At 62.5% G+C, this 461,373-nt stretch carries 399 protein-coding genes, 12 pseudogenes and 2 riboswitches (2 of these 413 running past the window's edge); of the genes and pseudogenes, 261 read left to right on the forward strand and 150 right to left on the reverse strand.

Features of this window, described 5'->3' with window-relative positions:
• From nusG to EHW12_RS08575, 19 genes and pseudogenes are all read left to right on the forward strand, one after another.
• A protein-coding gene (gene nusG / locus EHW12_RS08485) for a transcription termination/antitermination protein NusG (RefSeq protein ID WP_003942049.1) crosses the window boundary here: on the forward strand, positions 1-642 show its 3' portion. The gene continues 195 nt to the left of window position 1, outside the view; the window shows 642 of its 837 coding nt (coding positions 196-837); the start codon falls outside the window, past its left edge; the stop codon is at positions 640-642.
• 66 nt (positions 643-708) lie between these two features.
• Positions 709-1,143 carry a 50S ribosomal protein L11 gene (gene rplK, locus EHW12_RS08490; protein ID WP_003941896.1) on the forward strand — a complete coding sequence of 145 codons (435 nt, stop codon included), beginning with the start codon at positions 709-711 and terminating at the stop codon, positions 1,141-1,143.
• 108 nt (positions 1,144-1,251) lie between these two features.
• Positions 1,252-1,971 (forward strand): 50S ribosomal protein L1, encoded by a 720-nt coding sequence (gene rplA / locus EHW12_RS08495; protein ID WP_003941982.1) that lies wholly within the window; start codon positions 1,252-1,254, stop codon positions 1,969-1,971.
• Between the two features lie 151 nt (positions 1,972-2,122).
• Positions 2,123-2,813: pseudogene (locus EHW12_RS08500) on the forward strand (hypothetical protein).
• A gap of 419 nt (positions 2,814-3,232) precedes the next feature.
• Positions 3,233-3,817, forward strand: coding sequence for a 50S ribosomal protein L10 (gene rplJ, locus EHW12_RS08505; RefSeq protein ID WP_003942074.1), 585 nt, complete (start codon positions 3,233-3,235; stop codon positions 3,815-3,817).
• A 78-nt stretch (positions 3,818-3,895) separates the two neighbouring features.
• Complete coding sequence (gene rplL, locus EHW12_RS08510; RefSeq protein WP_003941857.1) at positions 3,896-4,282, forward strand: 50S ribosomal protein L7/L12; 387 nt, start codon at positions 3,896-3,898, stop codon at positions 4,280-4,282.
• Positions 4,283-4,541: 259 nt separating this feature from the next.
• The gene (locus EHW12_RS08515) at positions 4,542-5,663 is read left to right on the forward strand and encodes an ABC transporter ATP-binding protein (protein ID WP_024487305.1); all 1,122 of its coding nucleotides are present in this window, start codon (positions 4,542-4,544) and stop codon (positions 5,661-5,663) included.
• A 9-nt stretch (positions 5,664-5,672) separates the two neighbouring features.
• Complete coding sequence (locus EHW12_RS08520; protein ID WP_003942038.1) at positions 5,673-6,467, forward strand: ABC transporter permease; 795 nt, start codon at positions 5,673-5,675, stop codon at positions 6,465-6,467.
• A gap of 5 nt (positions 6,468-6,472) precedes the next feature.
• On the forward strand, positions 6,473-7,333 hold the full coding sequence (locus tag EHW12_RS08525) for an ABC transporter permease (RefSeq protein ID WP_003941894.1): 861 nt from the start codon (positions 6,473-6,475) through the stop codon (positions 7,331-7,333).
• The gene (locus EHW12_RS08530) at positions 7,330-8,691 is read left to right on the forward strand and encodes an MCE family protein (RefSeq protein WP_003942007.1); all 1,362 of its coding nucleotides are present in this window, start codon (positions 7,330-7,332) and stop codon (positions 8,689-8,691) included. Before EHW12_RS08525 ends, EHW12_RS08530 begins: the two co-directional genes overlap by 4 nt.
• Complete coding sequence (locus EHW12_RS08535; protein ID WP_003941932.1) at positions 8,688-9,767, forward strand: MlaD family protein; 1,080 nt, start codon at positions 8,688-8,690, stop codon at positions 9,765-9,767. Before EHW12_RS08530 ends, EHW12_RS08535 begins: the two co-directional genes overlap by 4 nt.
• Entirely contained in the window at positions 9,764-10,759 is a 996-nt protein-coding gene (locus EHW12_RS08540) for an MCE family protein (RefSeq protein ID WP_003942053.1), read from the forward strand. The genes EHW12_RS08535 and EHW12_RS08540 overlap by 4 nt, the downstream gene beginning before the upstream one ends.
• Entirely contained in the window at positions 10,759-12,012 is a 1,254-nt protein-coding gene (locus tag EHW12_RS08545; RefSeq protein WP_003941941.1) for an MCE family protein, read from the forward strand. Before EHW12_RS08540 ends, EHW12_RS08545 begins: the two co-directional genes overlap by 1 nt.
• Positions 12,009-13,286: an MCE family protein gene (locus EHW12_RS08550; RefSeq protein ID WP_042453094.1), complete on the forward strand. Its 1,278-nt coding sequence runs from the start codon at positions 12,009-12,011 to the stop codon at positions 13,284-13,286. Before EHW12_RS08545 ends, EHW12_RS08550 begins: the two co-directional genes overlap by 4 nt.
• The gene (locus EHW12_RS08555; RefSeq protein WP_007728444.1) at positions 13,283-14,530 is read left to right on the forward strand and encodes an MCE family protein; all 1,248 of its coding nucleotides are present in this window, start codon (positions 13,283-13,285) and stop codon (positions 14,528-14,530) included. Before EHW12_RS08550 ends, EHW12_RS08555 begins: the two co-directional genes overlap by 4 nt.
• A 99-nt stretch (positions 14,531-14,629) precedes the next feature.
• Positions 14,630-15,358: a hypothetical protein gene (locus EHW12_RS08560; RefSeq protein ID WP_125050494.1), complete on the forward strand. Its 729-nt coding sequence runs from the start codon at positions 14,630-14,632 to the stop codon at positions 15,356-15,358.
• 45 nt (positions 15,359-15,403) lie between these two features.
• Positions 15,404-16,252 carry a hypothetical protein gene (locus EHW12_RS08565; RefSeq protein WP_125050495.1) on the forward strand — a complete coding sequence of 283 codons (849 nt, stop codon included), beginning with the start codon at positions 15,404-15,406 and terminating at the stop codon, positions 16,250-16,252.
• A gap of 728 nt (positions 16,253-16,980) precedes the next feature.
• Positions 16,981-20,219 (forward strand): annotated as a pseudogene (locus EHW12_RS08570) (DNA-directed RNA polymerase subunit beta).
• A 117-nt stretch (positions 20,220-20,336) separates the two neighbouring features.
• Positions 20,337-24,293: a DNA-directed RNA polymerase subunit beta' gene (locus EHW12_RS08575; protein ID WP_003941914.1), complete on the forward strand. Its 3,957-nt coding sequence runs from the start codon at positions 20,337-20,339 to the stop codon at positions 24,291-24,293.
• Between the two features lie 71 nt (positions 24,294-24,364).
• Here EHW12_RS08575 and EHW12_RS08580 read toward each other — a convergent pair whose 3' ends face one another.
• Positions 24,365-24,751 carry a glyoxalase superfamily protein gene (locus tag EHW12_RS08580; protein ID WP_003942070.1) on the reverse strand — a complete coding sequence of 129 codons (387 nt, stop codon included), beginning with the start codon at positions 24,749-24,751 and terminating at the stop codon, positions 24,365-24,367.
• A gap of 88 nt (positions 24,752-24,839) precedes the next feature.
• Here EHW12_RS08580 and EHW12_RS08585 point away from each other — a divergent pair, with 88 nt between their 5' ends.
• Complete coding sequence (locus EHW12_RS08585; RefSeq protein WP_058227495.1) at positions 24,840-25,847, forward strand: LLM class flavin-dependent oxidoreductase; 1,008 nt, start codon at positions 24,840-24,842, stop codon at positions 25,845-25,847.
• 13 nt (positions 25,848-25,860) lie between these two features.
• Here EHW12_RS08585 and EHW12_RS08590 read toward each other — a convergent pair whose 3' ends face one another.
• Positions 25,861-26,358 (reverse strand): histidine phosphatase family protein, encoded by a 498-nt coding sequence (locus tag EHW12_RS08590; protein ID WP_007728426.1) that lies wholly within the window; start codon positions 26,356-26,358, stop codon positions 25,861-25,863.
• 73 nt (positions 26,359-26,431) lie between these two features.
• On the opposite strand from EHW12_RS08590, the gene EHW12_RS08595 reads away from it, so the two are divergent.
• A complete protein-coding gene (locus EHW12_RS08595) occupies positions 26,432-26,632 on the forward strand; it encodes a hypothetical protein (protein ID WP_003941897.1) in 201 nt (66 codons plus the stop codon).
• Here EHW12_RS08595 and EHW12_RS08600 read toward each other — a convergent pair.
• Together EHW12_RS08600 and EHW12_RS08605 are read right to left on the reverse strand one after the other, a co-directional pair.
• Positions 26,629-27,387, reverse strand: coding sequence for an acyl-ACP thioesterase domain-containing protein (locus EHW12_RS08600; RefSeq protein WP_007728423.1), 759 nt, complete (start codon positions 27,385-27,387; stop codon positions 26,629-26,631). The genes EHW12_RS08595 and EHW12_RS08600 overlap by 4 nt on opposite strands.
• 44 nt (positions 27,388-27,431) lie before the next feature.
• Positions 27,432-28,421: an NAD(P)-dependent alcohol dehydrogenase gene (locus EHW12_RS08605; protein ID WP_125050496.1), complete on the reverse strand. Its 990-nt coding sequence runs from the start codon at positions 28,419-28,421 to the stop codon at positions 27,432-27,434.
• Positions 28,422-28,486: 65 nt separating this feature from the next.
• Between EHW12_RS08605 and EHW12_RS08610 the strand changes: the two genes are divergently transcribed.
• From EHW12_RS08610 to EHW12_RS08640, 7 genes are all read left to right on the forward strand, one after another.
• Complete coding sequence (locus EHW12_RS08610) at positions 28,487-29,143, forward strand: TetR/AcrR family transcriptional regulator (RefSeq protein WP_003941871.1); 657 nt, start codon at positions 28,487-28,489, stop codon at positions 29,141-29,143.
• A 79-nt stretch (positions 29,144-29,222) separates the two neighbouring features.
• A complete protein-coding gene (locus EHW12_RS08615) occupies positions 29,223-30,188 on the forward strand; it encodes an NADPH:quinone oxidoreductase family protein (RefSeq protein WP_003941986.1) in 966 nt (321 codons plus the stop codon).
• 89 nt (positions 30,189-30,277) lie between these two features.
• Positions 30,278-30,748 (forward strand): MarR family winged helix-turn-helix transcriptional regulator, encoded by a 471-nt coding sequence (locus EHW12_RS08620; protein WP_003941890.1) that lies wholly within the window; start codon positions 30,278-30,280, stop codon positions 30,746-30,748.
• Entirely contained in the window at positions 30,745-32,277 is a 1,533-nt protein-coding gene (locus EHW12_RS08625) for a DHA2 family efflux MFS transporter permease subunit (protein ID WP_003942006.1), read from the forward strand. Before EHW12_RS08620 ends, EHW12_RS08625 begins: the two co-directional genes overlap by 4 nt.
• Before the next feature lie 147 nt (positions 32,278-32,424).
• Entirely contained in the window at positions 32,425-33,519 is a 1,095-nt protein-coding gene (locus tag EHW12_RS08630; RefSeq protein ID WP_054187847.1) for an LLM class flavin-dependent oxidoreductase, read from the forward strand.
• Complete coding sequence (locus EHW12_RS08635; protein WP_007728410.1) at positions 33,506-33,979, forward strand: MarR family transcriptional regulator; 474 nt, start codon at positions 33,506-33,508, stop codon at positions 33,977-33,979. Before EHW12_RS08630 ends, EHW12_RS08635 begins: the two co-directional genes overlap by 14 nt.
• A 20-nt stretch (positions 33,980-33,999) precedes the next feature.
• On the forward strand, positions 34,000-34,986 hold the full coding sequence (locus tag EHW12_RS08640) for a pirin family protein (RefSeq protein WP_039972959.1): 987 nt from the start codon (positions 34,000-34,002) through the stop codon (positions 34,984-34,986).
• A gap of 40 nt (positions 34,987-35,026) precedes the next feature.
• Here the strand turns inward: EHW12_RS08640 and EHW12_RS08645 are convergent, their stop codons facing one another.
• Genes EHW12_RS08645 through EHW12_RS08655 form a run of 3 tightly spaced genes read right to left on the reverse strand, consistent with a single transcriptional unit; the run spans position 35,027 to position 37,256 of the window.
• Entirely contained in the window at positions 35,027-35,554 is a 528-nt protein-coding gene (locus tag EHW12_RS08645) for a gamma carbonic anhydrase family protein (RefSeq protein ID WP_003941993.1), read from the reverse strand.
• Between the two features lie 44 nt (positions 35,555-35,598).
• On the reverse strand, positions 35,599-36,459 hold the full coding sequence (locus tag EHW12_RS08650) for an EamA family transporter (protein ID WP_125050497.1): 861 nt from the start codon (positions 36,457-36,459) through the stop codon (positions 35,599-35,601).
• Positions 36,456-37,256 (reverse strand): crotonase/enoyl-CoA hydratase family protein, encoded by an 801-nt coding sequence (locus tag EHW12_RS08655; protein WP_047268912.1) that lies wholly within the window; start codon positions 37,254-37,256, stop codon positions 36,456-36,458. The genes EHW12_RS08650 and EHW12_RS08655 overlap by 4 nt, the downstream gene beginning before the upstream one ends.
• Positions 37,257-37,365: 109 nt before the next feature.
• Here EHW12_RS08655 and EHW12_RS08660 point away from each other — a divergent pair, with 109 nt between their 5' ends.
• The 14 genes from EHW12_RS08660 (at position 37,366) to tuf (ending at position 53,317) form a co-directional block, all read left to right on the forward strand.
• Positions 37,366-38,187 (forward strand): TIGR03084 family metal-binding protein, encoded by an 822-nt coding sequence (locus EHW12_RS08660; RefSeq protein WP_003941918.1) that lies wholly within the window; start codon positions 37,366-37,368, stop codon positions 38,185-38,187.
• Complete coding sequence (locus EHW12_RS08665; protein WP_125050498.1) at positions 38,184-39,905, forward strand: acyclic terpene utilization AtuA family protein; 1,722 nt, start codon at positions 38,184-38,186, stop codon at positions 39,903-39,905. Before EHW12_RS08660 ends, EHW12_RS08665 begins: the two co-directional genes overlap by 4 nt.
• Positions 39,902-41,050, forward strand: coding sequence for an acyl-CoA dehydrogenase family protein (locus tag EHW12_RS08670; protein WP_042921024.1), 1,149 nt, complete (start codon positions 39,902-39,904; stop codon positions 41,048-41,050). Before EHW12_RS08665 ends, EHW12_RS08670 begins: the two co-directional genes overlap by 4 nt.
• A complete protein-coding gene (locus tag EHW12_RS08675; protein WP_042921023.1) occupies positions 41,047-42,645 on the forward strand; it encodes a carboxyl transferase domain-containing protein in 1,599 nt (532 codons plus the stop codon). The genes EHW12_RS08670 and EHW12_RS08675 overlap by 4 nt, the downstream gene beginning before the upstream one ends.
• Before the next feature lie 8 nt (positions 42,646-42,653).
• On the forward strand, positions 42,654-44,639 hold the full coding sequence (locus EHW12_RS08680; protein ID WP_125050499.1) for a biotin carboxylase N-terminal domain-containing protein: 1,986 nt from the start codon (positions 42,654-42,656) through the stop codon (positions 44,637-44,639).
• Positions 44,639-45,799, forward strand: coding sequence for an acyl-CoA dehydrogenase family protein (locus tag EHW12_RS08685; RefSeq protein ID WP_003942033.1), 1,161 nt, complete (start codon positions 44,639-44,641; stop codon positions 45,797-45,799). The genes EHW12_RS08680 and EHW12_RS08685 overlap by 1 nt, the downstream gene beginning before the upstream one ends.
• Before the next feature lie 13 nt (positions 45,800-45,812).
• Positions 45,813-46,598, forward strand: a complete 786-nt coding sequence (locus EHW12_RS08690; RefSeq protein ID WP_007728400.1) for an enoyl-CoA hydratase family protein — start codon at positions 45,813-45,815, stop codon at positions 46,596-46,598.
• Between the two features lie 60 nt (positions 46,599-46,658).
• The gene (locus EHW12_RS08695; protein ID WP_003942008.1) at positions 46,659-47,270 is read left to right on the forward strand and encodes a TetR/AcrR family transcriptional regulator; all 612 of its coding nucleotides are present in this window, start codon (positions 46,659-46,661) and stop codon (positions 47,268-47,270) included.
• 83 nt (positions 47,271-47,353) lie between these two features.
• On the forward strand, positions 47,354-47,902 hold the full coding sequence (locus tag EHW12_RS08700) for a DUF3558 domain-containing protein (RefSeq protein WP_003941874.1): 549 nt from the start codon (positions 47,354-47,356) through the stop codon (positions 47,900-47,902).
• Entirely contained in the window at positions 47,899-48,444 is a 546-nt protein-coding gene (locus tag EHW12_RS08705) for a DUF3558 domain-containing protein (protein ID WP_125050500.1), read from the forward strand. The genes EHW12_RS08700 and EHW12_RS08705 overlap by 4 nt, the downstream gene beginning before the upstream one ends.
• Before the next feature lie 409 nt (positions 48,445-48,853).
• Entirely contained in the window at positions 48,854-49,228 is a 375-nt protein-coding gene (rpsL, locus tag EHW12_RS08710; protein ID WP_003941908.1) for a 30S ribosomal protein S12, read from the forward strand.
• Positions 49,228-49,698 (forward strand): 30S ribosomal protein S7, encoded by a 471-nt coding sequence (gene rpsG, locus EHW12_RS08715; protein WP_003941856.1) that lies wholly within the window; start codon positions 49,228-49,230, stop codon positions 49,696-49,698. Before rpsL ends, rpsG begins: the two co-directional genes overlap by 1 nt.
• Before the next feature lie 200 nt (positions 49,699-49,898).
• Positions 49,899-52,001 (forward strand): elongation factor G, encoded by a 2,103-nt coding sequence (fusA, locus tag EHW12_RS08720; protein WP_007728394.1) that lies wholly within the window; start codon positions 49,899-49,901, stop codon positions 51,999-52,001.
• A gap of 125 nt (positions 52,002-52,126) precedes the next feature.
• Positions 52,127-53,317 (forward strand): elongation factor Tu, encoded by a 1,191-nt coding sequence (gene tuf / locus EHW12_RS08725; protein ID WP_003941926.1) that lies wholly within the window; start codon positions 52,127-52,129, stop codon positions 53,315-53,317.
• Positions 53,318-53,454: 137 nt separating this feature from the next.
• Here the strand turns inward: tuf and EHW12_RS08730 are convergent, their stop codons facing one another.
• The 5 genes from EHW12_RS08730 to EHW12_RS08750 are packed head-to-tail and all read right to left on the reverse strand — an operon-like array spanning position 53,455 to position 55,998.
• The gene (locus EHW12_RS08730) at positions 53,455-54,018 is read right to left on the reverse strand and encodes a hypothetical protein (protein ID WP_054187810.1); all 564 of its coding nucleotides are present in this window, start codon (positions 54,016-54,018) and stop codon (positions 53,455-53,457) included.
• Positions 54,015-54,983: a DUF6286 domain-containing protein gene (locus tag EHW12_RS08735; RefSeq protein WP_241199126.1), complete on the reverse strand. Its 969-nt coding sequence runs from the start codon at positions 54,981-54,983 to the stop codon at positions 54,015-54,017. The genes EHW12_RS08730 and EHW12_RS08735 overlap by 4 nt, the downstream gene beginning before the upstream one ends.
• The gene (locus EHW12_RS08740) at positions 54,976-55,155 is read right to left on the reverse strand and encodes a hypothetical protein (protein WP_003942043.1); all 180 of its coding nucleotides are present in this window, start codon (positions 55,153-55,155) and stop codon (positions 54,976-54,978) included. Before EHW12_RS08740 ends, EHW12_RS08735 begins: the two co-directional genes overlap by 8 nt.
• A 1-nt stretch (position 55,156) precedes the next feature.
• Entirely contained in the window at positions 55,157-55,534 is a 378-nt protein-coding gene (locus tag EHW12_RS08745; RefSeq protein WP_125050502.1) for a hypothetical protein, read from the reverse strand.
• Positions 55,531-55,998 carry an Asp23/Gls24 family envelope stress response protein gene (locus EHW12_RS08750; RefSeq protein ID WP_003941912.1) on the reverse strand — a complete coding sequence of 156 codons (468 nt, stop codon included), beginning with the start codon at positions 55,996-55,998 and terminating at the stop codon, positions 55,531-55,533. Before EHW12_RS08750 ends, EHW12_RS08745 begins: the two co-directional genes overlap by 4 nt.
• Before the next feature lie 127 nt (positions 55,999-56,125).
• Here EHW12_RS08750 and EHW12_RS08755 point away from each other — a divergent pair, with 127 nt between their 5' ends.
• Both EHW12_RS08755 and EHW12_RS08760 read left to right on the forward strand, forming a co-directional pair.
• Positions 56,126-57,361 (forward strand): FAD-dependent oxidoreductase, encoded by a 1,236-nt coding sequence (locus EHW12_RS08755; protein ID WP_231783095.1) that lies wholly within the window; start codon positions 56,126-56,128, stop codon positions 57,359-57,361.
• A gap of 42 nt (positions 57,362-57,403) precedes the next feature.
• Positions 57,404-58,168 carry an aspartate/glutamate racemase family protein gene (locus tag EHW12_RS08760; protein WP_003941981.1) on the forward strand — a complete coding sequence of 255 codons (765 nt, stop codon included), beginning with the start codon at positions 57,404-57,406 and terminating at the stop codon, positions 58,166-58,168.
• Positions 58,169-58,239: 71 nt separating this feature from the next.
• Here EHW12_RS08760 and EHW12_RS08765 read toward each other — a convergent pair whose 3' ends face one another.
• On the reverse strand, positions 58,240-58,608 hold the full coding sequence (locus EHW12_RS08765) for an SPW repeat protein (RefSeq protein WP_003941901.1): 369 nt from the start codon (positions 58,606-58,608) through the stop codon (positions 58,240-58,242).
• 361 nt (positions 58,609-58,969) lie between these two features.
• On the opposite strand from EHW12_RS08765, the gene EHW12_RS08770 reads away from it, so the two are divergent.
• Both EHW12_RS08770 and EHW12_RS08775 read left to right on the forward strand, forming a co-directional pair.
• On the forward strand, positions 58,970-59,707 hold the full coding sequence (locus EHW12_RS08770; RefSeq protein ID WP_063314741.1) for a DNA alkylation repair protein: 738 nt from the start codon (positions 58,970-58,972) through the stop codon (positions 59,705-59,707).
• Positions 59,708-59,745: 38 nt separating this feature from the next.
• Entirely contained in the window at positions 59,746-61,050 is a 1,305-nt protein-coding gene (locus EHW12_RS08775; RefSeq protein ID WP_125050503.1) for a glycosyltransferase 87 family protein, read from the forward strand.
• Here the strand turns inward: EHW12_RS08775 and EHW12_RS08780 are convergent.
• Positions 61,022-62,077 (reverse strand): ferredoxin--NADP reductase, encoded by a 1,056-nt coding sequence (locus EHW12_RS08780; protein ID WP_003941851.1) that lies wholly within the window; start codon positions 62,075-62,077, stop codon positions 61,022-61,024. The genes EHW12_RS08775 and EHW12_RS08780 overlap by 29 nt on opposite strands.
• Before the next feature lie 361 nt (positions 62,078-62,438).
• On the opposite strand from EHW12_RS08780, the pseudogene mdo reads away from it, so the two are divergent.
• The 4 genes and pseudogenes from mdo to EHW12_RS08805 all read left to right on the forward strand — a co-directional run bounded on the left by mdo (position 62,439) and on the right by EHW12_RS08805 (position 66,805).
• Positions 62,439-63,711 (forward strand): annotated as a pseudogene (mdo, locus tag EHW12_RS08790) (NDMA-dependent methanol dehydrogenase).
• 87 nt (positions 63,712-63,798) lie between these two features.
• Positions 63,799-64,881 carry a MoxR family ATPase gene (locus EHW12_RS08795; protein WP_007728360.1) on the forward strand — a complete coding sequence of 361 codons (1,083 nt, stop codon included), beginning with the start codon at positions 63,799-63,801 and terminating at the stop codon, positions 64,879-64,881.
• Positions 64,878-66,401 (forward strand): VWA domain-containing protein, encoded by a 1,524-nt coding sequence (locus tag EHW12_RS08800; RefSeq protein ID WP_007728356.1) that lies wholly within the window; start codon positions 64,878-64,880, stop codon positions 66,399-66,401. Before EHW12_RS08795 ends, EHW12_RS08800 begins: the two co-directional genes overlap by 4 nt.
• Before the next feature lie 56 nt (positions 66,402-66,457).
• Positions 66,458-66,805 carry a hypothetical protein gene (locus EHW12_RS08805; protein ID WP_054187805.1) on the forward strand — a complete coding sequence of 116 codons (348 nt, stop codon included), beginning with the start codon at positions 66,458-66,460 and terminating at the stop codon, positions 66,803-66,805.
• Here EHW12_RS08805 and EHW12_RS08810 read toward each other — a convergent pair.
• Together EHW12_RS08810 and EHW12_RS08815 are read right to left on the reverse strand one after the other, a co-directional pair.
• Positions 66,794-67,213, reverse strand: coding sequence for an RNHCP domain-containing protein (locus EHW12_RS08810; protein ID WP_054187804.1), 420 nt, complete (start codon positions 67,211-67,213; stop codon positions 66,794-66,796). The two genes, EHW12_RS08805 and EHW12_RS08810, sit on opposite strands and share 12 nt — an antisense overlap.
• Positions 67,214-67,224: 11 nt before the next feature.
• A complete protein-coding gene (locus tag EHW12_RS08815) occupies positions 67,225-67,587 on the reverse strand; it encodes an RNHCP domain-containing protein (RefSeq protein ID WP_003941922.1) in 363 nt (120 codons plus the stop codon).
• A gap of 435 nt (positions 67,588-68,022) precedes the next feature.
• On the opposite strand from EHW12_RS08815, the gene EHW12_RS08820 reads away from it, so the two are divergent.
• The 3 genes from EHW12_RS08820 to EHW12_RS08830 are packed head-to-tail and all read left to right on the forward strand — an operon-like array spanning position 68,023 to position 71,340.
• The gene (locus EHW12_RS08820) at positions 68,023-69,228 is read left to right on the forward strand and encodes an iron-containing alcohol dehydrogenase (RefSeq protein WP_003942060.1); all 1,206 of its coding nucleotides are present in this window, start codon (positions 68,023-68,025) and stop codon (positions 69,226-69,228) included.
• Positions 69,229-69,286: 58 nt separating this feature from the next.
• Positions 69,287-70,660 (forward strand): GAF domain-containing sensor histidine kinase, encoded by a 1,374-nt coding sequence (locus tag EHW12_RS08825; protein ID WP_003941844.1) that lies wholly within the window; start codon positions 69,287-69,289, stop codon positions 70,658-70,660.
• Positions 70,657-71,340, forward strand: a complete 684-nt coding sequence (locus EHW12_RS08830) for a response regulator transcription factor (RefSeq protein ID WP_003942005.1) — start codon at positions 70,657-70,659, stop codon at positions 71,338-71,340. The genes EHW12_RS08825 and EHW12_RS08830 overlap by 4 nt, the downstream gene beginning before the upstream one ends.
• On the opposite strand, the gene EHW12_RS08835 is transcribed toward EHW12_RS08830, so the two are convergent.
• Together EHW12_RS08835 and EHW12_RS08840 are read right to left on the reverse strand one after the other, a co-directional pair.
• The gene (locus EHW12_RS08835) at positions 71,337-71,876 is read right to left on the reverse strand and encodes an RNA polymerase subunit sigma (protein WP_042921062.1); all 540 of its coding nucleotides are present in this window, start codon (positions 71,874-71,876) and stop codon (positions 71,337-71,339) included. The two genes, EHW12_RS08830 and EHW12_RS08835, sit on opposite strands and share 4 nt — an antisense overlap.
• Positions 71,877-71,959: 83 nt before the next feature.
• Positions 71,960-72,454: a helix-turn-helix domain-containing protein gene (locus tag EHW12_RS08840; RefSeq protein WP_007728322.1), complete on the reverse strand. Its 495-nt coding sequence runs from the start codon at positions 72,452-72,454 to the stop codon at positions 71,960-71,962.
• A 68-nt stretch (positions 72,455-72,522) separates the two neighbouring features.
• Here EHW12_RS08840 and EHW12_RS08845 point away from each other — a divergent pair, with 68 nt between their 5' ends.
• Together EHW12_RS08845 and EHW12_RS08850 are read left to right on the forward strand one after the other, a co-directional pair.
• Positions 72,523-73,458 carry an ABC transporter ATP-binding protein gene (locus tag EHW12_RS08845; RefSeq protein WP_125050504.1) on the forward strand — a complete coding sequence of 312 codons (936 nt, stop codon included), beginning with the start codon at positions 72,523-72,525 and terminating at the stop codon, positions 73,456-73,458.
• Positions 73,455-75,125: an anibiotic ABC transporter gene (locus EHW12_RS08850; RefSeq protein ID WP_125050505.1), complete on the forward strand. Its 1,671-nt coding sequence runs from the start codon at positions 73,455-73,457 to the stop codon at positions 75,123-75,125. Before EHW12_RS08845 ends, EHW12_RS08850 begins: the two co-directional genes overlap by 4 nt.
• Before the next feature lie 12 nt (positions 75,126-75,137).
• Here the strand turns inward: EHW12_RS08850 and EHW12_RS08855 are convergent, their stop codons facing one another.
• Both EHW12_RS08855 and EHW12_RS08860 read right to left on the reverse strand, forming a co-directional pair.
• Positions 75,138-75,926 carry a thioesterase family protein gene (locus EHW12_RS08855; RefSeq protein ID WP_042920993.1) on the reverse strand — a complete coding sequence of 263 codons (789 nt, stop codon included), beginning with the start codon at positions 75,924-75,926 and terminating at the stop codon, positions 75,138-75,140.
• 233 nt (positions 75,927-76,159) lie between these two features.
• On the reverse strand, positions 76,160-76,636 hold the full coding sequence (locus EHW12_RS08860) for a MaoC/PaaZ C-terminal domain-containing protein (RefSeq protein WP_007728315.1): 477 nt from the start codon (positions 76,634-76,636) through the stop codon (positions 76,160-76,162).
• A gap of 110 nt (positions 76,637-76,746) precedes the next feature.
• On the opposite strand from EHW12_RS08860, the gene EHW12_RS08865 reads away from it, so the two are divergent.
• The gene (locus tag EHW12_RS08865; protein ID WP_042920992.1) at positions 76,747-77,172 is read left to right on the forward strand and encodes a DUF6314 family protein; all 426 of its coding nucleotides are present in this window, start codon (positions 76,747-76,749) and stop codon (positions 77,170-77,172) included.
• A gap of 16 nt (positions 77,173-77,188) precedes the next feature.
• On the opposite strand, the gene EHW12_RS08870 is transcribed toward EHW12_RS08865, so the two are convergent.
• The gene (locus tag EHW12_RS08870; RefSeq protein ID WP_003942061.1) at positions 77,189-77,401 is read right to left on the reverse strand and encodes a TOBE domain-containing protein; all 213 of its coding nucleotides are present in this window, start codon (positions 77,399-77,401) and stop codon (positions 77,189-77,191) included.
• A gap of 141 nt (positions 77,402-77,542) precedes the next feature.
• On the opposite strand from EHW12_RS08870, the gene EHW12_RS08875 reads away from it, so the two are divergent.
• On the forward strand, positions 77,543-77,746 hold the full coding sequence (locus tag EHW12_RS08875; RefSeq protein WP_007728313.1) for a DUF4287 domain-containing protein: 204 nt from the start codon (positions 77,543-77,545) through the stop codon (positions 77,744-77,746).
• A 6-nt stretch (positions 77,747-77,752) separates the two neighbouring features.
• Here EHW12_RS08875 and mftM read toward each other — a convergent pair whose 3' ends face one another.
• Both mftM and mftR read right to left on the reverse strand, forming a co-directional pair.
• Positions 77,753-78,586, reverse strand: a complete 834-nt coding sequence (gene mftM, locus EHW12_RS08880) for a mycofactocin oligosaccharide methyltransferase MftM (RefSeq protein WP_125050506.1) — start codon at positions 78,584-78,586, stop codon at positions 77,753-77,755.
• 29 nt (positions 78,587-78,615) lie between these two features.
• A complete protein-coding gene (gene mftR, locus EHW12_RS08885) occupies positions 78,616-79,215 on the reverse strand; it encodes a mycofactocin system transcriptional regulator (RefSeq protein ID WP_007728311.1) in 600 nt (199 codons plus the stop codon).
• 150 nt (positions 79,216-79,365) lie between these two features.
• Between mftR and mftA the strand changes: the two genes are divergently transcribed.
• From mftA to EHW12_RS08975, 18 genes are all read left to right on the forward strand, one after another.
• Positions 79,366-79,461: a mycofactocin precursor MftA gene (gene mftA / locus EHW12_RS08890; RefSeq protein ID WP_063836238.1), complete on the forward strand. Its 96-nt coding sequence runs from the start codon at positions 79,366-79,368 to the stop codon at positions 79,459-79,461.
• A complete protein-coding gene (gene mftB / locus EHW12_RS08895) occupies positions 79,446-79,733 on the forward strand; it encodes a mycofactocin biosynthesis chaperone MftB (protein WP_007728309.1) in 288 nt (95 codons plus the stop codon). The genes mftA and mftB overlap by 16 nt, the downstream gene beginning before the upstream one ends.
• A 76-nt stretch (positions 79,734-79,809) precedes the next feature.
• Positions 79,810-81,027, forward strand: coding sequence for a mycofactocin radical SAM maturase (gene mftC / locus EHW12_RS08900; protein ID WP_003942089.1), 1,218 nt, complete (start codon positions 79,810-79,812; stop codon positions 81,025-81,027).
• 55 nt (positions 81,028-81,082) lie between these two features.
• A complete protein-coding gene (mftD, locus tag EHW12_RS08905) occupies positions 81,083-82,261 on the forward strand; it encodes a pre-mycofactocin synthase MftD (protein ID WP_003942047.1) in 1,179 nt (392 codons plus the stop codon).
• A gap of 26 nt (positions 82,262-82,287) precedes the next feature.
• Positions 82,288-84,219 carry a mycofactocin system FadH/OYE family oxidoreductase 1 gene (locus EHW12_RS08910; RefSeq protein ID WP_054187799.1) on the forward strand — a complete coding sequence of 644 codons (1,932 nt, stop codon included), beginning with the start codon at positions 82,288-82,290 and terminating at the stop codon, positions 84,217-84,219.
• Positions 84,216-85,043, forward strand: coding sequence for a mycofactocin-coupled SDR family oxidoreductase (locus EHW12_RS08915; RefSeq protein ID WP_003941966.1), 828 nt, complete (start codon positions 84,216-84,218; stop codon positions 85,041-85,043). Before EHW12_RS08910 ends, EHW12_RS08915 begins: the two co-directional genes overlap by 4 nt.
• Positions 85,043-86,992: a mycofactocin system FadH/OYE family oxidoreductase 2 gene (locus EHW12_RS08920; RefSeq protein WP_125050507.1), complete on the forward strand. Its 1,950-nt coding sequence runs from the start codon at positions 85,043-85,045 to the stop codon at positions 86,990-86,992. Before EHW12_RS08915 ends, EHW12_RS08920 begins: the two co-directional genes overlap by 1 nt.
• 52 nt (positions 86,993-87,044) lie before the next feature.
• Positions 87,045-88,283: an HNH endonuclease signature motif containing protein gene (locus tag EHW12_RS08925; RefSeq protein ID WP_125050508.1), complete on the forward strand. Its 1,239-nt coding sequence runs from the start codon at positions 87,045-87,047 to the stop codon at positions 88,281-88,283.
• Positions 88,284-88,381: 98 nt separating this feature from the next.
• Positions 88,382-89,074 carry a mycofactocin biosynthesis peptidyl-dipeptidase MftE gene (gene mftE / locus EHW12_RS08930; protein ID WP_042922382.1) on the forward strand — a complete coding sequence of 231 codons (693 nt, stop codon included), beginning with the start codon at positions 88,382-88,384 and terminating at the stop codon, positions 89,072-89,074.
• 97 nt (positions 89,075-89,171) lie between these two features.
• A complete protein-coding gene (mftF, locus tag EHW12_RS08935; protein WP_007730153.1) occupies positions 89,172-90,569 on the forward strand; it encodes a mycofactocin biosynthesis glycosyltransferase MftF in 1,398 nt (465 codons plus the stop codon).
• Entirely contained in the window at positions 90,566-92,047 is a 1,482-nt protein-coding gene (mftG, locus tag EHW12_RS08940) for a mycofactocin system GMC family oxidoreductase MftG (RefSeq protein ID WP_058038117.1), read from the forward strand. Before mftF ends, mftG begins: the two co-directional genes overlap by 4 nt.
• A gap of 105 nt (positions 92,048-92,152) precedes the next feature.
• Positions 92,153-93,466, forward strand: coding sequence for a helix-turn-helix domain-containing protein (locus EHW12_RS08945; protein ID WP_047268928.1), 1,314 nt, complete (start codon positions 92,153-92,155; stop codon positions 93,464-93,466).
• 143 nt (positions 93,467-93,609) lie between these two features.
• Positions 93,610-95,133 (forward strand): aldehyde dehydrogenase, encoded by a 1,524-nt coding sequence (adh, locus tag EHW12_RS08950; RefSeq protein WP_007730158.1) that lies wholly within the window; start codon positions 93,610-93,612, stop codon positions 95,131-95,133.
• A gap of 91 nt (positions 95,134-95,224) precedes the next feature.
• Complete coding sequence (locus tag EHW12_RS08955) at positions 95,225-95,785, forward strand: DUF779 domain-containing protein (protein ID WP_003942021.1); 561 nt, start codon at positions 95,225-95,227, stop codon at positions 95,783-95,785.
• A 165-nt stretch (positions 95,786-95,950) separates the two neighbouring features.
• A complete protein-coding gene (gene eat, locus EHW12_RS08960; protein ID WP_003941913.1) occupies positions 95,951-97,423 on the forward strand; it encodes an ethanolamine permease in 1,473 nt (490 codons plus the stop codon).
• Entirely contained in the window at positions 97,420-98,844 is a 1,425-nt protein-coding gene (locus tag EHW12_RS08965) for an ethanolamine ammonia-lyase subunit EutB (RefSeq protein ID WP_019744243.1), read from the forward strand. The genes eat and EHW12_RS08965 overlap by 4 nt, the downstream gene beginning before the upstream one ends.
• On the forward strand, positions 98,841-99,614 hold the full coding sequence (eutC, locus tag EHW12_RS08970) for an ethanolamine ammonia-lyase subunit EutC (RefSeq protein WP_058227511.1): 774 nt from the start codon (positions 98,841-98,843) through the stop codon (positions 99,612-99,614). The genes EHW12_RS08965 and eutC overlap by 4 nt, the downstream gene beginning before the upstream one ends.
• A gap of 80 nt (positions 99,615-99,694) precedes the next feature.
• Positions 99,695-100,993, forward strand: a complete 1,299-nt coding sequence (locus tag EHW12_RS08975) for an HAD-IB family phosphatase (protein ID WP_125050509.1) — start codon at positions 99,695-99,697, stop codon at positions 100,991-100,993.
• A 15-nt stretch (positions 100,994-101,008) separates the two neighbouring features.
• Here EHW12_RS08975 and EHW12_RS08980 read toward each other — a convergent pair whose 3' ends face one another.
• Positions 101,009-101,917 (reverse strand): glycosyltransferase, encoded by a 909-nt coding sequence (locus EHW12_RS08980; RefSeq protein WP_082900974.1) that lies wholly within the window; start codon positions 101,915-101,917, stop codon positions 101,009-101,011.
• Positions 101,918-102,061: 144 nt separating this feature from the next.
• Here EHW12_RS08980 and EHW12_RS08985 point away from each other — a divergent pair, with 144 nt between their 5' ends.
• From EHW12_RS08985 to EHW12_RS09010, 6 genes are all read left to right on the forward strand, one after another.
• Entirely contained in the window at positions 102,062-102,601 is a 540-nt protein-coding gene (locus EHW12_RS08985; RefSeq protein ID WP_125050510.1) for a hypothetical protein, read from the forward strand.
• A gap of 331 nt (positions 102,602-102,932) precedes the next feature.
• On the forward strand, positions 102,933-104,210 hold the full coding sequence (locus tag EHW12_RS08990) for an MFS transporter (RefSeq protein ID WP_125052559.1): 1,278 nt from the start codon (positions 102,933-102,935) through the stop codon (positions 104,208-104,210).
• 207 nt (positions 104,211-104,417) lie between these two features.
• Entirely contained in the window at positions 104,418-106,055 is a 1,638-nt protein-coding gene (locus EHW12_RS08995) for an AMP-binding protein (RefSeq protein WP_039973143.1), read from the forward strand.
• Positions 106,056-106,059: 4 nt separating this feature from the next.
• Positions 106,060-107,727, forward strand: coding sequence for a helix-turn-helix domain-containing protein (locus EHW12_RS09000; RefSeq protein ID WP_125050511.1), 1,668 nt, complete (start codon positions 106,060-106,062; stop codon positions 107,725-107,727).
• Between the two features lie 108 nt (positions 107,728-107,835).
• On the forward strand, positions 107,836-109,335 hold the full coding sequence (locus tag EHW12_RS09005; RefSeq protein WP_019744236.1) for an aldehyde dehydrogenase family protein: 1,500 nt from the start codon (positions 107,836-107,838) through the stop codon (positions 109,333-109,335).
• A 47-nt stretch (positions 109,336-109,382) separates the two neighbouring features.
• Positions 109,383-110,495 (forward strand): NDMA-dependent alcohol dehydrogenase, encoded by a 1,113-nt coding sequence (locus EHW12_RS09010; protein ID WP_003942086.1) that lies wholly within the window; start codon positions 109,383-109,385, stop codon positions 110,493-110,495.
• Positions 110,496-110,550: 55 nt separating this feature from the next.
• Here the strand turns inward: EHW12_RS09010 and EHW12_RS09015 are convergent, their stop codons facing one another.
• Positions 110,551-111,999: a hypothetical protein gene (locus EHW12_RS09015; protein WP_125050512.1), complete on the reverse strand. Its 1,449-nt coding sequence runs from the start codon at positions 111,997-111,999 to the stop codon at positions 110,551-110,553.
• 223 nt (positions 112,000-112,222) lie between these two features.
• Here EHW12_RS09015 and EHW12_RS09020 point away from each other — a divergent pair, with 223 nt between their 5' ends.
• From EHW12_RS09020 to EHW12_RS09030, 4 genes are all read left to right on the forward strand, one after another.
• Positions 112,223-114,469 carry an MMPL family transporter gene (locus EHW12_RS09020; protein ID WP_125050513.1) on the forward strand — a complete coding sequence of 749 codons (2,247 nt, stop codon included), beginning with the start codon at positions 112,223-112,225 and terminating at the stop codon, positions 114,467-114,469.
• 183 nt (positions 114,470-114,652) lie between these two features.
• The gene (locus EHW12_RS09025; protein WP_241199127.1) at positions 114,653-115,702 is read left to right on the forward strand and encodes a hypothetical protein; all 1,050 of its coding nucleotides are present in this window, start codon (positions 114,653-114,655) and stop codon (positions 115,700-115,702) included.
• Between the two features lie 2 nt (positions 115,703-115,704).
• Complete coding sequence (locus EHW12_RS35160; RefSeq protein WP_241199128.1) at positions 115,705-116,097, forward strand: hypothetical protein; 393 nt, start codon at positions 115,705-115,707, stop codon at positions 116,095-116,097.
• Positions 116,094-117,458, forward strand: a complete 1,365-nt coding sequence (locus EHW12_RS09030; protein WP_125050514.1) for a PQQ-binding-like beta-propeller repeat protein — start codon at positions 116,094-116,096, stop codon at positions 117,456-117,458. The genes EHW12_RS35160 and EHW12_RS09030 overlap by 4 nt, the downstream gene beginning before the upstream one ends.
• 197 nt (positions 117,459-117,655) lie before the next feature.
• On the opposite strand, the gene EHW12_RS09035 is transcribed toward EHW12_RS09030, so the two are convergent.
• Entirely contained in the window at positions 117,656-118,543 is an 888-nt protein-coding gene (locus EHW12_RS09035; protein ID WP_054186886.1) for a glycosyltransferase family 2 protein, read from the reverse strand.
• A 361-nt stretch (positions 118,544-118,904) separates the two neighbouring features.
• Here EHW12_RS09035 and EHW12_RS09040 point away from each other — a divergent pair, with 361 nt between their 5' ends.
• A complete protein-coding gene (locus tag EHW12_RS09040) occupies positions 118,905-119,207 on the forward strand; it encodes a hypothetical protein (RefSeq protein ID WP_125050515.1) in 303 nt (100 codons plus the stop codon).
• A 17-nt stretch (positions 119,208-119,224) separates the two neighbouring features.
• Here EHW12_RS09040 and EHW12_RS09045 read toward each other — a convergent pair whose 3' ends face one another.
• Both EHW12_RS09045 and dctA read right to left on the reverse strand, forming a co-directional pair.
• The gene (locus tag EHW12_RS09045; protein ID WP_230091115.1) at positions 119,225-120,058 is read right to left on the reverse strand and encodes a glycosyltransferase family A protein; all 834 of its coding nucleotides are present in this window, start codon (positions 120,056-120,058) and stop codon (positions 119,225-119,227) included.
• 569 nt (positions 120,059-120,627) lie between these two features.
• A complete protein-coding gene (dctA, locus tag EHW12_RS09050) occupies positions 120,628-122,025 on the reverse strand; it encodes a C4-dicarboxylate transporter DctA (RefSeq protein WP_125050516.1) in 1,398 nt (465 codons plus the stop codon).
• Between the two features lie 188 nt (positions 122,026-122,213).
• Here dctA and EHW12_RS09055 point away from each other — a divergent pair, with 188 nt between their 5' ends.
• Positions 122,214-122,474, forward strand: coding sequence for a GlsB/YeaQ/YmgE family stress response membrane protein (locus tag EHW12_RS09055; protein WP_003942027.1), 261 nt, complete (start codon positions 122,214-122,216; stop codon positions 122,472-122,474).
• Between the two features lie 158 nt (positions 122,475-122,632).
• On the opposite strand, the gene EHW12_RS09060 is transcribed toward EHW12_RS09055, so the two are convergent.
• Both EHW12_RS09060 and EHW12_RS09065 read right to left on the reverse strand, forming a co-directional pair.
• A complete protein-coding gene (locus EHW12_RS09060; RefSeq protein WP_024487832.1) occupies positions 122,633-123,379 on the reverse strand; it encodes a GTP pyrophosphokinase family protein in 747 nt (248 codons plus the stop codon).
• Positions 123,380-123,427: 48 nt separating this feature from the next.
• Positions 123,428-124,027, reverse strand: coding sequence for a TetR/AcrR family transcriptional regulator (locus EHW12_RS09065; RefSeq protein ID WP_003941968.1), 600 nt, complete (start codon positions 124,025-124,027; stop codon positions 123,428-123,430).
• Between the two features lie 98 nt (positions 124,028-124,125).
• On the opposite strand from EHW12_RS09065, the gene EHW12_RS09070 reads away from it, so the two are divergent.
• From EHW12_RS09070 to EHW12_RS09125, 12 genes are all read left to right on the forward strand, one after another.
• The gene (locus EHW12_RS09070; RefSeq protein ID WP_042453308.1) at positions 124,126-125,715 is read left to right on the forward strand and encodes a carboxyl transferase domain-containing protein; all 1,590 of its coding nucleotides are present in this window, start codon (positions 124,126-124,128) and stop codon (positions 125,713-125,715) included.
• 5 nt (positions 125,716-125,720) lie between these two features.
• Positions 125,721-127,760: an acetyl/propionyl/methylcrotonyl-CoA carboxylase subunit alpha gene (locus EHW12_RS09075; protein ID WP_064689568.1), complete on the forward strand. Its 2,040-nt coding sequence runs from the start codon at positions 125,721-125,723 to the stop codon at positions 127,758-127,760.
• Positions 127,760-128,923 (forward strand): acyl-CoA dehydrogenase family protein, encoded by a 1,164-nt coding sequence (locus tag EHW12_RS09080; protein ID WP_007730190.1) that lies wholly within the window; start codon positions 127,760-127,762, stop codon positions 128,921-128,923. Before EHW12_RS09075 ends, EHW12_RS09080 begins: the two co-directional genes overlap by 1 nt.
• Complete coding sequence (locus EHW12_RS09085; RefSeq protein WP_003942078.1) at positions 128,920-129,408, forward strand: MaoC family dehydratase; 489 nt, start codon at positions 128,920-128,922, stop codon at positions 129,406-129,408. Before EHW12_RS09080 ends, EHW12_RS09085 begins: the two co-directional genes overlap by 4 nt.
• A complete protein-coding gene (locus tag EHW12_RS09090) occupies positions 129,405-130,232 on the forward strand; it encodes a CoA ester lyase (RefSeq protein ID WP_003942031.1) in 828 nt (275 codons plus the stop codon). Before EHW12_RS09085 ends, EHW12_RS09090 begins: the two co-directional genes overlap by 4 nt.
• Positions 130,233-130,235: 3 nt before the next feature.
• Positions 130,236-130,991 (forward strand): CoA transferase subunit A, encoded by a 756-nt coding sequence (locus tag EHW12_RS09095; RefSeq protein ID WP_125050517.1) that lies wholly within the window; start codon positions 130,236-130,238, stop codon positions 130,989-130,991.
• A 41-nt stretch (positions 130,992-131,032) separates the two neighbouring features.
• Positions 131,033-131,638 (forward strand): 3-oxoacid CoA-transferase subunit B, encoded by a 606-nt coding sequence (locus EHW12_RS09100; RefSeq protein WP_178377296.1) that lies wholly within the window; start codon positions 131,033-131,035, stop codon positions 131,636-131,638.
• A gap of 457 nt (positions 131,639-132,095) precedes the next feature.
• On the forward strand, positions 132,096-155,204 hold the full coding sequence (locus EHW12_RS09105) for a non-ribosomal peptide synthase/polyketide synthase (protein ID WP_125050518.1): 23,109 nt from the start codon (positions 132,096-132,098) through the stop codon (positions 155,202-155,204).
• A 14-nt stretch (positions 155,205-155,218) separates the two neighbouring features.
• A complete protein-coding gene (locus EHW12_RS36040) occupies positions 155,219-160,759 on the forward strand; it encodes an amino acid adenylation domain-containing protein (RefSeq protein WP_346774228.1) in 5,541 nt (1,846 codons plus the stop codon).
• Between the two features lie 89 nt (positions 160,760-160,848).
• Positions 160,849-174,597 carry a non-ribosomal peptide synthetase gene (locus EHW12_RS09115; protein ID WP_125050520.1) on the forward strand — a complete coding sequence of 4,583 codons (13,749 nt, stop codon included), beginning with the start codon at positions 160,849-160,851 and terminating at the stop codon, positions 174,595-174,597.
• Positions 174,598-174,854: 257 nt separating this feature from the next.
• A complete protein-coding gene (locus EHW12_RS09120; protein ID WP_125050521.1) occupies positions 174,855-180,713 on the forward strand; it encodes a non-ribosomal peptide synthetase in 5,859 nt (1,952 codons plus the stop codon).
• Positions 180,710-181,348 carry a histidine phosphatase family protein gene (locus tag EHW12_RS09125; protein ID WP_125050522.1) on the forward strand — a complete coding sequence of 213 codons (639 nt, stop codon included), beginning with the start codon at positions 180,710-180,712 and terminating at the stop codon, positions 181,346-181,348. The genes EHW12_RS09120 and EHW12_RS09125 overlap by 4 nt, the downstream gene beginning before the upstream one ends.
• 83 nt (positions 181,349-181,431) lie before the next feature.
• On the opposite strand, the gene EHW12_RS09130 is transcribed toward EHW12_RS09125, so the two are convergent.
• From EHW12_RS09130 to EHW12_RS09145, 4 genes are all read right to left on the reverse strand, one after another.
• Positions 181,432-182,481, reverse strand: coding sequence for an alpha/beta hydrolase family protein (locus tag EHW12_RS09130; protein WP_054188111.1), 1,050 nt, complete (start codon positions 182,479-182,481; stop codon positions 181,432-181,434).
• Positions 182,482-182,621: 140 nt separating this feature from the next.
• On the reverse strand, positions 182,622-183,476 hold the full coding sequence (locus tag EHW12_RS09135) for an ABC transporter permease (RefSeq protein ID WP_054188169.1): 855 nt from the start codon (positions 183,474-183,476) through the stop codon (positions 182,622-182,624).
• Positions 183,476-184,339 carry an ABC transporter permease gene (locus EHW12_RS09140; RefSeq protein ID WP_054188112.1) on the reverse strand — a complete coding sequence of 288 codons (864 nt, stop codon included), beginning with the start codon at positions 184,337-184,339 and terminating at the stop codon, positions 183,476-183,478. The genes EHW12_RS09135 and EHW12_RS09140 overlap by 1 nt, the downstream gene beginning before the upstream one ends.
• A complete protein-coding gene (locus tag EHW12_RS09145) occupies positions 184,336-185,316 on the reverse strand; it encodes a daunorubicin/doxorubicin resistance ABC transporter ATP-binding protein DrrA (RefSeq protein WP_054188113.1) in 981 nt (326 codons plus the stop codon). Before EHW12_RS09145 ends, EHW12_RS09140 begins: the two co-directional genes overlap by 4 nt.
• Before the next feature lie 434 nt (positions 185,317-185,750).
• Here EHW12_RS09145 and EHW12_RS09150 point away from each other — a divergent pair, with 434 nt between their 5' ends.
• Complete coding sequence (locus EHW12_RS09150; protein ID WP_054188114.1) at positions 185,751-186,605, forward strand: glycosyltransferase family 2 protein; 855 nt, start codon at positions 185,751-185,753, stop codon at positions 186,603-186,605.
• Positions 186,606-186,612: 7 nt separating this feature from the next.
• On the opposite strand, the gene EHW12_RS09155 is transcribed toward EHW12_RS09150, so the two are convergent.
• The 5 genes and pseudogenes from EHW12_RS09155 to EHW12_RS09175 all read right to left on the reverse strand — a co-directional run bounded on the left by EHW12_RS09155 (position 186,613) and on the right by EHW12_RS09175 (position 191,638).
• On the reverse strand, positions 186,613-187,557 hold the full coding sequence (locus EHW12_RS09155) for a diiron oxygenase (RefSeq protein ID WP_125050523.1): 945 nt from the start codon (positions 187,555-187,557) through the stop codon (positions 186,613-186,615).
• A 6-nt stretch (positions 187,558-187,563) separates the two neighbouring features.
• On the reverse strand, positions 187,564-188,463 hold the full coding sequence (locus EHW12_RS09160; RefSeq protein WP_065455191.1) for a prephenate dehydrogenase dimerization domain-containing protein: 900 nt from the start codon (positions 188,461-188,463) through the stop codon (positions 187,564-187,566).
• 8 nt (positions 188,464-188,471) lie between these two features.
• Positions 188,472-190,556 (reverse strand): aminodeoxychorismate synthase component I, encoded by a 2,085-nt coding sequence (gene pabB / locus EHW12_RS09165; RefSeq protein WP_125050524.1) that lies wholly within the window; start codon positions 190,554-190,556, stop codon positions 188,472-188,474.
• On the reverse strand, positions 190,553-191,077 hold the full coding sequence (locus EHW12_RS09170; RefSeq protein WP_042922406.1) for a chorismate mutase family protein: 525 nt from the start codon (positions 191,075-191,077) through the stop codon (positions 190,553-190,555). Before EHW12_RS09170 ends, pabB begins: the two co-directional genes overlap by 4 nt.
• 85 nt (positions 191,078-191,162) lie before the next feature.
• A pseudogene (locus EHW12_RS09175) lies at positions 191,163-191,638 on the reverse strand (hotdog fold domain-containing protein).
• Between the two features lie 552 nt (positions 191,639-192,190).
• Between EHW12_RS09175 and rpsJ the strand changes: the two are divergent.
• From rpsJ to truA, 32 genes and pseudogenes are all read left to right on the forward strand, one after another.
• On the forward strand, positions 192,191-192,496 hold the full coding sequence (gene rpsJ / locus EHW12_RS09180) for a 30S ribosomal protein S10 (RefSeq protein WP_003938093.1): 306 nt from the start codon (positions 192,191-192,193) through the stop codon (positions 192,494-192,496).
• A 17-nt stretch (positions 192,497-192,513) separates the two neighbouring features.
• Positions 192,514-193,170: a 50S ribosomal protein L3 gene (gene rplC, locus EHW12_RS09185; RefSeq protein WP_003940826.1), complete on the forward strand. Its 657-nt coding sequence runs from the start codon at positions 192,514-192,516 to the stop codon at positions 193,168-193,170.
• Positions 193,167-193,841, forward strand: coding sequence for a 50S ribosomal protein L4 (rplD, locus tag EHW12_RS09190; protein WP_003940723.1), 675 nt, complete (start codon positions 193,167-193,169; stop codon positions 193,839-193,841). Before rplC ends, rplD begins: the two co-directional genes overlap by 4 nt.
• Positions 193,838-194,143, forward strand: a complete 306-nt coding sequence (gene rplW, locus EHW12_RS09195) for a 50S ribosomal protein L23 (protein WP_003940990.1) — start codon at positions 193,838-193,840, stop codon at positions 194,141-194,143. The genes rplD and rplW overlap by 4 nt, the downstream gene beginning before the upstream one ends.
• Positions 194,144-194,182: 39 nt before the next feature.
• Positions 194,183-195,019 carry a 50S ribosomal protein L2 gene (rplB, locus tag EHW12_RS09200; protein WP_003940895.1) on the forward strand — a complete coding sequence of 279 codons (837 nt, stop codon included), beginning with the start codon at positions 194,183-194,185 and terminating at the stop codon, positions 195,017-195,019.
• Between the two features lie 13 nt (positions 195,020-195,032).
• A complete protein-coding gene (rpsS, locus tag EHW12_RS09205; RefSeq protein ID WP_003940820.1) occupies positions 195,033-195,314 on the forward strand; it encodes a 30S ribosomal protein S19 in 282 nt (93 codons plus the stop codon).
• Positions 195,311-195,715 carry a 50S ribosomal protein L22 gene (gene rplV, locus EHW12_RS09210; RefSeq protein WP_003940717.1) on the forward strand — a complete coding sequence of 135 codons (405 nt, stop codon included), beginning with the start codon at positions 195,311-195,313 and terminating at the stop codon, positions 195,713-195,715. The genes rpsS and rplV overlap by 4 nt, the downstream gene beginning before the upstream one ends.
• Positions 195,715-196,521 (forward strand): 30S ribosomal protein S3, encoded by an 807-nt coding sequence (gene rpsC, locus EHW12_RS09215; protein ID WP_003941003.1) that lies wholly within the window; start codon positions 195,715-195,717, stop codon positions 196,519-196,521. Before rplV ends, rpsC begins: the two co-directional genes overlap by 1 nt.
• A 3-nt stretch (positions 196,522-196,524) precedes the next feature.
• The gene (gene rplP / locus EHW12_RS09220; protein ID WP_003940899.1) at positions 196,525-196,941 is read left to right on the forward strand and encodes a 50S ribosomal protein L16; all 417 of its coding nucleotides are present in this window, start codon (positions 196,525-196,527) and stop codon (positions 196,939-196,941) included.
• Positions 196,941-197,177 carry a 50S ribosomal protein L29 gene (gene rpmC, locus EHW12_RS09225; protein WP_003940734.1) on the forward strand — a complete coding sequence of 79 codons (237 nt, stop codon included), beginning with the start codon at positions 196,941-196,943 and terminating at the stop codon, positions 197,175-197,177. The genes rplP and rpmC overlap by 1 nt, the downstream gene beginning before the upstream one ends.
• The gene (rpsQ, locus tag EHW12_RS09230) at positions 197,174-197,455 is read left to right on the forward strand and encodes a 30S ribosomal protein S17 (protein WP_003941020.1); all 282 of its coding nucleotides are present in this window, start codon (positions 197,174-197,176) and stop codon (positions 197,453-197,455) included. The genes rpmC and rpsQ overlap by 4 nt, the downstream gene beginning before the upstream one ends.
• Before the next feature lie 345 nt (positions 197,456-197,800).
• Complete coding sequence (rplN, locus tag EHW12_RS09235; protein ID WP_003940951.1) at positions 197,801-198,169, forward strand: 50S ribosomal protein L14; 369 nt, start codon at positions 197,801-197,803, stop codon at positions 198,167-198,169.
• Entirely contained in the window at positions 198,169-198,486 is a 318-nt protein-coding gene (rplX, locus tag EHW12_RS09240) for a 50S ribosomal protein L24 (protein WP_003941019.1), read from the forward strand. The genes rplN and rplX overlap by 1 nt, the downstream gene beginning before the upstream one ends.
• Before the next feature lies 1 nt (position 198,487).
• Positions 198,488-199,054, forward strand: coding sequence for a 50S ribosomal protein L5 (gene rplE / locus EHW12_RS09245; RefSeq protein ID WP_003940924.1), 567 nt, complete (start codon positions 198,488-198,490; stop codon positions 199,052-199,054).
• 4 nt (positions 199,055-199,058) lie between these two features.
• Positions 199,059-199,244 (forward strand): type Z 30S ribosomal protein S14, encoded by a 186-nt coding sequence (locus EHW12_RS09250; protein WP_003940698.1) that lies wholly within the window; start codon positions 199,059-199,061, stop codon positions 199,242-199,244.
• Positions 199,245-199,695: 451 nt separating this feature from the next.
• The gene (gene rpsH, locus EHW12_RS09255; protein WP_003940873.1) at positions 199,696-200,094 is read left to right on the forward strand and encodes a 30S ribosomal protein S8; all 399 of its coding nucleotides are present in this window, start codon (positions 199,696-199,698) and stop codon (positions 200,092-200,094) included.
• A 14-nt stretch (positions 200,095-200,108) separates the two neighbouring features.
• Entirely contained in the window at positions 200,109-200,648 is a 540-nt protein-coding gene (gene rplF / locus EHW12_RS09260; RefSeq protein WP_003940970.1) for a 50S ribosomal protein L6, read from the forward strand.
• Between the two features lies 1 nt (position 200,649).
• The gene (gene rplR / locus EHW12_RS09265) at positions 200,650-201,057 is read left to right on the forward strand and encodes a 50S ribosomal protein L18 (protein ID WP_003940996.1); all 408 of its coding nucleotides are present in this window, start codon (positions 200,650-200,652) and stop codon (positions 201,055-201,057) included.
• A 31-nt stretch (positions 201,058-201,088) separates the two neighbouring features.
• Positions 201,089-201,760 (forward strand): 30S ribosomal protein S5, encoded by a 672-nt coding sequence (gene rpsE, locus EHW12_RS09270; protein WP_003940718.1) that lies wholly within the window; start codon positions 201,089-201,091, stop codon positions 201,758-201,760.
• Positions 201,760-201,939, forward strand: coding sequence for a 50S ribosomal protein L30 (rpmD, locus tag EHW12_RS09275; RefSeq protein WP_003940751.1), 180 nt, complete (start codon positions 201,760-201,762; stop codon positions 201,937-201,939). The genes rpsE and rpmD overlap by 1 nt, the downstream gene beginning before the upstream one ends.
• A 2-nt stretch (positions 201,940-201,941) precedes the next feature.
• Positions 201,942-202,385 carry a 50S ribosomal protein L15 gene (gene rplO, locus EHW12_RS09280; protein ID WP_003940829.1) on the forward strand — a complete coding sequence of 148 codons (444 nt, stop codon included), beginning with the start codon at positions 201,942-201,944 and terminating at the stop codon, positions 202,383-202,385.
• A gap of 276 nt (positions 202,386-202,661) precedes the next feature.
• On the forward strand, positions 202,662-203,981 hold the full coding sequence (gene secY / locus EHW12_RS09285) for a preprotein translocase subunit SecY (protein WP_003940773.1): 1,320 nt from the start codon (positions 202,662-202,664) through the stop codon (positions 203,979-203,981).
• On the forward strand, positions 203,978-204,523 hold the full coding sequence (locus EHW12_RS09290) for an adenylate kinase (RefSeq protein WP_003940868.1): 546 nt from the start codon (positions 203,978-203,980) through the stop codon (positions 204,521-204,523). Before secY ends, EHW12_RS09290 begins: the two co-directional genes overlap by 4 nt.
• A complete protein-coding gene (map, locus tag EHW12_RS09295; protein WP_003940806.1) occupies positions 204,523-205,320 on the forward strand; it encodes a type I methionyl aminopeptidase in 798 nt (265 codons plus the stop codon). The genes EHW12_RS09290 and map overlap by 1 nt, the downstream gene beginning before the upstream one ends.
• Positions 205,321-205,633: 313 nt before the next feature.
• Positions 205,634-205,855: a translation initiation factor IF-1 gene (gene infA / locus EHW12_RS09300; RefSeq protein WP_003418601.1), complete on the forward strand. Its 222-nt coding sequence runs from the start codon at positions 205,634-205,636 to the stop codon at positions 205,853-205,855.
• A gap of 90 nt (positions 205,856-205,945) precedes the next feature.
• On the forward strand, positions 205,946-206,059 hold the full coding sequence (gene rpmJ, locus EHW12_RS09305) for a 50S ribosomal protein L36 (protein WP_003938068.1): 114 nt from the start codon (positions 205,946-205,948) through the stop codon (positions 206,057-206,059).
• A gap of 250 nt (positions 206,060-206,309) precedes the next feature.
• Entirely contained in the window at positions 206,310-206,684 is a 375-nt protein-coding gene (rpsM, locus tag EHW12_RS09310; protein ID WP_003940834.1) for a 30S ribosomal protein S13, read from the forward strand.
• The gene (gene rpsK, locus EHW12_RS09315) at positions 206,684-207,097 is read left to right on the forward strand and encodes a 30S ribosomal protein S11 (RefSeq protein ID WP_003940683.1); all 414 of its coding nucleotides are present in this window, start codon (positions 206,684-206,686) and stop codon (positions 207,095-207,097) included. The genes rpsM and rpsK overlap by 1 nt, the downstream gene beginning before the upstream one ends.
• 22 nt (positions 207,098-207,119) lie before the next feature.
• Positions 207,120-207,725 (forward strand): 30S ribosomal protein S4, encoded by a 606-nt coding sequence (rpsD, locus tag EHW12_RS09320; protein WP_003940769.1) that lies wholly within the window; start codon positions 207,120-207,122, stop codon positions 207,723-207,725.
• Between the two features lie 120 nt (positions 207,726-207,845).
• Positions 207,846-208,907 (forward strand): DNA-directed RNA polymerase subunit alpha, encoded by a 1,062-nt coding sequence (locus EHW12_RS09325; protein WP_003941016.1) that lies wholly within the window; start codon positions 207,846-207,848, stop codon positions 208,905-208,907.
• Positions 208,908-208,936: 29 nt separating this feature from the next.
• Positions 208,937-209,493: pseudogene (gene rplQ / locus EHW12_RS09330) on the forward strand (50S ribosomal protein L17).
• Between the two features lie 6 nt (positions 209,494-209,499).
• Positions 209,500-210,384, forward strand: coding sequence for a tRNA pseudouridine(38-40) synthase TruA (gene truA, locus EHW12_RS09335; protein WP_019747557.1), 885 nt, complete (start codon positions 209,500-209,502; stop codon positions 210,382-210,384).
• Between the two features lie 57 nt (positions 210,385-210,441).
• On the opposite strand, the gene EHW12_RS09340 is transcribed toward truA, so the two are convergent.
• Entirely contained in the window at positions 210,442-211,584 is a 1,143-nt protein-coding gene (locus EHW12_RS09340; protein WP_125050525.1) for an acyl-CoA dehydrogenase family protein, read from the reverse strand.
• A gap of 57 nt (positions 211,585-211,641) precedes the next feature.
• Here EHW12_RS09340 and EHW12_RS09345 point away from each other — a divergent pair, with 57 nt between their 5' ends.
• Entirely contained in the window at positions 211,642-212,220 is a 579-nt protein-coding gene (locus tag EHW12_RS09345) for a TetR/AcrR family transcriptional regulator (protein WP_007728583.1), read from the forward strand.
• A gap of 22 nt (positions 212,221-212,242) precedes the next feature.
• Positions 212,243-212,800, forward strand: a complete 558-nt coding sequence (locus EHW12_RS09350; protein ID WP_003940967.1) for an NAD(P)H-dependent oxidoreductase — start codon at positions 212,243-212,245, stop codon at positions 212,798-212,800.
• 16 nt (positions 212,801-212,816) lie between these two features.
• Here EHW12_RS09350 and eccE read toward each other — a convergent pair whose 3' ends face one another.
• Positions 212,817-214,457: a type VII secretion protein EccE gene (gene eccE, locus EHW12_RS09355; protein WP_054188119.1), complete on the reverse strand. Its 1,641-nt coding sequence runs from the start codon at positions 214,455-214,457 to the stop codon at positions 212,817-212,819.
• Positions 214,458-214,553: 96 nt separating this feature from the next.
• Between eccE and eccB the strand changes: the two genes are divergently transcribed.
• Positions 214,554-216,020 carry a type VII secretion protein EccB gene (eccB, locus tag EHW12_RS09360; RefSeq protein WP_125050526.1) on the forward strand — a complete coding sequence of 489 codons (1,467 nt, stop codon included), beginning with the start codon at positions 214,554-214,556 and terminating at the stop codon, positions 216,018-216,020.
• A gap of 14 nt (positions 216,021-216,034) precedes the next feature.
• Here eccB and mycP read toward each other — a convergent pair whose 3' ends face one another.
• Positions 216,035-217,447, reverse strand: a complete 1,413-nt coding sequence (mycP, locus tag EHW12_RS09365; RefSeq protein ID WP_065352170.1) for a type VII secretion-associated serine protease mycosin — start codon at positions 217,445-217,447, stop codon at positions 216,035-216,037.
• Between the two features lie 14 nt (positions 217,448-217,461).
• Positions 217,462-218,928, reverse strand: coding sequence for a type VII secretion integral membrane protein EccD (gene eccD, locus EHW12_RS09370; protein WP_065352879.1), 1,467 nt, complete (start codon positions 218,926-218,928; stop codon positions 217,462-217,464).
• 235 nt (positions 218,929-219,163) lie between these two features.
• On the opposite strand from eccD, the pseudogene eccCa reads away from it, so the two are divergent.
• From eccCa to EHW12_RS09485, 23 genes and pseudogenes are all read left to right on the forward strand, one after another.
• Positions 219,164-220,726 (forward strand): annotated as a pseudogene (gene eccCa, locus EHW12_RS09375) (type VII secretion protein EccCa); the annotation flags it as partial.
• 34 nt (positions 220,727-220,760) lie between these two features.
• Complete coding sequence (locus EHW12_RS09380; RefSeq protein WP_125050527.1) at positions 220,761-222,128, forward strand: recombinase family protein; 1,368 nt, start codon at positions 220,761-220,763, stop codon at positions 222,126-222,128.
• Positions 222,129-222,941: 813 nt separating this feature from the next.
• Complete coding sequence (locus EHW12_RS09385; protein ID WP_125050528.1) at positions 222,942-223,163, forward strand: hypothetical protein; 222 nt, start codon at positions 222,942-222,944, stop codon at positions 223,161-223,163.
• 145 nt (positions 223,164-223,308) lie between these two features.
• A complete protein-coding gene (locus EHW12_RS09390) occupies positions 223,309-224,850 on the forward strand; it encodes an AAA family ATPase (protein ID WP_125050529.1) in 1,542 nt (513 codons plus the stop codon).
• 18 nt (positions 224,851-224,868) lie between these two features.
• Positions 224,869-225,135: a hypothetical protein gene (locus EHW12_RS09395; RefSeq protein ID WP_125050530.1), complete on the forward strand. Its 267-nt coding sequence runs from the start codon at positions 224,869-224,871 to the stop codon at positions 225,133-225,135.
• Between the two features lie 126 nt (positions 225,136-225,261).
• Positions 225,262-225,525: a hypothetical protein gene (locus EHW12_RS09400; RefSeq protein ID WP_125050531.1), complete on the forward strand. Its 264-nt coding sequence runs from the start codon at positions 225,262-225,264 to the stop codon at positions 225,523-225,525.
• Positions 225,522-225,827, forward strand: coding sequence for a hypothetical protein (locus tag EHW12_RS09405; protein ID WP_125050532.1), 306 nt, complete (start codon positions 225,522-225,524; stop codon positions 225,825-225,827). The genes EHW12_RS09400 and EHW12_RS09405 overlap by 4 nt, the downstream gene beginning before the upstream one ends.
• Positions 225,824-226,246 carry a helix-turn-helix domain-containing protein gene (locus EHW12_RS09410; RefSeq protein ID WP_069145965.1) on the forward strand — a complete coding sequence of 141 codons (423 nt, stop codon included), beginning with the start codon at positions 225,824-225,826 and terminating at the stop codon, positions 226,244-226,246. The genes EHW12_RS09405 and EHW12_RS09410 overlap by 4 nt, the downstream gene beginning before the upstream one ends.
• A 20-nt stretch (positions 226,247-226,266) precedes the next feature.
• The gene (locus tag EHW12_RS09415; RefSeq protein WP_125050533.1) at positions 226,267-226,827 is read left to right on the forward strand and encodes a hypothetical protein; all 561 of its coding nucleotides are present in this window, start codon (positions 226,267-226,269) and stop codon (positions 226,825-226,827) included.
• A gap of 6 nt (positions 226,828-226,833) precedes the next feature.
• Positions 226,834-227,208, forward strand: a complete 375-nt coding sequence (locus EHW12_RS09420; RefSeq protein WP_125050534.1) for a capsid cement protein — start codon at positions 226,834-226,836, stop codon at positions 227,206-227,208.
• Between the two features lie 16 nt (positions 227,209-227,224).
• Positions 227,225-228,097 (forward strand): major capsid protein, encoded by an 873-nt coding sequence (locus tag EHW12_RS09425; RefSeq protein ID WP_125050535.1) that lies wholly within the window; start codon positions 227,225-227,227, stop codon positions 228,095-228,097.
• Positions 228,098-228,110: 13 nt separating this feature from the next.
• Entirely contained in the window at positions 228,111-228,563 is a 453-nt protein-coding gene (locus EHW12_RS09430) for a phage protease (RefSeq protein WP_125050536.1), read from the forward strand.
• 424 nt (positions 228,564-228,987) lie between these two features.
• Positions 228,988-229,788 (forward strand): hypothetical protein, encoded by an 801-nt coding sequence (locus EHW12_RS09435; protein WP_125050537.1) that lies wholly within the window; start codon positions 228,988-228,990, stop codon positions 229,786-229,788.
• Positions 229,789-230,577: 789 nt separating this feature from the next.
• Positions 230,578-233,031 (forward strand): annotated as a pseudogene (gene eccCb / locus EHW12_RS09440) (type VII secretion protein EccCb); the annotation flags it as partial.
• A 56-nt stretch (positions 233,032-233,087) separates the two neighbouring features.
• Positions 233,088-234,530, forward strand: a complete 1,443-nt coding sequence (locus EHW12_RS09445) for a type VII secretion-associated protein (protein WP_241199131.1) — start codon at positions 233,088-233,090, stop codon at positions 234,528-234,530.
• A gap of 184 nt (positions 234,531-234,714) precedes the next feature.
• Positions 234,715-235,020, forward strand: a complete 306-nt coding sequence (locus EHW12_RS09450; RefSeq protein ID WP_003940986.1) for a WXG100 family type VII secretion target — start codon at positions 234,715-234,717, stop codon at positions 235,018-235,020.
• Positions 235,021-235,120: 100 nt separating this feature from the next.
• A complete protein-coding gene (locus EHW12_RS09455; RefSeq protein WP_003940975.1) occupies positions 235,121-235,414 on the forward strand; it encodes a WXG100 family type VII secretion target in 294 nt (97 codons plus the stop codon).
• Positions 235,415-235,704: 290 nt separating this feature from the next.
• Positions 235,705-236,148, forward strand: a complete 444-nt coding sequence (gene rplM / locus EHW12_RS09460; RefSeq protein WP_003940842.1) for a 50S ribosomal protein L13 — start codon at positions 235,705-235,707, stop codon at positions 236,146-236,148.
• Positions 236,145-236,654 carry a 30S ribosomal protein S9 gene (gene rpsI / locus EHW12_RS09465; RefSeq protein ID WP_007728596.1) on the forward strand — a complete coding sequence of 170 codons (510 nt, stop codon included), beginning with the start codon at positions 236,145-236,147 and terminating at the stop codon, positions 236,652-236,654. Before rplM ends, rpsI begins: the two co-directional genes overlap by 4 nt.
• Positions 236,655-236,808: 154 nt before the next feature.
• Positions 236,809-238,146 (forward strand): phosphoglucosamine mutase, encoded by a 1,338-nt coding sequence (gene glmM, locus EHW12_RS09470; RefSeq protein ID WP_125050539.1) that lies wholly within the window; start codon positions 236,809-236,811, stop codon positions 238,144-238,146.
• Between the two features lie 110 nt (positions 238,147-238,256).
• Positions 238,257-238,562 (forward strand): hypothetical protein, encoded by a 306-nt coding sequence (locus EHW12_RS09475; protein ID WP_003941002.1) that lies wholly within the window; start codon positions 238,257-238,259, stop codon positions 238,560-238,562.
• Positions 238,563-238,642: 80 nt separating this feature from the next.
• Complete coding sequence (locus EHW12_RS09480) at positions 238,643-239,707, forward strand: hypothetical protein (RefSeq protein ID WP_241199132.1); 1,065 nt, start codon at positions 238,643-238,645, stop codon at positions 239,705-239,707.
• Entirely contained in the window at positions 239,704-239,988 is a 285-nt protein-coding gene (locus EHW12_RS09485; RefSeq protein WP_003940907.1) for a hypothetical protein, read from the forward strand. Before EHW12_RS09480 ends, EHW12_RS09485 begins: the two co-directional genes overlap by 4 nt.
• Here EHW12_RS09485 and EHW12_RS09490 read toward each other — a convergent pair.
• Positions 239,949-240,788 carry a dienelactone hydrolase family protein gene (locus tag EHW12_RS09490; RefSeq protein ID WP_003941000.1) on the reverse strand — a complete coding sequence of 280 codons (840 nt, stop codon included), beginning with the start codon at positions 240,786-240,788 and terminating at the stop codon, positions 239,949-239,951. The two genes, EHW12_RS09485 and EHW12_RS09490, sit on opposite strands and share 40 nt — an antisense overlap.
• 112 nt (positions 240,789-240,900) lie before the next feature.
• On the opposite strand from EHW12_RS09490, the gene glmS reads away from it, so the two are divergent.
• The gene (gene glmS / locus EHW12_RS09495; protein ID WP_003940837.1) at positions 240,901-242,763 is read left to right on the forward strand and encodes a glutamine--fructose-6-phosphate transaminase (isomerizing); all 1,863 of its coding nucleotides are present in this window, start codon (positions 240,901-240,903) and stop codon (positions 242,761-242,763) included.
• A 53-nt stretch (positions 242,764-242,816) separates the two neighbouring features.
• On the opposite strand, the gene EHW12_RS09500 is transcribed toward glmS, so the two are convergent.
• Positions 242,817-243,188 carry a plastocyanin/azurin family copper-binding protein gene (locus EHW12_RS09500; protein ID WP_125050541.1) on the reverse strand — a complete coding sequence of 124 codons (372 nt, stop codon included), beginning with the start codon at positions 243,186-243,188 and terminating at the stop codon, positions 242,817-242,819.
• Positions 243,189-243,226: 38 nt separating this feature from the next.
• Here EHW12_RS09500 and EHW12_RS09505 point away from each other — a divergent pair, with 38 nt between their 5' ends.
• From EHW12_RS09505 to tsaD, 7 genes are all read left to right on the forward strand, one after another.
• Entirely contained in the window at positions 243,227-244,660 is a 1,434-nt protein-coding gene (locus EHW12_RS09505; protein WP_070162778.1) for an NAD(P)H-hydrate dehydratase, read from the forward strand.
• 55 nt (positions 244,661-244,715) lie between these two features.
• Positions 244,716-245,918: an alanine racemase gene (gene alr, locus EHW12_RS09510; RefSeq protein WP_003940721.1), complete on the forward strand. Its 1,203-nt coding sequence runs from the start codon at positions 244,716-244,718 to the stop codon at positions 245,916-245,918.
• On the forward strand, positions 245,915-246,967 hold the full coding sequence (locus EHW12_RS09515) for an alpha/beta hydrolase (protein WP_125050542.1): 1,053 nt from the start codon (positions 245,915-245,917) through the stop codon (positions 246,965-246,967). Before alr ends, EHW12_RS09515 begins: the two co-directional genes overlap by 4 nt.
• On the forward strand, positions 246,957-247,448 hold the full coding sequence (gene tsaE, locus EHW12_RS09520; protein ID WP_003940673.1) for a tRNA (adenosine(37)-N6)-threonylcarbamoyltransferase complex ATPase subunit type 1 TsaE: 492 nt from the start codon (positions 246,957-246,959) through the stop codon (positions 247,446-247,448). The genes EHW12_RS09515 and tsaE overlap by 11 nt, the downstream gene beginning before the upstream one ends.
• A 78-nt stretch (positions 247,449-247,526) precedes the next feature.
• A complete protein-coding gene (tsaB, locus tag EHW12_RS09525; protein ID WP_125050543.1) occupies positions 247,527-248,210 on the forward strand; it encodes a tRNA (adenosine(37)-N6)-threonylcarbamoyltransferase complex dimerization subunit type 1 TsaB in 684 nt (227 codons plus the stop codon).
• A gap of 10 nt (positions 248,211-248,220) precedes the next feature.
• Complete coding sequence (gene rimI / locus EHW12_RS09530; protein ID WP_125052561.1) at positions 248,221-248,715, forward strand: ribosomal protein S18-alanine N-acetyltransferase; 495 nt, start codon at positions 248,221-248,223, stop codon at positions 248,713-248,715.
• Positions 248,712-249,749, forward strand: coding sequence for a tRNA (adenosine(37)-N6)-threonylcarbamoyltransferase complex transferase subunit TsaD (gene tsaD, locus EHW12_RS09535; RefSeq protein WP_054827677.1), 1,038 nt, complete (start codon positions 248,712-248,714; stop codon positions 249,747-249,749). The genes rimI and tsaD overlap by 4 nt, the downstream gene beginning before the upstream one ends.
• An 18-nt stretch (positions 249,750-249,767) precedes the next feature.
• Here the strand turns inward: tsaD and EHW12_RS09540 are convergent, their stop codons facing one another.
• Positions 249,768-251,357, reverse strand: coding sequence for an Hsp70 family protein (locus tag EHW12_RS09540; RefSeq protein WP_125050544.1), 1,590 nt, complete (start codon positions 251,355-251,357; stop codon positions 249,768-249,770).
• Positions 251,358-251,518: 161 nt separating this feature from the next.
• On the opposite strand from EHW12_RS09540, the gene EHW12_RS09545 reads away from it, so the two are divergent.
• The gene (locus tag EHW12_RS09545) at positions 251,519-252,079 is read left to right on the forward strand and encodes a potassium channel family protein (protein WP_054782245.1); all 561 of its coding nucleotides are present in this window, start codon (positions 251,519-251,521) and stop codon (positions 252,077-252,079) included.
• 19 nt (positions 252,080-252,098) lie between these two features.
• On the opposite strand, the gene EHW12_RS09550 is transcribed toward EHW12_RS09545, so the two are convergent.
• Positions 252,099-253,814 (reverse strand): TIGR03767 family metallophosphoesterase, encoded by a 1,716-nt coding sequence (locus EHW12_RS09550; protein WP_125050545.1) that lies wholly within the window; start codon positions 253,812-253,814, stop codon positions 252,099-252,101.
• Positions 253,815-254,047: 233 nt separating this feature from the next.
• Here EHW12_RS09550 and groES point away from each other — a divergent pair, with 233 nt between their 5' ends.
• Both groES and groL read left to right on the forward strand, forming a co-directional pair.
• Complete coding sequence (gene groES / locus EHW12_RS09555) at positions 254,048-254,347, forward strand: co-chaperone GroES (protein WP_003940763.1); 300 nt, start codon at positions 254,048-254,050, stop codon at positions 254,345-254,347.
• Positions 254,348-254,433: 86 nt separating this feature from the next.
• Entirely contained in the window at positions 254,434-256,044 is a 1,611-nt protein-coding gene (gene groL / locus EHW12_RS09560; protein ID WP_003940715.1) for a chaperonin GroEL, read from the forward strand.
• A gap of 74 nt (positions 256,045-256,118) precedes the next feature.
• Here the strand turns inward: groL and EHW12_RS09565 are convergent, their stop codons facing one another.
• The 3 genes from EHW12_RS09565 to EHW12_RS09575 form a co-directional block, all read right to left on the reverse strand.
• Positions 256,119-256,856, reverse strand: coding sequence for an anti-sigma factor (locus tag EHW12_RS09565; RefSeq protein WP_007728614.1), 738 nt, complete (start codon positions 256,854-256,856; stop codon positions 256,119-256,121).
• 1 nt (position 256,857) lies between these two features.
• Complete coding sequence (locus EHW12_RS09570; protein WP_007728615.1) at positions 256,858-257,526, reverse strand: sigma-70 family RNA polymerase sigma factor; 669 nt, start codon at positions 257,524-257,526, stop codon at positions 256,858-256,860.
• A gap of 87 nt (positions 257,527-257,613) precedes the next feature.
• Entirely contained in the window at positions 257,614-258,279 is a 666-nt protein-coding gene (locus tag EHW12_RS09575; RefSeq protein ID WP_007728616.1) for a fasciclin domain-containing protein, read from the reverse strand.
• A gap of 254 nt (positions 258,280-258,533) precedes the next feature.
• Between EHW12_RS09575 and EHW12_RS09580 the strand changes: the two genes are divergently transcribed.
• On the forward strand, positions 258,534-259,541 hold the full coding sequence (locus EHW12_RS09580; RefSeq protein ID WP_125050546.1) for an IS481 family transposase: 1,008 nt from the start codon (positions 258,534-258,536) through the stop codon (positions 259,539-259,541).
• Between the two features lie 19 nt (positions 259,542-259,560).
• On the opposite strand, the gene EHW12_RS09585 is transcribed toward EHW12_RS09580, so the two are convergent.
• Positions 259,561-259,857 (reverse strand): WhiB family transcriptional regulator, encoded by a 297-nt coding sequence (locus tag EHW12_RS09585; protein ID WP_003940939.1) that lies wholly within the window; start codon positions 259,855-259,857, stop codon positions 259,561-259,563.
• Between the two features lie 648 nt (positions 259,858-260,505).
• Between EHW12_RS09585 and EHW12_RS09590 the strand changes: the two genes are divergently transcribed.
• From EHW12_RS09590 to EHW12_RS09600, 3 genes are all read left to right on the forward strand, one after another.
• Positions 260,506-261,324: a hypothetical protein gene (locus tag EHW12_RS09590; RefSeq protein ID WP_047270200.1), complete on the forward strand. Its 819-nt coding sequence runs from the start codon at positions 260,506-260,508 to the stop codon at positions 261,322-261,324.
• A gap of 175 nt (positions 261,325-261,499) precedes the next feature.
• Positions 261,500-262,078: a sigma-70 family RNA polymerase sigma factor gene (locus EHW12_RS09595; protein WP_003940953.1), complete on the forward strand. Its 579-nt coding sequence runs from the start codon at positions 261,500-261,502 to the stop codon at positions 262,076-262,078.
• Complete coding sequence (locus EHW12_RS09600) at positions 262,062-263,000, forward strand: anti-sigma-D factor RsdA (RefSeq protein WP_230359675.1); 939 nt, start codon at positions 262,062-262,064, stop codon at positions 262,998-263,000. Before EHW12_RS09595 ends, EHW12_RS09600 begins: the two co-directional genes overlap by 17 nt.
• 102 nt (positions 263,001-263,102) lie before the next feature.
• On the opposite strand, the pseudogene EHW12_RS09605 reads toward EHW12_RS09600, so the two are convergent.
• Positions 263,103-263,506 (reverse strand): annotated as a pseudogene (locus EHW12_RS09605) (DUF5319 domain-containing protein).
• 242 nt (positions 263,507-263,748) lie between these two features.
• Here EHW12_RS09605 and guaB point away from each other — a divergent pair.
• From guaB to EHW12_RS09620, 3 genes are all read left to right on the forward strand, one after another.
• On the forward strand, positions 263,749-265,272 hold the full coding sequence (gene guaB / locus EHW12_RS09610; protein WP_003940903.1) for an IMP dehydrogenase: 1,524 nt from the start codon (positions 263,749-263,751) through the stop codon (positions 265,270-265,272).
• Between the two features lie 27 nt (positions 265,273-265,299).
• Complete coding sequence (locus EHW12_RS09615; RefSeq protein ID WP_003940976.1) at positions 265,300-266,439, forward strand: GuaB3 family IMP dehydrogenase-related protein; 1,140 nt, start codon at positions 265,300-265,302, stop codon at positions 266,437-266,439.
• Positions 266,440-266,612: 173 nt separating this feature from the next.
• Entirely contained in the window at positions 266,613-268,367 is a 1,755-nt protein-coding gene (locus EHW12_RS09620) for a GMC family oxidoreductase (protein WP_003940689.1), read from the forward strand.
• Positions 268,368-268,436: 69 nt separating this feature from the next.
• Here the strand turns inward: EHW12_RS09620 and EHW12_RS35170 are convergent, their stop codons facing one another.
• The 3 genes from EHW12_RS35170 to EHW12_RS09630 are packed head-to-tail and all read right to left on the reverse strand — an operon-like array spanning position 268,437 to position 272,013.
• Positions 268,437-269,108 (reverse strand): Ig-like domain-containing protein, encoded by a 672-nt coding sequence (locus tag EHW12_RS35170; RefSeq protein WP_241199133.1) that lies wholly within the window; start codon positions 269,106-269,108, stop codon positions 268,437-268,439.
• Positions 269,105-270,193 carry an Ig-like domain-containing protein gene (locus tag EHW12_RS35175; protein ID WP_241199134.1) on the reverse strand — a complete coding sequence of 363 codons (1,089 nt, stop codon included), beginning with the start codon at positions 270,191-270,193 and terminating at the stop codon, positions 269,105-269,107. The genes EHW12_RS35170 and EHW12_RS35175 overlap by 4 nt, the downstream gene beginning before the upstream one ends.
• A gap of 50 nt (positions 270,194-270,243) precedes the next feature.
• Positions 270,244-272,013, reverse strand: a complete 1,770-nt coding sequence (locus tag EHW12_RS09630) for an Ig-like domain-containing protein (RefSeq protein WP_125050547.1) — start codon at positions 272,011-272,013, stop codon at positions 270,244-270,246.
• Between the two features lie 367 nt (positions 272,014-272,380).
• On the opposite strand from EHW12_RS09630, the gene guaA reads away from it, so the two are divergent.
• Complete coding sequence (gene guaA / locus EHW12_RS09635) at positions 272,381-273,952, forward strand: glutamine-hydrolyzing GMP synthase (protein WP_007727510.1); 1,572 nt, start codon at positions 272,381-272,383, stop codon at positions 273,950-273,952.
• Positions 273,953-274,006: 54 nt separating this feature from the next.
• Here the strand turns inward: guaA and EHW12_RS09640 are convergent, their stop codons facing one another.
• Together EHW12_RS09640 and EHW12_RS09645 are read right to left on the reverse strand one after the other, a co-directional pair.
• Positions 274,007-274,240, reverse strand: a complete 234-nt coding sequence (locus EHW12_RS09640; protein ID WP_042926362.1) for a hypothetical protein — start codon at positions 274,238-274,240, stop codon at positions 274,007-274,009.
• A complete protein-coding gene (locus EHW12_RS09645) occupies positions 274,237-275,622 on the reverse strand; it encodes a PspC domain-containing protein (RefSeq protein ID WP_007727507.1) in 1,386 nt (461 codons plus the stop codon). The genes EHW12_RS09640 and EHW12_RS09645 overlap by 4 nt, the downstream gene beginning before the upstream one ends.
• 236 nt (positions 275,623-275,858) lie before the next feature.
• Here EHW12_RS09645 and EHW12_RS09650 point away from each other — a divergent pair, with 236 nt between their 5' ends.
• From EHW12_RS09650 to EHW12_RS09660, 3 genes are read left to right on the forward strand one after another with little or no spacing between them, the layout of a single operon-like run.
• Positions 275,859-277,139 (forward strand): ATP-binding protein, encoded by a 1,281-nt coding sequence (locus EHW12_RS09650; RefSeq protein ID WP_037125680.1) that lies wholly within the window; start codon positions 275,859-275,861, stop codon positions 277,137-277,139.
• Complete coding sequence (locus tag EHW12_RS09655; RefSeq protein WP_003940972.1) at positions 277,136-277,795, forward strand: response regulator transcription factor; 660 nt, start codon at positions 277,136-277,138, stop codon at positions 277,793-277,795. Before EHW12_RS09650 ends, EHW12_RS09655 begins: the two co-directional genes overlap by 4 nt.
• 49 nt (positions 277,796-277,844) lie before the next feature.
• Positions 277,845-279,299 (forward strand): MFS transporter, encoded by a 1,455-nt coding sequence (locus tag EHW12_RS09660; RefSeq protein WP_042449833.1) that lies wholly within the window; start codon positions 277,845-277,847, stop codon positions 279,297-279,299.
• Here the strand turns inward: EHW12_RS09660 and EHW12_RS09665 are convergent.
• The 6 genes from EHW12_RS09665 to EHW12_RS09690 form a co-directional block, all read right to left on the reverse strand.
• Positions 279,296-280,504 carry an MFS transporter gene (locus tag EHW12_RS09665; RefSeq protein ID WP_081557617.1) on the reverse strand — a complete coding sequence of 403 codons (1,209 nt, stop codon included), beginning with the start codon at positions 280,502-280,504 and terminating at the stop codon, positions 279,296-279,298. The genes EHW12_RS09660 and EHW12_RS09665 overlap by 4 nt on opposite strands.
• A 188-nt stretch (positions 280,505-280,692) precedes the next feature.
• Positions 280,693-282,087 carry an ATP-binding protein gene (locus EHW12_RS09670; protein ID WP_083057659.1) on the reverse strand — a complete coding sequence of 465 codons (1,395 nt, stop codon included), beginning with the start codon at positions 282,085-282,087 and terminating at the stop codon, positions 280,693-280,695.
• The gene (locus EHW12_RS09675) at positions 282,084-282,782 is read right to left on the reverse strand and encodes a response regulator transcription factor (protein ID WP_058039028.1); all 699 of its coding nucleotides are present in this window, start codon (positions 282,780-282,782) and stop codon (positions 282,084-282,086) included. Before EHW12_RS09675 ends, EHW12_RS09670 begins: the two co-directional genes overlap by 4 nt.
• Before the next feature lie 75 nt (positions 282,783-282,857).
• The gene (locus EHW12_RS09680; protein WP_007727498.1) at positions 282,858-283,499 is read right to left on the reverse strand and encodes a phosphatase PAP2 family protein; all 642 of its coding nucleotides are present in this window, start codon (positions 283,497-283,499) and stop codon (positions 282,858-282,860) included.
• A 2-nt stretch (positions 283,500-283,501) separates the two neighbouring features.
• Positions 283,502-284,086, reverse strand: coding sequence for a M15 family metallopeptidase (locus EHW12_RS09685; RefSeq protein ID WP_003940687.1), 585 nt, complete (start codon positions 284,084-284,086; stop codon positions 283,502-283,504).
• A 110-nt stretch (positions 284,087-284,196) separates the two neighbouring features.
• Complete coding sequence (locus EHW12_RS09690) at positions 284,197-284,874, reverse strand: helix-turn-helix domain-containing protein (protein WP_003940889.1); 678 nt, start codon at positions 284,872-284,874, stop codon at positions 284,197-284,199.
• A 135-nt stretch (positions 284,875-285,009) separates the two neighbouring features.
• Between EHW12_RS09690 and EHW12_RS09695 the strand changes: the two genes are divergently transcribed.
• Positions 285,010-285,846 (forward strand): class I SAM-dependent methyltransferase, encoded by an 837-nt coding sequence (locus EHW12_RS09695; RefSeq protein WP_007727495.1) that lies wholly within the window; start codon positions 285,010-285,012, stop codon positions 285,844-285,846.
• Complete coding sequence (locus EHW12_RS09700) at positions 285,843-287,234, forward strand: FAD-binding oxidoreductase (RefSeq protein WP_047270191.1); 1,392 nt, start codon at positions 285,843-285,845, stop codon at positions 287,232-287,234. Before EHW12_RS09695 ends, EHW12_RS09700 begins: the two co-directional genes overlap by 4 nt.
• A gap of 9 nt (positions 287,235-287,243) precedes the next feature.
• On the opposite strand, the gene EHW12_RS09705 is transcribed toward EHW12_RS09700, so the two are convergent.
• The gene (locus EHW12_RS09705) at positions 287,244-288,443 is read right to left on the reverse strand and encodes a serine/threonine-protein kinase (RefSeq protein ID WP_003940952.1); all 1,200 of its coding nucleotides are present in this window, start codon (positions 288,441-288,443) and stop codon (positions 287,244-287,246) included.
• Between the two features lie 227 nt (positions 288,444-288,670).
• Here EHW12_RS09705 and EHW12_RS09710 point away from each other — a divergent pair.
• The 7 genes and pseudogenes from EHW12_RS09710 to EHW12_RS09740 all read left to right on the forward strand — a co-directional run bounded on the left by EHW12_RS09710 (position 288,671) and on the right by EHW12_RS09740 (position 295,984).
• Positions 288,671-289,545 (forward strand): annotated as a pseudogene (locus EHW12_RS09710) (hypothetical protein).
• Entirely contained in the window at positions 289,542-291,095 is a 1,554-nt protein-coding gene (locus EHW12_RS09715; RefSeq protein WP_047270190.1) for a DNA polymerase Y family protein, read from the forward strand. Before EHW12_RS09710 ends, EHW12_RS09715 begins: the two are co-directional and overlap by 4 nt.
• Before the next feature lie 165 nt (positions 291,096-291,260).
• Positions 291,261-292,106, forward strand: a complete 846-nt coding sequence (locus EHW12_RS09720) for an alpha/beta hydrolase (protein WP_125050548.1) — start codon at positions 291,261-291,263, stop codon at positions 292,104-292,106.
• Complete coding sequence (locus EHW12_RS09725; protein WP_030535116.1) at positions 292,093-292,848, forward strand: alpha/beta hydrolase; 756 nt, start codon at positions 292,093-292,095, stop codon at positions 292,846-292,848. Before EHW12_RS09720 ends, EHW12_RS09725 begins: the two co-directional genes overlap by 14 nt.
• A gap of 67 nt (positions 292,849-292,915) precedes the next feature.
• A complete protein-coding gene (locus EHW12_RS09730; RefSeq protein ID WP_003940902.1) occupies positions 292,916-293,257 on the forward strand; it encodes a DUF6292 family protein in 342 nt (113 codons plus the stop codon).
• A gap of 45 nt (positions 293,258-293,302) precedes the next feature.
• On the forward strand, positions 293,303-294,940 hold the full coding sequence (locus EHW12_RS09735; RefSeq protein WP_125050549.1) for a sulfatase-like hydrolase/transferase: 1,638 nt from the start codon (positions 293,303-293,305) through the stop codon (positions 294,938-294,940).
• An 87-nt stretch (positions 294,941-295,027) separates the two neighbouring features.
• Positions 295,028-295,984 (forward strand): R2-like ligand-binding oxidase, encoded by a 957-nt coding sequence (locus EHW12_RS09740; protein WP_003940790.1) that lies wholly within the window; start codon positions 295,028-295,030, stop codon positions 295,982-295,984.
• 9 nt (positions 295,985-295,993) lie between these two features.
• Here EHW12_RS09740 and EHW12_RS09745 read toward each other — a convergent pair whose 3' ends face one another.
• Complete coding sequence (locus EHW12_RS09745; protein WP_007727481.1) at positions 295,994-296,632, reverse strand: HD domain-containing protein; 639 nt, start codon at positions 296,630-296,632, stop codon at positions 295,994-295,996.
• Positions 296,633-296,757: 125 nt separating this feature from the next.
• On the opposite strand from EHW12_RS09745, the gene EHW12_RS09750 reads away from it, so the two are divergent.
• Positions 296,758-297,714, forward strand: coding sequence for a GlxA family transcriptional regulator (locus EHW12_RS09750; protein WP_007727480.1), 957 nt, complete (start codon positions 296,758-296,760; stop codon positions 297,712-297,714).
• Here the strand turns inward: EHW12_RS09750 and EHW12_RS09755 are convergent.
• Positions 297,699-298,544: an alpha/beta hydrolase gene (locus EHW12_RS09755; protein ID WP_003940761.1), complete on the reverse strand. Its 846-nt coding sequence runs from the start codon at positions 298,542-298,544 to the stop codon at positions 297,699-297,701. The two genes, EHW12_RS09750 and EHW12_RS09755, sit on opposite strands and share 16 nt — an antisense overlap.
• 292 nt (positions 298,545-298,836) lie before the next feature.
• Between EHW12_RS09755 and EHW12_RS09760 the strand changes: the two genes are divergently transcribed.
• The 5 genes from EHW12_RS09760 (at position 298,837) to EHW12_RS34970 (ending at position 303,752) form a co-directional block, all read left to right on the forward strand.
• Positions 298,837-299,397 carry a TetR-like C-terminal domain-containing protein gene (locus tag EHW12_RS09760; protein ID WP_164490558.1) on the forward strand — a complete coding sequence of 187 codons (561 nt, stop codon included), beginning with the start codon at positions 298,837-298,839 and terminating at the stop codon, positions 299,395-299,397.
• Positions 299,398-299,405: 8 nt separating this feature from the next.
• A complete protein-coding gene (locus EHW12_RS09765) occupies positions 299,406-299,909 on the forward strand; it encodes a hypothetical protein (protein WP_037129197.1) in 504 nt (167 codons plus the stop codon).
• Positions 299,910-299,918: 9 nt separating this feature from the next.
• On the forward strand, positions 299,919-300,491 hold the full coding sequence (locus tag EHW12_RS09770) for a YdeI/OmpD-associated family protein (protein ID WP_003940957.1): 573 nt from the start codon (positions 299,919-299,921) through the stop codon (positions 300,489-300,491).
• A 58-nt stretch (positions 300,492-300,549) separates the two neighbouring features.
• Positions 300,550-301,440: a sucrase ferredoxin gene (locus tag EHW12_RS09775; protein ID WP_125050551.1), complete on the forward strand. Its 891-nt coding sequence runs from the start codon at positions 300,550-300,552 to the stop codon at positions 301,438-301,440.
• 134 nt (positions 301,441-301,574) lie between these two features.
• Entirely contained in the window at positions 301,575-303,752 is a 2,178-nt protein-coding gene (locus tag EHW12_RS34970; RefSeq protein WP_206434840.1) for a hypothetical protein, read from the forward strand.
• 267 nt (positions 303,753-304,019) lie between these two features.
• On the opposite strand, the gene EHW12_RS35180 is transcribed toward EHW12_RS34970, so the two are convergent.
• A complete protein-coding gene (locus tag EHW12_RS35180) occupies positions 304,020-304,508 on the reverse strand; it encodes a hypothetical protein (protein WP_241199135.1) in 489 nt (162 codons plus the stop codon).
• Positions 304,509-305,106: 598 nt separating this feature from the next.
• Here EHW12_RS35180 and EHW12_RS09790 point away from each other — a divergent pair.
• The gene (locus EHW12_RS09790; RefSeq protein WP_007727469.1) at positions 305,107-305,688 is read left to right on the forward strand and encodes a GNAT family N-acetyltransferase; all 582 of its coding nucleotides are present in this window, start codon (positions 305,107-305,109) and stop codon (positions 305,686-305,688) included.
• A gap of 13 nt (positions 305,689-305,701) precedes the next feature.
• On the opposite strand, the gene EHW12_RS09795 is transcribed toward EHW12_RS09790, so the two are convergent.
• Positions 305,702-306,316: an NAD(P)H-dependent oxidoreductase gene (locus EHW12_RS09795; protein WP_007727467.1), complete on the reverse strand. Its 615-nt coding sequence runs from the start codon at positions 306,314-306,316 to the stop codon at positions 305,702-305,704.
• 76 nt (positions 306,317-306,392) lie between these two features.
• Between EHW12_RS09795 and EHW12_RS09800 the strand changes: the two genes are divergently transcribed.
• Positions 306,393-306,968, forward strand: coding sequence for a TetR/AcrR family transcriptional regulator (locus EHW12_RS09800; RefSeq protein ID WP_007727466.1), 576 nt, complete (start codon positions 306,393-306,395; stop codon positions 306,966-306,968).
• 2 nt (positions 306,969-306,970) lie between these two features.
• On the opposite strand, the gene EHW12_RS09805 is transcribed toward EHW12_RS09800, so the two are convergent.
• On the reverse strand, positions 306,971-307,894 hold the full coding sequence (locus EHW12_RS09805) for a LysR family transcriptional regulator (RefSeq protein WP_007727464.1): 924 nt from the start codon (positions 307,892-307,894) through the stop codon (positions 306,971-306,973).
• A gap of 81 nt (positions 307,895-307,975) precedes the next feature.
• Between EHW12_RS09805 and EHW12_RS09810 the strand changes: the two genes are divergently transcribed.
• Positions 307,976-308,965 carry a pyridoxal-phosphate dependent enzyme gene (locus EHW12_RS09810; RefSeq protein ID WP_125050553.1) on the forward strand — a complete coding sequence of 330 codons (990 nt, stop codon included), beginning with the start codon at positions 307,976-307,978 and terminating at the stop codon, positions 308,963-308,965.
• 153 nt (positions 308,966-309,118) lie between these two features.
• The gene (locus tag EHW12_RS09815; protein ID WP_007727452.1) at positions 309,119-310,744 is read left to right on the forward strand and encodes a D-aminoacylase; all 1,626 of its coding nucleotides are present in this window, start codon (positions 309,119-309,121) and stop codon (positions 310,742-310,744) included.
• A 93-nt stretch (positions 310,745-310,837) separates the two neighbouring features.
• Here the strand turns inward: EHW12_RS09815 and EHW12_RS09820 are convergent, their stop codons facing one another.
• From EHW12_RS09820 to EHW12_RS09835, 6 genes are all read right to left on the reverse strand, one after another.
• Positions 310,838-311,989: an MFS transporter gene (locus EHW12_RS09820; protein ID WP_228232544.1), complete on the reverse strand. Its 1,152-nt coding sequence runs from the start codon at positions 311,987-311,989 to the stop codon at positions 310,838-310,840.
• A gap of 286 nt (positions 311,990-312,275) precedes the next feature.
• Positions 312,276-312,851, reverse strand: a complete 576-nt coding sequence (locus EHW12_RS34975; RefSeq protein WP_206434841.1) for a serine hydrolase domain-containing protein — start codon at positions 312,849-312,851, stop codon at positions 312,276-312,278.
• Positions 312,770-313,105, reverse strand: a complete 336-nt coding sequence (locus tag EHW12_RS34980; RefSeq protein ID WP_241199136.1) for a beta-lactamase family protein — start codon at positions 313,103-313,105, stop codon at positions 312,770-312,772. The genes EHW12_RS34975 and EHW12_RS34980 overlap by 82 nt, the downstream gene beginning before the upstream one ends.
• Positions 313,105-313,470 (reverse strand): hypothetical protein, encoded by a 366-nt coding sequence (locus EHW12_RS34985; protein WP_206434842.1) that lies wholly within the window; start codon positions 313,468-313,470, stop codon positions 313,105-313,107. Before EHW12_RS34985 ends, EHW12_RS34980 begins: the two co-directional genes overlap by 1 nt.
• 99 nt (positions 313,471-313,569) lie before the next feature.
• The gene (locus EHW12_RS09830) at positions 313,570-314,754 is read right to left on the reverse strand and encodes a serine hydrolase domain-containing protein (RefSeq protein ID WP_007733647.1); all 1,185 of its coding nucleotides are present in this window, start codon (positions 314,752-314,754) and stop codon (positions 313,570-313,572) included.
• A 287-nt stretch (positions 314,755-315,041) separates the two neighbouring features.
• Entirely contained in the window at positions 315,042-316,067 is a 1,026-nt protein-coding gene (locus tag EHW12_RS09835) for a serine hydrolase domain-containing protein (protein ID WP_206434843.1), read from the reverse strand.
• Between the two features lie 301 nt (positions 316,068-316,368).
• Here EHW12_RS09835 and EHW12_RS09840 point away from each other — a divergent pair, with 301 nt between their 5' ends.
• Both EHW12_RS09840 and EHW12_RS09845 read left to right on the forward strand, forming a co-directional pair.
• A complete protein-coding gene (locus tag EHW12_RS09840) occupies positions 316,369-317,535 on the forward strand; it encodes a histidine kinase (RefSeq protein ID WP_199267515.1) in 1,167 nt (388 codons plus the stop codon).
• Between the two features lie 41 nt (positions 317,536-317,576).
• Positions 317,577-318,260: a response regulator transcription factor gene (locus EHW12_RS09845; RefSeq protein WP_100245420.1), complete on the forward strand. Its 684-nt coding sequence runs from the start codon at positions 317,577-317,579 to the stop codon at positions 318,258-318,260.
• A gap of 96 nt (positions 318,261-318,356) precedes the next feature.
• On the opposite strand, the gene EHW12_RS09850 is transcribed toward EHW12_RS09845, so the two are convergent.
• From EHW12_RS09850 to EHW12_RS09860, 4 genes are all read right to left on the reverse strand, one after another.
• Positions 318,357-320,351: an SDR family oxidoreductase gene (locus tag EHW12_RS09850; protein WP_007727443.1), complete on the reverse strand. Its 1,995-nt coding sequence runs from the start codon at positions 320,349-320,351 to the stop codon at positions 318,357-318,359.
• Positions 320,352-320,401: 50 nt separating this feature from the next.
• Positions 320,402-320,524: a hypothetical protein gene (locus EHW12_RS35840; RefSeq protein WP_003940840.1), complete on the reverse strand. Its 123-nt coding sequence runs from the start codon at positions 320,522-320,524 to the stop codon at positions 320,402-320,404.
• Between the two features lie 284 nt (positions 320,525-320,808).
• A complete protein-coding gene (locus tag EHW12_RS09855; RefSeq protein ID WP_231917264.1) occupies positions 320,809-321,276 on the reverse strand; it encodes a hypothetical protein in 468 nt (155 codons plus the stop codon).
• A gap of 67 nt (positions 321,277-321,343) precedes the next feature.
• The gene (locus tag EHW12_RS09860; protein WP_125050554.1) at positions 321,344-323,464 is read right to left on the reverse strand and encodes an MMPL family transporter; all 2,121 of its coding nucleotides are present in this window, start codon (positions 323,462-323,464) and stop codon (positions 321,344-321,346) included.
• Between the two features lie 71 nt (positions 323,465-323,535).
• Positions 323,536-323,682, forward strand: a riboswitch (cobalamin riboswitch).
• Positions 323,683-323,797: 115 nt separating this feature from the next.
• Here EHW12_RS09860 and EHW12_RS09865 point away from each other — a divergent pair.
• The 4 genes from EHW12_RS09865 to EHW12_RS09880 are packed head-to-tail and all read left to right on the forward strand — an operon-like array spanning position 323,798 to position 327,409.
• The gene (locus EHW12_RS09865; protein ID WP_030535103.1) at positions 323,798-324,793 is read left to right on the forward strand and encodes an ABC transporter substrate-binding protein; all 996 of its coding nucleotides are present in this window, start codon (positions 323,798-323,800) and stop codon (positions 324,791-324,793) included.
• Positions 324,790-325,830 (forward strand): iron ABC transporter permease, encoded by a 1,041-nt coding sequence (locus tag EHW12_RS09870; RefSeq protein WP_125050555.1) that lies wholly within the window; start codon positions 324,790-324,792, stop codon positions 325,828-325,830. The genes EHW12_RS09865 and EHW12_RS09870 overlap by 4 nt, the downstream gene beginning before the upstream one ends.
• 14 nt (positions 325,831-325,844) lie before the next feature.
• A complete protein-coding gene (locus tag EHW12_RS09875) occupies positions 325,845-326,642 on the forward strand; it encodes an ABC transporter ATP-binding protein (RefSeq protein WP_081305329.1) in 798 nt (265 codons plus the stop codon).
• Positions 326,639-327,409 carry a (2Fe-2S)-binding protein gene (locus tag EHW12_RS09880; protein WP_081557630.1) on the forward strand — a complete coding sequence of 257 codons (771 nt, stop codon included), beginning with the start codon at positions 326,639-326,641 and terminating at the stop codon, positions 327,407-327,409. Before EHW12_RS09875 ends, EHW12_RS09880 begins: the two co-directional genes overlap by 4 nt.
• A gap of 31 nt (positions 327,410-327,440) precedes the next feature.
• Here the strand turns inward: EHW12_RS09880 and phoA are convergent, their stop codons facing one another.
• Entirely contained in the window at positions 327,441-328,973 is a 1,533-nt protein-coding gene (gene phoA / locus EHW12_RS09885; protein WP_003940796.1) for an alkaline phosphatase, read from the reverse strand.
• A gap of 268 nt (positions 328,974-329,241) precedes the next feature.
• Between phoA and EHW12_RS09890 the strand changes: the two genes are divergently transcribed.
• From EHW12_RS09890 to EHW12_RS09905, 4 genes are all read left to right on the forward strand, one after another.
• The gene (locus EHW12_RS09890; RefSeq protein ID WP_007727426.1) at positions 329,242-332,529 is read left to right on the forward strand and encodes an error-prone DNA polymerase; all 3,288 of its coding nucleotides are present in this window, start codon (positions 329,242-329,244) and stop codon (positions 332,527-332,529) included.
• Positions 332,530-332,763: 234 nt separating this feature from the next.
• Positions 332,764-333,111: a hypothetical protein gene (locus EHW12_RS09895; RefSeq protein ID WP_007727425.1), complete on the forward strand. Its 348-nt coding sequence runs from the start codon at positions 332,764-332,766 to the stop codon at positions 333,109-333,111.
• 14 nt (positions 333,112-333,125) lie between these two features.
• Complete coding sequence (locus EHW12_RS09900) at positions 333,126-333,896, forward strand: glucose 1-dehydrogenase (RefSeq protein ID WP_003940866.1); 771 nt, start codon at positions 333,126-333,128, stop codon at positions 333,894-333,896.
• A gap of 56 nt (positions 333,897-333,952) precedes the next feature.
• A complete protein-coding gene (locus EHW12_RS09905; protein WP_007727420.1) occupies positions 333,953-334,960 on the forward strand; it encodes an NAD(P)-dependent alcohol dehydrogenase in 1,008 nt (335 codons plus the stop codon).
• Here EHW12_RS09905 and EHW12_RS09910 read toward each other — a convergent pair.
• Both EHW12_RS09910 and EHW12_RS09915 read right to left on the reverse strand, forming a co-directional pair.
• On the reverse strand, positions 334,947-335,837 hold the full coding sequence (locus tag EHW12_RS09910) for an alpha/beta hydrolase (RefSeq protein ID WP_007727417.1): 891 nt from the start codon (positions 335,835-335,837) through the stop codon (positions 334,947-334,949). The two genes, EHW12_RS09905 and EHW12_RS09910, sit on opposite strands and share 14 nt — an antisense overlap.
• Before the next feature lie 33 nt (positions 335,838-335,870).
• Positions 335,871-336,710, reverse strand: a complete 840-nt coding sequence (locus EHW12_RS09915; protein WP_039972807.1) for a CPBP family intramembrane glutamic endopeptidase — start codon at positions 336,708-336,710, stop codon at positions 335,871-335,873.
• An 85-nt stretch (positions 336,711-336,795) separates the two neighbouring features.
• Between EHW12_RS09915 and EHW12_RS09920 the strand changes: the two genes are divergently transcribed.
• Positions 336,796-337,104, forward strand: a complete 309-nt coding sequence (locus EHW12_RS09920) for a rhodanese-like domain-containing protein (protein ID WP_003940684.1) — start codon at positions 336,796-336,798, stop codon at positions 337,102-337,104.
• A 47-nt stretch (positions 337,105-337,151) separates the two neighbouring features.
• Here the strand turns inward: EHW12_RS09920 and EHW12_RS09925 are convergent, their stop codons facing one another.
• Together EHW12_RS09925 and EHW12_RS09930 are read right to left on the reverse strand one after the other, a co-directional pair.
• Positions 337,152-337,793 (reverse strand): dihydrofolate reductase family protein, encoded by a 642-nt coding sequence (locus tag EHW12_RS09925; protein WP_003940771.1) that lies wholly within the window; start codon positions 337,791-337,793, stop codon positions 337,152-337,154.
• A gap of 74 nt (positions 337,794-337,867) precedes the next feature.
• A complete protein-coding gene (locus tag EHW12_RS09930; RefSeq protein WP_042449826.1) occupies positions 337,868-338,953 on the reverse strand; it encodes a TDT family transporter in 1,086 nt (361 codons plus the stop codon).
• Positions 338,954-339,044: 91 nt separating this feature from the next.
• On the opposite strand from EHW12_RS09930, the gene EHW12_RS09935 reads away from it, so the two are divergent.
• Positions 339,045-339,956, forward strand: a complete 912-nt coding sequence (locus EHW12_RS09935) for a LysR family transcriptional regulator (protein ID WP_030535095.1) — start codon at positions 339,045-339,047, stop codon at positions 339,954-339,956.
• Positions 339,957-339,968: 12 nt separating this feature from the next.
• On the opposite strand, the gene EHW12_RS09940 is transcribed toward EHW12_RS09935, so the two are convergent.
• Positions 339,969-340,649 (reverse strand): TetR/AcrR family transcriptional regulator C-terminal domain-containing protein, encoded by a 681-nt coding sequence (locus tag EHW12_RS09940; protein WP_007727412.1) that lies wholly within the window; start codon positions 340,647-340,649, stop codon positions 339,969-339,971.
• A gap of 73 nt (positions 340,650-340,722) precedes the next feature.
• Here EHW12_RS09940 and EHW12_RS09945 point away from each other — a divergent pair, with 73 nt between their 5' ends.
• The 3 genes from EHW12_RS09945 (at position 340,723) to EHW12_RS09955 (ending at position 347,065) form a co-directional block, all read left to right on the forward strand.
• Positions 340,723-341,859 carry an NAD(P)/FAD-dependent oxidoreductase gene (locus EHW12_RS09945; RefSeq protein WP_125050556.1) on the forward strand — a complete coding sequence of 379 codons (1,137 nt, stop codon included), beginning with the start codon at positions 340,723-340,725 and terminating at the stop codon, positions 341,857-341,859.
• Between the two features lie 7 nt (positions 341,860-341,866).
• On the forward strand, positions 341,867-342,700 hold the full coding sequence (locus EHW12_RS09950; RefSeq protein ID WP_065455164.1) for a DUF3626 domain-containing protein: 834 nt from the start codon (positions 341,867-341,869) through the stop codon (positions 342,698-342,700).
• Positions 342,701-342,880: 180 nt separating this feature from the next.
• Positions 342,881-347,065 (forward strand): bifunctional nitrate reductase/sulfite reductase flavoprotein subunit alpha, encoded by a 4,185-nt coding sequence (locus EHW12_RS09955; protein WP_125050557.1) that lies wholly within the window; start codon positions 342,881-342,883, stop codon positions 347,063-347,065.
• A gap of 6 nt (positions 347,066-347,071) precedes the next feature.
• Here EHW12_RS09955 and EHW12_RS09960 read toward each other — a convergent pair whose 3' ends face one another.
• Positions 347,072-347,536 (reverse strand): tRNA (cytidine(34)-2'-O)-methyltransferase, encoded by a 465-nt coding sequence (locus tag EHW12_RS09960; RefSeq protein ID WP_007727408.1) that lies wholly within the window; start codon positions 347,534-347,536, stop codon positions 347,072-347,074.
• A 137-nt stretch (positions 347,537-347,673) separates the two neighbouring features.
• Here EHW12_RS09960 and EHW12_RS09965 point away from each other — a divergent pair, with 137 nt between their 5' ends.
• Together EHW12_RS09965 and EHW12_RS09970 are read left to right on the forward strand one after the other, a co-directional pair.
• Positions 347,674-348,354 carry an excalibur calcium-binding domain-containing protein gene (locus EHW12_RS09965; protein ID WP_042923481.1) on the forward strand — a complete coding sequence of 227 codons (681 nt, stop codon included), beginning with the start codon at positions 347,674-347,676 and terminating at the stop codon, positions 348,352-348,354.
• A gap of 33 nt (positions 348,355-348,387) precedes the next feature.
• Entirely contained in the window at positions 348,388-349,008 is a 621-nt protein-coding gene (locus tag EHW12_RS09970) for a pentapeptide repeat-containing protein (protein WP_003940770.1), read from the forward strand.
• A 6-nt stretch (positions 349,009-349,014) separates the two neighbouring features.
• On the opposite strand, the gene EHW12_RS09975 is transcribed toward EHW12_RS09970, so the two are convergent.
• Both EHW12_RS09975 and EHW12_RS09980 read right to left on the reverse strand, forming a co-directional pair.
• Positions 349,015-349,290: a DUF1905 domain-containing protein gene (locus EHW12_RS09975; RefSeq protein ID WP_007727403.1), complete on the reverse strand. Its 276-nt coding sequence runs from the start codon at positions 349,288-349,290 to the stop codon at positions 349,015-349,017.
• 32 nt (positions 349,291-349,322) lie between these two features.
• Positions 349,323-349,835: a GNAT family protein gene (locus EHW12_RS09980; RefSeq protein ID WP_063836256.1), complete on the reverse strand. Its 513-nt coding sequence runs from the start codon at positions 349,833-349,835 to the stop codon at positions 349,323-349,325.
• Between the two features lie 31 nt (positions 349,836-349,866).
• On the opposite strand from EHW12_RS09980, the gene EHW12_RS09985 reads away from it, so the two are divergent.
• Together EHW12_RS09985 and EHW12_RS09990 are read left to right on the forward strand one after the other, a co-directional pair.
• Positions 349,867-350,724 carry a bifunctional methylenetetrahydrofolate dehydrogenase/methenyltetrahydrofolate cyclohydrolase gene (locus EHW12_RS09985; RefSeq protein ID WP_206434853.1) on the forward strand — a complete coding sequence of 286 codons (858 nt, stop codon included), beginning with the start codon at positions 349,867-349,869 and terminating at the stop codon, positions 350,722-350,724.
• Between the two features lie 5 nt (positions 350,725-350,729).
• Entirely contained in the window at positions 350,730-351,014 is a 285-nt protein-coding gene (locus tag EHW12_RS09990) for a DUF3017 domain-containing protein (RefSeq protein WP_003940740.1), read from the forward strand.
• A 5-nt stretch (positions 351,015-351,019) separates the two neighbouring features.
• On the opposite strand, the gene EHW12_RS09995 is transcribed toward EHW12_RS09990, so the two are convergent.
• The 4 genes from EHW12_RS09995 to EHW12_RS10010 all read right to left on the reverse strand — a co-directional run bounded on the left by EHW12_RS09995 (position 351,020) and on the right by EHW12_RS10010 (position 356,001).
• Positions 351,020-351,595: a hypothetical protein gene (locus tag EHW12_RS09995; RefSeq protein ID WP_125050559.1), complete on the reverse strand. Its 576-nt coding sequence runs from the start codon at positions 351,593-351,595 to the stop codon at positions 351,020-351,022.
• Entirely contained in the window at positions 351,595-353,424 is a 1,830-nt protein-coding gene (locus tag EHW12_RS10000) for a DEAD/DEAH box helicase (RefSeq protein WP_241199137.1), read from the reverse strand. Before EHW12_RS10000 ends, EHW12_RS09995 begins: the two co-directional genes overlap by 1 nt.
• 118 nt (positions 353,425-353,542) lie before the next feature.
• Positions 353,543-354,679, reverse strand: coding sequence for a homoserine O-acetyltransferase (locus EHW12_RS10005; protein ID WP_047271787.1), 1,137 nt, complete (start codon positions 354,677-354,679; stop codon positions 353,543-353,545).
• Positions 354,676-356,001, reverse strand: a complete 1,326-nt coding sequence (locus tag EHW12_RS10010) for a bifunctional o-acetylhomoserine/o-acetylserine sulfhydrylase (RefSeq protein WP_125050560.1) — start codon at positions 355,999-356,001, stop codon at positions 354,676-354,678. Before EHW12_RS10010 ends, EHW12_RS10005 begins: the two co-directional genes overlap by 4 nt.
• Before the next feature lie 143 nt (positions 356,002-356,144).
• Positions 356,145-356,285: riboswitch (SAM riboswitch) on the reverse strand.
• Positions 356,286-356,590: 305 nt separating this feature from the next.
• On the opposite strand from EHW12_RS10010, the gene EHW12_RS10015 reads away from it, so the two are divergent.
• From EHW12_RS10015 to yhjD, 7 genes are all read left to right on the forward strand, one after another.
• A complete protein-coding gene (locus EHW12_RS10015; RefSeq protein ID WP_003940772.1) occupies positions 356,591-357,814 on the forward strand; it encodes an NADP-dependent isocitrate dehydrogenase in 1,224 nt (407 codons plus the stop codon).
• A 199-nt stretch (positions 357,815-358,013) separates the two neighbouring features.
• Positions 358,014-359,153, forward strand: coding sequence for an MFS transporter (locus EHW12_RS10020; RefSeq protein ID WP_050654859.1), 1,140 nt, complete (start codon positions 358,014-358,016; stop codon positions 359,151-359,153).
• Positions 359,154-359,189: 36 nt separating this feature from the next.
• Positions 359,190-360,035: an exodeoxyribonuclease III gene (locus EHW12_RS10025; protein ID WP_080712672.1), complete on the forward strand. Its 846-nt coding sequence runs from the start codon at positions 359,190-359,192 to the stop codon at positions 360,033-360,035.
• A gap of 26 nt (positions 360,036-360,061) precedes the next feature.
• Positions 360,062-360,580, forward strand: coding sequence for a ribonuclease domain-containing protein (locus EHW12_RS10030; RefSeq protein WP_070162753.1), 519 nt, complete (start codon positions 360,062-360,064; stop codon positions 360,578-360,580).
• Positions 360,580-361,074 (forward strand): barstar family protein, encoded by a 495-nt coding sequence (locus tag EHW12_RS10035; RefSeq protein WP_030535081.1) that lies wholly within the window; start codon positions 360,580-360,582, stop codon positions 361,072-361,074. The genes EHW12_RS10030 and EHW12_RS10035 overlap by 1 nt, the downstream gene beginning before the upstream one ends.
• A 26-nt stretch (positions 361,075-361,100) precedes the next feature.
• Entirely contained in the window at positions 361,101-362,135 is a 1,035-nt protein-coding gene (gene trpS / locus EHW12_RS10040; RefSeq protein ID WP_003941025.1) for a tryptophan--tRNA ligase, read from the forward strand.
• A 51-nt stretch (positions 362,136-362,186) separates the two neighbouring features.
• The gene (gene yhjD, locus EHW12_RS10045; RefSeq protein ID WP_050654860.1) at positions 362,187-363,221 is read left to right on the forward strand and encodes an inner membrane protein YhjD; all 1,035 of its coding nucleotides are present in this window, start codon (positions 362,187-362,189) and stop codon (positions 363,219-363,221) included.
• Here yhjD and EHW12_RS10050 read toward each other — a convergent pair.
• A complete protein-coding gene (locus tag EHW12_RS10050; protein ID WP_083197715.1) occupies positions 363,218-364,531 on the reverse strand; it encodes a D-alanyl-D-alanine carboxypeptidase family protein in 1,314 nt (437 codons plus the stop codon). The genes yhjD and EHW12_RS10050 overlap by 4 nt on opposite strands.
• A 103-nt stretch (positions 364,532-364,634) precedes the next feature.
• Between EHW12_RS10050 and EHW12_RS10055 the strand changes: the two genes are divergently transcribed.
• Complete coding sequence (locus tag EHW12_RS10055; RefSeq protein WP_021343646.1) at positions 364,635-365,033, forward strand: hypothetical protein; 399 nt, start codon at positions 364,635-364,637, stop codon at positions 365,031-365,033.
• A 121-nt stretch (positions 365,034-365,154) separates the two neighbouring features.
• Positions 365,155-365,727, forward strand: coding sequence for a dihydrofolate reductase family protein (locus EHW12_RS10060; RefSeq protein WP_003940686.1), 573 nt, complete (start codon positions 365,155-365,157; stop codon positions 365,725-365,727).
• 62 nt (positions 365,728-365,789) lie between these two features.
• Here EHW12_RS10060 and EHW12_RS10065 read toward each other — a convergent pair.
• The 8 genes and pseudogenes from EHW12_RS10065 to iolC form a co-directional block, all read right to left on the reverse strand.
• Positions 365,790-367,294: pseudogene (locus EHW12_RS10065) on the reverse strand (CoA-acylating methylmalonate-semialdehyde dehydrogenase).
• Positions 367,295-367,318: 24 nt separating this feature from the next.
• On the reverse strand, positions 367,319-368,203 hold the full coding sequence (locus tag EHW12_RS10070) for a sugar phosphate isomerase/epimerase family protein (RefSeq protein WP_054188146.1): 885 nt from the start codon (positions 368,201-368,203) through the stop codon (positions 367,319-367,321).
• Positions 368,204-368,205: 2 nt separating this feature from the next.
• Positions 368,206-369,246 (reverse strand): Gfo/Idh/MocA family oxidoreductase, encoded by a 1,041-nt coding sequence (locus tag EHW12_RS10075; protein ID WP_007727372.1) that lies wholly within the window; start codon positions 369,244-369,246, stop codon positions 368,206-368,208.
• A gap of 26 nt (positions 369,247-369,272) precedes the next feature.
• A complete protein-coding gene (locus tag EHW12_RS10080) occupies positions 369,273-370,178 on the reverse strand; it encodes a sugar phosphate isomerase/epimerase (RefSeq protein WP_007727370.1) in 906 nt (301 codons plus the stop codon).
• A gap of 52 nt (positions 370,179-370,230) precedes the next feature.
• The gene (iolD, locus tag EHW12_RS10085) at positions 370,231-372,186 is read right to left on the reverse strand and encodes a 3D-(3,5/4)-trihydroxycyclohexane-1,2-dione acylhydrolase (decyclizing) (RefSeq protein ID WP_007727369.1); all 1,956 of its coding nucleotides are present in this window, start codon (positions 372,184-372,186) and stop codon (positions 370,231-370,233) included.
• 14 nt (positions 372,187-372,200) lie between these two features.
• Positions 372,201-373,072, reverse strand: a pseudogene (gene iolB, locus EHW12_RS10090) (5-deoxy-glucuronate isomerase).
• A 21-nt stretch (positions 373,073-373,093) separates the two neighbouring features.
• Positions 373,094-373,992: pseudogene (locus EHW12_RS10095) on the reverse strand (aldolase).
• Positions 373,985-374,989, reverse strand: coding sequence for a 5-dehydro-2-deoxygluconokinase (gene iolC / locus EHW12_RS10100; RefSeq protein WP_193604587.1), 1,005 nt, complete (start codon positions 374,987-374,989; stop codon positions 373,985-373,987). Before iolC ends, EHW12_RS10095 begins: the two are co-directional and overlap by 8 nt.
• A 199-nt stretch (positions 374,990-375,188) precedes the next feature.
• Between iolC and EHW12_RS10105 the strand changes: the two genes are divergently transcribed.
• The 5 genes from EHW12_RS10105 to EHW12_RS10125 all read left to right on the forward strand — a co-directional run bounded on the left by EHW12_RS10105 (position 375,189) and on the right by EHW12_RS10125 (position 380,630).
• Positions 375,189-375,926 carry a GntR family transcriptional regulator gene (locus EHW12_RS10105; protein WP_003941006.1) on the forward strand — a complete coding sequence of 246 codons (738 nt, stop codon included), beginning with the start codon at positions 375,189-375,191 and terminating at the stop codon, positions 375,924-375,926.
• A 106-nt stretch (positions 375,927-376,032) separates the two neighbouring features.
• On the forward strand, positions 376,033-377,181 hold the full coding sequence (locus EHW12_RS10110; RefSeq protein WP_021332507.1) for a Gfo/Idh/MocA family oxidoreductase: 1,149 nt from the start codon (positions 376,033-376,035) through the stop codon (positions 377,179-377,181).
• A 30-nt stretch (positions 377,182-377,211) separates the two neighbouring features.
• The gene (locus EHW12_RS10115) at positions 377,212-378,594 is read left to right on the forward strand and encodes an MFS transporter (protein ID WP_125050561.1); all 1,383 of its coding nucleotides are present in this window, start codon (positions 377,212-377,214) and stop codon (positions 378,592-378,594) included.
• A gap of 121 nt (positions 378,595-378,715) precedes the next feature.
• A complete protein-coding gene (iri, locus tag EHW12_RS10120; protein ID WP_083057744.1) occupies positions 378,716-380,152 on the forward strand; it encodes a rifampin monooxygenase Iri in 1,437 nt (478 codons plus the stop codon).
• Positions 380,153-380,210: 58 nt separating this feature from the next.
• On the forward strand, positions 380,211-380,630 hold the full coding sequence (locus EHW12_RS10125; RefSeq protein WP_241199138.1) for a hypothetical protein: 420 nt from the start codon (positions 380,211-380,213) through the stop codon (positions 380,628-380,630).
• A 39-nt stretch (positions 380,631-380,669) separates the two neighbouring features.
• On the opposite strand, the gene EHW12_RS10130 is transcribed toward EHW12_RS10125, so the two are convergent.
• The 4 genes from EHW12_RS10130 to EHW12_RS10145 all read right to left on the reverse strand — a co-directional run bounded on the left by EHW12_RS10130 (position 380,670) and on the right by EHW12_RS10145 (position 384,205).
• Positions 380,670-380,987, reverse strand: coding sequence for a hypothetical protein (locus EHW12_RS10130; RefSeq protein WP_241199139.1), 318 nt, complete (start codon positions 380,985-380,987; stop codon positions 380,670-380,672).
• 61 nt (positions 380,988-381,048) lie between these two features.
• Complete coding sequence (locus EHW12_RS10135) at positions 381,049-382,233, reverse strand: phytanoyl-CoA dioxygenase family protein (protein ID WP_083057749.1); 1,185 nt, start codon at positions 382,231-382,233, stop codon at positions 381,049-381,051.
• A gap of 173 nt (positions 382,234-382,406) precedes the next feature.
• The gene (locus EHW12_RS10140) at positions 382,407-383,183 is read right to left on the reverse strand and encodes a TIM barrel protein (protein ID WP_081305326.1); all 777 of its coding nucleotides are present in this window, start codon (positions 383,181-383,183) and stop codon (positions 382,407-382,409) included.
• Positions 383,180-384,205, reverse strand: a complete 1,026-nt coding sequence (locus tag EHW12_RS10145; RefSeq protein WP_083057754.1) for a Gfo/Idh/MocA family oxidoreductase — start codon at positions 384,203-384,205, stop codon at positions 383,180-383,182. Before EHW12_RS10145 ends, EHW12_RS10140 begins: the two co-directional genes overlap by 4 nt.
• A gap of 115 nt (positions 384,206-384,320) precedes the next feature.
• Between EHW12_RS10145 and EHW12_RS10150 the strand changes: the two genes are divergently transcribed.
• The 4 genes from EHW12_RS10150 to EHW12_RS10165 all read left to right on the forward strand — a co-directional run bounded on the left by EHW12_RS10150 (position 384,321) and on the right by EHW12_RS10165 (position 388,422).
• A complete protein-coding gene (locus EHW12_RS10150; RefSeq protein WP_042923509.1) occupies positions 384,321-385,322 on the forward strand; it encodes a LacI family DNA-binding transcriptional regulator in 1,002 nt (333 codons plus the stop codon).
• A gap of 160 nt (positions 385,323-385,482) precedes the next feature.
• Entirely contained in the window at positions 385,483-386,484 is a 1,002-nt protein-coding gene (locus EHW12_RS10155) for a substrate-binding domain-containing protein (RefSeq protein ID WP_007727338.1), read from the forward strand.
• Positions 386,485-386,547: 63 nt separating this feature from the next.
• Positions 386,548-387,606 carry an ABC transporter permease gene (locus EHW12_RS10160; protein WP_003940759.1) on the forward strand — a complete coding sequence of 353 codons (1,059 nt, stop codon included), beginning with the start codon at positions 386,548-386,550 and terminating at the stop codon, positions 387,604-387,606.
• Positions 387,607-387,609: 3 nt separating this feature from the next.
• Entirely contained in the window at positions 387,610-388,422 is an 813-nt protein-coding gene (locus tag EHW12_RS10165) for an ATP-binding cassette domain-containing protein (RefSeq protein WP_007727336.1), read from the forward strand.
• Between the two features lie 58 nt (positions 388,423-388,480).
• Here the strand turns inward: EHW12_RS10165 and EHW12_RS10170 are convergent, their stop codons facing one another.
• Genes EHW12_RS10170 through EHW12_RS10185 form a run of 4 tightly spaced genes read right to left on the reverse strand, consistent with a single transcriptional unit; the run spans position 388,481 to position 392,173 of the window.
• Positions 388,481-389,482: a Gfo/Idh/MocA family oxidoreductase gene (locus EHW12_RS10170; protein WP_125050562.1), complete on the reverse strand. Its 1,002-nt coding sequence runs from the start codon at positions 389,480-389,482 to the stop codon at positions 388,481-388,483.
• Entirely contained in the window at positions 389,479-390,345 is an 867-nt protein-coding gene (locus EHW12_RS10175; RefSeq protein ID WP_125050563.1) for a TIM barrel protein, read from the reverse strand. The genes EHW12_RS10170 and EHW12_RS10175 overlap by 4 nt, the downstream gene beginning before the upstream one ends.
• Positions 390,342-391,382, reverse strand: coding sequence for a Gfo/Idh/MocA family oxidoreductase (locus EHW12_RS10180; RefSeq protein ID WP_125050564.1), 1,041 nt, complete (start codon positions 391,380-391,382; stop codon positions 390,342-390,344). The genes EHW12_RS10175 and EHW12_RS10180 overlap by 4 nt, the downstream gene beginning before the upstream one ends.
• The gene (locus tag EHW12_RS10185; protein ID WP_003940964.1) at positions 391,382-392,173 is read right to left on the reverse strand and encodes an SDR family oxidoreductase; all 792 of its coding nucleotides are present in this window, start codon (positions 392,171-392,173) and stop codon (positions 391,382-391,384) included. The genes EHW12_RS10180 and EHW12_RS10185 overlap by 1 nt, the downstream gene beginning before the upstream one ends.
• 75 nt (positions 392,174-392,248) lie before the next feature.
• On the opposite strand from EHW12_RS10185, the gene EHW12_RS10190 reads away from it, so the two are divergent.
• Positions 392,249-393,271 carry a LacI family DNA-binding transcriptional regulator gene (locus EHW12_RS10190; protein WP_065455149.1) on the forward strand — a complete coding sequence of 341 codons (1,023 nt, stop codon included), beginning with the start codon at positions 392,249-392,251 and terminating at the stop codon, positions 393,269-393,271.
• Positions 393,272-393,329: 58 nt separating this feature from the next.
• On the opposite strand, the gene EHW12_RS10195 is transcribed toward EHW12_RS10190, so the two are convergent.
• From EHW12_RS10195 to sdhC, 4 genes are read right to left on the reverse strand one after another with little or no spacing between them, the layout of a single operon-like run.
• On the reverse strand, positions 393,330-394,097 hold the full coding sequence (locus EHW12_RS10195) for a succinate dehydrogenase iron-sulfur subunit (RefSeq protein WP_003940925.1): 768 nt from the start codon (positions 394,095-394,097) through the stop codon (positions 393,330-393,332).
• Positions 394,097-395,848, reverse strand: a complete 1,752-nt coding sequence (gene sdhA, locus EHW12_RS10200; RefSeq protein WP_003941011.1) for a succinate dehydrogenase flavoprotein subunit — start codon at positions 395,846-395,848, stop codon at positions 394,097-394,099. Before sdhA ends, EHW12_RS10195 begins: the two co-directional genes overlap by 1 nt.
• Positions 395,849-395,863: 15 nt before the next feature.
• Entirely contained in the window at positions 395,864-396,319 is a 456-nt protein-coding gene (locus EHW12_RS10205; RefSeq protein ID WP_003940699.1) for a succinate dehydrogenase hydrophobic membrane anchor subunit, read from the reverse strand.
• 1 nt (position 396,320) lies between these two features.
• Entirely contained in the window at positions 396,321-396,725 is a 405-nt protein-coding gene (gene sdhC, locus EHW12_RS10210; RefSeq protein WP_020969155.1) for a succinate dehydrogenase, cytochrome b556 subunit, read from the reverse strand.
• 253 nt (positions 396,726-396,978) lie between these two features.
• On the opposite strand from sdhC, the gene EHW12_RS10215 reads away from it, so the two are divergent.
• The 3 genes from EHW12_RS10215 to EHW12_RS10225 are packed head-to-tail and all read left to right on the forward strand — an operon-like array spanning position 396,979 to position 399,766.
• Positions 396,979-397,383, forward strand: coding sequence for a cytidine deaminase (locus EHW12_RS10215; RefSeq protein WP_007727326.1), 405 nt, complete (start codon positions 396,979-396,981; stop codon positions 397,381-397,383).
• Positions 397,376-398,671: a thymidine phosphorylase gene (locus EHW12_RS10220; protein ID WP_003940738.1), complete on the forward strand. Its 1,296-nt coding sequence runs from the start codon at positions 397,376-397,378 to the stop codon at positions 398,669-398,671. Before EHW12_RS10215 ends, EHW12_RS10220 begins: the two co-directional genes overlap by 8 nt.
• A gap of 9 nt (positions 398,672-398,680) precedes the next feature.
• Positions 398,681-399,766 (forward strand): adenosine deaminase, encoded by a 1,086-nt coding sequence (locus EHW12_RS10225; RefSeq protein WP_007727325.1) that lies wholly within the window; start codon positions 398,681-398,683, stop codon positions 399,764-399,766.
• Positions 399,767-399,781: 15 nt separating this feature from the next.
• Here the strand turns inward: EHW12_RS10225 and EHW12_RS10230 are convergent, their stop codons facing one another.
• Genes EHW12_RS10230 through EHW12_RS10250 form a run of 5 tightly spaced genes read right to left on the reverse strand, consistent with a single transcriptional unit; the run spans position 399,782 to position 403,018 of the window.
• On the reverse strand, positions 399,782-401,020 hold the full coding sequence (locus EHW12_RS10230) for a hypothetical protein (RefSeq protein ID WP_003940713.1): 1,239 nt from the start codon (positions 401,018-401,020) through the stop codon (positions 399,782-399,784).
• 47 nt (positions 401,021-401,067) lie between these two features.
• Positions 401,068-401,367, reverse strand: coding sequence for a YbaB/EbfC family nucleoid-associated protein (locus EHW12_RS10235; protein WP_007727324.1), 300 nt, complete (start codon positions 401,365-401,367; stop codon positions 401,068-401,070).
• Positions 401,364-401,705: a hypothetical protein gene (locus EHW12_RS10240; RefSeq protein ID WP_050654874.1), complete on the reverse strand. Its 342-nt coding sequence runs from the start codon at positions 401,703-401,705 to the stop codon at positions 401,364-401,366. Before EHW12_RS10240 ends, EHW12_RS10235 begins: the two co-directional genes overlap by 4 nt.
• 9 nt (positions 401,706-401,714) lie before the next feature.
• Positions 401,715-402,707 carry a C40 family peptidase gene (locus tag EHW12_RS10245; RefSeq protein ID WP_125050565.1) on the reverse strand — a complete coding sequence of 331 codons (993 nt, stop codon included), beginning with the start codon at positions 402,705-402,707 and terminating at the stop codon, positions 401,715-401,717.
• Positions 402,704-403,018, reverse strand: a complete 315-nt coding sequence (locus EHW12_RS10250; RefSeq protein WP_007727320.1) for a type VII secretion target — start codon at positions 403,016-403,018, stop codon at positions 402,704-402,706. Before EHW12_RS10250 ends, EHW12_RS10245 begins: the two co-directional genes overlap by 4 nt.
• A gap of 81 nt (positions 403,019-403,099) precedes the next feature.
• On the opposite strand from EHW12_RS10250, the gene upp reads away from it, so the two are divergent.
• Complete coding sequence (gene upp, locus EHW12_RS10255) at positions 403,100-403,723, forward strand: uracil phosphoribosyltransferase (RefSeq protein WP_007727319.1); 624 nt, start codon at positions 403,100-403,102, stop codon at positions 403,721-403,723.
• Here the strand turns inward: upp and EHW12_RS10260 are convergent.
• Together EHW12_RS10260 and EHW12_RS10265 are read right to left on the reverse strand one after the other, a co-directional pair.
• Positions 403,720-405,312, reverse strand: a complete 1,593-nt coding sequence (locus EHW12_RS10260) for a phospho-sugar mutase (RefSeq protein ID WP_125050566.1) — start codon at positions 405,310-405,312, stop codon at positions 403,720-403,722. The two genes, upp and EHW12_RS10260, sit on opposite strands and share 4 nt — an antisense overlap.
• Positions 405,309-406,106, reverse strand: a complete 798-nt coding sequence (locus tag EHW12_RS10265) for a purine-nucleoside phosphorylase (RefSeq protein ID WP_030535061.1) — start codon at positions 406,104-406,106, stop codon at positions 405,309-405,311. Before EHW12_RS10265 ends, EHW12_RS10260 begins: the two co-directional genes overlap by 4 nt.
• Positions 406,107-406,173: 67 nt before the next feature.
• On the opposite strand from EHW12_RS10265, the gene EHW12_RS10270 reads away from it, so the two are divergent.
• The 4 genes from EHW12_RS10270 to EHW12_RS10285 are packed head-to-tail and all read left to right on the forward strand — an operon-like array spanning position 406,174 to position 410,322.
• A complete protein-coding gene (locus EHW12_RS10270; RefSeq protein WP_054827235.1) occupies positions 406,174-406,872 on the forward strand; it encodes an enoyl-CoA hydratase/isomerase family protein in 699 nt (232 codons plus the stop codon).
• 12 nt (positions 406,873-406,884) lie between these two features.
• Positions 406,885-408,045: a M20 family metallopeptidase gene (locus EHW12_RS10275; protein ID WP_003940688.1), complete on the forward strand. Its 1,161-nt coding sequence runs from the start codon at positions 406,885-406,887 to the stop codon at positions 408,043-408,045.
• Positions 408,042-409,190: a M20 family metallopeptidase gene (locus tag EHW12_RS10280; protein ID WP_030535060.1), complete on the forward strand. Its 1,149-nt coding sequence runs from the start codon at positions 408,042-408,044 to the stop codon at positions 409,188-409,190. The genes EHW12_RS10275 and EHW12_RS10280 overlap by 4 nt, the downstream gene beginning before the upstream one ends.
• Before the next feature lie 55 nt (positions 409,191-409,245).
• The gene (locus EHW12_RS10285; protein WP_030535059.1) at positions 409,246-410,322 is read left to right on the forward strand and encodes a hypothetical protein; all 1,077 of its coding nucleotides are present in this window, start codon (positions 409,246-409,248) and stop codon (positions 410,320-410,322) included.
• A 13-nt stretch (positions 410,323-410,335) separates the two neighbouring features.
• Here the strand turns inward: EHW12_RS10285 and EHW12_RS10290 are convergent, their stop codons facing one another.
• Positions 410,336-410,806 carry a gamma-glutamylcyclotransferase gene (locus EHW12_RS10290; protein WP_003940753.1) on the reverse strand — a complete coding sequence of 157 codons (471 nt, stop codon included), beginning with the start codon at positions 410,804-410,806 and terminating at the stop codon, positions 410,336-410,338.
• Positions 410,807-410,960: 154 nt separating this feature from the next.
• Between EHW12_RS10290 and EHW12_RS10295 the strand changes: the two genes are divergently transcribed.
• Complete coding sequence (locus tag EHW12_RS10295; RefSeq protein WP_003940987.1) at positions 410,961-412,364, forward strand: NAD(P)H-quinone dehydrogenase; 1,404 nt, start codon at positions 410,961-410,963, stop codon at positions 412,362-412,364.
• Between the two features lie 181 nt (positions 412,365-412,545).
• Positions 412,546-413,727, forward strand: a complete 1,182-nt coding sequence (locus EHW12_RS10300; protein WP_125050567.1) for a PLP-dependent aminotransferase family protein — start codon at positions 412,546-412,548, stop codon at positions 413,725-413,727.
• Here the strand turns inward: EHW12_RS10300 and EHW12_RS10305 are convergent.
• The gene (locus EHW12_RS10305) at positions 413,708-414,493 is read right to left on the reverse strand and encodes a 3-oxoadipate--succinyl-CoA transferase subunit B (RefSeq protein ID WP_003940707.1); all 786 of its coding nucleotides are present in this window, start codon (positions 414,491-414,493) and stop codon (positions 413,708-413,710) included. The genes EHW12_RS10300 and EHW12_RS10305 overlap by 20 nt on opposite strands.
• Positions 414,490-415,404, reverse strand: a complete 915-nt coding sequence (locus EHW12_RS10310; protein WP_003940930.1) for a CoA-transferase — start codon at positions 415,402-415,404, stop codon at positions 414,490-414,492. Before EHW12_RS10310 ends, EHW12_RS10305 begins: the two co-directional genes overlap by 4 nt.
• A gap of 83 nt (positions 415,405-415,487) precedes the next feature.
• Here EHW12_RS10310 and EHW12_RS10315 point away from each other — a divergent pair, with 83 nt between their 5' ends.
• Positions 415,488-416,384, forward strand: a complete 897-nt coding sequence (locus EHW12_RS10315) for a LysR substrate-binding domain-containing protein (protein ID WP_030535055.1) — start codon at positions 415,488-415,490, stop codon at positions 416,382-416,384.
• Here the strand turns inward: EHW12_RS10315 and EHW12_RS10320 are convergent.
• Together EHW12_RS10320 and glpK are read right to left on the reverse strand one after the other, a co-directional pair.
• Positions 416,381-417,796, reverse strand: coding sequence for an MFS transporter (locus tag EHW12_RS10320; RefSeq protein WP_064443409.1), 1,416 nt, complete (start codon positions 417,794-417,796; stop codon positions 416,381-416,383). The two genes, EHW12_RS10315 and EHW12_RS10320, sit on opposite strands and share 4 nt — an antisense overlap.
• Positions 417,797-417,967: 171 nt before the next feature.
• A complete protein-coding gene (glpK, locus tag EHW12_RS10325) occupies positions 417,968-419,458 on the reverse strand; it encodes a glycerol kinase GlpK (protein WP_007727296.1) in 1,491 nt (496 codons plus the stop codon).
• A 108-nt stretch (positions 419,459-419,566) separates the two neighbouring features.
• Between glpK and EHW12_RS10330 the strand changes: the two genes are divergently transcribed.
• From EHW12_RS10330 to EHW12_RS10340, 3 genes are all read left to right on the forward strand, one after another.
• Positions 419,567-421,309 carry a glycerol-3-phosphate dehydrogenase/oxidase gene (locus tag EHW12_RS10330; protein ID WP_125050568.1) on the forward strand — a complete coding sequence of 581 codons (1,743 nt, stop codon included), beginning with the start codon at positions 419,567-419,569 and terminating at the stop codon, positions 421,307-421,309.
• A gap of 174 nt (positions 421,310-421,483) precedes the next feature.
• Entirely contained in the window at positions 421,484-421,951 is a 468-nt protein-coding gene (locus tag EHW12_RS10335) for a hypothetical protein (RefSeq protein ID WP_228232568.1), read from the forward strand.
• A 50-nt stretch (positions 421,952-422,001) separates the two neighbouring features.
• Positions 422,002-422,718, forward strand: coding sequence for a GAF and ANTAR domain-containing protein (locus EHW12_RS10340; protein WP_030535052.1), 717 nt, complete (start codon positions 422,002-422,004; stop codon positions 422,716-422,718).
• On the opposite strand, the gene EHW12_RS10345 is transcribed toward EHW12_RS10340, so the two are convergent.
• Positions 422,687-423,634, reverse strand: coding sequence for a LysR family transcriptional regulator (locus EHW12_RS10345; protein WP_058226453.1), 948 nt, complete (start codon positions 423,632-423,634; stop codon positions 422,687-422,689). The two genes, EHW12_RS10340 and EHW12_RS10345, sit on opposite strands and share 32 nt — an antisense overlap.
• A 153-nt stretch (positions 423,635-423,787) precedes the next feature.
• Between EHW12_RS10345 and EHW12_RS10350 the strand changes: the two genes are divergently transcribed.
• Both EHW12_RS10350 and EHW12_RS10355 read left to right on the forward strand, forming a co-directional pair.
• Positions 423,788-425,164 (forward strand): MFS transporter, encoded by a 1,377-nt coding sequence (locus EHW12_RS10350; RefSeq protein ID WP_125050570.1) that lies wholly within the window; start codon positions 423,788-423,790, stop codon positions 425,162-425,164.
• Positions 425,161-425,904, forward strand: coding sequence for a 3-hydroxybutyrate dehydrogenase (locus EHW12_RS10355; protein WP_125050572.1), 744 nt, complete (start codon positions 425,161-425,163; stop codon positions 425,902-425,904). Before EHW12_RS10350 ends, EHW12_RS10355 begins: the two co-directional genes overlap by 4 nt.
• Before the next feature lie 36 nt (positions 425,905-425,940).
• Here EHW12_RS10355 and EHW12_RS10360 read toward each other — a convergent pair whose 3' ends face one another.
• The 3 genes from EHW12_RS10360 to EHW12_RS10370 form a co-directional block, all read right to left on the reverse strand.
• A complete protein-coding gene (locus tag EHW12_RS10360) occupies positions 425,941-426,825 on the reverse strand; it encodes an aldo/keto reductase (RefSeq protein WP_083057844.1) in 885 nt (294 codons plus the stop codon).
• A gap of 102 nt (positions 426,826-426,927) precedes the next feature.
• The gene (locus EHW12_RS10365; protein WP_003940745.1) at positions 426,928-427,464 is read right to left on the reverse strand and encodes a hypothetical protein; all 537 of its coding nucleotides are present in this window, start codon (positions 427,462-427,464) and stop codon (positions 426,928-426,930) included.
• Between the two features lie 17 nt (positions 427,465-427,481).
• Positions 427,482-428,423 carry an oxygenase MpaB family protein gene (locus EHW12_RS10370; RefSeq protein WP_042449607.1) on the reverse strand — a complete coding sequence of 314 codons (942 nt, stop codon included), beginning with the start codon at positions 428,421-428,423 and terminating at the stop codon, positions 427,482-427,484.
• Positions 428,424-428,510: 87 nt separating this feature from the next.
• Between EHW12_RS10370 and EHW12_RS10375 the strand changes: the two genes are divergently transcribed.
• Positions 428,511-429,080: a TetR/AcrR family transcriptional regulator gene (locus tag EHW12_RS10375; RefSeq protein ID WP_007727263.1), complete on the forward strand. Its 570-nt coding sequence runs from the start codon at positions 428,511-428,513 to the stop codon at positions 429,078-429,080.
• Here EHW12_RS10375 and EHW12_RS10380 read toward each other — a convergent pair.
• On the reverse strand, positions 429,067-429,858 hold the full coding sequence (locus tag EHW12_RS10380; protein WP_030535047.1) for a DNA-formamidopyrimidine glycosylase family protein: 792 nt from the start codon (positions 429,856-429,858) through the stop codon (positions 429,067-429,069). The genes EHW12_RS10375 and EHW12_RS10380 overlap by 14 nt on opposite strands.
• 63 nt (positions 429,859-429,921) lie before the next feature.
• Positions 429,922-434,469, reverse strand: coding sequence for an ATP-dependent helicase (locus EHW12_RS10385; protein ID WP_125050574.1), 4,548 nt, complete (start codon positions 434,467-434,469; stop codon positions 429,922-429,924).
• 106 nt (positions 434,470-434,575) lie between these two features.
• Here EHW12_RS10385 and EHW12_RS10390 point away from each other — a divergent pair, with 106 nt between their 5' ends.
• Entirely contained in the window at positions 434,576-435,907 is a 1,332-nt protein-coding gene (locus EHW12_RS10390) for an anaerobic C4-dicarboxylate transporter family protein (RefSeq protein ID WP_007727257.1), read from the forward strand.
• A gap of 38 nt (positions 435,908-435,945) precedes the next feature.
• On the opposite strand, the gene EHW12_RS10395 is transcribed toward EHW12_RS10390, so the two are convergent.
• The 3 genes from EHW12_RS10395 to EHW12_RS10405 are packed head-to-tail and all read right to left on the reverse strand — an operon-like array spanning position 435,946 to position 438,695.
• Positions 435,946-437,037, reverse strand: coding sequence for an N-formylglutamate amidohydrolase (locus EHW12_RS10395; protein WP_125050576.1), 1,092 nt, complete (start codon positions 437,035-437,037; stop codon positions 435,946-435,948).
• Between the two features lie 34 nt (positions 437,038-437,071).
• Positions 437,072-438,076 carry an acyl-CoA dehydrogenase family protein gene (locus tag EHW12_RS10400; protein WP_081305324.1) on the reverse strand — a complete coding sequence of 335 codons (1,005 nt, stop codon included), beginning with the start codon at positions 438,074-438,076 and terminating at the stop codon, positions 437,072-437,074.
• Positions 438,077-438,131: 55 nt separating this feature from the next.
• Positions 438,132-438,695, reverse strand: a complete 564-nt coding sequence (locus EHW12_RS10405) for a cupin domain-containing protein (RefSeq protein ID WP_007727247.1) — start codon at positions 438,693-438,695, stop codon at positions 438,132-438,134.
• Between the two features lie 134 nt (positions 438,696-438,829).
• On the opposite strand from EHW12_RS10405, the gene EHW12_RS10410 reads away from it, so the two are divergent.
• From EHW12_RS10410 to EHW12_RS10420, 3 genes are read left to right on the forward strand one after another with little or no spacing between them, the layout of a single operon-like run.
• Positions 438,830-440,221, forward strand: a complete 1,392-nt coding sequence (locus EHW12_RS10410) for a nucleobase:cation symporter-2 family protein (protein ID WP_125050578.1) — start codon at positions 438,830-438,832, stop codon at positions 440,219-440,221.
• On the forward strand, positions 440,202-441,266 hold the full coding sequence (locus tag EHW12_RS10415) for a 2-oxoglutarate and iron-dependent oxygenase domain-containing protein (protein WP_125050580.1): 1,065 nt from the start codon (positions 440,202-440,204) through the stop codon (positions 441,264-441,266). The genes EHW12_RS10410 and EHW12_RS10415 overlap by 20 nt, the downstream gene beginning before the upstream one ends.
• Complete coding sequence (locus tag EHW12_RS10420; RefSeq protein WP_050654887.1) at positions 441,263-442,048, forward strand: alpha/beta fold hydrolase; 786 nt, start codon at positions 441,263-441,265, stop codon at positions 442,046-442,048. Before EHW12_RS10415 ends, EHW12_RS10420 begins: the two co-directional genes overlap by 4 nt.
• Here EHW12_RS10420 and EHW12_RS10425 read toward each other — a convergent pair.
• Together EHW12_RS10425 and EHW12_RS10430 are read right to left on the reverse strand one after the other, a co-directional pair.
• On the reverse strand, positions 441,999-443,504 hold the full coding sequence (locus EHW12_RS10425) for an aldehyde dehydrogenase family protein (protein ID WP_116056927.1): 1,506 nt from the start codon (positions 443,502-443,504) through the stop codon (positions 441,999-442,001). The genes EHW12_RS10420 and EHW12_RS10425 overlap by 50 nt on opposite strands.
• A complete protein-coding gene (locus tag EHW12_RS10430) occupies positions 443,491-444,786 on the reverse strand; it encodes a VOC family protein (protein WP_064074932.1) in 1,296 nt (431 codons plus the stop codon). The genes EHW12_RS10425 and EHW12_RS10430 overlap by 14 nt, the downstream gene beginning before the upstream one ends.
• A 30-nt stretch (positions 444,787-444,816) precedes the next feature.
• Here EHW12_RS10430 and EHW12_RS10435 point away from each other — a divergent pair, with 30 nt between their 5' ends.
• Positions 444,817-445,281 carry an Lrp/AsnC family transcriptional regulator gene (locus EHW12_RS10435; RefSeq protein ID WP_003940830.1) on the forward strand — a complete coding sequence of 155 codons (465 nt, stop codon included), beginning with the start codon at positions 444,817-444,819 and terminating at the stop codon, positions 445,279-445,281.
• A gap of 65 nt (positions 445,282-445,346) precedes the next feature.
• On the forward strand, positions 445,347-446,675 hold the full coding sequence (gene lat / locus EHW12_RS10440) for an L-lysine 6-transaminase (RefSeq protein ID WP_116056926.1): 1,329 nt from the start codon (positions 445,347-445,349) through the stop codon (positions 446,673-446,675).
• Here the strand turns inward: lat and EHW12_RS10445 are convergent.
• From EHW12_RS10445 to uraD, 6 genes are all read right to left on the reverse strand, one after another.
• A complete protein-coding gene (locus EHW12_RS10445) occupies positions 446,672-449,383 on the reverse strand; it encodes a molybdopterin cofactor-binding domain-containing protein (RefSeq protein ID WP_125050582.1) in 2,712 nt (903 codons plus the stop codon). The genes lat and EHW12_RS10445 overlap by 4 nt on opposite strands.
• Positions 449,380-450,189: an FAD binding domain-containing protein gene (locus EHW12_RS10450; RefSeq protein ID WP_030535037.1), complete on the reverse strand. Its 810-nt coding sequence runs from the start codon at positions 450,187-450,189 to the stop codon at positions 449,380-449,382. The genes EHW12_RS10445 and EHW12_RS10450 overlap by 4 nt, the downstream gene beginning before the upstream one ends.
• A 7-nt stretch (positions 450,190-450,196) precedes the next feature.
• Positions 450,197-451,510, reverse strand: coding sequence for an 8-oxoguanine deaminase (locus EHW12_RS10455; RefSeq protein WP_241199171.1), 1,314 nt, complete (start codon positions 451,508-451,510; stop codon positions 450,197-450,199).
• Between the two features lie 53 nt (positions 451,511-451,563).
• Positions 451,564-452,466, reverse strand: coding sequence for a factor-independent urate hydroxylase (pucL, locus tag EHW12_RS10460; RefSeq protein WP_030535035.1), 903 nt, complete (start codon positions 452,464-452,466; stop codon positions 451,564-451,566).
• 64 nt (positions 452,467-452,530) lie between these two features.
• Positions 452,531-452,860 (reverse strand): hydroxyisourate hydrolase, encoded by a 330-nt coding sequence (gene uraH / locus EHW12_RS10465; protein WP_007727227.1) that lies wholly within the window; start codon positions 452,858-452,860, stop codon positions 452,531-452,533.
• Positions 452,857-453,375 (reverse strand): 2-oxo-4-hydroxy-4-carboxy-5-ureidoimidazoline decarboxylase, encoded by a 519-nt coding sequence (gene uraD, locus EHW12_RS10470; RefSeq protein WP_042922194.1) that lies wholly within the window; start codon positions 453,373-453,375, stop codon positions 452,857-452,859. The genes uraH and uraD overlap by 4 nt, the downstream gene beginning before the upstream one ends.
• Before the next feature lie 130 nt (positions 453,376-453,505).
• Here uraD and EHW12_RS10475 point away from each other — a divergent pair, with 130 nt between their 5' ends.
• Entirely contained in the window at positions 453,506-454,306 is an 801-nt protein-coding gene (locus EHW12_RS10475; protein ID WP_007727222.1) for a tyrosine-protein phosphatase, read from the forward strand.
• Here EHW12_RS10475 and EHW12_RS10480 read toward each other — a convergent pair whose 3' ends face one another.
• The 8 genes from EHW12_RS10480 to EHW12_RS10515 form a co-directional block, all read right to left on the reverse strand.
• The gene (locus tag EHW12_RS10480; RefSeq protein WP_042922147.1) at positions 454,307-454,669 is read right to left on the reverse strand and encodes a VanZ family protein; all 363 of its coding nucleotides are present in this window, start codon (positions 454,667-454,669) and stop codon (positions 454,307-454,309) included. It abuts the gene before it with no gap.
• Positions 454,666-455,016: a hypothetical protein gene (locus EHW12_RS10485; RefSeq protein WP_003940792.1), complete on the reverse strand. Its 351-nt coding sequence runs from the start codon at positions 455,014-455,016 to the stop codon at positions 454,666-454,668. The genes EHW12_RS10480 and EHW12_RS10485 overlap by 4 nt, the downstream gene beginning before the upstream one ends.
• Positions 455,016-455,441 (reverse strand): DUF1707 domain-containing protein, encoded by a 426-nt coding sequence (locus EHW12_RS10490; protein ID WP_003940708.1) that lies wholly within the window; start codon positions 455,439-455,441, stop codon positions 455,016-455,018. The genes EHW12_RS10485 and EHW12_RS10490 overlap by 1 nt, the downstream gene beginning before the upstream one ends.
• Positions 455,442-455,517: 76 nt before the next feature.
• Positions 455,518-457,314, reverse strand: a complete 1,797-nt coding sequence (locus EHW12_RS10495; protein WP_030535031.1) for an acetyl/propionyl/methylcrotonyl-CoA carboxylase subunit alpha — start codon at positions 457,312-457,314, stop codon at positions 455,518-455,520.
• Between the two features lie 138 nt (positions 457,315-457,452).
• Positions 457,453-458,853, reverse strand: coding sequence for a condensation domain-containing protein (locus EHW12_RS10500; protein ID WP_003940858.1), 1,401 nt, complete (start codon positions 458,851-458,853; stop codon positions 457,453-457,455).
• A gap of 4 nt (positions 458,854-458,857) precedes the next feature.
• On the reverse strand, positions 458,858-459,274 hold the full coding sequence (locus EHW12_RS10505; protein ID WP_003940804.1) for a SufE family protein: 417 nt from the start codon (positions 459,272-459,274) through the stop codon (positions 458,858-458,860).
• Entirely contained in the window at positions 459,271-460,176 is a 906-nt protein-coding gene (locus tag EHW12_RS10510; protein ID WP_003940962.1) for a sulfurtransferase, read from the reverse strand. The genes EHW12_RS10505 and EHW12_RS10510 overlap by 4 nt, the downstream gene beginning before the upstream one ends.
• Positions 460,177-460,294: 118 nt before the next feature.
• On the reverse strand, positions 460,295-461,373 hold the 3' portion of the coding sequence (locus EHW12_RS10515) for a condensation domain-containing protein (protein WP_050654892.1). The gene runs 385 nt beyond the window's last position; only the last 1,079 of its 1,464 coding nucleotides appear in the window; the start codon falls outside the window, past its right edge — the gene reads right to left on this strand; its stop codon occupies positions 460,295-460,297.

Consider the following 461,373-nt stretch of genomic DNA (forward strand, 5'->3'; position numbering starts at 1 on the left):
GCCGAGCTCGAGGTCGAGGATCCCGTTGCCGAACTCAAGGCTGCGCTGCGCCGCGCCCCGGGTGACTGGTACGTCATCCACTCGTACGCCGGTTACGAGAACAAGGTCAAGACCAACCTCGAGACTCGCGTTCAGAACCTCGATGTCGGCGACTACATCTTCCAGGTGGAAGTTCCCACCGAAGAGGTCACCGAGATCAAGAACGGCCAGCGCAAGCAGGTCAACCGCAAGGTTCTGCCCGGATACATCCTCGTTCGCATGGAGCTCAACGACGAGTCGTGGGGCGCCGTGCGCAACACGCCTGGTGTCACCGGTTTTGTCGGTGCCACGTCGCGTCCCTCGCCGCTGACCCTCAACGAGGTCGTCAAGTTCCTGCTCCCGCAGCAGGAGCAGAAGAAGCAGCAGGCTGCAGCGGCCGCCGTCGCAGCAGGCGAGGCACCGTCCGAGTCCTTCGGCAAGCCCCTCATCGAGGTCGACTTCGAGGTCGGCGAGTCGGTCACCGTCATGGACGGCCCGTTCGCAACCCTTCCGGCCAGCATCAGCGAGGTCAACGGCGAGCAGCAGAAGCTCAAGGTTCTCGTGTCGATCTTCGGTCGTGAAACCCCGGTTGAGCTCAACTTCAACCAGGTCGCGAAGATCTGACCACCCCAAAACTTGCAATTTGTTCGACGCAAGACACACACCCAAGCTAGAAACTAGGAACTAGAGATGCCCCCAAAGAAGAAGAAGCTCGCCGGGCTCATCAAGCTGCAGATCCAGGCAGGTCAGGCTAACCCTGCACCTCCCGTGGGTCCCGCGCTCGGTCAGCACGGCGTGAACATCATGGAGTTCTGCAAGGCCTACAACGCGGCGACTGAGTCCCAGCGCGGCAACGTTGTGCCGGTCGAGATCTCGGTCTACGAAGACCGGACCTTCGATTTCAAGCTGAAGACCCCTCCCGCCGCCAAGCTGCTCCTCAAGGCAGCCGGCGTCGCCAAGGGCTCCGGCGAACCGCACAAGACCAAGGTTGCCTCGGTGACCATGGATCAGGTGCGCGAAATCGCGAAGACCAAGGCTGAAGACCTCAATGCCAATGACATCGAGCAGGCCGCGAAGATCATCGCCGGCACCGCTCGTTCCATGGGCATCACGGTCCAGGGCTGATAGTCGCTCCACAGCATTACGTGGGAGGGCCGGCCAGGCCCCGACCACAACTGAACCATTCACCACTGCACAGGTAATTCGCTGCAGTGACAAGTAAGGACAGAACAAATGGCAAAGCGCAGCAAGGCGTACCTCGCCGCCGCTGAGAAGATCGACGCAGACAAGCTCTACAGCCCGCTTCAGGCTGCAAAGCTCGCCAAGGAGACGTCGTCCACCAAGATGGATGCAACCGTTGAGGTTGCAGTTCGTCTGGGCGTCGACCCCCGTAAGGCTGACCAGATGGTCCGCGGAACGGTCAACCTGCCCCACGGCACCGGTAAGACCGCTCGCGTCATCGTGTTCGCTGTTGGCGAGAAGGCAGCAGAAGCCGAGGCTGCAGGCGCTGACGTAGTCGGTGCAGAAGACCTGATCGAGCGCATCCAGGGTGGATGGGTCGATTTCGACGCCGCAATCGCGACTCCTGATCAGATGGCCAAGGTCGGCCGCATCGCCCGTGTCCTCGGACCGCGTGGCCTGATGCCGAACCCGAAGACGGGCACCGTTACGGCGGATGTCACCAAGGCTGTCAACGACATCAAGGGCGGAAAGATCAACTTCCGCGTCGACAAGCAGGCCAACCTGCACTTCGTCATCGGCAAGGCATCGTTCGACGATGAGAAGCTGGTGGAGAACTACGGCGCAGCCCTGGACGAGATCCTGCGTGCGAAGCCCTCGTCGGCCAAGGGTCGCTACGTGAAGAAGATCACGGTCTCGACCACCACCGGTCCGGGCATCCCGGTGGATCCGAACCGTACTCGCAACCTCCTCGAGGATGCTGCAGACGCGTAAGCAGTCCGCATACGAACAAGAAGGCCGGCAGGGATCACTCCCTGCCGGCCTTCTTGCCGTTTCGGGAGAGTGTGATCCCTGCCGGTGGTATCGGTCCATCGGTGGTATCGGTCCAACGGTGGTATCGATCTAACGGTGGCATCATCGGGGTATGCACGAAGCGTTCCAGTTCCTCGGAAACTTTTGGTGGCTGATCTTCGTTTTCGGCGGCACCATCGGTGGGGCGCTGAAAGGTGTCGCGGTTGCCAACGAAAGGCGGATCGAGCGCCGGCAAGAGCGCTTCCGGCTCAAGCAGCAGACCAAGGTCGCCATCGCGCAAGCCAACGCACAACATCACGCCGACGAAAACACAGCGCCGAGAGCTGGCCAAGGCAATCGAGCAGCACGATGCGGTCGACGCCCGATGGTTCTCGTACGAACTCGATCCGGTCACACTGCTCGACACCCCGATCATGACGGACATGCGCGAGCCTTTGACCGCCGATTTTCATCGAGCCAAATATCGTGCCGATCTGCTTCGCCCAGGCAATCCGGAGACGATGATCGGCAATCAGCAGGCACAAACCGAGTACCGCGAGGCGGTGCACGCTTACTCGATCGCCTTCGAAATCGCGGAAGCTGAGGCGAAGCGCCGCCGACGGAGCGGATTCACCCTCGACGAACAAGAACGCCTGGTAAGGGCGCAACGTCTGCTGCGACTGGCCATGGACGAGGGCGCGACGCCACAGGAACGTCAGAGTGCGTACCGGAAGGCCCACAAGGAACTCGATGGACTGCTGGTGTTGCCGGACCGAGCTCGGGCAGCAGTCGAACACAAGATCGCCAGGGCTATCGGTGCTTGAAGGAATCGGGTGCGTGACGAACCCGATTTGGTTGTGCAGCGAGCAGTCAGGTAGTCTTCGACGCGGAGTTCAGTGCTGGATATGAACTTCACCCCAAAATCATGTTCTACCCAAGACCGTTGGTGATTGCACTCAGTGATGGGTGTGGTTGAAAGTCCGGGAGTGCCCGGCGGCCCACGTAGGTGAACGAGGTAGGGGGATAGCTTGATGTAGTGGTTCTACAGTTTGCCTGGTTATGCACTGCCTCGCTTTGCATCGTTACGCTGATTCGTAAGCCTCTTCTTCATGTTTCCTCTGTACGCCCCGTGCGCTTGCGCCGGGGCGTTTTGCATGTCGCGGACTGTGTCTTCTCGGGTTCACCCCGATGAGGTGCAGCGGTTCCTGAGTGGGACAACGACTGTCACGAGAGGAGGCGAAGTATGGCAAAGCCTGAGAAGGTTTCCGCAGTTGCGGAAATCACCGAGCAGTTCAAGGGTTCGACCGCCGCTGTGGTCACGGAATACCGTGGCCTTTCGGTTGGCAACATCACGACACTGCGACGCGCTCTCGGAGAAGGTGCCACCTACTCCGTCGCCAAGAACACCCTGGTCAAGCGTGCCGCCGCAGAGGCTGGCATCGAGGGCCTTGATGACCTGTTCGTTGGTCCGACCGCCATTGCATTCATCAAGGGCGAACCGGTCGACGCTGCGAAGGCTCTGAAGAACTTCGCTAAGGACAACAAGGCGCTCATCATCAAGGGCGGCTACATGGACGGCGCTGCGCTGTCCGTGGAAGAGGTCAACAAGATCGCGGATCTCGAATCCCGCGAAATCCTGTTGGCAAAGCTTGCCGGCGCGATGAAGGGCAACTTGGCAAAGGCCGCAGGCCTGTTCAATGCTCCCGCTTCGCAGATGGCCCGTCTGGCCGCTGCCCTGCAGGAGAAGAAGGCTGCAGAAGGCGGAGCCGCAGAGGCCCCCGCAGAGGCTGCCACCGAGGCTCCGGCCGAGGCCGAAGCCGAAAGCTGATCCGCACCCGCGCATCACTGCTATAACCCCGCCCGGTCGCGGATCAGCGACATGGGACTTACAGGAAGGACCGCCACAATGGCGAAGCTCAGCACCGAAGAGTTGTTGGACCAGTTCAAGGAGCTCACCCTCCTCGAGCTCTCGGAGTTCGTTAAGGCATTCGAGGAGACCTTCGAGGTCACCGCTGCTGCTCCCGTCGCCGTCGCCGCTGCAGGCGCACCGGCTGCCGGCGCAGAAGCTGCTGAAGAGCAGGACGAGTTCGACGTCGTCCTCGAGTCGGCTGGCGACAAGAAGATCCAGGTCATCAAGGTCGTCCGTGAGGTCGTTTCCGGCCTCGGCCTGAAGGAAGCCAAGGATCTCGTCGAGAGCGCTCCGAAGGCCATCCTCGAGAAGGTTGCCAAGGACGCCGCAGAGGCTGCCAAGGAAAAGCTCGAAGCTGCCGGCGCAAAGATCGTCATCAAGTAAGACGGTTTTCCCGCTGCTCTTCGCGAGTAGTAACGAAGAGGGCCACTCCCCACGGGGAGTGGCCCTCTTTTTTTGAACTTTTTTCGCGGGTGATATGCCGGAATTCATGCAGGTGGGAGGGGTGTCCGAACTAGGCTGTGATCTGAATTATGCTTCTTCCCTACTCGTTAGTAGTATTCGCAGTCACGGGTACCACTCCCATGCGATAGAGTGACCCAACCCACACGGGTGCATGCATGCAACGGACGTCGCGGAGGTAATGGTGGGAGTCGAGGTAGCGGTACAAGGACTGACAAAGTCTTTCGGGTCGCAGAGGATTTGGCAGGACGTGTCGTTGACACTTCCCGCGGGTGAGGTCAGCGCACTGCTCGGGCCTTCGGGTACCGGTAAGTCGGTGTTCCTGAAGTCCCTGATCGGACTGCTCCGCCCTGAACAAGGCTCCATCGTCATCGACGGCACGGACATCCTGCAGTGCTCCTCCAAGGAGCTCTACGAGATCCGCAAACTGTTCGGCGTTCTCTTCCAGGACGGCGCACTGTTCGGCTCGATGAACTTGTACGACAACATCGCCTTCCCGCTTCGTGAGCACACCAAGAAGTCGGAATCCGATATCCGCAAGATCGTGATGGAGAAGTTGGACCTCACGGGTCTGGTCGGCGCCGAGGACAAGCTTCCCGGTGAGATCTCCGGCGGTATGCGCAAGCGTGCCGGTCTGGCGCGTGCACTCGTTCTCGATCCCGAGATCATCCTCGTCGACGAGCCCGACTCCGGTCTGGATCCGGTGCGTACGACGTACATCAGCCAAACGCTGATCGACATCAATGCCCAGTCGGACGCGACGATTCTGATCGTCTCGCACAACATCAACCTCGCACGCACGGTGCCGGACAACATCGGCATGCTCTTCCGTCGTCAGTTGGTGATGTTCGGTCCTCGTGAGGTGCTGCTCACCTCGGACGAGCCCGTCGTCAAGCAGTTCCTCAACGGAACGATGATCGGTCCGATCGGTATGTCGGAGGAGAAGGACGAGGCTCAGATGGCGCACGAGCAGGCGCTCGTCGACGCCGGTCACCACGCCGGTGGTGTCGACGACGTCGAGGGCATCGTGCCGCAGATGAAGGCCACCCCCGGAAACCCGGAGCGTCAGGCTGTTCGTCGTCGCCAGGAGCGCGTCCGCCAGATCATGCACACCCTCCCAGCTAACGCTCAGGCGGCAATTCAGGACAGCCTTGACGAGGTTGACGGAACTGGGCAGTACGCTCCCCAGTACGCCGACGCGAGCGGCTATCAGGGGGAGTGGAACGACAACTCGCAAGACACGCAGGTCATTCCTGCATACGAGGGCGATCCCTACGGAAACACGACACACGGGCAAGGGTAGGCATATCGGATGGGGGTTACCCGCAACTCGGTTCTGAGTCCGGTCAACGGAGCATTAACTCAGGCCGGAAACATCGTCGAACTGTTTGTCGACGTCGTCAGGAATACGTTCCGGCGTCCATTTCAGTTCCGTGAGTTCATCGAGCAGGCCTGGTTCATCGCCAGCGTGACAATTTTGCCGACGGCATTGGTAGCCATTCCTTTCGGCGCCGTCGTCTCACTGCAGACCGGTTCGCTGATCAAGCAGTTGGGCGCAGAATCGTTCACCGGCGCTGCCAGCGTCCTGGCGGTGATCCAGCAGGGTAGCCCTCTGGTGACAGCATTGTTGGTCGCCGGTGCGGCCGGATCGGCCGTGACGGCCGACCTCGGTTCTCGAACCATTCGCGAAGAGATCGACGCGATGGAAGTCCTCGGAATCAATCCGATTCAGCGCCTGGTGGTTCCGCGTGTACTCGCGATGGTGCTGATCGCTGTTCTGCTCAACGGACTGGTGTCCGTCGTCGGTATCGCGGGTGGTTACTTCTTCAACGTGATCCTGCAGGGCGGTAACCCCGGCGCCTACATCTCGTCGTTCTCAGCTTTTGCGCAGCTACCGGACATTTGGAGCGGTGAGATCAAAGCCGCGGTGTTCGGTGTCATCGCTGGTGTGATCTCCGCGTACAAGGGACTCCACCCGTCCGGTGGCCCGAAGGGCGTCGGTGAGGCGGTGAACCAGGCCGTCGTCATCACGTTCCTGCTGTTGTTCTTCGCCAATCTGATTCTGACGATGGTGTACCTCCAGATCGTGCCGGCGAAGGGATCTTGACCTAAATGACCATCGCACGAGGCCGCGGCGATCAGTTCCTGCTGAAGAGTCGCAAAGTAGCCAGAATTCCAGTGAACGCGTTGGACCGCGCGGGCGAGCAGATGTCGTTCTACGCGCGCGCCATCGCGTGGACCCCGCGCACCCTGCATCGGTATCGGAAGGAGACGCTTCGACTACTCGCCGAAGTGACCTTCGGTAGCGGTGCGCTCGCAGTGATCGGCGGAACCATCGGCGTCATCGCGATGATGTCCGGATTCACCGGTGTCGTCGTCGGCCTCCAGGGCTTCGCCGCTCTGGAGCAGTTGGGTAGCTCGGTCCTGACCGGCTTCCTCTCCGCATACGTCAACACCCGTGAGATCGCTCCGATCGTTGCGGCTCTTGCGCTCTCGGCCACGGTTGGTTGTGGCTTCACCGCCCAACTCGGTGCCATGCGTATCTCCGAAGAGATCGACGCGCTCGAGGTCATGGCAGTTCCGTCGGTGCCGTTCCTGGTCACGACGCGCATGATCGCCGGCTTCGTCGCCGTCATCCCGCTGTACATCGTGGGTCTGCTTGCGGCGTACCTCGCCTCGAGAGTGATCAGCACGGTCTTCAACGGGCAGTCGACGGGTTCCTACGACCACTACTTCAACCTGTTCCTGCCACCGCAGGACGTGCTGTATTCGTTTGCGAAAGTCCTGGTATTCGCCTTCGTGCTGATCCTGATCCACTGCTACTACGGGTTCCATGCCTCAGGTGGTCCCGCAGGTGTCGGCGTGGCCGTCGGCCGCGCTGTTCGCGCCGCAATCGTGACGATCGCCGTTCTCGACTTCTTCCTCAGCCTCGCAATCTGGGGCACCACGACGACAGTGAGGGTGGCCGGATGATCGAGGCTCCGTCAGTCCTGCGCCGCCGTGTGCTCGGACTCGTGTTCTTCGTGGTGTTGGCATTGTTCCTGGCCTTCACCATCGGAACCTTCAACAAGACGTTCAAGGACGTCGTGAAGATCGACCTCGTGACCGACACAGTCGGAAATGCGTTGCCACCCAACGCGGACGTCAAGGTCCGTGGGCTGCTGGTCGGCGAGGTGCGATCCGCGTCGACGAAAGACGGCCAGGTCACCTCGGTCCTCGCGATCGAGCCGGACAAGGCTGATCTCATTCCGTCCAACGTCACGGCGCGTCTGCTCCCGAAGACGCTTTTCGGTGAGCGCTACGTCTCCCTGATCATTCCGGAGGGAACCACCGCGACCCCGATTTCCGCGGGAACGGTGATCCACCAGGACAAGAGCGGCAATGCTGTCGAGGTCGGCGACGTTCTGGACGGACTGCTCCCACTTCTGCAGGCGATTCCGCCGCAGGATCTGGCGAACACTCTCGGTTCTCTCGCGCAGGGTCTGACGGGACGCGGCGCCGAGCTCGGTCTGACGGTCGATCGTCTCGAGGAGATCTTCCGCGGCGTCAATACCGAACTGCCCGCGGTGCAAGAGGATCTGCGCAAGTTCGCGGACTTCTCCCAGACGTACTCGGACGCTGCGCCCGATCTGATCAACGCTCTCGACAATCTGCGGACCACGGGTAACACGGTGGTGCAGAAGCAGGACCAGTTGCGGACACTGCTGGCGTCGCTCACCGTGACATCGTCGGACACCGCAGCCTTCCTCGAAGCGAACTCGTCCTCGATCATCACGCTCGCTGCGGATTCGAAGGAAGCTCTCCAGCTTCTGGCCCAGTACTCTCCGACCTTCGGGTGCACGTTCAAGGGCTTCTCGGACACCGCTCCGGAAGCTGCCAAGATCCTGTCCACCGACGCGCCCAATCCTGGTGTGCGTGCGAGTATTCAGATCGTGAACCCCAAGGGTCGCTACCTGCCCAACCAAGACGAGCCACGGCTCGTCGACAACCGCGGCCCGGTTTGCTACGACAACGTCACCGAGCCCGGCCGTCCGTTCCCGCAGTACCCCGGCGGTTCGTACGGTGACGGTTCCTACCAGGTTCCTTCCCGCAATCCAGGTCCCGCCACCATGGAATTCCTGCCTGCACCCGAGGGCTCCGGACCTCAGTTGTTCTCGACCAACAACAGCGGTCCGGCTCAGCAGGCCGGCTACGCGGGCTCGAAACTCGAAGAGGATACGTTGAAGGTGATCTACGGACAGGCCAACGGTGTTGCGCCGGACGATGTTCCGGCGTGGACCACGATGGTCAGCGCTCCGGCATTCGCAGGTGCGGAGGTGAGCGTCCAATGAGAGGACTCGCAGCTCCGCTGACAAAGCTCATCATCTTCGTTGTGGTGACGGTCCTGGCGACAGGACTGCTGGCAGCCAGTATCGCCAACCTCGGCGGCGGTGGCGGCACCAAGTTCAACGCAGTCTTCTCCGACGTCACTTCGTTGAACGAGGGCGACGAGGTTCGCATTGCCGGTGTTCGTGTCGGCCAGGTCGAGAAGATTGCCATCGTCAACGACAACCAGGCCGAGGTCCAGTTCTCGGTATCCGACCGTGATTGGTTGCCGGCCAGTTCCATCGCCACCATCCGGTTCCGCAACCTGGTGGGGCAGCGGTACATCTCGCTCTCGCAAGGTGAAGGCAGCCAAGGCAAGAAGATCACCGGCGGCGATACCCTGCCGCTGTCTCAGACGCGCCCGGCAGTCAACCTCACGACACTCTTCAACGGCTTCAAGCCGCTGTTCACCACCCTGAGCGCGGACGACGTCAACAAGCTGTCGTACCAGATCATCCAGGTCTTCCAAGGCGAATCGGGCACCATCAGTGAGCTCGTGCGCAACACCGCGAGCCTGACCAACACCGTCGCGGACAAGGACGCGGTCATCGGCGCGGTGATCAAGAACCTCAACGACGTTCTCGACACCGTCAACGCGAACGACAAGAACCTCGATTCACTGATCGTCAACACCCAGCAACTCGTCACCGGGTTGGCCAACGAGCGTGGGGTGGTCGGTTCGGCCGTCACCTCACTCGCAGGCCTGACCGACGCGACGGCAGACTTGCTCGAGCCGACGCGGCCGTCGATTCAGGGCTCGATCACGGCACTCAACACGCTGGCGACCACACTCAATCGTCGGAGTGACGACGTCAACGCGGTGCTCGAGACCTTGCCGGTCAAGCTCGAGAAGCTCGCACGCGTAGCGAGCTACGGTTCCTGGTTCCAGTTCTATCTGTGCGGAATCGACATCGTTGCCGGTCCAGGACAGTCTGCGTCGCTGAATCTGCCCACCGGCCTGCCGACGGTCAATCAGCCGATTTACACCAACGCGGCCACGCGATGCACTCAAGACGGTATGAGGGAGTTGCAAGGTCGATGAGTAAACGTCGCAGTCCGGCAATGGCCGGAGCCATCGGTATCTTCGTGGTGCTGCTGGCCACTTTGTCCGCGTTCTTCCTCGATTCGCTTCCGTTCGTGGGAGCAGGCTCGTCCTACTCCGCCGAGTTCTCCGAAGCCGCGGGTCTCAAGCCTGGTAACGAGGTTCGTATCGCCGGCGTGAAGGTCGGCAAGGTCACTTCCGTCGATCTCGACGGTGACCGTGTTCTCGTCGACTTCAAGGTCAGTGACGCGTGGGTGGGAGATCAAACCTCTGCGTCCATTCAGATCAAGACCATTCTGGGACAGAAGTACCTCGCCCTAGATCCGCGCGGAACCGACAACCTCGATCCCAAGGATCGGATTCCGCTCGAGCGCACCACCTCTCCGTACGACGTCGTTCAGGCCTTCTCGGCCGCGGCAGACACAGTCGGCGACATCGACACCGACCAGTTGGCGAAGAGCATGGAGACGTTGTCCCAGGCATTCTCCGAGACACCTGGCGATGTCCGCGCTTCGCTCGACGGCGTCAGTCGGCTGTCGCAGACGATCGCGAGCCGCGATCAGGACTTGCAGAAGCTCTTCGCCGCCACCGGGAAGACGTCGCAGATTCTTGCTGACCGCAACAAGGAATTCACCCAGCTGATCCGTGACGGCGGACTTTTGGTGCAGGAACTCAACAATCGCCAGCAAGCGATTTCGCAGCTGCTCACCGGAACTCAGCGCGTCTCTCAGCAGCTCACCGGTCTCGTTCGTGACAACGAGGCGGCAATCGGGCCGGCGCTGACGCAGCTCAACGGCGTCATCGACATCTTGAAGGCCAACAACGAGAACTTGGACAAGGCACTGAAGCTCTACGAACCCTTCATTCGCTTGTACGCCAACGTGGTCGGCAACGGCCGTTGGTTCGACCAGGTCGTCGTGAACCTCCTTCCGCCGGGTCTGCCGGACATTCCGGGCTACCGTGACCCCGTTCGTACGTTGGGAGGCAACTGATGGCTGATACTGCCGAAGCCGGAAGCGGCTCCAAGAAGCGCTCGGTCGCGATCATCGCCGCTGTTCTGATCGGGTTACTCGTAATCGGTGGCGCGCTGTGGTGGGTGTTCACTCGCGCCGGTACCACCAAGATCACCGCCTACTTCGACAAGTCGGTGGGTATCTACGACGGTTCCGACGTTCGTGTCCTCGGTGTCAAGGTCGGCACCGTCGAATCCGTCGAACCCCAGGGAGATCAGGTCAAGGTCGAGCTGCGTGTCGATCGTGGGATCGACATTCCCGCGGGTGCCAGTGCCGCTCAGATCACGCCGTCGGTGGTTGCCGACCGCTACATCCAGCTGACACCGGTCTTCACCGGCGGCGACAAGATGGCCAGCGGTGCAGTAATTCCGATCGAGAAGACGGCGACGCCTGTCGAGGTCGACCAGTTGTACTCCAGCATCGACGAACTCGCGTCGGCTCTCGGTCCTGAAGGTGCCAACAAGAACGGAGCACTGTCCGATTTCGTCGAGACAGGTGCGGCCAACCTCGAGGGCAACGGTGAAGCGTTGGGAGACAGCATCACCAACCTCTCGGATGCCGCACGGACGCTCAACGATTCGCGTGACAACATCTCGCTCACCATCAAGAACCTGGATACTTTTGTGGGCGCTCTCGCGGCCAACGATCAGCAGGTGCGCCAGTTCAACACGCAGTTGTCGGACCTGACCGGATTCCTGGCAGGTGAGCGCGACGATCTCGGTGCCGCTCTGAACCAGCTCTCGATTGCGCTCGGCGACGTCGCGAAGTTCGTGGCCGACAACCGCGATCAACTGGTCCAGACAACCGAAGGTCTCGTCGAACCGACACAGACATTGGCGAACAACAAGGAAGCACTGGCCAACACGCTCACCATGCTTCCGCTGGCGATCTCCAACTTGGTCAACTCGTACGACGCCGAATCAGGTGTGCTGGCTTCACGTCTGGCGTTCCCTGATCTTCAGAACCCGGCCGGCGTGCTCTGCAAGTTGATGGACCTCGGCAAGCTGTTGCCCGGTGATCCGCGGTTCGAGGCATTGGGAAGGCAGATGCAACCGGCTATCGACCAGTGCGCAAACGTCGCAGCGATGACCGACGCAGCCAATCAGGCTGCAGGCCTGAACCTTCCCTTCGGCATCCTTGCCGGTTCCGAACGACAGATGCAGGTAGTTCCGGGCACTGTGCCCGGCGTCGTGTCACCGCGACTGACCAGTGGAAACGGGGAGGGCGAGTGAAGCGTTCATTGATAGTCGGCGCCGGATTGTGCGCCGTCCTGATCTCGGCAACCGCCTGCTCGTCCGAGGGGATCTACGCTGTCCCGCTTCCCGGCGGTCCTGATGTGGGTTCCGATCCGATGCACTTGACCATTCAGTTCGACGACGTGCTCGACTTGGTTCCGCAGTCCGCTGTGAAGGTCGACGGCGTTCCCGTCGGTCGCGTCGACGACGTGTCGGTCGGACCGGACGGATGGACCGCGGATGTCGGCATTATCCTCGACTCGTCGGTTGATCTGCCCGCCAACGCAATTGCCGCGGTCGAGCAGACCAACCTGCTCGGCGAGAAGTTCATCCAGCTGTCGGCCCCGCCGTCCGGACCGGACTCTACGAAGCTGGCCGACGGTGATCTCATTCCGCTGGATCGCACTCGCCACGCCACGGAGATCGAGCAGGTTCTCGGCGCATTGTCGCTGCTGCTCAATGGCGGCGGTGTGGGCCAGTTGCAGCCCATCGTCGAAGAACTCGGTGCCGCGTTCGACGGTCGCGAAGGCAAGACGAGAAGTCTTCTGGAGCAGGCGAACACACTCATCGGTGGACTCAACGAGCAGCGTGACGACATCACACGCGCGCTCGACGGCCTGGATGTGCTCTCGACTCGCGTCAACGATCAGAACGAGAAGATCGGGAAGATTCTCGAGGAACTCCCCGTTGCGACACAGGTTCTCAACGAGCAGCGTCCGCAGCTGACGCAGATGCTCGCTCAGGTGGATCGACTCGGAACAGTGGGAACCGACGTCCTCACACAGTCCAAGGACGATCTGATCGCTGATCTTCAGGCTCTGCGTCCGACGCTGCAGGCGCTCGCAGACTCCGGTGACGACTTCGTGGGGGCACTTCCGTTCCTTCCGACGTTCCCGTTCCCGGACGGTGTCGAGAAGATTGCACAGGGTGGTTCCGTCAACCTCTTCCTGAGTGTCGACCTGCAGATCGGCAATACACTCTCGGGTCTCGGTGTCGGGCAGGGAGAACCGGAATACCGCCAGCCCAAGTTCGGCAATCCCAAGCCGGTGGTCGACCCCTCCAACCCGTACTACAACGGCAACGGACCGCGACCGGGCTGGCCGACAGTGTCACTGCTGCCGATCGCTCCGATCCTGCCGCAGGTTCCCGTTGTCGCCGGCCTTCCCGCCACAACAGCGGGTGACCCGGCAACGCCGGCGCCCGCGGCGAACCCACTCAACCCCATCCAGGGAATGCTGGAACAGTTCGGAATCGGCGGTGATGGACAGTGAGATCAGCTCTGGTCAGATGGCAGCTCGTCGGCTTTGTCGTGGTTGCGCTCCTGGGTCTCATCTACGTCGGCGCCAAGTACGTGCGCCTGGACAACCTCATGGGGTTCGGTCAGTACACGGTCAAGACCGAATTGGCCACGTCCGGTGGAATTTTCACCAACGCCGAGGTGACGTATCGCGGCGTGCCGGTCGGGCGAGTGGGCGACATGTCGTTGACCGAGGACGGAATTCAGGTCGACCTGAAGATCGACAACAGTGCTCCGGAGATTCCCGCGTCGGCCCGTGCCGTCGTGGCCAACCGCTCCGCCATCGGTGAGCAGTACGTCGACCTTCAGCCCGATACCGACCAGGGACCGTTTCTCGAGGACGGCTCGGTGATCGCGGTGGGGGACACCACAACTCCGATCCCGATCGAGGATGTGCTGACCAGTGCCAACGGCTTGGTCAAGTCCGTGCCCGTCGACGCGCTCCACACCGTCGCCGTCGAACTCGGTGCAGCGTTCAACGGCAAGGGCGAGGACATTCAGGTCCTGGCCGATTCGCTGTCCGGCCTCTCGCAGTCCGGGCTCGACACTCTGCCTCAGACGCTCGCGCTGATTCGGAACAGTGAGACGGTATTGACGACGCAGTCGGATCAGTCCTCCGCGATCAAGCAGTTCAGTACCGATCTCGATGCTGTCACGGCGCAGTTGCGGACCAGCGATCCGGACATCCGTCGCTTGATCGACAACGGCATCCCGGCCAGCGATCAGATCGGTGCCCTCATCAACGAGGCGGGCCCGAGCCTGACGACTGACCTGACCAATCTTGCCGCGACCACCGAGACGCTTGCGCCGCGAACGATCGCGCTGCAGCCGTTCCTGATCTTCCTTCCCGGCCTGGCCGCTGCCGCACCGACGGTTGCTCCCGGCGACGGAACGGTCCATCAGGGCTTGGTGCTGGAGACCAACAATCCGCTCTCGTGCACGGTGGGTTACGAAGGCACCATGGCGATCCTGGACGAGATGAAGCGTCAGAATCCCAATTTCGACGACACCCAGCAGGACTTCCCGCTCAACACCGCCGCGTCGTGTGAGACGCCGCTGGGCAGCGAGACGGGCGTCCGCAGTGCCAACCGCGTGGTGTACGCCGATCCCGACACGATCCAGCCTTGGGACTTCAAGCCGAAGGTCGATCCGGACAAGTTGAACCTCAACCCGATCGCGACGCAGTTGGCGCCGTTGCTCGGAGTGACACCGAAGTAGACCGATCCGAATGTGGTCGAGTTTGTGCAGTTCAGGCTACTGAGTTGTGGCAGTTGACGATTCGCGGCCAGAGGCTGGGCAAAACAGGTAAGTAGGGTAGTGAGTGTGATTCAGAGAAACAGTTCCCCGCAGTCCGGCGGGCCCGAGCAAGTCGAATCGGGAGCGCCGACAACCGGTAGACCGAAGGGGCTGACAGCGTCTCTGATTGCGGTCGGTGTCTTGCTTCTGGCGGCAGTGGTTGCGCTCGGTGTGTTCGGCGTCCCGTACGTTCGGGCGCTCACCACCGACCGCACCACCGCCGAGATGCGTGACGACGCGCTTATCGGTGCGCAGCAAGTCGCGATCAACCTCAACAACGCGGATTCGGCCAATCTCGACCAGTCGATCGAGAACATGCGTTCTTCGGTGACCGGTGACGAGATGACGGCGTATCTGCAGACCGTTCAGGATTCCATCACCGACGAGTTGCGTAACTCGGGCTCGAAGGCTGACACCGAAGTCGTTCAGTCCGCGCTGACCGAGCTCAATACCGATGACCGGACCGCCACGGCACTGGTCCTCGTTCGAGTCACCACGACCCAGGGCAACCAGTTCGTCAAGAATCAGCTCGGCATGCGGCTGGGCATGGTCGAGGTCGACGGGGTCTGGAAGGCTCAGTCGGCTGATCCGATCGGCTCTCGGCTCGATCTCGGCTCCGGCACCCTGCCGGCCACCGACGGCTCCACGCCTGCTCCTGACGCAACGCCCGCACCCGGTTCGGGGACCGAGGCACCTGCCTCCGGTGCTCCCGCACCGACAACCGAGGGTGGTGATTCCGGTGGCCAGTAGTTCGTCGAACCTGCACACCGACATCCCTCGAAGGAGAAGCGCGTAATGCCACCCAAACGTCGTACCGGCGGACCGTCCTCCCCGCAGAACCGTCGGCCGAAGATCGCGGGAAGCGCTCGCTCGCTCAACGTCCCCGCGGGGACGTCCGATTCGGATCCGGTCGAGCCCACGATCGAACAGCCGGAAGAAGAAACACAGGAGGCTGTGAAGCCGGAGGTTGCGAAGCCGACGCTCACGAAGGCCGAGTCCGGAGAAATCGAGCCGCCGAAGACGGAAACCGACGCTCCGGAATCCACACCGGGCCCCGATCTGACCAAACCGGCGAAAACCGTCGCAGACGAGCCCCAGGCCCCTGCTACCCCGGAGACGGGCGCGGGGGAGTCGGCGACAACACCTACACAATCCAAGGCCGGTTGGCGCCTGGTCGCGATCCTGGGGGCCGCAGCGGTCATCGTCGCGATCCTCGCCGGCATCGCCTTCTTCAAAGTCGGCGCGAAGACGGACGACATCGCCTGGGTGGACGAAGGCGCCACGGCTGAAGTTCTTCGTGTGACGCCGTCGGCGTTGGCTGCAGTCTTCACGTTTTCTCCCGACACCTTCGACGCCGATTTCGACAAGGGTGTCCAGGGCCTGAACCAGTCGATGCGCGATCAGCTGACGCAGTACAAGGACACGCAGAAGGCCGGCGTCGAACAAACCCAGACGGCAACGACCGCTGATGTCCCGCTGATCGGGATCACACGGCTCGAGAAGGACCGGGCGCAGTTGCTCGCCCAACTGAACGTCAGCTCGACGCAGAACGGCGTGGCGGCAGACTCTCGCTCCGGAATGGTCATCGTGAGTCTGGAGAAGCAGGACGGAAACTGGCTGATCTCGGAGATTCGCGACCAGTAGCTCGGAGATTCGCGACCAGTAGCACCTGCGCACCAGCGCGAAGATCTGGATCGACGCACGATGTCGGTCCAGATTTTTCGTATGTGACGCCGTTGCTGGCTACACTCCCGGTGGCAGTGTTCGAATGCGCGTCACGAATGTTCGAATGCTGCGACACGCGCTCTCGCCCTTGACGGAGCGGTCCGCAAGGTCCACTCTGATCGGTGAACATGCACGGACGAGTGATCGGCAGTCTCACGTCAGTATCTGAATTCGACCCTCAGTTACACCCGACTCGACATTTCCAGAGTAAGGGTGTACTTTTGGACGTTGCGCTGGCTGCCTCCTGTCCACCCCTCGTCTCAACCGCTGCGAAGTCAAGTACTTCTTGCTTTCTGCGACGGGTTTCGTTCGGGTTGTAACCAGCGAAATTCGAAGCAGATACAGCGGCGGTCGCAACAGCACGGAGCGGCCCGCGTGAGGTGCTGGAAGGACGCATCTTGGCAGTCTCTAGCCAGACCAAGGCAGTTTCCGGAATCCCCGGAGCCCCGAAGAGGGTTTCGTTCGCGAAAGTTCGCGAACCCCTCGAAGTTCCCGGGCTTCTTGACGTACAGACAGATTCGTTCGAGTGGCTGATCGGCGCGCAGAGTTGGCGTGAACGAGCAGCGGCACTCGGCGACAATGCAGTGTCCGGTGGTCTCGAGGACATCCTCGCGGAGCTTTCTCCGATCGAGGATTTCAACGGCACTATGTCGCTGTCCTTCTCCGACCCTCGATTCGACGAGGTCAAGGCCTCGACGGACGAGTGCAAAGACAAGGACATGACCTACGCGGCGCCGTTGTTCGTCACCGCGGAGTTCATCAACAACAACACTGGTGAGATCAAGAGCCAGACGGTCTTCATGGGAGATTTCCCGATGATGACCGACAAGGGCACCTTCATCATCAACGGCACCGAGCGTGTGGTCGTCTCGCAGCTCGTGCGTTCCCCCGGTGTGTACTTCGACATGAGCGTCGACAAGAGCACCGAGAAGGATCTGCACAGCGTCAAGGTGATCCCGGGTCGCGGCGCATGGCTCGAGTTCGACGTCGACAAGCGCGACACCGTTGGTGTCCGTATCGACCGCAAGCGTCGTCAGCCTGTCACCGTCCTGCTCAAGGCACTCGGCTGGACCACCGAGCAGATCACGGAGCGCTTCGGCTTCTCCGAGATCCTCATGGCCACGCTGGAGAAGGACAACACCGCCGGCACCGATGAGGCGTTGCTCGACATCTACCGCAAGCTGCGTCCGGGCGAGCCCCCACCAAGGAGAGCGCGCAGACCCTGCTGGAGAACCTGTTCTTCAAGGACAAGCGCTACGACCTCGCTCGCGTGGGTCGTTACAAGATCAACAAGAAGCTCGGCCTGAACGCGGGTCAGCCGATCGTTGCATCCACGCTCACCGAAGAAGACATCGTCGCCACCGTCGAGTACCTCGTGCGTCTGCACGCAGGTGACACCTCGATGACGGCTCCGGGCGGCGTCGAGGTTCCCGTCGAGGTCGACGACATCGACCACTTCGGCAACCGTCGTCTGCGTACCGTCGGCGAGCTCATCCAGAACCAGATCCGCGTGGGCCTGTCCCGCATGGAGCGTGTGGTTCGTGAGCGCATGACCACGCAGGACGTCGAGGCAATCACGCCTCAGACGCTGATCAACATCCGTCCCGTCGTCGCTGCGATCAGGGAGTTCTTCGGAACCTCCCAGCTGTCGCAGTTCATGGACCAGAACAACCCGCTGTCGGGGCTGACGCACAAGCGTCGTCTGTCCGCCCTGGGCCCGGGTGGTCTGTCCCGTGAGCGCGCCGGCCTCGAGGTTCGCGACGTTCACCCGTCGCACTACGGCCGCATGTGCCCGATCGAGACCCCGGAAGGCCCGAACATCGGCCTGATCGGTTCGCTGTCGGTCTACGCCCGCGTCAACCCGTTCGGTTTCATCGAGACCCCGTACCGTCGCGTCGTCGACGGACAGGTGACCGACGAGGTCGACTACCTGACCGCTGACGAAGAAGACCGCCACGTAGTCGCGCAGGCCAACTCGGCCATCGACCGCGAGGGTCGCTTCACCGACTCGAAGATTCTCGTCCGCCGTAAGGGTGGCGAGGTCGAGTTCGTCGCGTCCTCCGACATCGACTACATGGACGTTTCGCCGCGTCAGATGGTGTCCGTCGCAACCGCGATGATTCCGTTCCTCGAGCACGACGATGCAAACCGTGCCCTGATGGGCGCGAACATGCAGCGTCAGGCTGTCCCGCTGGTTCGCAGCGAGGCACCTCTCGTCGGTACCGGCATGGAGTTGCGTGCAGCTGTGGATGCCGGCGACGTCATCATCACCGAGAAGACCGGTGTCGTGGAGGAGATCTCCGCGGACTACGTCACGGTGATGGCTGACGACGGAAGCCGCAAGACGTACCGGATGCGCAAGTTCGCGCGTTCCAACCAGGGCACGTGCGCCAACCAGCGTCCGATCGTGGACGAGGGACAGCGTGTCGAGGCCGGCCAGGTTCTGGCCGACGGTCCTTGCACCGAGAACGGTGAGATGGCGCTGGGCAAGAACTTGCTCGTCGCGATCATGCCGTGGGAAGGCCACAACTACGAGGACGCGATCATTCTGTCGCAGCGTCTCGTGGAAGAGGACGTCCTGACCTCGATTCACATCGAGGAGCACGAGATCGATGCCCGCGACACCAAGCTCGGTGCCGAGGAAATCACTCGCGACATCCCGAACGTCTCCGACGAGGTCCTCGCCGACCTCGACGAGCGCGGCATCATCCGTATCGGTGCCGAGGTTCGTGACGGCGACGTGCTGGTCGGAAAGGTCACGCCGAAGGGCGAGACCGAGCTGACCCCCGAAGAGCGCCTCCTTCGCGCCATCTTCGGTGAGAAGGCTCGCGAGGTTCGTGACACGTCCCTCAAGGTTCCTCACGGTGAGACCGGCAAGGTCATCGGAATCCGCGTGTTCTCGCGTGACGAAGACGACGATCTGCCTCCCGGTGTCAACGAGCTGGTCCGCGTCTACGTGGCACAGAAGCGCAAGATCCAGGACGGCGACAAGCTCGCCGGCCGCCACGGTAACAAGGGCGTCATCGGCAAGATCCTGCCGCAGGAAGACATGCCGTTCCTCTCGGACGGCACGCCTGTCGACATCATCTTGAACACGCACGGCGTCCCGCGTCGTATGAACATCGGTCAGGTCTTGGAGACCCACCTCGGGTGGATCGGCAAGACCGGCTGGAACGTTCAGATCGCGTCCGACGGCTCTCGTCCCGACTGGGCTGCGACCCTGCCGGAAGAGATGCTGTCCGCTCCGGCCGACTCGAACATCGCCACCCCGGTGTTCGACGGTGCGAAGGAAGACGAGCTCACCGGTCTCCTCGGCGCGACGCTGCCGAACCGTGACGGCGAGCAGATGGTCGGACCCGACGGAAAGGCCGCCTTGTTCGACGGCCGCTCCGGCGAGCCGTTCCCGTACCCGGTCTCGGTCGGTTACATGTACATCATCAAGCTGCACCACTTGGTCGACGACAAGATCCACGCTCGTTCGACCGGTCCGTACTCGATGATCACGCAGCAGCCTCTCGGTGGTAAGGCCCAGTTCGGTGGCCAGCGCTTCGGTGAGATGGAGTGCTGGGCGATGCAGGCCTACGGCGCGGCTTACACGCTGCAGGAACTGCTGACCATCAAGTCGGACGACGTGGTCGGTCGAGTCAAGGTGTACGAAGCCATCGTCAAGGGCGAGAACATCCCCGAACCCGGCATCCCCGAGTCGTTCAAGGTGCTCCTCAAGGAGCTCCAGTCGCTCTGCCTCAATGTGGAGGTGCTGTCCTCGGACGGCGCGGCCATCACGATGGCGGACGGCGACGACGAGGACTTGGAGCGGGCCGCAGCGAACCTGGGCATCAACCTGTCCAGGAACGAAGCTGCGACGGTCGACGACCTCGCGAACTAGGTTTCGGTCCCCGGGTTGCTCTTGAAAGAGCGGCCCGGGGGCGTAGTTCACATTTGAATTGGCAGTCAGGTTGCCGGGTGACCGGCAACCGTAACCCCAACGGGGAAAGGAAGTTACGTGCTCGACGTCAACTTCTTCGATGAACTCCGCATTGGCTTGGCCAGTGCAGAGGACATCCGCAATTGGTCCTACGGCGAGGTCAAGAAGCCGGAGACCATCAACTACCGCACGCTCAAGCCCGAGAAGGACGGCCTCTTCTGCGAGAAGATCTTCGGCCCCACTCGGGACTGGGAGTGCTACTGCGGTAAGTACAAGCGTGTCCGCTTCAAGGGCATCATCTGTGAGCGCTGTGGCGTCGAGGTCACTCGCGCCAAGGTTCGTCGTGAGCGCATGGGTCACATCGAACTGGCCGCACCGGTCACGCACATCTGGTACTTCAAGGGTGTTCCGAGCCGTCTCGGTTACCTGCTCGACCTGGCTCCGAAGGATCTCGAAAAGATCATCTACTTCGCTGCCTACGTCATCGTCGGTGTCGACGAGGAGCTCCGTCACAACGAGCTGTCCACCCTCGAAGCCGAGATGCAGGTCGAAAAGAAGACCGTCGCAGATCAGCGCGACGCCGATCTCGAGGCACGTGCGCAGAAGCTCGAAGCCGACATCGCCGAGCTCGAGGCAGAGGGCGCGAAGTCCGATGTCCGCCGCAAGGTCAAGGACGGCGGCGAGCGCGAAATGCGTCAGCTCCGTGACCGCGCGCAGCGTGAGCTGGATCGTCTCGACGAGATCTGGACCACCTTCACCAAGCTGAGCGTCAAGCAGCTCATCATCGACGAGCTCCTGTACCGCGAGCTGGTCGACCGTTACGGCGAGTACTTCACGGGTGCGATGGGCGCAGAGTCCATCCAGATCCTGATGCAGAACTTCGACCTCGACGCCGAGGCAGAGTCTCTCCGCGAGACCATCCGCAGCGGCAAGGGCCAGAAGAAGCTGCGTGCACTCAAGCGCCTCAAGGTGGTTGCGGCATTCCAGACCAACGGCAACTCGCCGATGGGCATGGTCCTCAACGCTGTTCCGGTGATCCCGCCGGAGCTTCGCCCGATGGTTCAGCTCGACGGTGGACGTTTCGCGACGTCCGACCTCAACGACCTGTACCGCCGCGTCATCAACCGCAACAACCGCCTCAAGCGACTGATCGACCTCGGTGCACCCGAGATCATCGTCAACAACGAGAAGCGGATGCTGCAGGAGTCGGTCGACGCCCTGTTCGACAACGGTCGTCGTGGACGTCCGGTCACCGGACCGGGTAACCGCCCGCTGAAGTCCCTGAGCGATCTGCTCAAGGGCAAGCAGGGTCGCTTCCGTCAGAACCTGCTCGGTAAGCGCGTCGACTACTCGGGTCGTTCCGTCATCGTCGTCGGTCCTCAGCTCAAGCTGCACCAGTGTGGTCTGCCCAAGCTGATGGCTCTCGAGCTGTTCAAGCCGTTCGTGATGAAGCGTCTGGTCGATCTCAACCACGCGCAGAACATCAAGTCGGCCAAGCGCATGGTCGAGCGCAAGCGCGTCCAGGTGTGGGACGTCCTCGAAGAGGTCATCGCCGAGCACCCCGTGCTGCTCAACCGTGCACCTACGCTGCACCGTCTGGGTATCCAGGCATTCGAGCCGCAGCTCGTCGAGGGCAAGGCCATTCAGCTCCACCCGCTGGTGTGTGAGGCCTTCAACGCCGACTTCGACGGTGACCAGATGGCTGTTCACCTCCCGCTGTCGGCAGAGGCTCAGGCCGAGGCACGCATCCTGATGCTGTCCTCGAACAACATCCTCTCGCCTGCTTCGGGTCGCCCGCTCGCCATGCCGCGTCTGGACATGGTCACGGGTCTGTTCCACCTGACCCGTCTCGACGAGGGTGTCACCGGTGAGCTCGTTGCTCCGACCAACGACGAGGCAGAGCAGGGCGTGTACTCCTCGCCCGCCGAGGCTCAGATGGCAGTCGACCGCGGCGCGCTCTCGGTTCAGGCTCAGATCAAGGTGCGTCTGACGCAGCAGCGTCCGCCGCGCGACCTCGAGAACGAACTGTTCCCCGAGGGCTGGAACTACGGTGACGGCTGGACCGCCACCACGACACTCGGCCGTGTGCTCTTCAACGAGCTGCTTCCGGCGGACTACCCGTTCGTCAACGAGCAGATGCCGAAGAAGCGCCAGGCGACGATCATCAACGATCTCGCCGAGCGGTACCCGATGATCGTGGTTGCTCAGACCGTCGACAAGCTCAAGGACGTCGGGTTCTACTGGGCCACCCGTTCGGGTGTCACGGTCTCGATCTCCGACGTGCTCGTGCCGCCGGAGAAGCCTGCCATCATCGAGGACTTCGAGGCTCAGGCCGACAAGATCGAGAAGCAGTACCAGCGTGGTGCTCTGGACAAGAAGGAGCGCAACAGCGCTCTGGTCACCATTTGGCAGGAAGCGACCGACAAGGTCGGCAAGGCCATGGAGGCTCACTTCCCCGACAGCAACCCGATCCCGATGATCGTGAAGTCCGGCGCAGCCGGCAACATGACTCAGGTTCGCTCGCTCGCCGGTATGAAGGGCCTGGTGACAAACCCGAAGGGTGAGTTCATCCCGCGTCCGATCAAGTCTTCCTTCAAGGAAGGCCTGACCGTTCTCGAGTACTTCATCAACACGCACGGTGCTCGTAAGGGTCTGGCCGATACCGCACTCCGCACCGCCGACTCGGGTTACCTGACCCGTCGTCTGGTGGACGTTTCGCAGGACGTCATCGTCCGCGAGGTCGACTGTGGAACAGAGCGCGGCATCGTCACCACGATCGCCGAGAAGCAGGCCGACGGCACGATGATCCGCGATGCTCACGTGGAGACCAGCACGTACGCCCGTACCTTGGCGGCCGATGCAGTCGACGCGAACGGCACCGTCATCGTCGAGCGTGGCCACGATCTCGGTGACCCCGCGATCGATGCTCTGCTCGAAGCCGGCATCACGACGGTCAAGGTCCGCTCGGTCCTGACCTGCACCACCGGCACCGGCGTTTGCGCCACTTGCTACGGCCGCTCGATGGCCACCGGCAAGCTGGTCGACATCGGTGAGGCTGTCGGTATCGTCGCCGCACAGTCGATCGGTGAGCCCGGTACCCAGCTGACCATGCGTACCTTCCACCAGGGTGGTGTCGCAGGAGATGACATCACCGGCGGTCTGCCGCGTGTCCAGGAGCTGTTCGAGGCACGTGTGCCCAAGGGCAAGGCTCCTATCGCGGACGTCACCGGTCGGGTACAGCTCGAAGACGGCGATCGTTTCTACAAGATCACCATCGTTCCGGACGACGGCGGCGAAGAGGTTGTCTACGACAAGCTCAGCAAGCGTCAGCGTCTGCGTGTCTTCAAGCACGCCGACGGTCGCGAAAGCCTCTTGGCTGACGGTGACCACGTCGAGGTCGGACAGCAGCTCATGGAAGGTGCTGCCGATCCCCACGAGGTCCTGCGAGTCATGGGTCCGCGTCAGGTTCAGATCCACTTGGTCAACGAGGTCCAGGAGGTGTACCGGAGCCAGGGTGTGTCGATCCACGACAAGCACATCGAGGTCATCGTGCGCCAGATGCTTCGTCGCGTGACGATCATCGATTCCGGTGCCACCGAGTTCCTGCCCGGTTCGCTCACCGAGCGCGCCGAGTTCGAGTCGGCAAACCGCCGCGTTGTCGCCGAGGGTGGCGAGCCCGCAGCCGGCCGTCCGGTGCTCATGGGTATCACGAAGGCGTCGCTCGCGACGGATTCGTGGCTGTCCGCGGCATCGTTCCAGGAGACCACTCGTGTCTTGACCGACGCGGCTATCAACTGCCGCTCGGACAAGCTGATCGGTCTGAAGGAAAATGTCATCATCGGCAAGCTGATCCCTGCCGGTACCGGTATCAACCGTTACCGCAACATCCAGGTTCAGCCCACCGAAGAGGCACGCGCCGCTGCTTACGCAGTGCCGTCGTACGACGACCAGTACTACAGCCCGGACGGCTTCGGCCAGAACACCGGTGCTGCAGTTCCGCTGGACGACTACGGCTTCAGCAACGACTACCGCTAAGCGTTAGTTCGTAGAAATCCCCCCACTTCGAAAGAGGTGGGGGGATTTTTCATGTCAGGAGTGGGACGTTTTCAGGAGTTGCTGCCGCTGAGGTCCGGGATGACGATCTCCTGGACGGCCCACTTGTTCCCGTCGGGGTCGGCGAAGTAGATGAACCGCCCCCAGGCCTGGTCGTCGATCGGGCTGATGTCGATGCCGCGGCTCTTGAACTCGCGCTCGGCCTCTTCGATGTCCTTGACCACTACCTGCATGCCGACGACCGAGCCGGGCTCGGCGTCGGTGATTCCCTTGCCGATGCAGATCGAGCAGGCCGAACCGGGAGGGGTCAGCTGGACGAATCGCAGGTCTTCGCTGACCGTGTGATCGTGGTCGGCATTGAATCCGAGGCGGACGTAGAAGTCCTTGGCGCGGTCGATGTCGGTGACGGGAATGGCGACCAGTTCGAGCTTGATGTCCATGACGTGCCCTTCATGTGATGGTGAATTCCGGCGACAGGTCCAGTGTTGCGGGTATTGCGGTCAGAAACGGTCCTCGTTCGGCGTCCGGATGAAACTTTCCGAATTCCTTGTTGCTCCGAGGGTGCTTCTCTCACTGCTCGACCGATCCCGAACCAGGAGCGGATACCCCGACTCCGCAGCTCTGACGCATTCCGTCGAACGTGCCGCGCACGCCGACGCTCTCGGCTACCACCGGTTCTGGGTGGCCGAGCATCACGCGGTGCCCGGGATCGGGAGCGGGTCGCCGGCAGTACTGCTTGCCGCGATCGGCGCGCATACGCGCGATATCAGACTCGGCAGCGGTGGGGTCATGCTGCCGAATCACCAACCGCTGATCGTCGCCGAGCAGTTCCTGATGCTGGAGGCTCTGTACCCGGGGCGAATCGATCTCGGCCTCGGCCGATCGCTGGGATTCACGGAGCCTGTTCGTCAGGCACTACGACGCAGCAAGGACGCTCCGGACACGTTTGTGTCGGACCTGGACGAGGTGAGGCGTTACCTGGACGGATCCGCCGCAGTGACGGCACGGCCGGCGTCGCAGACTGGGGTGCCGATCTTCGTGCTGGCGACGCGCACAGGTCTGAAAGTGGCAGCGCAGCTGGGGCTTCCGGTGGTCGTGGGTGGGCCGATACTGGGAATCGGTAGCACCGATCGGGTGGATGCGTTGGACGAGTACCGCCGAGCTTTCCAGCCCACCGACACACACCCCGAACCCTATGTGGTGGTTTCCCTCGAGGTGGCGGTTGCCGATACCACCGAGGCGGCCCGTGAGTTGCTGATCCCGGAGGCGTACGCGCTCGCAGAATCGTCACGGACAGGGGAGTTTCCGCCGCTCGTGTCGCCGGACGAGATCAGGCGCGCCCCGCGCAGTGATCGAAACGCCAGGCGCATCGAGTCGTTCACGGCTTCGGCGCTGCACGGGACGCCCGTCGAGGTGAAGCAGCAGCTTCACGATCTGGCCGAGCGAACCGGTGCCGACGAATTGCTGGCGTCCACGTCGACGTACGACCGTGACGCGCTTGCACTTTCGGACCGCCTACTGCGTGAGGTGGTTTAGCAGTGTGGTTGATCTAACGAGGCACGTGAAACTCGAGCAGAGTGGCGACGGAGTCGTCGAGTTCGGTCCACGGCACCGGTACGGAGAGGACGGCGATCGCCGAAGTCGGGAACTTGTCGCGGATACGTTGGGCCGCTTCGGAGTTTTCGTTCGATGCGAGATCGAGTGCAGTCCAGGGAATTCCGGGTTCGTGTCCGACGATCAGGAGCGTCTTGACGTGGTCGGACGTGGTTCGCGCAGCTGCAATGACGTCTGCGGGTGAGCCGCCGTAGATGGACTTCTCGAACCCGGCGGGAGCTTCGATTCCCGTCGAGGCAAGGGTTTCGACGGTCCGCCGGGAGGTGGAGCACAGAACGGCGTCGACGGGCGGGACGTTTTCACGGATCCATTCGCCGCCGATGCGGGCCTCGCGCAGGCCCCGTTCGGCGAGCGGACGCTCGTGATCACGGATGCCCTCGGGGTAGCTGGACTTGCCGTGTCGCATGAGGACGAGGGTGCGGTGGTCGGCCATGCGTTCACGGTATCCGCTTTGTGCCCGTCAGTCCGGTTACTCTGGATGGTCAGGACCTTGAAGGAGGTTTTCGATGGCCGGTAAGAAGCTCGATCGAACTAATGCCCGAACTGCACTCGAGGTGGTACGAGAAAGCCCCACCATCGCTTTCATCACCGTTGCCCCGGCAGTGGTCGTGTTCGGCGTGGTGTGGTGGCTCTTCGGTTTCTGGGCCGCGATTCTTCTTGCGTTGGTGTTCGGTGTCGCGGCTGTCGCGACCCAGAAACTGCGTTAGAGGGCGCTCACCTGCGCAACTGCGCGGAGCGCTTCGCCGACCAGGAACCAGACCGTGACGGTCTTGTCGTCGACGCGGCTGCGCAGGACGACGTCGTCGCTGGAGACGATGGGGGAGAGGTACTCGATCAGTGCTCGATGCGGAACTGTCCGTAGTTCGGTGCGAGCGCTGAGGACCTCTTCGACTGCCTGCCAGTAGACGGCGTTGTTGACGTGGTCGAACGGGTCGATATCCGTGGCGCGCAGAGCGAACGGCGTGTCCAGAACACCGGCGTCGTCCGCCTCCGGTGCGTTCTCGGCGAGGACTCGCTTCCACTTCAGGCGATGCTCGTCGGTGGATTCCTCCAGTGGCCGCATGAAGTCGTCACTCATCCGCGTGGGCATGCCCGACTCGGCGCTGATGTTGATCCAGAAGCCTTCGGTTTCCATCAGCGCGCCGTTGCTGCCGTCGAAGCGCACACGCATGTTCGCCCATCTCGTGGAGAAGCCGGAGCACCAGCGAGTCATCGTCAACTCTTCCGGCCAGATCGCCGGGCGTACGACGTCGACGACCGTACGACGCACTATCCAGAGCGGATGGGTGTCGATGGCTCCCGCGGCCTCGATGTTGTCGTTGCCGATGTCCTGCAGGTAGCGGGCGACGGCGTCGAGCCTGACCTGCTTGGCGACGTCGATGTCGCCGGTGCGGACCGGGCGTGACTTGACGAAGATCGGTCCTCGGTCCGGCTGTTGCGCGAGCGTGAGATCTGGGTTCACGTGAGATTCCTGTTCGCTGGAGTGAGCCGATTCTGTCAGGCTTTTCAGCGAGTGGCGATTATCTGCTTTCCGCAGCCGGAGCCGTCGACCATTCGTGCCACGGCGACGGCGGTGTCGGCAAGGGGATGAACGGAGTCGATCACCGGGGTGATGTCACCTGCGTCGATCATCTGCGTCAGGACCTCCAGATCGTCGGCGTTCTCCGAAGCGATGAAGGTGCCCATTTTCTGAGATATGAACGGAGACAAGCACTGTGCGCGTATTTGGCGATCGGTTCCGCCGAGCCACCGTCCGCCGTTCTCGCCGCCGACGATCACCAGCGTTCCGGTGCGTGTGAGCGCCCGTCGAAGATCTCGCAGTCGGCGGTTGCCGCCGGTGTCGATGATGACGTCGTACCGATGCGATCCGTCGGTGGCGTCGTCGACGCGGTAGTCGAGAACCTCGTCGGCACCGATGGAGCGGACGGTATCGGTTTTCGAGGTGCTGCACACGCCGGTGACGTGAGCGCCCATGGTTTTTGCCACCTGCACCGCGTAGATCCCGACGCCACCGGATGCGCCGAGTACGAGGACGGATTGGCCCGCCTGCACGCGGCCGTGGTCGCGCACGGCTTGCAACGCTGTGAGGGCGGAGACCGGCACCGCTGCTGCTTGTGCGAACGACAACCGGGCAGGTTTTGCGGCAATCTTCGTCTCGAGTGCGCGTGCGTACTCCGCGAACGAACCGACCGCGATCCCGTATACCTCCTGGCCGACTGCCACGCGGGTCACCGAACTGCCGACGGCCTCGACTCGGCCGGATACGTCCAGTCCGCGTACCCGGTTCCTAGGTCTGCGCAGCCCGAAACCCGCGAGGCGCAACGGATATGGCAGTCCGGCCATGAGATGCCATGCCCCGCGGTCGACGGACGCGGCCTCGACGCGTATCAGCACTTCGTTGTCGGCGACAGTGGGGCGCGGAATGTGGTCGACGTAGAGAACGTCGGCCTCGCCGTAGCGATCCTGTACGACGGCGGTCATCAGTTCCTTCGGCATGCGAGTCTCCGTTCGTCGAATACTTACAGCGTAAGTATTGCACTTACGGTGTAAGTTCTGTCAACGTGGAGAAGCGCGCAAGATTGACCCGAGACGACGTCGTACACGCTGCTGTCGCGCTTGCCGATTCCGTCGGAATCGATTCGATGACCATGCGGAAGTTGGGCACCGAACTGGGCGTCGAAGCGATGTCTCTGTACAACCATGTTTCGGACAAGGGGGATCTGCTCGACGGAATGGTCGATGCGGTCTTCGCGGAGATCGATCTGCCGACGCCGGGACGCCCGTGGCGCACGGAACTTCACGTGCGAGCGGTATCGACAAGGGAAGTGTTGGGGAGGCACCCGTGGGCAACTCCGTTGATGGAGTCCCGAACGACGCCTGGTCCCGCGACCCTGCGCCACCACGATGCCGTCATCGGAACGCTACGCGCCGCCGACTTTCCCGTCGCCCTTGCTGCGCATGCCTTTTCGATCATGGATGCGTACATCTACGGCTTCGTGCTGCAAGAAGTGAGCTTGCCGTTCGAAACAGCGCAGGAAACGACGGAACTGGCGAAGGCGATCATGGGCTCGTTCGAGAGCGGTCAGTATCCGCACCTGGCCGAGTTGACCACCGAGCACGTCCTTGCTCCGGGATACAGCTACGCCGCCGAATTCGCTTTCGGTCTCGATCTGATTCTCGACGGACTCGAACGTCTGCACATCGGGAGCGAACGATGATCTGACGTGAGTACCGGGTTAAAGTCGAGAAAACCGGGTTACCGGTCCAGACTTCAGATGTCCCGAAGAGGAGCTTTCTGTGCGCGCCATGGTGGTTACGGAACTGTCCGGTCCCGAAGGAATTGTCGCGCAGGAGGTTCCCGAGCCCGCAGCCGAAGGTCTTGTTCTCATCGATGTGAAGGCAAGTGGCGTCTGCTTTCCGGACCTGCTCATCACCTACGGCAAGTATCAGATCCGCCCGGAACCGCCGTTCATTCCCGGCGCGGAGATCTCGGGCGTCGTGGTCTCCGCGCCGGAAGGGTCGGGTTTCGCTCCGGGCGATCGTGTTCTCGCGGCCGCGTATCTGGGTGGGTATGCAGAGCGGATTGCCGTCAACCCGGCGCAGGTACTCCGAATTCCGGACGGACTCGCCTTCGACGAGGCGGCCTCGCTGATCATCAACTATCAGACGATGGAGTTCGCGCTCGCTCGTCGCGCGAAGATCGTCGCGGGGGAGACTGTCGTCGTGCTCGGCGCTGCAGGCGGAGTCGGAACGGCAACCATCCAGCTGGCCAAGGCGCACGGTGCCCGGGTGATCGCCGTGGTACGACGCGAGGGCGTCGATGACTTCTTGCGTGAGCTCGGTGCCGACGAGGTGGTCGCGCTGGCCCCGGGATGGGGAGAGCGGATTCGGGAACTGACCGACGGCGTCGGCGCTCAGATCGTGGTGGATCCGGTGGGCGGCGATGCGTTCGACGACGCGGTCCGGGTTCTGGCACCCGAAGGACGACTCGTGGTGATCGGATTCGCCGGCGGCGGTATTCCCGAGGTAAAGGTGAACCGGGTGCTGTTTCGCAATATCAGCATTGTCGGCGCGGCATGGGGTGAGTTCACGCGTACCAATCCCGAGGCGGTAGCCGAGGTACACGCATCGCTGGTAGAACACGTCCGAAACGGCTTGCGTCCGCTGGTCAAGGCACGGTATCCGCTTGCCGATGCAGCAGTTGCCCTGGCTGATCTCGAAAGCGGCAAAGTTCTCGGAAAGGCCATCTTGCTGCAGGAATGATTCTTCGCAACGTGATGGTGGTCACCAAATAATAAGTTGCAACATGTTTTCATTTGGGCAATAGTTGCAACCGCACTACCATTTGCCAGGTGATCGCTTCCGATTCTGATGACCTGTATGGAGCACTCGACGAGTTGTTCACTCGCCTGATGAGCGCCGGTGATTCGGAGTCGATCGATGCGTTGATCGAACTGGATCTCTCGTTCTCTCAGGTGCGTGTGCTGTTCGTACTTGCACAACGTGATGCGGCGATCCCGATCAACGAGGTTGCCGACGAGCTTCGGCTCTCGGTGGCAGCTACGGGGCGGAACATCGATCAGCTCGTGAACATGGGTCTGGTCGATCGCCGTGAAGACGAGCGGGACCGACGCGTCAAGCGGGTTTCCTTGTCGGAGGCCGGTCGTAAGGTGACGACCAACCACATCGAGTGCAAGCGCGGCCAGCTTCGCGAATTCGCGTCGCGTGTTCCTGAGCCAGAGCGGATTCGTTTGTTCGAGGCTCTCAAGCCCATTCTCGCGGGTGACTATCTGCGAGCACTTAACCAGGAGACTTCGCGATGACATCGCCGAACGCGCCGGCACCGGCGTCCGACAAACTTGACGGGGCGGTCCTCAAGATCGCTTCCGTGGTGGTGCTCGGCGCCATCATGTCGATTCTCGACGTAACCGTGGTGAGCGTCGCGCTCACCACCTTTGCCGAGGACTTCGAAACTTCGTACGCCACCGTCGCGTGGACGATGACGGCCTACACCCTCGCTTTGGCGACGGTCATTCCGGTTACCGGTTGGGCTGCCGACCGTTTCGGCACCAAGCGCCTCTACATGACGGCCCTGGTGCTGTTCGTGCTCGGTTCGGTCGCCTGTGCGATGGCGTGGGACATCACCTCGCTCATCGGCTTCCGTGTGCTCCAGGGCCTCGGCGGCGGCATGTTGATGCCGCTCGGTATGACCATCATGACCCGGGCCGCCGGTCCGGACCGCGTCGGTCGCGTCATGGCAGTTCTCGGTATCCCGATGCTGCTCGGCCCCATCGGTGGCCCGATTCTTGGTGGTTGGCTGATCGAGGCCGCGAGCTGGCACTGGATCTTCCTGATCAACCTGCCGATCGGCATCATCGCGTTGGCAGCAGCATTCATCATTCTGCCGTCCGACAAGGCGAAGCCTTCGGAGTCGTTCGACTTCCTCGGCATGATCCTGCTGTCGCCCGGCCTGGCGCTGTTCCTGTTCGGTGTGTCGTCCATCCCTGAGGTGGGAACCGTCGCGTCCGCTCGGGTTCTGGTGTCGGCCGGTATCGGTCTGGCGCTGATCATCGCCTTCGTGTTCCACGCGCTCAACAAGGATCACCCGCTGATCGACCTGCACCTGTTCAAGAACCGTCAGTTGACCACCGCCGTCATCACGACGTCGCTGTTCATCGTCGCCTTCATGGGCGCCGGGTTGCTGTTCCCGAGCTACTTCATCCAGGTCGGCGGTCACACCACGCTCGCGGCCGGATTGTTGATGGCTCCGCAGGGTCTGGGCGCTATGGTCACCATGCCGATCGCTGGTCGACTGGTCGACAAGATCGGCCCGGGCAAGATCGTCCTGACCGGTTTGCCGCTGATTCTCATCGGTTTGGGTGTGTTCACACAGGTTGCCTCGGATTCCCCGACGTGGCTGCTGATGGGCGCCTTGTTCGTCATGGGCCTCGGTATGGGTTGCACCATGATGCCGCTGATGACCGCAGCTATCGTGACGCTCTCCAACGAGCAGATTGCTCGCGGCTCCACCCTGATGAACATCGTTCAGCAGACCGCAGGTTCGATCGGTACCGCCGTGATGTCGGTGGTCTTGACCAACCAGCTTCTCGATCGTGGCCTCGACACGACGATGGTCGGTGCGGCCTCGCACATTCCGACCGAACCGGGAAGTCCGCAGGAGTCTGCTGCGAATTCGATTCTCAGTGCGGCGTCGGATGCCTTCGGTAACACCTTCCTCGTTGCCACTGTGCTTATCGTCCTGACCCTCATCCCGGCGTTCTTCCTGCCGCGGAGCAAGACCACCAGGCCGGTGGCCGAGGGCGAGACGGCAACGCCGATCGTTATGCACTGACCGCTTTTCGGTAGATCGTTCGTCCAGGTGAGGGCGGCACACATCTTGTGTGCCGCCCTCACCTTTTTGCCGTGGAATACAGCTGGATGGTTGAATGTTTGATCAGTTACATGCAAACGCATGGATCTAGTTCGCGGAGGAGCAACCATGCAGTTCGGAATCTTCACGGTCGGTGACGTCACCACTGATCCCACGACGGGTAAGACCCCGACAGAGCACGAGCGCATCAAGGCCATGACGACCATCGCCAAGCACGCCGAGGAAGTCGGTCTCGACGTCTTCGCGACCGGCGAGCATCACAACAAGCCGTTCGTGCCGTCATCTCCGACCACGATGCTCGGATACATCGCGGCCCAGACCGAGAAGATCACGCTCTCCACGTCCACGACGCTGATCACCACCAACGACCCGGTGAAGATCGCCGAGGATTACGCGATGCTTCAACACCTCGCCGAGGGGCGCGTCGACCTGATGATGGGACGCGGAAACACCGCGCCTGTGTACCCGTGGTTCGGCAAGGACATTCGCGCCGGTATCCCGTTGGCGCTCGAGAACTATCAACTTCTTCGCCGGCTCTGGGACGAGGAGGTCGTGAACTGGCAAGGGGAGTACCGCACTCCACTCCAGGGATTCACGTCCACCCCGCGCCCGCTGGACGGCGTCGCGCCGTTCGTGTGGCACGGCTCGATCCGCAGCCCCGAGATCGCGGAGATCGCGGCGTATCACGGCGACGGATTCTTCGCGAACAACATCTTCTGGCCGAAAGAGCACTACATCGAGCTGATCAATCTTTACCGCCGGCGTTACGAGCATTACGGCCACGGGTCCGCGGATCAGGCGATCGTCGGTCTCGGTGGTCAGGTCTTCATGCGCAAGAACAGTCAGGACGCGGTCAAGGAATTCCGTCCGTATTTCGACAATGCTCCGGTGTACGGCCACGGGCCCTCACTCGAAGAGTTCACCGAGCAGACGCCGCTGACCGTCGGTTCCCCTGAACAGGTCATCGAGAAGACGTTGGCGTTTGCCGATTTCTTCGGTGACTACCAGCGCCAGCTGTTCCTGATGGATCACGCCGGACTGCCGTTGAAGACGGTGCTCGAGCAGCTCGATCTGCTCGGTGAGGAAGTTGTTCCGGTTCTGCGCCGTGAGTTCGCGGCCAGGCGGCCAGCACATGTGCCGGACAACCCGCCCACTCACGCGTCGATGAAGGCGGCTCGTGAGGCAAGCAGTGTCACTGCCTGACGAGCAACCGCCTGAGGTTCCGGTCAGCACCACCGAACTCGCCACCGACGCCTGGGAAGCCTTGTTTCGCGCCCAGGTGTCGGTGATGCGGCGGCTCTCTGCCGACGACGTCTGGGATCAGGTGTCGATGCGCGAGTACGACGTGCTGTTCACGCTGAGTCTTGCGCCGAGTAGTTCCCTTCGCCTGCATGACCTGAATCGGGAGATATTGCTGAGCCAGCCTTCGCTCAGTCGCCTGGTGGAACGGTTGGAGGGCGAAGGTCTGGTAACGAGAAGTGTTGATCCACAGGATCGCCGCGGGACGATCGTGCAACTCACCGAAACGGGTGCAGCGCTGCAGAAATCAGTGGGTCGCCGTCATGCGGCGAGCATTCGCCGCCACGTCGGACCGGCCCTGGACGCGGATGAACTTCGACTGTTGGCCGAATTGTGCACGCGTCTGCGTCTCGCGCAGTCATGACTGGAGGCAGGATGGACGATATGAGCAACCTCGAAGCGCAGCCCGTCGAGCAGGAATGCGAAGGCCATCCGGCGGAGAGCGAGATTCAGATCCTCACCCCGCGCGACGTACCGCTCGGTGGCCCGCGGGCCATGCGAGTGCGACGCACCCTCCCGCAACGCGAGCGTTCGCTGATCGGGGGATGGTGTTTTGCAGATCATTACGGTCCGGATGACGTCGGCTCAGGACCGGGCATGCATGTGCCGCCGCATCCGCATACCGGTTTGCAGACGGTGAGTTGGCTGTTCACCGGAGAGATCGAGCACCGTGACAGCATCGGTTCCCATGCGATGGTACGGCCGGGTGAACTGAATCTGATGACGGCCGGGAGTGGGATCGCGCACTCCGAGGTGTCGACGCCGAATACGAAGGTTCTGCACGGGATGCAGTTGTGGGTGGCGCTGCCGGATGCGGCGCGCGATACCGCACCCGCGTTCGTTCACTATCGACCGGAGCCGGTGACCACCGATGGTGTCACGCTCAGTGTGTTCCTCGGTTCGCTCGCCGGTGAAACGTCTCCGGTGTCTACCTTCACCGAATTACTCGGTGCCGAGGTGATTCTCGATCCTGGGGCCGAGATCGCCCTCGATGTCGATCGTTCACATGAGCACGGCGTGATCGTCGATCAAGGATCGGTTGTTCTGCGTGGTACCACTGTCGGCTGGGCCGAGTTGGGTTATCAAGCACCGGGTTTCGGAAAACTGACTTTGCGCAATCCGGGATCCGAACCGGCTCGACTGCTACTTCTCGGCGGGAAACCGTTGGGCGAGCAGGTCATCATGTGGTGGAACTTCATGGGCCGTACACACGAAGAGATCGTCGAGTATCGACGCAAGTGGCAGGCCGAGCTTGCCTCCGGATTCGACGGCAGCGTCCCGGACCGGCGTTTCGGCGTCGTGCCGGGATACGACGGTCCGGCGCTCCCGGCACCCGAGTTGCCGAACAGCACGTTGCGGCCCCGAGGCTAGTCGTTGCTCTTGCTGCTACCGGCCGCGAGCGTCGTTTCGATCAGGCTTGTTCGATGTCCTGGTGAGCCTTCGCGAGCATGATGTAGCCGGCGCCGTTGGCGGTGATACCGGCCTTTTCGCCTTCGGAGAGTTCACGTTTGACCTTGGCGGGCACGCCGGCGACCAGTGATCCAGGCGGGATTTGCATCCCCTGAGACACGACGGCGCCGGCTGCAATCAGTGACCCCGAGCCGATGTGTGCGCCGTTGAGCACCACGGCACCCATGCCGACGAGAACGTCGTCTTCGACGGTGCACCCGTGCAGCACTGCGTTGTGGCCGACCGAGATTCGTTCGCCCAGCACTGCGGGGAACGTCGGGTCGGCGTGCACGGTGCAGTTGTCCTGAATGTTGGTGTCAGCGCCGATGGAGATCGATTCTGCGTCGCCGCGGATGACCGCGCCGTACCAGATGCTGGCTCCCGCAGCGATGGTCACCGCGCCGACAACGGTGGCGTTGGGTGCGATGAACGCACTTTCGTCGATCTGCGGGGTGTTACCGAGAACGGTGGCGATTATCGGGTTGGTCATGGTTCTCCTGTGCGTTGGAATGACGTGCTCTGACGGTACCTGGACTACTTCGCTGTGGGTTTTCGATTCATGACGACTGTGCCGACGCCCGCGGCCACCACCAGTGCGATGGCCACGAGTGCGAACGCGTCGAGCGTTTGCCCGATCACGAGGACTCCGGCCAGTGCGGCCGCTGCGGGTTCGAGGGCGATGAGGACGGCAAAGACTTTCTTGGCTAGAGAGCGCAGCGCCCACATTTCCAAGCTGTACGGGATGACGGACGAGAGGACGGCGACGGCTGCGCCTGCGGCGAGCATCGTCGGATCCAGCAGTTCACTTCCGCCCGAGACGACGCCGAAGGGCAGCGTCAATACGGCCGCGACGATGCTTGCGCCTGCCAACCCGTCGGCGCTCGGGGGCGTCGCGGCCAGGTGGGAACCGGCCACGATGTATCCGGCCCACGCAGTAGCGGCGATCAACGCGAACATCACCCCGATCGGGTCCAAACCGGATTCGCCGTGATCGCCCAACCCGAGCAGCAACACTCCGCCGAAGGCGAGCAGCACCCATGCTCCGTCGGCCCACCGACGAGACAGAACTGCGGCCAGGGTGAGCGGTCCGAGGAACTCGATGGTGACGGCCGTTCCGATGGGCACCGTGTCGAGGGCGAGGTAGAAGGCGCCGTTCATCACGGCGAGGGCGATGCCCAGCGCGAAGATGCCTTTGCGCTGCCGGTTCGACCATCTGCTCCATCGCGGGCGGACGATGACGCCGAGGATGATCGCGGCGATCGTCAGCCGCAGCGTCGTGGCTCCGGCCGGCCCGATCTGCGAGAACAGTGTCGTCGCGAATGCCGCTCCGAACTGGAGCGACAGTATCGACGTGAGGACTGCTCCGACCGGCAGTAGTTGACTGCCGGCCTTCATTCTCCGGTGAACTCGGGACTTCGACGCTCGAGCATCGCGGCGACGGCTTCGTGGTGATCTCGGGTGTGGTGGGCGATCGACTGCATGGCGGCCGAGAGTTCGAGCAAGCTCTCGAGGCTCTGGTGCTGGCCCTCGCGGAGGAGCTTTTTGGTCATGCGGAGTACCTGCGGGGGATTGGCGGCTACTCGAGCTGCCAAAGCGTGCGCAGCGGAAAGCAATTCTTCGGGCTCGGTCACCTGCGAGACCAGACCCCAGTCGAGTGCCTTCGCAGCATCGATCGGTTCACCGGTGAACGCCATCTCGGCCGCGCGGGCGTTGCCGATCGCGCGGGGGAGCAGCCACGCTCCGCCGTCGCCGGGAATGAGTCCTACCTTGACGAAACTCTCGGCGAAGACTGCGGCGGTCGAGGCGATGCGGAGGTCGCACATGAGTGAGAGGTCGCAGCCCGCTCCGATGGCCGGGCCGTTGACCGCCGCGATGGTCGGCACCTCACACGTGTACAGCGCGAGCGGGATGCGTTGGATGCCGTGCCGGTAGCCCTGGCGGATCTCGCCGGGTGCGCCACCGAACATGCCCTCCTTGTCTCGCATGTGCTTGACGTTGCCGCCGGAGGAGAAGGCCGATCCGGCCCCCGTCAGAATGACCGTGCGCACACTCTGATCTCGGTTGACCGCGGTGACTGCGTCTTCGAGGGCCTCGATCATGTCGATCTCGGAGATCGCATTGCGGGTGTCCGGGCGATTGAGGGTCCACGTGACCACATCGCCGGTTCGCGAGATCAGTACGGCGTCGCTCATGGGTGCTCCTGGTTGTCGATGGCAGTTGAGCTCAGTCTCTCACCACAGGATTTCGCAATAACAATCATTCGTGCTTGATTTTTATGGATGTGAGTGTGATGCTGGTCGCATGGCCGAACTTCAGACGTTCATCGATGACTTGCGGGCCGAAGGCGAGAGCCTCGACGCCCTGGTTGCGGATCTGCCCGAGGAGAAGTGGGCGACAATGACGCCTGCGGAAGGGTGGACCATCGCACATCAGATCGGGCACCTGCACTGGACGGACAGTGCAGCGATCCTGGCGATCACCGACCCGGACGGGTTCGCGGAGCAGTTGAAGGCGGCGTTCGTGAACCCGGCAGGGTTTGTCGACGACGGTGCTGCCGAACAGGCGGCCCGCCAGCCGGCGGAGTTGCTCGCCGATTGGCGAGCGGGGCGCACCGCTCTCGTCGAGGCGCTCACCGCCGCCCCGGCCGGAACCAAGTTCCCCTGGTACGGCCCGCCCATGGGCGGTGTCTCCATGGCTACCGCGCGACTGATGGAGACGTGGGCGCACGGGCAGGACGTTGCCGACGCACTCGGCGTCGAACGCGCTCCGACGGCGCGCATCAAGAACATCGCTCACCTGGGTGTGCGGACGCGAAACTTCGCGTACTCGGTCAACGAGAAGACGCCGCCCGCCGACGATTTCCGGGTTGAGTTGACCGCGCCGGACGGGTCGCTCTGGACCTGGGGGCCGGAAGATGCGCCGCAGAAGGTCACCGGGCCGGCGTTGGACTTCTGCTTGCTGGTCACCCAGCGTGCCAATCGCGCCGATCTCGATCTGGTCGCCGTGGGTGCCGATGCGGACGAGTGGCTCGGGTTCGCGCAGGCCTTTGCCGGACCCAGCGGTGAGGGACGAGCCGCCGTCGGATCCAGCGGTGAGGGACGAGCATCGAAGGTGGGCAAATGAGTTCGGTACGGATCGGTAACTGCTCCGGGTTCTACGGCGACCGCGTCTCGGCGATGCGCGAGATGCTCGAGGGCGGCGAACTCGACTACCTGACCGGCGACTACCTGGCCGAACTGACGATGTTGATCCTCGGGCGGGATCGGATGAAGGACCCGTCGCTCGGCTACGCGAAGACGTTCCTGCGGCAGGTGGAGGACGCGCTCGGCCTTGCGCTCGACAAGGGGGTGAAGATCGTCGCGAATGCAGGCGGTCTCAATCCCGCCGGACTGGCCGACGCGTTGCGCGAGGTCAACACCAAGCTGGGGTTGAACGCGAAGATCGCCCACGTCGAGGGCGACGATTTGATCTCTCGGGCAGACGAACTCGGACTCGGCTCCCCACTGACGGCCAATGCGTACCTCGGCGCCTGGGGCATCGTCGAAGCATTGTCGGCCGACGCCGATGTCGTGGTCACCGGACGGGTCACCGATGCGTCGGTGATCGTCGGTCCGGCCGCTCACCATTTCGGTTGGAAGCGAGATGATTTCGATCAGCTTGCCGGTGCTGTCGCGGCGGGCCACGTCATCGAGTGCGGAACCCAGGCCACCGGCGGCAACTACGCGTTCTTCACAGAGATTCCCAATCTGGGCCGGCCTGGCTTCCCGATCGCCGAGATCAACGCGGACGGAACCTCGGTCATCACCAAGCACGCCGGAACGGACGGCGAGGTGAGCGTCGGCACGGTGACGGCGCAGCTGCTGTACGAGATCACCGGTGGACGCTATGCAGGCCCGGACGTGACGACCCGCATCGACAACGCAGTGCTCACCCAGGAAGGCCCGGACCGGGTGTTGATCAGCGGCGTCACGGGCGAGGCTCCGCCGCCGCAGTACAAGGTCTCCCTGAACACGCTGGCCGGGTTCCGTAACGAGGCCACCTTCATCCTCACGGGTCTCGACATCGAGGCCAAGGCCGATCTGGCGAAGACTCAGCTCGAATCCTGGCTGACGAAGAAGCCCGCCGAACTGGTCTGGACTCTCGCTCGCACGGATCATCCGGATTCCGACACCGAGGAAACCGCGAGTGCGTTGCTGCGCTGCGTGGTTCGCGATTCCGACCCCAAGGTGATCGGTCGCCCTTTCTCCGCGGTTGCGGTGGAAATGGCACTTGCCAGCTACCCCGGCTTCTCGCTGACGGCTCCGCCGAGCAACGGCCAACCGTACGGAGTGTTCACCCCCGGCTACGTCGACGCGGGATCGGTGCCGCACGTGGCCGTACTGCCGGACGGCACGCGCGTGGACATCGCTCCGTCCACGTTGACGCAGGACCTCGAACCCGTCGGCGAACCGGAGCGTCCGGAGCCGTTGCCGCCACAGACGTCGCTTTCAGTACCACTCGGCACGATCGCCGGTGCCCGTAGCGGCGACAAGGGCGGAAATGCCAACGTCGGCGTCTGGGTTCGCACGGACGATCAGTGGAAGTGGTTGGCGCACACACTGACCGTCGAGATGCTCAAGGAACTGCTACCGGAAGCAGCAGACCTGAACGTCACTCGCTACCAGCTTCCGCACCTTCGTGCCGTCAACTTCGTGATCGAGGGAATTCTCGGTCAGGGTGTCGCCTCGCAGGCGCGGTTCGATCCGCAGGCCAAGGGAATTGGTGAATGGCTGCGTTCGCGCCACATCGACATCCCGATTTCGCTACTCCCCGTAACTGACGAGAAAGAGGATTCACGGTGACCGTGTGGACCACACCGGAAAGGCTTGCGCTTCGCGAGACCGTACGCGGATTCGTGAACCAGGAGATTCTGCCGCATCTGACGCAGTGGGAGCGAGACGGCGAGATTCCGCGCGAATTGCACCGCAAGGCAGGCGCTCTCGGACTCCTCGGGGCCAGCGCACCCGAATCGGCCGGTGGTGAGGGCGGCGACGCCGTCGACTCCATCGTGATCTGTGAGGAGATGCATCAGGCAGGTGCATCGGGCGGGCTGTTCGCATCGCTCTTCACCTGCGGCATCGCGGTGCCGCACCTGATCGCGGCCGGCGACGAGGCGCAGATCGAGAAGTGGGTCAAGCCGACCCTGCGCGGCGACAAGATCGGCTCGCTCGCCATCACCGAACCCGGCGGTGGCAGCGACGTCGGCCACCTGACGACAACGGCCAAGCGCGACGGTGATCACTACGTCGTAAACGGGGCCAAGACGTTCATCACCTCTGGTGTTCGCGCCGACTTCGTTGTCACCGCCGTCCGCACCGGTGGCCCTGGTGCGGGTGGTGTCTCACTGCTCGTGATCGAGAAGGGCACACCGGGATTCACCGTCTCGCGCAAACTCGAGAAGATGGGCTGGCGCGCATCCGATACCGCGGAACTGTCCTTTGTCGACGCTCGGGTTCCGGTGGAGAATCTGGTTGGCGCAGAGAACAGCGGCTTCGCACAGATCGCCCAGGCATTTGTTTCCGAACGTGTCGCTCTCGCCGCGCAGGCGTATGCCAGTGCAGAGCGTTGCCTGGAGCTGACCCTCGAATGGTGTCGCGCCCGCGAGACTTTCGGTCGCCCCCTGATCAGCCGGCAGGCCGTGCAGAACACCGTCACCGAGATGGCCCGCAAGATCGACGTCGCCAAGGTGTACACGCACTCGGTGATCGAACGGCACATGGCCGGTGACGGCGATCTGATCGCCGAGGTGTGCTTCGCCAAGAACACGGCAGTCGAGACGGGCGAATGGGTTGCGAACCAAGCCGTTCAGCTGTTCGGCGGCCTCGGATACATGCAGGAAAGCGAAGTGGAGAGGCAGTACCGGGACATGCGAATTCTGGGAATCGGTGGCGGAACCACCGAAATCCTCACCGGCCTCGCGGCCAAGCGATTGGGGTATCAGTCATGAGTGTCATCCGGTCAACACTGGACACCAATTCCGAGGTGTACAAGACCGCAACTTCGACCATGAACACCAAGCTCGCCGAGATCGAGGTCGAGCACGCCAAGGCGTTGGCGGGTGGCGGCGAGAAGTACACCGAGCGGCACCACAAGCGGGGAAAGCTCCTGGCACGCGAGCGGATCGAACTCCTGCTCGATCAGGATTCACCGTTCCTCGAACTGTGTCCCCTCGCTGCGTGGGGGAGTGACTTCCCGGTCGGCGCCAGCACTGTGGTCGGTATCGGCGTCGTCGAAGGTGTCGAATGCCTGATCGTCGCCAACGATCCCACCGTGCGCGGCGGCACCAGCAATCCGTGGACGCTGCGTAAGGGATTCCGGGCCAACGACATCGCCATGCAGAACCGCCTCCCGGTGATCTCCCTCGTAGAGTCCGGTGGCGCAGACTTGCCGACGCAGAAAGAGGTGTTCATCCCGGGCGGGCGTATGTTCCGTGACCTCACTCAGCTGTCCGCAGCCGGAATCCCCACCATTGCACTGGTCTTCGGTAACTCGACGGCCGGCGGTGCGTACATCCCGGGCATGTCCGACCACGTCGTGATGATCAAGGAACGCTCCAAGGTGTTCCTCGCAGGCCCGCCGCTGGTCAAGATGGCCACCGGTGAGGAATCCGACGACGAGGCACTCGGCGGCGCCGAAATGCACGCTCGCAAGTCCGGGTTGGCCGACTACTTCGCCGCCGACGAGCAGGACGCGATCCGCATCGGGCGCTCGATCGTCAAGCGGCTCAACTGGACCAAGAAGGGGCCGGCGCCGCGCGCGGAGATCATCGAACCGCTCGAGGATCCGGAAGAGTTGCTCGGCATCGTTCCGGCCGACCTTAAGATCCCGTTCGATCCGCGTGAGGTCATCGCCCGTATCGTCGACGGTTCCGACTTCGACGAGTTCAAGCCGCTCTACGGTTCCTCCCTCGTGACCGGGTGGGCCGAGCTCAACGGCTACCCGATCGGCATCCTGGCGAACGCACGTGGAGTGCTCTTCAGTGAGGAATCACAGAAGGCCACGCAGTTCATCCAGCTCGCCAATCGTTCCAACACGCCGTTGCTGTTCCTGCACAACACCACCGGGTACATGGTGGGTAAGGAATACGAGGAGGGCGGCATGATCAAGCACGGATCGATGATGATCAATGCGGTTGCCAACTCCAAGGTTCCGCACATCTCGATCCTGCTCGGAGCGTCCTACGGCGCCGGTCACTACGGTATGTGCGGACGCGCGTTCGATCCGCGGTTCCTCTTTGCGTGGCCCAGTTCCAAGTCCGCCGTCATGGGCGGTGCGCAGCTCGCCGGCGTCATCTCCATCGTGGGACGCGCTGCTGCCGAGGCGCGCGGCCAGGTATTCGACGAGCAGGCCGATGCCGGCATGCGCGCGATGATCGAGAACCAGATCGAGGCCGAGTCACTCCCGATGTTCCTGTCGGGTCGTCTGTACGACGACGGCGTCATCGATCCCCGAGACACCCGCACCGTGGTGGGAATGTGCCTGTCGGCCATCGCCACCGCCCCGATCGAAGGCACCGACAACTTCGGCGTCTTCCGTATGTGAGGCACGCCGTGACAATCACTTCAGTACTGGTCGCCAATCGTGGCGAAATCGCCCGCCGTGTCTTTGCAACCTGCCGCAAGAACGGAATCGGCACGGTCGCGGTATTTTCCGACGCAGATGCCGACAGCCCGCACGTCGCCGAAGCCGATGCTTCGGTTCGCCTGCCGGGTAACACGCCCGCCGAGACCTACTTGCGGGGTGAGCTCGTCATCGCCGCCGCCAAGGCTTCGGGCGCCGACGCGATTCACCCCGGATACGGATTCCTCTCCGAGAACGCGGAGTTCGCGCGCAGCGTCATCGACGCGGGACTGACGTGGATCGGCCCGCCCGTCGAATCCATCGAGCTCATGGGGTCGAAGGTCGAGTCCAAGAAGATCATGGACGCCGCCGGAGTGCCGGTGCTCTCCGAACTCGATCCCGCCGCGGTGACCGAGGCTCATCTGCCGGTGCTGATCAAGGCGTCGGCGGGCGGCGGCGGACGCGGAATGCGTGTCGTTCGTGAATTGTCGGCGCTGGACGGCGAACTGGAAGCGGCGCGGCGTGAGGCGCAGTCCGCTTTCGGCGACCCGACAGTCTTCTGTGAGCGGTACCTCGAGACCGGTCGGCACATCGAGGTTCAGGTCATGGCCGACCGCCACGGTGCGGTGTGGGCGGTGGGGGAGCGCGAGTGCTCGATCCAGCGTCGGCATCAGAAGGTGGTCGAAGAGGCACCGTCGCCGCTCGTGCAACGCATCCCCGCCATGCGCGACAAGCTGTTCGATGCCTCGCGGCTCGCCGCCAACGCCATCGGTTACGAAGGCGCAGGAACCGTTGAATTCCTGGCTGACGAAAAAGGCGACTTCTTCTTCCTGGAAATGAACACGCGTTTGCAGGTGGAGCATCCGGTCACCGAGTGCACCACTGGACTCGATCTGGTGGAACTCCAATTGCAGGTCGCTTCAGGTGAAGCACTTCCGGACGAACAGCCGGAGATCCGGGGGCATTCGATCGAAGTGCGCCTGTACGCCGAGGACCCCGCCAAGAACTGGCAGCCGCAGAGCGGAACCGTCCACCACATCGAGTTGCCCGGTGACCCGCAAGAATTCAGTGTTCTGCGTGAGCAGGGCGTTCGCCTCGACTCCGGCGTCGTCGACGGCAGTGTTGTCGGCGTCCACTACGACCCGATGTTGGCCAAGGTCATCTCGTACGCGCCGACGCGGACCGCAGCTGCCCGGCTGCTCGCATCGACGCTGGCGCGCACCAGGATTCACGGCCTGCGCACCAACCGCGACCTGCTCGTCAACGTCCTGGCCCACCCCGCCTTCATTGCCGGAGACACCGACACTGCCTTCTTCGAGACTCACGACCTCGAGAAGCTGTCTACGCCCTTGGCCGATACCGCCGCCGAAAGACTCTCGGCGCTGGCGGCGGCACTTGCCGATGCCGCGCACAACCGGGCGTCGGCCCGCGTCATCGGCCGCTTGCCCAGCGGGTGGCGCAACCTCCCGTCGCAGCCGCAGAGCAAGAGCTATTCCACTGCGTCGGGCGAGTACGACGTCCGCTACTCCCTGAGCCGAAGCGGCGTGCTGAGTGCAGAAGGCTTCGACGACGTGCGCCTGGTATCGGCAACTGCGACCCGGGTAGTGCTCGAGCAGAGCGGAGTACAGCGCTCGTTCGACGTTGCGGCCTACGGGAGTGAGATTTTTGTCGACTCCTCGCTCGGACCCGTCGCGTTGACGGCAGCACCGCGCTTCGTGGATCCGTCGGCAGAAGTCGCCGCCGGTTCGTTGCTCGCTCCGATGCCGGGATCGGTCATCCGCCTCGGTGCCGCACTCGGTGACACCGTCACCGCCGGCCAGCCGATTCTGTGGCTGGAGGCCATGAAGATGGAACACACCGTCACCGCGCCGACTGCCGGTGTCCTGGTGGAACTTCCGGTCGCCGTCGGCCAGCAGGTCGAGGTCGGATCGGTACTCGCACGTGTGGAAGAACCCGCTACAGAAGAGGAAGCATGATGAGTTTCATCGAAACCGAAGAGCAGAAGGAACTGCGGGCATCCGTTTCCAAACTGGGTGAGCGCTTCAACTACGTCGACTACGTGCTGCCCAAGGCGCGAAAGGGGGAGCCGCTCACCGAATTGTGGAACGAGGCGGGCAAACTCGGATTCCTGGGCGTCAACCTGCCGGAGGAATACGGCGGCGGCGGTGCAGGCATCTACGAACTCGCGCTGGTGCAGGAGGAATTGGCGGCGCAGGGTGCCGGTCTGCTCCTGGTTGTCGTATCCCCGGCCATCTGCGGCACCATCATCGGCAAGTACGGCACGGCGGAGCAGAAGCAGCAGTGGCTACCCAGCCTCGCCGACGGCTCCAAGATCATGGCGTTCGGAATCACCGAGGCCGACGCTGGTTCCAACTCTCATCAGATCACCACGACGGCACGCAGGGATGGCGACGACTGGATCCTGAGCGGCAACAAGATCTACATCTCGGGTGTCGATCAGGCTGACGCGGTCCTCGTCGTTGCGCGGACCGAGGACTCCAAGACGGGCAAGCTCAAGCCCGCTCTGTTCATCGTCCCCACGGATTCTCCCGGATTCGTGAAGACGCAGATGGAGATGGACATCATCGAACCGGACCACCAGTTCATCCTCTTCCTCGACGACGTCCGTCTGCCGGCCGACGCTCTGGTCGGCGAAGCCGATGCCGCCCTGATGCAGTTGTTCGCCGGCCTCAACCCCGAGCGCATCCTGGGTGCGTCGATGGCCATCGGCATGGGCCGTTACGCCCTGAACGCCGCAGTGAAGTTCGCCAACGAGCGCACGGTGTGGAAGACGCCGATCGGTGCGCACCAAGGCATTTCGCATCCACTCGCGCAGGTGAAGATCGAACTCGAGCTCGCCAAGCTGATGATGCAGAAGGCCGCGGTGCTCTACGACAGCGGTGACGATTTCGGTGCTGCCGAAGCCGCGAACATGGCCAAGTACGCCGCCGCCGAAGCCAGCATCAAGGCGCTCGATCAGGCGATCCAGACGCATGGCGGCGCAGGACTGACGAAGGAATACGGACTGGCCGCCATGCTCGGTGCGGCTCGTATCGCCCGTGTCGCGCCGGTGAGCCGCGAGATGATCCTCAACTTCGTCTCACAGCATTCCCTCGGTCTGCCACGGTCCTACTAGGAAGAGGCGACTCATGACGGATCAGGACAAGCCATACGTACGGTACGAAGTATCGGGCGGTGCTGCCACGATCACTCTCGACTCACCCCACAACCGCAACGCGATTTCGACGCGGTTGGTCACGGAGTTGCAGGCTGGGTTGACGTCGGCTGCCGCCGATCCGGCAGTTCGAGCGGTGGTACTCACCCACACCGGTGGAACATTCTGTGCGGGAGCCGATCTCAGTGAGGCCTCCGGTTCGTCCGCATCACCGGAGGACGCCGTCAAGGAGCGAGGACGGGGGATGCTGACACTCTTGCGCAGCATTCTCGAGCTTCCCAAGCCGGTGATCGGGCGGATCGACGGTCACGTCCGGGCCGGAGGCATGGGTCTTGTCGGGGCGTGCGACATCGTCGTCGCCGGACCGGCGAGCACCTTCGCGGTGACGGAATCACGGTTGGGTTTGGCAGCGTCCATCATTTCGCTCACGGTCCTACCGAGGCTCGACCAGCGATCTGCGAGCCGCTATCTGCTCACCGGCGAGAAGTTCGGCCAGCACGAGGCCGAATCCATCGGACTCGTCACCTCCGCGTCGCAGGACACGGAGGAGTCGATCACCGAACTGCTCGGCACCTTGCGCCAATGTTCACCGCAGGGACTTGCCGAATCGAAGTGGATCACGACGCGTTCGGTCCTGGCTGGATTCGACCGGGACGGCGAGGAGATGATCGCGCAGTCGGCTCGGCTGTTTTCCTCTGACGAGGCTCGTGAGGGCATGATGTCTTTCTTGCAGAAGCGTCCAGCAGCCTGGGCGCAGTAGAAACTGCGCAGCTGGGACACAGAAGCGCTGGAACACAGAAGTAGAAGGGATGGCGGCGCGATGACTCGAGAGCCCAAGCAGGACCGAAGTCGAGTCACGCGCTCCCACCTGCTCGAAGTGACTGTGGAGTGTCTCGCCGAACTCGGGTGGAGCGCAACGACGATGAGCGTCGTCGCGCAGCGTGCCGGGGTGTCCAGAGGCGCGATGCAGCATCACTTCCCGACCCGCGAGGACCTCATCACCGCGGCGCTCGAGGTGATGTTCGACGCCCGGATGGATCAGGCACGAAAGGAATCGACCGACCTTCCGGTGGGTGCCGGACGAACCGAGGCGATCATTTCGCGGTTGGTGGAGTACTACACCGGGACTCTGTTCAAAGCAGCACTGCAGGTGTGGACGGCCGCTGCCTCCGACCCCGACCTGCGTGCCCGCGTACTGCCCCTCGAGGAACGATTCGGGCGCATCGCGCACCGCATGGCCGTCGAGAGTCTGGGTGTCGACGACTCCGACCCGGTGACGCACCGCTTGGTACAGGCGACCCTGGACCTGGCCCGCGGGCTGGGGCTGGCTGATGTCTTGACAGACGACTCGCGCCGACGCACCGAGGTGGTCAAACAGTGGGCGGCGCAATTGGATTCCACGCTTGTTCGGGTACCGGTGGCAACTCCCTGAATCGGTAGCGGCGGGGCCGGCGCCGGTGCTCTCGACGCGCACGTGGCGTGTGTCGGGGGCCACCGAGAAGTACAGTCGGCTCCATGGCCGCACGCACTCTCACTTCGATCGGGACTTCGGTATTGGTCTCGGCTGCCGTGCTCTCGGCCGTGGTCGGCTGCAGCTCCGGTGACGGGTCCGTCGATCAGCCGGGCGACGGTGCGGGTTCGCAGGCACTCGCACCTACGGATCCGGGCCCGATGTTCGCCGAATGCGGCTCGGTGACCGACGAGGAAGTTGTCAACGCCTTCAATCTCGGCGCTTTTGCGACGACGACGCGCAACGGCGTCGGGTGCCAGTGGGAAGTCGCCGGTTCGAACGGTCCGAGCGTCAGTTTCTCCTGGTACCGCGGTAGCCCGATCGGCCGCGAACGGGCCGGGTCCGACCTGCTCGGACGTCCTGCCGACGACATCACGATCGGTGGACACCAGGGCTTCATCGCGTCCACCGCAGGTTCGTTGTGCGAGTTGGGTATCGCGTTCGGCGGAGACTTCGTGCACTGGTCGATCACCTACGGTTTGCTGCCACCGACCGCGGATCCATGCACGGTGGCGCGGGATCTGATGGAAAAAACAGTTTCGAGGGCACAGTGAAGTTCGAGGGCGCCGTGAAGCGCATAAGGATCGGACTCGCCTTGGCGGGGTCGCTGGTTCTGCTGACAGGCTGCGGCTCGGTGGTCACCGGGACTCCTCGTACGGAGGGCAGCTACGGCGGTAGTGACAGCCAGGAATTCGCGAACGTCCTCCAAGAATGCGAAGCCGTCACCGACGAGCAGATCGCCGGTGCCGTGGGTGCCGACGCCGTCGGGCGTGGGTTCTTCGGCGCTATCTGCCGTTGGGACGGCATCGGAGCTGCGGGTCCGATCAAGATCACCTTCAACTGGTTCGAGACGGGCACCCTCGATCACGAGCGCGCTGCATTCGAGCATCTGGGATACGTGGTGGCGAAAATCGACATCAACGGCAGTGGCGGGTACCAGGTTCGCCAGCCGGCCGATCCGCAGAGCTGCGGGGTGAGCGCGAGCGCACCGGCCGGGGGAGTGTTCGGTTGGTGGGTCACCGAGCCGCAAGGCGGCGCGGATCCGTGCGAGGCTGCGGCAAAGCTCGGCGCGTTGACGTTGAACCGCAGCATCTGATCGCGACCGGTCCGGCTGCGTGGTCTGAGTGTGCAGCCAGAGTGTCTGGTCAGAGCGTGAGGTCACTATCACCGTGGCCTCGCTTTGACCTCGTGGCGCGCCGACAGGTATCGTTATGGGTCGTGTCCGGCATGCCCGGGCCGATCTGTGTGCCTAGCTAGGTATTGCCGTGCGCGCGTTCGAGCAGAAACTGCTGATGAACGAGCATCCGGCTGCCTGTGTGGGGGTATGCGACACGCCCGACCTCGGGGGCAGTGCGCGGCATGAAAGTGCTGAGTACAGACTCTGAGGTGGGTGAGGAGCAGCAGCTCTCTTGCTCCAACTGCTAGATCCCTAATTTCAGAACAGCCACGTTTTCGAACGGCCCGAGTTCGCTCGAGCAGTCTGTTCGTCACAAGAAAGCCGGTAAATGCCAACCATCAACCAGCTGGTCCGCAAGGGTCGCCGCGACAAGACCGCCAAGGTCAAGACGGCAGCCCTCAAGGGCAGCCCGCAGCGTCGTGGCGTGTGCACTCGCGTGTACACCACCACCCCCAAGAAGCCGAACTCCGCGCTCCGTAAGGTCGCACGTGTTCGCCTCACGACTTCGGTCGAGGTCACCGCGTACATCCCCGGTGAAGGTCACAACCTTCAGGAGCACTCCATGGTGCTCGTCCGTGGCGGTCGTGTGAAGGACCTCCCGGGTGTCCGTTACAAGATCATCCGCGGCTCCCTCGACACCCAGGGTGTCAAGGGTCGCAAGCAGGCACGCAGCCGCTACGGCGCCAAGAAGGAGAAGAGCTAATGCCACGTAAGGGCCCCGCTCCGAAGCGCCCGCTCATCAACGACCCGGTTTACGGTTCCCCGTTGGTGACGCAGCTCGTCAACAAGATCCTGCTGGACGGCAAGAAGTCCACCGCAGAGCGAATCGTGTACCAGGCTCTCGAGCAGGCACGCGAGAAGACCGGCACCGATCCGGTCGTCACCCTCAAGCGCGCCCTGGACAACGTCAAGCCTGCACTCGAGGTTCGTAGCCGCCGCGTCGGTGGCGCTACCTACCAGGTGCCGGTCGAGGTTCGCCCCGGTCGTTCCACCACGCTGGCACTGCGCTGGCTGGTCACCTTCTCGCGTGCACGTCGTGAGAAGACCATGGTCGAGCGTCTCGCCAACGAGCTCCTCGATGCCAGCAATGGCCTCGGTGCAGCTGTGAAGCGTCGCGAAGACACTCACAAGATGGCCGAAGCCAACAAGGCATTCGCCCACTACCGCTGGTGATGTAAAGCGTCGGAGCAACTGCCATCGGGTGGGGCTCCGACGCTTGTCGCCGTTGGCGGCCTGATCATCGCGACGGATTCCGGACGCAGGTGGCCAGGTTCGCCTCGGCAGAGACATAATTGAAAGACCATGGCCCTGACGGTGGAACACACCGATAAGGCCGACACCCGAAAACCAAGCAACGAGCGGGGAAGAAACCTGTGGCACAGGAAGTGCTGACTGACCTGAACAAGGTCCGCAACATCGGCATCATGGCGCACATCGATGCCGGCAAGACCACCACCACCGAGCGCATCCTGTTCTACACCGGTGTCAATTACAAGATCGGTGAGACGCACGACGGTGCGTCGACGACGGACTGGATGGAGCAGGAGAAGGAACGCGGCATCACGATCACGTCTGCCGCCGTGACTTGCTTCTGGAACAACAACCAGATCAACATCATCGACACCCCCGGCCACGTCGACTTCACGGTCGAGGTGGAGCGGTCGCTGCGCGTGCTCGACGGCGCAGTTGCTGTCTTCGACGGTAAAGAGGGTGTCGAGCCGCAGTCCGAGCAGGTTTGGCGTCAGGCTGCCAAATACGACGTTCCGCGCATCTGCTTCGTCAACAAGATGGACAAGATGGGCGCGGACTTCTACTTCACAGTCCAGACCATCATCGACCGCTTGGGCGCGAAGCCGCTCGTTCTCCAGCTGCCCATCGGCGCTGAGGACGACTTCGACGGCGTCGTCGACCTGGTCGAGATGAAGGCCATCACCTGGCGCGGCGTGGTCCCGACGGGAACCGCTCCGACCATCGAGGAGATCCCCGCGGATCTCGTCGAGAAGGCTGCCGAGTACCGCGAGAAGCTGCTCGAGACGGTTGCAGAGTCCGACGAAGCTCTCATGGAGAAGTACTTCGGCGGCGAAGAGCTCACCATCGAGGAGATCAAGGGCGCCATCCGCAAGATGACGGTCGCCTCCGAGCTGTACCCGGTTCTCTGTGGCTCTGCGTTCAAGAACAAGGGCGTTCAGCCCATGCTCGACGCGGTCATCGACTACCTTCCGAACCCGCTGGACATCGGCGAGGTCATCGGCCACAAGCTCGGTGACGAAGAAGTAGAGATCACTCGCAAGCCGAGCAAGGACGAGCCGTTCTCGGCTCTCGCCTTCAAGATCGCTGCTCACCCGTTCTTCGGCAAGCTGACCTTCGTCCGCGTGTACTCGGGTCGTATCGATCCGGGTGCTCAGGTGCTCAACGCAACCAAGGGCAAGAAGGAGCGCATCGGAAAGCTCTTCCAGATGCACGCCAACAAGGAGAACCCGGTAGACGAGGCCGTAGCCGGCCACATCTACGCAATGATCGGCCTCAAGGACACCACCACCGGTGACACCTTGTGCGATCAGGCGAGCCCCATCGTCCTCGAGTCGATGTCGTTCCCCGCGCCGGTCATCCAGGTCTCCATCGAGCCCAAGACCAAGTCCGACCAGGAAAAGCTGGGCGTCGCGATCCAGAAGCTCGCCGAAGAGGACCCGACCTTCTCGGTCGAGCTCGACGAAGAGACCGGTCAGACCGTCATCGGCGGTATGGGCGAGCTCCACCTCGACATCCTCGTCGACCGCATGCGTCGCGAGTTCAAGGTCGAGGCGAACGTCGGTAAGCCGCAGGTTGCGTACCGCGAGACCATCACCAAGAAGGTCGAGAAGCACGACTACACCCACAAGAAGCAGACGGGTGGCTCGGGCCAGTTCGCAAAGGTCATCATCGCTCTGGAGCCTTTCGTGGGCGAAGACGGTGCTACCTACGAGTTCGAGAACAAGGTCTCCGGCGGACGTATCCCGCGCGAGTACATCCCCTCCGTGGATGCCGGTGCGCAGGACGCGATGCAGTACGGTGTTCTCGCCGGCTACCCGCTCGTGAACCTGAAGCTGTCGCTGCTCGATGGTGCTTACCACGACGTCGACTCCTCGGAAATGGCGTTCAAGGTTGCCGGTTCGCAGGCACTGAAGGAAGCCGCCCGCAAGGCCGGCCCCGTCATTCTCGAGCCGCTCATGGCTGTCGAGGTCACAACGCCCGAGGAGTACATGGGCGACGTGATCGGCGACCTCAACTCCCGCCGTGGCCAGATCCAGGCCATGGAGGAACGCAGTGGTGCCCGTGTCGTGAAGGCGCTGGTTCCGCTCTCGGAGATGTTCGGTTACATCGGTGACCTGCGGTCGAAGACCCAGGGCCGAGCGAACTTCTCCATGGTGTTCGATTCCTACGCAGAGGTTCCCGCGAACGTCTCGAAGGAAATCATCGCCAAGGCGACGGGCGAGTAAGCACAGCGAGCTCCCCAGCCCGCGCCGGCAAGTAACCTCGGTTTCTTCCGGCACGAAGCACGACCTAGTAACAACCAACCGCACTGCTGCATACGGCAAGCAACAACAGTCCAGGAGGACACAAAGTGGCGAAGGCGAAGTTCGAGCGGACGAAGCCGCACGTGAACATCGGCACCATTGGTCACGTCGACCACGGCAAGACCACGACGACGGCGGCCATCACCAAGGTTCTCGCGGATGCATTCCCCGACCTGAACGAGGCTTCGGCCTTCGATCAGATCGACAAGGCTCCCGAGGAAAAGGCTCGTGGCATCACGATCAACATCTCGCATGTTGAGTACCAGACGGAAAAGCGCCACTACGCGCACGTCGATGCACCGGGTCACGCCGACTACATCAAGAACATGATCACCGGCGCAGCTCAGATGGACGGCGCTATTCTCGTCGTCGCAGCTACCGACGGCCCGATGCCCCAGACGCGCGAGCATGTCCTGCTCGCTCGCCAGGTTGGCGTTCCTTACATCCTCGTCGCCCTGAACAAGGCCGACATGGTTGACGACGACGAGATCCTCGAGCTCGTCGAGATGGAGGTCCGCGAACTGCTGGCCGCTCAGGAATTCGACGAGGAAGCCCCCGTCATTCCGATCTCGGCACTCAAGGCACTCGAGGGTGACCCGAAGTGGACGCAGTCCATTCTCGACCTGATGGCTGCTGTCGACGAGTCCATCCCGGACCCGATTCGTGAGACCGAGAAGCCCTTCCTCATGCCCGTCGAGGACGTCTTCACGATCACCGGCCGTGGCACCGTTGTCACCGGTCGTATCGAGCGTGGCGTTGTCAACGTCAACGAAGAGGTCGAGATCGTCGGCATCAAGGAAACCTCGACCAAGACCACGGTCACGGGTATCGAGATGTTCCGCAAGCTGCTCGACTCGGGCCAGGCCGGCGACAACGTCGGACTGCTCGTTCGTGGCATCAAGCGCGAAGATGTCGAGCGTGGACAGGTTGTCGTCAAGCCGGGCACCACGACTCCCCACACGGAGTTCGAGGGCCAGGCATACATCCTGTCGAAGGACGAGGGCGGCCGCCACACCCCGTTCTTCAACAACTACCGCCCGCAGTTCTACTTCCGTACCACGGACGTTACGGGCGTCGTGACGCTGCCTGAGGGCACCGAGATGGTCATGCCCGGTGACAACACCGAGATGTCCGTCAAGCTGATCCAGCCTGTCGCCATGGACGAGGGCCTGCGCTTCGCAATTCGCGAAGGCGGCCGTACGGTCGGCGCCGGCAAGGTTGCCAAGATCATCAAGTGAGACTCTTGTCTCGCTAGCTGATTCACAGCACTGAAAAAGGCGCTCATTCCCTTCGGGGAGTGAGCGCCTTTTCTGTGTCTTCCATCGGGTGGCCTGTGATCGAGTGTTCGGTGATCGGGTGCCTGCGTGGTTCTTACTTACTTGTTGGCTTCCACCCGGTCGAGGTGCAGCAGAACCTGTACTGCGACGGTCGAGCCGTCCAGGCTGCGCCTGGTTGCGCCGGCGATACGTTCGGCCGAAGCGGTGAATCCGGCGACGTCGATCGACGGATCTGCAGTGACGACAATCGACAGCGTCGGCAATCCGCGATCGACCGTCGCTTTGCTCTTGGTGCTCCGCACGCCGGTCAGCTGAGCGAGCTCGGCCGCTACGCCGTCTGCGACGGGTCCGAGATCCACGCTGACGTCGGTACCGGATTCGTTGTGCCGCAATGTGACTGCGCTTGTGCGGCGCCGGCGAAGGTTCAGGTACAACAGCCCGAAACCGGCGAAGACACAGAGGACGAAGGTGCCCGACAGTACCCAGTGCCACCACGGCTCCTCCGGAAGGCCGAAGAGGACCTCCCGATCGAAGCGTGACACCCAGGTTCGAATCAGCGACGCGCCCGCGTCCCACGCGATGGCGTATGCGCCCGCCGCGAGGAGTGCGATTCCGACGATGAGGACGATGATCCGATCGACCGCGGAGATCCAACGGTTCACGAGGCGTCCTTTCGTCGTACTACAGTTTCTCGCACGACAACCGAAAGTTGCAGTGGCCGCTGCAGTATCGCGAGGTGGGGCCGAACCGCCGCGTCGACGGCTGCGGCAAGTTCAGCTCGATCGCCACCGGTCGATTCGATGTGGACCTTGACGTGTTTACGGTCGACGCTGGTGTGAGCCGAGCCGACGCCGGGAACGACCGCTGCGTGGCTACTGCACAGACGTGCAATGTCAGTCGGCCGCATCCACACCGTCGATGCGCTCGAGTTCCCGAGTGGGACATGGGTTTTCGCACGGCGTTTGATCGCCGACATTATCAGGACAACACCCGCGACAACGGCAGCGATCGCCACCGGAAGCAGCCACGGTTGCCAGTGCAGGCGAGACGTCCACTCCACGGAGTTTCGGATCCAGGGCGCCGATTCGAAAGTTCCACGGTTGATGAACCATTCGCGCGAGACGACGAAGGCGAGTGCGAGTAGACCACACGCGATGACGACGGCCGAAACCGCGGCCGCCGGGTTCGCAGAGGGGACCCGCGGCGGAATCGGATCCGAGAGTGCCTGCTGTGCCGGGCCCTCCGCGATCTCGACGCCGGAAACACAGGAGTCGTCAGAACCCTCGGTTGCCGCGATCATCACGTTCATGTCGTGGAGTGGAAGCCCGGTCAGCGATTCGACGCTGCGTCCGACTTCCGTTCGCACCCGGCCGGTCAACTCGGTGACCGAACACGGCCAGGACACGGCGAGGAAGAGATTGATCGCGACGGCGTCGCTACCCATCGAGATGTCGGCTCGCGGAAGGTCGCGTCCGGTCAGGCGGGTCAAGCCACCGGACTGGCGGACCACCCCCGGGACGTTCACCGCTGCGGCCGTGGCGATCTTGGCCATCGCACGGTCCTTGATGACCAAGGAGCCGCGTAGGCCAGGATCGCCCGCTGCGCTGGGATCGGACGACTCAGCCACGGCCACGGCTTCGGAGGATCGCGCCGAGGTCGAGATGTCCGTCGCGGTGTGCTCCGATCGCCATACCGGCGGCGCCGAGCAGGACTGCGAAGACGAAACCGCTGAACCCACCCATGATTCCGGCGAGTGCGAGGAGCAGACCGACCAGCAGTCCGACGGTGGTGCTGTTCATGTCAGTTCCCTTCTCGAATGTTCGGTGCAATGTCTGTGACGGTGGCAGGCTCGGTGACTGCATTTTCGGAATCAACGGGTAGATATCCCGCTGTCGACAGGTCGCCGACGGTCACGTTCACCGGTACGTCGACCAATCTCGCCACCACCACTCGTACGCGTTCGGCGACGCTGCGAACGTCTGCCGGATAGTGAACGGAAATGTGTACAGCACAGGAGTTTTCGTCGACGACGACGCCGGTGATGCGGCGTCCGGGGAGGTAGGTTCCCACTTCGCCGAACTGTCCTCCGTGCAGATCTGCCACTTCCGGGATGGCAAGAACCGCGTCGGCGACTACCTCGGCCGCGTCGATCTCGCGGCCGGCGTCGGCGGTACTCACTGAACCCTCGGCTTGGCTTCCGGATCGGTACTGCCGCCGCTCTCTGCATCCTCGAAGAGCATGACGTCGAAGACGGTGATGTTGACCTCGGTGACCTCGAGACCCGTCATGCTTTCCACTGCGGCAATGACGTTGCGGCGGATACCTACCGCCAGTTCGTGGAGTGCGACGCCGTACTCGGCGACAATGCCGATGTCGATGGCGGCTTGTTTCTCGCCTACCTCCACCGCCACGCCCTGGGCATGGTTGACGCGGGCGCCCGGTATGCGGTCGCGAAGTGCCCCCACCGCACGCGCTGTGCCCCCGCCGACGTCGTACACGCCGTTGATCTCGCGGGTCGCGATACCGGCGATCTTGGCGACCACGGCGTCGGCGATGATCGTCTTACCCTGGGTGCTGACTAGTTCCGCGCCACCGTCGGCGCCGAATCGGACGCTGTTCTTTTCACTGGAATCGCTGGTCATGGGGGCTCCCTGCTCATGTGTCAGTGCGTGCGTCTGAAGTACCTCCAACTGTAGTGACTGGTAGGTGACCATGCGGGATGCACCACACCTACTCCGGCATTTGGTATGGCAGAGTCGGAGGCAAATAGTGACGGCGTTCATAGTGAGCGCTGCAAGTGACGTGGGTCGGACAGGGTGGTACGTGGTGGCACGGATAGTGATCGTGGGTGCGGGTTTGTCGGGACTGCGGACCGTCGAGGAACTGCGACGAGCGGGTTTCGAAGGTGAATTGACGCTCGCGGGTGGGGAAACGCATCTGCCCTACGACAGGCCTCCGTTGTCGAAGGAAGTGATCCGCGGCGACAAGGACGAGACGACCTTGCGTCCGGCCGAGTTCTACGTCGAGAACAAGGTCGATCTCAAGCTCGGTTCGCCGGCAACCTCGGTGGACACGGTCGCCAAGTCGGTGGCGTTCGCCGACGGATCCACCCTGGACTACGACGAGTTGGTCATCGCGACCGGACTGACTCCGCGTCGCATCGCCGGCCTTCCGGAGTTGTCCGGAGTGCACGTTCTGCGCTCCATCGAGGAAGCGTTGGCCCTCCGCGCCGACCTTGCTCCCGGTAAGCGTGCGCTGATCGTCGGGGCCGGCTTCATCGGCTGCGAACTGGCCGCGAGCATGAAGTCTCACGGCGTCGACGTCGTGTTGCTCGAACCCCAGCCGACGCCGCTGGCGTCGGTGCTCGGCCCCACCGTCGGCGCCCTCGTCGAACGTCTGCATCGGAACGAGGGCATCGACGTCCGAGTCGGTACGGGCTTGACCTCGTTGTCCGGCGACGGAGCGGTTGCCGCTGCGACCTTGAGCGACGGTTCGGAAATCCCGGTCGACGTGGTCGCGATCGGAGTCGGTTCGGTGCCGGTCACGGAATGGCTCGACGGTTCGGGGATCGAACTCGACAACGGAGTGCTCTGCGACGGTGTCGGCCGCACCAGCACCGAACACGTCTGGGCGGTCGGCGACGTCGCGTCCTGGCAGATCGGAGATCGACGCAAGCGTGTCGAACACTGGACCAATGCTGGGGACCAGGCCAAGATCCTGGCGGGAGCGATCACCGGAACGGGTGATCCGGATGCGCCGGCGCAGGTTCCGTACTTCTGGAGCGATCAGTACGACGTCAAGATCCAGGCATTGGGGACCGTCGCACCCACGGACACCGTTCACATCGTGAAGGACGACGGCCGAAAGTTCGTCGCATACTACGAGCGCGACGGTGTGCTGGCAGCTGTCGTCGGCGGCGGTAGCGCGGGAGCTGTGATGAAGATGCGCGCGAAGATCGCAGCCGGCACGCCCATCTCGGACGTGTTGGAGTCCACACCGGCCTGAACGGATGAGGCAGGACCGGTTCCGAGGCGATAGATTTGTGCGGTGATCGTTGCACTCATCGACTCGGGACTGGGCCTGCTCCCTACCTCTGCGTGGCTCAGACGCCTGCGCCCGGATCTCGATCTTGTGCTGTCCCTCGATCCGGACGGCGCCCCCTGGGGGCCCAAGCCCGAGCCGTGGGTCGTCGACCGGGTACTCGGTGCGGTGCGGCGGAGCCTCGATCGTGGGGCTCAGGTCATCGTTCTTCCATGCAATACCGCGAGCGTCACCGCTCTCCCACACGTCCGCGAACTGGTCGGACCGGGTGTGCCGGTCATCGGAACGGTGCCCGCGATCAAGCCCGCGGCCGCCGCGTGCGATTCAGTGGCGATCTGGGCTACCGCCGCGACGACTGCCAGCCGGTACCAAGCCGATCTGATCGAACAGTTCGGCAACGGCGCCAAGGTCGTCGGGGTGCCGTGCCACGGCCTGGCCGATTCGATAGACCTCGGTGATCGTGCAGCCGCACTTGCAGCCATCGAATCCGCAGTGGCCCGGACGCCGGACGACGTCAACGGCGTTGTCCTCGGCTGCACGCACTACCCACTGCTCGCGGACGAAATCGCAGCGCGGCTACCCGCCGGCGTCACACTCTTCGACAGTGCCGAAGCCGTTGCACGACAGACCCTGCGGCGGATCGACGGGCTCGGTGACGCGGGTGAAGGATCGGGAACCGTCGAGGTTTTCGTGAGTGGACGTCCGGGCGCGCTACCGCCCAGCGCCGAAGCCTTCGACGCCGGGCGGTTGTTGGGCGCGATCAAAGCCTGATCCAGCCTGCAGCCAGCCATTCATCAATGGGCAGCTTCTCCGCTCCGTCAATGGGCGGCTACTCCGCTCTGTCAATGGGCGGCTACTCCGCCGTGACCCCCGTGATGCATCCGCGCACTCATCACCGGCATCGCACTCACCGCGACCACAACGGTCAGGACCCCGACCACCCAGGCCGTCCACGACGCACCGCGTAGAGCGTCGAAGCTCATGACCCAGGGTGAAATGAACATCAAGACGCCGAAAACGCCCATCGCGTAATCCGCCATGGCCATGTCCGGACGTGCCATGTGCGCCAGACCCGACAGTGCAACCAGGACACCCAGGACGACGAGTGACCACATTGCCCGATCGGTGGTGTCGAGCCACATCGGCGAGAGAGCCGCAAAGACGCCGAGAACCACCGCGACGGCATCTTGCATTCGATTCCACGACTTCATGACGAGACCTCCAAAGACGAGAGTGTGTCCACCTGTAGTACACGCCCGCGGCAGATCGAGATCAACTCTCCGCCAATTGCATTCGCGTTGCAGTTAGAGGCGATGTGGAGGCTCGAATATCAAGATTTGTGACTATTCGTCCGGATTGCCACGAGCCCGCGCGGAGCGCTGGCCGCGATATGTCCCGAGAGTGCCATGAGGGTGAGAGTGGTGAATGCGATAGCGGCGGTGATCATGGGTGGTCCTTTCACTGACTGTCCTCGAGTGTCGTCTGCCGACCTGTGGCCGAGCAGGGCACACGGTGTGAGGACGCTGAGAGAATCGAAGAGTCCGCACAGACGACCCGTGAGAAGGTTCTGGGGTGACGCAATCGAGTGCCCAGGACGTGATCGAACAGTTGGCCGACCTCGCGGATCCCGCGGATGCCGTCCAGCTACAGAAGTTCTTCAAGACAGCGCCGGGGGAGTACGGCGAGGGTGACGTCTTCATCGGCGTGCGAGTACCGAAGACGCGTTCGGTGGTGAAGAAGCATGTCGGTCTCGAGTTGTCTCAGGTACGCCTCCTTCTCGACAGCGACGTCCACGAGCATCGCTTGGCCGGTCTGTTGATCCTTGTTGCTCGATTCGAAAAGGTCAGTCGCCCAAAATTTTTCGACGACGAGAGTCGCTCCCGCATCGCCGACTTCTATCTCAGCGCTGTCGAGGACGGGCGGGTGAACAATTGGGATCTCGTGGATTCGTCCGCCGGACAGATCCTCGGCGGCTGGCTGTACGACCGAGATCGCCGGCTGATCTTCGAGCTTTCCGATTCGGGTGACCTGTGGCGACGACGGGTGGCGCTGCTGACGACTTACGGATTCATCACTCGCGGCGACGGGTCGACCACGCTCGAGCTTGCCGCGCGGGTGCTGGGTGATCGACGAGACCTGACCCAGAAAGCGATGGGCTGGATGCTCCGCGAGGTGGGCAAGCGGGTGGACCGGGATTTGTTGACCGGTTTCCTCGCGAAGAATGCAGCAGACATGGGACGCACGGCACTGAGCTACGCGTGCGAACACCTGACCGCAGACGAGCGAGCGCACTTCCGGGCGGCCCGCTAGCGAAGTACCGCTCGGTAGGTTGTGGGACGATTCTCGGTATGCCCGCCACCCGTGTCGAGGCGTCTCGAATTGTGACGATCGGTTCACTGATCGCTGCCGGCGTCGCAGCTCTGTGTTATCTCGTGTACTCCGTTCGAGCCGTCGAACCCGTTGATTTTCTCGTCTACCGCTACGCTGCCCAGGCGTTCGCAGCGGGATCGAACATCTACGAGGGCAATCTGTCCGGCCCGTTGATCGTCGAAGAGGGTATGCCGTTCACCTACACCCCATTCGCGGTGATCTTCCTCTGGCCGACTGTCCTCTTCGGCTGGTGGACTGCCTATCTGCTGTGGTCGGGATTGTGCATCGCGGCGTTGGTGTGGACGGTTGCGAGGTTCACTCCCGCTCGCGTCCCCAAGCGGCCGCTTGTCATGGCGGCATTGGTCCTGGCCGTGTCGGTGACTCCCATCGTCAGTGCGCACATCTCATTCGGCCAGGTGAACTTGGTGCTGATGGCGCTCGTACTGCTCGACGTGACTCGCCGAGAGGATTCGAGATTCGGCCGGTGGTTTCCGCGAGGACTGCTGATCGGCGTCGCGGCCGCGATCAAGCTGACTCCGGCTCTCTTCATCGTCTACTTCGTCGTCACGAAGCAGTGGCGACTCGCGATCTGGAGTTCGATCGGATTTGCCGCGGCGACCGCCGTCGCAGCAGTGGTGGACCCGGCCGTCAGCTGGACCTTCTGGTCGGACGTCGTCTGGAACCTCAGCGACCGGGTGGATTTGAGCGGGCAGGCGATCGCGAGTGCCGGCAACAGTTCGCTGCAGGGCGGACTTGCCGCGCTGGGCCCATGGACAGCGTCTCTGGCGATGCCGTCGACCGTGCTGTGCGCGGGGGTAGCGCTATGGATCGCCCGAGATGTCTATCGCGTCGGGCGAGCGGTCGATGCGGCGTTGGTGATCGGATTGAGCGCGCCGATTCTTTCGCCGATCAGCTGGATTCACCACTGGGTGTATCTCGTGCCTGCTGCCGTCACGGTTCTCTTTCGGCTTCGATCGCCGCTGCAGTTCGGTGCGGCCGCTCTGGGGTTGGCCATCGTCTACTGCGGGCCGAGTATGGGACAGCAGTTCATCGAGACGTCACCGCTCCTGCTGCCGTTCGGGTTGGTCCTTCGTGAGGGTTTCCTGATCGTGACCCTCGTACTGATTCTTGCGCTGTGGCGGTTGCCCACAACGGCGCCTGCGTGGGTTTCGCGGCGGGACTCGGGAGACTCCGAACATGACAAAGCCCCCGATTCCGCAGGGAATCAGGGGCCGTCATGCATCGAGGCAGGGTTCAGAACTCGATCTTCAGGTGATCGGTGATCGGCTTCGCCTGGCAACCGAGGATGTAGCCGTTCGCCACGTCCTCGGCGTCGAGGATTTCGGAGTTGTCCATCTGAACTTCGCCTTCGGTGACGGTGCAGGCACACGACCCGCACTCGCCTTCCTGGCAGGAGTACGGCACGTCGAGGCCCTTGGCGAGCATGATGTCGACGAGCGTCTGCTTGCGCGGCCAGACGAGGGTGTGGGTTTCACCGTCCAGTTCGACCTCGACGGTTGCGGCGTCGGCTGCTTCCTCGTCGGAGACCTCGGCTACCTCGACGTCACGGAACGGGTCGCCCGCGAGTGAATTGAAGACCTCGGCGTGAACCTGCGTGCGGGGCATGCCGGCCTCTGCCAGTGCCTTGTGGACGGCGTCCATGAAGGGGCCCGGACCGCACATGAAGGCCTCGTACGCGACAAATGGCTTGGCCAGTGTCGCCAACTGTGAGACGGCGGGGAGTCCCTGCACGGTTTCGATCCAGTGGACAACGGTGAGGCGGCCGGGGTGTTGCGCTGCCAATTCGCGAAGTTCGGCGCCGAAGATGACGGACTTCTCGTCGCGATTCGCGTAGATCAGCACGACGTTGCCGCTGCCCTGCGTGAGGGCGGACTTGAGGATCGAGATCACCGGAGTGATACCGCTGCCTGCACCGAAGAGCAGGAAGTCGTGATCGAGCGACTTGGGCGTGAAGACACCTGACGGCGGCAGCACTTCGATGGTGTCGCCGACCTGGAGCTTGTCGCACAACCAGTTGGAGCCGTAGCCGTCGACGGTTCGCTTGACGGTCACCTTGGGGGCGTCGTCGGTGAAGGGTGAACTGGCCAGCGAGTAGCAGCGTGCGACCGAGCCGGTCTGATCACTCGGGATGCGCAGGGTCAGGAATTGACCTGGCTTGTAGTCGAACTTGTCCTTCAGTTCTGCGGGAATCTCGAACACCAGCGACCGGGCGTCGGAAGTCTCTTCGATGACTCCGGACACGGTGAGTACCGCCGATCGCGAGCTGTGCGGTACCTCGACTGTCGTCATCGCGAAGCTAGTCCTCTCGTGAAGCTGGGTAAAGCGCAGGTCAGTGAAGTGCAACATCTAGAACGTGTTCTAGTTCAATGTTAGCAGTGATGAAAAGCTACTGGGGATCGTAGTCGCCGAGCAACACGTTCCCGATCAGCGGGAACCATGGCGGTCTGATCCAGCCGTCCTGGCAGTCCGGGGTGGCGTCGACCTGCCCGAACGGGCGGTTCGTGAGCGGCGTCCGGGCGGTTGAGCTGCCGAAGTCTGTGCACGGGCTGTTTGTCGGTACACAGTGGGAACCAGGTGAGACGCCGGTCACAAAGATTCGGCTCGAATCCCTCCCGCAGTCACATTCGTGCACATCCCTGAGGAGATACCGATGGCTATCGAGCTCAACCAGATCTGGGACTTTCCCATCAAGGAGTTCCACCCCTTCCCTCGCGCCCTGATGGGGTGGGCGCTCACGACATCATCGGGTGGAGGCCAAGAACCTCGGCTTCAAGCGCACCCTTCTGATGACGACCGGTCTGCGCGGTTCGGGCATCATCGAGGAACTCGTCGGCAAGATCGAGTACCAGGGTGTCGAGGTCGTGCTCTACGACAAGGTCGAGTCGAATCCCAAGGACTACAACGTCATGGAGGCCGCGGCTCTCTACCAGAAGGAGAAGTGCGACTCGATCATCTCGATCGGCGGTGGTTCGAGCCACGACGCCGCCAAGGGCGCTCGCGTCGTGATCGCACACGACGGTCGCAACATCAACGAGTTCGAGGGCTTCGCCAAGTCCACCAACAAGGAGAACCCGCCCCATATCGCCGTATCCACCACGGCCGGAACGGGTTCCGAGACGTCGTGGGCGTACGTCATCACCGACACGTCGGACATGAACAACCCGCACAAGTGGGTGGGCTTCGACGAGGCGACCATCGTCACCCTGGCGATCGACGATCCGCTGCTCTACTACACCTGCCCTCAGCATTTCACCGCGTACTGCGGCTTCGACGTACTCGCGCACGGCAGTGAGCCTTTCGTGTCTCGTCTCGATTTCGCGCCTTCGCTCGGTAACGCGATCTACTCGGTCGAGTTGGTCGCGAAGAACCTGCGCGAGGCCGTCTTCGAGCCGCGCAACCTCAAGGCCCGCGAGGGAATGATGAACGCGCAGTACATTGCCGGGCAGGCCTTCAACTCCGGTGGCCTCGGCATCGTTCACTCGATCTCGCACGCGGTCAGTGCCTTCTTCGACAGCCACCACGGTCTGAACAACGCAATCGCGTTGCCGCGTGTGTGGGAGTACAACCTGCCTTCGCGCTACGAGCGCTACGCCCAGTTGGCCGGCGCACTCGGTGTCGACACTCGCAACCTCACCACGGTTCAGGCCGCAGATGCTGCCGTCGAGGCTGCCATCCGTCTGGCCAAGGACGTCGGTATCCCCGACAACTTCGGTCAGGTTCGCACCGACTCGTACGCGAAGAACCAGATGAACACCAAGAAGTACGAGGGCCGTGGTGATGTCATCAAGGGTGACGAGAAGACTGTGCGCGCCATCTCCGAGCACATTCAAGACGACTGGTGCACCCCGGGCAATCCCCGTGAGGTCACCGTGGAGTCGATGATCCCGGTTGTCGATCACGCGATCAACAAGTCGTACTTCTAGCAGGGCCTTCGGCCCCGTGCGCCTTTTTGGTAGCCCGCACTACCAAAAAGGCGCACATGGGCTGTGCCCCCCCATGAAAGGTGTTCCATGTCCGGTCGCAGTTTCTCCAGCGGAATCGAAGTGAAAGATGCTCTGCGAGAGCAGGACTACATTGCCGATGACGAGTTCGCGGTAGTCGTTCATCTGGCGACGGCGCTGGGGCGCCCGCTCCTGCTCGAAGGGCCGGCCGGTGTCGGCAAGACGGAACTGGCTAAGTCTCTGGCTGCGATCGGGGGCCGCAAACTGGTGCGATTGCAGTGCTACGAAGGGCTGGACGACAATCGCGCCCTGTACGAATGGGACTACGCGAAGCAACTCCTGCACGTGCAGATGCTCCGCGACCGGATCAGCGATCAGGTTTCCGAATTCGACAGCGTCGCCGAAGCGTCCAAGTTTCTGGCCGATCAGGATTTCGGTTTGTACTCCGAGAACTTCCTGTCCGTACGGCCGCTGCTCGAAGCAATCCTCTCACCCGATCCGGTAGTACTTCTGGTCGACGAGGTGGACCGCACCGAGGAGTCGATGGAAGCACTGCTCCTGGAGATTCTCGCCGAACAGCAGGTCACCATTCCCGAGGTCGGTACGTTCGTTGCCCGCTCGCAGCCCTGGGTCATTCTGACGTCCAACGACACCCGCGAGCTCTCGCCCGCACTCAAGCGTCGTTGTCTACATTACCATCTCGGCTATCCGACGTCGGAGCGTGAACGCGAGATCGTCACGGCCCGAGCGCCGGAGGTGGATTCGGCTACGGCCACCGAGGTCGTCGAATTGGCTCGCATCCTGCGTGACCTCCCGCTGCGCAAGAGTCCGTCCATCTCGGAGGTCATCGACGCGGCCAGGGCGGCAACAGTGCTCGCGGCCGGCGGATTCGACACCGCCTCCGACGCCAAGGTGCGCGACATCCTGCTCACGGCGTTGCTCAAGTACTCGTCCGATGTGACGCTGGCCAAGGAACGATTCGACGGAAAGCGTTTCGAATCATCGTCGCGTGACGGTGGCGAGCCGATCGAGCGGGCCACGGTGGCAAGCAAACCCGCCAACACGACGACGGCCGTGTTCCGGGGCACGGGTGGACGTGACCCTCATCAACAGGGAATCCGCGGCGGCAGCGGAATCCGTTCGACGCGATGACGACGCTCGGTGGCCTTGCCGTGTGGCAACCGTCGTTTGTTCTCGACGTGGTGTCCGCGAGTTTCGGCCGATTGCTGAGGGCGGCCGGAGTTTCCGCGTCACCGGCCGAGGTCATCGAGGTTCGGCGTGTTCTCGCGATGGTCGGCGCTTCGGATCGTGAGACGTTGCGAGCATGTCTTCGGGCAGTGTGCGCCAAGTACTCTCACGAGCAGGCCGGTTTCGATCGGGCATTCGACGCGCTGTTCCGGCCGGCCGCAGGCAAAGCGCACGGCGAGCGGATGGGTTCGCGCGCCGAGGTGGCGGACGGTCTGCCCACCGCGCTGGGGATCGACGAGGATCAAGAAGTTGGTCGGTACGCCGAGTACAACGAGCGTGCGGCCGAGGTCGGCGACTACTTCGACACTCCGGAAGCGGAGAAGGGCTTCAACCCGCACAAGGACGACGACGATGTGTCGATGACGTCGAGCGATGCCGAACTGTCGGTCGATACCGGTTCGGAGACCGGTCGACGCGGAGTCAGTTACACGGTCGACGTGGACCGTGCAGCATCGGCGGTGGTCGGTGACCTGAGCATTAGTGTTGCTGCAGCAGTGGTCGGCTCGTTGTCCTGGGACGATCCGACGTCGATCCTCGCCTGGTTGGATGCCTACGACCCGAGCAAAGCGTATGCAGATGTCTCCGACGACGGGCCGTTGACGCAAGCACAATTGAACCGGCTCGTCGAGGCGGTCGAAGCGTTCGTGCAAGCACTCTCGGCCGCTGCACTCGCCGAAACCGCTCCCGATGCGCCCGACAGTGAATCTGCCGCGGGCGCAACGCACAACGACATCGAACTCGCGTGCCACGAAGTGCTTCGGCGAATGAGAGGACCGTCCAGACCTCGGCCCCGTGAGCGTTCTCGTGGGCATCTCGACATGCGGCGCACGGTGCGTTCGAGCCTGCGCACCGACGGGATACCCTTCCATCTCGTCGTGAAAGCTCCTCGCCCCGATCGTGTTCGACTACTTCTCATCGCCGACGTGTCGCTGTCCGTGCGCCCCATCACCGCGTTCACTCTGCGCTTGGCTCAGGCAATGCATCGCCGAGCAGATCGTTGTGAAGTCCTCGCCTTCGTCGATCGTCCGGTCGACGTGACCGACACCCTTCTCGCCAGTAGTGGTGACGGCGCACTGGCCGCGGTACTCGCGCACCCGGGTCTGGATCTGGAAGCCAGCAGCGATTACGGGCGGGTGCTCACAGAATTGTTGGACGAGCACGGAAACACCTTGAACTCACGGACGTCTGTCATCATCGTGGGCGACGGTCGGTGCAACGGGTTGCCCCCGCAGGCGGACAAGCTCGAGGAACTCCGCCGAAAGGTCCACCGTCTGGCCTGGATCACGCCTGAACCACAGCGTTACTGGAACCAGGCATCGTGCGCGATGCCGGAGTATTCGGAGATCTGCGACGAGGTTGTTGTTGCCCGAGATGCCGCGCAACTGATGGCAAAGGCCGCCGAGCTGGGGCACGCACTTCGCTGATGTCAGTGCACTTCACCGATGTCACTGCGCGATCTGTCGTGAACTAGTTTGATCTCATGTCCGAAATCAGGGGATCGATCTGGCGACCGATCGCGGCGCTGACAGTGCTCGGCGCCGTGTGTGGGGTTGTGGCGCTCGGCGTGTTTCAGTGGTGGTGGAAGTCGTTGGCGTCACCGCACATTCTCACCGGAGGATCCTATCGGGAGCCGTTTTCCGAACCGACATACACCGGACCCATATTCATGGACCTCTTTCCGGCAGAACCTGCCCCGTGGTTGTACTCGGGACTGGTCCTCGGACCGACTGTGGTCGGCTTGCTCGCCGGGATCGTGTTCGTGGTCTTCGTCCGGTGTAATCGTGCGCAGAACCGCGCGAGTACACCGGACGAATCATCAGAGCGCTAGCAACGCGCGCGAGCGCAGGCGGGGGTCTGCCAACGGACGTAGCGCCAAGCGCAGCAGGACCAAGACGTTGTCGTCGCCGGCAATCCTGTTGACTTTCAACGTATTGCACTCGACACACTGGTGAACGAGCATCCATTCACCGTCTTGACGGACCGACAGGCACAGCGCCGCCATGGCACCTCGGCACTGTTGTGCTCGGTCGCCCGGAACGCGACCGTCCACGTGGCGGCTGGCCAGACAGTTCGGGCAGTGGTTCCGATGAGCGGTACCCGGCGCCGCAGTGGAGATGTCCAAACGGCATGTGAGACAACGGAAGCTCGATCCTTGTTCTCCGCCGATTCCGTGCAGTACGTGCTTGGCCCGTTGCGGTGCCCGCCGCGCGCGGGTGCTGGGATTCCTACGTGGCATCTGATTCCCCCTCACAAGTCGCCGAAGGCTTCGAGCGGGAAGGGCGGTTGCGCGAGCGGTCGCACTGCCATTCTCATCAACAACAACTGGTTGTCGTCTCGGCTGACGGGGTTGGAGGTGAGCTCGAGGCACTGTGCGCAGCGGTGGATGATCATCCAATCGCCACTGCGCAGTACTGCGATCGAAATGGGAGCCATCCGCATTCCGCAGTCCGACGGTCCACCTTCCACCTGGTCGAACAGGTGTCGGGAATGCAGGCAACTGGGGCAGTGGTTTCGGCGATCACCATCGGGGCCGTACGTCATGACTGTGAGTCCGCACTGAATGCACGAGAAGGTGTCGGTTTTCGAGATGGAATTGTGTGATTGAGGCACTGGAGAACTCCTAGCTGAGTGAACAAAGCAGTAGGAGCAGGCCGAGGGGGCCTCGCGGCTGTCAGTCCGACGTTTCGAGGATCAGCATGTGACCCTCGAGGTTGCCGGCAGTGCAGGGGCGGGAGGCGCGCTCGGCGCGGGCTGGGTCATAAACACCTTCTGAATCGGTTCTACGGGCCACTCTGGCCGCAACCGAAAGTACAGCGGGACCTTCTCGCCGCGCCATTCATTTTCCCGAGACGCCTTACCTGCCCGAACGGGTAGGTAAGCGCCTCTCCTTCGGTGGGTGTGCCCCGACTGCTGTCCGCGTAGGCTCGGGGCCAGCGATTGTAAGGTGGATCACACCAGTTTGTGCACGTGGGAGTTGATGCGCTGAGAGCGACGGATGCGAAATCCCGACCGGAGATCTCAGAGCAGCGAGAGGAGAGTGGGGTCGTGTCCGTGGCATACCCGGATGCTGTGAACCACGGTGTTCATCGCCGCGGCACTGCTGCTCGACTGGTCAAATTTCACGCCCCCGAGATCGTCTTCGGTATCGGTTCCCTGGTCGAGGCAGCACACGCGACTCTGAGGTTCGGCGGGTTCCGGCCATTCCTGGTCACCGATCCCGGTCTGATCGACGCGGGGTGGGTCAGCGAACTCGAAGACCATCTCACGGAGCAGGGATTGACGGCGACGGTGTGGTCAGGGCTGACGCCCAATCCCAAGGACTTCGAGATCGCGGCCGGTTTCGAGGTGTACCAGGAAGGCGAGTGTGACGTCATCATCGCGCTCGGCGGCGGTTCGGTCATCGACGCGGCTAAAGGTGTAGCCGTCCTCGCTGCCAACGGTGGCAACATACTCGACTACGAGGGGGTAGATCAGGCGACCAAACCGATCCCGCCGTTGGTGATGGTTCCCACCACGTCCGGCACGGGCGCGGACGTGTCGCAGTTCTGCATCGTCACGGACACGACCCGCGGCACCAAGATCACCATCATCGGCCGGGCGCTGGTTCCAGATGTGACGGTCATCGATCCGCGGTTGCTCACGACGATGCCCGAGTGGCTCAATGCGGCAACAGGATTGGACGCACTGACGCACGGAATCGAAGCCTTCGTCTCACTGGCGCACAATCCGTTGACCGATCATCACGCGCTCCGCGCTGTCGGCCTCGTGACCGAGAATCTGGTGCACACGATCCAGGACCCGATGGAGATGGAAGCTCGATCGGTGATGGCGCAGGCGAGCCTCGAGGCCGGGTTGGCGTTCACCAACGCGATACTCGGAGCCGCGCACGCCATGAGCCATCAGGTGGGCGGCATGCTCGACCTTCCGCACGGCGTCATCAACGGAATTCTCTTGCCCCACGTCATCCGGTTCAATTCCACCACGGACGCCGCCCCCTTTGTCGCCATCGCTGCGGCACTGAGTCTTCCCGAGCAGCGCGGCACCCCGGAGGAAGCAGCGCTGGCGGTGGCCGACCGTGTCGAACGTCTCGCCCGGGAGGTCGGTGTGCCGAAGGGGCTGGGGGAGTTGGGTGTTCGAGAGGAAGACCTCAGTCGACTTGCCAGCTTCGCGTTACTCGACGCCTGCATGTCCACCAATCCCAGGGAAGCGACGCAGGAACAGATGGTGGCGTTGTTCCGAGGTGCCTTGTGAAGATGGACGCTGTGAAGATGGACGCTGTGAAGAGGGCCGCTGTGAATTGGTGCAGGCGATGACCGCGGACCTGTCCCGGCTCACCGGATTACGATCGGGTAAGAGTTCGTTCTACCCGCAGTATCGCGGTGCGGCCGAGCGCCTCGAACGCGTCGTGCATGCCTTGGAGTTGATCTCGCGGGCTTTGGTGCGCACCGTCGAAGGGCCGGAAACCCTCGTCTGCGCGGTCGCGGAAGCTGCCCGTGCGCATCTGAGTGCCAACTGGATAGTCTTCGCCTTGGCTGACGGAACATTGCCCGACGCCGGACCACGGCGACTGGTTCTCGGCCCGGACGCCACCCCTTTTCTGGTCGACAATGTGGAGGGGCCGCCACTTCCGGAGGATGTCGTCGAATGCCTCGACGACATCCGGTACGGAAGAATCGAATCCAACTCGGTGATCGACGCGCACTACGCGTTTGTGCCGATCGTGCTCGGTGGCGGCGTGGTAGGTGCCTTTGCAGCCTGGACGCCGGCCAACCGAACCCTCGACACGACGGACGGAGCCGTGCTCAGCATTCTGGCCAGCCAGACTGCTGTGGCTCTGCAGAATTCGGCGCTCTATCAGCGAGGACAACTACTGCTCGAGCGTGCCGAAGATGCCTATGCGGAGGCCAATCGTACTGCAGCCGACCTTGCGGTGCGCAACAGCGAATTGGAGTCCACTCAGCGTCAACTCGGAGTGGCGCACCGGCACCAAGTGGTCGACGACGAACGTCACCGGATCGCCCGCGAACTGCACGACAGCGTGACACAGGCGGTGTTGTCGGCCGGCATGCAGATCGAGGTCTGCCGGAGTGACATCCCGGAGGCTGAACGCAGTGAAAGACTGGACTTGGCAAAGGATTTGACCAGGAGGGCGGTCGAGCAGCTTCGTTCGGCGATCTACGCGCTCAATCATTCGTCGGACGCGGACCGGACGTCGTTGCCCGAGATGCTCGAGCAACTCGGCGTGGTTCACATGCCGGACGAGTTGGCGGTGAGCGTTCGCGTCGGCGGTACCCCGACCGAACTTCCGGGCGATGCCGAACACGCTCTTCTCCGGATCGCTGGGGAAGCTCTCTTCAATGCAGCGGTCCATGCTCACGCGAATCGGGCGGTGCTACGTCTGACCTATCGGGCGGACTCCGTGTTGCTGTCGGTCTCCGACGACGGTGACGGCGACCCTGCGCGAATGCGTCTGATCCTCAAACTCGCAGCCACCAACGACGTCGACGGCCGCCATCGCGGTCTCGCGAACATGCAGGCGAGAACACTCGAGTTGGGTGGTGCGCTCGAAGTACGGCGCGCGCGGATCGGTGGGATTCAGATTCTCGTGCGACTACCACTGCCGTTCGACTCGGGCATGGAAAACCTTTGCTCCACAACTGAAATCGAGAGCGAGGAATCATGACCACTGCGCGTCCCGTCATCACCCGCGGAGCATCGCCGGTTCAGGGATTGGTTCGAATCGTCCTGGTCGACGACCATGCAATTCTGCGGCAAGGGCTCCGCTCGGTTCTCGAGCGCGAAAGCGATCTCGAGATCGTGGGGGAGGCGTCGTCCCTCGCCGAGGCCCTCGCCGTGGTCGACAAGGTCGGCCCGGACATCGTCCTGATGGATCTCAAACTCTCCGCCAGTTCCGACTACGAGGGACTGACCCTGTGTGGCCAGCTGTCCTCGGCGCATCCCGGCCTCGGACTGTTGGTTCTCACCACGTTTCTCGACGATCAACTGGTGGTGCGAGCGGTGCACGCGGGTGCTCGCGGCTATGTCGTCAAAGACGTCGACACCACCGAATTGGTGCGTGCGATCAGGGCGGTCTCGCGGGGTGAGAGTGCGTTCGATTCGCGCAGCGCGTCAGCTGTCGTGCGATCGCTCAACGGGCAGTCGTCGTCGAAAGAACGATTGACCGATCGCGAACTCGAAGTGCTCAGACTCCTCGCAAACGGCTTGTCCAACATCAAGATCGGTGAGAGATTGTTCATCTCACCGACCACCGTCAAGTTTCACGTCAGCAACATCATGCGCAAACTCGAGGTGAGCCGTCGAGCAGAGGCCGTCTACGCCGCCAGTAAGCAAGGTCTGATCTAGCTCCGCTCGGAGACCGTCCAGGCGCGCAGCGCTTGATGCTGTACGAGGAGCACACTCGAACGAGTTGTGCGCAGAGTCGACGCGGTCATCTCGGCAGTCAGACCCACTGCGATTCGTAGTACCAGAACCTCACGTTGGTCGTCGGTCAGGCGACGCGGGCGTTTGAATTGTCCGTCGATGTTGCGTGACTGGGGAATTGACGCAATTCGTCGAGAGGCCAACTCGTACGCGAAGGTCTCGATGCGTGTGTCGGCCGAGATCGTGTCGGACATTCGTGTGACGACGTCCAGGGTGCATTGGTGGGCGAGATCGTCGGCGAATGTCGCGACGGGCGTCCCGAGGAGTCTGGCGCGATAGTAGAGAACGACGCGAGGGTGCAACCGGGCCAGTAGTTTCGACAGTGCATGGTGATCACCGGCGAATGCCTCGGCGGCGGTGCGATTCAGGGAAATCGATCGTTCACAGGTTTCGGGTGAAGCGGTACGCGCGAAGGGTGGAGTCGGTGAAGTGTTCGCGCCCCTGATCGACAGCTTCATCAGCAACTCCTCGATTACACCGCACCTGACCATGCTGGAACGAGAATTGAGGTACCCAGCCGAAATTGCGAGTAAACCTGAAGTTACCTGCCAGGTGTCCGGTCTTTTCGCCGGGAGCGCCAGTCCGCGAGCATTCGCGGCATTTCCGCGGCCATGAAGTCGAAGAAGTCGCGCAGATCTGCCATTCGATCGCCGGCTGTTGTTCCTTCACCGAGGACTCGTATGCCCTCGTCCGCAACTGCCGAGACCTGGTAGAGCGAGGACTGTTTCGTGACAAACGCGTCGGCCCACATGTCGACGCTGACGCAGTAGTGCTGACGCCGCGATCCGGGGACGGCCACACGCTCGATCAATCCGACTTGCTGGAGGTATCGGACGGCTCCGGAAATGGCGGCGGGGCTCACTCCCAACCGAGATCCGAGATCTCCTGGCGTGGACGAGGGTGTCTCGCTGGTCATCAACGCGGCCCAGACGCGAGCGGGCATCGGCGGAAAACCCATGTCGCTCAGTACGAGTGAGAGTCGCTCGACATAGTGTCGGCTCTCGTCCGGTGCAACGGTGTGGCTGGTGTCGGTCATCGGAACCCTTCGATCTTTCCGTCTTTTCTATCTTCACACATTTGTGAAATCGGCGTACGGTCAAATTCATGGGTGCGGCAATTTCAGTGAATAGCCTCGTCAAGACCTTCGGTACCACCCGCGCGCTGGACGGCCTCGACCTCGACGTCTCGACGGGTGAAGTGCACGGATTCCTGGGGCCGAACGGTTCCGGAAAGTCCACCACTATTCGGGTGCTCCTCGGCCTGCTCCGCTCGGACTCCGGAAACGCAACCGTTCTCGGCGGCGATCCGTGGCGAGACGCTGTTACTTTGCATCGACGTCTCGCCTATGTGCCTGGCGACGTGAATCTGTGGCCCAACCTCACCGGCGGTGAGGCTATCGATCTGTTGGCGGGCCTGCGCGGTGGCCTGGACCGAAAACGCCGCTGCGAGTTGCTCGATCGCTTCGAATTGGACCCGACCAAGAAGGCGCGCACGTACTCGAAAGGTAACCGGCAGAAGGTTGCACTCGTGGCCGCGTTCTCGTCCGACGTCGACCTTTACGTCCTCGACGAACCCACATCGGGGCTCGACCCGTTGATGGAGGCGGTATTCCAGGACTGCGTCGAGGAGGTGGCTCACGCCGGAAAGACGGTACTGCTGTCGAGCCATATCCTCGCCGAGGTCGAAGCGCTGTGCGATCGCGTGAGCATCATCCGCGACGGGCGGACGGTGGAAGAGGGAACACTGTCCGAACTCAGGCATCTCACGCGCACGTCCGTCGCGGCGGAGACGCAGCGTCCGATCGGTGGACTCGACGGACTCGGCGGTGTCCACGACGCGGTGATCGACGGTAACCACGTCACCTGCGAAGTCGACAGCGCGCAACTCGGACCACTCATGACGTACTTGGTCGGATTCGGAATCGTGGCGCTCACTTCCACTCCGCCGACTCTCGAAGAACTTTTCTTGCGGCATTACGGTGACGAACGGGCCAGGGAGACTTCGGTACACCTGCGAGCCGAGACCGGAGTACGGCCGTGACCGTTGTTGTCGAGGCCGCTTCACCGGTACCGGCCTCGGCAAGTCAATTCGCCGGCACACGCCGACTGGTTCGGCTGGCTTTGCGGCGGGACCGAATTCAGCTCTCCGTGTGGGTTATCTCCATCGTCTTGTTCATGCTGCTGGTTGTCGCCAGTGTGACCGGGCTGTACTCGACATCCGAGGAATTACGAAACATCGCAGTCAGTTCCGCGGTATCGCCGGTCGCGCTGGCGACCAACGGGATCGTGTCCGGTGATTCGCAGGGCGCGATAGTCGCCAGCCAGTCGGTGCTCGTGTTCGCGTTGGTGGCCGCATTGATGAGCACCCTCGCGGTGGTTCGCCATACGCGACAGAACGAGGAGACCGGCCGAGCCGAGATGATCGGTGCAGCGGTGGTAGGTCGACGAGCGCTCCTGACCTCCGCATTGATCGTAACGGTCGGTGCGAACGTCGTTCTTGCACTGGGAATTGCACTGGGATCGATCGCCGTCGGTTTGCCTGTCGTCGGTTCGTTCGCGTTGGGCGCCTCGATAGGTGGGACCGGAATCGCGTTTGCCGGAGTGGCAGCCGTGACGGCGCAGATCACCGACGGTGCTCGTACGGCCAACGGCCTGGCGGGTGCCGCGATCGGCGTTGCGTTCATGCTGCGCGCGATCGGCGACGTGAACAGTACGGTCGTCGACGACGGAACTCGCGTGGTCAGTGGCTGGTTGTCGTGGCTCTCGCCGATCGGATGGGCACAACAGATCAGACCTTTCGACGACGACGCCTGGTGGATCCTGTTGTTGCTGATCGGATTCGCGGCTGTGCACGTGGTGGTGGCTTTTGTTCTCATCGGCCATCGCGATCAGGGAGCGGGACTCGTTCAGCCCCGACCCGGCCCGCCAGTCGCGGCATCGTGGCTACCGTCGGCTTGGGGCCTGGCGTGGCGCATGCAGCGAATGACGATGTTCTGGTGGATCTTTGCCGTTGTCATACTCGGGTTCGCGTACGGCGCTGTGGGCAACGAGATCGACGCGATGGTGGGATCGTCGCAGCAGACCGCGGAGATGTTCGAGAAACTTGGCGGCGGCGGATCGGATCTGGTGGATTCCTACTTGGCCACTGCTCTGGGGCTCACGTCGATAGTCATCGCGGCGTATTCGGTCCAGAGTCTTCTCCGGATGCGGGGCGAGGAAACTTCGGGACGGCTCGAACCGTTGCTGGCAACGTCTTTGTCGCGGTGGAGGTGGATGCTTTCCCACCTGGGTGTGGTTGTGGGCGGCGTGATCCTCGCGCACGTCTTGATGGGTGCCTTCACCGGATTTGCCTTCGGGCTCGTCACGGACGACATCGGCGGCAACACACTTCGCATGACTGGCGCCGCGTTGGCCTATCTGCCTGCGGTGCTCGTAGTCGTGGGGTTGGTGTCGTTGGCTTTCGGACTGTTTCCGACGTACGCGTCGGCGCTCTCCTGGGTAATCTTGGCGGCATGCATCGTGCTCGGGCAACTCGGCACGTTGCTGAAGCTTCCGCAGGTAGTGCTGGATCTGTCGCCCTACACTCACGTGCCGGGTGCCCCTGCCGAGCCGGTGACAGTTCTGCCACTGCTGGCAATGATCGTTGTGGCAGTGGTGCTTTCGACAGCATCGCTTGTTGCGTTCCGTCGTCGCGACCTCCAGGTGTAGGAGAGCTGAAACTCAACTCAGAATTCGACGAAGCTGGCGAGCCCGAGCAGCAAGTCGTCCGGTCGAGTCGAATAGTTCGGATTCGTCAACACAGAGAGTGTCCGTCGCCCAGGCAGTCCCGTGGCGTAGGCGATACCACGGTGACAGCGTTCGGGGATCTGCCGTGAGGTGCTCCGGGGTGAAATGCGCGGTGAACTCGATGGTCGGTATGGCCACGGGCATCGTCAGTGTCGCGAACAGTCCGGGCGGAAGCGCGTCGAGAAGGACCGCGGCGCGCTCTTGGGCCGTGAAATCGAGGTCTGTGAGCAGGCGGATCCAGACGTCGAATTCAGGGGAGTCGCCACCGGCGAACGGCCTCGCGGAATTGATCGGCCGGATGTCGAGGTGCTGGGCGAACGGCACAAAATCCACCGGGATCTCCAGCGGCGGCAGGGTTGACGGGTCGGCCGGAGCCGGTTCGGCGACAGGGGCGGACATTGTTGTAGCTCCTATGTCGCGGGCCAACCGAACGAGAGCGGATCCCGAACCGGTCAGCGTGACGTGGCAACTGACGGTCCGCCCGCCCCGCATCTCGCCGACAGTCAACTCGGCCGGCCCAGGAGGAACGGGGCGGTCCAGATGCGCCGTGACTGCCAGCGGTTCGGCTCCGGACGCGTCGGCCGCCACCCGCAGCATCCGTGCAATTGCGAGTCCGCCCTGGATGCCGTCGAAACTCCGCCAACTGGAGTCGAACTCGGTGTGATGACGCGCTGCGTCGGTCGACGGCGCGGCCGCCACTGATGCCTGACTAGTAATTGCCATAGTCAGCACCCTAGATGCTGACTATGGCTATGGCAAGCTAGGGTCTATTCGGGAGTGCTGGACGACCCACCGAAGAGCATGTAGATGAGGATCTGAAGAATGCCGAGAGGATTGATCTCGCCGAGGCTGCTCATGTGTGAGGAACTCCTGATTGCAGGGATGGGTATTGTTGCGTCGCAACGTCACTGAAAGTACGGCAATTCGAACAGTGTGGTGCGAAATTTACCGATAATTCACTGTCCGCGAGTCGAGCGGCAGTGCAGGTAGGCGTCAGTGACCACGTCGAGAACGCGATTGCCGTGTGCATCGACCAATTTCGCTGTGATGGTCACCAATCCTCGCGCGCGATTGTCGAACACGACGTTGTCGACGGTGACCTTTCCGCTCAGGGTGTCACCGGGGCGAAGCGGACGGAGGAAGCTCACGTCGCGCATGGTTTTCCCGGCGATCACGTTCCACTGGTCGTAGAGACTGGCGACCACCAACTTCTGGCAGATCGACAGGGTGTGCAGCCCGCTGGCGATCAACCCGCCGAAGACGCCGGACTCGGCGGCTTCCTTGTCGACGTGAAACCACTGGGGATCCCACTGAGTTGCGAACTCGACGATTTCCTCTTCGGTCACCGAATACGAACCCAATGGGATCACTTGGCCGATCTCGAGATCCTCGGCGAACACTGCGCGTTTGTGAAGGGCGGCCGAATCGTTCATGGTTGTGAAAATCTCCTGCGTGTTCCGGGTGTACTCGGAACATACTCTCGCAGTGTGTTCGAGTCGGTCTCCGGTGTCGTCGGGCAATGCAGGGTCACTAGAATCGCCACATGGTCGACGACGCGAAAATCGAGCCGAGGGCGCTGGTAGGAAAGTGGCACTTCGAGCGGGACATCGTCGACCGCCTTTCTGGTTCCACCAAGCATGTATTCGGCGAGACCACTATCTCCGACGCCGGTGACGGTCGGATGCGCTGGTACGAGAGCGGCACGCTGCGTGACGGCGACCTGGAATTACCCGTGTTCCGAACTCTGTTCGTTGCCGAGCGCGGCCTCGAGTGGGCCGTGACATTCGAAGACGGCAGAGAGTTCCACGACTGGGCGCCGGGGGAGGAAGTCGAGCACCTGTGCGGTGCGGATACCTACCGCGGGCGAATCGACGTCACTGCCGGAGATCGATCGACCTGGACTGTCGTCTGGACCGTGACGGGGCCGAGCAAGGACTACACGATGACCACGCATCTCACCCGGCCCTGATCACATCGCTCGCCAGTTACTCGACGCCGATCGTCACCTCGGTGGACTTCACGAATACCGTTGCGGCTTGGCCTGGTTCAAGATCGAGATCCAGTGCGGCATCGCGGGTGATCGACGAGGTCACAATCTGATTCCCGCCGTCCAACTTCACCTTGACCGTCGCCATGACGGTGCCGAGGTTGACCTCGGTTATGGTGCCGGTGAGTTGATTTCGTGTGGACAGTCGCATCGCTGAACTCCTGTGCTCTCGGGTGGGTGTTCTTCGACCATAATGCGATGGTCGCGTATCTACCCAGCGATTCCGCAGGTGCGGACATGCGGGCGCCGCCGGTGCGCGAATATTGTCGGGCGGTGGAGGTAGATTCCGGTCATGACTGAACCCGTGAAAGGCCCGGCGTCGTATTTTCCGTCGATCGAGAAGAAGTACGGTCGGCCGATCGGTGAATGGCAAGAGCTGATCAGAAGCTCAGACCTCACGAAGCACATGGAATTGGTCAACTGGTTGAAGTCGGAGCACGGTATGGGTCATGGGCACGCGAATGCGCTTGTCGCCCATACGCTGAAAGAAGGGTAGTTCTTTTCAGGCGGCCGATGCGTCCAGCACCAACCAGCCGCCGTGATGCTCGAATACCTCGAACGGCACACGGCTCTGCCGGCCGACCGCACGCAGTGACTCGAGATCGAAAGTGCGGATGTGGCCGTGGCACGCGGTGGCTTCGTCTTCGAAGGGGACGGCAAGGACGACCCGTTGACGCGCGATCCGGAGTGCTTGCGCGATCACGGCCTCGCCGACTGCGTTGTCGACGTGTTCGAGGAGATGAATCGCGGTGACGGTGTCGGCGCTGTTGTCCGGTGCCGGTACTTCACCCGCGTCGCAGATCACCGTGTCGATCGTGATGCCGAGTTCGGGGGCAACCGCGTCGAGCAGGATCATCGTTCCGGGCAGGATGTCCGTGGCGGTCACGTCCATTCCGGCGCGCGCGAGCCGCAGGGGCAGGAAACCGAAGCAGGAACCCAGATCGAGCACGGAACCGCGGACCAGCTCTTCGGCTTTGTCGTGAATCGGCGCGAAATCTGCAGTGCCGTCCAGTAGTTCGGCAAGTGAGTTCCGGTAGTAGGTGGTCCAGGATTCGAGAGCGCCGTCCACGGTGGAGCGAACCAGGCCGACCATCGTCAACTCGAATTCGTCCTGACCGAACTCCGCGTCCTGGATCGACGAGGTGACTCCGGCGACGAGTCGCTCACTCAGATCGGCGGGAGTGAGGGAGTGCCTGACGTGGAGGCGACCGCCTCGGCGATCGAGCGAGATCGGACCGGACTCGACGCGTTCGACGGTGACATGTCCGAACGACCACAAGCCCGGCGTCGACGGCGCCAGGGAATCCAGGACGGGTTCGTTCGTGATGGTGGACATGATCGCCTTTCTCAGGTGGTGATGCTTTCTCAGGTGCTGATACCGGTCCGCAGGGACTGCGTACCTGTTTTCAAGAGTTCCGGTAGCTCGAGTGAATCGTCGGTGAGCCACTGCTCGTACGCCGACATCGCGACCCCGAGCAGAAGATAGCCGACCGTGCGTGGGCCGTGATCGGTCGGCTCGAGATTCATTCGGCGTGCGACGTAGTCGGCGACCACCTGCCGCCAACCTTCGTACATCACCACAGAGTATGCCTGAAGCGTCGGAACTTCGAGGATCAATTCCATCCGTTTGCGATGTACCGCAGTCTCTTCCGGTGGGAAGGTGTTGAACGTCAACAATGCGGATTCGAGTGCGTCGACCAACGGAATATCAGCGGGCAGTGAATCCAGGTGCTCGCGCATCTCGTCGAGATGTCCGTCGAAGTCTCCCCAGGGGACGGCGTTCTTGGACGGGAAGTAGCGAAAGAAGGTCCGACGCGCGATGCCGGCGGCGTCGGCTATCTGGTCGACGCTCACCTCGTTGAAGCCGACTGTCGAGAACAGTTCGATCCCGATCGTGCTGATTCCCTCCTTCGTTGTGGAGGGGCGACGACCTATCCGAGCGGACGGTTTCTTGCGGCTACGCATACTTTTTTCGCTCCATGTGTGTCATTCTGCACTCGATGCCATTACAGTGGTGAACCGAGTCACAGTGAAGTCCCACTAGTGACCACCAACTCCCAGGTTGGAAGTCTGATCTACAGACTTCCAGACGGAGTGCGACCGCAGGAGGAATCCATGTCAGATCGTGACAACAAGGCGCTCGAGAACGACCTCGTCGAGGAGTCCCTCGTGGAGGAAGTTTCCATCGACGGCATGTGCGGCGTGTACTGACCGTGTCTGCTTTGGATCTCGATGCGGGGTGGAAACTCCACCCGCAGGTAGCGCTTCGCCCCGAACCTTTCGGGGCGTTGCTCTACCACTTCGGAACACGCAAGCTGTCGTTCCTGAAGAACACGACCATCGTTGCGGTGGTCAAGGCGTTGCCAGACCATCCTGATGTCCGGTCCGCACTACGTGCGCAAGGCATCGAAGATGACGCGGCTCCCCAATATGCCCGCGCGCTGAGCACTCTCGCCGACTCGCACATGATCGTGCCTGTCTGAGCCAGACGCTCGCCCCCACGTGCGGAACAGCCCTTCCGCACGTTCGCCCGCTTCATTTCTTCGCGAGGACACAGCCATGACCTCAGTTCTTGAACAGCCCTCCCCGCCCGCCAAGGTGGGTCGCCTCGTCGATCAGTTCGAACTCGGACTCGACGCCCCCATCTGCCTGACGTGGGAACTCACCTACGCCTGCAACCTGTCCTGCGTGCACTGCCTTTCGTCGTCGGGTCGTCGTGACCCCAACGAGCTGAGCACCGAACAGTGCAAGTCCATCATCGACGAGCTGCAGCGTATGCAGGTTTTTTACGTCAACATCGGTGGCGGCGAGCCGACGGTACGCTCCGACTTCTGGGAGCTCGTCGACTACGCGACCGACCACCAGGTTGGTGTGAAGTTCTCCACCAACGGCGTGAAGATCGACAAGAAGGTCGCGGCGCGCCTCGCAGCCAGTGACTACGTCGACGTGCAGATTTCCATCGACGGTGCCACCGCTGAGGTCAATGACGCTGTGCGCGGGCCTGGTTCGTTCGCGATGGCCGAGCGCGCTCTCGCGAACCTGAAGGAAGCCGGCTTCAAGGACGCCAAGATTTCGGTGGTCGTCACGCGGCACAACGTCAGTCAGCTCGACGAGTTCAAGGCTCTCGCGGACAAGTACGACGCGACCCTGCGCATCACTCGACTGCGTCCTTCGGGCCGCGGCGCCGACGTGTGGGACGACCTGCACCCGCGTCCGGAGCAGCAGCGTGAGCTCTACAACTGGCTGGTCGCCAATGGCGAAGGCGTCCTGACGGGCGACTCGTTCTTCCACCTCTCCGCCTTCGGCGATGCACTGCCCGGTCTCAATCTCTGTGGCGCGGGCCGCGTCGTGTGCCTGATCGACCCGGTCGGTGACGTGTACGCATGCCCCTTCGCGATTCACGAGCAGTTCCTCGCCGGAAACATCGTGAAAGACGGTGGATTCCAGGAAGTCTGGCAGCACTCGGACCTGTTCGAGGAGCTGCGCTCGCCCCAAACCGGTGGCGCCTGCAGCAAGTGCAACCACTACGACTCCTGCCGCGGCGGCTGCATGGCGGCCAAGTTCTTCACCGGACTGCCGATGGACGGACCTGACCCCGAGTGCGTCATCGGTAACGGTGAAATGGCACTGGCGTCGGCGGGCGAGGTCCCGAAGTCCAGTGTCGACCACTCCCGTTCCGGTCAACGTAAGACCCCACGCGCATCGGTGCCACTGACACTGATGATGCGTCCGCCCGCCAAGATTTGTGACGAAAACCCGCTTGCGGGAATGCAGTAACTACTGCGCGATACCGACAGTGCGGCGAAAGCTGCACCCCAGAGAGGTCAGTTCAATGGCTAAGAATGCTTTCTTCGAGACGGTGGCAGAAGCACAGCGCCGTGCGAAGAAGAGGTTGCCCAAGTCCGTGTACGCGGCGTTGGTGGCGGGATCCGAGAAAGGGCTGACGGTCGACGACAACGTCGCGGCATTCAGCGAATTGGGTTTCGCTCCCCACGCTGCCGGGCTGTCGGACAAGCGCGAGATGTCCACCACCATTATGGGCCAGGACATTTCGTTGCCCGTCATGATTTCACCGACCGGTGTGCAGGCAGTGCACCCCGACGGTGAAGTAGCGGTAGCCCGTGCGGCTGCAGCACGGGGAACAGCCATCGGACTGAGTTCTTTTGCCAGCAAGTCCATCGAAGAAGTTGCCGCGGCCAACCCGCAGGTCTTCTTCCAGATGTATTGGGTCGGCAGCCGCGACGTGCTCCTGCAGCGTATGGAGCGCGCTCGCGCTGCCGGTGCCAAGGGCCTGATCATCACCACCGACTGGTCCTTCTCGTACGGTCGCGACTGGGGCAGCCCGTCCATCCCCGAAAAGATGGACCTCAAGGCGATGTTCCAGTTCGCACCCGAGGGAATCATGCGCCCGAAGTGGTTGCTCGAGTTCGCCAAGACCGGCAAGATCCCGGACCTGACCACCCCCAACCTCGCGGCTCCCGGCCAGCCTGCACCGACGTTCTTCGGCGCATACGGCGAGTGGATGCAGACTCCGCTTCCGACGTGGGAAGACATCGCCTGGCTTCGTGAGCAGTGGGGTGGACCGTTCATGCTCAAGGGCATCATGCGCATCGACGACGCCAAGCGAGCTGTCGACGCCGGTGTCTCCGCTATCTCGGTCTCCAACCACGGTGGTAACAACCTCGACGGCACCCCGGCGCCGATCCGTGTGCTCCCGGGCATTGCCGAGGCCGTGGGCGATCAGGTGGAAGTTGTTCTCGACGGCGGCATTCGACGCGGCGGCGACGTCGTCAAGGCGCTCGCACTCGGAGCCAAGGCCGTCATGCTCGGGCGCGCCTACCTGTGGGGCCTCTCGGCCAACGGCCAGGCCGGTGTCGAGAACGTGCTCGACCTCATGCGGATGGGCATCGACTCGGGGCTGATGGGCCTCGGCCACTCGTCCATCACCGAACTGAGCCCGGCGGACCTGGTGATTCCGGAAGGCTTCACACGCACATTGGGTGCCAGCTGAGATTACGGCTCCGATAGAGCTGTGAGTTGACACTCGACGAACACACGACCCTGGCCGGACGCCTCGTCCGGTCCAGGGTTGTTTTCGGTCCGCACGAGACCAATCTTGCTGTGGGACGCTCGCTTTCCGATCGGCACCGTGCGTACTACCAGCGCCGCGCCGAGGGCGGAACCGGGATCGTCGTCACCGAAGTGGCCTCGGTATCGGAGAACGACTGGCCGTACGAGCGGGCGCCGTTGGCGTCGCAATGTGGCCCGGGGTGGCAGTCGATCGCGGCTGCATGTGCTCCGTACGGAACGCTGGTTCTGGCCGGGCTCGGTCATACCGGCATGCAGGGATCGAGCGCATACTCCCAGTCGGTGCTGTGGGGACCGTCAAGAGTGGCCGACCCGGCGACGCGTGAGTTGCCGATGGCAATGGGGCAGCCGGAAATCGACCAGCTGATAGTCGGCTTCCGTGAGGCGTCGGCGCTGGCCGTCGCTTCGGGAATGGACGGAGTGGAACTCGATGCCGGTCCTCGAAGCATTCTGCGACAATTCCTTTCGGGTCTGACCAACACTCGGCAAGACCGATACGGTAGCGATCGCGTTGCTCTTGTTCGCGAGGTCATCTCGGCAGTGCGCGAGGAAGTCGGGTCGGATCACGTTGTCTCCCTGCGGTTGTCCTGTGACGAGGAAGCTCCATGGGCGGGCCTGACGCCCGATCTTGCCATCGGTATCGCGCGTGAAGTGTCTCCGTTCCTCGATCTCCTTGTCGTCGTTCGTGGCGGACTCTATTCGTCTGACCGGTACCGCCCCGATTTTCACTGCCCGCCGAACTTCAACCTCGATCTGTGCCGTGAGGTCAAGGCCGCTCTGTCGATTCCTGTTGTCGTGCAGGGGAGCGTCGTGGACATCGCCGACGCTCACGCGGCGCTGGAAGTAGGTGAGTTCGTCGAGATGACCCGGGCCCAGATCGCAGACCCGGACCTGGTTGTGAAAGCCGCGCGCGGCGATCGTCCCCGGCCGTGTGTGCTCTGCAATCAGACGTGCCTCGTGCCTGATCCTCGCAATCCTGTCGTGACGTGCGTCGGGAATCCGAGCGCGGGTTTCGAGACGGTGGACCCCGATGAGCGAGAGCAGATTTCGACACCGGGAGCCGTGCTGGTCGTGGGGGGTGGCCCCGCTGGGATGGAAGCCGCACGGATCTCGGCGGTGGCGGGGCACTCGGTCACACTCGTCGAGAGTTCATCGCAGTTCGGCGGCATGATCCGAACTTTTGCGCGAGGTGACGGCCGTAGCCGGTTCGCACTCCTCGCGCAGTGGTTGGAGGACGAATGCCGTCGTAGCGGCGTGACGATGCGGACCGGGGCGGCGCTCGACGCCCAAGACCTGGGTGACGCACGCAGCCGGGGCGAGTTTGTTGTCGTTGCCACCGGTAGTGCTGCGAGGCCGCCGACGTATCCGGTCGACGATTCGGTTCGGTGGTTGGATGCGTCGGAAGCCTTCGAGAAGTTGAGCACCGTGGGGCCGGGTCCGGTCGCGCTGATCGATCCCCTCGGTGGACCGATCGCGGTGGCGCTCGCAGAAGCACTCGCGGCCCATGGCATCTCCGTCTCGATTGTGACTCCCGACAGCATCGTCGGTTCGAGGCTCGGCGCGAGTGGGGATCTGGTCGGCGCCAACACGCGCATCCAGCAGGCCGGGATCACCAGGGTGCTCGCGTCACGTGTCACCGAAATCGCTCGAGGGGCCGTCTGCGTCGAACACGTCCATACCGGCGAGCGGTCACAGCTCGAGTGCGAAGTGGTGATCGACTGCTCGCCTCGTCTGCCGAACGAAACGCTGAAGGAAGAGGCCGACATTCAGGTGGGCGACTCGGTTGCCCCGAGAACTGTTCTCGAATCCATCCGCGAAGGGCGCTTTGCAGGGTTTACTACTAGAACGAGTTTCAATTCTGCAGAGAGGGCTATCTCATGACACAGGGTTCAGTTCGTTCGCTCGAAGGTCGCGTTGCTTTCATCACCGGCGCAGCGCGCGGTCAAGGACGTGCGCACGCGGTCAAGATGGCGCGCGAGGGAGCAGCGATCATCGCGGTCGACGTATGCGCGTCGGTGGCGTCGGACAATTCCTACGACGCAGCAACTTCCGAGGACTTTGCCGAGACGATACGTCTGGTGGAAGCGGAGGGCGGGAAGATCCTCGCCCGTGAGGTCGATGTCCGTGACGGCGCAGCGCTCACCGCGGTGGTCAAGGACGGCGTCGAACAGTTCGGACGTCTCGACATCGTGGTCGCCAACGCCGGGGTCTGCAACTGGAATCGATTCTGGGAAATGTCGGACGAGCAGTGGGAAACCCTGATCGACATCAACCTGACCGGAGTCTGGAAAACCCTCAAGGCCTCGGTGCCGGCGATCATCGAGGGTGGGCGCGGTGGATCGATCATCGTGGTCAGTTCGGTGGCCGGACTCAAGGCGCTGCCCGGACAGGCGCACTACGCGAGCGCCAAGTTCGGTCTCGTCGGTCTGACGCAGGCCGCGGCAAAGGAACTGGGGGAGTACAAGATCAGGGTCAACTCGATCCACCCTTACGGAGTAAATACGCCGATGGGGGTCGACCAGGGCGCGCTCGAGGTATTTGCAAAGTTTCCGCAGTACCTTCCCAACTTCACTCCGATCCTCTCGGACATCGCTTTCGCCGAACCTGACGAGATCGCCGATACCGTCCTGTGGCTCGCCGGTGACGGTTCCCGCACCGTCACGGCAAGTCATATCGCTCTCGATCAAGGAAACTCCAAGGTCTGATGACGCCGTACCCGCGCCTCTTCGCGCCACTGCGCCTGGGCAACCTGACACTCCGCAATCGGGTCGTGTTCTCCGCACACCTGACCAATTACGCGGAGAACGGGTTGCCGACGGAGCAGCACTCGAGCTACTACGAGGCGCGGGCACGCGGCGGTGCGGGTCTGATCATCACCGAGGAGCACTCGACGCATCCTTCGGATCGACCGTACGAGAAGATGATTGCGGGCTATCGGCCGGAAGCGATCGAGGGATACCGGCGGATCACCGACGCCGTTCATGCGCATGGTTCGTCGATTCTCGCGCAGATCAACCACAATGGGGGTCAGGGCGCTGGAACCTATTCGCGATCGCCGCTGTTGGCGCCGAGCGCCGTTGCGGATCCGTTGTTCCGCGAGGTGCCCAAGGCTGTCGACGACGCGGACATCGCCGAGATTCTCGCAGGGTTCGCCCTTGTTGCGCGCAACTGCGTTGCCGGTGGCTTCGACGGGGTGGAATTGCAGGCGTCGCAGTCGTCCATCGTGCGCGCGTTTCTCGCACCCTCGACCAACCTGCGCACCGATCGCTACGGCGGGGGCGTGGCGAATCGTGCGCGTTTCCTTCTCGAAGTGCTCGGGGTACTGCGTAAGGCCATCGGCCCGGATCGTGTGCTCGGTGTGCGCCTGAGTGGATACGAAGGAACGCGGGGTGGCATCGAACTGTCCGACGCAGTAGCCACCGCTCAACTCATCGAAGCTGACGGTCACGTCGACTACATCAACACCACCGTCGGAATGGCCACGGAAACACTGCATCTGGTGGAAGCATCGATGGCTGTACCCACCGGCTACGCCAACTTCGTCCCGTCTGCTATCAGGGAGGTCGTCGATCTTCCAGTCGTCGGAGTCGGCCGTTTCAAGACGCCGGAGCATGCCGAAGCCGCACTCGAGGACGGTGTATGCGATCTGGTGGGAGTAGTTCGCGGGCAGATCGCCGATCCGGATTTTGTGAACAAGGCGCGTGCTGGTCAATCGGTACAGGTGCGAACCTGCCTGTCCTGCAACCAGGAATGCGTCGGGCGGATGGGTCTGGGACGTTGGTTGGGGTGCACCGAAAATCCGCGCGCCGGTCGGGAATCGGTACCGCTGCCGATGCCGCGGCGACGGGGCCGCACGGTGATGGTGGTCGGTGGTGGCCCGGCCGGCCTGCAAGCTGCGGCTACAGCGGCCCAGCGAGGTCATGCGGTGACGCTGTTCGAGCGTGAACGAAGACTTGGGGGACAGATTCTTACCGCCTCGGTGGTACCGGCTCGCCGTGAGCTCGCCGACCTCGTCCGGAATCTCGAATCTGAGTGTCGCCGAAGCGGTGTGACGATCGAGTTGGATGCTGGAGCCGATCTCGCGATCGTGGAGGAGCGCGCGCCCGAGGTGGTCGTGATTGCAACCGGAGCGCGGCCTGTGCGACCGGCGTGGGCGGGTGGATCAGAGCGTGTGGTGGGTGTTCGAGACGTTCTCGACGGCAAGATTCTGCCGAGTGGAACGGTGCTCGTCTACGACGAACTGGGATTCCATCAAGGTACGTCGGTGGCTGAGTTCCTCGCTGATCGAGGCTGTGCCGTCACGATCGCGACCAACGGCATGGTGGTCGCGCAGGACCTGAGCATCACCCTGGATTTCGAGGGGTGGAACCGCCGGGCGTTCGAGAAGTCGATCGGTCAACGGACAGATCTGATGGTGACTTCGGTGAGTGCTGGGGCCACGCCGCTCGTGAGCTTGGTTCACCTTCCGACGGGTGTGACCGAGGAAGTTGCAGTCGACTGGGTGGTCTTCGCGACACAGCAGGAACCTGTCGACGAGTTGTGGAACACCTTGCAGGGAAGCTGTTTCGAGAAATTTCGCATCGGTGACGCCTTGTCTCCGAGGCGTTCGCACGCGGCCGTCATCGAGGGGCATCGGGCCGCGTTGGCGATATAAGTCGTCCGTTTTGTCTCTGGTTCTCGAAAGTATGTTCGATTAAACTTTCGGCATGGACAGTCGGGGAGCGTGGCAGCTGGATGGCGAGGACCTCAAGAGTGAGGTTCTCGATCTGGTGCGCGCCCGGCACGAGTTGCAGTCGCGGTTGGTGTTGTTGATCGTGGAGATGTTTTCCCGTGAGGTTCTTGGCGGGAAGGGTTTTCGGGCGATCGCGCTGTGGTTGCATGGTTCGACGAATTTGGAGATCGGTGAGTGCAGTCTGCTGGTCGGGTTGGCGCAGTTGTTGATGCTCGAACCCGTTGTGGGCGATGCGTTTCACCGTGGTGACGTGGATGCGTTGAAGGCGCGGCAGGTGGCGTCGTTTTGTCAGCATCCGCCGAAGAACATGACCCTGGCGGATGTGGACAAGGCTCGCGGGATTTTGTTGTCGTTGGCGTCGAAGAACATTGCGGATTGCGATGCGGTGCGGGCGGCGATTCGGCGGATCGAGAAGCAGTACGGCAAGCGCGAGGACGGCGTCCCGGTCGGCGAGGATTCGGAGCGCAACGAGTTCTACGCCTCGAAAGGCTTGTACGGGCGGGTCACTGTGAAGGGTGATCTGGATGCGATCAACGGGGCCCGGTTGATCACGTTGTTGTCGAGTCTGTCGGCGCCGACGCCGGAGAAGGACGGCGTGAAGGACACCCGTACGCCGGGATTACGACGGGCGGACGGGTTCTGCGAATTGTTGCGGCGGTACGAGCGGGCGGGGTTGGGTCCGATCGAGGGCGGGGTGAAACCGCACATCACGGTGACCGCGTCGGCAAAAGATATGACGGACCTTAAAGTTCTGAAAGACCTCCTGCCGTCCACTGAGGAGTTGGGGTTCGCGTGGACGGATTGGGTGGGCCCGATCAGCATCGACACCGCACGGATGTTGGCCTGCGACTGCACGGTCACCCGGATTTTGTTGGATGAGAACGGGGTTCCGCTCGACTGCGGCAAAGAAGCAAGGACCGCGACGGTACCCCAGCGGCGGGCGTTGGCGGTTCGGGATGGCGGGTGTGCGTTTCCAGGGTGCGGGACACCGTCGGGGTGGTGCGATGCCCATCATATTGTTCACTGGAACGATGGTGGCCCAACGGATCTCGACAATCTGATCTTGTTGTGCGGTCATCATCATCGGACGCTGCACCACACCGAATGGCGGGTCGAGATCGGCCCCGACCGAAAAACAGTGTTCTATCCACCGATGTCGATCGATCCGTATCAACAGCCGATCGGCGGGAACAGCCCACCGACAGCGGCGTGAACCGCGACAACTGACGAATACGCCGGGGCACAACAATGCCCCGGTGTATCCGCATGCAGTGTTGCGGTGGGAGGGGCCCGCACCAATACGATCGGGGGATGAGTTCTCCGCGTGACCTTGCTGCCATCCCGAGTCCTGCGCTCGAGGGCACTGCGCTCACCGTCGTGGTCCCGGTCGGTTCTTTCGAACAACACGGACCGCACCTGCCTCTCGATACCGACACTCGGATCGCGAGAGCAGTCGCACAGGCTCTGCCCGACGTCGTCGTGGCCCCGGCCATCGAATACGGGGCGAGCGGCGAACACGAAGGGTTTGCCGGCACGATTTCGATCGGTGCCGAGGCTATGGAAACCGTCGTCGTCGAATACGGAAGGTCGGCGTTCCGATGGACGAAGCGGGTGCTGTTCGTCAACGGCCACGGCGGAAATGGTCCCGCATTGGCCAAAGCGGTGGCACTTCTGCGGTATGAGGGGCGTGATGCTGCTTGGGTGCCGTGCGCTGTTGCGGGTGCCGACGCGCATGCCGGACACACTGAAACGAGCCTATTGCTGCACCTTTCGCCCGATTTGGTGCACATGAGCCTTGCTGAGACAGGAAATTTGTCTCCTATCGCGGACCTGATGCCAGGAATGCGTTCGGGCGGTATGGTCGCTGTGTCGCAAAACGGCGTTCTCGGCAATCCAGTCGGGGCTACCGCCGAAGACGGCGCATACATCTTCGGTGAGTTGGTAGGACGCGTGACGGATGGACTGGCCCGGTGGGAGCCTGGTCCAGATGGGAGGCTTCGGTGACGACCACGACCGAGTGGGGGCGGACGGTCCACCTGCGACGGCTTTCGAGGCTGCGACGAGTTGCAGCACGACGGGCTACGTCCCTTACGATCATCTGATGCGACCAGCAAGACTCCCCGACGGCTTCGGCATTCGGTTGGACCCCAAGGTGCGCACGTACTCGGGTGGCCGGGTACTCATCGGCGGATCTCCGACACGGATGCTCAAGCTGGCGCCGACGGCTGCGGCGATGATCGGTGACGGCTTCCTCGAGGTGGTCGATCAGCAGAGCGCTGCGGTTGCGCGACACCTTCTCGATTCAGGTGTCGCGAATCCTCGTCCGATGTCGACGCCGTCCGCTGCCGATGTCACGGTCGTGATTCCGGTCAAGGACAACCAGGCCGGCGTCGAACGCCTATTGCCCGTCCTCAAGGATCTGACCGTCATCGTTGTCGACGACGGTTCGGAAGTGCCGGTGGAGCCCCGTCGCGCCTGCCCGGGCACCGGCACCATCACAGTGGTCCGGCACGAGAGTGCGCGCGGACCCTCGGCAGCGAGAAACTCGGGATTGCGTTCGGCCCAAACACGTTTCGTAGCTTTTCTGGACTCCGACGTCATACCGCGTGCCGGTTGGCTCGAGTTGATGTTGGGCCACTTCAGCGATCCGGGGGTTGCCCTTGTTGCACCCCGCATCGTCGCCCTCGATCCGTACGGGACGGCGCTGGCGCGGTACGAGAACATGCGATCGTCTCTCGACCTCGGACGCAAGGAAGCTGCGGTGAAGTCGGGCAGTCCGGTCGCCTATGTCCCCAGCGCCGCCGTGATCGTCCGGCGCGACGTGGCACTCGAATGCAACGGTTTCGACGAGAGTCTCGAAGTAGCCGAGGACGTCGATTTCTGCTGGCGACTGCAGGCTGCGGGTTGGCGACTGAGGTACGAACCGGTTGCGCATGTCGCCCACGATCATCGAGTTCAGTTCGACAAGTGGTTCGCCAGGAGAGCGTTCTACGGCACGGGTGCGGCGCCGTTGGCTGCAAGACACGAGGGTTCGGTTCCGCCGATGGCGATGTCGTTCTCGACGCTCTTCGCGTGTATCGCCGCTGCAACACTGACCCGTTCCGGTCTTGCCGGCGCACTCGGCGCTTTGCTGTTTACCGTTTACCGGCTGCGAAAGATGTTCACCGGCCTGAGTCAACCCACCCGGATCGCGGCGATCCTCACCGCGCAGGGAGTTGTCGGCGGATTCTGGCAACTCGCCTCGGCAATGTGTCGTCACTACTGGCCCGTGACGCTCCTGGCGGTGATCGCCTCCAGGCGAATTCGGCGGCTGGCCGTCGCTGCAGCAGTCACCGAAGGTTTGGTGGACTGGTATCGCCACCGTGAGCCAGGCGGGCTGGGACCGGTTCGGTACGTCTTCTTCAAACGAGCCGACGACATCGCGTATGGAGCCGGACTCTGGCGTGGCGCATTCGACGCCCGCGACTGGGCGGCGCTGAAACCTCGAATCACCAAGTGACAGAAGCCGACTACGCAGATTTCCTGGTTGTCGGTGGTGGCACGTGTGGTTGCGTGGTCGCAGCCAGGCTCAGTGAAGATCCATCCGCCACGGTGATGCTCCTCGAATCGGGAAGCGGATATCGATCGGCGCTCGAACTCCCGGACGTCCTGGGTGATCCGTACCGACTGCCGGTCGGACCTGCGAGCGAATACACGTGGACCTATCCGGTCGAACTGACGCCGCGTCGGGCGTCCACAATTGCGCGGGGGCGGACACTCGGTGGATCCGGAGCCGTCAACGGTGCGTACTTCACCCGCGCGACCCGTGCTGATTTCGAGAATTGGCCGAGTTCATGGCGATACGACGACGTCTTGCCGTACTTCAAGAAGTCCGAAACGGATCGTGATTTCGAGGGCGAGTTCCACGGGACCGCCGGACCGATCCCGGTCGAGCGTCGAGCGTGGGACCAACTACATCCACTGAGCGGCGAGTTTCATGCGGCAGCGCTCGGAGCAGGCTTTCCCGACGACGTCGACAAGAATGCGCCGGACTCGTTCGGGGTGGGCCGAGTGCCACTGAACGTGTCGGATCATCGTCGGATCAGTACGGCGATCGGGTATCTGATGCCGGCGTTGCACCGGCCGAATCTGCGGGTGGAATCCGGAGTGAACGTCATTCGCATCGCGTTCTCGGGTACCCGTGCGATCGGCGTCGACGTTCTCGGCGACGGCAATGTCCGACGCATTCGTGCCGACCATGTGGTCGTGTGTTCGGGTGCGGTGGCGACACCGCACATTCTCCTCAATTCCGGTGTTGGTCCAGCGGAACAACTTGTAGAGCAAGGAGTTTCCGTCGTTCTCGATCGACCGGGCGTCGGACAGAACTTCGTCGACCACCCGGAAGTGCTGCTGCCGTACCATTTTTCGAAGCCCCGCACGATTCGATCGCAGACTCCGGTGCTGGAGACAGCCCTCAACCTCGCTGAGATCGAAATCCGTCCGTACACCGCATCTTTCACAGACCTGGTTCCCGGTGTGCCTCGCATGGACCACGGCGTCGGAGTGGTCCTCATGGCGCCGCACAGCCGGGGAAGCATCGAGCTGGCATCGGGGGATCCCGCTGGGGCGCCGCGTATTCGGTACAACTACGTCGCGTCGGCGCACGATCGAGCTGCCATTCGGGAAGGGATGCGGATCGCCGAGAATCTTCTCGAGTCGATCGCCGAGACGGGGTTGATCGATCGCCCCGTCATGGAGTACACCGATGAGTGGGTCGAATCCCGCCTGGGAACGTCGCTGCATATGTCCGGTAGTTGCGTGATGGGTGCCGAGGCGGACCCGTTCGCAGTCGTCGACGGTCGGTGCCGTGTGATCGGCGCGCAAGGACTCAGTATTGTTGACACGTCAATCCTGCCGACGATCCCGACCCGCGGCCCGCATGCGACCGCGGTGATGGTCGCGGAACGAGCAAGCGCCATTCTGCTCGGCGACGAGTGACCGCGAGGGGCAGCAGGCTGGGTCGGCAGTCATACCGAATGGTCGTTCTCGCCTATGGGCTGTGATCGGCGTTACAGTGGTCCACGGAGCGGAGGAACGCAAAATATGGCACGTGAACAGGCTGTGCCCGGCAACCCGTGGGTGGCGGTCAGGCCAGGCGATGACGTCGCGTTACTCGCGCGGCGACTTTCGTCTGCCCATCAGTCGTTCATCGATGCCCGCGGCGTGCCCGGCCAGGGGCTGACCGACGACTCCCATGTCCGCTCGGTCGTACTCGAGTCCTGGATGCGTAGCCGCAACAAGGGGGTAAATCCCGATGTGGTCGGCAACCCTGAGATGCTCGAAGGGTTGGAGCTCGAAAAATATCGCTCCGCGCATCCCATGTCACTGATCCGTCCGGTGATTCGGAAACTCCTGGTGGAAGATGCTGCCGAGACCGGACTACTGATCGCGATCAGTGACGCACACGGTCGATTGCTCTGGGTGGAGGGTGACAACTCGGCCAAGGACAAGGCGTTGTCCATGAACTTCGTCGAAGGCGCCGATTGGAGCGAAGATCGTGTCGGCACCAATGCGCCGGGAACGGCGCTTGCTCTCGATCACTCCGTACAGATTTTCGGATCCGAGCATTTCAACCGAACCGTGCACGACTGGAGTTGTTCGGCCGCACCCGTCCACGATCCCACCACTGGGCAAATCCTTGGTGCCATCGACATCACCGGTGGTCCCAGGGTTGCGGTTCCCGAAGTGCTGTCACTGATCCGTGCAACTGTCGCGGCCGCCGAATCGGAATTGCGATTCCATCTCTTGAACTCGCCCATCCCACTCAGTGCCACGGCTCCGCGCCTCGAAACATTCGGTGCCGGCCGGCCGACGCTGGTTCGCGGCGGTGACCGCATCCCGATTTCGCAGCGTCACGCCGAGATTCTCCTTCTGCTTTCCGAACACCCGGAGGGTCTCAGCTCCGACCACCTTGCGGTCCTGCTCGACGAGGGCGAACTCGACGCAGTGACCATTCGCGCGGAAATGTCGCGGCTTCGTAAGGTTTTCGGTGCCGACCGGCTGGCTTCGCGCCCCTATCGGATCATCACGGAGTTCACGACAGATGTCGGCGAGGTGCGGGCAGCGTTGGATCGAGGCGACGCAGCGACGGCGATGAAACTGTATTCGGGCCCGGTGCTGGCGGGCTCGGCGTCTCCCGGCATCGAAGAGGTGCGGGAAGAACTACGCACCAGGGTCCAGGCAGCTCTGCTGCGTGGAGGTGACGCCAACCTTCTGGCCCGGTGGACCACATCGGTACACGGCCGCGAAGACTCAGTCGTGTGGGAGGCCTACCTGTCCACGTTGGATCCTCAATCTCCGCTGTATTCGCAGGTCCAGGCTAGAATTGATCTCCTCGACCGCCAATTGGGCATCTGAGAATCATCTGCGTTTCTCGCACGCAACGTACTTGCAACGTTGCAACTCCTAGTGTTGTGAATCACACCCCACCGGGGGGTGGGATTGCAGTCACCGATTTGGTGGGTGCGCCCAGGAAGATCACGTTTACATAGGAGCTTGCAATGACCGTGTACGCCCGCCCAGGTACCGCCGACGCGATCATGTCCTTCCAGTCTCGATACGACAACTGGATCGGCAACGAATGGGTTGCTCCGGTCAAGGGTCAGTACTTCGAGAACCCGACACCGGTGACCGGACAGAATTTCTGTGATGTGGCTCGTTCCACCGCAGAAGACATCGAACTCGCTCTCGACGCAGCGCACGCAGCAGCTCCGGCCTGGGGCAAGACCTCGGTCGCCGAGCGCGCGATCATCTTGAACAAGATCGCTGATCGTATGGAGGAGAACCTCGAATCCATCGCACTCGCCGAGTCGTGGGACAACGGCAAGCCGATCCGCGAGACCCTCAACGCCGACATTCCGCTCGCCATCGATCACTTCCGATACTTCGCGGGAGCTATTCGCGCACAGGAAGGTTCGCTCTCGGAGATCAACTCCGACACCGTGGCGTACCACTTCCACGAGCCGCTCGGCGTAGTCGGCCAGATCATTCCGTGGAACTTCCCGATCCTCATGGCCGTGTGGAAGCTTGCCCCCGCCCTCGCTGCCGGCAATGCCATCGTGCTCAAGCCTGCCGAGCAGACGCCAGTCTCGATCCTGCACCTCATCGGCATCATCGGTGACCTGCTGCCTGCCGGTGTTCTCAACATCGTCAACGGCTTCGGCGTCGAGGCCGGAAAGCCGCTCGCGTCCAGCCCGCGTATCAAGAAGATCGCGTTCACCGGTGAGACCACCACCGGTCGCCTGATCATGCAGTACGCGTCGCAGAACCTTATCCCCGTCACCCTCGAACTCGGTGGCAAGAGCCCCAACATCTTCTTCTCCGACGTTCTCGCCTCAAACGACGACTACCAGGACAAGGCACTCGAGGGCTTCACGATGTTCGCCCTCAACCAGGGCGAGGTCTGCACCTGCCCGTCACGTTCGCTGATCCAGGAAGACATCTTCGACGAGTTCCTCGCGATGGCAGCCATCCGCACCAAGGCTGTGCGCCAAGGGGATCCGCTCGACACCGACACCATGATCGGTGCCCAGGCCAGCAACGATCAGCTCGAGAAGATCCTCTCGTACATCGAGATCGGCAAGGCCGAAGGCGCCAAGGTCATCACCGGTGGTGAGCGAGCCGAACTCGGCGGAGACCTGTCCGGCGGCTACTACGTCCAGCCGACGGTGTTCACCGGCAACAACAAGATGCGCATCTTCCAGGAAGAGATCTTCGGACCCGTCGTCTCGGTCACCTCGTTCAAGGACTACGACGAGGCCATCGAAATCGCCAACGACACGCTCTACGGTTTGGGCGCCGGTGTCTGGTCCCGCGACGGCGGAGTTGCTTACCGCGCAGGCCGCGACATCCAAGCCGGTCGCGTCTGGACCAACACGTACCACCAGTACCCGGCACACGCCGCTTTCGGTGGATACAAGCAGTCCGGCATCGGCCGCGAGAACCACCTGATGATGCTCTCGCACTACCAGCAGACCAAGAACCTCCTGGTCAGCTACGCCCAGAAGGCTCAGGGCTTCTTCTGATCTACCCACCGGCACCCGTGAGCCCCTCGCTGCGGGTGCCGGTGAGCAAGACTGCAACACGCGAAACCTGCACAAACACACGGAGGTTGGAATGAGCGCCACGGACACACCCGATACCGGCGCCGTTCCACCCCGGTTGGTGACCACCGCTGGGGCGGCTGACCTCCTGCGCCGCCTCAGCGGGACTCACGGCGAACTGATGATGCATCAATCCGGCGGATGCTGCGACGGCTCGGCCCCGATGTGTTATCCCTCAGGCGAATTCATCGTCGGGGACCGTGACGTACTACTCGGAATCGTCGATCTCCGACTTGCTGTCGGAGAGACTCCCGAAGACCTTCCCACCGGAACCGACGCTGTACAGGTCTGGATTTCCGGATCACAGTTCGAAGCCTGGAAGCACACCCAGTTGGTACTGGACGTCGTGCCCGGCCGCGGCAGTGGATTCAGCCTGGAGTCTCCTGAAGGATTCAGATTCCTCAGTCGAGCAAGGGCATTCACACCGGACGAAAACGAAGCACTCGGCGCGTCGAGCATTCTCGTGGGCGCTGATTGGGAAGCGGGCGTGCGTCCTTTGCCCCCGACGGTTCCCCAGGTGGTCGCCGAGGCCGTCGACGCCTGCCCGGTGCCGGGCGCGGCCGCCCGATCCTGAGAACGGCAGCCTGAAGAAGATCTGAACAGACTCGGGGCCGCTCACATGACAGCCAGTTAACAGCACGGTCATCTCCAGGCGACCTTCTCCGTACATCGCCCACATACCGTTCATTTCACGCGACGCATCCACCGTGCGTCGTCTCATTCTTGACCGATTCAGAGGATGGACATGTCTCTTTCCGACCACGCAACCGGCAAAAACGCCGGTGCCGCGGGTGCACACCACGACGGCGCAGACTTCCATGCGGAAGACAATTCGTATCTGGAGAAACGAACACTCCGAAAGGGAACAGCAGGGTGGGTGCTGCTTGCGGGGTTGGGTGTCAGCTATGTGATTTCCGGTGACTACGCCGGCTGGAACAACGGTCTGGCCGAAGGTGGTTTCGGTGGCCTTCTCATCGCGGCGGTTGTCATCGCGGGTATGTACCTGGCGATGGTGCTCGGTATGGCCGAGATGTCGTCGGCACTTCCTGCCGCTGGTGGTGGATACACGTTTGCCAGACGGGCCATGGGGCCCTGGGGCGGATTTGCCACCGGCACAGCAATTCTCATCGAGTACTCGATAGCACCCGCAGCGATCGCGACCTTCATCGGTGCGTACGTCGAGTCCCTGAACCTGTTCGGGATCACCGACGGCTGGTGGGTGTACCTCGCGGTGTACGCGATCTTCATCGGCATTCACCTCACCGGCGCCGGTGAGGCACTCAAGGCGATGTTCATCATCACCGCCATTGCACTCGTCGGCCTGGTCGTGTTCGCGGTTTCGGCTGTCGGCCTTTTCGATTCGTCCAACCTCACCGATATCGCCGTCGACACCAGCGCAGTCGGATCGTCGTCGTTCCTGCCATTCGGTCTGCTCGGAATCTGGGCCGCCGTGCCCTTCGCGATCTGGTTCTTCCTTGCGGTCGAAGGTGTACCGCTGGCCGCCGAGGAAGCACGTGAGCCGGAGAAGAACGTCCCCCGCGGCATCATCATCAGCATGTTGATCCTGATCGTCACAGGCGCAACGGTTCTCTTCCTCGCCACCGGTGCGCTCGGCGCAGACGCCCTGTCCACCTCCGGAAATCCGCTCGTCGAGGCTCTGGGGGACAGCGGAGCGGCAAAGGCCGTCAACTACATCGGACTTGCCGGTCTGGTCGCGAGCTTCTTCTCGATCATGTACGCCTACTCGCGCCAGACGTTTGCGCTCTCCCGCGCCGGCTACCTGCCGAAGAACCTGTCGGTGACCAACAAGCGCAAGGCCCCCACTCTCGCGCTCGTCGTACCCGGAATCATCGGCTTCGCGCTCTCACTCACCGGTGAAGGTGCAATGTTGCTCAACATGGCGGTGTTCGGCGCGGCAGTAAGCTACGTCCTGATGATGGTGAGTCACATCGTTCTTCGTAAGCGTGAGCCGAACATGCCGCGCCCGTACCGCACGCCCGGCGGTATCGCCACCACCTCGTTTGCGCTCGTGATCGCGGCAGTGTCGGTGGTGGCCACCTTCCTGGTCGATCCCGTTGCGGCATTGCTGACGTTGGTTGCCTTCGGAGTTCTGATGGCGTACTTCGGTCTCTACAGTCGTCACCACCTTGTTGCCAACTCGCCGGACGAGGAGTTTGCTGTACTTGCACAGGCGGAAGAAGAATTGGGATGAGTCGCGGGATGGCCAAGTATCACCAGCAGGTATCCGGAACCAACTACTCGTTCGACGGTCTCGTCGATCTGATGGCAAAAGCGACACCACTGCGGTCGGGTGACGAACTAGCCGGTTGCGCGGCAAGCTCCGACGCCGAACGTGCTGCTGCTCAATGGGTTCTGGCTGATCTTCCGTTGACGGTGTTCCTCGAAGATCTGTTGGTTCCGTACGAGGACGACGAGGTAACCAGGCTCATCATCGACAGCCACGATCGCCTGGCCTTTGCGCCGGTGGCGCACCTGACTGTCGGCGGACTACGAGACTGGTTGCTCGAGACCGCGTCGGCGCCGGAAGCTTCCGCACGGTTGTCCGCCGTAAGTCCCGGGCTCACCCCCGAGATGGTTGCGGCGGTCAGTAAGATCATGCGCAATCAGGACCTGATCGCCGTCGCGAAGGCCATCACCGTGACCGCGGGGTTCCGTACGACCATCGGACTGCCCGGCCGGCTGAGCACCCGACTCCAGCCAAACCACCCGACAGACGATCCACGCGGCATCGCGGCGGCCACATTGGACGGTCTCCTGATGGGATGTGGCGACGCCGTCATCGGTATCAACCCCGCGACGGACTCACCCCAGGCCACCTCGGATCTGCTCCACCTGCTCGACGACATCCGTCAGCGATTCGAGATCCCGACTCAGTCGTGCGTGCTCTCGCACGTGACCACCACGATCGGACTGATCGAATCGGGGGTGCCGGTCGATCTTGTCTTCCAATCGATTGCCGGTACCGAAGGCGCCAATTCCGGTTTCGGAGTGAACATTCCGCTCCTGCGTGAGGGCAACGAGGCCGGGCGCTCCTTGAACCGCGGAACGGTCGGCAACAACGTCATGTACCTGGAGACGGGGCAGGGGTCCGCCCTCAGCTCAGGTGCCCACTACGGCACCGGCGGAGCCCCGGTCGATCAGCAGACACTCGAGACCAGGGCATACGCAGTGGCACGTGATCTCGAACCGCTGCTGGTCAACACCGTGGTCGGCTTCATCGGTCCCGAGTATCTCTACGACGGCAAGCAGATCATTCGCGCGGGCTTGGAGGATCACTTCTGCGGAAAACTCCTCGGGCTGCCGATGGGAGTGGACGTTTGCTACACCAACCACGCCGAAGCCGATCAAGACGACATGGACAACCTGCTCACCTTGCTGGGCGTCGCCGGCGCGGCGTTCGTGATCGCGGTGCCCGGCGCCGACGACGTGATGCTCGGCTATCAAAGTCTGGCGTTCCACGACGCGCTGTATGTGCGTAAGGTTCTCGGTTTGCAGCCCGCCCCGGAGTTCGAGACCTGGCTCCACAACTTGGGGATGACCGACGCAAACGGTCGGGTTCTTCCGATCGATGCCGAAATGTCGCCGTTGCGGGCTTTGACGGTGAACTCATGACCGAAGATCAGGCACCGATCCTCGATTTCTGGGGTCCACTGCGCAAGACCACACAATCGCGTATCGGGCTGGGGCGTGCCGGAGATTCGTTGCCCACCAAGCGGGTTCTCGAATTCAAGGCAGCTCACGCCGCAGCCCGCGACGCGGTCCACGAGCCACTCGACTCCGAGACGCTTGCCAGTCGGGTCGAAGGGGTGGGCATCGGGGCGCCGGTGGTGGTGGCGAGCAGCGTCTCCACCCGCAGTGAGTATCTCCGGAGACCCGACCTGGGGCGCCAGCCGGCTGACCTGAGCGCGATCAAGAGCTCCGACAAGGAAATCGGGTTCATCCTCGCCGACGGACTCTCCCCGCGAGCACTGATGGACCACGGCGAGCAACTATTGTCCGCGTTGGTCACGGTGTTGGGGGAGCGGTACTCGATTGCGCCGCCGGTGATCGCCACGAATGCCCGTGTGGCACTGGGTGATCACATCGCCGCCGCGATGGGAGTGCAGACGGCGATCGTCCTGATCGGCGAACGTCCAGGGCTCTCCGTTGCGGACAGCGTCGGGATCTATCTGACTCATCTTCCGCGCGTCGGTCGTACCGACGCGGATCGAAACTGCATTTCCAATGTCCACCCACCCGAGGGACTCGGATACGAGCAGGCTGCTCGTGTCGTCCTGGGATTGGTGACGGGAGCGCGCCAGTTGGGCCGCTCCGGCGTCGACCTCAAGGACACCTCTCGCGCCGACGCCGTTGCGTCGGGAGAAGTGCTGACGCTCGATTAATTGACAACTGCACGGCATACCCGGGTCGATCGACCCGGGTATGCCGTCGTACCCGAATCACGACGAAAACGAGGGAATCGATGTTCCGTTCGCTGCATTCCCGCGCCCTGTGCGCGTTGGCAGTAGGTAGTGTCCTGTTGAGTGCAACTGCATGTAGTTCGGCCGAGAGCGCCCCGAAAGAAGATGTGGCGCAGAGTGGTTCATCCTGCGCGGCGTTGGATCCCAGTCTTGCGTGGTACGGCGACAACCGTGTGACGTTGGATGCCATGATGACGGAGTTCGGAACGTGTGGAGCTGCAGGTGATGTCGATGACGGAGCTCCGTTGGCGCTCTTCGACTGGGACAACACAGTTGTCAAGAACGACATCGGAAGCGCCACCGCATTCTGGATGATCAAGAACAACAAGGTGTTACAGCCTGCCGGAGGGGACTGGGCAACCACCAGCCGCTTCATGACGCCAGCCGGCGCTGCCGCACTTTCCGCCGCGTGCGGCTCCGAGACCGCGCCGGGGCAACCGTTGGCAACCAGCACCGACTTGGACTGCGCGGACGAGATCGTTGCGGTACTCGAAGAGAAGACTCGCGACGGGCAGGCCGCATTCGACGGTTACGATCACCGCCGGACAAAAGCCGCATACGCGTGGGCCGTGCAGTTGATGGCAGGGCACACCGAGGACGAGGTCACCGAGTACGCCCGCGCAGCGCGTGCCGAGAATCTCGCTGCTGCAGAAGGATCCGATCAGACCGTCGGTACGACGGAAGTCGACGGCTCGGTGCGGTACTACGCGCAAATCGAAGATTTGGTGAAATCCCTCGGCGCTCATGGATTCGACGTGCGGATCATCTCCGCGTCGGCCGAACCGGTCGTTCGAGTCTGGGCGGAACAGCTGGGATTGGACGCCGATCACGTGATGGGAGTTCGGCCCATCGTCGAGGGCGGGGTTCTCACCGGGCGCCTGCGTGGGTGTGGTGGCGTTGCGGACGGCGACGACTCGGTCATTCCGTACATCGACGGCAAACGGTGCCAGGTCAACGAGGTTGTCTACGGGGTTCAAGGGCCTACGGCGTTCGAGCAGTTGGCCGCCGATCGACGTCAGGTATTTGCTGCCGGTGATTCTGTCACCGACGTGACGTTCCTCGGAGATGCGACCGGCGCGCGCCTGGTGATCAACCGCAACAATCCCGAACTGATGTGCAATGCCTACGACAACAGTGACGGGAAATGGCTGGTCAACCCCATGTTCATCGAACCGAAAGCACAGGCGGATGCTCCCTATCGCTGCTCGACCGATGCTTACACCGACGCGGCCGGGGAGAAAGGCGCCGTGACTCGTGCGGACGGCAGCGTGATCCCCGATCAGGTCGATTCCGTCGCCTGAAACGATATCGGGCGCTCAGAAGTAGAAGGTGCGATTCCTGGCGGCGCATTTGAGCTTGCCCACCTGTAGACCGGCAAAGGCGATCCATCGACCCCGCGGCATTCCGCTGAGCCTTTGTGGAATCAACGGATTCAGCAAGATTAGGCCGGCAAGCGTCGTGAGCGAAGATTTCATCGTCGGTCGTTGGACCCCGTAGTCCCGAAATGCAAGAAATAGCTCGACTTCAGCCATGCCGTACGACACGGTCTGGTGCCATGTTCCTCTAAGGGTTGATCTAAGCCGGTAGGCGACGGTTGCCTTAGGTGCGTGGGCGAAGGACAGCCCTGAGATCTGGGCTCGCCACGAAAATTCGACATCCTCGCCCGCTGTCATCGATTCGTCAAAGCCGCCAATAGAATCGAAGGCGCGCTTCCAGATTCCAATGTTGCACCCCATCGCAGAAGGGAGAAAGCGGCCGAGAACCAACCCGTCGGTCGAGGCAAGTGGCCGCCATGAATGCACTTCCGACGAATTGATCGATTCTGATTCCACGCCGCCGGCGATCAGGTCGGCGAATTCGGCCGAAAGAAGCAGTTGGGTCAGCCAGGAACTGTGAACACGGTCGTCTCCGTCGCAAAATGCAAGAAATTGCCCACGCGCATATGCCGACCCATTGTTCCTGGCAAAGCTGATGCCAGCTCTCTGAGAAGAATCTATATATCGAAGGTTGAGCTCAGCCGTGAGCGGGTGATTTGCAATGTGCTGTTCGAGACCGTCTGTCGATCCATTGTCACTCACGATGACCTCGAAAACTCCGCCGAAGTTCTGCTCGCTCAAGGCAACCAACTGGACGTCGATGTATTTCATGACGTTCAGGCAGGGGATTATTACAGACACCATTGGAGCTATCACACTGCAAACATACCGGATCGTCCGAATTGTCATTCGGGGAGCCCATCGTAAGTTACTCGACACACGGCTAAGCGTGTGTGATCTGATTCTGTCGAGCCCTTTGTCGGGCTGCGGAAACCCACGGGTGTCCGCTGTGATGCTGGAGCCGCAGAGGCGGCACGTGAGTAGGAGAAATCGATGGCCTTCGCTGGCAATGTGGACGAGTTGGCACTGCTCCAGGCAGTACGTCTCAAGGAGCGGGTCGGAGCGGTCGTCCTGGCCGAGCACCTGGGCGTCAGCTCGGCTTCCGGTCAAGCTGCGTGCGACGCACTTGTCGCGCAGGGCAAAGCGGTCGAAGCGGAAAACGCCATCAGCCTGACCGAGAAAGGTTTGGCAGAACTCGAAGATCAGTTGGACGCCGAGCGCGTCTCGATCGACGAGGACTCCATCGGTGAGGTGTACGAGGCGTTCCTTCCCTTGGACGAGGAGTTCGCCGCGCTCATCGACGACGCAGATGCGGATTCCCTTGCAGAGTTGGATCGCCGGGCTGCAAACCTGTTCGACGATCTGTCGGCATTCGTTCCGCGGTTGTCTCGTTACCAGGATCTCTTCTCGGATGCTCTCGCGAAAGTGCAAGCGGGGGAGTCCAAGTGGATTTCCGAACCGATCATCGACTCCTACGCCACGGTGTGGGGCGAGATCCGTCAGGAACTGTTCGGGGCTGCCGGTAAGGCTTGATCCGTAGCGTTGCACCGTGACGCCGTTTCTCGAGGGCCGTCCGATTCGTGAGAGCGAATCGGACGGCCTGCGGCATGTCGAGGGTCGTGAAACTCGTTACCATTGCATACAAGTGGTGACCGAGATCACTCCTACCCCCTTTCGGGGGTAGTGCGGGGGTGAGCCACATCACTACCTTTCCTCCTATCGACGGTGATGCCCACAGGGCGACACCACGGGACCACGGAGGAATCGAGTGACCACAGTCTCTCCCACAGGCGGCACCAGTGCCGCCGGCGCCGGGGGTGCGAGTGCCGCAGGTGCGACGCAGCCCCCGCAGAACACCACCAGTGTGCGGCGCGTCGCAATCGCGAGTTGCATCGGCACGACTATCGAGTTCTACGACTTCTTCATCTACGGAACCGCTGCGGCACTTGTCTTTCCGACGGTGTTCTTCCCCGCGCTCGGTGCCACTGCGGGAACTGTCGCATCGTTTGCGACTTTCGCAGTCGCATTCATCGCCCGGCCCGTCGGCGCAATGTTGTTCGGACACTTCGGTGATCGCATCGGTCGCAAGAAGACGCTGATCTCGACGCTCCTGCTCATGGGTATCTCGACGCTCCTGATCGGCTTGCTGCCGGGTGCTGCAACCATCGGTGTCGCGGCCCCGATCATCTTGGTGCTCTTGCGATTCGGCCAAGGTTTCGCGGTCGGTGGTGAGTGGGCAGGCGCAACCTTGCTCACCGCGGAATACGCTCCGCCGGGCAAACGTGGTCTGTATGCGATGTTCCCGCAGCTCGGCCCTGCAATCGCCTTCGTTCTCTCGAGCAGTACCTTCCTCATCACCGGCGCAGTTCTCGGCGACACCAACCAGGCTTTCCTCGACTACGGCTGGCGTATCCCGTTCCTGTTCTCCATCGTGTTGGTCGGCATCGGCCTCTACATGCGACTCGCTATCGAGGAGACTCCCGTCTTCAAGGCGGAGCAGGCAGAGCGCGTCGCTGAGCAGAAGAACGAAGCACCACGCACCCTCCCGTTCCTGGATGCTTGGCGGTTCCAGACCAAGGAGATCCTGCTCTCGGCAGGCGCCCTGGCTTGCCTGTTCGCGTTTTTCTACATGGGCACGGCTTTCCTGACGAGCTACGGAACAAAGACCCTCGGCTTCTCCCGTCCGTTCGTCCTGTCGGTCGGTATCGCTTCCGCGGTTGTCTTCGGTGCGGCGATCGTCGTTTCCGCTCTGTACTCGGACCGCATCGGGCGCCGCAAGGTCATCATGATCTCGTGTGGTCTGGCCGTCGTCTGGGCGCTGGTGCTGTTCCCGCTCCTCGACACGGGATCGCCGATCGCGTTCATCATCGGAATGTTCGGCACGCTCATGATCTTCGGAATCGCCTACGGCCCCTGCGGTGCGCTGCTTCCGGAAATGTTCCAGACCCGCTACCGCTACACCGGTGCCGGCCTCGGCTACAACCTCGCCGGAGTGCTCGGTGGGGCAGTGCCGCCGCTGATCGCCGCACCGCTGGCCTCGGCCTACGGGAGTATGGCCATCGGAGTCATGCTGGCGATCCTGGGTGTGTTGAGTCTGGTCTGCACCTGGGCACTCGTCGAGACCAAGGACCACGCGCTGTAACCACTGTGCGCCTTTATTAACCGCCGGCGGTTAATAAAGGCGCACAGCAGGCGGGTGGGGTGTCCGGACTCTGAACAGTTACGGCCACCCCGCACCGGGAAGTATGTCGTGCATCACACCGAATCGAGTAAATTCGTAGATGAGAGGGTCCGCTGCGGCGGCCCCTCTCATAGGTGCCTGAACAGGTAACCGGAGAGGACAGAACACATGAGTACGCCGCTGCCCAGCTATACGTCCGGAGTATGGGACGGTCCGATGCTGGGCGACACCATCGGAGACAACCTCGATCGCACGGTTGCCGCACACGGCGACCGCGATGCGTTGATCGACCATGCCAGCGGTCGACGATGGACGTACCGGGAGTTCGCCGAGCAGGTGAACGGGCTCGCTGCCGGACTACTTTCCCGTGGTGTGGGGAAGGGCGATCGGGTAGGAATCTGGGCTCCCAACTGTCCGGAATGGACGTTCACGCAATACGCGACGGCAAAGGTCGGCGCGATCCTGGTCAACATCAATCCGGCGTACCGCTCGCACGAGTTGCAGTACGTACTCGAGCAGGCCGGGATCTCGACGCTGGTGTCTGCGGCCAGCTTCAAGACCTCGGACTACGCGTCGATGATCGAGACGGTGCGGCCGCAGTGCCCGGATCTGACGTCGGTGCTCCTGCTCGGTTCACCCGAGTGGGACGCGGTGCTTGCAGACGGCTTGGCGGCGCAGGCAAGCGATCCGGCTCCGCTCGCCGCAGCCCAGGCCGCGTTGTCGGCCGACGACGCGATCAACATCCAATACACCTCGGGTACTACCGGTTTCCCGAAGGGCGCGACGCTCAGTCACCACAACATCCTCAACAACGGCTATTTCGTCGGCGAGTTGTGCCACTACAGCGAGGTCGATCGGGTGTGCATCCCGGTGCCGTTCTACCACTGTTTCGGTATGGTAATGGGCAACCTTGCGTGCACCAGTCACGGTGCTGCCATGGTCATTCCGGGTCCGGCTTTCGATCCGCGTGCTTCGCTCGAAGCCGTTCAGGCCGAAAAGTGCACGTCCCTCTACGGCGTTCCGACGATGTTCATCGCGGAGTTGGCGTTGCCGGACTTCGACAGCTTCGATCTGTCGTCCCTTCGCACCGGCATCATGGCGGGCTCGCCCTGCCCGGTCGAGGTGATGAAGCAGGTCATCGATCGCATGGGCATGTCGGAGGTGTCCATCTGCTACGGCATGACGGAGACCTCGCCGGTGTCGTTGCAGACCCGCTCGGACGATTCGATCGAGCAGCGCACCGAAACGGTCGGACGGGTAGGGCCGCATCTCGAGATCAAGATCGTCGATCCGGCAACCGGATTGACGGTGCCCCGTGGCGAGCCGGGTGAACTGTGCACGCGTGGTTACTCGGTCATGCTCGGATACTGGGAGAACCCGGAGAAGACCGCCGAGGCGATCGACGCTGCCCGGTGGATGCACACCGGAGACATCGGAGTCATGGACGAGGCCGGATACGTCGCCATCACGGGACGCATCAAGGACATGGTCATCCGCGGTGGCGAGAACGTCTATCCGCGTGAGATCGAGGAGTTCCTCTACACCCACCCCGACATTCTCGATGCGCAGGTCATCGGTGTACCCGACGCAAAGTACGGCGAGGAATTGATGGTGTGGGTCCAGATGCGCGAAGGTGCAGACGATCTCGACGCCGATTCGGTCCGCGCGTTCTGCACCGGCAAGCTCGCGCACTACAAGATTCCGCGGTACGTCCATGTCGTCGACGAGTTCCCGATGACAGTCACGGGCAAGGTCCGCAAGATCGCGATGCGAGAACAGGCGATCGAATTGATCGGTCAGGCCTGAGAGTATGTCCGCGAACCCAGGGGAGCGTGAGCCGGTACGCCCCGAGATCGCGCTCTCCTGGAAGCGTTCTCGACTCAGTGGCCTCGACCCGTCGTCGGCCATCGCCGTGGACACCGAGGAGCAGGACGGTGAGTCTCGTCTGCTCCGGGCAGCCGCACCCGTGCTCGACGAAGTTTCGCAACAGATCGCGGGCACCGGTTTCTGCGTGCTGCTTGCCGATCGAGAATGCCGCGTCGTCGCTTCGGTGTACTCCGACAGTCGCGTCGAGCGAACGATCGAGCGGTTGGGCGTCGTCAACGGTTCACGCTTCGGCGAAGAGCACGCCGGCACCAACGCGCTCGGTACGCCCCTCGAGGTCGGACGAAGCGTGGTGATCCACGGTGACGAGCATTTCCTCGACAGCCTCAAGGGTTTGAGCTGCTACGGACAGCCGATCCTGCATCCCGTCACACGTCGTGTCGAAGGCATTCTCGACATGACCGGCGTTGTCTCGCAGGCCAACCCACTGTTCGCGCCCTTCCTTGCGCGTGCTGCAGCGGACATCGAGAAACGGCTGCTCGAAGGCTCGAAAGCATCGGAGCAGCGGCTGGTCGACGCATTCCAGCGAGTTTCACATCAGCGCCACATTGCCGTCGCGGCCATCGGCGACGACATCCTGCTGAGCAACCGAACCGCTTTGGATTTGCTCGACACCGCAGACCATGTATCGCTCCGTTCCTTGATTGCCGACCTGAATCCGGACCAATCACGATTGGTGACAGTCGAATTGGCGTCCGGCGCTCTGGCGCGAGTTCAAGCCGACCGGATTTCCGGGGCTGACGGTGGTGCGCTCTTCCTGGTCGAACCACTCCAACGGGAACGGGCACCGATCCGCAGAACGCACGAGCGGGCACCGTCTCCGGGCGAACGACTGCGGCGCGACCTGATGCGGGCGCGGGCAACCTCTGCCGCCGTGGCGATCTCTGGTGAAGCGGGATCCGGCCGAACCTCGGCTGCATCGGACGTAGTCGGCAGTGTCGATGCGAGTTGGCTCGATGCCACGCGAATCGCGTTCGACGGCCGTGAGCAGTGGGTCACCGATCTCGTGCGAGCAGCCCGTAAGCGTTCGGGCGTGGTCGTGATCGAACAGGTACAACTCCTTCCTGACTCGGTGTTGCCGCTGGTCGCAGACCTGATCGACGCCAGCGCCGAGGGGCCGAAAATCGTACTGACCAGCGGAGCGGCAGTTGATCTTCCGCCGACCATCGCCGCGCTGCTCTCACGATGCGCCTCCCGGGTTGTCATCACCCCACTGCGCGAGCGACAGGCTGAGATCGCCGAGTTGGCACAAGTCATGTTGGAGGGGATCTCGCCAGAACTGAGGTTGACCGCCAGCGCTGCCGAAGCACTCGCGGCGGCCAACTGGCCGGGCAACCTGGCCGAATTGCGCGTCGTGTTGAATCGCGCCTCGGATGTACGCTCGAGCAATCGCATCGACGTCGCTGATCTGCCCGAGGACTATCGCACCACGACCAAGGTGTCGCGGTTGGCAGGGCGGGAGAAAGCCGAGCGCCAGGCGATCATCGGAGCGTTGAAAGACTGCGGCGGCAACAAGGTTCACGCGTCGGCGCAACTCGGAATCAGCCGAAGCACTCTCTATACACGGATGCGGGCGCTCGACATTACTGTGTAGTTTGCTGTCCGACTTCAGTTGTACAAAGTTCGGACAGTTAGCACCCCTGGAAGCGCGGAAGTATGGCGTGCATCACATTCGCACCTCACTACTTCAGGGGAGTTTCCGATGACGGCAGTAGCCGAACACACCATCAGTTCCGCGGTACAGGGTTTCCTGAACGGACCGAAGAAGCTCTACATCGGCGGCGAATTCGTCGACGCCGCTTCGGGTCAGACCTTCGCGACGTACAACCCGGCTGACGGACAGAAGCTCGCAGACGTGGCACACGGTCAGGCCGAAGACATCGACCGCGCGGTACGTGCCGCTCGAACGGCTTTCGAGGACGGCCCCTGGTCACGTATGAAGGCAAACGAGCGCGAGCGGATGATCTGGCGCGTCGGCGACATTCTCAGTGCTCGTGCCGAGGAATTCGGTCAGCTCGAAGCTCTCGACAACGGCAAGTCCGTTGCCATCGCCACCGCCGTCGACGTGGCTTGGGCCGCAGACGTTTTCCGCTACTACGCGGGTTGGGCCACCAAGATCGAAGGCAGCACCGTCAACGTGTCGATGCCCTTCTCTCCGGGCGGCGAGTTCCACGCCTACACCCTGCGTGAGGCGATCGGCGTCTGTGGACTGATCGTGCCGTGGAACTTCCCGCTGCTGATGTCGTCGTGGAAGCTCGCCCCCGCGCTCGCCGCCGGCAACACGGTGATCCTCAAGCCCGCTGAGCAGACCCCGCTCACCGCACTGCTTCTCGCGGAGGTCTTCGAAGAAGCAGGCTTCCCGCCCGGCGTCGTCAACATCGTTCCCGGCTTCGGCGATGCAGGTGCTGCTCTGTCCGGCCACGACGACGTGGACAAGGTTGCGTTCACCGGTTCCACCGAGGTGGGTAAGAAGATCGTCGACGCCGCCAAGGGCAATCTGAAGAAGGTTACGCTCGAGCTCGGTGGCAAGAGCCCCAATATCGTGTTCGCCGACGCCGATTTCGATTCCGCGGTGGAGGGTTCGCTCAACGCGTGGCTGTTCAACCACGGACAGTGCTGCGTTGCGGGTACTCGTCTGTACGTCGAGGACACCATCTTCGAGAAGTTCACCGAGGCCGTCGCGCACGCAGCGAGCCAGGTCAAGATCGGACCCGGCCTCGATCCCACCACCCAGCTCGGACCGCTGGTCTCGCAGGAGCAGTTCGACAAGGTGACCGGCTACCTGCGTGAGGGAATCGCCGACGGCGCACGTGCACTGACGGGCGGCAACCGCTGGGGCGATCAGGGCTACTTCGTCGAGCCGACCGTCTTCGTTGACGTCAAGCCCGAATTCTCCATCGTTCAGGAGGAGATCTTCGGACCCGTCGTGGCGGCGCTGCCGTTCAATGCGGACGACGGACCGATCACTGCCGCAAACGATTCCATCTACGGCTTGGCCGCCGGCATCTGGACCCGGGACATTTCCAAGGCTCACCGCACGGCGAAGCGCTTGAAGGCCGGTTCGGTGTGGATCAACCAGTACAACGGCTTCGACACTGCAATGCCCTTCGGTGGATACAAGCAGTCCGGCTGGGGCCGCGAGCTCGGCGCTTCGGCTATCGATCTCTACACCCAGACCAAGGCCGTCAACATCGCTCTCTGACCGACCCCATCGCTCATTCTCTCGTCCGACAATCAAGGAGATCACCAGTGAAGACCAAAGCTGCTGTACTGCTCGAGCCCGGAAAGCCTTTCGAGATCATGGAACTCGACCTCGACGGCCCGGGTGTGGGTGAGGTACTGATCAAGTACACCGCTGCCGGACTGTGCCATTCGGATCTGCACCTGACCGACGGTGATCTCCCGCCGCGTTACCCGATCGTCGGCGGACACGAAGGCTCGGGCATCATCGAAGAGGTCGGCCCAGGCGTCACGAAGGTCAAGCCGGGCGACCATGTCGTGTGTAGCTTCATCCCCAACTGCGGCACCTGTCGCTACTGCTCGACCGGTCGCCAGAACCTCTGCGACATGGGTGCCACCATCCTCGAAGGCTCGATGCCCGACGGTTCCTTCCGTTTCCACGGCAACGGAATGGATTTCGGCGGAATGTGCATGTTGGGAACGTTCTCCGAGCGCGCCACCATTTCTCAGCACTCGGTAGTCAAGATCGACGACTGGCTTCCCTTGGAGACAGCGGTGGTCGTCGGCTGCGGCGTGCCTTCGGGTTGGGGAACGGCAGTAAATGCCGGTAACCTTCGCGCCGGTGACACCGCTGTGATCTACGGCATCGGTGGTCTCGGCATCAACGCCGTCCAGGGCGCCGTTTCGGCCGGCTGCAAGTACGTCGTTGTGGTCGATCCGGTTGCTCTCAAGCGTGAGACCGCACTGAAGTTCGGTGCAACCCATGCCTTTGCAGACGCCGAGAGCGCTGCTGCCAAGGTCAACGAGCTGACGTGGGGACAGGGTGCCGACGCTGCGCTCATCCTTGTCGGCACCGTCGACGAGGACGTGGTCAGTGCAGCGACGGCAGTGATCGGCAAGGGTGGCACCGTGGTGATCACGGGACTCGCCGACCCCGCCAAGCTGACCGTTCACGTGTCGGGTACCGACCTGACGCTGAATCAGAAGACGATCAAGGGCACGTTGTTCGGGTCCATGAATCCGCAGTACGACATCGTGCGACTGCTGCGTCTCTACGATGCCGGTCAGCTCAAGCTCGACGAACTGATCACCAACACCTACAGCCTCGAAGACGTCAACAAGGGCTACCAGGATCTACGTGACGGCAAGAACATCCGTGGCGTGATCATTCACGACAAGTAACCCCAAGTGCTGTGCGCCTTTATTAACCGCCCGCGGTTAATAAAGGCGCACAGCACTATTTCTTGGCTTTCGACAAAATCTGCATCAACTGAAGTAGCGCCGAGAACTTCGCGAACACCGAGCGCGAGACCACCGGACCGAAAGCCGCGGTGTCGGTTGCGTCGAAGGCGTCGAGCAGATCCCGAAAGCTTTCGATCTGCTTGATCATCGCGTCCAGGTCGACGTGCGTGACGGCGTCGGCTTCGCGCAGAGCGAGCAGGTACTGCGGCGCCGTCACCAAGGCGACCGCCGGGATCTTCCGCTCGAACAGTGGTTCGCCCTCACCGAAATGAATGACCGGTCCTGGCGCCACGATTCGGCGATCGCCCGCTCCAATGTCGCGCCACAGCGGTGCAACGATGTCGTGCACTTCCCGACTCGTCGCGTAGAGCAGTTCCGGTTCCGGAGTGGTCTCCAAGGCATAGCCGCCGGTCGAGTTGTCCTCGGTATCACCCAGTGCGCCGAGGTGCTCGATGGCGATCCCCGCTACGGCGCGCGCCTGACCGGCTTCGCCCTTCCACATCTCGGGGTGCGCTTCGAGCCAGGTGGACGTTGCCTGTCCGTGCTTGGACACCGCTGGAATACGAAGGTGGCCAGTCGTCAGGACAAAAACGTACGACCGTCGATGCGGCTGCGCCACGGCGTGCCGCGCCAAGGCCAACATTCCCAGATGGCCGTTCTCCTCGACACCGTTGGTTCCGTCGCTGTGAGTGATGAGCAGAATCGTCTCTTCGGGTGAGGTTCCGGGGGACACCGCCCACACCGTGTCGGTCCGGGTGTCCGGATGCAGAGTCGCATCCAGTACCAGAGTCGCCAGCTGACCGGAGCGAGCTGCAGCGACAACCTTCGCGCCCTCGTCGCCGGCCACCCAGACGGCGGGGATGTCGTGATATGGCTGCGTGAACGGAAGATATTGTCCCAGTGCGTTGTCCGGAGCGATGTCACGCCACACCGCGATCACGCCGAGGACACCGGCCTTGCGGGCCTTGTCGAGCTTCGGGCCCAGAAGTGTTGCGGAGAGAACCGGATTTCGAAGTGTCTCGTCGGTGGCGATCGGGCCCCACTCGCTGACCAGTAGCTTGCGGGGGAGATCGATGTGCGGGATCTCGATCACTGCGATCGCGCCCTTGGCCGCCGACCACTTGGGGCGTCGCGCGCTGACGTAGACCAGGGGAGCGGAGATTCCCTGTGGCCCGGTCAATCCGGAGTAGGGGAATGCGGACGAAACTCTGATCGGTCCCGTCGGCAATTCGATGCGAAGTCCGTCAGGTGTCGCCGGCAGATCCCAGCGTTCGAAAGTGTGTGAATCACGCCGGACGTCGAGGCCCAGTTCGGTCAGTTCGTTCGCGACTTCTTCCACCACCTCGTGGTGTGCAGGAGAGCCCGTCAATCGTGGGCCCAGCGCGTCGAGTCGCTGTTGGCCGGCAAGGAGGAGATCGCGATCGACGGCCTGGCCGTGATTCATGGGATTGCCTTTCGTACTACGTGGCGTCTGCTCTGGCGAGGCGCCTGCCCGTGTCGTGTCCACGGTACCGAGCGGTCTGAAAACGGGACGAAGGCGCGTCGGATATGCCGTTTTCGCAGATATACCGGGTGCCAACAGGCCGATCGGTCCGTACCGTATGTCCCTGGCACCGAAAGACTCCGTGTTCTTCGGACAGACCAGTCCACGGCGAGAGAGGCCTACGTTGGCTACGTATCTTTACAGGTTGGGGAAGTTTGCTTTCCGCCACAAGTATCTTGTGGTGGCCGCGTGGATTATCGTGATCGCGGTGGTGGGGGGCGCAATCAGCGCCACAAATCCGACGTTCTCCAAAGAATTCAATCTTCCGGGCACTGATTCCCAACGTGCGACCGAGTTGATGAACGAGAACTTTGCAGCGGCAGCAGAGCAACAAACTCAGGCGTCGACCAGCATTCTCATCGCGGCAGACGACGGACTTGCCGCACACAGCGATCAGATCGACCAGTTGATCGCGCAGGCGAAGACGTTGCCGGATATCGTCGATCCCGAGAAGATCGTCAATCCGGAGACCCTCGCGGAGGCAAATCCGGCGGTGGCGTCGGCCGTTCTCGGCGACAACGGCAAGGTCGGGCTGATCCAGCTCAATCAGTCGATTCGCATCGAGGATCAGACACAGGCCAACAAGACGGCGTTCCTCGACTTGATGGCAAAATTCCGCACCGGTGGCCTGCAAGTCGAAGGCACCGGTTCGATGATGCAGGTACAGGCCGCAGGTGGTCTGTCGGAGATGCTCGGCTTCGCGGTGGCGTTCATCGTGATGATCGTGGCGTTCGGCGCGCTCATTGCGGCCTTTATTCCGCTGTTCACCGCAATTCTGGGAATTGCGCTGGCCACTTTGACGGTCACACTCGGTTCGGGCTTCTTCGACATCAACGAAGGCGTCACGGGAATCGTCACGATGATCGGCATCGCAGTCTCGATCGACTACGCGTTGTTCATCGTTTCGCGTTACCGCAGTGAGCTCAATTTGGGCGGAACGAGGGAAGCCGCTGCCGGGCGCGCAGTGGGTACTGCCGGTTCGTCCGTCGTCTTCGCCGGCCTGACGGTTGTGGTCGCGCTGGCAGCCCTGGCGGTGGTCGGGGTTCCGATGATCACCCAGATGGGAATCTCTGCAGCGGTTGCCGTCATCATCGCCGTCCTCGGCGCAATCACGTTGATCCCGGCTGTCCTGGGTATCTTCGGCAGATTCGCGTTCTCGCCTCGTATCCCCGGGCTTCGCCACGGTGACGAGCCCGAGACGATGGAATCCAACGGACATCGCTGGGCCAAGATAGTCACCAAGTACCCGTGGCCGATCGCGGGTGCTGCGCTGGTGCTTCTGGTGATCGCGGCTATTCCGATGACGAAGCTCGAACTCGGACTCTCGTTCACTCAGGACGAAGAGCGGCCGGCACTTGCCCTGCTGCAACGTGGGTTCGGTGAAGGCGTCAATGGCGAATTGTTCGTCGTGCTCGACGCGCCTGACGGCACCGACATCACCGCGATTGCCGAAGGCACTGTCGCGCACATCAAGGGCCTCGACAACGTCGCAACTCCGGATCAGTTGATGTGGGTCGGAAACGGACCGGACGCAGCAAACCCGATGGCGGGCGCCAACTCTGCGCTGATCGCGGTCACCCCGCAGATGTCACCGAGCGGCCCAGAAACCCACGAGCTGATGAATCAGATCCGGGATTACGGATCGACGGTGAAATCGGAAGGCGCAGAACTCGGTGTAGCGGGGCAAACCGCGATCGTTGCCGACATGTCGTCGAAGCTCAGTTCCGCGCTCATCCCGTATCTCATCGTGGTTGTGGGGCTGGCGTTCATCATCATGATGGTCGTCTTCCGCTCGATCCTGGTGCCGCTGACCGCAACTCTCGGATTCCTGTTTTCCGTCTGTGCGACCTTCGGCGCCACGGTGGCCATCTTCCAGGAGGGCGACTTCGGGCTGATCGAGCACACACAACCCATCATCTCGTTCCTGCCGATCTTCATGATCGGTGTGGTCTTCGGGTTGGCGATGGACTATCAAGTGTTCCTCGTGACGCGAATGCGCGAGGAATACGTGCACGGATTGTCGACCAAGGACGCCATCATCTCCGGCTACACCCATGGTGCTCGCGTGGTCGCGTCGGCGGCCATCATCATGATCTCCGTGTTCGGCGCATTCATGCTGTCCTCGGAGACGACAAGCAAGATGATGGGCTTCGGCCTCGCGGCTGCAGTCTTCTTCGACGCCTTCATCATCCGCATGATCGTGATCCCTGCGGTCATGTCGATTCTCGGTGATTCGGCATGGAAGTTGCCGGCGTGGCTCGACAAGATCCTGCCGAACGTCGACATCGAGGGTGAAGCGATTCGACGGATTCCGATCGAGCAGGATCCGGATTCCGATCCAGACCCGAATCAGGTGCCTGTGAGGGTGTAAGCACTCAGGCAGTCAGAACGGGGTGCCGGTTGCACAGCAACTGGCACCCCGTTCTTCTGTGTTCATACGGAGCCCGCGCGATAGGAAACCATCCGGTTGGTAACAGAAATTGCTGTGATCGCGACAGGAATTCCAGAGGCGACGCGCATCGGGGGCGAGCCGTGACGGTGACTGCGAGGGTACGTGTCGAAGGAGCAAACCGATTTGAAGCGGGCCGAGAAGTGGACCTTCGCGCTGACGGTCGTCTCCCTGATCGCCGGTGGGACAGTGGTTGCCGGGCTGGTGGATCGGTGGAGCAGTTCTCCGTCCGATGACATCTCGGTAGCTGCGTCATCTTCGATCACCATGACGTCCACACCGGACGAGATTCCGGCGGAAGACGTGCCTGAATTCTCGTACGTCACGCCGAGCGCGGTGTACCCGACCACGATTCCGGGTTGTGAAAGCGTCGAAGCGCCGGACGACGAACACGGAATCTCGATCTTCACATCGACAGGTGGCGACGACGCGTACGACGACCCACGTTTTCCGTGGTTTTCCGGCGCCAAAGCTGTATCGATGTCGGATGCGGTCGCCGATGCGATTCCGGACGGCGTCGAGATCAAGTTCGCCAGTCCGAGCCGATCACTCCAGTTCGGTCCGATCTCGGCACCGTCGACCTCGGACGAGTTGCCCGAGGGATGGACGATCGAGGATCTGGCGTCCACTGATGCGTCGGCGACAATACTTCGAGGCGAGGCCAGTGGTGGACTGTCGGTCTCGGTCAACAGCAGTAAGGCGCCGGTTCCTCCGTGCATTGCCGGTTCTCTCGTCGAACGTCGCTCACTCGCGGATGGTTCAGTTGTGGACGTGCAGGACTCGTGGAGTGAAATCAACGGACAACGCACTCTCTCTCGTTCGGCGTTCCTTTACGGCATCGATGGCACACGAGTTCACGCCTATCTCGATGACACTGCCGATCGAGTCGGCGCCGAGGTTCAGGCAAGCGGCGCGCTTCCACTGACCATCGACGAACTGGTGTCCTTGGTCAGCCTGCCGCAACTGCGAATCACGACGCCTGCTCCGCCGGGTACGGCACCGCTTTCGCCCGGGTGCCACGGGATCCCCGAGACTCTGGCGACGTGGCCGAACTCGATCGCGCGACGATCGAACGTCTCAACGCGGTACTCGAAGTCAGATGGCGCGCTGTACCTCCGGGTTTTCCGATTCTTGATACCGGACCGGGCACTCTGACGGTGGCGGAGAATGACAAGTCCACTGCATGTCAGAGACTTCTCACCCGGACGGGAGACAGCGAGTCGACCCTCAACATGACAATTACCGGCGGACAACCACTCCCTACGGAGCCCAACAAATACGACCCTTCCTACGACGGGCACCCCTTGGAGGTCGTGACGCGACCGGATGGATCCGTGATCGAGCGAGACGAACGGAACTACGCGACCGTGCCCATGACAAATGACGGCTCGAAAGCAGAATCTACGCAGGAAACGAGCAGGTCGGTGGTCGTCACCCGCCCGAATGGGACCCAAGTCTCGGTTTCGTCGTCGGCTGCGATCCCGAACGATCCGATGACGTTCGCGCAGTTGGAGTTTCTCGCGACGACCGAAGGCCTGGAGATTCGATGACCACCAGATTCTCCCCGAAATCGCGACTTCGGATCGCGGCCGCCGCAGCCGTAGTCACCGTCACTGCCGCCATCGCCACGGTGGTCACGTCGACGAGTTCCGAACCGACAGCGATCTCGTCGCCGCTATGGAGCGTCGAGGCCTCCGAGATTCTCGGGCGCGAGTTCGCGATCTTCCGGAGCCCACTTGTTGGAACCGAATTCAACATGGACATGGGCGGATTCATCGACGCCGGATCACTCGTGGTCACGATGATCGGTATGCCGGACCGCCAGGCATATTCGTTGGACGACGCGGAATTGGTCGCACTCGATGCCGACGACGGCACTGTCCGTTGGCGCACGTCGGCGGTCGACGTCGGTGGTTGCTCCGAGACTCTGCTCGGCAGTTCGGTGCTGTGTTTCTCCGGGCCGTACGTATCCGGTGGTTCGTACTCACTTTTCGATATCGAGACAGGAGAGCGTCGAGACATCAAGACGCCGTGGGCACCGATCATCGCGGTTGTCTCGGGTGACACGGTCCTCGCGCTCGAGGGTGATATCGAGAGCAACGACGTTCGCGTGCACAGCGGAACCGTCGACGATCCGGAAGCGAACTGGTCCAAAGCGTTCGACGTCGGTGGATCGTGGGAAGCCGGATACGTCGATCCGGTGATGTCGGTGCACGGCGATCTGGGTGTGATCGCTCTCGACGAGTCTCTGGGATTCGACCTGAAGACCGGCGAACAGCGGTGGGTACACGGTTACTCCACCTGTTCGACCGCGCACACATCGTCGGACGGCGTGACATTGGTGTCGGATGGCGGTTGCGAAGGCAATGGCCGTCCGACAAGTGAGTACGCGCTCGATCAGAACGGGCGCGAGTTCGCCAGGACAGACGAACTGCCCTCGGAGTCCTCGTACTACGGCGGGCGATACAGCCGAGATAATCCCGCAGGAGGATCGACTCCGATCATTCTGGGACACAGCGGTTTCGACCGGACTTCGGGTGAGAAGTTGTGGTCCAACAGTGAAGTCTTCGACACCGCACAGTCGTTGGCGGTGATCGGTAACGTGGTTGCCGTGACCCGTTCTGGTTCCGAGCCCGAGGTCCAGTTCGTGGACCTGCTCACCGGTGAGGTCCTGTGGCGATCGAACGCCGAGCGCGCCGGGGAGGTTGTCTGGCACGGCGATGTCGTTATCGACGAGGGAAACGTCTACGGAACGAATGTCCTTACAGGCCAACGTAGTTGGGAGATTCGGGTGGACCAGGACGGGGACGACGAGTTCACGCCTTGGGTGATGCCGCGCGAGCTGTGGGCGGGGGAGAAGGTGCTGTTGCGTTCCAGTGAAGACCGCATCACGGCGTTGAAGGTGGCGTGAGATCCGGTGTGGTGCATGTCCGTTAATACACTCGGATAAGCGCTCGGTACTCGTCGGTCAGCGGCCCGAACGGTCATCGATGAGCGGGTTTCGGTGTACCCCGTGGAGGACACGGCGGACTTTTGTGCCCATCAGCAACGAGGGGGTCTCTGCTGCACTGTCACTTCGCACCTGTAGTGAATAGCGAGCTGGATTGGCTACTGGTTGACCGGCATGATTCGTCCTTGCGATTTGCCGAACAAGCGTCTGAACTCAAAACGCTCCTGCTCGAAATTGTATGCACGGTAAATCGGCCATGCCAAGGCGTGGACAACTGTGTCCAGCCGGATCAGGAACTTGAAGCGCCAATTCATGATGTTGTGGAGTCGAAGGACCGATTCAGAAGCGCGGTTGTACTTCGAGTATTCGCGCGGAGGTGTTTCTCCCCGCCTCCCCGATGTTTCGACGCGCATGGAGTCGCACTGTCCGATTGTCAACCCGATCTTCTGGAGACATATCGAGAGATCCATGTCTTCGTGAATGTCAGTGCGCTCGCTCAAATTCTTCCGCACTTCTAGCCACGCTGATCTTTTCACGGCCATGTTCGCTCCGGTAGCAGCTAGCACTCGGCGATCATGATTGAACTTTCCACGTCGAATTTGTCGGTCAAGTACGAACCGGTGGACGCGCGAGAAAGGGGATTCGAAGAGGTATGTGACGCCCGCAACGGCGCAGTGGGTGGAGTTGGGGCCGAGGAATTCGCAAATCGCGGCCGCCCATCCGGTCTGGACCCGGGTGTCGGCGTCGATTCGGCCGACCAGTTCACAAGAAGACGCGTCAAAACCCGCATTTCGGGCATGCACAACACCTTGGCGTGACTCGAAGATATATCGAACTTTTTCGTGTGACCCTGCGTAGCGTTCTATTATCGAGGCGGTTCGGTCGGTGGAGTTGTTGTCGACTATCAAGATTTCATCGATTGTGTCACCTTGCGCGAGCAGACGGTCAATGCAGTCCGCGATTCCTGCCTCTTCGTTAAACACAGGTACAACGACCGACAATATATTTCGGTGAGGATTCTCAGTCGATTGCTTTGGGGACGTCACAATCGTTCCTGAGGTTTACGGTTCGGGTGAATCTTCACAAAATAACGGTATCAATCAATTTTTCACCTTCAAAATCGTGGCACTCGGGTAGGTACGCCATGCCGAAACGGCCGCATGGCTACTGGTGTACGATTTGTTCTTTTTGTTGAGATTCTTGTTTGTAAAATTGCAGGTAGCGGGATATCTGATCGATAAGAGGGCTGTGGCGGCGCCGGCTGTCGGTCGATGTGTGGGCCGTCGTTCGAGTGCCAGAACTTATGCCGTATCTCACGCATTCCATACCGTGGTGGATGACTTGATGAGACGGACTGCCCGACTGTTTGGCCTCGGCGTAGGTTTACTGCGAGATTCAGATCGAACTATGCCGAACGGCCTTCCCGTGCGGATCGACTTCCCCGAGCGATGGAACGTCTTCGCCCCCGTGTACTCGGCGCATGAGCTCGTCGTCGAGTTGCCAACCGCCGTCGGTAAGGTATTCAAGATTCCACTGATCAATGGCGCAATGCAACGGGTGATCGTCGAAGAGGTTGTCGACCTCGCCCTCGCGGCCGAATTGTCGTCGATGGTGACCGGGCATCGGTATACCTCGACCAGTTGTCGGCGAACGATCGTGTGGATCAGCTACGAGACCGTATTCTGCACTATCACTTCGAATCTGCGGTGATTATCGAAATCGATGGGCTACTGGTGAACCGGCATGATTCGACCCTGCGATCTGCCAAACAAGCGCCTGAACTCCAGGCGCTCCTGCTCGAAGTTGTAGAGGCGGTAAACGGGCCACACGAGCGCGTGGAGCATCGAGTCGCCCCAGATTGTCAGTTTGAGGCGCCAATTCATGATGTTGTGAAGGTGCAAAACCGATTCGGATGCCTGGTTGTACTTCAGGTACTCCAACGGAGGGGTTTCACCGCGTCGACCGGACGTTTCTGCTCGCATGTCGGCGATCTGACCGATCGTCATCCCTTCCTTCCGAAGGCACAGTGAAAGGTCGATATCTTCGTGGATGTCCGGCCGGTCGCTGACTCGCTCGCGGACGGCCAGCCATGCGCTTTTTCTGATCGCCATGTTTGCTCCGGCGACAGCAAGTACTTGACGTTCGCAATCGAACTTTCCCTGCTTGACCTGACGGTCCAGTGCGAAACGGTGGATTCGGGCAAACGGCGATTCGAAGAGATAGGTGAGTCCGGCGACCGCTGAATGCGCAGTGCTGCGCTGGAAGAAACCTTTGACCGCACGGGCCCATCCCGGTTGGACCCGCGTGTCTGCGTCGATCCGACCGATGATGTTGCCGGTCGAGGCGTCGAAGCCGGCGTTCCGCGCATGAACGACGCCTTGCCGGGCCTCGAAGACATATCTCACTCGGTCGTGCTTCTCGGCGAACTTGTGAATGATCGATGCGGTGCTGTCCGTCGAGTTGTTGTCGACGACCAGAATCTCGTCGATTTCGGACTGGATCAGTAAGCGCTCGATGCAGTTCGAAAGGGAGTTTTCTTCGTTGAATACTGGAACAACCACGGAGAGTCGATTAGTGGACAAGTGTTCAATTTCTTGCATGGACTCGGTCACTTGGCTCCTTTGCTGGGCAATTAGTCCAGTCCTTCGCAAAGGTTACGATAGCAATGGGTGTCCGTTTCGGCAATTTGGAGTGGTGAGATTTCGGTCATTTTTGCAAATGCCCACTCCGTCGAGGAGTCGACATAAGTGCAGCTAGATGCGCGTTTCTGTGTTCGGAAGAATGGTTTCCGCAATGTTTGATTCTTTGCTCACTCGAGTCTGTTTGTCGGCTGAACAGTGGACTTTAGTCCTTCTATTTTCGGCAAACATAATGCTGGCAGTTCGCTGATCTTCGGATCTGAACAATGGCAACCGCGTAGCAATATTGAGATAGTGGAGGATGCTTTCCCTGGTGCCGAGTTAGCCCAGCGCACGTGGAATATCTGTGAATTCACCAGTCCTTAGTCGGCAAGCTCGCCACCCCCTGCAAATATTTGCGTTCGGGCGTGCTGGTCTGAGTATTCCGGTCAAGTACGTCCCCGCGAACCTTCAGCACCGATTCCGACGCGCAGCCGGTGGTCACCATCTCCTCAACGGGGCACGGCGCCCTCGGCTTCGGGTGCCGGAACAGTTTTCCCGGTGATCGGATCGACTTCCTCGAGCGGTGGAACGTCTTCTCCGTCGAGCACTCGGCGCATGCGCTCCTTGTCGAGCTGCCCCTCCCAATTGGCGACCACGAAGGTTGCGACACAGTTCCCGAGCAGGTTCACCGACACCCGCATCGAATCCATGATTCGATCGGCGCCCAGTAGGAGAGCGACTGCGGCGACGGGAATTGCGCCGTGACCGATTGCGGCCACGGTGGCCGACAGCGCCAGGAATGACGATCCCGGCACGCCGGCCATTCCCTTGGACGTGAGCATCAGTACCAGGACGGCAGTGATCTGCTCACCGAGTGTCAGGTCCACACCGAGTGCCTGAGCCAGAAACAGCATGCAGATCGACAGGTACAGCGTCGCGCCGTCGAGATTGAACGAGTAGCCGGTAGGCACCACCAATCCTGTTGTAGTGCGCGAGCATCCGGCGTTGGTGAGCTTGACCATGATTCGGGGCAGAACTACTTCGGTCGACGCCGTTCCCAAAGCGAGGAAGAGTTCGTCCTTGATGTACTTGACGAACTTCCACAGGTTCACGCCCGCGAAGTACCTGACTATCGCGGCCAGGATGAGGATGAACAGGACGGCGGCGAGATAGCATGCGGCGATCAGCTTTCCGTAACTTCCGAGCGAAGCGATCCCGTACTGACCGACGATGTACGCCATCGCGCCCAAAGCGCCCAACGGCGCCAGTTTCATGATCCAGCCGATGATCGTGAAGAACAGATGGCTCAGACGATCGACGAGTTCGAACACGATCGGTGGTCCACTCTCACCCGCCTTGGCCAATGCGAGCCCGAACAGTACGGCGAAGAAGAGGACTTGGAGGAGTGCGTTCTCGGCGAAGGCCGAAACTATCGACACCGGAATGATATTGAGCAGGAATTCGACGGTGTGGGGAAGTTCGCCACTTCCGGTCTTGGCGGCCACGGCGTCCGCACCGTTCGCCAGCGTCTCCGGATCGATGTCGAATCCCGCACCCGGCTTCATCAGATTTCCGATGAGCAGCCCGAACAACAGGGCGAAGGTGGTCACGACCTCGAAGTAGATGAGTGCTTTGACGCCGATACGCCCCACGGCCTTCAGATCCCCGACGTGGGCGATCCCGATCACAACGGTGCAGAAGATGATCGGCGCGATCAGCATTTTGATCAGCTTGATGAATCCGTCGGCGAGGGGCTTGAGGTTCGCGCCGAATTCCGGCCACAACCAGCCGATGAGAACACCGATGACGATAGCGGCGATCAATTGCACGAACAGTGATCGGTACCAGGGCGGCTTGTTGGCGAGTCGCGCGAGCTCGCTGTTCGGCAGTTTTACGGAAGTTGGCATGGATGGGAACGGTAGGTCCGCTTGATTGCGAAAAAATAACTCGCGAATGTCGTGGATGTAACGCGTCGAGGTTGCATCTCGGACAACAATTCGGTCAACAAGCGACAGTTGTGTGTGACTGTGGTTATTGTTTCCCTGAGCGGTGATCTTCCGTCCGCGTGCATGCACGACGTGTGAGAGGGGCTGTCATGGGGCAAATTATCGGAACCATCATTTTCGGCGCAGTCATCGGAATCCTGGCTCGTCTCGTACTGCCAGGTAAGCAGCAGTACGGCATGATCGTGACCGTCGTGCTGGGTATCGCCGGAGCGCTTATCGGGTACTGGGTCTGGGGAGCGATCTCGGACAAGGGCGACACGGGCGGAATCGACTGGATCCGCTGGATCATCAGCATCGCCGCGGCGGCCGTGCTCTCGATCGGCTACAGCGCCGTCACTGGCAAGAAATAGCAAGCCGACCCAATTCGAGAAGTGCGCCCTCCCGAAGTTCGGGAGGGCGCACTTCTTTTTGTTTGCCTTAGTTGTCCGACCCCAGTTGTGAGCGAACGGCACTTTCGTCGCCTCAGATGCGCCGAAAGGCGCGTTCGCTCAGGGGAGGGGGACCGAATTCAGAGCGCCCGTCGCTGAAGATGCAGCGCCTCGAGGAACTGCGCCGGCAGATCCTGCTCGAGGATTTCGTCATCAGGATGGGGCAGCGCTTTGATTTTCGCGAACTCGTCGTTGAGTCGTTCCATCTTGACGTCGAGGCGGTGTGCCGCGGCTGCAGCCTCGGTGAGTTCGTCGAGGAGTTCGACGGGAACCTCGCGGTTGTACTTGTAGTAGATCTTGTGCTCGAGGCTCGCCCAGAAATCCATCGCGATCGTGCGGATCTGAAGTTCGATCGGTACGTGCCTGACGCGGTCACTCATGAAAACCGGGACCTCGACGATCAAGTGCAAGCTCTTGTAGCCGTTGGGTTTCGGATCGGCGATGTAGTCCTCGCGCTCGATCACCCGAAGGTCCGTCTGGCTGGTGAGCATCTCGGCGATTCGGTACGTGTCGGAAATGAAGCTGCAGGTGATACGTACTCCAGCGATGTCGAAGATGTTCTTCGAGATGTCGTCGATCGTCAGCGGGACGTTCAGGCGTTGAGCCTTTCGCAGGATGCTGTCCGGTGACTTGACCCGTGACGTGACGTGTTCGATGGGGCTGTACTGATTGATGTGAGTGAACTCGTCCTTGAGGATGTTCACCTTGGTCATCAGTTCGGAGATTCCGAATTGGTACAACATCATGAAGCGGGAGAACTCGGTCCGCAGTTCGGCGAAATCGGCCCTGCTGACCCCACTGCTGTCTTCCACGTTCGGCACCCTCATCTGTTAGCTGGTGTAACCAGTCTGCCACCGATTGTGCCGTGTCCGGTTTCAGTGGGTGCGCAGTGCGGCGAGCGTCATATCCCGCAGGACTCGACGCGCGCGTGCCGGCGAAGCGGGGTTGGCGCTGTGAGGGGTCGAGTTGATCAGACCGAAGGTGGCATGCGCTTTGATTCGTGCGTCCGCCTGATCGAGTTGGGGATCGAGTTGCTCGAGCACCCCGACCCAGACCTCGACGTACTTGCGCTGCGTCTGGCGTACCTGTCGACGCGCGTCGGCCGGCAGGCTTTCGAGGTCGCGGTCCTGGATGCGGATCAGGTCCGGCTCGCCGAGCGCGAAGTCGAGGTGGAACTCCACCAGTGCGTCGAGAGCAGCGCTCGGTGAGTCCGCTGCCTCCGCTGCCGCAGAGCCGCCTTCGTGCAGGCGCGTGCTGATGCCGACGAGAAGTTCCACGAGGACGGCGTCCTTGTTCGGAAAGTGCCGGTACACGGCCGGGCCGCTGATGCCGACGGCCGCGCCGAGGTCTTCGAGTCGCACACTCACGAATCCGCGTTCGGCGATCAACCGTGCGGCGGCGTCCAAGAGCTGACGTCGACGGTCGGCCTTCATCTGATCGCGTCGCGTCGGAGCTGCTACCTGCTCAGAGGTCATTCTCTCGATCTTTCTTCGCTTGTGTTCTGGACAACTCAGTTAATCATAGTTAATCTAGTTTCAGTTATCGAGCATTAACTCATGGCGAAGGCGGCGGGATGACTCCCAGTGGAATCACGCAAGGATCGGGCTACCGGTCCGATCACACCGTTCTGGTGGACGAACTGAAGAAGAAACTGGCGCAAGCAGCGCTGGGTGGCAACGAGCGCTCTCGCGAGCGTCACGTGAGCAGAGGGAAGTTGCTGCCGCGAGATCGCGTCGACTCGCTGCTCGACCAGGGCAGCCCGTTCCTCGAGCTGTCCCCACTGGCGGCCAACGGCCTGTACGACGACGAGTGCCCGGGCGCCGGCGTCATCACCGGTATCGGCCGTGTGTCGGGTCGCGAGTGCGTCATCGTTGCCAACGACGCGACGGTCAAGGGCGGCACCTACTACCCGATGACGGTGAAGAAGCACCTGCGCGCGCAGGAAGTTGCGCTGCAGAACAACCTTCCCTGCATCTACCTCGTCGACTCCGGCGGCGCCTTCCTGCCGCGCCAGGACGAGGTCTTCCCGGACCGTGAGCACTTCGGCCGGATCTTCTACAACCAGGCGACCATGAGCGCCAAGGGGATTCCCCAGATCGCCGCGGTTCTCGGTTCGTGCACCGCGGGCGGCGCCTACGTGCCCGCGATGAGCGACGAAGCAGTGATCGTCCGCAACCAGGGCACCATCTTCCTCGGCGGCCCGCCGCTGGTGAAGGCAGCCACCGGCGAGATCGTGACGGCGGAAGAGCTCGGCGGCGGCGACCTGCACTCCAAGGTTTCCGGCGTCACCGACCACCTGGCCGAGGACGACCGCGACGCACTTCGGATCGTGCGCAACATCATTGCCACGCTCGGCCCCCGCTCCGAGCGCCCGTGGGACGTCATCTCCACGGTTCCGCCCGTCGCCGATCAGAGCGAGCTGTACGACGTCGTTCCGACTGATCCCCGTACTCCGTACGACGTGCACGAGGTCATCACCAAGCTCGTTGACGGTGGCGCGTTCCAGGAGTTCAAGGCTGAATACGGCAAGACGCTCGTCACCGGTTTCGCCCACATCGAGGGCCACCCGGTCGGCATCATTGCCAACAACGGCGTGCTCTTCGGCGAATCCGCCATGAAGGGAGCACATTTCATCGAACTGTGCGACAAGCGCAGTGTGCCGCTGCTGTTCCTGCAGAACATCGCAGGCTTCATGGTGGGACGCGACTACGAGGCCGGCGGCATCGCCAAGCACGGCGCCAAGATGGTCACGGCAGTCGCGTGTGCACGGGTCCCCAAGCTGACAGTCGTCATCGGCGGCTCGTACGGCGCCGGCAACTACTCCATGTGTGGACGCGCGTATTCACCTCGCTTCCTGTGGATGTGGCCGAACGCGCGCATCTCGGTCATGGGCGGCGAGCAGGCCGCGTCGGTGCTCTCGACGGTTCGTAGTGACCAGCTCGACAGCGCGGGTAATCCGTGGTCGGCCGAGGACGAAGAATCCTTCAAGGCGCCGATCCGCGAGCAGTACGAGGCTCAGGGCAATCCGTACTACTCCACTGCGCGGCTGTGGGATGACGGTGTCATCGATCCCGCAGATACCAGAACTGTTCTCGGCCTGGCCCTTTCGGTGTGCGCGAACGCGCCGATCGAGCCGGTCTCCTACGGCGTCTTCCGGATGTGAGCGAAATGACTGAGTTGCGCACTATCGATACTGTTCTCGTGGCCAACCGCGGTGAGATCGCGGTTCGCGTGATCCGCACGTTGCGTGAGTTGGGAATTCGCAGCGTCGCCGTCTACAGCGACGCCGACGCGAATGCTCGCCACGTCCGCGAGGCCGACACTGCCGTCAACATCGGACCGGCCGCGGCGCGTGAAAGCTACCTCGTCATCGACAAGGTCATCGACGCTGCCAAGTCCACCGGTGCTCAGGGTATTCACCCCGGTTACGGCTTCCTGTCGGAGAACTCGGCGTTCTCGGCTGCCTGTGCGGCTGCCGGAATCGCCTTCCTCGGCCCCTCCGAGCACGCCATCGAGGTGATGGGTGACAAGATCACCGCGAAGAACGCCGTTGCCGCGTTCGACGTACCGGTGGTCCCGGGTATCGCTCGCCCCAATCTGACCGACGAAGAACTGATCGCAGCGGCCGAGGACATCGGCTACCCGGTGTTGGTCAAGCCTTCGGCCGGCGGAGGCGGCAAGGGAATGCGTCTGGTCGAGGATCCGGCCAATCTGGCCGAGGCTCTTCGCAGTGCCCGCCGTGAGGCCGCGTCGTCGTTCGGCGACGACACCCTGTTCCTCGAGCGATTCGTCCTGCGGCCCCGGCACATCGAGGTCCAGGTTCTCGCCGACCAGCACGGCAACGTCGTTCACCTCGGTGAGCGCGAATGCAGCCTGCAGCGGCGTCATCAGAAGGTCATCGAAGAGGCTCCCTCGCCGCTGCTCGATCAGGTGACCCGTGACCGGATCGGCGCGGCAGCGTGCAACACCGCTCGAAGCGTCGATTACACCGGCGCCGGCACCGTGGAGTTCATCGTCTCCGCCGACAAGCCGGACGAGTTCTTCTTCATGGAGATGAACACCCGCCTCCAGGTCGAGCATCCCGTCACCGAAATGGTGACCGGACTGGATCTGGTCGAATGGCAGGTCCGTGTGGCAGCAGGGGAGAAGTTGGCCTTCTCCCAGAGTGACATCACGCTGACCGGGCACGCCATCGAAGCTCGTGTGTACGCGGAGGATCCGGGCCGTGGATTCCTGCCGACCGGCGGCAGCGTCGTCGATCTGGTCGAGCCGTCAGGTTCCGGCGTGCGCGTCGATTCCGGACTGCTCGCGGGCACCGTCGTCGGCAGTGACTACGACCCGATGCTCAGCAAGGTCATCGCCCACGCTCCCGACCGCGCGGGCGCACTGCGCAAGCTCGATCGCGCACTCGGTGACACCGCAGTGCTCGGAGTCGTGACCAACATCGAATTCGCACGGTTCCTCCTCGCTGATCCGGATGTGATCGCGGGCAACCTCGACACCGGTCTGCTCGATCGTCGCGTCGAAGACTTTGTCGCAGCCGACGCCTCCGACGAGGTGCTCATTGCTGCCGCGGCGTATCGCTGGCTCTCGCGGTGGACAACTTCGGAATCCGTTGATCCCTGGGACGTCCCGAGTGGGTGGCGCGTCGGAACTCCCGCTCCGACCAGCATCAGGCTCTCCGCCGGCACCCGAACGGCGCACGTTGCGATCGTCGGCGTTCCCGCGGATGCAAAGGTCGAGGTCGAAGGTTCACAGCCTCGCGCATTCAGCGCGACCCTGACGGGATCCGAACTGGCGGTGGTGATCGACGGACGTCGACGCACGTTTGTCGTCGCCCAGACCGATGGCGGTCTGTGGCTGGCAGGCGGCGGAACCTGGCACGTGCGCGAGGTAGCCGAAGTCAGCGTTCGCGGTGAGGACAAGCATGCCGGTGACGCCGAAATCGCCAGCCCCATGCCCGGTGCCGTCATCGCAGTCAACGTCGAGAACGGCGCGGCAGTGAGCGCGGGACAACCACTCGTCGTGGTCGAGGCCATGAAGATGGAGCACTCCTTGACGTCCCCGATCGACGGGATCGTGGAAGTGCTTGTCCGTCAGGGCGATCAGGTGATGGTGGATCAGGTTCTGGCCCGCGTGGTACCTGTCACGGACGAAGAGACTGCAGAAGTAAAGACCGAGAACACGACGCAGAAGGAAGACGCCTGATGTCCGATTACCTTGCCACCGGAGCTCTTCCGGACGAATACCAGCAGCTCGCCAAGACGGTTGCGGATTTCGCGAAGACCGTAGTGGCACCGGTTGCTGCCGAGCACGACGCCAACCACACCTTCCCGTACGAGGTAGTGGCCGGGATGGCCGACATGGGACTGTTCGGCCTGCCGTTTCCCGAGGAGTACGGCGGAATGGGCGGCGACTACTTCGCACTCTGCCTGGCGCTCGAAGAGCTGGGCAAGGTCGACCAGAGCGTCGCGATCACTCTCGAAGCTGGTGTGTCCCTTGGTGCCATGCCGATCTACCGTTTCGGTAACGAGGCACAGAAGCAGGAGTGGCTTCCGCAGCTCACCAGCGGCAAGTCGTTGGCTGCCTTCGGCCTGACCGAACCCGGTGCGGGTAGCGACGCCGGCGGCACCAAGACCACCGCGAAGTTCGACAGCGGTGAGTGGATCATCAACGGCAACAAGCAGTTCATCACCAACTCGGGCACCGACATCACCAAGCTCGTGACGGTCACCGCGGTCACGGGTGTCAAGGACGGCGGCAAGAAGGAGATCTCGACGATCCTCGTGCCGACCACGACGCCCGGCTTCACGGCCGAACCGGCGTACAACAAAGTCGGTTGGAACGCATCCGACACCCATCCGCTCACGTTCGCCGATGTTCGTGTCCCCGAAGAGAATCTGCTCGGTGAGCGCGGCCGCGGCTACGCGAACTTCCTGCGCATCCTCGACGAAGGCCGCATCGCCATCTCCGCGTTGAGCGTCGGTGCCGCCCAGGGCTGCGTCGACGAGTCGATCAAGTACGCCAAGGAGCGCGAGGCGTTCGGTCGCCCCATCGGACACAACCAGGCCATCGCGTTCAAGATCGCGCGTATGGAGGCTCGTGCCCACGTCGCACGTACCGCGTACTACGACGCGGCCGCACTCATGTTGTCGGGCAAGCCGTTCAAGAAGCAGGCGTCCATCGCCAAGCTGATTTCCTCCGAAGCTGCCATGGACAACGCCCGTGACGCCACGCAGATCCACGGCGGATACGGCTTCATGAACGAGTACGCCGTCGCGCGCCACTACCGTGACAGCAAGATCCTCGAAATCGGTGAGGGAACGACCGAGGTGCAGTTGATGCTCATCGCTCGTGAGGCAGGGCTGTGACGAACCCCAAGAAGATCACTCAGCGCGGGCTCTGGTTCGAGGAGTTCGAGGTCGGCGCGATCTACGAGCATCGCCCAGGCCGGACGGTGACCGAGGCTGACAACGTCCTGTTCACGACTTTGACCATGAACACGCAGGCGTTGCATCTCGATGCCGCGTACAGCGAGGACACTCAATTCGGTGTGCGGCTGGTCAATTCGATGTTTACCCTGTCGACCATCGTCGGCCTGTCCGTCGCGCAGTTGACGCAGGGCACCATCGTGGCGAACCTCGGTTTCTCCGAGATCAGCTTCCCGAAGCCGCTCTTTCACGGCGACACCTTGTATGCCGAGACGCTCATCGCGGACAAGCGCGAGTCGAAGAGCCGTCCAGGTGAAGGCATCGTGACCCTCGTGCACACCGGGCGTAACCAGCACGGTGACGTCGTCGCACTGGCCACGCGCAAGACACTGGTGCAACTGCGTCCGGCAGAGGTGTCCTCATGACGTGGACACCGCCGGGGCCGGCGTGGTTGTTCTGCCCGGCGGATCGTCCCGAGCGCTATGCGAAGGCCGCGGCTGTTGCCGACGTCGTGATCCTCGATCTCGAAGACGGTGTGGCTCCGGCCGACAAGGAAGCCGCACGTGCAGCCCTGATCGACACGCCTCTCGATCCGGAGCGGACGGTCGTGCGCGTCAATCCGGTCGGTACACCTGATCACGAACTCGATCTGATCGCGCTGGACGGCACACACTATTCGCGTCTCATGCTGTCCAAGTGCGAATCGGCCGAGGACGTCCTCTCGCTCGCACCGGCGGACGTGGTTGCACTCGTCGAGTCCCCGCGAGGAGCCCTCGCCGTGGCCGACATCGCGCTTGCTGCGAACGCCATCGGTGTCATGTGGGGAGCCGAGGATCTTGTGGCCGGTCTCGGCGGTAATTCGAGCAGGCACCCGAACGGCTCGTACCGCGACGTTGCCAAGCACGTCCGATCGACGTCTCTCCTGGCCGCGAAGAGCTACGGCCGGTTGGCTGTCGATTCCGTGTACCTCGACATCAAGGACCTCGTCGGCCTGGGCGTCGAGTCCGCTGATGCCGTCGCAGTCGGCTTCGACGTGAAGGTTGCGATCCATCCGAGTCAGGTCGAGGTCATCCGCGGGGCCTTCGCACCTTCGGAAAAAGAGATCGACTGGGCCACACGAGTGCTTGCCGCGGTGTCTACTGAACGTGGTGTGTTCGCGTTCGAGGGCAAGATGGTCGACGCTCCCGTTCTCCGTCACGCCGAGAAGCTTCTTCACCGAGCCGGAATCTTTCAGCAGAAGGAGAACTAACGGATGAGCAAAGTCGTGAATACGGCAGCTGAGGCAGTTGCCGACATCGCGAGCGGATCCAGGCTCGCAGTGGGCGGCTTCGGGCTGTGCGGTATTCCCGACGCACTGATCGCGGCGATCGCCGACGGCGACGCCACCGATCTCGAGGTGTTCTCCAACAACTGCGGTGTCGACGACTACGGTCTCGGCATTCTGCTCGGCGCGCACCGGATCGCCAGGGAGACGGCGTCGTACGTGGGGGAGAACAAGGAGTTCGCGCGCCAGTATCTCGCCGGTGAGCTCGAAGTGGAGTTGACGCCGCAGGGGACGCTGGCCGAGCGGCTGCGAGCTGGCGGTACCGGCATCCCGGCGTTCTACACTCCGGCCGGCGTCGGCACCCCGATCGCCGAGGGCGGCTTGCCGTGGCGATACAACCCGGACGGTTCGATCGCCGTGGCGTCGCCACCGAAGGCGACGGCAGTGTTCGGTGGCCGCACGTATGTATTGGAAGAGGCGATCACCGCTGACTTCGCGCTCGTGCACGCGCACTACGGCGACACCGAAGGAAATCTCGTCTTCAACAAGACGGCGATGAACTTCAACCCGCTTGCTGCCATGGCCGGCCGGATCACCATCGCGCAGGTGGAGAACCTCGTCGAGCCGGGCGACATCGACCCCGCACACGTGCACCTACCTGGTGTGTTCGTCGCGCGGGTCGTGCACACAGGCCCACAGGAGAAGCGGATCGAGAAGCGGACCGTCTCAGGAGGTACCAAGTGAGCAGCGCAGAGGAAACTCGTATCGGTTGGACCCGCCACGAGATGGCCGCTCGCGCTGCTGCCGAGATGCGGCCGGGTGAGTACGTCAACCTCGGCATCGGCCTGCCGACGCTGATCCCCAGTTACCTGCCCGAGGGTGTCAAAGTGGTCCTGCACAGCGAGAACGGCATCCTCGGTACCGGACCGTATCCGACCGATGATCAGGTCGATGCCGACCTCATCAATGCCGGTAAAGAAACCGTCACCGTCAATCCTGGTGCCGCGTTCTTCGACTCGGCCCTCTCGTTCGGGATGATCCGCGGTGGTCACATCGACACCGCGGTGCTCGGCGGGATGCAGGTATCGAAGACCGGTGACCTTGCCAACTGGATGGTGCCGGGCAAGATGGTCAAGGGCATGGGTGGGGCGATGGACCTGGTCCATGGAGCCCGCCGCGTCATCGTCGTGATGGAGCACACCGACCGCGACGGCAATCCCAAGATCGTCGAGGCCTGCACGCTGCCGCTTACCGGTCAGAGCGTCGTCAACCGGATCATCACCGACCTGGCAGTGCTGGACGTCACCGCGGACGGGCTGCAGCTTGTGGAGCTGGCTCCAGGGGTCAGCAGCGAGCACCTGAAGAGTGTGACTGGTGTGGGCTTTTCCTGAAGCTTCGTACCGTAAATCGAAGAACGCGCCGACCGCTGGTCGGCGCGTTCTTTCGTCGGTCTGTCGGCGAGTACCGATAGTCTCGATCAGCGACTGTCGAATCTTGTTCGAGCTCAGACACCCAGTACCTGGCGGCCCTGTAAATTGTCCGAGGTGACTGATGTGGGTTGGGGTGTAGATCGTCGGTTGCAATTGATTGTCCCAGGGGGAGAGGTGTCGCGCGCCGCGTCTGAACGGTGCGTTTCGGCAATGCGATCGGGGGGTAGATGAGCTGGGCGATTTGTAACGAATTGCAACAAAACCATCGATACACCGGGGTATGGATTTCTCTTGTCACCTATGTATCGGAGACAATGGGTGGTTCTGGCTCATCGAGGTTGGATGAGGTCGGTAGCTGCTGCGAATCGGACGTTCGGCTCGCACGGGTGCGCAATGGTGTGGAAGAGAGGCTGTGGGCGTGAATTCGCTGGGTAACGGAGAACTGGGGAGCGGCAAGCCGGAGGTCGGCAGCTCGCCGGAAGACGTTCAGCGATCCGACGCATTCCCGCTTTCCGCGGCCCAGCTCGGTATGTGGTTCGCGCAACACCTCGATCCCGCCGTTCCGGTCAACATCGCTCAGTACGTCGAACTCCGTGGTGCTCTGGAACTTGACGCCCTTCGGCAGGCCTGCGCAGACGCCGGTCGCGAAATCGGGTCGGCCTTCGTCCGGATCTTCGAGATCGACGCCCAGCCTTACCAGATCATCGACCCCACACTCGATGATTCGGTCGGTTACGTCGACCTTCGTAGTGAAGACGACTCGCACGATGCTGCCATGCGGTGGATGCGAGCAGATCGCAGCCGGCCGATCGACATGCTCACGGACCGCTTGATCTCTGCCACGATCCTGCGGCTCGGCGAGAATCGCTACTACTGGTACACGCGGGTCCACCACACAATTCTCGACGGATTCGGTGCGTCGACGTTCGTCACTCGTGTGGCGGAGCTGTACTCGGCGCGCGTGGAGGGCCGGGATCCGGAGCCGAGTGAGGCCTCCGATCTCCGGAACGTCTACGAGGTGGACAACAAGTACCGCCAGTCGAGTCGTTTCGAAACCGATCGCAAGTACTGGGCAGACAAGATCGAGAAGCTCGACGAGATCTCGAGCCTCGCGGGTCGAAGTGCCGCGCCGGCTCCAGTCAGTCGGATCGACAGTGCAGCGCTGTCCAACCACGTCGAGGCTCTGCTCGGGCGGTTCCTCGAGCGCATCGAGAAGACCACTGTTGCCGGCACTGTCGTCGCGGCGTTTGCGGCGTACCTCGCTCAGATGACCGGGCGAGAGGACGTGTCGCTGAGTCTGCCCGTTTCCGGTCGAACAACAGCCGTGCTGCGTCGATCCGGAGGCATGGTCTCCAACGTCGTGCCGCTGCGACTGACCGTCACTGCGGACACCACCGTCCAGGAGCTTCTGGACGACGTCAGGAACGAAATGTCCGGCGCACTGCGCCACCAGCGATACCGACACGAGGACATGGTTCGCGGCGGTGACGGGCCGGGCCGGGGCGGATTCTTCGGCCCGTGGATCAACATCATGATGTTTTCCACCGAGTTGGCGTTCGGGCCCCTCGTCGGCGAACTTCACATCTTGTCCACGGGTTTGATCGAAGACCTCGGTGTCAACCTGTATCAGAGCGTCGGCGATACCCGCACGCACATCGACTTCGAGTCGAACCCCAATCTGTACGGGCCCGCTGACGCCCAGCGGAATCACTCGCGGTTCGTGGAGTTCCTCGAGAAGTTCGTCTCGGCCGAAACGAGCCGCAGGGTCTGGGATCTCCCTGTCGCTACCGACGAGGAGCGGAACAAGGTCGCTTTGTGGAACCGCACGGGCTTCCACGTTGCCTCGCAGACCATCACCGAAGCATTCGAGCGTCAGGTCGAGAGTACTCCCGATGCCACCGCTGTCGTTTTCGAAGGCGCCAGCCTCACGTACGCCGAATTCGACGCCCGCGCAAACGGTTTGGCCCGACAGCTCATCGCCATGGGTGTCGGACCCGAATCGCTTGTGGGGCTCTCGATCCGCAGGTCTCTGGACTTGATGGTCGGTTTGTACGCGATCGCCAAGGCCGGCGGGGCCTGGGTACCGGTGGATCCCGACCACCCAGCCGACCGCACCGCCTACATTCTCGAGTCGGCGCAGCCCACGTGTGTTGTGACCACTGCGCGGGACGACGTGGATCTGCCCTCGGGCACACGGGTCATCGAGATCGACACACTGGACTATGGGCAGCTCGACAGCAGACCGATCGTCAACGCGGATCGCCTGTCTCCCTTGCATTTCTCGAACACTGCGTACGTGATCTACACCTCGGGTTCGACCGGTCGACCCAAGGGTGTCGCGGTCACTCACGCGGCGATCAACAATCAGCTTCAGTGGATGAACGCCGAGTACGGGCTTTCGGCGTCGGACATCTACCTGCAGAAGACCGCTACGACATTCGACGTGTCGCTGTGGGGATTTTTCATGCCGTTGCAGGTCGGCGCCACGCTCGTCGTCGCGACTCCGGACGGTCATCGAGACCCGATCTACGTGGCGAACAAGATCGCGGAGCTCGGCGTCACGATCACCGACTTCGTGCCATCCATGCTCACGCTGTTCACTGCGAATGCACCTGCCGGATCTTGTGATTCGTTGCGCCACGTGTTTGTCATCGGCGAGGCGCTCCCGCCCGAGACGTCTTCCGCCTTCCGCGAACTCTGTGGAGCCGGACTGCACAACCTGTACGGTCCGACCGAAGCCGCGGTATCGGTCACGTACTACGAGGCCGTGGCCACGGATACTACTTCCGTGCCGATCGGTATGCCGCAGTGGAACACTCAGGCGCACGTACTGGACGGACAACTTCGCCCGACCCCCATCGGGCAGCCGGGTGAGCTCTATCTCGCCGGCGTTCAACTCGCGCGCGGATACGTTGGTCGACCGGACCTGAGCTCGGATCGGTTCGTAGCCAATCCGTACGGCACGGCCGGTGAGCGTATGTACCGGACCGGCGACCTCGTTCGTCGCCGTGAGGACGGAAATCTCGACTACATCGGGCGTACAGACTTCCAGGTGAAGTTCCGCGGGCAGCGCATCGAACTCGGCGAGATCGAGACCGTCCTTCTGGCGCACCCCGACGTTTCGCAGGCTGTCGTTTTGGTGACCGTCACCCCGACCGGTGATCAATTGGTCGGCTACGTAGTGCCGGGTCCAGGCCGAAACATCGATGCTGCGGTGCTCAGTGAGTTCGCCGGCCGAAGCCTCCCGTCGTACATGGTTCCGGCCGCGTTGATGGTGCTCGATGCGTTGCCGCTCAACACGAGTGGCAAATTGGATCGTGCCGGGTTGCCCGAGCCGGTGTTCGCGAGTGCGAAGCAGTACCGCGAGCCCCGCACCGAAATCGAACGCATCGTGGCGGACGTGTTTGCCGACGTTCTCGGTGTCGAGCGCGTCGGTATCGATGACGACTTCTTCGAGCTCGGTGGAAACTCTCTGGTTGCAACACAATTGGTGACGCGAGTGGGTTCGGCATTGGGAGTGCAACTCGGCGTTCGAGAGCTCTTCGAATCCACCACGGTCGCCACCCTGGCGGCCCGCGCCGAGTCGGTGGCGGGCAACGCCAGGCAGCTCACCCCGCTGATCGCCAAGCCTCGTCCCGAGGTCGTCCCGCTCTCGCTTGCGCAGCAGCGCATGTGGTTCATCAACCGTCTCGATCCGTCGACGCCCGCCTACAATCTTCCGTTCACGGTCCGGCTCACCGGTTCGGTGGACCCGTCCGCCCTGCATGCCGCGGTGATGGATCTTCTCGAGCGACACGAGTCCTTGCGGACGATCTACCCTGATGTCGACGGAACCGCGCAACAGCTGGTTCTGCCGGTCGACCGGGCCGCGGTGGAGTTGAATCCGGTCAAGATTCGGAATTCGCATCTCGACGCGGCGCTGTTCGACGTGGCGTCTCGCGGCTTCGACGTGACGCTCGAAATCCCGGTACGGGTTGCCCTCTTCGAGGTGTCTCCGACGGACTACGTCCTGGTGATGGTTCTCCATCACATCGCTGCAGACGGACTGTCGTTCCGTCCGCTCGCACGTGACCTTCTCGTCGCCTACTCGGCGCGAAGTGAGAAGTCTGCGCCGGCGTGGACGCCGCTGCCAATTCAGTACGCCGACTACGCCCTGTGGCAGCGCGAAGCACTGGGATCCGACGAAGACCCGCGCTCGGAGTCGTCTCGCCAGATAAACTTCTGGCGCCGGGCACTTGCCGATCTGCCGGATCAGTTGGATCTGCCGACCGACCGACCTCGTCCTGCCATCGCGTCCAATCACGGCGCCAAGCACCATTTTCAGATCAGCGAACGCACGACGCGCAAGTTGAACGAGTTGGCGCGCTCGAGGAGCGTCTCGCTGTTCATGGTGTTGCAGGCGGCATATGCAACGCTGTTGAGCCGGCTCAGTGGTACCTCCGACATCGCGATCGGTGCCCCGATCGGTGGGCGAGGCGATCAAGCGCTCAACGACGTGATCGGCATGTTCGTGAACACCCTGGTGCTTCGCACCGAGGTCGATCCGAACGAACGATTCGAAGAGTTGCTCGCTCGGGTAAGGGAATCGGGCTTGTCTGCCTACGGGCATGCCGATGTGCCGTTCGAGCGGTTGGTCGAAGTTCTGAGTCCGGCGCGTTCGCAGGCTCGACACCCGCTGTTCCAGGTTGCGCTCACTGCGGAGATCAGTGGACGACGCGAACTGGAATTCTCAGGTGTCAAAGCAGTTGCAGCTGAATTGGAAGTACCGGTCGCCAAATTCGATCTCGAGCTCATGGTGTCCGAGAATCCTGAAGGCAGCGAAGACTCGGACGTCTTGAGCGCCACCTTCACCTATGCCACGGACCTGTTCGATCCGGCCACGGTGAACACTTTCGCTACTCGGTTCGTGCGCATCCTCGATGCCGTGGCTACCCGACCTGAAACGATCGTCGGCGATATCGACCTGCTCTCACGCTCCGAGCGCACCGATCTGACGGTCGTAGCCGCGGATGACACGATGCCCCGGCAGAGTCTCGTCGACATCTTCCTGTCCGGCACGGCTGAGGCGGATTCGGTTGCTGTGCGCTTCGAGGGTCGATCGATCACCTATCGAGAGCTCGATGAGCAGTCGTCGAAGCTCGCACGGGTTCTGATCGGACGTGGCGCCGGCCCCGAGACCATTGTTGCTCTCGCCTTTCCTCGCTCGTACGAGATGGTCTGTGCAGTATGGGCGGTGGCGAAGTCAGGGGCGGCATACGTCCCAGTCGACCCGAGTTATCCGGAAGATCGTGTCCGGCACATGCTGGCCGATTCTTCGGCCGCGATGGGACTCACGTCGGGACAGTTCGTAGATCAGCTTCCTGCGGTCACAGAATGGTTGGTCCTTGACGGCCAGGCGCTGAACGGAGAACTGTCGGCGCAATCTTCAGCGCCGGTCACGGACGAGGACCGAATCGCTCCGATTCACAGTTCTCACGTTGCATATGTCATTTACACATCCGGTTCCACGGGAAAACCGAAGGGTGTCAGCGTCACTCACGGTGGACTCCGTGGGGTCAGAGACGCAGCACAGCGTCGCTACGAGGTAGAACAGTCCTCGCGCTTCCTCCATATCTGTTCACCGAGCTTCGACCCGTCGGTACTCGAATGGATGGTCGCCTTCTCCGCGGGTGCAACTTTGGTGATCGTTCCGTCGACAATTATCGGTGGACACGAGTTGTCGGATCTTCTTCATTCCGAGAAGGTCACACACGCGATCATCACTCCCGCAGTACTCGGGACCATGGAGCCGGCAGAGCTGCCTGAATTGCGAGTCGTCTCCGTCGGCGGTGACGTGACCACTCCCGAGTTGCTGGCGAAATGGGCCCCAGGGCGCGCCTACTTCAATGGGTATGGTCCGACCGAGACCACTATCATCTCGTCGTTCGGCGATCTCGCGATCGGCCGATCGATCGACATCGGGCGTCCCGTCGAGGGCATGTCGGCACTGGTACTCGACGAGCGTCTGCATCCTGTTCCAGTCGGTACCAGGGGAGAGCTCTACTTTGCGGGCGCTGCATTGGCTCGCGGCTACCATGAGCGGCGAGGCCTTTCTGCGGAACGGTTTGTCGCCAACCCGTATTCGCCGGATGGCGAGCGAATGTACCGGACCGGCGATGTCGTGCGCTGGACCGGCGGAGACGCGCGCGGTGACGCGGGGGTTCTCGAATACGTCGGCCGCAGTGACTTCCAGGTCAAGGTTCGCGGATTCCGTATCGAACTCGGTGAGATCGACGCAGTTCTGTCCTCGCACGAGTCTGTGCGCTTCGCGGTGACGGTCGGAAGCGAAGGCGCGGCGGGTGTCACAACCCTCGTTTCCTACGTCGAACTGGCTGACGGGTCGAGTTTCGATCGGGACGTGCTCGCCTCGTTCGTGGCGGAGGCTCTGCCGAGCTACATGGTTCCGTCCGTCATCATGGAACTCGCTGAGGTTCCGTTGACCCCGGTGGGCAAATTGGATCGCCGGGCTTTGCCGGAGCCTGTTTTCGAGGTCCGCGAGTTTCGTGCACCCACCACGCCGGTGGAAGAGATTGTCGCGCAGGTGATTGCGGATGTTCTCGGAGTGGAACGAGTCGGCCTCGACGACGACTTCTTTGAACTCGGTGGCAACTCCCTGGTGGCTACTCAGGTCACCTCCCGATTGGGGCGGGCGCTCGACACTACGGTGCCGGTGCGAACGCTGTTCGACGTTTCCACCGTCGAGGCGCTCGCCGCACACATCGAGTCGCACGTAGGTAGCGGCGGGCAGAAGGCGCTCGTCGCACAGGTGCGTCCCGCGGAAATTCCGTTGTCGCTGGCGCAGCAGCGCATGTGGTTCCTGAACCGCTTCGACACCGACTCAGCTGCTTACAACATCACTTTTGCTCTGCACCTGACTGGTCATCTCGATACTGCCGCGATGGAAATGGCGCTGGAGGACGTACTGGCCCGGCACGAGGTGCTCCGAACGGTATATCCGGACGGGGCTTCCGGACCGAAGCAGTCGATTCTGTCGCTTTCGGAGGCGTTCGGCGGGCTGACCGTGGAGTCGGTTTCGGATCCGGACGAGCTCGAAAGTCGAGTCGCTGCAATCGGATCCTCAGCGATCGACGTCACTGTCGACGTGCCGATCCGTGTCCGCCTGTTGACGGTCAGCGACACCGAGCACACCCTTGCGATCGTGGTTCATCACATCGCCGCTGACGGTTGGTCGATGGCGCCCCTGGCTCGCGATGTCATGATTGCCTACTCGGCACGCAAGGACGGGATCGCGCCGGCGTGGCAGCCGTTGACTGTGCAGTACGCCGACTATTCGTTGTGGCAGCGTGAGGTTCTGGGGTCGGAAGACGACTCGGAATCACTGATCTCGCAGCAGATCTCGTACTGGACCGAGACTCTGGCAGACCTACCGGATGTGATCGAGCTTCCGTCGGACCGGTCTCGGCCTGATGTGGCGTCGATGCGCGGCGAGCGATTCGCGTTCGAGATCTCCGGGGATGTGCACCGTCGATTGGACGCGCTGGCACGGGAGAACAACGCGACGCTCTTCATGGCGTTGCACTCGGCGCTTGCCGTTCTGATGGCCCGACTGAGCGGAACCTCGGACATCGCCGTGGGCACTCCCGTTGCCGGTCGTGGCGACGAGGCGCTCGACGATCTCGTCGGCATGTTCGTCAACACGCTTGTTCTGCGGACCGAGGTCGACCCGGCCCAGGCATTCACGGATCTGCTGGCTGCGGCGAGTGATTCTGCGCTCGGAGCGTTCGCTCACTCGGACGTGCCCTTCGAGCGGTTGGTGGACGTCTTGGCTCCCGCCCGGTCGCAGGCCAGACATCCGCTGTTCCAGGTCGTGCTGTCCTTGCAGAATCTCGCGCAAACGGCATTGGAACTGCCGGGACTGGCGATCAAGGCCGCCGAAATCGACACGACCACTGCCAAGTTCGACCTCGAACTCGCAGTAACAGAGTCGATCGGCGAAGACGGGATCCAGCAAGGGCTCTCGGCCGAATTCACGTTTGCTGCAGATCTGTTCGACGTTTCGACGGTCGAGGGGTTTGCTCGGCGTCTGGTTCGTATCCTCGAGACCGTCGTGTCGGTTCCTTCGATTGTCGTCGGTGACATCGATATTCTCGATGCGGCCGAGCGGGGTGTGCTGGCCGATGTTCATGGAGGTCAGTCGGTCTCGGGAACCCTGGTCGAGATCCTCACAGCGGCGGCCGCTTTGGATCCGTCGGCGGATGCGATTCGCTTCGACGGTCAGTCAATCAGCTACCGCGAACTCGACGAGCGGTCGTCGCGACTCGCTCGTGTTCTGATTGAGAAGGGCGTCGGGCCGGAGGATCGGGTCGCGATCGCGATTCCGCGTTCGGCCGATTCGGTTCTCGCTCTGTGGGCAGTGGTGAAAACGGGTGCTGCATTCGTGCCCGTCGACCCGACGTATCCGGTTGACCGTATCGCCCACATGATCTCCGATTCCGGTGCGGTGCTGGGTCTTGCGCTCAGTGACGTCGAGGCAGGATTGCCGTCGGCGTTGACGTGGGTTGTTCTCGACGACGAGAAGACAGTGGCGGCGTGCGCGGCAGAATCTTGCGCGCCGGTGAGTGATTCGGATCGACGCAGTGCGATCGACGAGCGGCAGCCTGCTTACGTCATCTACACCTCTGGCACCACGGGTCTGCCCAAGGGCGTTGTGGTCACCAATGCGGGTGTGGCGAACTTCTGCGCCGAGCAGGTCGAGCGCTATGCGCTGACCGCGGATGCTCGAACGCTGCATTTCGCCTCGCCGAGTTTCGATGCTTCTGTTCTCGAGTTGCTGATGGCATTCGGAGCAGCATCGACGATGGTGATTGCGCCGACGACGGTGTACGGCGGCGCGGAATTGGCCGAGATCTTGCGCTCGGAGGGCGTGACGCATGCGTTCGTGACGCCCGCTGCGCTGGCATCAGTGGATCCGAGCGGGCTCGACGCGTTGCGGGTGGTTGTCGTCGGTGGCGAAGCCAGTTCGCGGTCTCTCGTTGCCAAGTGGGCGGTGCCGCTTCCGGATGGCGGTGTGCGTGGATTCTTCAATGCGTACGGTCCGACGGAGTCGACAGTCGCCTCGAACATCAGCGATACGCTGACCGCGTTTGATCGTATGAACATCGGCGGCCCGATTCGGGGAATGGCCGCGCGGATCTTGGACGGCCGCTTGCAGCCCGTTCCGGTTGGTGTCGCAGGTGAGTTGTACGTGTCGGGTGTTCAGGTCGCTCGTGGATACCTGGGACAGCCGGCATTGACAGCGGGTCGTTTTGTCGCAGACCCGTTCGGGGCGCCGGGAGAGCGGTTGTACCGCACGGGTGACGTGGTCCGGTGGATCGACGGTGGCGCAGTGGAGTACGTGGGCCGCAGTGACTTCCAGGTCAAGATCCGTGGGTTCCGTATCGAACTCGGCGAGATCGAGGCCGCGCTGACCCGTTGCGTGGGCGTTGCGCAAGCTGTTGCTCTCGTTCGTTCCGACGATCACTTCGGAGATCGTCTCGTTGCATACGTCGTGCCGCAGGCCGGCGCCGAGGTGGATCCCGCACAGGTCATCGAGTCGGTGTCGACGTTCCTGACCGGCTACATGGTCCCCGACTCGGTACTGGTGCTCGATTCGATTCCGTTGACCACCGCGGGCAAGACGGACATCAAGGCTCTGCCCTCGCCCGTATTCGAGTCCAAGGTGTACCAGGCGCCGATCACGACCGTCGAAGAGACTGTCGCGCAGGTGTTCTCCGAAGTTCTCGGAGTCGCACAGGTTGGCCGCGACGACGATTTCTTCGAACTCGGCGGCAACTCGTTGATCGCGACCCGTGTCGCCGCTCGGCTGGGAGAGGCGCTCGACACAAGCGTTCCGGTTCGTGCGCTCTTCGAAGCGTCGACCGTGCAGTCACTCGCCGTCCGGCTCGAGCTGCACGCCGGTTCGGGCGCCACCGCCCCACTGGTGCAGCAGCCCCGGCCAGCTCGGATCCCACTTTCGTTGGCGCAGCAGCGCATGTGGTTCCTGAACAGGTTCGAACCCGCGTCGGCAGTGAACAACGTCCCGGCGGCGATCAGGATTTCGGGCGCCCTCGATGTGGCAGCTCTTGACGCCGCCGTGATCGATGTCGTGGGCCGACACGAATCACTGCGAACTGTGTATCCAGACGTCGACGGCGTCGGCTATCAGGACGTCCTCGACGTCCAAGACGTTGTCGTCGATCTCAGCCCCGTGTCGATCACGGAAGATCGCCTGGCTGCGGGCGTCGCCGAGCTGGCGACAGTCGGCTTCGACGTGACGTCCGAAGTCCCGTTGCGCGCCAAGCTCTTCAAAGTCGGCGACAGCGAATACGTCCTGGTGTTCGTCGTGCATCACATCTCGACCGACGGTTTCTCGATGGGTCCGTTGACCCGTGACGTGATGGTTGCCTACGAAGCACGTACACGAGCGTCGGTGCCGGCTTGGACGCCGTTGCCGGTGCAGTACGCCGATTACTCGTTGTGGCAGCGTGAGGTTCTCGGGTCCGAGGACGATCCGCGGTCCGTGATCGCGAAGCAGATTGCGTTCTGGTCGGATGCGTTGGCTGATCTTCCGGAGCAGTTGGATCTGCCTGCCGATCGTCCGCGTCCCGAGGTCGCTTCAGGGCGCGGAGCCGAGGTCGAGTTCGATATCGACGCCACCCTGCACGAAGCTGTCAATTCGATTGCGCACAGCAGTAACTCGACACCGTTCATGGTTGTTCACGCAGCGCTCGCCGTCGTACTTTCTCGTTTGTCCGCAACGACCGACATCGCGATCGGTACACCGATCGCGGGTCGCGGTGAGGCGCAGCTCGACGATCTGATCGGTATGTTCGTCAACACTTTGGTGTTGCGCACCGAGGTTGATCCGTCGATGTCGTTCACGGATCTGTTGGCTTCGGCGCGTGAGGTGGATTTGCAGGCGTTCGCGCATGCGGATGTTCCGTTCGAGCGTGTGGTGGAGGTTCTCGATCCGGTTCGTTCGCAGGCTCGTCATCCGTTGTTCCAGGTGGCGTTGACGTTCCAGAACCACGAACAGACAACGCTCGAACTGGGCGACCTCGAAGTGTCGATCGAAAGTGCCGATCTTGCGTTGGCGAAATTCGACCTCCAGTTGACCCTGACCGAACGAACCGACGAGGCCGGCGCACCCGCCGGAATGTCCGCCTCTTTGACGTATGCGACGGATCTGTTCGACGAGTCGACCGTTGTGGAATTCGGTGATCGGCTGGTAAGGACCTTCCGTGCGGTGACTGCTGATCCCACCGTAGCGGTGGGTGACGTTGACATCTTGGTCGATGGAGAACGAAACCTGCTGTCCCGCTTCAGTGCCGGCCAGATCGATCATGGTGTGGATTCGACGTTGTCGGCGTGGTTCGATGATGCTGCTGCGCGGTTTGGTGATCGGGTTGCGGTGCGGTTCGGTGGCGAGTCGTTGTCGTATGGTGAGTTGTCGGTGCGGGCTAATCGTTTGGCGCGCAGGTTGATTGCTCAGGGTTGTGGTCCGGAGTCGTTGGTGGCGGTGGCGTTGCCGCGGTCGGCGGATCTTGTGGTGGCGTTGTTGGCGGTGGTGAAGTCCGGTGCGGGGTATTTGCCGGTGGATCCGTCGTATCCGGCTGATCGTGTCGAGTTCATGTTGGCTGATGCTGCTCCGGTGGCTGCGATTTCGTGGTCCGGGCGTGAGTTGGTGTTGCCCGCTGGTTTGCCTGTGGTTGATATCGACGCGGTGGATGTGTCGGAGTTCGATGGTTCGGTGGTTTCGGATGCGGATCGTGTTGCGCCGTTGCGGTCGTCGAATGTTGCGTATGTGATTTACACGTCGGGTTCGACGGGTCGCCCGAAGGGTGTGCAGGTTCCGCACACGACGGTGGCGAAGTTGTTTGCGAATACCGAGGGTGTGTACGGGTTCGACGAATCCGATGTGTGGACGATGTTCCACAGTTATGCGTTCGACTTCTCGGTGTGGGAGTTGTGGGGTCCGCTGTTGTACGGCGGCACGTTGGTGGTTGTGGATTATGTGACGTCGCGGTCGCCGGAGCAGTTCTTGGAGTTGCTTGCTGCTGAGCGGGTGACGGTGCTCAATCAGACGCCGTCGGCGTTCTATCAGTTGGCCGAGGCTGATCGGTTGGCGTCGGAATCCGGTCGGGCCGCTGAGTTGTCGTTGCGGTGGGTTGTTTTCGGCGGCGAGGCGCTCGAGCTGCGTCGCTTGTCGGATTGGTACGGCCGCCGCGGTGACTTCGCGCCGACGTTGGTGAACATGTACGGCATCACGGAGACGACGGTGCATGTGAGCCATCGTGTGTTGGATGCTGCGTTGGCGGCGGATGCGTCGGCGAGTGTTGTGGGTCAGGCTATTTCGGGTCTGCAGGTGTTCGTGCTCGATACGCGTTTGGCTCCGGTGCCTGTTGGTGTCGCGGGTGAGATGTATGTCTCTGGTGTTCAGTTGGCTCGGGGTTATCTGGGTCAGGCGGGGTTGACGTCGACGCGGTTTGTGGCGAATCCGTTCAATGCCGGCGAGGTGTTGTATCGCACGGGTGACGTCGCGTCGTGGAACAGTGCTGGTGATTTGGAGTATCTGGGTCGCGCGGATGATCAGGTGAAGATCCGTGGTTTCCGGATCGAGATCGGTGAGATCGAGTCTGCGGTGTTGGCGGATGTGTCGGTGGCGCAGACGGCGGTGGTTGTCCGTGAGGATTCTCCGGGTGATCAGCGGTTGGTGGCGTATGTGGTTCCGGCTGCGGGTGTGAGCGTTTCGGTCGACGATCTTCGGGTGTCGGTGGGTTCGTTGTTGCCGGAGTACATGGTGCCGTCGGCGTTTGTGGTGTTGGATTCGATTCCGTTGACGGTGAACGGGAAGTTGGATCGTCGGGCGTTGCCGGTTCCGTCGTTGCAGGTTGCGGTGTTCCGTGCTCCGACGTCGGTGATGGAAGAGGTTGTTGCGCAGACGTTTGCGGATGTTCTGGGCGTCGAGCGTGTTGGTTTGGATGATGATTTCTTCGCGCTCGGTGGTAATTCGCTGATTGCGACGCAGGTGACGTCTCGGTTGGGTCAGGCGTTGGATGCTTCGGTGTCGGTGCGGGAGTTGTTCGAGGCGTCGACGGTGGAGGCGTTGGCTGCTCGTTTGGGTTCTCATGTCGGTGGCGGTTCACGTGCGGCGTTGACTGCGCAGGTGCGTCCGGCGCAGGTGCCGTTGTCGTTGGCGCAGCAGCGCATGTGGTTCCTCAACCGATTCGACACCGATTCTGCTGTCAACAATGTCCCTGTTGCCGTTCGGCTCACGGGTGCGCTCGATCTGGCGGCCCTGAATTCGGCAGTTCACGACGTTATCGGCCGCCACGAGGTTCTGCGCACGGTCTACCCCGAGGTCGACGGCGTCGGCTACCAGAAGATCTGCTCGGTAGAAGATGTCTCGATCGATCTCGGCGCAGAACGCGTCACAGACGACCGAATCCAGGCGGAGCTGTATTCGTTCTTCGCCCAGGGCTTCGATGTCACTGTCGAGGTTCCGTTGCGCGCCAAGCTTTTTCAGGTCGCCGATGACGACTTCGTGTTGTCGTTCGTGATGCATCACATCTCGACCGACGGCTTCTCGATGGGCCCGTTGACCCGCGACGTCATGACCGCCTACTACGCCCGAACCAACGGCCAGGCTCCGACCTGGACGCCGTTGCCGGTGCAGTACGCCGACTATTCGTTGTGGCAGCGTGAGGTTCTCGGGTCCGAGGACGATCCGCAGTCCATGATCGCGAAGCAGATTGCGTTCTGGTCGGATGCGTTGGCTGATCTTCCGGAGCAGTTGGATCTGCCTGGTGATCGTCCGCGTCCCGAGATTGCTTCAGGGCGCGGCGCCAATCACAGTTTCACCATCGAACCGCAGCTGTGGTCTGAGCTGGACGAACTGGCCAAGGCAACGAACGCAACTCCGTTCATGGTTGTTCACTCGGCTCTGGCGGTGCTGTTGGCACGACTGTCCGCGACGACCGACATTGCGATCGGTGCCCCGATCGCGGGTCGTGGTGAAGCCGAGCTCGATGACGTGATCGGTATGTTCGTCAATACCTTGGTGCTGCGTACCGAGGTTGATCCGTCGATGTCGTTTGCCGAGTTGTTGGCGTCGGCGCGTGAGGTGGATTTGCAGGCGTTCGCGCATGCGGATGTTCCGTTCGAGCGTGTGGTGGAGGTTCTCGATCCGGTTCGTTCGCAGGCTCGTCATCCGTTGTTCCAGGTGGCGTTGACGTTCCAGAACCTTGGACAGAGTGCTCTCGAACTGCCCGGACTCACCGCCGCTGCTGTGGAATTCGACGCAGCACTGGCCAAGTTCGATCTGCAATTCACACTTGAAGACGCCGCTGACGCCGGTATGTCCGGCACCCTGACCTACGCGACGGATCTGTTCGACGCGTCGACAGCGGCCGAGTTCGCTGATCGGTTCGTGTCCGTCCTCCGTGGCGTTGTCGCGAATCCGGCCGCTGCCGTTGGCGACGTGGATGTTATGACCGCCGGTGAGTTGGATCGCGTTCTGTCATGGAGCGACACGGGTGTCGACAGTGGTGTGGATTCGACGTTGTCGGCGTGGTTCGATGATGCTGCTGCGCGGTTTGGTGATCGGGTTGCGGTGCGGTTCGGTGGCGAGTCGTTGTCGTATGGTGAGTTGTCGGTGCGGGCTAATCGTTTGGCGCGCAGGTTGATTGCTCAGGGTTGTGGTCCGGAGTCGTTGGTGGCGGTGGCGTTGCCGCGGTCGGCGGATCTTGTGGTGGCGTTGTTGGCGGTGGTGAAGTCCGGTGCGGGGTATTTGCCGGTGGATCCGTCGTATCCGGCTGATCGTGTCGAGTTCATGTTGGCTGATGCTGCTCCGGTGGCTGCGATTTCGTGGTCCGGGCGTGAGTTGGTGTTGCCCGCTGGTTTGCCTGTGGTTGATATCGACGCGGTGGATGTGTCGGAGTTCGATGGTTCGGTGGTTTCGGATGCGGATCGTGTTGCGCCGTTGCGGTCGTCGAATGTTGCGTATGTGATTTACACGTCGGGTTCGACGGGTCGCCCGAAGGGTGTGCAGGTTCCGCACACGACGGTGGCGAAGTTGTTTGCGAATACCGAGGGTGTGTACGGGTTCGACGAATCCGATGTGTGGACGATGTTCCACAGTTATGCGTTCGACTTCTCGGTGTGGGAGTTGTGGGGTCCGCTGTTGTACGGCGGCACGTTGGTGGTTGTGGATTATGTGACGTCGCGGTCGCCGGAGCAGTTCTTGGAGTTGCTTGCTGCTGAGCGGGTGACGGTGCTCAATCAGACGCCGTCGGCGTTCTATCAGTTGGCCGAGGCTGATCGGTTGGCGTCGGAATCCGGTCGGGCCGCTGAGTTGTCGTTGCGGTGGGTTGTTTTCGGCGGCGAGGCGCTCGAGCTGCGTCGCTTGTCGGATTGGTACGGCCGCCGCGGTGACTTCGCGCCGACGTTGGTGAACATGTACGGCATCACGGAGACGACGGTGCATGTGAGCCATCGTGTGTTGGATGCTGCGTTGGCGGCGGATGCGTCGGCGAGTGTTGTGGGTCAGGCTATTTCGGGTCTGCAGGTGTTCGTGCTCGATACGCGTTTGGCTCCGGTGCCTGTTGGTGTCGCGGGTGAGATGTATGTCTCTGGTGTTCAGTTGGCTCGGGGTTATCTGGGTCAGGCGGGGTTGACGTCGACGCGGTTTGTGGCGAATCCGTTCAATGCCGGCGAGGTGTTGTATCGCACGGGTGACGTCGCGTCGTGGAACAGTGCTGGTGATTTGGAGTATCTGGGTCGCGCGGATGATCAGGTGAAGATCCGTGGTTTCCGGATCGAGATCGGTGAGATCGAGTCTGCGGTGTTGGCGGATGTGTCGGTGGCGCAGACGGCGGTGGTTGTCCGTGAGGATTCTCCGGGTGATCAGCGGTTGGTGGCGTATGTGGTTCCGGCTGCGGGTGTGAGCGTTTCGGTCGACGATCTTCGGGTGTCGGTGGGTTCGTTGTTGCCGGAGTACATGGTGCCGTCGGCGTTTGTGGTGTTGGATTCGATTCCGTTGACGGTGAACGGGAAGTTGGATCGTCGGGCGTTGCCGGTTCCGTCGTTGCAGGTTGCGGTGTTCCGTGCTCCGACGTCGGTGGTGGAAGAGGTTGTTGCGCAGACGTTTGCGGATGTTCTGGGCGTCGAGCGTGTTGGTTTGGATGATGATTTCTTCGCGCTCGGTGGTAATTCGCTGATTGCGACGCAGGTGACGTCTCGGTTGGGTCAGGCGTTGGATGCTTCGGTGTCGGTGCGGGAGTTGTTCGAGGCGTCGACGGTGGAGGCGTTGGCTGCTCGTTTGGGTTCTCATGTCGGTGGCGGTTCACGTGCGGCGTTGACTGCGCAGGTGCGTCCGGCGCAGGTGCCGTTGTCGTTGGCGCAGCAGCGCATGTGGTTCCTCAACCAATTGGACCGCGAATCGGCAGCCAACAACATTCCGATGGCGATCACTCTCGCTGGCGAGTTGGATCAGGCGGCGTTGTACGACGCTGTCGTGGACGTGTTGAAGCGTCACGAGGTTCTGCGCACGGTCTACCCCGAGGTGGACGGAATCGGCTACCAGCGGATCTTGCCGGTGGCGGCAGTTCCGGTGAATCTGGCTCCCGTGCAGCTCGAAGCATCCGACATCGTGGCGGCGGTGACGGACTTCGTCACGTCAGGCTTCGACGTCACCGCTGAGGTTCCATTGCGGGCCAAGCTCTTCCAGCTCGCGGAGGACTCGTTTGTACTGGCGTTAGTGATTCACCACATCTCCACCGACGGTTTCTCGATGGGTCCGTTGATCCGCGACGTGATGACCGCGTACTACGCCCGCTCACAGGGTCAAGCCCCGACCTGGGCGCCGTTGTCGGTGCAGTATGCCGACTACGCGTTGTGGCAGCGCGAGGTTCTCGGTTCCGAGGGTGACACGGAATCCGTACTCGCAGAGCAGATCGGCTACTGGGCCAAAGCTCTCGACGGAGTTCCAGACCAGATCACCTTGCCCAGTGACCGCGCGCGTCCAGCCGTGTTCACTGGCCGGGGAGCCACCTACAGCTTCCCGATTTCCGCGGATGTTCACCGCGGACTGGCCGCTGTGGGTCGCGAGCACCAGGCGTCGCTGTTCATGGTGATGCACTCGGCGTTGGCAACACTTCTTGCCCGGTTGTCCGGCACCACCGACATCGCAGTCGGCACCCCGGTCGCCGGTCGCGGTGAAGCGCAGCTCGACGATCTGATCGGCATGTTCGTCAACACGCTCGTGCTGCGTACCGACGTCGATCCGGGGATGTGTTTCCTCGATCTGCTGACGTCGGCGCGTGAGAGTGATCTCGCGGCTTTCGCTCACGCAGACGTGCCGTTCGAGCGGCTGGTCGAGGTACTCGATCCGGTTCGTTCGCAGGCTCACAACCCGTTGTTCCAGGTTGCCTTGGCATTCCAGAACCTGAGGCAGAATAACCTGACGTTGCCGGGACTCGATATCACTGAATTCGATATCGCGGAAACTGTAGCGAAGTTCGACCTTCAGTTGACTCTGGTGGAAGCTGCCGATGGTCACGGCATGACTGCGACCTTCACCTATGCGACGGATCTCTTCGACGAGGGGACAGTTGTCTCCTTCGCCGAGCGGTTGACTAGAATTCTCGAGGCCGTCGCCGTGGATGCGACGCAGGCCGTCGGCGACATCAACATCCTCGAAGCGCCTGAGCGTATCGAATTGACCAGTCGCCGAGCGTCCTCGGGCATCGAGCCGAAGCCGTTGGCCGACATCCTGGCCGAGACCGCGTTGCAGTATCCCTCCAACGAAGCTCTCCGCTACCAGGATCGGTCGATGACCTACGCCGAGGTCGACGAGTGGTCGTCGCGCCTCGCCCGTGTCCTGATCGCTCGCGGTCTGGGCGCCGAAGATCTGGTCGCAGTGTCGATTCCGCGTTCCATCGAATCGGTCCTGCTGGTGTGGGCGGTATCCAAGACAGGTGCCGCGGTTGTTCCCATCGATCCGCACTACCCGGCCGACCGCATCGCGCATATGGTCTCCGACTCGGGCGTCTCGGTCGGTCTGACTCTCGAAGCTGAACTCGCAGGGCTTACCGACACCGTGGAGTGGCTCGCGGTCGACAGTGCTGCTTGCGCGGAACTGATGGCAGCGCAGGATAGTTCACCGATTCGTGAAGATGAGCGTGTGCGCCCCGTCCTTCCGGCGCATCCGGCCTGGGTGATCTACACGTCGGGCACAACAGGCTTGCCCAAGGGCGTTGTTGCTACGGGAGCAGGCCTCGCGAGCTTCAGTGCAACGCAGGCACAGCACTACCTGGTGACGCCGAACTCCCGCACGCTGCACTTCGCGTCGCCGAGTTTCGACGCGTCGATGCTCGAACTGTTCCTGGCTGTCGCGACAGGCGCTGCCATGGTGATCGTCCCGACATCGATCTTCGGCGGCGACGAATTGACCGCGCTGTTCAAGTCCGAACGCGTCACACATGCCTTCATCACGCCCGCGGCGTTGGCTTCCATGGATCCGTCTGGCCTGAACGATCTTGAGGTGGTTGGTGTCGGCGGTGAGGCGTACTCGCCGGAGTTGATGGCCAAGTGGGCGGATCAGCCGAACCGTCGACGTACGTTCCTCAATGTCTACGGTCCCACCGAGACCACTATCGTCACCAATGTCAGTGTGCCGCTGATGCCGGGCAACCGGATGACCATCGGCGAAACCATCGGCGACATGGCCGCGTTTGTTCTCGACACACGTCTGCAGCCCGTTCCGGTTGGCGTTGCCGGTGAGCTGTACCTGTCGGGTCCCCAGGTCACCCGCGGATACCATCGCCGCCCGGGATTGAGCGCGGATCGCTTTGTTGCCAACCCGCACGGCCTGTCCGGTGAGCGCATGTACCGCACCGGTGATGTTGTGCGTTGGACTGACCGATACCAGGTTGAGTACGTGGGCCGCAACGACTTCCAGGTGAAGATCCGTGGGTTCCGTATCGAGCTCGGTGAGATCGACGCGGCACTGACGGCACATTCGGACGTCGAGTTCGCCGCGACGATGGGCACCACGCTGACGTCCGGTGCTCCGGCGCTGGTGTCGTACGTGTTTGTCGGCAAGGAATCGGCTGTCAGCTCGGCGGATCTGAGTGAGTTCGTTTCACGCACTCTGCCGGCGCACATGGTGCCTGCGTCGATCATGGTTCTGACCGACATGCCGCTGACCCCGGCCGGCAAGCTGGACCGAAAGGCTCTGCCGGAGCCGGTATTCGAGGTCAAGGAGTTCCGCGCTCCCACGACCGAGATGGAACGCGTCCTCAGCGAGGTCTTTGCCGACGTTCTCGGCCTCGATCAGATCGGTACCGACGATTCGTTCTTCGCTCAGGGCGGAGACTCGATCATGTCGATCCAGTTGGTGTCCCGGGCCAAGGCCCGCGGTGTTCTGTTCACGCCCAAGGACGTGTTCGAGAACAAGACGGTGGCTGAGTTGGCAGAGGTTGCCGTCTTCGGCTCCGACGCCGATGCGATCACTGTTCTCGCCGAGATCGAAGGCGGCGGCATCGGTTGGATGCCGCTCACGCCGATCAAGCGATTCATGTTCGAACGGCCCGGCAGCTTCCAGCGTTTCAACCAGTTGTTGACGCTGGAGTTGCCGCTCGGCATCGACCGGACCGGTGTTGTCGACACACTGGCTGCCGTCATCAATCACCACGACATGTTCCGTTCGCGTCTGGTCGATGATCAGCGTGGTCCGGGCATGGCTGTGTCCGCGCCCGGAACCGTCGACGTGGATTCTTTGGTGCGACGGGTGCTGGTGGACCCCGCGATTTCGGGCGCAGACCTGACGGCCATCGCGTCGGGTGCTCTCGACGACGCTCTCGGCCGGTTGGATCCGGCCGCCGGTGTCATGGCTCAGTTCGTGTGGATCGACTTCGGTGACACACGCACCGGCCGATTGATCATGGCTGCGCATCACCTGATCGTCGACGGCGTCTCCTGGCGAATCATCGTGCCGGACTTGATTTCCGCGTGGGCTCAGCGCAGTGGCGGAAGTGCACCCGTGCTTGAACCGACGGGCACGTCCATGCGTACCTGGGCGCACTCGCTCGCTGCGGAATCACGATCAGACAAGCGACTGGCAGAACTGCCACGTTGGCGCAAGACGCTGTCGACTCCAGACCCGATTCTCGGTTCGCGGGCGTTCGATCCGTCCGTCGACGTTGCGGCAACAGTCGAGCGTGTGCGCGTGGAGGTGCCCACAGGCGTCACTGAAACCCTGCTGACAACTCTGCCCGAGGTGTTCCGCGGCGGAGCCAACGACGGTTTGCTGGCCGGACTTGCTCTGGCACTGGTGCGCTGGCGCCGTGAGCGGGGCATCGACACCGAAGCGGCACTGCTCCAGCTCGAGGGCCACGGCCGCGAAGAGGGCGTCGTCCCGGGTGCCGATCTCTCACGCACCGTCGGCTGGTTCACGGCGGCCTTCCCCGTCGCACTCGACCTTGCCGGTATCGACATCGACGACGCCTTCGACGCCGGAGTTGCTGCGGGAGCGGCGATCAAGGCAGTCAAGGAGCAGTTGCTCGCCGCTCCCGACAAGGGTGTCGGCTACGGACTGCTGCGGTACGTCAACGACGACACCTGCACCGAGCTGTCGAAGCTGAGCAGCGGGCAGGTCAGCTTCAACTACCTGGGTCGCATTGTGGCGGAGGATATTCCGGCTGCAGCGCAAGGCCTCGGATGGATTCCGGCACGCGACTTCTCCGATGTCGCTGCGCCGGAAGACCCGGACATGCCGGCCAACAAGGTTGTCGACATCAATGCCATCGTCAACGACGGCCCTGACGGCGCGGTGCTCGAAGCGTCGTTTGCCTTCCCGAACGGATTGCTGAGCGCCACCGAGGTGCAAGCCCTGGCCGACCTGTGGGTCGGAGCACTCACAGCGCTGGCGCAGCACGCACAGGCCGTCGGCGCAGGCGGACTCACGCCGTCGGACGTGCCGCTGGTAACGCTGACCCAGCAGGATCTCGACGGGTTCGAGCAGCGTTTCCCCGCGGTGCAGGACGTCTGGCCGCTGGCTCCGCTGCAGTCGGGTCTGCTGTTCCACGCTGTCATGGCCGAGTCCACCGTCGACCTGTACTCCGTGCAGATGGTTCTCTCGCTGTCCGGCCGCGTCGACGCGGATCGCCTCCACGCCGCAGCACAGGCCATCATCGATCGTCACCCGAACCTGCGCACCGCATTTGTGGTCGACGGAACGGGTACGCCGGTCCAGGTAGTTCTCGGTGACATCGACGTGCCGTGGCGCGAACTGGATCTCACCACAATCGCTGACAGCGAAGAACGACGCCGCGAGTTGGATCGGATTCTTGTCGAGGACCAGGCCACGCACTTCGACATGTCGAACCCGCCGTTGATCAAGTTCACGCTGATCAAGATCGCGGCGAGCGAATACCGCCTTGTTGTGGCAAACCACCACATCATCCTCGACGGCTGGTCCATGCCGCTGCTGCTCCAGACGCTCCTCGGCCACTACGCCATGCGTGGGAACATTCCCGCTCAGACGCGGTCACTGAGCTACCGGAACTACCTCGCGTGGCTGGTCCAGCAGGATCGCAGTGTGTCCATGGATGCCTGGGCGAAAGCGTTGGGCGGCGTCGAAGAGCCGACGTTGTTGGCTCCCACCGTCGTTGGTCAGGAATTCAGTGCGCTGTCGCAGAAGTTGCAGATCTCGCTCAGCGAATCGGTGACCGCGACACTGACCGGTTTGGCATCGAGGACCGGCGTTACCGCCAACACGATCGTCCAGGCTGCCTGGGCAATTCTGCTGGGACGCATGACCGGTCGCCAGGACATTGTCTTCGGTGCCACGGTCTCCGGCCGTCCGCCACAACTCGACAGCGTCGAGAAGATGGTGGGTCTGTTCATCAACACGCTGCCCGTTCGTGTCCAACTGGATCTGGCCGAGTCCGTCGAGGCATTGCTCTCTCGGGTTCAGATCGAACAGGCGGGATTGCTCGATCACCATTACCTCGGCCTGACCGATGTGCAGAGCGCCGCGGGCGTCGGCGGACTCTTCGACACTCTGGTGATCTTCGAGTCCTACCCGGTCGACCGTGACGGTCTTGCAGCGCAAGCAGAGTTCTTGGACGGCATGGTGATCGACGATGTCGCCTCCGACGATTCCACGAACTACCCGCTCACACTGCTGATCGGTCTCGACGATCAACTGCACCTGACGCTTCGTTACCTACCCGACTTCTTCGACGAGTCGTACGCGCAGGCCCTGCTGGGTCGCCTCGAGACTCTGCTGACAGAAATCGGTGAAACGCCGTCCACTGCGGTCGGTGACGTCGAGGTCATGACTGTGTCTGAGCGTGCTTTGGTGCTTGAGTCGTGGAACGACACGTCTCGTCCGGTTGTGGGTGGGTTGTTGTTGGATGGTTTTGATTCTGTGGTGGGGGTTTGTTCGGGTTCGCGTGCGGTGGTGTGTGGGGATGTGGTGCTTTCGTATGGGGAGTTCGATGAGCGGGTTAATAGGTTTGCGCGTTATTTGATTGGTTTGGGTGTTGGGCCGGAGTCGTTGGTGGGGTTGGCTGTTCGGCGGTCGGTTGATTTGTTGGTTGGTTTGTATGCGATTGTGCGTGCGGGTGGGGCGTGGGTGCCGTTGGATCCTGATGCGCCGTCCTCGCGTAATGAGTATGTGTTGGATTCGGCTGATCCGGTGTGTGTGGTGTCGACGGAGCGTGATGGTTTCGTGGCGTCGGGTCGTCGGGTTGTGTGTGTGGATGTTGTTGATGTGTCTGGTTTTTCGGGTGCGCGGGTTTCTGATGTGGATCGGCGCTCGCCGTTGCGGGCGTCGAATACGGCGTATGTGATTTTCACGTCGGGGTCGACGGGTCGGCCGAAGGGTGTGGCGGTCTCGCATGCGGCGATTGTGAATCAGCTCGAGTTCATGCAGGGCGAGTATCGCTTGACGTCGTCTGATGTGTATTTGCAGAAGACGGCGACGACGTTCGATGTGTCGTTGTGGGGTTTTTTCATGCCGTTGCGGGTGGGTGCGGTGTTGGTGTTGGCGTCGGCTGATGGTCATCGGGATCCGGGGTATTTGGCGTCGGTGATTGATGATCAGGGTGTGTCGGTGACGGATTTTGTTCCGACGATGTTGTCGACGTTTTCGTCGTTGGTGGATCCGGGGTTGTTGGGTTCGTTGCGTGATGTGTTGGTGATCGGTGAGGCGTTGCCGGTGGAGGCGGTGCGTGAGTTCGGGTTGGTGTCGTCGGCGCGGTTGCATAATTTGTATGGTCCGACTGAGGCGGCGGTGTCGTTTACGTTTGCGGATGTGACGGCTGCCGGGTCGGGGTCGGTGGTCTCGATTGGTGTGCCGGAGTGGAATTGCCGGGTGTTTGTGTTGGATTCGCGCCTTCGGCCGGTTGCTGTGGGTGTTGCGGGTGAGTTGTATTTGTCGGGTGTGCAGTTGGCTCGGGGTATGTGGGTCGTCCGGATTTGAGTGCGGATCGGTTTGTGGCGTCGCCGTTCGGTTCGGGTGAGCGGATGTATCGGACGGGTGATTTGGTCCGTTGGAACACAGTTGGTGAGTTGGAGTACATCGGTCGTACTGATTTTCAGGTGAAGTTCCGTGGTCAGCGGATCGAGTTGGGGGAGATCGAGGCGGCGCTCACGGCGCATGGGTCGGTGTTGTCGGCTGCGGTGGTGGTGCGTGGGTCGGTGATGGGTGATCAGTTGGTGGGGTATGTGGTGCCGGCGGTGGGGTCGGTTGTGGATGTGTCGGTGTTGCGGGGGTTTGTGGGGGAGCGGGTTCCGGGTTATATGGTTCCGGCTGCTGTGGTGGTGTTGGATGCGTTCCCACTTAATTCGTCGGGGAAGTTGGATCGGGCGTTGTTGCCGGAGCCGGTGTTTGAGGCTCGGGTGTTTCGGGCTCCGGTGTCGTCGGTGGAGTTGGTGGTGGCGTCGGCGTTTGTGGGTGTGTTGGGTGTTGATCGGGTGGGGTTGGATGATGATTTCTTCGAGTTGGGTGGCAACTCCCTCATCGCGACTCGGGTTGTCATGCGCATCGCCGAAGAACTCGAGACGGCCGTACCGGTTCGCCTTCTGTTCGAAGCGTCCACCGTTCAGGAACTCGCCGCACGTCTCGAATCACACGTCGGTGAAGGAAGCCGCCTTGCGCTGACAGCTCAGGATCGACCGGAAGAGATTCCGCTTTCTCTTGCGCAGCAACGTATGTGGTTCCTCAACCGGTTCGACGGCTCCGCCGGTGCCTACAACATGCCGTTTGCTCTGCGACTGAGCGGTGAACTCGATCTGGGCGCGATGCGTGCAGCGATCGGCGACGTAGTAGGCCGTCATGAAACCCTGCGCACTGTGTATCCGGAAACCGATTCGGGACCGGTCCAGGTCATCGAACCGGTAGGACATACACCGGTGGAATTGGACGTCGAAAGCGTCACGGAAGCCGAGATTGTCGGCAAGCTGGTCGAATTGGCGTCGACGAGGTTCGACGTGACGGCCGAAATCCCGCTGCGGATTCGGTTGTTCCAGTTAGCCGAGAACGAGTACGTCCTTGCCGTGGTGGTGCACCACATCGCCGCGGACGGTTCCTCGACTACTCCGTTCGCCCGTGACCTCGTCATGGCCTACGCGGCCAGGGCACAGGGAACGGCGCCGGGTTGGGCTCCGCTGAATGTGCAGTACGCGGATTACAGCTTGTGGCAGCGTGAGGTACTGGGAAGCGAGGAAGACCCGGAATCAGTGTCGTCCGAGCAGATCGCCTACTGGAGCCAGGCTTTGGCCGGGTTGCCCGATCAGCTGGACCTGCCGACGGACCGTCTGCGTCCCGCCGCGCAGTCGTACCGTGGGGGTTACCTCCACTTCGAGATCGATGCAGCAGTGCATCAGGGCTTGGCATCACTGGCCCGTGAGCACGGAACAACCTTGTTCATGGTCACGCACGCGGCATTCGCGGTCCTGTTGGCGCGCCTTTCCGGCACCGACGACATCGCCGTTGGCACCCCGATCGCGGGCCGTGGCGAGCGTGCGCTCGACGATCTGATCGGCATGTTCGTCAATACTCTGGTATTCCGGACACACGTCGACGGTTCCGACAGCTTCACGGAACTGCTTGCCCGCGTGAGAGAGAACGACCTGCAGGCGTTTGCGCACGCCGACGTTCCGTTCGAGCGACTGGTCGAAGTTCTCAACCCGGCACGTTCGACCGCTCGGCACCCGCTCTACCAGGTGGGCTTCCTCTTCCAGAACATGGAACAGGCAAGCCTGGAACTGCCTGGTCTCACGGTGAAGGGCCTGGAGATCGACAACGGTGTCGCTCAGTTCGATCTGCAGTTGATCGTCGGTGACAACTACGACGAGCGTGGCGTTGCCTCCGGCATCTCGGCCGTATTCAGCTACGCGCACGACCTTTTCGACGAGTCGACAGTGCAGTCCTTCGCTGATCGGTTCAACACCGTTCTGGCAGCGGTGGTTGCCGATCCGTCGATCGTAATCGGCGACATCGACGTGCTCGATCCGCGTGAGTCGAATCAGGTTCTGCAGGAATGGAATGCAACGGAGCAGGTACTCGACGCCGAGGCGACACTGGTCGATCTGTTCGATCAGCAGGTTGCCGCGCACGGTGATTCCGTCGCGTTGGTGCACGGGCTCGAATCGCTGACGTATGTGGAGTTCGACGACAAGGTCAACCGGCTCGCCCGTCACCTGATCGAACTGGGTGTCGGTCCGGAGTCGTTGGTGGCATTGGGAATGCGACGCTCCATCGACCTGGTGATCGGCATGTACGCCGTTGCCAAGGCAGGCGGCGGTTATGTTCCGATCGATCCGGATCATCCGGCCGATCGCACCGGGTACGTCCTCGAGATGGCCGCGCCGGTCTGCGTGCTCAGCAACGAGAACGACGCACCGTCGCTCGCGGGGATCGACAATGTTCTTCTCATCGACACCCTCGATCTGTCGCGCGTCTCCGGAGCGCCGGTGCGCGGCGACGAGCGGATCGCACCGCTTCGTTCGGCGAATACCGCGTACGTGATCTTCACGTCGGGATCGACCGGCAAGCCGAAGGGTGTGGCGCTGTCCCACGCCGCGATCGTCAATCAGCTTCTGTGGAAGCGTGATCGCTACGGTCTCGACCAGACCGACGCAATGTTGCTCAAGACTGCAGCGACGTTCGACCTCTCGGTCTGGGAGTTCTGGTCCGCGTTGACATCCGGGTCCCGCCTGGTCATCGCCGACCCGGACGGCCACAAGGACGCCGAGTACATGCTGGCGCTCATCGCTCAAGAGAAGGTGACGACGCTGCACGCGGTGCCGTCCATGCTCTCGATGCTGACGGCCGCAGCAGACGGCACTCTTCCGCAGTCGCTCGAGCGTGTCCTTGCCATCGGTGAGGCCTTGCCCGCGGCAACGGCGGCAGAGTTCCGCAAAATGTCCGACGCGGCACTCGTCAATCTGTACGGTCCGACCGAGGCTGCGGTGTCAGTGACCGCGCACGATGTGGACGAGAGCGACACCTCGTCGGTCTCGATCGGTGCCCCGGAATGGAATACGCAGGTCTACGTGCTCGACGAGCGACTGCATCCCGTTCCGGTCGGAGTTACCGGTGAGCTGTACCTGGCCGGAACCCAGTTGGCTCGCGGTTATCACGGCCGCGCCGACCTGACGTCGGAACGCTTTGTCGCCAACACCTTCGGAGAACCGGGCACACGTCTGTACCGCACCGGCGACCTCGTTGTCTGGCGCAGTGGCGGTGAACTCGAGTACGTCGATCGTGCCGACTTCCAGGTGAAGATCCGCGGCTACCGCATCGAACTCGGTGAGATCGAAGCTGTTATCAGAGCTGCTGAGTCCGTGGACGCCGCGGTTGTCGTCGCGAAAACCGATCCGCGACTGGGGGATCGACTGGTCGGGTACCTCGTTCCGCAGGCCGGAGCCACCGTCGACGTCGACAGCGTGAAGGCGGAACTCGTCCGCGAGTTGCCGAGTTACATGGTGCCGTCGGCGTTGATGGTGCTGAGCGAATTGCCGCTCAACATCAACGGCAAGATCGATCGAAAGGCGCTGCCGGAACCCGAATTCGAGGCAACGGAGTTCCGTGCCCCGAGCAATCCGGTCGAAGAGATCGTGGCCTCGGTGTTTGCCGAAGTCCTGGGCGTTCCACGAGTCGGGTTGGACGACGACTTCTTCGATCTCGGCGGGAACTCGCTGATCGCCACACAGGTCGTGGCCAGGTTGGGTCAGGCACTTGACGCCCAGATTCCGGTGCGGATCATCTTCGAAGCGTCGACTGTCGGACTGCTGGCGTCGCGGGTGCTCGAACACGCCGGTTCAGGTTCGCGGGCACAGTTGGTGGCGCAGGAACGGCCGTCGCAGATTCCGTTGTCGCTCGCTCAGCAGCGGATGTGGGTTCTCAACCAGATAGACCGCAGGTCTGCCGCGTACAACATTCCGGTCGCGATCCGGATGTCCGGCGATCTCGACGTCGCAGCATTGCAGTCGGCCGTCTCCGACCTTGTTGCTCGCCACGAGATCCTGCGGACGTTCTATCCCGATCTCGGGGACGGCCCGACGCAGTCGATTCAGTCCAAGTCGGCAGCCGTTGTCGACATGGCCGTGCTGTATGTCGGCGAAGACACGATTGGGGCCGAGGTCGCGAAGGTCGTCGGTCAGGGCTTCGACGTCACTGCCGGTGTTCCGCTGCGCGTTCGCCTGTTCCAGATCACGCCCACCGAGCATGTCCTGATCGTCGTGGTCCACCACATCAGCGGCGACGCGTTCTCGATGGCACCGATGATCAGGGACACGATGGTCGCGTACACGGCGCGTACCGGGGGAGCGGCACCCGAATGGGCTCCGCTCGAAGTCCAGTACGCGGATTACACGTTGTGGCAGCGCGACGTTCTGGGTTCCGAGGACGATCCGGACAGTGAACTGTCGACGCAGCTTGCCTACTGGACGCAGGAACTTGCCGGCGTTCCCGAACTTCTGGAACTGCCGACGGACCGTCCGCGTCCACCAACGCAGTCGATGAAGGGCGCGGACTTCCTGTTCACGCTCGGCGCCGACTCCACGCGTCGAATCGCGGAGATTGCGCGTGAGCAGAACTCGACCGTGTTCATGGTCGTGCACGCCGCGTTCTCGGTGCTGCTGTCCAAGCTCAGCGGCTCGAACGACATCGCGATCGGTACACCGGTGGCGGGTCGCGGCGAGCGAGTCCTGGACGACCTGGTCGGTATGTTCGTCAACACGCTGGTGTTGCGCACGCAGGTGAAACCGGCAACCACGTTTGTCGACCTGCTGCAGCAAGTGAAGGAGAAGGACCTCGCGGCGTTCGGAAACGCAGACGTGCCCTTCGAGCGTCTGGTCGAGCAGGTCGGCCGTGAGCGCTCGCAGGCATACTCACCGCTGTTCCAGGTGATGCTCACGTTCCAGAACATGGCACTGGGTACGTTTGCGCTGCCAGGGCTTGAACTGTCGGCGGTGGACGACGGATTCGACTCGGCGATGTTCGACCTGCAGCTCACCGGTATCGAGGAGTTCGACGAGGGCGGTACGCTGTCCGATATCCGGATGCGATTCACCTATGCAACCGATCTGTACGACGCCGCAACCATGGAACTGTTCGCGGCCAGGTTGCGGGCCGTGGTCGACGCCGTTGCCGCAGATCCGACGGTGGTTCTGCGGACCATCGACATCGTGACGGACTTCGAACGCGCGCTGATCGAGGCAGCCGAGCCGAAGACCGCCGCCGATCTTCCGGACCTCGCATCAGCGGCCGCCGCAGCAGATCCGACGGCGGTTGCCTTCACGCACGGTGACACCGCGGTGACCTTCACACAGCTGGCCGAAAAACTGGCTGTGATGAAGCAGACGATGGGTGCGGCGCTCACTGCCGACGCATTGGTCTCGGTTTCGCTGAACGGTCTGGTTCCGGGCATTCTTCCGGCACTAGGCGCCGACGGTACTACCTCGCTCGTCCAGTCTTTGATAACTGACGCGCAGGCCACGCTGGGGAAGGGTTCCGGTACGGACGGGTAATATGCAGTATTTGCCCCATGGGCGTTGATCTGTACGACCAGTCGTGCGTTGGATCTGCGCCGTGCTGTCGTCAGTTGGAGGAAGTGTTGATGTCCGTCGGTATGCCGGGACCACAGTCGCTGACGATCGAGGAACTGCCGAGATTGATCGCTGCAGTAGCCGAGGCGGAGCCCGACCGGACAGCGCTTGTTCATGCAGACGCCGAGGTCACCTACGAACGGTTGCACTCGGAACTGACCACACTCGACTCCGCGATGGGTGGTGCGCTCGGCCCGGACGCACTTGTACCGGTCGTGATCTCCACGCTGCTGCCAGAGTTGCTCGCCACACGAGAGGGTGGCCTTGAATCCGTCGTCGGTGCGCTCATCGCCGACGCGACTTCCGTCGTTGCTTTCGAGGCTCCGTCGGTCGTCGAGTCGACTCTCGTAAGTCTGTTCGAGGAGCAGGTCGCGCGTACCCCCGATGCCGTCGCCCTTCGTTTCGGCTCCACGGCGTCGACCTACGCGGAATTCGATCGCCGGGTCAATCAGCTCGCCCGCGAGCTCGTCGCCCGTGGCGTCGGACCGGACACACTCGTCGGCCTGGGTATCCGTCGGTCGTTCGAACTGCTGGTTGCGATGTACGCGATCGTCAAGGCCGGTGGTGCGTACCTACCACTCGATCCCGACCATCCCGCTGAGCGTCTGGCGTATGTGATCGACGTCGCCGCGCCCGTCCTCGTGCTGACGACGTCAGTGGACGCGGTCGGCATTCCCGAAAACGTCGATGTACTGCGGATCGATGACATCGATGTCTCGGCGCACTCAGGCGCGCCGCTTGCCGACGGTGACCGGCTGTCACCGCTGCGCACCGACAATCTTGCGTACGTGATCTTCACGTCGGGTTCGACCGGCAGGCCAAAGGGCGTCGGTGTGTCACACGAGGCAATCGTCGCCAACCTCCGATGGAGGCAGAGCGAATATCCCTTCACCGACGAAGACGTCATCCTGCAGAAGACGCCGTTTACGTTCGACGTGTCGGTGTGGGAGTTCTTCTGGCCGTTGCAGGTCGGCGCTTGCCTCGTGATCGCGAAGCCGGACGGGCATCGTGATCCGGCCTACGTCGCAGCGACGATGATCGAGTACGGCGTCACCGTTGTACATTTTGTCCCCTCGATGCTCGCGGTCTTCGTCGCTGAACCGCGCGCTTCCGAGATCACCTCGCTACGTTACGTTTTTGCCTCGGGTGAAGCGCTTCCCGCCCAGACCGCCGCGCGGCTGCGCGACGTCAGCACCGCGGAACTGCACAATCTGTACGGACCGACCGAGGCAGCCGTCGACGTCACGTACTACGCAACCGGACCGCAGGACGAGGTCTCCATTCCGATCGGCCGTGCTGTCGCCGAAACAGAGCTACTCGTCCTCGACGACGCACTGCGTCCAGTACCTCCCGGCGTCCCCGGCGAGCTTTACCTCGCGGGGGTCCAGCTGGCCAGAGGGTATGTCTCCCGCCCCGATCTGACGGCGGATCGGTTCGTCGCGCATTCCACCTCGGACGGCGAGCGCATGTACCGAACCGGCGACCTGGTCCGATGGCGCGGTGCCGGCGCCGACCGCCTGCTCGAGTACCTCGGCCGCACCGACTTCCAGGTGAAGCTGCGGGGACTGCGCATCGAACTCGGCGAAATCGAATCAGCGCTACTCGACAACGACGCAATCGCACAAGCGGCCGTTCTCGTCCACTCCGATGCGGCTTTGGGCGACAATCTGGTGGCATACGTGGTTCCCGCATCGGGAGTTGTGCTCGACACCGACGCTCTTGCACGTGAATTGGGTGGACGCCTGCCGGACTACATGGTGCCGTCGCTGTTTGTCGAACTCGAGGCGTTTCCGCTCAATGCCAGTGGCAAGCTGGACCGCAAGGCGCTGCCGGCGCCCGAGTTCACAGCGCAGGTTGTCGAATACCGGGCAGCGAGTACGCCGGTCGAGAAGACGTTGGTTGCGATCTTTGCCGATCTGCTCGGTCGGGACGACCTCGGCATCGACGACGGATTCTTCGACCTCGGGGGCAATTCACTGCTCGCGACGCGAGTGGTGGCGCGCGCGAACGCCAAACTCGGCGTGGAACTCGACATGCGAGCTTTCTTCGATGCTCCGACGGTATCCGAATTAGCTTCTCTCGTAGGCGATTCTGCTGGCCGCGGTACGAAGGCTCCTCTCGTTGCACAGGAACGTCCCGACCGGATCCCGCTTTCGCTTGCGCAGCAGCGTATGTGGTTCCTCAACCGGTTCGATTCCACGTCAGCCGTCGATCACATCCCAGTCGTTCTCCGGCTGACCGGAATGCTCGATGCCGCTGCGCTCCGTTCGGCGATCGATGATCTCGTCGAGCGGCACGAGAGCCTGCGTACTGTGTACCCGGAGGTCGACGGCGTCGGCTACCAGCAGATCTTGACCGTCTCCGACGTGGAGCTCGATCTGTCGCCGGTCGCTGTGGCCGAATCCGAGATCACCGAGCGTGTCATCACGGAGATCACCGGGGGATTCGACGTCACCTCACAGGTGCCGTTGCGGGTCAAGCTCTTCCAGGTGGCCGCGTCGGAATACGTCCTTGTATTCGTCGTCCACCACATCAGTGGTGACGGCTTCTCGATGGGCCCCTTGGTGCGCGACGTCGTGACCGCTTACGCGAGTCGGGCGGCTGGCAGCGCACCCGAATTCACGCCGCTGGACGTGCAATATGCAGACTTCTCGATCTGGCAGCGAACAGTCCTCGGCAGCGAGCACGACGCGGAATCGGTGATATCGCGCCAGATCGATTACTGGACACAGCAGCTCGACGGGCTCCCCGAGCGGCTAGACCTGCCGATGGATCGACCCCGCCCGCCCGTCGCGAGTTATCGCGGAGCGTCGCACACGATGACTATCGGTGCGGACGTACTCGCGCGCCTCGAGTCGATTGCGCAGGCGAACAAGGCCACGGTGTTCATGGTATTGCACAGCGCAATCGCCGTGCTGTTGGCGCGTTTGTCCGGAACCACTGACATCGCGATCGGCACCCCGGTGGCGGGTCGTGGCGATCGCGCACTCGACGACGTCATCGGCATGTTCGTCAACACCCTGGTGCTGCGTACCGAGATCAATCCGGCAAGTACATTCGACGAGCTGGTGAACCAGGCACGGATTGCAGACCTCGATGCATTCGGTAACGCTGACGTCCCGTTCGAGCGCCTGGTAGAGGTGCTCGACCCGGCACGCTCGCAGGCACACAATCCGCTGTTCCAGGTGATGCTCGCGTTCCAGAATCTCGGCCAGAAAACACAAAGTGGCGCAACGCTCGGCGGCCTCGAGGTAAGCGGTTTCGAGCTCGAGTCCGCAGTCGCCAAGTTCGACCTCCAGTTCACGGTGTGGGAAGACATCGAGGTCGGCGGGCTGTCAGTCGTCATCGATTATGCGCGTGACCTTTTCGATGCCTCGACCATCGAGACGTTCGGTTCCAGGCTGTCCGTATTGCTCGGTGCGGTCGCTGCCGATCCGGCCGTTCTCGTCGGCGAGATCGATCTGTTCGGCGCCGGCGAGGCAGCCCGCGTGCTCGACTGGTCGGTGGGGCAGCGTGTGTCGATCGGCGACAGATCGCCACTTGCACTCTTTGCCCGGCATGTCAGTCGCGACCGGTCGACGGTTGCAGTCGTGGCCGATGATCGGACCCTCACCTACGGGGAACTCGATGCGCGGTCGTCGGTGCTCTCTCAGGACTTGCTCGCTGCGGGTGTGGGAGCGGACGACGTGGTTGCGCTGGTGCTGCCCAGGTCGTGGCAGTGGGTAGTGGCAATGCTCGCGGTGTGGAAGACCGGCGCCGGTTACACACCAATCGATCCCACGTTGCCGACCGAGCGCGTGAATACATTGCTCGAAGACACCAGTGCCCGCGTGGTGATCGCGTCCGGCGGCGTCCAGACGGCGCTCCCGGTGCTGCGGGTCGAGAGCACTGATGGGGCGGAATCCGGCGATTCTGTTCCGGAATGGGTGGACCATTGGCGTGAGCGGGGCGCAGGTGAGCGCGTGGGATACGTCATCTCGACCTCTGGTTCGACGGGTCGGCCCAAGCCCACGGTCGTACCGATGGCGGGCATCGAGAATACGACAGCCTGGTACCGATCCGAACTTCCGGACGCCGCTGGTGTGGTCGTTGCGTCGTCACCGAGTTTCGATCTCACGCAGAAGAATGTGTGGGGACCGCTTACCAGCGGTGGCAGTGTTCACGTCGCCGCAGCGGGGTTCGACCCCGCCGAGATCCTTCGCGCCGTCTCCGACGACGACGTCCAGGTCGCGAACATGTCGCCGAGTGCATTTGATGCACTGGTCGATGCCGACGTGGACGGCGTCCTCGAATCACTCGACGTCGTGTTCCTCGGTGGTGAGCCCATTCAGGTTGGTCGGCTCAAAGATCTGATGGCCGCCGGTGTGCGCGTCGTCAACAGTTACGGCCCCACTGAGGCCTCCGACGTAGTGTCCTTCCAGGAGGCGGCACCGGGAGACGTCAACGGAGTCCCCATCGGGATTCCAATTCCGAATATCGAACTCTACGTGCTGGATTCGCGCCTGCAGCTGGTCCCGGCCGGAGTGGTCGGTGAGCTTTACGTGGGAGGTGTGGGAGTCAGCCGCGGATACGGCGGACGCTTCGACCTTACTGCCGAGAGGTTCGTGGCGAATCCGTTCGGGTCGGCAGGCTCGCGGCTGTACCGTACCGGAGACCAGGTCCGGTGGAACGGTTCGGGAGAGCTGGACTATCTGGGCCGCACCGACTTCCAGGTCAAAATCCGTGGACTCCGAATCGAACTCGGCGAGATCGAAGGGGCCCTGGTGGCACTCGATTCGGTATCGGCTGCTGTCGTGGTGGTACACAAGGACAGCCTGGTCGGAGACCGCCTGGTGGCTTATCTGGTACCAGCACACGGGGCCGACGTCGACATCGCGGCGATACGTTCGACCGTCGCGGCGCGTCTGCCTGACTACATGGTGCCGTCTGCGTTCGTGGCGATCGAGACGGTTCCATTGAACGCCAACGGAAAGGTCGATCGGCGGGCCCTGCCCGAGCCGACGTTCGCGACACTGTCATACCGCGCTCCGACCACTGTGGTCGAAGAAACTGTGGCCCAGATCTTTTCGGATGTTCTGGGGGTAGCTCAGGTCGGTCTCGACGACGACTTCTTCGAACTCGGCGGCAACTCGTTGATTGCCACGCGAGTTGTCTCACGGCTCGGTCAGTCCTTGGACACCGTAGTGCCGGTACGACTGCTGTTCGACGTGTCGACGGTCGAGGCCCTGGCCGCACGACTGAGCACTCACACCGGCGACGCGGGGCGGATGCCTCTCGTCCCACAGGAGCGTCCCGAGCGAGTCCCGCTGTCGTTGGCGCAGCAGCGAATGTGGTTCCTCAACCGGTTCGAGCCGGAATCCGGGGTCGACAACATTCCGGTCGCCGTGCGGTTGACCGGTCCGTTGAACACGGCGGCTCTGGCGGGGGCCGTGCGGGACCTGATCGACCGTCACGAAAGCCTACGCACGATCTATCCCGAGATCGACGGCGTCGGTTACCAGCAGGTTCTCGGTTCGGCGGCAGTCGATCTCGATCTGTCACCGGTTCGAGTTCCGGCCGAGGCTGTGGAACTCCGTGTGCGGGAGCTGATCCAGCCCGGATTCGACGTCACGGTCGAGATCCCTCTCCGTACCGCGCTCTTCCAACTTGCCGACGATGAGTACGTGCTTGTCTTCGTCGTACATCACATCAGCGGAGACGGTTTCTCGATGGTGCCGTTGGTACGTGACGTGGTGACAGCGTATGCGGCGCGATCGCACGGGCGTGCGCCGTCCTGGTCGCCGCTGGCTGTCCAGTTCGTCGACTACACCCTGTGGCAGCGTGAGGTGCTCGGCAGCGAGGACGATCCGCACTCGATCATCTCGGGCCAGGTCAACTACTGGAAGAGCCGGCTCGCGGGAATCCCGGATCAGCTGGACCTGCCGACCGATCGGCCACGTCCAGCCGTAGCAACGAACGGTGGTGCAGAGTACCAATTTGCCATCGAGCAGGGCGTCGTCGATTCCCTCGACCGAATTGCGCGTGAGCATCAGGCTTCGCGATTCATGGTCGTGCACAGTGCATTCGCCGTGATGCTGGCGCGCCTGTCCGGCACCTCCGACATCGTGATCGGTACTCCGGTCGCGGGGCGTGGTGAGCAGGAACTCGACGATGTGATCGGAATGTTCGTCAACACACTCGTGTTGCGGACGAACGTCGATCTGTCGCTGTCGTTCACGGAATTGCTTCGCAGCACGCGTGAGTCGGACCTGCAAGCGTTCGCGCATGCCGACGTGCCGTTCGAGCGCCTCGTCGAAATCATCAACCCGGAACGATCGCAGTCACGCAATCCGCTGTTCCAGGTCATGCTCACGTTCCAGAACGTCGCCCAGGGCAGCGACGAATCGGCCGACATCGACGGCGTCACGGTATCGGCCCTCGACGTCGATGCGTCCGTGGCGAAATTCGATCTGCAATTGACGATCACCGAGCATGACGGTGAACTCCGTGGACTCTTCACTTACGCAACGGATCTGTTCGACCGTAAGACGGTGGCCTCCTTCGTCCAGTATCTGACGGCGACTCTCTCGGCGGTCGCGGCTGCCCCCGCTGGGCCGGTCGGGGACGTCGACGTCGTCGGCGACTCCGATCTGGGGCTGGTCGTCGAGCGCTGGAACAGCACCGGTCACGATGTTCGCGATGTGACGCTGGTGGATCTGTTCGATGAACAGGTCGTCCGCTCTCCCCATTCGATCGCGCTGACCTTCGATGGGCATCAGCTGACGTATCTCGAATTCGACCGGCGGGTCAATCAACTCGCCCGCAAACTCGTGTCGGAAGGCGTCGGCCCGGATACCCTGGTCGGCTTGGCCATTCGCCGAAGCTTCGATTTGCTGGTGGCGATGTACGCGGTAGTCAAGGCCGGCGGCGGCTATCTGCCCATCGACCCCGATCAGCCCGTCGAGCGCAACGAATACGTCGTGTCGACTGCAGCTCCGATCTGTGTGTTGACCACAGAGAGAGATGGATTCGACGCTGAGGGAGTGCTGGTAGTCAGGATCGATACCGTAGACCTGTCCGGTTGTTCCGACGCACCGGTCACCGACGCGGACCGCCTCGGCCCGCTGCGAGGGGAGAACACGGCGTACGTGATCTTCACCTCCGGGTCGACGGGCAAACCGAAGGGCGTTGCGGTGTCACACCGCGCGATCGTCAACCGGCTGATCTGGATGCAGGCCGAGTACAGCCTCCTCGGCGACGACGTGGTCCTCCAGAAGACTCCCTTTACCTTCGATGTCTCCGTGTGGGAGTTCTTCTGGCCGTTGCAAGTCGGAGCTCGACTTGCGATCGCTGCCGTCGACGGCCACCGAGATCCGGCCTATCTGGCCGCGCTGATCGCGTCCGAACGAGTGACCACCATTCACTTCGTGCCGTCGATGTTGGAAGTGTTCCTCGCGGATACGGTTGTCACGAGGTCTTCTACCCTTACCCGAGTCTTCGCCTCGGGTGAGGCGCTCGCCCCGCAGGTGGCCGCGCAGTTCCGGACGGTTCTTCCCGGAACTGAACTGCACAATCTGTACGGACCGACGGAGGCCGCGGTCGACGTGACCTTCCATGAGGTGACGGACGCCGACACCACCACCATGCCGATCGGCGCGCCGGTCTGGAACACACGCGTTCTGGTACTCGACTCACGACTGCATCCGGTGCCCGTCGGGGTCGCGGGCGAGCTCTACCTCGCGGGAGTGCAGTTGGCCCGGGGGTACGTGGCTCGGCCGGACCTCACCGCGGACCGGTTTGTCGCCGATCCGTTCGGACCTGCCGGCTCACGCCTGTATCGGACCGGAGACCTGGTGCGATGGAATGCGTCGGGTGAGTTGGTATACATCGGACGTACCGACTTTCAGGTCAAGCTACGCGGACTACGCATCGAGCTGGGGGAGATCGAGTCGATCCTGCGTGATCATCCGTCGGTCGGTTCGGTGGTGGTTGCCGTCCGGAACGATCAACTGGTCGCGTACCTGACGGCGGCCGGTGAGTCTCTGATCGATTGGCTGGAACTGGAATCGATACTGGGGAAACATCTTCCGTCATACATGGTGCCCACGGCACATGTTGTTCTGGACGAACTGCCGCTCAACGCCTCGGGAAAACTCGACCGGAAGCAACTGCGCGATCCTGAGGTCGAGATCGCGGTCTTCCGGGAACCCGAATCTGTGGTCGAGGTCGAAGTTGCGCGTATTTTCGCCGACCTCCTCGGTATCGGTCAGGTCGGCTTGGACGACGACTTCTTTGCGCTGGGCGGTAATTCACTGATCGCGACGCAGATCGTCGCTCGACTCGGGCATGCACTCGACACCACTGTGCCGGTCCGCATCTTGTTCGATGCATCGACAGTGGAGTCGCTCGCGGCGCGAATCGACGTGCTCGTGGGGCGGGGCGGCCGTCCGCCGCTCGAACCACAGGAGCGCCCTGAGTTGGTTCCGCTGTCGATCGCGCAGCAGCGCATGTGGTTCCTGAACCGATTCGATTCGGCGTCCGGAGTGGACAACATTCCGATCGCGATCCGGTTGACGGGGGATCTCGACATCGAGGCCATGCAGGCAGCGCTTCGTGATCTGTTCGAGCGACATGAGATTCTCAGGACCACATATCCGGAAGTCGACGGTATCGGATACCAGCGAGTCCTCGACACCGCGGATGCACTGCCTGATCTGTCGCCAGTACGTATCCACGAGTCCGTCGTCACCGACCGGGTGGCGGAATACGTACTCGCCGGATTCGATGTCACTGCAGACGTGCCGGTCCGGGCACGTTTGTTCGATCTCGCCGACTCGCAGTACGTTCTGGTGTTCGCCATCCATCACATCAGCGGTGACGGCTTTTCGATGGGGCCGCTGGTCCGGGACGTCGTCTCGGCGTACGCCGCGAGGTCGCAGGGAATCGCTCCGACGTGGAAGCCGCTACCGATCCAATTCGCGGACTTCGCGCTGTGGCAGCGCCGGGTACTCGGTGTCGAGTCCGATCAGGGATCGTTGATCTCGAAACAGATGGAATACTGGAAGTCGCAACTGGACGGATTGCCCGTCGAACTGACCCTGCCGTCGGATCGGCCGCGTCCGCGAGTCGCTTCACACTCCGGTGCCGAGTACTGCTTCGATATCGAAGCGGCCATGCACGAATCATTGAATCATGTTGCACGAGAACATAATGTGTCACTCTTCATGGTTCTGCACAGCGCGCTGGCCGTCCTGCTGGCGAAGCTGTCCGGCACCGCCGACATCGTGATCGGTACACCAGCGGCCGGACGAGGTGAACAGGCTCTCGATGATCTGATCGGCATGTTCGTCAACACTTTGGTCCTGCGGACCGAGGTCGACCCGGGCGAGTCGTTCACTGCACTCCTGTCGAAGGTACGGGACACTGATTTGGCCGGTTTCGAGAACGCTGACGTTCCGTTCGAGCGTCTGGTGGAAGCACTGGACCCCGAACGGTCGCAGGCGCGTAATCCGCTTTTCCAGGTGGGCTTTTCGTTCCAGAATCTCGGTCAGGGCGCGAACGGATCCGTAGAGATTCCGGGCCTGAGCATTTCCGGTGTCGACATTGCGCCGACGTTGGCCAAGTTCGACCTGCAGTTCACGGTCTGGGAGACTCCGGCTCAGGCGGGCGGGCTCACCTTCGCCGTCACCTACGCCACCGATCTCTACGACGAATCGACGATTGCAGGCCTCGAGTCACGACTGAACGCCGTGCTGACATCCGTCGTCGCCAATTCGTCCAATGCAGTCGGCGACATCGACATTCTCGGTGAGGACGAACGCCGGACGATACTCGAAGGGTGGGCCACGCCCGGGGCGGTCGTCGACGACTCGACCACTCTGGCCGGACTGTTCGATGCACAGGTGACCCGATCACCGAACGAGATTGCGGTGGTCTTCGGAGACGAGCGATTGACGTATCGGGACATCGATTCCCGCGCAAACTGTCTGGCCCGCACGCTGATCGATTCGGGAGTCGGATCCGAGGACCTGGTAGCGGTCCTCTTGCCGCGATCGGTCGATCTGGTCGTGGCGCTGCTCGCCGTCGTCAAGTCTGGTGCCGCGTATCTGCCGATCGATCCGAGCTATCCGGATGAGCGGATCGCATATACCCTTGCCGACGCGTCTCCGGTGTGTGCGATCGTCGCTCCGGATTCGCTGCGGGAACTGCCCTGCCCTTCTGTCTCGCCCCGGGACGCCGCAGCCGACTCCCGCCCCGTGACCGACGCAGACCGCGTGCGGCCTTTGCGTTCGAGAGACCTGGCGTACGTCATCTACACATCAGGATCTACCGGCCGCCCCAAAGGTGTTGCGGTCACTCATCGGAATGTTGTGGAGTTGTTCGCCAACGCGCAGACGGAATTCGCATTCGATTCCTCGGATGTGTGGACTTTGTTCCACAGCTACGCATTCGACTTCTCGGTGTGGGAGCTGTGGGGTCCGCTCATTCACGGCGGTGTACTCGTGGTCGTCGACTTCGAGACGTCGCGTTCGCCAGACCAGTTCAGACAATTGCTGACCACCGAGGGCGTCACGGTGCTCAATCAGACTCCGTCGGCTTTCTACCAGCTTGCGGAGGCGGACCGTGTTTCCGGAGGATCGGACGGTACCGCGTCGGATCTTGCGCTCCGGTACGTGATCTTCGGTGGCGAGGCACTCGATCTCGCACAGCTGACCCGGTGGTACGACCGTCATCCGGACGACTCGCCGCAACTGGTCAACATGTACGGAATCACCGAGACCACGGTGCACGTCTCTTATCTCCCGCTCGATCGTGCGAGCGCTGAGACCGCAACGGCGTCGTTGATAGGTCGACCACTCGACGGCCTTCGGGTGTACGTACTCGACGACCGTTTGCAGCCCGCTGCGATCGGCACGGCCGGCGAGATCTACGTCGCCGGCGGACAACTGGCACGCGGGTATCTGGGGCAGAGCGGATTGACGTCCGGGCGGTTCGTCGCGAATCCGTTTGCATCGCACGGCGAGTCGATGTACCGAAGCGGTGATGTGGCGCGCTGGAACCGCGCCGGCCAGCTCGAATACCTGGGGCGTTCCGATTCGCAGGTTCAGCTTCGAGGTTTCCGGATCGAACTCGGCGAGGTCGAAACGGCCCTGCTCCGAGTCGGTGGTGTCGCCCGTGCCGTGGCCGTCGTCCGCAAGGACGCAGATCTGGGCGATCGGCTCATCGCGTACGTCGTGCCCGAAGCCGGTTCGGACCTCGACGCGAGCACGGTCAGCACAAGTGCGGCCGACTTCCTCACCGGCTACATGGTTCCCGACGCGACAGTGTTGTTGGACGCCTTGCCCCTCACGGTGAACGGGAAGCTCGACTCCGCTCGGCTGCCTGCACCCGTCTTCGCTTCCGCCGAATATCGAGCGCCGGTGTCCGACACCGAGAAGGCCGTGGCGACGGTATTCGCCGAATTGCTGGAGGTTCCTCAGGTCGGACTCGACGACGAGTTCTTCGAACTCGGTGGTAACTCATTGATCGCGACCCGGGCGGCGGCACGACTGAGCCGATCCCTCGACGCCGTAGTCCCCGTACGGACTCTGTTCGACACCCGGACAGTCGAAGAACTCTCGAGCGCGATCGAAGTCCACGTCGGAACCGGTTCGCGAAAGCAGCTCGTTGCCCAAGATCGCCCCGAGCGCATTCCGCTGTCACTGGCGCAGCAGCGTATGTGGGTGCTCAACCAGATGGACACCGACGCCTCGACCTACAACATCCCGATGGCGCTGCGTCTGGCCGGGCAGTTGGACGTCGACGCGCTGAAATTTGCTCTGCGTGACGTGATCTCGCGCCACGAGTCACTGCGAACGCTTTACCCGTCCGACGGGCTGGGGCCGGTGCAGCGGATCGTCGGCGCCGACCTCGTGCCCATGTTCGGGGAACCGACAGCGGTCCACGACGGCGCGCAGATGTACACGAAGGTCGTCGAATCGACGACCGCCGGATTCGATGTGTCATCGGAGGTTCCGGTACGTACTGATCTTCTCCAGATCGGAGAAGATCAGTACGTGTTCGTACTCGTCGCGCATCACATCGCGGCCGACGGGCAGTCGATGGGGCCACTGGCCCGCGACGTGATGGTGGCCTACGAAGCGCGTACCCGGGGCAGTGCACCGTCGTGGAGCCCACTCCAAGTGCAGTACGCAGACTTCGCGCTGTGGCAACGCGACGTACTGGGATCGGTAGATGACGCGGGAACGATCGCCGCGCGCCAACTCGACTTCTGGCGCACAGCGCTCGACGATCTGCCTACCGATGTCGGCTTGCCGACAGACCGACCGCGTCCCGTGGTGCAGTCCGCCGCAGCGGGGGCAGTCCAGTTCACCGTCGACGCTGATGTCCACTCGCGACTGAGCGACATCGCCCGAGCAAAGAACGCCACGGTGTTCATGACAATCCACGCCGCACTGGCGGTCCTGATCTCGAGGTTGGGTGGAGGCTCCGACTTCGCGATCGGTACCGCTGTCGGCGGCAGGGGCGAGCGCGCCCTCGACGATCTCGTCGGTATGTTCGTCAACACACTCGCGCTTCGCACCACGGTCGATGCCGGTGCACGCTTCGAGGATCTCGTTTCGCATGTGCGCGACGTCGACCTGGCCGCGTTCGGCGAAGCCGATGTTCCTTACGAGGAAATCGTGGAGGCGCTGCCGCCTCGGGCGGGGGGCCTGTTCCAAATCGTCCTGTCGCTGGAACCGACCGCCCAGACCGAGTTTGCATTGGCAGACCTGACCATAGGCGCCGTCGACAGCGGAGTCCTGACCACGAAGTTCGACCTTCAGCTCACCCTGACCACCGCAGCGGACGGCCTCGGACTCTCCGGCCTGTGGCTGTATTCCGAGGACCTGTTCGACAAGACCACGGTCGAGTCGTTCGCACAGCGGTTCGTTCGTGTACTCGAGCAGGTCACCGACGATCCGACCAGGCAGGTCGGCGATCTCGATCTGCTGACCGACATGGAGAAGTCCGAGGTCGCCGACGGCGTTCGCGAAGCCAGCGCAGTCGCGAGCACGACGTTGCTGCCTCAGTTGCTCGCCTCCGTCGTGGAAAGCGACCCGGACGCGCCTGCGGTGGTAACAGACGGCGAGGAGACCGCTTACGCGGCACTCGACGCGAAGTCTTCGCGTCTGGCTCGCCTGCTCATCGAGGAAGGTGCAGGTCCCGGCACTGCGATCTCCATCGGTGGTGGTGTCGATGCCGTGATCGCCTACTGGTCTGTGGTGAAGACCGGCGCAGCCGTTACCGGGGCGCATCCGTCGGATCCGGCAAGCCTGACCCTGTCGAATGACTCCGACACCTCGACGCTGCTCTTGACGTCACCGGAGATCGAGTCTCGGCTGGCGACGATGTCGGATCGTCCGATCAGCTACGTCGATCGCGCCCGGTCGACAATGGCGGACGATCCGGCGATCGTCGACGGTGACCGAGTGCTGACGTACGGCGACCTGTCGGACTCTCTGGCGGAGCTGCGTAAGCGGTATTCCGTCGACTTCGAGTCGAGGTTGGCATTCGCCGGCGCGGTCGGCTCGCCGGAGCACTCGGTCGCGGTCCTCCTGGCGGCGTCAGCCGGAGCGGCTGTCGTCATTCTCGGTGACGACGAGGCAATCGAAGACTCACTTGCTGACGACTGGGTGACGCATGTGGTGCTTCCGGACGAGGTCCGCTCGGCCGTCGATCGAACCGACTTACCCGATCTCGAGTACGTCCTCGCAACGGGCGAACTACTCGGGTGGTGAGATCGGGCTCCGTCGGCGACCGTGCCAGTGGCCGAATTCATAGGTGATCGTGCCGTTGCCCGGATCGGTGTTACCGGCTGTAACAATGGGCGGTAGGGGTTGGATGTGTTGGGGGAGCCCACTGATGCAATTGTGGGTTCCCCGGCGTCCAGTCTGGACAGACCGGTAGTGACAGTTCAGAAGTATGACGCGAAGGTGAGTTGCTCGATGCAGCGTTGGGTCTCCGTACACACCGTTCGACCGCAGGTGGCGGTCGTATGAGTACTGACGACGCGACCCGGCGGAAGACATCTCGCGCCGGCAGGAACGAACGACCGGCACGCACCAGGCGCGCGCGGGTGCCATTGCTGCCTCAGTTACTCGCAGCTGCAGTAGACCTCAACCCAGCAGCACCGGCGATCACATTCGGGGGTCAAACCCTCACTTATGCCGAAGTGGACGCGCTGTCCTCGCGTCTGGCTCGGTTGCTCATCAGCCGCGGAATCGGGCCGGAGGACCGGGTGGCGGTGTCGATTCCCCGCTCCGTCGAGTCGGTCTGTGCGGTGTGGGCGGTGGCCAAGACCGGCGCAGCTTTCGTGCCGGTCGATCCCAGCTATCCTGCAGACCGCGTCGAACACATGATCACCGATTCTGCAGCCTCGATAGGGCTGACCACGGCCGCGTACGCTATCGACCTTCCTCGCAGCGTCCAATGGCTGGAAGTGGACGGCGACGTGTTGACGGCCGAGTTGTCCGGTATCTCCCCGGATCCGGTGTCGTATACCGAACGCGTTCGAACCCTTCGCGTGGATCATCCGGCATACGTGATCTACACCTCGGGGTCGACAGGACGGCCCAAGGGCGTCGTCGTCACCCACGCCGGGCTTTCAGACCTGTGTGCGGAACAGGTCGAACGGTATGCGCTCACCTCTACGTCGCGGACACTGCATTTTGCTTCGCCGAGTTTCGACGCTTCCGTGCTCGAACTGCTGCTCGCCGTCGGTGCAGGCTCGACGATGGTGATCGCGCGTCCGGACATGTTCGGCGGCGACGAACTCGCGGAACTCCTGGTGTCGGAAAAGATCACGCACGCGTTTGTGACCCCGGCAGCGCTGGGTTCGATTTTCCTTGACGGCGCCCACCAGTTCGACAATCTCGCCGTGGTGGTCGTCGGCGGTGAAGCGTGTTCACCCGCGCTGCTGTCCACCTGGGCGCCCGGCCGACGGTTCTTCAACGCATACGGACCCACGGAAGCCACCGTCGCCAGCAACATCGCCGAGTTGACCGTCGATCGTCCCGTGACGATCGGTGGTCCCGTCCGTGGTGTCGGCGTGTTCGTCCTCGATTCTCGACTTCAGCCGGTCGCCACCGGAACCGCCGGCGAACTCTACCTGTCGGGCACCCACCTTGCCCGCGGGTACAACGGCCTGTCCGCAACTACGGCGGCAAGTTTTGTCGCAAATCCGTTCGGCGGCGCCGGGGAGCGGCTCTACCGGACCGGCGATACCGTGCGGTGGATCCGCACCGGCGGCGATGGCGGAGCCACCGATCAGACCGGTGGTGAGCGCGACCTCGAATATCTCGGGCGGGGGGACTCACAGGTCAAGATTCGCGGCTTCCGGATCGAACTGGGCGAGATCGATGCCGTCCTTGCCGCCCAACCCGGAGTCGACTTCGTCGCCACCGTCGCGATCACCGGTTCCTCAGGTGACGCCGCGCTGGTGTCGTATGTCATGGCGAATGCCGACGTCGACCTGGACCCAGACTCGTTGACCGCCAGCGCTCGGGCCGTTCTTCCGCGCCACATGGTGCCTGCATCGATCATGGTCATCGACCGGATTCCTCTCACCCCAGTGGGTAAGTTGGACACCGACAGCCTTCCCGAGCCGATCTTCATCTCGCGTGCGTACCGCGAACCATCAACGCCTGCACAGGTACTCGTGGCAGCGGCCTTCGTCGACCTGCTCGGAGTCGAGAGGGTCGGTGCCGAAGACGACTTCTTCGAACTCGGCGGCAACTCACTTGTTGCAGCAAGGCTGGCTGGACGTCTCGGAGCTGCGTTCGGGACACGCATTCAGGTGAAAACCCTCTTCGAGGTATCGACGGTCGAAGCATTGGCTGCCCGAATCGAAGCCGAGGCGGAGGGGTCCGTCAGAGTACAGCTTGCGCCGGTGATTCGTCCGGAACATGTGCCGTTGTCGCTGGCGCAGCAACGGATGTGGTTCCTGAGCCAGTTCGATTCCGAATCTGCTGTCAACAACATTCCGATCGTCCTCCGCCTGAGTGGTGAGCTTGACACGGTTGCGCTCGCCTCAGCGGTCGGTGACGTCCTAGCTCGGCACGAAGTCCTTCGTACTGTCTACCCAGGAATCGACGGTGTGGGCTATCAGCAAATTCTGCCGGAATCGACCGCAGACATCGACCTCGATCCCGTTCCGTTGGCCGATTCGGCACTTCTCGGCGAACTGTTGACGCTCGTTACCGCCGGATTCGACGTCAGCTCGGCAGTTCCGTTGCGGGTCAAGCTCTTCCAGACGGATCCGTCCGAGTATGTCCTGGCGATGGTCGTGCACCACATTTCAGCGGACGGCGTTTCCGTAGCGCCGTTGGTTCGGGACGTTGCGTTCGCCTACCTTGCGCGTGTGGACGGCCGGAGTCCGGAGTGGACACCGCTGCCGGTGCAGTACGCAGACTTCGCGATGTGGCAGCGTGAGGTTCTCGGCGTGGATTCCGATCCGACATCGTTGATGTCCGAGCAGCTCGCGTACTGGAAGACGACCTTGCGAGACCTGCCGGAGAAGATCGAACTCCCGGCCGACCGTCCACGACCCTCAATTCTCTCCACCAGAGGCGGCGTCCACCGTTCGGACGTGGACGCTGAATTGCACAGTGCCCTGGAGCAACTCGCACTTGACCACAACGTGTCACTGTTCATGGTCGTCCATGCGGCGCTGGCGGTCCTGTTGGCAAGGTCGAGCGGCAGCGGTGACGTGGCGATCGGTTCACCAATCTCTGGACGAGGGGAACCCGAACTCGACGATCTGATCGGCATGTTCGTAAACACCCTGGTGTTACGCACGGCCGTGAATCCAGGAGCAAGCTTCTCCGATTTGTTCGACCATGTGCGTGACATCGATCTGGGAGCTTTTGCCAACGCCGATGTGCCATTCGAGCGGCTTGTCGAGGTGCTCGACCCGGCACGATCCCAAGCGCACCACCCGTTGTTCCAAGTTGCGCTGTTCTTCCAGAACATGGCCGACGACGCACTGGAATTGCCCGGACTGCGTGTCTCCGGATTCGACGCGGGCGTCGACATCGCGAAGTTCGATTTGCAATTGACCGCAGCTCCACGGGAAAACGAGTCGGGGGATGCCGCAGGGATCGTGCTGTCCTGGCTCTACGCCACGGATCTGTTCGATGCCTCGACCGTGTCCGCCTTCACCGATCGGTTTGTCCGCATACTGCGCGCGATGGTCGCAGATCCCGGTTCAGCGGTCGGTGACGTCGAGGTCATGACTGTGTCTGAGCGTGCTTTGGTGCTTGAGTCGTGGAACGACACGTCTCGTCCGGTTGTGGGTGGGTTGTTGTTGGATGGTTTTGATTCTGTGGTGGGGGTTTGTTCGGGTTCGCGTGCGGTGGTGTGTGGGGATGTGGTGCTTTCGTATGGGGAGTTCGATGAGCGGGTTAATAGGTTTGCGCGTTATTTGATTGGTTTGGGTGTTGGGCCGGAGTCGTTGGTGGGGTTGGCTGTTCGGCGGTCGGTTGATTTGTTGGTTGGTTTGTATGCGATTGTGCGTGCGGGTGGGGCGTGGGTGCCGTTGGATCCTGATGCGCCGTCCTCGCGTAATGAGTATGTGTTGGATTCGGCTGATCCGGTGTGTGTGGTGTCGACGGAGCGTGATGGTTTCGTGGCGTCGGGTCGTCGGGTTGTGTGTGTGGATGTTGTTGATGTGTCTGGTTTTTCGGGTGCGCGGGTTTCTGATGTGGATCGGCGCTCGCCGTTGCGGGCGTCGAATACGGCGTATGTGATTTTCACGTCGGGGTCGACGGGTCGGCCGAAGGGTGTGGCGGTCTCGCATGCGGCGATTGTGAATCAGCTCGAGTTCATGCAGGGCGAGTATCGCTTGACGTCGTCTGATGTGTATTTGCAGAAGACGGCGACGACGTTCGATGTGTCGTTGTGGGGTTTTTTCATGCCGTTGCGGGTGGGTGCGGTGTTGGTGTTGGCGTCGGCTGATGGTCATCGGGATCCGGGGTATTTGGCGTCGGTGATTGATGATCAGGGTGTGTCGGTGACGGATTTTGTTCCGACGATGTTGTCGACGTTTTCGTCGTTGGTGGATCCGGGGTTGTTGGGTTCGTTGCGTGATGTGTTGGTGATCGGTGAGGCGTTGCCGGTGGAGGCGGTGCGTGAGTTCGGGTTGGTGTCGTCGGCGCGGTTGCATAATTTGTATGGTCCGACTGAGGCGGCGGTGTCGTTTACGTTTGCGGATGTGACGGCTGCCGGGTCGGGGTCGGTGGTCTCGATTGGTGTGCCGGAGTGGAATTGCCGGGTGTTTGTGTTGGATTCGCGCCTTCGGCCGGTTGCTGTGGGTGTTGCGGGTGAGTTGTATTTGTCGGGTGTGCAGTTGGCTCGGGGGTATGTGGGTCGTCCGGATTTGAGTGCGGATCGGTTTGTGGCGTCGCCGTTCGGTTCGGGTGAGCGGATGTATCGGACGGGTGATTTGGTCCGTTGGAACACAGTTGGTGAGTTGGAGTACATCGGTCGTACTGATTTTCAGGTGAAGTTCCGTGGTCAGCGGATCGAGTTGGGGGAGATCGAGGCGGCGCTCACGGCGCATGGGTCGGTGTTGTCGGCTGCGGTGGTGGTGCGTGGGTCGGTGATGGGTGATCAGTTGGTGGGGTATGTGGTGCCGGCGGTGGGGTCGGTTGTGGATGTGTCGGTGTTGCGGGGGTTTGTGGGGGAGCGGGTTCCGGGTTATATGGTTCCGGCTGCTGTGGTGGTGTTGGATGCGTTCCCACTTAATTCGTCGGGGAAGTTGGATCGGGCGTTGTTGCCGGAGCCGGTGTTTGAGGCTCGGGTGTTTCGGGCTCCGGTGTCGTCGGTGGAGTTGGTGGTGGCGTCGGCGTTTGTGGGTGTGTTGGGTGTTGATCGGGTGGGGTTGGATGATGATTTCTTCGAGTTGGGTGGCAACTCCCTCATCGCGATGAAATTGACCGCCAACTTGAGCAGCACACTCGATTTCGATGTTCCTGTCCGCATGCTCTTCGGTGCATCGACACCCGAATTACTCGCTGCCAGGATCGAAGAGGCTCGGGAATCAGGTTCGGCGACACCGGACGATCATGCGATCGGCGTGCTCTTTCCCGTTCGCATCGAGGGACAGCGGCCACCGCTCTTCTATATCCATGCAATGAGTGGTCTGGCGTGGAAGGCCTCGGGCTTCGCTCCGTATCTAGAGGCAGATACACCGATCTACGGCCTGCAAACTCCCGTAATGACGGAGGCGTGGGCATTACCGACCTCTGTCGACGAGCTAGCGCACCGTTACGTGCGTGAGATGATCGATGTGAATCCGACTGGGCCGTTTAACATAATCGGCCACTCAGTTGGAGGGTTCATCGGCCATGCATGTGCTGTTCTTCTACGCGAGCAAGGTTTCGAGGTCTCTCTGTTCATGGTGGATCCACGTCATCCGAGGGAGGTCGACGATGATGTAGCGCTCGAGAACACCCGTGACATGGCAGCTAGTTGGGGAGTGGAACTCGGTGAAGGTGCCGACGTCAATTCTCTTGATCGCAGCCAGATCATCGCCATCGGTAAAACGCTGGACTCGGTGTCGTTCATGACTGAGACACAGATTGGCGCACTTTACGACTTCGCTTCGGCGAGTGGTGAATTGATCTCCGGGTATGAGCCGCGCAAATATGATGGCGACGTGGTGATGTTCCGGGCAGCTGCGGGCATGGACATGGACTTCACAGTGACAGACGAATGGAGATCGGTGATCGGTGGACAGATCACTGACATCGATATCGACAGCAATCACACGTCGATGATGCATCCGGACAAGCTCGAGTTGATCGGGCCGATCGTCGCCGAGTACCTACGTACGCAGGAGAAGCGCTCGTCATGACTGATGAAACCCCGGCTCGGTCGGCCGAACCTCGCACTGTCGTGCATTTTGTACGTCACGGAGAGGTGTTCAATCCGTCGAAAGTAATTTACGGCCGGCTACCCGGATACTCGCTTTCCGAATTGGGCAATCGCCAGGCGAAGGCAGTCGCCGAGATTCTCGGTGATCGTCCAATCTCTTCGATCTTCTCCAGCCCGCTCGAACGCGCGATTGAAACTGCCACTCCGCTAGCCGATTTGTTGAATCTAACCATCGAGAAGAACGAAGATCTTGTGGAGTGGGAGGGAAGGTTCGACGGGATCGCAGCGGGAGACCCGAGACTGAAGCCGTCGGTCGGGTTGCTGCTCAAAACGTGGAATCCAGTGACGCCTTCGTGGGGGGAGAGCTACAAATCGATGGTCAGACGTATGTCTGCTGCCCTGGATTCGGCTCGGCGTCGGAGCGCGGGCAAGGAGGGCGTGTGCTTCAGCCACGAGCTGCCCATCTGTACCTTGCGGCGTTCGTTGAGGAGCGAATCATTGTGGCGTCGGCAGCATGAACGCGATGTGGCTCACACTTCGATCACTTCAGTCACTTTTTCTGGCGAAGCCCTCGTTGATGTCAGCTATTCCGCAAGCCATGTACCTACGGACTGAGGTATAGAGGAAAGCCAGCCTGTTCTTCTCGCATTTGATCGAGAAGAACAGGCTGGCTGGTTGAGAATGTTCCTGCGGTTGTCTCAGATTCCGAGCGAACCGGCGATGAACGGCCATGATTTGTGTAGCTGATCCTGCCAGTAGCCCCACGAGTGGGTCCCGACCGGCTGGAAGTCGACAACGGCCGGAATATTCAATTCATACAGGCGCTTGGCCATGTTCGAAGTGCAAAGGTTGGTCGCTGCTTCGATCGGGCCGCCGATGATGATCTGGTTCTCCGTATATGCGCGACCATCACTCAGACGTGGGTTGAGGAATGTGTCGTTCGGAATTCCAGGAAGCCCGTTTCCGGTGCTCATGTAGATGGGCGTCCCACGCAGCTTCTCTGCGTTGACGAGCGGATCGTGTTCGACCCATCCCGGTCCGTCCAATGGTCCCCACATATTCGTGATGTCGTCGACGCCGCCGATCCATTCCGTGGTCGTCCGGACGAATGCTTGTCCGAGGGGATCGCTGGTCTGTGCGCAGCCACTGTAAGCGGCAACAGAACTGTAGAAACCGGGGTACTCGATCGCCAAGTTCAGTACCGACGTACCGGACATCGAGATGGCCGAGATGGCTTGCTTACCGTTGCTCCCCAGCTCTTCGTTCAACAACGGGGGCAATTCTTTGCCCAGGAAGGTCGACCACTTGTTGCGTCCGGCCTTGGGGTCGTCCTTCTCCCAGTCGGTGTAGTAGGAGAGACGCCCACCGACAGGCGTGGCGACGTTCACGTTCTTGTCAGCGAAAAAATCGACTACATCAGTTTGTAGTTCCCATGTCGCGGCATCTTCTCCGCCGCCGGCACCGTTCAGCAGATAGACGATCGGGCGAGGTTCGGAGTTGTCGGCCGGGGTGATCACCTGAATCGGAACGTCCTTGTCCATCGACGCCGCATAGACGTTGACGACGAGCTGACGGTCATTGACCTTCTCGACGGATTTGATGTAGGAGCCCGTCGACGCTGTTTCGGATGAGTCGCCACCGACGCGCGCGGGGGTGGCCTGCGCGAGACCGGCTGTGAGCAGTGAGCCGGCAACGGCCAATGCACCGATCTGTACGGTGCGTCGCCAGGTCGTAGAATTTCGCGTCAAGACCTCATACCTTTCGGTTGATTCATTGTCGATTGCGACCTTGTCGCATTCAGAGAATTGAGTCGGTTATTGTTTGTGGACTGTTACCGTATTTAGATATTTAAATTCTGGTATAAGGCCACACTCGCTGGATGCGTCTGTCATGAAGTCTCCGCAGCCCGGCGGTAACCCCGAATCGCAGGATATAGAAAAACAGCGATCATTCCCGCTGACCAGGCAAGCATTTTCAGAACTGGCACCAGGACCGGGCCTCCGAGCGAAAGTCCGCGCATAGCGTCGACTGCGACGGACATCGGTTGTGCGGCAATTACGGGTTGAAGCCAGACCGGATATGCCATTGTCGGGACAAAACCACTGTTGAAGAACATCAACAGGGTGCACCCAATGGAAACCAATTCGACGAGCGGGACATTTTCCGACATCGTGGCGAGAGCCGTGACCATCACCGCGAACCCAATGCCGAATGCGATGGGTAGAAGTATCATTGCCACTGCCGCAAGCGGGCCCTGAGTGAACCGGAAGCCGACGGCATAACCAACGCCGATGATGACGATCGTTGTCAGTAGAACTCGAACGGCTTCAGCGATCATCCGGCCCACCAGGCCCGATGCTCGGTGTGCGGGCAGCGTCCAGAATCGACCGAGCAGACCGCTCTTCCGCTCGCCCCGCAAGCCAACTGCGCTGGCGATCGAACCGAACATCGCCCCCACGAGAATGATGAGCGGGACAGTCCCATAGATACTCGGCTGCCCGGTGGCAGCTGTGATGGAATTTCCCAGAACAACGCGAAACATGATCAAGGTCAACGCGGGATAAACGAGCGCCTGAACAGTCGTTGAAGGATCGCGCGCCCAGTTGATCAGAAGCCGCTTCGCCTGAATAAGGCTGTGGGTCCAGAGCGCGCTGGCCGAGTTCTCGGGTAGTGCCGCGTTGGGAAGAGGGAACGCGAGCGCCCTCCCACTGCGTATCTCCTCACGCTTCTCGAGAGAACTCATCACGCTCGCCTCGTACTTGCCCAGTATGCGAGTGGCCCGCATACCGCTATCAAACCGATCGACCAAGCCGCAACTGGCACCAACGTATTCGGGGTGAGGGTGCCGGCAGCCAGGTCCCGCATGGCGTAGGAGAACTGAGATACGGGCTGATTGCGTACGAACGGCCGGATCCATTCCGGGAATCCGCTCTCCGGCACAAATCCACACGAGAGCATTCCGAGGATCAATTGGGGAAGTGTCAATGCCTGACTGGTTGCTTGTGGGCTCTTCGACAGCGAGCCGATTGCATCACCGCCGAGCGACAAACACGTACTGAAAGTCAACGCGATCACGCAGAAGAGCATGGCCTGTGACAGACCACCGACGAAGCGAAATCCGATCGCGTATCCGTAGATCACTGCTGCCGTCAGGGAGACGACGGATCGGAGGAATCCACTACTCATCCGCGAAAACAGTGGAACCGGGCCGAAAACCGGCATGGTTTGCATCCGACTGCTGAAGCCAGTGATGCGTTCGGTCGCCGACATCTGCGCCGCTGAGATCGAAGTGAAGGCCATCGCCTGCAAGACGATGATCGGCATCAAGAACTGTGCGTAATTGATTCCCTGCAGCTGCATTACGAACTTGAGGGGCAGGTAAAAGCCGACCGTGAAGATCAATGGCGCGACGATTGCGACTAGCAATTCGTGCCGGCGAATCATTGCGCGAACGGTACGGCCGGTAAGGGTCCACCACTGTGTGACCGCGGATGGCTGCGGACGACGATGGCGTCCGATCCGAGCTGCATTCGGCACCGTGATGGACCGTTGACCTACCTGTTTCAAGGCAAGATCTTGAGTTGCGTATTTCGTCGTCGTGGTCACGTCGCATCGCTTGTTTCGCTCGGACGCGACTGCCCCGTCAACGACAGGAACACGTCGTCAAGTGAAGGCCTGCGCAGGGCGATGTCCGCGAGTGGTATCCGTGCGTGATCGAGACGCCGCAGAGCTTCTGCAAGGGTCGCAGAACCACGGGGTGCGGGAATTGCAATTCGGCCGTTCTCGACTGCCAGATCGAAGCGGAAGTCCGGCGGAACCAAATTACCCAACGCGTTGGCTGCTGGCCCCAGCAAGCTTGCCTCGGCGGGAACGATTTCGCAGAAGCTGGCGCCGGTTCGTGCCTTCAATTCGTTGGCCGTCCCTTCCGCGATGACAGATCCTTTGTCGATGACAATGATGTTGTCGCTGAGGAGGTCAGCTTCCTCGAGGTACTGAGTGGTCAGCAGAACCGTGATGCCTTGCTCCTTCAAAGTCTGCACGAGGTTCCACACGCTCTGGCGGCTGCGGGGGTCCAGTCCAGTCGTCGGCTCGTCGAGAAATACGACTTCTGGCCTCACTACCAATCCACACGCAATGTCGATGCGTCGTCGCATGCCGCCGGAGTAGCCTGCAACGGCTCGCCCCCCAGCTTCCACGAGATCGAATTCCTCGAGAAGGTCCACGGCGCGTTGCCTGGCGGATGCGCGATCGAGGCCCATCAGGCGAGCGAACAGTTCGATGTTCTCGCGTCCGGTGAGTGCGTCGTCGAGTGCGGCGAACTGGCCAGTCATCATGATCGAACGGCGAACGTCGGCTGGGTTGCGAGCGACGTCGTATCCGGCAACCATTGCGACGCCGCGGTCAGGCCGAATCAACGTGGACAGAACCTTGACGGTGGTGGTCTTACCTGCGCCGTTGGGTCCAAGGATGCCGAGCACTGTGCCCTTGGGAGCTTGGAAGTTGATGCCACGCAATGCGTGCACATCCTTGAAGGACTTGTGAACGTCCTCCACGACTACCGCCGCGTCCGTCGATAAGGGCATCAATTCTCCGCTGTCTACATGGGTGTTCGGGCCGAGCTGTGCTTGGACAGGGCCTCTCGGCACTGTCCTTTCTCGAGCAAGCCGTAGCCCGAGCCGGAGTCACTGGTAAGGACCCCAGTGGTTGCGGGAACCTTGTACGTCTATCTCCGGATGCACAGTGGATGTTACCGGAGGGACAACCTCGTTCCGGCCTTCGCGCGGTGGGGATCGATGCAAATGTGCAGCTTGGCGATAAGCCGCGGTCAGGCCGACCGACGGGAATGTGCGATATCGCACAGTGTCCGATACCGGGCCTGATTTCGGGTCGCCGACAGGTGTGAACCGTGTTCGCGCGTCCTGAATGCTCGTCGAATACTACGAGTTCGTACTCGATCGACGGGCACCCCTGACTCGATCATCAAGTCGACTCCCTCTGGCGAGGTAACCTACTGCTCATGGATATCGGCACGTTGTCAGTGGTGGTTCCCGTGTACAACGAGGAGGACTACATCGCCGGGTGTTTGGAGTCCCTCGCTTGTCAAGGGGACGAGATCCTCGAGATAATAGTTGTCGACAACAATTCCACCGATCGCACCCCTGAAATCGCGCGTTCTTTCGAGCAGCGGGATTCTCGAATTCGATATCTTGTAGAACCGCGTCAGGGCGTTGTTCATGCACGTAATGCCGGGTTCGACATCGCAGTGGGTGAATTCATCGGCAGGGTCGATGCGGATTCGCGTGTCGCACCAGGGTGGGCGCGAGCGGTTCGAAGTTCCTTCGCTTCTCATGATCTTGATGCCGTTACCGGTTTCTCGTTGTTTTACGAGTCACCGTTTTCGGGTCTTCAACGAGCAGCGGTGAACAAAGCCGAGGCCCGTGGCGATTTCCACGGAATCAAACCGGCGCACGCACTGACTGGTTCGAATATGGCGATTCGGGCGACGTCGTGGCGCTCGATCCGCGACAAGGTCAGTGATCGCACCGACATTCACGAAGACGTGGATCTGTCGCTGTGCCTGATGAAGGCAGGGATGCAGTTCGGCACTGACCTGGACATGCGGAGCGAAATCTCCGGTCGTAGGGGAGAGACTGGACCCATCGAGTTTCTGTCATACAACAAGGCTTCGGTGACAACGCTCGAGTATCACCAGGCTATGACTACACGACTTCGTTTGATGATTCTCAAGACGTCAATTCTGCATGCTCTGTTGTGGCCGGCGTACCGAATGTACGACCGGCAAACCGATCGGTTGTCATGGCGGAAACTGCTGTCAGGTTCCGGAGCCCGCACTATGCCCGTGGATTCGTGAGAGTCGGCTACATCCTGTCCAGATTCAAGGTCTTGTACAACCTCTCGATACCGCTGAAGTCCTGGACGAACAGGTTGTTGCGCCGTCCCGATTCGATGTCGTCGAGCATCTTCTGTCCGCCGGTTACGGCTTCGATCTCCATGATTGCGCGCCAAGCGCCGAAGTCGGTTCCGCTGAAAGCGCGCATGGCGCCCTCGAAGCCTTCCAATAGATAGCTGCGATCTCCACGATCCAGGGAATCCCAGACCGACACGGCCAGTTCCCCGGCAATCGAGGCATGGCAGTACTCGTCGCGAGCGTGCAACCGGATCGTCGCGCGGTTGATCGACTGCACGCCCGGGTCGTCCGAGATCAGGTCGAGGTATGCGGTGATCGACACCTCGGCGACGGTCATGAACGCCAACTGTGTCAGGGCAATCTTGCGAGGCCCCTCGGCTGCGTCGAGGGCTTGCGCCCGCGTGCGGACCGTCAGGACGTCGGGCAATGCCTTGGTCGGCAGCCCCCAGCCCCTGCCTCGACGGGTCGCTGAACTGGCATTGAAGTGCATGAGCGTGTGATATTGCTCGTCGACCATCGCCTGATTGACCGCCACTGCAGCCCAATCTCCGAGACCGACGCCGAGTCGGTCTTCGGCGAGAACGTCGAAGCCGGGATTGACGACGTACTTCTCGATGTCCATGACGTTCTTGTTGAACGCGATCCATGCCCAGGCTTGCAGGCGTTGCTTCTGCTCGGGGCTCAATGCCAGGTAGGTCGGATGCTCCGCGAACGGGAGAAGTGCTTCGGGGTAGTCGGACAGCGACGAATCGAAGAGATCGTCCAGTTCCGGTTCCGCCTTCTTCACGGCTGCCCGGCGCGCCCAATTGCTCGCAAGGCGGCGGACGATTGCACTCTCGACCGGATCGGAGGCGTCGTACTCCGGGAGGCTGGGCGGACTCACTCCAGGTCTCATCGTGCCCTACTCTCTGTGCCCTTCGGCGATCTCTCTGTGCCCTTCGGCAATGCGATCGAACAAGCTCTGGCACTCCGCGTTCAATTCGCCTGAGCGATTGTCGAGCGCTGCGTCGGCGGTTTTCATCAGCGTCGTGAAGTCGCCGAGGGTCTCGGCCGCCCTGTCCACCTGTGCGGTGGCATCGAACAGTGCTTTTCGTGTCGCACCTGCGTACGGATTGCCCGCTTGTACGTCCCAGTACACCTCCGGTTCGCCGCCGGCTACACGCGCCAGGAGCGCGAGCAAGGCCCGATGCGGGGGAGGGGCGACCGCGAGGAGTTCGTCCGCGGAAACTCCGAGTTCGGCCAGGGCAGCGCCGAAAGCCAGCACCGACGCGTGTGTCAGAACCTGGGTAGCCGCAGCCAACCGGTCGTGACGATCGGCGTCCATCACCGCGACCGACGCTCCCCACGAGCGCACGATGCCGAGGAATCTGTCGGACTGCGGACCGCCGACGTACGGCACTGCGATGACGGCCCGACCGCGTGGCCCGAGCGACGGACGGAACATGGGGTTGAGTCCGAGGAACTCCCCTTCTCGGCCGGCGTCGGCGATTGCTGCGTCCATCCGCGATTTGACCGACAGCGTGTCCACAACGAGAGCGCCGGATGTCCGAAGGCTCGGTAGTGCGGCTAGAGCGACCCGTTCGGGAACCGCGAGCACGATGATGCGCGAGGACTCCACGTGCGCGAGGACTTGCTCACTGGGTTTCGTGATGTCTCCGACGACTACATCTCCGTCGGGATCGCTGCCTGCTGGGTCGACGACGGTGACGGTTGACCCCCCGGCGCGAAGCAGTTCGACGAACATGGATCCGACGGCACCCAGCCCGCCGACAACCGTCGCTGTGCCTGATGACGCCGTCATGGCTGGGTCTACCCGCCGTACTCGAGGACCCGCGAGGACACCGCGTCGAGCGCACGGAGCAGCGTGGACGCCTTGACCGTGGTCTCGTCGAATTCTTCTTCCGGATCGGACAACGCTGTGATGGCACCGCCGATTCCGAAGGTCACGCCGCTCTCGGTGCAGACCAGCGACCGGATCACGATCGAGAGGTCCGCGGCGCCACCGAGCGCGAAGTACCCGATCGATCCCGAGTAGACCCCACGTGGGCCGGATTCGAGACGGTCGATGATCTCCATCGTCCGTACCTTCGGGGCGCCGGTCATCGATCCACCGGGGAACGCGGCACGCACACAGTCCACCGCCGACGACCCCGGACTCAGATGTCCGCGCACCGTCGACACCATTTGGTGAACGGACGAGTACGACTCGATCGCGAACAGCCTCGGAACGTGGACACTTCCCGGAACGCAGACCTTGGTGAGGTCGTTGCGGGTGAGGTCCACGATCATCAGGTTCTCGGCGCGGTCCTTCTCGCTGTCGAGCAGGTCCTGCCGTAGGGCAGCGTCACGCGCTCGGGTGACGCCGCGCGGGCGGGTCCCTTTGATCGGCTTGGACTCGACGTTGCCGGCCGAGTCGACACGAAGGAACCGCTCAGGCGAGGCCGAGACCACCGAGATGCCGGTGAAGTCGAGAAGTGCGCTGTACGGCGTCGGATTGATCGAGCGCAGATACTCGAACGCCTGCTGTGCATCGATCGTCTCGTCGACGCTCGCCATGTTGGTCAGACACACCTCGTAGGACTCACCCGCCCGGATCTCCGAGAGGGCCGTTCCGATCAACGACAGGTACTGATCGCGATCATGCCGAAGGCGAGCCTGCGTCCAGACGGTGTCGCTGATCAGCGGAACCGGGGTGCGTTCCGGAAGGTCCGCGCCGATCCGCGCCAAGGTGTCGACGGTCGATTCGAGCCAATCGTCATAGCCGGCGTCGCGGACTTTCTCGCGCAACCTCAAAACGTGAGTGCGGCCCGCGGTGTGATCGATGACGACGGCGCGGTCGGCAAACACCAGAGCAGCATCAGGAGTGGGTGCCGGATGGACTGCCCTTCCTCCGGTCTGTGCTTTCAGTTCGTAGCCGAGGTAGCCCACGTAGCCGAGGTTGAAGTCGAGTTCCGGATGGGAGGGCACGAAGCGCGTCGCGAGTTGTGCGTCCAAGTAATCGAAGAACGGAACTCGAATGTGCTCGTCGGACAAGCCTTTTCGGCTGACAGTCAGTACCTCGGCTTGCACGTCGTACGTGATGAACTCAGCCAGCGGCCCCGACGAATCGCCGAGAATCGAAAAGCGCGCACTCGGCTCTGCGGTTGCCGCGCGGTCCAGCCAGAACGCGTTCGGGCCGTCGGCGAACAGTGCTGCATAGGCCGCCGACGGGTCCACTGCAAAATCGAGAGTCACGTCGTCGACGTCGTAGTTGATCGCCGGCCGCAGGTCGGGTGTTTGCGGAACAGGTTCGGGTCGGATCACCGAATCCAGAGTGCGTCCGACGGACAGATCGCGGAAGTTCGCGAGCAAATCTATGCCGAACTCGGTGCTGATGGACTCCGGATGGAACTGAACTCCCCACATCGGCTTGGTCCGGTGCCGGACACCCATGAGCAGACCGTCGGACGTCCACGCGGTACGAACGAAGGCGTTCGGCAGATTCTCGACGGTCAACGAGTGGTAGCGAACAGCTCGGAACGGCGACGGAAGTCCGGCAAAGATGCCCGAACCGTCGTGATCGATCAGCGAAATTCGGCCGTGCATCGGGACGGGCGCAACCACCACGTCCGCGCCGAACAACTCGCACAGGCCCTGGTGGCCGAGACAGACACCGAGAAGTGGGAGAGGCGCTTCTTCGATGAAACGGCGGCTGATTCCGAAATCACGGTCGCGATCCGGCCGGCCGGGACCTGGGGAGATGACCACGTTGTCGTACGACGCGAGATCGATGGAATCCCAATCCGCGTCGTTGCGGACCACGGTCGGCACAACCCCGTTGACCTCGGTCAACAGGGTGAACAGGTTGTAGGTGAACGAGTCGTAATTGTCCACCAGAAGGGTGCGGGAACTCATGTCGATGATCCTGATCTCGGTCCGACGGATTCCCGAACAGTGTCCTCCTCCTCAACAGGTGCGTTGATCACCAGGTCTTCGAGTCGACAGGTCTCGGCAATCATCAGCTCGTACAGGGCGTTGAAGAAGTCAGGAGAGAGGTCGTGTCTACGAGCGAATTCACGCGCCCGCTCCTGCACGACGCGCACGCGGCCGGGTTGCATCATCGGAACCTCGCGGGAGCGCTTCCACTCGCCGATGCGCAGGCAGAGCTCCAGCCGCTGCCGCACCGTCTCGAGAAGTAGAGCGTCGATGGCGTCGAGGTCGCGCCGGAAGCTGTCCAATCCCTCGGCCTCGTCCGGATACGACGAGGTCTGCGTGCCTGCTTCGGAACTCGTTGTGGTCAAGAACTCTTCCACGAGGCCTCCCGGTGCTCGGCGTGACGCGAGGTCGACAATGTGGTGCCCGGAACGCAACCCACCTCCGGACACCGGCACCCCGACCGACCATCGCCGTTCGGGGAGGTGTTCCACGATCGTCATTCGCCGAAACCTGCGGTGGTGCCTAATTCTGCGAAACCTGTTTGGCGGGCGAATCAGGTTGCGATGCAGGCGGGTTCGTGAGTGCCTACTTGGGGGAGACCCAGGTGGTGATTTCGGCGTGGACTACTTCCTTGCCGCCCCGGTCGAAGATCGAGATGGGAACGAGAAGTTCCGTGCCACTCTCGATCGCCGCGAAGTCCGGCAAAGTCTCGAGTCGGGCGACCGCCCGCAGGCCGGTCTCGGCCTTGGCGAGGTAGTCGACCTTCATCGACTTGGGGATCCAGCGGTGGGAGTTCGGAACCGTCGCTTCGCTCAGCATGCCCATCGCGACCTCCGCGAGGTTGCAGGCAGCGATCGCGTGAAAAGTGCCGAGATGGTTGTGGACGCCCCACCATTTGGGGGAGCGGACCTCGCAGAGCCCTGGTTCCAACTTGGTCACCCGGGGAGAACAGAGGCGAAATAGGGCACGCGAATCGACATCGCCGCCGAGAAAACTGCATGTCCGAGGGCGTTGTCCGGCAATTTCTGCCATCCGCGATAGGTAGGGCTGGAGATAGTCATAGGCGTATCTTACTTCTGAGTAAGGTTGTTGTCGCGCAGCTCACTTGGAAAAGGCAGTTCGGGGGAGTTGAGGATTTAGGCCAGGTACGGCATACTGGTCGGGTTGCCTTGTCCGGGACGCGGTCGATTGCGGCCGTGATCGGGTAAGGGTAAGACGTCACAGACGATCGATCGCAGATCCCGTCAGGGTAATCGGGTCAACGACTGTGACCATGCAAGACGAGAAGTAATGCAGGACGGAAGCAGTACCTACTTTGTGTTCGACATCGAACACGTCCGGTACGCATCACGCGCCAGATAATCGAAAGATTGTCCGGCGCAGGATGAGTGAGAAGGCGACACGCCCGACCGCGTGTACCGGAGAACAATGACAAACGAACAGCGGCAGCAGATCCTGATCTTGATCCGAATCTCGGTACTCCCGAGAACTTGGACTTGGTCCCGATCGCTTCAGTGTTCGTCGTGTCATCGTCCAGGCAAGGACTGTGCAGACGAGGTAGCTCGAGCCTGACCAGGCGGGCTACGAAACGCGGCAAGAAAAGGACACTAAGCGTGGCGGGACAAAAGATCCGCATCAGGCTCAAGGCCTACGACCACGAGGCGATCGACGCGTCAGCGCGCAAGATCGTCGAGACGGTAACCCGTACGGGTGCCCGCGTCGTTGGACCTGTGCCGTTGCCGACCGAGAAGAACGTATATTGCGTCATCCGCTCGCCGCACAAGTACAAGGACTCGCGCGAGCACTTCGAGATGCGTACTCACAAGCGGCTGATCGACATTCTCGACCCGACGCCGAAGACGGTTGACGCGCTCATGCGCATCGACCTTCCGGCCAGTGTCGACGTGAACATTCAGTGACGGCGGAGACAAAAACAATGACTGATACCAAGATCAAGGGAATCCTGGGCACCAAGCTCGGCATGACCCAGGTCTTCGACGAGAACAACCGGGTTGTCCCGGTCACCGTCGTGAAGGCTGGGCCGAACGTCGTAACCCAGATCCGTACCGAAGAGCGTGACGGCTACAGCGCCGTTCAGCTCGCGTTCGGCGCCATCGACCCGCGCAAGGTGAACAAGCCGACTTCCGGCCAGTTCACCAAGGCTGGTGTGACCCCGCGTCGCCACGTAGTGGAGCTCCGCGTTGCGGACACCTCCGACTACGAGGTCGGCCAGGAGCTCACCGCCGAGGTCTTCGAGGACGGCGCATACGTCGACGTCACCGGAACCAGCAAGGGCAAGGGCTTCGCCGGAACCATGAAGCGTCACGGCTTCAAGGGACAGGGCGCGTCGCACGGTACCCAGGCTGTTCACCGCCGCCCGGGCTCCATCGGTGGCTGTGCAACTCCCGGCCGCGTGTTCAAGGGCATGCGCATGTCCGGACGCATGGGTAGCGACCGCATCACGACGCAGAACCTCTCGGTCCACAAGGTGGATGCAGAGAACGGCCTGCTGCTGATCAAGGGTGCGATCCCCGGCCGCAAGGGCGGCCTCGTGATCGTCAAGAGTGCAGTGAAGGGTGGTGCACGGGCATGACCAGCACCGAGACCAAGTTGACCCTGGACGTCAAGGTCGCCGGCGGCAAGACCAACGGCACCGTCGATCTCCCCGCTGAGATCTTCGACGCTCCGGCCAACATCGCGCTTCTCCATCAGGTTGTCGTCGCGCAGCTCGCAGCTGCTCGTCAGGGAACCCACTCCACCAAGACCCGCGGCGACGTCCGCGGCGGTGGCAAGAAGCCGTACCGCCAGAAGGGCACCGGCCGCGCACGCCAGGGCTCGACTCGCGCACCGCAGTTCGTCGGCGGCGGAACCGTTCACGGCCCGCAGCCGCGTGACTACAGCCAGCGCACCCCCAAGAAGATGAAGGCAGCCGCTCTTCGCGGAGCCCTCTCTGACCGCGCACGCAACGAGCGCATCCACGTCATCACCGAACTGGTTGCAGGGCAGACGCCTTCGACCAAGGGCGCAATCGCGTTCCTCGGCGAGATTTCGGATCGCAAGAAGTTGCTGCTCGTCGTGGGTCGCCAGGATGTAGCCGCTTGGAAGAGCGTGCAGAACCTGGAAGGCGTGCATCCCATTGCACCCGACCAGCTCAACACCTACGACGTGCTCAATGCAGACGATGTCGTGTTCAGCGTCGAGGCACTCAACGCGTTCATCCACGGGCCCGCAGAGAGCGCTCAGAACAAGGAGGACGCCAAGTGAGCACCATCGCTGACCCCCGCGACATCCTGCTCGCTCCGGTCATCTCCGAGAAGTCCTACGGACTGATCGAGGAAGGCACCTACACCTTCCTGGTGCACCCGGACTCGAACAAGACGCAGATCAAGATTGCCGTCGAGAAGGTCTTCGGCGTCAAGGTGACCAGCGTCAACACCGCCAACCGTCAGGGCAAGCGTAAGCGGACCCGATTCGGTTACGGCAAGCGCAAGGACACCAAGCGCGCGCTCGTGACCCTGTCCGCTGACAGCAAGCCCATCGAGATCTTCGGAGGACCGGTCGCGTAAGCGCCGGGACTTGACGAGACATAGAGGACGAGAAGACTCATGGCAATCCGTAAGTACAAGCCGACAACACCGGGCCGTCGTGGCTCGAGCGTCTCGGACTTCGCCGAGATCACTCGGTCGACCCCCGAGAAGTCGCTGGTTCGCCCGCTGCACGGTCGCGGTGGACGTAACGCACACGGTCGTATCACCACCCGTCACAAGGGTGGCGGACACAAGCGTGCATACCGACTGATCGATTTCCGTCGCAACGACAAGGACGGCATCCCGGCAAAGGTCGCTCACATCGAGTACGACCCCAACCGCACAGCAAACATCGCACTCCTGCATTACGCAGACGGTGAGAAGCGCTACATCATCGCCCCCAAGGGCCTGGTGCAGGGTTCACCGGTCGAGTCCGGTGCAGGCGCCGACATCAAGCCGGGCAACAACCTGCCGCTGCGCAACATCCCGACTGGTACCACCATCCACGGTGTGGAACTGCGTCCCGGCGGCGGAGCCAAGATGGCTCGTTCCGCAGGCGCCAGCATCCAGCTCCTCGGTAAGGAAGGCAGCTACGCCACGCTGCGTATGCCTTCCGGTGAAATCCGTCGCGTCGACGTGCGCTGCCGCGCATCCGTCGGCGAGGTCGGCAACGCCGAGCAGTCGAACATCAACTGGGGCAAGGCCGGCCGTATGCGTTGGAAGGGCAAGCGCCCGACCGTTCGTGGTGTCGTGATGAACCCGGTCGACCACCCGCACGGTGGCGGCGAGGGCAAGACCTCAGGTGGACGCCACCCGGTCAGCCCGTGGGGTAAGCCTGAAGGCCGTACCCGCAAGAACAAGGCAAGCGACAAGATGATCGTCCGTCGCCGCCGCACCGGCAAGAACAAGCGCTAGGAGGGAGTGAAGGATGCCACGCAGCCTTAAGAAGGGCCCGTTCGTCGATGACCACCTCCTCGCGAAGGTGGATGTACAGAACGAAAAGGGAACCAAGCAGGTCATCAAGACCTGGTCCCGTCGTTCGACAATCATCCCGGACTTCATCGGCCACACGTTTGCAGTTCACGACGGCCGCAAGCACGTCCCCGTGTTCGTTTCCGACTCCATGGTCGGACACAAGCTCGGAGAGTTTGCACCGACCCGCACGTTCAAGGGTCACATCAAGGATGATCGGAAGGCGAAGAGGCGATGAGCAACACCGAAACCGCCAACCCGACTGCCAAGGCTGTAGCGAAGCACGTTCGCGTTACGCCGATGAAGGCACGTCGAGTTGTGGACCTGGTCCGCGGGCGCTCGGTTGAAGACGCCCTGAACATCCTGAAGTTCGCGCCGCAGGCAGCGAGCGAGCCGGTCGCCAAGGTGATCGCCTCCGCAGCAGCCAACGCCGAGAACAACCTCGACCTCGACCCCAGCACGCTTGTCGTTGCTACGGCGTTCGTGGACGAGGGCGCGACCCTCAAGCGGTTCCAGCCGCGTGCACAGGGACGTGCGTTCCGTATTCGCAAGCGCACCAGTCACATCACCGTGATCGTGGAGAGCCTGCCGAAGACCGGAACATCGACCCGTAATCGCCGGAAGGGAAGTGCTCAGTAGTGGGCCAGAAAATCAACCCGCACGGCTTCCGTCTCGGCATCACCACCGACTGGAAGTCTCGCTGGTACGCAGACAAGCAGTACGCGGAGTACGTCAAGGAAGACGTCGCGATCCGTAAGCTCCTCGCCACCGGCATGGAGCGCGCAGGAATCGCGAAGGTCGAAATCGAGCGCACCCGTGACCGTGTTCGCGTGGACATCCACACTGCACGTCCGGGCATCGTCATCGGCCGCCGCGGCGCCGAAGCCGATCGCATCCGCTCCGAGCTCGAGAAGCTGACCGGCAAGCAGGTTCAGCTGAACATCCTCGAGGTCAAGAACGCAGAAGCTGAAGCACAGCTCGTCGCACAGGGTGTGGCCGAGCAGCTCTCGAACCGCGTTGCCTTCCGTCGTGCAATGCGCAAGGCCATCCAGTCGGCCATGCGTCAGCCCAACGTCAAGGGAATCCGCGTTCAGTGCTCCGGTCGTCTCGGCGGCGCCGAGATGTCCCGGTCGGAGTTCTACCGCGAAGGCCGTGTGCCGCTGCACACGCTTCGTGCGGACATCGACTACGGCCTCTACGAGGCCAAGACCACCTTCGGTCGCATCGGCGTCAAGGTCTGGATCTACAAGGGCGACATCGTCGGTGGCAAGCGTGAGCTCGCCGCCAACACGGCCGCACCGGCCGGGGATCGCCCGCGTCGTGAGCGTCCGAGCCGTCCGCGTCGTTCCGGTGCCACCGGTACCACTGCGACCAGCACCGAGGCCGGCCGCGCAGCGACCGCAACCGCCGATGCTCCCGCAACTGAACAGAATCAGGAGGGCTGACGCATGTTGATCCCACGGCGGGTCAAGCACCGCAAGCAGCACCACCCGAGCCGTTCGGGTGCCGCCAAGGGCGGTACCCAGGTGACCTTCGGTGACTACGGCATCCAGGCTCTCGAGCCTGCCTACATCACCAACCGGCAGATCGAGTCCGCTCGTATCGCCATGACTCGGCACATCAAGCGTGGCGGCAAGATCTGGATCAACATCTTCCCGGATCGCCCCCTCACGAAGAAGCCGGCCGAAACCCGAATGGGTTCCGGTAAGGGTTCGCCCGAGTGGTGGATTGCCAACGTCAAGCCCGGACGCGTTCTGTTCGAGATGACATACCCCAACGAGGAGATTGCTCGTGAGGCCCTGCGCCGCGCGATGCACAAGCTCCCGTGCAAGTGCCGGATCGTGACCAGAGAGGAGCAGTTCTGATGGCTACTGGAACCCCAGCAGCAGAGCTCCGCGAGCTCAGTGAAGACGAGCTGGTCACCCGGCTCCGTGAGTCGAAGGAAGAGCTTTTCAACCTTCGTTTCCAGATGGCTACCGGCCAGATGGACAACAACCGACGACTGCGCACCGTTCGTCACGAGATCGCGCGCATCTACACCGTCCTGCGTGAGCGTGAGCTCGGACTCGCTGTGGGTCCGGATGCAGGTGACGCGGCATGAGTGAGGAAAAAGCAGTGAGCACAGAAGAGCGCGCGAGCCGTAAGGTCCGTGTCGGATACGTCGTGTCCGACAAGATGGAAAAGACGATCGTGGTCGAGCTCGAAGACCGCGTCAAGCACAAGCTCTACGGCAAGATCATCCGCCGTACGACCAAGGTGAAGGCGCACGACGAGAACGGCGTTGCCGGCGTCGGCGACCGCGTTCAGCTGATGGAAACCCGTCCGCTGTCCGCGACGAAGCACTGGCGTCTGGTCGAGGTCCTCGAAAAGGCCAAGTAAGCCTGATCGAATCCTCGAGCTGATCGAGTATCACCGAATGGCCCGCTTCCCCTTGGGGAGTGGGCCATTCGGCTTTCCGGGGGCTTTCGGGGCTTTCCGGGCGAAGGGTTCGAGTTGCGTCGAGTACGGCTGATTTGGTATTCGGTGAACCCTTCCCTACAATAGAACGGTTGCCTGTGGCAGAGGTGTGTCTTCACGTGCGCAGCTCGAACGGTGCTTGCAGTGATCGTCTCCCGACGTCAGTCGGTGGGACTGCAGCTCAGACACGACGCAGGTGGCAACAATGACCGCGCGCACCGGGTCGGTAATCCGTTGCGCACGAAATTCCAGGTCTAGGGAGATCAAGTGATTCAGCAGGAGTCGCGAGTTCGCGTCGCTGATAACACGGGTGCCAAGGAAATCCTTTGCATCCGCGTTCTCGGCGGTTCGTCACGTCGCTACGCCGGGATCGGTGACGTCATCGTCGCCACCGTCAAGGACGCAATCCCCGGTGGAAACATCAAGAAGGGTGAGGTCGTCAAGGCCGTCATCGTTCGCACGACCAAGGAGCGCCGTCGTCCGGACGGTTCCTACATCAAGTTCGACGAGAACGCTGCAGTGCTCATCAAGGCTGACAGTGATCCCCGTGGAACCCGCATCTTCGGACCCGTCGGCCGTGAGCTGCGCGAGAAGAAGTTCATGAAGATCGTTTCGCTTGCCCCGGAGGTGCTGTGATGAAGGTGCACAAGGGTGACACCGTTCTGGTCATCGCCGGCAAGGACAAGGGCGCGAAGGGCAAGGTCATTCAGGCCTACCCCGCGACCGACAAGGTCCTCGTCGAAGGCGTGAACCGAATCAAGAAGCACACCGCGGTTTCCGCGAACGAGCGCGGAGCATCCTCCGGCGGCATCGTCACGCAGGAAGCCCCGATCCACGTTTCCAACGTTGCAGTCGTCGACTCGGACGGAAACCCCACCCGCGTGGGCTACCGCACCGACGAAGAGTCCGGCAAGCGCGTTCGGATTTCCCGGAAGAACGGGAAGGACATCTGACATGACCTCCACCGAAAACAAGGTCCAGCCGCGCCTCAAGGCACGCTACCGCGCTGAGATCAAGGACGCGCTCAACAGCGAGTTCGACTACTCGAACGTCATGCAGATCCCCGGCGTCGTCAAGGTTGTCGTCAACATGGGCGTCGGCGACGCTGCCCGTGACGCCAAGCTGATCAACGGCGCTGTCCATGACCTGTCGCTGATCACGGGCCAGAAGCCCGAGATCCGCAAGGCACGTAAGTCCATCGCGCAGTTCAAGCTCCGCGAAGGTATGCCCATCGGTGCACGCGTCACCCTCCGTGGTGACCGCATGTGGGAGTTCCTGGACCGCCTCGTGTCTGTCGCTCTGCCCCGTATCCGCGACTTCCGCGGTCTCTCGGGCAACCAGTTCGACGGCAACGGCAACTACACGTTCGGCCTCAACGAGCAGTCGATGTTCCACGAGATCGACGTGGACAAGATCGATCGCCCCCGCGGCATGGACATCACCGTCGTGACCACCGCAACCAACAACGAAGAAGGCCGTGCACTGCTCAAGCACCTCGGCTTCCCGTTCAAGGAGAACTGAGCGCATGGCTAAGAAGGCATTGGTCAACAAGGCCAACAAGAAGCCCAAGTTCGCGGTTCGCGCCTACACCCGCTGCCAGCGGTGCGGTCGCCCGCACTCGGTGTTCCGCAAGTTCGGCTTGTGCCGTATCTGCGTTCGCGAGATGGCTCACGCCGGCGAGCTTCCCGGAGTTCGCAAGAGCTCTTGGTGATCTGAGGCCCTCGGGCTTCGTCACACCACGCATGTGAATGGGCGTGGGTTCCTTTGGAACCCACGCCCATTCGTGTTTTTCATCGAGATGTGAATCGTGCCGATCCTGAAAAGAACTGCCCCGCTGCGACTCTGGTTGAAAGCGATCATCGTTCGTCGGTGTCGTTCTTCGGTGCCGAACGAGCAGTTCAGATTTCGGGGTGCGTCGATAGCTTCCCGATCGCATCCTTCGGGCGGCAGTGGGGGAGGCGACATGGGATCCCGGTGGACACCTGCGCCAAAGTTCCCTACACTAGAGCGGTTGCCGTGGCTGACGCATGCGTTCAGCTCGGTGCGGTAACTTACGCCGTCTGACACAAGTCGGACGGCCCAGCCGAATTGCTGGAGGCCCACGATCGGATTCGTCCGGTGTTGCATGGGAACCACAGCGAGAAAGGTGTCGAGGTCGACCTATGACCATGACTGACCCCATCGCAGACTTCTTGACGCGTCTGCGCAACGCCAACACGGCGTACCACGATGAGGTGAAGCTTCCCCACTCGAAGATCAAGGCGAACATCGCCGAGATCCTCAAGCGCGAGGGCTACATCTCCGATTTCCGTACCGAAGACGCAGAGGTCGGCAAGACCCTCATCGTCGATCTGAAGTACGGTCCCAGCCGCGAGCGTAGCCTCGCCGGCGTGCGTCGCGTTTCCAAGCCCGGTCTCCGGGTTTACGCGAAGTCCACCAACCTGCCCAAGGTCCTCGGAGGCCTCGGCGTGGCCATCATCTCCACGTCGTCCGGTCTGCTCACCGATCGCCAGGCGGCCAATCAAGGAGTAGGCGGGGAAGTCCTCGCCTACGTCTGGTAAGGGAGGCCACCACAATGTCGCGTATTGGAAAGATTCCGGTCACCGTCCCCGCGGGCGTTGACGTCACGATCAGCGGCCAGGATGTCACCGTCAAGGGTCCCAAGGGCACCCTCGCGCTGACCATCTCCGAGCCCATCGCAATCGAAAAGGCAGAGGACGGCTCGCTGAGCGTCACGCGCCCCGACGACGAGCGTCGTAGCCGCGCGCTGCACGGTCTGTCGCGGACCCTGGTTGCGAACATCATCACCGGTGTCACCGAGGGTTACACGAAGAAGATGGAGATCCACGGTGTTGGTTACCGTGTGGCACTGAAGGGCAAGGACCTCGAGTTCGCGCTCGGCTTCAGCCACCCGGTGCCGATCGAGGCTCCTGAAGGCATCACCTTCGTCGTCGAGTCGCCCACCCGGTTCTCGGTGTCCGGCATCGACAAGCAGAAGGTCGGGCAGATCTCGGCCAACATCCGTCGTCTCCGTCGTCCGGACCCGTACAAGGGTAAGGGCGTGCGTTACGAGGGTGAGCAGATCCGCCGCAAGGTCGGAAAGACGGGTAAGTGATATGAGCCAGACTGCAAACCAGAAAGCCAAGCGGATTCCGCTGGGCAAGGATGCGTCCACCAAGCGTCGTCTCTCGAAGACGCGTCGTCACTTCCGTCTCCGCAAGAAGGTCTCCGGCACGCCCGAGCGTCCCCGCTTGGTCGTCAACCGGTCCTCGCGCCACATCCACGTCCAGCTCGTGGACGACCTGGCCGGCCACACCCTGGCCTCCGCGTCGACCATCGAAGCAGACGTGCGCGTGGCAGAAGGCGACAAGAAGGCTGCGAGCGCGAAGGTCGGTCAGCTGATCGCCGAGCGCGCCAAGGCTGCCGGCGTGGAAGCAGTTGTCTTCGACCACGGCGGACACGGCTACCACGGTCGCATCGCGGCCCTGGCAGACGCGGCTCGCGAAGGCGGGTTGAAGTTCTGATGACCAACATTTTCAACGGAAGGACAGCCTGATGCCGGGACGTCAAAGGCGTGACGGCGGAAGCGGACCCGCCGGACAGAATGGCCCCAACAGCGGTGACAACAGCAACGCTCGTGGGGACAACCGTGGTGGCGGCCGTGACCGTCGCGACGGTGGCCGTGGCGGAAACGCTGCGGAGAAGTCACAGTTCATCGAGCGCGTTGTCACGATCAACCGCGTTTCCAAGGTCGTCAAGGGTGGTCGTCGCTTCAGCTTCACCGCTCTGGTGATCGTCGGAGACGGCAACGGACTGGTCGGCGTCGGCTACGGAAAGGCCAAGGAAGTTCCCGCGGCCATCCAGAAGGGTGTCGAGGAGGCTCGCAAGAGCTTCTTCCGCGTCCCGATGATCGCCAACACCATCACTCACCCCGTTCAGGGTGAGGCTGCTGCCGGCATCGTCATGCTTCGCCCGGCAAGCCCCGGTACCGGTGTTATCGCCGGTGGCGCTGTGCGCGCCGTGCTGGAGTGCGCTGGTATCGCGGACATCCTGTCGAAGTCGCTCGGTAGCGACAACGCCATCAACGTCGTGCATGCGACCGTTGCTGCGCTCAAGGGTCTGCAGCGTCCCGAGGAAGTTGCGGCTCGCCGCGGCCTCACCCTCGAAGAGGTTGCACCCGCCGGCATGCTTCGCGCTCGCGCACAGGCTGCTGGGAGTGTGAAGTAATGGCAGATCTCAAGGTCACTCAGATCAAGAGCATCATCGGGACCAAGCAGAACCAGAAGGATTCTCTGCGCACGCTGGGTCTCAAGGGCATCCGTCAGACCGTTGTTCGTGAGGACAACGCACAGAACCGCGGTCTGATCAACGTGGTGCGCCACCTCGTAACAGTTGAGGAGGTCTAACCATGACCATCAAACTGCACCACCTGCGCCCCGCTCCGGGATCCAAGTCCAACAAGATTCGTGTTGGACGCGGTGAGGGCGGCAAGCGTGGTAAGACCGCAGGTCGCGGTACCAAGGGCACCAAGGCACGTAACACCGTGCGCGTGGGCTTCGAGGGTGGACAGATGCCGCTTCACATGCGTCTGCCCAAGCTCAAGGGCTTCACGAACCCGTTCCGCGTCGAGTACCAGGTCGTCAATGTCGGCGACATCGCCCGTCTGTTCCCCGAAGGTGGAGCAATCACGGTCGAGGATCTCGTCGCCAAGGGCGCAGTCCGCAAGAACCAGCTCGTCAAGGTTCTGGGCGACGGCGAACTGACAGTTGCCGTTCAGGTGACCGTCGACAAGTTCACCGGTTCCGCCAAGGAAAAGATTGCTGCTGCCGGTGGTTCCGCCACCGAGCTGTGAGTGATCACGCGTAGCTAGTCCGATGGCCGCAGCGCAGCGTTTGCTGCGGTGCGGCCATCGGCGTCTACGAGGTCGTGTCACAGGTACGAGGTCGTGGCACAGATTGGTCGTGCATGCTCGGACGGGCCAGTATTCTGGTCACCGAGTGGCAAATGTATCTTCGGCTTACCCGGTTTTCGTGGTCTGCCCGCCTAGTTCCCAAATGCTCACTGTTAGAGTTCAAAAGTTCGACAGGTCAAAACGATCTGTCTCCCTACCGTCGTGCCAGGAGGATCTTTGCTTTCCGCCTTCGTCTCGGCCCTCAGGACCCCAGACCTGAGGCGGAAGATCCTCTTCACCCTCGGCTTGGTGGCTCTGTATCGGGTCGGCGCTCTCATCCCGTCCCCAGGTGTCGACTACGGCCGTGTGCGTCAGTGCATCGATATCGCCAACTCCGGTGACTCAGCAGGTATCTACTCGCTGATCAACCTGTTCTCCGGCGGCGCTCTGCTGCAGATGTCGATCTTTGCGATCGGCATCATGCCGTACATCACGGCGAGCATCATCGTGCAGCTCCTGACCGTGGTGATTCCGAAGTTCGAGGAACTTCGGAAAGAAGGCCAGTCCGGCCAGGCCAAGATGACGCAGTACACGCGTTACCTGTCCATTGCTCTGGCAATCCTGCAGTCGACCGGCATCGTCGCTCTTGCGGCACGCGGACAGTTGCTCCAGGGCTGTGACGACATCATCGCCGACAAGTCGATCTTCGGACTTGTCATCATCGTGCTGGTCATGACTGCCGGTGCTGCCATGGTCATGTGGTTCGGCGAGGTCATCACCGAACGTGGCGTCGGCAACGGTATGTCCCTCCTCATCTTCGCCGGTATCGCATCGCGTATCCCGAGCGAGGGCAAGGCAATCCTCGACAGCCGTGGTCCGCTGGTCTTCGCCTTCGTCTGCCTCGCAGCGCTGCTGATCATCGCCGGTGTCGTCTTCGTCGAGCAGGGTCAGCGTCGTATCCCGGTGCAGTACGCGAAGCGGATGGTCGGACGCAAGATGTACGGCGGATCCTCGACGTACCTGCCTCTGAAGGTGAACCAGGCCGGCGTCATCCCGGTGATCTTCGCGTCTTCACTGCTGTACCTCCCGAACTTGATTGCACAGCTGACTTCGGCCAGTACAGCGGTCGACCCCAGTTGGTGGCAGCGCCTCATCAACACCTACCTGGTGAATCCGGCCAACCCGGTGTACATCGCGATCTACTTCGGCCTGATCGTCTTCTTCACGTACTTCTACGTCGCCATCACCTTCAATCCCGAAGAGCGCGCCGACGAGATGAAGAAGTTCGGCGGCTTCATCCCCGGTATCCGACCCGGTCAGCCGACCGCGGACTACCTCAACTACGTGCTGAGTCGCATCACCCTTCCGGGTGCGATTTACCTCGGCACCATTGCTGTTCTGCCCAACCTGTTCCTCGACATCGGGAATGGCGGCGGCGCGCAGAACCTGCCGTTCGGTGGCACCGCGGTGCTGATCATGGTCAGCGTCGGCCTGGACACCGTGAAGCAGATCGAGAGTCAGCTAATGCAGCGTAACTATGAAGGGTTCCTCAAGTGAGACTTGTCCTCCTTGGTCCTCCCGGTGCCGGCAAGGGCACCCAGGCCGCTATCTTGTCCGAGAAGTTCGGCGTTCCCCATATCTCCACGGGTGATCTCTTCCGCGCGAACATCGGTCAGGCCACCGCTCTCGGTGTGGAAGCAAAGAAGTACATCGACGCCGGCGAACTCGTACCGAGCTCGATCACCAACGACATGGTGAAGGCTCGCGTCGCAGAACCGGACGCAGCAAACGGTTTCCTTCTCGACGGATTTCCGCGCTCGGTCGAACAGGCTCAGGCACTCGAGGGAATCTTGAAGGATCTCGACACCAAGCTCGACGGTGTCCTCTCCTTCGTCGTCGACGAGGACATCGTGGTCGAGCGTATGCTCGCCCGCGGTCGTGCCGACGACACAGAGGACGTCATTCGCAACCGACTCCGGGTCTACCGCGACGAGACGTCACCGCTGTTCGATTACTACAAGGACAGCATCGTCTCCGTCGACGCGATCGGCGAGGTCGAAGAGGTCAACGCTCGCGCACTGGCAGCGTTGGGTAAGTAATGGTCTTCGGGCGCAAACGCAAGGTTGTTCCGTTCCGCTCCGCGGGCGAACTCGACGCGATGGCTGCTGCCGGCGCGATCGTGGGTTCGGCTCTGGTGGCGGTTCGCGCTGCGGCGAAGCCCGGTGTCAGCACTTTGGAATTGAACGCGGTCGCTGAATCCGTCATTCGTGACGCCGGCGCCGTGCCCTCGTTCCTCGGGTACCACGGCTTCACCGGCTCGATCTGCTCCTCGGTCAACGATCGCGTCGTTCACGGAATCCCTTCAGCTCAGGACATCCTGGCTGAAGGCGACCTGGTTTCCATCGACTGTGGCGCGATCCTCGACGGATGGCACGGTGACTCCGCTTGGACGTTCGGTGTCGGTGAGATCAGCGTCGCCGATCAGGAGCTCAGCGAAGCCACTCGGCTTTCCATGGAAGCCGGGATCGCGGCAATGATCGCCGGCAACCGTCTGACGGATGTTTCGCACGCGATCGAGGTCGGTACTCATGCCGCCGAGAAGTTGCACGGTCGTTCCTACGGCATCGTCGACGGATACGGCGGACACGGAATCGGCCGGGAAATGCACATGGATCCGTTCCTCGCCAATGAAGGTGCCCCGGGTAAGGGTCCTGAACTGGTTGTCGGATCTTGCCTGGCGATTGAGCCGATGCTCACGCTCGGCACCACCGACACGGTGATTCTCGACGACGACTGGACCGTTGTGACGACCGACGGGTCCCGTGCGGCGCACTGGGAACACACTGTCGCAGTGACCGAAGACGGTCCGCGGATTCTGACACTCCGGCCGGAGTAGTCGACACAGTCGCTGACAAGTGTTGGCAGCGAGCATGATTCATGTTCGAGAAGTCCCAGCCTCATTTCGAGGCTGGGACTTTTTCGGTGGGGGAGCGGTGTGCGTCGTCACCCTGACCGGAGGCGCATTTGGCCTGGTCGTTTACATCGCGTAACATGGCTAGGCGGTGCGCTATGCGCGTCGATAGTTCGTGTGCCTACGCCTGGATCGCTCCGGGATCGGGCTTTCGAACTGCCGACGATCTTTCCATTGCGTGCCAATGTAACGGAAGCCGATGCACGAAGCATGCCAAACCAAACGGATCGCGGAGGATATGGCTAAGAAAGACGGGGCCATCGAGGTCGAAGGACGAGTAGTCGAGCCGCTGCCCAATGCGATGTTCCGCATTGAGCTCGAGAATGGCCACAAGGTCCTCGCCCACATCAGCGGAAAGATGCGTCAGCACTACATTCGCATCCTCCCGGAAGATCGCGTTGTCGTAGAGCTCTCGCCCTACGATTTGTCGCGCGGACGCATCGTTTACCGCTACAAGTAACGAACTTCCCGGACCTGACCTGGGTCAGGGAGAAGTATGTCTGCCGCGGTTCATCGCGGCGGGCTGCGACAAAACAGGAGATCAGAAGACGTGAAGGTTCAGCCGAGCGTCAAGAAGATCTGCGAGAAGTGCAAAGTGATTCGCCGTAACGGTCGAGTCATGGTGATCTGCGAGAACCTGCGTCACAAGCAGCGTCAGGGCTAGATCTAGCTTTTCGAAGATCTGCTTGGCAACAAGCAAAGAAGACCTCCCAGTACCAGCCATTGTTGACGAGACCCCACGCGATCGTTCACCGATCGCCAAGGTCGGACAATGGTTCACCCCCGGCACGGAGGCCGGGGCCCCACTGAGTTAGTTGATGAGATCATCTGCGCCTTCGGGCGTCGGTACTCGGCAAGAGGCACAGGGGAAGGGCTGGGAGCAGACCTCCGCACACCGATAAGGAAATGCCACCATGGCACGTCTCTCTGGTGTTGATCTTCCTCGCGAAAAGCGCATGGAGATCGCACTGACATACATCTACGGCATCGGCCGTACCCGCTCCAAGGAAATCCTTGACGCCACCGGCGTCAGCCCGGATCTCCGGAGCAAGGACCTCTCGGACGAGGACCTGGCAAAGCTCCGCGAGTACATCGAGGAGTCGCTCAAGGTCGAGGGTGACCTTCGCCGCGAGGTTCAGGCCGACATCCGTCGCAAGATCGAGATCGGCTGCTACCAGGGCCTGCGCCACCGTCGTGGTCTGCCCGTGCGTGGTCAGCGCACCAAGACCAACGCCCGTACCCGTAAGGGTCCGAAGCGCACCATTGCCGGCAAGAAGAAGGCGAAGTAATGCCCCCGAAGTCACGTAGCACCGGTCCGAAGAAGACCCAGAAGACGCGTCGCAGGGATAAGAAGAACATCCCGCACGGCGCCGCTCACATCAAGAGCACCTTCAACAACACCATCGTGTCCATCACGGACCCCGCCGGAAATGTCATTTCCTGGGCGTCTTCGGGACACGTCGGCTTCAAGGGTTCGCGTAAGTCGACTCCCTTCGCCGCTCAGCTTGCTGCTGAGAGCGCTGCCCGTAAGGCGCAGGAGCACGGTGTCAAGAAGGTTGACGTCTTCGTCAAGGGACCGGGATCCGGTCGCGAGACCGCAATCCGTTCCCTCCAGGCTGCTGGCCTCGAGGTCGGCACCATTTCCGATGTAACCCCCCAGCCGCACAACGGCTGCCGTCCGCCCAAGCGGCGTCGGGTATAGCGGGAAGGATAGGTAGAAGAAAATGGCACGTTATACCGGACCCATCACCCGCAAGTCGCGTCGTCTGCGCGTCGACCTCGTTGGAGGCGACCAGGCATTCGAGCGTCGCCCGTACCCGCCCGGACAGCACGGCCGCGCGCGTATCAAGGAGAGCGAGTACCTGCTCCAGCTGCAGGAGAAGCAGAAGGCTCGCTTCACCTACGGCGTCATGGAGAAGCAGTTCCGCCTGTACTACAAGGAGGCGAACAACCGCCCCGGCAAGACCGGCGAGAACCTGCTTCGCATCCTCGAGTCGCGTCTCGACAACGTCGTGTACCGCGCAGGCCTCGCTCGCACGCGCCGTCAGGCACGTCAGCTGGTCACGCACGGTCACCTTCTCGTGAACAACAAGAAGGTCGACATCCCGAGCTACCGCGTCTCGCAGTACGACATCATCGATGTCAAGGAGAAGTCGCTCTCCACGCTTCCGTTCCAGGTTGCGCGTGAGACCGTCGGCGATCGCCCGGTTCCCGGGTGGCTGCAGGTTGTCGGCTCGCGTCTGCGGATCCTGGTTCACCAGCTTCCCGAGCGCGCGCAGATCGACATTGCTCTGCAGGAACAGCTCATCGTCGAGTACTACTCGAAGTAAGGCGCTTCGCACCCCGGGAGTGGTTGAGGAGTCTCCGGACTCCTCAACCACTCACAGGGCCGCAGGCCCTTTCCCATCGTGGGCGTCAAATAGTGGACGTCCGTACAGGAGGAAATACCAATGCTCATTTCTCAGCGACCCACGCTGACCGAAGAGGTCATCGCTGATAACCGCTCGAAGTTCGTCATCGAGCCCCTGGAGCCAGGTTTCGGGTACACGCTCGGCAATTCGCTGCGCCGCACGCTGCTCTCGTCGATCCCCGGCGCTGCTGTCACCAGCATCCGTATCGACGGCGTTCTCCACGAGTTCACCACCGTCCCGGGCGTGAAGGAAGATGTCACCGACATCATCCTGAACCTCAAGGGCCTCGTCGTGAACTCCGAAGAGGACGAGCCGGTCACCATGTACGTCCGCAAGCAGGGCCCCGGCGCTGTTACTGCAGGCGACATCGTGCCCCCGGCAGGCGTCACCGTGAACAACCCTGATCTGCACATCGCCACCCTGAACGACAAGGGAAAGCTGGAGATCGAGCTCGTAGTCGAGCGCGGTCGCGGCTATGTCCCCGCCGTTCAGAACAAGGCGTCCGGCGCAGAGATCGGCCGTATCCCGGTCGACTCGATCTACTCGCCGGTGCTCAAGGTCACCTACAAGGTGGAGGCCACTCGCGTCGAACAGCGCACCGACTTCGATCGGCTCGTTCTCGACGTGGAAACGAAGAACTCCATCACCGCACGGGACGCGCTCGCTTCGGCGGGCAAGACCCTGGTTGAGCTCTTCGGCCTGGCCCGTGAGCTGAACGTCGAAGCAGAAGGAATCGAGATCGGACCCTCGCCTGCCGAGGCCGATCACATCGCTTCCTTCGGACTCCCCATCGAGGATCTGGACCTCACGGTCCGCTCCTACAACTGCCTCAAGCGCGAAGGTGTTCACACCGTCGGTGAGCTTGTCGGCCGTACCGAGTCCGATCTGCTCGACATCCGCAACTTCGGACAGAAGTCCATCGACGAGGTCAAGGTCAAGCTGCATTCGCTCGGCCTGTCCCTCAAGGACAGCCCCGCATCCTTCGATCCCACCACCGTTGCCGGCTACGACGCCGCCACCGGAACGTGGAGTGACACTGATGCCGGTTCCTTCGGCGATGCCGAAGGTACCGAGGACTACGCCGAGACCGAACAGCTGTAGCAGCTCAGGTCCTTTACTAGGAGATCATCATGCCCAAGCCCAAGAAGGGTGCCCGCTTCGGCGGGTCGGCTTCCCACCAGAAGGCGATTTTCGCCAATCTGGCTACCGCGCTCTTCGAGCACGGTCGCATCACCACCACCGAGTCCAAGGCCAAGGCATTGCGCCCCTACGCCGAGAAGCTCGTCACGCACGCAAAGGCCGGCACGTTGGCTCACCGTCGTGAGGTGCTGAAGGTCATCCGCAACAAGGATGTCGTTCACACCCTGTTCGCCGAGATCGGCCCGTTCTACGCGGACCGTAACGGTGGATACACCCGCATCATCAAGACGATCCCCGCAAGGGTGATAACGCTCCGATGGCAATCATCGAGCTCGTCAAGGAAAAGACCGTCACCTCCGAGGCTGACCGCGCTCGTCGCGTCAAGTCCTCGCAGGAAGCTCCCGCCGCAGAGAACGTCGTCGAGGCCGTAGAGGCCGACGCGACCGAGGCTGAGGTCGAGAACGCTGACGCAGTCGTCGAGGCCATCGAGAACGAGACCGCAACTGCGGCCGACGCTCCCGAGGCCGAAGAGGCCAAGAAGGACTAGTCTCCCTTGGTTTCGGCACACGCTGAATCGAACGAGCCCGCCGCCCCCATCGGGGACGGCGGGCTCGTTCGATTGCGGCTCGACATCTCCTACGACGGCACCGACTTCTCGGGTTGGGCCCGCCAGACCGATCTGCGCACCGTGTGCGGTGAGATCGAAGACAAGTTGGGAACGGTGCTTCGACGCCCGGTTCAGTTGACCGTTGCCGGTCGAACCGACGCCGGTGTCCACGCCACCGGTCAGGTAGCGCACGTCGACGTTCCGGGAGAGTTGCTCCCGGACGATCCGTCTCGACTCGTGCGCAGACTTGCACGATTTCTGCCCAAGGACGTTCGGGTCAAACAGATATCGGTGGTTCCGGGTGACTTCGATGCGCGCTTCTCCGCGATGCGACGTTATTACGAGTACCGGGTGACCAACGCGGCGTTCGGAGTGGAACCACTACGCGCACGCGACACCGTCTCGTATCCCAAACCACTCGATCTCGGAGCGATGCAGGAAGCGTCGAATCGGCTGCTGGGTCTGCACAACTTCGCGGCATTCTGCAAGCGTCGAGAAGGCGCTACGACGGTGCGGGAGCTGCAGCGTTTCGACTGGACCCAAGAGGGCACGGTGTTCACGGCGTACGTGAATGCTGACGCATTCTGCTGGTCGATGGTTCGCAGTCTCGTCGGCGCAGTCCTCTCCGTCGGTGAGGGACGGCGCACGGCCGCCTGGGTGGCAGGGTTGCTCGACGAAACGTCGCGATCCAGTTCCATCCTCGTTGCGCCGGCGCACGGACTTTCGTTGGTCCGCGTGGACTACCCCGACTACTCGGAACTGGCTGCCCGCAACGCGATTACCCGTGAGACCCGCGAGATTCCGTCTTCGGGTGGATGCTGCGGCGACTGAACATCACCATGCAAAATGCCCTCCCGCTCTGTGTGGGAGGGCATTCGTATCGGGGGGCTATCCCGCCAGTTGGCGCGCGATGACCAATCGCTGAATCTGGTTGGTGCCCTCGAAGATCTGCGTGATCTTGGCCTCGCGCATGTAGCGCTCGACGGGGAAGTCCTGGGTGTATCCGTACCCACCGAATACCTGAACGGCGTCGGTGGTGACCTTCATTGCCGCGTCGGTGGCCACGAGCTTGGCGACGCTCGCGTTGCGTGAATACGGAACTCCGGCGTCGCGGCGGCGGGCTGCATCGAGGTAGGTGGCTCGCGCGGAGTCGACTGCGGCAGCCATGTCCGCGAGCACGAAACCGAGTCCCTGGTGATCGATGATCCGCTTGCCGAATGCCTTGCGCTCCTTCGCGTAAGCGACCGCGTCGTCGAGCGCGCCTTGAGCGATTCCGACGGCAACGGCAGCGATTCCGAGTCGGCCGGAGTCGAGAGCGCTGAAGGCAATCGGCAGCCCCTGGCCGCGCTGACCGATCAATCGCTCCTCAGGAATGAAGGCGTCGTCGTAGTTCGCGGAGGCAGTGGGGACCGCGCGTAGCCCCATCTTCTCTTCGGGTTTTCCGAAGCTGAGGCCTTCGGTGTCCTTGTCCACCAGGAGGCAGGAGACGCCGCGTGAACCGTCGTCACTGGTGCGTGCGAAGAGGTTGTAGAAGTCCGCCTTGCCGCCGTTGGTGATCCAGGCTTTCGAACCGTTGACGCGGTAGCCACCGTCGGTGGGCGTCGCCTTGCACGACAACGCGGCGGCGTCGGATCCGGCCTGCGCTTCGGAAAGGCTGTACGCGCCGATGGTGTTGCCGCCCAGCATGTCCGGTAGCCAGCGGTTCTTCTGTTCGTCGGTGCCGAAGGTGAACAGCGGGAAGCACGACAGGCTGTGCACGCTCACCGCCACTGCAACCGCTGCCCAGCGTGAGGCGATCTCTTCGAGCACTTGGAGATACACCTCGTACGGCTGATCGCCGCCGCCGAACTCCTCGGGATACGGAAGGCTCAGCAGACCCGCCTGTCCGAGTGCGGGGAACACTCCGTCTGGATACTTCTCGGCCTTCTCGTATTCGTTGACCTTGGGCGCGACTACCTTGTCCGCGACATCACGCGTCAGTTCGATGAGATCGCGAGCTTCTTGGCTGGGCATCAGGCGTTCGACGGGCACGGTCGGCTCCTAGCTAGGTAATAGTACTGAGAACGATACTGCAGTACTGTTGTAGGTATGGCAAGGCTGGTTCACAAGACGACTGCGCGCAGGGCAGAGTTGTTCGATCAACTGGTCGAACTGTTCTTGAGCGAGGGTTTCGCCCACCTCACGCTCGACGAGATCTCAGCTCGTCTGCACTGCTCCAAGAGCACCTTGTACACCGTGGCGGCCGGCAAAGAGGATCTGGTGCGGGCTGTGACAGTGCACTTCTTCCGGGCGGCGACCGATGCAGTGGAGAGTGCAGTCGCCGCCGAAACGGCCCCGCCTCGTCGAGTCGCGGTGTATCTCGAAGCAGTGGGTGATCGGCTGTCCGCGGCGTCCAGTCAGTTCATGGAAGACCTGGCCGAATCGGTGTCGGCGAGCCAGGTCTACGAGAAGAACACGTCGATCGCTGCTGATCGTGTGCGATCGCTCATCGTCGAGGGAGTCGATTCGGGCGCATTCCGGCAGGTACACGCATCATTTGTCGCCGATGCCGCTGCGGCGACGATGGTTCGGATCCAGCAACGCGCGGTCTACCGGGCAACTGGTCTGGACGATGCCAGCGCTTATCGGGAACTGGCAGCACTTATCACGGACGGGATCACTGCGTGATCAGTCGCTAGCATCGACGTTCATGGCACCTTTGAACGTCGAAGTCATCGTAGGTTCGGTCCGCGAGGGGCGAATGGGACGAGCAGTGGCGGACTGGTTTGTCGAGCGCGCAACCGCGAACCCGTCGTGGAACGTATCGGTGATCGACCTCAGAGAGCTGTCGTTGCCCCAGGATTTCTCGGATTCACCTGCCACGGAGGTTTTCCGCCGGCGAATCGGGCGCGCCGACGCTGTTGTCGCCGTGACCTCCGAATACAACCACGGGTATCCGGCTGCTCTCAAGACCGCATTCGATTCGGTGAAACACGAGTGGCGTGCCAAGCCGATCGGATTCGTGTCCTACGGCGGGATTTCAGGTGGTGTTCGGGCCGTCGAGCAACTGAGGCAAGTGGTGGCGGAGTTGCACATGGTCTCGGTGCGTCAAAGCGTGACCATCCACCGGGTGCGTAAGCAATTCGGACACGAGCCGTACGGCGTCGATTCGATTGCGATCGATGCAAGCGAGAAGATGATTCGTGAATTGGATTGGTGGGGAAGCGGATTGCGGATGCAACGTGCAAGTGATCCCTATCCCGGCTGATCTTGGACATACGCGATCACGCCATCTGGTGAGCGTCGCCGGCTCGTGGACGGCCGATGAACGATGTCTCGGAAGCGATGGTCACCAGAGTCAGGTCGACGCGTGTACGGCCGGTTTCGACCGTGATCTTGTCACCGAGTGCGAATGGCTGGACTATCGAGATTTCAGGGTCGACCCGAGGCCATTGGCGTGGATGTCCGTACACATAGATTGCGGTCACGCCGGCACGCGGAGATAACCCCTCGACGCCGTCGAACACGACAGTGTTGAAGGCGCCCTCAGGCCCACCGCCCTGCCCGGACACGCGGAGTCGGTCAGGCACTCCCATCGAGTCGGTGAGCGCGGTCCACGCTTGCGGTCGATCGGTGTGGACGAGTACCAGTGCGCCGGTCGCGATGGCTCGAAAGATCAACTGCTGAGCCAGATAGAGTTCGCCGGCGACAAGAACGGTGTTGACGCCCGGCCCCGAAATTCTGGCCGCGACACCGTGCCCGTTTCGGTCCGAGCCGATGAGTTGGCCGCACCCGGCAAGGGGTAGAGCGAGTGAGTCGAGTGTGCCCCCGTCCATGCGAACGCCCGGCGTGATGCCGTCCAGCGCGGCCAATGCGGTTGGCAAATTGGTCAGCAATCCGTCGCGCTGGCGCCCACGTAGCGAGACCAAACCGGCCAGCGGTGCGTTCTCAGGTGGATTGCGCGTGGTGAAGCGACATGTCGCACTGACCTTCGCCTCTCCGCGTTGTCCGGTGGGTCGTAACCGAATTGTCACGGACGTCCCGACCGTTGCCACTGCCCACACTCGGGTCAGGGTCGCAGTGGTGATGAAACGGGGTTCGATCCCAAATCCGACGTTGGACACGCCAGGCAAGGGGGTACTTCGCCACGTTTCGGTGACCTCGTGGCCGGCCACTCCTCTTGTCACCTGGGCAGTGGACGACGCGATCTCCGGTGCGGTCAGGATCCGCGCCTTGCACCCCGCTGAATCGAGCACCCGGATGACACGATTGGCGGCAACAGCTATCGCGCGGCCGGCGCCCTGTTCGCCCCCGCCCCGGCGTTCGACTGCTGCACCACCCTCCAGCGCGTCGAAACGTAGTGCAAGCCAAACACTTCTGGTGGCGGTGGCTGGTAGTGGTCCGATGAGACGTTCGTAGACTTCGGTGGCCGGCGTTCCCGACGCGGCGCGGTATCCGTGACTGACGATGTCGATGCCGGTGAGTGAGATGTCGTGCTGATAGAGACAATTGGCGAGGGCTGCCGTGGGCAGAAGGTGGGAAGCGTCGAACGAATGACGGCCGATCCTGGTCAGGTAGTCGCGTGGGGGAGCGATCTCGACGACAGCGACGAGCGAAGATCCGTCCACTCGGAGCCCGATGGACTGCTCGGAGGGAGTGTGAAAACTGACGATCGTGCTGCGGTCGACGTCCTTGCGGTGCAGATAGCGAAAGTACCTGACAATCCAGGACATTACCGACCAACCGCCCACATGAAGCAGCATTGATCCGGCAACCACACAACCGATTGCCAGCGCCCAGAACCAATCGAGCCCACTGGCCATCGCGATTCCGCCCGCACCGATTCCGAAAATCTGTGCCGGCACGAACTCGCGCGTCGAAATCCTGTGTGACGACGGCCAATGCTTCAACCGCGATCGGTCCACGGTTCCTCCCCGATACCTGACCTGCGAACTACCCGAAAATTTCCGCCCCAGCGGAACTGTACTGTGTCTTCGCAAGGGATGTAAGGCACGGGGGGAATGATGGCTGCGACACCTACCACGCGCTGGCAGGTCAACGGGTACCGATTCTTGGTCAGGCGGATGGAACATGCGCTGGTCAGACGAGACGTGCGGATGCTTCACGATCCGATGCGATCACAGTCGCGCGCGTTCACCGTCGGAATAGTCCTCGCTGCACTGGGATTGGCGGGTTGCGCTGTACTCGCTCTGTTTCGGCCACAGGACAGAATCGGCGATGCAGAGATCGTCGTTGCAAAGGAATCGGGCGCGATGTTCGTCGCCATGGAGGGTACGTTTCGCCCTGTGCTGAACTTGGCCTCCGCACGACTGATTCTGGGTTCGCCAGGAAAACCGGCAATAGTCAAGGCATCCGAGGTCGAGGCGAAACCCCGGGGCGCGCTCGTCGGCATTCCCGGCGCACCGTCCGCGCTGCCGGAATCGGCCGACCCTACCAACGCCGCGTGGACGGTGTGCGATTCCGTCGGATCCGACGGGAGAAGATCGTTGACGACTTCGGTCCTGGTCGGCTCGTCCAATGTCGGCGAAAACACGACATATCTGACGAATGACCGTGCATTCCTGGTGAAGTCGGGTTCCGATCACTTTCTCGTGTACGACGGGAAGCGAGCGGAAATCGATGTGGACGATCCGGCGATCATGCGGGCTTTGGGCCTGGAAGGAGCACAGGCGCGACCGATCAGTATCGGATTCCTCAATTCGATTCCCGAAGTTCCGCGCATCGAGGCTCCGCGAATCCGCCAACTGGGATCGGCGCCCCGGTTTCCTCTGCAGAACAAGACTGTCGGCTCCGTCATCCAGGTTTCGGTGGGTGCAGACCCGCAGTATTACGTGGTACTCGAGAACGGGATCCAGAAGATCGGTGCGGCGCTCGCCCAACTGATCTACTTCTCGGATTCGCAGGGCGCCACCGGGATCGCGAGCGTCACCCCTGATGCCATCAGTCGTATTCCCTCGGTGAGTGAGCTGGCCGTCGACTTGTTGCCGCGGGTGGTTCCGGAGATCGTCGATGATCACGGCGCACCTGTCGGCTGTCTGGAATGGGCTCCCTCACCTGCAGTCGAGGGCGCCGAAAGTAGTTCTGCAACGCTGAAACTTGTCGCTGGATTGCAGGTTCCGATCCCGGAGGGTGGCAAGTTGGTGTCCTTGGCGCAGGCGGACGGATCGGGTGACAATCTCGACAACGTCCATGTCGAACAGGGATTCGGCGGATTTGTTCAAGCGACCGGAATCGAGACGAACAGCACCAGGCGCGGCGGAGTGTTCTACGTAGCCGATACCGGTGTGAAGTACGGCGTACCGGACGAAATCTCCGCTCGCGCGCTCGGATTGACGCGAACGCCTGATCGCGCGCCTTGGCAGATGCTCGACCTAGTTGCATCAGGCCCCGCGCTCGAGAAGAGCAATGCACTGATAGCTCACGACGGAATCGCCCCCGATACAGCGCCGGCCGCTCCGGTGAACTGAACACTGCTGACGGTTCAGGGATCGATGTTCTGGCGTTCGGGAAGATGCCGACGAATTACTCGACGAAGAGGCATCGATGCCAACAGCGTCAGTAGAGCGAGGGTGCCGACCGTTCCGGCTCCGACGAGTGCCGTGTCGCGAGATCGGTTGTCGGGGGTCGGCGGCGTGGGTAGGGGATCGATCGACACCGACTGATGGTTGACCTTGACGCGTTCTCCTGGGGCCAATTCGCCCGTCACTGCCGCAAGTGGATCGATGACGCCGTGACCGACGTAGGGATTCCAACCCTGCGCCGGAGCGTGGGCGGTGGCTTCGATACGTTGCATGACCTGAAGCGCAGTCAGTTCCGGGTGAACCGACCGGACCAGTGCGGCGGTTGCCGCGACAAGGGGCGCAGCGAAACTGGTCCCGTTGAACGACTGTACGGCGCCGTCGGAGCCGTACACCCCGTTGGTCAGACCGGGCGACGTCGGGTGAAGTGAGGTGATTCCGGTGCCGGGCGCCGCCACGTCGACCCATGGACCGCCGAGGCTGAAGGAACTGGCGGCGCCATTGGGGTCTACCGACCCCACTGTGAGGACATAGTCGTCGTACCAAGCCGGACTGGCAATCGTCACAACCGAGTTCCATGGATCGGCCAGGGGATTGAGGGGATCCGGCGGCGGATTCTGGTTCTTGCAACCTCCGGATCCGACGTTCCCTGCAGCTGCGACGACTACGACGTTCTTCGCGATCGTGGCGTATTCGATTGCAGCGCCGAGTCGTTGGTCGCTGATCCCGTCCCCGGCAGGCTTGCAGGCGACTTCGGAGATGTTGATGACGCTTGCACCCATGTCCGCAGCGTGACGGACGGCCGATGCCATGGTGTCGACGTTTCCGTACCCGGATGAGTTCTCGGCTACAGCAGGGTCTTCGCGTTGGCCGGCCACCGAGAAGGCGGCACTGGACTGCCTGATCGAAATTATCTTTGCGTCAGGCGCAGCTCCGGAGAATCCGGAACCCTCGACTTGCTGGGCGGCGATGAGACCGGCCACGACAGTTCCGTGTGCGTCACAATCGTCGGTGCCGTCGGAGGTACCGACGTAATCACCGCCGCCGTCGAGCGATGGCAGCCGGGGATGTCTGCTGACACCGGTGTCGATGACAGCAATTCGCTGTCCTGCCCCTCTGGTGATCGGCCACACAGAATCGAATCCCAGATCTCGTTGAGAACGTGGAATGTCCGCACCGTCACCACCTGCCACGGCTGGGACGCACAGGGTTCGTTGTTCGGTGGGTTGTGGAGGTGCAGGCGGACCGTCCTCGGGCAGCATTGCAGGATCGATGGGGGAGGGAACCGCGCTCGATGCGCCACCTGCCCCGGCGAGAACGCTGAAGGCAACGATCACGAGACTGGCGCAGATGTTTGTTGCCCGTCGAATCACCATCGATCACCGATCGCTCAGAGGCCACGCATGAGCGCGAAGAGGCCACTGACCCAGCAGATCAGCGGAACGATTGCTGCAATCGCAGCGAGGTCCAACAGCTCGGCAGCGCGTCGCATCACGGGGCTGAATGTGTTCTGGGGGGCAAGGATTCCCAGAACCAGTGCCAGGAGGAGAACGGTCATCGTGATGGCGAAGACGACCAATGCATGGTCGCGATGGGTCCATGCCATGTCGCCCAGGAGAACGAGAATCACCGAGATGCCTGCCGCGATGAGTGGCACAGCCTGCTGTGCGCCCGCGTAGGTGCGCCCGCGAAACATCAGCACGACGGCCGTCGCGAATGCGAGAGCAAGATTCGGCCAGACGATCCCCTGACCAGGCCAGGACCACGCGAGTGCGACGGCAGCGACGAGCGCGACCACTGACGTGGCCACGATCAGCCCGGTCAGATAGCTACGCGCCCGCCCTGCCCTTTCCGCCAACTCGGTCAGCCCGGGTAGTTCGGGTTCGGGCAGTCCGTCGCGGTCGTCGTCGAGGGGATTACTCGGCGTCGGAACAGGAGGAAGCGGTAGTCGCGCGAACAACATCGACAGTCGAGCGGTGAACGTGAGAACGATCAATGCGGCGGCAATCACCGCGCCGCTGACGGTCGCGGTGCGCGCCTCGGGAAGCGTGGTAGTGACGGCAAAGGTGCCCACCGCCGCGAGAAGGACGACGAGAAGTGCTGTGAAGACAGCTAATCCGGCGCCGCACAAGCGGAAGCAGATCAGAGTTACCGCAGCGGCAAATGCCGAACCGAGAAGCAGATGAGCCGAAAGAACAGTGCCGGGCACGCAGAGTGCGCCGGAGACGAACGCCAGTGGCACCGAAGCGCATCCGAGCGTGACGGAACTTCCAGAGTCTCCGTACACCCGCGCTGCCACGACGGCGGCGACGGTGAGCACCAAAGACGTCACTCCGCCGCAGACGGCGCCGATCAGTCCCGTGTCGCCGAGGACCAGGGCGAGGGCCGCGACGAGCGCAGCGACGAGGGCGGCGGTCGAGCCGACAATGCGCGCGGTGACCGGAGTCCAGCGTCGGTAGACGTCCGCATCCGTGGCCGCGACGGTGTACATGATGTCGTCGAAGAGTGGGGGCGGGGCAGCGGTGTCCGAGGCCTCGAGTACGAGCAATTCTCCATCGCGGATTCCGTGCTCGTGCAGCGACAGCGTCGGTGCCAGCGGTGCCCTGCCGACTTTCGACAGAGTCCAGTCGACGGGCTCGAATTGTTCGGTGGTGTGGTCGAACTCGTTGAAATTGCTGTGGTTGACAATTGTGTCCACAATGCCCGGAATGACCACGGTGAGTGGAACACGAAGCGGCACCGCAAGATCCACCTGCGAATGGGCTGAAAGTACCGTCAACCTGCACAGTTCGGCAGAATGACTCGCGCCTCGTCCGTTTCCGGTGTTCGCAGCGCTGGTTGTAGTGGTGCTGGTCAAGATCTGTCCCCTCCCATGACGCGATTCCCCCTTCGCGTCACCCCAGTTCACCCGAACAATACGACATGAACTGCGCGCCTGTATCGGAGACAGCGCCGACAACAGGTGGCACCGACCCGAGTGTCGGTGTTGTGATCTACTCTCTTGCAATTGCGCGAGTACGCCTTGGGGGGCCGGCGGTAGTCGGACGAGGCGTCTGGCGGCAACAGCTGCAGCACCGATGGGGGTGGGTGAATTGAGCACTGTCAGATTTGCGCGTCGAGCACGCCGTGAATCGCCGCGCACACCGGGCGGCGAGGTGACGCTTCAGCCCCCACCGGAGATACCTCGCGTCACGCCGGGAAACCTACTGACCAAACTACTTCCGGTGATCATGGTGGTTGCCATGATCGGCATGGTGGCGCTGATGTTCTCTTCCGGCATGGCGCGCAATCCGATGTCCCTGCTGTTTCCGGTCATGATGATGGTGTCGATGCTCGGAATGCTCGCCGGGGGCGGTCGTAGCGGTGGAGCAAGAGCGTCCGAAGCGAACGAGGACCGCAAGGACTACCTCCGGTACCTGGATCAGGTGCGTAGTGATGTTGCTGCGACGACTGGTGCGCAGCGTGCTGCTCTCGAGTGGAGCAATCCCGAGCCGTCGCTGCTCTGGACACTGGCCGGGACTGTGCGGATGTGGGAGCGTCAGATCACCGACTCGGACTACTGCCACGTTCGGGTAGGTCTGGGTACACAGCGATTGGCCACCAGACTCGTGTCTCCGGAGACCGGGCCGGTCGAGGATCTCGAACCCGTCGCTGCTGTCTCACTTCGGCGATTCGTCCGTGCACATTCGGTTGTGCAGGACCTGCCGACCGCCGTCTCGCTTCGCGGATTTGCTGCGATGTCCATCGAGGGGCAGAGAGATTCCGCTCGTGCGCTAGTCCGCTCGATGTTGATGCAGCTGTGCACATTCCACGGTCCGGACACGCTCCAAGTTGCGGTGGTGTGCGGTCCCGATACCGAATCCGAGTGGGAGTGGGTCAAGTGGCTCCCACACGTGCAACACCCGCAGTCTCAGGACGGCACCGGCACTGCACGCATGGTGTTCGGTTCGTATCTCGAATTCGAAAGTTCCCTCGGGGAACCGCTTTCGATGCGTGCTCGATTCGCTCGCAACACTCCAGCCAGTGCGGGCGTTCCGCATCTCGTGCTGGTCGTGGACGGTGGCTTACTCGAAGGTGACACCGGCCTGTTGTCCGAATCCGGGCTCGACTCGGTGACAGTCCTCGACCTGTGCGGGTTCTGCCCGCGGCTGGTGGCGACGCGTGGGTTGCGACTGGTCGTCGGTAGCGATCAGATCGGCGCGGTGAGCAGCGCAGGAGTTGAGAACTTTGCGAGGCCCGACGCTGCGACGACGAGCCTGGCGCAGGCGTTCGGGCGTCGCATCGCACCGTTCCGTGCGGCATCGCAGAATGCCGTCGACGCAGCTGACGACGACCGATCCATTCGGACGTGGAGCCAGATGTTGGGGATAGGAAACGTTGCGAGGTTCAATCCTGAGCATGGCTGGCTTCCACGTCAGGGGCGCGACCGACTCCGTGTGCCGATCGGTGTCGGACAAGACGGAAACCCCGTCGAACTGGATCTGAAGGAGTCGGCCGAGAACGGTATGGGTCCGCACGGGCTGTGTATCGGAGCCACCGGTTCTGGCAAGTCGGAGTTCCTGCGAACCTTGGTGCTCGGCCTGATCGCGACCCACTCTCCCAACGCACTGAACCTCGTCCTGATCGACTTCAAAGGTGGTGCAACCTTTCTCGGAACCGTAAGTCAAGTGGGACGCTTATGCTGAATCCATGCGCGCAGCGATCTACACCCGAATCTCCAGTGACCAGACCGGCGAAGGGCTCGGCGTCAGTCGTCAGCTCGAGGACTGCCAGGCTCTCGCAGAATCATTGAATTGGGAAGTAGTAGAACACTTTTCGGACAACAACATTTCGGCTTACTCGGGCCGTGTCAGGCCGGGTTTCGAGGCCATGCTCGACGGAATGAAGAACGGGCAGTACGACGCGTTGATCTGCTGGCACCCCGACCGATTGCACCGGAACATGAAAGACCTCGAGCGATTAATCACCTTGGCCGACGAGGGCGGTATCGAATTGCGCACTGTGCGGGGTGGAAATTTCGACTTGTCGACCCCCGCCGGGCGCATGATTGCCAGTGTCATGGGAGCAATTGCGCGGCAGGAATCCGAGCACACGAGTGAGCGACGCAAGCGCGCCAACGAGCAGAAAGCGGCGTCAGGCGTGTGGAGCGCCTCGCGCAGACCATTCGGCTACTCACCGTCGGGTGAGCCTCACGAGCCCGAGGCGTCGGCTGTGTCCACAGCGGCAGCCGACGTGTTGGCGGGTACGTCGTTGCGGCAGGTTGCGCGGGAATGGAACCAACGTGGTCTACGGACAACTCACGGCGGTATCGAGTGGCGCGCAACGAGTGTGAGACGAGTGTTGGCGAACCCGCGCTACGCCGCCTTGGTCGTGCATCGTGGCCGCGTCGTGGGTGCAGGTAATTGGAAGCCGTTGATCGACCAGGACTCACACCACGCGTTGCTTGCGTTGTTCAACGATCCGAGCCGCACAAGCGCCGTGTCGTTCGAGCGCAAGCATCAGGGGAGCGGGGTCTACCGATGTGGTGAGTGCGGCCAACGTCTGATCCTGCACGTGGCCACAGGCGGCGTTCGGTCGTACCGGTGCCCGCAGCACCATGTGCGCCGCCAACTCGCGGCCCTCGACGAATACGTTGACGCCCTCGTGATCGGTCGACTGACAGCACCCGACGCACAGTTGGTACTCGACGAGCCCGAACGGGATCTACCCGCCATGCAGATCGCTCGGGACGGGTTACAGGCACGGGCAGACGAGTTGTCGTCGTTGTTCGCGGAAGGCGCTATCGACGGTTCTCAGTTGCGCCGTGGCACGTCCGAGCTAAGGGACAAGATTGCTGTCATTGACGCTGAACTTGCCGCCGCGCGGATGGTTTCACCGCTTGCCGACCTCGTGTTGACCGGCGACCAGTTGAGTCGACGGTGGGCTGAACTGTCACCGGATATCCGCGGCAAGGTAATCGACGCCCTGATCACGGTGACCGTACACAAGTCGCCCAAGGGCCTGCGACGGTTCGACCCGACGTACGTCGGTATCGGTTGGAACACCGCCTCGGAGTAGTTCGACACGGCCCCAAGATCAACCCTCTGCACGGCCTTATTTGAAGGGCGAGGGCGGTGTTCATTTTGAACCGTTCCCGAACAGTTCCCACAGACGAGACAGTTCGACGCCGCTACGCCCCAATAACGCTCTGACCTTTACGGGAACTAGTTCCCGCCGATTTGGCACTTTCGACAGTCACCGGCACCGCCGATCGAGCTCAACTGTTCCCCAATAGTTCCCCGACGTTTGTCCTGGTCAATGGCATTTTTGGGGTTTAGTTCCCAATAGTTCCCCATAGTTCCGGGAACGGTTCCGAACTGAACCGTTCCCAGTTCCCCCTCTTTATAAAGGGGGAACTGGGGAACTGTTCGGGCGAATGGAGATCGACAGTGACGGTGTCGGTTGTTGTTTCGTGCCACCTGTTCACCGGCAAAGGCACCGGCAGGTCTGGGGACGCTGCGTAGAACAATGCGGCCAACATGGCTGTGTGTCCCGTCCACGGCCTCGTGGTTGATGGTGGTCTAACGTGCCCGATTCACGGCAAAGGGAACGCAGCGAGTCACACGGCCACCCGATGGCCGGCCTTGGGGCGCACTCGTCGGAAGTCCAATTATGTGACGAGCATCACTAAAAATTCTGTTTGTGCAGGTCAGTCCAGCGGATGGAATGTGTCGACAACTCACGGGTTTACATGCGTCATTTGCAATAAGTTCCTGACCTGCAAAACATCTCACGGGTTTTGTGGCACAAGGCATTTCGGTCGATTTCTGGACCACGGTCGCCTGTCACGCTCAATTCCAAGCGATAAACCGACGAACCGAGGACGACCCCGTGAGGTCTAACAAGACAAACATCAACGCCCCCATTGCCACCCTGCGTGCTCGAGTAGGTGCGCTCACTCGTTACCGACCGGCTTGCCACCCCGAACTGATTGCAGCACATCGGGAGCTGACGACACGACGAATCGAGGCGGTCATTGCCGATTCGCCCGTGCAGCTCACTGATTCGCAAATTGATCGAGTCGTCGCGGTGTTGCGCGGCGGTGCGCGCTAGTCATGACCGCGCCAACCTTAGAACGCAAGGAAAGCCTTGTGCCGAAACGCGACTCGTCGGTGGCTGCCCTCTTGGCTACAGCGCCACCTATGTCGGACGGGCAGCGTGCGCGAATTATCGGCCTGCTGAGAGGCGGTGCAACGGGATGACTTCGACAAAAGAAACCGCCGGTGCTGGACACACCGGCGGTCTTCGAACTGGATTACCAAGTGACAGTGACATTAACAAAATCGTCGACCGTTGGGAAGATGACGACGAGCCGCCGTTCGACGCCGAGGACGACCCGTGGACGGTCATAGGTCATTACTCCCCGCACTCGACCACGATCCTTGAGAGCGTCAGGGCGCATTGGGATTCCAGGGGCGGAAGTGTGCACGAACTGTCCGACGACGCATTGACCGTTGTCGGCTGCCCCGAGGTTCCCCTTGAGGTGACGATTCACTTCGACGACGATCACCCAATCAAGTCGTGCCGCGCCGAGATTGAGCGTCGAGCGAGAGTTCTGACGCTAAAGGATGCTGCTGACGCACGCGTGCAGGCCGAGCTCGATGCAACGGCGCGATTGCGTGAACAGGCCGCCGCTGATGTTGCTGCCGAGGCCGTCACAGCTACGTCCTCGTGGGATCCCGTGGACCTCACCGAGATTCTGGCTGACAGATTCGTTGCGCCGGTACCGTCGATCATGGCCCGCGCTGACGGATTGTGCCTGATGTATCCCGGCCTCGTGCATTCGTTTCACGGTGAATCTGAGTCCGGTAAATCGCTCATCATGCAGCACGCAGCGGCTGTCGAGTTGGGTCAGGGGCGTGACGTTCTGTACCTCGATTACGAGTCCGACGCCGCGTCTGTTGTAGGCCGACTCCGTGAGCTTGGTGCCCCCGTCGACATGATCGCTCGGCACTTCCACTACCTGCACCCCGAGGAATCGTTCACGTCGTTGACAAGTCGAATGCGGTGGGCGCGACTGCTCGAGGCCACCTACTCGCTGGCAATTATCGACGGTGTCACCGACGCGCTGGCCACATTCGGTTACTCGTCGATCGACAACGACGACGTGACCAAATGGCAAATTGCCATGCCTCGCAAGATTGCCAGTGAGACCGGCGCAGCCGTGGCACTGATCGACCACGTGTCGAAGGACAATGCAGGCCGTGGTCGATTCGCTGTCGGCGGCTCGGCCAAGATGAACGGTCTCACCGGTGCTGCCTACATTGTCGAGGTGGGCACACCGCTCGGTCGTGGCCGGCGCGGTGTCGTCAACGTGCGCATCGGCAAGGATCGGCCCGGCGGTGTTCGGGGGCAGCTCATTGCGTCAGACAAGATGCGTGCCGACCGTACCGAGGCCGTAGCTACCGTCGTGGTCGACTCGACGAGTGGTGCCGGGATCCACGTCGAGCTACAGGTGCCAACAGAGCTTGCGCCCGGTGGTGTGAAAGCGAACGATGCCGCGACTTTGGACAAGGCCGCCGCGTACGTGACGGATCACCCCGGAATGTCGAAGACGGCAACGGCGCAGGCGATGACCGGGAAATATGCCGCCAACCTGGCAGCGCTCGCAACTCTGATCACGCAGGGGTACGTGGAAGACGGCGGGCGCGGCAAGGGTTTGCGGACCGTAAATCCCTACGTTGCGTCAGACGACGTATTTGCGATGCATACACAACTCGACCGTCAATCAACTACTTAGACAAAGGATTCCAGCATCATGACCATCAGGTCTGAGCAAGCTCACAACGCAGCGGTCGAGGTCTACCTCGACAAGTTCGCTGACTACGACAAGGGCAAGTGGATTGCCCGCACACTCAAGTTTCAGTTCACCGAGGGCCTAACAGTGAGTGAGCTTTGCGCGCTGGCCGCCTTGGCGCACCCGTACAGCGATGAATCCTCGGACGTGGCCGACACCCTGCGCCGCCTCGTCGAGGACGGGCACGTTTCGTTCGACGCCGACCGGATCCTGCGCATGACCAAGTGACGACCACTCGGTGCCAAGCGTGAACGGCAGATCACGGCACCGCCCACAGATGATCACCCTCGAAGTCCATGCCCTGCACGGCCATAGCCATAGCTATTCCCGTGACAGAGAAGAGCGTCAAGCATCATGACAACACCGATTTCATTCTCAATCGTCGACGTTCAGTTCGACGGACAGCTGCCGACTCGCTTCGTGGTCGACCTGCTCCAGACCTACGACGGGTTGCCGCTAGCCGAGTTGGCCCGTCGGATTCGATACGCCGCCGAGGATCGCCACAGCCGCGTGATGACGCATGCAGCGGTTGACGGTTTGATCAAAGCGGGTAGGGCAGAGCATGTCAGCGTGGCCGGTGGCCGCGTGGTTCGCCTCGTCGAAGGCGTGTCGGCATGAACGAGGCAAACATGAAAGCTGCTGCCCGGCTGCTACTTCAGGATGAAGGTCGGCGGTCTGCCGACCAACCTGAGGTGGCCGAGACGTATGCCGCCAAGGTCGACGCGATCCTTGCCGAGGCCGAGACGGGTGACGGGCTCGATGCCTTGCTACGTGCATTGCTGGATCTGTTCGCTGCGACCGATAGCCTCGAAAACCGGCGCGCGACGATCGCTCGGTGCCAAGCGTTGGCCTACCTCGACGTCGACATTCTCGAGGATCAAGTACGGGGTCGTCGTCCGGGTGCCGGTGGTGACTTGTGAGCGCGCAGCCGCTCGTCGGCGTGTACCTCGACCCCGAGGCCGCCGGGTTGCTCGTGCGCATCATCAACGACTACGACGCCGCCCTACGCGCTGCGCCCGGTGGCCGAGTGCTCGGTCACAAGGTCATGGGATTGCGCGACGAACTTGACCGAGCTAACGCACGCGTCAGTGCTCGGTCGTCAAACGTCAGTTCAAACGTCAGTCAGGTTGGCGTACAGCATGATCCGGCGCAATCTGAGGTCTATGCATTCATCGACTCACGGCAGGCCGCTGCCGTCCTCGGCATTAGTCCGTCCGGTGTCCGAGACCTCGCACGCCGGGGCCGTCTCGTTTCGCGTAAGGCCGGGGGTCGATGGGTTTACTCCCTTGCCGACGCCGAGCGGATCGCAGCCGAGCGGGCTCACGGGCTGCGCCGCTGACACCGCTGGCACGGTGGCCAATGCCTAACGCGCAACTGGTCACCGTGCCGGGCGTGGAACTGATCAAGGTCGGCACGTGGGACATATCAACAGGCAAGTGGGACGTGACAACTGAAATGTTGCACTCGGCTGTCGAGGCCGCCGCTGCCGGTGTCTTGCGCCGCCCACCGCTCAAGCTCGGCCACGACGACCCACGGTTCGACGGTGAGCCTGCAATCGGGTACGTCGGCAACCTGCGAGTCACCGCGGACGGTCAAACGCTCGTCGGGGATTATGTGGGCGTCCCCTCGTGGCTTGCCAACGTGATGGCCACCGCTTACCCGTCACGCAGCGTCGAGGGCGTTAACGAGGTCGAGGCAGCCGACGGCACCAAGTACCCGTTCGTTCTCACGGCCTGCGCATTGCTGGGGGTTACCAACCCTGGCATCACGAGCATTGCCGACCTGCCCGCTCATTTCGGTGTCGCCGCCAAGGCCGTCACCGCCACATTCACCCGCACGGATAACGCGCCTACAGCAATGGCTGTGGCGCTCGCAGCGGCACGGCGCAACCGTCGTGGCCGCGCAACAGAAAGTAGGTAACGGCCCATGGCCGAGTCAATCCTCGTGTACGCGCCCGGCGCAACACTGACGGGACAGGCAACCGCCGCCGTCGTCAAATCGACGTTCGTCGCGGTGTCGGGCAACCGAATTGCCAACGGCGGCAACGTCGCTGTGGCAACCGCTACGGCGGCCGGCCGATCGTTCGGTGTCGCTGCGCACGACGCCGCTACCGGCGAACTGGTCACGATCCACCGCGCGGGCACCGTCCGAGTACTCACCGCCGGTGTGCTCGCAGCGTTCGACGAGGTCGAGGTCGGAGCGACCGGTAAGGCAGTGAAGCTCGCTGCCGGTAAGGCGGTCGGATACGCGCTGTCCGGTGCCGCCTCGGGCGCACTCGCTGAGATTCATCTCTACGTCTGATTAGGAGACACAACCCATGGTCAATCCACTTATCCCGCATCTCGAAGGCCGCCTGCTGACGGTCGATGTTGTCCTGCGCAATCCGACGATCCTGCGCGACCGGATCGCCCACCTGGCCGATGCACAGCTGCTCATGCCCAAGTTCTTCACGAGCCTCGGGGTACCGGTCGAGGGCGGCGGCATTCTCTACAGTGTGGCCAAGGCGTCGGACCTGTACGCCTCGGGCGTCGAGAAGCGTTCGCCCGGCGCAGAGTACGCCGTGGTTGATGGCGTACAGCCCGAACCCAAGCGGGCACTGGTCGAGGATTTCGGTGGAAGATTCCAGATTCTCGACGAGCACAAGGATCGCAACGACCAGAGTTACGTCGATAACCAGACGACGCAGCTCGCGAACAGCGTCGTTGCCAAGGTCGACGCCGCCGCGATGCTGGCTGTGACCGAGGCCGATGTCGACGACCTCGTCGTTAGTGCACCGTGGGACACAGCGATCCTCGACGGCGCGACCCCGACGGATCCCAGCGAGCGCCCCACCGGATCCCTGGCACAGGCACTCGAAGCATTCGAGGTTGACGAGTTGGGCATCGTCCCGGACACGCTGCTCACCTCGCCTGCCGAGGCTCGTGTGCTGCGTACGCTCTACGGAAAAGATTTGGCCGACGTGCTCGAATCGTTCGGTTTGGAACTGGTGAGTAACGCACGCTTGGCCGCCGGATCCGCATACGTCGTGCAGGCCGGGGAACTTGGGGCCGTTGGTTTCGAGAAGCCGCTCACCGTCGAGATTTACGACGAACGGGCAACGCGATCGCATTGGGCGCAAACGTACTGCGTGCCTGCGTTCGCCGTCGAAAAGCCGTACGCCGCCAAGCGTCTCACCGCACTCGCAAGCTAAGGAGGACAGAACCGTGGAACTGACATTCAACGACGAACAGACCACCGCACTGCTCGAGGCGCTCGGCCTGGCAGCGGACACCGCCGACGTAGCCGTGATCCTCGCGGCCATTGCCGACTTGGCTGTAGCAGAGAACGCGATCGCAGCAAAGGCCGCGGGCAAGGGGTTGACGCTGATCGACGCCGCGCAGCTCGCAGCCCTCGAGCTGGCAGCCGAGGAAGGCCGAACCGTGTCGGCTGCGGCGGCCAAGGCAGTCGTCAACGGTCACGTCGATACCGCGATCCGTGAGGGCAAGCTGCCACCGGCCCGGCGCGCTCATTGGGTGAAATTGATCGAGGCCGACGCCGCTATGGCCGACGTGCTCGCATCTGCACCGGTAGTGATCCCGGTTACCGAGGCCGGATACGGCAACGCTGTCGGTGGCCATGACGGTGCCGGTGACGAGAAGTCGCCTTGGTTCCGCTGACCGCTGCCCTGGCAGAGTGAACGGCCCCGACACCGAAAGGTGCGGGGCCGTTCTCGTTGGCTCATATCGGATGGGCCGGGTTCCCTAAAACGAGTTCCACGTTACCGACGTAGGTTGATCTACCGCACAGGACGTGGCTGTGACCTGGGAGTTTCTGCGTAGGGTTGGCATTTGCCCTGGTCGGGCTACCGGGGCCGTCAGGCGTGTACGTAAAAATGGGCAGTTGGCACCGTGGAGGAGCTGCCGCGTACCCCCCACCCTCAGAAAAGTGGTGGTCAGAGTGCTATCGCCGTCGATCGTCTGGTCACTGGTGTACGGGATCGCCTGGCCGACGTTAAGTGACTGCCTGGCGGTTCTCGGTGGCAGAGCGGTTACCGTGGCTGCGAAGCACGAGGTGCAGCCCGCAGAATGGAGTTGAGATTTTATGGACGACGAACCAGAAAACAAGTCACACCACCTGGGTGATGCGTTCAATAACTGGTTTCAGTACTACGAGTCTACCGATGCCCTGGTTCGTTTGACCTACTTAGGTTTTCAGAGAACGACACACGTGCCGGAGATGTACCGAATCCTCAAAGGGGCGCAGGACGTCATTGAACGTGCTGAGAAGGAGGCGGAACGCGCGCAGAAGGAGATTGACGCTGGGTATCCCACGCTGCACGCTCACAGTCTACTCGGCCTTTGGGGTGCGTTCGAATGCCTGGTAGAGGATTTTTTTAAGGCGACGATTAAGGCCGATCCTGGTTTGCTTAGTGGGGATGCTTTTGCCAAAATTAAACTGCCGATCGATATCCTGTTCGCCTCAGACGATGAAAGAGCGGAAACCGTACTTGGCGAGTTGACTCGCGCTACCAGCTCTGAAAAGAGCATAGGGGTTACGCAATTCGAGCGAATTCTGAGGCCAATCAATCTTGGTGGTTCTGTGCCGACGAGAGTCAAAGACGCAGTCTTCCAGGCGCAGCAGATTCGGCATATTTGGGCCCATAGGGGAGGGGTTGCTGACGCGACATTTGTGGGACGTTGTCCCGCTCGGGCGAAAACCGGTGAAAAGGTTCAGATGGATACGGAAGAGTTCTTTCATCTGGCTGGTGGGCTCGCGATGTACAGCATGATTATTGTGAATCGCCAGTGGAAGAATGTTGGAACGGAGTTTCTGTTTACGGAGGCGTCTGGATATGAGGGAGTCTTCGAGGAAGTGGGCATGGGGGCCTCGACCGTTGAGTGATCGATGGTGTCGACCGGCGCGGTAGCTGCCTACGTCTGCCTCAGAATGGGATTGGCCGAGCCGCTTAGACACAACAATGCCCCTCGTTCGAAGGAGCACAACGGACGAGGGGCATTGGGCTTGTTCTCACAAGCGTGCACCGCCAAGCATCACCAAACCGGTACGGGGCAAGTGTATCAACGTGGGTTGCCTCAGGAATTTCAAAGGAGTTGTCACACTGACACATTGGCCGATCGGAGCACCCAAGGGTGCCGGTGTCGAATCCCCTTCCCCAACGCGGCCCGAACTCCATACCCCGATAGTCCATCTCGGCCAACACAAGTAGCCCGACCACTGAGAGTGGACGAGCGAATGTTGAACCCTCACGGCGTCTGCGCAGAACCATCGTGTGGGTGCCCGCGCCGGTTGGCAGGACTAGGGGAGTGCACCGGGGTGGTCGGTTTACGTCGGACTCACCGGATAGCGACGTGCAACAAGCTCACGGATCGTGGCGCGCAGAGCGCAGGCCGGTACGTCGACCGGCCTGGCTCAACAGGTCACGGTCAGTTCACGAGACGTACCAACCGAGGGCGACGACGATGCGCAGAATGCCGAATACCGCTGCGTACGCAGCGATCATGAGAGTGATGACTATGACGCCGAGCAATGGCTCAAGGCGGTTGTCAGGGGATGACGATAGAGTGGTCCTACGGTTCACAGCGGTTTCCGTTCCGTTGGTGGGCCGAGGCCACGCGCCGGTGTTGGTAGCACCGAACGTGGCCGCTCGTTTATGCAGAGCGTCTAATTCGTACATTCCTCGGCCTCGAGGAGGCGCCGCATGTTGCTGCGATCATCACCAACCTTGCCGAGGAATTGGCGATGGTCGATCGTATGAAGGACGCGCTCGCCGGCGAAATGAATCGTCGACAAGAACTGTTGCGTGCGGCAGGAAACTTCGCAAACGTGTCCGATTACGAGAGGGCGAGGCTGGCCGGCGCTGCACTCGATCCGTTACCGGCACTCTTCGTGGTTGTCGACGAGTTTTCCGAACTGCTCAGTCAGCAGCCGGAATTTGCCGAATTGTTCGTGGCCATCGGGCGATTGGGCAGGTCACTTCACATTCACCTGCTGCTGGCCAGTCAGCGGCTCGACGAAGGAAAGCTTCGGGGTCTCGACAGCCATCTTTCGTATCGCGTCGGTTTGAAAACGTTCTCGGCGAACGAGTCTCGTTCCGTCCTCGGCGTTCCCGATGCTTATCACCTTCCGGGTACACCCGGTGCGGGATACCTGAAGTCCGATTCTGCTGAGATCGTTCGCTTCCAAGGTGCGTACGTGTCAGGCCCGTACGAGGGCGAGCGGATCGTGCCCACTCGATTCTCGGTCGATTCCCCCGTCGAACTGGCGCCGCTGCCGTTTATCGCGAAGCCCGTGATCGGACCAGAGGCCGTTGTCGTTCCCGTCGAGCCCGACGTCGTCGACATGGGTGAAATCGGTGACGATGCACGTACTCTCATGGGAGTCCTCGTAGACCGCATGCGCGGTCACGGTCCACGTGCGCATGAAGTGTGGCTCCCGCCGCTCGAGTCATCTCCGACGCTTGACCAGTTGTTGCCGCGGTGGGCGACCGGTGATCAACCTCGCGGAAATCTGAGCGCACCCTTCGGCATAGTCGACAGGCCGTTCGATCAGCGCCGCGATCTACTCGTCGCCGATCTCAACGGATCGACTGGCAACCTCGCGATTGTCGGCGGCCCGCAGTCGGGAAAGTCGACGGCGTTGCGCACGTTGATCTTGTCTCTGAGCATGACGCACACGCCGGAACAGATTCAGTTCTACTGCCTCGACTTCGGCGGTGGAACGCTCCTCGGATTGAAAGATCTGCCGCACGTCGGATCGGTGGCAAACCGCTTGGATTCCGACCGCGTCCGGCGCACAGTTGCCGAGGTACTCGGTGTGGTCGCTAAACGGGAGCGACTGTTTCGTGACCTCGGCATCGAATCGATGGCCGATTTCCGTAGATTGCGAACAGCTGATCCCACCGGGGAAGGTGAGGCTGCGGGACTCCGAGAGGACCCGTACGGTGACGTCTTCCTCGTCGTCGACGGTTGGCCAAGCGTTCGTTCGGATTTCGAATCACTCGAGCCCCAGATCAACATGCTCGCCGGTCAAGGTTTGTCCTTCGGTGTACACGTGATCGTCACGACGTCGAGGTGGGCCGAGATCCGGCCGGCACTCAAGGATCAACTGGGTACTCGCATCGAACTTCGTTTGGGTGATCCGGGAGATTCGGATGCGGGTCGCCGGAAAGCCGGCCTGGTGCCGGAAGGTCGACCGGGTCGTGGCATCACTCGCGACGGACTCCACCTTCTCACCGGACTACCTCGAATCGACGGCCTACCGGGTAGTGAGAACTCGAGTACGGCTGTGGTGGCGACGGTCGAACGTATTGCAGCCATGTCGAATTCGCGTCCGGCACCCACCGTGCGGATGCTCCCGGATTCCTACTCGCGGGCAGAACTTCTCGAAGCTGTCGGGACCCGGTGGCCCTCACCGAGTGCGGCCGACGGTCGGTGCCTCACCGTGCCGATCGGGCTCGGTGAGACCGACCTCGCCCCGGTGTACATGGACTTCCGGGAACACCCGCACCTGTTGATATTCGGCGACACCGCGTGTGGGAAGACATCTCTCGTGCGTGGAATAGCCGAAGGGATCATCGCGTCGAACACACCGGCCCAGGCCAAGCTGATCATCGGTGACTATCGGCATTCCCTGCTGGGCGTGGTCGAAGGGAATCACCTCGGCGGGTACTCGGCGTCGTCGACGACCTTCGGTGAGTTGATGGTCGACTTGGCTCGGATCGTCGCTGCCAGAATGCCGAACGCCGAAACAACGCAGCAGCAATTGCGGGAACGGTCGTGGTGGAGTGGGCCGGAGATTTACGTACTGATCGACGACTACGACCTTGTGGCCACACCGAGTGGAAATCCGGTGGCGCCGTTGCTCGAATACATTCCGCACTCCAAGGACATCGGTTTGCACCTGGTTATTGCCCGCCGTTCGGGTGGTGCGGCCAGAGCACTGTATGAGCCGGTCATTGCGAGAATTCGCGACATGGCGCCGGCCGGATTGATCATGAGCGGAAGCCGTGACGAGGGAAATCTCGTTGGCACTGTCCGCGCGTCGGCGATGCCGGAAGGCCGTGGGGTCTACGTTTCCCGCTCGCAAACCCAACTTGTCCAAGTTCCGTGGATACCACCGCTGTGACCGCTCCGTCCGCAGTGTCGGTCTCGTTACATTGGGGTGCATCGAATATCTGGGTCGTGTCGGGTCAACGCGAATTCTGTTGCAGTGCAGACCTCAGACGCGAACCGGCGTCGGGCCCCGGTGCGGCCGGCGAGAATGCGATCGATTACATCGACGACGATTATGTCGACGTGGATGGTCGGGTTGTCCCGACTGTCTTGGAGGTGGCCAGGCTGATCTCCAGTGCGATGGACGGGTGCGGAATCGTCGACGCAGACATTCTTCATCTCAGTCATCCCTCGGATTGGGGTGCCCCACGCAGGCGGCGATTGCTCGATGCCGCACGTCGAGTGGCGCACGACGTCGTACTCGTTCCGACGTCGATCGCGGCGGCGAGGTCGGCTCATACGGCTTGGCGATCGCGGTGTGTCGTCCTCGAACTGCGAGGCGGAACGGTGGTCGCTTCTGTTGTCGCTGAGGTCGACGGTGAACTCCGAATCGACGGAACACAAAGTTCGGAGATCGCAGACGTTGCGGGGTTGTTTTCCGCAATCGGGGATCTATCGGTTCGGGACGCTGTGGTGTTGGTCGGGCCGAGCTCTCATGCTGTTGCGGCTTCGCTCGAACGGGGGTCGACGAATGTTCACGGCCACGCGAGCATCCGAATTCTGGACGAGAGCCGGGTGGCTGCGTCTCTGGTGGATCCTCAGACGCTCGTTCGCCAGACAACCGCGCGGGACAGTTCGGGACGAATCGTCGACAATTCGGCTTTCGGCGCCGGGTGGGTAGGCGATACGGATGGCGCGAAGTCGATTCCTTCCTTGGACTCGAATGCCTCTTCGCCGCGTCGCGTCGGCGGGCGGCGCGGAGGCCGTCGATGGTTCGCGGCGGCGCTTGCGGTGGTCGCCGTCGCCGGTGCGGTCGCAGGAACGGTGGTGGTGTCCACTCGCGATCGAAACGATTCTCGGTTGACGGGGTCGGTCGCAGCCACGGCGGAAGACGAAGTAGAGATCGTGGAGGCGTCGAAGGATCAGGAAACGCCTGCGCCGAAGACTTCGATCTCGTCGATCGAGTCCGGTGCCACGCCGGAACTCACGCGTGTGGACGTGGGAAGCGTTGCGGCAGAGGTACCTTCCGATTGGAAGCTTCTGTCGCGAGGGACCTCGAGCGGGCGTACCGATTTGGTACCCGGTTCCGGCGCGGATCGCAAGATCGTGGTCATCGAGAAACGTCTTGCGGAAGGTGTGGGATTCGATTCCGTCGAAGCCGTTTTGCATCAGCAGTTTTCGACGTTCGAGGACCCATTGCGGTTCGCAGAGTTTTCTGTGCTCGACGATGCCGCAGGAAAACAGGCAGTGGTGTACGTCGAGTTTCCGGACGATTTCTCCGAGGTGCGTTGGCACGTGTACGTCGACAACGGACGGCAAGTGAGTATCGGCTGCCAGTATCTGGTCGGTGAGTGGGGCAGTCTCGAAGCGGACTGCCTGCGGATGTGGCAGTCGGTCGAATTCACACCGTGACCGGATCGGTCGGTTCTGAAAATATTCTTCGGTCGGGCCGGAACCGTTGGCACGAAGGTCGCGTCAAAGTATGTGTAGCGCACATCAGGGAGTTCCGCTCGACCCCGGTGCACATCCGACGGACAAAGCCCGTTGTGTGTGATCGCCGATACCGAACGGTACTCACCGAATCCAGGGGGACGACATGGGCTTTACCGCAACTACCGCTGAATTGATCGATTCGGCGGGGACCATCGACGGACATCTCGGTGACATCAGGGGGCTGGTCAACGCTGTTCGGTCGGAGGCCGACGCTTCGCACAATTCGTGGAACGGTGCGGCGCAGGTCGAATACGCAGGAATCATGGAGCGATACAACAGCGCGGCCCTGAAGTTGGACACAGCTCTGACCGACATCTGCGAGCAGATCAAACAGGCCGCGGGAACCTTCGACTCGACCGAAGACGACAACGTCAGCTCGCTTCGCGGCGCGACGGTGAACATGTCCTGACCGCCAGCTCTTCATCGTCCGATCAAGCAATCCTCAGCCAGTAGTTCTCGCAAGTTAGTTCTCACAATTTCTCTCCAGTCACACCGAACCGGGAGCAGTTATGTCCGACAGGATCAAGTACGACTTCGGCGGCCTCGCAATGCTGTCCGATCAGATGAAACAGCAGGCCAAAGCGATCAACGACAAACAGGGCGACATCAAGGTTGTCGTGGACAAGCTGCAAGCAGGCTGGGAAGGGGCAGGTTCCGAAGCGTGGAACGACGCACAGCGTCGCTGGGCTCAGGCTTCCGAAGAACTGAACATGGTTCTCGCGCAGATCGCCGGAGCGACGGCGAGCGGCTCGGAGAAGATGCAGGAAGCTGATCGGATCGCGGCAAACGGGTTCGGTCGCTGACAACATCCCATGCCGTGATGACACCCCGCCTGCCCCGGTACCGTCAGGTTGCCGGGGCAGGCGCATGTCGATCGCTCGCATCGCTGTGCTGGACGATGATGCTGTTGGCAGGAATGGCTGCGCTTTGACCTGGCAGCGGGTAGACCGGTATCGTCTATCGGTGGCGTGCCGTAGGGCTCCGGCAGAAATGCGTGGAGACCGGCGGTTCTCGGGTCTCAACTGGCCGCCGAGGATCGTTTACGCGATACGCACATGGTCAGCAGTGGAATGAATTAAGACGAGGAAGATCTGTGTCTACGTACACCCCGAAGGCCGGAGATGTGACCCACACGTGGCACGTCATCGACGCCACTGACGTGGTGCTCGGCCGTCTTGCCGTTCAGGCAGCGAACTTGCTGCGTGGCAAGCACAAGCCCACCTACGCGCCGCACATCGACGGTGGTGACTTCGTTGTCATCATCAACGCAGAGAAGGTTGCCATCAGCGGCAACAAGCTGCAGGGCAAGAACGTTTACCACCACTCCGGATTCCCGGGTGGCCTGAAGTCCCGCACTGTCGGTGAGGTCCTCGACAGGACTCCCGATCGTCTCGTCGAGAAGGCCATTGTCGGCATGCTCCCCAAGACGAAGCTCGGCCGCGCAATGAGCAGCAAGCTCAAGGTTTACGCGGGCCCGAATCACCCCCACACCGCGCAGCAGCCGGTGCCGTTCGAGATCAAGCAGGTCGCACAGTGACATCGCCGGAAGAGCAGAACGTGTCCGAAGAGAACATCGAAGCAGTGGAAGAGCTTGTCTCTGACGCAGTCGAGGTCGTCGAAGAGGTTGCTGCAGCTACGCTCGCACCGATCGTCCTCGATCGCCCGGTCCAGACCGTCGGTCGCCGCAAGGAGGCTGTCGTTCGCGTCCGGATGGCTCCCGGTACCGGTCAGTTCAAGCTCAACGGTCGTACGTTGGAGGACTACTTCCCCAACAAGGTTCACCAGCAGCTGATCAAGGCTCCGCTGGTGCTCGTCGAGCGTCCCGAGTCTTTCGACATCATTGCACTGCTGCACGGTGGCGGCCCGTCCGGTCAGGCAGGCGCACTGCGTCTGGCTATCGCGCGCGCACTCATCGAGGTAACCCCTGATGATCGTCCGGCCCTCAAGCGTGCAGGCTTCCTGACGCGTGACGCCCGCGCGGTCGAGCGTAAGAAGTACGGCCTGAAGAAGGCCCGTAAGGCATCGCAGTACTCCAAGCGCTGATGCTTTGCCGAGGTTGACCCGACGGGTCTGCTTCGGCACCTGTTCACCACAAGAGCGGGCGTCCATCGTTACCGGACGCTCGCTCTTGTGTTTCTCGGAGAAATTCCCTTCTCGAGTTCCCTTCTCGAGGTTCACAGGATTCAGGAGTCGTTCTATGGGTCGGTTGTTCGGTACTGACGGTGTTCGTGGACTTGCCAATTCGGATCTGACTGCAGATCTTGCATTGAGATTGGCAGTTACCGCGGCGAGCGTACTGACAGCCGATACCGCGGACGAACGTCCGACCGCCGTGATCGGCCGCGATCCTCGCGCCAGCGGTGAGATGCTTCAAGCCGCGGTGACCGCAGGATTGAGTTCCGCGGGTGTCGACGTGCTCGACGTGGGTGTTCTTCCGACTCCGGCAGTTGCATACTTGACGGCAAAGCTCGACGCCAGTCTCGGTGTCATGATCTCTGCATCGCATAATCCCATGCCGGACAACGGAATCAAGATTTTCGCAGCCGGTGGACACAAGCTCGATGATGCTGTCGAGGTGGCGATCGAGGATGCACTCGAGGGCACTGCACCGCCCGTCCTACCGACAGGTGCCGGGATCGGCCGCGTCCGTACGGTCGACGACGCCGCTCAGCTGTACCTTGCGCATCTGGCGAGCGCGGCGAGCGAGCCACTCGCTGGACTCACCGTTGTGGTCGACTGCGCCAACGGCGCTGCTTCCGCGCTCGCACCGGTTGCCTACGCGGCAGCGGGCGCTCGCGTCATCGCGATCAGCGCCGATCCCGACGGCCTAAACATCAACGACGGCTGCGGATCGACGCACCTGGAGAATCTTCAGAAAGCCGTAGTCGATCACGGGGCGGACCTAGGCCTCGCGCACGACGGCGACGCCGACCGCTGCCTGGCCGTCGACGAGACCGGAGCGGTGGTCGACGGTGACGCGATCATGGCAGTTCTGGCGATCGCGATGAACGACGCCGGTGAGTTGGTCGAGAACACTCTCGTCGCGACTGTCATGAGCAATCTCGGTTTGCACATCGCGATGCGCGAGGCCGGTATCAACATCGTGACTGCTGCCGTAGGCGACCGCTACGTCTTGGAGGAACTGCGCGCGGGCGGATACAGCCTCGGTGGCGAGCAGTCAGGCCATGTCGTGTTGCCGGCGTTCGGCACCACGGGCGATGGGATTCTCACCGGCCTCCGGCTGCTCGGACGCATGGCTCGCACGGGTAAGTCGGCATCCGCGCTGGCCGCAACGATGACAACCCTCCCGCAAGTTCTGATCAACGTGAAGGTTGGGGACAAGGCGACAGTCGCAGCATCGCCGTCGGTACTCGCAGCAGTCGCGGACGCAGAGCGCGTCCTCGGTGACGGTGGTCGCGTGCTCCTGCGCCCGTCCGGGACAGAGCAACTGGTCCGCGTCATGGTCGAGGCCACCGAACTTCCGCTCGCGCAGAAGCTGGCCGACGAGTTGGCCGAGATCGTCGGTTCGGTTTAGCCCCTCATTACGCGTTCGCGTTTTGAGGGAACGTAATTGCGCCCTGCTGCGTCCAAGGAGTCAAAGGCCGCTCGACGTTCGAGTGGTTCCGTTGAAACTTGGGAGCGCTCGTGGATGTCGACCGCGCTGGAACAGATGAATTGGCACGCCATGCGGTGTCGGTGGCCCAGGCTCTGCGCGATTCTGCCGAGCCGATCAGGCGTTTGCGATTCAGCGGTGCCGTTTCGGGCCGTGATTACGCCGAGCATGGAGCCGCGTTGGCGTCGGCATTGGCGGTCCTGAATTCTCGCTTGACTGGCCGTGCGGATCTTCTCGATGCGTTGGCGCGTCGGCTTTCCTCTTCGGCTGAGGTGATCGCTGAGGTGGACGGTCAGGGTGCGCAGCGATTGCGAGACTCCAGCGGGTCGGTCTCATGATACCGACGAGCGGTACCGCACAGGCAGTACCAAAAGGCTCCTTGTGCGTCGAAGATATTCTTGCACTGCGTGATTCACGCGTGCATCCCGACGAAATCCTGGATGCTGGTGCGAGGGGATTGCAGTTCTTCGATCGATTTCACAACCTGGCCTCTCGGTTGGGCTTCGAAGAACGGATGCTTACGTCCTACGAGGATGCGTATCGCGCAGAGGCTGGTATCGATTTCGAGACACTAATGCGAGATGCGTCGGACATGGCCGCAGCGGTGGACGGTTCGGTCGCCGAGATCGCGATGCTGACGCACCTGGCGGAGAATCTTCCTGCAGTGTGGAATGTTTCCGGCGTGGGTGCGGTCGTAGATCAGGCCTTCGCGGCGCGGCGTGAAGCTCGGTCCGATGCGGATTCGGCGCCACTGTTGATCACGCTGGCCGACGAATTCGCGCGGACGGTTCGAACGGCTTTGGCAGACAAGGCTTTCAAGGTGGCCGGCCTCGACCGGGCGACGATCGGCGGTCTGGGTGCGGGGGAGATCGACCAGCTGACTCACGTCGCTTCCGCCGGTCGTGGTGCGGCGCCATGGCTGGACACGGTTTTTCGTTCGGCGTATCTGGATACTCGCGACGAATTCGACAGGGCGTGTGCGGAGTGCGCGAGTGCGGTTGGTCATGCTTTTGACGCCGCGACCCAGTGGGTGACAGACGCGTTCACGTCAACCTTTCCGATCGCCGAGCCGAGTGCATCCGGTGTCGCCGCCGCTCCTGTCTCTTTCTCGATCGGCGGCAACACTTGGGGTTTCTCGATTGCGTCCGACGGTCGTGGGGTGAGTCTGGATGTTGCAGGTGCTGACGGGAACTCTGTGTCGGCCACCCTGGAGTTGAGCGAAAATGGTTGGCCGAGAATAGTGCTCGATGCCGATCCGGAGATGTCGCTGCACGAGGCGCGCCCGCAAGAAGCGTCCCAGCCTGCGACACTCCAGCCCGAAACTCCCGACCCTGAGATTCGCGAGCACGAGGTGCCGGTTGAATCCAACGCCGAGTTCTCGCCCGCGCCGGACCCGGAGCCGCCTTCCACAGTCCCCGACGAGTCGATCGTGGCTCCCGACGGAGAGACGGGCGCTGAGTTGGCCGGAGCTGGTCCGCTGTGAAGTCCGTTCACGCGCCGTTCGAAGCGATCCGTCGAACCCTCGATTCTCAACTCGACGACTTCCGTGAGCGCAGAGTGGCCGCAGCGAGCGCGGAATCGCACCAGGAGCCGCCGTCCGAAACGACATCCGCCGAGAATGACACGGATGGGCCGGTCAGGTCCGGCCCGTATCTGCGATCCGCGTCAGAGCCGACGCCGACGCCGCCGTGCTCGCCGCCGGAGTCGGTGGCGAGTACGGACTCCTACTTACGCAACAGCTGGCTGGCCCGCGCGTCGGAGTGAGGTTCGACCGGCAGCAACGGCGCCGTGTGCGGAATCTCGACGTCAGGATCAGCAAAATCCTTGTACTTCTTGTCGCCGGTCAGATGGAACAACAGGAAGCCCGTGAGCAGGCACCGTGTGGCGGCCTGTGTCTTGCGCTCGGATCCACCGAGGCCCAGGGCGCCGAGGAGTCGGCGGCCTTCGATCAGTCCGGCGTCTTGGGCGTCGTTCACGGTACGTGCGATGACAGGACCGCCCCACTCCACGCTCAGCGGCCGGGCATTGCTGGTCAAGGAATCGACGTCGTCTTCGCCGGCGAGGATCAATCCGGGCGCTGTGATCTTCGACGCGTAGTTCTCCGCCTTGGGTGCTGTCGGGGCCGGGAACAGTGCGGCTACCGCACCGACATCCCCGCGCTGCGCTGCGGCCAGTACCGCAGCGCCCGCGCCCATGCCGTGACCGGCAAAGGCGACCCGATCGGGTTGGACGCTGATCTGTCCGGGGCCGAGTCGCACGCCGACGCAGATGTCGAGCGTCGCTCGAAGATCTGCAGCCAATCCGAGATGTGACGGGACCGGACCGCGTTCGCTGTCGGGCGCCGCTGCGACAATTCCCCAGGAAGCGAGGTGCTGGAGTGTCTGCTCGTACTTGTGGGACCCGACCATCCACCCGTGCGCGAAGGCAACGGCGGGGAGATTGAAACCGGTTTCCGGCGTGTACACGACACCCGGCTGTCCGGCCAGGGCGAGGTTGCCGCGGAGAACTCGGTGCGGGCCGCGCTTGGACAGCTCACGGGTCAGTGTCTTCAGTTTCGGTGCCACGGTTGAAGACGTTATCCGATGAGCCGCCTCGTGTATGCGGAGCGGACGCCGCAACCAGGTGCGGGAACCGCAAAATGCGCCCACCGCCGATGTCCAAGTACCCTGAGTCACCATGTGCGGAATCGTGGGATACGTCGGCCACCGCCCAGCTCTGGGCGTTGTGGTGGAGGCTTTGCGACGAATGGAGTATCGCGGGTACGACTCGTCGGGAATCGCGATTCTCGACGGAACCGGTGGGGTCGAGATCGAGCGTAAGGCCGGTAAGTTGGCCAACCTCGAGGCGGAGCTCGGCGAGTACGGTGCGGATCACTTCGTCGGTACGTCCGGTATGGGCCATACCCGTTGGGCGACGCATGGGCGTCCGACGGACCGCAATGCGCACCCGCATCGTGATGCCTCGGGCAAGCTGGCTGTCGTTCACAACGGAATCATCGAGAATTTTGCCCCGCTGCGTGCGGAGCTCGAGGCTGCAGGCGTCGAACTGCAGAGCGACACGGATTCCGAGGTCGCGGTTCACCTCGTCGCCCGGGCGTACGCCCAGGGGCCGACGGCAGGTGATTTCATCGAGAGTGCGCTGTCGGTGGTTCGTCGGTTGGAAGGTGCGTTCACGCTCGTCTTCACGCACGCTGATCATGCGGACACGATTGTCGCCGCGCGCCGCTCGACACCGCTCGTAGTCGGTGTCGGTGAGGGCGAGATGTTCCTCGGCTCCGACGTCGCTGCATTCATCGAGCACACACGCGATGCGGTTGAACTCGGACAGGATCAGGCAGTGGTGATCACTGCCGACAGCTACCGGATCTCCGACTTCGCGGGTAACGAGGCAGAAGGACGCCCGTTCCGCATCGACTGGGATCTCGCGGCCGCCGAAAAGGGTGGTCACGATTACTTCATGCTCAAGGAGATCGAAGAGCAGCCGACCGCTGTCGCCGACACGCTCCTCGGCCACTTCGAGAACGGGAAGATCGTCCTCGACGAGCAGCGGTTGTCCGATCAGGAACTGCGCGACGTCGACAAGGTGTTCGTTGTCGCTTGCGGTAGCGCTTACCACTCCGGTCTGTTGGCGAAGTACGCGATCGAGCATTGGACGCGTCTACCTGTCGAGGTCGAACTCGCCAGCGAATTCCGTTACCGCGACCCGGTTCTCGATCGCTCGACGCTTGTTGTCGCAATCTCGCAGTCGGGGGAAACGGCCGATACGCTCGAGGCTGTCAAGCATGCCAAGGACCAGAAGGCACGCGTCCTGGCGATCTGCAACACCAACGGTGCACAGATCCCGCGTGAAGCCGACGCAGTCCTCTACACCCGGGCAGGACCGGAAATCGCGGTCGCGTCCACCAAGGCGTTCCTGGCGCAGGTGACCGCGAACTACCTCGTCGGTTTGGCTTTGGCGCAGGCTCGCGGAACCAAGTATCCGGACGAGGTCGCCCGCGAGTACGCCGACCTCGAAGCGATGCCCGCATTGGTCAGCAAGGTACTCGAGACGGCAGAACCGGTGCGCGCGTTGGCGCGCCAGTTCGCGCACGCGTCGACCGTGCTGTTCCTGGGGCGTCACGTCGGCTACCCGGTGGCGCTCGAGGGTGCGCTCAAGCTCAAGGAACTCGCGTACATGCACGCCGAGGGCTTTGCCGCCGGTGAGCTCAAGCACGGCCCGATCGCCTTGATCGAGGAGGACCTTCCGGTCATCATCGTCATGCCGTCGCCGCAGGGCCGCGCTGTCCTGCACTCGAAGTTGGTGTCCAACATTCAGGAGATCAAGGCGCGCGGGGCGACGACTATCGTCATCGCTGAGGAAGGCGACACCGTCGCCGCGGCGCACGCGGATCACCTGATCGAGATTCCGGCGTCACCGACTCTGCTGCAGCCGTTGCTGTCCACGGTTCCGTTGCAGATCTTTGCGGCCGAGGTTGCCGCGGCGCGTGGCTACGACGTCGACAAGCCGCGTAACCTGGCGAAATCGGTTACGGTCGAGTAGCTTTCGCTAGAAAATCGGGCCCCGCAGTCGCAAGACTGTGGGGCCCGAGCGCGTTACGGCGTCTCGACGACGACGGTTCCGCGCATCTCGGGATGCGGTGTGCAGGTGTAGTCGTAGGTTCCGGGTTCGGTGAACGTGTAGGTGTAGGTTCCCGATTTCTTGAGCGGACTGCGGAGTTTGCCCTTGGCGTCCCCGAGGCCGTTGACGTCGTGGGCCATTCCGTTGTCGTCGAACACCCACGTGACCGTCTCGCCGACATTCACGGTGATGGACGCGGGGGAGTACGCCATCCCGGAGATGGTCACCACGGGTCCGCTGGCCGTCGTTTCCGGAGCCGGTGGTGTGGAGTCGGTGCCGGAACTGCACCCGACCAGACCGAGAGCGAGCACGAGAGCCGCGATTGCCGGGCGAAGACGTGATTTCATGGTTTCGAGGGTAGCGACGGCAACTGAAGGGTTCCGACATGCGTGGGTACTACACAGCCGATCAGGTGCGAGCAGCTGAGGCGCCGCTGCTCGACAAGCTGCCCGACGGGGTGCTGATGCGTCGAGCGGCGTACGGTCTTGCGCGAGTAGTCGCGGACGAATTGCGTTCCCGTACAGGGTCGGTCGCGCATCGGTCGGTGACGCTGCTGGTCGGTACGGGCGACAACGGCGGTGATGCCCTGTGGGCCGGTGCGTTGCTCCGCAAACGAGGTGTGAGCGTGCGGGCCGTGTTGCTCGATCCGGCGCGCGCTCATCGGGCGGGCCTCGATGCTCTCTTGAAGGCCGGCGGCCGAGTCGCCGCCGAAGTCGGGTCGCCGGATCTGGTGATCGACGGCATCGTCGGGATTTCCGGGCACGGCGGTCTACGGCCTGACGCGGCCGATCTCGTCGGCCAGGTGGATGCACCGATCGTGGCGGTCGATCTTCCGAGCGGCGTCGACGCGAACACCGGCGCAGTGGACGGCCCGTCGGTGACCGCTGATGTGACGGTCACATTCGGTGCGCTCAAGCCGGTACACGTACTCGCGGCTCCGCTGTGTGGTCGTGTCGAACTCGTGGACATCGGATTGAGCATCAGCGAACCCGAATTCGGTTCGCTCGATCCGGCGGAGGTCGGTGCGCTGTGGCCGGTGCCCGGTCCGGAGGACGACAAGTATTCGCAGGGTGTGGTGGGCATCGTTGCGGGAAGTGAGCAGTATCCCGGCGCGGGCGTGCTCTGTACCGGTGCCGCGGTGACCGCGACCGCCGGCCTGGTCCGCTACGCCGGGCACGGCGCCACCGAGGTGCTCGCCCGGTTCCCGGAGGTGATTGCGAGTGAGACGTTCCGAGCCGCCGGGCGAGTTCAGGCGTGGGTGGTCGGCCCCGGTATGGGTACCGACGACGACGCCGCGCGACTTCTGGCGTCGGTGCTGGCTACTGATGTACCCGTTGTTGTCGATGCGGACGGACTTACCCTCCTCGCTCAGCGTCCCGAACTTGTCGCAGCCCGGACCGCGCCGACACTGTTGACGCCCCACGCCGGCGAGTTCGCTCGATTCACAACTCTTGGCGACGACAGGATCGCGGCCACGCGTGCTCTTGCCGCACGCCTCGGAGTCACGGTCCTGCTGAAGGGCCATACGACGGTGATCTCGGATCCCGGCGGTGAGGTGCTGGTCAACGACGCCGGCGGCTCCTGGGCATCGACGGCAGGTTCGGGTGACATCCTCTCCGGTGTGATCGGTGCGTTGCTGGCGGCGGGTCTGAGCCCTCTCGAAGCCGGGGCCGTCGGGGCGCGGGCTCACGCGTTGGCTGCGAACATCGCCGCTGCCGGCGGTCAGAGCGATGTCGCCGGAGCACCGATTTCGGCTTCACCCCTGCTGGGAGGTCTGCGGGAATCGGTGCGTGTGCTTCGCTCTTTTGCCCTCGATTGAGGGTGTTCAAACCCGAACACGTGTCCGATTCTGCGTGGGTGGCAGGATTGTCGCCATGACGCTTGCCCAGGGAAGAGCACCGAAGGAGCCTGCGGAGGGGAAGGCGAGCCGACTCGACGACGCAGTAGGGCCGCAGACGGAGGCAGTCGTCGATCTGGACGCGATCGCGCACAACGTGCGTGTTCTGCGTGAATTTGCCGGGGATGCAGCGTTGATGGCGGTCATCAAGGCGGACGGATACAACCACGGCGCAGTTGCGGTGGCGCGGACGGCGCTCTCGGCGGGAGCCCGGGAACTCGGCGTCACCACCATCGCGGAGGCACTGGTCCTTCGCGAGGCAGGCATCACCGCTCCCGTCCTTGCCTGGCTGCACGGCGTCGACGCCGATTTCGCCTCGGCGATCCGATCGGACGTCGAGATCGGCGTGTCCTCCCCGCGACACCTGGCCGCTGTCGTCGGCGCGGCACGGGTTCTGGGACAACAGGCGACGGTGACGCTCAAGGTGGACACCGGTCTCAATCGCAACGGCGTATCGAGAACCGAGTGGCCGCAGATGCTCGACGACCTCGCCACTGCGCGGGACGAGGGCACGATCAGGCTGCGCGGAGTGTTCTCTCACCTCGCGCACTCGGACGAACCGCATCACGACGTCATCGACATGCAGAAGCAGCGTTTGATCGACGCGGTTGCCGACGTCCGCGCTCGCGGATTCGACCCCGAAGTCGTTCATCTTTCCAACTCCGCTGCTACAGTCACCCGTCCTGACCTGCGGTTTGACATGGTTCGGCCGGGAATCGCGATATATGGATTGTCTCCGGTGCCCGAACTCGGAGATTTCGGTTTACGACCGGCGATGACGCTGCGAGCGAAGGTGATTCTGGTGAAGAAGGTAGCCGCCGGAGAGGGCGTCTCCTACGGGCATCAGTGGGTCGCACCGCACGACACCACTCTTGCGCTGCTTCCCGTCGGCTACGCCGACGGTTTGTCTCGCTCACTGAGTGGCAAGTTCGAAGTGCAGTTGGGCGGTAAGCGTCGCCAGGCTGTCGGGCGAATCTGCATGGACCAGGTATTGGTGGACCTGGGTCCGGACGGTGACGGAGTTCGCGAAGGCGACACCGCGATCTTCTTCGGCAACGGCGATCACGGCGAACCCAACGCGCAGGCCTGGGCCGACGTACTCGACACCATTCACTACGAGGTCGTGACCGGGATACGTGGACGCACTGTGCGTACGTACATCGGGGGAGAGACGTCATGAAGACTGCAGGAAAGATGAGCATTCTCGGTGGCCTGCTCAGCGCCGTGGCGCTCGGCTCGATGGCCGGTGTGAACGCATTCAAGACCGCGACGCGTCCAGGCCGGGAAATCTACGCGGACGAGGATTTCGACCTCATGACGCGCGACCGCAAGAGCACGGTGCGCACCGAGGACGGTGTCGAGCTGGCAGTTCGCGAAGTGGGACCGGACGACGCTCCGCTGACGGTCGTTTTCGTGCACGGATACTGCCTGAGTGCGCTGTCCTGGCATTTCCAGCGCCGCCAGCTCGAAGAGCGATGGGGCAACAAGGTTCGCATGGTGTTCTACGACCAGCGCGGACACGGAGACTCGGGCATGCCGCGTTCGAAGAGTTGTACGGTTTCTCAGCTCGGCCGCGACCTCGCGACCGTCGTCGAGGCCAAGGTACCCAAGGGACCGATAGTTCTGGTCGGTCACTCGATGGGCGGCATGACGGTACTCGCGCTCGCCGGTCAGCGACCCGAATGGTTCGAGGGCCGAGTCATCGGCGTGGGGCTGGTCGCGACGACGGCGGCAGGCCTGGCCGAGACCGGCCTGACCCGCAATCTGCAGAATCCGATCATCGACGGATTCCGGTTGGCAGTGCGCACCTCACCAGGAGTAGTTCAGCATGCCCGCGGCGCTGCGCGAGTATTGATCACGCCGATCCTGCGTGCGGCTTCGTACGGCACCGATGTCAGCCCACGGCTGCATGAACTCTCGGACGGCATGCTCGACCGGACCTCGGTTGTGACCATCGTCAATTTCCTGCGGACGTTGGAACTGCACGACGAGTCCGCTTCTCTCGAGGTCCTCGCGCACACAGCGGCAGTCGTGATCTGCGGCGATCAAGACATGATGATTCCGTTCATCAGCTCCAAGCGTCTCGCCGCCGATCTCCCCGAATCCGAACTCGTGCGAGTTCACGGGGCCGGCCATCTGGTGCAGCTCGAGTTCCCGGCGATCGTGACGGACGCAATCGACAAGTTGGTGCAGCGAGCGCAGGTAGAAGAGCGGTCCGATGTCGGCTGAGAACTCCACGGGACTTCCCGTGTCCGGACAGATCACGTTGGAAACGGCCGAGGATACCGAGGCTTTCGGCCGACGCTTGGCGGCGGGACTTGTTGCCGGCGACCTGGTGGTGCTGGACGGTCCACTCGGGGCAGGCAAGACCGCGTTGACGCGCGGAATCGGCGCCGGGCTCGGGGTGCAGGGCCGGGTGACGTCCCCGACGTTCGTCATCGCTCGTGAGCATCGTCCGGGCACCCGCCCTGGCGGCGGAGTTCCCGTCGGCATGATCCACGTCGACGCATACCGGCTGGGAGACAGCGGACCGCATGCGCTCGACGAACTCGATGCCCTCGACCTCGACACCGACCTCACCGATGCAGTGGTGGTGGTCGAATGGGGTGGTGACGTCGTGGAAAGGCTCGTCGAACGGCACCTGCGAGTGCAGCTTCATCGGGAACCCGAATCGGATGTGCGGACTGCGAGTTGGTCCTGGACGTCGTGAAACGGCGTTTCGTGTCACAGACGTCGTGACCCTCCCGGGCCGGAAGTAGTTCTTCACGTGCGGGTACCCTGAGAAATCGTGCTTGTTCTCGCAATTGACACCTCCACTCCGGCAGTCACTGCCGGAGTCGTCTCCCTGTCGGCTTCGTCGCCGGACCCAGTGGCACCGGACGCAGAGTCACCGGACACAGTGGAGACGCTTGCCGTGCGTGTCACGGTCAATCCTCGTGCGCACGCCGAGGTCTTGACCCCTCACGTCCTCGAATGCCTCGCCGAGGCAGGGCTCACACCGGCCGACTTGAACGCCGTCGTCGTGGGTGTCGGGCCAGGGCCGTACACCGGACTGCGTGTCGGCATGGCGACGGGCGCTGCCTTCGGTGACGCACTCGGTGTTCCCGTGTACGGCGTGTGCAGCCTCGATGCGATCGCGGCTGCGGTACCGACCACACCGAGCCTGCTCGTCGTGACTGACGCGAGGCGTCGCGAGATCTACTGGGCGCGCTATGACGGCGGAGTGCGCGTCGAAGGACCGGCTGTGAATTCCGCCGGCGACGTCGATCCTTCGTCTTCGACGCTGATTGCCGGATCCGCTTCGCACGTGGACTTCTTCGATCTACCCGTCGACCCGGCGGAGACACCTTCACCGGCCGGGTTGGTGACAGTCGCTGCTCGCGAGATCCTGGCCGGTTCGGTTCCGGCCCCGCTGGAGCCGCTGTACCTCCGACGCCCGGACGCGAAGACCCTTGCAGAACGTGGCAAGTGAGGCAGAGCAGATGAAGTACAGCATCGAGCCGATGAACGTCGATGACACCGAACGGTGCGCGGAGTTGGAGCGCGCGTTGTTCGCGGGCGACGGACCCTGGAGCGCACAAGCGTTCGTCTCGGAACTTGCAGGCGCACATAATCATTACTTCGTTGCCCGGGAGCCTGACGGTCACGTCCTCGGCTACGCCGGAGTCGCATTGTTGGGGGCGTCGCCGAACATGGAGGCCGAGGTTCACACCATCGGTACAGATCCCTCGGCTCAGCGACTCGGAATCGGCGGCGCGTTGCTCGATGCGCTTCTGACTCTGGCGGATTCACGGCAGTGCCCGGTGTTCCTGGAAGTGCGCACCGACAACCAACCTGCCATCGCGCTGTACCGGCGCGAAGGATTCGAGATCGTCGGAACACGAAAGAAGTACTACCAGCCCAGTGGGGCAGATGCGTACACGATGAGACGGCCTGCCGTGCTCGGTGTCCGCGAAATTGAGGAGCAGCAAGCATGATCGTCATGGGTGTCGAAAGTTCTTGCGACGAAACAGGTGTCGGTATCGTCCGCTGGAACGGTGACGGAACCTGCGAATTGTTGGCCGACGAGGTGGCATCGAGCGTGGATCAGCACGCCAGGTACGGGGGAGTGGTTCCCGAAGTGGCCTCGCGGGCTCACCTCGAGGCGATCGTGCCGACGATGCGCCGTGCCCTTGCTGCCGCCGGTATCGAGAAGCCCGACGCGCTGGCCGTCACCATCGGACCCGGCCTGGCCGGCGCGCTGCTGGTCGGTGTAGCCGCAGCGAAAGCCTATGCGGCAGCATGGAACATCCCGTTCTATGCGGTCAATCATCTCGGCGGTCACGTCTCGGTGGACACTCTCGAGCACGGTCCGTTGCCCTCGTGCGTCGCATTGTTGGTCTCCGGCGGTCACACACACCTGCTTCACGTCGAAGATCTGGGCAAGCCCATTGTCGAACTGGGCACGACTGTCGACGACGCCGCCGGTGAGGCCTTCGACAAGGTGGCCAGACTGCTCGGACTCGGCTTTCCCGGTGGACCGGCACTCGATGCTGCTGCGCAAGAGGGAGATCCGAACGCAATCGCCTTCCCTCGCGGCATGACGGGGCCGCGCGATTCGCGGCACGACTTCTCGTTCTCGGGACTCAAGACGTCCGTCGCGCGCTATGTCGAATCGAAAGAGCGCGCAGGCGAGACCTTTTCGATCCCGGACATCGCTGCCTCGTTCCAGGAAGCGGTTGCAGACGTCCTGACGATGAAGGCAGTGCGTGCAGCCAAGGACGTCGGGGTCGACACGTTGGTTCTCGGCGGCGGCGCCACGGCCAATTCGCGTATCCGCTCACTCGCCGAGCAGCGCTGCGCCGAAGCGGGCATCACGTTGCGCATTCCGAAACCTCGACTGTGCACGGACAACGGCGTGATGATCGCATCGTTGGCCGCTCACCTGATCGGAAACGGCGCAGGCCCTTCGGAATTGAGTGTTGCGACGGACCCGGGGCTGTCGGTCTCCGTCAGCCAGCTGATGCACTGAAAATCGGCCGACTGAGAATCAGCCGACCGGGGCCGGTTCCCGATCCGGTGTGGTCGCGGGACCGTTTTCGGGCATCGAGGTATTCGGTTCACCGGGCTTCGTCGTCGGATCACCACCACCAGGGGTAGTGATTTCGGTTTCGGTGGAACCAGATCCAGGAGTCTCCGGCGTCGTCGGGTTCTCGCCGCCGCTCTCACCCGGGCCGAGACCGCCGCCGGGGTTTGCCTCGGTCGGATCGACCGGGGGCGTCGCCTCGGTGTCCGGTAGCGTCGGCCACCACGCCGGTGGATCGGGCAGCGTGATTCCGGGAATGGTCGGCCAATTCGGAGTGGTCGTTGTCGTGGTCGGCGGCGTGGTTGTCGTCGAGGTGTCCGCGATCGGCGCAGGCGGAAGTGTGTACTGATGCGTTGTGTACGAGTGCGTGTCGTAAGGCTGCGAGTCGAACGGGGTGGTGGGATACCCGTACCGAGGATACGTGCTGCCGGCTACCGAGGGCAGAGGATCATGAGACGGAATGATCGTCGATCCGGTGCTCGGTGTCGCTTCGGGGCTCACCGTCGTCGTGGTCGACCCCGTTCCGACGGGCGAGACCGCGGTGTCGTCGGTCGGTACCAATTCCTTTGCGCCGTAACCGAGTACCAGTCCGCCGACCACGAGCGCACCGATCAACGCTCCCGATACCTTGGCGGTGGATCCGGAGCGCTGGTCACTTCCGGAGCCCAGCAGCGGGAAACGAATTGCGGTGATCGAATCTGCCAGGAGCGCAGCACCTTTGGTTGCCGCAGTCTCGGGCTCGACGATCTCGACCATGGGGACGTCGACGGCAGCGGCGACGGCGGACCGCACGGCCGGAATATGTGCGCCACCTCCGATGAGTACAACGGCACCGACGGGCCGCGGTGAGCCCTTCACGACTTCACGGATGAAGGTGACGGCGCGCTCGATATCCGGGGCGATGATGGCCTCGAACTCGTCGCGCGTGATCGCCATCGCGTCGATCGGAAGGTCGACGGTCACCTTGGTGGACGTGGACAGTTGCTCTTTGGCGACATGGCACCGGGCGGCAAGAAGTTCCGCGTCGGTGTACCGGCGCAAGTGCCCTGGCGCCTTCTCCGTCACGAAGTCGACGAATGCCCGGTCGATTCCGGCCCCTGCGAGGGCGTCTATACGGTCGGAGTGCAGAACTTCACCGGTGTGGTCGACGACGGACACCGTCAGACCTTGATCGCCGACGTCCACCTGAGCTGTCGTGTCGTACCGCTCGGTTTTCCCTGTCTCGGCGAGATACGCGTGTACGGCGGCAGGCTCGGGGATTGCACGGACCTGCTTCGGCGAGCGCGAAAGAGATGACCTGATGCTCGCGAGTTGATCGTCCGTGCGATAGCTGACACCGATCGAGCGCGGCGCTTCAGATCCGTCCGTTACCTGCGTCGTCATCAGCTTGATGGATGCTCTGACAAGGTCACCGACGTTGGAATTGGCCTGATCCGCCGAGACGAAGCGAGTCTCGGCAGGCACGGCGCCTGGCGCGTTTGTGCTGGTATCGGTGTCGACGAGTGCTGAATAGACACCGGAAGATCCAGTGGAAATTCCCAGTGAACAACTCATCGCACACCTCCTCACAGTCAATACCGGTCAATGTTCAATCGACCGCCGTTATATGAACGTTACAGAAGGTTCGTGAGGATTGCTCAGTGCTTTTCGTCTCCGTGACGTCCTTTTCGGACCGAAAGGGTGGTTTTACCTGCGAAATTGTCGATCATTGATTCATGCGGAAAAAAGGCGATTCTCCCCACATCGACCGGGAACGACGACGCGCGCTGATCCGTGGTGCAGTGCTTCGGCCCACACTGACGGTGATCGCCTTCGGATGCGCGTATTTCTTTCTGCCGTGGATCGATGTACATACCGCCAGTGCAATCTTCCTCTTGATCGGTGGAGGCGCCGCGGTACTTGCCGTGACCACCTGGCAGGTGTGGCGAATTCTGCGTTCCGATGTGCCATCTCTGCAGGCGGTCGAAGCTGTGGCGGTGGTGATGCCGACGTACTTGTTGTTGGTGTCCATCACCTATTTTTCGGTCGAGCATGCAAGCCCTGGCAGTTTCACCGAACCGCTGTCGCGTATGGCGGCGCTGTACTTTTCGTTGTCCGTCTTCTCGACAGTCGGATTCGGTGACATCGCCGCGCAGACGGACCTTGCCCGGGGGCTCGTGAGCCTTCAGATCGTCTGCAATCTGGTGTTGATCGGATTCGGCGTTCGATTCGTCGTTGCCGCAGTGTCGTGGGCGAAATCGCACCGCTCGCCTTCGAGCGGACCTGAAATCACCTAGGACACTGCGGCAATCGGAGTCATCGTCCGGTGTGGACCAACAATTCGACGTTCTGGTCGATGCCGGTACCCGTCAGTTTCGGGTCGCGGTGGATGTCGTTGAACGACAGTTCGCGGTACAGCGAGGCGAGCCCGGCTGCCGACTTGTCGCTGTAGTCGACGGAATTGGGACTCTCCGCCTCGAAGAGCGTCGCAAGCAACGACACCGTTCCGTCATGGTTGTCCGCGATCTCGATGATGCGTCCGAGTTGCGGGTAGTCGATGTGAGAGGCGGTGTTGATCTCCCAGAAGCCCTGCTCGGGGGTCGCGCCGGGCCACGGGGTGATCTTGTTCTCGTGGGTGTGTCCGTTGACCCAGGCAAGTACGTTCGGGAAACGATGCAGCAAGTCGAGAAGCTGTGAACCGCGCAGGCGTGGCTCGAGGACGTTCTCGGGGTCGGGAATGAGATTGTCCATCGTGTCGCTCGTGTGGTGACTGAACAGCACGAAATACGTGTCACCTCGCGACTCGGTGACGCGAGAGCCCGCGGCGTCGTAGTAGGTGCTGCTGCCGGCGCGCAGGGTGTTCTCGATCCACTGGAACTGAGCGGCGCCCAGCGAACCGTCGACGAGGCCCGCGCGGTTGGTGGAGTCCATGCTGATGCCGACGACGCCCGGTGCGATCTCGAACGAGTAGTAACCGATACCGGTTTCGCCGGCGTCGGGGGCGAAACCGTGTCCGACGGGGCCGGGACCGGTGTGCGCGGGATCAAGATGTGCGGCGATGAACTGTCGCGGTGTGAAGGGCGCGCGCGACGGGTCGGGGGTGACCTGGCGCGGCGGCGTCGTGAAGGCGGACAGGATTCCGGGTATCGCACTGGGATCGAACTTGGTGGCGACGTCGATCTGCTTGGCCTGCTCCGGTGAACCAGGCACCTCGAATTTGAGAGATCCCGTGTACATCGCTTCGAGCGGCGGGATGCCGCTGGGCACCGTGCCGGACACCGAATCGTCGTGGTTGCCGAACACGCAGTACCAAGGGGTGTTCAGGCCGGGGCTCGACACGGGCGTGAAAGCGGCACCGAAGAAATCGGGGATCTCCGGGAATCCGGCCTTCTTGTACATGTCGAGCATCGGTGACTCGGGGTTCCAGTAGAGATCGGCACCCGAGTTCTGTACACCCTCGTAGCGGTCCTTGGCACCGGTATTGGCGACGACGGTTCCGCCGTTGAGTGAGGTGAGGAACCAGTCGAGTTCGGCGAATTCCTTGTTGTCCGTGTTGTCGCCGGTGGTGACGACGGCATCGAAGGGTCGCGACGTGTGCGGGCCACTGCCGATCGAATTGACCCGGCGGACAAGTGAAATCAGCCCGTGCGCCGTCAGGGTCTCCTGGGGGCGGAACGCCGAGCCGGTGATCTGGTGGACGTACTCGAATCGCATGGGGGACTGGGCGTCGACGATGTGGACGTCGGTCAGCTGCACGAGTGAGGCGAGTGCGGTGCGTCGGTCCTCGCGTCCCGACTTCGGCTCGGCCAACTCGCTGCGCACGATGTTCGCCCAACCGGGTCCGGCGGTGAGCTTGGTGTAGCCGCTACTGCTGACGGGGGTGGACACGGACTCGAGAGTGGTGCCAGGACCTGACGTCGGAATGGTCGACGCGCCTGCATATTGCAGGCCCCACGGCTTGCCAAGGCTGACCGCGCCGACGGCGCCGAGTCCGGCGAAGGTCAGAAAACTACGGCGATTGATGTTCGTCACGAAGTGAACAATAGGTGAACGTGGTGGACGGCTGTCCTGTTTCGCTCTGGACGAAGAGAAAAATGCGCCCAGTCCTTGAGGGTTGGCACTCTCACGTATAGAGTGCCAATTGGCGCTGATCGAGTTCCGGCACCCGCGACGACGGGACTGCAGTGACGCGCCGTAAACGGCATACCCAAACAGCTGTCCGAGGATCGCCTCGGACGCACATACCCCAAAGTGGAGGGCTCATCGTGGCGAGCGTCAACATCAAGCCGCTCGAGGACAAGATCCTCGTCCAGGCCAACGAGGCTGAAACGACGACGGCTTCCGGCCTGGTCATTCCTGACACAGCCAAGGAAAAGCCCCAGGAGGGCACCGTCGTTGCAGTCGGCGAAGGCCGCGTCAACGAGCAGGGCAACCGCATCCCGGTCGACGTCAAGGAGGGTGACACGGTCATCTACTCCAAGTACGGCGGAACCGAGATCAAGTACGCCGGCCAGGAATACCTGATCCTGTCGGCACGCGACGTGCTGGCTGTCGTCTCCAAGTAAGACACACGTGATCCGCCCCGGAGTCCACCCAGGATCCCGGGGCGGAATGCGTTCACGCCCCGAAGATTCAGGAGCTGACAGAACAGATGTCCAAGCAAATTGCGTTCAACGAGACCGCACGCCGCGCTCTCGAAGCCGGAGTCGACAAGCTTGCCGACGCCGTCAAGGTGACCTTGGGCCCGCGTGGACGCCACGTCGTGCTCGCCAAGGCATTCGGCGGCCCCACCGTCACCAACGACGGTGTGAGCATCGCCCGTGAGATCGAGCTCGAAGATCCCTTCGAAAATCTCGGCGCACAGCTCGTCAAGAGCGTCGCCACCAAGACCAACGATGTTGCCGGCGACGGCACCACCACCGCGACCGTTCTGGCCCAGGCCATCGTCCGCGGCGGACTCAAGAACATCGCAGCGGGCGCGAACCCGATGGCTCTCGGCGTCGGCATCAACGCCGCAGCCGACAAGGTCGTCGAGGAACTGCTCGCCGCAGCCACCCCCGTCGAGGGCGAGAAGTCGATCGCTCAGGTCGCCACCGTCTCCTCGCGTGACGAAGAGATCGGCAAGCTCGTCGGCGAGGCACTCACCCGTGTCGGAACCGACGGCGTCGTGACGGTCGAGGAATCCTCCACCGTTGCAACCGAACTCGTTGTCACCGAAGGTGTTCAGTTCGACAAGGGCTACCTCTCGCCCTACTTCGTCACCGACATCGATGCGCAGAAGGCCGTCTACGAAGACGCGCTGATCCTGCTCTTCCGCGAGAAGATCAGCTCACTTCCCGACTTCCTTCCGCTGCTCGAGAAGGTTGCCGAATCCGGCAAGCCGCTCTTGATCATCGCCGAGGACGTCGAGGGTGAAGTTCTCTCCACCCTCGTGGTCAACTCCATCCGCAAGACCATCAAGGCCGTCGCCGTCAAGGCGCCGTTCTTCGGTGATCGTCGCAAGGCATTCCTCGACGACCTCGCAGTCGTCACGGCAGGCACCGTCATCAACACCGACGTCGGCCTCTCGCTCAAGGAAGCCGGCCTCGAGCTGCTCGGCAGCGCTCGCCGCGTTGTCGTCACCAAGGACGAGACGGTCATCGTCGACGGTGCAGGCACCGCTGACGACATCGCGACCCGCGTTGCGCAGCTGCGTCGCGAGATCGAGAACACCGATTCGGATTGGGACCGCGAGAAGCTCGAAGAGCGTCTGGCGAAGCTGTCCGGCGGCGTGGCCGTCATCAAGGTCGGCGCAGCCACCGAAACCGATCTGAAGGAACGCAAGTTCCGCGTTGAGGATGCGGTCAACGCAGCCAAGGCAGCAGTTTCCGAGGGCATCGTCCCCGGTGGCGGATCGGCTCTCGTTCAAGCCGGTACGGCTCTGATCGGGAACCTCGGCTTGACGGGTGACGAGGCCACCGGCGTTGCCGTGGTCCGCGAAGCCCTCAACGCCCCGTTGTTCTGGATCTCCAGCAACGCAGGCATCGACGGTTCCGTCGTTGTCAGCAAGGTCGCCGAGATGACCAAGGGCGAAGGCTTCAACGCTGCCACCCTCACCTACGGCAACCTGCTTGCCGACGGCGTCGTCGACCCGGTCAAGGTCACTCGCTCGGCAGTGGTCAACGCCGCTTCCGTCGCGCGCATGATCCTCACGACCGAGAGCGCCGTCGTCGAGAAGCCGACCGAGGAAGTTGCCGACACCGGACACGGTCACAGCCACTGACTCGCTGCTCGTAGTTTCGACAAAGAAGAGATCCCCCACCGGATTCCGGTGGGGGATCTTTTTTCGTCTGGCGATCAGATGAGCGGGATCGTTGCGAACGGCTCGCTCGTCGGCTGCTGCGATCCGCCGGGCGGTTCGACAGTGAACGCCAACTTCGTATTCGGACCGATGCCGTCGAGCACCACCTGGGTAGTGGGTTTGACGTCGCCCGGAGCCATCGTCCCCATCGGGATCATCGTGGTGTCGTCGGTGTCGCCCGGCACCAGCCACATCTGGTAGACGGTATCCGGACTCGGGGGAGTCACGTCGTTCATCACGAGGACTGCGGCGTCTTCGGAGGGCGAGAACAGCGTCGTGGCACTACCGCCGCCCGGGATGTCACGCGTCGTGGCATGAACGTCGGGTGCTGCCATGATTTCGGACGCGGCGTTCTGCGGCGGCGTGTTGTCGGACAGCGTGCGTCCGATTCCGATGCCGCCGACCAGGATTGCGACTGCGGCGGCCGCCGCAAGAGCCATGGTCCACGGGCGTCGACGGTTACGACGCTCGGCCAGCGAAACCGGGGCGTTGGGAGCCGCGGTCTGTTCTGCGATCGAGGCGAGGACGCTGCTGCGCAGCGACGGCGGGGGCTCGACGGCGTCGACGACGGTCATCGCGGCCATGGTTTCGGCGGTGAGCCGGACCTGGGCGTCGAATTCGGCGTGGGTCGCGGAGTCCGAAGCGGCAAGTCGTTTGTCGACCTCACGGCGCTCGTCGAGGTCCAACGCATCGATCGCGTAGGCGTACGCGTAGTCGATCAGCTCTTCGTCCATCTCACATCACCCCCAAACATCCACGTAGGCGCAGTAGTCCGTCGCGAATTCGCGACTTGATCGTGGGAATCGCCACGCCGAGATCTTCGGCCACCTCGCGGTACGTTCGGCCGCCGTAATAGGCGAGAGTCACCGATTGGCGCTGAGTGTCCGTCAGCGTTTCGAGACAGTCGGTGACAGCACGATGCTCGTCTCTTCGTGTCACTTCGTCGCTGACGACGTCGAATTCGGGAGTGGCATTGGTGGTGTCGTAGAGAGCCTGTCGATCCGAACTCGACTGTTCGGAGCGCACGCGATCCACTGCGCGCCGGTGGGCAAGTGTCAGGAGCCAGGAGAGCGCGGACCCCTTGGCGGGGTCGAAGCTGTCGGCTGATTTCCAGGCTTGGAGGTAGACCTCTTGGACCGCTTCCTCGGAGAAACCTGGATCACGGAGTACACGAAGAACCATGCCGTACACACGGGAGCTGGTTCGGTCGTAGAACTCGGCGAAGGCGCTCTGGTCGCCACCGGCGACGTTCGCGAGGATCACTGCCAGCTCGCGTGATTCCGCGATTCGCGCGGTGCGGGCCGCAGAATTGTCCGTCGGGCATGCGTCGGCCGCATCCGACGCATGGTCTGGCTCGCTCACGAAGAGTTGTCTCGCTTCATCGCGTACAACCGTAGCGTGCATGTCCGGTTCTTTTCTCTTGGCCCGCCGTTGGCCGCTGTGCGCCTTTATTAACCGCGGGGGTTGATAAAGGCGCACAGCAGGTGGGGACTACTGCGGCATCAGCACCGAATCGATGAGGTAGACGGTGGCGTTTGCGGTCTTGACTCCACCGCAGACGACAGTTGCGTCGTTGACCTTGATGTTGTCACCGGATCCGGTGACGGTAACCGTTCCGCCCTCGGCGGTGGGGTGAGTTCCGTCGATCGCGTCAGGGGCGATCTGGCCGGGAACCACGTGGTAGGTGAGGATCTTGGTCAGCGTGGCGCTGTCCGTCTTGAGGCTGTCGATCGTGGCGGGGTCGATCTTGGCGAATGCCGAGTCGATCGGTGCGAAGACGGTGAACTCGCCACCGTTGAGAGTGTCGACCAGGTTGACGTCCGGGTTGAGCTGGCCGGAGACCGCCGCGGTCAAGGTGGTGAGCAACGGATTGTTGGACGCCGCTGTGGCAACCGGATCCTGGGCCATTCCGCTGACCGATCCGGCGCCGCTCGGCACTGCAGCTGCATAGTCGGCACAACCGGCACCGACCAGATCAGAAGCAGGCTCCGCCATCGCGCTGCTGGGAGACATGCTCGATCCCATGGCAGAAGACGTCATGGCGGCGCTGGACGTGTCGGTCGACGAATCGTTGTCGTCGGAGGAGCAACCGACCACGCCGAAGACGGCGAAAGAGGCTGCTGCGGTGACTGCCAGAACTCGAGTAGAGGTGTTCATGGGTCTGCCTTCCTGAAGGGATGTGCTGAGGTGCACTGTCAGAAGGCATTCGGAGGCGGGCGTCGGTCGGATGGGTCGTGTCGGAAATTCTTTTCGACGGTGTCCCGTCCACACGCAAAAGCCCCCGAAAACTCTCGGGGCCTAGTTGTTGTGGGTATGGACGTTGCTGACGCTGGATTGAAGTAGACGGGCTGGCCCTTCGCGGCAGGATGGAAGTTGCGAAACAGACCATCAACAGCAAAGGGACCAGCCCTGTGACACACCGTAATGCTCCGCTGACTGTGGAGGGAAGACGACGACTCATCGAGCGGTGCCGCACTCGTCCGATCGCCCACGTCGCCGCCGAAATGGGCATCTCCCGACAATGCGCCTCCACGTGGGTCAACCGGTACCGCAAATACGGTGAACTGGGATTACAAGACAGATCCAGCGCACCGAACCATCAACCCACCGCCACCGCCGCAGAGATCGTGGCCGAGATCGAAGCGATGCGCCGGACCCGGAAATGGTCGGCCGCGCGCATCACGTTCGAACTCCGAATGGACGGAACGGTCATCGCTCGCCGGACGGTCACGAAACTCCTGCGGGATCTTGGTCTCAATCGCCGCCGGTTCATCGACCCGAACGGCGAAACGAACCGCAAACCCCAGGTCATCGCCGCGAAACGGCCTGGTCAGATGGTGCACGTCGACGTGAAGAAGGTCGGCCGCATCCCTGACGGCGGAGGTTGGCGCGTCCACGGGCGAGGTTCCGAGCAGGCCAAACGATCACAACGTCGGAAAACGAAGAACAAGCAGGGCCGCGTCGGCTACACCTATTTGCATTCCGCGATCGATGGCAACACCCGTTTGGCGTACACCGAGGCCAGAGACAACGAAACTGCCGCGACAGCCATCGATTTCATGAACAACGCCCGACTCTTCTTCGCGGCGCACGGCATCACCCGGATCGAGCGCGTGATCACCGACAACGGATCATGCTATCGGGCAGCAGATTTCACTGCTTCACTGCGGGAAGCGCGGCACTACCGGATCAAGCCGTACACGCCGAAACACAATGGGAAAGTGGAGCGCTACAACCGCATCCTCGCCGAAGAACTGCTGTACTCCCGCGAATACATCAGCGAAGCCGAGCGGCGCACTGCCGTCGAGGTGTGGAACATTCACTATAATTATCACCGACCGCATTCAGCACGCGGAGGACGACCGCCTGCCGCTTACCGCCGGCACCGCGTAACTAACGTCCGTGCCTCATACACCTAGTGCGCTCTACCTACGTGTATCAGGAAGCTATGCGGGTGGTGCGACGGTGGCGCGCGTGTAGTTCACGTTCGGTTTCCGACATTCCTCCCCAGATGCCGTACGGCTCGGCGACGGTCAGCGCGTGGCTGCGGCACTGCATCAGGACCGGGCACTGACGGCACATCTCTTTTGCGCGGGTTTCGCGCTGGGCACGTGCTCTACCGCGTTCGCCATCGGGATGGAAGAACATGGAGGAGTCGACTCCGCGGCACAGACCGTGCATCTGCCAGTCCCAGATGTCTGCGTTGGGGCCTGGAAGGTGATTCGGTGCAGGCATGTTGACTCCTTACTGCAAGCTCGCGTTGATCAACGAGCGGACCAAGTTGCCCGGAGGTTATCCGGGCCTTCTGAATCGTTCACGCTTGCTAACCGTAAGGGTGCTGAGTAAATCGCGTCAATAGGCTCGTTCAGTGGCGATCGGCATATATCGAAATGCGAGAGTTAACGAAGTATATATTTACATTTCGGGCCCCTCGTGCGTTGTTCTGCGCCGATGTCGAAATTGGGTCGATCGAGGTGGCGGCCGGCAAGCCTGGCTGCTCGAGATGCGAAACCTACAGATCAGGGATATGTTCGAGGCTGATCGCCCGGCGAAATCACTCGGTCATTCGGCTCGGTTTGCGTCATTTGTCCGATATTGCGTGGGCGGGGTTGCACTCCATTTCGGGACTTAGTGCCCAAGTTTCAACTAGGACATCCGTCCAATAAGTAATGCGCAGTTAACGTCACGGATATATGCCCGTTAAATATCATTACGAGTACATTTGGCAAATCTCAGTTGAATATCTGATTAACTCCGACAAACTTGCCTTTTCGTGTTTCGTGCGACTTTTGGCATCGTTGGTGTGACGCCGGTCGTGCGAATGTCTGCTCGTGCTGCTGCGATGATCAACCTGTGTCGACACCTGCGCGCCCTCAATCACCTGTGCCCAACGAAACAACTGCACTTCCAGGGCCCCTCGAGTCTGCCGCGTTCGGTGCGGATCCGGATCTCGACCGCCTCCCGGCGCCTTGCTCTACCCGAGATTGGTGGACAACGGCAGTAGTGCTGGGTGGTCAGGGCCACTACGCAAGAGCGCGGGCTGCATTGGATGTCCTCGATCGGCTCACGGCCGGGTTCTCGACGCACTCGGATCGAGTTCTTGCCTCTCTGTCTGCCAGCACGAGGGCGTCGTTTCTTCGCCAGAGCGGACGCCATGCACTCGCGTCCACGTGGGACGGGCGCGCACTGGCGATCGTCGGCGGCCTGGCAGGTGATCCAGAGGCTGCCTGTGACGCTCTGACCGGTCTGGCCGCAGACGCCCTCGGCTGTGGCAGGCTCCCGCTCGGCTGGCGCCTGCTGGCGCAATGTCGGGCGCGTCTGGATGCCGAGGGCGGGCTGTGGCGGCAGGAAATTCGGATCGAATGGGTCTCCGCAGAATTGGCGTTGGCGGGAGGCGACTTCGCTCGTGCCCGCAGACACGCAGAACGCGCCGTCGAATTGTCAGCGGAATCGGAGTCTGTGCGGCACCGCGTGAAGTCGGATCTGCTGCGTAGCGCCGCGCTGACCGGAACCGACGCGAGCGCAGCCGTGAAGATGGCAGCAGATGTGTTCGCGCGGTGCCGGCAATACGGCCTGCTGCCCCTGGCCTGGGCGTCGTCTCTGTTGATCGAAGGTGTCAGCGGTGAGAGAACCTCACCGAGTGCCCGGGAGATCGGCGATCTGATTGCGATGCGTGGTGGATCACTCCTACCTTTGTCGTAACCACGCCACCGAAGTCTCCGGAGAACATTCCAGAAGGAGCTGTATCGATATCGCGACTGCTGGGCAGGTATGCGGAGACCAGTCGGTCCGGATGGTTACTCTTAGAGGGTTCCGCTGAGAGCGGGAGCACACCCGCTCGGGAGGTGCCACTGTAACGCCAGGATTTTCGCTGACGATGACAAATACGAGCGATGAGTTGGACACCGCGGTCGCCGCTGCTGCGCAGGGCGACCGTACAGCTCTAGCTTTGGTTCTGGAGAACATCCGACCGATGGTGGTGCGCTACTGCCGCGGTCGAGTGGGTGCGGCCGAGAGAGGACACCTGTCCGCTGACGACGTCGCACAGGAAGTCTGTCTGGCCGTGATGACCGCGCTGCCGCGATATCAGGACCAGGGACGCCCGTTCATGGCCTTTGTGTACGGAATTGCCGCGCACAAGGTTGCGGACGCACATCGAAGCTCCGCCCGTAACAAGTCGGAGCCCGTTTCCGAAGTACCGGATGTAATAGCACTGGATGATGGTCCCGAACAGCGAGCTCTCGATTCGGAGTCCAGCAGACAGATGCACGAACTTCTCGGCACACTTCCGGAGAAGCATCGAGAAATCTTGATACTTCGCCTGGTGGTCGGGATGTCGGCCGAGGAAACGGCCGTCGCCGTCGGTAGTACCGCCGGAGCTGTACGAGTCGCTCAGCACAGAGCGATCGCGAAACTGAAAAAAGAAGTGACGAAAGCAGGTGAGAGCTTTGGCTAGAGACGAGGGGCATGACGCTTCGAATCTCGGTGATCTCGCCGACGACGGTACGCCAGTGGATTTGGCTGCGGTTCGGCGTGACGATGCGCTGATCGAATCCATTTCGAATGGTGGGCCGGTAGCAACCGATAGCACCGAACAGTACGAACTTGCGTTGATCCTCTCGCAATGGCGTGACGATGTCGTTGCGACTCCGATGCCCGAGGGTCCGTTATTGGACGATGTCATCGCTGCAATCACAGCGACGCCGTCCGGCTTCTCCGATCGTCAGCGTTCACGTTCCCGTTCTCGATTGCGTGTGGTTCGTCCGATCGCCGCCGCTGCAGCAGTTGCAGCAGTGGTCTTCGGTGGCGCCACGGCGATGGCGTACGACGCCCAGCCCGGCGATGCCCTGTGGGGCGTCAAGCAGGTCGTCTTCGCCGACGAGGCCAACTCGACAGTTGCGAAGATCGACACGACTTCCGAGCTGGAAAAGGCCGAGCGGCTGTTGGCTGCCGGGGACATTCCTGCGGCAAAGATGGTGCTGGACAACGCAGCTCACCGTGCCGATGCGGTCAAGGACTCGCAGGACAAGACCGACCTCGTCGAGCGTTGGGGCAAGTTGATGACGCAGGTCCAGGAGACCACGTCACCCGTAGCGCCGCCGCCGACGAGTGGTCAGCCGGCCGGCCCGACCACTTCGATCACGGCAATTCCGGGCTCCTCGGTCAAACCGCTCAATCCTCAGGGACCTGGCGAACCGACAAGTTCGACCAAACCAGATCCGGGAGTGCAGCTGCAGTTGCCGCCGACGTCGGCTTCCTCGACGCCTCCGACCTCGTTGCCGACGACAACCACGACGACAACGACCACCACCACGACGACGACGTCTCTGGCGCCTGCCTCGTCGCCGTCCGGTGATTTCTCGTCACCGCCGCCCTGAGACCCGCTCTGATCGGCATCGTTCCGATCTGAATTCATACGAAAGTGGCCGACAAGCAATTGCTTGTCGGCCACTTTCGTATGAGCTTGGGTGAGGTTTCGCTCAGCTGTCGAAACCGTCGCCGTGCATCGCCTCGTTCATCGACGCGTCGGCGTATCCACGGCAGTAGTCCCACGTGACATATGCCTCAGGCATCGGGTCGTAGGCAGGCTCGTGAGGGCGGACGGTTCCGTCCACGAGCAGCTGCAGCAGGTTCGCGCGCAGCATGTCCCAGTCGTGGTAGTGATCCTGTTGGCAGTCCTCGCAGCAGACTACGAGACCGCGGATACCGCGGTGAGCGAGGAGTGCCTCGTAAACAGCGAGGTCAGCGAGATCCTCCTCGACCGCTTGGCGTTCGTGGGGTCGAGTGGTTGGCCCGGCTCGATGGCATCGAGAGCCGCGGAGGGGTCAGCTGGGTCGCCGGCGAAGGGATCTGGCGGCAGACCGGGGGGCAGTTGATCACGCACAGCACCACGGTACGCAGGTCAGGGGGTCAGCGCCACTTGTTACGCGTACACGCAGCGTGGGTGGGATGGTTCGGACCTTTGAGTGAGCCGATACCATGGTGTGCAACGCCGGGAAAAGGTGCCAGGAATTTCTTTCCGTGCAGGCGCCTTCTATCCGATATCCAGCTTTCGTAATCCGTTTCGAGGCGGCTGCTACAGCGGTCGCCCTGGGCGAATCTAGGTCCATGGAGGGTCCTGACCGCATGAGTAGTTCTGCAGGACATGTACACACCGGAGGAGACGACCCCAACAAGGTCGCGATGCTGGGACTGACATACGACGACGTGCTGCTGTTGCCGGCTGCGTCCGACGTCATCCCGAGCCAGGTCGACACGTCCAGTCAACTGACCCGCGACATCCGTCTGCGGATTCCGTTGGTCAGTTCTGCGATGGACACCGTCACCGAGTCGCGCATGGCAATTGCGATGGCACGCGCCGGCGGCATGGGTGTTCTGCACCGCAACTCGTCGGTTGAGGTCCAGGCAGGACAGGTCGAGACGGTCAAGCGTTCCGAGGCCGGCATGGTGACCGATCCCGTCACGTGTAAGCCGACCGACACGATGGGTGAGGTCGATGCGAAGTGCGCTCGTTTCCGCATCTCGGGTCTGCCTGTCACCGACGACGCCGGCCAGCTGGTTGGCATCGTCACCAACCGGGACATGCGTTTCGAGGTCGACCAGAATCGCCCGGTCGCGGAGATCATGACCAAGATGCCCCTGATCACCGCTCAGGAAGGCGTCACCGCTGACGTGGCACTGGGCCTTCTTCGTCGGCACAAGATCGAGAAGCTGCCGATCGTCGACGGCAACGGCAAGCTCACCGGTCTGATCACGGTCAAGGACTTCGTCAAGACCGAGCAGCATCCCGACGCCACCAAGGACCGTGACGGTCGACTGCTCGTCGGCGCTGCAGTCGGTGCCGGCGATGACGCCTTCCAGCGCGCGATGGCGCTCACCGATGCCGGTGTGGACGTACTCGTGGTGGACAGTGCGCACGGGCATTCGTCCAACGTTCTCGACATGATCGCCAAGCTCAAGCGTGAACTGGGCGAGCGGGTTCAGATCATCGGTGGCAACGTCGCTACGCGCGCGGGTGCTCTGGCACTGGTCGAAGCCGGCGTCGATGCCGTCAAGGTCGGAGTCGGCCCTGGTTCCATCTGCACCACCCGCGTCATCGCCGGTGTCGGTGCCCCTCAGGTCACGGCCATCCTGGAAGCGGTTGCCGCGTGCAAGCCTCTCGGTGTGCCCGTCATCGCTGACGGTGGACTCCAGTTCTCCGGTGACATTGCGAAGGCTCTTGCCGCAGGTGCGTCGACGGCCATGCTGGGTTCACTCCTGGCCGGTACCGCTGAATCGCCCGGCGAACTGATTCTGGTCGGCGGCAAGCAGTTCAAGAGCTACCGCGGAATGGGTTCGCTCGGCGCGATGCAGTCGCGTGGCGAGGCCAAGTCGTACTCCAAGGATCGGTACTTCCAGGACGACGTGCTTTCCGAGGACAAGTTGGTTCCGGAAGGCATCGAAGGACGTGTTCCGTTCCGTGGCCCGCTCTCGCAGGTGACGCACCAGCTCACCGGTGGTCTGCGCGCTGCCATGGGATACACGGGGTCGGCGACGATCGAGCACCTGCAGAACGCTCAGTTCGTCCAGATCACGGCGGCCGGTTTGAAGGAAAGCCATCCGCACGACATCACGATGACTGTCGAAGCACCCAACTACACCGCTCGTTAGCAACCAGTACACGAGAAAGGGGCGCGCGTGCGCGACCTCGTTGAGATCGGCATGGGTCGAACGGCCCGACGTACCTACGAGTTGGACGATGTGAACATCGTTCCCTCCCGGCGAACTCGTTCGTCGAAGGAGGTGTCGACTGCTTGGCAGCTCGACGCTTACAGGTTCGACATTCCTGTCCTCGCACATCCCACCGACGCGTTGGTCTCGCCGACTTTCGCGATCGAGTTGGGTAAGCGCGGCGGCCTCGGTGTCATCAACGGTGAAGGCCTGTGGGGCCGTCACCCCGATGTCGAGGAGAAGCTCCGGCGTCTCGTCGAGATCGCCGAGAAGGACGGTGGCGTCGACGCGGCCATCCGCTACCTGCAGGAGCTGCATGCGGCTCCGCTGCAGGCCGGTCTTCTGGCAGCTGCGGTGGCGCAGGTCCGTGATTCGGGGGTCACCACTGCCGTTCGCGTCAGTCCGCAGAATGCGCGCGCACTGACGCCGGAGCTGATCAAGGCGGGCATCGACCTCCTGGTCGTCCACGGCACGATCATCTCGGCCGAGCACGTCGTGCACACCGAGCAGGAACCGCTCAACCTCAAGACGTTCATCTCGGAACTCGACGTTCCGGTTGTCGCGGGTGGGGTCAGTGACCACCGCACCGCGCTGCACCTGATGCGTACCGGCGCTGCCGGTGTCATCGTCGGGTACGGGTCTACCGAGGGCGCAACCACCACCGGTGAGGTCCTGGGCATCGGCGTTCCGATGGCCACGGCCATTGCCGATGCTGCAGCAGCCAGGCGCGACTACCTCGACGAGACGGGTGGACGCTACGTCCACGTCATCGCCGACGGTGACATCGCAACTTCGGGTGATTTGGCGAAGGCCATCGCCTGCGGTGCCGACGCTGCCGTTCTGGGCACGCCGCTGGCCGTGTCCGCCGAGGCGCCGGGTGGTGGCTGGTACTGGCCGTCCGCTGCGGCTCATCCTTCGGTTCCGCGTGGAGCACTTCTTCCGGTTTCCTATGGTGAGCGTCCGAGTCTGGACCAGGTTCTGAGCGGCCCTTCGGACGATCCGTACGGTTCGCTGAACTTCGTCGGTGGTCTCCGTCGGTCGATGGCGAAGGCCGGATACTCCGATCTCAAGGAGTTCCAGAAGGTCGGGCTGACAGTCCGCGCGTAGTTTGTACCTTTCTGTGGTCCCGGTTCTTCGTGAACCGGGACCACAGTTCGTTGTGCAGGACTTTCTTCCGTTCCTGATACTTGCGGTTACGCTTATGGGGCCCCTTGTGGTGGTAGTCACAAGGGATAGGTGCATACTGGCGGGTAACTACGGTTCACGGTGGAGGTGTCCTGATGGGCAAGCAACGGGCAACGGACTACGACGTACTGATCGTCGGATCCGGGTTCGGCGGAAGCGTGAGCGCGCTTCGTCTCGTGGAGAAGGGCTACAAGGTCGGCGTCATCGAAGCCGGCCGACGGTATGCCGACGAAGATTTCGCGAAGACCAGTTGGGATCTCAAGAAGTTCCTCTGGGCTCCGAAGCTGGGGTGCTTCGGCATTCAGCGCGTGCACCTGTTGCGCGACTGCCTCATTCTCGCGGGCGCAGGCGTCGGCGGCGGGTCGTTGAACTACGCCAACACGCTGTACCAGCCGCCGGAGCCGTTCTTCCAGGACAAGCAGTGGGCGCACATCACCGACTGGCGCAGCGAGCTCACGCCGTACTACGAGCAGGCTCAGAAGATGCTCGGCGTCGTCCAGAATCCGCACATGACGCCCGCCGACGAGATCATGAAGTCCGTCGCAGATGACATGGGTGTCGGCGACACGTTCATCCAGACGCCCGTCGGCGTCTACTTCGGTGAACCTGGCAAGAAGGCGAAGGACCCGTACTTCGGCGGCGTCGGACCCGAGCGCACCGGTTGCATCGAGTGTGGCGAGTGCATGACGGGCTGCCGTCACGGAGCGAAGAACACGCTCCTCAAGAACTATCTGGGCCTTGCCGAGACAGCCGGCGCCGAGATCATTCCGATGACCACCGTGTCCGGGCTTCGTGAGGCTCGCGACGGTTCGTGGGACGTGTTCACCGAGCGAACCGGTGCATTCGGACGAAAGAACCGCCGCACCTACACGGCTGCGAACGTCATTCTCGCGGCCGGAACGTGGGGCACTCAGCATCTGCTCTTCGACATGAAGGACACCGGAGCGCTGCCCAAGCTCTCCGACAAGCTCGGCGAGCTGACTCGAACGAACTCCGAATCCATTGTCGGCGCAGGCAAGTACAAGGTCGATCCCGCACTCGACCTGACCCGCGGAGTGGCGATCACCTCGTCGTTCCACCCGAGCAGCGACACCCACATCGAGCCGGTCCGCTACGGCAAGGGATCGAACGCGATGGGCCTGTTGCAGACCTTGATGACGGACGGCGGCGGCAAGACGCCCCGATGGATCAAGTTCCTCGGTGTGGTTGCGAAGAATCCGTACCAGATGTTGCGCATGTTGACGGTCAAGGACTGGAGTGAGCGCACGATCATCGCGTTGGTCATGCAGAACCTCGACAACTCCATCACCACGTACACGAAGAAGGGCCTGTTCGGTCGACGCAAGGTCACCAGCAAGCAGGGCCACGGTCAGCCGAACCCGACGTGGATCCCGGAGGGCAACGAGGCGACGCGTCGAGTTGCCGAGAAGATCGACGGCGTCGCGGGCGGCACGTGGGGCGAGATCTTCAACGTTCCACTGACGGCGCACTTCCTCGGCGGTTGCGCTATCGCGTCGGATTCCGATCACGGCGTCATCGATCCGTACCACCGCGTGTACGGCTACCCGACGCTCAGCGTCGTCGACGGCGCAGCGGTCTCGGCCAACCTCGGTGTGAATCCGTCGCTGACCATTGCCGCTCAGGCCGAGCGCTCGGCCTCGCTGTGGCCGAACAAGGGGGAGACCGATCTGCGTCCCGCCCAGGGCAGCGGCTACGAGCGTTTGGCTCCGATTGCACCCAAGTCGCCTGTGGTGCCGGCGTCGGCCCCGGCCGCGCTGGTCCTGCCGATCGTGAAGATCACCGGCGGCAAGACAGCTACCGCTGTTCCGGCGGAGCCGGCAGCCGGATAGTTCGCCGCGAACGAAGATGGGGCGTGTCGTCGAGGATTCGACGACACGCCCCATCTCTGTTTCAGATTGTCAGCCTCCTAGCGACCCGAACAGAGTGCCGAGGTCGAGGCTGCCGGTCCCGCCTCCGGGCCCGCCGTCCGTATCGCCGGGGACGGTCAGGGTCTGCGGCGCGGATGCGGAGGCCGTGTAGCCCGAAGCGCCCACGAATTCGGCGGTGACACTGTAGGTCCCGGAGTTGTAGAACGTCGCCGGTACCGTTGCGACACCGTTGACCACGTCGACCGGTCCACCGATGAGGGTGTCACCGACCTTGAACTGGACCTTGCCCGTGGCGCCGGACGGATCGACCGTTGCCTTGAGCGTCACCGGGGTGTTCTTCTGAACAGTTCCGACAGCGTCGAGAACCGTGGTCGTCTCGACGTCAGCCGGAGCCGGCGTCGTCACACTGACCGGGAATGCCGGGGCAGCGGACGGGGCGAATCCTGGTGAGCCCGTGAACTTCGCGACAACCTTGTGCGTTCCGGTCGAGGTGAAGGTGTACGGAGCGACGGCAACTCCGTCGGTTCCGACCGGAGCACTGACCGTTTCGGCGCCGTCGACGATGAAATCGACGGTGCCGCCGGTACCCTGCGGATCGACCTTGGCAGTCAGGTTGACGTCCTGTCCGACCTTCGCGGTCGACGGCGACACCGTGGCGGTAGTGGTCACGGCGTCCGGCGGTGCATCGGTCGTGACGGTCACGATCTTGGCCGACGCCGACGTCGACGCCAGGAACCCGGGGCTCCGCTGTAGCTCGCGGTGATGGAGTGCGGTCCGTCCTCGGTGAAGGTCGGGGAGATGCTGGCCGACCCTCCGGTTACCGGCACGGCGTCCTCGAGTGGGTTGTCGCCGTCGAAGAACTGGACGGTTCCACCGTTTGCGCCGCCGCTCACGTTGGCTGACAGGGTGACGGGAGTTCCGTTCTTGGCGTTGGCCGGTCCGACGACTGTGGTGGTGGTTGCCTTGTCCGCCTCGATGATCCGCGTCGTGGCGAGGGGGCCTGCGCCGCTGTTGAGCGGACCGTTCTCGGCGTCACGCGGGGTGCATCGCGTGGGTGCCCAGGCGGTGATGACCAGGGTGGCCTTGGGGAGGAACGTGAGGAAGTTGCGATCGTTGTTCCACGCTCCCGCGCTGCCGCCGGTGCGTACCTTCATCGCGACGTCCCCTGAATCGCCGGCCTTGAGAACTGCCTTGACCTGGGGGAGCTGGAACTGCGTGTAGCCGTCGGCATTGTTGGAACCGTCGACGTTCTTGCCGGTCGCCTTGACGACGATGCCGCCCTCGGAGTTGATGCTCGAGCTGGGGCTGTTTCCGATGACCTGGTTGTTTCCGGAGAGGCGCAGAATCGTTCCGTTGGGATCGACGTTGCCGTTCTCGTTGACGCGCAGGATGTTCGGCGCGACACCGCTGAGCCCCGCCGAAGTGCCGGGGACGATGGTGGCTTCCACCAGGGTGGCGTTCGCAGGAACGTCGACGTCGACCTTGATGCGGGAGACGTTCTGGACGGTCGCCCCCGAAGCGGAGCCGGGAAAGGCGATGGGGCCGGGTTGGATGGTGACCTCGAAGGTTTCACCGGCGCCGATGGATTCCGGTGCGTCGACGATGACCGAGCCGGACTGTGACTGCGTGGTCGGACCGGCGACAGCGGACGGGGTTGCCAGGCAACTCGTGCCGAAGGTTGTTGTCACGGGGGCCGCTGATGCGGGGATTCCCGCGAGGATGACGCCACTGGCGAGTGCCGTGGCGGCGATCGGCGCCGCGATGCGACGTCTGGAGTACACGAACATGGATTCTCCTGAGCTGGGTACGGGAGTGGTGTCCAAAGCTGATGTGGGGACTAGCTTCCGAAGAGCGGGATGAGGCCGCTGAGCGAACCGGTGTCCACGCTTCCGGTGCCGCCGCCGTCGGTCGGTGCGGTGCCGACCTGCACGACGGTCGGGCCGGAGACGGAGTTCTTCCAACCGGCGTCGCCGACGAAGTTGGCAGTGAGGCCGAACGTTCCCTCGTCGTCGAAGGTGTGCGTGAGTGTCGCGACGCCGTTGACGACGGCAACGGGTGCGCCGATGGGCGTCGTGCCGGACTTGAACTGGATCATTCCGTTTGCTGTTCCGGGTGCGACGGTGGCCTTGAGCTGCAATGCCTTTCCGACCTGAGCCGAGCCGCTGACGGTCAGAGACGTCGTGGTGTCGGCGCGCGCGGGTTCGGGATCGGTCACGTTCACCGTGAACGACGTGGACGTGGAGCCGATGAATCCGGTTCCGCCGGAGAACTCTGCCGTCACGGCTGCAGCGCCCGCTGATGCGAAGGTGTGCGGGAGGATCGCGACGCCGTCACCCGTGCCGACCGGTGCGGTACCGACCTCGGCGCCGTCGACCTTGAACGTCACGGTTCCGCTGCTCGGGATGGGGGAGACGGTGGCCGAGAGGTTGGTCGGTTCACCGACAACAGCGGTGAGTGGTTCGACAACTGTGGTCGTGGTTCCCCAGTCGGGATCGCTGACGTCGAGTTGGGTTGCGGTGGAGACGGAATCGCCGTAACCGGCCTCGCCGGTGAACACTGCGGTGAAGCTGTGGGTGCCCGAAGCGTCGTAGCTGCGGGTCAGGGAAGCCGTCCCGTTGACTACAGCCACCGGTGCGCCGAGGTTGGTCTCGCCGTCTTTGAACTGCACCGTGCCCACGGCGTTTGCCGGTGTGACGACAGCGCTCACGGTGATGCTGTCACCTACCAGCGCGGCGTTCGGGGCCGAGATCGTGGTGGTGGTGTCCGCGGAGACGTCGACGGTCTGGACTCCGGAGGTCGAGCTGTGGAATCCCGGACCGGCGGTGTACGCGGCGGTGATGTCGTGGGCGCCGACGCTGTCGAAAGTGTGGGAGAGGGTGGCGCTACCGCCCGAAACCGGGACCGGTGAGCCGATGTCGTTGCCGCCGTCCTTGAACTGGACGGTGCCGCTCGCGTCGGACGGCGCAACTGTCGCGGTCAGGTCGACCGGCGTGCCGACCTTCGCCGTTGCCGGTGCAACCAGTGTGGTTCCGGTGGCGACAGACGGGTCGACTACCTGGACGTTGACGTTGATCGGGTTGAGACCCTGCTGTGTGCTGAAGGCGTTGACGTCGAAGAGCATGCCGCTGTCGTACGTCCCGAATGCTGTGCCGACGGGGGCCGTGTAGGTCGCTTCCAGCGTGACGGGTTGGTTCTTCTTGACGACGAATCCACCGACCAGGAAGGTGCAGCCGCTCGAGCACTTCGCGGAGACTCCGCCATCTGATTCGTTGCTGATCGTGGCCCGGTTGGTCACCCCCAGGTAGGTGGCCTTGGCGCTGCCCGGCACGAGGACGAATCCTGCGGGCGGGATGTCACGGATCTTTGCGATCGACCGTTCGATGCCGCTTTCGTTGTGCTTGATCTCGGTCTTGTACGTGACGGTGTCGCCTGGGTGAACTGCCGCGTTCCCGATGACACTCTTCGTGAAGATCAGGTTGTCGGTCGTGCCGGTGAAAGTGGTCGGCGGGGCTTCGTCAGCAGTGGCCGGCGTGCCGAGGACTAGAAGTCCGGCGGCAGCCGTCACAGCTGCGACAGGTATGGCGAGTCGTCGTATGAATCGACGCACAGGTCCTCCTCGAGGTGAGCGCCGTTCGGCGGCGCCGGCCGTTTGCGATCGTGATCCTGATCACTTGACGGGCGAGATTACCTTTACTGGACGTTTGGTTCAGGCGAATCGGTCAAACGTCCAGAAAATTCACCCTTCGTCCATTTCGGGCTCTGGCCTGCGATGATGCTGCTGAATTGATTGCCGAAGCTAAGGTGCGGGGGATTGGGGTGCCGTTGACCTGGACGGTGGTCTAGATCCGCGCGAGGTCGCCGCGCAGTTCTGAGGGGCGGCCTTTGTAGTGACGTACCTCGCGCTCGCTCGGTCGAGTAGCGGGCTGAGTCCATGCATGCGCAGAAGCGCTGGCTGCGGCGATTAGACTGCACCTGTGGCAGATATCGAGCAGCAGAGACCAGTTCTTGTCGTCGACTTCGGGGCGCAGTACGCGCAGTTGATCGCACGGCGAGTTCGCGAAGCCAAGGTCTACTCGGAGGTGATTCCGCACACCACGACCGTCGAGGAGATCGTGGCCAAGAACCCCTTGGCTGTTGTGCTCTCGGGTGGGCCCTCGAGTGTCTACGCAGACGGTGCTCCCAAGCTTGATCCCGCACTGTTCGATCACGACATTCCGGTCTTCGGAATCTGCTACGGATTCCAGGCGATGGCAGGCGCCCTGGGCGGCACCGTCGCCGAGACCGGTACCCGCGAATACGGCCGTACCGACATCGCGGTATCCGGCGGATTGCTCCACGACGGTCTTCCCTCGACGCAGCCGGTATGGATGAGCCACGGTGACGCCGTCACCGAAGCGCCTTCCGGCTTCGAGGTGACCGCGACCAGCGACGGTGCTCCCGTCGCGGCGTTCGAGGACCGCGCCCGCAAGCTCGCCGGTGTGCAGTACCACCCTGAGGTTCTGCATTCCCCGCACGGTCAGCAGGTCCTGAGCCGCTTCCTGCACGAGATTGCCGGTATTCCGGCAGCGTGGACGGCGTCGAACATCGCCGATGCGCTGATCGAGCAGGTTCGCGAGCAGGTCGGAGACGGACACGCCATCTGCGGTCTGTCCGGTGGCGTCGACTCCGCTGTCGCTGCGGCTTTGGTTCAGCGCGCAATCGGCGACCGGTTGACATGCGTCTTCGTCGATCACGGTTTGATGCGAGCCGGTGAGCGCACGCAGGTCGAGCAGGATTTTGTCGCGGCAACCGGCGCTCGTCTGATCACCGTGGATGCCGCGGACACCTTCATCGGTGAGTTGGCAGGCGTCACCGATCCCGAGACTAAGCGCAAGATCATCGGCCGCGAGTTCATCCGTAGCTTCGAAGGCGCAGTCAGTGATGTTCTGGGCGAGAACGCATCTCATGGTGCGACCGTCGACTTCCTCGTCCAGGGCACGCTCTACCCGGATGTCGTGGAGTCGGGCGGCGGCACGGGAACTGCAAACATCAAGAGCCACCACAATGTCGGCGGGCTGCCGGAAGACCTGCAGTTCAAGTTGGTCGAACCGTTGCGTCTGCTGTTCAAGGACGAGGTCCGTGCAGTGGGCCGCGAACTCGGCCTGCCGGAAGAGATCGTCGGACGCCAGCCGTTCCCCGGTCCCGGACTCGGTATCCGCATCATCGGTGAGGTCACCCGCGATCGCCTCGAGATCTTGCGTCAGGCAGATTCCATTGCGCGCGAAGAGCTTACGTCTGCAGGCTTGGACGGAACCATCTGGCAGTGCCCGGTCGTTCTCCTCGCCGACGTCCGAAGCGTGGGCGTGCAGGGTGACGGCCGGACGTACGGTCATCCGATTGTGCTGCGTCCGGTCTCGAGTGAAGACGCGATGACCGCGGACTGGACGCGTCTGCCGTACGAGACCCTCGAGCGCATCTCGACTCGAATCACCAACGAGGTTGCGGACGTGAACCGCGTAGTCCTCGACGTGACGAGCAAGCCGCCGGGAACTATCGAGTGGGAGTAAAAACAACTGTGCGCCTTTATTAACCCCCGCGGTTAATAAAGGCGCACAGCAGTTTTACTTCCGGTTGCGCCGATTCGGCAGAATCACCAGCAGTAGTCCTGCCACGACGGCGGCACCGACGAACAGCCAACGGAATTGAATGTTCGCTGCCGGCGCCAGAGAGAACGGCCCGACCAACGCCCACACGCTGACCAGTAGTGCGGCCAGTCCGGCGATCAGCAGAAGTGCCGAGGGGCGCTTGGATTCTCGGGTCTCGTCGTGCTCTGTGGTCTCGTCGTAGTCGCTCATGATTGCGTCACCTTCAGACTGCCGAACGTAGCTTTGGCGTTGATGGTCAGTGTGGGCGAATCCGGTGTCACATCACGGCCCGGGTGTATTCCGCCGTCGAGGCAACCGGATCCGTCCCCCATGACGACGGTGCAGCTGTTCTTGACGTTGACGGTTGGTGGCACCATGACGACGAACTCACCGAACGACGCCGCGACGTCGATGGTCTTGTCCTCGGTGAACTTGACCCCGTTGAGGTCGAGAGTGAAGCTTCCGAAGGCTCCCGAGTACGACGGCTCCAACTCGGAAGCGGTTGCCGGAGTCCATCTTTGCTCACCCGAGGCGTCGAAATCGATCGGGTAGACCAACGAGGCGAGAAGCACGAAACCCACGAGCGGTCCGGTGACGACCAGCAGGCCGTACCCCTTGCGGAAGAATGCCCCGAGGATCAGGCCGAGCGCGATGACGGCGAGTCCGACAGCACCGACTCGGCCGGGAGTGAACCACTCGTTGCCGGTTGCCGCGCCCGCTGCCCCGGTGACGGCGGCGACGATGATCGCGAGTCCGAGCACTGTCAGCGTCCATCGCGAGCGACGCTTACGTGGTGGCAAAGGCAGCAGCGGCGTGGCTTTGACTGCCGGGTCCGGGAGATCCCAGGCGAACGGAGCGACGCCGAGCGGATCCCAGGAGGGCGGTGTGATGGCGGCCTCGCCGATCACCTCGGTCGGATTGGCGGCGGCTGAAGCGCTCGGGTCCTTCGACAGGTTGATCGTCGGATGATCGGCCTGAGATTGCGGTGACTGTTCGGCCGGCCGTTCCTCGGGCACGTAGCTGTCGGGGAGTTTTGTGTACGGCGTGTACACGGGCGGCTGATTGGGTGCGAAGTATCCGGGAGTGAACGGCCCGGGCGTGAATCCCGTGCCTGGATACGCGGTACCCGCGCCGACGTACGGTGACGTGCTCTGTGGCAGTGCAGGCGGGACCGGCGCTCGTTGGTAGAGCAGCCACAGGCCTCCGACCATCAGAATCAGCCCGATCAGACCGGAACCACCCAGGCCGACGCCGACAGGCCCGACGGTCGTAGCCGCGATGGCGAGAGCCACCAACAAGACGATGGTCTTGGTACTGGAATCGGAGCTGTGTCCGCGGCCCATCAACGACTGTGCGGGGGACGATCCGTCACCGGCGCGGGCGAGCACCAACCACCCGGCGAGGTAGAGAAGGATGCCTGAGCCGCCGAAAATAGTGGAGGCCACAAACGCGACACGTACCAGAATGGGGTCGATGCCGTACCGGTATCCGATTCCGGCGCATACCCCGGCCACGTGACCTTGTGCCGGCAGACGCACGGGGCGGGTCCGCCACAGATCCTGGATCTGTTCTTGGAAAGTCGGATTGTTCATGAATCAATCCTGGCTTCCGGGGCGGCCTCCGCGCATCAGGGCCAACCCTGATCTTTGTGACGATCGGGGCCAGGGGCGCCGCCCTGATTCAGGGTTGGACCCTGATGTGACTGCGAGTGGTTCGTGCCAGTATCGACTATGTGCAATATCTGTCAGATCCGCCGTTCGTGAGCGGTCCCGCTCCCGGGTTCACGGGAGGCCCGCCCGTCAACGGGGTACCGGTGCATGCCGTACCCATGAAGAAGGGTGTGCCCATTCCGGGCGGTGTTCCATTGCGAAAGCTGGAGCGGCGCTCCGGCGGTCGCATCGTCGCCGGTGTTGCAGGCGGTATCGCCGATCATCTCGGGATCGACGTCCTGAAGGTTCGAGTCGCCTTCGCGATTCTGGCGGCGATGGCCGGATCCGGCATCGTGATTTACGGCGCCCTCTGGATCTTCACCTCAGCCGGCACGGACACCCAGAAGCCGTCCGCGGCCGAGCGGCAGCGGGCGTACGGATTGATCGCACTCGGATTGGGCGGCGCAGCCGCGTTGTCCTGGCTGTTCAGCGGCACGGCGGGTTCGGTGCTCGCACCGTTCTTCGTCGTCGCGATCGGTGCAGCTTTGGTGTGGCGCGAGTTCGACTCCGACGGTCCCCGGACCGTCATCGGCTTGCCGCAGCGGCCTACCGTTCTCACGTGGGCGCGGGTGGTCGGGGGAGCGACCTTGATCATCTTGGGTCTCGGCGTCGTCGTCCTCGCTCAGGTCGACCTCGAAGCACTGCGCTCGTCCCTGCTGGCCGTGGTGGTGACGCTGATCGGTGTCGGTTTGTTGACGGTGCCGCTGTGGCTGCGGATGTGGCGGGCTCTCGGCGCCGAGCGTGCGGCCCGAATTCGCAACGACGAACGTGAAGAGATCGCCTCGCATCTGCACGACTCCGTACTTCAGACGTTGGCGCTGATTCAGAAGCAGTCCGACAATCCGCAAGAGGTGGCGCGCCTGGCCCGTGGTCAGGAACGCGAGCTGCGCAAGTGGTTGTTCAGCGGCGGGGATATCGACCACACGAGCCTGACCGAAGGTCTGAAGATCATCGCCGGTGAAGTGGAGGACCAGCATGGCGTCACGGTCCGCCCCGTCACGGTCGGCGACGTACAACTCGAAGGCGAAGGCGTCGAGAACGGTCTGCCCAAGGAAGCGTTCACCGCGCTCCTCGGTGCGACGCGTGAAGCTCTGGTCAACTCGGCAAAGCACTCGGGGGAGAAGGAAATCAATCTTTTCGCCGAGGTCGAGGGCGACCAGGTCAGTGTGTTCGTTCGTGATCGCGGAGTCGGATTCGACGTCAATGCGGTGCCGGAGGACCGTCAGGGTTTGGCCAAGTCGATTCGTGGTCGCATCGAGCGACGGGGTGGCCGCGTCGTGGTTCGATCCGACATCGGAAAGGGCACCGAGATCCGCGTGCACATGCCGCTCGGTGACTCTGCTCTAAAGTGGGACCAGACTGCTGACCGTGTCGACAACCCCGAGGAACAGCCCCAGTGACTTCGCTTGCGCCGCCCCCGTACCGCGTATTTCTTGTCGACGATCATGCAGTGTTCCGCTCCGGGGTGAGGGCGGAACTCTCGCGCGAGGCAGACATGGACGTAGTCGGTGAAGCCGGTGGCGTCGCTGAGGCGATCGCGGGTATCAACTCGACGAAACCGCATGTCGTTCTGCTCGATGTCCACATGCCTGACGGTGGTGGAGTGGCAGTTCTGCGCGGAATCGATTCCGGCCCGGTGTGCTTGGCGCTCAGCGTTTCCGATGCGGCCGAGGATGTGATCGCGGTGATCCGCGGCGGCGCGCGCGGGTACGTGACCAAGACGATCTCGGGATCCGAACTGGCCGAGGGTGTACGACGCGTTGCCGGTGGTGACGCAGTGTTCGGGCCTCGCCTGGCAGGCTTCGTACTGGACTCCTTCACCGGGCGTTCCAATGCACCCGAACCGCAACTCGATCCGGAACTCGACTCGCTGACTCCGCGAGAACTCGAAGTGCTCAGATTGCTGGCACGTGGGTACACCTACCGTGAAATCGCCGAGGACCTGGTGATTTCCGTGAAGACGGTCGAGACTCACGCATCGAACGTCCTGCGAAAGACTCAGCAGTCCAATCGCAATGCGTTGACGCGTTGGGCACATCGCCGCCAGATCGACTGAATTCCCGCGCGCTCTTTCGCGATTGCGTGTGAAGGCGCACCATGGACCGATGACGGAACCACTGGCGCTCGCGTCGAAGCGTGGGCGTTGGGTTGTCGCCGCCACCGTTCTCGGCTCGAGCATGGCTCTCCTCGACGGCACCGTCGTCAACATTGCTCTTCCTCACATCGGTGAAGAACTGGGTTCCGGTGTCGCCGGACTGCAGTGGACGCTCAGCGGTTACACCTTGGCCTTGGCGTCGCTGATTCTGCTCGGGGGAGCCCTCGGTGATCGTTGGGGTCGGCGACGGGTATTCGTGTGGGGGACGGTCTGGTTCGCGGTCGCGTCGTTGCTGTGCGGAATTGCACCGGACATCACGTTTCTGGTGATTGCACGAATCCTGCAGGGAGTGGGAGCTGCGCTCTTGACACCTGGCAGCCTTGCCATCATCTCCGCGTCACTTCGTGAGGAGGACCGCGGCGCGGCAATCGGATTGTGGTCGGGTTTAGGTGGTGTTGCCGGCGCCATCGGACCGCTTTTCGGTGGTTGGCTGGTGGAAGTGGCGGGATGGCGATCGGTATTCCTGCTCAATATCCCGCTGGCGATCGTCGTGGTGTGGGCAGCGGTGCGCCATGTACCGGAGAGCCGCGACCCGCATCCGCCCGAGCACCTGGACGTGGTCGGATCTGCCTGCGCAGTAGTCGGTCTCGGCGCACTGACGTACGGGCTGATCGAGGTCAACCCGATAGTCGGGCTGATCGGAGTGATCGCGCTCTGCCTGTTCGTCGTGGTGGAACGACGCTCACCGAGTGCCCTTGTGCCGCCGTCCCTGTTCCGTTCGCGGATGTTCGTCGCGGCCAATCTGGTGACCCTTGCGGTCTATGCGGCGCTGGGCGGTGTGTTCTTCCTGCTCGTGCTGCAACTGCAATTGGTTGCCGGGTACTCGCCGGTGGCTGCCGGCGTCGCAACGGTACCGATCACCTTGGCATTGCTGCTGTTGTCTTCGCGCGCGGGCAGTTACGCGCAGACGCATGGACCGCGATTGCCGATGACGGTCGGGCCCGCCGTTGCCGCGGTGGGGTTGGTGTTGATGACGCGGATCGGCCCGGATGCGTCGTACCTGACCGTCGTGCTGCCGGGAGTTCTGGTGTTCGGGCTCGGCCTGGCGGTGATGGTCGCGCCGTTGACCGCCGCGGTGCTTGGTTCGGTACCGGTGGAGCAGTCCGGAATCGCATCCGGTGTGAACAATGCCGTTGCTCGCACGAGCCAACTTCTTGCCGTCGCGGCCTTGCCTGCCCTCGTGGGTATCGACGCCGAAAGTCTGGTCGATCCGACGAGTTTCTCCGACGGGTTCCGGTACGCGATGTACATCTGTGTGGCACTGCTGTTGGTCGGTGCAGCGATCGCCGCGACGCTGATCCGAACTCCGACAGTAGAGCCTGTTCAGGAAGCGGATTCGGTTGCCTGCAAGCCGCATTGTGATCTGACGGGACCTGCAGTGCAACCGAATCCGATGAGGGACTAGACGCTGATGTCGCGATCGCGGCTGGGCACCAAGGGAATTGCTGCGGCGGGAAATGCCGCGACTATCGCGAAGGCGAGCGGGTAGCCGACCGCGCCGATCAGCGCACCGACCACCGGGCCCACTGCTGACGCGGCAATGAACTGGCCGGTGTTCTGTGCGCCCAATGCTTTTCCTTGCCATTTCGGCCCGGCAGCTTCGGCGACGGAAGTGAATGCCAAACCGTTGTCGGCGACGCTGATAGTGGTTGCCAGCAGCAGGATCAAGGCGGGAACGCCCCAAGGCGCTGCGCCGGCTGCCGCCATTGCCAACATGACCGCAGACGCGGAGACGGCAACCAACCGCAGCGGGCCTACTCTGCTTCCGGCGCGATCACTCCAGATGCCGACAACGATGCGTCCGAGTGCACCCACGAACTGGGAGATCCCGATCAGGAGCCCAGCGGGCGCAGCGTCCCATCCTTGCTCGCTGATCAGCCAGACCATACCGAATGTCGAAAGGGTGAACTGCGGAAACACCAGCAGTGCCGAGACGACGTGAATGCGCCACAGGAACCAGTTCGAACGATAAGGGTTGATCGTCTCGACCGGGCTATCTGTGGGCCGCGCCGCCGGCCGCGGGGGATTGATCAATGCGACGGCGCAGATCAGGGCGAGAACGCCGTTGAGAGCTACCGACAGTCCGACGGCCGAACCGATTCCTACGTTCGCAGCGAGAGTCGGGATGGTCAGCGACGCAATGGTCACGCCCAGGGGCTGTGACATCTGCCGGATTCCCATCGCGAGGCCGCGCCGATCCTTGGGAAACCAGCCGACCACAACACGTCCACTGGCAGCGTTGGTGCTCGCCGCAGCCATTCCGCCCAGCAGAAATGCGATCCCGAGGAGGGTGTAGTTGTCGGTGGTGGTCGCGGCCAGCGCGGCGATCGCCGTCAGGCCGAGCCCGATTGAGATGACCCATTTCTCGCCGAATCTGTCGGCCATCGCTCCCCACGCCACCAGCGTGAGAACCATGCCGAAAGTGGGTGCAGCGGCCAGAGTTCCGGCCTGCGTCAACGAGAGGCCGTGTTCGGAATGCAGTAGCGGGATCAAAAAGGCGGGGGTGCTGACGAAGACGGTGCCTGCGGCCTGGGCTGCGACGCCGATTCCGAGCATCGTCCACGCCTTCGGGGAGACGGCCGTCTTTTCCAGCCGCGGCGCCTGCGTCATGGTGCCCTCCGATCTCTACGCTGTTCGACGATGCCGACGCTACTCGCGTGGTTTCACATGCTGAAACCAGAATCCCACTATTTGGTCAAACGCGGACGGTTCAGGGTGCGAAGTGCCCACCCCTTTTCGAGCGAACGGTACGACGATCGCCTTGGGTGCGCCGAAAGGTACGTTCGCTCGGGAAGGGGTCAGCGACGGGGCAGGCGAACCGTGAAGACCGTGCGACCATCCACCTGGTCCACGCCGATGGTGCCGCCGTGCAAGTGCACGTTCTCGACGGCGAGCGAGAGTCCGAGTCCGCTGCCCTCGCTGCGTCCGCGCGCGGTGTCGACCTTGTAGAACCGCCGAAAGATCGCCTGCCGGTCTTCGGGTGAGATGCCGGGGCCGTGGTCGACGACGGTGATGACGGAGAAACCGGATTCGACGCTCAACTCGACGCGAACCGGGGGCGCTCCGTGGCGCAGTGCATTGCCGACGAGGTTGGCGACGACAATGTCGATCCGACGCGAATCGACTCTGGCGCTGACACTTTCGGGTGCGCGCAGTTCGACGGTGTCTGTCCATCCGCGGCTCTCGAGTGTGCGCTCGGTCAATTCGACGAGGTCGACGTCGTCGAGGACGAGGTGCGCTTGCTGAGAGTCGTGGCGAGACATTTCGATGAGGTCTTCGACAAGTCGAGTGAGCTTGCCGATCTCACTGCTCACGATGCGCGCGGCAGCGGCGGCGTCGGGCGGAAGATTGGGGATCTCTTCACGGAGGATCTCACTGACCGGCACCAGTGCTGCGAGCGGCGTCCGGAGCTCGTGGGAGACGTCTGCGACAAACCTTCTCGACTGCTCTTCCGATTCTTCCAGACCTCGGATGACCGCTTCGTTGCGAGCGACCATGTTGTTGAACGTTGTTGTGACCTGGGCGAGTTCGGCTACTCCGTCTTCGGGGAGTCGGACGCTGAGGTCGCCGTCGGCAGCGCGGGCGGCCGCCTTGTCCAGGCGTTTGAGCGGACGGACAAGCGTCGACGCGATCCACAGCCCGAGTAGTCCGCTCACCAACACACCGGCGGCGAGGGTGAGGCCGACAGCTCGAAGCAGGTCGTCGAACTTGTCCTGCACTCCTACCAGCGGCCGGATGGTGACGGCTTTGACCAATGTCTCGTTGTCGTAGCTGTCGTCCGTGCTCATGTCCACGACATTGACGGACATTCCCAACATGATGCGCTGGGAGTCGAGCCTCTCGAAACGGATCAGCTTCGGACTGTCCAAACCTTCGTCGAAGCTGGGCGGAATGGTCGCCGCATCCACGGATCCTTGACGGATGACTTCGCCGTCGACGATCAGCGTCATGTCGGACTGGAAGATCTGTTGGAGGTTGGCAGGCGTCAACTCGTCTACCGGTGTTCCGTTGACGTATTGCAGTTCGTCGCGAAATTGTGCGGTCGCGACATCCTGAGCGTTGGAATAGATCCACGACCGTGCCATGAACGAGACGACACCCGCGGTTGCCCCGGCGATGATCACGACGATTGCGATGAACACGAGCACGAGCCTGGTTCGCAGACCGTCGACCTGAAGCCAGGTCGGTTTCATCGGGCTGGGCTGGTGTTGAAGCGATACCCGAACCCGCGCACCGTTTCGATGACGGTCGGTGCGGCCGGGTCGTCCTCGATCTTTCCGCGCAGCCGCTGCACTGCTGCATCGACGATTCTGGAATCACCCAGATACTCCTGGTCCCAGGCTGCGGACAACAACTGTCGGCGGCTCAGGACCTGTCCGGGGTTCTCGGTCAGCGCCAGGATCAGTCGGAGTTCGGTCGGGGTGAGGGTCAGCAGCATCCCGGCCTTGCGGACCTGCAGCGACGACCGATCCAATTCCAGGTCGCCGAACGTCTCTGCACCCGGCGTCGCATCCGGGCGCGTCGTTGCGGGTGCCGAGCGCCGCACGACGGCTTTGATACGAGCGTCGAGGACGCGCGGACTGGCCGGTTTGACGACGTAGTCGTCGGCACCGGCTTCCAGGCCGGCGACGGTGTCGATGTCGTCGGATCGAGCGGTCAGAATGATGATCGGGATCGAACTTCGGGTGCGGATACGTCGGCAGATCTCGTAACCGTCGGCACCCGGCAGCCCGAGGTCGAGTAGGACGAGGTCCGTGGCACCCAGGGCGTCGTCGAAATCACCGTTACCGTCGGGGCGATGGCTGACGTCGTGCCCGAGTCGGTTCAGTCCCAACGTGATTGCCTCGGCCACTGCTGGATCGTCTTCTATGAAAAGAATGCTCACCATGAGCTCACCTTGGACTCGCCATGATCAGGGGCCTTCTGCGGTCGGAGAAATCTCGGTCAGCCAAGGGTACAGGGGTCACACTCGCGAGAGTCGCTCGTTGCCTGAGTCTGCCAGCACCGCATGCCGGGCGACGCTGGTGTTCAACGGAAATGCCGACACAGCGAGGGTGTAGCAGCCGACGAGCAGTAGTGCACCGATCACGTCGCTCGGGCGGTGCCATTGCAGCACGACTACCGAGATCGCGGTTCCGATGGTGATCAGCGCACCGTTGACCGCAACGACCGCCCGCCACCTCGAGGGCGTGACGATCACGATCGCGCAGACCAGAGCAGCTATGGCCGTCAAAGTGCCGCTGGGGAAGGAATTGTGCATCACCAGACCGTTCAGGTCCGGTCGATTCAGCGATTGTTTGAGAACCCAGGCTGTCGTGATGGGGCCGAGGGTCACGACGACGACGCGTAAAGCTAGCGCAATCGGGTTGTTGCGCAATGTGATCATGAGCGCCACGAGCACTCCTCCCACTATCAGTATCGGGGTGACGAGGCCGATGAACTCGGCGGAGAACACGCTGAGGCGTTCGGAGGTGGCCGCGCCCACCATGAGTTGTTGATCGACGATCTGACCACCGGTCGTGTTGACCGCCAATTCGAATTCGACGACTCCGAGGATCAAGAGTGCCAGTGCGGCAATCAGTCTCGCTGGTTTGACTCGTGTCATGATCAGCCTTCCGCTCTCTCGTCCGAGGGGTTGCTCAGTTGTGGCGGGCATTCCCCGCCAGGAGTGGTTGCCAATTCGAAATGCCACATCTCGTTGGCGTAGGTCTGGCAGAGGCCGTAATCGCTGCCGTGCTGAATGAGCCAGTCGTCGGCGTCGGTCGGTCCGATGTCGACGGCCTGTCCACTGACATGCTTGGACAGGCTCGGCGAGTGCACCCACTTGGACGCTTCGTCCACGCTGCCGTACTTGACGACGGCTTCGTCGAACAGTCGCTGTTGGTATGCCGCGGACCGCCAACCCGACGTGACGTGCATGTCCACGCCGGATGCCTGTGCGTCGGCCGCTGCCGACTGGAGCGCCGCGAGCAGTGCGGAATCGAGACGGGCAAGCGCGGGCACATGAGTGTCCTGCAAGCTGATGCCGTCCTCGATCTCGCCGCCTGAGGGTCCTGAATCAGGCTGAGTGGCAAGGTAGTTACCGCTCTTCGGTTGTGCTTCTTCTGTGTACGAGCAGGAGCTGAGCGCGACCGCACCGAGCACGACTGCACCGAGTGCGACGAAGCGGATGATTCCGCGGTGGCTGGGCATACAACAGAGACTTCTCGGTCAGTGTCACCGGCAGGTGGTCACCGTTCGTCGACGGTGTCACGGTCTGCAACAGCTCTGTAACAGGACGGAACGGGGCTGGTGAGCGCGCGCTACGCGGGGCGCGGGATCGACGCGAAAGTCGACAGCTCGAACCACGATGGCAGGCTACGACGCAACGCAGTAGGCCCAGAAATGGTGACGTCACCGGACCGTATGGCGTCCGACCAGGTCAGGTTACCTCGCCAGATCTCGGTCATCTGTCGCAAGCCCGCAGAGACCGACACTGCAACGTCGAAACCCGGATCGATATCGCACATGTCCACCTCACCGGAATTGATGACGAGCCACCAGTTCCGCGAATGTCCACGTACTCCGGAGAATGCGAAGTGCACCACGGTCTTGCCTTCAGGCACCACGGAATGATCCACGCGGCGATGCATGTCCCACAGCAGCAGCTTCGGATCCAGATCTTCGTCGCCCAGTTCACCGATCCACCTGGTACCCCAGATGCCGAGAGCTTCGACCACAGGGCGCAGTTCGCGGCCGGCGTCGGTCAGACGATAGCTGACGACACAGTCGGTTTCTTCTCGCTCCACGATGCCGGCGACCGCGAGTTGGTGAAGCCGGGTCGAGAGCAGAGTCGGTGACATTCGCGGGAGCCCGCGGCGGAGATCGTTGAAATGTTCGCTTCCCATGATCAGTTCGCGGAGGAGAAGCAGTGTCCACCGCTCGTCGAGTAGCTCCATCGCCTTGGCGACGGGGCAGAACTGGTGGTACGAGGACCCCATCTCTCGATCGTAGGCGTCCGGGGTGCTCCGGTACAGATTTCGTACTGGAGAGGAGCGAACCGTCGTCGTAGCGTCGGAGTAACGGCATGAACGCTGTCAGGCTCCGAGTACGAAAAATATTGAAGGAGAACGGTAATGAGTGAATCAACGGGGACTCTCGGGTTGGACCGGGAGCTGAAGGCCAAGCACCGGGCAATGTGGGGGCTCGGTAACTATCCGGCGGTGGCGACGCAGGTCATCGCGGAACTCGGACCTGTATTGGTGCGTGAATGCGGCGTGCAGAAAGGAGATCGGGTGCTCGACGTCGCGGCGGGGTCCGGCAACGCCGCCATTCCGGCGGCTGCGCTGGGTGCGCAGGTGATCGCCACCGACCTGGCTCCCGAACTGTTCGTGGCAGGACGGGAGGCCGCGGCGCTCGCGGGTGTCGAACTCGATTGGCAGGAGGCCGATGCCGAGGCTCTTCCGTTCGGCGACAACGAGTTCGACGTAGTGCTCTCGTGCGTCGGTGTGATGTTTGCCCCGCATCATCAGCGCGCCGCGGACGAACTTTTGCGAGTATGCCGACCCGGCGGAAAGATCGGAGTGCTGAGTTGGACTCCGACGGGGTTCATCGGCGAGATGTTCAAAACGATGAAGCCGTATGCACCGCCCCCGCCTCCTGGTTCGCAGCCGGCGCCTTTGTGGGGCGACGAGAACCATGTTCGTGATCTGCTCGGCGATGTTGCCGCGAGGAAAGACGTACTTCGTGTGGACACATTCAGCGGGCCGGAAGATTTCCGCGATTTCTTCAAGAAGAATTACGGCCCGACCATCGCGGTGTACCGGAACATCGCCGGCGATCCTGACCGCACGCAGGCGCTCGATCGCGATCTGCTCGAGTTGGCAAAGAAGTACGGCAGCGGAAGCGAGCCGTTCGTGATGGAGTGGGAATACCTGCTTCTCACCGCGACACCCGACGAGGGCGGTGCATGATGACGACGGTCGAGTTCGCGCCACTGAAATCGGCGATCACGGGTTCTGTGTTCAGCCCCCGAGATCCGGAGTACGACGACGCCAGGTCGATCTGGAACGGGCAGATCGATCATCGTCCGGCGGTGATCGCCAGGTGCCGGTCGGCGTCGGATGTATCTGTGGCACTTGCATTTGCCAGAGCCCATTCGTTGGAGGTTTCGGTCAGAGGTGGTGGGCATTCCTACCGAGGTACCTCGGTGTGTGAAGGCGGTGTGATGATCGATCTCAGTGCGATCAACGTAGTCAGTGTCGCCCCGTCCGCGAAGCGAGCCAGGGTCGGTGGTGGTGCGACGATTGCCGACCTCGACGCCGCGACGCAGGAACACGGATTGGCAGTGACCGGTGGAGTGATCAGTGATACCGGCGTCGGTGGCCTGACCCTCGGCGGCGGCATGGGGTGGTTGACGCGCACGCTCGGCCTGGCGATCGACAATCTGGTGTCGGCAGAGGTGGTGCTCGCCGACGGTTCGATCGTGCGGGCCTCCGAGAACGATCACAGCGACTTGTTCTGGGCGCTGCGCGGCGGCGGTGGAAACTTCGGAGTGGTCACCGAGTTCGAGTACCGTCTGAGCGAGATCGGTCCGGAAGTGCATCTGGGACTGTTCTTCTGGGGGATGGAGGACGGACCCGCAGCGCTTCGTCTGTGCCGCGAAGTGGTGCCTGCCCTGCCGAGAAATGCCGGAGCGATGGTTGCCGTCGGTTTGTCCGCGCCTCCGGCACCGTTTGTTCCGGATCAGTTTCACCTGCTGCCCGGATACGCGTTGCTGGTAGCCGGTTTCGGATCGGAAGAGGAACACTCGAACGCGATTGCGCCGATTCGAGAGGGCGTGCCGACGCTGTTCGAGTTCGTCACCCCGCTCCCGTACATCGGTTTACAGTCGATGCTCGACGAATCGGAACCATGGGGTGCATACGCCTATGAGAAGGCCTTGGACCTGGTGGATTTCTCCGACGCCGTGATCGATGTTCTGACCGAGCAAGCGGGCAAGAAATCGTCGCCGATGTCCTTCATGCCGATCTTTCCGCTGCAGGGAGCTTTCACCTCCGTCGGCGAGGACGACACTGCGTTCGGTGGTTCTCGCACACCACATTACGTGTGCAACATGACGGCTACGGCCACCGATGCCGGGACACTGGAATTGGATCGATCGTGGGTGCGTGAGACCTGGGAAGCCTTGCGTCCGTTCTCGTCCAATCAAGGCGGGTACGTCAACTTCATGACCGATGTCGACGAGGACCGAGTGCGAGCGTCCTACGGTGCGGCGAAGTACGCGCGATTGTCCGCCGTCAAGGCGAAGTACGACCCGGACAACGTGTTTCACCTCAACGCAAACATTCTGCCCGCGTAGAGCGTCCGGTCAGGCCGTGAATACCAGGATGACGACGATCAGTGCGGCCAAGATGATGACGGCAACCATGCCTGTCATGGCGAGGGGAGCCCAGGCCACTACCTTGTCGCGGGTGCTGGCATCGGCGGGGCCGGTCGGTATCCGCGGCGGCCAGGAGAACATGTCCATGGGGCTGGGGACGTTCCGCAGTGGCGTGTTCTGTTGCACTGCAGGCAGTCCGGTGATCGTGGAGCCGGTCAGGCGATTGCGGCGGTGTGGGTCGGCGAGTTGTGTGGTGCGGTGAGCCCACGCCGGCACGGCGCCTTCGGACGAGTAGACGGGAGCGTCGATCAACTGCTCGATCGTGCCACCGCCCGTCGCGGCTGCAGCGAGCGCGTCGCGTGCCTGAGCCATCGTCGGCCGACGGGTGGGGTCCGGCTCGAGGAGCTGAAGGAGAACGTCGGTGAGCGGTCCGGACTTGGTGGGTCGGTAGATCTCGGCCTTGGCGACACGATGCAGTAGAGCGATGGCGTCCGAGTCGATGCCGAAGGGCGGTTGACCCTCGATCACCGTGTAGAGCGTCGACCCGAGTGAGAAGACGTCACTGGCCTCGGTGGGATCGTCGCCGCGGGCAACTTCGGGTGCAAAGTACGCGGGAGTGCCGGTGATGACCTCGTCCTGGGTGTCGGATACGTCGCTCTTTGCGCGGGCGATGCCGAAGTCACTGATCTTGACGGTGCCGAGAGACTTGCCTCGGTCGGCGATCAGGATGTTGCCGGGCTTGATGTCGCGGTGGACGATGCCGGCGGCGTGCGCCTCGGTGAGCGCCGCAGCGATCTGCGCGCCGATCTGCGCGACCTCCAGCGGTGGCAACGTGTCGGCCAAGTTCATCGCCTGGGCGAGGCTGCGGGCGGGGAAGTACTCCATGACCAACCACGGTTCACCGGACTCGATCGCGACGTCGTACATGGCGATGGAGTGGGGGTGGGTGAGCTTTGCGGCGTTCCTGCCTTCGCGCAATGTACGTTCACGGACCTCTTCGGCCGTTTCGGTGTCGAGGCCTTCCGTGCTTGTGACCTGTTTCACCGCGACGTCACGGCTGAGGAGGGTGTCGCGGGCCAGCCAGACGGCGCCCATGCCTCCGTCGCCGATCTTGGAGCGGAGTCGGTACCGCCCCGCCAGCAGGTATTCGGGCCCGATGCCCCTCCCGGTCTGCTCCTGAGCTGTCACATCTCAAGGTTAATGGATTGATGCCACTGTGACGCTCGAGGCTCCTGTGAACTGGGTTTTTTGCTCTGCTTGACGTGTCGGGGGTGACACGGTTTACTGAAAACAGTTCGAAAATATGTTCGAAATTGCTGTTCGTTGGATGCATGTCAGACCCGACTTCCCCGCGGTTTGCCGGCTGGTTATGGATTGCTGCCGAGTGAGTTTTTCCGGTGTTCCGGAGGATGGGGATGACCGAGGTGACCGAGTTGGTGGAGCTGTCGGCAGATGCGGCGGGGTTGTCCCGTCAGGATCGGCTGGCACAGCTCCGCCGACAGATCGCGTCCATTCCCTCTCGCGGCGATACGTCGTTTTCGGGACCGAGTGTTTCCGTGGCTGGTGTTTCCGGGACAAGTGCAGCAGCCTTCGAGAGTGTTGCCGACCGGGACATACCGGTCGTGAACCGCGCGCACAAGGCTGGTGTTCTCCCAGTGCCGGAAGGTATCGGGGCATTGCTACCGCAGGGCGGTTTGGTGCGCGGAACCGTGGTGTCCGTCGAGGGCGCTGCTTCCTTGCTCTTGGGATTGGTCGCGTCCGTGACGGCGTCCGGGGGCATGTGGCAGTCATCGGGCAACCTCGACTGGGATTGCTGGCGGCGTACGAGATGGGTGCGCAACTGGAACGTCTGGCGCTCATTCCGGCGCCTGGGCCGGATCCGGTCGAGATCGCTGCTGTGCTGCTCGACGGTATGGATCTGGTGATTCTGGGATTGGCGGGTGCGTCGGTATCCCCGTCGCGTGCGCGAGCGGTGGTGGCGCGCGCCCGGAGCAAGGGCTCGGCTCTTGTTGTCACCGAAGGTCACTGGGACGGGGCCGAAGTTCGGTTGGACGCTCGGGTTCATGGTTACGGTGGGTTCGGTCAGGGCCGTGAGTTGGGGCGTGGTCGGCTCAGTTCCCTGAGCCTCGCGGTTCGTGCTCGGGGGCGCTCGTTCCAGCCCCGGACCACGCGTCTGGACATCTGTAGTGCAGCCGGGCGGGTCGAGTGGGTACCTTCCCGGCCGGTCGAGGCCGTGTCGGAGCAGGTGGTGTCGGAGCAGGTGGTGTCGTCGCGGGTGGTGTCACTGTGAGCAGAGTTCTGGCGTTGTGGTGCCCGGACTGGCCGGCGGTGGCAGCGGCAGCGCTTGCCGATCTTCCTGCCACGCATCCTGTCGCGGTCACCTCGGGTAATCGGGTGATCGCATGTTCGGCGACGGCCCGCGCGGAGGGAGTGCGACGAGGCCTGCGCCGACGCGAGTCGCAGGCCCGCTGCCCGGAACTGTATGTGGCGATGGCAGATCCGGAACGCGACGCCAGATTGTTCGAGCCGGTCGCCGCGGCCATTGATGCGGTGGCACCGGGCGTCGAGGTACTTCGTCCTGGTTTGTTGGTGCTCAGTGCGCGAGGTGTCAGTCGGTACTTCGGTTCGGAGGAAGCCGCGGCGGAACGATTGGTGGATCAGGCATCTGCTGCGGGCGTCGAGAGTCAGGTGGGTGTGGCGGATCAACTGTCCACAGCGGTCATTGCCGCGCGCCGGGCAGCGCTGGTGCCGCCGGGGGAGGGGGCACGGTTTCTGGCGCCGCTACCCATGCCGGAGTTGGCGGCCGAGCCCAGTCTGTCTGCGCCGCATCGCGGGGAGTTGGTGGATCTGCTGCGCAGGCTCGGGATCAGAACCATCGGTGCTTTCGCGGATTTACCGGCAGTGGACGTCGCTTCGCGTTTCGGGGCCGATGCGGTGCTCGCGCATCGTGCGGCGCGCGGTGAACCCGAGCGGCCACCGTCGGCGCGGACGCTTCCGCCGGATCTGGAAGTGGAGCAGCATTACGATCCGTCGATCGAGCGGGTGGATGCCGCAGCGTTTGCCGGGCGCGCCTTGGCGAGTCTCCTGCACGACAAATTGTCGGCTGCCGCAGTGGCGTGTACCCGCCTGTCGATTTCGGCCAGCACGGGCAACGGTGAAAATCTTTCTCGGACTTGGCGTTGCGCCGAACCTCTGACACCGGAGGGAACGGCCGATCGAGTGCGATGGCAACTGGACGGCTGGCTCACCGGGCGCAGTGGGACCCGGCCGACCGCAGGCATAGCGGTGTTGCGTCTGGAACCGGTGGAGGTGGTCAGTGCCGGCGCTTTGCAGTTGGGGCTGTGGGGCGGTGTCGGCGACGAGGAGGAGCGGGCCAGGCGAGCATTGGTGCGCGTGCAAGGTCTTCTGGGCGGCGAATCGGTTCAGGTCGGTGTCCTGAGCGGTGGTCGAGGGCCCTCGGAGCGAATTACCCTGTTGCCCTTGGGTGACGAGCGGGTAGCTGCTCATGATCCGACAGCCCCGTGGCCTGGTCGTCTGCCGCAGCCGTCTCCGGGGTCGATCTTCGTCGACAATCCCAAGGTATGGCTGGAGGATGTGGCCGGCAACGCCGTGTACGTCACTGAGCGCGGTGTCTTCAGCTCGCAGCCGGGAAGGCTGAAGTGGGGGAGCAAGGAATGGGCAGTGCAGGGATGGGCCGGGCCCTGGCCGGTGGACGAGCGATGGTGGGACGCAGCCTCGGCGCGCACGGCCGCGCGGGCTCAGGTGCTGTTGGAGGAATCGCGGGCGTTGCTGATGATCTGTGAAGGCGGTGGATGGTCGGTGGAGGGCGTGTACGAATGAGCTCGTAGGTACAGCCAGCTGTACCGGACATGGTCGAGTCGACTGTACGAACAGTAGGGGCGCTGGCGCCATCGCACTGACGCCATCGGGCGCCTAGCGTTGATGACATTCAAAAACTCACTGTTGCAATGATTCTCGTCGTTGCAACTCTTCGCGAGGAGTGTCATGAAAACGGCGGGTCGAGCTGACGTTTCCGGAACCGATCGACTTCACTACGAGCCGATGGAGCTACGCGACGCACAACTTCTGGCATACGACGAGTCCGGCGAAGGCCGGATCGTGGAGGTGTTCGGCGATGTCGCCACAGCCGAGCACATCATGATCTTCGTGCCGGGCAACGACAACGGACTGGGAAACTACTTCGACGAGAACCGTCCGACAGGACCACGGGCGAGCGGATGGACACTGGGAAGGATGCTCCGAACGCTCGGGCCGAACGACCGCGTCGCGGTGATCGTGTGGGTCGGTTATCGGACGCCGTGGGGATTTCTCGAGTCGTTCTCCCGGACACTTGCAGAACTTGGTGCGATAGATCTGGCGCGGTTGACTCGTATCCTGCCGCGATCGGCGCATGTGACGCTCGTCGGGCACAGCTACGGGGCCGTGGTGTGCGGACTCGCTCTCCCGTCGGCGCGAGTGGACGATTGCGTGGTGCTGGGTAGTCCGGGGATGGGGACCAGTTCGCGCGAAGACCTGTGCTTTGCCGGAAATCTCTGGGCTGCGCTTGGTCCGTCGGACTGGATCCGCTACTTCCCACGCGTGAAGATCGGCCACATCGGGCACGGCCCGTCTCCAGTTCGGGCGCAGCACGAAGCCATTGTTTTCGGTACCGGTGCCGTTCGAGGGCATTGCGGCTACTTCGCCGATGCAAGCGAGTCGCTGCGAAACATCGCGAGGATCGGACTCGGTCGCTACGACGAGGTCACGCGACCAGGGGAGTTGCGGCCTCGGCTGACCGCGTCAGCAATCCGTGAGGACGGGTCTATCCTGGGAACTCGTGAGTGTCGCTAACGTACGAAGTGCCGGCGGGGTCCAGATCAGCTACCGCGATTCCGGCTCGCATCCCAGTGTGGCCGATCTGCCTCCGGTAGTCCTCGTGCACGGGATGGGCGGCGACAGCGGTACCTGGGACAAGTTCGCGCGGACCTTGCGATCACGCAACCGGCGAGTTGTCTCGGTCGACCTTCGCGGCCACGGCCGGAGCGCTCGTGCGTCGTCGTATCTGTTCGAGGAGTTCGCGGACGACGTCATGGACGTGTGTGATCATCTCGAACTCGAGCAGGTGGATCTGGTCGGCCACTCGCTCGGCGGGCACGCGGCGTCGTTGATCGCGCAGAAACGTCCCACTGCGGTGCGGAAGTTGGTCATCGAGGAAGCGCCGTTACCACTACGTGCGGGTGACCCGGAACAGGTGTTCGCGAGGAAATTGCCGAGTGTCCCAGAACTGTGGCACGCCACAACAAGTTTGGTGCGGCATCCGCGAGCCGCGTTGACGTTCGATCGCTCGATGACGCGGTCCGCGCTCGAGCAGTTCCGCCGACCGGATCCGCAGTGGTGGGATCGGTTGCCGCTCATCGAGGCTGACATGTTGTTCCTGCGTGGAGGTCTGGGCGGGATGGTGGATCCTGTTCGCCTCGACGCTGTTGCAGCCACCGTCGCACGCTGCGAATTGGTCTCTTTCCGTACCGGCCACAGTGTCCACCGCGACGGTCATCGCCAATTCGAATCCGTTGTGTTGCCGTTCATTTCCTGAAAGCGCAATACTCGATCGGTGATGCCAAGAACCCATCCGAAACGTGTGTGGCACCGAATGTACTTCCATGCATACCAACGGCAACGACTGGTCCGCACACGAATACATCGACGCGGTAGCACGGTCCGTTCACGGTGAGACCGTCCGATGGCCGCAGGGGCCGAGCATGGATGCGGTGATCGTCCTTCCCGTTCATGCCAGGCACCATCCGGGGAAGAACGCAGTTCTGCTCTGGAATCACGACTTCGGTTGGTCGTGGGGTGTCGAGGAGGCTGATGTGCGAAGGACGATTTCGATAGTCGACACCCTCGGTATCGGCCGGACACCGGATCCGCTGCGCTGTGCGGATCGGGTTATCGAACTGATCAGCGCACGGGCAGTTTGCTCGCGCATGTGTAGCGAAGAGTGATTCGGTCAACTCTGGGGCGACAACGCCTCCGAGAGGACGACGCCCGTGAACCCAGAGAACGTTCCAGCCCCGCATTGTCATTCATTGCCGCGCCGGACGTTCCTCGGTGGCGTCGGTGCCCTTGTCCTCGCGGGAGTGGCAGACGTCGCGGCCGGCGCGGTGAGCGCGGTGCCGGTACAAGCAGCACCCGCCGATCGGTTTCCGCAGAAACCCAACATCGTTGTCATCATCACCGATCAGGAACGCCGGTCGATGTACTGGCCCCAAGGCTGGGCTGAACAGAATCTGCCCAACCGCAAGAGGATTGCCGATCACGGGCTGAGTTTCGACCAGGCAGTGTGCAACACCGCGATGTGCTCGCCCAGTCGCAGTACGTTCTTCACCGGCCTCTACCCCGCGCAGCACGGGGTCACCAGAACGCTCACCGAAGGTGGCACTGTCTCACCCACCGAGCCACAGTTGCAGGTCTCCGAACAGAACATGGCAAAGCTGCTGGCGTCGGCCGGCTACAACGTCCAGTACCGGGGGAAATGGCATCTGAGCAAAGGCGTCGAGGGTGGTGATCCGACAAGCGAGGACGTGGCAGGATTCGGCTTCGAGGGGTGGATTCCGCCGGACGCGGGCCAGGACACCAATCCGGATCACTTCGGTGGCGGGTGCGCAGACCATGATCGCCGTGTCGCCGAGGAAGCTGTCGAGTTCCTCTCCGGACCCGCAGTCACATCCGGACAGCCTTGGGCGCTGATCGTCTCGTTCGTGAACCCGCACGATGTCCTCGCGTACCCCCAGACGTGGAACGCGATGAACGGCACGTGCGACAACTACGGATCGGACGCGCCGGGCGCCTTCGAGCAGGGTATCGACTTGCCGCCCACCTTCGACGAGATCCTGGCGCTCAATCACAAACCGACAGCCCAGGTTCAGTCGGAACTGCTGTTGGCAGCCGGGCTCGGGCCGCTGCTCGGACCCGATCAGGCGCGTAACTACATCAACTTCTACGCCTATATGCACAAGGTGGTCGACGAACACATCGGCAGCGTGCTCGACGCGATCGAAGCCACTCCACAGATGCTCGACGACACGGTGATCGTTCGGATGTCCGATCACGGGGAGATGGGGATGAGCCACGGAGGTTTGCGGCAGAAAGTGTTCAACGCCTACGAGGAAACACTGCGCGTTCCACTGGTCATCAGCAACCCCTTGCTGTTTCCCGAACCCGTTCGCACCGACGCCCTGGCGTCGTTGATCGACGTGATGCCCACTCTCGCCACGCTCGCCCAAGCGCCTGCGCGTCAATCGTGGAACTTCCTGGGTACCGATCTGACACCGGTCATCGTCGACGCTGCCGCTTATCCGCAAAGTCCCAGCACGCAGGTTCAGGACACGATTCTGTTCACCTACGACGATCAGAACTGTGCGACGCCCGACGGTCAGAACATCGTCACGCAGCCCAACCACATTCGGTGCATACGCGAGAGCCGCTGGAAGTACACGATGTACTTCGATCCTGCGGGAGTTGCTGCGCCGCAATACGAACTGTACGACTTACAAGCCGACCCCTTGGAACTGAACAATCTCGCCAATCCGCTCAACATCGGTTCGTATCGGCCGGATCTGGCAGCTCAGATGAACGCCAAGCTCTTCGCAGTGATGGAGACCAAGGGTGTTTCCTTGAAGGAATAGATCGAATTTCGTCAAAACTGATTCACGTTTCAGTTCTGCGGGCATGCTGGTGGGGCATCTGTCTTCGGTTCGGGAAGAAGGAATGTCATGACTGTCACCTCGCCGGGGCGAGAAGGTTTCAGTTCTCTTCGGTCGGGAGGGTTGAACTGGGATTCGTTCCCACTCCGATTGTTCACCAAGGGAAACGCCAAATTCTGGAACCCAACCGACCTCGATTTTTCGCAGGATGCCCGTGACTGGCAGGAGCTGACCAGCGAACAACAGCGCAGCGCCACCTTCCTGTGTGCGCAGTTCATCGCCGGTGAAGAAGCCGTCACCGAAGACATTCAACCGTTCATGAAAGCAATGTCGACCGAGGGACGATTCGGCGACGAGATGTACTTGACGCAGTTCTGTTTCGAGGAAGCCAAGCACACCCAGGTGTTTCGGCTGTGGATGGACGAAGTGGGATTGACCAGTGACCTGCATTCCTACGTCGCTGACAATCCGTACTACCGGCAACTGTTCTACGAGGAGCTGCCGTCGTCGCTACGCATTCTCGAGACAGACCCCAGCCCGGTCAACCAGGTGCGTGCCAGCGTCACGTACAACCACGTCATCGAGGGCAGTCTGGCGTTGACGGGTTACTACGCCTGGCAGAAAGTTTGTGCGACGCGCGGAATCCTCCCTGGCATGCAGCAATTGGTGCGAAAGATCGGTGACGACGAACGACGGCACATGGCTTGGGGAACGTTCACCTGCCGAAGGCACGTCGCCGCCGACGATCACAACTGGGACGTCGTCCAGCAGCGGATGGGTGAACTCATGCCCATGGCCCTCGGAATGATCAACTGGGTCAACGATCAATTCGAGGTGCAGCCGTTCGGTTTGGACAATCAGGAGTTCCTCGAGTATGCCGCAGACCGTGCGCAGCGCCGACTTTCGGCGATCGAGTCTGCACGCGGGCGCGACGTCGCCGAGATCGACCTCGACTATTCGCCGGAGACCCTCGAGGAAAAGTTCGGGGCAGAAGATGCCGCTGCGATGAGTGAGGCGGCCAAATGACTGCGAATTCTATTGGGGCCAAGCCGAGTTCTGGATGACCTCGACAAAATCGATGTGCCGAAATCCCGGCACGAAATGTTCGAGTACGTCAGCGTTCACCGTCCCGAACGTGCTTTCGGGACGGTGCTTGAAGCCGTCGGTGAAGGCCTTCAAGATCTGATTCTTGAAATCCGGACGGGGGTGGGCCGCGGTGACGGCGTCGATGTCGGCCTGGTCGAGTTCGCTGTATCCGATTCCGAGTACATCGGTCTCCACACCCGCTGTCACCAAGGCGATTTCGGGCTCCAGCCGCGAGGGGACCTCGGGCGTCGTATGTAGAGCGATGCCTTCCCACACTTTGCGGATGTCGGTTTCGTCGACTTCGTAGCCGGTGAGGAATCGCCGCGCTTCGTCCGCGCTGTCCAATTCGAATCGCGCCGTACTGTCCCGGAATTTCTCGGTGAGCCCCAGGTCGTGAAACATGGCGCCGACGTAGAGCAATTCGGGGTCGGCGTGCAGTCCCAAACGCGCGCCTTGCAGCGATCCGAAGAGGAAGACGCGTCGCGAGTGGTGAAACAGTAACTCGGACGCCGTATCTCGGACGAGTTCGGTGGCGTCGGCAGCCATCTTCGAATCGGGGATTTTCACACCGGCAATGATCGTGTTCATCGGTACCTGCTCTGCTCGTCGCTGCTGCGAATTTCTCGGTCTGTCCAAGTGTCGGTCGAGCACGCACGCGGGCGCACCCTGATCTCGGCCATACTGTCCACAGATCAGGACGAAGGGGAGCGATCGTGACCGCAGTGCATCGAGTTGCCGTCCTGGTGTTCGACGGCGTCAAACTGCTCGACGTCGCAGGTCCGAGTGAGGTGTTCGCAGAGGCCAATCGCGGCGGAGCGAACTACGAGTTGGTGATCTGCTCGGTAGGTGGACACGATGTCGACTCGTCGACCGGCATGCGCATTCCGGTCGACTGTGACGTCGCAGATTCCGGTTCCTTCGACACGTTGCTGGTCATGGGTGGCGACGTGTTCCCGTCGATGCCGGTGAGTCCGGAATTGCGTGAGGCAGCGAGCGATCTGGCGAGACGTTCGGGTCGGGTTGCCTCGATCTGTACCGGGACATTCATCCTGGCGGCGAGTGGACTGCTCGATGGACGCCGCGCAACGACGCATTGGCAACACACGGCAACGCTGGCGCGCGCCTATCCGCAGATCACGGTAGTTCCCGACGCCATTTTCATCCAGGACGGCACGGTGTTCTCGTCTGCGGGTGTGACCGCCGGGATCGACCTCGCGCTCGCATTGCTCGAGCGAGATCATGGTGCAGAAATGGCCCGACGTGTCGCACAGCTTCTGGTGGTATTTCTCCAACGTCCAGGTGGGCAGTCACAGTTCTCGCCGTCGTTGAGCGGGCCGCGGCCCCGGGTGCCCGCGCTTCGCGCAGTGGTCGAGGCGGTGGCCGCCGATCCGGCGGGGGAGTACTCGGTCGACGAACTGGCTGCCCTGGCGCACCTGAGCCCACGGCATCTGACGAGGCTCTTTCGGGAAGAACTCGGTACGACGCCGGCCAAATACGTCGAGTTGATCCGTTTCGACTCCGCGAAAGCGCTCCTCGATGCCGGCCACTCGGTGACCGAAGCCGCGCAATTGGCGGGATTCGGCAGTTCGGAATCCCTACGACGAGCATTTTCCACGCATCTCGGAATCTCGCCGCAGGTGTACCGCCGTCGTTTTCAAGCTTTCGGCTGAGACTGACTTTCGTGCTTGCCTTGCGGCGGGCTCATGCCCTGCTTGTCGAGCCAGGCAAGGCTGTAGTCCGCGATCTCACGCCAGCCGTGGTCGATGGTCAGCGAGTGACCTCGATCGCCGAAGACCTTGTATTCGTTGATCGTCGGGGCCTTGGCGTACTTCTTGAACGAGCTGTCCGAACTGGCTTTCGGGACTGTGCGATCCTTGCCGCCGCCGATCATCAGGAGTGGCCCGCGGCGGGCGTTGAAATCTACTGCAGCGGGGCTGTGGGGCGCGAAGTTGGCGAGTGCTGCCTCGAACAACGGCCGACCAGGGGCGGGAATCGCATACTGCTCGAACAATGCGTCGGACTCGTCCTTGGACACGGCACTGGCGAAGGACTTGTGGAACGACTCTCTGTTGTGTGAGTACGCCTTCCGGTAGTTCCCGGGGTTGGACAGGACCGGGAAAACACTGCCCAGTTGAACGAGGGGAAGTTTCAACACCCCTTTGGGCTGAGCCGGGTCGATGGCAATTGCCGCGGTCGCCAGCTTCTGGCCCAGAAGTTTCTGCGCGATCAAACCTCCGAACGAATGCCCCACCACGATCGGTGGTTCGTCGAGATCGGCTATCACCTTGGCGTAGTGATCCGTCACGTCCTCGATGCCGTGTCCCGCGATGTCTTCCGGGTGTTCACGCGTCTCACCCACGGTCGACGCGTCCCCTGGCCATCCCGGCGCCATTGTGGAGTACCCCTGCGCGCTGAAAACCTGCGCCCAGGGGTCCCACGTGGTCGGGTGCATCCAAAGTCCGTGGATGAACAGAACAGTCGGGTTGGACTTGGGCGACATGCGCGCTCCCCGCTATCGGACCGATGATCGATACGGGATGCCCGCTTTTTACAACCTCATTCACCGGCGATCAGATCCAAGGCAGACGTCATTGTCGGTCGTCCGTGATCAGGCGGTAAATGACGTACATGGCAAACCATGCCATCGCGACCGACGCGAGAACAAAAAGCACTTCGAAGAACACAACCATGTCAATCGCCGCCTCACTGGTTAAGAAAACTGTTCGAGTATCGAACATATCGCAAGTAATAGTTGCGATATGACTGAGTGTCGCGATTGGCACAATGAGGCTATGAAGCAAAGGGGTCGAGCGGTCCGAACGGCTGTGATCGAAGCGACTGTGCGGAAGGTCGCTGAACTGGGACCGCAGTCGGTGACGATCGCCGCGATAGCGGTCGAAGCCGACGTTCATCCAACGTCGATCTACCGTCGATGGGCGACGGTCGACTTGCTGGTCGTCGATGCACTCCGAGAGTTCACCGATGCAGATTTGTCGATACCCGACACCGGAACACTCGTCGGTGATCTTCGAACTTTTGCTCGACGTCTGCAAGATTGGCTCGCGACAGACACCGGATTGGCACTGGCCCGCACGGGTGTGATGCCTACTGATGACGCGGAAGTCCTGGCTGCGCGCGCACAGTTCTGGCGTACCCGATTCGATGCGGCAGCAGTCATGATCAACCGCGGAATCGAGCGCGGCGAGGTCCCGGACAGTACTGATCCAGACACTGTTCTCGCGGCAATAGCTTCGCCGATCCGTCTGGCCGCGATTTCCCAGAGCACAGAGCCTCGTATCGATATCGACAAACTGGTTGCACTTGTCGTCGGCGTCGATTCAAGAGTGAAATGATCGACGACATGGCACCAACTGGATCTGCGAAGGCGATGGCACTGTGGACCACCGCTTTTGTTGTCTCACAAGCGAATATTGCTCGCCTACTCGGGCCGGTGGCTCCCAAAGTATTGGAAGTGCAGACGGCGTTCTCCGCTCGCCGGTACGTCGAAATATTGGACTCCATGGACGAAGAGGCCACGGCACGATTTCGTAGTCACTACTACCCCGACTTCGTACATCCCGCGATCTACGCGATGGCTTTGCGGTCAGCGGGCACGAGGCTCGGGGAGCGGGTTCCCCTTTCCCCGGCAACTCGGCGCGCCCTTGCCGTAGTGCCCGTACTGTCGGCGGCCGGCGACTACGTCGAGAACGTGGTCGGACTCCATTTCCTCGATCATCGCGACAGGATCACCGACTCGAGGGTTCGCGCCGCTTCGACCGTCAGTATTGCCAAATGGGTGCTCGCACTCGGAACTCTCGGATATTTGTCGCAGGGTTTTGTCAGGGTATGGGTATCGCGAAAATGAGGAGCACTGATGGCAGTCGAACTCGATACCGAATACTTCGCTGACGGAGCAGAGTTCCGTCGATGGCTGTCCGAGAACCACGAGGTGGTCCCCGGCCTTTGGCTGAAAATGGCCAAGAAGACCTCGTCGCACAGTTCGATCGACTACGACCAAGCGTTGGACGTTGCCCTGTGCTTCGGCTGGATCGACAGCCTCGCACGGCGAATCGACGACGATTTCTTCGTACAGAAGTTTTCGCGACGCACCGCGCGGAGTCCGTGGTCCAAACGCAACGTCGAGATAGTCGCCCGCCTCGACGCTGCGGGACTTCTCGAGCCTTCCGGCATCGCCGAGATCGAGAAGGCCAAGGCCGACGGTCGATGGGATCGCGCGTACGAGGGATCAGCCAAGGCCGAGGTCCCGAAAGACTTTCTCGATGCGCTCGCGGAAAACCCGAAGGCTCGTGAGTTCTACGCGACGCTCAATTCCACCAACCGATTCACCATCGCGTACCGACTGCAGGAGGCAAAGCGTCCGGAGACGCGAGCCAGGCGGATCGAGAAGTTCGTGAACCAGCTTGCGGAGGGCAAGAAGTTCTATTGAGCTGCCGTGTCACTGGGCCACAGGGACTTGCGAATCGACACCCAGCGAGGCTGACACAATGGGCCTCGTGATCGAAGCCGAAACCTGTTCCGCACTGTCTGCTGTCGATGAGCCGCTGGCAGGCAGCGCTGCCGTCGTGCGGGGCTGGGTATGCCTCGAATTCAATGCCGCGTGGGGTCGTGACGTGTTGGACGGTACGGCCTTGGGGGAGGACCTTGCCGCCGAGCTGAGCCGCCGAGCCGATGCAGCGAACGTGCGAATCATGTTCGTTCGGCGACCCGGGCGTACCGATCCGATGACTGATGGACACACCGTCCTGCTTGCGCGCTCCGATCCGAGCGACTCATGGTGTGAAAGGTTGCACATCGATTTGCCGATGGAATTACTCGACGTCGATTTCTTCTTGTTGGATGGGCCGCCACCAGGACTGGGCGAGCAAGTGACCGAGCCAGTCGTATTGGTCTGCGCGCACGGCAAGCGCGACCAGTGCTGCGCTGTATTCGGCAGGCCGATCGCCGCAGCGCTGATGTCGTCCTTCGGACCCCAGGTGTGGGAGTGTTCGCATACCGGCGGGCACCGATTTGCGCCGTCGATGATCCTGTTGCCGAGCGGCAATACGTACGGCCGCCTGTCGGCAAGTGAGAGTGTCACGGCCGTGGAGGTGGCTTCCCGAGATCAGGTCCATTTGCCAGGCCTGCGTGGACGGAGTTGTTGGTCTCCTGCGGGGCAGGCTTCGGAAATTGCTGTGCGACAGCAAATAACCTGCGGAATCGACGACTTGGCTGTCATCGAGCAGGCGAGTGACGGGACATGCGTCGTCGCACATGTGGACGGCCGGCGATGGGCGGTGGAGACGGCACTCTCCGAACTCGCGCCGCGTCCACCGAGTTGCGGCGCGGCGCCCAAGCCGGTCAGGCCAGTTGTGGTCACGTCGATTCGAGACCTGTGATTTCATCGTCGGTTTTCTACGATCAGTCTCGATGAACTCGGGCGTGGGCCAGCGTTACTGCAACGGGAGCGCAAAGACAGCGGGCGGTCATCGAGACATCGCCTGAGAAGATAGCTTTCTCGGGAGAACGTACCGTGGGGTACGTTCTGGGAATGGCACCGACGTGGGAACAGATCCGAGGCGCGAATTACGGCACGATGGGACGCACTGTGCGTGGCGTCGTTCACCGCCCCGACGGGTCGTGGCAGCTGGTGTTGCATGCTCCGGAGGCGGCGTGGCGCTACGAAAACGAGTCGGGTGAGCCGATCTTTCTGGAGAACGCGACGGACAGATGGTCCCGCGACGCGGACGATGCGATGGTCCACGCCGTCAAGTCTCCGAACACGATGTACGCGACCATCGGTATCGGTTCACCAGCGCTGCTTCTCCGCGCTTATGACACGTTCCCTCCTGCATCAAGTCATATGCTCGACAACGAACGATTCGTCGACCCCAGTACACCCCGCGCAGCGATCGTGCGAGGCCGCGAAGGATGGGCGGTGACCGCTCTCGATCAGTACACCAACGAGACGGTTACTTATGTGTTCGATGCGGAACTCGGTGTCGCGTTGCGGTGGCAGCACGGCGACGAGTGGATGGAACTCGAAAACCCCGCACTGGATGAAGAATTCGATCCAGGATTGTTCCGATGGACGGGTCCCTCGCGTCCTGCGCAAGACGAGATCGCGAAGCATCAACGTGAGCATCAGGAACGGGAACGCGCTCTGGCCGAGATTCCTCAGGCGGTTCCGACATGGCTCCCGATGACGATAGTTGCCACGTCGCAGTCAGGTGATCCTCGCACCGGCGAACTGAGCCTGTCGATCCACGGACAGTCGCCCCAATTCACGTTGCGTCGTTGGGTGAGCGCGATCGGCGAGCCAGCTCTAGAGTGGCCGAACGATCTCACACCGCAGCGTTATCGATGCTCGCTCGGTGACTGGACGTACGAAATTCGTGGTTATCAGGACATCGACCCAACGGACTGCGCTCGCATCGTCCAGTCGATTGTGCCCGTCGACCCGCCCAGTCGGGAGGCAGCCGAGATCGCCGCCGAACTCGCGGCGGAGGAACTTGATCGCCGAGAAGCAGAGTTGCTCGAGGCTCTGGGAACCGGTCGAGTGCTTACCGATCACCTCGTCGACGAGTCTTTGTTGATCCGAACCGATTTCACCGACGATGGCGCTTGGCGTGAGATCGCCGTCGCTGCAATGGCTCCGGTATCGGAGGGTGACGGCGATCTGGAGTTTGCTGCATACCTCACCTGCATCGACAATCGGGACTATGACGGATTGACTGTCGACGGCCTGCTCGGGCTGATCGGCGAGCCGCCGCCCTACTACGCGTTTCTAGTCGATGCAGAGACGGTGAGAACCCCTGAGCGTCCCATCGTCGCTGTCTACACGGGCCCCGACGAACCGGATCGGCCACGGGGGAGGACATTTCGCGTCATTCCCGCGGAAATGTGGAGTGTGGAGAACAATCTGTCGATCGCGAATATGGACTTCGAGTCCTTCGCAGACAGTACTGATGACGATGGGGTCTTTCGCGGATTTCCCGAGCCTGCTCGCCCGGTTGAGGAAGTGACGACCCGTGAGATTGCACAGTGGATTGCCGACGATCTCGACACCGACGCCCTCAGAGATTTCTACGCTGAGATCGCCGGGCGCAAGTACCCCTATCCGGTGTCACTGTTCGAAGTCGATCTGTCGGAGGCCCACGCCCAGGCCCGCGACATCGACTACGGCGCGGACACAGATCTTGTCGGATACGAGGCATTTCTGGAAGCGACAGCACGTGGCGGTCCAGCACTGCTTGGAAATGTCCCAGCCCACCACGCGCAGTGGACGTTCGTGATCGACCACGAGTCGTATCGGCCGATTGCGGCGTACCGCGTCGGATTCGGCACCTACACCCCACCCGACTCCGAGAGCGGAGTGCCGCAACCTATGCGCCTAGAGGTGCCGTTCGTGTGCACCGAACCGGTGTCGCTGTCGTCGTTGACGGACAGGGACGACCTGGTGGACCGCGAGGCGGTGAAGCGAGCTGTACTGGCTGAGGCCGCACGCCTGCACGGCGACGCCCAGATCACCGGCGGCGAACCCATACTCGCGCGGATTCCACGACTCGCAGGATTTAACATTGGCTGCCCGGTACAGGTCGACGGTCAACACGTTTACTACATAGCCATCGTGACCGACGCCGCCGACGCATTTATCGTGCAGGAGGTACCGCCGGAGGGACTGAGAGTTGTCGGTCCAGGGGAACCCTGAACAACGGTCAGATGCCGGTAAGTTTGATACATCCCGGCTGTGGGCACCGCGATCATTTCGTTGCCCGAGTTCAACTTCGCGAAACGAGAATCCTTTTGGCCGCAGAAATTGAACGACCTCCGCGATAAGCCTGAGGACAACAACCCAAGAATGGATATCGACGATGAATCCTGCTGCTGGTTGGCATCCCGATCCATACGATTCGACCATCGATCGGTATTGGGATGGGCAACAGTGGACATCGGAAACTCGGCTCAAGACCACAGGTTATGCATCTGTTGGTGATCCGACCGCTCGGGCGAGGAAGAGGCGGACATGGCCGTGGATTTTAGGCGCCGGTGTACTCGCTACCGGTGTTCTCAGTGTCGTGATCGTCGAGACAGGGGCTGATCCCGACGAGAAGACCGACTCGGTGTCCGTAGTATCCACCACCAGTTCGGCGGCGCCGACAACACTCTCGCGGACGACGACATCCGTCACGACTACGGCGGCGGCGTCTTCTATAACGTCGGTGCCTGAGGTCATGGAAACGTCCGAGGTGTACGTGCCGACAACGCAGATGATGCCGGCCGAACCTCCACCGACCTCGCAACGCTCGCTGGAGTATTCGTGCAGCGACGCGGACTGGCGAGACGCGATGGGTGCCGAAGGAAACGCGTTGTGCGGATCAACCTGGACGCCCCGCAACCAGTCCCAGCCCACGACGCAGTACACGCCGCCGGCGACCACCACTCGCGGACAGTCGACGGTTGGCACGGTGCACCCTGGTTCGTACTGCAGTACACCGGGGGCCGTTGGTGTCACAGCCAACGGCACGCCGATGGTGTGCGCGCCAGGTTCGGACGGAAAGGACCGCTGGCGGTCAGCCTGAGCCTGTTTTCGGAGAGCCGGGTCCGTGTCCCAGTTCCTGACTCATCTGGCCGATTTAGGTGCGGTGCGTGTACGGATGGTGAACGCAACACCAGCTATTCGAGGAGCACACATCTACAGCTGCCCTCGTCTTTACCGACACCCACGCCCTGATGGCGACCGAAGTCTGGTCCGAAGCGAACGAGACGAAATTCAAACGGACGCAGGCGTGGAAAGGAGCCCCTCGATAGCTGCTGGCAATATTTGATTTGGTGACCGACGCAGCGGCGGCGTGCGCCGCGCGTATCGACTAGTCCGGCGGTACCTGGACGCGAACTCCCACCGGCGGTCGCGTCGACCGAGTCTTGTCAAACCTGCCAGCGACACACGCTCCGTCGTTGCACGGTCACGGCACTAGGCTGGAACCGCTGACTCGGCCCCAGATGTCGGTCGAGCCTGGCCTGGCCCGACTCGACCGTTGCGGGTGCGACGTAGCATCGCTGCTATGACAGTCGATTTGGTTGCGCCTGACGAGGCCTTGTGGGTGTCCTGGTTGGAGTCGCGTGACGAGTGGGGCGGACCGCAGGCGGATCAGCCCGGTTCGGCGTTGGGAGTTGCGCAACGTCTGGATCTGGACCTTGCATCACGCGATGGATTCGGGCAGTGGGTTCAGGAGTTGTTGGCGCAGCCCGAGGCGTTGCCGGGGCCCGACATTGTCCCGGCAACCAACTGGTGGATCGTGCGAGACGGCAGGTATCTCGGTGCTATCCAGTTGCGACACAGCTTGAATGAGTTCTTGGCGGATCTTGGTGGTCATATCGGCTACGGGATTCGGCCGTCGGAACGGCGGAAAGGGATAGCGTCGGCTGCTCTGCGGGAAGTGCTCACGTATGCCGGCGACCCGGTGGGGCTCAGTCGCGTCCTGATTACCTGCGACGAAACGAACGCGGGTTCGCGTAATGTTATCGAAGGGTGTGGGGGACTTCTCGATAGCGTGCGCCCAGCTGATCAGTTGTCGCGCAACCTCGGCCATTCGGGAGACACGCTTCGCTACTGGGCGGCCACGGGCCGGTCAAGCGCCAGTTGACCGTTTTTGACCGTCAACGGGAAGTCGCGGTCGCAGGGTAGGCGACACGGGACGCGATGCTTTCGCTGAGGTCGTGGATTTCTGCGGCGAGGACGTCTCGGCTCTTCGTGTCCGACTCGTGAACGAAGGTTGTCGATCCCAGTGTGGCACCGCAATATTCGATGATTCCGCGTTCGATCTGTGTCCGGAAGGCCTCGTACACGCCGTGTCGGTCGAAACTCTCGGCGTCGTCACCTGCGACTGGAATCAGGTGGACGGTGAGTCGGTCCAGTTTCTTCACGAATTCGCTTCCCGGGGTGAATTCGTACGCCCATCCGCTGACGAAGACTCGATCGATCCAACCTTTGAGTAGTGCGGGCATCGACCACCAGTACATCGGAAACACGAGAATCAGATCGTCTGCACGATCGATTCGCTCCTGCTCGGCTGCAACGTCGGCCGGGGGAGCCCCTTTGCCGCGGAACAGGTTCACATCGGCTTCGGCGAATCGGGGATCGAAATTCTCGGCATGTAGGTCCGCGAAGTCGACGTCGCCGCCCAGGTCGCGGATCGCGTCGGCGGTAGAACGGGCGACATGCTGGGTAAGTGACTGGGGATCGGGGTGGGAGACTACGACGAGTGTGGTCATGAGCGTCCTTCGGTAGATGGTGCGCTTATGTACTAAGAGTAGGTTACTATTGGTATATAGCGCAAGGAGGTGTCCGATGGCACGTACGAGACTGTCGCGAGCCGGCAGGTACGAACAACTCGTGGAGGTGTCGTGGGCGTTGGTGCGAGAGGAGGGTGCGGACGCGCTGACCCTTGGTCGGTTGGCTGAACGTGCCGTCGTTGCAAAGCCAGTTGTATACAGCCATTTCGCCTCTCGCGCCGCGTTGTTGGCAGCGCTCTTCAAGGAATTCGACGATCGTCAGACGGTGATGCTCGAGGAGTATCTCGATGCCGCGGATGAGTCTCTGAACGGACGCGCGAATGCCATCGCCGACTCCTACGTCGGATGTTCGCTGGCGCAGGGGCGTGAACTGACGGGTGTGCTTGCAGCGCTGGAGGGTTCGCCCGAGCTGGAGCGGGTCAAGCGTGAATCGGAACACGCCTATTCCGAACGATGTCGGGAGGTGCTGACTCCCTTTGGTGCGGGCGGAGGACTTGCGCAACCTTCGATGACCGCAATATTCGGTGCTGCAGAGGCACTCTCGCATGCGGCGGTAGCGGGAGCGCTCTCGCCCGACGATGCTCGAAGCGAACTTGCCGCACTGATAGTCGCGGTGGTCGGCCGGACCTGAGGTCACCGGTTATCTTGGTGCCCATCCAATTCGACGCGCTCACGCATGGATTCGGATATCGCTGTCAGAGTTCTGACGAACGCGTCGATCGCGGGAGCAAGTGGAGGTTTGCCGTAGGTTGCGACGGAGACAGTGCGTCGCTCGCCGGGAATGCGGTGTGCGCGGATACTCGGGTTCTGATGTGCCTGGAGGGCGAGGGCCGGAAGGGTGCTTACCCCGCTTCCGGAGGCGACCAGGGCTTGGACGGCGACGTAGTCGTCGGTCTCGAACTCGATCCGCGGAATGAATCCAGCTCGATTGCAAGCGGTGAGGAGGTGGGCTCGGCAGCTCGGGCAACCGGCAATCCAGGTCTCACCGGCGTAGTCCGTGATCTCGTTGGCGGCATCTGCATTCCGCGTAGAGGTGATCAGGTACAACGGATCTTCCAGCAAAGTCGTCTGCGCGACATGCTTGAGCCCGACTTCAGGGGTGTCCTCGTGCGCGAAGACAACAGCTACGTCGACATCGTTGTTACGAAGCAGTGCAAGTGCTTTGGGTGGTTCTGCATCAACGAGGCTGATGGACACATCGGGGTACTGGGACGTGAACGCTGCCATCGCCTGCGGAATCAAACTCGCCAGGGCTGACGGGAATGCGGCCAGTCGTACCCGCCCGGCCCTCAGTCCTGCGTACGTCTGGACTTCGGCTACCGCTGCGTCGACGTGGCCGAGGATCTCGGTGGCTCGCCGAACCAGCACTGCGCCAGCGTCCGTCAGGCGCAGTCCACGACCCGCTCTCTGGAACAGTGGAACCCCGACTTCCGATTCGAGCTGTCGAAGGTGGTGACTGATGGAGGGCTGCGCGTAACCGAGAGAATCGGCGGCGGCTGTCACCGACCCTTCCTGTGCAACAGCGACCAGGACCCTCAGCCGAATTAGATCGAGCATGCCAAAATCATAGAAGATTTCGATGCTTTGGACGAAAACACGTATTGGATCTATGAATCGGTGTTTGGCAGGGTGAATCACATGGCACCGGCATCTGATCTCACGGCATCAAACCAGCTACATCCACCCGTATGGGCAGACATCGAGCGTGCCAGTCAGGTCGTCCGTCGGCATCTACCGGTCACGCCCCTGATATCGCACCCGACCTTGGGTGCGGGCTCGTGCAGCCAATTGTTCGTCAAACACGAGAACGTGCACCCCACGGGTGCGTTCAAGGTTCGCGGCGGACTGAACCTGGTGGCAGGACTGGATGAGGCGACGCGGGCGCGGGGGATTGTCGGCTACTCGACCGGAAACCATGCTCAATCCTTGGCGTATGCCGCGGCGGGTGCGGGCGTGCGGTGTGTGATCGTCATGCCGGTTGGGGCGAATCCAGTCAAGGCTCACGCTGTCCGCATGCTCGGAGCCGAGCTCATCGAGCACGGTGTGAACTTCGACGAGGCACGTGCTCATGCCGATTTCATCAGCGAACGTGACGGCCTGCGTCTCGTGAGCGCCGCCAATGAGCCGGCAATCCTCGCCGGTGTTGCAACGGCCTACGTCGAACTCCTCGAACAACAACCTGATCTGGACGCGGTGGTGGTCCCAGTCGGTGGCGGCAGCGGTGCGGCGGCGGCGTGTCTCGTCGCCAGTGCGCTTGCACCGCACCTCGAGGTGTTCGCAGTGCAGTCTGAGGCCGCACGAGCCGCACATGACTCGTGGAGTTCCGGCACGTGCGTCGAGCGCTCGAACACCACCCGTGTCGAAGGGCTTGCGACCGGTGCCGGGTTCGCACTCACTCAACGTGTCTTGCGTGAACGCCTCGGGGGATTCCTGCTCGTCACGGACGATGACATCACCCTCGCGCAGCGGGCGTTGCTCTACGACGCTCACACTTTGAGCGAAGGCGCCGGTGCGGCCGCACTTGCTGCGGTCTATGCGCATCCGAACACCTTCGCTGGCAAGCGCGTTGCTGTTGTCTGCACGGGCGCCAATGCCTCCGAGAATGAGATCCGCAGGGTCGTCGGCTGACCGATGGCATGATCGGAACCATGGGCCAGTTTGGTAGGGCGGCACCAATTTTGCATCGCGTATGTGTGTCTGGAACAAGATTTCGCTTCCACGATTCAGCAAAGTGAACAGGGTCGCATCTCGCGACAGCAAGGCCAGGGTGGAGGAGACGTGATGCTGCCGACAATCGTCGTTCGGGACGGGACTGTGCTCGATGGTAGAGGGAGCCCGCCCAGGAAAGCGGATGTTGCGATCTCCGGTGACACGATCGTGGAAGTCGGAACGATCGGTGCTGTGCCGGGGGCGATCGACATCGATGCTCGCGGTTGCATGGTGGCTCCCGGTTTTGTGAATGTGCTCAGCCATAGTTACCTCACGCTGCAGCAAGACCCACGAGGATTGTCGGACTTGTATCAGGGGGTCACAACCCAGGTCTTCGGTGAAGGCGTGTCTCTCGGACCGGTCACGGGTTCGATGACTCCGGCGATGCTCGGATTGGGCGCGATTCCAACTGGGGTGCAATCACATTGGCCGAGGTTGCATGATTTTCTCGAATCCTTGGAGACGAACGGCGTCGGTTTCAACGTGGCGAGCTTCGTCGGCGCGGCGAATCTGCGCATGGTGGTTGCGGGTGTGGACAATCGCCTGTTGAGTGAACAAGAGCTGGCCGAAGCGTGTGCCCTGCTCGACGAGGAGCTTGAAAATGGAGCTCTCGGAGTGGGTTCGGCTCTGATCTATCCACCCGGAAGCTATGCGGATTCCGGCGAGTTGCGAGCATTTTCGCAGGTGCTCGCCAGACACGATGCCGTCCATATCTGCCATCTCCGAAGCGAAGGGCAGAGGTTTCTCGAAAGCATCGAGGAACTGGTCGATATCGCTCGAACGACAGGAGCGCGCGGGGAGATCTACCACCTCAAGGTTGCTGGTAAGTCGCACTGGCACAAAATGTCCGAGGCCTTGCAATTGGTTGAGTCGGCTCGCGAGGACGGTGTGCGAATCACCGCGGACGTATATCCGTACGAGGCGGGGAACACGCTGCTCAGTGCCGCGTTACCACCGGAGTTTCGGTGTCGTGACACGACGGCCGGGCGCACGCACCTGAACTCGACCGGTGTCCGAGAGCAGATCCGCGAGAGGATCCATCGTGAGGACGAGGACTGGGAGAATCTCTACGCTGCGTCCGGAGGCGCCGATGGGGTGACGATCTTGTCCGAGGTACCGGCACTCGGGATCCGAGCGGGGGAAGCTCTGGGATCTATTGCTCGGAGGATGGGGCATCACGACCCGGTAGACACCATACTGGCTGTTCTCGACGCTCTCCCCACAGCCGAGGCTGCCTATTTCATTGCGTCGGAGGACAACACGCGAACTGCCTTCGAGCGTCCCTGGGTTTCGGTTGGTTCCGATGCCGATGCTCAAAGCACGGAGACCCTTTTCGCGGGGCAACCCGTCCACCCCCGTTCATTCGGAACTTTCGCCCGTATTCTGAGCCGCTACACCCGCGGCATTGGCGGGCAATCAGTCGAGGAATGCGTTCGCCGAATGACCAGCCTTCCTGCTGAAAACTTCGGTTTGGCGAAGCGGGGCTACATTGCGCCAGGGGGATACGCCGATCTGGCGATCTTTGACCCCTCGCAGGTAGAGGATCTCGCGACATACGACAACCCAAGAGTGTATGCGACCGGAATGCGGCACGTTGTGGTCAATGGGCAACCGGCACTGTCGGACGGGGTGCCGACGGGGATGCTTGCAGGGCGCGCACTTCGGCGCTCGCGCAACGGGTTCGATGCAGTGAGGTGACGAGCTGGCACCGGGGTCAGCTCCGGATCGGCGAAGCGGCCACTGCCGGGAACGACCCTTCAGCGGCCACTTCGCCGGACCACGTGAGAGCCCTCAGAATTTCGCCGGGGTTTGCGGAACGATCATGGCCACCAGAGCCGCCGCAGCCGTCGCGCCGACCAGGACTCCGAACGCGGCCATGTACGAGAACTGGTCCACCATCCATCCCATCACGAGGGGGGTGATGAAACCGGCGAGCTGTCCACAACCGTTGATCAAACCCATTCCGGAACCGAGGAATTCGGCAGGCAATGCCCGCAACGGGAGGGCGAAGATCGACATCGAGCACAGTCCGCTGACGCCCATCGCGAGGGTTTGATAGAACGTGAACATCGCGACGGTATCGGTGGTAGTCATCAAGAACAGCAGAATGGCGGAGGTGGCCATGCACGGAACGAGCAGAATGCGCGCGCTGTCGTGAAAGTACTTGTCCACCAGACGTCCACCGACGACGATGGCCAATGCCGTGACGATGAACGGGATCGCCGCGAAGATTCCCGTATCGATCAGCGAGAGCCCCTTTTCGTTGAGGAGGTAGCTCGGCACCCAGGTCAACAGCCCATATCCGGCCATGTTAGCCAGGCAGAACAGAAGTGCGAACTTCCAGACCGAAACGGACTTGAATACCGCGGCGCGTGAGTGTTCACGGGCGAGCGGTTGCAGTGCGGCCTCCGGATCTTCCGTGATCTCTGTGTCCAGCGGCGCCGGGAGCACCAACCAGACGACTGTGCCGATCACGGCGCCGACTATGGCAACCAGCCAAAATGCGTCCCGCCAACCGACGGCCATGAGAACTGGGGCGATGATCAATGGTGCGATGCCGGGGCCCAGGTTGTTTGCACCGATCATGAAGCCCATGGCCGTGGCGCGAGTTTTCGGACGGGTTCGCTCAGCCAGAGCTTTGAACGACGCTGCTGGGAAGAGGCCCTGGCTGAGCCCGAACATCGCACGCATGACCATCAGCGAGACGAGTCCCCAGGCGAATCCTGTCAGTGCGGTGAACACCGACCACAGGATCAACGCAACGATCAACAGTGGCCGGGGTCCGAATCGGTCGGCCAGCATGCCGCCGGGGACCTGCCCGAGCATGTAAAAGATGGCGAAGATCGACACGACTCCGCCCAATTGCGTATTACTGAGGGAGAATTCGTCTCCGATCATCGGCAGTGCAAGCCCGATCATCACGCGATCTATCATGTCGATCATCCAGATCGTACTGAGCAGCCCAACAGTCATAGTCGTTGTTCGACGAATTGACTTGTTGTCCAATATGTTTTGTATCGACTTGCCGCCGCTATGCGAGGGTTCCTCAACTGTGGCGCGTTCCGACTTCATCATGCCTCCTGAATTGCGTTGTGCCGCATGGACTGATGAAGTGTGGCAGCGGACACGTAGGCCGCATTGGTCCGTTCGGCCAATAACCTACCGAATGTTTCGTCGGGCGGTACAGCGTCACTCGGGTGAGATTCCGGGTGACGCTGTCACCAGAGCTTTAACTGCACAAAGCTCTGTCCACGGTGTCTACGACGTGTTGCGTGGCGGACGCAGTCGTGGGAAGAGCAGTCACCGCAAGGTTTACGGCGCGCCCGTTGTCGGTGATGCCGCCGCGGGTCTCGTAACCGACTATGTCGCCGCCATGGCCCCAGTAGACCCCGCCGCACGAGAGAGTCCTGCTGGTGAGGCCGAGGCCGTACTCGAGTCCGGTGGGCCCGCCGACGTGGACGGTGGTACGCATCTGGTCGAGTTCGGCTGCGGGGAGCAGTCGTCCGTCGAGTAGCGCGTAGAGGAACTGGTTGAGGTCCGAGGTGGTGGAGATCAGCTGCCCTGCGGCCCATCCCCACGACGGGTCCATCTCTGTGACGTCACTCAGTGGGCTGTCTGGTGCGGTGCGGTGGTATCCCTTGGGATGGGGACCCCGGATGGTCATGTCTCCCGGGGATGGGAAGTAGGTGTCGCGCAGGCCGATCGGCGCGAAGATACGTCGATTCATCTCCTCGGCGAGGGGGCGGCCGGTAACCTTCTGTACGAGTAGGCCGGCCAGAATGTAGTTGGTGTTGCTGTACCCCAACTCGTTCCGGGCGGTGCGTCGGCGGGGTGTTGGAACGCGACGTCGAGCAAATCGTGGGGGTCGGCGTAGCGGTATCTGATCTCTTCGTCATTGACGTGTATTCCGTAATCGGGGAGTCCGCTGGTGTGTTGGAGGAGTTGGCGGATGGTGATGTTGTGGCCGTCGATCCCGTCTCCGCGGACGAGTCCGGGTAGGTAGGTCTCGATGGGGGTGTCGAGTTCGATCTTTCCTTCGGCGACCAGTTGCAGGACCACTACTGCGGTGAAGGTTTTGGTGTTGCTGCCGATTCGTATCTGGCCGTTGGGGGTACCTCTGATCCGGTGGTCAGGTCACCGACTCCTGCGGTGTAGTTGTGGGAGTTGCCGTTTCGGTCTTGGATGCTTGCGAGGGCGGCGGGTAGTCCGTCCTCGCTCACCAGCGCGTCGAGGGAGCGTTGAACCGCGTCGGACTCGGTGGAGGAAGAACCGACGGTATCGGGACTGAGGGCGGATGACGGCGAGCAGGACGCCAGCGTCATGGCACCGAGGGCCGCCGCGGCAACGACCGAAAAGGTCCGGTGCCGTTTGCGGTCCTGCCGGCGATCTGAGGAAGGGAAGCCCTTTCGAATATTGTTACGCATCAGTAGAACTCCTGAGGATTGGTAGGTTCGGGACATCGTTCGCTCGGGAAGAATTGTTGTTCGATGTTGCGTGCGAAGTCGTGCACGAACATGTTTCCTTCACTTCTCGCACATCGCTGCGTCGACAACTCGCTGTGCTGCTACGAAGGCGTCCTCGCTCATCGGGATGTGATTGAGGGTGAGAGTCACAGCGCGTCCTGTGGTATCGACTCCGCCCGAGGTGCCGAAGCCGGGAATTCCGCCGCCGTGACCCCAGATCTCCTTCCCGCAGGAGCTGTTCACGCGGACTAGTCCGAGTCCGTAGCTGTCCTGCGGGCTCCTGTCGAACGGCACGGTGTGTTTCATCTCGGCGAGCCTGTCATTCGAGACGAGATCGCCGCGTAGCAAAGCCGTGAAGAAAGTGTTGAGGTCGGCGCCCGTTGCGACCATCGCACCTGCGGTGTCGGCCCACGACACGTCGCCATCGGTGACATCGACCTGAATGCCGTCAATCGGGTGATAGCCCTGTGCATGAGAACCGCGGATCTGTGTCTCGCGGGAGGCGGGAAAATAGGTGTCCATCAGTCCGAGCGGATCGATTATGCGGGTGGTGATCTCCTGCGCGGCAGGGCGTCCTGTGACCTTCTCGATGAGCATCCCGAGCAGAATGTAGTTCGTGTTCGAATAGACAGCCTTGTCTTTGGCTGCCGGGCCGGGTGGAAGAGACATCGCGATATCGACCAGTTCAGTGGGGGAGAAGTGCTCCGGTGGTTGTGCGCTTGTCCCCACCAGCAGCTGGCCGGGCTTGATGTCTTCCGGCCGTGCTCCGCCGGCGGCGAGGTAGTCCGTCAGTCCACTGGTGTGCTGCAAGAGATCTCGAATGGTGACTCGGTTGCCGTCGTTCCCGTTGCCTACGACCGTTCCGGGCAGGTAGTGCTCGATGCTCATATCGAGGTCGAGCAGTCCGTCGTCGACGAGTTGCATGACGACGGTCGAGACGAAGGCCTTTGTGTTGCTGCCGATTCGGACCCGCGCATCATCGGGGATAGGCTCGCCGGTGGCGGTGTTTCCCATTCCTGCACGAATGATGCGAGTGCCCCGCGACGGGTCGGAGATCACGAGTTGTGCGCCGGGGATCCCCTGCTCGATGACGCCGTCGAGCGCCTGTTGCACGGCAGCGTCGCTTTGCCGAGTGGAATCAGTGGAGTCAGTGGTGTCACCACATCCGCTCACGCCCAATATGAGGGCTGCAGCGGTGACTGCCGGAAGCACGGTGAGCAGGGGGCGACGTCGAAGGGTGGTCATTGGTTGTGGTCTCCTGTTCGTCGAATCTCGTGGTGAGTTCCACATGCAGAGAACAGTATTGACGTGCGTACGCGTCCTCCATGGTGCGAAGTGCAGTCTCTCGGTGGTGCGTGCCGGAGCGTACGGGGTGTAGCTGGCTGCACCTCGGAGTCCGGCGTCTCGCGGCCGATACTGTCGGTTTGACGAGCTATTTCGGAGTAGGCGGCCTTTGGTGATTGACAGGAGGCCTCAGCGACAAAGGGCGATATCCACCGCGTGTTCGAGTTTTCTCCGGGTGGCGTCGTCGACTACTTGCATGCTGACCGCGATGTTCGCTTCGCGTCCGTCGTCGGTAGCGCCCCGCGTGTCTCGTATCCAGGGAAACTGCCGCCGTGGCTCCAGGACAGGCCGCCACACGGTAGCGGGCGGCTGACCAATCCAAGTCCGTAGCGGGCATCGGGTCCGAAGGTTTCCTCCGCGGGGACGGTAGTGCGCATCTGGTCGAGTTGGGCTGCGGGGAGCAGTCGTCCGTCGAGGAGTGCGTGGAGAAACTGGTTGAGGTCCGAGGTGGTGGAGATCAATTGCCCTGCGGCCCATCCCCACGAGGGGTCTATCTCTGTGATGTCGACGGGAGGCGCGTCCGATGACTCCCGGTAGTAGCCGCGGGGGTGAAGTTCCGAGATCTTCTCGTCGTATGGTTCAGGAAAGTATGTGTGCTGCAGATCGATCGGCGCGAAGATTCGCCGGTTCATCTCCTCGGCGAGGGGTTTTTCAGTGATCTTCTGTACGAGTAGGCCAGCGAGGACGTAGTTGGTGTTGCTGTACTTCCAACTCGTTCCGGGGGCGAAGTCGGCAGGATGTTCGAGCGCGATGTCGAGAAGTTCGCGTGGGTCGTAGTATCGGACTTCGTCTTCCAGGTAGTTGCTGTAGTTGGGGAGTCCGCTGGTGTGTTGGAGGAGTTGGCGGATGGTGATGTTGTGGCCGTCGATCCCGTCTCCGCGGACGAGTCCGGGTAGGTAGGTCTCGATGGGGGTGTCGAGTTCGATCTTTCCTTCGGCGACCAGTTGCAGGACCACTACTGCGGTGAAGGTTTTGGTGTTGCTGCCGATTCGTATCTGGCCGTTGGGGGGTACCTCTGATCCGGTGGTCAGGTCACCGACTCCTGCGGTGTAGTTGTGGGAGTTGCCGTTTCGGTCTTGGATGCTTGCGAGGGCGGCGGGTAGTCCGTCCTCGCTCACCAGTGCGTCGAGTGAGTGTTGAACCGCATCGTGCCGCGCAGCGACGGTATCGGCGGACGACGAGCACGCACCGAGGGTGACCACGCTGAGAGTCATTGCGACGGAACAGAGGGCGCGGTGCCGTTTCCGGCTTTGTCTTTGGGGTGAGGGAGGTTGGCCCTGTCGACTGTGGCGGCGCATCAGTAGAACTCCTTGGAGAGATTGATCGGTCTGGACACGATCCTGTCTGCTGGAGGATTGGTCGCGCATCGCTCCGACGCGGGAAAACCATCTCCCTCGATCGGGGGAGGCCATCGCCGAGCGGCCCAGTCATACTTGTCGAATCATGATCACAGGACTACGACCGCTGATGCGGGGCTCTACATACTCAGCTGTACTTTTCGCCTTTTGTGGTGTGTTGGCAAGCCTGCCACTTCTGGTGGTTGCGATGTTGCCTGCTCTCGCGTGGCAATCCGCACCCGAGTTCGTCCGGGTGCTTTCGGTCCTGCTCATATGGGTGACTTTGGTAGGAGCACTCGGCCTGGTGCATCCTGTGCGACGCGCGCTCATCGTTACTGCCCGCCGACTGCTGCAGGTGTCGCTGCCGAGTCCAGCGCTCGGACACCGTACTCCTAACCTCTCGGAGATTGATCGCTGGCGGGCCCCGCTCTGGATTGTCCTGCATGTCATGGTGGGTTGGCTGGCGGCGCTCGCGACCAGCGTCCTTTTCATCATGGGGATTTCGCTCCCGGGGAACTGGCTCGGCGGCACGGCGCGAATCAGTCTGTTCGATACGTCGGTTGACGTGACGGGTGGATGGACCTGGATCGTGGCGGCCGGCTGCCTCCTGCTTGCGGTAGGAATTTGTGTCCTGGTGGCAACACTGCTGAGATGGCTGGCGCCACGACTGTTGGGGCCGTCCACGGCTGAACGGCTCGCGCTGGCGGAAGAACGCGAACTGCAACTGGCCGAACGTAATCGGGTCGCTCACGAGTTGCACGACTCGATCGGACACACGCTCACCGCCGCCACGATCCAGGCGGCGGTGGCCGGCGAGGTGCTTGCCTCCGATCCTGCCGCGGCGAGGGCCGCCATGCGTAGCATCGAGGAGTCGACACGGGCAGCGCTCGAGGACCTGGACTACGTACTGGGTGTACTTCGCGAGGAGAGGCCTGCTGTACCTTCTCGGACGCTGTCGGACTTGCCTGCGTTAATTGATCGGTTGCGGCATGCGGGGGCGGTTGTGGAGGTGAACCTGTCGGGTGACCTTTCACAGATCCAGGGGACACTCTCTCGCGCGGCGTACCGGATCCTGCAAGAGGGGACGACCAATGCTCTGCGGCACGGGGACAGCGGGCCGATCGAAATCACGGTGGCAGTCGGCTCGGAGAGCGTCGAGCTCAGAGTGGTCAACAGCATCGGGGCAGTGACCGGGGGAAAGGCAGACGTAGTTCGAAGATCAGGGCGCGGCCTGGCAGGTTTGGCCGAGCGCGTGCGACTCTTGAACGGTGAGTTCAAGGCTGGACCGGACGGAGCCCAGGGCTGGCGATTGAGTGTTCAGTTGCCGGTACGGGTGGCACGATGACCGAAGCCAATTGGAGTGAGGACGCCGCCAAACCTGCAAGCATGCCAGTCACCCTGCTGATTGCGGATGACGACGACGTTACCCGCAGCGGCCTGCGTATGCTGCTCGCAGCTCAGCCCGGGATTGTGGTCGTCGGCGAGGCTTCCGACGGTATCGAAGCAGTGGAGCTTTCGCGGCAACTTCGTCCGGATGTGGTGCTGATGGACGTGCGGATGCCGCTGCGCAACGGAATAGAGGCAACTCGGCACCTCCAGGCCGAGTGCACCGAACCGCCGAAAGTCTTGGTAATCACCACTTTCGAAAACGATGGCTACGTCACGGCCGCACTCAGTGCGGGCGCGAGTGGCTTCGTGCTGAAGCGGCTCCCAGTCCCGCAGATCGCAGCGGCAGTACGTGTGGTGGCGGCGGGCGAAGTGATCCTGTTCCCTGCCGCGCTACGCCGGATGGTTACGCCCCGCCCGTTGGTCTCCGCTGAGGCGTTCCCGAATGCAGCGCTGACAGCAAAGGAGGAAGAGGTATTGCGGTTGATGGCCACCGGGCTGTGCAACTCGGATATTGCTCAGGTTCTGGTTGTGAGCCTGGAGACAGTGAAAACGCATGTCGGGAACGTGCTGGCAAAGCTCGGTGCTCAGAATCGGACGCACGCTGTCGTCATCGCCTACGAGTCTGGTCTGGTGGTCCCGGGGTCAGGCACCGATACGGAACCCTGTGCAACTGGCGGTTGATTGCTTTTGTCAGCGTGACCCGGTGAGGATTCGCCGACTGAACCTACAGATCCGTTCCTCTTGCCGAAACGCTCCGAGACGAAGTCACACCACCGGTCACCAGTGCGTACCGGGCACGAGTCGGGCGGCCCGACGGCCGAGTTTGCGGATGCGCGAGCGCGAGTGGTGCTGTCGCGCCGGTGTTGCCGGAGCGTCTGCCGGAGTTTCCTTGTCTACCTGACCCTTTGCCGCCGGAGAATCGGGGAAGGCCTGGTACATCTGGTTGAGAATTCGGTCCTTGGTGTGCGGTGCGAACAGGGTTCCCAGATCACCCAGGGTTCCCAGTGGTACGTCGATGCGTTTGGGGCGGTCGATCAGCGCGCGGATCACCATTGCCGCAGCCTTTTCCGGGCTGGTGATCGGGCCGTTGTTGTATTCGCCGGTCGGAGCGATCATCGGTGTTTCGACCAGCGGCATGTGGATGGTCGTGAAAGTGATTCCGTCCGCCAGGGTTTCAGAGGCGGCTACGTCCGAGAAACCGTCGAGGGCGGCCTTGCTCGCCACGTAGGCCGAGAATCTAGGCGTTGCCGCCTGGACTCCCGCGCTGCTGATGTTCACGATGTGGCCGAAGCGGCGAGAACGCATGGTCGGTAACAAGGCGAGCACCAATCGCACAGCGCCGAAGTAGTTCACGGCCATCGTTCGTTCGTAGTCGTGGAAACGATCAGTGGAGTGGTAAATGCCGCGCCGGATGGATCGGCCGGCGTTGTTTACCAACATGTCTACGTGATCGTGTTCTGTCAGAATGCTTTTGATCGTGTGCTGGACCGACTCGTCGTCGGTGATGTCGCAGGGGTAACCGAACGCCTTGCCTCCGGCTGATCGAATCTGCTGTACTGCGGCATCGAGTTCGTCGGTGCGGCGTGCGATCAGGAGAACGGTGGCGCCCTTCTGAGCGGCGGCAATGGCCGATGCCTTGCCGATTCCGGAAGAGCCTCCGGTGATCAGAACGATCCGACCCACGAGTGGTCCTTCGGGACTGTTACGTCGTGCGCGATTGGGATCGAGGTTTGCGCGCCAGTACTTCCACAACACAGTGGAGTACGACCCGAACTCGGGGACCGCCAGTCCTGATCCGGCCAGGGCGGCAACGGTTCTCGCGGAGGTGAAGGTCGGCGCCATCGTCATGTTGTCGAGTAATGCTGCAGGCATGCCGATGCGATCGAGGAAAACCTTCCGCGCCGATTCTGCCGAATCCATCGGCAATGGCGAGACAAAGGGTTTGGCGATCACGCCCGGCAGGCTGAGTGCGGGCCGGGGCGCTCCGGCGGCCTTGGCGAGTCCGGCATAGATTTCGCGTACCGGTTGAGGTTTCGGATTCACGAGATGGAATGCTTCGCCGTCATGGCCGGGCACATGCATCAATTCGACGAGGGCGGCGGCTACGTAATCGACGGGCACCACGTTGGTTGCGCCGAGGTTGGGGATCGGGACGGGGAGTGCTGCAGGTAATTTCGCGAGTAGCGCCAGTCCTGGGAACAAGTAGTACGGACCGTCGATCTTGTCCATCTCGCCGGTGACGGAGTTACCGACCACGGCAGACGGCCGATAAACACGCCAGGTGAGGCCTTCTCGTTCTCGAACGATTTTCTCCGCCTCGAACTTGGTTCGGTGGTACGGAGTGGGAAAGCCTTGACCGCAATCGAAATCGGTTTCGCTGAAGGTTCCCGGGTAGTCGCCCGCAACTGCGACTGATGACACGTGATGAAGGGTGGCTCCCAGCTGTGCGGCAAGGTCGGCCACGGAGCGTGTGCCCTCGACATTCGTCGAAGCCTGCTCGTCTCCGGCGGTGATGTCGTAGATCGCGCCGAGGTGAAGGACGTGGTCGGCAGGCGGGGGAGAGTCGATGCCCAGTCCCGGCTCGGTCAGATCTCCAATGAGTGGATGCACGCGATCGCCGCCGGGAATTGCCGACACCTGTTCTTCGAGTTTGGCTACAGAACCGGCTCTGACCAGCACATGGATCTGAGCAGTTTGATCACGCTCGAGCAGGAGTGGCAGTGCAGCTCGTCCGAGGAATCCGGTACCGCCAGTGACGATGTAAGTGGCCATAGTCGGTAACTTACTCCAAAGTAAGATCAGCGGCTAGAGGGAAACGAACATCAATGCGTCATGACCCCGTCCTCGGCGTCGAAGTCGATGCCCGCGGAGATGATTCCGGAGAACAAGAACGCGACGGCAAGCGCAAGAGCGGGGATTGCAAGGATCCATTCGAAAATTGTCATGCTCCAAGTCTGACGAAATCAGCTTCGGAGAACATCGCCCTGCGGAGCGATTTAGACGATCGGGCAGTCATCCTCGAGGACGACTGCCCGATCAGGGAAATCCACTAGGTCTGTTGCTGAAGAGTTTCGGGCGCAGTGGGGTGCGCGCTCGTCCTTGCGTCGCGTGACCTGATTTCGGATGAGATGTGGGCGGCCGTTGTTCCGAGGGTGTGAAGGCCATGCGCCGTCCGCCAGTAGACCGGCGCACCATCGTCGAGGCGATGGAGTGGCCAGGCCGGCAAACCCTAGGCCGGTTCAGCGCCCGACAAGTCCTCGACCGCATACGGGGTCGTTCCTTCGAACAGAACACCGATCCCGAAAGGATCGGCCATCTCGAGCCTTGACTCAGCGAACCGCAGCAGCCAGGTTCCGTCAGCCCAGATCACCGCCTCAGGTTCGCCGAACAGTGACTCCGTGGCGTCCAACTCCACGAGTTCGGAGTGGCGGAGGCCGAACTGTGGCCCACGCAGCTGTTGACGCAGGTAATCGGCGGCGACTTCGGCAAACTCACCGAACCGGGCCATCACGGTCGCAGCGAGCGCACACACCGCAGACTCCGGCACGGTGGCCGGCTCGATAACCAGACTCACCGGCCTGGAGTCACCGACCCCCTGGACATCGATGATCGATGTCCAGCACGCCAACGAATCGTCCGAGTCGACACGCGAAAACACTGCTGAGCCGACCACAACACTCTCAGGTAAGTCATCCACGACCCCTAGTCAAACACGGCTCTCCGCAGGATCCCAGGCACTCTTCAGCGACATGATCCAGTCGCGATCAGTGGCCGATGCCGACCTTCGCGTGAACCTTTTTCATCCACACAGGAGCCCACCAGTTCGCTTCGCCCATCAACTTCACGAGCGAGGGCACGAGCAACATGCGGATGATGGTCGCGTCGACGATCAGCGCGACGATCATGCCGACGCCCAGGAACTTCATCACTGACAGCCCTGACATTGCGAAGGCCCCCGTCACCACTATCAGGAGTAAGGCGGCAGCCGTCACGATGCGGCCGGTGCGCTCGGTTCCGAACTTGACCGCTTCCTCTGTCGTCGCTCCCGCGTTCTTGGCCTCGACCATCCGTGACATCAGGAAAACCTCGTAGTCCGTGGACAATCCGAAGACCACCGCCAGGATGAGCACGACAAACGTCGCCTCCAGCGGAGTTTGACTGACCCCGAGGAGTTCGACGCCGTGTCCGTCCTGGAAGACGAAGGTGAGGACACCGAAGGTGGTCGCGAGACTCAGGGCTGCCATCAGCACCGCCTTGATCGGCAGCACCACCGAACCGAACGCGAGGAACAACAGGATCAGGGTGGATCCGACCATGATGAGGATCATCACCGGTAGCCAGTGCAGGACGGCGTTGTTGCCGTCGTCGACCATGGCTTGACCGCCGCCGACAAGCAGCACCGTTCCGTCGGGAGCGGAGATCGCACGCAGATCTGTCACTGCGGCGCTCTGTGATTGGGGTGTAGAGCCCTCGCTGTAGAGAGCCTGAACCGCGACGAGTTGATTGGTGCTCGCGACGACGGTCGCCTGACCGATGCCCTCGACTTGACCGGCGGACTCGGCGATCGCTGCACCTTCGGCCGGGGTGAGAGTGTTCCCGTCCTCGGCCTGAAGGATCATCGTTGCGCCGTTTCCGGTTTGCGGGAAGTCGTTGACCAACGTGTCCATTGCAACGCGAGCGGGGTCGTTGTCCGGTAGTGCGGTGTACGAGAGTTCTCCCAGCCGGGCGCCGAGCAGCGGCGAGGCCATCACGAGCAGCACGGCCACGATCGTCACCGAGACTGCGACCGGACGCTTCATCACCCACGTGACGACGCGGCCCCAGAACTTGCGCGAGCGTTCCTCGCCGCGTTGCGCCGCATCCTTGCGCCACGTCAGGGCGTTGATGCGATGCCCCAGAATGGCAAGCAGCGCAGGCACAGCGGTCAGCGACAGGACGGCCGCGCTCAATACTGCGGCGATCGCGCCGAAGCCCAGAGACCGGATGACGGCCTGGGGGAATACGAGCATGCCGCTGAACGCACAGATCAGCAGTAGACCCGAGAACATGACGGTGCGACCCGCCGTCAGAACTGTCCGCTGAGCAGCCGCTCCCGGGTCCGAGCCCGAATTCAGTTCTTCACGGAACCGACCGACCACGAACAGTCCGTAGTCGATGGCCAGTCCCAACCCGAGAAGAGAAGCGACGTTGATCGAGAACGAGGACACATCGGTGATCAGCGTGAGGATTCGCAGAACGGCCAAAGCGCTCAGGACACTGAGTACACCCACGAACACGGGCACGGCAGCAGCGACGATGCCGCCGAAGATGAAGACCAACAGCACCAGAGTGATCGGAATGGCGATGGCTTCGGCGACCACCAGGTCCTTCTCGAGCTTGGTGTTGAATGCGACGCCGACGACGGTGTTACCCGCGAATTGTGCCTCGGCACCTTCGACTTCGAGCTTCGGCAAGAGATCGGCGAAAGTGGCCGGCGTGATGCCCGAGTCCGGTGCCAACGTGATCGCGACGGCCGCCATGGATCCGTCGTTCGAGAGCAGGCTGGCCTTCGCTGCGGCGTCTGTTCCCCAATACGATTTCACCGAAGCGGTCGGCACTTCGGTTTTGAACTGGTCGACGGCGGCTGTCACTGCCGGCCCGATGTCGTCCAGAGTCTTGCCGTCCGTGGGCGAGTAGATCGCGATGATGTCCGGGGTCTGCGGTCCGAGATTGTCTTCGATGATGTCGGCGACCTTCGCGGAGTCGCTGCCCGGATCGATGAAGCCGCCCTGGCTGAGCTTGCCGAACACTCCGAGTCCCCACACCCCACTGATGAGAACTATCAGAACCGCGAGGCTCAGTACCCACCATTTCCGGGCGACGACGGTTTGGGCCCAGCGTGTCATGTATCAACTCCGGTGTGTGGGGGCGTCTGGCCAGATCGACTGTAGTGGGCGTTTGGTCTTGAATCGGAAACGTCATGCATACTGCTCGAAGCACTTGCAAGCCACGCGTGTGGGGGAAGCCGGTCCGAATCCGGCGCTGACCCGCAACGGTAGGTCGATTCTCGGTAGTCACCGAGTGTCGGCAAGCCCGATTACCCGCCGCGCGGTGTGCGACATCCATTCGTCGTGGTCTACGAAAAGGAAGTCCAGCAGGAGCTCTGGCCGAGGATCAGCGTGCGGGCGGAGTTGTCTGTCGGATTCTCATTCGTGGCTCAGAGCCCTTACGAGGTCCCCGTGTCACTTCAGTTCTCCCCGTCCCGCGCCGCCGCTGTTCTCATCGCGGTCGCCTTGGTTTCGGCAGGTTGTTCCAAAGGCGAAGCGGCTGGTGGTTCTTCAACCACCGAATCCTTTACGCAGCCGGTTTCCATCACGAACTGCGATCGAGAAGTAACATTCGATTCGCCACCCCAGCGGATCATCACCATGAACGATCACGTCACCGAAGTACTCATCGAGATGGGCGTCGGTGACCGGATCGTCGGGATGGGATACGGCGACAGCACACCAACCCCCGAGACCGCCGAGCAGTTCGCGAAGATCACCAACCTCGCCAAGGAATACCCGACCACCGAGCAGATTCTCGATCTCGATCCCGATTTTGTCGTCGGAGGTATGAGCAGCGCCTTTCAAGAGAAGGAAGGCCGTTCGCGGGACCTGTTCGCCGAACGCGGAATCAACACGTTCCTGTTCTCCGAGTACTGCGGCCAGGGATTCCCCGACATCTCGATGCTGGAAAACGACTACGAGCAGTTGGGGAGAATCCTCGGCGTCGAAGGTGAAGCAGCCGAGGTCACCGATCAGGTAACGCAAGGGCTCGATGCGGTGAAGGCGGCAGTCGGAGATGCACCGCCGGTGCCGACATTCTTCTATGACGGCGGCAAGGACGTTCCGACGACGATCGGCGGAGTGGGTGTCGGTCAGCTCGTCGCCGGCTACGCGGGAGCGACGAACATCTACTCCGAGGGCGAGCGCCCATACGTCAAGACCACATGGGAGGTCGTGGGTGAGCGTGCGCCCCAGGCGATCGTCGTTCTGGACTACGGATCTGAGAACGCCCAAGCGAAGATCGATTTCCTGAAGTCACATCCCGTCATGGCCACCACTCCCGCCGTCCAACAGAATCGATTCGTGGTCATTCCTCTCGACGACTTCTTCGAGAGCCCTCGTCTGGTGCGCTCGGCCCAGACCATCGCGGCGGGTCTGCATCCGGGCGTAGTTCCGGCACAGTGACCAGATCTCGTTCCAGCTATACCGCTTTGCTTGCAGTCCTGTGTGTTGCGCTTGCCGTGGTCATGGGGCTGGCGGTGTCTTTCGGGTCGGTCCGCATTCCCGTCGGTGACGTCTGGGCGATAGTCGGAGCCCGTTTGGCGCCAGGGACTTTCGCGACGTGGTGGACCGCGGCGCGGGAGTCGATCGTGATCGACTCCCGCCTGCCACGTGCACTCACTGCCGCGGTAGTGGGTGCTTCGTTGGCCATGGCAGGTGCAGTTGCTCAAGCTGTCACCCGTAATCCGCTTGCCGATCCGTATCTGCTCGGAGTCTCGTCGGGCGCAGGATTCATGGTGGTTTTGGTTACGGTTCTGGGGATCGGAGCCGGAATGCTCGGCGTATTCACGATTCCTGTTGCCGCGTTCATCGGAGCGATGATTCCGTTGTTCCTCGCGTTGCTGATTGGTGGTAGATATCCGCAGCCGACTGCAATCATTCTTGTGGGTGTTGCGCTCGGACAGATATTTTCGGCATTGATCACTTTTTGTCTCTTGGTGATTGCAGACGAGCGTCACATCACTGGAGTTATGCATTGGCTCGCCGGCGGATTCGGTGATGCACGATGGTCGACGCTGATCTTCCCGACGATCACACTGGCCGTCGTCGGCACAGCCCTTCTGTTCAGTTCGCGATGGATGGACGTTTTGCAGACCGGTGACGACGGGGCTGCTGCACTCGGTATGAACGTCCGACGGTTCCGTGTGTTGTCCTTGCTCGCGGTCTCCGTACTGGCGGGCGCAGCAGTCAGCGTTGCCGGTGGAATCGGTTTCATCGGTCTGCTGATCCCGCATCTGGCCGGCTTCATCGTCGGCACCAGAGCAATTCGACTGCTCCCTGCTGCAGCCCTGCTGGGCGCCGTCGCGATGGTTGCCGCGGATACCGCTGCGCGCTCGGTGGCACAATCCACTGAAGTTCCGGTCGGAGTGATCACGGCCCTCGTGGGTGCACCGATCTTCGTCTGGATGCTCTACCGGCAGTATCGGAGGCTCGAACAGTGACACAGGCCAGAACAGTGACACTCCCGAAAGACTCCGAAACTGCGCCCCTGCTCGAACTCGTCGAGACCCGGGCGCGGCTCGGAAATCGCGAAGTGTTGCGCGGCATCACTTTCGCAGTCAAGTCCGGTGAAATATTGGGCTTGGTCGGGCCGAACGGCAGTGGCAAGACGACGGCGCTGCGCTGCTGCTACAACGCTTTGACGCCGACAGGTGGCGCAGTTCTGATCGATCAAGTCGACTCGACGACGCTCTCGCGTAAGGACATCGCCCGAACTGTCTCGGCAAGTGTTCAAGAACCCACTGTCTCGGCAGGACTTTCGGTTCGTGAATCGATCGCGCTCGGACGAACTCCGCACCGCAGCTGGTTGGACCGAAGCACGGAGCGCGATACCACCATCGTGGACCGGTGCATCGAGCAGGTCGGTTTGGTCGAGCTTGCCGGACGAGACGTATCGACCCTGTCGGGTGGTGAGCGGCAACGTGTCTCGATAGCTCGCGCATTGGCTCAGGAGCCCAAGGTTCTGTTGTTGGACGAGCCGACCAATCATCTCGATCTTCGTCACCAGTTGATCGTGATGGAACTGCTTACCGAACTTGCGTCGGCGGGGCTCGCAGTTGTGGTCACGATGCACGATCTACGGTTGGCAGTCGAGTACTGCGACAACCTTGCCGTGCTCACCGAAGGTGAACTCCGCGCGTGTGGGTCTACGGTCGAGGTGTTGGACGAGCCGTTGTTGGCCGAGGTTTTCGGCATCAGGGCGCGAGTCGAACGCGGAGTACGTCCGCGGATGGAGATATTGGGGCTGGCATGACGGAATCGGTGGCCGGGATCTACGCCCGTATGGCAGTAGCTGTGCCGTTCTTCGACAACCTGAGCGCGTATCCGGATACGGTGCCCGCGGTGTTGATGACCGACCCCCAGTGGTTGGCAGCACGTGTCGCCGATACGGCAGAGCGATGGGGGAGTGCGGACAGTCGAGTGAACGGCACGTTGTGGTGGTACTCGGCCAGCTCGACGCTGACCGGCATTCCGATCGGAACCGGGATGGTCACCGGGTTCGCGGCCGATCCATCGTTGGACGGTGGGCGGATCTTCTTGCGTGACAACGGCTATCTGGGCGGTTTTGCTGCCGGATCGGTCATTCCGATCTCGCGGAGTGTGGCGGAGTTGGGCCACACGATGTTCCGCTCGCTCAATCCCGTGATCGAGGTACTCGCCGAGGTGTCCGGCGTTCGGCAGCAGGCGCTGTGGGCGATCACAACGGACTCCATCGCCAATCGCAGCCTCGATGCCGCCGGTAATGCGCGGGAGCGCGGAAGTGCATTTGCGGCCGGTCTGATCGAAGTTCTCCGCGGTGAGAACCCGGGCATTCCGGTCCCGCGTTTCGTGGACGTGGATCGCAGAGAATCTGCTGTGCGCGTGAGTAATCCATTGACGCCGGTGGCATTCGGGCGACGCAGATTCACGCAGCGGGCGTCGTGCTGCCTGATCTACGAGGTACCCGGTGAAGGCAAATGCACCAGTTGCCCGAAGCGCGCACCCGAAGATCGGGTGCGCGCCTTGGCCGCTCTGGTGTGACTGTGGGTGGGCGGATTCAGGTGTTATCGGATCAGTGAGCTGCGACCTTGGAACGGTCGAGTCCCAGCGCGTCGGTCATCGTGAAGAACAGGTCGGTCTGGTCCGTGAGACCGCTGACGTTGGCCGCATGCGGGCCGAAAGCTGCTACGCGCAACTGAGTTCCGGTGTGTCCTTCGGACTCGACGGCCGGATCCTCGGACGTTCCGTAGCTGATCGTCATCTCCGAGCCGTCCTTGGTGGTCAGCTTGCGGGTCAGGCCGGGGTAGACGATTTCCTGGGCGCGCTCGACCGGGATGTTCTGGTCCTTGGCGATGGTGGCGATGTCGTCGGCGCTGACATTGGTGACGATCTGGCTGGTGTGAGCGTGGTCGGCTGTGACGATGACCAGGGTTTCTCCGTCGGTCTTCGCAAATTCGAGTGCCTTCTGCACAGCTTCGTCGAGGTCGACGGTTTCACCGATCTGACCGCATGCGTTGGCTGCGTGATCCTGCTTGTCGATCGAGGCACCTTCGACCTGGAGGAAGAATCCGTTGTCGTTGACCTTCAGTAGGTCGATGGCCTTCTGAGTCATGTCCGCGAGCTTGGGTACGTCGGAGGTTCGCTTGGGGTTGTCGACGCAGGTTTCGGCGGGCTGCAGGTAACCGTCGCGGGTGGCGACGGATCCTTCCCAGCGGACGGGCATGTTGCCGTCGGCGAACAAGCCGAGCACGGGTGCATCCTGATCGGCCTTGCCGACCTCGTTCATCTCGGCGGCGTTCTTCACCAGCTGGTAGCCACGGGCGGCGGCCTGCTCATTGAGTGTCTTGCCCTGCCAGTCACCGGCTTTCGCAGTCTCGGCGAAGGACTTGGCGCCGCCGGCAAAGGTGACGTCGGCGCGGGTGTCGAGGAGCTGTTCGCTGATCGATCCCTTGCCGCCGTTCTCGAGGGCGTTCTCCGGGCAGGACTTGGACGTCGCCTCCGGTCCGTAGCACTTGCGGCCACTGACGTGCGCGACCTGCACTGCGGGGGTGGCGTCCTGCACCTCGGCGGTGGAGACGTTGCCGGTGGCCTTGCCGTTCGCCTTGGCGATCTCGAGGACGGTCGACTGGGCCTGCCCCTTGATGTCGACGGAAATCGCGCCGTTGTAGGTCTTGGTGCCGGTGGACCATGCCGATCCGCTGGCTGCGGAGTCGGTGACGTAGTCGGGCTTGCCGTCCTTGGTCAGTGCGTAGTGCGTGTACTGGCCGGTGATCGGCAGGGCGTCGAGGCCGGGGAAGCTGCCCGCAGCGCCTTCGGCGTAGTTGCGTGCGGCGGTGATCTCCGAGTCGCCCATGCCGTCCCCGATCAGGAGGATGACGTTCTTCGCGCCGGAGGCATTGACGGCGTCGCGCACTGCGGCCGACTGATCACCGTCGATGCGACGAGCGCCACCGTTCGAGGACAGTTCGCCGGTCGCGGCGCGATCGACGGTCGCGCCGTTCGAGCCGGTGGCCTCGTCGGCGCTGCTGCTGCAGCCGGCAGCGGCCAGAACGGCGACGGCGCCGGCGACGGCCGTCAACCTACGTGTGTTGCGCGAGAACGACATACGAGTAGTACTCCTGGAAACAGTATGGATGGAGATTATGAACGCCGCTAATGATCTGGGGCGAAAGTGAACGGAGTGCAGACATGCGTACATCTGAATGTGACGAGACGGTGAGGGTTGAGATTCGCTCTGTTGACTGTGGGTGAGTGACCTGTCAGACTGAATCTGCATCGAACATCAGTTCGATGCATGTGGTGCGTCTTCCCTTTCGGCATCCTCGAGCAGTCGGTCGTCCCTGACGGCCGACTCGATCAGGTGCGAGGTCAGTGTGGGTTGGGGAAATGGGCCGCCGACGTGGTCCGAGATGGAACGGGTGCTTTCCGGACGACCCGGCCGTGTGGAACACGAGGATTTGTTTCCGGGCGATGGAAGCGACAGCCCCGCCTGGTCAAGAAAGCGCGGCGAGTACCACGCGGGCGAGCTCACCCGTGGTGCCGGTGTAATTCCTTACGCAGAACTGCACGCTCACTCGGCCTTCAGTTTCCTCGACGGTGCATCACCGCCGGAAGAGCTGGTCGAGGAAGCAGTGCGTCTCGGGCTCGAAGCTATCGCCGTCACCGATCACGACGGCTTCTACGGCGTGGTGAGGTTTGCGGAAGCCGCACGTGAATGGGGAATGCGCACCGTGTTCGGGGCCGAGTTGTCTCTGGATTCGGTACCCAGAACCGGCACGGCAGATCCCGGTGGAACGCACCTCCTGGTACTTGCCCGTGGGCAGGAAGGGTATCGCCGGCTCTCGCGGGAGATCGCTGCCGCGCATCTGGCGGGCGGCGAGAAGGGCAAACTGCAGTACGACTACGACGTGCTGACCGAAGCAGCCGGTGGCCACTGGCAGATCCTGACCGGGTGCCGGAAAGGTCATGTGCGGCAAGCCTTGACGTCGGGTGGTCGCGAAGCAGCGGCGGATGCCTTGGGGGATCTGGTCGAGCGTTTCGGGGCGGAGCGAGTGTCGGTGGAACTCACTCATCATGGGTTGGCGGAGGACGACGAGCGCAATGCCGTTCTGGCCGAATTGGCGAGAGAGCATGGACTACGTACGGTGGCGACCACCGCCGCGCACTTCGCCGCTCCTCCGCGTCGACGCCTCGCCATGGCAATGGCGGCTGTACGGTCGCGTCAAAGCTTGGACGAGGCAGCAGGATGGTTGGCCCCTACCGGCGGAGCGCACCTGCGGTCCGGCGCGGAGATGGCGGCACTGTTCTCGCTCTATCCCGAGGCTGTCAGTGGTGCCGCCGATCTTGGTCGTGAGTGCGCTTTCGATCTCAAGCTCATCGCGCCCAAATTGCCACCGTTCGACGTGCCAGCCGGGCATACCGAGGCGTCGTGGTTGCGTGAGCTCACCATGGTGGGGGCGCTGGAACGCTACGGACCGCCGGAAGGTGCACCGAAGGCATACGAACAGCTCGAACATGAACTTGCCATCATCGAGGGATTGAACTTTCCCGGATATTTCCTGGTGGTGCATGACATCGTGTCGTTCTGCAAGAACAACGACATCCTCTGTCAGGGAAGAGGTTCCGCTGCGAACTCGGCGGTGTGTTACGCGATCGGCATCACCAATGTCGATCCGGTTCGCAACAAACTGCTGTTCGAGAGGTTTCTTGCGCCTGAACGTGACGGCCCGCCGGACATCGACGTGGACATCGAGTCCGACCGCCGGGAAGAGGCGATCCAGCACGTGTACGCGAAGTACGGGCGTACGTATGCCGCGCAGGTCGCCAATGTCATCACCTATCGAGGAAAGTCGTCGGTGCGGGACATGGCTCGGGCGCTGGGCTTTTCGCAGGGACAGCAAGATGCGTGGAGTAAGCAGGTCGGCCGGTGGGGTGGTATCGACAAGAATGCGGATACCGATATTCCGCGTCCGGTACTCGAACTGGCGGCGCAGATCGAAGGCTATCCGCGGCACCTCGGTATCCACTCAGGCGGCATGGTCATCTGCGATCGTCCCATCGCCGACGTCTGCCCGGTGGAGTGGGCGCGGATGGCCAATCGCAGTGTCCTGCAATGGGACAAGGACGATTGCGCTGCCGCTGGGCTGGTCAAGTTCGATCTGCTCGGCCTCGGCATGCTCTCAGCTTTGCACTACATGATGGACCTGGTAGCCGAACACAAAGGCATCACAGTCGATTTGGCGCAACTCGATCTGTCGGAAACAGCGGTGTACGAGATGTTGCAGCGGGCAGATTCGGTGGGTGTGTTCCAAGTGGAATCACGTGCGCAGATGGCGACACTGCCGCGTCTGAAGCCTCGAAACTTCTACGACCTGGTAGTCGAGGTCGCGCTCATCCGTCCGGGGCCGATCCAAGGCGGATCAGTGCATCCGTACATTCGTCGGCGCAACAAACTCGAACCTGTGTCCTACGACCATCCGTCGCTCGAGAAGGCACTCGAACGCACGTTGGGGGTTCCGCTGTTCCAGGAACAGTTGATGCAGATGGCCGTCGACGTTGCGGGCTTCACGCCGTCCGAGGCCGATCAATTGCGTCGGGCAATGGGATCGAAACGCTCCACCGAGAAGATGGAACAACTGCGCGCGAGGTTCTATCAGGGCATGCGAGACCTACACGGCATCGGTGACGAGGTTGCCGACCGGATCTACGAAAAGCTGTATGCATTCGCTAATTTCGGTTTCCCGGAAAGCCATTCACAGAGTTTTGCCGCGCTGGTCTTCTACTCCTCGTGGTTCAAACTTCATCATCCCGCTGCGTTCTGCGCCGGACTTCTGCGCGCGCAGCCCATGGGTTTCTACTCGCCGCAGTCCTTGGTTGCCGATGCGCGCCGGCACGGAGTGCAGGTACACGGTGCAGACATCAATGTCAGCCTCGCGCATGCCACCGTCGAGGCAGGTGGATTCGAGGTTCGGCTGGGGCTGGGGGAAGTGCGCAACATCGGCGATGCACTCGCCGAGAAAATTGTCGAACAGCGCGACCTCGGTGGACCGTTCACGTCGTTTCTCGATCTGACCGGGCGGGTGGAACTGACTACCGCACAAGCTGAATCGCTGGCGACCGCCGGTGCGCTAGCCAGCTTCGGTATCTCGCGTAGAGAAGCGCTGTGGGCAGCGGGCGCTGCGGCGGGGGAGCGCCCCGACCGCTTGCCCGGTATCGGTGCGTCGGTCACAGCTCCCACCCTGCCCGGCATGAGCGACGTCGAATTAGCGGCGGCGGATGTCTGGGCGACAGGAGTATCTCCCGACACGTACCCGACACAATTCCTCCGCCCACAGCTCGACGCGCTCGGCGTGGTGCCGGCGTCGAGACTTCTCGACATCCCGGACGGTGACCGTGTGCTGGTGGGGGGAGCAGTCACACACCGGCAGCGTCCGGCCACAGCTGCGGGCGTCACGTTCATCAACCTCGAGGACGAAACCGGCATGGTCAACGTCGTGTGTTCGGTGGGGTTGTGGGCAAAGTACCGAAAATTGGCAAATACGGCGCCGGCGTTGCTTATTCGAGGGAAGGTGCAGAATGCAGAAGGCGCTGTCACCGTCGTGGCAGACCGGATGCAGCTGATGGATCTGCGAGTTACGGCCAAATCGCGAGACTTCCGTTAACGCCTGATTCTGGCCACCGTGTTAGTGCCGAGAGACAGTTTTGTGCCGAGAGGACAAATGTGGAGCTCAACTCTGACCTCCGAGCATATGGTGCGGGTCACATTTGCTCCCTAGGGTTGTCGCTTGAGCGCGATCGATTCACCACACGCAGCCGCGGTCAGTTGCCTTGCGCGTGAATATCGTCGCCTTCCAAACGCGCTGAACCAAAAGCACTTCGAGTCGAAGAGGAACTTCATGAGCACAGCGATTCTCGTCGCACACGTACACCCCGCCGATCCGTCTTCGGAGGATGCGTTCAACCGCTGGTACGACGACGTGCATATTCCGCAGGTCGTCGAACGAGTGCCCGGAGTTGTCTCCGCCTCCAGATTCTTCCTGGCGGATGTGCAGTTGCTGCCCGAGGATGCATTGCCCGCGCGCCGCTACCTGAGCATCTATCAACTCGACACGGAAGATCTCGCGGGCACCGCGCAGGCGTTGGGAAGTGCTTTGGGCGACGGAACTCTCGACATGTCCGAGGCCATCGCGACCACCGGCGACACCGGACCCGAATTGCTTTTCTACGTCCCGACCGAGAATTGAAGGGGAACGCTGACATGTCCGATCTTCTCGCGAACAAAGTTGCAATTGTCACCGGCGCAGGTGCCGGAATCGGCGCCGCCATTGCCCGGGCGTTCGGGGCGGAGGGCGCGAGGGTCGTGGTCTCCGATATCAACGGTGGCGCAGCACAGGCAGTGGCGGACTCGATCGACGGAGCTATCGCTGTCACAACTGATGTCACCGACGAACAGCAGGTCAAGGATCTCGTCGCCAGAGCGGTCGAAGAGTTCGGCGGACTGAACGTCGTAGTACCCAACGCCGGTATCGCCACCACGACCCCGCTGATCGAGACCTCGTTCGAGGACTGGCGGAAAGTGATGTCGGTCAACCTCGATGGAGTGTTCTTGACAGTGCGTCATTCGCTGCCCGCTCTCGTCGCATCCGGTGGCGGTTCGATCGTGAACATCTCGTCGATCTCGTCGACCACCGGCTCGCCTTTGATCGGCAGCTATGCCGCAGCCAAAGCAGCAGTTCGCAATCTCACCGAAACCCTGTCAGCCGAACTTCGCTTCCACGGAATCCGCGCGAATGCATTGCTGCCCGGATTCATCGATACCGACCTGGTCAAGAGTCACCAGCAGGATTTCGAGAATGCCCTCGGCCTCGAGTCCGGGGGATTCGACGACTTGATGGTCACGAAGCAGACGCGCTATGGCCGGACCGAGGAAGTTGCCGCCGCCGCAGTGTTCTTTGCGAGCGACCAGTCGTCGTGGTGCAACGGCAGCAGCCTGGTTCTCGACGGAGGGTTCACCGCTTCTCTCCTCTGAGCAGCAGAACCCTTTCCGAACGTCACCCGATCACCATTCGTGCGAGGATCCACACCATGACCAACCGCGCCGTGTACGTACTCCCGCCTGGAGGATTGAACAACCTCGAATCGAGGACGATCGAGACCCCGGGCCCGGGTGCGGGTGAGGTGACGATCGCGATCCACGCGAATTCGCTCAACCACCATGACTACCTCGTGGCGACCGGAGAGATAGCAACCGACGGTCCGCGGATCCTGTTGTCCGATGCTGCCGGGGAGGTCGTTGCGGTCGGAGACGGCGTAACGCAGTTCAGCGTCGGAGATCGCGTGATGAGCACCTATTTGCCGCATTGGCGGAGCGGCACACCGGATTTCGACGGATTCGGAAATTCGCCGGGTGACGGTGTCGACGGGTTCGCCCGCGACACCGTCACCGTGCCGGTATCTGCTGTGACAGTGATGCCGCGAAACTACACCTACGAGGAAGCCGCTACCTTGCCCACCGCAGGTTTGTCAGCGTGGCGCGCACTATTTGCCGGAGTCCCGATCATCCCGGGGTCGTCGGTGTTGATCCCTGGGACCAGCACGGTGGCGCTGTTTGCCGTCCAGCTGGCCAAAGCTGTTGGAGCTCAGGTGATCGCAACGTCGTCGGCCCCCGACAAGATGGCACGATTGGTCGAGCTCGGTGCCGATCACGTGGTCAACTACCGTGAGCGCCCGGACTGGGGTTCGGAAGCGATGCGGCTCAGCGGCGGGATCGACCTCGTCCTCGACGTCGGCGGGCCGTCCACCCTCGGCCAATCTCTGGCGGCAGTCCGACCAGGCGGGCGAATCTGCGCGCTTGGCATCATGAACGGCCCCTCGTCGTCGATCGACCTGACTTCGCTACTGACCAAACAGGTCACCATCGAAGGTGTTCTGGTGGGCAGTCGTGCACATCAGGAGGAGATGGTCGCCGGGCTGGAGAGCCTGGCGCTTCGTCCCGTCATAGATTCTTCCTACAGCCTCGACCGCCTCGCTGACGCTTTCGAGCAGCAGAAATCCGGGCAGGCCTACGGCAAGATCGTCATCACAAACCCTTGATCGCTTGCCGGTCCCAACGGGGATCGGTGAGGATTTCCGCCGAGTCGCCGACAAATGCACGTGCGGCAGTCTGGTCGCCGCTCAGGGTGAATCTCAGCCACGCGGTGAGGTAGCCCCGGAATCCTTCGCCATCTGCGGCCCAATTGTGGCCGACGCCAAGCAGTCTACCGCGGACCGCCGGTCCGGCGGTTTTGTCGAAGTACTCAGCTTGCGGATCGGCGGTGGAGACCGGGTCGTCGGCGCCGGTCATGAAGAACGTCGGTCCGGTCAACTGGGCCACGTCGATCACGTCGACAGGTCGCGAGGCCCACCACGGGTCAGGCAAATCGAGTACCGCCGTGGCGGTGATCAGATTCGCGGACTGGGTTGCCGCGTTGATCGCGCCACCGGCGCCCTGGGAGTGTCCGACCGAGGCAATGTTGTCGGTGTCGATCCGCTGGTGAAAAATGCTCTCAGCGTTGGTGTTCTGATCGACGACGTACTGGGCAGCCCCCAAGATCTCCGTCCCGTCGCCGGTGACGCTGCTGTCGGCCACCACAACGACAAAACCCCAAGAAGCGAGATGCTGCAGGAGCGCTTCGTACTCTTCGTAAGTCGCATAGCTGCCGTTGCCGAAGGTGACGACGGGATGCCGATTGCCATCAGACGACAAGCCGGCTGGGTAGAACAGTTGGTACCCGGGAACTGAATCGGCAGCCACTTCATGCGCACCCTTGGCTGCATACAGATCGCTGATCGATTCCGACGCGATGGATTCGGTGGTCGCGACTTCGGGAGTTGTCGGAACCCCCGCGGTGGCATGAGTGACGGCACCGGAGAGTGCCAGCAGACACGATGCAGTCACGACGGCGAACGAGTACGTGGTTCGAGAAGGCATGGGCACAAGTATGTCTTGTACGGTCGCGGTCGGTCAGGCCGAGACGGGTGTGTGCCGATCTTCGCCGATTCGATCTCGAATGAGGAAGACGGCGATCACCCCGAAGACGACCAAGAGGACCGTCAGTAGAGAGGTGATGGCGGCGGCGCCGCTCACTTCCGTGGTCACCGAAGTGTCCAGCCCGCCGGTCGAGAGAATTGTGGTGGGGTCGGTGAGGCCGTGTAACACGATTGCGGCCCAGATCGTGCCCGTCACACGCATTGTCAGGTACATGCACATACCGAAACCGAAGGTGTAGACCACGGTGACCAGAACGGTTGACGCCTTCATCCCGGCGATGAGGTTGACGGTGTGCATGAGTGCAAACACCAGTGAAGACACGACGGCGACAAAGCGTTCCCGGTGGCCGGCGTCGCGCAACATCTTCACTGCCAGGCCACGGGTGGCCAATTCCTCGGTCAGGCCGACGCACGCACCGAGCACCAGCAGGGCGATTACCTCGCCGGTGGTCCAGGCGCTCCAATCGGTTCCCGCCAGATGCGCAACAATGGCGGCGACCACGATGATCGGACCGATCCACATCCAACCCCGCCCACGAATGGGTTGTGGGCCGAAGACGCCGCGCAGCCAGCCGACCTTTGTCGTGAAAACCAGCAGGGCGATCCCGCCGATCGCGATGGGCAATGCGACGCCGAGGAGGATGCTGGAGGCGCTTGCCACGACATTGTCCGTGTCGATCTGGTCTGCAAAAACCCTGGAGGTAACCTGCCCGACAGCAAGATAGAACGCCAGGTAGACGACGATCAGCAGGAGCACTTTCCACACGGTGGGGCGACTCCAAAAACCGGACTTTTCGGGAACCGTATTGGTCATTGTCAGATCGTAAAGGGAGCTGCACGAAAACGCCCGGGTACCGTCTATTCGGACAGCAGCGAACACGAAGGCAGGCGCAGAAGAAATGTTGGAAGTCGATTTGAATGCACTGGACACGGCTTTGGCAGCGGGTGAGCCGTTGATCGACGTCCGTGAGGCCGACGAGTTCGCTCAGGTCCGAGTTCCCGGTGCGACGCTCATTCCGCTCAGCGAATTCGTCTCTCGCGTGGGTGAAATTCCGGACGCGGAAACGGTGTACATCATCTGCGCCGTCGGTGGTCGGAGCTTGCAAGCCGCTGAGTATCTGCAGGCTCGCGGCATCAATGCCGTTTCGGTGGCCGGTGGAACGATGGCGTGGTACCAGTCGGGGCGCCAGGTCGAGACCGGCGAATAGTGCGTAACTGTTGGGGCAGCTCCCGTTTACGGAGCTGCCCCAACACGTCACTTCCGCCAGAACAGGTGGTGCGTCACGCCGCTCGGGCTCGGCACAACGTCGAGGTTGAAGCGGTCGAGTAACTCGTCAGGTGTCTCCCACAGTCGTAGACCGGATCCGAATTCGATCGGGGAGACAGCGATGTGCATCGTGTCGACCAGATCGGCGTCGAGGAATTCACGGATAGTGCTGACTCCGCCGCCGAGTCGAACGTCCTTGCCCTGCGCTGCCTCACGTGCCTGCGCGAGGGCCGTCGCGGGGTCGGCGTCGACGAAGTGGAATGTCGTGTCCGATAGCGTGAACGACGGCCGCACGTGGTGGGTCAAGACAAAAACCGGGGTGTGGAACGGTGGCTCGTCGCCCCACCAGCCCTGCCACTCGAGATTCTCCCAAGGGCCGCGGTAGGGTGAGAATTTGTTGCGGCCCATGATTTCGGCGCCGATGTTGTTGGAGAAGTCCCGCGTGAAATAGTCGTCGAGGCCTCGGCTGCCGCCGGGATCGGTGCGATTGGGCCAGCTGGCCGTAGCTCCTGCCCACGCAAACATTTCACCGTGGTCCAGGCCGAACGGGCTCTCGAAGCTCTGGTCCGGACCGCAGGCTATTCCGTCACTCGAAACGCCGAAATTCTGCACTCGCAATAACTGACTCACCGTGTACTCCTGCTCTCGACAATGGTCTACGTGAGTACAGACCGTACGGCGAGCCAAAACTCATCGGTGCGAATTCATGCAGCCGCCGGTAGAACTCCACTGCGGATCGACCGGACGGTCCTGACCGCGACGGTTGCCCAGATGGGGATCAGTACGGTCAGCAGGGCAAGTGCGATTCCCAGGATCAGGGTGGAACCGGTGGCGACTCCGAAGGCATTCGCTCCGACGGCACATGCTCCGATGGGGAAGGTGAAGCTCCACCAGCCGAGCGAGAAGTCCAAGCCGCGGCGCAGTGCGTGGATGGTGACGACGGTGACGGTGACAAACGCGATCACGCCGATGATTCCGACGACGGTTCCGTAGGCGATCCCGAATTCGTGCAGGGTGTCGGCATGCTCGGGGCTGAGTGCATGCCGTGAGGCGGCGGCCAACAGGTTGGATGCCGCGATCGACTGTCCGATCACGCCCAACGGAATCCACAGTGAGGGAATGGCATTGAACGGGATCACGTCGACGCCGGCCGAACGGTTGCGTGCGAACTGCCTGGCGACGGCTACCAGAATGCCGATGGCGGCGGTCAGCGCCAGAGCGAACAGGATGTAGCAGAAAACCAGTACCGCGATGCGTGGAGCGCCTTCGGGCATGTGGGTGCTGACCGCTGCGCCGGTGGTGGCCGAGACCATCGGAGGTACGACGGGCATGAGCCAGAACGGCATTGCCGTCGCCATCCCGGCATCTCGAACGAGTCGAATCATCATCACGACGTAGGTGACCAGGCCGAGTGCCGTGCCGAGTGTCCACAGTGTCAGCGACACGGTGATCGCCACGTCGTGGCCGAGGAAGTCCGGGCCGGTGATGCCGGTTGCGGATCCCACGGTCAGCAGTGCCATTGCGACGGCGCCGTAGAAGGGGAACATCGCGGGGCTGTGCAGGTAGGCGAGGGCCTGACATCGATGTTGTGACCAATGGGTGGCAAATGCTCCGATCAAGGCGCACAGTACGAGAACCGCCAGAACCCAGAAGATCTCGGAGACCAGTTTCAAGCCCTCGATCTCCGGTTCGAGCGAAGCGGCGGCCACCGACACGATTCCCGTTCCCATCGCTGCCGCGAACCAGTTCGGAGTGATGTGGGCGAAGGTGGAACTCGTTGTGGTGGTCATGTATTTCACTGTCGTCTCATCCGGTCCGTACCGGTAGACCGGTTGTTCTTGAATGCCCACAAACTCGCCTTGTGGGTCTAATCTTGGGACTATGTCGTTGTCTCCTCGGGTGCCGGAACTCAGTGCCCTCGACGTCCTCCTTTCCGTAGGGCGTCTGGGCAGCATGGGTGCTGCCGGCCGGGAGCACGGACTCAGTCAGCAGGCGGTCAGCGCCCGGGTGCGTTCGGTCGAACGCCAACTCGGAATCAAGGTGTTCGATCGAGCGGCGACCGGTGTTCGTCCCACCGCCGAGGGCGGTCTGATTCTCGAGTGGGCAAGTCACATCCTCGTCAGTGCCGAGGAAATGGCATCGGGAGTTGCCGCACTTCGCGGTGAACGTGATGCTGCCGTCACGGTTGCCGCCAGCATGACCATCGCCGAGTATCTGGTTCCCGGATGGACGGTCGCGATGCGGCACAAGTTCCCCAACGTCGTGGCGTCGGTGAGCTTGCACAATTCCTCGGACGTCTCTGCTCAAGTTCAGGCCGGCCAGGCCGATATCGGATTTGTCGAAGGGCCGGATGTGCCGTCGGCGCTCGCGTCGTGCGAAGTAGCGCGTGATCACCTCGTCGTGGTTGTGCCGCCGGGACACGACTGGGCGAATGGTGTGCCCGTTCCGGTCGAGGAACTCGCACGCACACCGCTGATTCAGCGAGAATCAGGGTCCGGTACGCGCCTGACGCTCGAGAATGCTGTTCCCGATTGTGTGCCGCCGCTGCTCGAGCTCACCTCGTGTACCGCTGTCAAGGCTGCGGTGGTGGCAGGCAACGCCCCGGCTGTTCTGTCGTCGCTGGCAGTTGCCGCCGACCTGACGGACGGCCGACTGGTCGCGGTCAACGTCGACGGCTTGCGGATGCCGCGTCGACTCCAAGCCGTCTGGGATCCCGATCGCGGATTGCGCGGTGCGGCAAGAGATTTCCTCGATATAGCGCTCGGATCCAACACCGCTGTTCATTCACGCTGACGGCTACGGCCGCTATCGGACGGTGTCGATCCCCGCGAGGATGAGCTCGATGCCTGCCAGAAACTGTTCTCGGTCGTCGTGGTCGCGCAACTGCGCCGTCACCTGATTGAGGAACGGGTACTTCGCAGAGTCGAGTTCTTCCCATCGCGTGGCGACGCCCGCGAGGAAAGCGGACCGATCTGTCTCACGGGGGAGCAGACGGGCGCCCGCGGCGTACTGTCCGGCGAGACCGAGCACGTAGTTCAGGAGCGCGGACGCGCAGTCGAACTGTGCCGATTCGGGAACGCCGAGCGCCTGGAGTTGCTCGCCGAGACTTTCGAAGATCTGCATCACCGCTGATTGCCACGGTTCACGTGAGAGTTGGGTGCCGACCCAGGGGTGGGCGTCGATCGCGTCGAACACGCCGAGGGTGATGGTCCGGATCGCCTCCCGTGGGGCTGCACCTTCGGTTGCACCGGTTGTCACGCGGGCGATGACGTCGTCGGTCGCCGCGGCGAGCAGTTCGCTCTTGTTGGCAACGTGCCAGTAAATCGCCCCGCTACCTGTTGCCAGGCGTGCGGAGAGCGCGCGAAATGTCAGCGCGGCTTCGCCCTCGTCGTCGAGGATCTCGATCGCAGCCTCGACGATTCGCTCCTTCGAGAGCGCATCCGTACGTCGTTCGGTCCGCTGATTCCTGGTCGCCATGCGAACCATCTTGACATATCTGGAACGCCGTTCCAAGATGTCATTGGAACGACGTTCCAATCGAAGCCTGAAAGGAAACAACATGAGCAACTCGATAACGATCATCGGGGCGGGCCTCGGCGGTCTGACGCTCGCGCGTGTCCTCCACGTCCATGGAATTCCGTCGAAGATCTATGAGGCGGAACTGTCGGCAGAAGCTCGCACGCAGGGCGGCCAACTCGACATCCACGAACACAACGGTCAGGCCGCGCTCGACGCTGCCGGCCTCACCGACGAGTTCCGCGCGATCATCCACGCGGGCGGCGCCGCGTCGCGCGTACTCGATCAACACGCCGCCGTGCTCCTCGACGAACCCGACGACGGCACGGGAGCACGTCCCGAGGTGCTGCGCGGCGACCTCCGTCGAATCCTGATTGATTCCCTTCCGGACTACACGATCGAATGGGGACGCAAAGTCGACACTGTGCGCTCGCTCGGAGATGATCGCCACGAGTTGACCTTCGTCGACGGTTCGACAGTGACCACCGACCTTCTCGTCGGTGCAGACGGTGCCTGGTCGAAGATCCGGCCGCTGCTCTCCGATGCGAAGCCGGAATACGTCGGCACCACGTTCGTCGAGACCTACCTCTACGACGTCGACGAGAAGCATTCGGCTGCAGCCGAAGCCGTCGGGGACGGGGCGATGTACGCGCCCGCACCAGGAAAAGCGATCGCCGCGCATCGAGAGGCGGGAGACATCGTGCACACCTACGTTCAGCTGAACCGTCCGGCGGAGTGGTTTGCCGGTATCGATTTCACCGACGCCGCCGCTGCGACAGCGCGGGTCGCGGCCGAGTTCGACTGTTGGGCACCGGAACTCACGGCGCTGATCACCGATGGCGAAACCGCTCCGATTCCGCGCGCGATCCAAGCACTTCCCGACGAGCACCGATGGGATCGAGTGCCTGGGGTGACGCTCCTCGGTGACGCGGCGCACCTGATGGCCCCGTCCGGTGAGGGTGCGAACTTGGCCATGTTCGACGGCGCCGAACTGGGAAAGGCGATCGCCGCGCACCCCGACGACATCGAAGGGGCACTCGCCGAGTACGAAGAAGCGATGTTCGTGCGCAGCGCATCCGAGGCCGCGGACTCGCACGTGATCCTTGATCTCTGCCTCGGTGAAGGCGCACCGTATTCACTGGTCGATTTCTTTACCGGCGCTGCTTCCATATCCGGATAATGGGCGAATGCCTGTTGATTCCACTCCTTGGTCTGCCGCGATTGCGCACGTGAGCGGTCTCTCGAAGGGCGGCCCGTTGGATCGAAATCACCGGGTGACGTTGCACTTTCATCCGGACCTCCCGTCTGAACGTGGTCTGACACTGGCCTCGATCGCACGTCAAGGCACCTATGTGACCCAGTTCGAGTCTCGAACGAGCAACGGCGGACTGACGGCGCATCACGGCGGCGATCGTTGGCGTTGGGAGAGTCGGATATTCGGCGGAGCTTACGACGAGCGGGAGCCCTCGGAACGGCCGAAGTACGGATCGTTGAACTATCGCTCCGATCCCTACGGGGCATCCCCTCGGTTCGGCTCGTCCTACTTCCGGCTTGCCGAGCACACGCTCGACCGCACCACTTTCTGCTTTCCCGACAGCGTCTTCGAGTCTGATCATTTCGGAACGGCCGAAGCGATGAGCTTGGTCGGCGCCGCACGGGCTGCCGAGCTCGACGATCCGCTCGACCACTACATCGAGGCGCACGTTCACGGCGTCGTCGACATCGGAACGGACGTCGAGGCGCTCGTTCTGGATCCGAGTTACCGGGGCACACGGATCGAAGAGATCGCCCACTCGCTCACGTGCCCGGTGCTGTGGCACGACGGTTACGCGGTCGATGTCGACGAGATAGCCGAACATCCCGAATACCGGGGAGCGGCCGTGATCGACCTTGCCCGAGAAATTGCGCACGGCAGGCGGCTGACGCCTGCCGTCCTGGGGCTCGCACGGGGTGCATCCTTCGATCCGCAGGACGTCAAGAAGGTTTGGCACTACATCGCTCGATTCGGCGGCAGAGCGTAGAACTGGGCATTCGCGTACAGCTGCACGTCGACGACCGCTGGTCCCGGGACCGCACATCGGTCCGAAGGTCGCGGTGAGGAAAGAGTGATTGATACGCAACATCGGGCATGAACTCCCGAAACAACTGCATCCGAAGATAGAAGTCGACCTTGATCCTCGGTCGAAGGGATGCATGAATCGATGGGCGCTCAACTCACCACCACCAGTGTCGACACACTCTGCGCATACTGCGGGGTGGGCTGTGGTCTTGTCCTCGACATCATCACCGATCCCGAGACGGGTCGTCGGAAGGCTGCGAAGTCTTCCGGTCTGAAGACACATCCCACCAACTTCGGGCGTCTGTGCACCAAAGGCACCACGACCGCAGACATGCTCGCCGGCCCGGGGCGCATGGAATCTGCATATCGCCGTCCGCGCCGAGGTGATGCGATCGAAGCGGCGGACATGGCCGCAGTCATCACTGACACCGCCCAGCGCCTGCGGGCAATAATCGACGAGCACGGTCCCGACGCGTTTGCGTTGTACGTGTCCGGGCAGATGTCACTCGAAGCTCAGTACCTGTCGAACAAACTGGCCAAGGGCTTCATCGGGACCAATCAGATCGAATCGAATTCCCGTTTGTGCATGGCGAGTGCCGGCACCGGCTACAAGCAGTCACTCGGGGCCGACGGACCGCCCGGTTCCTATCAGGACTTCGAACACGCCGACGTGTTCTTCGTGACCGGCGCGAACATGGCGGACTGCCATCCGATCCTTTTTCTGCGGGTGCAGGAGCGGATCAAGGCAGGCGCGAAGCTGATCGTCGTCGATCCTCGACGCACCGCCACCGCCGACAAGGCGAACTTGTTCCTGCAGATCGCTCCCGGCACCGATCTCGCGCTACTCAACGGACTACTCCACCTGCTCGTCGTGAACGGCCACACAGATCCGGACTTCATCGCCGACTTCACCGAAGGCTGGGAGGTCATGCCCAGTTTCCTCGCGGAGTACACGCCTGCGAAGGTCAGCGAGATCACCGGTATCCCCGAGGCCGACATCCGCACTGCAGCGCAGTGGATCGGTGAGGCTGCAAACTGGATGAGCTGTTGGACAATGGGTTTGAACCAGAGCACCCACGGCACGTGGAACACCAACGCCATCTGCAACCTTCACCTTGCGACCGGTGCGATCTGCAAGCCCGGCAGCGGTCCGTTCTCGTTGACCGGTCAGCCGAACGCCATGGGTGGGCGTGAAATGGGCTACATGGGGCCAGGTTTGCCCGGCCAGCGTGCCGTGATGGTCGACGCCGATCGCGACTTCGTCGAGGACCGATGGGGGATCCCGCAGGGCTCGCTGCGCACCGACATCGGCGGTGGCACCATTGACATGTTCTCCCGAATGGCGGCGGGCGACATCAAAGCGTGCTGGATCATCTGCACCAATCCCGTTGCGACGGTAGCCAACCGCAAGACCGTCATCGACGGCTTGGAGAAGGCCGACCTCGTCATCACCCAGGATGCTTTCCTGGGCACCGAGACCAACGAATACGCCGATGTTCTGCTGCCTGCTTCGCTGTGGACAGAGTCCGACGGAGTGATGATCAATTCCGAACGCAACCTGACGCTCTTTCAGCAGGCACTGGATCCGGTTGGGCAGGCGCTGCCTGATTGGCAGATCATCGCCCGGATCGCCTGCGAGATGGGGTACGCCGAAGCGTTCACCTACACCTGTGCCGAAGAGGTGTTCGAAGAGATCAAGCAGTTCTGGAATCCGAAGACCGGCTACGACTTACGCGGCGTCACCTACGAGCGCCTCCGCAAGACATCGATTCAGTGGCCATGCCCGCCAGACAGTGATCAGGACCGTCATCCCATCCGATACGTCAATGACGGTGTCAGTCAAAGGCTCCTGATCCGCGAGGACGGCAGCACTCCGCGGCTCGCATTTCCCACCGCCACTGGCCGTGCGATGTTCTTCGCACGGCCGCACATGCTTCCCGCCGAAATGCCCGACGACGACTACCCCTTCCTGCTCAACACCGGTCGTCTCGCGCACCAGTGGCACACCATGACCAAGACCGGCAAGGTGGCCAAGTTGAACAAGCTCAACCCAGGTCCCTTCGTCGAGATCCATCCCGACGACGCCGCCAGGCTCGGTATCGTCGACCAGGATGCGATCGAGGTTGCCTCACGCCGCGGTCGCGCTGTGCTTCCGGCTGTTGTCACCGACCGAGTGCGTCCGGGGAACTGCTTTGCCCCATTTCACTGGAACGACGCCTTCGGTGAATATCTGTCCATCAACGCCGTCACCAACGACGCCATCGACCCTGCCTCGCAGCAACCGGAGTTCAAAGCCTGCGCTGTCACGATGACGAAGGTCGCCGTGAACACACCTGAAACAGTGCTCGCCGAGGCGGCGCTGCTGGCTCCCGCGCCAGCTGATCGGGCTTTGTCGCGAACCGATGTCCTCGCGGGCGTCCTCGGTCAAACAGGAACACCTGCAGTGGTATTCGATCCGCTCCAACAGAGCTACCTGTCCGGCCTTCTCGCCGCGTTGCGTGCGGACGCCGATCGCACTGCCGGGGTACCTACCTTGCCGTCGACGGCACCCTTCGATGCCGAAAAGCGGATGTGGGTCGACGGTGTTCTGGCCGGCCTGTACTCGCGGATCTCACTTCCTGACACCGACGGGCTTGCGTTGTCATCGAGTCCGAGTATTGGATCCGAGCGCGCGCCGATCGTGGTGCTCTGGGCATCGCAGACCGGAAACGCGGAAGAATTCGCTGCTGAGTGCGCCACTCGTCTCGGGGGAATCGGCTTACCCGTGGTGATGCACGCGATGGACGAGTTCCCCGCCGCCGACCTGGCAGCTACCAGAGAGGTCCTGCTGATCACCAGTACCTCCGGTGACGGCGAATCCCCGGACAACGGCAGCGGTTTCTGGGATGCGTTGTCTGCTGACACGGCGCCCCGCATGTCCGAGACACGTTATGCAGTCATCGCTTTCGGCGACTCGAACTATGCCGACTTCTGTGGACACGGACGAAAGCTCGACGCCCGCCTTGCCGAACTGGGAGCCAGTCGTATCGTCGATCGCGCCGACTGCGAGCCCGATTTCGAGGACACCGCTGCTGGATGGCTGGAGGCGGTCACGGCTGAGCTTCGGAGCTCGGTGGCCGGCGAGACGACCGACGTCCTCGTTGCAAAGAAGAATTCTGGGACAACCGTTGCAGCCGAGCCGATTTCACCGGCGATGTCGCCGCCGCTGCGATACAACAAGAAGGCGCCACTGACCACAGCCTTGACGCGCAATGTCGTGCTCAACCGTCCGGGTTCTTCCAAAGACGTGCGGCAGTTGGGCTTTCACCTTCCAGGTGACACGGTCAGTTACGAAGCCGGCGACGCTCTCGGAGTCTGGCCCCGAAACAGCTCTCCGTTTGTCGACGAGTGGCTCACCCTTACTGGCCTCGACGGTGACGAGACCGTCGAACTGGGGCAGTACGGGGAAATGACGCTGCGTACCGCGCTCACCGAGCGCCTGGAGATCACTCGAATCTCGACCGACATGATTCGATTCGTGCATCAACGAACCCGCGATTCGGACCTGGCCGAGTTGTTGAAGCCGGAGAATGTCTCCACGTTCAAAGACTGGTCGTGGGGACGACAGTCCGTCGACATTCTCGCGCAGTCGCCCGTTCGTGCCTCGACAGACGAATGGCTCTCGCTGCTCAAACCGATTCAGCCGCGGCTGTATTCGATATCTTCCAGTCCGAAGGAGAACCCACGCGAAGTGCAGTTGACGGTGTCCGCGGTGCGATACAACGTTGCGGGTGTCCCACGGCGTGGAGTGTGCTCGACTTACCTCGCCGACCACGCTCACGATGACGACATCGGTATCTACGTGCAGAAGTCGACCCACTTCCGGCCACCTTCCGATCCCGAGACCCCGATGATCATGGTCGGTCCGGGGACCGGCATTGCACCGTTCCGTGCCTTCCTGCATGAGCGGCGGGCATTGGGGCACACGGGCCCGAACTGGCTGTTCTTCGGAGAACAGCACGCCGCGACCGACTTCTACTACCGCGAAGAAATCGAAGAATTGCGGAAAGACGGATTCCTCACCGAACTCGACCTCGCGTTTTCCCGGGATCAAGCCGACAAGGTCTACGTGCAGGACCGGATGCGTGAGCGGGGTGCGCTGCTGTGGGAGTGGTTGCAGAAGGGAGCGCACTTCTACGTCTGCGGCGATGCCAACCGGATGGCCAAGGACGTCGACAGTGCCCTCAACGGGGTGGTCGCTCAACACGGAAAACTGGCTCCTCGCAGTGCCGAGGCATACGTGAAGGCTCTTTCGGCGGAGAAGCGCTATGTCCGGGACGTCTACTGACGTCGATCAGACAGCGCCCTTGAACCCGTGCTGACGCCAGGCCTCGTACGTCACGAGGGCGGCAGCGTTGGACAGGTTGAGGGACCGGCGTCCGGGCAGCATCGGGATACGCAGGCGCTCGGTGACGTGTTCGTCCGCCAATACTTCTTCGGACAGTCCGGTGGGTTCGGGCCCGAACAGCAGGACGTCGCCGGGTTGGTAGGCGATATCGGCATACGACGTGGTCGCGTGCGCGGTGAAGGCGAACACGCGAGCGGGGGTGACGGCTTCCCAGGCAGCGGTCAGGTTTTCGTGGACCGTGACAGTCGCCAGGTCGTGGTAGTCCAAGCCTGCGCGCTTGAGCTTCGGCTCCGACAAGTCGAACCCGAGAGGGCCGACCAGGTGGAGTTCGCAACCGGTGCCTGCGACCATGCGGATCGCGTTTCCGGTGTTGGGTGGGATGCGGGGCTCGTGGAACATCACTCGGAACACTCGAGGAACTGTACCGGGCGACGTATCGGTGACCACGTCCGTGAGAAGACCCGGTCGGGAAGTGTGGGCGAATTGGTAACAAACCGGCCAGTCCGTGCGAATCTATTTCCGGCACTCTACGCAGAACGGACATTTTGATGAACCCTCCCGCCGGTTGGAACCCCGACCCCTTCGACCCCACGATCGACCGTTACTGGGACGGTCAGCAGTGGACCGCGCAGACACGGCCCAAGGGCGTCGACGCACCCACTCAGGCTTTCGGCACTCCCACGCAGGTCTTCGGCGCACCCGGATCGGCGGTGCCGGACACTAACGCCGAGGAAGGCAAGACGCGGCGTAAGTGGCCGTGGATCGCCGGCGCGGCAGTCGTGGGGCTGGTTGCCATCGCCGCGGCGACGGGAGCGGGCAAGTCGGAAGAATCGACGACGCCTGCTGCGACCTCTTCGACGACAGCTGCAGCGACGACAACCAAAAGCACGGTCCCGTCGACGACGAAGACCACGACTTCGTCCCTCTTGCCGACGACGACAACGATCGTGCCGCCACCGACGACAACCACCGTGGCAATCGTGCCGCTGGTTCCGCAGGTCCCGGAGACCACGACTACGCCGTATGTTCCGCCCGCTCCTGCGTACACACCGCCGAAGACAACAGAACCGGCGTACGTTCCGCCGCCGGCCAAGGTGCCCGACGCGGGGGTGTATTACGCCAACTGTGCAGCCGTGCGAGCGGCCGGTGCTGCCCCGATCTACCGCGGCGATCCCGGCTATTCGTCCAAGCTTGATCGTGACGGTGACGGCGTGGCCTGCGAGACCTAGGCGATCGAACCGGTGTCGGTGCGGCGGGGCAGTATGGACGGCATGCTCCCCGAAGAATCCGACGATGTCGTCGGCGAAGACTATTCAGACGCGCGGCTGGCCGGGCAGAAGTGGCGTCAGCGCACTTTCACCAACTGCAATTTCCGAGACGCCGACCTCACCGGACTCACGACGGAGTCGGTGGTGTTCACGGACTGTGATTTCACCGGCACCGATCTGGGGGAGTCCGTGCACACGGGAACTGCGTTCCGCTCGTGCAATTTTGCCCGGACCAGCCTGTGGCACAGCACGTTCCGAAACTGCAGTCTGCTCGGGTCGACGTTCGACGGTTGCCGCATCCGGCCGTTGACGCTCGACGAAGTCGACTTCTCGTTGACCTCACTCGGCGGGGCGGACCTGAGGAAGATCGACTTCACCTCATGCCGCTTCCGTGAAGCGAACCTGGTTCGGGCCGACATGCGGGGCGCGGTGCTGGCGTCCGCGGATCTGTCCGGTGCTCGCACGGGTGGACTCAAACTCGAAGGTGCAGACCTGCGCGGTGCGCGGATCGATCCGAGCCTGTGGACGTCCGCGTCGGTCGGAAACGCGCAGATCGAGTTGATGCAGGCGGTGGCGTACGCGTCGGCGCACGGTCTTGTCGTCGACATGAAGTAGCAGCGCCTAGCTCTCCAAGCGCTCCTCGAGGCGCACCGTCACCAGCTCGCCGGTCTCCTTGCCGATGGCTTTGCGAAGATCGGCTTTGACCGGCAGCTTGTGGTTACCGTCTCCCAACGCCATGAACGAACTCTGGAACGGATGTCCGTCGATCGTCCCGCGCACCTTGACCAGGCCGCGGGTGCCGAAGAACTCGGCGGACTCCGGCCAGATCACATAAGTCCACCCGCCCTTGGCGTCGCTCTTCTGCAGGGTGGCCGTGAATTCCTTGTCCAGCAACATGATGTCGGTCCTTTCGAACTCGTCCCAGTCGATCAGCGGATGAATTCCCGTGCGAGCAGATCCATCAGCAGTCCGTCCTTCCACACACCATGGCGATCTCGCGAATACTCGCGCATCACCCCGACGTCTTTGAACCCCACCGATCGGTAGCACGCGATGGCGACGGAGTTGTCGACCTCCGGGTCGATGACCAGACGGTGGAATGCGAGGTCGTCGATCAGGTGGGCACACAGCACGCGAATCGATTCGCGACCGAACCCTCGGCCGTGGAAGTCGGGATCGAGGAACAAGTCGAGCCCGGCGTGGCGGAAGTCGGGGTTGTCCTCCGCCTCATACCACTGGATGAAGCCGATCAGGTGGTCGCCGTGGAAGATGCTGTAGCGCGTGGTGCCAGCCTCCGGCGCTGCAGGCCAGTCGTCGTCGGGATTTTGCCACCAGTGCACGACGTCCGGGTGCAGGTGAATTGCCCGCAGACGGGCGTGATGATCGGGCGCGACGGGGGAGAGGAGCACCCTCGGGCCGCGTAGTTCCGGAGCCGTTGTCACTCATCGACCCTAACCTGGAACAATGGTCGCCGTGACTGCAACGATCCTCGACGGCAAAGCTACCCGCGACGAAATCTTCGAAGACCTGAAGGTGCGGGTGAACGCTCTGAAGGCAGAGGGCATCACACCCGGCTTGGGCACCATCCTGGTGGGCGACGACCCCGGATCCGCGGCTTACGTGCGCGGCAAGCACAACGACTGCGCCAAGGTCGGTATCAATTCTTTGCGACGCGACCTGCCTGCCGACATCACGCAGGAGCAGCTCAACGCGACGATCGACGAGCTCAATGCCAATCCCGAGTGCACCGGCTACATCGTGCAGTTGCCGCTTCCCAAGCACCTTGACGAGAACGCAGCCCTCGAGCGCATCGACCCCGACAAGGACGCCGACGGCTTGCACCCGGTCAACCTCGGTCGACTGGTGTTGGGCAAGGAAGCCCCGCTGCCGTGCACCCCGCGTGGAATCCTGCATCTCCTGCGCCGCTACGAGGTCCCTATTGCAGGCGCACACGTGGTGGTAGTCGGACGAGGCGTCACAGTCGGTCGCCCGATCGGATTGCTGCTGACGCGTCGTAGCGAGAACGCGACGGTCACGCTCTGCCACACCGGTACCCGCGATCTCGCGGCCGAGGTTCGCCGCGCCGACATCATCGTCGCTGCCGCAGGCGTTCCCGGCCTCATCACCGCAGACATGGTCAAGCCCGGGGCAGCGGTCCTCGACGTCGGCGTCAGTCGCACCGACGACGGCCTGCGCGGCGACGTCGCAGCCGACGTCAACGAGGTCGCCGGCTTCGTCTCACCCAATCCCGGTGGTGTCGGACCGCTGACCCGCGCGTTCCTGATCACCAACGTGGTCGAGCGCGCCGAGCGGGTTCTGGCCGGAGTCTGAGTCCGATGTCCTCACTGGTCGGCCTCGCGAAGAAGAATCTGCCCATGCTCGCGGTCCTCGCCGTGATCGCGGCAGCGGTTGTTCTCGTGCTGGCCGACCGGTGGCGCCGCGGCGCCCTCGTCTTCGGTGTTGCCGTCATCATCGGAGCTGCCGCTCGGTGGTTCGTTCCCGAGAACCGTGTGGGGTTGCTCGCGGTGCGTGGAAGGGTCTTCGACACTGCGGCGATGGGCGTTATGGGTGTGCTGATCGCGACGCTCGCCCTGACCATCGATCCGCTCGGTACCGACTGAGAAGATCAGTCCCCGTAGAACGAGCGAATATCGATATCACTCAAAGGGATCCACTCCGCCGAATGTGCGGATGTCGACTTCTTTCCAGCCTTGACCGGTGCACTCCGTAACGTCACCGCAAGTGCAGGTTCCTCGTCGATTCGCCCGGCGAGGGCGTAGATCGCGGCGAGATGGTGAACGCACGGCGAGCGTCTACCTGAGCAGTCGCAGCTGGCAGTGCACTCCGAAAGATCAACGGCTACTGCGATATTTCGAGCCTGCAGTTCGGTGACGATGATGTCCGGCAGTTCGCCGGTGGAGACGGATCTGTTCGCCTTTCCAGCCGAACGGAGAAGGCTCTTCACTGCAGCGATCTCGGATTTGGTCCAGAGCGGGACACCAATCGTCACTGACGAAGTTTTTGCCTTGGTGCTCACCTCGGCGACGACGGTCCCCGACGAGACGGCGGTGAACTCCACGGAACCGTTGCGTGCCAGGGCGCGAGCCGTCGGCAGGGACGGGTTCGGACCGGACGCCGCGGTCCGCTCCACCGTGCGCAGCCACGCTCGACCCCAAGCGGTGACGCCGAATTCGTTGGCCATCAGATGATCACCGCGCCGTCGAGTTCGAGAAGTTCACGCAGTTCGGTGTCGGGGAGATCGGCCAGCGCGGCCTCGACGTTCCCGGAGACAGCATCGGCCACAGCTCGTTTGGACTCGTGCATCGCTGCTATGTGATCCTCCACGGTACCGCCCGTCACCAAGGTGTGGACGTTGACGGTGCGTTTCTGGCCGATGCGGTGTGCCCGGTCGGTTGCTTGATCCTCGACGGCTGGGTTCCACCACCGGTCGTAGTGCACGACATGACTTGCGCGCGTGAGGTTGAGGCCGAAGCCGGCGGCGCGCAAGCTCAGAATCAGAACCGGTGGTGAATCCGTCTCGTTCTGGAACGCGTCGACCATCGCGTCTCGTTTGTCGGTGTTCAGGCCGCCGTGGAGGAAAGGCACGGCACCGATACCCAGTTCGGCTCCCAGGTGTCGCGAGAGCATCTCGCCCATCGTCCGGTACTGCGTGAATATCAGCGCGCGATCGCCGTCGTCGACGATCTCGGCGATCATTTCCGTTGCGCGGTCGAGCTTTCCGGATCTTCCGTAGAGGTCGTCCGTATCGCCGGTGACCTGCGCCGGGTGATTGCATACCTGCTTGAGAGTGGTCAGAAGGGCAAGAATGTTGCCGCGCCGGGCAATTCCCGTGCCCAATCCGGAGTCGAAAGCATCGGCAACTGCCGACCGGTAGATGCGCGCCTGTTCCGACGTCAGAGTGCACGAGACCGTGGAGAACTGCTTGGGCGGAAGATCCTTGGCCACTGTGTCTTTGGTTCTGCGCAGAATGAAGGGATCGATGACCGCGGCAAGCCTGGTCGCCGCGGTGGCCGATCGACCGGATTCGATCGGTACGGCAAAGCGTTGACGAAACCGTGCGCGAGTTCCGAGGACGTCGGGATTGGCGACGCGAAAGAGCGACCACAATTCTTCGAGACGGTTCTCCACCGGCGTGCCGGTCATCGCTACCTTGACGTCCGCCGACAACTGCATTGCTGCTTTCGCGGCGAGGGAAGCGGGGTTCTTGATCTGTTGCGCCTCGTCGAAGACCACTGAACTCCAATGGACCGGGGCCAATTGGGCTGCGTCGGAACGCAAGACGCTGTAGCTGGTCAGAACCGTAGTGCCGGCGGGGATACGAGTGGGAAGTGCACGGGCGGCCCCGTGATGAACGTGCAGTGGCAGATGCGGAGCGAATCGCTCGATCTCGCGGCGCCAGTTTCCTATCACCGAGGTGGGACACACAACCAGATGCGGACCGTCGCCGGCGCGGATCGCGATCATCGAAATCGCTTGCAGTGTCTTACCCAAACCCATCTCGTCGGCCAAGATCCCACCGCCCGAACCCGACAGAGCCGTCAGCCAGGCAACTCCCTGCATTTGATACGGGCGCAGAGTCGCCTGAATCTTTGCTCGGCGAAGACTCTCGATGGCCGCGCGCGCTTCCGTGAACAACCGCACCGTGGACGCGGCGCTTCGGATCTTCGTGTCGTCGCGCTCGATAGCGGCATGCGCTGCGGTCGGAATGTCATGTGCGCCGGTGTCGATGACGCGCTTCCACGCGAGCAGCGACGATCCGAGGTCGCCGCGACCAGCATCGAGGTTGTGGAACGCGTCGATCGCGGTGGTGAGGTCGAGCAGTTGCGCTTCGACGTCGGTTGCTGTGATCGACTCGTCGACCGGGATCGCAAGCCTGCACACGCCCGGCGACCCGGTCGGCATCCCCAGTGCCGACAGCCGCGCTGCCGGGTCTGCGTCACCCCAGAACGCGAAGGACATGTGCTCGGGAATGTACGTAGCCTGCAGGCGCGTCGAGCATGGCTGATTCACGTTCGCCGATGCTAGCCGCGCCGGCTCACGTTCGCCAATGAGAATGTCGGGAAAACCCGCAGATCAGCTGTGGTTTTCCCGACATTGACGAATCCTGAAAACGTGGCTCTGTGCCGAATCAGCGAGCCGTACGCGCGAACTCCATCGTTCGGCGAAGCAGTCCGGCGACGGCGTCCGCCTCCGTCAGGAAGCCGTCGTGGCCGTCCTTGGACTTGAGAATCTCGAGGCCGCTGCACGTGGAAATTCCGTCGGCGATCTCCTCCTGCAAGCGAAGGGGATACAGCCGATCCGAGTCGACGCCGCCCACCACGACCGGTGCCGTGATCGATGCCAACGCCGCCGCAACACCGCCGCGTCCACGACCGATGTCGTGCCGGTTCATGGCCTCGGTCAGGAGGACGTACGTGCTCGGGTCGAAGCGGTCGACCAGCTTGTCTGCCTGATGTTCCAGGTAACTCTGTACGGCGTATCGTCCACCGTTCCAAGGATTTTCGTCGTTCTGAGCGGAGTTCTCGAAGCGTGCGTCCAGTTCGGCCTCGGTGCGGTACGTGAGGTGCGCGATGCGACGGGCGATGCCGAGTCCGGCGCGAGGTGCCCGCCCCGTTCCGTGGTAGTCACCGCCCTGCCAATCCGGATCGGAGACGATGGCAGCGATCTGCGTCGTCTGGGTGCCGATCTGATCTGCAGTGGCCCGTGAACCGGTTGCGAGAACCAACGCGGAGCGAATGCTGTCCGGGTAGGTAACTGCCCATTCGAGGGTGCGCATGCCCCCCATGGATCCGCCGACTACCGAGGCCAACTGGTCGATCCCGAGGAGATCGACGAGCTTCTTCTCCGCCGCGATCTGATCCCGGATGGAGATCTCCGGGAACCTGCTGCCCCACGGCTTGCCGTCGTCGGCCGGCGAACTGGGACCGGTCGTGCCGCGACAACCACCGAGGACATTGGTTGCGATGACGCACCATTCGCCGGTGTCGATCGGTTCGCCGGGGCCGACCATCCCGTTCCACCAGCCGGGGGAGGGCTGATTCGCGGAGATCGGTCCGGTGACGTGTGAGTCTCCGGTCAGTGCGTGCTCGACGAGTACGACGTTGTCGCGGTTCGGGGAAAGCTCACCCCACCGCTGAACGGCGAGCGAAACCGATGGGAGTGCCGCGCCGCTCTCGAGTTCCAAGGCACCGATGTCGACGAACCCCACCTGGCCGTCGGGTGGGGGCAGGAGGTCGATCCTGGGCTCCAATTCGTTCACGGTCACGAGTTTGCCACCGCTGCCAGGCCGACGGTGAGATCGGCGAGGATGTCGTCGATTCCTTCGATGCCGACCGCGAGGCGGACGAGCCCGGGCGTGACGCCCGAAGCGAGCTGCTCTTCGGGGGTGAGCTGCGAGTGCGTCGTCGACGCGGGGTGGATGACGAGTGAGCGAACGTCACCGATGTTGGCGACGTGGCTGTGCAGCGTCAGGGCGTTGACGAACGTCTTGCCCGCATCGATACCGCCGGGCAATTCGAAAGTGACGATGGCGCCGGTTCCCTTGGGCGTCAGCTGCTTTCCACGTTCGAACCATGGCGAGGAGGGAAGTCCCGCGTAGGAAACGGAGGCCACCTCGCTGTGGCCGTCGAGGAATTCGGCGATCTTCTGTGCATTGGATACGTGGCGCTCGATGCGCAGGCTCAAGGTTTCGATACCCTGCGCGATGAGGAACGCGTTGAACGGCGCCACGGCGGAACCGAGATCGCGCAGCAGTTGGACGCGGGCCTTGAGTGCGAACGCCGGCGCGCCGAGGTCCGCGAAGGTGACGCCGTGGTAGCTGGGATTAGGCGTCGTGAAGTTCGTGTGGCGACCCTGCGTCCAGTCGAAAGTGCCACCGTCGACGATGACGCCGGCGATCGCGGTGCCGTGTCCACCAAGGTATTTGGTGGCGGAGTGAACGACGATGTCGGCGCCGTGCTCGAGCGGGCGAAGCAGGTACGGCGTCGCGACTGTGTTGTCCACGATCAACGGAAGACCGTTCTCGTGGGCCAGTGACGAGATACCGGGTAGGTCGAGGATGTGGTTCTTCGGATTGGCGATCGTTTCGCCGTAGAACGCCTTCGTGTTCGGGCGAATGGCTTCGCGCCACTGGTCGATATCGTCGGGATCCTCGACGAACGTGACTTCGATGCCCAGCTTACGAAGTGTGTAATGCAGGAGGTTGTACGTGCCGCCGTACAGGTACGGGCTGGAGACGATGTGGTCGCCGGCCTCGGCGATGTTGAGGATCGCGATGGTCTCGGCGGCCTGACCCGAGGAGAGGAGGAGTGCGGCGACTCCGCCTTCGAGGGCAGCGATGCGCTGCTCGACGGCGTCTTGTGTGGGATTCATGATCCGCGTGTAGATGTTGCCCGGCTCGGCGAGACCGAACAGTGCCGCAGCGTGATCGGTGCTGTCGAAGACGTAGCTGGTGGTCTGGTAGATCGGCAGAGCGCGCGCATTGGTGGCGGTGTCCGCTGTTTGTCCGGCGTGCACCTGCTTGGTCTCGAACGACCAGTTCGCGGTCGGATCCGAAGTTGCTGCGGCGTCGGCTGTGTTGTCGGTCATGATTTGTTCACTCCAGTGGTCTGACGGATAGATGTCGGACGGGGGCGAATGATCGCCGCCCCGTGCTGGGGTCTATCTACAAGTGCGACACATACTGAAATACCTCCGTGGGGCTCGGCCCGGTCTGGGGTCCGTCCCTGTCGGACCCGCGCTTGTCACCCGAATTGCGGTGGAACTGCGCGAGCAGATCCACGTCGGGAAACCTGGTCATCACCCGGGGCACCCCACCGCGGTTGGAGGGTTGCCGTCCAGCGAGCCGGGGCTTGACGCTGGCACTCATGACCAAGTCGGATTCTACCGGGAAGTGAGCGCAGTCCTGACACGGGGCGAAATGTGAGCCGCAACCGCACGCGAGGCAGAGCGACGCAGCCCACTAGCAGGCAAAAGTTACTCGCGAGTAGAGACCGATGAGTGGACCTGCCGGTTGCGGCCTCACGGGTTAGCAGTACGCTTGTCTTGTTTGGGACTCATCTCCCGAGATCAGTCCACACCGTCTAGGTTTGATAATCGAACCGTTCGCGGACCCACTCACAAAGTGTGACCGCAACCGTGTAACCAGGGAAACTTCCTAGGAGGACGCGAAGCACCCATGTCCAAAATCAAGGTTGAGGGCACCGTCGTCGAACTCGACGGCGATGAGATGACGCGCATTATCTGGCAGTTCATCAAAGACAAGTTGATCCATCCGTATCTCGATGTGAACCTCGAGTACTACGACCTCGGTATCGAGTACCGCGACGAGACCGACGACCAGGTCACCATCGACGCAGCGCACGCGATCCAGAAGCACGGCGTCGGCGTCAAATGCGCCACGATCACGCCGGACGAGGCACGTGTCGAGGAATTCGGTCTCAAGAAGATGTGGCGTTCCCCGAACGGAACGATCCGCAACATTCTCGGCGGCACGATCTTCCGCGCACCGATCATCATCTCCAACGTTCCGCGACTCGTTCCGGGCTGGACCAAGCCGATCATCATCGGCCGTCACGCATTCGGCGACCAGTACCGCGCCACAGACTTCAAGGTCCCCGGCCCCGGCAAGGTGATGATCACCTACACGCCTGAGGACGGCAGCGCACCGATCGAGCACGAACTGGTCAACTTCCCCGAAGAGGGCGGCGTCGTCCAGGGGCAGTACAACTTCACCACGTCCATCCGTGACTTCGCTCGCGCGTCGCTCACCTACGGACTGCAGCAGAACTACCCGGTGTACCTGTCCACCAAGAACACCATTCTCAAGGCGTACGACGGTGCCTTCAAGGACATCTTCCAGCACGTCTACGAGACCGAGTTCAAGGCTGAGTTCGATGCTGCAGGTCTGACCTACGAGCACCGCCTCATCGACGACATGGTCGCTTCCGCACTCAAGTGGGAGGGCGGATACGTCTGGGCATGCAAGAACTACGACGGCGACGTCCAGTCCGACACCGTGGCCCAGGGCTTCGGTTCGCTCGGCCTCATGACGTCGGTTCTGCTGACACCGGACGGAAAGACCTGTGAGGCAGAGGCTGCTCACGGCACCGTGACGCGTCACTACCGTCAGCACCAGCAGGGCAAGCCCACCTCGACCAACCCGATCGCGTCCATCTTCGCGTGGACCCGCGGGCTCGAGCATCGTGGCAAGCTCGACAGCACCCCTGAGGTCATCGGCTTCGCGCAGGCGCTCGAAGACGTTGTCATCAAGACCGTCGAAAGCGGCCAGATGACCAAGGACCTCTCGATGCTGGTCGGCGGCGATCAGGGCTACCTGACCACCGAGGAGTTCCTCGGCGCGCTCGACGTGAACCTGCAGAAGGCCATGGCCGCGAAGTAGATTCACCGCTTCACCTGTCAAATGGGACGTCTGGGAAACCGGGCGTCCCATTTGTGTTCGCGGTCTCAAGTGAGTGAACTCACCCGCTCTCACTTGGAAGTTCAACCAGGTGTGAGACCACAATTGATCAGTGACTTCGTCTACCCTCTCCCTTTCTGACACCTCGACACCCGGGGTTCGTTCCGCCAGAGGTCCGGCGATGCTCGCTCTTGCCCTCGGCGGTTTCGGTATCGGCACCACCGAGTTCGTCGCCATGGGATTGCTCCCGGAAATGGCAACCGGGCTCGGTGTCTCGGAACCCATCGCGGGCCACGTGATCTCGGCATACGCGCTCGGGGTTGTCGTCGGTGCTCCACTGATCGCTGCACTCACCGCACGGGTTCCGCGCCGCACCCTGTTGATCGCACTCATGGTCGCGTTCACCGTCGGCAATGCCGCTTCGGTTTTCGCGCCCTCGTACACGACGCTGATGATGGCCCGCTTCGTCGCCGGATTGCCGCACGGCGCCTACTTCGGAGTCGCCGCACTGGTCGCAGCTCACCTGGCCGAACCGGGAAAACGCGCGAAGGCCGTCGCGATGGTGATGATGGGTCTTTCCGTGGCCAACGTGATCGGTGTGCCGGTCGCGGCCTGGATCGGCCAGGCACTCGGCTGGCGCAGCGCCTTTGCCTTGGTTGCGGTGATCGGAGTGGCAACGGTTGCTTCGCTGTTCGTCTGGATTCCGCGGTTGGACGGTATGCCGGTGACGAATCCGATCACCGAACTCGGGGCACTGGGCCGCGTTCAGGTGTGGATGACCTTGATCGTGGGCATGGTCGGATTCGGCGGGATGTTTGCCGTCTACACCTACATCAGTACGACTCTCACCGACGTGTCCGGGCTTGGCGCTTCGTTCATTCCCCTCGCACTCATGCTGTACGGACTGGGCATGGTGGCCGGCAACTTCGTCGGTGGATACCTCGCGGATCGCGCACTGATGAAGGGCTTGTTCCTGTCGATGGGATCCCTCGTTGTGATCCTCGCGGTCTTCGTGATGGCCGTGCGCAATCCGTACACGGCACTGATCTTCGTCTTCCTCATCGGGCTCGCCGGGTCGTCGATGGTGCCTGGCCTCCAGACACGGTTGATGGATGTCGCCGAGGATGCTCAGACCTTGGCCGCGTCTCTCAATCACGCCGCACTCAACATCGCCAACGCCTTCGGAGCGTGGATCGGCGGCGTCGTCATCGCAGCCGGTTACGGGTACACCGCGCCGGCAGCGGTGGGGTCGTTGCTGGCCGTCGCGGGTCTCGTCGTGCTGGCGGTAGCGGTGATTCTGCAGCGTAGGGCCGCGCGCTGACCTGGGCGCCCATCCGCGTCGGTGGAATCGGCTACGGTGCTTGCCGTGCCACAAACTGCTGACTCCCACATTCTTGCGCCCCACACCATCACGTCCGTGAACGTCAACGGCGTTCGAGCAGCTGCCCGCAAGGGCATGCTCGACTGGCTGGAGAAGACGTCGGCGGATTTCATCTGCCTTCAGGAAACGCGTGCGTCGGACGATCAGCTTCGCGAGACTCTCGAACCAGCGCTCGGCAACGGATGGTTCCTCGTCTCCGCCGAGCCGTCCGCGAAGGGACGCAACGGAGTCGCGGTGCTCTCACGCACGGAACCTGACGCGGTGCGGATCGGTCACGGGGACGACGAGTTTCTCGACGCCGGTCGATACATCGAAGCCGACTTCGCCGATCTGACCGTCGCGAGCCTGTACCTGCCCTCCGGTGAGGCGCTCACGCCGAAGCAGGAGGAGAAGGAGCGGTTCATGGCGTCCTTCGCAGTTCACCTCGCTACCACCGCTGCGGCGGCCGAGGCTGCCGATCGTCACGTGGTGGTCAGCGGCGATTGGAACATCGCGCACACCGAACTCGACCTCAAGAACTGGAAGACCAACAAGAAGTCTTCGGGATTCCTCCCCGAGGAGCGCGCCTGGATGGATCTGCTGTTCGCCGAAGATTCCGCGTGGGTGGACGTCTTCCGCGCCCTCCATCCGGGTGTCGACGGCCCGTACTCGTGGTGGTCGTACCGCGGAAAGGCATTCGACAACGATTCGGGTTGGCGTATCGATTACCAGGTTGCCACTCGCGGATACGCCGAGCGGGCCAAGGTCGCGCTCGTGGAACGCGCTGAGTCCTACGACCTCCGTTGGTCGGATCATGCGCCTGTCACCGTCTCGTACCGATAGAGACGCGTATGTCTGAAGGTCTGAAAATGCCGAGCGCAAAGACGCGCAACGCCATCATCACCGTCGTGGTGGCGGTGGTTGCGCTCGTGCTGGCGGTCACCCTTTCTTCACGTGACTCCGACAGTTCGGCGTCGTCGGTGACGAAGTCCTCGAGTGCCCAGTCCTCGAGTGTTCAAGCCAAGCCTGGCGCCACCACCAAGGCTGCGCCGTCGAGTTCCGTGCCCGCGAGCTCCGCTGTCAAGACAACGCAGCAGACGAACAGCGATGCGCCGGCGCGAGTGCTCGCCACGCTGGTGGAGATCGACGCCGGGAGGTGGCCGGATTCCGCCAATGCGCCGGGCACCAAGGGCGGCATCACCTTCCGCAACAGCGAAGGACGTCTACCCGCTGTCGGTGCCGGTGGCGGACGTGTCGTCTATCAGGAATGGGACGTGAACCCGAAGAAGAACGGCCAAGGACGCGACGCCGAGCGAATCGTCACCGGCAACGACGGTTCGGCGTGGTACACCCTTGATCACTACGACACGTTTGTGAGGATTCGCTGATGTCCGATTCGTCTACGGTCAGCGTGGCGCAGTGGCTGGATCCGTCTTCGGATGTGGCTTCGGTGGCGCTGCAGAGCGACCCGGCCGTTGCAGATGATCTTGCACGTCAACTCCGTGCCGAGAATTTTGTCGTTCGGGTGGTTCGCGGAGAGAACATGCGGACAACGGCGCAGGTCTTCGACGAGTTTGCGGCAGCCTTCCAGTTTCCGTCCCACTTCGGGCGAAATAAAGACGCTTTCGACGACGTCATGCGCGATCTCGACGACGTCCTCGGACTCGGCGCCGGATATGTAGTTGTGGTCCGAGGCGCGGGTTCTCTACTGTCCGAGCAACAGGATCAGTTGGAGTGGTTCTGCGAAACGATGGACTTCTACGCCGAAGAATGGGAACCCGTCGTTTTCCGGACCGTCTACCAGTTCGGTGCGGAGGACCTCACCGCCCACGGTGAAGACCTCGTCGAACTCGACTACCCGGGCACCACGCCACTGCACTGATTTCCACTCGTGAAAAGATCGGAACCATGTCGACCCCTGCAGAACAGAAGCCCACCGCAAAGCCTCGCGTGCTTTCCGGAATCCAGCCGACGTCGGATTCTTTCCACCTCGGCAACTACCTGGGTGCGCTGCAGCAGTGGGTTCCGTTGCAGGACGATTTCGACGCTTTCTACTTCATTCCGGATCTTCACGCCATCACGGTGACGCAGGACCCGAAGGAATTGCGTCGTCGCACCAAGGTTGCGGTGGCTCAGCTCCTTGCGGTGGGGATCGATCCGGATCGGGCGACGCTGTTCGTACAGAGTCAGGTTCCCGAGCACGCACAGTTGGCGTGGGTCCTGAACTGCATCACCGGTTTCGGTGAAGCCAGCCGTATGACGCAGTTCAAGGACAAGTCCGCCAAGCAAGGCAGCGACAACGCCAGTGTCGGCTTGTTCACGTATCCGGTTCTGATGGCCGCGGACATCCTTCTGTACCGCCCGCAGCGAGTTCCGGTGGGTGAGGATCAGCGTCAGCACCTCGAACTCGCACGCGATCTGGCCGGACGGTTCAACACCCGCTACGGCAAGGCGTTCGTCGTTCCCGAGCCGCAGATCATCAAGGGCACGGCAAAGATCTACGACCTGCAGGATCCGACCGCGAAGATGAGCAAGTCCGCTGCCAGTGCGGCCGGACTGATCAATCTGCTCGACGATCCGAAGGTGTCGGCGAAGAAGATCAAGTCGGCCGTCACCGACAACGAGCGCGAGATTCGTTTCGACCCGCAGGCCAAGCCGGGCGTCAGCAACCTGCTCACCATTCAGTCGGCTCTCTCGGGAGTACCGATCGAGACTCTGGTGGCCGGTTACGAGGGCAAGGGGTACGGCGACCTCAAGACCGATACCGCTGACGTGCTGACCGAGTTCGTCACCCCACTCAAGGCGAAGGTCGACGGTTACCTTGCCGACGAGGCAGAGCTGGATCGCATCATCGCGGCTGGAGCGCACCGCGCCCGTGAGGTGTCTTCACGCACTCTCGCCGCTGTCTATGACAAGGTCGGATTCCTGGCACCGAAGGGCTGACTTACGCGAATTCGGACTCACGACGCCTGACCGAACATGAGGGGGACGGCAATGGCTGACACGGACGACGACGCACCGAGCTTTCTCGAGAAGCAACGGGCAGCGCGACCCTGGCTCGATCATCTGGTTCGCGCGGCCGGACGGTTTCAAGAGCAAAAAGGCGACTATTACGCTGCTGGTATCACGTACTTCAGCGTTCTCGCGTTGATTCCGATCATGATGGTCGCGTTTGCAGTGGCCGGTTTCGTATTGGCCGGGCATCCCGAGTACCTGGAGTCGATTCAGGAGCAGATCACCAAGAGCATTCCGGGCAGCTTGGGTGACACCATCAACACGCTGATCGATTCGGCCATCGACTCGCGCGCGAGCGTCGGAATCTTCGGTCTCCTGGGTGCCGCGTACGCGGGTCTCGGTTGGATGGCAAACGTTCGCGACGCGCTGACGGCGATGTGGGAGAGCAAGCGCGAGCCGAAGGGTTTCGTACGTACCAAACTTGGTGACGCGGGGGCCCTCGTCGGTCTGGCTCTCGCCATGGTCGTCTCACTGGGAATGTCGGCGCTGAGCAGTGGGCCGGTTGCGACTCAGATCGTGAAATGGCTCAACCTCGAGAACATCACCGGTGTCGGCGTGGGGCTCAGAGTCATTTCACTGTTGCTCTCACTCCTGGCGACGTGGGCGGTGTTCCTGTGGGTGATCGCCCGGCTGCCGCGCGAGCCTGTCACGCTGCGTAGCGCTGCGCAGGCAGCGCTTATCGCCGCAGTTGTGTTCGAGATCTTCAAGCAGGTGGGTGCGATCTACCTCGCTGCCGTCACCAACGGACCAGCGGGCGTGGCATTCGGTCCGATCATCGGTTTGCTCGTGTTCGTGTTCACGGCGTCACGGATGCTGCTGTTCTGCACGGCGTGGGCGGCGACGACCAAGGAAAGTATGGCCCTGGCGTTCGTTCCGCCGCCGGATCCCGCCGTGATCTCGCCGCGAATCGTTGTCAGTGACGGTGCTTCACCGTCTCGCGTGGCTGCGCTGATCGCCACGGGTGCGGTTGCCGGCCTGGGTCTTTCGGGCTTCATGCGTCGTCGGCCGCGCTAGCGCCTCCGACGGTTGAGGGCAACGGCTCCCGCCACCAGCGCGATCACCACTACTCCGCCGACCGCACCGATGAGTATGCGGTCAGTGGTGTCGGATTCGGCGTCGGTAGCGGTGGGTGCAGCCGAGATCGAGCCTGGTGCAGCGGCAGACGGTGTGCGAGTGACCTCGGGCGAGGCATCGTCGGTGGATCGGTCCGTCAACGAGCCGACGGTTGTGCTCGCGGGGAGTGCATATCCGTAGTCGAGTAGACGGGCAGCTTGTTCCCAGGGACGGATCGGCTTGGCTTCGCCGCCCATCAATGTCACCAGTAGTTTCCGGCCGTTACGCTCCGCGCCACCCACATACGTGTGGCGGGCGTCGTCGGTGAAGCCGGTCTTGCCGCCCAATGCGCCGTCGTAGTTGTAGAGCAGCTGATTGTCGTTGGCGAGAGTGAATCCGGGGCGGTCCTGATCGTCGGGAATCGTCGGATCCTTGGGGAAGCCGGGAAATTCGACGGTCTCGGTATGGATCAGACCGGCAAACGTCGGATTCTGCAGGGCGGTATGGAAAATCACGGCCAGGTCGTACGGCGAGCTGCTCATCCCCGGGCCGTCGAGTCCGGATGGAGTTGCCGTGCGAGTGTCGAGGGCGCCGAGTTCGGCCGCGAGCGCGTTCATTTTCGACACGGCTGCAGCGTCACCGCCGAGTTGGCGGGCAAGAGCATGCGCGGCATCGTTTCCCGACGCCATGACCAGACCCTGCATCAGTTGCCGGTTGGTGTACTTGCCGCCCTTGCCGATGCCGACAGCGCTACCTTCAGCGTCCGCGTCTTCGGCCGTTGCGGTGATTTCGGTGTCGAGATCGAGTTCGTCGAGCGCGACAAGAGCCAAGAGCATCTTGATGGTGCTGGCCGGGCGGTAGCGACCGTGCGGATCTTTGGCGGCGAGGACCTCGCCGGTTTCGGCGTCCGCGAGTACCCATCCTGATGCCGCGATGTCGGCCGGGAGCGGGGGAGCGCCGTCAGGGAGCACAACACCGCACTCGCCGAGCTTGTCTCCACCGACGGGGCTTTCCGGAATCGGGACAGCAGTCGGGGCCGTGGATCCGGGCGCGGGTGCTTCGGAGAGATCGATCGCCGGTGCCGGGCTACTCGTGAACGGGCAGCTGTCGGTGTTGGGTGTTGTGAACGGCGCTTCGGTGGTGGTGGTGGGCGGCGGCGGGGCCGGTTGGGCGCCGGCCACTCCCGAGGTCCCTACGACACCGGTAAACGCAATGCTCCCTGAGAGCACTGTTCCGGCTACTGCCACTGCACACTTTCGACGCCACATCATCGATATACGAGGGTATGCGAACCTGAGGGAACGTCCGAATCGCCACGCAAGCAGAGGGATCGAAAACAGGCGATTCGGTTTGTACATCGGTCATAGTGGACGGATGAACTTCGCAGGCACGCGTGGACGCCAGACGCTCGCGGCAATGACGCTCGTTGGAGCATTGACCGCTGTCGTCGGATGTTCCGGCGATTCGGAACCGTCGGCCGAGAGCCAAATCTCTGCGGTCGTCGGTCAGAGTTTCGAATTCATGGCCGAAAGGGACTGGGAGGCAGTGGACAGCACTCAATGCAGTTCGATGCGCAGCGAGAGTCCGCGAGTCGAAGAGTCGCCGTTCGACGACGCACTTGCCAGTCTGAGGCTGGACGGAGTGGAGAACATCGTCGTGAACGGGGATTCGGCGACAGCCAACACTCGCCATTACAGCACCGAGGATCCGTCCGAGATGATGCGCGAAGACATCACGTTGATCAAGGAGAACGGTGCCTGGGTTGTGTGCTGACGTCTTTATGTGGTGACAATCGGAGATCGCCGCCGATGAGTTCCACCACCACGCAGAGTCTGTAACAGTGGGGTAGTCGGCTACTCGAATGGCGCACACGCACTGACGACAGGGGATCGGTATGGGCAAGATCGTGGTGACAGAATTCGTGTCCTTGGACATGGTGATGGAAGCTCCCGGTGGCGAACCGGGTTATGCGCACACTGGATGGGTCTTTCCGTACCAGGAGGGCGATCAGATGAAGTTCAAACTCGACGAAACCCTCGCCGCGGACGTCCTTCTGCTCGGGCGGCGGACCTACGAGAGCTTCGCCGGTGCCTGGCCCGAGCGCGAGGACGACCAAGGCTTTGCGGACAAGATGAACGAGATGCCCAAGTACGTCGTCACGAGTTCGACCGAACCGCTCGAATGGAACAACTCGACGGCGCTCGACGGTCCCATCGAGGAATCTGTCCCGAAGCTCAAGGAGCAGATCGACGGCGAGATCCTGGTCGCGGGAAGTCGGACGCTCGTCCACGCGTTGTTGCTGGCCGGTCTGGTCGACGAGCTTCGTCTGATGGTCTTCCCGGTCATTCTCGGGTCCGGCGGGAGAGTGTTCCCCGAATCGGCCGACAAGATCGTCCTCGAGTTGAAGGACGATCGTCGGTACGAATCCGGAGTTCAAGTACTGACGTACCACCCCACGGTCACGTAGACCTCTCGAAAACATCTGTGGCCGAGACTCTTCGAGAGTCTCGGCCACAGATGTCTTGCCGGCTAACTGTTCTCGGGGAATCCGAGGTTGATTCCGCCGTGGCTGGGGTCGAGCCAGCGACTGGTGACGGCTTTACCTCGCGTGAAGAAATGAACACCTTCTGTCCCGTGAGCGTGGGTGTCACCGAAGAGGCTGTTCTTCCAGCCGCCGAAGCTGTAGTAGGCCATGGGAACCGGGATGGGGACGTTGATGCCGATCATTCCGACCTCCACCTCGTTCTGGAAGCGTCGGGCAGCGCCGCCGTCGTTGGTGAAGATGGCGGTGCCGTTTCCGTACGGGTTGTTGTTGATCAGTTCGAGGGCTTGGTCGTAGGTATCGACACGCACGACGGACAGGACAGGTCCGAAGATTTCGTCGGTGTAGATCGACATGTCGGTGGTGACGTGGTCGATGAGGGTGGGCCCGAGCCAGAAGCCGTCCGGTCCACCATCGGCCTGAACTGTGCGTCCGTCGACCACGATCGTGGCACCGTCCTTCTCGCCGGCATCGACATAGGACGCGACCTTGTCGCGATGGGCCTTGGTGACGAGCGGACCCATGTCGGAGTTCTTGGTGCCGTCACCGGTGACGAGGGGAGTGGTGCGTTCGACGATCTTGGCAACCAGTTCGTCGGCGATGTCGCCGACTGCAACCAGGGCGGAGATCGCCATGCATCGTTCGCCCGCGGAGCCGAATCCCGCGTTGACCATTGCGTCGGCGGCGAGGTCGAGGTCGGCGTCCGGCAGAACGATGGCGTGGTTCTTGGCGCCGCCGAGTGCTTGCACGCGTTTGCCGTTGGCGGTGCCGGTGGCATAGACGTACTGGGCGATGGGGGTGGATCCGACAAACGAAATCGCTTTGACTGCTTTGTTTTCCAGAAGTTCGTCGACGGCGAGCTTGTCACCTTGGAGGACGTTGAAGACGCCGGGGGCAGACCGGCTTCGGCCCAGAGTTCGGCGAGCCAGATCGCCGCGGTGGGGTCCTTCTCCGAGGGCTTGAGAATCACGGTGTTCCCGGCGGCGATGGCGACCGGGAAGAACCACATGGGGACCATCGCGGGAAAGTTGAAGGGCGAGATGATGCCGACGGGGCCGAGGGGTTGGCGGATGGAGTAGACGTCGACCTTGGTCGATGCATTCTCGGTGTATCCGCCCATGAGGAGATGCGGTATTCCGCAAGCGAATTCGACAACTTCCTGCCCGCGGCTGATTTCGCCGATGGCGTCGGAGAGAACCTTGCCGTGCTCGGCTGTGATGATCTCGGCGAGTTCACCTTTGCGAGCGTTGAGGAGTTCGCGGAAGCTGAACAGTACCTGTGTGCGCCGGGCCAGTGAGGTGTCACGCCAGGCGGGGAAGGCCGCCGCAGCCGCGTCGATGACAGCGCGGGCGTCCTCGAGGTTCGCCAGGGCCAGTCGGCCGGTGATCTGTCCGGTGGCGGGGTTGGTGACGGTGGCGGTGTCCTCGGACGTTCCGGCGAACGGCTTGCCGTCCAGCCAGTGCGCGATGACACGAGTATCAGTGCTGGTCATGGTATTTCCTAGTGGTCTGGTGACTCAGGAGTTCGGGGAGGTGTACTTGGCGACGTAGTCGTTCATCGTCTCGCGCTGGTACCGGGAAACCTCGTGCGCGTTTTCGTTCTCGGCGAAGACGCTCGACACCATCACGGTGTTCTCACGTTCGTAGAAGCCGAGTTTGCCGAGACCGCCGAAGAATTCGTCCCAGTTGACGTCTCCGTCACCGATTTTGAGATGCTGATGCACTCGAACGGCATTGCCTGGCGGGTTGGTGATGTAGCGCAGTCCGTGGGAACGGTGATGATCCATGGTGTCCGCCACGTGAACGAGTCGGACCATGTCGCCGGCGGCCTCCATGATGGCGGGAAGGTCCCCACCCATGTGGAATTGGTGGCACGCCACGATCACCATGCCGAGGTTCTTGGAGTTCACACCACGGATCGTGCGGATCGCGGCTAGTCCGTCTTCGACAAAATCGTCCGGGTGGGGGTCGATCAGGACGTCGATTCCCTCGCGTTCGATGATCGGAACCAGTTCCTCCATCGAACGATAGAACGCACGCTCGGACTCTTCGGCCTTTTCGGGGCGGCCGGAGAATTCGGTGTTCATGACGTTGACACCGAGATCGACCGTGATCTGGATGGCCCGCTTCCAGTAGCGCACGGCTGCTTCGCGAGCGTCCTCGTCCGGGCCGGACCACCGAAGGACCGGGAGCACCGACGCGATGCCGACTCCCGCACTCGCGCAGGCCTTCCGGAACTCGGTGACGAGCGCGTCGTCGGCTTTCGGGTGATTGAAGAACGGGATCATGTCGACGTGCGGTGTGAGCTGCAGGTACTCGTACCCGAGATCGGCAACAACCTGAGGTAGCTCGAGTAGTGAGTAATCGTGATGGAAAGGTGTGGGGTCGAGTGCGACCTTCATCGCTAAGCTCCGGCCACAGAGTCGCGCGCAACCATGTCCACGACGACGCGCTGACCCGTCTCCAGAGACTTCACACCGGCGGCGCAGACAGCGGCCGCGGCGTACCCGTCCCAAGCACCTGGTCCGTCGATGTAGTTGCCGGTGCCGGCGCCCGTCTTCACTGCCTTGATCCACCGGGCGAACTCGGTGTCGTAGGCCTGCCCGAAGCGTTCGCGGAATCCTGGGGTGATCTGCCCACCCCAGTTGCCGGGCTTGGTCTTTCGGATCAGTCCCACGTCGAGTCCGATCATCGCGCTTCCGAGTTCGCCGACAACTTCGGTGCGCACCTCGTAGGCAACTCCGGTGGTGACAAACACCTCGGCGTCGACGTGTCTGCCGGACTCGGTCTCGAATATCGCGATCTGTGGGTCTTGAATGCCCTCGGGAGCAAGCGAATTCGCGGCCGGTCGGATGATCTGCACTGAGGTGATCTCTTCGTCGAGCAGGAATCGTGTCACGTCGACCTCGTGGACGAGTGAGTCCTTGACGATCATCGCGCTGTCGAAGCCGTTCGGAACCGCAGGATTGCGGTGAGCGCAGTGCACAACGAGAGGGCGACCGAGATCGCCGCTGTCGATCAAATCCTTGAGCTGGGTGTATTCGTGGTCGAACCGGCGCATGAAACCAACCTGGATCAGTCTTTTTCCCAGCGCTGCTTCGGCTTTGACGATCGTGAGCGAACTGTCCGCGTCGGTGGTCAGCGGCTTTTCGCAGAGAACAGGCTTGCCCGCTTCGAGGCAGGCAAGAACCTGCTTCTCATGGGTCGGGCCCGGGGTTGCGAGAACAACGGCGTCGACGTCCTCGGCTGCGATGGCATCGAACGGATCGACGACGACGCGCGCCCCTGGCGTCAGTGCTGCGATTTCCTCGGCGCGGGCGAGAGAGTAGTCGTTGACGACGGTGACGCGGGCACCGCCGATTTTGTTGGTGATGCGGTCGACGTGATCGGCCCCCATGATGCCGACGCCGAGCACTGCGATCCGGAGATCCTGGTTGTCAGACATGCGGTGGTACTCCTCGATTGTGTTGCTCAGTTGAAACGGACGGCGGGGACGCCACAGGTGGACAGGTATTTCTGAGTGCGCGCTGCGATGGGCAGCGGTGTGTCGGGATGGCAGGGATACATGTCCTGCTCGACGATCGCGAACACGTCGATGCCGAGCTTCTCGATGGCCTCCAGAAGCGGCGGCATGTCGGGGATTCCGCGCGGCGGTTCGATCATGGCACCGAGTTTGACGGCCTCACCGAACGGCAGGTCCTCCGCCTCAACCTTGGCGACTATCGCCGGATCCACCTGTTTGAGGTGTAGGTACCCGATGCGCTCCGGATGTTTGTTGATAATTGCGAGATTGTCGCCGCCGCAGTAGCTGATGTGGCCGGTGTCGAGACACAGATTCACGAAACGCTCGTCGGTCCCTTCGAGGAACTTGTAGACGTTGTCTTCGATGTCGACGTGACTGTCGGCATGAGGATGGTACTGCGCCATGACGCCGTACTCCTCGAGCATTGCCTTCCCGAGAGCGTTCATGCCGTCGGTTTTCTTACGCCACTGCTCGGGCGTCAGATTGCGGTCTTCGAGTACCGCTCCGGTGGAAGGGTCGCGCCACATCTCAGGGATGACCACCACGTGCTTGCCGCCGACGGCTGCGGTCAACTTGGCGACGTCCTTGATCTGATTCCAGACGGCATCCCAGGAATCGTCCTGGTGCAGGTGTTCGAAAACGGTACCGGCCGAAAGCTTCAGGCCGCGGGCGCCGAGTTCGTCCGTCAACTTGGCTGGATCGGTCGGAAGGTATCCGAACGGGCCGAGTTCGATCCATTCGTATCCCGACGCGGATACCTCGTCGAGGAATCGTGTGTAAGGGGTCTGCTGTGGATCGTCCGGAAACCACACGCCCCAGGAGTCGGGGGCTGATCCGACGCGAATCGCGCTCATGTCTAGATTCCTTTCGCGGGCAAGCTTTATGGGGTGTGGTTGTGCGGAATTTTCATTCGGATGGACGGAGGTACGGTCGCTGGATCTTCTTCCAGGACTCGTAAGTTGTCCGTGCCTTCTTGGTGGACTCCAGTTCGGAGGTGGCCGATACCGGTACATCCCACCAGGATTCGCTGTCCGGGGCGCCGATCAGCGGATCGGTTTCGACGTGGATGACGGTGCTGGTGTCGCTTGCTTTGGCAACCTTGATCGCGTCGGCGAACTCGGCAGCGGTGTTGGCGCGGATGACGTCGACACCGAGGCTGGCAGCGTTCGCGGCCAGATCGACCGGGAGAACCCCTCCGTCGAGACGTCCGTCATTCGAGCGGTAGCGGTACTGCGTGCCGAAGCGCTGGGAACCCAGCGACTCGGACAGTGAACCGATGGAGGCAAATCCGTGATTCTGCACCAGGACGACGATGACCTTGAGGCGTTCCTGTACGGCGGTGACCAATTCGGTGGCCATCATCAGATAGGAACCGTCTCCGACCATCACGAACACGTCGCGATCGGGGCACGCCATGCGGACGCCTAGACCGCCGGCAACTTCGTATCCCATGCACGAGTACCCGTATTCGACGTGATACCCCTTGGAATCACGGGTTCGCCACAGCTTGTGGAGGTCACCCGGCATGGACCCGGCAGCGCACACCACGACGTCACGTGGATCGGACAGTGTGTTGACCAGGCCGATCACCTGATTCTGATTCAGTGACCCGTCGGCAGCGGGTTCGGCTGGGTTGTAGACGGATTCGACGATCGCATCCCAATCGCGAGCGAGGTCACCGATCCTGGACGCATATTCGTCGTCCACCCGGTAGTCGTTCAGTGCAAGTGCCAGCGCGTCGAGTGCCTCACGTGCGTCGGCGACAACGCTGACTCCGCCCTGCTTCACGGAGTCCAGTGATGCGACGTTGATGTTGACGAAGCGAACGTCGGGATTGGTGAACGCGGTGCGGGACGCGCTCGTGAAATCGCTGTACCGCGTACCGATTCCGATGACGACGTCAGCCTCGGTGGCCAGTGCGTTTGCAGCCGTAGTGCCGGTGGACCCCACCGCCCCGACGGATTGTGGATGGTCGTAGACCAATGAACCCTTGCCGGCCTGGCTCTGCCCCACGGGGATTCCGGTCTGCGCGCAGAACGCTGCCAGAGAGTCGGTGGCCTGGCTGTAGATCACGCCGCCGCCGGCGACGATCAGTGGCTTGCGAGCCGAGCGGATGATCGCGGCGGCGCGTTCGATCACCGATCGTTCGGGGAGCGGGCGGGCCACGTGCCACACCCGTTCGGCGAAGAAGGACTCGGGCCAGTCGAAAGCCTCGGCCTGCACGTCCTGCGGGATGGCGATGGTGACCGCGCCGGTCTCGACGGGATCAGTGAGAACGCGCATCCCGGCGAGCAGAGCGCTCGGCAACTGCTCCGGGCGCCATACCCGATCGAAGTATCGTGAGACGGGTTTGAAAGCGTCGTTGACTGTGACGTCGCCGCTCGACGGGAGTTCGAGTTCCTGTAAGACGGGGGCACTGGCGCGGGTCGCGAAAGTGTCTGCGGGAAGGAGTAATACAGGTAGACGATTGATGGTGGCCAGTGCCGCGCCGGTGACCATATTGGTGGCACCGGGGCCGACGCTGGACGAGACCGCCCACGTCTGCAGGCGGTCCTTCATGCGGGCGTGCGCGACAGCCGAGTGCACCATCGCCTGTTCATTGCGGCCGAGCACGTAGGGGAGTGTCGGCTCACGGCCGGCGTCGAGATCCTGGATCTCGGCCTGCAAGAGTGCCTGCCCCAGTCCGGCGACGTTGCCGTGCCCGAAGATTCCGAAGCAGCCGGCGAACAGCTTGGTGCGCTGGCCGTCGCGTTCGGTGTACTGGTTGGCGAGGAAGCGGACGACAGCTTGAGAAACGGTCAGGTATACGGTCGGCTCGTCGCGAGGTGGACGATTGCCGGTTGCGTTGTTGGTGGGTGCCACAGCTTTCACTTCCGTCAGTTGTGGGACTGCAACGGCAGTCGAGGGTCGATGTCCTGGTGATCCCAGCTTCCACGTAGCCAGGTGTGTTGCGGATCGTCACAGATGTTCCACGCCCGGATCTCGCCCGAACCTGCCATGACATTGAGGTAGTACATGTGGTGGCCCGGCGCTGCGATGGACGGGCCGTGATAGCCGTGCGGCACGAGGACGACGTCGCCCGAGCGGACTTCCTCGAGCACCTCGATAGGTCTCTCGGCGGTTCCGTACACGCGGTGGTAGCCGAAACCTTCGGTCCCGGTGGGGCTTCTGTCGATCTCGAAGTAGTAGATCTCTTCCAGGGCCGATTCGACGTCGCTGTTCTCGTCGTGTTTGTGGCTGGGATACGACGACCAGTTCCCGCCGGGGGTGATGACCTCACACGCGATGATGGAGTCGGCCTCGAAGGTGTCTGCAGTGGCGAAGTTGTGAACCTGTCGGCTGCAGTTCCCGGCGCCGCGGAGCTCGACCGCAACTCCTGAAGCCGGACCGTAGCGATGGGGAGCTTGGCGCCGGCGCGCGCTCCGCACAGGGCGAAGCGGCCTCCGCCCGTGCTGCTGACCGAGTAGTCGGCGTCGCGACCGACGTACGCGAAATCGCTCGGACCGTCGAAAACCGATGCGCGGCCGGTCAGGGGAATCTCCGTCCCCTCGGCAACAACCACGGCCGAACCCGCCAGTGGAACGACGATGATCTCGTTCTCGCCGGACTGCAGGTGGACGTCAGCGCCAGGGGCGAGTTCGAGTGTCCACAAGCTGGATTCGGTCCACCCGGCGGACTCCGGCGTGACCACTGTCGTGAAATCACCGTCGGCGGACGATCCGGCGGGGACGTAGTACTTGCTGAACATCTTGCTCCTGCCAGGTCGGTTCTAGTGGACGAGCTTGACTGCGGTGTCGACGGCCGCGGTGACGTCGCCGTCGGGTGGGTAGAGCAGCGCGCGTCCGACGATCAGTCCGCGCACGGACGGCAGCTGAAGTGCAGCGTCCCACTTTGCGTACGTTTCTTCCGGCGCGATCTGCGGATCTCCCCCAGGAGGAGCGTCGGGAGGGTGGTCGCATCCATGACGCGTTCCATCTCGTCGACGACCGGCAGTTTCATCCACGTGTACGCCGAGGTGGAGCCGAGACCTTGGGAGATGTGGATGGATTTGATGACGGCGTCGGGGCTGAGATCGTTGACGACCTTGCCGTTCACGCGGCTGGAGAGGAACGGCTCGAGCATCGCGATCAGTCCGGCCGCGGCCAGTTCGTCCACGGCTTCGGCACATGCCGTCATGGTGGGCAGTGTGCCCGCGTCGTCGAGTGCGATGCGTAGCAGCATCTTTCCGCCGTTCATTCCAAACTTCGCGGTGCCCGCCGCGGTATATCCGGTCATGCGGTCGTCGAGTTCGAAGCTCGCGCCTGCCAGGCCGCCGCGGTTCATCGACGAGAAGACGACCTTGTCGTCGAGGGCGCCGAGGAGGAGCAGATCGTCGAGAATGTCCGCGGTGCCGAGAACGCCGTCGACTCCGGGATTGTCGAGCGCAGTGCGTAATCTGTCGAGCAGATCTGTACGACTGTTCATCGCTGTCGGCTTGCCACCGACAGACAGTGCCCCACGGGCCGGGTGATCGGCAGCGACGATCATCAGTCGACCATTGCCTCGAACAGTGGCGCGAGGAGTTCGCGCTGCCCAGGCCTTTTCGATGATCTGCGGATCGCTCGCACGCAGTTCCGTCACTTCGGCGTAGGTGGTGGCGAGGGGGCGGGCGGCGAGCTTGTCAGACATTGACTGCCTCCGTGGCTGTGGCTTCGGCGAGATCGTGGACTTCTTCGGCGGTCGGCATCGCAGTGGAGCATTCGAGCCGAGATGCGACTATCGCGCCGGCCGCGTTGGCGTACCGCAGTACCTTCTCCAGCGGCCACCCGGCCAACAGTCCGTGGCACAGTGATCCGCCGAAGCTGTCGCCTGCTCCCAGCCCGTTGACCACGTCGACGGCGTTGGGCGGCACGGTGATCGACTGCTTTCGCGTTTTGCCGAGTACGCCCTTCGGGCCCTGCTTCACGATGGCCAGTTCGACGCCGAGGTCGAGAAGCGCGTCGGCGGCCTTGTTCGGATTGGTCTCACCGACCGCGATCTCGCACTCTTCGCGGTTTCCGACGGCTACTGTCACGTGCGCCAGAGCGCGCTGCACCTGATTGGTTGCTTCTTGGGGCGTCGACCAGAACATCGGGCGGTAGTCCAGATCGAGGACCGTCAGCGGGCGTCGTTCGCGGGCTTCCCAGGCCGCGAAGTGTGCACTGCGACTCGGTTCTTCGGACAGCCCCGTCACAGTCGACCAGTAGAGGGACGCTGTTCGAACGGCGTCGAGGTCGATGTCTTCCGGGGTGATCCGAAGATCGGGCGCGTGCGGCTTGCGGTAGAAGTACAGCGGAAAGTCGTCAGGAGGGAAGATCTCGCAGAACGTCACCGGTGTCGGGTACTCGGAATTGGTGACGACAAACCTGTTGTCGACGCCCAGACGTGCCAACTCGCGTGTGACGAACTTCCCGAAAGGATCGCTGCCTACGCCGGAGATCAGTGCTGCTCGCCGGCCGAGGCGTGCAGCCGCCACCGAGACATTGGCTGCGCTGCCGCCGAGGAACTTGCCGAACGTCTCGACGTCCTCGAGTCCGACACCGGTCTGAAGTGGGTAGATGTCCACCCCCGATCGGCCGATGGCAAGCACGTCGAAGGGTGCGTCAGGGATGTGTGACCCGCTCTGGTGAGTGTTGATGCTTGTCAAAACTGACTCCCGAGAGTTCGTGGTGGGTTGCCCACGCAGGGCACCGATGTATGACTGAAACTGTGCGCCGCGACACAGCGATTGTCAATAGTTTGTCTGGACATTATGACTTGCGGTCAAGTGAATGTTAGTGTTCGCATACACTGCCGAGAGAAGTAGCGTCGATACGGCGCCTTCCCAAGACAGATCGGAGTTGGCCGTGGTCGCAGCACTCGCCGTCGAGTTGGACCGCTCGAGCCCGGTGCCGCTGTATTTTCAGCTGGCACAGGCAATCGAGGGCGCTATTCTCGGTGGCGAACTTGCCCCAGGTGATCGCTTCGAGAATGAACTGGCGTTGGCCAAACGGCTCAATCTCTCACGTCCGACCACTCGACGCGCGATCCAGGAGCTGGTGGACAAGGGACTACTTGTTCGTAAGCGGGGAGTCGGAACTCAGGTGGTGCAAAGTCCGGTGCACCGCCCGGTCGAGCTCACCAGCCTGTTCGACGACCTCGCGAGGGCCGGCCAGGCGCCGACGACCAAGCTGCTCGAGTTCACGGTGGGAGTTCCCGCCGAGGACGTTGCCGCGGAACTCAACCTCGAACCTGACGCCGAAGTGGCCACCATCAGGCGTCTGCGAAGCACCAACGGCGAACCGCTTGCCGTGATGACCAACTACATTCCGGTGGACATCGCACCCGATCCCGAGGAGTTGGAGACGCAGGGGCTGTACCAAACCTTGCGAACTCGCGGCGTTCACATCCGTGTGGCGCGGCAGCGAATCGGCGCTCGGGCGGCGACTCGCGAAGAAGCAGGATTGCTCGACGAGAAAGTGGGTGCTGCCCTCTTGACCATGAGCCGCACTGCATTTGACGATTCAGGTAGCGCCGTCGAGTACGGCAGCCACTGCTACCGAGCGTCGCGTTACTACTTCGACACCACCGTGGTCGACCGCTAGATCTCGATCCCGGTGACACGAGTACCCGCCTGACCGAGTCAGTGGGGGTGATTTGTGATCCCAGCATTTCTGCGATCCTTCGATCATTTGACCCGAACGGAGCCTCATGACAGGCATTTCAGTAGCAGTTGCCGGATTCGGATGGATGGGCCGCGTCCACACGCAGGCGTATCTGCGTCTGCGGCAGCACTATCCGCAGCTTCCCGTGATCCGCCTGGCCGCCGTCGCCGACGAGGTGCCTGGCAGAGGGGAGGAAGCAGCGGACCAATTCGGTTTCGAAGCTTTCACCCAGGATTGGCGCGATATCGCAGCCGATCCGGCCATCGACGCGGTGAGCATCACGGCCCCGAACTTCTTGCACCGTGAAATCGGCGTCGCAATGGCAGAGGCCGGCAAACACATCTGGATCGAGAAGCCCGTCGGCTTGTCCACGGAAGACGCCAAAGCTGTTGCCGTAGCAGTCTCGAAGGCCGGTGTGCAGTCGACCGTCGGCTTCAACTACCGAAACGCGCCGGCTGTGGCCCTGGCAAAGAGCCTGATCGACTCAGGGGAGTTGGGCACGATCACGCACTCGCGTTTTCGTTTCCTCAGCGACTATGCGGCCCACCCTGAAGGTGCTTTGAGTTGGCGATACGAGCGTGAGCGCGGCGGCGCCGGCGTCCTGGGCGACTTGGCCTCGCACGGCATCGATCTGATTCGTCATCTTCTCGGTGACGTCGACGCTCTCGTTGCGGATACTGCGATCTTCATCCCGGAGCGTGCGCGTCCGTCCGCCGCTACCAGTGGACATGCGCGGGCCAGCGGTGGGGAGATGGGGGCTGTTGAGAACGAAGACTTCGTCAGCGCACTGCTGCGCCTCGGCTCGGGTGGCCGGTGCACCCTCGAAGCATGCCGCGTCGCCGTGGGAGAGCAGAACAATTACGGATTCGAGATTCACGGCACGAAGGGTGCCGTGTTCTGGGACTACCGCCGGATGGGTGAACTGGGCACCAGCCTCGGCTCGAAGTATCAGGACCAATCCGTCACGACGGTTCTGGTCGGCCCCGAGTCCGGTGAGTTCGGCCGCTTCCAGCCTGGCGCGGCCAACGCGATGGGCTACGACGACCTGAAAGTGATCGAGGCTCGCAATTTCATCGCCTCGATCGTGGACGGAGCGCCGCAGGGCGCGACCATCGCTGATGCAGTCGCGTCCGCACAGGCCCTGGACGCGATGGTCGCCTCGGTGACCTCCGGCAGCTGGATTTCTCTCGGCTGATCCACAGCTCCTCCGAAAGGCTCTGGTGCAGTGACATTTCCCCGCGGACTGGCGCTGCTCGTGGCAGCAGCGCTGTTCATGGAGATGCTGGACGCGACGATTCTCGCAACGGCACTGCCGTCGATCGCCCAATCTTTCGGAGTTGATGCCGTCGACGTCAATGTCGCCGTTTCTTCGTACCTCCTGGTGTTGGCCGTCCTGATCCCGGCGAGCGGATGGATGGCCGACAGGTTCGGAACGCGACGTGTCTTCATCTCTGCCATAGCTGTTTTCGCGGTGGCATCGGTGGGATGTGCACTGAGCACCTCCCTCCCGATGCTGGTGGGAATGCGTGCTTTACAAGGGGTAGGCGGCGCCATGATGGTGCCGGTAGGGCGGCTCGCAGTATTGCGGGTGACGTCGAAGGCGGAACTCGTACGGGCTATCGCCTACTTGACGTGGCCGGCGCTCACAGCGCCGGTTCTTGCGCCCGCTGTGGGTGGAGCCATCGTGTCGATCGCTTCGTGGCGCTGGATCTTTCTGATCAACGTTCCGATCGGGATCGTCGGGTTTCTGCTGGCATTGCGCATGGTGCCCGACATTCGGGAGGCGCAGAAACGGAGCCTCGACTGGCTGGGATTGGTGGTGATCGGAGCAAGCGTCGCAGTGCTTGTCGTGGCGCTCGACAGCGTGCACAGTGCCGGAACCGACTGGCTACGAGTGGGCCTCGGGATCGTTGCGGCTCTGATCTTGTTGAGCTTTGCCGTCATTCACCTCGTCCGGTCGGATCATCCGCTCATCGCGCTCGGCGTCCTCCGACTTCGATCGTTTCGGCTCGTCGCGTCGAGCGGCTCGCTGTACCGGCTCGTGATCATGGGCGTGCCGTTTGTGCTGCCGTTGTTGTTCCAAGTGGGATTCGAAATGTCGGCGTTCAAGGCCGGTCTGCTGGTGATGGCTCTGTTCGCGGGGAATATCGCGATCAAACCGCTCACCACTCCGCTCATGCGCAGGTTCGGGATCAGACTAGTTCTGGTGGGAAACGGAGTTCTGTCGGTGGTGTGCTTCGGTGCGCTGGTACTGATCTCGTCGACGACACCGGACGTCGTAATCGCTGTCGCACTGTTTGTCAGTGGCGCGTTGCGATCCATCGGGTTCACCGCGTACAACAGCTTGGCGTTCGCCGACGTCGACTCGGGTGAGCTGACCGATGCCAATACTCTGCATGCAACGCTGCAAGAGTTGGCGTCCGGTCTGGGTATTGCACTGTCCGCTTTGGTGATCACGCTCTGTACACCGTTGGCGGAGTCGGAGGATCTGAGCGGCGGAGTGCCGTTTTCTCTGACGCTGGGTGTTCTCGGGGCCATGCTGGTGCCGACGGTGATCGAGAGTTGGCGGCTCCCACGCGATACGGGTGCTGTGGTGTTGGTGCGCTGATGAAGCGTCTTCCGCCACCTTCATCATAACGCGGGACCCGGGGCTTGCGGCAAGGCCCCGGTGATGGTGCACACTCGTCTGCTGCGAGCAAGCAAAAGCCTTGCCCGAAGGAGGGGATCGCATGAGTGACGTCATCATTGTCGGTGCTGGACCAACTGGATTGATGCTGGCAGGTGAGCTCCGGCTGCAGGGCGTCGATGTCGTCGTCGTGGACAAGGACGAGGAGCCGACTCAGTTCGTCCGTGCCCTCGGCATCCATGTGCGCAGCATCGAAATCATGGAGCAGCGCGGGTTGCTGGACAAGTTCCTCGCGCACGGCCGCAAGTATCCGCTCGGTGGATTCTTCGCGGGGATCAGCAAACCGGCACCGGCGCACCTCGATACTGCGCACGGGTACGTACTGGGCATTCCTCAGCCCGAGATCGACAGGATTCTTGCCGAACATGCCACCGAAGTCGGTGCGGACATTCAGCGAGGGAAGCGCGTCGTCGCGATCCGTCAAGATACCGATAGCGTCACAGCGGAATTGTCCGACGGCACAACACTTCACGCGCGTTATCTCGTGGGCTGCGACGGCGGCCGCAGCACTGTTCGGAAGCTGATCGACGTCGGGTTTCCCGGCGAGCCGTCGAGCGCCGACACGCTGATCGGCGAAATGGACGTGACCATGCCGGCTGATGAACTGGCCGCCGTTGTCGCCGAAATCCGGGAAACGCACAAACGATTCGGAGTCGGTCCCGCCGGTAACGGCGCTTTTCGTGTCGTGGTCCCTGCGGCCGAAGTTGCCGACGATCGCGCAACACCGACCACCCTCGACGACATCAAACAACAGCTACTGGCCATTGCGGGTACCGACTTCGGTGTGCACTCGCCGCGGTGGCTCTCGCGCTTCGGCGACGCCACCCGTCTAGCGGAGCACTACCGGCGCGACCGGGTGTTCCTCGCCGGCGATGCCGCACACATCCACCCACCGATGGGCGGTCAAGGTCTCAATCTCGGTGTGCAAGATGCCTTCAACCTCGGCTGGAAGCTCGCCGCCGAGATCAACGGCTGGGCACCGGACGTCCTGCTCGACACGTACGAATCGGAACGGCGTCCGGTGGCTGCCGACGTTCTCGACAACACGCGCGCGCAGGCGGAGCTGATCTCCACCGCTGCCGGTCCACAAGCCGTGCGGCGCTTGATCTCCGAGCTGATGGAATTCGAAGACGTCAAGCGCTATCTGACCGAGAAGATCACTGCGATCTCGATTCGCTACGATTTCGGCGAAGGTGACGACCTACTCGGTCGGAGGCTGCGGAACATCGCGTTGACGCGCGGCAACCTGTACGACCTGATGCGATCCGGCCGCGGACTTCTTCTCGACCAGGGTGGCCAACTGTCCGTCGATGGTTGGAGCGATCGCGCCGACCACATCGTTGACACAAGCACTGAATTGGACGCTCCGGCTGTCCTGCTTCGGCCGGACGGTCATGTGGCATGGGTCGGGGATTCGCAGGCGGAGTTGGATACTCAGCTGTCCACGTGGTTCGGCCGGCCGGCGACGGGCCCCGTGTGACTCTTCGGATTCGGCAACCGAGCACCGTGGCGACTCGGACGCACTACCGTTGACGACTATGAGGCGAAGGTCAGCACAGGTTGCGGCTGCGAGCTTTGCGGGAGCGCTGCTGCTGACAAGCTGCGCAACCAATGTCGATGTACCGAAAACCTTTGCCGCCACAGTAACGGTGACCGGTCAGGCAAAGCAGGCCGAGACGGGCTCCGGAGAGTGCGTGATCGACTCGATCCGTGTCGCTCCGAACGACCAAATCGATATTTTCGGGGGCAGCGGCGCTGCATCCACAAGGTCGACACTCGAGGTCGAGGCAATCGATCAACTTCCGGACGGAACGAGCACCTGCTCCTACACCGCACATTTTGATGCCGTCCCCGCAAACCAGAGAAACTATGAGGTGCTCCTGCATCACTTTTCTCCGGAGTCCTTCAGCTCAGATGAGTTGGAGAACGGTATCACCTATCAACTGCGCCGGCCCTGACTGAACCAGTTCTCCCTCGCGTTGTATCCGGTCGGACTTTCACTCAGCTCGCTTGGTGGTCCCGTCGCCTCCGCGCTGTCGAGCCTTACCGGGGTTGATATGGAGTCGAACACCCTCGTAGGCGACTGTGTACGGCACATCGTCGTCGTTGTCCGGGTCGCCGGAGTCCGCAGGGTCCGGTAGTTCCGCGATCTGTTCGATGACGGTCTGGGCTCGCGCCGCACCGGGATCGAACATCTCCTGAAACGGCCCGACGAACGACCCCCCAAGCCCGCGGCGCCTTGCCCGAACAGCCGCCCACCCGAACACCGCCAACGGGCCGATCATGGCGAACAGCACTAACAAGTCCCACCCCATGCCACGAGCGTACCGACTGACCGGCATTGGGCGGTCCAAGTCTCGTCAGCGCTGTCGTCCCTCAGGCCATTCGTCTCTCGGACTGTGCCTTCAACAACTCGGCCAGATGGTCAGGCGAGATCCGCTCGCGAACCGCCTCCATCACTAGTTCGGCCTGCGTCTGAGGCGCGAGGCCGTCGATCGGTTGGTCTCGGTCCAGATTGGTCGGGAAGGCGTAGCCCTCAGCGGAAGCGGCGACGGCACAGCGAACGGACTCGTCGGAACCTGCTTCGCTGAGGGCGAGCAGTGCCGGATAGATCGCGTTGACGAGCGCGTCCCGGTCAATGGTTCCGAGGGCGCGACCGAAGGCTGACGACACCTGAAGAAGATTTGCCATGCGCAGGACGTCGGCGGATTTGTTGTGGCCGGCGGCGTGGAACAGTGCAGGGTTGAAGAAGACGGCATCTCCCTTCTCCAAAGGTAATTGGACGTAATTGGCCTCGAAGAACTCCTTGAACTCGGGACGCTCGAACGCGAGGTATCCGGATTCGAATTGTTGGGAGTACGGCAGATATTTCGTCGGGCCCGTCTCGACCGGCATGTCCACATGGGCGACTGCACCTTGCAAGGTGAGGGCGGGGGTCAAGCGATGAACGTGCGCTCGGAACTTCGCAGCGACGTCGCTCGACATGAAACCGAGGTGGTAGTCGCGATGTGGATTCTGTGCGGCGCCACCGGGATTGACGACGTTGACGTCCGACGTCACCTGATACATGGGGCCGAGCCAGGCTTCCGAAGCTAAAGCGACAATGCTGTTTGCGTAGTAGTCGACGTAAGCCTTGGGATCTTCGAGCGCCAACTTCAGTTGTGCTCCCCAGATCCGGTCATTGGCTCCGGGTTTGGCGAAGTGATCTCCGGACACTGCGCCGGCTTCGTGTTGGCGCGCAATGAGTTGCCGGAAGATCTCGCTGGCGCGATCCAGTATCTCCGCGTCGAACGCGCCCTGAAAGACTGTGATGCCGGGGCCGGTGAGTAACGCCCGGGCGATCTCGTCTTGGATCTCGGCCCGGATTTCTGGATTCGACGATTGCTCGACCAATGCTGCCGAGTGGTACAGAAGAACCCCGTCGGCCACTGAATGGGCGTACGGGTAATCGACGGGGTCTGTCTCGTGTGCGACCAAAGCGGCGAAGTCTTCGATGTTGCAGTCTTCTCGGTGCAACCTACCCGCGAACGGCACGGTGTGGTCGGTCAGTGCTGGAGTCATTCGGGGGCCTTCCTGCGGAGTTCACGATGTGCTGTGACTCAAAGACTGCCAAGGAAAAGCCATCGAAACTACCCCTGAAATCCATCAAAAAGACCTCAGGAAGCGCTCCCCGTGGACTCGACCGGTGACGGAAGATCTGCGCGCTACGACGGGATCACGTTCCTGGGTGAGAGCTAGAGAGTGAAGGCGTTCCGGAAAGCAGTGAGTGCGGTGTCACTGTTTCCGGATGCCCAGCCCTCCAATCCGATCGTGCCGGTGTAACCCTGCTCGGCGAGAACGCGTGCGATGGCTGGGTAGTTGATCTCGCCGGTTCCGGGTTCGCATCGGCCGGGTACGTCGGCCACCTGAATCTCCCCGATGTTGTCACCACAACGCCGCACGAGTTCGATGAGGTTTCCTTCGCCGATCTGTGCGTGGTAGAGGTCGAGCATCATCTTGAGATTGGGGTGTGAGACGGATTCCACCAGTGCCAGAGTGTCTTTGGCTCGGGCCATCGGTACGCCAGGGTGATCGACGATCGTATTGAGATTCTCGAGGCAGAAGACGACTCCGGCGTCTTCACCCAGTCGCGCGATCTTCTCGAGAGCGCGTTGCGCCGTCAGCCACATCGCTCCTGTAGTTCGATACTGCGGGCGCGCGGCCTGTCCGTCGATCAGCTCGCCGGTATGGAAGTTCAGCCGAGGAACGCCGAGTTTCGCTGCCGGCGCGAGGCATAGCGTCGCTGTACGTACGAGTTCGGCGCTGCCCGCTTCGTCGAACAAATCGCCGTGAAGATAGCCGGTCATCGAGGAGAACCGAGCCCCGGTGGCGACCAGAGCATCGAGGTCCTTGTCTTGCCAACTCCAGATCTCGGCTGCGAACCCCGCCTCCGAGATCCGCCGAATGCGTTCGACGACAGGGAGTTCGGTGAACGTCATCTCGGCAGAGACCGCCAAATCGAAGGGGCTCACTGCGGCACCGACAGCAGCGATACGGGCAGTCCGGTTTCCACGGATTCTTTTGCAGCCAGTGCGATTTCCAGGGCGTTGCGAGCATCGAGACCGTCGACCGACGGCGCGCTGCCGGAGCGGATGCAGTCTGCGAAGTGCGCCAGCTGGGCAACATAGGCGTCGTGAAACAGTTCGATGTTCACCCGAGGTGTGTCGGCCAGAACGCCCGGTGAGCTGTAATGACGCATCGCGGTCCGCGTGACCTCGCCTGCACTCACCATTCCACCGGAACCGAAAACCTCGCCGCGAACGTCGTAACCGTAGATGGCCTGGAAGTTGGCCTCGGCCGACGCGAAGGCGCCGTTGTCGAACCGCAACTGAACCATCGACGTATCGAGGTACCCCTGCTCCTTGTACTGCGGATGGACGAGAGCATCGGCCTGCGCGAACACCTCGACGACGCGTGCCCCCGGGTTGAGCCAGAGCAGGGCGTCGAAGTCGTGAATCAGTGTCTCGTTGAAGATGGTCCACGGCTTGACTCGGGAGGCGACGTCGGCGGTGATTCCCGGATCGCGAGTCAGAGAGCGAAGTAGCTGCGGTGTCCCGATCCCACCGGAGGTGATCACGTCGTGTGCCGCGGCGAAGTCGGCGGCGAAGCGCCGGTTGAAACCGACCTGCAGCGCAACATTGTTCGCGGCGCATGCGCCGATTGCGCGATCGGCGTCCTCGAGCGTCAATGCCATCGGCTTTTCGCAGAAGACATGCTTGCCTGCCTCCGCTGCTGCTACCACGAGATCGGTGTGAGTTGATGCGGGCGTACTGATGAGCACCGCTTCGACGGTCGGATCGGCAATCAGCTCAAGGGCGTCGGTGTACGCGCGGGCGTCGGGACTGACACGTTCGATCAACGACGCCGCAGCGCCGGGCGCAGGATCGGCGACGGCGACGAGACGGGTGCCGGGGATACGCAGCGCGACGGACTCGCCGTGGAAACGGCCGATCCATCCAGCGCCGATCAGACCGACTGCAACAGAGGCAGACATGGGGGCTCCGTTCGGAGTGAGGATGAGGAACTAGATCGTTCTAGTCGTGTCAGTAAAGCGCTGGTTGCCTCGTGCGTCAACGTTTCGGCGTGTATTCGCTGGAACGATCTAGTCTGTGGAGGTGAACAGTCGACGCCCCACCTTGCAAGACGTAGCAGACCTGGCCGGTGTGTCACGCGCACTGGTGTCCATCGTCATTCGCGATGTCCCGGGTGCCAGCGATGCGACGCGGGTACGGGTCAAGGCGGCCGCGGACGAACTCGGCTATCGACCCGACAACGCGGCGCGACTGCTGCGCCAGCATCGCAGCCGCCTGATCGGTGTCAGTTATGTTGCCGCGCAAACCTTTCACGCGGAGCTGCTCGACGAGATCTACGACGCAGCCGAACGCTTGCGCTACGACGTCGTTCTCAGCGCCGTTTCGGACCGCAGGCCTGGCTCGCGCGCCGTGCGCACCCTGCTCGACGACCGATGCGAGGCGATCTTGCTGTTGGGTTCGCAGGCGCCGGAATCGGAGATTGTCGACCTGGCGGCCAAGGTTCCCGTCGTCGTGCTCGCCCGGAAGATGCCCTCAGCACATGTGGACGTTGTCCGCACGGACGACGAGGCGGGCGCCGTGATGGCCGTGAATCATCTCGTCGGACTCGGGCACCGCTCGATCGTCCACGTCGACGGCGGACGCGGTCCGGGTGCCCAGGAGAGGCGTCAGGGCTACCGGAAGGCCATGCGGGCGACCGGTCTGGAATCGCGGATCCTTCCCGGCGGTCTCACGGAGGCGTTCGGGGCAGGCGCCGCGCGGTCGATGGTCGAAGAAGGGCTTCCCAGTGCGGTCTTCGCTTTCAACGATCGTTGCGCGCTCGGAGTCCTGGACGTCTTCTTGCGTGCGGGAGTCTCGGTGCCCGGCGACGTCTCCGTGATCGGATTCGACAACAGTGCATTGGCAGGTTTGGCGCACATCGATCTGACCAGTGTCGGGCAGGACACGGCGTTTCTGGGTGGCGCCGCGGTGGAGCGAATCTCCGAACGTCTCGACGCCGGAAGTGGACTCTTGGGCAGGGACATAGTCGCGCAACCACAACTTGTAGTTCGAGGTTCAACTGCACCCGCAGGGCATTGACCTGCAGTTTCGACTTCAATCAGATTGTTCGGTCTTTGATAAGCAGTCCTAATGTCAGAACAAACTATTGACATTCGACTGTGACGGGTATTACATCTTTCACATACAACCGAGCACCATCCGTTCGCGGGCCGTTGGTTGATGTCGAGAGGGAGTTCACATGTCGTTTCTCACGGGACGCAAGAGCGTTGCCGTACTGGCCGGAGCCTCAGTCGTGGTCTTGGGTCTGGCCGCCTGTTCCAGCACCGGCGGTAAGCCGGATTCTTCCGGATCCGGAATGGGCGCGGGTACGGCGGACACGCCCCGCGCCACCATTGCGATGATCACCCACGAAGTGCCCGGTGACACGTTCTGGGATCTGGTGCGCAAGGGTGCCGAAACCGCAGCGGCCAAGGACAACATCGAACTTCGGTACTCCGCCGATCCCGAGGCGCCGAATCAGGCCAACTTGGTTCAGAGTGCGATCGACAGCAAGGTCGACGGGATCGCCGTCACCCTCGCGAAGCCCGACGCCATGGTTGCCGCGGTCCAAAGTGCCACCGCCGCGGGCATTCCGGTGGTCGCCCTCAACTCGGGCCTCGAAACCTGGAAGGACATGGGCGTCAAGGAGTACTTCGGTCAGGACGAGTCGATTGCCGGTGAAGCTGCCGGCGAGCGACTCAACACCGAAGGTGCCACCAAGGTGCTGTGCGTGATTCAGGAGCAGGGCAACGTGAGCCTCGAATCACGGTGCGCCGGTGTGAAGAAGTCGTTCAAGGGAACGACGGAGATTCTCAACGTCAACGGCAAGGACATGCCGTCGGTGGAGTCGACCATCACCGCGAAACTTCAACAGGACCCGGCAATCGATCGAGTTCTCGCGCTCGGTGCGCCGTTCGCATTGACGTCCGTGACGTCGGTCGGCAATGCGGGCAGCAAGGCTAAGGTCGTCACCTTCGACACCAACGCGGCGCTCGTCGACGCCATCAAATCCGGTGACGTGCAGTGGGCAGTGGACCAGCAACCCTTCCTGCAGGGCTACCTCGCCATCGATTCGCTGTGGCTTTACCTCAACAACGGCAACGTGATCGGTGGTGGCTTGCCCACCCTGACCGGACCCGCGTTCATCGACAACACCAACATCGACTCGGTCGCCGAGTACGCCAAGAACGGAACTCGCTGATCCGGGCGCACGGAGGGCTGAGAGTCCGCCCTCCGTGCGCCTGTCCAGCACGGAAGGGAAATCATGTCCACTCAGGCAGATCTCGACCTTGCCGCCCATAAAGTCGTGACCGATGAACGGGTGAAGGAGCAAAAGCGCATTCAGCGTCTGCTGCTCCGCCCGGAGATGGGTTCACTTGTCGGCGCCATCGCCATCTTCATCTTCTTCTGTATCGTCGCGGCACCGTTCCGTACGCCGGAAGCGCTTGCGACAGTGCTCTACTCCAGCTCCACGATCGGCATCATGGCTTGCGCGGTCGCCCTGCTCATGATCGGCGGCGAGTTCGACCTCTCCGCCGGCGTCGCAGTCACCACGTCCTCGCTCGCCGCGTCGATGATCGCCTACAACCTGCACCTCAACCTGTGGGTGGGCGCGATTCTGGCGCTGGTCGTCTCGCTCGCCGTCGGATTCTTCAACGGCTACCTCGTCATGAAGACGAAGATTCCCAGCTTCCTCATCACCTTGAGTTCTTTCCTCATGTTGACCGGTATCAACCTGGCCGTCACCAAGCTCGTGAGTGGTCAGGTGGCCACACCCAGCGTCTCCGACATGGCTGGATTCGATTCCGCCAAAAAGGTATTCGCGTCGTCGTTCTCGGTCTTCGGGGTGTCCGTCAAGATCACGGTCGTGTGGTGGCTGCTGTTCACCGCGATTGCAACATTTGTTTTGTTCAAGACCAAGATCGGCAACTGGATCTTCGCGGTCGGCGGCAATCAGGACAGTGCCCGCGCGATCGGTGTGCCGGTGACCGCAGTCAAGATCGGCTTGTTCATGACCGTCGGCTTTGCTGCCTGGTTCGTGGGCATGCATCTGCTGTTCTCGTTCAACACCGTTCAGTCCGGTCAGGGTGTTGGTAACGAGTTCCTGTACATCATCGCCGCAGTCATCGGCGGTTGCCTGCTCACCGGTGGTTACGGAACCGCGATCGGCGCTGCGATCGGTGCATTCATCTTCGGTATGACCAACCAGGGCATCGTCTACGCAGGCTGGAACCCGGACTGGTTCAAGTTCTTCCTCGGCGCCATGCTGCTCTTCGCGGTCATCGCCAACAACGCATTCCGCAACTACGCTGCGAAAAGGTGACACATGAGTACCACAGCTGAAGTTCCCGCTCTCTCGAACTCGGGCGGCAACGTGCCACTGATCGAGCTCAAGGACGTCGGTAAGCAATACGGAAACATCATCGCGCTCAAGGGAATCAACCTGCGCGTCGGTGCGGGTGAAGTAACAGGCGTGCTCGGTGACAACGGCGCAGGCAAGTCCACGCTGATCAAGATCATCGCCGGTCTGCACCAACAGAGCGAAGGTGAACTACTCGTCGACGGTGAACCGACAACGTTCCACTCGCCGAAAGAAGCTCTCGGCAAAGGCATCGCGACGGTCTATCAGGACCTCGCCGTCGTTGCGTTGATGCCGGTGTGGCGCAACTTCTTCCTCGGGCAGGAACTGCGCAAGGGTGGTCTGATTAAGTCGCTCGACGCCAACGCCATGCGCGCGACGACTCTTTCGGAACTGTCGAAGATGGGCATCGAACTACCTGACGTCGACGCACCGATCGGTAGTCTCTCGGGCGGTCAGCGTCAGTGTGTTGCCATCGCCCGCGCCATCTTCTTCGGCGCGCGCGTGCTGATTCTCGACGAGCCGACAGCAGCGCTCGGCGTCAAGCAGTCGGGAATGGTATTGCGCTACATCACCGCTGCCAAGGAACAGGGATTCGGCGTCATCTTCATCACGCACAATCCGCACCACGCGTACATGGTCGGCGATCACTTCGTGCTCCTCAACCGAGGCAGGCAGAAGCTTGACGCCAAGTACGACGACATCTCACTCGAAGAACTGACCAAGGAGATGGCGGGCGGTGACGAGCTCGAGACGCTGACCCACGAGCTTCGCCGCTAGATCAAAACCTCGCGACTACAGCCTCGGTTCGAATCGAACCGAGGCTGTAGTCGTTTCGTCACAGGATGGTCGTCGGCCGAACCCCGAGGCCGGAATGCATGTACGCCTCGTCGATCATCGTCATGTTGGCTACCGCGTCGCCCGGCCCGATCGGCAGCGCCGAGACCCCGGACAGATGATCGGCGAACGCTTCGAGTTGACAGGTGTACGACGACTTCGTGCCCAGATGCTCGACGCTCGTGCGCCCACCGGCCGTGACGGAGACACGGTCGTCGATGTCCGGCTGCAGGAAGTTGTGTACCAGGACGTCTCCTTCAGTGCCGAATACTCGGAAGGTGAAGTGATACCGCTCGTCCAACATCGTGGTCACCACGGATGCCGTGGCGCCGCTGGGGTATTCGAGTTCGATGTCGAACCACGAATCGACCCCCGGAGCGTATTCCTCGTGGCGGGTCCCGGTCACCACTGGCGCACCGCCACAGACGTCACTCAGCGTCCGGGAAGCATGTAACCCGTAGCAGCCCAGGTCCATCAGTGACCCGCCTGCCAATGCGAGCTCCCACCGCGGGTCGTTCTCGGATGGTGTGGGCATCCGCAGTACGGTTTCCACCCGAGTGACCGCGCCGACTGTGCCGCTCCGAACCACATCCAGCAGGCGCCGGTTCACCGGATGAAAGAGGTAGTGGAACCCCTCGAGCAGCGTCACTCCGCTCACGCGCGCTGCCTCGGCTACAGCACGCGCTTCCACCGCGTTGCTCGAAAACGGTTTCTCAGTCAGCACGTGCTTGCCGGCCCGAACGGCGGCGAGATTCCACGGTCCGTGCAGGCTGTTGGGCAGCGCGTTGTAGACGACGTCCACCTCCGGATCCGAGATCAGCTCGGCGTACGAACCGACCACCCGTTCGATCCCATGCTGGGCCGCATAGGCTCTGGCCCGCTCGGGGTCGCGTGCGGCAACGGCCACCAGGCGGTGCCCGGTGGCCGTTGCAGGTTTGATCATCGCGTTCTCGGCGATGCGTGAGGCTCCCAGAATGCCTATCCGCAGCGGGGTAGGTGTCACAGAACCGACCGCAGATACTCGACGCTCGCTCGCACATCGCGCACCGGTCCCTCGTCCGACGGCGCTTCGGCCAGAATGGTGTCCTGCTCGAGCACGTACCACCCGTCGAAACCGTGGCGCTGCAATATGGCTGTGACACCGGCGATGTCGACGTCGCCGCCACCGAGTGGACGGTACATTCCCGCCTTCACGCCGTCGGTGTAGGTGAGCTCACCACTGCGAACGCGTGATGCGAGGGCATCGTCGACGTCCTTGAGATGCACGTGGGTGATGCGCTCGGGAGCCTGACGCGCCAGGTCGACCGGATCGGTGCCGCCGATCAACAGGTGGCCGGTGTCCAGGCACAGGGGGATGGCCGAGCCGTCGAGCACTCGCAGGACCTCGTCGCGCTGCTCGATCATCGTTCCGACGTGAGGGTGGACAACTGCCCTGATTCCGCGCTCGGCCGCGGCGTCGGTGAGGCGATCGAGATTGTGTAGCAGGGTTTTCCAACTCTGCTCGTCCAATTCCGGACGTGAATCGTAGCCGTCGGAACCCGTCGCGGCGGCCAGGACCAAAACTTCGGCACCCGAGGCGACGAAACCATCGAGGATGGGGGAGATGCCGGGAACCGGATCATGATCGCGATCATGCAGCAGTACCGGTGCGAACCCGCCGACTGCGCTCAGATCGTGATCCGCGAGCACCTTGGCCATTTCGGCGGGTGCAGTCGGCAGAAAGCCCTCCGGTCCGATTTCCGTTGCCGCCAGACCGACTTCGCGCATTTCCCGGAGGACTTGCGCAGGGTCGAGCTGGTAACCCCAGCCCGGGACTTCGCACAAGCCCCAGGAGATCGGTGCGCCGGCGATGCGAGGAGTGCTCATGTGTGTGCCTCATTCTTGTCGTGAAGGAACAGATCTTTGACTTCGGTGATCGTGACGGGCCGACCCTCGCGCAGAGAGTGCGTTGCAGCTTCGGAGATCCAGGCCGACTCGACCGCATCTGCGGGCGTGCACGGTGATTCCCGACGCCCGGCGACAACGCCGAGGAATGCTTCGAGTTCCGCACGGTAGGCGGACGTGAAGCGGTCCATGAAGAACGTGTACGGCTCCTTCGAGGGGAACGATGTTTCGGGGTCGAGAGAGCGGAGTGGCAAGCGGTCGTCCAGCCCGGCAACGACGGAGTCCGCCGAGCCGAGTACCTCGAGTCGGCAGTCGTAGCCGCGGCCGTTGTAGCGGGTATTCGACACGACCGCGATGGTTCCGCCTTCGAAAGTGAGAACCGTTGCGGCGGTGTCGACGTCACCGGCATCGGCGATCCCGCGATCACCCTGATTCGAGCCGGTGGCAAAAACAGTGGTGACTTCGCGGCCGCTGATCCACCGTACGATGTCGAAGTCGTGGATCGAGCAGTCGCGGAAGATGCCGCCTGAGTGTTCGATGTACGAGATCGGCGGGGGAGCGGGGTCGAGGGTGGTCGATCGGAGAGTGTGGATCCAACCGAGTTCTCCAGATCGAACCGCGTCGTACGCCGCCACAAATGACGGGTCGAATCGGCGCTGAAATCCGATCTGGACTGGTACCGACGTCTGCTCGGCAGTCGCGAGTACACGAACGGAGGATTCGATGGAGTCGGCTACCGGCTTTTCGCAGAACGTCGGGATGTCTAGGCGAACAGCGGCTTCGATCAATTCGGCATGTGAACTCGACGGCGCGGCGATCAGAACGCCGTCGATGCCTGACGCTAGAAGCGCGTCGGGATCGGCAGCGGACTCCACGTCGAGTTCGCTTGCCACGTCCGAGGTTCGACGTGCGTCGACATCGGTGACAATCAGTGCGTCGACGCCGTCCATCGTCAGCAGGTTTCGGGCGTGGTAGCTGCCGATTCGTCCGAGCCCGATGACTCCGATGCGAGCGCCCATCAGTCCAGCCCTCCGAAGACGTTCTGGTCCCAGTCGATGATCGAACCCGTCACGACTCCGCTGCGATCGGAGAGCAGGAAGACGACGAAGTCGGCGATTTCGTCGACCTGTCCGAGCTTGCCCATGGGGAGGGTGCTGCCCGCGCGTTCCTGCCAGTCGTCACCAGCGTCGTGAAAAGCTCTCTGCGTGAGGTCTTCACCCTCGGTCTGTGTCCACCCGATGTCGAGACCGTTGATCCGGATACGATCCCAGCGATGCGCATGGGCCGCGTTGCGGGTCAGCCCCGCCAGCCCGGCCTTCGCTGCCACGTACGGCGCGAGATACGGCTGCCCGCCGAGTTCGGACGTGGAGATGATGTTGACGATGGACCCGGGGACCGCACGCTCGCGCATGTCTTTGACTGCTGCCTGCATCGTGAAGAACGGACCGCGAAGGTTCACCGCGATGTGCTGGTCGAAGAGTTCTTCGGTGGTGTCGAGCAGCGTTCCGCGTGAAGTGAGCCCGGCGGAATTGACCAGAGCATCCACGCGGCCGAAGTGAGAGATCGTCTCGGCCACGCTGTCGAGCGCGGAATCCGTTTGTGCCACATCGGCTTCGATGAAGTGAGTTCCCGGAAGTTCTGTCTCGAGAGCCTTTCCGACGTCCGGGCGTCGGCCGGTGAAAGCCACCTGAGCGCCCTCACGGACTGCGGCGCGTACGATTCCGGCGCCGACGCCTTGCGAGCCGCCACTGACCAGTAAGACGGTGTCGGCCAGGAGTGCGGGCCTGGTTACGCCCGGCGTAGAAGTCATGGGTTTAGTCTGGCTGTGACGAAGACCTCGAGCAACAGCAAAAAACCATCAAATATCCATCATCGTGAGGTAGTTGTGGCGCATCGATTCAAAGTACGGGAGATCGCTCAGCAGTCGGGCCTGAGTGAGGCCACCGTCGACCGGGTGCTCAACGACCGTCCTGGAGTTCGCGACGGCACACGATCGGAGGTTCGCCAGGCGATCACGGACCTGGAACGTCAACGCTCGCAACTGAAACTGGTCGGTCGCACGTTCATCGTCGACGTCGTGTTGCAAACTCCTGCAAGGTTTTCCGACGCCGTCCGTGACGCGCTCGAGGCCGAACTGCCCACCCTTGCACCCGCTGTTGTTCGTTCTCGGTTTCACTTTCGTGAAACCGGTTCGGTAGAAGCGATGACGTCGACGCTCGACAAGATTCGCCGGCGCGGCTCCCACGGAGTCATCGTCAAGGCTCCCGACACTCCGGAAGTCGTGGCGGCGATCGACCGGTTGGTGGCGGCAAGGATTCCGGTCGTCACGTTGGTGACCGACGTTGCCGGCAGCAGGCGAGCCGCCTATATCGGCATCGACAACCGAGCCGCCGGAGCCACCGCCGCGTACTTGATAGATCAGTGGCTGGGGGATCGGGAAGGAAACGTGCTTGTCAGCATGAGCAGCGGGTTCTTCCGCGGAGAGGAAGAACGGGAGATGGGATTTCGCTCCGCCATGCGAGTCGCGGCTCCGCATCGACGGTTGATCGACATTCCGAACAGTGACGGTCTGGATCAGACGAGTAGGAAACTGGTGCGAGCGGCACTCGAATCCGATCCGCAGATCCGTGCCGTGTATTCGATCGGTGGTGGCAACCTGGCCACTGTCGACGCGTTCGAAGAACTGAACCGGGAGTGCAGTGTCTTCATCGCCCACGATCTCGACGGTGACAATCGAAAGTTGCTGGGGGAGAGGCGAATATCGGCGGTGCTCCACCACGATCTGCGTGCGGATGTTCGCACTGCCTGTCAGGTGGTCATGAAGGAACACGGCGCCATGGGCGCTCACTTCGGCTTTACGACGTCACCGGTTCAAGTCGTGACACCGCTCAACATGCCCCCGACATAGCTGTGCGCGGTCAAGGAGTCCGGAGACTCCCTAACCGCGCACAGGGCCGAAGGCCTGACTATCGAGCGAAGAGCAGTGCTCGCTTGACTTCCTGAATAGCCTTTGTCACCTGGATGCCGCGGGGGCACGCGTCGGTGCAGTTGAACGTGGTGCGGCAACGCCACACGCCGTCCTTGTCGTTCAGGATGTCGAGACGCTCGGAAGCGGCCTCGTCACGGCTGTCGAAGATGAACCGGTGTGCGTTCACGATGGCAGCGGGACCGAAGTAGCTGCCGTCGCTCCAGTACACGGGGCACGACGTGGTGCAGCATGCGCAGAGGATGCACTTGGTGGTGTCGTCGAAACGAGCACGGTCGTGCTGGCTCTGGATGCGCTCACGAGTGGGCTCGTTGCCACTGGTGATGAGGAACGGCTTCACGGCGCGGAATGCGTCGAAGAAGGGCTCCATGTCGACAACCAGGTCCTTCTCGACGGGCAGGCCCTTGATGGGCTCGACCGTGATGGTGACCGGCTTGCCGTCCTTGGGCAGCATGTCCTTCATCAGCAGCTTGCAGGCCAGACGGTTCACACCGTTGATCCGCATGGCGTCCGATCCACAGACACCGTGTGCGCAGCTGCGACGGAACGTGAGGGTGCCGTCGAGGTAACCCTTTACGTACAGCAGCAGGTTGAGCAGACGGTCGGTGGGCAGTGCCGGGACCTGGAAACTGTCCCAGTGCTGGCCCTCGCCCGATTCGGGATTCATCCGCGCGATCTTGAGAGTGACCATGACGGCCCCCTCGGGAACAGCGGGGAGTTTGGGTGCATCTACAGCAGGCGCAGACATCAGTACTTACGCTCCATCGGCTCGTAGCGGGTCTGGATCACCGGCTTGTAGTCCAGACGGATGTCGGAGAGCAGGCCGTCACCCTCCTTGTACGCCATCGTGTGCTTCATGTACTCGGCGTCGTTGCGATCCGGGAAGTCCTCGCGAGCGTGGCCGCCGCGCGATTCCTTGCGGTTGAGGGCGCCGACGACGGTGACCTCTGCCATTTCGAGGAGGAAGCCCAGCTCGATGGCCTCGAGCAGGTCGCTGTTGTAGCGCTTGCCCTTGTCCTGGACCGTGATGTGGTTGTAGCGCTCCTTGAGAGCACGCACATCCTTGAGAGCCTGGGTGAGGCGCTCTTCGGTGCGGAAGACGGAGGCGTTGTTGTCCATCGACTGCTGCAGCTCGGTGCGGATGTCCGCAACGCGCTCGTGGCCGTGATCGGACAGGATGACGCCGACCCAGTCTTCGACCATCGCGGCCGGGGTTTCCGGCATGTCGACGAACTCGGTGGAGTTCGCGTACTCGGCGGCAGCGATGCCGGCGCGACGGCCGAACACGTTGATGTCGAGGAGCGAGTTGGTACCGAGACGGTTTGCACCGTGTACGGAGACACAGGCGCATTCGCCGGCCGCGTACAGACCCTTCACGATCTCGTCGTTGTTGCGCAGCACCTCACCGTTGATCTTGGTGGGGATACCGCCCATGACGTAGTGGCACGTCGGGTAGACGGGCACGGGCTCCTTGACGGGGTCCACGCCGAGGTAGGTGCGCGAGAACTCCATGATGTCGGGGAGCTTCTCGTCGAGAACTTCCTCGGGGATGTGCGTCACGTCGATGTAGACGTAGTCCTTGTTCGGGCCGGCGCCGCGGCCTTCGAGAACCTCGAGGACCATCGAACGCGCCACGATGTCACGAGGAGCGAGGTCCTTGATGGTGGGTGCGTAACGCTCCATGAAGCGTTCACCGTCGGCATTACGGAGAATGCCACCTTCACCGCGGACGGCTTCCGAGATCAGGATGCCGAGACCGGCGAGTCCTGTCGGGTGGAACTGGTGGAACTCCATGTCCTCGAGGGGCAGGCCCTTGCGGAAGATGATGCCCATGCCGTCACCGGTGAGGGTGTGCGCGTTGGACGTCGTCTTGTACATGCGTCCCGAGCCGCCGGTCGCGAAGACGATCGACTTGGCGTGGAAGATGTGCAGCTCGCCGGTCGAGAGCTCGTAGCAGATGACACCGGTGGCAACCGGGCCGTCCTCGGTCTCGGTGATGGCGATGTCGAGCGCGTAGAACTCGTTGAAGAACTCGACGTCGTGCTTGACGCAGTTCTGGTAGAGCGTCTGCAGGATCATGTGACCGGTGCGGTCGGCGGCGTAACACGCACGGCGGACGGGTGCCTTGCCGTGGTCGCGTGTGTGGCCACCGAATCGACGCTGGTCGATCTTGCCTTCGGGCGTGCGGTTGAACGGCAGACCCATCTTCTCGAGGTCGAGCACCGCATCGATGGCCTCCTTGGCCATGATCTCGACGGCGTCCTGGTCGGCGAGGTAGTCGCCGCCCTTGACGGTGTCGAAGGTGTGCCACTCCCAGTTGTCTTCCTCCACGTTCGCCAGTGCGGCACACATGCCGCCCTGGGCCGCGCCGGTGTGGCTGCGGGTGGGGTAGAGCTTGGTCAGTACGGCCGTGCGGGCACGGGGGCCAGCTTCGATTGCCGCACGCATGCCTGCGCCACCGGCGCCGACGATGACCACGTCATAACGATGTTCCTGCATGAAGTCTGTGCTCCCCTAGCTCGCCGAGATATTGGGGTCGAAGGTGAAGATGACGTACGTGCCCAGGCCCATGATCAGGATCATCGAGAGAACGAGGATCGTGGTCAGCCAGAAGCGCGTGGAGTCCTTGCGGGAGTAGTCCGCGATGACCGTGCGCAGACCGTTACCGCCGTGCAGCTGTGCGAGCCACAACATCGTCAGATCCCAGAACTGCCAGAACGGGCTGGACCAGCGACCTGCGACGAACGCGAAGTTCAGACGGTGAACGCCACCGTCGAGCATCAGCATGATGAACATGTGGCCCAGGACCAGAACGATCAGGGCGACGCCGGAGAAGCGCATGAAGAGCCATGCGTACAACTCGAAGTTGTTCCGAGCCTTCGCGCGCGGGGACCGCGGGTTGTCCAGGCTTGCGGGACGGTCGTATGAGGTGCCCAGGCTCTTGGCTTCGGGTCCGTGAGTAGTCGCCATGTCAGTGCTCCGCAAACATGTTGATGAGGATGCGTCCGGCGCCTGGGATCATCACCAGGAACCAGATCGTCAGAATGGTCCAGAGCATGACGCGCTGGTACTTCGGGCCCTTCGACCAGAAGTCCACCAACATCACGCGCACGCCGTTGAGGGCGTGGTAGAGGACTACGCCGACGAGGCCGATCTCCATGAGGCCGACGAGGGGGTTCTTGTACGTGTCGATGACGGCGTCGTACGTATCGGGATTGACCCGAACGAGTGCCGTATCGAGAACGTGTACGAATAGGAAGAAGAAAGTAGCGACGCCTGTGATCCGGTGTAGAACCCAGGACCACATTCCGGGGTCGCCCCGGTAAAGCGACCTCGTGCGCTCCTTCTGAGGAGCGGCTTCAGTCGTAGTACTCATCGAGTGCTGTGCCTCCAACGTCATTGGTGGACGCGTCGAGCCTGCAGAGAGCTTCGATGTACCTCAGCCCGGGCTCGACGGGATCCTGAACCGACTTGACTCAGACTCTAAACCTATGTGAAACCGGGAACTAATCAGATGCGGGATTCGTACGCGTACCAAACTCTTTGTAAGGTTTGCCTTTCCAATCTCCCCGAGACGGTTTCGGCGTGGTTTCTGCATCCATTCAGTCGGCGTGATTGGATAACGAACCATGGGTGACATCGACTGGAAGTTGTTGCGGCACAACGCGCAAGTGGTCATGCGGCACGCCTATGCGCCGTACTCGGGGTACGCGGTGGGTGCAGCGGCCCTGGTAGACGATGGTCGGATCGTCTCAGGATGCAATGTGGAAAATGTCTCATACGGTTTGAGCCTGTGCGCCGAATGTGGACTCGTCGGTAACTTGGCCGCCACCGGGGGTGGCCGGCTGATTGCCTTCACGTGCTGTGACGCGAAGGGCTCGATTCTGATGCCGTGCGGCCGGTGCAGACAGCTTCTCCTCGAGCACGGCGGGGGTGAGATGCTTGTCGACACGAGCAGTGGGTTCAAGCCGCTGAGCGAGCTGTTGCCTGATGCTTTCGGGCCGGAACAAGCAGAGGGGCTCCGCCATGTTTGACGCAGTTTCCATCATCGGCGCCAAGCGTGACGGCCGCGAGCTGTCGGGAACCGAGATCGACTGGATAGTTCAGGCGTTCACACAGGGGATCGTCGGCGACGAGCAGATGTCGGCGCTCGCGATGGCGATCTACTTCCGCGGAATGTCGCGAGCAGAGACCGGCCGATGGACCGAGGCCATGATCGAATCCGGCGGGAGGATGGACTTTTCGGACTTGCCGCTGCCCACCGTCGACAAGCATTCGACCGGTGGAGTGGGGGACAAGATCACCCTTCCGCTTGCACCCCTCGTCGCTGCCTGTGGTCTTGCAGTCCCGCAGTTGTCGGGCCGCGGACTCGGCCACACCGGTGGAACTCTCGACAAGCTCGAGGCCATTCCAGGTTGGCGAGCCGAGCTCACGGCGACGGAGATGGTCGACATTCTCTCGGATCCGAAAATCGGCGCGGTGATCTGCGCTGCCGGAGCGAATCTGGCCCCCGCGGACAAGAAGCTCTACGCGCTGCGCGACGTGACCGGAACGGTGGAATCCATTCCGCTGATCGCAAGTTCGATCATGAGCAAGAAGATTGCCGAGGGAACCGGCGCCCTGGTGCTCGACGTCAAGGTCGGTTCCGGAGCGTTCATGAAGGACCTCGGCGACGCGCGAGAGTTGGCACGTACGATGGTCGAGCTTGGCAACGACGCCGGCGTGCGTACAAGCGCTCTCATCACCGGGATGGACACCCCGCTCGGATTGACGGCGGGCAACGCCCTCGAGGTACGTGAATCCGTCGAGGTGCTGGCAGGCGGCGGGCCGTCGGACGTCGTCGAGCTGACCCTGGTCCTGGCTCGGGAGATGCTGTCCGCGGCTGGGATCGACGGTATCGACCCCGCCGACAAACTGGCCGACGGCACGGCAATGGACCGGTGGCGCGCGATGATCGCCGCACAAGGTGGGGACCCACACGCGACGCTGCCGGTGGCCCGGCACAGCGACGTCGTCACCGCGGACCGAGACGGCGTACTGACCCGACTCGACGCCATGGCGGTGGGCATCGCGGCCTGGAAACTGGGAGCCGGACGCGAACGGCAGGGCGAAGCCGTTCAGGCCGGTGCCGGCATCGAGATGCATGCAAAGCCTGGCGACGTGGTCCGTGCCGGGCAGAAGCTGATGACATTGCACACCGACACTCCCGAGAGATTTGATGCAGCGCGACGAAGCCTCGGCGGTGGATGGTCGATCGGGACCGATTCCGACACCGTTTCGCGACCGTTGCTCATCGAGCGAATTGTGGGTGATTCGCGTTAGCGTTGGCGAATGAACGCACCGGAGTTGACCACGATCCGCAGCGCACCCAAAGTTCTTCTCCACGATCATCTCGACGGAGGACTCCGACCCGAGACCGTTCTCGAACTGGCCGAGCAATGTGGCTACGACGAGCTGCCGGCGAATACGGCATCCGAACTGGCGCAATGGTTCCGAACTGCCGCTGACAGTGGATCGCTCGAGCTCTACCTCGAAACGTTCGCGCACACAGTCGCCGTGATGCAGACCCCCGAAGGGCTCGCACGGGTGGCACGTGAGTGTGCCGAGGATCTGGCCGACGACAACGTCGTCTATGCCGAGATCCGTTTTGCGCCCGAGCAGCACCTGGAACAAGGCCTGAGTTTGGACGAGGTCGTCGAGCACGTTCTCGAAGGTTTCCGGGCCGGCGAATCCGCTGCCAGGGTCGCGGGACGGGAGATCCGCATCGGCTGTCTTCTCACGGCGATGAGGCATGCCGCGCGGTCGCGGGAGATCGCCGAACTCGCTGTGCGATTCCGGGACCGCGGGGTTGTCGGTTTCGACATCGCCGGCGCCGAGGCCGGAAACCCACCGAGCCGGCACCTCGACGCGTTCGAGTACATGCGTGACGCGAACGCCCACTTCACGATTCACGCGGGTGAGGCTTTCGGGTTGCCGTCGATCCACGAAGCCATCGCCTTCTGCGGAGCGGATCGGTTGGGCCACGGCGTGCGGATCGTTGACGACATCGACGTAGGCGTGCCAGGTGGGGCAGAGTTGGGTCGGCTCGCGAACTACGTCCGTGACATGCGCATTCCCCTGGAACTGTGCCCGAGTTCGAACGTGCAGACCGGAGCCGTAGCCGCCCTGGCGGACCATCCGTTCGGACTCTTGGCGGACTTGCGCTTCCGAGTGACCGTCAACACCGACAACAGGCTGATGAGCGACACCACCATGAGCCGGGAAATGGCCGCGTTGGTCGAGACCTTCGGTTACGGATGGACCGATCTCGAACGCTTCACCATCAACGCGATGAAGTCGGCCTTCATCCCGTTCGACGAGCGCCTCGCGTTGATCGACGACGTCATCAAGCCGGGCTACGCCGTGCTCATCGGCTAGATGACGTGCGCCCGACTACTCAGATCGAAGCCGGGCCTCGAACTCGCGCTCGAGTTCGCGCCAGGCCTCGGATTCCTTGGTGAACGGCGCACTCGGAGCCATCCGCGACGGATCGGGGTTGAGGAGGTACGAGACGTACCAACCCAGCTCGTTCGACGCGGACAGAGCCTCCTCGGTGGAGTCGTCGTCGGCGAAATCTGCTGCATCGGTGAACAATTCGACGGCGAGTTCCAGCTGCTCGGCATCTACGACGTCCGGGCCCTGGGCGAGGTCGTCGGCGATACCGGGCAGAACGTAGACGTTCTCGTCCGTGACCTCGATTTCGAGTGAACCGTCGACGGCCGCATTCTGAATTTCGCCGTACGTACTGACCTGCGAGAGATCGTGTTCGTGGTTGTCGGCGAGGTAGCGAGCGAGTGCGCGCTCGCTACGGAAGACGGTGATCAGTCCGTCCTTGCCGAGGAAGATCGCCTGATCTCCCATGTAGCAGCGCAGAGTGTAGAACGTCTCGGCCGAGGTGATGATGCGGATCGGGTCGACACCGACCTCGCCCCAGAAGGTCTCGACTTCGTCTTCGTCCTCTTCGAGGTCGTCTTCGTCGAATTCCTCGTCCTCGCCCTCCTCGGCGACATCGTCGGCGTCGACGGTGTTCTCGGCGGCAGCGAGCAGTTCAGCTTCGGCGACCGCCACAGCAGCTGCATCGACCTTCGGGGAGGTGACCACCTTGTCGATGGCGTCGAGAACGGCGTCCCAGTCCTTGACGATCGCAGCGCCGACCTGGTCCCACAGCTCCAGGCCTTCGCGGCCTTCGAAGGTGCCGGCGCCGGTGGCAAGCGCGCCGAGTACCGGATGGCCGCTGAAGAAGCGGATGACCGCGTCGAGTTCGCACACCTCACCGATGTTGCGAGCCATGTTCAGGGTGTCTTCGAGTTCCGAGACCACCAGTGCCTCAGGGTCACCTGCGGCCAGTTCCGGCACGCCGACGAAGTCGAACGTGAAGTTCTCTTCCGGTTCCAACTCGGCTGCCGACAGTCCGGAGACGACGGCCCACGCCGGATGCTCGACCAGGTCGTTGTCGGAGTCCGTTCGGATGAAGGCCGCGAGTTCCGCGACGGAGGAGAACCCGTAGAGGTCTTCCTCATGGCCGAGAAACGCTTCCCACTCGTCGTCGCCCTCGCGCCAGCGAGGTGCCCACAAAGTGACGAGGTCTCCGTCGGTGAGTCCGATTTCGATAGGGACGATGTCTCCAGCCATGGGCGGAAGCCTATCCACCGCAGCGCGAAAGGCATAGCGGGGGTTCGTCACGTTTGTTTCAGGGCTACTCGGAGCTCACTGACCAGTCGCTCGCGTTCGTCGTTGGACTGTTGAACTGCCTGGTGAATCGTGGCCACCGTCAATGCGGCCACCGTCTGAGAATTCATCGCGGTGATTGCGTCGGTGATCCGTAGGTCGACCAGAGCGCCCAGCCCGTCGACAGTCGCCGTGACTATCCCACCCTCGCTCGAGACGACTACCCGCAGAGCGCCGACCCCGTCGACGGCGTCCTGCAAGAGTCCCGTCCGGTGTTTCGCCAGCTCCATGATTCGATCAATCTCGCTCATATCGAACGCATCCAGCTCGACGGAAGGTTCTGGCCCTCGGCGGCGTCGACATCGGCCAGTTCGTCTCGGGTCGGGAGACCGAGCCGATCGAGGATCGCTGCCGGGACTCCGGTCTCCTCGAGCTCCACACGATGGCGGGCGCCGGCTTCGATTGCTGCATGTGAGCACAGCGTGAGTATCTGCTGCGCCAACCGCTGCCCGCCGTACCGCAGTTCGTCCTGGCTGATCCTCAGGTCCACGGGCACGGCGTGCTCCGTGGCGCGGACCGCGATGGTTCCGTTGCGGTTGACGGCTACGGCTGTGATGATCGGCGGTGATTCGCGCTTGTTCTCGGGCATGATTCCCTGTCATTCCGTCGGACGGTAGAAGCCGTGAAAGCCCATGCCGCTGTTCGTGGTTCGGATGGCGCTGATCTCGACAGGATCGCCGGCTTCGACCATCTGACCGTTGCCGATCACCATGGCGACGTGTCCGTCCCAGACCGCGAGGTCGCCCGGCATCAGATTGTTCTGATCGACCTGGTTCCCGATTCCCTGTTCCTGAGCCAACCTCGGAATATCGACTCCGGCCTGGCCGTACGCCCATTGAGTCAGACCACTGCAGTCCAGACCGACTCCGGGTGTCGTGCCTCCCCAGGCGTACGGGACACCCTGTTGAGTGAGCGCGTTGCGTACGGCAGCAGCGGCCTCGGCGTTCGGTGCGGTGGCAATCGAGCCGTCGGGAAGTTCGACCTCAACGCCACCGACGGAACCGGAACCACTTGCGGAACCGGAACCACTTGCGGAACCGGAACCACCCGCCGACTCGGAGACCCCAGGTGCGGGATCGGGTATCGGGACGGACGGGACGAGTGCGGACATCTTGTCGGTCGACCCGGCCAACTCACCGCGTACCCGCTCGATAACCAATACCGCGCGTCCGAGGTGCTCCAACGCGGCCGACAACAACATCAATTGGCCCGTCGGTGTCATCAGCGTCGGCCCGGCCTTGATCGCGAGTGTCAGAAAGGACTGGAGAATCTCACCGAGTTCGGTCATTCCCGCGTACACGGACGTTGTCGCTTCGTCCACGACGCCGGCGATGTCGGTCCCACGATCGGCGAGGTTTCGCGTCGACGTCTGCGTCTGCTCGGTTTTGGTCACCGCAGCGGTGAGTGCCGTGGACGAGCTCTGAGAGGACGCCAGTTCGCTCAGAGCAGCGCTTCCCAGTTGGTAGGCGATCTCGAGGGCGTCCGTGGCGATTCGGATGCCGACGTCAGGTCCATTTGTGCTGGGGACACCAGTCCCGACAGTGTCGACCAGGTCGATGATCGGTCGTGCGAGTGCGTCGACGTCGATCATGAGCGTGCGGCTTCAGCGAGAGTCCTTCGTACCGATTCCTCGGAGTCGAGATAGACGGCGTGAGCGTCGCGGGTGGCTGACTGGACGCTGGAGATCACAGCGGACAGTCGATCGATGTCGTCGATGTGCGCTTGCTGTGCTCGGCTCGCGACATCGACGAAGTCGCCGCCGATCAGCCCCAGCACAGTGGACAGAGCCAAGTGATCGCCACCCGCCGCGTCCTGTCGAGCTTGCGCGACGTTGTCGGCAACAGTGCCCAACCGCGTGGCGAACTCCGCGATGCTTTCAGTGTCCAGATCCAGATTTGTCAACTTGTCTTCCCCCCGTTGCGCTTACTCCTTCTTGGACGCCGCGCGGGGTGCTCCGGTTCCCGAGGAACTATTCTGATGGTCATGCAAACGCACGTAGTCGACCATCCGCTCGCGGCGGCCCTCTTGACGACAATGCGTGATGCACGCAGTGAGAACGCGACTTTTCGTTCCGCACTTCGCAGGCTCACGCACATGCTGGTCTACGAGGCCATGCGTGACGCGGAGGTCGAGGAATTTCCGGTCGACACCCCGGTAGCAGCGACGACGGGCATCCGGCTCGCGAAGCCGCCGTTGTTGGTACCGGTGCTGCGGGCCGGTCTGGGCATGGTCGAACAGGCGAGTGCGCTGATTCCGTCGGCCGGCGTCGGCTTTGTCGGAATGGCACGTGACGAAGAGACACATCAGCCGGTTCCGTACCTCGAATCCCTGCCGGCGGATCTGTCCGGGATCCCGGTGTTCGTGCTCGATCCGATGCTCGCCACCGGTGGTTCGATGGTGCACACCATCGACTTGCTGGTTGCGCGTGGCGCGACCGACGTCACGGCAGTGTGCGTCGTGGCCGCTCCGGCCGGCGTCGACGCGCTGGCAGCGTCCGGCCACCCGGTTCGTCTGGTCATCGCGAGCATCGATGACGGACTCGACGAGAACGCTTTCATCGTCCCCGGTCTCGGTGACGCCGGCGATCGGCAGTTCGGACCCCGCTAGAGCGAAAGGGCGAAGGTTCGGAGTTCGGCGAGCCGGGCCTTCGCCTGCTCTAGTGCGTTCGCGAGGTCGTCGCGGTTCGCCACCGGGACGACAACTTCGAGATAACACTTGAGCTTGGGCTCGGTGCCGGACGGTCGCACCACCACGCGGATCGACGGTCCGTCGAATATCACTGCGTCCGTGCGCATACCAGCGCGAACCTCGGCCAAGTCCTCGACGGTGACCGGCTCGCCCGCGAGTTGGCTTGGCGGATCGGCGCGTAGTCGTTTCATCATTTCGGCGATGTCGCTCGAATCCTCGACGCGGCGGGATACTTGGTCCCCACGATGCAGTCCGAATTCGACGGCATAGTCGCCTAGAACGTCCAACAGGGTTCTGTTGCTGCCCGCGAGGGTGGCAGCCAAGTCGGCCACCAGCACGGCAGCCGAGATTCCGTCCTTGTCCCGCACCACATCCGGATCGACGCAGTGCCCGATCGCTTCCTCGTAGGCGTAGACGAGTCCGTCGCCGGCGCGCGTGAGCCACTTGAATCCGGTGAGTGTCTGCGCAAACCTGGCTCCGCGGGCTTTCGCCAACTTCGAGAGCAGGGTCGAGGAGACGATCGTCGTCGCCACGAACGAATCTTCGGGCGCCGTGCTCAGTACGTGGTCGGCCAGGAGCACCCCGGTTTCGTCGCCGCGCAACATGCGCCACTGATCACCGTCGCGAACTCCGACGGCGCAGCGGTCGGCATCCGGGTCGAGTGCGATCGCCAGATCCGCGTCGACACTTCGGGCAAGGGCGAGCAGGCGGTCTGCGGCGCCGGGCTCTTCGGGATTGGGGAACTCGACGGTCGGAAACGTGGGGTCGGGATCGAACTGCTCCGCCACGACGTGCAGGTCCTCGAATCCGGCTGCTCGCAGAGCCGCGTTCGCAGTCTCGCCGCCGACGCCGTGCATTGCCGTGAGCGCAATCCGGATCGAGCGGGCGTCGCCGTGCGGGAGGGTCGCGATGCGGGCGATGTACTCCTCGACCAGAGAATCGTCGGCCGGAATCACCGATGCTCGCGCGACGTCGGCGGCACTACCGATGCGAGCGATCTCGCTCTCGATTTCACGATCGGCGGGGGAGACGAGTTGCGCTCCGCCCGAGAGATACACCTTGTAACCGTTGTCGGCGGCAGGATTGTGGGAGGCGGTGATCTGGATACCTGCCGCTGCCCCGAGCCTGCGCACCGCGAACGCCACCAGCGGTGTCGGCAGTGGGCGGGGGAGCAGGGTCACTTCGAACCCGGCGGCTGCCATGACCTCGGCGGCGGCCAGAGCAAATGCCTCTGAACCGAGCCGGGCGTCGCGGCCGACCACAACGCGGGACCCGCCCTGGCAGCGAGCTGTCAGCCAGGCCGCCAGACCGGCCGTGGTCCGGATGACGACCGCGAGGTTCATTCCGTTGGGTCCGCCGCGCACCGGCCCGCGAAGCCCAGCAGTGCCGAACGTCAGTGGTGCGGAAAAGCGTTCGGTCAGTTCATGTTCCGAAAGGGCTGCTAATTCTGCGCGGGTATCTGGGTCCGGATCGGCGTCGATCCACTCGGTGACGTTCAGTGGTGTCACAGCTGCTCGACCAGTTGACGCAGCAGCACTCCCATCCGGGCCGCCGAGGCTTTGCCTGCCGCCAGCACTTCCTGATGGTCGAGCGGGGCTCCCGTGATTCCGGCGGCCAGATTGGTGACCATGGAGATGCCGAGAACGCGAGCGCCGAGCGCGCGAGCCGCGATGGTCTCGTGAACCGTCGACATGCCGACCAGATCGGCGCCGAGTGTACGAAGCATTCGAATCTCGGCCGGAGTCTCGTAATGCGGACCGGGAAGCCCGGCGTAAACACCCTCGGCAAGGTCCGGGTCGATCGAGCGAGCCAGCGCACGCAGTTCCGGCGAGTAGGCGTCGACCAGGTCGACGAACTCTGCGCCGACGAGGGGAGAGCGGGCCGTCAGGTTCAGGTGGTCACTGATCAGCACCGGTTGACCGACTGTGTAGTTTTCAGCAATACCGCCGGCCGCATTGGTGAGGATGACCGTTTGGGCACCGGCAGCAATGGCTGTCCGGACCGGGTGGACGACGGTACCGAGATCGTGGCCCTCGTATGCGTGCGCGCGCCCGAGCAGCAGCAGGACTTCGGTGTTTCCGACGCGCACCGAACGAATGGTGCCCGCATGGCCGAGAGCGGACGGTGGGGCGAAGCCAGGAAGATCCGCCATCGAGACTTCGGCTGTCACGTCCGCACCGGCGTCGCCGAACACGTCTGCGGCATCGGTCCACCCCGACCCGAGCACGATGGCGACTGACGGTGACGAAGAGCCAGTCATGGCGGACAGAGCAGCGGCGGCGGCCTCGGCGATCGTTCCCATGTGAGCAACCCTACTGAGGAGTCGGGTCGGTTCGCCGGGTGAGTTGGCGGGCGTTACTCTCCCATCCATGCCTTATCTCGAACGCGACGGCGACGTATTCATCCTGTACCTCGGCAACGAGGGCGAAACGGACAACGAGAACCGCTTCGGCCCTGAGTGGATCGACGCTGTCCACAGCAAGTTGGACGAGGTCGAAGCGCACGAGGGGCCCGCAGCCCTGGTGACGACGGCGACGGGCAAGTTCTACACGAACGGCCTGGACACGACGTGGATCTTCGGCAATCTCGACGGTCTCCCCGGCTACCTGGACAAGGTCCACACCATCTACAGCCGTTTGCTGACCTTCCCGATGGCCACGGTCGCGGCCGTGCAGGGGCACGCGTTCGGCGCCGGCGCCATGCTCGCGTCCTCGCACGATTTCCAGATCATGCGCGCGGACCGCGGCTTCTACTGCCTGCCCGAGGTGGGACTGAACATGCCGTTCACTGTCGGGATGTCTGCACTGCTGAACAGTCGTCTGCCCAAGCAGACGGCAGTCGATGCCATGACGACGGGGCGTCGCTTCGGCGGCGCCGACGCACTCGCTGCGGGCATCGTGCAGGAAACGGTCGACGGCGACGGAGTGCTCGCCGCTGCTGTGGCCAAGGCGTCGGGACTGACGTCGACTCACGGCAAGAACTTGGCGGGAATCAAGGCAGGCATCCACCGCGATGCTCTTGCAGACCTCGCTCAGGTGACTGACAAGAGCAACTTCTCCTTCGGGTGAGACAATGATCGCGTGAACCAGAATGTCGACAGCGCAGTCAGGTCCGTAGAGGCCGATCTGATTGCGCTGTCGCATTCGATTCACAGCGACCCGGAACTCGCCTTCGAGGAGTTCCGCAGCGCTGCCAAAGTGTCGGACCTGCTGGCGCAGCACGGTTTCGCGGTCACTCACGGGATCGTCGATCTGCCGACGGCTTTCGATGCCACCTACGGCAGCGGAGAGTTGGTCATCGCGATCTGCGCCGAGTACGACGCGCTGCCCGAGATCGGCCATGCCTGTGGGCACAACATCATTGCCGCCGCCGCGGTCGGGGCCGGCATCGCGTTGGCTACCGTGGCCGACGAACTGGGGATCACAGTCCGAGTGATCGGTACTCCCGCGGAGGAAACCGGTGGCGGCAAAGTTCTGATGCTCGAGCGTGGTGCATTCGACGGCGTCGGCGCGGCCATGATGGTTCATCCAGGGCCGATCGACATCATCGGTGCGACCTCGCTGGCCTTGGCGGACATCGCCGTGAGTTATCACGGTCGCGAGGCGCATGCGTCTGCTGCGCCGGAGTTCGGTCGTAACGCCGCCGACGCAGCGACTCTCGCTCAGGTGGCGGTCGGACTGTTGCGTCAGCACCTGCAGCCAGGTCAGCAGATTCACGGAATCGTCAGTGACGGCGGCACGGCTCCCAACATCGTTCCGGCTCGGTCCGAATTGCTCTACTACCTGCGTGCCGAAACGGCCGCGTCGTTGGCCAATCTGTCCGAGCGTGCCGACGCGTGCTTCGCCTCGGGTGCACTCGGCACCGGGTGCACCCACGAAATCCGCACGGTATCGCCTACTTACACCGAGTTGACCCCCGATCCGTGGCTGGCGGCGGCGTACCGTGAACAGATCGTCGATCTCGGGCGGGTGCCACTGGCAGCGGAATGGGAGCGCTCCCGTCCACTGGGTAGTACGGATATGGGTAATGTGACCAATGTGATTCCGGGAATTCACCCGGTCATAGGCTTGGATTCATCGGGGGCAGTGACACATCAGCCGGAGTTCGCGGCTGCGTGTATCACCACCTCCGCAGATCGAGCGGTAGTCGACGGTGCAATTGCGTTGGCCCGCACTGCTGTCCGGGTAGCGTCCGATCCAGAACAACGCGCCCGTCTGTTGGAAGGGGTAGATCGCCGGTGAACGCGGCAATCGACACGTGGATTCACGCGCACACCGACGACCTCGTCGCGTGGCGTCGACACATCCATGCCAACCCGGAGTTGGCTCGCCGCGAATACGCGACCACCGAATTCGTCGCCACCCGCCTCACTGCCGCTGGATTGTCGCCGAAGATCCTTCCCGGTGGCACCGGTCTCACGTGCGATATCGGACCGGAGGGTCCACGAATCGCACTGCGCGCCGACATGGACGCTTTGCCGATGCAGGAGGCGACCGGAGCGACGTACTCGTCCACGGTCCCCGGTGTGTCCCATGCGTGCGGCCACGACGCCCACACCACCATCTTGCTCGGCGCCGGACTGGCTCTGGCCGCGCTGCCCGAACTTCCCGTCGGGGTTCGGCTGATATTCCAGCCCGCCGAGGAAGTCATGCCTGGCGGAGCACTCGACGTCATCGCCGCGGGCGCGCTCGACGGTGTGTCCAGAATCTTTGCTCTGCACTGCGATCCGCGACTCGAGGCAGGCCAGGTGGGAATGCGCCTGGGTGCGATCACCTCTGCTGCCGACACGATCGAGGTCGTCCTCGACTCTCCGGGTGGGCACACGTCGCGGCCGCATTTGACCACGGATCTGATCTACGCGCTCGGCACCGTCGTGACCGGGCTGCCGGGAATGCTCAGCCGTCGTATCGATCCGCGTACCGGAACCGTCATGGTGTGGGGCGCGGTCAGCGCAGGTCAGGCGCCCAACGCGATTCCGCAGACCGGCATGATGACGGGCACGGTACGTACCGGCGATCACGACACCTGGGAGTTGCTCGAACCGCTCGTGGAAGAAATCGTCCACGGACTGCTCGCACCCACCGGAGTTCGCTACCAACTCAACTATCGTCGCGGAGTGCCTCCGGTCGTCAACGACGAGGTGTCCACTCGGATGTTCGAGGACGCCATCGCGACCGTCGGACAAGATGCTTTGGCGGACACCCCGCAATCCGGTGGTGGCGAAGACTTTTCGTGGTACCTCGAAACCGTGCCGGGTGCCATGGCGCGGCTCGGCGTGTGGTCGGGTGAGGGCGATCAGCTCGACATCCACCAACCCACTTTCGATCTCGACGAGCGAGCACTCGGCGTCGGTGTGAAGGTTCTGACGAGCCTGGTTCTGGGATAGTTCCGGTTCCCGTCGGGGGTACCGTTTTTCGTGTCGTTCGAGTGAAGGTACGGGCATGTCCATAGGTGTGGGAGTGCGAATCGGCACATTGGTGTCGACGGCTGTCGTTGCGTCGAACGATCCGGGTTCGGCCGATCCGGTGGTATTGGTTCGGGACACGATCCTCAATCAACGCAAGGACGGAACGACGGTGCTCGGTGGCACCGAGCAACTGGGTGCCGGCCGTGAGTTCGCCGAGAGCTGGTCGGGCTTTGTCGGTCGCGTCGGGGACCCGAGTGGCGTCGCGGGAACTGCCGATACTCGTTACCGCGCCGAGGATTTGGTGGCGACCTCGATTCGCTGTCTGTTGCAGGAATGCGAGCCGCTGCCCGATCGTGGTGGTCGAAGCGGGGGAGCGCCCGACATCGTCGCGACCTACCCGTCACGCTGGGACTCGTCGACAGCGGCCCTCATGCAGGATTCGCTGGTCTACGCGGGCCTCGAACGGGTCACACTCGTCTCGGATGCCGAGGCCGTGTCGGCGTGGTTCGAGTCGGAAATCGCGGCACTCGCCGGCACGCTCATCGGCATCTATCACGTGGACGACACCGGGGCAGCGGTCACCCTCGTGCGTTCTGGTGTCGCGGCCGGCCGTGCATTCGGCTTTGCCGGCGACGGGAGTTCGCCGAGTTCACGCCTCGCGACGGCTCTGGGTGCGTTCGGTTGGATGCCGGAGAACCTGGACGCCGTAGTCGTCACCGGTGACGGCGAACCGGCGACAGACAAAGCGGCCATGATGTCCATAGCGGCCGGGATTGCCGAAAAGCTCGGTGTCAGATGTGAACTCGGTCCCGGACCTGAGCAGTCGGCTGCGCTGGGAGCCGCAATTCTGGCTGCCGGATTCACCTCGACGTCGCACACTATCGTGCCGATCGGATTGCCGCCTTCACACGACGTGACCGAGGTATTCGACACCCTGGGACGCGAGAAGGTGGCGGCAGAAACCGCTGCCGGGGTGGCGACCGCCGAGCCGGAAACTGCAGTTGTCGCAGGCGAATCGGAGTCGCGCGGTTCCAAGCGTGTGCTCATCGGCGTGACGGTTGTGGTGGTGCTCGCAGCACTGGCAGTGCTCGCGTATTTCCTGCTGCTTTGAGCAGGACAGCTATCTAATCGGTAACACCGTTACCCGGACCGACATTGCGGCTGTTTCTCGTCCGCAACTCTCGTACGTACTCGGCCGGCGCTCCGGCAATCTCGGCAGCGTCGGCCATCACACCGATGTAGCGGGCCGACGGCAGCCCGCCTTCGTACGCATCCATGACGTAGAGCCACGCAAGTACCGCGTCGCCGGCGGTGTCGACCCGCACGCGGATCTTGCGGTGCAGACCCAGTTCGGCACCTTCCCAGCGGTCCAGACTCACTTCGTCCTCTTCCGGGACGTCGTAGAGCACCACGAAAACACTGGAATCGGGATCTTCGACCACGGTGGCGAGAGCACCCTCCCAGCCGAGGTCCTCGCCGCTGAAGGTCAGGCGCCAGCCTCGCAGCCACCCTGTCCCGGACATGGGGGAGTGTGGGCAGCGCAACAACATCTGCTCGGGATGCATGTTGGAACCGTAGGCGGCATAAATCGACACGGGCGCAAGCCTAAACCGTGGTCCGAGGGTGTGGCGAAGCGGACCACCGGACGCAAGTAATCTGGTACAAGCACTGCGCGACACGTGGTGCTCGAATAGCGTGACACTGGTCGACGGGAGACCCCTGCCGGCCACGCGAGGACTTGGAGGACACATGACCCGGATCGTGATCATCGGTGGCGGACCCGCCGGCTACGAGGCGGCACTGGTAGCCGCGCAGCACGGGGCCACGGTCACCCTGGTCGATTCGGACGGCGTCGGCGGTGCGTGTGTGCTGTTCGACTGTGTCCCGTCGAAGACGTTCATCGCGTCCACCGGAATCCGCACCGACATGCGTCGTGCATCCGACCTCGGCATCACTCTGGATCCGGAGCAGGCTTCGGTGTCACTGCCGAAGATCCACTCCCGAGTCAAGAGTCTCGCATTGTCCCAGTCCTCGGACATTCGCGCACGGTTGCAGACGGTAGGCGTCGAGGTTCTCTCCGGCACCGCCGAACTGACCGATCCACTCCTCGGCATGGCAGCACACCAGGTTCGCGCGACGCTCGGAAGCGGCGAGCAGAAGACCATCGACGCAGACGTCGTGTTGATCGCCACCGGCGCCAGCCCCCGCATCATCCCGGGAGCCGAGCCCGACGGTGAGCGAATCATGACGTGGCGCCAGCTCTACGACTTGGACGAGCTTCCCGAGCACCTGGTCGTGGTCGGTTCCGGTGTCACCGGTGCCGAGTTCGTCTCCGCGTACACCGAGATGGGCGTCAAGGTCACGCTCGTGTCCAGTCGCGACCGTGTTCTGCCCGGCGAGGATGCCGATGCGGCGCTCGTGCTCGAGGACGCCCTCGCCGAGCGCGGTGTCACCCTCGTCAAGCACGCCCGCGCGGACGCCGTCGAGCGCACCGAGAAGGGCATCGTCGTCAAGCTCTCCGACGGCCGCACGGTCGAAGGAAGCCACGCTCTGATGACCGTCGGTTCCGTCCCCAACACCAACGGTCTCGGCCTGGAGCGGGTCGGCATCGAGTTGGACAAGGGTGGATACCTGCGTGTCGACCGGGTCTCGCGCACCACGGTTTCCGGTATCTACGCTGCCGGTGACTGCACCGGACTGCTCCCGCTCGCGTCGGTGGCTGCGATGCAGGGACGTATCGCGATGTACCACGCACTGGGTGAAGGCGTCAGCCCGATCAAGTTGAAGACCGTCGCGTCGGCCGTCTTCACACGCCCCGAAATTGCAACGGTGGGTGTTTCGCAGGCAGCGATCGACAACGGAGAGGTGCCTGCGCGCACCGTCATGTTGCCGCTCAACACCAACCCGCGCGCCAAGATGTCCGGTTTGCGTCGCGGATTCGTGAAGATTTTCTGCCGCCCGGCTACCGGCGTGGTCATCGGCGGTGTTGTGGTCGCACCCACTGCTTCGGAACTGATCCTGCCGATCGCGATCGCCGTACAGAACAACCTGACGGTCAACGACCTGGCGCAGACGTTCTCGGTGTACCCGTCGCTGACCGGATCGATCACCGAGGCTGCTCGTCAGCTCATGCGTCACGACGACCTGGACTGACAACCGACCAGAGTCTTCTTACAATGTGGGAACTCTGTTTCATATACTGAAGTATTGGTGGGATAGTCGAGATACCGACCGAATCAAGGGTCGGTATCTCGGCGCTCTCCCGCCCCGTTGACCCAGGACGGCTCAGGGTGTTTTTCCTCTGACCTTCATTCTGCGTGCCTGGGAGCTTCATATGACACACGCCGCGCTGTCCGCTCGCATGGACGGACTCCGTAGTTCTGCAATTCGCGATCTGCTCACCCTGACTGCCCGGCCCGACGTCATCAGCTTGGCCGGCGGACTGCCCGATCCCGATTTCATTCCGCGGGAGCGAATCTCGAAGGCAGCCCACGACGCACTCGGTGACCCCTCGTCCGTTCAGTACGGCGAGACGTCAGGCCTGCGGCGCCTCCGTGAGGTGATCGCCGAGCGCGAATCATCCAAGATCGGGCGGACACTCGACGTGTCCGAAGTCGTGATCACCCACGGTTCTCAGCAAGGTTTGAGCTTGCTCGCGCAGGTCCTCCTCGACGCCGGTGACGTCGTGGTCGTGGAGGAACCGGCATATACCGGTGCGCTGCAGGTCTTTCGAACGGCGCAGGCCCGTCTCGTTCCGGTCCAGCTGGACGAGGACGGAATGGATACCGACGCGCTCGAGACGGAACTCGCCGCCGGTCTTCGGCCCAAAGTTGTTCACACCGTGAGCAATTTCCACAACCCGCGCGGCGCGGTGCTTTCGGCGCAGCGGCGAGCGCACTTGGCGGCACTGGCGGACCGATACGGGTTCTGGGTGCTCGAGGACGACCCGTACGGCGAACTGTACTTCGGCGAGAAACCGCCAGCACCGCTGGCGGCGTTGTCGGACAGGGTGATTCGGCTGTCCAGTGCTTCCAAAGTGTTGGCACCGGCGCTGCGCGTCGGCTGGCTGCACGGCGACCGAAAGGTCTGCGAGGCGGTCGAACTGATCAAGCAAGGCGCTGACCTGTGCGGGTCTTCGCTCACCCAGCAGATCGCCGCAGACCTCTTCTCCGACGTCGAATGGTTCGACGCGCATCTCGACGTGCTTCGAGCGGGGTACGGCGCGAGGGCGAAGGCGTTGGTCACGGCCGCCGAGACGGAATTGAGTGGGCGTGCACGCTTTTCCGAGGTCCGCGGCGGGATGTTCTGTTGGATGGATTTCCTCGACGACGTCGACACCACCGAACTCCTGGGTGCCGCGCTCGCGCATGGCGTGGCATTTGTCCCAGGTTCGGCCTTCGCGGTCGAAGCGGACCTTGGTCGAAGCGCTCGACTGTGTTTCGCGACGTATCCCGAAGCGGTGCTGGTCGACGCCGTCGGCAGGCTCCGGGACAGTGTCACCGCAGGTACAGCCTGACTTTGTCGATAGTGTTGCGGAGCAGATCGATCTCCGTACCGGACGGTGGGGTGGTGACGGTGACGTGGTCGGCGACGGCCAGATCCCATCCCGTCGCCTCTCGCACCTGATCGACCGAGATGCCTTCGTGGACACTGGTCAGCTCCAACTCGCCGCCGGGGCCCTGGTGTGTCAGGACACCGAGGTTGGTGAACACCTTTGTCACTCCTGCACCTGCCGGCATGATGCCCTTTCCGCTGGCGTGGGCGCGGGCGGGGCTGGGTGAGGTGCAGAAGTCGAGCGCGGCCGGAAAGGAACTGAGGTCGTGGCGACGCATCACGACGAAGATCTCAGCCGCGTTCGCGATGATCTCGACGGCCCCGCCTGCTCCGGGCAGTCTGACCGTCGGGTTCTTCCAGTCACCGATGAAACTTGTGTTCAGGCTTCCCGTTCGATCGATTTGAGCGGCCCCGAGAAAACCGACGTCGACGTTGCCACCTTGCAGGACATAACCGAAGAGTGCGGCCATACTGAGCACGGATTCGGCGCCGGAGACCACGACGGAGTCGGCGATACCTTCGGCCATCGCCGACGGATGCGCGCCGCACACTCCGGATTCGTAGATCAGTTCTACGTCCGGATTCGACGTGTGGCGCGCGAGATCGACTGCGAGCGTGGGGAGCCCGACTCCGGCGAAGACCCGGCGCTTACCCGCCAACTCGCGTGCCGCGACGGCGACGATCGTTTCGGTGGAGGTGGTGTTACCGCTGACAATCGTGGTGGTCACAGTCTGCTCCCGTAGTCGACAGGTGTGGAGAGTTTTGATCCGACCTCGAGATCCGACCAGTAGTCGGCTCCGAGCTTGGCGAGATATTCGTCGTGATCGCCGAGTGTGTACACCCACTCGTCGAGCCAATTTCTCAGCAACGAAGGGTCTTTGGAAATCTCGGTCCAGCGTCGGTAGAAGCCGCAATCGCGGTCGTAGTATCCCTGTGCGTACGACGGGTGCGCGCCGCGCGGGCAGACGACAACCGCGTCGACGGCGTGCGAGGGAATCAGAGTTCGGCTCGGATCTGACCTGATGACCTCGTCGTCGACAAGCTCTTCCACAACGACGATCGCCTTCTTCGCGGCGTAAACGGCCTCTTGCTGCACCCCGGCGATGCCCCAGATCTGTGCGTTCCCGGACGTGTCCGCTCGCTGTGCGCCGATGATCGTCACATCCGGATTCAACGGCGGCACAACGTAGACGCTCCCGCCTCCGTACGGATCCTCGACGAGTCTCAGTTGTGGGTTGAGTGCGGGTAGATCACTACCGGCGTACGACCGCAGCGGGAAGAAGGGAAGTCTGGCCGCTCCCGCCTGATACCGGCACACCATGCCGTAATGGCTGTATTCCTCGACTTCGAGGGGGAGCGGGTCCTGGTTCTCGATGCGTCTGCGTAACTCGTACAGAGAACCTGCGGAGCCACTGGCGAAGAACGAGGCAACCAGCTTTCGGACGCAGCCGGCGGCGACGAGTTGATCGGAAACGATGTCCGGCGTCATCCGGCAGAGGGTGAGGTCCTTTCTGCCCTGCCGGATGATCTCGTGTGCCGCGGCAAAAGGAATGAGATGCGAAAATCCCTCCAGCGCAACGGTCATCCCGTCTTCGACGTATCGGCCGACGGCCTCTTTCATCGAGAGGGTCTTGTCCACGTGTGTACCTCTTCTTGTTCTTTCGCGCACTCGGTCGGTTTCGGAACTTGACATGTTCGGCCGGTGTGGCGCAACAATGTCGGGTGGAAATTCATCAGATCAACGCATTTCTCGCGGTGGCTGAGGAGCTACATTTCGGCCGTGCGGCGCAGCGGCTTCGGATTGCGCAACCGCCGCTGAGTCGAACGATCAGGCAATTCGAGAAACAGCTCGGTTCGCCGTTGTTCGATCGGAGCACTCGAACTGTGCGGCTCACTGCTGCCGGTGAAGCGCTGCTGCTTCCGGCGCGCGAGATTCTGGACGCGTGCCGGATGGCCGAGATCGCGGTGTCTGCGGCAGGCAAGGGAACGACAGGTCGCGTTCGCCTGGGTTTCGCGGGGACTTCTTCGCATCTGCTCGTCGGGAGGTGGGCGAAATTGGTGAGAAAGACCAATCCCGGTATCGAATTCGTGCTCGACAGTTCTGCTTTCGCGAACGAGGCGTTGTTGATGCTGCTCGATCGACGACTCGACATCGGGATGGTGCGGTGGACCGTACCGCCGCTCGGGATCACGTCGAGATTGATCGCCGAGGAGAACTTTCTGGTGGCCATGTCCAAAGACCACCCGTTGGCGTCGAGGGACTCGGTTCGGTTGATCGAATTGGAGTCCGAGAATTGGGTGACGCTTCCGGCGGAGCCAGGTTCGATTCTGCGGGAGTCTCTGCTCACTGCCTCGAAGAACGCAGGGTTCCTGGCTCGCATCGTGCAGACGGCACCGGATTCGATGTCGTTGATCGCGCTGGTGTCCGCGGAAATCGGATGCTCGTTGACCATTTCCTCGGTGGCCCAGAGCATCGTGAATCCTGATGTTGTCTTTGTTCCGGTCATGGACCCACCTCCTCCTCTTCAACTGCGTATCGCCTGGCGAGAGGGAGACGACAGACCTGCTCTTCTCGAAGTGTTGAAATTGTCCGAGCAGGCGCTGCCGTCCCTGGCCTAGACGGTTGCCCGACCGGTAGGAATCTCACCCGCTTCGGACTTCGGTGAGTTCGCAGTATTGACAAGAGTGTTTTCGAGTTCGAGTTCGTCGTAGTCCGCTTGTTCGGCCGTCGAGAGTTCGCCCGCGTTGTAGCCGGTACGTCGGAGCAGGAGCAGGGTGCAGATCAGCGAGACAAGGGCGTACAGCCCGGATACGATCGCGACCCCGACGATATTGCCTGACGTGTTGAGCATCCACTGCGCCAGTACGGGAGTTCCGCCGCCGACGACAAGGGAACACAATTGGTACGCCGTCGACAGACCGGTATAACGGATGTTGGCGGGGAAGGCACGAGCGAGAACGCCGGCGATGGCGCCGTAGAACATCGAGTGCGGGATCGTGGCCAGACACATCGCGACGACTGCGATGGTGAAGTTCCCGGTTCGGATCGCGAAGAACATGGCGGGCATGAGGACGAACTCCGGTATCACCATCAGGCACATGGCTTTTCGCATGTCGATCTTGGAGACCAGGACGGCACCGAAAGGTTGGACGATGAACTGCACGACGAGCGCGATCGCGATGGCGGCCAGGAAGGTTCCTCGATCGTATCCGAGTTCTTTTGTAGCCCAGGACAATGCGAAGGTGTTCTTGAAATAGGTGACCTGGGCGAGGGGAAGTGCGCCGGCGCCGAGGAGAACCAGTACCCAATGCTTGCGCAAGACTTCGGCGAGCGGAAGCTTGACGACCTTCTTGCGTGCGAGAACGGCCTTCATCTCGTCCGACTCTTCGAGTTTGAGGCGAATGATCATCCCGAGAATGACCAGCACCGCCGAGATGATGAACGGGATGCGCCATCCGTACAGGAGGAACGACGGCGTCGGCATCGAGGACAGAAGGAAGAACGCGATGGTGGCCAACAGATTTCCGGCGGGTGAGCCCTGTTGGGCGAACGCGGAGTAGAGGATGCTCTTGCCCTTCGGTGCATTTTCGCTGGCAATGAGCACTGCGCCGCCCCACTCGCCACCGACCGCGACTCCTTGGATGACGCGAAGGGTGACCAGACCGATCGGCGCCCAGATCCCGACCTGTGCGTAGGTGGGGAGGAGTCCGATGCCGACCGTGGCGACACCCATCATCATCAAGGTGATGACGAGAGTGTTCTTGCGTCCGATCCGGTCGCCGAGGTGTCCGAAGATGATCCCGCCGATCGGCCTGGCGAGGAAGCCTGCCCAGAGCGTGATGAAGGCGAGGAGAGTTCCGACTCCGTTCGGGAGAGTGTCGGAGAAGAAGATGTCGCCGAATACCAGGGCAGCGGCAGTGCCGTAGATGTAGAAGTCGTACCACTCGATAGTGGTTCCGATGAACGAAGCGATACCGGCTCTTCGCGCCTTGGCGTTGATCTCCTCGGAACTGCGAGTGGGTGAACTCATGCGTGGCGACCTTTCTCTGCAACATTCGCGGCGCCGAAACGTGGCGTGCCTGAATGAGATTCGCAGAGTGGTGTAGGTCACGTCCAATACCAACTTGGTCGCCTATTGATACCTCAGGAGTATCAATAGGCGACCATGATCAGCTCTTCCGGTATGGAAGGATCGGGGTGATTACTCGGACCAGTTGTACGTCCGCTCGACGGCCTTGTTCCACTCCGCGTACAGCCGTGACCTTTCGGACTCGTCCATCGCCGGTTCCCACGTCTTGCCGACGGCCCAGTTGTTGCGGATGTCTTCGGTATCGGCCCAATAACCGATGGCGAGGCCCGCTGCGTATGCAGCACCGAGAGCTGTCGTTTCGTTGACCACCGGACGGATGACGGGAACTCCGAGGATGTCCGACTGGAACTGCATCAGGGTTTCGTTGACCACCATGCCGCCGTCGACCTTCAGTGCGGACAGTTCGACTCCCGAATCCGCTCGCATGGCGTCGATGACCTCGCGGGTCTGGTATGCCGTCGCCTCGAGCGCTGCGCGGGCCAGGTGTCCCTTGTTGACGAAGCGCGTCAGGCCGACGATGACACCCCGGGCATCCGGTCGCCACCGAGGTGCGAACAGCCCGGAGAACGCGGGCACGAAGTAGGCGCCGCCGTTGTCATCGACACTTGCGGCGAGCGGCTCGATGTCCTTGGCGTTCTGAATGATTCCGAGATTGTCTCGAAGCCACTGGACCAAGGAACCCGTCACGGCGACGGAACCTTCGAGTGCGTACACGGCTGGGGCTTCGCCGAGTTTGTAGCAGACGGTCGTCAGTAGTCCGTGCTTGCTGTGCACCGGCTTCGTGCCCGTATTGAGAAGCATGAAATTGCCGGTGCCGTAGGTGTTCTTGGCTTCACCCTCGGAGAGGCAGGCCTGGCCGAATGTGGCTGCCTGCTGGTCACCGAGGATTCCGGCGACCGGCACACCGGCGAGATTGCCGCGTGGACGTCCTGTGCCGTAGACCTCTGAGGAACTACGGATTTCCGGGAGCATCGACATCGGGATTCCGAAGTCCGCACAGATCGATTCGTCCCACTGGAGGGTCTCGAGATCCATCAGCATCGTGCGTGACGCATTGGTGACATCTGTCACGTGGACGCCCTCGGTCAGGTTCCACACGATCCACGTGTCGACAGTGCCGAAGCACAATTCGCCGGCCTCCGCTTTTGCTTTCGCACCGTCGACGTTGTCGAGAATCCAGCGGATCTTCGGCCCGGCGAAGTAGGTCGAGAGTGGTAGTCCGGTCTTGTCTCGATACTTGTCCGGACCCTCGTCGCCGCCCAGTTCGACACACAGTTGATCCGTGCGCGTGTCCTGCCACACGATCGCGTTGTAGATCGGCTTACCCGTCGAACGCTCCCAAACGACGGTCGTCTCACGCTGATTCGTGATTCCGACGGCAGCGATGTCGGCCCGCGTGAGATCGACCTTCGCGAGAGCGCCGGCCACCACCTCCCGAGTGTTGATCCACAGCGCCACCGGATCGTGCTCGACCCAACCTGCTCGCGGGAAAATCTGCTCGTGTTCTTTCTGCGCAACGCTCACCACGGCGCCGTCGTGATCGAAGATCATGCAGCGGCTCGACGTCGTGCCTTGGTCGATGGCGGCGATGTATTGATTCACTGTGCTCCTAGGTTCGGGCGTGTTCGCAGTAATCCGTGCGCTGTCGCAGTATGTGGATCAAGCTACTAGCCTGTAAACGGATTCGTCGTCGACTTACAGGAGACCGGGTTGAGTAAGCAGCAAGGTGCGCAGTTTCTCGGCCCGCAGCAGCGCGAAGCTGCTTGGGAACAACTTCAGACCGAGCAATTCGACGTCGTCGTGGTGGGCGGTGGTGTCGTCGGTGTCGGAGCGGCCCTCGATGCGGCCACCCGCGGGCTGAAGGTTGCGTTGGTCGAGGCCCGTGACTACGCATCCGGTACGTCCAGTCGCTCGTCGAAGATGTTCCACGGCGGTCTCCGCTATCTCGAGCAACTCGAATTCGGCCTCGTTCGTGAAGCATTGCGTGAGCGCGAGCTCTCGCTGACCACGCTCGCTCCGCACCTGGTCAAGCCGCTGAAGTTCTTGTTCCCTCTGGCTCACCGCGTGTGGGAGCGCCCGTACATGGCCGCGGGAATCTTCCTCTATGACCGAATGGGCGGCGCCAAGTCGGTCCCCTCCCAGAAGCACTTGACGCGGGCGGGCGCACTGCGCATGTCGCCGAGCCTCAAGCGCAGTTCACTGACCGGTGGCATCCAGTACTACGACACCGTCGTCGACGACGCTCGGCACACCATGACCGTTGCACGGACCGCCGCCCACTACGGCGCGGTCGTCCGAACGTCGACGCAGGTCGTGGGATTTCTGCGTGAAGCGGACCGGGTCTCGGGAGTTCGTGTTCGCGACTGCGAAGACGGCCGTACCGCGGAGGTCAAGGGTCACGTCGTCATCAATGCAACCGGTGTCTGGACGGACGAAATCCAGGCCCTCTCACGTCAGCGCGGACGGTTCCGGGTGCGAGCGTCGAAGGGCGTACACATCGTCGTCCCGCGCGATCGCATCGTCAGTGAAGCCGCCATCATCCTGCGTACCGAGAAATCGGTGCTGTTCGTCATTCCGTGGGGCAGTCACTGGATCATCGGCACCACGGACACCGACTGGAACTTGGATCTCGCTCACCCAGCGGCAACCAAAGCAGATATCGACTACATCCTCGGCCACGTGAACTCCGTCCTGGTCACGCCGCTGACGCACGCCGACATCGACGGTGTCTACGCAGGCCTGCGTCCGCTGCTTGCCGGTGAGAGCGACGAGACGTCGAAGCTCTCGCGCGAGCACGCCGTTGCCCGTGTGGCTCCAGGCCTGGTCGCCATCGCCGGTGGAAAGTACACGACGTATCGGGTCATGGCGGAAGACGCCGTCGATGTCGCAGCAGAAGACATTCCGGCGCGAGTGGCGTCGTCGATCACGGAGAAGGTGCCGCTCGTCGGCGCCGACGGATACTTCGCGTTGATCAATCAGACTGTGCAACTGGGCGAGCAGTACGGCTTGCATCCGTATCGCGTCAAGCACTTGCTCGACCGCTACGGTTCACTCATCACGGAGGTCCTCGAACTCGGCCGACAGACGCCGGAGTTGTTGCAGCCCATCACAGATGCCCCCGATTACCTTCAGGTCGAGGCTGTGTACGCCGCCGCGGCCGAGGGTGCATTGCACCTCGACGACATCCTGGCTCGCCGCATGCGCATCGCAATCGAGTACCCGCATCGTGGTGTCAACTGTGCGCAACAGGTTGCCGGATTGGTTGCTCCGATTCTCGGTTGGGATCCCGCCACCGTCGAGCGCGAGGTCGACACGTACCGAGCGCGCGTCGAAGCGGAGATCGAGTCGCAGACCCAGCCGGACGACGAGTCGGCCGACGCCTTGCGCGCCGCAGCGCCGGAGTCTCGGGCCGAGATCCTCGAACCCGTCGTCGTGGTGCCGGATCGGGTCTGAGTCGCCCGTCGTTTGTTCTCGGTCTGTCGCGGGTAGGCGGATGTCGAATCACCACCCGTGTCAGCACAGACCGGTCGAGCGTCGCCCAGGAGGATCCCAATGTTCGGTAGTCGGTCGAGATCTGCTGAGGAACACATAGCCACTGCTTATCTGGTCACTCACCTGTGCGGAGCGATGGTAGGGCTGCAACTCTCGCGGTCACTCTCGGACTCGTACGGCGCGTGGGCCGACGGTGAGCTGGACTCGTTGCCGGGTGAGCTCGAGTACGAGATCGAGCAGCTGCTGCAACTGATCGAGGACACCCAGGGCATATCTCTGCCGCGGTACTCCAAGATCGACGCGACGGTCAATCGGATCAGGCGCCTCGTCCATGTCGACGCCATCTGGCGCAACCGTCTCGTGAAGCTGGCAACTCTCGAGATCATGCGGACCGCTCTGTGCGGCAAGAGTGCGATGTGGGAGGTCCTGAGAGACATTCCGGCCGGGGAGACGGAGGAGCAGTACCGCGAGCTCAACGACCTGGTGTCCAAGCAGATCACCACCGTCACGGCTCTGCATCACCGCGCGGCCACGGAAGCTTTTCAGGGGACGGACGGGCGGGAATCGGCGAGCGGCGGCGACCCCATCCGCTCGAGTAAGTAAGGTTTGTACCGTTCGGTGAAGAATTCGATGAACGGTAGACCCCGAGGTGTATGGAGATGGCTGAGCGCGATCAAGCACTGACAGAACCCACGGCAGTGTTCGCGGCGTTGGCGGAGATCCTCTACTCCGCCGCAGACAGCGCCGAGGTGTACTCCGCGATCTGTTCGGCGGCTGTCGAGTTGATTCCCGGTTGCGATCACGCAAGCCTGATGCTGCGACGGGGAAACACCAACGTCACGGTAGCGGCAAGCGACGAGATCGCCGAGTATGCAGACGATCTCGAACGTGCGACTGGCGAGGGGCCGTGCATCGACGCCCTCGACACGGAGGCGCCGCAGCTCGAGTCAGATCTTCGCACTCCGAATCAGTGGCCCGAGTTCGCTCGGAAAGTCGTGGCAGAGACACCCATTCGTGGCTCGATGGGGTTCCGACTGATGGTCGATCGTCAGAAGTTTGGTGCCCTCAACCTCTTCTCCGACACTCCGGGAGCATTCACGGAAACTGTTGCCGACCACGCGATCATGTTGGCATCGTTTGCATCCGTGGCCGTCACCGCGCTGAACCGAGGAGAGGATGCCGACTCGCTGCGGCGAGGTCTGGCGAGCAGTCGCGAAATCGGTCAGGCCGTCGGTCTGCTGATGGCATTGCATCGGGTGTCCGACGACGAGGCCTTCGACATTCTGGTGCGAACCTCGCAGAACATGAACGTCAAGATCGCCGAGTTGGCGCGCAAGGTCATCGTCCAGCATCGTTCGACTCTGGACTGAGCGCTTCGTTCGCCCCGGGCGAGCCGAGGAGTTGAGATCGCTTGAGATCCACCGTCTCTCGAAGTGCCGTCACCACCGCTGCGACTTCCGGTCGGCGCAAGGATTCAGAACGAGCCACCAACCAGTACGAAAGCCTGACTTCGATGTGAGCCGGCAGCACGCGAATCAGATCGTCGTGCTGCTCGGCCATGAAGCAGGGCAGCAGGCCGATGCCGGCACCCGCGCGCGTTGCCTCGATGTGGACGAACACGTTGGTGGACGTGACGGCCTCGCGCATGGAAACCGTGAGCTTGCGAGCCAGATCGAGTTCGTCGACCTGCAGCATCGAGTCGATGAAATACACGAGCGAGTGTTCGGCCAGCTCTTCGGCACTTTCGGGAACAGCATTCTGACGTAGATACTCTCGGGAGGCGTACAAACCCAGCGCGTAGTCGGCCAGATGGACGGCCTCGGCGCGGTGAACTTGAGGTTTGCCGACAACAACCTCGATGTCGAGCCCCGAGCGTATCTGCGACGCCTTTCTGGTCGCGACGACTATCTCCACGCTCACGCGAGGATGGCGTCTGCGAACCGCTGCGCCGGCGGGGGCCGCGATGTATGCGCTGAAGCCGTCGGTGGCCGAGACCCGCACGACGCCGTCGAGTTGCTGCTGACCGGTGGAGTCGAGTGCCAGTTCGTTCACCGCGGCCTCGATGCGCTCGGCCGCGCTGAGGGCTTGTCTGCCCAGGTCGGTCAACTCCCAGCCGCCGGACGAGCGGACCAGTACACGGCCGCCGAGGCTCTTCTCGAGCGAGGCGATGCGGCGCGAAATGGTGGTGTGGTTGAGGCCCAGGTCGTCGGCGGCGGTGTTGAAGCGGCCGGTGCGACCGACCGCGAGAAGCACCAGTAGGTCGTCCGGGCTCAGTCCGAGTGTCATATCTGCATTTTTGCACCTGTATGGTGCGAGATTTGTCATTGTCGTGCCAAGAATCTGCACCGATACTCATCGAGTCACAAAAAATGTGCGAGCGGTCACATTCGTGATCGTGAAGAGCAGGCGAATCGCGAACTGAAGACGAGGGAGTCCACGATGAGCGTCGACAACATGCCGAAACCCGAGAGCCAAGCCCCACCATCGGGGCTGAAGAAGGTGGTCGGCGCCTCGATGGCGGGCACCGTGGTCGAGTGGTACGAGTTCTTTCTGTACGGCACGGCGGCCACGCTGGTCTTCAGCAAAGTCTTCTTTCCTGGCGGCGGCAACGAGCTGGATGCGATCATCGCGGCTTTCATCACCTACGCCGTCGGATTCGCCGCCCGGCCACTCGGCGGAATCGTCTTCGGATATTTCGGAGACAAGTTCGGCCGGAAGCAGTTGTTGCAGTTCAGTTTGCTGCTGGTCGGTGCCGCGACCTTCCTGATGGGCTGCCTACCGACCTACGGTCAGATCGGCTACTGGGCGCCGGCACTGCTGGTCACGCTGCGCTTCATCCAAGGATTTGCTGTCGGCGGCGAATGGGGTGGGGCGGTACTCCTTGTCGCCGAGCACAGCCCGAATCGATCTCGCGGGTTCTGGTCGTCCTGGCCTCAGGCCGGCGTGCCGATGGGCAACCTGGTGGCCACTGTCGTGCTGTTGATCCTGACGTCGACGCTCTCGGACGAATCCTTCATGAGTTGGGGCTGGCGCGTTGCCTTCTGGCTCTCCGCGGTGATCGTTCTGGTCGGGTACTACGTTCGGGCCAAGGTCACCGACGCTCCCATTTTCATTGCGGCGCAGAAGGAAGCAGAACTGGTCAAGGCAACCTCGTACAGCGTTTTCGAGGTGGTCAAGCGTTACCCGCGCGGAGTGTTGACCGCGATGGGCCTGCGTTTCGCCGAAAACGTCATGTACTACCTCGTGGTGACCTTCTCGATCACCTACCTCAAGGTCGTCGTTCATGCGGACACGGCGCACATCCTCTGGTGGATGCTGATGGCACATGCCGTGCACTTCGCAGTGATTCCGTTGGTGGGCAAACTGTCCGACACGATCGGTCGACGCCCGGTGTACATGATCGGCGCCGTCACCGCCGGAACATGGGGATTCTTCGCCTTTCCGATGATGAACAGCGGGCACAATGCAGTCATCTTGTCGGCAATCATCATCGGGCTTGTGTTCCACGCGTTCATGTACGCCGGCCAACCCGCGATCATGGCCGAGATGTTCCCGACCCGGATGCGCTATTCCGGTGTCTCCCTGGGATATCAGGTCACGTCGATCGTGGCAGGTTCACTGGCTCCGATCATCGCGACCGGACTGCTGAGCGAGTTCGACTCCTCGGTCCCCATCGCGATCTATCTCCTGCTGGCATCCCTGGTCACTATCGTCGCAGTCGTTTTCGCGCGGGAGACCAAGGGAATCTCGCTCGAGTCCGTCGATGCTGCCGACGCACGAGTGCTCGCCGACGAGCGGGCCGGTGTTTCCGCATGATGCTCTCCGGCAAAACGGCACTGGTCACCGGTGGTGCCAGCGGTATCGGCGAGGCGTGTGCTCGACTCCTTGCCGCCCGCGGCGCCCACGTCACCGTCGCTGATCTCGACGACGTCGCCGCGAAGGCGCTGGCCGACGAGATCGACGGCACTGCGTGGGCCGTCGATCTCCTCGACACCGACCAACTCGTGGATCTGGCACTCGAGACGGACATACTTGTCAACAACGCCGGCATTCAACGGGTCAGTCCCATCGAGGATTTCGACGTCGAGGACTTCCGGAAGATTCAACGCCTCATGGTCGAAGCGCCGTTCCTCCTGGTCAGAGCGGCCCTGCCGTACATGTACCGCAAAGGATTCGGGCGCATCGTCAACATTTCCTCGGTCCACGGGCTCCGCGCTTCGGCATTCAAGAGTGCGTACGTCACGGCAAAGCACGGACTCGAAGGCCTGTCGAAAGTTGTTGCGCTCGAGGGTGCCCCACACGGTGTCACCAGTAACTGTGTCAATCCGGGCTACGTCCTGACACCACTCGTGCGATCCCAGATCTCCGACCAGGCAAAGGTTCACGGAATCAGTGAATCCGAGGTTGTCGAGAAGGTGATGCTCACCGAGAGCGCGATCAAACGGATGGTCGAGCCCGCGGAAGTGGCATCGCTGGTGGGGTGGCTGGCATCGACCGAGGCGTCGATGGTGACGGGGGCTTCGTACACCATCGACGGCGGGTGGAGCGCCAGCTAGATCACTGGGGCTGCTGTGTTGTTCAAGCTGCCGGGTTCAGGCTTCGGGAATCTCGATTCCGAACCTCTCGCGGGTGATGACCTCGGGTTCGGGACCGCCGCGAACTCCGGTGTCGAGTGCGTCGATTGCGGAGAGTTCTTCGGCGGTGAGTTCGAAGTCGAACACGTCGAAGTTCTCCGCGATCCGCGAGGGAGTCACCGACTTGGGGATCACCTGGCGGCCCTGCTGGAGGTGCCAGCGCAGCATCACCTGTGCAGGCGACTTGCCGTGAGCGGTCGCGATGGCGCCGATGGTGGCGTCCTCGAGGGTCGAGCCGTGGGAGCCGTCGCGGTAGAACGTGATTCCGCCGATCGGTGACCATGCCTGAGACAGAATCCCGTGATCGGCGTCGGCCTCGAGCAAAGTCGACTGCCTGAAGTACGGATGAACCTCGATCTGGTTGACCGCCGGCACCACGGACGTTGCGTCCAGGAGTCGGGTGAGGTGATCCGGCATGAAGTTACTGACTCCGATGGCGCGGACCTTGCCGTCGTCCAGAAGCGTTTCCAACGCCCTGTACGCGTCGATCGTGCGCTCGAACTCGCTCGGCAACGCCTGGTGGAGGATCAGGAGGTCGAGTTGTTCGACACCGAGTTTGCCTGCGCTCTTGTCGAAGGCATGCAGAGTCTCGTCGTATCCGTAGTCGGTGATCCAGACCTTCGACTCGACGAAGATGTCCGCGCGATCGAGTCCGGATCGCCGGATCGCCTCACCGACGCCCTTCTCGTTGCCGTAGGCCGCGGCAGTGTCGATATGGCGATAACCCGTCGATAGCGCGGACTCGACGGCGGCGAGTGTTTCGTCCGGCGGCGTCTGGTACACGCCGAAGCCAAGCGCGGGGATGTCGACGCCGTTGTTCAGTTTCAGACTCGGGATGCTCATGTCGTCCACGGTAGCGGCGGCCGGGGGTTCGGCGGGAGTGACTGCTCAGCCGGGTAACGGCAGTACCCCTTCAGGCCTGGGGATTCGCGATCGGGGGACTCGTCAATGAGTGAGCACTATCTTCAACCCGACTATGAGGGTGGCGACGGCAGCGAGGCCGAAGGCTGCCAGATGTGTGTTCGTACTGACTTTCTCGCCGTGCAGTCGGCTGATCACGTAACTGGTGGAACCGATCCGCAGGATCAAGACGATTTCCGCGATCAACTGCGCCGTCCGTGGCTCCAGGAAGTTGAACCACGCCGTCGCGAGAATGACGACAGGAACAACCGCAGAGGTGAGGATCGGGACGGAATCGCGAAGCGAGTCGATTCTCTCCGCGGTCGTCAGTCGGCGATCGTTGCGAATGCTCTCGCCGACTCCCTCAGCAAATGTGTGGGCGATGTATGTCGACAATGCCGTGCCGACCACAATCGCGGCGCCGAGCGATTCCTGAGATTTCGTCACCGGTATGAGTGCGGCGAGGACAAGAATGTTGCCGTAGATGTACGCGGTGGTCCTCGCCGCCACACGTTCTTGTCCCAGCGGCGCACCGTGAGACGTGATCGGACGGTTCAGCAGGGTTCGCAGGTCCCACTCCATGTTCAGAGCATGGCAGATCAGACCCTGGGGCTGTAGTGCATCGGGTTATCTCGCTGCTCGAGCGGGGGCAGGTTGCGCGCCGGTGTGTGGACCAGTGGTGCATCGGCGGGGATTCGGCCGTCAGCTCGATCCCATCCCGCGCGAGCACGTGGCTGATACCGGTATCGCCACGGCACCAGACGGAAGACGGCGTTGACGGTGCGGCCGACAGCGTTGTGAATTTTCTGATCGCGACTGGTCCACGAGTAGCCGAGTAGGTCTCGAACCGGTTGGTCGTACATTCCGACCGTCAGCCACACGAATCCGCGGGCGAGGGGGATTCGGGCGAGCCGCCACAACGGATCGGGTAGCCACGTCATGTACGGGGGCTTGCCGAGTCCCGACAGGTCGAGGACGTCGCGGGTCGCCTTGTTGTCTTCGAGTACGTTGCGGCACATGTGGTCCCAGTACTCCTGAAATGCTTCCCAGGTCTCGGGAACAGGGCGCATGCTCATCCCGTACAGGCGGTACCACTGAATGTGCTCGGTGAAGAGCTGACGTTTCTGGGCCTCGGTCAAGCCACCGGAGAAGTTCTCGGCAGTGACGATGGTGCCCATGAAGAACGTTGCGTGCGCCCAGTAGAAAGTGTCGGGATCAAGTGCGTGATACCGACGCCCCAACTTGTCGACGCCCTTGATTCGTGTGTGATAGCCGCGGACTTCTTCGGCTGTCTGCTGCGCGCGATCGCCGTCGAAGACCACGCCTGCAATGGGATACAGCGAGCGGTACAGCCGTTCCCACCGCTCGTCGAAGAATTGCGAATGCTCCTCGACTCCGGCGCCGAGGCCGGGGTGCATGTTCTGCATCGAACCGGCCCAGACGCCTTGCAGCATCCCGCGCCAGTCGCCGAAATACTTCCACGTCAGGGAATCCGGACCGAGGGGAACCGGGGTGCTGCTGTCGTCAAGTTGACTACGCATGTTGTCAGATTAGGATCGACAACAGCGGTAGTCAAGGATCGAATGCCGGGTGCATTGAAGATCAAGTGTCGGCGAAGTGGGGAAGTTGTGAGCATCGAAGAACGCAGGGCCACTCGAAAGGCGACGTTGTTCGACGTCGGAGTGACACTGCTCGGTGCGGTCGACGGTCCGGCCGTCAACGTGCGTGCGGTCTGCAAGGCTGCCGGTCTGACCGAGCGGTACTTCTACGAAAGCTTCACCGATCGCGATCAGTACGTTGTCGCGGTCCACACGTTTGTCGCCGAGCGCGCGCAGTCGGCGCTTGCGTCGGCAGTGGAGTCGGAGACGACATCCGAGGCCGTCGCCACCGCTGCGGTCGACGCTTTCGTCAAGCTCATGGTCGACGATCCGGCGATGGGGAGAGTGCTCCTGATCGCCCCGCTGTCGGAACCCGTCCTGAGCGGCCGCGGTATCGAATCGATGCCGGCGTTCGTCGACCTGGTGTACGACCAGTTGTCCGAGATCGCTGATCCCGTGGACAAGCAACTGGTGGCAGTCGGACTGGTCGGGGCGTTGTTCACACTGTTCATCGGTTATCTGGACGGCACGATCGTCGTGGACCGTGATCGATTTGTCCGCCACTGCGTCAGGCTGCTGATCAACGCTAACCAGGCGTGAAGGGCTGGCAGGCCGGGCAGAAGAAGATATTTCGCTCGGTGAGCTGATCCGGTCCGAGGGTGTCTTCTCTGATGCGAGTTCCGCAACGGCGGCATGGTTTTCCGCGTCTGCCGTACACCCATGTCTGCCTACCGGGGCGGGTGTCGCCGGTGGTGACCCGGATGCGACGTGACTTGTTGACGTTGATGGTGCGAAAAGACAGATCCACTATCGCGTCGAGATTCCCCGCGAGATGTGTCGGCGTTTTCGGGTGAATACCTCGTAGGAAGCAGATCTCGTTTCGGTACACGTTGCCCAGTCCGGCCATCACCCGCTGATCCAGGAGCGCGATTCCGATCGGTACGGAGTCGGCGGCCCGTAGATTTCGGGCGGCCACGGAACTGTCCCAATCGGTCCCGAGCAGATCCGGTCCGAGATGTCCGACGGCCTCCTGTTCCTGCCCGAGTTCGAGGATCTCGGTGATTCCCAGTGAAAAGCCAACTGCTACAGAGTCTTCGGTGGCCAAGATGATGCGCGCTTGATGGGCGGGTCGGCGCCAGCGCTCGCCGGGGCGATAAATCTGCCACTGACCTTCCATCTTCAGATGCGTGTGAATGGACGCTTCGCCCACTCGGATCAGGAGATGTTTTCCGCGGCTGGCGACGGAATCCACGCGGTGGCCCGAGAGATCAACCGTGGCGTAACGAGGAACGCGGACGTCGCAGGTGGTGAGTACCTTCTCGGCCAGGGCAGCGCGCAGTTCATTGGCGGCCCGCCACACGGTATCGCCCTCAGGCATGGTCGCCGCACCCACACTTCAGGATCTCAACTTCCACGATCTCAATCATCATGACCCCAATCCTCATGACCGCAACCGGAATCCGCGAGGGGTGGCCGCGAAGCCGGCTTCGACCAGGACCGGAGCAAAATCGTTGCCGTGGATGGTCTCTCCGTCGACCTTCTCCACTACCAACTTGTCGATGGCGCGAGAAGTCACCTTCTGAGCAAGTGACAGTGCTGCCAGGCGCAACGTTCCGCCGTCGTCGGTGAATGTCAGGATCGTGCGACCGCCGCGCTCGACGAACAGAACCAACTCACCCTCCACCAGAACTACCAGTGCGCCGGCTTTTCGTCCGGGTCGGTGTCCTGGTGACTCTTCGCCCCCCGACGCCGGCCACGGCAGCGCCGCGCCGTACGGGTTTGCCGGGTCGCACGCCGCGAGAGTGACTGCAGCCGAGGAGGTGTGGCGCCCCTCGATGGAATCACCGAACGTCCGCAAGCGGTCCACCACGGGAGGCGTGGAGAATTGAGCGCCGCCCAGGGTGTCCACGAAGTATCCGCGTCGAGCGCGCCCGTTGTCCTCGAACGTGCTCAGTACCTTGTAGATCAACGCGAAACCGCCCGGCACGTTCTCGCTCATCACCGAACCGCGGGTGACGACGCCGTATCGTTCGAGCAGCAGATCAGCCGTGGCGTGCGCCCGGATAGTGGGGTCAGGTTCGATACCTGGCAGCTGGAACCACCGACCGGAGGCAGTTGCCGGTCCCGTGCGCGCGGGCGTGGAAGCGCGGGCCATTCCGCGGTACGGACGGGCCCGCGGAACACGGCGAGGCGATCGGTGACTGGTTGTTGTTCTGGTGGTGTCGGAGAGAAGTGCGCGCAGCGGTGCAACGGTGTCGTTACCGATGTGTCCGAGCCACACCAACTCCCACAGTGCCGTCGTCACCGCACTGTCGACCGTGTCCGCAGCCGACTCCGTAGTTCGCAACGCGTCGACCAACTGGCGGAAGAAGTAGGCACCGCCGCCGGACAGCAGGTCGAGGATGCGCTTCTGCAATTCCGAGACGTCGGTGTCGGCGGGCGAATTGAGCGTGATCGGTGCCAGGTCGGCGGGGTGCAGCACTACCCACCCGTCCTTGCCCGAGATAGCTCCCGATCCGGACCACAGGACTTCACCCGTCGACGTGAGTTCGTCCAACATCGCGGGAGAGTAGTCGGCAACTCGGCTCGGCAGGATCAACGATTCGAGAGCGGACGCCGGAATCGGGACGCCGGCAAGTTGATCGACCACCGTTGCAACACCGTCGATTCCTCGCAGCGTGCCGCCCACGTGCTGCCAACTGGGAAGGAATCGCCCGAGGGTCGCGGTGCTGACCGGCTCGACCTCCTGCCGTGCCGCGGCGAGCGAGCGACGCCGCAAGCGACGCAGGACCTCGGCGTCGCACCATTCGCTTCCGGTTGCAGACGGGCGGAATTCACCTTCCTGGACCCGCTTTTCGAGCGCGAGCCGACCGAGAACGTCACGCGCGACTGATACTCCGAGACCGAAGCGTGCAGCCGCGTCGGCGAGAGTGAAGGGACCGTGGGTGCGGGCGTACCGGCTCAGGAGGTCGTCGAGTGGTTGATCGACCGGCTCGATGAACGCGGCCGGAACGCCGATGGGTAGGGGAACGCCGAGTCCATCGCGAAGCCGCGCTGCATCTTCGACGACGGTCCACCAGCTCTCGCCCGCATACGAGACGTGGAGGGCGCGTTTGTCCGTAACCAACTTCTCGAGCCATGAGACCGGGTCCTCGAGACAGCGTTCGGTGACTTCTTCGGTGGTCAGCGGGCCGAGCATGCGGAGGAGGTCGGCAACACCCTCGAGGTCTTTGGCCTTTCGGTCAGGGACGAGCCGTTGCAGTTCACGTTCGGCCTGCTCGATCACTCCGGCGTCGAGGAGCTCGCGCAGTTCGACGCGGCCGAGGAGTTCGGCCAACAGCGTGGAGTCCAAGGACAAAGCGGCGGCGCGTCGCTCGGCGAGGGGGCTGTCGCCCTCGTACATGAACGCACCCACGTAGTTGAACAGGAGCGCACTGGCGAACGGAGACGGAGAGGCCGTCTCCACCTCGACGATTCGAATCTGCCTTTTCTCGATCTTGCCGAACAATTCCTTCAGTGCAGGCAGGTCGTAAACGTCCTGCAAGCACTCGCGTACGGTCTCGAGCAGGATCGGGAAGGTCGGGAACTTGCGGGCGACGTCCAGCAGTTGCGCCGACCGCTGACGCTGCTGCCACAGTGGTGCACGTTTTCCGGGATTGCGGCGGGGGAGAAGCAGTGCGCGGGCGGCACATTCGCGGAATCGGGAAGCGAAGAGCGCGGAGCCGCCCACCTCTTGGGTGACCAGATCTTCGATGTCCTCGACGTCGAAGGTGAACAGTTCGGCGCCGGGAGGTTCGTTCTCGGTGTCGGGGAGACGGATGATGATGCCGTCGTCGGAGGCCGTCGGACTGGAATCGACGCCGTATCGTTCCTGCAGGCGCGCCCCGATGGCGAGGGCCCACGGTGCGTGAACCCGTTGGCCGTACGGGGAATGCAGCACCAGACGCCAGTCACCGAGTTCGTCGCGGAAGCGTTCGACCACCAGGGTTCGATCTGACGGCACCTGCCCGGTGGCATTCTTCTGCTCACCGACGAGTTGGATCAGATTGGTTGTGGCGTTGTGATCGAGCCCGCCCACGCGACAACGCTCGACGACGTCGGCTTCGTTACCCAGCGCGGTCTCTCGAACGAATTGTCCCAACGCCTGTCCGAGTTCGGCGGGGCGACCGAGTCCGTCGCCGTGCCAGAAGGGCAAACGACCCGGCATGCCGTAGGCGGGGCTGACCAGAACCCGATCGAAGGTGATCTCCTCGATCCGCCAACTGGTGGCGCCGAGCGCAAAGACGTCGCCGACCCGGGATTCGTAGACCATTTCCTCGTCGAGTTCGCCGACGCGGGACGCTTTCTCGCCAACCATGTAGACGGTGAAGAGGCCGCGGTCGGGGATTGCGCCGCCGGAAGTGACGGCCAAACGCTGCGAACCCGGGCGGCCCGTGAGCGTGTTGGACTCACGATCCCAGACAAGGCGAGGACGTAATTCGGCGAACTCGTCCGAGGGGTACCGCCCCGCCAGCAAGTCCAGAGTCGATTCGTACGCCGAACGGGGAAGCGTTGCAAAGGAACCGCTTCGGCGCACCGTCTCGAACCAGTCGTCGACGTCGATCGGTTCGAGAGCGGTGGCCGCAACAGTTTGCTGAGCGAGGATGTCGAGGGGATTGGCCGGAACGGCCATCGCTTCGATCTTGCCTTCGACCATGCGCTCGACGGTCACCGCGCAATGAATCAGGTCGGTGCGATGCTTGGGGAAGACGACGCCTCGCGATATCTCGCCGACCTGGTGGCCGGCGCGACCGACACGTTGCAGGCCGCTGGCAACAGAAGGCGGTGCCTCCACCTGGATGACCAAGTCGACGGCGCCCATGTCGATTCCGAGTTCGAGGCTGCTGGTGGCGACGACGCATCGCAATCGACCCGATTTGAGGTCGTCTTCGATGAGGGCTCGCTGGTCTTTGCTGACCGATCCGTGGTGGGCGCGAGCAAGGAGGGGTTCGGCGCCGTAGTTGACCTCGGTGGGAGCCCCGATCTGCGCGGGCGGGCGAGATGTTTTCTCGACGGCCAGACCGATGCGTTCTGCATGAATCTCGTTGAGCCTGGCTGTCAATCGTTCGGCGAGGCGGCGAGAGTTGGCGAACACGATGGACGATCGGTGGTCGAGAACGAGGTCGACGATCTGTTCCTCGACGTGGGGCCAGATCGAACCGGCTTGCGGGGTGGGAGATTCGGAACCGTCGTCCGGCGTCGCGATCCCCAGTTCGGTCATGTCCTCGACGGGAACACGGACCGTGAGGTCGAAGGTCTTGGCGGCAGGCGGTGCCACGATCCGGATGGGTGCCGAACCGGCGAGGAACCGCCCGATCTCCTCGTGCGGACGGACAGTGGCCGACAATCCGATGCGTTGCGCCGGACGCTCGAGCAAGCCGTCCAGGCGTTCCAGTGAGAGCGCGAGGTGAGAGCCGCGCTTGGTGCCCGCCACCGCGTGAACCTCGTCGACGATCACGGTGTCGACACCGACCAGTGTTTCCCGGGCAGCGGAGGTGAGCATCAGGAACAACGACTCAGGCGTGGTGATCAGGATGTCCGGGGGTCGTTTGATCAACGAGCGCCGATCGGCCTGGGACGTATCACCGGAACGGACACCGACGGTGATCTCGGGCGGAGTGAGGCCTAGACGCTTCGCCGTCTGCGTGATGCCGACCAGCGGCGCGCGAAGGTTCCGCTCGACGTCCACACCCAGCGCTTTGAGCGGCGAAATGTAGAGGACTTTGGTGGCGCGTTCGCCTTCGTCCTTGGCGGCGAGTTGATCGAGCGCCCACAGGAACGCCGACAATGTCTTGCCGGAGCCGGTGGGCGCGACGACAAGTGTGTGAGAGCCACTCGCGATGGATTCCCAGGCGCCGAGCTGCGCAGCAGTCGGAGCGCTGAAAGCGCCGCCGAACCACTCGCGTGTGGCGGGCGAGAACCTACCGAGGACGTTGGTCACGACCACCATATTGCCCCTTCCCACCGACAGCGTGTTCGTGCCTGCAGCCGAAGCGCAGAGCATACTATTTGCCCTGTTATAGCGATTCTCTTGTTATCGAGAAGGCGAGTGCCTGATGGAAGCAGTCAAGATTGTCCTCGAGCTGGCGGTAGTGCTCGGGGCGATTGTCATGGGTACCAGATCGAGCGGTGTCGCTCTCGGTCTGTGGGGCGGCGCAGGTGTTGCCGTCCTCGTGTTCGTCTTCGGAGAGGACGTCGGCAGTCCGCCGGTCGACGCTCTCCTCATCGTCCTGTCCGTCGTCCTCGCGTCGTCGATGATGCAGGCGGCCGGTGGTATCGACTGGATGGTCACCATCGCGGCCAAGTTGATCGAATCTCGCCCGAAACAGATCACGCTGATCGCGCCGTTGGTGTCATTCCTGTTCTCGGTCGGTGCCGGCACGTCCAACATCCTCTACCCACTGCTCCCCGTCATCTACGACGTCTCGTACAAGAACGGTGTGCGGCCGTCACGACCGCTGTCGCTGTCAGTTGTCTCGACCGGTGTGGCGCTGGCGTGTAGTCCGGTGTCCGCGGCAATGGCGGCAATGGTCACGCTGACCGACGTGCCGCCCTACGATTTCGAACTCATCGACATCATCAAGATCACCTTCCCGGCTGCTGTTGTCGGCATCGTCCTTTCCTCCATCGCGGTCAACCGACTCGGCAAAGATCTCGCCGACGACCCGGAGATACAGGCGAAGATGAAGTCGGGCGAATTGGCCGGACCTGGTGCAGCCTCCAAGACCGAACTCGTCTCGACGAAGACCGGACGAAACGCGGCACTGATCTTCCTCGCCGGCGTCCTGGCTATCGTGATCTTCGGCCTGTTCAAGGGGATTCGTCCCGAAGCTGCCGACGGTACTCCGATGGGGATGACACCGATCATCGAAATGCTGATGTTCGTCGTGGGTACGTTGATCCTGCTGGTGTGCCGCCCGAATGTCGCCGACGTGCCGTCGTCGACGGTGTTCCGTGCCGGTATGGTCTCGGCCATCGCGCTGTTCGGTCTGGCATGGCTGACGGACACGTTCATCAGCGCCCATTCCGAGCTGATCACGAGCACCGTCGGCGACTGGGTCAACGCCGCGCCGTGGATCTTCGCGCTCGGTGTCTTCCTGGTCTGTGTACTGACGACCAGTCAGTCGACCGCTACGAGGACCATCGTGCCGATCGGTCTCGCTGCCGGGATTGCACCCGGTCTGGTGAGCGGAATGTGGGCCGGAGCGTTTGCCGGCGTCTACCTGTTGCCGACAAACGGTTCGCAGATCGCGGCTGCGAACTTCGACCTCTCGGGCAGCACGAAGCTCGGTTCCAAGCTCGTCGACCACTCGTTCTTCCTGCCGACCATCATCTTGGCCGTCACGACGATTGCGGCCGGCGCGTTGTTCGGAGTGGTGCTCGGTTGAGTATTGCGACTGAGTCAGCCCTGAGTGACAGCGCTGAGTCAGCTGTTGCGGTAGTGGTCCCAGCTCGCCTTGCACGCGTGGGCGAGCTGGTCCACCCGTTCGGCGTCGGGTGTAGGCCAGTCGACGCCGGGTTCCATGATGTAGGCGGCCAGTTCGTCTCCCAGTAGGAATTCTCGTTTGAATTCGGCCTGAACCGCGCTCAACGTGATCCCGGCTTCGGCGGCGCGGGCGCTCAATTCGGCGAATCTGGCTCCGGCTCGAATGATTTCGAAACTGCCGAGGTACGGCTGATTGAGAGCGACGGCATCCGGATCGTCGACCTGAAATCCCTTGCGATGTGAGATCGCAAGTGTGCGAATGAGCTCCGGATCCATCGTCACGGGATTGTCGCCGCGTCGATTGCCGTCGTGGTCGCCACGATTGGAGAGCGCGACGACGTCGGGGAGCCGATCTGCTTCCGGCCGTTCGACATTGACGGCGCCGTCCTGCCGGGTGGTGTGGTTCATCGTGTCGTGGAACGACAAGGTCGTGAACGATCGACCGAGTTCGAAGCTCTTCGCCACCATGGCTTCGATCAGTGCGTCGCGAGTTCTCTCGTAGACGCCCAAACCGTGTTCAGCTGTCTCGGTGAAGGTCTCGGCGAGGTCCTTCCAGCCCGCGTCGTCGGTCGGCTCGAGCAGCAGGGGGTAGAACGAGAAGGTGACAGGGCGAACTGCGTCGACGCCGGTGAGGTCTGCTTTGTTGCCTGCACCGGCCTTGTGGACGCGGGCGAATGCTTCGCGCAGTGACGCTTCCAGGTTTTCGGGCTTCGCACGGTTGGGATCGCGAATCATGCGAGGGTGCGGATTCTCCACGTATACGATGCGCGAATCGATTTCGGCCCAACGGCGCACGATGGGACTGGTGGACATGTCGGTGAAGTCGAATTGCAGCCGCTGTGTGAACTCGGGTGCGAGAAAACGTGAGAGTTCTGCTGGAATCGCGGAACCCGAGTGTGGGCAACTGACAAGAAGGTCGGCTTCGGCGATGGCGTCGTCGAGACTGCGGGAGTCGCGATCGGCATAGAACGTCAGGTCCTCCGGCGTGAACACGGTTCCGGCCGGGATGAGTACTGGTTCTCCACTGGTCATGAGCCCCAGCGTAATCGAGTACAACCGTGCGTACTCAGTATCCGCTGAGTCGTTCCACGAGAGCTGTTTTGATCTCCGGGCGACCAGCCGCGACAAGAGTGAAGGTGGCTTCACGCATGAGCCGCTCGGGGGTGTTGCTGCCGACCAGAGCGCGGCTTCCGGTCGCAGTCACGAGTCCGGCCGACGCGCGTATCGCAAGTTCCGACGCTCGGGCGCGGGCGGCCGACATGTCGCCGCCGCCGCGCAGTGCTGCATCGAGATCGGCGCGCGCCCGGGTGGCTTGTTCCTTGAACGCGTCGGTGTCGACTCCCAGATCCGCGAGTTCGGTGACAGCGCGGCGGGTGATGCCCATGGCCATCGCGCCGTTGAGCCACAAGCCGGGGAGCTGGGTGCTCTGGAATTGTTCGTCGCTGACGACAGCACAGACGTCGGTATCGGGAATTTCGAAAGCGTCGAACACGATTCGGACGGTGTTGCTCCCGCGCGCCGCGATCAGTGGAAGCTCCTCGATCGTCAGACCCGGGGCCTCGCCTACCGGTACGACGGAATGAACGATGGAATTGTCGAACTCGTCGCGCGCCGACACCAAGAGAACATCGACGATGCCCCAACCGGTGACGAAGGGTGCGATCCCGTCGAGGACGTAGCCGTCGTTCACCCGCTTCGCCCACAGGAGCGGTGGGCGGGGGATGGCGCCGGCATAGGCAACCCCACCGCGAATCGTGCCGGAAACCAGACCGTCCCAGTATTGTTCGCGCAGAGGTGCATTGGGACTCGCCGCCAGGGCTCCGACGACGCCGTGATGCTGCATCCAGGTGAACGTCGTCGCGAGGCAACCGCCGCACAAGGTTTCGAGGACCTCGACCAGTTCTTCGCTGCTGGGGCCACCCTCACCGAGGGCGGCGATGCCGTAGAAGCCGTCGGCGGCGAGCGCGTCGAAATGGCTGCTGGGGATTTCTCCGTCGGCGTCGACGCTGTCGGCGACGGGAAACAGAACGGTATCGGCGATTTCGCGCGCAAGTTCCGGCCACATGGTCACGCTGTCAGGGTAAGCCGTGAGCCGGGGGTTGTGGTGTGGAACTACAGCCGCGCATCTAGAACGAGGGCGGCGAACTCACGATGAGGAACCTCGCGACCGCATCGGTGCGATTGAACCACCGGTGCGGGATGGTCGAGGTGTAGAGGAGGGTGTCGCCAACGTGAAGAACGTGATGCTCGTCCAGTCCCACCTCGACCTCGACAGATCCTTCGAGAACATGAATGAACTCTTCGCCGGCGTGCTCGGTGTGCTCACCTGCCTCGGAATGAGGTGCTGCCGTGATCTCGTTGGGTTCCATGGTCCGTGAGCCGGTGGAGCAGAATCGAATCACCGAATCGTGTGCCAGTTCGAAGGTTCGCCCCTCGCCGGCGCGGACGAGGCTGGACGGAGTTCGCTCACCCTGTGCCAAGAGTGCGTGCGCCGTGGTGCCGAGCGATTGCGCGAGGCGATGAAGGTTCATGACACTGGGTACTGCGTGGCCGTTTTCGGTCTGGCTCAGGAAGGGCTGCGACAAGCCCGACTTCACGGCAACCTCGCGCAACGTCAGTCCGGCTTCTTTTCGCGCCGTCCGCACGGCAGCCCCGATTGCGGTCGCTATCGCCTTCTGGTCGTCGTCCATGTGCCGAAGATAGCAGTGCTCTGGTGAAAGTTTTGATTACACAGACGAAACAAATTCGACCACGGTAAGAAATTATCGACGTGCTGAATAGTCCCGTACACGAAACACTTCCAGCTTCGGACGGAGATCGGCGCATGGCCATCCATCCTGTCGACCAGCGGCTCCCATTTGCCCGCCAGTCTGCTTTTGCTCTTCAGCACGTCCTCATCATGTACACCGGCTGCATCACGGTCCCGCTGGTTTTCGGTGCCGCCGTAGGGCTGGACCGCAGCACAGTCGCGATGCTGATCAGCGCGGACTTGCTCGTTGCAGGCATCATCACGATCATTCAGAGCCTGGGCGTCGGGAAGGTCGCCGGTGTCCGGCTGCCGATCGTCTGCGGGGCGACCTTCGCCGGGCTGACGCCGATGATTCTGATCGCCAAGGAGTACGGCCTGCAGGCGGTGTACGGGTCCATGCTGGTCGGTGGCGTAGTCGGCATTGCCTTGGCCGTGCCGTTCGCCAAGATCGTCCGATACTTCCCACCCCTGGTTACCGGCGTCGTCCTCACAGTCATCGGCATCTCGTTGATCGGTGTCGCAGGAGGACTGATCGTCGGAAACGACCCCACCTCCCCGTCGTTCGCCGACCCGAAGAATCTGGCGCTGGCTGCCGCAGTCGTTGTGGTCGCGGTGGCCTTCATCTGCCTCGGCCGCGGGATGTGGACGCAGCTCGGTGTACTGATGGCGCTGGTGATCGGCACCGTGATCGCCATCCCGATGGGCCTGATCGATCTGAGTGGCGTCGGCGGCTCGGCCTGGGTGGGCTTCCCGATGCCGTTCCACTTCGGCGCTCCGGAGTTTCCCGTCACCGCCGTGGTGGCGATGAGTATCGTCATGGCAGTCGTCTTCGCAGAATCGACGGCGAGCATGCTGGCGGTCATCGAGATCACCGGAAAGCCTTTGAAGAAAGCAGATCTCGCACGAGGGCTGGTGGCCGACGGGATGTCGGGAGTTCTGGGCGGAATCTTCAATGCCTTTGTCGACACCGTTTTCTCGCAGAATGTCGGCGCCGTTGCCACGACCCGGGTGTACAGCCGGTACGTGACCGCTACCAGCGGTGCCATTCTGATCGTCCTCGGCCTCATCCCGCGAATGGGTGAAGTGGTTGCAGCCCTGCCTGATCCGGTGGTCGGCGGCGTCGGAATCATCTTGTTCTCCACTGTCGCCGTGGTCGGAATCAACACGCTGCGCAAGGTCGATCTCAGCGACCCGATCAACACCACGATCGCCGCTGTATCGGTGGGGATCGGTATTCTTCCGGAATTTGCGGAGGGGATGTTCGAGCGATTCCCCTCCTCGGCTCAGATCCTCCTCGGTAGCGGCATCACCTTGGCTGCGGCCTCGGCCTTTTCGCTCAATCTGCTGTTCAATCACACCCGACTCGGTGAACTCGCGAGGCGATCGCGAGAGAGCCTCCATGCCACTGCAAAATCTGAACCCGCCACCAGCTCTGCAGGAGACGCCAGTGTCACAGTCCCAGTCTGATCCCTTCGAAGTGCCCGTCGTCGACATCTCGCCTTACGTGCTCGGTGGTGCCGACCAGGACAAGGCGCGAGTGGCTGCCGAAGTCGACCATGCTTGTCGGACTGTAGGTTTCATGCAGATTCGGGGCCACGGTGTTCCGGCCGCTGTTTCTTCCGGCCTCGCCGAAGCGATGGACGACTTCTTCGGGCTGCCGATGGAGACGAAGTCGGGCTACCGAATCGAGGGCGCGAATCGTGGGTACAGCCCGCCCAAGAGTGAGTCGCTGAGCCTGAGCCTCGGCGTCGAATCCGCGACCAGAATGAACGACTTTTTCGAGGCCTTCAACGTCGGAACCGAAGCCCGATCATTCACCGAACTCGAACTGTCGGAGGACGATTACGGAATCAACCTGTGGCCCGCAGTGTCTGGTTTCACGGAGCGGGTGGAGAATTACTACGCCCATGGCGAGCGGGTGGCACGCACACTGACCACCATTTTCGAAGATGCGCTCGGGCTGACCCCAGGATTCTTCGAGTCGATCACCGACCACTCCATCGACGTACTGCGGATGAACAACTACGCGTTACCCGAAGGGACGGTGACGTTGGACGGTGAGTTGAAGGGGATGGGCGAACATACCGATTTCGGGCTGGTCACCGTGCTGTGGGCGGATCAGGTCGAAGGTTTGCAAGTACTCGGGAGCGACCGACGCTGGCACGATGTCTGGCCGCACGACGGCGCGCTACTGGTCAACCTCGGGGATCTCACCGCGCGACTGACCAACGACAGGTGGATGTCCACGCTGCACCGAGTTGCGCCTCCGGTGGTGAACGGCACCATCAAGCGCCGGCGATCGGCGGCCTTCTTCCATGACGGAAACGTCGACGCGGTGATTGCGACCTTGCCGAGTTTTCAGGACAACTCCGGCTTGGAGTACGAACCCATTACCGTTCGCGATCACATCAAGGCCAAATTGGCCGGGTCGAGGCAGGGGAAGTCCAACGCCGCCGCAGGTCGTGAGGCGGCTCGGGTACTTTCGGCTGCAGAGCTCGAGGTCAAGCAGTGAGTGCACGGAACATCGTCCTGATCCACGGAGCATGGGCCGGCGGTTGGGTCTGGGATCGTGTGTGTGGCCCACTGAAATCGGCCGGCTTCAATCCTGTTGTGGTGGAGCTTCCCGGCTCGGGAAGTTGGAACTCAGACGACGTGATCGATCTCGATGTCGTTGCCGAACATGTTGTGGCAGTTGTCGAGTCCTTGGACGGGCAGTGCGCCCTCGTTGGTCACTCCGGCGGTGGCATCGTGGCCTCACAGGTGGCTGAGTTGCTGCCTTCGCGGGTAACGGGTCTTGTGTACGTCGCAGGGATGATGCTTCCATCGCAAACGGACTTCGGGATGCTCTGCATCGAACTCGGTCTGGAAAGTCCGGTCGGGATCTCACGTTGGTTGGTCCCCACCGACGACGGGGATGCGACGGTGGTACCGCCCGAAGCCGGTGCCGCTGTGTTCTTCCACGAAGCGCCGGTGGCTGATGCGATCTTCGCCGCGCGCATGCTCGTTCCACAACTGGAGTCAGCCCGCCTGATGGCACCGGTCTGGACGGAAGAGCGATTCGGAACCGTGCCGAGGTTGTATGTCGAATGCACGCTGGATCGAACCGTGCCGATCGAGGCTCAACGCGCCATGCAGAGACTTGTCCCCGGTGCCCAGGTGGTCAGCCTGGGCACCGACCATGCACCGCAGTTGTCGGCGCTCCCGGAGTTGATCGACGCGATCACCGATTTCGCCCGGCAGGTGTTCAGCCGAACTCGACCCCTTGAGCCAGCGGAAGCTGGTCCGAGTAATTGACGGTATTGGTGGCTCGGCGCATGTATGCCTTCCACGAATCCGAACCCGATTCGCGTCCGCCGCCAGTCTCCTTCTCCCCGCCGAATGCGCCGCCGATCTCCGCACCGGACGTTCCGATGTTCACGTTCGCGATGCCGCAATCGGAGCCGTCGGCGGCGAGGAAGCGCTCTGCTTCTCGCTGGTCGAGTGTGAAGATCGAGGACGAGAGTCCTTGAGGTACGCCGTTGTGCAGCGCAATGGCGTCGTCGAAGTCGGTGTAGGTCAAGACGTAGAGGATGGGTGCAAAAGTCTCCGCCCGCACCACCTCGGTCTGTGCGGGCATACGAACGAGGGCAGGTGTCACGTAGAACCCGGAATCGCCGACGCGGTCCCCGCCACACACCACAGTTCCGCCGTCCGCGCGTGCGGCCGAGAGCGATTTCTGCATCGTCTCGAACGCGGCTTCGTTGATCAGCGGCCCGACCAGAACACCGGAATCGAAGGGACTACCGACCTGGAGTTGCGCGTACGCGGACGCAACGCGGTCGACGACGTTGTCGGCGATCGACTCGTGAACGATGAGCCGGCGCAGTGAGGTGCAGCGCTGCCCGGCAGTTCCAGCGGCGGAGAAGACAATTCCGCGCACGGCAAGCTCGAGATCCGCCGACGGCGTGACGACTGCGGCGTTGTTTCCACCCAGTTCCAGGAGACTTCGTCCGAAGCGCTCGGCGACCCGCGGAGCCACGGCGCGGCCCATCCTCACGGAACCGGTGGCGCTGACCAAGGCCACGAGTGGGTTGTCCACGAGAGCCTCACCGACGCCACGTCCGCCGACGACCAACTGGTGAACGTCGATCGGTGCTTGACAATCCGCGAGCGCGCGTCGCAGGAGCGCGTCACATGCCAGCGCGGTCAACGGAGTGGTTTCCGAAGGCTTCCAGACGACGGAGTCGCCGCAGACCAGAGCGATGGCGGTATTCCACGACCACACCGCGACGGGAAAGTTGAACGCGGAGATGACTCCGACAACGCCGAGAGGGTGCCACGTTTCCGTCAACCGGTGTCCGGGACGCTCGGACGGCATGGTGCGTCCGTAGAGCTGCCGGGAGAGACCGACGGCGAACTCGCAGATGTCGATCATCTCCTGTACCTCGCCGAGAGCCTCCGAGGTGACCTTCCCGGCCTCCAACGTCACGATTTCCGCGAGGTCATCCTTGTGCTCGGTCAGTAAGCTGCCCAGCCGGCGTACGACCGCGCCGCGCGCCGGAGCGGGAACGGTTCGCCAGGTGAGGAACGCACGATGAGCCGCCTCGACGGCGTCGTCGACCTCTCGGCCGGAGTGCTGCCGAACGGTACGCAGTTGCGTACCGGTGATGGGGGTTCGTGCGCTCAGGTCGCCGGCGGGCCACTCGACACCGCACGCGGCAAGGGCGCTTTCGGCGCGATCGGCGAGGCTCGAAGAATCAGGCAGGTTCACTGGGGAGTCCTCTGTTGTTGTGGGCGGGAGGCAGCACGGCACGTGACGCCTCTTGTTGTGCGCGGTACAGCTCGAACGGATCTTCGATGGTGCGGTCGATGGCGCCCTCCAATCGATCCTGCCCGTATTCGGCGCCGGGCGCATCGGAAACGAATCCGGTCACGGAATCGAGATTGGATGCGAAGATCCCGGCCGCGGAGGCAGGTAGGAAGTCCTCGTAGACGATCGGGTCGCGGACGACAACAGTTCCTTCGTTTCGGTACGTGAAGTACGCCAACCCCGCGGCATCGAGTTCGCTTTCGGAGTGCGGAAATTCGCTGTCCCAGTCGGCGTCCTCGGGCGTGGCGATCAGTCGGTCGTAGATCGCTCGCCCGCTGCGGGTCAACGCGATTCCGCGTGCCTCCACCTCGCCGAATCTGACGCGGACGGGCTCAGTGGTGACCGATCCGTCGTGCTGACGGAAGAGTCTGTCTTCGGCCAATGCACGAAACGACGTCTGCCGCAGAAGTAGTGGTGGTCCGCTCCATCTCGGCGGGCCTTGGATGCGGTCGATCATGGTGATACCGCGCTCGGTCATGCGGCGGTACAACTCGTCGATGTCGAGCACTCGCGGGGTGAGGTGATTGACGTGGGTCGAGCCCTGCCCCGCAATGTCTGCAGCGACAGGCGAGATTGCGGCGAGTTCGCGGTACCAGCCCGCGTCGATGGGATCGGTGCCGAGCCGAAACGCCGAGGTCGCTGCATCGACGAACTGTGTCGCCTCGGGCTCCGTCAGGCCGCCCTCGCGACTCGATTGACGTGCCCACTGCAGAAGTTCGGGAGAGAACAGGGTCCGGCGACGCAGAAACCCGGTGATCCGACGCTCGAGGTCGGTGTCGAAGAACCTGGAATCGGAACTGGTCAGCACCGAGGTGAAAACGCGGAACGGGTTCCGGGCGAGTTCGGCGGGATCGGTGGGGCGAAATGCCGTCGAGACAACGGGAATGGGGGAGTCGGTGAGCCGGAGGTCGTAATAGCCGACCGGAAACATACCGAATCCGCCGAAGACGGTGGCTACGTCACGTAGTTCGTCGAGAGTCCCCAGTCTGATGGCGCCGTGACGCTCGGCGCTGACTCTCGCCAGGCTGCCCAGGCGCTCCGCAGAATCCGGATGTTCGGCGGCAAAATCACGGTTCACCTGCATCGTTACATCTACCAAGGTGTTGTAAGCGGGGACCTCGTCGCCATACATCTTGGCGAGGGCCGCTGCGAACCGTGCACGTAGCTCCCAGGTTTCAACCATACGAATGTCCGATTGCGTTAGCCTGCGCAGGTGCGAGAAACAGAAACCAGTGACGTTGCCGGTGTTCCGGTCGACGAAACCGATCGACTTTTGATGCGTGAATTGGTCTTGGACGGCCGTGCCACTCTCGCGAGTCTTGCTGAGAAGGCTGGACTCTCGATCTCCGCAGTCCAGTCGCGAGTGCGTCGTTTGGAATCTCGCAAGGTGATCCGTGGGTACTCCGCGAAGATCGATCCGGAGGCACTCGGTCACAATCTGTCCGCATTTGTCGCCATCACTCCTCTCGATCCCTCGCAGCCCGACGATGCGCCTGCCCGCTTGCGTCATCTGCCGGCGGTCGTCTCGTGTCACTCGGTAGCCGGGAGCGAAAGCTACGTCCTCCTGGTCCGGGTGGCGTCACCTCGGGCGTTGGAGCGATTGCTGCAGGAGATTCGTACGGCAGCCAACGTCAACACACGAAGCACCATCATCCTACAAACTTTTTACGACGAATGACGCTTGTTCAATAACTTTTACGGTCCTCTATCGACACTCCCGGAAAATTGACATAGCCTTCGCGTATGAGTACTGCGATGCGAGACTTCGGTGACAGTGCGCTCTTTCCGGTCTACGACGTGTTGAAGGCCAGCATCCTCGTCGACGGATTCGATCTGATTCTCGACGTCGAAGGGTCGCGGGGTTCCTATCTCCGTGACCTGCGAGACGGAACCGAGTATCTGGACATGTTCGGTTTCTTCGGCTCTTCGGCCCTGGGTATGAATCACCCTGCGATCACAGGCGACGAGGAGTTTCAACAGGAGTTGGCTGTCGTGGCCTCCAACAAGCCGAGTAACTCCGACATCTACACCGAACCCATGGCGCGCTTCGTTGCGGCTTTCGCTCGGGTACTGGGGGATTCGGCACTCCCACACTTGTTCTTCGTCGACGGCGGAGCCCTGGCGGTGGAAAATGCACTCAAGGTTGCCTTCGACTGGAAGAGTCGGTGGAACGAAAGCCGTGGGTTGTCAGCAGATCTGGGGACAAAGGTCCTGCACCTGACCGAGGCTTTTCACGGCCGCAGTGGCTACACGATGTCGCTCACCAACACCGAACCGGGCAAGGTCGCGCGATTCCCCAAGTTCGACTGGCCACGTATCGACTCGCCGTACCTGGCAGACGGCCGCGATGTCGAAGCTGCGGAGAGGCAAGCTCTCGATCAAGCGCGCCGAGCTTTTGCCGACAACCCCGACGACATTGCCTGTTTCATCGCCGAGCCGATCCAGGGCGAGGGCGGCGACCATCACCTCAGGCCGGAATTTCTGCAGGCGATGCAGGAGTTGTGCCACGAAAACGACGCCCTCTTCATTCTCGACGAAGTACAGACCGGTTGCGGAATCACCGGAACTGCCTGGGCCTACCAACAATTGGGTCTGAGTCCGGATGTGGTGGCGTTCGGCAAGAAAACGCAGGTGTGCGGAATCATGGCCGGCGGGCGCGTGGATGAAGTGCATGACAACGTGTTTCACGTCAGTTCTCGGATCAATTCGACGTGGGGTGGCAACCTCACCGACATGGTTCGTGCCCGGCGGATACTCGAAGTCGTCGAGCAGGACCGACTGATCGACCGCGTGCGATTCACGGGTGCGCATCTCCTTGCCCGGTTGACCGAAGTCTGCGGGCGGTACGCGGCGGCAACCGAGCCGCGCGGTCGTGGTCTGATGTGCGCGATCACTCTGGAAGACAGTGACCTTCGCGATCGCGTTGTCCAGCGACTGCGAGAAGACGAGCATGTGATGATACTGCCCACCGGGAAGAGAGGAATCAGATTCCGTCCCGCGCTGACGGTGACCACCGGTGAGTTGGACGACGCGGTCGACGCGGTCGAGCGAGTGCTCGAGCGCGAAGTCTAGGCTCTGGCCTGGAGTTCGCTCCACACTCGATCCGGTGTCATCGGTGTGGAGTACATACGCACTCCACACGCGTTGGCTATCGCGTTTGCCAACGCCGGTGCTACCGGATTGAAGGGGGCCTCACTCATCGATTTTGCGCCGAAAGGCCCGAGTTTGTCGTACGTGTCGGCAAACAGTACTTCGGTGATCGGCAAATCTCCGATCTGTGGAACGTGGTAATTGCGTAGCTGAGGATTGATCACTCGGCCTTCTTCGATGACGATTTCCTCCGACAGTGCAGCGCCGAGGGCCTGTCCCACACCGCCTTCCACCTGCCCTCGCAGTTGTGCCGGGTTCATGACGGTGCCGGCATCGGCGGCCTGAACCGACTGCAGGATCTTCACCCGGCCGGTATCCGTGTCGACGGCAACGCGAAAACCGTGAACGTTGAACGAGACCGAGCGCGGTGTTCCGTCGTGGCGACCGTCAGCGGCGAGCGGGCCACCTTCGAGTAGCGTCGCGAAATCGAGGCAACCGTGGGACGTTTCGACACCGTCCGGCGAAAGGTCGTCGATCTGCGCGCCGCGACCGCTCGATCGCACCGCACGGGTCAGTATCCGCTCGCGAAGGCGCTCGCAGGCGATCAGGAGCGCCTTTCCGGCGACCACCGTTCCTGTCGACCCGAATGCTCCGGTGTCGTATCCGCCGGCATCGGTGTCGGATTGAACAATCGTGATGCGATCGACTGTCGTCCGCAATTCGGTGGCCGCGATCTGCTGGTGAATCGTAGTGGTTCCGTTGCCGAACTCAGCGGTGCCGATGTTCACGACGTACCGACCGTCGGCCTCGAGTGCGACGGTGGTGTCGGAGAAGTGACCACGCGGCGGGATCGTCGCGATCATGGCAATTGCCATGCCCCGACCGATCTGCCAACGCGACCCTGCCGGTGCAGCCTCTCCGCGTCCGCTCGACAGTGCACTGTCGACGAGGTCGATGCACTGGTCCAGTCCGTAGCTGCCGAATTCGAGATCACCGTCCTCGACGTGCCAGTCGACAAAATCGTCTCCGGGAACGACGACGTTGCGCCGCCGAAACTCGAAGGGGTCCATGCCGAGACGATCCGCGAGCTGATCCATGGCCGACTCGACGGCGAAGATGATCTGGCCGAGCCCGTAACCACGAAAGGCCCCGGAGGGAACGTTGTTCGTGTAGACCGCTTCGGCGTCGACGCGTTTGGTCGCAGCGCGATAGACCGCCATGGATTCGGCGCAACCATGGAACATGACTCCGATCGAATGGTTCCCGTACGCCCCCGCGTCGGAAAGGACGTCGATAGCGAGCGCAGTGAGAGTTCCGTCGGCGTCGGCGCCCGCACGCACCGATACTCGCATCGGATGCCGTGACGGTGCGATGGTGAACTGATCGCTGCGGCTGAACTCGTAGGCTACGGGCTTGCCGGTCTTCAAGACGGCCAGTGCGACCAGATCCTCGGTGAGTAGTTCCTGCTTCCCGCCGAAACCCCCGCCTACCCGTTTTGCGAACACCCGGATTCGGCTGCGATCGAGATCGAAGATGTGGGCCAATTCGTCCCGAACCAGAAACGGCACCTGTGTGCTGCTTCTGATGACGAGACGGCCCTCCTCGTCGAGCCACCCCACTGCGCCGTGAGTTTCCAAGGCCACGTGCTGGACTCGCGCAGTTTTCCACGTACCTTCGACGACTGCAGTCGCATCCGCGAGCGCACGGTCCAGATCGCCGACGCCATCGTGAAGCGCGGCAACCACGTTGCGAGGGGCCTCGGCGATCCGCGAGCTCTCGTCCTTGTCGCCGTGCAGGAGTGGAGCGCCGGGGGAACGCGCCAGATCTGGTTCGAATACCGCGTCGCGTACCTCGTAGTCGACTTCGATCAGCGAGAGTGCACGTTCCGCCTGCGTCGGGGATTCGGCGATGACCGCGGCTACGCGCTGGCCGCGGAAACGGAGGGTGCTGTCGAACACGCGCGTGTCGTCCGGATCGTCGTTGCGGTCCTCGTGCCGGGCGGTCGAGAACAGCACGTCCGGACTGTCATGAAAAGTGAGGACCGCGGTGACGCCCGGCGCCGCTTCGGCTGCTGCCGTGTCTATCCGGCTTATGTGTGCGTGTGCGTGCGGACTGCCGAGTACTGCGACGTGAAGCAGGTCGACCGGCTTCTCACCCGGGGAGAAGTCCATGGTGTACTGCTCGGTTCCCGTGACGATGCGCGCGGACGCCGGTGCTGCGATCGAACGCCCTTGTGCCCCGCCTATTTTGGCAGTCTCCGTATTGGATGTACCGGCGAGAGCGTCACGAATGGACCGATAACCGGTGCAGCGGCACAGGTTACCTTTCATCGAGCACGCGAGATCGGATTTTTGCTCGACCGACAACGCTGATGCGGTGACTACCATTCCCGCTGTACAGAAACCACATTGGAATCCGCCCGCGTCCACGAATGCCTGTTGAATGGGGTGAAGTTTCTCCGGTGTTCCGAGACCGGAGGCGGTGACGACGTCGCGGCCGTTGATGCGATGGGCGGGAAATATGCACGAATGGGTGGGGTGTCCGTCGACCAGCACCGAGCAGGCGCCACAGTCTCCGGCATCGCACCCCTTCTTGACGGAGTTCGCTCCGTGCTCGCGGAGGAAGGTTCGCAGGCACTGTCCTGGGCGGGGCTGGTCGTCGCGCGGAACTCCGTCCACCGAGTACTTCATTCCAGTTCACCTCGGATTTCTTCGGCAAGAAGCTCGGTCATCGCCTTCCGCCACGGCGCAGTTCCATGGACATCGGTGAAGTAGGCGTCTTCCGGAATCCTGCTGCGCAACGCATCCGCAAGTGCTGTGGCGTCGGGGAGTTCGTCGAATTTGAGAGCGTACGGACGGCGGGTCGCGGCGGTGATCGCCAGCGTGAAACCGTCGGCGCCGCAGCGTCCGGCCACGGCTACGGCCGATCGCCCGAGTGACGTCTGAGCCAGCTTTCGCATCGCGGTACGGGCAGTCAATGCATGCACGGGAATCCGGATACTGCGGATGATCTCGCCGGACCTGAGTACGTTTCGAGAATCGTCGATAACGAAATCGACTACGGGGAACGAGTATTCGGTACCGTCCGGACGCCAGATCGTCAGTTCGGCATCGAGAGCGGTACACAGAGTCGTCATCGCTCCGGCCGGGAAGGAGAGCGCGATGTTGCCGCCGACTGTCGCGTATCGCAACACCTTCCACGATGCGAGTAGTGCGTCAGCGCAGTGTTGGAACAGCGCTGCGGCGCGCCAGGATGCGGGAAGTTCGGCGCGGCACAGTTCCTCGATGGTGCAGGTGGCCGCGATCTCGAGACCGAGATCGCCGACCGCTACAGCTTCCCAGTCGAAGCCCGCAAGGTCGACAAGGGTGGTCAGGTGCGGCTGCGGTTCCGAGTACAGCCAGGTGCCGCCACCGATGAACCCGATGCCGGGTGACGCACAGGGGAGTTCGGCGCGGGTCCGCGGCACCAGAACTTCGTCGACGCTGTGCAGGTCCATCGCGACCTCAAGCCTTTCCGAGTAGATCGCGGTGTGCGCGTGCGACATCCGAGGCCACGACGTCCTCGTCGACGGTGGTGACTCGTCCGTCGGCAACTACGATTCGCCCGTTGACGAGCAGTAACTTCAGCGGGGGAGTCGAGCCGAGTACGAGCGCCGCCACTGGATCGGTGATGCCGGTATGCGCGACGGTGTCGAGTTTCCACACCGCCAGGTCGGCAAGTTTTCCGACCTCGATCGATCCGATTTCGCCCTCGCGGCCCAGAACTCGTGCGCCGGCGATCGTTCCCAATTCCAAGGCTTTTCGCACCGTCATCGTCTGCGGTCCGCCCTTCGCGCGAGCAAACAGAAGTGCATGACGAGACTCCTCGATCAGGCTGCAAGCTTCATTGCTCGCCGCGCCGTCCACGCCGAGCCCCACGGTGACCCCGCCGTTCACCAGATCGGCGGCACGGGCGATACCGGCTCCCAGGCGCGCGTTGGAGGTCGGGCAGTGCGCCGCCGCAGTTCCGGTTCGCGCCATCGTCTCGATACCGGCGTCGTCGAGATGGACTGCGTGGGCGTACCAGACGTCCGGGCCCACCCAGCCGACTCGTTCCATGTATTCGACCGGCGTGCAACCGAAATGCTCGCGGCAGAATCTCTCCTCGTCCAGTGTCTCGGCCAGATGCGTGTGCATACGCACGCCGTTTTCGCGGGCCAGCGTCGCGGACTCGCGGAGCAATGCCTCCGTCACCGAGAAGGGTGAGCAGGGAGCTACCGCGATCTGCAGCATCGATCCGGGATTCGGGTCGTGCCAACGGTCGATCACCGACTGCGTGCCGGCCAGGATGTCATCGAGTTTTTCCACGACGTGATCCGGTGGCAGGCCGCCGGAACTCTGGCCGAGATCCATCGACCCACGACACGGGTGGAATCGAAGGCCGACCTGCGCAGCAGCGGTGATCTCGGCCTCGAAAACGTCGCCGGCGTCGCGGGGAACGACGTAGTGGTGGTCGGTGGTGGTCGTACATCCGGTTTTCGCCAACCACGTGAGGCCGCCGGTGGCCGCCACGTGGACGGCGTCGGCGTCGATACCCGCCCAGACGGGGTACAGGGTGGTCAGCCACTCGAAAAGCGTCGAGTCCGCGGCCAGGCCTCGGGTGATCCATTGGTAGAGATGATGATGTGTGTTGACCAGACCCGGCGTGATCAGGCAACCACTCCCGTCGATCACTTGCGCACCCGGGTATTCGGGTGGCGTTCCGGTGCCGACGTCTTCGATCTTGTTGCCCGAGATCGCCACATAGCCGTCGGAGTACTCGGAGCGGTCGCCGTCCATCGTGACCACATGAGCGCCCGCCACGACGAGTGTTGCCCCGAGAGCTGATTCGGTCACGACAACCAACCGGCGTAGGTGGTCCACGACGGTCCCGCGTCTGGTGCGTCGGATCGGCTGACCGCAGCTTGGATCAGGCCGTACGGACGATCCGCAGCGTGGAACACCTCGTTGTCGTTCTCCACTCCGAAGCGGCCGAGTGCATATTCGAAATGATGCTTGTTGGGTGCGGACAGTCGAACCTCCGCGATGATCGGGAATTCCTCGAGGATTGCCTTGCCGATGTGGAAGAGCGTCTGCTGCAGGGCAAGTGAATGTACCTGTGCGAACTGCTTGACGATCTGTGCCTTGATGCCCGCGTAGACCGATTCCCAGTCGACGTCGGTGGTGACGAATCGCCACTGGGCGACCAACGTCGTCGCCATGACGCGGTCGTCGGTCGGCTCGAGAACGGTGTACGGATCTTCGAGAAAACCCGAGAACTCACTACCGGTCGATTTGAGGATCACGAGGTCCTTCAGGCCGCCGATCACCCATGTCCCGGTATCGGCGATGGTGATCGACGCCGTCCGAACTTCCTGACCCTTCCGAATCCAGGTGTAGTCGTGCTCGCTGCCGTCGACAATCGCACGCTCCCAGGCGTATTCCTCGATCTCGATCCGCGCGCCACTGACCGGTTCGATGTCGTCGACGAAATGACGGGCGAGTTCGAGTCCGTACGTCTCGATCGAGATCAGACCCTTTTCCTTGGCGTAGGAGTAGGCCGTTTGTTTCTGCGTGTCGGTCGGCAGAACCTTCGATTGATCACCGGTGAGGTACGCGTCGGCGAAATCTCCACGCAGGCAGGTGGAGACGTTGATGTCGTGAATTTCGTGACGGGGGGTGTCTCGATAGATTCGGACTACTCGATTTTCCGCTTTGCCGTACTGGTGACCCGATAGTTCGATCGATCCGCTCAACCGTTCGGTGTTCGTACTGCCGGTTGTGATGTTGCCGGTCGTGATGTTTTCGGTAGTCACGTGTTCAGCTCCCGCGATAGGTGGAATAGGCAAAGGGAGACAGCAACAGTGGGACGTGATAGCCCCGTGCCGTGTCGTCCACCCGGAAGGTCACTGTCACTTCCGGGTAGAAGTTTTCTTGTCCGTTGGTCTCGAAATACGTTCCGGTGTCGAAAGTCAGGGTGTAGTGACCGGCGGTCAGGCCACCGGGAGCAAGTTCGGGGATGCGGCCGTCGGAGTCGGTCTCCGCAGTGGTGACGGAGGCGCCGTCTCGATCACGAAGTTCGACGCGAATCCCCGCCGCGGGGTTGCCCGTCGTCGCGTCGAGAACGTGCGTGCTGAGGGTCTTGCTCATGCTGTGCCTCCGGCGAGTGCATCGATCAGACGGGCGAGTCTGATCCGATTGATGGCGGCCAATTCGGTTCGAAGCACGGAACGCTCGGTCGCCGGGTCGTTTCGGAGACGACCTCGAAGGATGTCGAGGAGCTCCGTTCCAGATTTCCCCGACGCGCAGACCAGGTAAACATGGCCGAATGTCTCTTCGTACTCGGCGTTCTTCCGTCGAAGTTCCGCGAGTACGTCTTCTGTCGCCGACGAGACTCCCGACTGTTCACGGGTAGAGGACGCGCTCTCGCTTCGCTCACCGATTCGTGGGTGGCCGGAGAGAGCGTCGTCGATCTCGGACTCGGGAAGCTCGGCCAGCACCGCATCTGCTTTGTCGAACAGAGCTTCCAGATCGGCGAACGGGCGAGACGAGGCGATTTCCTGTGCCCACACGGCGGAATGGCAACACTCGAGCAGCGCCGCGACTGCCTGGTGGTCACCGAGCGCATCGAAGGCTCCGAGACCACTGGAATTCGTTGTAGGCATGTCCACAGGATTACTTGAGCATGTTACGGATCTGTAGCGCAGCAATTACGGGAGATGATGTGTCTCGATCTTATTTCTCCGGCTGCTCTTCCCCGATCACGGTTTCTCGGCGACCGATACATTCTCAGGTATGACCGATACTCCGAAGCTGTCTTCCGTCGTACCGTCCCTGGCGAACCTCCGAGACATCGGTGGCCCCGAATCGAGCTTCGGTGGCACCGTCCGCACCGGGAGCGTGTTTCGTTCCACCGATCTGGCATCGCTCAGTGCGGACGGCGCACAGACCCTCGCCGATCTGGGCATCGTCACGATCTACGATCTGCGCACCGAATCCGAACGCGAGACGGCACCGGATCTGACGCCGGACGGTATCCGAGAAATCGGCCTGGACGTATTGGCGGACAAGCAGTATCGCGCCATTCCGGCTCAGATGCAGCAGATGATCGCCGACCCGGCGTTTGCTGCCGAAGCGTTGGGCAGCGGCCAGGCGCTCGAGTACTTTCAGGGAAGTTACCGCGATTTCGTGACCTTGCCGAGTGCGGTCGCGTCGTACCGGCAACTGTTCGTCGACTTGGCGCAGCCGCCCAGCTCGCCGGCACTCATTCACTGCACCACGGGCAAGGATCGCACGGGTTGGGCAGCGGCCGCGTTACTGCTGTTCCTGGGTGCCTCCGAGGACGCGGTCTTCGCGGACTACCTCGAAACCAACAAGATTTTGTTGCCGATGTTCGCGCCGCTCCTCGAGCGATTCGAGGCCAAGGGGATCGACCCGACCCTGCTCGAGGGTGTCCTCGGTGTCAGGCGCGAGTACCTGGAGGCGTCGATGGCAGAGCTCGCGCAGGTACACGGATCCATCGAGGCCTACTTCACCGACGGCTTGAAGATCGACGCGTCGACCCAGGACCAATTGCGAAGCAACCTGCTCAGCTGATCAGGACCTGCTCGGCTCGTCTCGGCGGGAAGTTCGTCGCCTCGTCACGAGGCTGACGATACCGATCCCGATGGCGATGCCGAGCAGGTCGGCGCTGCCGTCCCAGATCGAACCGGAACGCGAAATGGGCAGCGCTGCTTGAAGAACCTCGGACGTCGCGGCAAAGATCAACAACCACACAGCCGTGAGCCACACCGGGATCCGCGCGTGCAACGAGGTGATCGCCAATACCGCGAACATCAGCGTGTGAGTGATCTTGTCGGTGTTCTCCGGGCTCGAGGGCACGGTGGAACCCGGGGAGAAGAGCATGATCAGGGCAATGACCACGGCGATCGCCAACGGCCAGTATCGGTTGTTCTTCAATTCGTCTGCCCCTCGACGACGACGAGTCCGAGTGCACCTTCGGCGAATCTGGTGACGGCGTCGGCGGCCGTCGTGAGCGCCTCGGTGTGCCCGTCGCGGGCCCAGCCGGTGAGCAGGGCGGTGGAGTCGAGAGGCGTCAGAACGACCTCGGCGAGAAGCTCACCGGTGTTGGGTTGGCACACTGCCCAGGAGTAGACGCTGTTTTCGTGCCACTGAGCGCTTCGCTGACTCACGTAATCGGGGTCGGTGATACCACCATCGGCAAGGGCGGGGCGGTCGTCCACACGCTCGTCTGCGCGTAGTGCGCGTAGATACCAGCCGCCTGCGTTGATCTCGATCGGCTCCATCAGTCGGAGTCCCGCTCGCGGCGGCGCTTGGCTTTGCGTTCCCGGTCGGTACCGAACAGCAGTGCACCGGCCAGGGGAATCGCGAGGAACCACAACCAGGTGCCGGTGACGAAGAACAGGATCACCGCGAGAATCGGGACGACGGCCATGACGCGACCGGACCAGTCGGGGTTGAAGCCTCGCTCCGCCGGCGCGTCGGGAGGCGTCACCATCGACAGTGGAGCGGTGCCGGGGGCTTGGTAGTTGCCCGGAAGATCGGCGAACACCGGAACGAGTTCACTGCGAGTTGTTGCGGCACTGACGATTCCGCTTCTCTCGTCGAACTCGGTGACGGTGAGGCGGCCTGCGGCGAAGTGCTCGCTCAGGAGATCGAGTGCCTGCTCGCGTTCTGCAGTGCCGATGCGAATGTCGGGGACGTCAGCCATCGTTACAGCCTACTCAAACGACTGTGCGCCTTTCCTGTAGTGGGGACTACCGGAAAGGCGCACGGGGCCGGAGGCCCTACTTCAGTTCTGCGAGAACCGTTCCCTGCGTGATTGCTGCACCCGGCTCGACGGACAGTCCGGTGACGACACCGGCCTTGTGCGCGTTGACGGGGTTTTCCATCTTCATGGCTTCGAGAACGGCGATCAGATCGCCTTCTGCGACTTCCTGGCCTTCGGTCACTGCAACCTTGACGACGGTGCCCTGCATCGGAGCCGTGACAGCGTCACCCGATGCTGCACCTCCGCCGGCGCCGCCGCGCTTGCGCGCCTTCGGCTTCTTGCGGATCGCACCGGAGGCAGCGCCGCCGCCGTTGCCGAGCGAGAACTGGCCCGGGAGGGAAACCTCGACGCGACGTCCACCGACCTCGACGACGACGTTCTGACGCGGCAGAGCCTCGTCCTCGTCGTCTACGGGAGCACCGGCGCCTGCGTACGGCTCGATGGGGTTGACCCAGTCGGTTTCGATCCACTTGGTGTAGATGTCGAACTTCTCGCCGTCACCGATGAACGCCGGGTTCTCGACGATGTGGCGGTGGAACGGGAGAACGGTCGCGAGGCCGTCGATCTCGAACTCGGCCAGAGCGCGCGATGCCCGCTGGAGGGCTTCTTCGCGGGTGGCGCCGGTGACGATGAGCTTGGCGAGCATGGAGTCGAATTGTCCGCCGATGACGTCGCCGGCAACGACACCGGAATCGACGCGAACGCCGGGGCCCGTGGGCTCACGGTAGACGGAGACCGGGCCGGGGGCAGGCATGAAGCCGCGGCCGGCGTCTTCGCCGTTGATGCGGAACTCGAAGGAGTGTCCACGCGGGGTGGGATCTTCCTTGATGGAGAGTTCTTCGCCGTTGGCGATGAGGAACTGCTGACGCACGAGGTCGATGCCCGCGGTCTCTTCCGTGACGGGGTGCTCGACCTGCAGGCGGGTGTTGACCTCGAGGAAGGAGATGGTGTCGCCCTGAACCAGGTACTCGACCGTTCCGGCGCCGTAGTAGCCGGCTTCCTTGCAGATGGCCTTGGCGGATGCGTGGATGCGTGCGCGCTGGTCGTCCGTCAGGAAGGGAGCGGGAGCCTCTTCGACGAGCTTCTGGAAGCGACGCTGCAGCGAGCAGTCGCGGGTACCGGCGACGACGACGTTGCCGTGCTGGTCGGCGATGACCTGAGCCTCGACGTGGCGGGCCTTGTCCAGGTACTGCTCGACGAAGCACTCGCCGCGACCGAAGGCTGCGATGGCCTCACGGGTGGCCGACTCGAACAGCTCGGGGATTTCCTCGATGGTCTGGGCGACCTTCATGCCGCGTCCACCGCCACCGAAGGCAGCCTTGATCGCAACCGGGACGCCGTATTCCTTGGCGAATGCGACGACCTCGTCGGCGCCCTTGACGGGATCCTTGGTGCCTGCTGCCATCGGCGCCTTCGCGCGTTCTGCGATATGGCGTGCCGTGACCTTGTCGCCGAGGTCGCGGATGGACTGCGGTGACGGACCGATCCAGATGAGGTTCGCGTCGATGACGGCCTGGGCGAAGTCGGCGTTCTCGGAGAGGAAACCGTAGCCGGGGTGGATGGCGTCGGCGCCGGACTTCTTGGCTGCGTCGAGGATCTTGTCGAACACGAGGTAGGACTCGGCGGACGTCTGTCCACCGAGGGCAAATGCCTCGTCTGCGAGCTTCACGAACTGCGCGTCTGCATCGGGCTCGGCGTAAACGGCAACGCTGCCGTAGCCGGCATCCTTGGCCGCCCGGATGACCCGTACCGCGATTTCACCGCGGTTCGCGACAAGCACCTTCGTAATGTGCGCGCTGGCATGACTGGGCACTGAGCCTCCTGTGGTTCGCATAGTCTGTCTCCGCGGTGTATTCCTCTGGGATTTCACCATCGGGGGATTGGCATCACTTCGGAGTGTATGCATCGCTTCGGCGCTGGTTGTAACCGGATCGCTAAAGCCCACTCCGGCTTAGGAAACGGTTTCGAAAACTACCGATGAGTAGCTGTCGGAGGTGGCGGCGTCCGGTTCGGTGACGATTTCTTCGATGGTCCGGCGCAGTGCGGCCACGTAGGCGTGAACCGCGGCGTTCGCCGTCTCGTTGCCTGGGTACCTGACCGCGAGGTTGAGTCCCTGGGGTGTGCGGTTGATCCAGATGTAGACGTCGTGCGTATATGCCTTGCTTCGAAGTGCTCTGGCGTTCCATTCGGGCCATTGTGCGGCTTCGGGCACGAAGCGAACGTCCATGTAGGACACGACGAATCGCGGTCGGATCGGGGTTTCGAGGTGCTCACCGATCCGATCGAACGGGACAGCTGCGGCAGGCTTGACCGAAGCGATGGATTCGGCGGCGCGTGTCGCGAGGTCGCCGAACGAACAGTCCGATCCAACGGCGAACTCGACCGGGCACAGTCCGACGAACCAGCCGAGCGCGCCCGCCCACTCCTGAGCGCTGCGGGTGTGAACTGGCGTCACGACCTCGAATCGATCGGATCCCGCGACTTCGCGACCTACAGCGGCAAGTCCGCCGAGAAGTCCGGCGAAGTACCCCACGCCGGTGGCTGCACACGTCGAACTGAAGGCCTTGGACTGGTCGGCGTCGAGCAGCCAGGTCGACAGGCCGTTCTGAGAATCGGTTCCACGGTCTCCGATCGGTAGCGGGAACTGGGGTAGACCGTCCGTGCCGAGAGCCTTTCGCCAGATCTCGACCGCAGCCTTCTCGGCTTCCATGTCGGCCATCTGCTCGCGTTCGACGGCACCGAAATCGACGTAGCTGCCCACCGGAAACAGATTTGCAGCACTACCGGTCGAGGCCTCGCGGTAGAGAGCTGCGATCTCGTGAGCGACCAGCACGATCGAGAACCCGTCGATGATCGAGTGGTCCGCCGCGAAGAACACGGTGAACGGACCGTCGCCACCGCGGGGCGTCAACGTCGCGAAGACGTACGACGGCCAACTGTGCGGGGACGCGTAATCGTCGAACAGGCGGTGAAGGTGGTCGAAGTTGTCCTGGCTGGACGCGTCGTAGCCGTGGCTGACGACCCCGATGTCGATTCCGCCGAGCGGGACCGTGTGCCGGGTGATCTCGCCGCTCGAGGGCTCGAGGACGGTATGCGAGCGCAGAACTTCGTGACGGTCGATCCACCGGCCGAGAGCGACTCGGAACGCATCGACGTCGAGCGGGCCGGAAATCTCGAAAGCTGTTCCCAGCCAAGACTTGTCGCCTGCGCCTGCAGCGGAACGGTTGAGATGTGCCTCGTGAATGTAGGAGACGGGCCGCGGATCCGGAACCCAGGGCCCGGTTGCGCACGGCAACCATTCGACGAGTGCGCCGGCCGGAATCGCATAGTCGGCCAGTTCGGTGAACTCCATGTTTTCAGCCCCGCAAGTGCCGCTTGATGCGCGCGAGCATGGCCGACATTCCGCGCAGACGGAGCGGGCTCACGGCTTCTGCGAGACCGAGCGCCGAATAGAAGTCGTCGGGTACACCGAGGATCTCGTCGGCGCTGTGGCCGTCGAGCCCCTGCGCGAGGATCGATGCGAAACCACGCGTCGTGGGAGCCTCGGGGGGAGCGCTGAAGTACAGACGGACGTTGTCGCGATCCGAATCGTCGACCGAGAGGAAGAGCGGCGACTGACATTCGGGGACCGGCTCCATCGCGCTCTGCTCGAGCTCCGCCGGCAACGGCGGCAGCTCTCGGCTGAACTCGAGAAGAAGGGTGAGCTTGTCCGAGGCGCCGACGGCCGCGAAGTCGTCGACGATCTCGGCCAGAGCCGAAGGAAGAGCGCTCATGACGCCGATACAGAGGACGGAACGGCGCCGGGCTCTTCGCCCTGGACGATCGGGACGCGCACGGCATTGCCCCACTCGGTCCATGAACCGTCGTAGTTACGAACGTTCGGGTAGCCGAGAAGATGAGTCAACACGAACCAGGTGTGACTGGAACGCTCACCGATGCGGCAGTACGCGACGATGTTGTCGTCGGCCGACAGGTCGCCGTAGATCTCGCCGAGTTCGGTACGGGTGCGGAAGCGGCTGTCCGGTGCCGCTGCCTTCGCCCACGGGATGCTGAGCGCGCTGGGAATGTGTCCACCACGCAACGCACCCTCTTCGGGGTAGTCGGGCATGTGGGTGCGCTCGCCGGTGTACTCCTGCGGAGATCGCACGTCGATGAGCGGCCCGTCGCCCAAGTGCGCGAGAACGTCGTCCTTGAATGCGCGAATGGGAGCGTCGTTGCGCTCGACGACCGGGTAATCCGTTGACGTGATGTCGGGAACGTCGAAAGCGGTGTCGCGGTTCTCGGCGATCCACGCATCGCGGCCACCGTCGAGAAGACGGACGTCCTCGTGGCCGAAAAGAGTGAAGACCCACAGTGCGTAGGCCGCCCACCAGTTGCTCTTGTCGCCGTAGATGACCACGGTGTCGTCGCGGCCGATGCCCTTGCGGTTCATCAACTCTGCGAACTTCGCACCGTCGATGTAGTCGCGGGTGACCGGATCGTTGAGGTCGAGATGCCAGTCGATCTTCACGGCTCCGGGGATGTGGCCGACGTCGTACAACAACACGTCTTCGTCGGATTCGACAACCTTGAGGCCCGGCGCACCGAGATTCGCCGAGAGCCATTCCGTCGAGACCAACCGGTCGGGATGCGCGAACTCGGCAAACGCGGTTGAGGGATCGGGGGCAACGGGCACGGGCGTACTCCTGAAGACGAATCGTTCGGTTCGAACACGGACTTGATCGATTCTATGCGCTGTGCGCAAGGTGAGACGCCCGGACGCAGGTTCTGCCTGCTCGTGCCCGTTGCCGACCCTAAATCCTCGGTGTTCCTGCTCCGACGCTCGAATCTCTCAATTGTTCGGTGACACTTCCGATCGGCGTCACGCCCCGGGCGCAGACTTCTCTCAGAATCCGGTCGAGTTCGGTGAGGAAATTCACCATGGTGTCGTTTGCCGTCTCGGTATCGGGAAAGCGTGAACGCAGCGAGAGACCACGGTTCGTTCGCGAAATCCAGAACTGGGCATCGTCGGCGACCGTCACATTGCTGATGTGATGGGCGTTGAGGAGATCATGATCGTCTGTGCCGGGTAGTTTGCGGTAATCGATGTACGACACCATGAAGACGTCGGTGCGCGTGCGTCGAATCTTGTCGCCCAAAGCATCTCGAACCTGGGCCATGGTGACGCCCTCGAGCGTCAACGCAACTCGGAACGACGCGTGCGTATGTGCAAGGGATGCACCGAAATCCGCGTCGGGAGTGATCTGGACCGTGATCGGCGCGCTGGTGGTGAGCCAGCCGATCGCGTCGGCCCACCGCGGATCTTTGCGAATGTGAAGCGGAAATTGCAGCGGAAGCGTCGACTGGCCGGTGTACGAGTGGACGGAAAGTCCCATCGCAGTGAGGATTCCGGTGAACACGCTACCGCCGGCGGATAGGCAGATCTCGTCGAACGTCGCAGTCAATTCCTCGTCGAGCAGCACGCGCACATCGGCGCCCTGCGGCGCGGGCTTTCCGCCCTCGACGCCGAGATCCAAGGGGAAACTCGGTGATGTGCCACCGCAGATCTCGTAGAACCTTGCCCACTCTCGGATTCGAGGGTCGTTGTCGACGGGAAGCAGAGCGTCTGCCTCCAGTTCGCAGTACCGCACGAAACTTCCCGGGTCACCCAGTCGGCTCATCACTGCGTCGACGGCCTCGTGGTCGGTCAGGTCGGGTAGGGCGATCAGTCCCTCGTAGATCTGTCGCAGTTCCCCGAGAGCGATGACCAACGAGTAGCCGTCGACGAGTGTGTGATCGAACGCGCTCAGGACCGTGTAATGCTCTTCGCGTTCGACCGTGGCAAACGTGTATGCAGGGAAGGTCAGTGGATCGCATACCGTCGTGAATCGCT

This window comes from Rhodococcus sp. NJ-530 (assembly GCF_003860625.1).
GTDB lineage: Bacteria > Actinomycetota > Actinomycetes > Mycobacteriales > Mycobacteriaceae > Rhodococcus_F > Rhodococcus_F qingshengii.

Excerpts from the sequence above, each read along its gene's own strand:
- EHW12_RS08830 (WP_003942005.1), top strand. The coding sequence starts at position 70,657 with ATGACCACTGCGCGTCCCGTCATCACCCGCGGAGCATCGCCGGTTCAG.
- EHW12_RS08665 (WP_125050498.1), top strand. The coding sequence starts at position 38,184 with ATGAGTTCGGTACGGATCGGTAACTGCTCCGGGTTCTACGGCGACCGC.
- sdhA (WP_003941011.1), bottom strand. The coding sequence starts at position 395,848 with ATGCAGGAACATCGTTATGACGTGGTCATCGTCGGCGCCGGTGGCGCA.
- EHW12_RS09325 (WP_003941016.1), top strand. The coding sequence starts at position 207,846 with ATGCTCATTTCTCAGCGACCCACGCTGACCGAAGAGGTCATCGCTGAT.
- EHW12_RS10350 (WP_125050570.1), top strand. The coding sequence starts at position 423,788 with ATGAGCGTCGACAACATGCCGAAACCCGAGAGCCAAGCCCCACCATCG.
- EHW12_RS10395 (WP_125050576.1), bottom strand. The coding sequence starts at position 437,037 with ATGACCAGTGGAGAACCAGTACTCATCCCGGCCGGAACCGTGTTCACG.
- EHW12_RS09455 (WP_003940975.1), top strand. The coding sequence starts at position 235,121 with ATGTCCGACAGGATCAAGTACGACTTCGGCGGCCTCGCAATGCTGTCC.
- rplC (WP_003940826.1), top strand. The coding sequence starts at position 192,514 with ATGACTGATACCAAGATCAAGGGAATCCTGGGCACCAAGCTCGGCATG.
- EHW12_RS09040 (WP_125050515.1), top strand. The coding sequence starts at position 118,905 with ATGCCGAACGGCCTTCCCGTGCGGATCGACTTCCCCGAGCGATGGAAC.
- EHW12_RS10230 (WP_003940713.1), bottom strand. The coding sequence starts at position 401,020 with ATGGCTGGAGACATCGTCCCTATCGAAATCGGACTCACCGACGGAGAC.
- EHW12_RS09695 (WP_007727495.1), top strand. The coding sequence starts at position 285,010 with ATGAGTGAATCAACGGGGACTCTCGGGTTGGACCGGGAGCTGAAGGCC.
- EHW12_RS09650 (WP_037125680.1), top strand. The coding sequence starts at position 275,859 with ATGAAGAAGGGTGTGCCCATTCCGGGCGGTGTTCCATTGCGAAAGCTG.
- EHW12_RS08975 (WP_125050509.1), top strand. The coding sequence starts at position 99,695 with ATGTTCCGTTCGCTGCATTCCCGCGCCCTGTGCGCGTTGGCAGTAGGT.
- EHW12_RS09505 (WP_070162778.1), top strand. The coding sequence starts at position 243,227 with ATGCGTGGGTACTACACAGCCGATCAGGTGCGAGCAGCTGAGGCGCCG.
- EHW12_RS08765 (WP_003941901.1), bottom strand. The coding sequence starts at position 58,608 with ATGAAGTCGTGGAATCGAATGCAAGATGCCGTCGCGGTGGTTCTCGGC.
- rplR (WP_003940996.1), top strand. The coding sequence starts at position 200,650 with ATGAGCCAGACTGCAAACCAGAAAGCCAAGCGGATTCCGCTGGGCAAG.
- EHW12_RS09620 (WP_003940689.1), top strand. The coding sequence starts at position 266,613 with ATGGGCAAGCAACGGGCAACGGACTACGACGTACTGATCGTCGGATCC.
- rpsQ (WP_003941020.1), top strand. The coding sequence starts at position 197,174 with ATGAGTGAGGAAAAAGCAGTGAGCACAGAAGAGCGCGCGAGCCGTAAG.
- EHW12_RS09425 (WP_125050535.1), top strand. The coding sequence starts at position 227,225 with ATGGTCAATCCACTTATCCCGCATCTCGAAGGCCGCCTGCTGACGGTC.
- EHW12_RS08840 (WP_007728322.1), bottom strand. The coding sequence starts at position 72,454 with ATGACCGACACCAGCCACACCGTTGCACCGGACGAGAGCCGACACTAT.
- EHW12_RS08795 (WP_007728360.1), top strand. The coding sequence starts at position 63,799 with ATGTCCGGTCGCAGTTTCTCCAGCGGAATCGAAGTGAAAGATGCTCTG.
- EHW12_RS08875 (WP_007728313.1), top strand. The coding sequence starts at position 77,543 with ATGACTGAACCCGTGAAAGGCCCGGCGTCGTATTTTCCGTCGATCGAG.
- EHW12_RS08985 (WP_125050510.1), top strand. The coding sequence starts at position 102,062 with ATGGCCTTCGCTGGCAATGTGGACGAGTTGGCACTGCTCCAGGCAGTA.
- EHW12_RS08690 (WP_007728400.1), top strand. The coding sequence starts at position 45,813 with ATGACGGATCAGGACAAGCCATACGTACGGTACGAAGTATCGGGCGGT.
- EHW12_RS08980 (WP_082900974.1), bottom strand. The coding sequence starts at position 101,917 with ATGACAATTCGGACGATCCGGTATGTTTGCAGTGTGATAGCTCCAATG.
- alr (WP_003940721.1), top strand. The coding sequence starts at position 244,716 with ATGACGCTTGCCCAGGGAAGAGCACCGAAGGAGCCTGCGGAGGGGAAG.
- rpsE (WP_003940718.1), top strand. The coding sequence starts at position 201,089 with ATGCCGGGACGTCAAAGGCGTGACGGCGGAAGCGGACCCGCCGGACAG.
- EHW12_RS09845 (WP_100245420.1), top strand. The coding sequence starts at position 317,577 with ATGCCAGTCACCCTGCTGATTGCGGATGACGACGACGTTACCCGCAGC.
- EHW12_RS10195 (WP_003940925.1), bottom strand. The coding sequence starts at position 394,097 with ATGTCTGCGCCTGCTGTAGATGCACCCAAACTCCCCGCTGTTCCCGAG.
- EHW12_RS10180 (WP_125050564.1), bottom strand. The coding sequence starts at position 391,382 with ATGGGCGCTCGCATCGGAGTCATCGGGCTCGGACGAATCGGCAGCTAC.
- EHW12_RS10010 (WP_125050560.1), bottom strand. The coding sequence starts at position 356,001 with ATGACCGACAACACAGCCGACGCCGCAGCAACTTCGGATCCGACCGCG.
- EHW12_RS09350 (WP_003940967.1), top strand. The coding sequence starts at position 212,243 with ATGGCACCTTTGAACGTCGAAGTCATCGTAGGTTCGGTCCGCGAGGGG.
- EHW12_RS09740 (WP_003940790.1), top strand. The coding sequence starts at position 295,028 with ATGACTGTCACCTCGCCGGGGCGAGAAGGTTTCAGTTCTCTTCGGTCG.
- eat (WP_003941913.1), top strand. The coding sequence starts at position 95,951 with ATGGACATGTCTCTTTCCGACCACGCAACCGGCAAAAACGCCGGTGCC.
- EHW12_RS09125 (WP_125050522.1), top strand. The coding sequence starts at position 180,710 with ATGACTGATGAAACCCCGGCTCGGTCGGCCGAACCTCGCACTGTCGTG.
- EHW12_RS09150 (WP_054188114.1), top strand. The coding sequence starts at position 185,751 with ATGGATATCGGCACGTTGTCAGTGGTGGTTCCCGTGTACAACGAGGAG.
- EHW12_RS09905 (WP_007727420.1), top strand. The coding sequence starts at position 333,953 with ATGACCAACCGCGCCGTGTACGTACTCCCGCCTGGAGGATTGAACAAC.
- mftC (WP_003942089.1), top strand. The coding sequence starts at position 79,810 with ATGACCTCAGTTCTTGAACAGCCCTCCCCGCCCGCCAAGGTGGGTCGC.
- EHW12_RS09900 (WP_003940866.1), top strand. The coding sequence starts at position 333,126 with ATGTCCGATCTTCTCGCGAACAAAGTTGCAATTGTCACCGGCGCAGGT.
- EHW12_RS10110 (WP_021332507.1), top strand. The coding sequence starts at position 376,033 with ATGACAGGCATTTCAGTAGCAGTTGCCGGATTCGGATGGATGGGCCGC.
- EHW12_RS10430 (WP_064074932.1), bottom strand. The coding sequence starts at position 444,786 with ATGGTTGAAACCTGGGAGCTACGTGCACGGTTCGCAGCGGCCCTCGCC.
- EHW12_RS08865 (WP_042920992.1), top strand. The coding sequence starts at position 76,747 with ATGGTCGACGACGCGAAAATCGAGCCGAGGGCGCTGGTAGGAAAGTGG.
- EHW12_RS09250 (WP_003940698.1), top strand. The coding sequence starts at position 199,059 with ATGGCTAAGAAGGCATTGGTCAACAAGGCCAACAAGAAGCCCAAGTTC.
- EHW12_RS08630 (WP_054187847.1), top strand. The coding sequence starts at position 32,425 with ATGCAGTTCGGAATCTTCACGGTCGGTGACGTCACCACTGATCCCACG.
- glmM (WP_125050539.1), top strand. The coding sequence starts at position 236,809 with ATGGGTCGGTTGTTCGGTACTGACGGTGTTCGTGGACTTGCCAATTCG.
- tsaE (WP_003940673.1), top strand. The coding sequence starts at position 246,957 with ATGTCGGCTGAGAACTCCACGGGACTTCCCGTGTCCGGACAGATCACG.
- EHW12_RS10485 (WP_003940792.1), bottom strand. The coding sequence starts at position 455,016 with ATGGAGCCGATCGAGATCAACGCAGGCGGCTGGTATCTACGCGCACTA.
- EHW12_RS09775 (WP_125050551.1), top strand. The coding sequence starts at position 300,550 with ATGGGCCTCGTGATCGAAGCCGAAACCTGTTCCGCACTGTCTGCTGTC.
- EHW12_RS09915 (WP_039972807.1), bottom strand. The coding sequence starts at position 336,710 with ATGACCAATACGGTTCCCGAAAAGTCCGGTTTTTGGAGTCGCCCCACC.
- EHW12_RS09435 (WP_125050537.1), top strand. The coding sequence starts at position 228,988 with ATGGACGACGAACCAGAAAACAAGTCACACCACCTGGGTGATGCGTTC.
- EHW12_RS09420 (WP_125050534.1), top strand. The coding sequence starts at position 226,834 with ATGGCCGAGTCAATCCTCGTGTACGCGCCCGGCGCAACACTGACGGGA.
- eccB (WP_125050526.1), top strand. The coding sequence starts at position 214,554 with ATGATGGCTGCGACACCTACCACGCGCTGGCAGGTCAACGGGTACCGA.
- EHW12_RS08645 (WP_003941993.1), bottom strand. The coding sequence starts at position 35,554 with ATGACCAACCCGATAATCGCCACCGTTCTCGGTAACACCCCGCAGATC.
- mftE (WP_042922382.1), top strand. The coding sequence starts at position 88,382 with ATGAGTTCTCCGCGTGACCTTGCTGCCATCCCGAGTCCTGCGCTCGAG.
- EHW12_RS10075 (WP_007727372.1), bottom strand. The coding sequence starts at position 369,246 with ATGTCTGACAACCAGGATCTCCGGATCGCAGTGCTCGGCGTCGGCATC.
- EHW12_RS09930 (WP_042449826.1), bottom strand. The coding sequence starts at position 338,953 with ATGACCACCACAACGAGTTCCACCTTCGCCCACATCACTCCGAACTGG.
- rplK (WP_003941896.1), top strand. The coding sequence starts at position 709 with ATGCCCCCAAAGAAGAAGAAGCTCGCCGGGCTCATCAAGCTGCAGATC.
- EHW12_RS09815 (WP_007727452.1), top strand. The coding sequence starts at position 309,119 with ATGCTGCCGACAATCGTCGTTCGGGACGGGACTGTGCTCGATGGTAGA.
- EHW12_RS09835 (WP_206434843.1), bottom strand. The coding sequence starts at position 316,067 with ATGACTCTCAGCGTGGTCACCCTCGGTGCGTGCTCGTCGTCCGCCGAT.
- EHW12_RS10270 (WP_054827235.1), top strand. The coding sequence starts at position 406,174 with ATGCCTTATCTCGAACGCGACGGCGACGTATTCATCCTGTACCTCGGC.
- rplB (WP_003940895.1), top strand. The coding sequence starts at position 194,183 with ATGGCAATCCGTAAGTACAAGCCGACAACACCGGGCCGTCGTGGCTCG.
- EHW12_RS08535 (WP_003941932.1), top strand. The coding sequence starts at position 8,688 with ATGAGAGGACTCGCAGCTCCGCTGACAAAGCTCATCATCTTCGTTGTG.
- glmS (WP_003940837.1), top strand. The coding sequence starts at position 240,901 with ATGTGCGGAATCGTGGGATACGTCGGCCACCGCCCAGCTCTGGGCGTT.
- mftR (WP_007728311.1), bottom strand. The coding sequence starts at position 79,215 with ATGCGTAGCCGCAAGAAACCGTCCGCTCGGATAGGTCGTCGCCCCTCC.
- EHW12_RS10060 (WP_003940686.1), top strand. The coding sequence starts at position 365,155 with ATGGGCAAGATCGTGGTGACAGAATTCGTGTCCTTGGACATGGTGATG.
- EHW12_RS08655 (WP_047268912.1), bottom strand. The coding sequence starts at position 37,256 with ATGAGCGACGCCGTACTGATCTCGCGAACCGGCGATGTGGTCACGTGG.
- EHW12_RS09500 (WP_125050541.1), bottom strand. The coding sequence starts at position 243,188 with ATGAAATCACGTCTTCGCCCGGCAATCGCGGCTCTCGTGCTCGCTCTC.
- dctA (WP_125050516.1), bottom strand. The coding sequence starts at position 122,025 with ATGCCAACTTCCGTAAAACTGCCGAACAGCGAGCTCGCGCGACTCGCC.
- rpsD (WP_003940769.1), top strand. The coding sequence starts at position 207,120 with ATGGCACGTTATACCGGACCCATCACCCGCAAGTCGCGTCGTCTGCGC.
- EHW12_RS08805 (WP_054187805.1), top strand. The coding sequence starts at position 66,458 with ATGTCCGAAATCAGGGGATCGATCTGGCGACCGATCGCGGCGCTGACA.
- EHW12_RS09935 (WP_030535095.1), top strand. The coding sequence starts at position 339,045 with ATGTCGTTGTCTCCTCGGGTGCCGGAACTCAGTGCCCTCGACGTCCTC.
- EHW12_RS10370 (WP_042449607.1), bottom strand. The coding sequence starts at position 428,423 with ATGCGTAGTCAACTTGACGACAGCAGCACCCCGGTTCCCCTCGGTCCG.
- rpsL (WP_003941908.1), top strand. The coding sequence starts at position 48,854 with ATGCCAACCATCAACCAGCTGGTCCGCAAGGGTCGCCGCGACAAGACC.
- EHW12_RS09975 (WP_007727403.1), bottom strand. The coding sequence starts at position 349,290 with ATGTTGCTGGACAAGGAATTCACGGCCACCCTGCAGAAGAGCGACGCC.
- EHW12_RS10445 (WP_125050582.1), bottom strand. The coding sequence starts at position 449,383 with ATGAAGTACTCGGTGGACGGAGTTCCGCGCGACGACCAGCCCCGCCCA.
- EHW12_RS08640 (WP_039972959.1), top strand. The coding sequence starts at position 34,000 with ATGAGCAACCTCGAAGCGCAGCCCGTCGAGCAGGAATGCGAAGGCCAT.
- EHW12_RS10360 (WP_083057844.1), bottom strand. The coding sequence starts at position 426,825 with ATGAGCATCCCGAGTCTGAAACTGAACAACGGCGTCGACATCCCCGCG.
- EHW12_RS09990 (WP_003940740.1), top strand. The coding sequence starts at position 350,730 with ATGTCCTCACTGGTCGGCCTCGCGAAGAAGAATCTGCCCATGCTCGCG.
- EHW12_RS09945 (WP_125050556.1), top strand. The coding sequence starts at position 340,723 with ATGAGCAACTCGATAACGATCATCGGGGCGGGCCTCGGCGGTCTGACG.
- EHW12_RS09390 (WP_125050529.1), top strand. The coding sequence starts at position 223,309 with ATGACTTCGACAAAAGAAACCGCCGGTGCTGGACACACCGGCGGTCTT.
- mftF (WP_007730153.1), top strand. The coding sequence starts at position 89,172 with ATGCGACCAGCAAGACTCCCCGACGGCTTCGGCATTCGGTTGGACCCC.
- EHW12_RS09380 (WP_125050527.1), top strand. The coding sequence starts at position 220,761 with ATGCGCGCAGCGATCTACACCCGAATCTCCAGTGACCAGACCGGCGAA.
- EHW12_RS08545 (WP_003941941.1), top strand. The coding sequence starts at position 10,759 with ATGGCTGATACTGCCGAAGCCGGAAGCGGCTCCAAGAAGCGCTCGGTC.
- mftA (WP_063836238.1), top strand. The coding sequence starts at position 79,366 with ATGTCAGATCGTGACAACAAGGCGCTCGAGAACGACCTCGTCGAGGAG.
- EHW12_RS09910 (WP_007727417.1), bottom strand. The coding sequence starts at position 335,837 with ATGCCTTCTCGAACCACGTACTCGTTCGCCGTCGTGACTGCATCGTGT.
- EHW12_RS10165 (WP_007727336.1), top strand. The coding sequence starts at position 387,610 with ATGAGTACCACAGCTGAAGTTCCCGCTCTCTCGAACTCGGGCGGCAAC.
- EHW12_RS09570 (WP_007728615.1), bottom strand. The coding sequence starts at position 257,526 with ATGCACGCTACGGTTGTACGCGATGAAGCGAGACAACTCTTCGTGAGC.
- EHW12_RS09120 (WP_125050521.1), top strand. The coding sequence starts at position 174,855 with ATGAGTACTGACGACGCGACCCGGCGGAAGACATCTCGCGCCGGCAGG.
- EHW12_RS08695 (WP_003942008.1), top strand. The coding sequence starts at position 46,659 with ATGACTCGAGAGCCCAAGCAGGACCGAAGTCGAGTCACGCGCTCCCAC.
- EHW12_RS09575 (WP_007728616.1), bottom strand. The coding sequence starts at position 258,279 with ATGAACACCTCTACTCGAGTTCTGGCAGTCACCGCAGCAGCCTCTTTC.
- EHW12_RS10225 (WP_007727325.1), top strand. The coding sequence starts at position 398,681 with ATGAACGCACCGGAGTTGACCACGATCCGCAGCGCACCCAAAGTTCTT.
- EHW12_RS08920 (WP_125050507.1), top strand. The coding sequence starts at position 85,043 with ATGACGCCGTACCCGCGCCTCTTCGCGCCACTGCGCCTGGGCAACCTG.
- rpmD (WP_003940751.1), top strand. The coding sequence starts at position 201,760 with ATGGCAGATCTCAAGGTCACTCAGATCAAGAGCATCATCGGGACCAAG.
- EHW12_RS35840 (WP_003940840.1), bottom strand. The coding sequence starts at position 320,524 with ATGACAATTTTCGAATGGATCCTTGCAATCCCCGCTCTTGCGCTTGCC.
- iri (WP_083057744.1), top strand. The coding sequence starts at position 378,716 with ATGAGTGACGTCATCATTGTCGGTGCTGGACCAACTGGATTGATGCTG.
- rplP (WP_003940899.1), top strand. The coding sequence starts at position 196,525 with ATGTTGATCCCACGGCGGGTCAAGCACCGCAAGCAGCACCACCCGAGC.
- EHW12_RS08625 (WP_003942006.1), top strand. The coding sequence starts at position 30,745 with ATGACATCGCCGAACGCGCCGGCACCGGCGTCCGACAAACTTGACGGG.
- EHW12_RS09950 (WP_065455164.1), top strand. The coding sequence starts at position 341,867 with ATGCCTGTTGATTCCACTCCTTGGTCTGCCGCGATTGCGCACGTGAGC.
- EHW12_RS09745 (WP_007727481.1), bottom strand. The coding sequence starts at position 296,632 with ATGAACACGATCATTGCCGGTGTGAAAATCCCCGATTCGAAGATGGCT.
- EHW12_RS09145 (WP_054188113.1), bottom strand. The coding sequence starts at position 185,316 with ATGCCCTTATCGACGGACGCGGCGGTAGTCGTGGAGGACGTTCACAAG.
- EHW12_RS10160 (WP_003940759.1), top strand. The coding sequence starts at position 386,548 with ATGTCCACTCAGGCAGATCTCGACCTTGCCGCCCATAAAGTCGTGACC.
- EHW12_RS09670 (WP_083057659.1), bottom strand. The coding sequence starts at position 282,087 with ATGAAACCGACCTGGCTTCAGGTCGACGGTCTGCGAACCAGGCTCGTG.
- adh (WP_007730158.1), top strand. The coding sequence starts at position 93,610 with ATGACCGTGTACGCCCGCCCAGGTACCGCCGACGCGATCATGTCCTTC.
- EHW12_RS10030 (WP_070162753.1), top strand. The coding sequence starts at position 360,062 with ATGCCGAGCGCAAAGACGCGCAACGCCATCATCACCGTCGTGGTGGCG.
- rplV (WP_003940717.1), top strand. The coding sequence starts at position 195,311 with ATGAGCAACACCGAAACCGCCAACCCGACTGCCAAGGCTGTAGCGAAG.
- EHW12_RS09720 (WP_125050548.1), top strand. The coding sequence starts at position 291,261 with ATGAAAACGGCGGGTCGAGCTGACGTTTCCGGAACCGATCGACTTCAC.
- rpsS (WP_003940820.1), top strand. The coding sequence starts at position 195,033 with ATGCCACGCAGCCTTAAGAAGGGCCCGTTCGTCGATGACCACCTCCTC.
- uraH (WP_007727227.1), bottom strand. The coding sequence starts at position 452,860 with ATGAGCAAGACCCTCAGCACGCACGTTCTCGACGCGACGACGGGCAAC.
- EHW12_RS10380 (WP_030535047.1), bottom strand. The coding sequence starts at position 429,858 with ATGCCTGAGGGCGATACCGTGTGGCGGGCCGCCAATGAACTGCGCGCT.
- EHW12_RS35175 (WP_241199134.1), bottom strand. The coding sequence starts at position 270,193 with ATGTTCGTGTACTCCAGACGTCGCATCGCGGCGCCGATCGCCGCCACG.
- EHW12_RS10245 (WP_125050565.1), bottom strand. The coding sequence starts at position 402,707 with ATGATCGACGTCGACGCACTCGCACGACCGATCATCGACCTGGTCGAC.
- EHW12_RS08750 (WP_003941912.1), bottom strand. The coding sequence starts at position 55,998 with ATGACCAGCGATTCCAGTGAAAAGAACAGCGTCCGATTCGGCGCCGAC.
- pabB (WP_125050524.1), bottom strand. The coding sequence starts at position 190,556 with ATGAGTTCCCGCACCCTTCTGGTGGACAATTACGACTCGTTCACCTAC.
- EHW12_RS10015 (WP_003940772.1), top strand. The coding sequence starts at position 356,591 with ATGTCCAAAATCAAGGTTGAGGGCACCGTCGTCGAACTCGACGGCGAT.
- EHW12_RS09065 (WP_003941968.1), bottom strand. The coding sequence starts at position 124,027 with ATGACCTCTGAGCAGGTAGCAGCTCCGACGCGACGCGATCAGATGAAG.
- eutC (WP_058227511.1), top strand. The coding sequence starts at position 98,841 with ATGACCGAAGATCAGGCACCGATCCTCGATTTCTGGGGTCCACTGCGC.
- EHW12_RS08700 (WP_003941874.1), top strand. The coding sequence starts at position 47,354 with ATGGCCGCACGCACTCTCACTTCGATCGGGACTTCGGTATTGGTCTCG.
- tsaD (WP_054827677.1), top strand. The coding sequence starts at position 248,712 with ATGATCGTCATGGGTGTCGAAAGTTCTTGCGACGAAACAGGTGTCGGT.
- EHW12_RS10235 (WP_007727324.1), bottom strand. The coding sequence starts at position 401,367 with ATGAGCGAGATTGATCGAATCATGGAGCTGGCGAAACACCGGACGGGA.
- EHW12_RS09755 (WP_003940761.1), bottom strand. The coding sequence starts at position 298,544 with ATGTCGCCCAAGTCCAACCCGACTGTTCTGTTCATCCACGGACTTTGG.
- EHW12_RS09055 (WP_003942027.1), top strand. The coding sequence starts at position 122,214 with ATGGGGCAAATTATCGGAACCATCATTTTCGGCGCAGTCATCGGAATC.
- EHW12_RS10205 (WP_003940699.1), bottom strand. The coding sequence starts at position 396,319 with ATGGCGACTACTCACGGACCCGAAGCCAAGAGCCTGGGCACCTCATAC.
- rpsH (WP_003940873.1), top strand. The coding sequence starts at position 199,696 with ATGACCATGACTGACCCCATCGCAGACTTCTTGACGCGTCTGCGCAAC.
- mftD (WP_003942047.1), top strand. The coding sequence starts at position 81,083 with ATGGCTAAGAATGCTTTCTTCGAGACGGTGGCAGAAGCACAGCGCCGT.
- EHW12_RS08660 (WP_003941918.1), top strand. The coding sequence starts at position 37,366 with ATGGCCGAACTTCAGACGTTCATCGATGACTTGCGGGCCGAAGGCGAG.
- EHW12_RS09160 (WP_065455191.1), bottom strand. The coding sequence starts at position 188,463 with ATGACGGCGTCATCAGGCACAGCGACGGTTGTCGGCGGGCTGGGTGCC.
- EHW12_RS10390 (WP_007727257.1), top strand. The coding sequence starts at position 434,576 with ATGGAAGCAGTCAAGATTGTCCTCGAGCTGGCGGTAGTGCTCGGGGCG.
- map (WP_003940806.1), top strand. The coding sequence starts at position 204,523 with ATGGTCTTCGGGCGCAAACGCAAGGTTGTTCCGTTCCGCTCCGCGGGC.
- EHW12_RS09770 (WP_003940957.1), top strand. The coding sequence starts at position 299,919 with ATGGCAGTCGAACTCGATACCGAATACTTCGCTGACGGAGCAGAGTTC.
- EHW12_RS10410 (WP_125050578.1), top strand. The coding sequence starts at position 438,830 with ATGGCCATCCATCCTGTCGACCAGCGGCTCCCATTTGCCCGCCAGTCT.
- EHW12_RS08915 (WP_003941966.1), top strand. The coding sequence starts at position 84,216 with ATGACACAGGGTTCAGTTCGTTCGCTCGAAGGTCGCGTTGCTTTCATC.
- EHW12_RS10500 (WP_003940858.1), bottom strand. The coding sequence starts at position 458,853 with ATGGAGTTCACCGAACTGGCCGACTATGCGATTCCGGCCGGCGCACTC.
- EHW12_RS08740 (WP_003942043.1), bottom strand. The coding sequence starts at position 55,155 with ATGAACAGCACCACCGTCGGACTGCTGGTCGGTCTGCTCCTCGCACTC.
- EHW12_RS08845 (WP_125050504.1), top strand. The coding sequence starts at position 72,523 with ATGGGTGCGGCAATTTCAGTGAATAGCCTCGTCAAGACCTTCGGTACC.
- sdhC (WP_020969155.1), bottom strand. The coding sequence starts at position 396,725 with ATGAGTACTACGACTGAAGCCGCTCCTCAGAAGGAGCGCACGAGGTCG.
- rpsM (WP_003940834.1), top strand. The coding sequence starts at position 206,310 with ATGGCACGTCTCTCTGGTGTTGATCTTCCTCGCGAAAAGCGCATGGAG.
- EHW12_RS08540 (WP_003942053.1), top strand. The coding sequence starts at position 9,764 with ATGAGTAAACGTCGCAGTCCGGCAATGGCCGGAGCCATCGGTATCTTC.
- EHW12_RS10285 (WP_030535059.1), top strand. The coding sequence starts at position 409,246 with ATGTCCATAGGTGTGGGAGTGCGAATCGGCACATTGGTGTCGACGGCT.
- EHW12_RS08995 (WP_039973143.1), top strand. The coding sequence starts at position 104,418 with ATGAGTACGCCGCTGCCCAGCTATACGTCCGGAGTATGGGACGGTCCG.
- mftM (WP_125050506.1), bottom strand. The coding sequence starts at position 78,586 with ATGTCCACCATCACGAACGAACCCGTCCTGGATTCCCTGGCGCCGTCG.
- EHW12_RS09790 (WP_007727469.1), top strand. The coding sequence starts at position 305,107 with ATGACAGTCGATTTGGTTGCGCCTGACGAGGCCTTGTGGGTGTCCTGG.
- EHW12_RS08810 (WP_054187804.1), bottom strand. The coding sequence starts at position 67,213 with ATGCCACGTAGGAATCCCAGCACCCGCGCGCGGCGGGCACCGCAACGG.
- EHW12_RS08605 (WP_125050496.1), bottom strand. The coding sequence starts at position 28,421 with ATGCCGAAGGAACTGATGACCGCCGTCGTACAGGATCGCTACGGCGAG.
- EHW12_RS08965 (WP_019744243.1), top strand. The coding sequence starts at position 97,420 with ATGAGTCGCGGGATGGCCAAGTATCACCAGCAGGTATCCGGAACCAAC.
- EHW12_RS09170 (WP_042922406.1), bottom strand. The coding sequence starts at position 191,077 with ATGACGATCGTGGAACACCTCCCCGAACGGCGATGGTCGGTCGGGGTG.
- phoA (WP_003940796.1), bottom strand. The coding sequence starts at position 328,973 with ATGTCGTTCTCGCGCAACACACGTAGGTTGACGGCCGTCGCCGGCGCC.
- EHW12_RS09595 (WP_003940953.1), top strand. The coding sequence starts at position 261,500 with ATGACAAATACGAGCGATGAGTTGGACACCGCGGTCGCCGCTGCTGCG.
- EHW12_RS09015 (WP_125050512.1), bottom strand. The coding sequence starts at position 111,999 with ATGAATCACGGCCAGGCCGTCGATCGCGATCTCCTCCTTGCCGGCCAA.
- EHW12_RS08685 (WP_003942033.1), top strand. The coding sequence starts at position 44,639 with ATGAGTTTCATCGAAACCGAAGAGCAGAAGGAACTGCGGGCATCCGTT.
- EHW12_RS10050 (WP_083197715.1), bottom strand. The coding sequence starts at position 364,531 with ATGATGTGGCGTCGAAAGTGTGCAGTGGCAGTAGCCGGAACAGTGCTC.
- EHW12_RS09850 (WP_007727443.1), bottom strand. The coding sequence starts at position 320,351 with ATGGCCACTTACATCGTCACTGGCGGTACCGGATTCCTCGGACGAGCT.
- EHW12_RS09565 (WP_007728614.1), bottom strand. The coding sequence starts at position 256,856 with ATGGACGAAGAGCTGATCGACTACGCGTACGCCTACGCGATCGATGCG.
- EHW12_RS09640 (WP_042926362.1), bottom strand. The coding sequence starts at position 274,240 with ATGAGCGACTACGACGAGACCACAGAGCACGACGAGACCCGAGAATCC.
- EHW12_RS09940 (WP_007727412.1), bottom strand. The coding sequence starts at position 340,649 with ATGGTTCGCATGGCGACCAGGAATCAGCGGACCGAACGACGTACGGAT.
- rplX (WP_003941019.1), top strand. The coding sequence starts at position 198,169 with ATGAAGGTGCACAAGGGTGACACCGTTCTGGTCATCGCCGGCAAGGAC.
- EHW12_RS09665 (WP_081557617.1), bottom strand. The coding sequence starts at position 280,504 with ATGACGCAGGCGCCGCGGCTGGAAAAGACGGCCGTCTCCCCGAAGGCG.
- EHW12_RS10405 (WP_007727247.1), bottom strand. The coding sequence starts at position 438,695 with ATGGACGACGACCAGAAGGCGATAGCGACCGCAATCGGGGCTGCCGTG.
- EHW12_RS09345 (WP_007728583.1), top strand. The coding sequence starts at position 211,642 with ATGGCAAGGCTGGTTCACAAGACGACTGCGCGCAGGGCAGAGTTGTTC.
- EHW12_RS10505 (WP_003940804.1), bottom strand. The coding sequence starts at position 459,274 with ATGAGCGCTCTTCCTTCGGCTCTGGCCGAGATCGTCGACGACTTCGCG.
- EHW12_RS09405 (WP_125050532.1), top strand. The coding sequence starts at position 225,522 with ATGAACGAGGCAAACATGAAAGCTGCTGCCCGGCTGCTACTTCAGGAT.
- EHW12_RS09795 (WP_007727467.1), bottom strand. The coding sequence starts at position 306,316 with ATGACCACACTCGTCGTAGTCTCCCACCCCGATCCCCAGTCACTTACC.
- EHW12_RS09095 (WP_125050517.1), top strand. The coding sequence starts at position 130,236 with ATGAGCAAAGTCGTGAATACGGCAGCTGAGGCAGTTGCCGACATCGCG.
- EHW12_RS09090 (WP_003942031.1), top strand. The coding sequence starts at position 129,405 with ATGACGTGGACACCGCCGGGGCCGGCGTGGTTGTTCTGCCCGGCGGAT.
- EHW12_RS09920 (WP_003940684.1), top strand. The coding sequence starts at position 336,796 with ATGTTGGAAGTCGATTTGAATGCACTGGACACGGCTTTGGCAGCGGGT.
- EHW12_RS09005 (WP_019744236.1), top strand. The coding sequence starts at position 107,836 with ATGACGGCAGTAGCCGAACACACCATCAGTTCCGCGGTACAGGGTTTC.
- uraD (WP_042922194.1), bottom strand. The coding sequence starts at position 453,375 with ATGCCTACAACGAATTCCAGTGGTCTCGGAGCCTTCGATGCGCTCGGT.
- rplE (WP_003940924.1), top strand. The coding sequence starts at position 198,488 with ATGACCTCCACCGAAAACAAGGTCCAGCCGCGCCTCAAGGCACGCTAC.
- EHW12_RS10450 (WP_030535037.1), bottom strand. The coding sequence starts at position 450,189 with ATGGACCTGCACAGCGTCGACGAAGTTCTGGTGCCGCGGACCCGCGCC.
- EHW12_RS09415 (WP_125050533.1), top strand. The coding sequence starts at position 226,267 with ATGCCTAACGCGCAACTGGTCACCGTGCCGGGCGTGGAACTGATCAAG.
- EHW12_RS10145 (WP_083057754.1), bottom strand. The coding sequence starts at position 384,205 with ATGTCTGCCTCTGTTGCAGTCGGTCTGATCGGCGCTGGATGGATCGGC.
- rplL (WP_003941857.1), top strand. The coding sequence starts at position 3,896 with ATGGCGAAGCTCAGCACCGAAGAGTTGTTGGACCAGTTCAAGGAGCTC.
- EHW12_RS10185 (WP_003940964.1), bottom strand. The coding sequence starts at position 392,173 with ATGACTTCTACGCCGGGCGTAACCAGGCCCGCACTCCTGGCCGACACC.
- EHW12_RS08530 (WP_003942007.1), top strand. The coding sequence starts at position 7,330 with ATGATCGAGGCTCCGTCAGTCCTGCGCCGCCGTGTGCTCGGACTCGTG.
- EHW12_RS10155 (WP_007727338.1), top strand. The coding sequence starts at position 385,483 with ATGTCGTTTCTCACGGGACGCAAGAGCGTTGCCGTACTGGCCGGAGCC.
- EHW12_RS09000 (WP_125050511.1), top strand. The coding sequence starts at position 106,060 with ATGTCCGCGAACCCAGGGGAGCGTGAGCCGGTACGCCCCGAGATCGCG.
- EHW12_RS09680 (WP_007727498.1), bottom strand. The coding sequence starts at position 283,499 with ATGACACGAGTCAAACCAGCGAGACTGATTGCCGCACTGGCACTCTTG.
- rplF (WP_003940970.1), top strand. The coding sequence starts at position 200,109 with ATGTCGCGTATTGGAAAGATTCCGGTCACCGTCCCCGCGGGCGTTGAC.
- trpS (WP_003941025.1), top strand. The coding sequence starts at position 361,101 with ATGTCGACCCCTGCAGAACAGAAGCCCACCGCAAAGCCTCGCGTGCTT.
- EHW12_RS08835 (WP_042921062.1), bottom strand. The coding sequence starts at position 71,876 with ATGAAGCTGTCGATCAGGGGCGCGAACACTTCACCGACTCCACCCTTC.
- rplO (WP_003940829.1), top strand. The coding sequence starts at position 201,942 with ATGACCATCAAACTGCACCACCTGCGCCCCGCTCCGGGATCCAAGTCC.
- EHW12_RS09135 (WP_054188169.1), bottom strand. The coding sequence starts at position 183,476 with ATGAGTTCTCTCGAGAAGCGTGAGGAGATACGCAGTGGGAGGGCGCTC.
- EHW12_RS09515 (WP_125050542.1), top strand. The coding sequence starts at position 245,915 with ATGAAGACTGCAGGAAAGATGAGCATTCTCGGTGGCCTGCTCAGCGCC.
- EHW12_RS08515 (WP_024487305.1), top strand. The coding sequence starts at position 4,542 with ATGGTGGGAGTCGAGGTAGCGGTACAAGGACTGACAAAGTCTTTCGGG.
- EHW12_RS10130 (WP_241199139.1), bottom strand. The coding sequence starts at position 380,987 with ATGGGGTGGGACTTGTTAGTGCTGTTCGCCATGATCGGCCCGTTGGCG.
- EHW12_RS09675 (WP_058039028.1), bottom strand. The coding sequence starts at position 282,782 with ATGGTGAGCATTCTTTTCATAGAAGACGATCCAGCAGTGGCCGAGGCA.
- EHW12_RS09955 (WP_125050557.1), top strand. The coding sequence starts at position 342,881 with ATGGGCGCTCAACTCACCACCACCAGTGTCGACACACTCTGCGCATAC.
- EHW12_RS08565 (WP_125050495.1), top strand. The coding sequence starts at position 15,404 with ATGCCACCCAAACGTCGTACCGGCGGACCGTCCTCCCCGCAGAACCGT.
- EHW12_RS09545 (WP_054782245.1), top strand. The coding sequence starts at position 251,519 with ATGCGGAAAAAAGGCGATTCTCCCCACATCGACCGGGAACGACGACGC.
- EHW12_RS08585 (WP_058227495.1), top strand. The coding sequence starts at position 24,840 with ATGAAACTTTCCGAATTCCTTGTTGCTCCGAGGGTGCTTCTCTCACTG.
- EHW12_RS09965 (WP_042923481.1), top strand. The coding sequence starts at position 347,674 with ATGAACCCTCCCGCCGGTTGGAACCCCGACCCCTTCGACCCCACGATC.
- EHW12_RS09895 (WP_007727425.1), top strand. The coding sequence starts at position 332,764 with ATGAGCACAGCGATTCTCGTCGCACACGTACACCCCGCCGATCCGTCT.
- EHW12_RS08955 (WP_003942021.1), top strand. The coding sequence starts at position 95,225 with ATGAGCGCCACGGACACACCCGATACCGGCGCCGTTCCACCCCGGTTG.
- EHW12_RS09060 (WP_024487832.1), bottom strand. The coding sequence starts at position 123,379 with ATGAGGGTGCCGAACGTGGAAGACAGCAGTGGGGTCAGCAGGGCCGAT.
- EHW12_RS09660 (WP_042449833.1), top strand. The coding sequence starts at position 277,845 with ATGACGGAACCACTGGCGCTCGCGTCGAAGCGTGGGCGTTGGGTTGTC.
- EHW12_RS09115 (WP_125050520.1), top strand. The coding sequence starts at position 160,849 with ATGTCCGTCGGTATGCCGGGACCACAGTCGCTGACGATCGAGGAACTG.
- EHW12_RS09540 (WP_125050544.1), bottom strand. The coding sequence starts at position 251,357 with ATGAGTTGTTCACTGGGAATTTCCACTGGATCTTCCGGTGTCTATTCA.
- EHW12_RS09070 (WP_042453308.1), top strand. The coding sequence starts at position 124,126 with ATGACTCCCAGTGGAATCACGCAAGGATCGGGCTACCGGTCCGATCAC.
- EHW12_RS08860 (WP_007728315.1), bottom strand. The coding sequence starts at position 76,636 with ATGAACGATTCGGCCGCCCTTCACAAACGCGCAGTGTTCGCCGAGGAT.
- EHW12_RS09100 (WP_178377296.1), top strand. The coding sequence starts at position 131,033 with ATGGCCGCTCGCGCTGCTGCCGAGATGCGGCCGGGTGAGTACGTCAAC.
- EHW12_RS10335 (WP_228232568.1), top strand. The coding sequence starts at position 421,484 with ATGGTAGGGCTGCAACTCTCGCGGTCACTCTCGGACTCGTACGGCGCG.
- EHW12_RS08590 (WP_007728426.1), bottom strand. The coding sequence starts at position 26,358 with ATGGCCGACCACCGCACCCTCGTCCTCATGCGACACGGCAAGTCCAGC.
- rpsG (WP_003941856.1), top strand. The coding sequence starts at position 49,228 with ATGCCACGTAAGGGCCCCGCTCCGAAGCGCCCGCTCATCAACGACCCG.
- infA (WP_003418601.1), top strand. The coding sequence starts at position 205,634 with ATGGCTAAGAAAGACGGGGCCATCGAGGTCGAAGGACGAGTAGTCGAG.
- rpmC (WP_003940734.1), top strand. The coding sequence starts at position 196,941 with ATGGCTACTGGAACCCCAGCAGCAGAGCTCCGCGAGCTCAGTGAAGAC.
- rpsK (WP_003940683.1), top strand. The coding sequence starts at position 206,684 with ATGCCCCCGAAGTCACGTAGCACCGGTCCGAAGAAGACCCAGAAGACG.
- EHW12_RS10340 (WP_030535052.1), top strand. The coding sequence starts at position 422,002 with ATGGAGATGGCTGAGCGCGATCAAGCACTGACAGAACCCACGGCAGTG.
- EHW12_RS10300 (WP_125050567.1), top strand. The coding sequence starts at position 412,546 with ATGACACACGCCGCGCTGTCCGCTCGCATGGACGGACTCCGTAGTTCT.
- EHW12_RS08800 (WP_007728356.1), top strand. The coding sequence starts at position 64,878 with ATGACGACGCTCGGTGGCCTTGCCGTGTGGCAACCGTCGTTTGTTCTC.
- EHW12_RS10020 (WP_050654859.1), top strand. The coding sequence starts at position 358,014 with ATGCTCGCTCTTGCCCTCGGCGGTTTCGGTATCGGCACCACCGAGTTC.
- EHW12_RS10035 (WP_030535081.1), top strand. The coding sequence starts at position 360,580 with ATGTCCGATTCGTCTACGGTCAGCGTGGCGCAGTGGCTGGATCCGTCT.
- EHW12_RS09030 (WP_125050514.1), top strand. The coding sequence starts at position 116,094 with ATGACCACCAGATTCTCCCCGAAATCGCGACTTCGGATCGCGGCCGCC.
- EHW12_RS09395 (WP_125050530.1), top strand. The coding sequence starts at position 224,869 with ATGACCATCAGGTCTGAGCAAGCTCACAACGCAGCGGTCGAGGTCTAC.
- rplD (WP_003940723.1), top strand. The coding sequence starts at position 193,167 with ATGACCAGCACCGAGACCAAGTTGACCCTGGACGTCAAGGTCGCCGGC.
- upp (WP_007727319.1), top strand. The coding sequence starts at position 403,100 with ATGCAAACGCACGTAGTCGACCATCCGCTCGCGGCGGCCCTCTTGACG.
- EHW12_RS10055 (WP_021343646.1), top strand. The coding sequence starts at position 364,635 with ATGAACTTCGCAGGCACGCGTGGACGCCAGACGCTCGCGGCAATGACG.
- EHW12_RS10490 (WP_003940708.1), bottom strand. The coding sequence starts at position 455,441 with ATGGCTGACGTCCCCGACATTCGCATCGGCACTGCAGAACGCGAGCAG.
- EHW12_RS09830 (WP_007733647.1), bottom strand. The coding sequence starts at position 314,754 with ATGACCACCCTTCGACGTCGCCCCCTGCTCACCGTGCTTCCGGCAGTC.
- EHW12_RS10355 (WP_125050572.1), top strand. The coding sequence starts at position 425,161 with ATGATGCTCTCCGGCAAAACGGCACTGGTCACCGGTGGTGCCAGCGGT.
- EHW12_RS09765 (WP_037129197.1), top strand. The coding sequence starts at position 299,406 with ATGGCACCAACTGGATCTGCGAAGGCGATGGCACTGTGGACCACCGCT.
- EHW12_RS08825 (WP_003941844.1), top strand. The coding sequence starts at position 69,287 with ATGACCGCGGACCTGTCCCGGCTCACCGGATTACGATCGGGTAAGAGT.
- EHW12_RS08775 (WP_125050503.1), top strand. The coding sequence starts at position 59,746 with ATGCCCGCCACCCGTGTCGAGGCGTCTCGAATTGTGACGATCGGTTCA.
- mycP (WP_065352170.1), bottom strand. The coding sequence starts at position 217,447 with ATGGTGATTCGACGGGCAACAAACATCTGCGCCAGTCTCGTGATCGTT.
- EHW12_RS09760 (WP_164490558.1), top strand. The coding sequence starts at position 298,837 with ATGAAGCAAAGGGGTCGAGCGGTCCGAACGGCTGTGATCGAAGCGACT.
- EHW12_RS09155 (WP_125050523.1), bottom strand. The coding sequence starts at position 187,557 with ATGAGACCTGGAGTGAGTCCGCCCAGCCTCCCGGAGTACGACGCCTCC.
- EHW12_RS10220 (WP_003940738.1), top strand. The coding sequence starts at position 397,376 with ATGTTTGACGCAGTTTCCATCATCGGCGCCAAGCGTGACGGCCGCGAG.
- guaB (WP_003940903.1), top strand. The coding sequence starts at position 263,749 with ATGAGTAGTTCTGCAGGACATGTACACACCGGAGGAGACGACCCCAAC.
- EHW12_RS10080 (WP_007727370.1), bottom strand. The coding sequence starts at position 370,178 with ATGAGCGCGATTCGCGTCGGATCAGCCCCCGACTCCTGGGGCGTGTGG.
- rimI (WP_125052561.1), top strand. The coding sequence starts at position 248,221 with ATGAAGTACAGCATCGAGCCGATGAACGTCGATGACACCGAACGGTGC.
- EHW12_RS09995 (WP_125050559.1), bottom strand. The coding sequence starts at position 351,595 with ATGGCCAACGAATTCGGCGTCACCGCTTGGGGTCGAGCGTGGCTGCGC.
- EHW12_RS09800 (WP_007727466.1), top strand. The coding sequence starts at position 306,393 with ATGGCACGTACGAGACTGTCGCGAGCCGGCAGGTACGAACAACTCGTG.
- EHW12_RS10455 (WP_241199171.1), bottom strand. The coding sequence starts at position 451,510 with ATGGACGGCGACCGCTCCGAGTACTCCGACGGCTATGTGGCGATCTCG.
- yhjD (WP_050654860.1), top strand. The coding sequence starts at position 362,187 with ATGGCTGACACGGACGACGACGCACCGAGCTTTCTCGAGAAGCAACGG.
- EHW12_RS10215 (WP_007727326.1), top strand. The coding sequence starts at position 396,979 with ATGGGTGACATCGACTGGAAGTTGTTGCGGCACAACGCGCAAGTGGTC.
- EHW12_RS09645 (WP_007727507.1), bottom strand. The coding sequence starts at position 275,622 with ATGAACAATCCGACTTTCCAAGAACAGATCCAGGATCTGTGGCGGACC.
- EHW12_RS09970 (WP_003940770.1), top strand. The coding sequence starts at position 348,388 with ATGGACGGCATGCTCCCCGAAGAATCCGACGATGTCGTCGGCGAAGAC.
- EHW12_RS08520 (WP_003942038.1), top strand. The coding sequence starts at position 5,673 with ATGGGGGTTACCCGCAACTCGGTTCTGAGTCCGGTCAACGGAGCATTA.
- EHW12_RS09820 (WP_228232544.1), bottom strand. The coding sequence starts at position 311,989 with ATGATCGACATGATAGATCGCGTGATGATCGGGCTTGCACTGCCGATG.
- EHW12_RS09080 (WP_007730190.1), top strand. The coding sequence starts at position 127,760 with ATGTCCGATTACCTTGCCACCGGAGCTCTTCCGGACGAATACCAGCAG.
- EHW12_RS09860 (WP_125050554.1), bottom strand. The coding sequence starts at position 323,464 with ATGACACGCTGGGCCCAAACCGTCGTCGCCCGGAAATGGTGGGTACTG.
- EHW12_RS10265 (WP_030535061.1), bottom strand. The coding sequence starts at position 406,106 with ATGGGAACGATCGCCGAGGCCGCCGCCGCTGCTCTGTCCGCCATGACT.
- EHW12_RS10135 (WP_083057749.1), bottom strand. The coding sequence starts at position 382,233 with ATGACTCCAGCACTGACCGACCACACCGTGCCGTTCGCGGGTAGGTTG.
- lat (WP_116056926.1), top strand. The coding sequence starts at position 445,347 with ATGAGTACTGCGATGCGAGACTTCGGTGACAGTGCGCTCTTTCCGGTC.
- EHW12_RS08945 (WP_047268928.1), top strand. The coding sequence starts at position 92,153 with ATGGCACGTGAACAGGCTGTGCCCGGCAACCCGTGGGTGGCGGTCAGG.
- EHW12_RS09400 (WP_125050531.1), top strand. The coding sequence starts at position 225,262 with ATGACAACACCGATTTCATTCTCAATCGTCGACGTTCAGTTCGACGGA.
- EHW12_RS10320 (WP_064443409.1), bottom strand. The coding sequence starts at position 417,796 with ATGAGTTCACCCACTCGCAGTTCCGAGGAGATCAACGCCAAGGCGCGA.
- groL (WP_003940715.1), top strand. The coding sequence starts at position 254,434 with ATGTCCAAGCAAATTGCGTTCAACGAGACCGCACGCCGCGCTCTCGAA.
- EHW12_RS09810 (WP_125050553.1), top strand. The coding sequence starts at position 307,976 with ATGGCACCGGCATCTGATCTCACGGCATCAAACCAGCTACATCCACCC.
- EHW12_RS10345 (WP_058226453.1), bottom strand. The coding sequence starts at position 423,634 with ATGACACTCGGACTGAGCCCGGACGACCTACTGGTGCTTCTCGCGGTC.
- EHW12_RS10385 (WP_125050574.1), bottom strand. The coding sequence starts at position 434,469 with ATGGTGGTCGTGACCAACGTCCTCGGTAGGTTCTCGCCCGCCACACGC.
- EHW12_RS08580 (WP_003942070.1), bottom strand. The coding sequence starts at position 24,751 with ATGGACATCAAGCTCGAACTGGTCGCCATTCCCGTCACCGACATCGAC.
- EHW12_RS09730 (WP_003940902.1), top strand. The coding sequence starts at position 292,916 with ATGCATACCAACGGCAACGACTGGTCCGCACACGAATACATCGACGCG.
- EHW12_RS08650 (WP_125050497.1), bottom strand. The coding sequence starts at position 36,459 with ATGAAGGCCGGCAGTCAACTACTGCCGGTCGGAGCAGTCCTCACGTCG.
- EHW12_RS08675 (WP_042921023.1), top strand. The coding sequence starts at position 41,047 with ATGAGTGTCATCCGGTCAACACTGGACACCAATTCCGAGGTGTACAAG.
- EHW12_RS09075 (WP_064689568.1), top strand. The coding sequence starts at position 125,721 with ATGACTGAGTTGCGCACTATCGATACTGTTCTCGTGGCCAACCGCGGT.
- EHW12_RS09805 (WP_007727464.1), bottom strand. The coding sequence starts at position 307,894 with ATGCTCGATCTAATTCGGCTGAGGGTCCTGGTCGCTGTTGCACAGGAA.
- EHW12_RS10175 (WP_125050563.1), bottom strand. The coding sequence starts at position 390,345 with ATGAGCACTCCTCGCATCGCCGGCGCACCGATCTCCTGGGGCTTGTGC.
- EHW12_RS10475 (WP_007727222.1), top strand. The coding sequence starts at position 453,506 with ATGACCGATACTCCGAAGCTGTCTTCCGTCGTACCGTCCCTGGCGAAC.
- EHW12_RS09880 (WP_081557630.1), top strand. The coding sequence starts at position 326,639 with ATGACGGAATCGGTGGCCGGGATCTACGCCCGTATGGCAGTAGCTGTG.
- EHW12_RS10295 (WP_003940987.1), top strand. The coding sequence starts at position 410,961 with ATGACCCGGATCGTGATCATCGGTGGCGGACCCGCCGGCTACGAGGCG.
- EHW12_RS10240 (WP_050654874.1), bottom strand. The coding sequence starts at position 401,705 with ATGCCCGAGAACAAGCGCGAATCACCGCCGATCATCACAGCCGTAGCC.
- rplJ (WP_003942074.1), top strand. The coding sequence starts at position 3,233 with ATGGCAAAGCCTGAGAAGGTTTCCGCAGTTGCGGAAATCACCGAGCAG.
- EHW12_RS08525 (WP_003941894.1), top strand. The coding sequence starts at position 6,473 with ATGACCATCGCACGAGGCCGCGGCGATCAGTTCCTGCTGAAGAGTCGC.
- EHW12_RS08855 (WP_042920993.1), bottom strand. The coding sequence starts at position 75,926 with ATGGCAATTACTAGTCAGGCATCAGTGGCGGCCGCGCCGTCGACCGAC.
- EHW12_RS08870 (WP_003942061.1), bottom strand. The coding sequence starts at position 77,401 with ATGCGACTGTCCACACGAAATCAACTCACCGGCACCATAACCGAGGTC.
- EHW12_RS08595 (WP_003941897.1), top strand. The coding sequence starts at position 26,432 with ATGGCCGGTAAGAAGCTCGATCGAACTAATGCCCGAACTGCACTCGAG.
- rplA (WP_003941982.1), top strand. The coding sequence starts at position 1,252 with ATGGCAAAGCGCAGCAAGGCGTACCTCGCCGCCGCTGAGAAGATCGAC.
- EHW12_RS09450 (WP_003940986.1), top strand. The coding sequence starts at position 234,715 with ATGGGCTTTACCGCAACTACCGCTGAATTGATCGATTCGGCGGGGACC.
- EHW12_RS34985 (WP_206434842.1), bottom strand. The coding sequence starts at position 313,470 with ATGCGTAACAATATTCGAAAGGGCTTCCCTTCCTCAGATCGCCGGCAG.
- EHW12_RS08780 (WP_003941851.1), bottom strand. The coding sequence starts at position 62,077 with ATGACGACAGTCGAGGTACCGCACAGCTCGCGATCGGCGGTACTCACC.
- EHW12_RS09585 (WP_003940939.1), bottom strand. The coding sequence starts at position 259,857 with ATGCCTGCACCGAATCACCTTCCAGGCCCCAACGCAGACATCTGGGAC.
- EHW12_RS09700 (WP_047270191.1), top strand. The coding sequence starts at position 285,843 with ATGATGACGACGGTCGAGTTCGCGCCACTGAAATCGGCGATCACGGGT.
- EHW12_RS09685 (WP_003940687.1), bottom strand. The coding sequence starts at position 284,086 with ATGCCCAGCCACCGCGGAATCATCCGCTTCGTCGCACTCGGTGCAGTC.
- EHW12_RS10070 (WP_054188146.1), bottom strand. The coding sequence starts at position 368,203 with ATGAAGGTCGCACTCGACCCCACACCTTTCCATCACGATTACTCACTA.
- EHW12_RS10125 (WP_241199138.1), top strand. The coding sequence starts at position 380,211 with ATGAGGCGAAGGTCAGCACAGGTTGCGGCTGCGAGCTTTGCGGGAGCG.
- EHW12_RS08925 (WP_125050508.1), top strand. The coding sequence starts at position 87,045 with ATGGACAGTCGGGGAGCGTGGCAGCTGGATGGCGAGGACCTCAAGAGT.
- EHW12_RS09690 (WP_003940889.1), bottom strand. The coding sequence starts at position 284,874 with ATGGGGTCCTCGTACCACCAGTTCTGCCCCGTCGCCAAGGCGATGGAG.
- EHW12_RS10365 (WP_003940745.1), bottom strand. The coding sequence starts at position 427,464 with ATGGAGTGGGACCTGCGAACCCTGCTGAACCGTCCGATCACGTCTCAC.